The 461,373-nt window shown below is 64.6% G+C and carries 397 protein-coding genes, 9 tRNA genes, 1 other RNA gene and 2 pseudogenes (2 of these 409 cut by a window edge); 135 read left to right on the top strand and 274 right to left on the bottom strand.

The features are described from left to right. A protein-coding gene (gene glgX, locus JOE66_RS09940) for a glycogen debranching protein GlgX (RefSeq protein ID WP_205109028.1) crosses the window boundary here: on the top strand, nucleotides 1-529 show its final stretch. It extends 1,523 nt beyond the left edge of the window; only the last 529 of its 2,052 coding nucleotides appear in the window; its start codon lies off the left edge, out of view; the stop codon is at nucleotides 527-529. Nucleotides 530-614: 85 nt separating this feature from the next. Here glgX and cls read toward each other — a convergent pair whose 3' ends face one another. Then, on the bottom strand, nucleotides 615-2,087 hold the full coding sequence (gene cls / locus JOE66_RS09935; protein ID WP_205109025.1) for a cardiolipin synthase: 1,473 nt from the start codon (nucleotides 2,085-2,087) through the stop codon (nucleotides 615-617). A gap of 113 nt (nucleotides 2,088-2,200) precedes the next feature. On the opposite strand from cls, the gene JOE66_RS09930 reads away from it, so the two are divergent. Both JOE66_RS09930 and JOE66_RS09925 read left to right on the top strand, forming a co-directional pair. Further along, a complete protein-coding gene (locus JOE66_RS09930; protein ID WP_205109023.1) occupies nucleotides 2,201-3,493 on the top strand; it encodes a dienelactone hydrolase family protein in 1,293 nt (430 codons plus the stop codon). 101 nt (nucleotides 3,494-3,594) lie between these two features. Continuing rightward, nucleotides 3,595-5,223, top strand: coding sequence for an MFS transporter (locus JOE66_RS09925; RefSeq protein WP_205109021.1), 1,629 nt, complete (start codon nucleotides 3,595-3,597; stop codon nucleotides 5,221-5,223). Here JOE66_RS09925 and JOE66_RS09920 read toward each other — a convergent pair. Next, on the bottom strand, nucleotides 5,195-5,587 hold the full coding sequence (locus JOE66_RS09920) for a hypothetical protein (protein ID WP_205109018.1): 393 nt from the start codon (nucleotides 5,585-5,587) through the stop codon (nucleotides 5,195-5,197). The genes JOE66_RS09925 and JOE66_RS09920 overlap by 29 nt on opposite strands. A gap of 237 nt (nucleotides 5,588-5,824) precedes the next feature. Between JOE66_RS09920 and JOE66_RS09915 the strand changes: the two genes are divergently transcribed. From JOE66_RS09915 to JOE66_RS09885, 7 genes are all read left to right on the top strand, one after another. Further along, entirely contained in the window at nucleotides 5,825-6,262 is a 438-nt protein-coding gene (locus JOE66_RS09915; RefSeq protein WP_205109016.1) for a pyridoxamine 5'-phosphate oxidase family protein, read from the top strand. A 137-nt stretch (nucleotides 6,263-6,399) separates the two neighbouring features. Further along, nucleotides 6,400-7,989: a cytochrome ubiquinol oxidase subunit I gene (locus JOE66_RS09910; RefSeq protein WP_205109014.1), complete on the top strand. Its 1,590-nt coding sequence runs from the start codon at nucleotides 6,400-6,402 to the stop codon at nucleotides 7,987-7,989. A gap of 18 nt (nucleotides 7,990-8,007) precedes the next feature. After that, nucleotides 8,008-9,036 (top strand): cytochrome d ubiquinol oxidase subunit II, encoded by a 1,029-nt coding sequence (gene cydB, locus JOE66_RS09905; RefSeq protein ID WP_205109013.1) that lies wholly within the window; start codon nucleotides 8,008-8,010, stop codon nucleotides 9,034-9,036. Beyond that, nucleotides 9,033-12,491: a thiol reductant ABC exporter subunit CydC gene (cydC, locus tag JOE66_RS09900; protein ID WP_205109010.1), complete on the top strand. Its 3,459-nt coding sequence runs from the start codon at nucleotides 9,033-9,035 to the stop codon at nucleotides 12,489-12,491. The genes cydB and cydC overlap by 4 nt, the downstream gene beginning before the upstream one ends. A 70-nt stretch (nucleotides 12,492-12,561) precedes the next feature. After that, complete coding sequence (locus JOE66_RS09895; protein ID WP_205109008.1) at nucleotides 12,562-14,226, top strand: sensor histidine kinase; 1,665 nt, start codon at nucleotides 12,562-12,564, stop codon at nucleotides 14,224-14,226. Further along, the gene (locus tag JOE66_RS09890) at nucleotides 14,223-14,864 is read left to right on the top strand and encodes a response regulator (protein ID WP_205109006.1); all 642 of its coding nucleotides are present in this window, start codon (nucleotides 14,223-14,225) and stop codon (nucleotides 14,862-14,864) included. The genes JOE66_RS09895 and JOE66_RS09890 overlap by 4 nt, the downstream gene beginning before the upstream one ends. 114 nt (nucleotides 14,865-14,978) lie before the next feature. Then, nucleotides 14,979-15,836, top strand: a complete 858-nt coding sequence (locus tag JOE66_RS09885) for a universal stress protein (RefSeq protein WP_205109004.1) — start codon at nucleotides 14,979-14,981, stop codon at nucleotides 15,834-15,836. Here the strand turns inward: JOE66_RS09885 and JOE66_RS09880 are convergent. From JOE66_RS09880 to JOE66_RS09860, 5 genes are all read right to left on the bottom strand, one after another. After that, a complete protein-coding gene (locus JOE66_RS09880) occupies nucleotides 15,819-16,688 on the bottom strand; it encodes a universal stress protein (protein WP_205109002.1) in 870 nt (289 codons plus the stop codon). The two genes, JOE66_RS09885 and JOE66_RS09880, sit on opposite strands and share 18 nt — an antisense overlap. A 69-nt stretch (nucleotides 16,689-16,757) precedes the next feature. Further along, nucleotides 16,758-17,306: a universal stress protein gene (locus JOE66_RS09875; RefSeq protein ID WP_205108999.1), complete on the bottom strand. Its 549-nt coding sequence runs from the start codon at nucleotides 17,304-17,306 to the stop codon at nucleotides 16,758-16,760. An 86-nt stretch (nucleotides 17,307-17,392) separates the two neighbouring features. Then, a complete protein-coding gene (locus tag JOE66_RS09870) occupies nucleotides 17,393-19,297 on the bottom strand; it encodes a heavy metal translocating P-type ATPase (RefSeq protein WP_205108997.1) in 1,905 nt (634 codons plus the stop codon). A gap of 18 nt (nucleotides 19,298-19,315) precedes the next feature. After that, nucleotides 19,316-19,720: a pyridoxamine 5'-phosphate oxidase family protein gene (locus JOE66_RS09865; RefSeq protein ID WP_205108995.1), complete on the bottom strand. Its 405-nt coding sequence runs from the start codon at nucleotides 19,718-19,720 to the stop codon at nucleotides 19,316-19,318. Nucleotides 19,721-19,892: 172 nt separating this feature from the next. Continuing rightward, complete coding sequence (locus JOE66_RS09860) at nucleotides 19,893-21,776, bottom strand: alpha-amylase family glycosyl hydrolase (RefSeq protein ID WP_205108993.1); 1,884 nt, start codon at nucleotides 21,774-21,776, stop codon at nucleotides 19,893-19,895. 250 nt (nucleotides 21,777-22,026) lie between these two features. On the opposite strand from JOE66_RS09860, the gene JOE66_RS09855 reads away from it, so the two are divergent. Continuing rightward, nucleotides 22,027-22,368 (top strand): hypothetical protein, encoded by a 342-nt coding sequence (locus tag JOE66_RS09855; protein WP_205108991.1) that lies wholly within the window; start codon nucleotides 22,027-22,029, stop codon nucleotides 22,366-22,368. A 92-nt stretch (nucleotides 22,369-22,460) separates the two neighbouring features. On the opposite strand, the gene JOE66_RS09850 is transcribed toward JOE66_RS09855, so the two are convergent. After that, on the bottom strand, nucleotides 22,461-22,772 hold the full coding sequence (locus JOE66_RS09850; RefSeq protein WP_205108989.1) for a DUF7882 family protein: 312 nt from the start codon (nucleotides 22,770-22,772) through the stop codon (nucleotides 22,461-22,463). A gap of 135 nt (nucleotides 22,773-22,907) precedes the next feature. Further along, the gene (locus tag JOE66_RS09845; protein WP_205108987.1) at nucleotides 22,908-23,942 is read right to left on the bottom strand and encodes a LacI family DNA-binding transcriptional regulator; all 1,035 of its coding nucleotides are present in this window, start codon (nucleotides 23,940-23,942) and stop codon (nucleotides 22,908-22,910) included. A gap of 180 nt (nucleotides 23,943-24,122) precedes the next feature. On the opposite strand from JOE66_RS09845, the gene JOE66_RS09840 reads away from it, so the two are divergent. From JOE66_RS09840 to JOE66_RS09805, 8 genes are all read left to right on the top strand, one after another. Next, nucleotides 24,123-25,385, top strand: a complete 1,263-nt coding sequence (locus JOE66_RS09840) for a sugar ABC transporter substrate-binding protein (RefSeq protein ID WP_307827146.1) — start codon at nucleotides 24,123-24,125, stop codon at nucleotides 25,383-25,385. Between the two features lie 49 nt (nucleotides 25,386-25,434). Then, a complete protein-coding gene (locus tag JOE66_RS09835) occupies nucleotides 25,435-26,430 on the top strand; it encodes a carbohydrate ABC transporter permease (protein ID WP_239518272.1) in 996 nt (331 codons plus the stop codon). Continuing rightward, on the top strand, nucleotides 26,427-27,311 hold the full coding sequence (locus tag JOE66_RS09830; protein WP_205108984.1) for a carbohydrate ABC transporter permease: 885 nt from the start codon (nucleotides 26,427-26,429) through the stop codon (nucleotides 27,309-27,311). Before JOE66_RS09835 ends, JOE66_RS09830 begins: the two co-directional genes overlap by 4 nt. 2 nt (nucleotides 27,312-27,313) lie before the next feature. Continuing rightward, nucleotides 27,314-27,538 (top strand): hypothetical protein, encoded by a 225-nt coding sequence (locus tag JOE66_RS09825; RefSeq protein ID WP_205108982.1) that lies wholly within the window; start codon nucleotides 27,314-27,316, stop codon nucleotides 27,536-27,538. Beyond that, entirely contained in the window at nucleotides 27,528-29,507 is a 1,980-nt protein-coding gene (locus JOE66_RS09820) for a glycoside hydrolase family 127 protein (RefSeq protein ID WP_205108980.1), read from the top strand. The genes JOE66_RS09825 and JOE66_RS09820 overlap by 11 nt, the downstream gene beginning before the upstream one ends. 107 nt (nucleotides 29,508-29,614) lie before the next feature. Further along, on the top strand, nucleotides 29,615-30,004 hold the full coding sequence (locus tag JOE66_RS09815; protein ID WP_205108978.1) for a VOC family protein: 390 nt from the start codon (nucleotides 29,615-29,617) through the stop codon (nucleotides 30,002-30,004). A 27-nt stretch (nucleotides 30,005-30,031) separates the two neighbouring features. Continuing rightward, nucleotides 30,032-30,673 (top strand): dihydrofolate reductase family protein, encoded by a 642-nt coding sequence (locus JOE66_RS09810; protein WP_307827145.1) that lies wholly within the window; start codon nucleotides 30,032-30,034, stop codon nucleotides 30,671-30,673. Nucleotides 30,674-30,683: 10 nt separating this feature from the next. After that, entirely contained in the window at nucleotides 30,684-31,034 is a 351-nt protein-coding gene (locus JOE66_RS09805; protein ID WP_205108976.1) for a toxin-antitoxin system YwqK family antitoxin, read from the top strand. A 546-nt stretch (nucleotides 31,035-31,580) separates the two neighbouring features. Here the strand turns inward: JOE66_RS09805 and JOE66_RS09800 are convergent. The 4 genes from JOE66_RS09800 to JOE66_RS17820 form a co-directional block, all read right to left on the bottom strand. Beyond that, nucleotides 31,581-32,261 carry a cation efflux transmembrane domain-containing protein gene (locus JOE66_RS09800; protein WP_205108974.1) on the bottom strand — a complete coding sequence of 227 codons (681 nt, stop codon included), beginning with the start codon at nucleotides 32,259-32,261 and terminating at the stop codon, nucleotides 31,581-31,583. Further along, a complete protein-coding gene (gene cmtR, locus JOE66_RS09795; protein WP_205108972.1) occupies nucleotides 32,258-32,611 on the bottom strand; it encodes a Cd(II)/Pb(II)-sensing metalloregulatory transcriptional regulator CmtR in 354 nt (117 codons plus the stop codon). Before cmtR ends, JOE66_RS09800 begins: the two co-directional genes overlap by 4 nt. A gap of 140 nt (nucleotides 32,612-32,751) precedes the next feature. Beyond that, nucleotides 32,752-33,471, bottom strand: coding sequence for a hypothetical protein (locus JOE66_RS09790; protein WP_205108970.1), 720 nt, complete (start codon nucleotides 33,469-33,471; stop codon nucleotides 32,752-32,754). Nucleotides 33,472-33,552: 81 nt separating this feature from the next. Beyond that, nucleotides 33,553-33,918 carry an RNA polymerase sigma factor gene (locus JOE66_RS17820; protein WP_372435512.1) on the bottom strand — a complete coding sequence of 122 codons (366 nt, stop codon included), beginning with the start codon at nucleotides 33,916-33,918 and terminating at the stop codon, nucleotides 33,553-33,555. Nucleotides 33,919-34,175: 257 nt separating this feature from the next. Here JOE66_RS17820 and JOE66_RS09780 point away from each other — a divergent pair, with 257 nt between their 5' ends. Then, entirely contained in the window at nucleotides 34,176-34,595 is a 420-nt protein-coding gene (locus JOE66_RS09780) for a cupin domain-containing protein (RefSeq protein ID WP_239518271.1), read from the top strand. A 97-nt stretch (nucleotides 34,596-34,692) separates the two neighbouring features. Here the strand turns inward: JOE66_RS09780 and JOE66_RS09775 are convergent, their stop codons facing one another. The 6 genes from JOE66_RS09775 to JOE66_RS09750 all read right to left on the bottom strand — a co-directional run bounded on the left by JOE66_RS09775 (nucleotide 34,693) and on the right by JOE66_RS09750 (nucleotide 40,826). Continuing rightward, nucleotides 34,693-35,364: a hypothetical protein gene (locus JOE66_RS09775; RefSeq protein WP_205108966.1), complete on the bottom strand. Its 672-nt coding sequence runs from the start codon at nucleotides 35,362-35,364 to the stop codon at nucleotides 34,693-34,695. Between the two features lie 39 nt (nucleotides 35,365-35,403). Next, nucleotides 35,404-36,969, bottom strand: a complete 1,566-nt coding sequence (locus JOE66_RS09770) for a site-specific integrase (protein WP_239518270.1) — start codon at nucleotides 36,967-36,969, stop codon at nucleotides 35,404-35,406. Continuing rightward, on the bottom strand, nucleotides 36,962-37,300 hold the full coding sequence (locus JOE66_RS09765) for a helix-turn-helix domain-containing protein (protein ID WP_205108964.1): 339 nt from the start codon (nucleotides 37,298-37,300) through the stop codon (nucleotides 36,962-36,964). Before JOE66_RS09765 ends, JOE66_RS09770 begins: the two co-directional genes overlap by 8 nt. Beyond that, the gene (locus JOE66_RS17260) at nucleotides 37,297-38,403 is read right to left on the bottom strand and encodes a tyrosine-type recombinase/integrase (RefSeq protein WP_205108962.1); all 1,107 of its coding nucleotides are present in this window, start codon (nucleotides 38,401-38,403) and stop codon (nucleotides 37,297-37,299) included. The genes JOE66_RS09765 and JOE66_RS17260 overlap by 4 nt, the downstream gene beginning before the upstream one ends. A gap of 470 nt (nucleotides 38,404-38,873) precedes the next feature. Beyond that, nucleotides 38,874-39,902, bottom strand: coding sequence for an SLAC1 family transporter (locus JOE66_RS09755; protein ID WP_205108960.1), 1,029 nt, complete (start codon nucleotides 39,900-39,902; stop codon nucleotides 38,874-38,876). A 27-nt stretch (nucleotides 39,903-39,929) separates the two neighbouring features. Further along, nucleotides 39,930-40,826, bottom strand: coding sequence for a DMT family transporter (locus JOE66_RS09750; protein WP_205108958.1), 897 nt, complete (start codon nucleotides 40,824-40,826; stop codon nucleotides 39,930-39,932). A 71-nt stretch (nucleotides 40,827-40,897) separates the two neighbouring features. Between JOE66_RS09750 and JOE66_RS09745 the strand changes: the two genes are divergently transcribed. Then, nucleotides 40,898-41,830: a LysR family transcriptional regulator gene (locus JOE66_RS09745; protein WP_205108956.1), complete on the top strand. Its 933-nt coding sequence runs from the start codon at nucleotides 40,898-40,900 to the stop codon at nucleotides 41,828-41,830. A gap of 24 nt (nucleotides 41,831-41,854) precedes the next feature. On the opposite strand, the gene JOE66_RS09740 is transcribed toward JOE66_RS09745, so the two are convergent. From JOE66_RS09740 to JOE66_RS09725, 4 genes and pseudogenes are all read right to left on the bottom strand, one after another. Next, nucleotides 41,855-42,355 (bottom strand): hypothetical protein, encoded by a 501-nt coding sequence (locus tag JOE66_RS09740; protein WP_205108954.1) that lies wholly within the window; start codon nucleotides 42,353-42,355, stop codon nucleotides 41,855-41,857. A 17-nt stretch (nucleotides 42,356-42,372) separates the two neighbouring features. After that, a pseudogene (locus JOE66_RS09735) lies at nucleotides 42,373-43,170 on the bottom strand (Rossmann-fold NAD(P)-binding domain-containing protein); the annotation flags it as partial. A 269-nt stretch (nucleotides 43,171-43,439) separates the two neighbouring features. After that, nucleotides 43,440-44,318, bottom strand: a complete 879-nt coding sequence (locus JOE66_RS09730; RefSeq protein ID WP_205108951.1) for an Fpg/Nei family DNA glycosylase — start codon at nucleotides 44,316-44,318, stop codon at nucleotides 43,440-43,442. Nucleotides 44,319-44,367: 49 nt separating this feature from the next. Beyond that, nucleotides 44,368-45,039: a helix-turn-helix transcriptional regulator gene (locus JOE66_RS09725; protein WP_205108950.1), complete on the bottom strand. Its 672-nt coding sequence runs from the start codon at nucleotides 45,037-45,039 to the stop codon at nucleotides 44,368-44,370. Nucleotides 45,040-45,185: 146 nt separating this feature from the next. On the opposite strand from JOE66_RS09725, the gene JOE66_RS09720 reads away from it, so the two are divergent. Together JOE66_RS09720 and JOE66_RS09715 are read left to right on the top strand one after the other, a co-directional pair. Then, entirely contained in the window at nucleotides 45,186-45,464 is a 279-nt protein-coding gene (locus tag JOE66_RS09720; protein WP_205108948.1) for a GlsB/YeaQ/YmgE family stress response membrane protein, read from the top strand. A 97-nt stretch (nucleotides 45,465-45,561) separates the two neighbouring features. Beyond that, nucleotides 45,562-46,149 carry an HdeD family acid-resistance protein gene (locus JOE66_RS09715; protein ID WP_205108946.1) on the top strand — a complete coding sequence of 196 codons (588 nt, stop codon included), beginning with the start codon at nucleotides 45,562-45,564 and terminating at the stop codon, nucleotides 46,147-46,149. 87 nt (nucleotides 46,150-46,236) lie between these two features. Here the strand turns inward: JOE66_RS09715 and JOE66_RS09710 are convergent, their stop codons facing one another. Continuing rightward, nucleotides 46,237-46,692 (bottom strand): NUDIX hydrolase, encoded by a 456-nt coding sequence (locus JOE66_RS09710; protein WP_205108944.1) that lies wholly within the window; start codon nucleotides 46,690-46,692, stop codon nucleotides 46,237-46,239. Nucleotides 46,693-46,767: 75 nt separating this feature from the next. Beyond that, nucleotides 46,768-47,538: an SDR family oxidoreductase gene (locus JOE66_RS09705; RefSeq protein ID WP_205108942.1), complete on the bottom strand. Its 771-nt coding sequence runs from the start codon at nucleotides 47,536-47,538 to the stop codon at nucleotides 46,768-46,770. Nucleotides 47,539-47,658: 120 nt separating this feature from the next. Between JOE66_RS09705 and JOE66_RS09700 the strand changes: the two genes are divergently transcribed. The 4 genes from JOE66_RS09700 to JOE66_RS09685 all read left to right on the top strand — a co-directional run bounded on the left by JOE66_RS09700 (nucleotide 47,659) and on the right by JOE66_RS09685 (nucleotide 50,324). Beyond that, complete coding sequence (locus tag JOE66_RS09700) at nucleotides 47,659-48,165, top strand: NfeD family protein (protein ID WP_205108940.1); 507 nt, start codon at nucleotides 47,659-47,661, stop codon at nucleotides 48,163-48,165. Then, on the top strand, nucleotides 48,162-49,076 hold the full coding sequence (locus JOE66_RS09695) for an SPFH domain-containing protein (RefSeq protein ID WP_205108938.1): 915 nt from the start codon (nucleotides 48,162-48,164) through the stop codon (nucleotides 49,074-49,076). Before JOE66_RS09700 ends, JOE66_RS09695 begins: the two co-directional genes overlap by 4 nt. Beyond that, on the top strand, nucleotides 49,048-49,836 hold the full coding sequence (locus JOE66_RS09690; protein WP_205108935.1) for a glycerophosphodiester phosphodiesterase family protein: 789 nt from the start codon (nucleotides 49,048-49,050) through the stop codon (nucleotides 49,834-49,836). The genes JOE66_RS09695 and JOE66_RS09690 overlap by 29 nt, the downstream gene beginning before the upstream one ends. A gap of 122 nt (nucleotides 49,837-49,958) precedes the next feature. Further along, nucleotides 49,959-50,324 (top strand): RNA polymerase-binding protein RbpA, encoded by a 366-nt coding sequence (locus tag JOE66_RS09685; RefSeq protein WP_205108933.1) that lies wholly within the window; start codon nucleotides 49,959-49,961, stop codon nucleotides 50,322-50,324. A gap of 71 nt (nucleotides 50,325-50,395) precedes the next feature. Here JOE66_RS09685 and lnt read toward each other — a convergent pair whose 3' ends face one another. The 10 genes from lnt to JOE66_RS09635 all read right to left on the bottom strand — a co-directional run bounded on the left by lnt (nucleotide 50,396) and on the right by JOE66_RS09635 (nucleotide 60,975). Continuing rightward, nucleotides 50,396-52,027: an apolipoprotein N-acyltransferase gene (gene lnt / locus JOE66_RS09680; RefSeq protein ID WP_205108926.1), complete on the bottom strand. Its 1,632-nt coding sequence runs from the start codon at nucleotides 52,025-52,027 to the stop codon at nucleotides 50,396-50,398. 9 nt (nucleotides 52,028-52,036) lie between these two features. Next, nucleotides 52,037-54,511, bottom strand: coding sequence for a DEAD/DEAH box helicase (locus JOE66_RS09675; RefSeq protein ID WP_205108924.1), 2,475 nt, complete (start codon nucleotides 54,509-54,511; stop codon nucleotides 52,037-52,039). Next, a complete protein-coding gene (gene tatC / locus JOE66_RS09670) occupies nucleotides 54,511-55,323 on the bottom strand; it encodes a twin-arginine translocase subunit TatC (RefSeq protein ID WP_307827144.1) in 813 nt (270 codons plus the stop codon). Before tatC ends, JOE66_RS09675 begins: the two co-directional genes overlap by 1 nt. A gap of 20 nt (nucleotides 55,324-55,343) precedes the next feature. Then, complete coding sequence (gene tatA / locus JOE66_RS09665; protein WP_205108922.1) at nucleotides 55,344-55,616, bottom strand: Sec-independent protein translocase subunit TatA; 273 nt, start codon at nucleotides 55,614-55,616, stop codon at nucleotides 55,344-55,346. Then, entirely contained in the window at nucleotides 55,606-55,953 is a 348-nt protein-coding gene (locus JOE66_RS09660) for a hypothetical protein (protein WP_205108919.1), read from the bottom strand. Before JOE66_RS09660 ends, tatA begins: the two co-directional genes overlap by 11 nt. 34 nt (nucleotides 55,954-55,987) lie before the next feature. Further along, nucleotides 55,988-56,989: a helix-turn-helix transcriptional regulator gene (locus JOE66_RS09655; RefSeq protein WP_307827142.1), complete on the bottom strand. Its 1,002-nt coding sequence runs from the start codon at nucleotides 56,987-56,989 to the stop codon at nucleotides 55,988-55,990. Beyond that, nucleotides 56,970-58,013 (bottom strand): helix-turn-helix transcriptional regulator, encoded by a 1,044-nt coding sequence (locus tag JOE66_RS09650; protein WP_307827141.1) that lies wholly within the window; start codon nucleotides 58,011-58,013, stop codon nucleotides 56,970-56,972. Before JOE66_RS09650 ends, JOE66_RS09655 begins: the two co-directional genes overlap by 20 nt. Nucleotides 58,014-58,116: 103 nt before the next feature. Continuing rightward, a complete protein-coding gene (locus JOE66_RS17650) occupies nucleotides 58,117-59,112 on the bottom strand; it encodes an FKBP-type peptidyl-prolyl cis-trans isomerase (RefSeq protein ID WP_205108917.1) in 996 nt (331 codons plus the stop codon). Between the two features lie 73 nt (nucleotides 59,113-59,185). Beyond that, entirely contained in the window at nucleotides 59,186-60,220 is a 1,035-nt protein-coding gene (locus JOE66_RS09640; RefSeq protein WP_205108915.1) for a tRNA (adenine-N1)-methyltransferase, read from the bottom strand. After that, complete coding sequence (locus tag JOE66_RS09635; protein ID WP_205108913.1) at nucleotides 60,217-60,975, bottom strand: HAD family hydrolase; 759 nt, start codon at nucleotides 60,973-60,975, stop codon at nucleotides 60,217-60,219. The genes JOE66_RS09640 and JOE66_RS09635 overlap by 4 nt, the downstream gene beginning before the upstream one ends. A 117-nt stretch (nucleotides 60,976-61,092) precedes the next feature. On the opposite strand from JOE66_RS09635, the gene JOE66_RS09630 reads away from it, so the two are divergent. After that, the gene (locus JOE66_RS09630) at nucleotides 61,093-62,061 is read left to right on the top strand and encodes a PAC2 family protein (RefSeq protein WP_307827139.1); all 969 of its coding nucleotides are present in this window, start codon (nucleotides 61,093-61,095) and stop codon (nucleotides 62,059-62,061) included. Nucleotides 62,062-62,149: 88 nt separating this feature from the next. Here JOE66_RS09630 and mshC read toward each other — a convergent pair whose 3' ends face one another. The 3 genes from mshC to JOE66_RS09615 all read right to left on the bottom strand — a co-directional run bounded on the left by mshC (nucleotide 62,150) and on the right by JOE66_RS09615 (nucleotide 65,762). Then, nucleotides 62,150-63,421 carry a cysteine--1-D-myo-inosityl 2-amino-2-deoxy-alpha-D-glucopyranoside ligase gene (gene mshC, locus JOE66_RS09625; RefSeq protein WP_205108911.1) on the bottom strand — a complete coding sequence of 424 codons (1,272 nt, stop codon included), beginning with the start codon at nucleotides 63,419-63,421 and terminating at the stop codon, nucleotides 62,150-62,152. 30 nt (nucleotides 63,422-63,451) lie between these two features. After that, a complete protein-coding gene (locus JOE66_RS09620; RefSeq protein ID WP_205108909.1) occupies nucleotides 63,452-64,306 on the bottom strand; it encodes an undecaprenyl-diphosphate phosphatase in 855 nt (284 codons plus the stop codon). Nucleotides 64,307-64,451: 145 nt separating this feature from the next. Beyond that, the gene (locus tag JOE66_RS09615) at nucleotides 64,452-65,762 is read right to left on the bottom strand and encodes a M20/M25/M40 family metallo-hydrolase (protein ID WP_205108907.1); all 1,311 of its coding nucleotides are present in this window, start codon (nucleotides 65,760-65,762) and stop codon (nucleotides 64,452-64,454) included. A 110-nt stretch (nucleotides 65,763-65,872) separates the two neighbouring features. On the opposite strand from JOE66_RS09615, the gene JOE66_RS09610 reads away from it, so the two are divergent. From JOE66_RS09610 to JOE66_RS09600, 3 genes are all read left to right on the top strand, one after another. Beyond that, a tRNA-Leu gene (locus tag JOE66_RS09610) sits at nucleotides 65,873-65,957 on the top strand. Nucleotides 65,958-66,227: 270 nt separating this feature from the next. Beyond that, nucleotides 66,228-66,431, top strand: a complete 204-nt coding sequence (locus JOE66_RS09605; RefSeq protein WP_104243768.1) for a cold-shock protein — start codon at nucleotides 66,228-66,230, stop codon at nucleotides 66,429-66,431. A gap of 383 nt (nucleotides 66,432-66,814) precedes the next feature. Beyond that, nucleotides 66,815-67,273, top strand: a complete 459-nt coding sequence (locus JOE66_RS09600) for a nitroreductase family deazaflavin-dependent oxidoreductase (protein ID WP_205108905.1) — start codon at nucleotides 66,815-66,817, stop codon at nucleotides 67,271-67,273. An 18-nt stretch (nucleotides 67,274-67,291) separates the two neighbouring features. Here the strand turns inward: JOE66_RS09600 and JOE66_RS09595 are convergent, their stop codons facing one another. Further along, nucleotides 67,292-68,269 (bottom strand): aldo/keto reductase, encoded by a 978-nt coding sequence (locus tag JOE66_RS09595; RefSeq protein ID WP_205108903.1) that lies wholly within the window; start codon nucleotides 68,267-68,269, stop codon nucleotides 67,292-67,294. Nucleotides 68,270-68,346: 77 nt separating this feature from the next. Next, a complete protein-coding gene (locus tag JOE66_RS09590) occupies nucleotides 68,347-70,170 on the bottom strand; it encodes a DEAD/DEAH box helicase (RefSeq protein WP_205108901.1) in 1,824 nt (607 codons plus the stop codon). 96 nt (nucleotides 70,171-70,266) lie between these two features. On the opposite strand from JOE66_RS09590, the gene JOE66_RS09585 reads away from it, so the two are divergent. Together JOE66_RS09585 and JOE66_RS09580 are read left to right on the top strand one after the other, a co-directional pair. After that, nucleotides 70,267-71,841: an AlkA N-terminal domain-containing protein gene (locus JOE66_RS09585; protein WP_307827138.1), complete on the top strand. Its 1,575-nt coding sequence runs from the start codon at nucleotides 70,267-70,269 to the stop codon at nucleotides 71,839-71,841. Between the two features lie 186 nt (nucleotides 71,842-72,027). Then, on the top strand, nucleotides 72,028-72,858 hold the full coding sequence (locus JOE66_RS09580) for an SGNH/GDSL hydrolase family protein (RefSeq protein ID WP_205108899.1): 831 nt from the start codon (nucleotides 72,028-72,030) through the stop codon (nucleotides 72,856-72,858). 170 nt (nucleotides 72,859-73,028) lie between these two features. On the opposite strand, the gene JOE66_RS09575 is transcribed toward JOE66_RS09580, so the two are convergent. Continuing rightward, nucleotides 73,029-73,826, bottom strand: coding sequence for a TrmH family RNA methyltransferase (locus tag JOE66_RS09575; RefSeq protein WP_205108897.1), 798 nt, complete (start codon nucleotides 73,824-73,826; stop codon nucleotides 73,029-73,031). A 90-nt stretch (nucleotides 73,827-73,916) separates the two neighbouring features. On the opposite strand from JOE66_RS09575, the gene JOE66_RS09570 reads away from it, so the two are divergent. Together JOE66_RS09570 and JOE66_RS09565 are read left to right on the top strand one after the other, a co-directional pair. Further along, nucleotides 73,917-74,831, top strand: a complete 915-nt coding sequence (locus JOE66_RS09570) for a Sir2 family NAD-dependent protein deacetylase (protein ID WP_205108895.1) — start codon at nucleotides 73,917-73,919, stop codon at nucleotides 74,829-74,831. A gap of 152 nt (nucleotides 74,832-74,983) precedes the next feature. Continuing rightward, nucleotides 74,984-75,607: a histidine phosphatase family protein gene (locus tag JOE66_RS09565; RefSeq protein ID WP_205108892.1), complete on the top strand. Its 624-nt coding sequence runs from the start codon at nucleotides 74,984-74,986 to the stop codon at nucleotides 75,605-75,607. Here JOE66_RS09565 and JOE66_RS09560 read toward each other — a convergent pair. Beyond that, complete coding sequence (locus JOE66_RS09560) at nucleotides 75,534-76,643, bottom strand: glycosyltransferase family 4 protein (protein ID WP_205108890.1); 1,110 nt, start codon at nucleotides 76,641-76,643, stop codon at nucleotides 75,534-75,536. The two genes, JOE66_RS09565 and JOE66_RS09560, sit on opposite strands and share 74 nt — an antisense overlap. Further along, complete coding sequence (locus tag JOE66_RS09555) at nucleotides 76,640-77,527, bottom strand: alpha/beta fold hydrolase (RefSeq protein ID WP_205108888.1); 888 nt, start codon at nucleotides 77,525-77,527, stop codon at nucleotides 76,640-76,642. Before JOE66_RS09555 ends, JOE66_RS09560 begins: the two co-directional genes overlap by 4 nt. A 182-nt stretch (nucleotides 77,528-77,709) precedes the next feature. On the opposite strand from JOE66_RS09555, the gene treS reads away from it, so the two are divergent. Together treS and JOE66_RS09545 are read left to right on the top strand one after the other, a co-directional pair. Continuing rightward, nucleotides 77,710-79,431, top strand: coding sequence for a maltose alpha-D-glucosyltransferase (treS, locus tag JOE66_RS09550; protein WP_205108887.1), 1,722 nt, complete (start codon nucleotides 77,710-77,712; stop codon nucleotides 79,429-79,431). 102 nt (nucleotides 79,432-79,533) lie between these two features. Then, on the top strand, nucleotides 79,534-80,406 hold the full coding sequence (locus JOE66_RS09545; RefSeq protein ID WP_307827137.1) for an exonuclease domain-containing protein: 873 nt from the start codon (nucleotides 79,534-79,536) through the stop codon (nucleotides 80,404-80,406). 402 nt (nucleotides 80,407-80,808) lie between these two features. On the opposite strand, the gene JOE66_RS09540 is transcribed toward JOE66_RS09545, so the two are convergent. The 3 genes from JOE66_RS09540 to glgA form a co-directional block, all read right to left on the bottom strand. After that, nucleotides 80,809-81,060, bottom strand: coding sequence for a type B 50S ribosomal protein L31 (locus JOE66_RS09540; protein WP_188679140.1), 252 nt, complete (start codon nucleotides 81,058-81,060; stop codon nucleotides 80,809-80,811). A 97-nt stretch (nucleotides 81,061-81,157) separates the two neighbouring features. Continuing rightward, nucleotides 81,158-81,943, bottom strand: a complete 786-nt coding sequence (locus tag JOE66_RS09535; protein WP_205108884.1) for an ABC transporter ATP-binding protein — start codon at nucleotides 81,941-81,943, stop codon at nucleotides 81,158-81,160. 36 nt (nucleotides 81,944-81,979) lie between these two features. Continuing rightward, on the bottom strand, nucleotides 81,980-83,161 hold the full coding sequence (gene glgA / locus JOE66_RS09530) for a glycogen synthase (RefSeq protein ID WP_205111823.1): 1,182 nt from the start codon (nucleotides 83,159-83,161) through the stop codon (nucleotides 81,980-81,982). 87 nt (nucleotides 83,162-83,248) lie between these two features. Between glgA and JOE66_RS09525 the strand changes: the two genes are divergently transcribed. After that, complete coding sequence (locus JOE66_RS09525; RefSeq protein ID WP_205108872.1) at nucleotides 83,249-84,493, top strand: glucose-1-phosphate adenylyltransferase; 1,245 nt, start codon at nucleotides 83,249-83,251, stop codon at nucleotides 84,491-84,493. Then, nucleotides 84,490-85,212, top strand: coding sequence for a phosphoserine phosphatase SerB (gene serB, locus JOE66_RS09520; protein ID WP_205108870.1), 723 nt, complete (start codon nucleotides 84,490-84,492; stop codon nucleotides 85,210-85,212). The genes JOE66_RS09525 and serB overlap by 4 nt, the downstream gene beginning before the upstream one ends. A gap of 95 nt (nucleotides 85,213-85,307) precedes the next feature. On the opposite strand, the gene fabG is transcribed toward serB, so the two are convergent. After that, nucleotides 85,308-86,030 carry a 3-oxoacyl-ACP reductase FabG gene (fabG, locus tag JOE66_RS09515; RefSeq protein ID WP_205108868.1) on the bottom strand — a complete coding sequence of 241 codons (723 nt, stop codon included), beginning with the start codon at nucleotides 86,028-86,030 and terminating at the stop codon, nucleotides 85,308-85,310. A gap of 113 nt (nucleotides 86,031-86,143) precedes the next feature. Between fabG and JOE66_RS09510 the strand changes: the two genes are divergently transcribed. Genes JOE66_RS09510 through JOE66_RS09500 form a run of 3 tightly spaced genes read left to right on the top strand, consistent with a single transcriptional unit; the run spans nucleotide 86,144 to nucleotide 87,860 of the window. Next, the gene (locus JOE66_RS09510; protein ID WP_205108866.1) at nucleotides 86,144-86,458 is read left to right on the top strand and encodes a DUF3099 domain-containing protein; all 315 of its coding nucleotides are present in this window, start codon (nucleotides 86,144-86,146) and stop codon (nucleotides 86,456-86,458) included. Nucleotides 86,459-86,463: 5 nt separating this feature from the next. Further along, entirely contained in the window at nucleotides 86,464-86,685 is a 222-nt protein-coding gene (locus JOE66_RS09505; RefSeq protein WP_372435486.1) for a hypothetical protein, read from the top strand. Beyond that, the gene (locus JOE66_RS09500; RefSeq protein ID WP_205108864.1) at nucleotides 86,682-87,860 is read left to right on the top strand and encodes an SURF1 family cytochrome oxidase biogenesis protein; all 1,179 of its coding nucleotides are present in this window, start codon (nucleotides 86,682-86,684) and stop codon (nucleotides 87,858-87,860) included. The genes JOE66_RS09505 and JOE66_RS09500 overlap by 4 nt, the downstream gene beginning before the upstream one ends. Nucleotides 87,861-87,898: 38 nt before the next feature. On the opposite strand, the gene JOE66_RS09495 is transcribed toward JOE66_RS09500, so the two are convergent. From JOE66_RS09495 to sufB, 7 genes are all read right to left on the bottom strand, one after another. Then, nucleotides 87,899-89,497 carry an ABC-F family ATP-binding cassette domain-containing protein gene (locus JOE66_RS09495; RefSeq protein ID WP_205108862.1) on the bottom strand — a complete coding sequence of 533 codons (1,599 nt, stop codon included), beginning with the start codon at nucleotides 89,495-89,497 and terminating at the stop codon, nucleotides 87,899-87,901. A 151-nt stretch (nucleotides 89,498-89,648) separates the two neighbouring features. After that, nucleotides 89,649-90,353 carry an organomercurial lyase gene (merB, locus tag JOE66_RS09490; RefSeq protein ID WP_205108860.1) on the bottom strand — a complete coding sequence of 235 codons (705 nt, stop codon included), beginning with the start codon at nucleotides 90,351-90,353 and terminating at the stop codon, nucleotides 89,649-89,651. Between the two features lie 166 nt (nucleotides 90,354-90,519). Then, nucleotides 90,520-90,849, bottom strand: coding sequence for a metal-sulfur cluster assembly factor (locus JOE66_RS09485; protein WP_205108858.1), 330 nt, complete (start codon nucleotides 90,847-90,849; stop codon nucleotides 90,520-90,522). Nucleotides 90,850-90,875: 26 nt separating this feature from the next. Then, complete coding sequence (gene sufC / locus JOE66_RS09480) at nucleotides 90,876-91,694, bottom strand: Fe-S cluster assembly ATPase SufC (RefSeq protein WP_205108856.1); 819 nt, start codon at nucleotides 91,692-91,694, stop codon at nucleotides 90,876-90,878. Nucleotides 91,695-91,696: 2 nt separating this feature from the next. Next, nucleotides 91,697-92,044: a non-heme iron oxygenase ferredoxin subunit gene (locus tag JOE66_RS09475; protein ID WP_205108854.1), complete on the bottom strand. Its 348-nt coding sequence runs from the start codon at nucleotides 92,042-92,044 to the stop codon at nucleotides 91,697-91,699. After that, nucleotides 92,044-93,330 (bottom strand): Fe-S cluster assembly protein SufD, encoded by a 1,287-nt coding sequence (gene sufD / locus JOE66_RS09470; RefSeq protein ID WP_205108852.1) that lies wholly within the window; start codon nucleotides 93,328-93,330, stop codon nucleotides 92,044-92,046. The genes JOE66_RS09475 and sufD overlap by 1 nt, the downstream gene beginning before the upstream one ends. Continuing rightward, the gene (gene sufB / locus JOE66_RS09465; RefSeq protein WP_205108850.1) at nucleotides 93,330-94,748 is read right to left on the bottom strand and encodes a Fe-S cluster assembly protein SufB; all 1,419 of its coding nucleotides are present in this window, start codon (nucleotides 94,746-94,748) and stop codon (nucleotides 93,330-93,332) included. Before sufB ends, sufD begins: the two co-directional genes overlap by 1 nt. A gap of 348 nt (nucleotides 94,749-95,096) precedes the next feature. On the opposite strand from sufB, the gene JOE66_RS09460 reads away from it, so the two are divergent. Next, complete coding sequence (locus tag JOE66_RS09460) at nucleotides 95,097-96,077, top strand: COX15/CtaA family protein (protein WP_307827136.1); 981 nt, start codon at nucleotides 95,097-95,099, stop codon at nucleotides 96,075-96,077. 80 nt (nucleotides 96,078-96,157) lie between these two features. On the opposite strand, the gene JOE66_RS09455 is transcribed toward JOE66_RS09460, so the two are convergent. Continuing rightward, complete coding sequence (locus JOE66_RS09455) at nucleotides 96,158-96,862, bottom strand: DUF559 domain-containing protein (RefSeq protein WP_205108848.1); 705 nt, start codon at nucleotides 96,860-96,862, stop codon at nucleotides 96,158-96,160. Nucleotides 96,863-97,001: 139 nt separating this feature from the next. Then, nucleotides 97,002-97,922, bottom strand: a complete 921-nt coding sequence (locus JOE66_RS09450; RefSeq protein WP_205108846.1) for a heme o synthase — start codon at nucleotides 97,920-97,922, stop codon at nucleotides 97,002-97,004. A gap of 190 nt (nucleotides 97,923-98,112) precedes the next feature. Between JOE66_RS09450 and tkt the strand changes: the two genes are divergently transcribed. The 6 genes from tkt to pgl all read left to right on the top strand — a co-directional run bounded on the left by tkt (nucleotide 98,113) and on the right by pgl (nucleotide 106,391). After that, a complete protein-coding gene (gene tkt, locus JOE66_RS09445) occupies nucleotides 98,113-100,212 on the top strand; it encodes a transketolase (protein WP_205108844.1) in 2,100 nt (699 codons plus the stop codon). A gap of 56 nt (nucleotides 100,213-100,268) precedes the next feature. Beyond that, nucleotides 100,269-101,405, top strand: coding sequence for a transaldolase (gene tal, locus JOE66_RS09440; protein WP_205108842.1), 1,137 nt, complete (start codon nucleotides 100,269-100,271; stop codon nucleotides 101,403-101,405). Beyond that, the gene (locus JOE66_RS09435; protein WP_205108840.1) at nucleotides 101,402-103,012 is read left to right on the top strand and encodes a glucose-6-phosphate isomerase; all 1,611 of its coding nucleotides are present in this window, start codon (nucleotides 101,402-101,404) and stop codon (nucleotides 103,010-103,012) included. The genes tal and JOE66_RS09435 overlap by 4 nt, the downstream gene beginning before the upstream one ends. 74 nt (nucleotides 103,013-103,086) lie before the next feature. Then, entirely contained in the window at nucleotides 103,087-104,628 is a 1,542-nt protein-coding gene (zwf, locus tag JOE66_RS09430) for a glucose-6-phosphate dehydrogenase (RefSeq protein ID WP_205108838.1), read from the top strand. Continuing rightward, nucleotides 104,625-105,599 (top strand): glucose-6-phosphate dehydrogenase assembly protein OpcA, encoded by a 975-nt coding sequence (locus tag JOE66_RS09425; protein WP_205108836.1) that lies wholly within the window; start codon nucleotides 104,625-104,627, stop codon nucleotides 105,597-105,599. Before zwf ends, JOE66_RS09425 begins: the two co-directional genes overlap by 4 nt. Before the next feature lie 21 nt (nucleotides 105,600-105,620). Continuing rightward, complete coding sequence (gene pgl / locus JOE66_RS09420) at nucleotides 105,621-106,391, top strand: 6-phosphogluconolactonase (RefSeq protein WP_205108834.1); 771 nt, start codon at nucleotides 105,621-105,623, stop codon at nucleotides 106,389-106,391. A 97-nt stretch (nucleotides 106,392-106,488) separates the two neighbouring features. Here pgl and JOE66_RS09415 read toward each other — a convergent pair whose 3' ends face one another. The 11 genes from JOE66_RS09415 to uvrB all read right to left on the bottom strand — a co-directional run bounded on the left by JOE66_RS09415 (nucleotide 106,489) and on the right by uvrB (nucleotide 120,256). After that, the gene (locus tag JOE66_RS09415; protein WP_205108832.1) at nucleotides 106,489-106,857 is read right to left on the bottom strand and encodes an RNA polymerase-binding protein RbpA; all 369 of its coding nucleotides are present in this window, start codon (nucleotides 106,855-106,857) and stop codon (nucleotides 106,489-106,491) included. A gap of 9 nt (nucleotides 106,858-106,866) precedes the next feature. Then, nucleotides 106,867-107,118: a preprotein translocase subunit SecG gene (gene secG, locus JOE66_RS09410; RefSeq protein WP_205108830.1), complete on the bottom strand. Its 252-nt coding sequence runs from the start codon at nucleotides 107,116-107,118 to the stop codon at nucleotides 106,867-106,869. A gap of 98 nt (nucleotides 107,119-107,216) precedes the next feature. After that, the gene (tpiA, locus tag JOE66_RS09405) at nucleotides 107,217-108,020 is read right to left on the bottom strand and encodes a triose-phosphate isomerase (RefSeq protein ID WP_205108828.1); all 804 of its coding nucleotides are present in this window, start codon (nucleotides 108,018-108,020) and stop codon (nucleotides 107,217-107,219) included. Further along, nucleotides 108,014-109,231 (bottom strand): phosphoglycerate kinase, encoded by a 1,218-nt coding sequence (locus JOE66_RS09400; RefSeq protein ID WP_205108826.1) that lies wholly within the window; start codon nucleotides 109,229-109,231, stop codon nucleotides 108,014-108,016. Before JOE66_RS09400 ends, tpiA begins: the two co-directional genes overlap by 7 nt. Before the next feature lie 62 nt (nucleotides 109,232-109,293). Further along, nucleotides 109,294-110,301 (bottom strand): type I glyceraldehyde-3-phosphate dehydrogenase, encoded by a 1,008-nt coding sequence (gap, locus tag JOE66_RS09395; protein ID WP_205108824.1) that lies wholly within the window; start codon nucleotides 110,299-110,301, stop codon nucleotides 109,294-109,296. 166 nt (nucleotides 110,302-110,467) lie between these two features. After that, nucleotides 110,468-111,091 (bottom strand): superoxide dismutase, encoded by a 624-nt coding sequence (locus JOE66_RS09390; protein WP_205108822.1) that lies wholly within the window; start codon nucleotides 111,089-111,091, stop codon nucleotides 110,468-110,470. 141 nt (nucleotides 111,092-111,232) lie between these two features. After that, nucleotides 111,233-112,210, bottom strand: coding sequence for a DNA-binding protein WhiA (gene whiA, locus JOE66_RS09385; RefSeq protein ID WP_205108820.1), 978 nt, complete (start codon nucleotides 112,208-112,210; stop codon nucleotides 111,233-111,235). Between the two features lie 78 nt (nucleotides 112,211-112,288). Beyond that, on the bottom strand, nucleotides 112,289-113,167 hold the full coding sequence (rapZ, locus tag JOE66_RS09380) for an RNase adapter RapZ (protein WP_205108817.1): 879 nt from the start codon (nucleotides 113,165-113,167) through the stop codon (nucleotides 112,289-112,291). A gap of 103 nt (nucleotides 113,168-113,270) precedes the next feature. After that, entirely contained in the window at nucleotides 113,271-115,124 is a 1,854-nt protein-coding gene (gene uvrC / locus JOE66_RS09375; RefSeq protein WP_205108815.1) for an excinuclease ABC subunit UvrC, read from the bottom strand. Next, nucleotides 115,121-118,012 (bottom strand): excinuclease ABC subunit UvrA, encoded by a 2,892-nt coding sequence (gene uvrA / locus JOE66_RS09370; RefSeq protein WP_205108813.1) that lies wholly within the window; start codon nucleotides 118,010-118,012, stop codon nucleotides 115,121-115,123. The genes uvrC and uvrA overlap by 4 nt, the downstream gene beginning before the upstream one ends. Before the next feature lie 180 nt (nucleotides 118,013-118,192). Beyond that, the gene (gene uvrB, locus JOE66_RS09365) at nucleotides 118,193-120,256 is read right to left on the bottom strand and encodes an excinuclease ABC subunit UvrB (RefSeq protein WP_205108811.1); all 2,064 of its coding nucleotides are present in this window, start codon (nucleotides 120,254-120,256) and stop codon (nucleotides 118,193-118,195) included. Between the two features lie 123 nt (nucleotides 120,257-120,379). Between uvrB and JOE66_RS09360 the strand changes: the two genes are divergently transcribed. After that, complete coding sequence (locus JOE66_RS09360) at nucleotides 120,380-121,405, top strand: ATP-dependent 6-phosphofructokinase (protein ID WP_205108808.1); 1,026 nt, start codon at nucleotides 120,380-120,382, stop codon at nucleotides 121,403-121,405. A 128-nt stretch (nucleotides 121,406-121,533) separates the two neighbouring features. Here JOE66_RS09360 and coaE read toward each other — a convergent pair whose 3' ends face one another. The 5 genes from coaE to JOE66_RS09335 form a co-directional block, all read right to left on the bottom strand. Next, complete coding sequence (coaE, locus tag JOE66_RS09355) at nucleotides 121,534-122,154, bottom strand: dephospho-CoA kinase (RefSeq protein WP_205108806.1); 621 nt, start codon at nucleotides 122,152-122,154, stop codon at nucleotides 121,534-121,536. Between the two features lie 156 nt (nucleotides 122,155-122,310). Then, nucleotides 122,311-123,765, bottom strand: coding sequence for a 30S ribosomal protein S1 (gene rpsA / locus JOE66_RS09350; protein ID WP_205108804.1), 1,455 nt, complete (start codon nucleotides 123,763-123,765; stop codon nucleotides 122,311-122,313). 151 nt (nucleotides 123,766-123,916) lie between these two features. Beyond that, nucleotides 123,917-125,650: a DUF885 domain-containing protein gene (locus JOE66_RS09345; RefSeq protein WP_205108802.1), complete on the bottom strand. Its 1,734-nt coding sequence runs from the start codon at nucleotides 125,648-125,650 to the stop codon at nucleotides 123,917-123,919. 38 nt (nucleotides 125,651-125,688) lie between these two features. After that, nucleotides 125,689-126,588 carry a Fic family protein gene (locus tag JOE66_RS09340; RefSeq protein ID WP_205108800.1) on the bottom strand — a complete coding sequence of 300 codons (900 nt, stop codon included), beginning with the start codon at nucleotides 126,586-126,588 and terminating at the stop codon, nucleotides 125,689-125,691. Between the two features lie 3 nt (nucleotides 126,589-126,591). Further along, a complete protein-coding gene (locus JOE66_RS09335; RefSeq protein ID WP_205108798.1) occupies nucleotides 126,592-127,326 on the bottom strand; it encodes a helix-turn-helix domain-containing protein in 735 nt (244 codons plus the stop codon). A gap of 203 nt (nucleotides 127,327-127,529) precedes the next feature. On the opposite strand from JOE66_RS09335, the gene arsD reads away from it, so the two are divergent. Both arsD and arsA read left to right on the top strand, forming a co-directional pair. Further along, nucleotides 127,530-127,925: an arsenite efflux transporter metallochaperone ArsD gene (gene arsD, locus JOE66_RS09330; RefSeq protein WP_205108796.1), complete on the top strand. Its 396-nt coding sequence runs from the start codon at nucleotides 127,530-127,532 to the stop codon at nucleotides 127,923-127,925. A gap of 8 nt (nucleotides 127,926-127,933) precedes the next feature. Next, nucleotides 127,934-129,688, top strand: coding sequence for an arsenical pump-driving ATPase (gene arsA / locus JOE66_RS09325; RefSeq protein WP_205108794.1), 1,755 nt, complete (start codon nucleotides 127,934-127,936; stop codon nucleotides 129,686-129,688). 1 nt (nucleotide 129,689) lies between these two features. Here arsA and JOE66_RS09320 read toward each other — a convergent pair whose 3' ends face one another. Beyond that, the gene (locus JOE66_RS09320) at nucleotides 129,690-130,208 is read right to left on the bottom strand and encodes a GNAT family N-acetyltransferase (protein WP_205108791.1); all 519 of its coding nucleotides are present in this window, start codon (nucleotides 130,206-130,208) and stop codon (nucleotides 129,690-129,692) included. Then, nucleotides 130,205-130,552 (bottom strand): ArsR/SmtB family transcription factor, encoded by a 348-nt coding sequence (locus tag JOE66_RS09315; protein ID WP_205108789.1) that lies wholly within the window; start codon nucleotides 130,550-130,552, stop codon nucleotides 130,205-130,207. The genes JOE66_RS09320 and JOE66_RS09315 overlap by 4 nt, the downstream gene beginning before the upstream one ends. 95 nt (nucleotides 130,553-130,647) lie before the next feature. Between JOE66_RS09315 and JOE66_RS09310 the strand changes: the two are divergent. Both JOE66_RS09310 and JOE66_RS09305 read left to right on the top strand, forming a co-directional pair. Next, nucleotides 130,648-131,961: pseudogene (locus tag JOE66_RS09310) on the top strand (NAD(P)-binding domain-containing protein). A gap of 5 nt (nucleotides 131,962-131,966) precedes the next feature. Further along, nucleotides 131,967-132,719 (top strand): MIP/aquaporin family protein, encoded by a 753-nt coding sequence (locus JOE66_RS09305; protein WP_205108787.1) that lies wholly within the window; start codon nucleotides 131,967-131,969, stop codon nucleotides 132,717-132,719. Nucleotides 132,720-132,812: 93 nt separating this feature from the next. Here JOE66_RS09305 and JOE66_RS09300 read toward each other — a convergent pair whose 3' ends face one another. The 18 genes from JOE66_RS09300 to JOE66_RS09215 all read right to left on the bottom strand — a co-directional run bounded on the left by JOE66_RS09300 (nucleotide 132,813) and on the right by JOE66_RS09215 (nucleotide 153,184). After that, the gene (locus JOE66_RS09300) at nucleotides 132,813-133,487 is read right to left on the bottom strand and encodes an arsenate reductase ArsC (RefSeq protein ID WP_205108785.1); all 675 of its coding nucleotides are present in this window, start codon (nucleotides 133,485-133,487) and stop codon (nucleotides 132,813-132,815) included. A gap of 5 nt (nucleotides 133,488-133,492) precedes the next feature. Beyond that, on the bottom strand, nucleotides 133,493-133,903 hold the full coding sequence (locus JOE66_RS09295) for an arsenate reductase ArsC (protein WP_205108783.1): 411 nt from the start codon (nucleotides 133,901-133,903) through the stop codon (nucleotides 133,493-133,495). A 72-nt stretch (nucleotides 133,904-133,975) separates the two neighbouring features. Then, nucleotides 133,976-134,890: a metalloregulator ArsR/SmtB family transcription factor gene (locus JOE66_RS09290; protein WP_205108781.1), complete on the bottom strand. Its 915-nt coding sequence runs from the start codon at nucleotides 134,888-134,890 to the stop codon at nucleotides 133,976-133,978. Between the two features lie 35 nt (nucleotides 134,891-134,925). After that, a complete protein-coding gene (locus tag JOE66_RS09285; RefSeq protein WP_307827291.1) occupies nucleotides 134,926-135,675 on the bottom strand; it encodes a phosphate ABC transporter ATP-binding protein in 750 nt (249 codons plus the stop codon). 535 nt (nucleotides 135,676-136,210) lie between these two features. Then, nucleotides 136,211-137,212 (bottom strand): sortase, encoded by a 1,002-nt coding sequence (locus tag JOE66_RS09280; RefSeq protein WP_239518266.1) that lies wholly within the window; start codon nucleotides 137,210-137,212, stop codon nucleotides 136,211-136,213. Next, a complete protein-coding gene (locus JOE66_RS09275; RefSeq protein WP_205108779.1) occupies nucleotides 137,209-137,928 on the bottom strand; it encodes a hypothetical protein in 720 nt (239 codons plus the stop codon). The genes JOE66_RS09280 and JOE66_RS09275 overlap by 4 nt, the downstream gene beginning before the upstream one ends. 55 nt (nucleotides 137,929-137,983) lie before the next feature. Further along, entirely contained in the window at nucleotides 137,984-139,126 is a 1,143-nt protein-coding gene (locus JOE66_RS09270) for a WxL protein peptidoglycan domain-containing protein (RefSeq protein ID WP_205108777.1), read from the bottom strand. 147 nt (nucleotides 139,127-139,273) lie between these two features. Then, the gene (locus JOE66_RS09265; protein WP_205108775.1) at nucleotides 139,274-140,359 is read right to left on the bottom strand and encodes a hypothetical protein; all 1,086 of its coding nucleotides are present in this window, start codon (nucleotides 140,357-140,359) and stop codon (nucleotides 139,274-139,276) included. Nucleotides 140,360-140,396: 37 nt separating this feature from the next. Then, nucleotides 140,397-141,512 carry a hypothetical protein gene (locus tag JOE66_RS09260; RefSeq protein WP_205108773.1) on the bottom strand — a complete coding sequence of 372 codons (1,116 nt, stop codon included), beginning with the start codon at nucleotides 141,510-141,512 and terminating at the stop codon, nucleotides 140,397-140,399. A 114-nt stretch (nucleotides 141,513-141,626) separates the two neighbouring features. Then, a complete protein-coding gene (locus JOE66_RS09255) occupies nucleotides 141,627-144,248 on the bottom strand; it encodes a hypothetical protein (RefSeq protein WP_205108771.1) in 2,622 nt (873 codons plus the stop codon). Nucleotides 144,249-144,453: 205 nt separating this feature from the next. Then, nucleotides 144,454-145,977 (bottom strand): phosphate ABC transporter substrate-binding protein PstS, encoded by a 1,524-nt coding sequence (gene pstS, locus JOE66_RS09250; RefSeq protein ID WP_307827134.1) that lies wholly within the window; start codon nucleotides 145,975-145,977, stop codon nucleotides 144,454-144,456. Further along, nucleotides 145,974-147,359 carry a phosphate ABC transporter permease PstA gene (gene pstA / locus JOE66_RS09245; protein ID WP_205108769.1) on the bottom strand — a complete coding sequence of 462 codons (1,386 nt, stop codon included), beginning with the start codon at nucleotides 147,357-147,359 and terminating at the stop codon, nucleotides 145,974-145,976. The genes pstS and pstA overlap by 4 nt, the downstream gene beginning before the upstream one ends. 8 nt (nucleotides 147,360-147,367) lie before the next feature. Beyond that, on the bottom strand, nucleotides 147,368-148,534 hold the full coding sequence (gene pstC / locus JOE66_RS09240) for a phosphate ABC transporter permease subunit PstC (RefSeq protein ID WP_307827132.1): 1,167 nt from the start codon (nucleotides 148,532-148,534) through the stop codon (nucleotides 147,368-147,370). 216 nt (nucleotides 148,535-148,750) lie between these two features. Next, entirely contained in the window at nucleotides 148,751-150,802 is a 2,052-nt protein-coding gene (locus JOE66_RS09235; protein ID WP_205108767.1) for a protein kinase domain-containing protein, read from the bottom strand. Between the two features lie 3 nt (nucleotides 150,803-150,805). After that, nucleotides 150,806-151,690: a lytic transglycosylase domain-containing protein gene (locus tag JOE66_RS09230; RefSeq protein ID WP_205108765.1), complete on the bottom strand. Its 885-nt coding sequence runs from the start codon at nucleotides 151,688-151,690 to the stop codon at nucleotides 150,806-150,808. A 13-nt stretch (nucleotides 151,691-151,703) separates the two neighbouring features. After that, on the bottom strand, nucleotides 151,704-152,285 hold the full coding sequence (locus JOE66_RS09225) for a hypothetical protein (RefSeq protein WP_205108763.1): 582 nt from the start codon (nucleotides 152,283-152,285) through the stop codon (nucleotides 151,704-151,706). A gap of 213 nt (nucleotides 152,286-152,498) precedes the next feature. Continuing rightward, complete coding sequence (locus JOE66_RS09220; protein ID WP_205108761.1) at nucleotides 152,499-152,903, bottom strand: type II toxin-antitoxin system RelE family toxin; 405 nt, start codon at nucleotides 152,901-152,903, stop codon at nucleotides 152,499-152,501. After that, entirely contained in the window at nucleotides 152,900-153,184 is a 285-nt protein-coding gene (locus JOE66_RS09215) for a type II toxin-antitoxin system Phd/YefM family antitoxin (protein WP_205108759.1), read from the bottom strand. Before JOE66_RS09215 ends, JOE66_RS09220 begins: the two co-directional genes overlap by 4 nt. Nucleotides 153,185-153,388: 204 nt before the next feature. On the opposite strand from JOE66_RS09215, the gene imuA' reads away from it, so the two are divergent. The 3 genes from imuA' to JOE66_RS09200 all read left to right on the top strand — a co-directional run bounded on the left by imuA' (nucleotide 153,389) and on the right by JOE66_RS09200 (nucleotide 159,359). Continuing rightward, nucleotides 153,389-154,120, top strand: a complete 732-nt coding sequence (imuA', locus tag JOE66_RS09210; protein ID WP_307827131.1) for a DnaE2-dependent mutagenesis accessory factor ImuA' — start codon at nucleotides 153,389-153,391, stop codon at nucleotides 154,118-154,120. Between the two features lies 1 nt (nucleotide 154,121). Then, complete coding sequence (locus tag JOE66_RS09205; protein WP_205108757.1) at nucleotides 154,122-155,714, top strand: DNA polymerase Y family protein; 1,593 nt, start codon at nucleotides 154,122-154,124, stop codon at nucleotides 155,712-155,714. A gap of 135 nt (nucleotides 155,715-155,849) precedes the next feature. Beyond that, on the top strand, nucleotides 155,850-159,359 hold the full coding sequence (locus JOE66_RS09200; protein ID WP_205108755.1) for an error-prone DNA polymerase: 3,510 nt from the start codon (nucleotides 155,850-155,852) through the stop codon (nucleotides 159,357-159,359). Between the two features lie 218 nt (nucleotides 159,360-159,577). On the opposite strand, the gene polA is transcribed toward JOE66_RS09200, so the two are convergent. From polA to JOE66_RS09185, 3 genes are all read right to left on the bottom strand, one after another. Further along, nucleotides 159,578-162,250, bottom strand: coding sequence for a DNA polymerase I (gene polA, locus JOE66_RS09195; protein ID WP_205108753.1), 2,673 nt, complete (start codon nucleotides 162,248-162,250; stop codon nucleotides 159,578-159,580). Between the two features lie 85 nt (nucleotides 162,251-162,335). Continuing rightward, complete coding sequence (locus JOE66_RS09190; RefSeq protein ID WP_205111808.1) at nucleotides 162,336-162,725, bottom strand: PaaI family thioesterase; 390 nt, start codon at nucleotides 162,723-162,725, stop codon at nucleotides 162,336-162,338. Between the two features lie 95 nt (nucleotides 162,726-162,820). Then, on the bottom strand, nucleotides 162,821-163,426 hold the full coding sequence (locus tag JOE66_RS09185) for an ANTAR domain-containing response regulator (RefSeq protein WP_205108751.1): 606 nt from the start codon (nucleotides 163,424-163,426) through the stop codon (nucleotides 162,821-162,823). A 38-nt stretch (nucleotides 163,427-163,464) separates the two neighbouring features. On the opposite strand from JOE66_RS09185, the gene JOE66_RS09180 reads away from it, so the two are divergent. Further along, nucleotides 163,465-163,545: transfer RNA gene (locus JOE66_RS09180), tRNA-Leu, on the top strand. Nucleotides 163,546-163,598: 53 nt separating this feature from the next. Here the strand turns inward: JOE66_RS09180 and pyk are convergent. From pyk to JOE66_RS08970, 42 genes are all read right to left on the bottom strand, one after another. Further along, nucleotides 163,599-165,068 (bottom strand): pyruvate kinase, encoded by a 1,470-nt coding sequence (gene pyk, locus JOE66_RS09175; protein ID WP_205108749.1) that lies wholly within the window; start codon nucleotides 165,066-165,068, stop codon nucleotides 163,599-163,601. A 37-nt stretch (nucleotides 165,069-165,105) separates the two neighbouring features. After that, complete coding sequence (locus JOE66_RS09170; protein WP_205108747.1) at nucleotides 165,106-166,563, bottom strand: glutamate synthase subunit beta; 1,458 nt, start codon at nucleotides 166,561-166,563, stop codon at nucleotides 165,106-165,108. Further along, nucleotides 166,556-171,133 carry a glutamate synthase large subunit gene (gene gltB / locus JOE66_RS09165; protein WP_205108745.1) on the bottom strand — a complete coding sequence of 1,526 codons (4,578 nt, stop codon included), beginning with the start codon at nucleotides 171,131-171,133 and terminating at the stop codon, nucleotides 166,556-166,558. Before gltB ends, JOE66_RS09170 begins: the two co-directional genes overlap by 8 nt. Before the next feature lie 110 nt (nucleotides 171,134-171,243). Further along, the gene (gene lgt, locus JOE66_RS09160; protein ID WP_372435485.1) at nucleotides 171,244-172,323 is read right to left on the bottom strand and encodes a prolipoprotein diacylglyceryl transferase; all 1,080 of its coding nucleotides are present in this window, start codon (nucleotides 172,321-172,323) and stop codon (nucleotides 171,244-171,246) included. A gap of 172 nt (nucleotides 172,324-172,495) precedes the next feature. Further along, nucleotides 172,496-173,299, bottom strand: a complete 804-nt coding sequence (trpA, locus tag JOE66_RS09155) for a tryptophan synthase subunit alpha (RefSeq protein WP_205108743.1) — start codon at nucleotides 173,297-173,299, stop codon at nucleotides 172,496-172,498. After that, nucleotides 173,296-174,624 carry a tryptophan synthase subunit beta gene (gene trpB, locus JOE66_RS09150; protein ID WP_205108741.1) on the bottom strand — a complete coding sequence of 443 codons (1,329 nt, stop codon included), beginning with the start codon at nucleotides 174,622-174,624 and terminating at the stop codon, nucleotides 173,296-173,298. The genes trpA and trpB overlap by 4 nt, the downstream gene beginning before the upstream one ends. Further along, on the bottom strand, nucleotides 174,621-175,394 hold the full coding sequence (trpC, locus tag JOE66_RS09145; protein WP_205108739.1) for an indole-3-glycerol phosphate synthase TrpC: 774 nt from the start codon (nucleotides 175,392-175,394) through the stop codon (nucleotides 174,621-174,623). The genes trpB and trpC overlap by 4 nt, the downstream gene beginning before the upstream one ends. Before the next feature lie 5 nt (nucleotides 175,395-175,399). Beyond that, the gene (locus JOE66_RS09140) at nucleotides 175,400-175,630 is read right to left on the bottom strand and encodes a DUF6704 family protein (protein ID WP_205108737.1); all 231 of its coding nucleotides are present in this window, start codon (nucleotides 175,628-175,630) and stop codon (nucleotides 175,400-175,402) included. Between the two features lie 85 nt (nucleotides 175,631-175,715). After that, nucleotides 175,716-176,492, bottom strand: a complete 777-nt coding sequence (locus JOE66_RS09135) for a Trp biosynthesis-associated membrane protein (protein ID WP_205108735.1) — start codon at nucleotides 176,490-176,492, stop codon at nucleotides 175,716-175,718. After that, nucleotides 176,489-178,057, bottom strand: coding sequence for an anthranilate synthase component I (locus JOE66_RS09130; RefSeq protein WP_205108733.1), 1,569 nt, complete (start codon nucleotides 178,055-178,057; stop codon nucleotides 176,489-176,491). Before JOE66_RS09130 ends, JOE66_RS09135 begins: the two co-directional genes overlap by 4 nt. Continuing rightward, entirely contained in the window at nucleotides 178,057-178,431 is a 375-nt protein-coding gene (hisI, locus tag JOE66_RS09125; protein WP_205108731.1) for a phosphoribosyl-AMP cyclohydrolase, read from the bottom strand. Before hisI ends, JOE66_RS09130 begins: the two co-directional genes overlap by 1 nt. Beyond that, nucleotides 178,428-179,189, bottom strand: a complete 762-nt coding sequence (hisF, locus tag JOE66_RS09120; protein ID WP_205108729.1) for an imidazole glycerol phosphate synthase subunit HisF — start codon at nucleotides 179,187-179,189, stop codon at nucleotides 178,428-178,430. The genes hisI and hisF overlap by 4 nt, the downstream gene beginning before the upstream one ends. Nucleotides 179,190-179,198: 9 nt before the next feature. Next, nucleotides 179,199-180,038, bottom strand: a complete 840-nt coding sequence (hisG, locus tag JOE66_RS09115; RefSeq protein ID WP_205108727.1) for an ATP phosphoribosyltransferase — start codon at nucleotides 180,036-180,038, stop codon at nucleotides 179,199-179,201. Between the two features lie 85 nt (nucleotides 180,039-180,123). After that, nucleotides 180,124-180,387 carry a phosphoribosyl-ATP diphosphatase gene (locus JOE66_RS09110; RefSeq protein WP_205108726.1) on the bottom strand — a complete coding sequence of 88 codons (264 nt, stop codon included), beginning with the start codon at nucleotides 180,385-180,387 and terminating at the stop codon, nucleotides 180,124-180,126. Nucleotides 180,388-180,423: 36 nt separating this feature from the next. Then, nucleotides 180,424-181,107, bottom strand: coding sequence for a ribulose-phosphate 3-epimerase (rpe, locus tag JOE66_RS09105; protein ID WP_205108725.1), 684 nt, complete (start codon nucleotides 181,105-181,107; stop codon nucleotides 180,424-180,426). Between the two features lie 96 nt (nucleotides 181,108-181,203). Continuing rightward, nucleotides 181,204-182,766 carry an RsmB/NOP family class I SAM-dependent RNA methyltransferase gene (locus JOE66_RS09100; protein ID WP_205108724.1) on the bottom strand — a complete coding sequence of 521 codons (1,563 nt, stop codon included), beginning with the start codon at nucleotides 182,764-182,766 and terminating at the stop codon, nucleotides 181,204-181,206. Nucleotides 182,767-182,776: 10 nt separating this feature from the next. Then, nucleotides 182,777-183,748 (bottom strand): methionyl-tRNA formyltransferase, encoded by a 972-nt coding sequence (gene fmt, locus JOE66_RS09095; protein WP_205108723.1) that lies wholly within the window; start codon nucleotides 183,746-183,748, stop codon nucleotides 182,777-182,779. Continuing rightward, the gene (locus JOE66_RS09090; RefSeq protein WP_307827129.1) at nucleotides 183,745-185,826 is read right to left on the bottom strand and encodes a primosomal protein N' family DNA-binding protein; all 2,082 of its coding nucleotides are present in this window, start codon (nucleotides 185,824-185,826) and stop codon (nucleotides 183,745-183,747) included. The genes fmt and JOE66_RS09090 overlap by 4 nt, the downstream gene beginning before the upstream one ends. Further along, a complete protein-coding gene (gene metK / locus JOE66_RS09085) occupies nucleotides 185,823-187,016 on the bottom strand; it encodes a methionine adenosyltransferase (RefSeq protein ID WP_205108722.1) in 1,194 nt (397 codons plus the stop codon). Before metK ends, JOE66_RS09090 begins: the two co-directional genes overlap by 4 nt. Beyond that, on the bottom strand, nucleotides 187,013-188,302 hold the full coding sequence (locus tag JOE66_RS09080) for a bifunctional phosphopantothenoylcysteine decarboxylase/phosphopantothenate synthase (RefSeq protein ID WP_205108721.1): 1,290 nt from the start codon (nucleotides 188,300-188,302) through the stop codon (nucleotides 187,013-187,015). The genes metK and JOE66_RS09080 overlap by 4 nt, the downstream gene beginning before the upstream one ends. Nucleotides 188,303-188,454: 152 nt before the next feature. After that, nucleotides 188,455-188,721 carry a DNA-directed RNA polymerase subunit omega gene (rpoZ, locus tag JOE66_RS09075; RefSeq protein ID WP_205108719.1) on the bottom strand — a complete coding sequence of 89 codons (267 nt, stop codon included), beginning with the start codon at nucleotides 188,719-188,721 and terminating at the stop codon, nucleotides 188,455-188,457. 86 nt (nucleotides 188,722-188,807) lie between these two features. After that, the gene (gene gmk / locus JOE66_RS09070; RefSeq protein ID WP_307827128.1) at nucleotides 188,808-189,767 is read right to left on the bottom strand and encodes a guanylate kinase; all 960 of its coding nucleotides are present in this window, start codon (nucleotides 189,765-189,767) and stop codon (nucleotides 188,808-188,810) included. Beyond that, complete coding sequence (gene pyrF, locus JOE66_RS09065) at nucleotides 189,764-190,699, bottom strand: orotidine-5'-phosphate decarboxylase (protein WP_205111801.1); 936 nt, start codon at nucleotides 190,697-190,699, stop codon at nucleotides 189,764-189,766. The genes gmk and pyrF overlap by 4 nt, the downstream gene beginning before the upstream one ends. 8 nt (nucleotides 190,700-190,707) lie before the next feature. After that, complete coding sequence (gene carB / locus JOE66_RS09060) at nucleotides 190,708-194,052, bottom strand: carbamoyl-phosphate synthase large subunit (RefSeq protein WP_205108716.1); 3,345 nt, start codon at nucleotides 194,050-194,052, stop codon at nucleotides 190,708-190,710. Next, complete coding sequence (carA, locus tag JOE66_RS09055; protein WP_205108714.1) at nucleotides 194,052-195,212, bottom strand: glutamine-hydrolyzing carbamoyl-phosphate synthase small subunit; 1,161 nt, start codon at nucleotides 195,210-195,212, stop codon at nucleotides 194,052-194,054. Before carA ends, carB begins: the two co-directional genes overlap by 1 nt. Further along, nucleotides 195,209-196,000: a PH-like domain-containing protein gene (locus tag JOE66_RS09050; RefSeq protein WP_205108712.1), complete on the bottom strand. Its 792-nt coding sequence runs from the start codon at nucleotides 195,998-196,000 to the stop codon at nucleotides 195,209-195,211. The genes carA and JOE66_RS09050 overlap by 4 nt, the downstream gene beginning before the upstream one ends. After that, nucleotides 195,993-197,372 (bottom strand): dihydroorotase, encoded by a 1,380-nt coding sequence (locus JOE66_RS09045; protein WP_205108710.1) that lies wholly within the window; start codon nucleotides 197,370-197,372, stop codon nucleotides 195,993-195,995. Before JOE66_RS09045 ends, JOE66_RS09050 begins: the two co-directional genes overlap by 8 nt. Beyond that, nucleotides 197,369-198,325 carry an aspartate carbamoyltransferase catalytic subunit gene (locus JOE66_RS09040; RefSeq protein ID WP_205108708.1) on the bottom strand — a complete coding sequence of 319 codons (957 nt, stop codon included), beginning with the start codon at nucleotides 198,323-198,325 and terminating at the stop codon, nucleotides 197,369-197,371. Before JOE66_RS09040 ends, JOE66_RS09045 begins: the two co-directional genes overlap by 4 nt. Then, nucleotides 198,322-198,861 carry a bifunctional pyr operon transcriptional regulator/uracil phosphoribosyltransferase PyrR gene (gene pyrR / locus JOE66_RS09035; protein WP_205108706.1) on the bottom strand — a complete coding sequence of 180 codons (540 nt, stop codon included), beginning with the start codon at nucleotides 198,859-198,861 and terminating at the stop codon, nucleotides 198,322-198,324. Before pyrR ends, JOE66_RS09040 begins: the two co-directional genes overlap by 4 nt. 101 nt (nucleotides 198,862-198,962) lie before the next feature. Next, a complete protein-coding gene (gene nusB, locus JOE66_RS09030) occupies nucleotides 198,963-199,385 on the bottom strand; it encodes a transcription antitermination factor NusB (protein ID WP_205108704.1) in 423 nt (140 codons plus the stop codon). 9 nt (nucleotides 199,386-199,394) lie between these two features. Then, nucleotides 199,395-199,964 (bottom strand): elongation factor P, encoded by a 570-nt coding sequence (efp, locus tag JOE66_RS09025; RefSeq protein WP_205108702.1) that lies wholly within the window; start codon nucleotides 199,962-199,964, stop codon nucleotides 199,395-199,397. A gap of 148 nt (nucleotides 199,965-200,112) precedes the next feature. After that, a complete protein-coding gene (aroB, locus tag JOE66_RS09020) occupies nucleotides 200,113-201,195 on the bottom strand; it encodes a 3-dehydroquinate synthase (RefSeq protein ID WP_205108700.1) in 1,083 nt (360 codons plus the stop codon). Further along, nucleotides 201,192-201,776 (bottom strand): shikimate kinase, encoded by a 585-nt coding sequence (locus JOE66_RS09015; RefSeq protein ID WP_205108698.1) that lies wholly within the window; start codon nucleotides 201,774-201,776, stop codon nucleotides 201,192-201,194. The genes aroB and JOE66_RS09015 overlap by 4 nt, the downstream gene beginning before the upstream one ends. After that, complete coding sequence (aroC, locus tag JOE66_RS09010) at nucleotides 201,773-202,996, bottom strand: chorismate synthase (RefSeq protein WP_205108696.1); 1,224 nt, start codon at nucleotides 202,994-202,996, stop codon at nucleotides 201,773-201,775. Before aroC ends, JOE66_RS09015 begins: the two co-directional genes overlap by 4 nt. A gap of 63 nt (nucleotides 202,997-203,059) precedes the next feature. Further along, nucleotides 203,060-203,911, bottom strand: coding sequence for a shikimate dehydrogenase (locus JOE66_RS09005; RefSeq protein ID WP_205108694.1), 852 nt, complete (start codon nucleotides 203,909-203,911; stop codon nucleotides 203,060-203,062). Beyond that, on the bottom strand, nucleotides 203,908-205,296 hold the full coding sequence (gene mltG, locus JOE66_RS17645) for an endolytic transglycosylase MltG (protein ID WP_307827126.1): 1,389 nt from the start codon (nucleotides 205,294-205,296) through the stop codon (nucleotides 203,908-203,910). Before mltG ends, JOE66_RS09005 begins: the two co-directional genes overlap by 4 nt. Continuing rightward, the gene (gene ruvX, locus JOE66_RS08995; RefSeq protein ID WP_205108693.1) at nucleotides 205,289-205,783 is read right to left on the bottom strand and encodes a Holliday junction resolvase RuvX; all 495 of its coding nucleotides are present in this window, start codon (nucleotides 205,781-205,783) and stop codon (nucleotides 205,289-205,291) included. The genes mltG and ruvX overlap by 8 nt, the downstream gene beginning before the upstream one ends. 26 nt (nucleotides 205,784-205,809) lie before the next feature. Next, nucleotides 205,810-208,494 carry an alanine--tRNA ligase gene (gene alaS / locus JOE66_RS08990; protein ID WP_205108691.1) on the bottom strand — a complete coding sequence of 895 codons (2,685 nt, stop codon included), beginning with the start codon at nucleotides 208,492-208,494 and terminating at the stop codon, nucleotides 205,810-205,812. Continuing rightward, nucleotides 208,494-208,715, bottom strand: a complete 222-nt coding sequence (locus JOE66_RS08985; RefSeq protein WP_205108689.1) for a hypothetical protein — start codon at nucleotides 208,713-208,715, stop codon at nucleotides 208,494-208,496. The genes alaS and JOE66_RS08985 overlap by 1 nt, the downstream gene beginning before the upstream one ends. Before the next feature lie 116 nt (nucleotides 208,716-208,831). Continuing rightward, nucleotides 208,832-209,287, bottom strand: coding sequence for a DUF948 domain-containing protein (locus tag JOE66_RS08980; protein WP_205108687.1), 456 nt, complete (start codon nucleotides 209,285-209,287; stop codon nucleotides 208,832-208,834). A gap of 136 nt (nucleotides 209,288-209,423) precedes the next feature. Next, complete coding sequence (rpsD, locus tag JOE66_RS08975; protein ID WP_205108685.1) at nucleotides 209,424-210,059, bottom strand: 30S ribosomal protein S4; 636 nt, start codon at nucleotides 210,057-210,059, stop codon at nucleotides 209,424-209,426. Between the two features lie 224 nt (nucleotides 210,060-210,283). After that, entirely contained in the window at nucleotides 210,284-211,708 is a 1,425-nt protein-coding gene (locus JOE66_RS08970; protein ID WP_205108683.1) for a replication-associated recombination protein A, read from the bottom strand. A 154-nt stretch (nucleotides 211,709-211,862) separates the two neighbouring features. Here JOE66_RS08970 and JOE66_RS08965 point away from each other — a divergent pair, with 154 nt between their 5' ends. The 3 genes from JOE66_RS08965 (at nucleotide 211,863) to JOE66_RS08955 (ending at nucleotide 214,614) form a co-directional block, all read left to right on the top strand. Then, nucleotides 211,863-212,660, top strand: a complete 798-nt coding sequence (locus tag JOE66_RS08965; RefSeq protein WP_205108680.1) for a peptidylprolyl isomerase — start codon at nucleotides 211,863-211,865, stop codon at nucleotides 212,658-212,660. A 10-nt stretch (nucleotides 212,661-212,670) separates the two neighbouring features. After that, nucleotides 212,671-213,900 carry a DUF349 domain-containing protein gene (locus tag JOE66_RS08960; protein WP_205108679.1) on the top strand — a complete coding sequence of 410 codons (1,230 nt, stop codon included), beginning with the start codon at nucleotides 212,671-212,673 and terminating at the stop codon, nucleotides 213,898-213,900. 135 nt (nucleotides 213,901-214,035) lie between these two features. Next, nucleotides 214,036-214,614 carry a type IV toxin-antitoxin system AbiEi family antitoxin gene (locus JOE66_RS08955; RefSeq protein ID WP_205108677.1) on the top strand — a complete coding sequence of 193 codons (579 nt, stop codon included), beginning with the start codon at nucleotides 214,036-214,038 and terminating at the stop codon, nucleotides 214,612-214,614. Here the strand turns inward: JOE66_RS08955 and JOE66_RS08950 are convergent. The 12 genes from JOE66_RS08950 to thrS all read right to left on the bottom strand — a co-directional run bounded on the left by JOE66_RS08950 (nucleotide 214,611) and on the right by thrS (nucleotide 228,114). Beyond that, nucleotides 214,611-216,860 (bottom strand): RelA/SpoT family protein, encoded by a 2,250-nt coding sequence (locus JOE66_RS08950; RefSeq protein WP_205108675.1) that lies wholly within the window; start codon nucleotides 216,858-216,860, stop codon nucleotides 214,611-214,613. The two genes, JOE66_RS08955 and JOE66_RS08950, sit on opposite strands and share 4 nt — an antisense overlap. Nucleotides 216,861-216,903: 43 nt before the next feature. Further along, complete coding sequence (secF, locus tag JOE66_RS08945; protein WP_205108673.1) at nucleotides 216,904-217,917, bottom strand: protein translocase subunit SecF; 1,014 nt, start codon at nucleotides 217,915-217,917, stop codon at nucleotides 216,904-216,906. Then, entirely contained in the window at nucleotides 217,917-219,785 is a 1,869-nt protein-coding gene (gene secD, locus JOE66_RS08940; RefSeq protein ID WP_205108671.1) for a protein translocase subunit SecD, read from the bottom strand. The genes secF and secD overlap by 1 nt, the downstream gene beginning before the upstream one ends. A 126-nt stretch (nucleotides 219,786-219,911) precedes the next feature. Beyond that, a complete protein-coding gene (yajC, locus tag JOE66_RS08935; protein ID WP_205108668.1) occupies nucleotides 219,912-220,367 on the bottom strand; it encodes a preprotein translocase subunit YajC in 456 nt (151 codons plus the stop codon). A gap of 79 nt (nucleotides 220,368-220,446) precedes the next feature. After that, nucleotides 220,447-221,538: a Holliday junction branch migration DNA helicase RuvB gene (ruvB, locus tag JOE66_RS08930; RefSeq protein ID WP_205108666.1), complete on the bottom strand. Its 1,092-nt coding sequence runs from the start codon at nucleotides 221,536-221,538 to the stop codon at nucleotides 220,447-220,449. Then, nucleotides 221,535-222,161, bottom strand: coding sequence for a Holliday junction branch migration protein RuvA (gene ruvA, locus JOE66_RS08925; RefSeq protein WP_205108664.1), 627 nt, complete (start codon nucleotides 222,159-222,161; stop codon nucleotides 221,535-221,537). The genes ruvB and ruvA overlap by 4 nt, the downstream gene beginning before the upstream one ends. Nucleotides 222,162-222,288: 127 nt before the next feature. Next, on the bottom strand, nucleotides 222,289-222,918 hold the full coding sequence (ruvC, locus tag JOE66_RS08920; protein ID WP_205108662.1) for a crossover junction endodeoxyribonuclease RuvC: 630 nt from the start codon (nucleotides 222,916-222,918) through the stop codon (nucleotides 222,289-222,291). 168 nt (nucleotides 222,919-223,086) lie between these two features. Continuing rightward, the gene (locus JOE66_RS08915) at nucleotides 223,087-223,845 is read right to left on the bottom strand and encodes a YebC/PmpR family DNA-binding transcriptional regulator (RefSeq protein ID WP_205108660.1); all 759 of its coding nucleotides are present in this window, start codon (nucleotides 223,843-223,845) and stop codon (nucleotides 223,087-223,089) included. 115 nt (nucleotides 223,846-223,960) lie between these two features. Beyond that, nucleotides 223,961-224,602, bottom strand: a complete 642-nt coding sequence (pdxT, locus tag JOE66_RS08910) for a pyridoxal 5'-phosphate synthase glutaminase subunit PdxT (RefSeq protein WP_307827125.1) — start codon at nucleotides 224,600-224,602, stop codon at nucleotides 223,961-223,963. After that, nucleotides 224,592-225,494, bottom strand: a complete 903-nt coding sequence (gene pdxS, locus JOE66_RS08905) for a pyridoxal 5'-phosphate synthase lyase subunit PdxS (protein WP_205108657.1) — start codon at nucleotides 225,492-225,494, stop codon at nucleotides 224,592-224,594. The genes pdxT and pdxS overlap by 11 nt, the downstream gene beginning before the upstream one ends. 104 nt (nucleotides 225,495-225,598) lie before the next feature. Next, a complete protein-coding gene (locus JOE66_RS08900) occupies nucleotides 225,599-226,189 on the bottom strand; it encodes an HIT family protein (RefSeq protein ID WP_205108655.1) in 591 nt (196 codons plus the stop codon). Between the two features lie 2 nt (nucleotides 226,190-226,191). Beyond that, nucleotides 226,192-228,114, bottom strand: a complete 1,923-nt coding sequence (thrS, locus tag JOE66_RS08895) for a threonine--tRNA ligase (protein WP_239518647.1) — start codon at nucleotides 228,112-228,114, stop codon at nucleotides 226,192-226,194. 150 nt (nucleotides 228,115-228,264) lie between these two features. Between thrS and folP the strand changes: the two genes are divergently transcribed. Together folP and JOE66_RS08885 are read left to right on the top strand one after the other, a co-directional pair. Next, nucleotides 228,265-229,158, top strand: a complete 894-nt coding sequence (gene folP, locus JOE66_RS08890) for a dihydropteroate synthase (protein WP_205108653.1) — start codon at nucleotides 228,265-228,267, stop codon at nucleotides 229,156-229,158. A 42-nt stretch (nucleotides 229,159-229,200) separates the two neighbouring features. Further along, nucleotides 229,201-229,935 (top strand): pyrimidine reductase family protein, encoded by a 735-nt coding sequence (locus JOE66_RS08885; protein WP_205108651.1) that lies wholly within the window; start codon nucleotides 229,201-229,203, stop codon nucleotides 229,933-229,935. Between the two features lie 113 nt (nucleotides 229,936-230,048). Here JOE66_RS08885 and JOE66_RS08880 read toward each other — a convergent pair whose 3' ends face one another. From JOE66_RS08880 to JOE66_RS08850, 7 genes are all read right to left on the bottom strand, one after another. After that, on the bottom strand, nucleotides 230,049-231,563 hold the full coding sequence (locus JOE66_RS08880) for an aldehyde dehydrogenase family protein (RefSeq protein ID WP_205108649.1): 1,515 nt from the start codon (nucleotides 231,561-231,563) through the stop codon (nucleotides 230,049-230,051). A 66-nt stretch (nucleotides 231,564-231,629) separates the two neighbouring features. Next, nucleotides 231,630-233,195 (bottom strand): GMC family oxidoreductase, encoded by a 1,566-nt coding sequence (locus JOE66_RS17640; protein ID WP_205108647.1) that lies wholly within the window; start codon nucleotides 233,193-233,195, stop codon nucleotides 231,630-231,632. A gap of 10 nt (nucleotides 233,196-233,205) precedes the next feature. Beyond that, nucleotides 233,206-233,814 (bottom strand): thiamine pyrophosphate-dependent enzyme, encoded by a 609-nt coding sequence (locus JOE66_RS08870; RefSeq protein ID WP_205108645.1) that lies wholly within the window; start codon nucleotides 233,812-233,814, stop codon nucleotides 233,206-233,208. Then, entirely contained in the window at nucleotides 233,811-234,311 is a 501-nt protein-coding gene (locus JOE66_RS08865; RefSeq protein WP_205108643.1) for a thiamine pyrophosphate-binding protein, read from the bottom strand. The genes JOE66_RS08870 and JOE66_RS08865 overlap by 4 nt, the downstream gene beginning before the upstream one ends. Continuing rightward, entirely contained in the window at nucleotides 234,308-235,753 is a 1,446-nt protein-coding gene (locus JOE66_RS08860) for an NtaA/DmoA family FMN-dependent monooxygenase (protein WP_205108641.1), read from the bottom strand. Before JOE66_RS08860 ends, JOE66_RS08865 begins: the two co-directional genes overlap by 4 nt. Beyond that, entirely contained in the window at nucleotides 235,750-236,826 is a 1,077-nt protein-coding gene (gene add, locus JOE66_RS08855) for an adenosine deaminase (RefSeq protein ID WP_205108639.1), read from the bottom strand. The genes JOE66_RS08860 and add overlap by 4 nt, the downstream gene beginning before the upstream one ends. 132 nt (nucleotides 236,827-236,958) lie before the next feature. Continuing rightward, the gene (locus JOE66_RS08850; RefSeq protein WP_205108637.1) at nucleotides 236,959-237,237 is read right to left on the bottom strand and encodes a putative quinol monooxygenase; all 279 of its coding nucleotides are present in this window, start codon (nucleotides 237,235-237,237) and stop codon (nucleotides 236,959-236,961) included. Between the two features lie 94 nt (nucleotides 237,238-237,331). Here JOE66_RS08850 and JOE66_RS08845 point away from each other — a divergent pair, with 94 nt between their 5' ends. After that, complete coding sequence (locus tag JOE66_RS08845; RefSeq protein ID WP_205108635.1) at nucleotides 237,332-238,294, top strand: DUF817 domain-containing protein; 963 nt, start codon at nucleotides 237,332-237,334, stop codon at nucleotides 238,292-238,294. Here the strand turns inward: JOE66_RS08845 and JOE66_RS08840 are convergent. The 4 genes from JOE66_RS08840 to JOE66_RS08825 are packed head-to-tail and all read right to left on the bottom strand — an operon-like array spanning nucleotide 238,263 to nucleotide 241,201. Further along, the gene (locus JOE66_RS08840; RefSeq protein WP_205108633.1) at nucleotides 238,263-239,288 is read right to left on the bottom strand and encodes an agmatine deiminase family protein; all 1,026 of its coding nucleotides are present in this window, start codon (nucleotides 239,286-239,288) and stop codon (nucleotides 238,263-238,265) included. The two genes, JOE66_RS08845 and JOE66_RS08840, sit on opposite strands and share 32 nt — an antisense overlap. Next, nucleotides 239,285-240,286 (bottom strand): nitrilase-related carbon-nitrogen hydrolase, encoded by a 1,002-nt coding sequence (locus tag JOE66_RS08835; RefSeq protein WP_205108631.1) that lies wholly within the window; start codon nucleotides 240,284-240,286, stop codon nucleotides 239,285-239,287. The genes JOE66_RS08840 and JOE66_RS08835 overlap by 4 nt, the downstream gene beginning before the upstream one ends. Before the next feature lie 40 nt (nucleotides 240,287-240,326). Next, on the bottom strand, nucleotides 240,327-240,518 hold the full coding sequence (locus tag JOE66_RS08830) for a hypothetical protein (protein ID WP_205108629.1): 192 nt from the start codon (nucleotides 240,516-240,518) through the stop codon (nucleotides 240,327-240,329). Between the two features lie 41 nt (nucleotides 240,519-240,559). Then, a complete protein-coding gene (locus tag JOE66_RS08825; protein WP_205108627.1) occupies nucleotides 240,560-241,201 on the bottom strand; it encodes a Pr6Pr family membrane protein in 642 nt (213 codons plus the stop codon). A gap of 345 nt (nucleotides 241,202-241,546) precedes the next feature. On the opposite strand from JOE66_RS08825, the gene JOE66_RS08820 reads away from it, so the two are divergent. Further along, on the top strand, nucleotides 241,547-242,125 hold the full coding sequence (locus tag JOE66_RS08820; protein ID WP_205108625.1) for a hypothetical protein: 579 nt from the start codon (nucleotides 241,547-241,549) through the stop codon (nucleotides 242,123-242,125). A 194-nt stretch (nucleotides 242,126-242,319) separates the two neighbouring features. Here JOE66_RS08820 and JOE66_RS08815 read toward each other — a convergent pair whose 3' ends face one another. Further along, nucleotides 242,320-242,754 (bottom strand): hypothetical protein, encoded by a 435-nt coding sequence (locus tag JOE66_RS08815; RefSeq protein WP_205108623.1) that lies wholly within the window; start codon nucleotides 242,752-242,754, stop codon nucleotides 242,320-242,322. A 58-nt stretch (nucleotides 242,755-242,812) separates the two neighbouring features. On the opposite strand from JOE66_RS08815, the gene JOE66_RS17475 reads away from it, so the two are divergent. Next, nucleotides 242,813-243,919 carry an HNH endonuclease signature motif containing protein gene (locus JOE66_RS17475; RefSeq protein ID WP_205108621.1) on the top strand — a complete coding sequence of 369 codons (1,107 nt, stop codon included), beginning with the start codon at nucleotides 242,813-242,815 and terminating at the stop codon, nucleotides 243,917-243,919. An 82-nt stretch (nucleotides 243,920-244,001) separates the two neighbouring features. After that, a complete protein-coding gene (locus JOE66_RS08805; RefSeq protein ID WP_205108618.1) occupies nucleotides 244,002-247,067 on the top strand; it encodes a Tn3 family transposase in 3,066 nt (1,021 codons plus the stop codon). 176 nt (nucleotides 247,068-247,243) lie between these two features. On the opposite strand, the gene JOE66_RS08800 is transcribed toward JOE66_RS08805, so the two are convergent. Beyond that, nucleotides 247,244-247,744: a hypothetical protein gene (locus JOE66_RS08800; RefSeq protein WP_205108616.1), complete on the bottom strand. Its 501-nt coding sequence runs from the start codon at nucleotides 247,742-247,744 to the stop codon at nucleotides 247,244-247,246. A 126-nt stretch (nucleotides 247,745-247,870) separates the two neighbouring features. Beyond that, complete coding sequence (locus JOE66_RS08795) at nucleotides 247,871-249,064, bottom strand: chymotrypsin family serine protease (RefSeq protein WP_205108614.1); 1,194 nt, start codon at nucleotides 249,062-249,064, stop codon at nucleotides 247,871-247,873. A gap of 664 nt (nucleotides 249,065-249,728) precedes the next feature. On the opposite strand from JOE66_RS08795, the gene JOE66_RS08790 reads away from it, so the two are divergent. Then, nucleotides 249,729-250,298, top strand: coding sequence for a recombinase family protein (locus JOE66_RS08790; protein ID WP_205108611.1), 570 nt, complete (start codon nucleotides 249,729-249,731; stop codon nucleotides 250,296-250,298). 248 nt (nucleotides 250,299-250,546) lie between these two features. Here the strand turns inward: JOE66_RS08790 and JOE66_RS08785 are convergent, their stop codons facing one another. The 5 genes from JOE66_RS08785 to JOE66_RS08765 all read right to left on the bottom strand — a co-directional run bounded on the left by JOE66_RS08785 (nucleotide 250,547) and on the right by JOE66_RS08765 (nucleotide 252,809). Next, nucleotides 250,547-251,482: a cation diffusion facilitator family transporter gene (locus JOE66_RS08785; RefSeq protein WP_372435511.1), complete on the bottom strand. Its 936-nt coding sequence runs from the start codon at nucleotides 251,480-251,482 to the stop codon at nucleotides 250,547-250,549. 347 nt (nucleotides 251,483-251,829) lie between these two features. Continuing rightward, nucleotides 251,830-252,225: an ArsR/SmtB family transcription factor gene (locus JOE66_RS08780; RefSeq protein WP_205108609.1), complete on the bottom strand. Its 396-nt coding sequence runs from the start codon at nucleotides 252,223-252,225 to the stop codon at nucleotides 251,830-251,832. A 266-nt stretch (nucleotides 252,226-252,491) separates the two neighbouring features. Next, nucleotides 252,492-252,566, bottom strand: a tRNA-Val gene (locus JOE66_RS08775). 63 nt (nucleotides 252,567-252,629) lie between these two features. Beyond that, nucleotides 252,630-252,703: transfer RNA gene (locus JOE66_RS08770), tRNA-Cys, on the bottom strand. A gap of 34 nt (nucleotides 252,704-252,737) precedes the next feature. Continuing rightward, nucleotides 252,738-252,809 (bottom strand) — tRNA-Gly (locus JOE66_RS08765). Between the two features lie 250 nt (nucleotides 252,810-253,059). Between JOE66_RS08765 and JOE66_RS08760 the strand changes: the two genes are divergently transcribed. The 4 genes from JOE66_RS08760 to JOE66_RS08745 all read left to right on the top strand — a co-directional run bounded on the left by JOE66_RS08760 (nucleotide 253,060) and on the right by JOE66_RS08745 (nucleotide 258,478). Continuing rightward, nucleotides 253,060-253,132, top strand: a tRNA-Val gene (locus tag JOE66_RS08760). A 93-nt stretch (nucleotides 253,133-253,225) separates the two neighbouring features. Beyond that, on the top strand, nucleotides 253,226-253,774 hold the full coding sequence (locus tag JOE66_RS08755) for a YdcF family protein (RefSeq protein WP_205108607.1): 549 nt from the start codon (nucleotides 253,226-253,228) through the stop codon (nucleotides 253,772-253,774). A gap of 39 nt (nucleotides 253,775-253,813) precedes the next feature. Next, nucleotides 253,814-256,537 (top strand): MGH1-like glycoside hydrolase domain-containing protein, encoded by a 2,724-nt coding sequence (locus tag JOE66_RS08750; protein WP_205108605.1) that lies wholly within the window; start codon nucleotides 253,814-253,816, stop codon nucleotides 256,535-256,537. Nucleotides 256,538-256,684: 147 nt separating this feature from the next. Further along, nucleotides 256,685-258,478 (top strand): long-chain-fatty-acid--CoA ligase, encoded by a 1,794-nt coding sequence (locus tag JOE66_RS08745; RefSeq protein ID WP_205108603.1) that lies wholly within the window; start codon nucleotides 256,685-256,687, stop codon nucleotides 258,476-258,478. Nucleotides 258,479-258,591: 113 nt separating this feature from the next. On the opposite strand, the gene JOE66_RS08740 is transcribed toward JOE66_RS08745, so the two are convergent. After that, nucleotides 258,592-259,914, bottom strand: a complete 1,323-nt coding sequence (locus JOE66_RS08740) for an ammonium transporter (RefSeq protein ID WP_205108601.1) — start codon at nucleotides 259,912-259,914, stop codon at nucleotides 258,592-258,594. A 292-nt stretch (nucleotides 259,915-260,206) separates the two neighbouring features. Next, nucleotides 260,207-261,238 (bottom strand): cell division protein ZapE, encoded by a 1,032-nt coding sequence (gene zapE, locus JOE66_RS08735; protein ID WP_205108599.1) that lies wholly within the window; start codon nucleotides 261,236-261,238, stop codon nucleotides 260,207-260,209. 61 nt (nucleotides 261,239-261,299) lie between these two features. Here zapE and JOE66_RS08730 point away from each other — a divergent pair, with 61 nt between their 5' ends. Both JOE66_RS08730 and JOE66_RS08725 read left to right on the top strand, forming a co-directional pair. After that, nucleotides 261,300-262,205, top strand: a complete 906-nt coding sequence (locus tag JOE66_RS08730) for a sulfurtransferase (protein WP_205108597.1) — start codon at nucleotides 261,300-261,302, stop codon at nucleotides 262,203-262,205. 68 nt (nucleotides 262,206-262,273) lie between these two features. Then, complete coding sequence (locus tag JOE66_RS08725) at nucleotides 262,274-262,723, top strand: SufE family protein (protein ID WP_205108595.1); 450 nt, start codon at nucleotides 262,274-262,276, stop codon at nucleotides 262,721-262,723. On the opposite strand, the gene JOE66_RS08720 is transcribed toward JOE66_RS08725, so the two are convergent. Next, the gene (locus JOE66_RS08720) at nucleotides 262,715-263,953 is read right to left on the bottom strand and encodes an alpha/beta hydrolase family protein (protein WP_205108593.1); all 1,239 of its coding nucleotides are present in this window, start codon (nucleotides 263,951-263,953) and stop codon (nucleotides 262,715-262,717) included. The genes JOE66_RS08725 and JOE66_RS08720 overlap by 9 nt on opposite strands. Nucleotides 263,954-264,081: 128 nt before the next feature. On the opposite strand from JOE66_RS08720, the gene JOE66_RS08715 reads away from it, so the two are divergent. From JOE66_RS08715 to JOE66_RS08700, 4 genes are all read left to right on the top strand, one after another. Continuing rightward, nucleotides 264,082-264,678 (top strand): DUF3000 domain-containing protein, encoded by a 597-nt coding sequence (locus JOE66_RS08715; protein ID WP_205108591.1) that lies wholly within the window; start codon nucleotides 264,082-264,084, stop codon nucleotides 264,676-264,678. Between the two features lie 4 nt (nucleotides 264,679-264,682). Next, nucleotides 264,683-265,963: an HRDC domain-containing protein gene (locus JOE66_RS08710; protein ID WP_205108589.1), complete on the top strand. Its 1,281-nt coding sequence runs from the start codon at nucleotides 264,683-264,685 to the stop codon at nucleotides 265,961-265,963. A 127-nt stretch (nucleotides 265,964-266,090) separates the two neighbouring features. Further along, nucleotides 266,091-267,302: a thiolase family protein gene (locus JOE66_RS08705; protein WP_205108587.1), complete on the top strand. Its 1,212-nt coding sequence runs from the start codon at nucleotides 266,091-266,093 to the stop codon at nucleotides 267,300-267,302. 21 nt (nucleotides 267,303-267,323) lie between these two features. Further along, nucleotides 267,324-269,459, top strand: a complete 2,136-nt coding sequence (locus JOE66_RS08700) for a 3-hydroxyacyl-CoA dehydrogenase NAD-binding domain-containing protein (protein ID WP_205108585.1) — start codon at nucleotides 267,324-267,326, stop codon at nucleotides 269,457-269,459. A 176-nt stretch (nucleotides 269,460-269,635) separates the two neighbouring features. On the opposite strand, the gene dxs is transcribed toward JOE66_RS08700, so the two are convergent. From dxs to dut, 6 genes are all read right to left on the bottom strand, one after another. Beyond that, on the bottom strand, nucleotides 269,636-271,576 hold the full coding sequence (dxs, locus tag JOE66_RS08695; RefSeq protein ID WP_205108583.1) for a 1-deoxy-D-xylulose-5-phosphate synthase: 1,941 nt from the start codon (nucleotides 271,574-271,576) through the stop codon (nucleotides 269,636-269,638). Between the two features lie 257 nt (nucleotides 271,577-271,833). Continuing rightward, the gene (acnA, locus tag JOE66_RS08690; protein ID WP_205108581.1) at nucleotides 271,834-274,659 is read right to left on the bottom strand and encodes an aconitate hydratase AcnA; all 2,826 of its coding nucleotides are present in this window, start codon (nucleotides 274,657-274,659) and stop codon (nucleotides 271,834-271,836) included. 178 nt (nucleotides 274,660-274,837) lie between these two features. Further along, the gene (locus tag JOE66_RS08685) at nucleotides 274,838-277,234 is read right to left on the bottom strand and encodes an HAD-IC family P-type ATPase (protein WP_205108579.1); all 2,397 of its coding nucleotides are present in this window, start codon (nucleotides 277,232-277,234) and stop codon (nucleotides 274,838-274,840) included. Nucleotides 277,235-277,283: 49 nt separating this feature from the next. After that, nucleotides 277,284-277,904: a DUF3159 domain-containing protein gene (locus JOE66_RS08680; protein ID WP_307827124.1), complete on the bottom strand. Its 621-nt coding sequence runs from the start codon at nucleotides 277,902-277,904 to the stop codon at nucleotides 277,284-277,286. A gap of 194 nt (nucleotides 277,905-278,098) precedes the next feature. Further along, complete coding sequence (locus tag JOE66_RS08675; protein WP_307827285.1) at nucleotides 278,099-278,695, bottom strand: DUF3710 domain-containing protein; 597 nt, start codon at nucleotides 278,693-278,695, stop codon at nucleotides 278,099-278,101. 100 nt (nucleotides 278,696-278,795) lie between these two features. After that, nucleotides 278,796-279,233 carry a dUTP diphosphatase gene (dut, locus tag JOE66_RS08670; RefSeq protein WP_205108573.1) on the bottom strand — a complete coding sequence of 146 codons (438 nt, stop codon included), beginning with the start codon at nucleotides 279,231-279,233 and terminating at the stop codon, nucleotides 278,796-278,798. Between the two features lie 51 nt (nucleotides 279,234-279,284). Between dut and JOE66_RS08665 the strand changes: the two genes are divergently transcribed. Next, a complete protein-coding gene (locus tag JOE66_RS08665; RefSeq protein ID WP_205108571.1) occupies nucleotides 279,285-279,740 on the top strand; it encodes a DUF3093 domain-containing protein in 456 nt (151 codons plus the stop codon). 10 nt (nucleotides 279,741-279,750) lie between these two features. Here JOE66_RS08665 and JOE66_RS08660 read toward each other — a convergent pair whose 3' ends face one another. After that, nucleotides 279,751-280,044, bottom strand: a complete 294-nt coding sequence (locus tag JOE66_RS08660) for a DUF4193 domain-containing protein (RefSeq protein WP_205108569.1) — start codon at nucleotides 280,042-280,044, stop codon at nucleotides 279,751-279,753. 202 nt (nucleotides 280,045-280,246) lie between these two features. Here JOE66_RS08660 and sepH point away from each other — a divergent pair, with 202 nt between their 5' ends. After that, nucleotides 280,247-281,536: a septation protein SepH gene (gene sepH, locus JOE66_RS08655; RefSeq protein WP_205108567.1), complete on the top strand. Its 1,290-nt coding sequence runs from the start codon at nucleotides 280,247-280,249 to the stop codon at nucleotides 281,534-281,536. Nucleotides 281,537-281,626: 90 nt separating this feature from the next. Next, complete coding sequence (locus JOE66_RS08650) at nucleotides 281,627-282,655, top strand: hypothetical protein (protein WP_205108565.1); 1,029 nt, start codon at nucleotides 281,627-281,629, stop codon at nucleotides 282,653-282,655. Nucleotides 282,656-282,763: 108 nt separating this feature from the next. Here the strand turns inward: JOE66_RS08650 and JOE66_RS08645 are convergent, their stop codons facing one another. Continuing rightward, a complete protein-coding gene (locus JOE66_RS08645) occupies nucleotides 282,764-283,909 on the bottom strand; it encodes an alkaline phosphatase family protein (protein WP_205108563.1) in 1,146 nt (381 codons plus the stop codon). A gap of 65 nt (nucleotides 283,910-283,974) precedes the next feature. Between JOE66_RS08645 and JOE66_RS08640 the strand changes: the two genes are divergently transcribed. Then, a complete protein-coding gene (locus JOE66_RS08640; protein ID WP_205108561.1) occupies nucleotides 283,975-286,488 on the top strand; it encodes a DNA gyrase/topoisomerase IV subunit A in 2,514 nt (837 codons plus the stop codon). Between the two features lie 146 nt (nucleotides 286,489-286,634). Here JOE66_RS08640 and JOE66_RS08635 read toward each other — a convergent pair whose 3' ends face one another. Further along, nucleotides 286,635-286,871: a DUF7455 domain-containing protein gene (locus tag JOE66_RS08635; protein ID WP_205108558.1), complete on the bottom strand. Its 237-nt coding sequence runs from the start codon at nucleotides 286,869-286,871 to the stop codon at nucleotides 286,635-286,637. A 232-nt stretch (nucleotides 286,872-287,103) separates the two neighbouring features. Here JOE66_RS08635 and JOE66_RS08630 point away from each other — a divergent pair, with 232 nt between their 5' ends. Further along, the gene (locus tag JOE66_RS08630; protein WP_205108556.1) at nucleotides 287,104-289,185 is read left to right on the top strand and encodes a DNA gyrase/topoisomerase IV subunit B; all 2,082 of its coding nucleotides are present in this window, start codon (nucleotides 287,104-287,106) and stop codon (nucleotides 289,183-289,185) included. Between the two features lie 219 nt (nucleotides 289,186-289,404). Here the strand turns inward: JOE66_RS08630 and JOE66_RS08625 are convergent, their stop codons facing one another. The 5 genes from JOE66_RS08625 to JOE66_RS08605 form a co-directional block, all read right to left on the bottom strand. Next, the gene (locus tag JOE66_RS08625) at nucleotides 289,405-290,217 is read right to left on the bottom strand and encodes a glutamine amidotransferase (RefSeq protein ID WP_307827123.1); all 813 of its coding nucleotides are present in this window, start codon (nucleotides 290,215-290,217) and stop codon (nucleotides 289,405-289,407) included. After that, on the bottom strand, nucleotides 290,214-291,497 hold the full coding sequence (locus JOE66_RS08620; protein ID WP_205108554.1) for a MurT ligase domain-containing protein: 1,284 nt from the start codon (nucleotides 291,495-291,497) through the stop codon (nucleotides 290,214-290,216). The genes JOE66_RS08625 and JOE66_RS08620 overlap by 4 nt, the downstream gene beginning before the upstream one ends. Nucleotides 291,498-291,500: 3 nt before the next feature. Further along, nucleotides 291,501-292,847, bottom strand: a complete 1,347-nt coding sequence (locus tag JOE66_RS08615) for an RNA polymerase sigma factor (protein WP_205108552.1) — start codon at nucleotides 292,845-292,847, stop codon at nucleotides 291,501-291,503. A 213-nt stretch (nucleotides 292,848-293,060) separates the two neighbouring features. Beyond that, on the bottom strand, nucleotides 293,061-294,374 hold the full coding sequence (locus JOE66_RS08610; RefSeq protein ID WP_205108550.1) for an MFS transporter: 1,314 nt from the start codon (nucleotides 294,372-294,374) through the stop codon (nucleotides 293,061-293,063). Nucleotides 294,375-294,482: 108 nt separating this feature from the next. Next, entirely contained in the window at nucleotides 294,483-295,433 is a 951-nt protein-coding gene (locus JOE66_RS08605; RefSeq protein WP_205108548.1) for a proteasome assembly chaperone family protein, read from the bottom strand. 77 nt (nucleotides 295,434-295,510) lie between these two features. Between JOE66_RS08605 and JOE66_RS08600 the strand changes: the two genes are divergently transcribed. The 3 genes from JOE66_RS08600 to sucB all read left to right on the top strand — a co-directional run bounded on the left by JOE66_RS08600 (nucleotide 295,511) and on the right by sucB (nucleotide 299,967). Continuing rightward, nucleotides 295,511-297,022, top strand: a complete 1,512-nt coding sequence (locus JOE66_RS08600) for a leucyl aminopeptidase (RefSeq protein ID WP_205108546.1) — start codon at nucleotides 295,511-295,513, stop codon at nucleotides 297,020-297,022. A 95-nt stretch (nucleotides 297,023-297,117) separates the two neighbouring features. Beyond that, nucleotides 297,118-298,491, top strand: a complete 1,374-nt coding sequence (gene lpdA, locus JOE66_RS08595; protein WP_205108544.1) for a dihydrolipoyl dehydrogenase — start codon at nucleotides 297,118-297,120, stop codon at nucleotides 298,489-298,491. 51 nt (nucleotides 298,492-298,542) lie between these two features. Next, nucleotides 298,543-299,967 (top strand): 2-oxoglutarate dehydrogenase, E2 component, dihydrolipoamide succinyltransferase, encoded by a 1,425-nt coding sequence (sucB, locus tag JOE66_RS08590; RefSeq protein WP_205108542.1) that lies wholly within the window; start codon nucleotides 298,543-298,545, stop codon nucleotides 299,965-299,967. Nucleotides 299,968-299,975: 8 nt separating this feature from the next. Here sucB and JOE66_RS08585 read toward each other — a convergent pair whose 3' ends face one another. Next, nucleotides 299,976-300,923: a hypothetical protein gene (locus JOE66_RS08585; RefSeq protein WP_205108540.1), complete on the bottom strand. Its 948-nt coding sequence runs from the start codon at nucleotides 300,921-300,923 to the stop codon at nucleotides 299,976-299,978. 786 nt (nucleotides 300,924-301,709) lie between these two features. Here JOE66_RS08585 and JOE66_RS08580 point away from each other — a divergent pair. Further along, on the top strand, nucleotides 301,710-302,423 hold the full coding sequence (locus JOE66_RS08580) for a DUF4191 domain-containing protein (protein ID WP_205108538.1): 714 nt from the start codon (nucleotides 301,710-301,712) through the stop codon (nucleotides 302,421-302,423). 17 nt (nucleotides 302,424-302,440) lie between these two features. Here JOE66_RS08580 and JOE66_RS08575 read toward each other — a convergent pair whose 3' ends face one another. Further along, nucleotides 302,441-302,866, bottom strand: coding sequence for an RDD family protein (locus JOE66_RS08575; protein ID WP_205108536.1), 426 nt, complete (start codon nucleotides 302,864-302,866; stop codon nucleotides 302,441-302,443). Nucleotides 302,867-303,020: 154 nt separating this feature from the next. Here JOE66_RS08575 and JOE66_RS08570 point away from each other — a divergent pair, with 154 nt between their 5' ends. After that, nucleotides 303,021-305,198 (top strand): glutamine synthetase III family protein, encoded by a 2,178-nt coding sequence (locus JOE66_RS08570; RefSeq protein ID WP_205108534.1) that lies wholly within the window; start codon nucleotides 303,021-303,023, stop codon nucleotides 305,196-305,198. 210 nt (nucleotides 305,199-305,408) lie between these two features. Then, nucleotides 305,409-306,833, top strand: coding sequence for a type I glutamate--ammonia ligase (glnA, locus tag JOE66_RS08565; RefSeq protein WP_205108532.1), 1,425 nt, complete (start codon nucleotides 305,409-305,411; stop codon nucleotides 306,831-306,833). Nucleotides 306,834-306,994: 161 nt separating this feature from the next. On the opposite strand, the gene JOE66_RS08560 is transcribed toward glnA, so the two are convergent. The 3 genes from JOE66_RS08560 to JOE66_RS08550 all read right to left on the bottom strand — a co-directional run bounded on the left by JOE66_RS08560 (nucleotide 306,995) and on the right by JOE66_RS08550 (nucleotide 312,471). Further along, a complete protein-coding gene (locus JOE66_RS08560; protein WP_205108530.1) occupies nucleotides 306,995-307,975 on the bottom strand; it encodes an endonuclease domain-containing protein in 981 nt (326 codons plus the stop codon). Nucleotides 307,976-308,117: 142 nt separating this feature from the next. Beyond that, nucleotides 308,118-311,114 carry a bifunctional [glutamine synthetase] adenylyltransferase/[glutamine synthetase]-adenylyl-L-tyrosine phosphorylase gene (locus tag JOE66_RS08555; RefSeq protein ID WP_205108528.1) on the bottom strand — a complete coding sequence of 999 codons (2,997 nt, stop codon included), beginning with the start codon at nucleotides 311,112-311,114 and terminating at the stop codon, nucleotides 308,118-308,120. Between the two features lie 19 nt (nucleotides 311,115-311,133). Further along, nucleotides 311,134-312,471 (bottom strand): glutamine synthetase family protein, encoded by a 1,338-nt coding sequence (locus JOE66_RS08550; RefSeq protein ID WP_205108526.1) that lies wholly within the window; start codon nucleotides 312,469-312,471, stop codon nucleotides 311,134-311,136. Between the two features lie 55 nt (nucleotides 312,472-312,526). Here JOE66_RS08550 and JOE66_RS08545 point away from each other — a divergent pair, with 55 nt between their 5' ends. The 3 genes from JOE66_RS08545 (at nucleotide 312,527) to JOE66_RS08535 (ending at nucleotide 316,058) form a co-directional block, all read left to right on the top strand. Then, nucleotides 312,527-314,275 (top strand): NAD+ synthase, encoded by a 1,749-nt coding sequence (locus JOE66_RS08545; RefSeq protein ID WP_205108524.1) that lies wholly within the window; start codon nucleotides 312,527-312,529, stop codon nucleotides 314,273-314,275. A 126-nt stretch (nucleotides 314,276-314,401) separates the two neighbouring features. Beyond that, nucleotides 314,402-315,220 (top strand): 3-methyl-2-oxobutanoate hydroxymethyltransferase, encoded by an 819-nt coding sequence (gene panB / locus JOE66_RS08540; RefSeq protein ID WP_205108522.1) that lies wholly within the window; start codon nucleotides 314,402-314,404, stop codon nucleotides 315,218-315,220. Between the two features lie 4 nt (nucleotides 315,221-315,224). Then, on the top strand, nucleotides 315,225-316,058 hold the full coding sequence (locus JOE66_RS08535) for an SDR family NAD(P)-dependent oxidoreductase (protein WP_307827122.1): 834 nt from the start codon (nucleotides 315,225-315,227) through the stop codon (nucleotides 316,056-316,058). Between the two features lie 23 nt (nucleotides 316,059-316,081). Here JOE66_RS08535 and JOE66_RS08530 read toward each other — a convergent pair whose 3' ends face one another. Continuing rightward, nucleotides 316,082-316,267: an SPOR domain-containing protein gene (locus JOE66_RS08530; protein WP_205108520.1), complete on the bottom strand. Its 186-nt coding sequence runs from the start codon at nucleotides 316,265-316,267 to the stop codon at nucleotides 316,082-316,084. Between the two features lie 71 nt (nucleotides 316,268-316,338). On the opposite strand from JOE66_RS08530, the gene map reads away from it, so the two are divergent. Next, entirely contained in the window at nucleotides 316,339-317,202 is an 864-nt protein-coding gene (map, locus tag JOE66_RS08525; protein WP_205108518.1) for a type I methionyl aminopeptidase, read from the top strand. A 172-nt stretch (nucleotides 317,203-317,374) separates the two neighbouring features. Then, nucleotides 317,375-318,172 carry a polyphosphate--glucose phosphotransferase gene (ppgK, locus tag JOE66_RS08520; protein ID WP_205108516.1) on the top strand — a complete coding sequence of 266 codons (798 nt, stop codon included), beginning with the start codon at nucleotides 317,375-317,377 and terminating at the stop codon, nucleotides 318,170-318,172. Between the two features lie 129 nt (nucleotides 318,173-318,301). On the opposite strand, the gene rnpB is transcribed toward ppgK, so the two are convergent. Then, nucleotides 318,302-318,711, bottom strand: an RNA gene (rnpB, locus tag JOE66_RS08515) — RNase P RNA component class A. Nucleotides 318,712-319,049: 338 nt separating this feature from the next. Here rnpB and kdpF point away from each other — a divergent pair. From kdpF to JOE66_RS08485, 6 genes are all read left to right on the top strand, one after another. After that, entirely contained in the window at nucleotides 319,050-319,139 is a 90-nt protein-coding gene (gene kdpF / locus JOE66_RS17635) for a K(+)-transporting ATPase subunit F (RefSeq protein ID WP_205108514.1), read from the top strand. Beyond that, nucleotides 319,139-320,815, top strand: a complete 1,677-nt coding sequence (gene kdpA, locus JOE66_RS08505) for a potassium-transporting ATPase subunit KdpA (RefSeq protein ID WP_205108512.1) — start codon at nucleotides 319,139-319,141, stop codon at nucleotides 320,813-320,815. Before kdpF ends, kdpA begins: the two co-directional genes overlap by 1 nt. Nucleotides 320,816-320,817: 2 nt before the next feature. Further along, nucleotides 320,818-322,977, top strand: coding sequence for a potassium-transporting ATPase subunit KdpB (gene kdpB / locus JOE66_RS08500; protein ID WP_205108509.1), 2,160 nt, complete (start codon nucleotides 320,818-320,820; stop codon nucleotides 322,975-322,977). Nucleotides 322,978-323,032: 55 nt separating this feature from the next. Next, nucleotides 323,033-323,638 (top strand): potassium-transporting ATPase subunit KdpC, encoded by a 606-nt coding sequence (gene kdpC / locus JOE66_RS08495; protein WP_205108507.1) that lies wholly within the window; start codon nucleotides 323,033-323,035, stop codon nucleotides 323,636-323,638. A gap of 77 nt (nucleotides 323,639-323,715) precedes the next feature. Then, nucleotides 323,716-326,274: a DUF4118 domain-containing protein gene (locus JOE66_RS08490; protein WP_205108505.1), complete on the top strand. Its 2,559-nt coding sequence runs from the start codon at nucleotides 323,716-323,718 to the stop codon at nucleotides 326,272-326,274. After that, nucleotides 326,271-327,038 carry a response regulator gene (locus tag JOE66_RS08485; protein ID WP_205108503.1) on the top strand — a complete coding sequence of 256 codons (768 nt, stop codon included), beginning with the start codon at nucleotides 326,271-326,273 and terminating at the stop codon, nucleotides 327,036-327,038. Before JOE66_RS08490 ends, JOE66_RS08485 begins: the two co-directional genes overlap by 4 nt. 13 nt (nucleotides 327,039-327,051) lie before the next feature. Here the strand turns inward: JOE66_RS08485 and JOE66_RS08480 are convergent, their stop codons facing one another. The 7 genes from JOE66_RS08480 to JOE66_RS08450 form a co-directional block, all read right to left on the bottom strand. Further along, a complete protein-coding gene (locus tag JOE66_RS08480) occupies nucleotides 327,052-327,786 on the bottom strand; it encodes a zinc ribbon domain-containing protein (RefSeq protein ID WP_205108501.1) in 735 nt (244 codons plus the stop codon). A 118-nt stretch (nucleotides 327,787-327,904) separates the two neighbouring features. After that, entirely contained in the window at nucleotides 327,905-328,723 is an 819-nt protein-coding gene (locus tag JOE66_RS08475) for a Nif3-like dinuclear metal center hexameric protein (RefSeq protein ID WP_205108499.1), read from the bottom strand. Nucleotides 328,724-328,749: 26 nt separating this feature from the next. Then, nucleotides 328,750-329,874, bottom strand: a complete 1,125-nt coding sequence (locus JOE66_RS08470; RefSeq protein ID WP_239518262.1) for a class I SAM-dependent methyltransferase — start codon at nucleotides 329,872-329,874, stop codon at nucleotides 328,750-328,752. A gap of 27 nt (nucleotides 329,875-329,901) precedes the next feature. Then, complete coding sequence (locus tag JOE66_RS08465; protein WP_205108495.1) at nucleotides 329,902-330,669, bottom strand: hypothetical protein; 768 nt, start codon at nucleotides 330,667-330,669, stop codon at nucleotides 329,902-329,904. Beyond that, entirely contained in the window at nucleotides 330,669-331,310 is a 642-nt protein-coding gene (locus tag JOE66_RS08460) for a SatD family protein (RefSeq protein ID WP_205108493.1), read from the bottom strand. The genes JOE66_RS08465 and JOE66_RS08460 overlap by 1 nt, the downstream gene beginning before the upstream one ends. Nucleotides 331,311-331,367: 57 nt before the next feature. Further along, nucleotides 331,368-331,440, bottom strand: a tRNA-Val gene (locus tag JOE66_RS08455). A 30-nt stretch (nucleotides 331,441-331,470) separates the two neighbouring features. Next, nucleotides 331,471-331,944 carry a peroxiredoxin gene (locus JOE66_RS08450; RefSeq protein WP_205108490.1) on the bottom strand — a complete coding sequence of 158 codons (474 nt, stop codon included), beginning with the start codon at nucleotides 331,942-331,944 and terminating at the stop codon, nucleotides 331,471-331,473. Nucleotides 331,945-332,141: 197 nt separating this feature from the next. On the opposite strand from JOE66_RS08450, the gene aceE reads away from it, so the two are divergent. The 6 genes from aceE to JOE66_RS08420 all read left to right on the top strand — a co-directional run bounded on the left by aceE (nucleotide 332,142) and on the right by JOE66_RS08420 (nucleotide 339,948). Then, on the top strand, nucleotides 332,142-334,874 hold the full coding sequence (gene aceE / locus JOE66_RS08445; RefSeq protein ID WP_205111789.1) for a pyruvate dehydrogenase (acetyl-transferring), homodimeric type: 2,733 nt from the start codon (nucleotides 332,142-332,144) through the stop codon (nucleotides 334,872-334,874). 20 nt (nucleotides 334,875-334,894) lie between these two features. After that, complete coding sequence (locus JOE66_RS08440; protein ID WP_205108488.1) at nucleotides 334,895-336,100, top strand: PucR family transcriptional regulator; 1,206 nt, start codon at nucleotides 334,895-334,897, stop codon at nucleotides 336,098-336,100. 87 nt (nucleotides 336,101-336,187) lie between these two features. Beyond that, complete coding sequence (locus JOE66_RS08435) at nucleotides 336,188-337,111, top strand: ACP S-malonyltransferase (RefSeq protein WP_205108486.1); 924 nt, start codon at nucleotides 336,188-336,190, stop codon at nucleotides 337,109-337,111. A gap of 78 nt (nucleotides 337,112-337,189) precedes the next feature. Continuing rightward, complete coding sequence (locus JOE66_RS08430; protein WP_205108484.1) at nucleotides 337,190-338,194, top strand: beta-ketoacyl-ACP synthase III; 1,005 nt, start codon at nucleotides 337,190-337,192, stop codon at nucleotides 338,192-338,194. 111 nt (nucleotides 338,195-338,305) lie between these two features. After that, entirely contained in the window at nucleotides 338,306-338,554 is a 249-nt protein-coding gene (locus tag JOE66_RS08425; protein ID WP_205108482.1) for an acyl carrier protein, read from the top strand. A gap of 158 nt (nucleotides 338,555-338,712) precedes the next feature. Continuing rightward, nucleotides 338,713-339,948, top strand: coding sequence for a beta-ketoacyl-[acyl-carrier-protein] synthase family protein (locus JOE66_RS08420; RefSeq protein WP_205108480.1), 1,236 nt, complete (start codon nucleotides 338,713-338,715; stop codon nucleotides 339,946-339,948). 140 nt (nucleotides 339,949-340,088) lie between these two features. Here JOE66_RS08420 and JOE66_RS08415 read toward each other — a convergent pair whose 3' ends face one another. Further along, the gene (locus tag JOE66_RS08415; RefSeq protein ID WP_205108478.1) at nucleotides 340,089-340,592 is read right to left on the bottom strand and encodes a DUF3145 domain-containing protein; all 504 of its coding nucleotides are present in this window, start codon (nucleotides 340,590-340,592) and stop codon (nucleotides 340,089-340,091) included. Between the two features lie 202 nt (nucleotides 340,593-340,794). On the opposite strand from JOE66_RS08415, the gene JOE66_RS08410 reads away from it, so the two are divergent. Continuing rightward, on the top strand, nucleotides 340,795-341,448 hold the full coding sequence (locus JOE66_RS08410; RefSeq protein ID WP_205108476.1) for a PadR family transcriptional regulator: 654 nt from the start codon (nucleotides 340,795-340,797) through the stop codon (nucleotides 341,446-341,448). Here the strand turns inward: JOE66_RS08410 and JOE66_RS08405 are convergent. From JOE66_RS08405 to JOE66_RS08395, 3 genes are all read right to left on the bottom strand, one after another. Further along, complete coding sequence (locus JOE66_RS08405; RefSeq protein ID WP_205108474.1) at nucleotides 341,415-342,320, bottom strand: alpha/beta fold hydrolase; 906 nt, start codon at nucleotides 342,318-342,320, stop codon at nucleotides 341,415-341,417. The two genes, JOE66_RS08410 and JOE66_RS08405, sit on opposite strands and share 34 nt — an antisense overlap. 398 nt (nucleotides 342,321-342,718) lie before the next feature. Continuing rightward, nucleotides 342,719-342,792 (bottom strand) — tRNA-Ile (locus tag JOE66_RS08400). Nucleotides 342,793-342,909: 117 nt separating this feature from the next. Then, complete coding sequence (locus tag JOE66_RS08395; RefSeq protein WP_205108472.1) at nucleotides 342,910-344,208, bottom strand: glycosyltransferase; 1,299 nt, start codon at nucleotides 344,206-344,208, stop codon at nucleotides 342,910-342,912. A gap of 275 nt (nucleotides 344,209-344,483) precedes the next feature. Here JOE66_RS08395 and def point away from each other — a divergent pair, with 275 nt between their 5' ends. Beyond that, complete coding sequence (gene def / locus JOE66_RS08390) at nucleotides 344,484-345,056, top strand: peptide deformylase (RefSeq protein WP_205108470.1); 573 nt, start codon at nucleotides 344,484-344,486, stop codon at nucleotides 345,054-345,056. Between the two features lie 55 nt (nucleotides 345,057-345,111). Here the strand turns inward: def and JOE66_RS08385 are convergent, their stop codons facing one another. The 10 genes from JOE66_RS08385 to JOE66_RS08340 form a co-directional block, all read right to left on the bottom strand. After that, nucleotides 345,112-345,417, bottom strand: coding sequence for an AzlD domain-containing protein (locus JOE66_RS08385; RefSeq protein ID WP_205108468.1), 306 nt, complete (start codon nucleotides 345,415-345,417; stop codon nucleotides 345,112-345,114). Then, nucleotides 345,414-346,145, bottom strand: coding sequence for an AzlC family ABC transporter permease (locus JOE66_RS08380; protein ID WP_307827120.1), 732 nt, complete (start codon nucleotides 346,143-346,145; stop codon nucleotides 345,414-345,416). Before JOE66_RS08380 ends, JOE66_RS08385 begins: the two co-directional genes overlap by 4 nt. Nucleotides 346,146-346,286: 141 nt before the next feature. Next, a tRNA-Asn gene (locus JOE66_RS08375) sits at nucleotides 346,287-346,359 on the bottom strand. 148 nt (nucleotides 346,360-346,507) lie between these two features. Then, a complete protein-coding gene (locus JOE66_RS08370) occupies nucleotides 346,508-347,542 on the bottom strand; it encodes a D-isomer specific 2-hydroxyacid dehydrogenase family protein (RefSeq protein ID WP_307827119.1) in 1,035 nt (344 codons plus the stop codon). Then, nucleotides 347,539-348,351 carry an ATP-binding cassette domain-containing protein gene (locus tag JOE66_RS08365; protein WP_205108464.1) on the bottom strand — a complete coding sequence of 271 codons (813 nt, stop codon included), beginning with the start codon at nucleotides 348,349-348,351 and terminating at the stop codon, nucleotides 347,539-347,541. Before JOE66_RS08365 ends, JOE66_RS08370 begins: the two co-directional genes overlap by 4 nt. 58 nt (nucleotides 348,352-348,409) lie before the next feature. Next, a complete protein-coding gene (gene dnaG, locus JOE66_RS08360) occupies nucleotides 348,410-350,293 on the bottom strand; it encodes a DNA primase (protein ID WP_205108462.1) in 1,884 nt (627 codons plus the stop codon). Further along, complete coding sequence (locus JOE66_RS08355) at nucleotides 350,293-351,642, bottom strand: deoxyguanosinetriphosphate triphosphohydrolase (RefSeq protein ID WP_372435484.1); 1,350 nt, start codon at nucleotides 351,640-351,642, stop codon at nucleotides 350,293-350,295. The genes dnaG and JOE66_RS08355 overlap by 1 nt, the downstream gene beginning before the upstream one ends. Further along, on the bottom strand, nucleotides 351,632-352,822 hold the full coding sequence (gene dusB, locus JOE66_RS08350; RefSeq protein ID WP_205108460.1) for a tRNA dihydrouridine synthase DusB: 1,191 nt from the start codon (nucleotides 352,820-352,822) through the stop codon (nucleotides 351,632-351,634). Before dusB ends, JOE66_RS08355 begins: the two co-directional genes overlap by 11 nt. A 65-nt stretch (nucleotides 352,823-352,887) precedes the next feature. Then, the gene (locus tag JOE66_RS08345; RefSeq protein ID WP_205108458.1) at nucleotides 352,888-353,106 is read right to left on the bottom strand and encodes a hypothetical protein; all 219 of its coding nucleotides are present in this window, start codon (nucleotides 353,104-353,106) and stop codon (nucleotides 352,888-352,890) included. Then, nucleotides 353,103-353,825: a DsbA family oxidoreductase gene (locus tag JOE66_RS08340; protein ID WP_205111783.1), complete on the bottom strand. Its 723-nt coding sequence runs from the start codon at nucleotides 353,823-353,825 to the stop codon at nucleotides 353,103-353,105. Before JOE66_RS08340 ends, JOE66_RS08345 begins: the two co-directional genes overlap by 4 nt. Before the next feature lie 58 nt (nucleotides 353,826-353,883). On the opposite strand from JOE66_RS08340, the gene JOE66_RS08335 reads away from it, so the two are divergent. After that, complete coding sequence (locus tag JOE66_RS08335; protein WP_205108456.1) at nucleotides 353,884-354,369, top strand: aminoacyl-tRNA deacylase; 486 nt, start codon at nucleotides 353,884-353,886, stop codon at nucleotides 354,367-354,369. Nucleotides 354,370-354,444: 75 nt separating this feature from the next. Here the strand turns inward: JOE66_RS08335 and JOE66_RS08330 are convergent, their stop codons facing one another. From JOE66_RS08330 to JOE66_RS08310, 5 genes are all read right to left on the bottom strand, one after another. Then, nucleotides 354,445-355,248 (bottom strand): isoprenyl transferase, encoded by an 804-nt coding sequence (locus tag JOE66_RS08330; RefSeq protein ID WP_205108454.1) that lies wholly within the window; start codon nucleotides 355,246-355,248, stop codon nucleotides 354,445-354,447. Nucleotides 355,249-355,254: 6 nt separating this feature from the next. After that, entirely contained in the window at nucleotides 355,255-356,067 is an 813-nt protein-coding gene (recO, locus tag JOE66_RS08325; protein WP_205108452.1) for a DNA repair protein RecO, read from the bottom strand. Nucleotides 356,068-356,169: 102 nt separating this feature from the next. Next, nucleotides 356,170-357,936, bottom strand: coding sequence for a 2-isopropylmalate synthase (leuA, locus tag JOE66_RS08320; protein ID WP_205108450.1), 1,767 nt, complete (start codon nucleotides 357,934-357,936; stop codon nucleotides 356,170-356,172). A gap of 128 nt (nucleotides 357,937-358,064) precedes the next feature. Beyond that, complete coding sequence (locus JOE66_RS08315) at nucleotides 358,065-360,638, bottom strand: bifunctional lysylphosphatidylglycerol flippase/synthetase MprF (protein WP_205108448.1); 2,574 nt, start codon at nucleotides 360,636-360,638, stop codon at nucleotides 358,065-358,067. A 2-nt stretch (nucleotides 360,639-360,640) separates the two neighbouring features. Beyond that, on the bottom strand, nucleotides 360,641-361,918 hold the full coding sequence (locus tag JOE66_RS08310) for an alpha/beta hydrolase (RefSeq protein WP_205108446.1): 1,278 nt from the start codon (nucleotides 361,916-361,918) through the stop codon (nucleotides 360,641-360,643). A gap of 162 nt (nucleotides 361,919-362,080) precedes the next feature. Here JOE66_RS08310 and JOE66_RS08305 point away from each other — a divergent pair, with 162 nt between their 5' ends. The 3 genes from JOE66_RS08305 (at nucleotide 362,081) to JOE66_RS08295 (ending at nucleotide 364,112) form a co-directional block, all read left to right on the top strand. Next, nucleotides 362,081-362,608, top strand: coding sequence for a TlpA family protein disulfide reductase (locus JOE66_RS08305; protein ID WP_205108444.1), 528 nt, complete (start codon nucleotides 362,081-362,083; stop codon nucleotides 362,606-362,608). Beyond that, nucleotides 362,605-363,147, top strand: a complete 543-nt coding sequence (locus tag JOE66_RS08300; RefSeq protein WP_205108442.1) for a DUF4395 domain-containing protein — start codon at nucleotides 362,605-362,607, stop codon at nucleotides 363,145-363,147. Before JOE66_RS08305 ends, JOE66_RS08300 begins: the two co-directional genes overlap by 4 nt. A 65-nt stretch (nucleotides 363,148-363,212) precedes the next feature. Further along, nucleotides 363,213-364,112 (top strand): TIGR01777 family oxidoreductase, encoded by a 900-nt coding sequence (locus tag JOE66_RS08295; RefSeq protein WP_205108440.1) that lies wholly within the window; start codon nucleotides 363,213-363,215, stop codon nucleotides 364,110-364,112. Here JOE66_RS08295 and JOE66_RS08290 read toward each other — a convergent pair. Then, nucleotides 364,109-364,522 carry a tetratricopeptide repeat protein gene (locus JOE66_RS08290; RefSeq protein WP_205111781.1) on the bottom strand — a complete coding sequence of 138 codons (414 nt, stop codon included), beginning with the start codon at nucleotides 364,520-364,522 and terminating at the stop codon, nucleotides 364,109-364,111. The two genes, JOE66_RS08295 and JOE66_RS08290, sit on opposite strands and share 4 nt — an antisense overlap. A 92-nt stretch (nucleotides 364,523-364,614) precedes the next feature. Next, the gene (gene dapB / locus JOE66_RS08285; protein WP_205108438.1) at nucleotides 364,615-365,439 is read right to left on the bottom strand and encodes a 4-hydroxy-tetrahydrodipicolinate reductase; all 825 of its coding nucleotides are present in this window, start codon (nucleotides 365,437-365,439) and stop codon (nucleotides 364,615-364,617) included. A 127-nt stretch (nucleotides 365,440-365,566) separates the two neighbouring features. On the opposite strand from dapB, the gene JOE66_RS08280 reads away from it, so the two are divergent. After that, nucleotides 365,567-366,109 carry a GNAT family N-acetyltransferase gene (locus JOE66_RS08280; RefSeq protein WP_205108436.1) on the top strand — a complete coding sequence of 181 codons (543 nt, stop codon included), beginning with the start codon at nucleotides 365,567-365,569 and terminating at the stop codon, nucleotides 366,107-366,109. 60 nt (nucleotides 366,110-366,169) lie between these two features. Here the strand turns inward: JOE66_RS08280 and JOE66_RS08275 are convergent, their stop codons facing one another. The 6 genes from JOE66_RS08275 to rpsO all read right to left on the bottom strand — a co-directional run bounded on the left by JOE66_RS08275 (nucleotide 366,170) and on the right by rpsO (nucleotide 372,979). Next, the gene (locus tag JOE66_RS08275) at nucleotides 366,170-366,778 is read right to left on the bottom strand and encodes a histidine phosphatase family protein (RefSeq protein ID WP_205108434.1); all 609 of its coding nucleotides are present in this window, start codon (nucleotides 366,776-366,778) and stop codon (nucleotides 366,170-366,172) included. Further along, on the bottom strand, nucleotides 366,775-368,205 hold the full coding sequence (locus JOE66_RS08270; RefSeq protein WP_205108432.1) for a M16 family metallopeptidase: 1,431 nt from the start codon (nucleotides 368,203-368,205) through the stop codon (nucleotides 366,775-366,777). Before JOE66_RS08270 ends, JOE66_RS08275 begins: the two co-directional genes overlap by 4 nt. A 72-nt stretch (nucleotides 368,206-368,277) precedes the next feature. Continuing rightward, the gene (locus JOE66_RS08265; RefSeq protein ID WP_205108430.1) at nucleotides 368,278-369,270 is read right to left on the bottom strand and encodes an NADP-dependent oxidoreductase; all 993 of its coding nucleotides are present in this window, start codon (nucleotides 369,268-369,270) and stop codon (nucleotides 368,278-368,280) included. Nucleotides 369,271-369,369: 99 nt separating this feature from the next. Then, nucleotides 369,370-371,658, bottom strand: coding sequence for a polyribonucleotide nucleotidyltransferase (locus JOE66_RS08260; protein ID WP_205108428.1), 2,289 nt, complete (start codon nucleotides 371,656-371,658; stop codon nucleotides 369,370-369,372). 313 nt (nucleotides 371,659-371,971) lie between these two features. After that, complete coding sequence (locus JOE66_RS08255; protein WP_205108426.1) at nucleotides 371,972-372,586, bottom strand: hypothetical protein; 615 nt, start codon at nucleotides 372,584-372,586, stop codon at nucleotides 371,972-371,974. A 123-nt stretch (nucleotides 372,587-372,709) separates the two neighbouring features. Further along, on the bottom strand, nucleotides 372,710-372,979 hold the full coding sequence (gene rpsO, locus JOE66_RS08250) for a 30S ribosomal protein S15 (RefSeq protein WP_205108423.1): 270 nt from the start codon (nucleotides 372,977-372,979) through the stop codon (nucleotides 372,710-372,712). 116 nt (nucleotides 372,980-373,095) lie between these two features. On the opposite strand from rpsO, the gene JOE66_RS08245 reads away from it, so the two are divergent. Together JOE66_RS08245 and JOE66_RS08240 are read left to right on the top strand one after the other, a co-directional pair. After that, the gene (locus JOE66_RS08245; protein ID WP_205108421.1) at nucleotides 373,096-373,494 is read left to right on the top strand and encodes a hypothetical protein; all 399 of its coding nucleotides are present in this window, start codon (nucleotides 373,096-373,098) and stop codon (nucleotides 373,492-373,494) included. 78 nt (nucleotides 373,495-373,572) lie between these two features. Further along, nucleotides 373,573-373,812, top strand: coding sequence for a hypothetical protein (locus tag JOE66_RS08240; protein ID WP_205108418.1), 240 nt, complete (start codon nucleotides 373,573-373,575; stop codon nucleotides 373,810-373,812). A 29-nt stretch (nucleotides 373,813-373,841) separates the two neighbouring features. On the opposite strand, the gene JOE66_RS08235 is transcribed toward JOE66_RS08240, so the two are convergent. After that, a complete protein-coding gene (locus JOE66_RS08235) occupies nucleotides 373,842-374,342 on the bottom strand; it encodes a PaaI family thioesterase (protein ID WP_239518259.1) in 501 nt (166 codons plus the stop codon). Between the two features lie 227 nt (nucleotides 374,343-374,569). Between JOE66_RS08235 and JOE66_RS08230 the strand changes: the two genes are divergently transcribed. Continuing rightward, the gene (locus tag JOE66_RS08230) at nucleotides 374,570-375,910 is read left to right on the top strand and encodes an MFS transporter (RefSeq protein ID WP_372435510.1); all 1,341 of its coding nucleotides are present in this window, start codon (nucleotides 374,570-374,572) and stop codon (nucleotides 375,908-375,910) included. Between the two features lie 96 nt (nucleotides 375,911-376,006). On the opposite strand, the gene JOE66_RS08225 is transcribed toward JOE66_RS08230, so the two are convergent. From JOE66_RS08225 to JOE66_RS08215, 3 genes are all read right to left on the bottom strand, one after another. Then, nucleotides 376,007-376,378 (bottom strand): FKBP-type peptidyl-prolyl cis-trans isomerase, encoded by a 372-nt coding sequence (locus JOE66_RS08225; protein WP_205108413.1) that lies wholly within the window; start codon nucleotides 376,376-376,378, stop codon nucleotides 376,007-376,009. A 32-nt stretch (nucleotides 376,379-376,410) separates the two neighbouring features. Beyond that, nucleotides 376,411-378,735: a UvrD-helicase domain-containing protein gene (locus JOE66_RS08220; RefSeq protein WP_307827118.1), complete on the bottom strand. Its 2,325-nt coding sequence runs from the start codon at nucleotides 378,733-378,735 to the stop codon at nucleotides 376,411-376,413. A gap of 125 nt (nucleotides 378,736-378,860) precedes the next feature. Next, a complete protein-coding gene (locus JOE66_RS08215; protein ID WP_239518257.1) occupies nucleotides 378,861-380,234 on the bottom strand; it encodes an FAD-binding oxidoreductase in 1,374 nt (457 codons plus the stop codon). A gap of 82 nt (nucleotides 380,235-380,316) precedes the next feature. Here JOE66_RS08215 and JOE66_RS08210 point away from each other — a divergent pair, with 82 nt between their 5' ends. After that, nucleotides 380,317-381,354 carry a YihY/virulence factor BrkB family protein gene (locus JOE66_RS08210; RefSeq protein ID WP_205108411.1) on the top strand — a complete coding sequence of 346 codons (1,038 nt, stop codon included), beginning with the start codon at nucleotides 380,317-380,319 and terminating at the stop codon, nucleotides 381,352-381,354. Here JOE66_RS08210 and JOE66_RS08205 read toward each other — a convergent pair. The 5 genes from JOE66_RS08205 to JOE66_RS08185 all read right to left on the bottom strand — a co-directional run bounded on the left by JOE66_RS08205 (nucleotide 381,302) and on the right by JOE66_RS08185 (nucleotide 387,900). Next, complete coding sequence (locus tag JOE66_RS08205) at nucleotides 381,302-382,888, bottom strand: aspartate ammonia-lyase (protein WP_205111773.1); 1,587 nt, start codon at nucleotides 382,886-382,888, stop codon at nucleotides 381,302-381,304. The two genes, JOE66_RS08210 and JOE66_RS08205, sit on opposite strands and share 53 nt — an antisense overlap. A 120-nt stretch (nucleotides 382,889-383,008) precedes the next feature. Further along, nucleotides 383,009-384,409, bottom strand: coding sequence for an aldehyde dehydrogenase family protein (locus tag JOE66_RS08200; protein ID WP_205108409.1), 1,401 nt, complete (start codon nucleotides 384,407-384,409; stop codon nucleotides 383,009-383,011). 40 nt (nucleotides 384,410-384,449) lie between these two features. After that, a complete protein-coding gene (locus JOE66_RS08195) occupies nucleotides 384,450-385,931 on the bottom strand; it encodes a carboxylesterase family protein (protein ID WP_205108407.1) in 1,482 nt (493 codons plus the stop codon). Beyond that, a complete protein-coding gene (locus JOE66_RS08190; protein ID WP_205108405.1) occupies nucleotides 385,928-386,821 on the bottom strand; it encodes an SDR family oxidoreductase in 894 nt (297 codons plus the stop codon). Before JOE66_RS08190 ends, JOE66_RS08195 begins: the two co-directional genes overlap by 4 nt. Next, nucleotides 386,818-387,900 carry a Gfo/Idh/MocA family protein gene (locus tag JOE66_RS08185; RefSeq protein WP_205108403.1) on the bottom strand — a complete coding sequence of 361 codons (1,083 nt, stop codon included), beginning with the start codon at nucleotides 387,898-387,900 and terminating at the stop codon, nucleotides 386,818-386,820. The genes JOE66_RS08190 and JOE66_RS08185 overlap by 4 nt, the downstream gene beginning before the upstream one ends. 75 nt (nucleotides 387,901-387,975) lie before the next feature. Between JOE66_RS08185 and JOE66_RS08180 the strand changes: the two genes are divergently transcribed. The 4 genes from JOE66_RS08180 (at nucleotide 387,976) to JOE66_RS08165 (ending at nucleotide 394,222) form a co-directional block, all read left to right on the top strand. After that, entirely contained in the window at nucleotides 387,976-389,520 is a 1,545-nt protein-coding gene (locus JOE66_RS08180; RefSeq protein WP_307827117.1) for an MFS transporter, read from the top strand. 21 nt (nucleotides 389,521-389,541) lie between these two features. Next, entirely contained in the window at nucleotides 389,542-391,236 is a 1,695-nt protein-coding gene (locus JOE66_RS08175; RefSeq protein WP_205108401.1) for a cation:proton antiporter, read from the top strand. A 67-nt stretch (nucleotides 391,237-391,303) separates the two neighbouring features. Further along, nucleotides 391,304-392,146 carry an alpha/beta hydrolase gene (locus tag JOE66_RS08170; RefSeq protein WP_205108399.1) on the top strand — a complete coding sequence of 281 codons (843 nt, stop codon included), beginning with the start codon at nucleotides 391,304-391,306 and terminating at the stop codon, nucleotides 392,144-392,146. Nucleotides 392,147-392,410: 264 nt separating this feature from the next. Continuing rightward, on the top strand, nucleotides 392,411-394,222 hold the full coding sequence (locus JOE66_RS08165; RefSeq protein WP_239518623.1) for an APC family permease: 1,812 nt from the start codon (nucleotides 392,411-392,413) through the stop codon (nucleotides 394,220-394,222). Here the strand turns inward: JOE66_RS08165 and JOE66_RS08160 are convergent. Both JOE66_RS08160 and JOE66_RS08155 read right to left on the bottom strand, forming a co-directional pair. Beyond that, nucleotides 394,128-395,219, bottom strand: coding sequence for a potassium channel family protein (locus JOE66_RS08160; RefSeq protein ID WP_307827116.1), 1,092 nt, complete (start codon nucleotides 395,217-395,219; stop codon nucleotides 394,128-394,130). The genes JOE66_RS08165 and JOE66_RS08160 overlap by 95 nt on opposite strands. Before the next feature lie 121 nt (nucleotides 395,220-395,340). Continuing rightward, nucleotides 395,341-396,897, bottom strand: coding sequence for a CYTH and CHAD domain-containing protein (locus tag JOE66_RS08155; protein WP_205108395.1), 1,557 nt, complete (start codon nucleotides 396,895-396,897; stop codon nucleotides 395,341-395,343). 104 nt (nucleotides 396,898-397,001) lie between these two features. On the opposite strand from JOE66_RS08155, the gene JOE66_RS08150 reads away from it, so the two are divergent. Together JOE66_RS08150 and JOE66_RS08145 are read left to right on the top strand one after the other, a co-directional pair. Continuing rightward, on the top strand, nucleotides 397,002-399,122 hold the full coding sequence (locus JOE66_RS08150; RefSeq protein ID WP_205108393.1) for a S9 family peptidase: 2,121 nt from the start codon (nucleotides 397,002-397,004) through the stop codon (nucleotides 399,120-399,122). Nucleotides 399,123-399,159: 37 nt separating this feature from the next. After that, nucleotides 399,160-400,674 (top strand): maltokinase N-terminal cap-like domain-containing protein, encoded by a 1,515-nt coding sequence (locus tag JOE66_RS08145; protein WP_205108391.1) that lies wholly within the window; start codon nucleotides 399,160-399,162, stop codon nucleotides 400,672-400,674. A 13-nt stretch (nucleotides 400,675-400,687) separates the two neighbouring features. Here JOE66_RS08145 and JOE66_RS08140 read toward each other — a convergent pair whose 3' ends face one another. Further along, the gene (locus JOE66_RS08140) at nucleotides 400,688-401,701 is read right to left on the bottom strand and encodes a magnesium and cobalt transport protein CorA (RefSeq protein ID WP_205111767.1); all 1,014 of its coding nucleotides are present in this window, start codon (nucleotides 401,699-401,701) and stop codon (nucleotides 400,688-400,690) included. A 429-nt stretch (nucleotides 401,702-402,130) separates the two neighbouring features. On the opposite strand from JOE66_RS08140, the gene JOE66_RS08135 reads away from it, so the two are divergent. Next, entirely contained in the window at nucleotides 402,131-403,069 is a 939-nt protein-coding gene (locus JOE66_RS08135; RefSeq protein WP_205108389.1) for a phosphodiesterase, read from the top strand. A 51-nt stretch (nucleotides 403,070-403,120) separates the two neighbouring features. Here the strand turns inward: JOE66_RS08135 and JOE66_RS08130 are convergent, their stop codons facing one another. The 3 genes from JOE66_RS08130 to JOE66_RS08120 form a co-directional block, all read right to left on the bottom strand. Continuing rightward, a complete protein-coding gene (locus JOE66_RS08130) occupies nucleotides 403,121-404,737 on the bottom strand; it encodes a stealth family protein (RefSeq protein ID WP_205111765.1) in 1,617 nt (538 codons plus the stop codon). A 117-nt stretch (nucleotides 404,738-404,854) separates the two neighbouring features. After that, nucleotides 404,855-406,972 (bottom strand): DEAD/DEAH box helicase, encoded by a 2,118-nt coding sequence (locus tag JOE66_RS08125; protein WP_205108387.1) that lies wholly within the window; start codon nucleotides 406,970-406,972, stop codon nucleotides 404,855-404,857. A 227-nt stretch (nucleotides 406,973-407,199) separates the two neighbouring features. Continuing rightward, complete coding sequence (locus tag JOE66_RS08120) at nucleotides 407,200-407,550, bottom strand: DUF6804 family protein (RefSeq protein ID WP_205108385.1); 351 nt, start codon at nucleotides 407,548-407,550, stop codon at nucleotides 407,200-407,202. Nucleotides 407,551-407,571: 21 nt separating this feature from the next. Between JOE66_RS08120 and JOE66_RS08115 the strand changes: the two genes are divergently transcribed. Continuing rightward, nucleotides 407,572-408,495 (top strand): pseudouridine-5'-phosphate glycosidase, encoded by a 924-nt coding sequence (locus JOE66_RS08115; RefSeq protein ID WP_205108383.1) that lies wholly within the window; start codon nucleotides 407,572-407,574, stop codon nucleotides 408,493-408,495. Next, entirely contained in the window at nucleotides 408,492-409,505 is a 1,014-nt protein-coding gene (locus JOE66_RS08110) for a carbohydrate kinase family protein (RefSeq protein WP_205108381.1), read from the top strand. The genes JOE66_RS08115 and JOE66_RS08110 overlap by 4 nt, the downstream gene beginning before the upstream one ends. A 99-nt stretch (nucleotides 409,506-409,604) precedes the next feature. Here the strand turns inward: JOE66_RS08110 and JOE66_RS08105 are convergent, their stop codons facing one another. From JOE66_RS08105 to truB, 7 genes are all read right to left on the bottom strand, one after another. Further along, the gene (locus JOE66_RS08105; RefSeq protein WP_205108379.1) at nucleotides 409,605-410,189 is read right to left on the bottom strand and encodes a GDSL-type esterase/lipase family protein; all 585 of its coding nucleotides are present in this window, start codon (nucleotides 410,187-410,189) and stop codon (nucleotides 409,605-409,607) included. Between the two features lie 171 nt (nucleotides 410,190-410,360). Continuing rightward, nucleotides 410,361-411,920, bottom strand: a complete 1,560-nt coding sequence (locus JOE66_RS08100) for an SDR family oxidoreductase (RefSeq protein ID WP_307827115.1) — start codon at nucleotides 411,918-411,920, stop codon at nucleotides 410,361-410,363. Nucleotides 411,921-412,069: 149 nt separating this feature from the next. Next, entirely contained in the window at nucleotides 412,070-413,353 is a 1,284-nt protein-coding gene (locus JOE66_RS08095) for an MFS transporter (RefSeq protein WP_205108377.1), read from the bottom strand. Continuing rightward, nucleotides 413,350-414,279, bottom strand: coding sequence for a bifunctional riboflavin kinase/FAD synthetase (locus tag JOE66_RS08090; RefSeq protein ID WP_205108375.1), 930 nt, complete (start codon nucleotides 414,277-414,279; stop codon nucleotides 413,350-413,352). The genes JOE66_RS08095 and JOE66_RS08090 overlap by 4 nt, the downstream gene beginning before the upstream one ends. Continuing rightward, nucleotides 414,279-414,749, bottom strand: coding sequence for a hypothetical protein (locus JOE66_RS08085; RefSeq protein WP_239518256.1), 471 nt, complete (start codon nucleotides 414,747-414,749; stop codon nucleotides 414,279-414,281). Before JOE66_RS08085 ends, JOE66_RS08090 begins: the two co-directional genes overlap by 1 nt. Before the next feature lie 13 nt (nucleotides 414,750-414,762). Next, nucleotides 414,763-415,131, bottom strand: coding sequence for a hypothetical protein (locus JOE66_RS08080; RefSeq protein ID WP_205108373.1), 369 nt, complete (start codon nucleotides 415,129-415,131; stop codon nucleotides 414,763-414,765). Then, the gene (gene truB / locus JOE66_RS08075; protein ID WP_205108371.1) at nucleotides 415,128-416,165 is read right to left on the bottom strand and encodes a tRNA pseudouridine(55) synthase TruB; all 1,038 of its coding nucleotides are present in this window, start codon (nucleotides 416,163-416,165) and stop codon (nucleotides 415,128-415,130) included. Before truB ends, JOE66_RS08080 begins: the two co-directional genes overlap by 4 nt. A 167-nt stretch (nucleotides 416,166-416,332) precedes the next feature. Between truB and JOE66_RS08070 the strand changes: the two genes are divergently transcribed. Beyond that, on the top strand, nucleotides 416,333-418,111 hold the full coding sequence (locus tag JOE66_RS08070) for an HNH endonuclease signature motif containing protein (protein WP_205108369.1): 1,779 nt from the start codon (nucleotides 416,333-416,335) through the stop codon (nucleotides 418,109-418,111). 142 nt (nucleotides 418,112-418,253) lie between these two features. On the opposite strand, the gene JOE66_RS08065 is transcribed toward JOE66_RS08070, so the two are convergent. Continuing rightward, nucleotides 418,254-418,871, bottom strand: a complete 618-nt coding sequence (locus JOE66_RS08065; RefSeq protein WP_205108367.1) for a nucleoside/nucleotide kinase family protein — start codon at nucleotides 418,869-418,871, stop codon at nucleotides 418,254-418,256. A gap of 150 nt (nucleotides 418,872-419,021) precedes the next feature. On the opposite strand from JOE66_RS08065, the gene JOE66_RS08060 reads away from it, so the two are divergent. Then, nucleotides 419,022-419,927: an iron-sulfur binding domain-containing protein gene (locus JOE66_RS08060; protein ID WP_205108365.1), complete on the top strand. Its 906-nt coding sequence runs from the start codon at nucleotides 419,022-419,024 to the stop codon at nucleotides 419,925-419,927. 23 nt (nucleotides 419,928-419,950) lie between these two features. Then, nucleotides 419,951-420,985 carry a ketopantoate reductase family protein gene (locus JOE66_RS08055; RefSeq protein ID WP_205108362.1) on the top strand — a complete coding sequence of 345 codons (1,035 nt, stop codon included), beginning with the start codon at nucleotides 419,951-419,953 and terminating at the stop codon, nucleotides 420,983-420,985. A gap of 24 nt (nucleotides 420,986-421,009) precedes the next feature. Here JOE66_RS08055 and rbfA read toward each other — a convergent pair whose 3' ends face one another. The 18 genes from rbfA to JOE66_RS07965 all read right to left on the bottom strand — a co-directional run bounded on the left by rbfA (nucleotide 421,010) and on the right by JOE66_RS07965 (nucleotide 444,275). Further along, nucleotides 421,010-421,462, bottom strand: a complete 453-nt coding sequence (gene rbfA / locus JOE66_RS08050) for a 30S ribosome-binding factor RbfA (RefSeq protein WP_205108360.1) — start codon at nucleotides 421,460-421,462, stop codon at nucleotides 421,010-421,012. A gap of 240 nt (nucleotides 421,463-421,702) precedes the next feature. Continuing rightward, complete coding sequence (gene infB / locus JOE66_RS08045; RefSeq protein ID WP_205108358.1) at nucleotides 421,703-424,708, bottom strand: translation initiation factor IF-2; 3,006 nt, start codon at nucleotides 424,706-424,708, stop codon at nucleotides 421,703-421,705. An 89-nt stretch (nucleotides 424,709-424,797) separates the two neighbouring features. Then, nucleotides 424,798-425,100, bottom strand: coding sequence for a YlxR family protein (locus tag JOE66_RS08040; RefSeq protein ID WP_205111759.1), 303 nt, complete (start codon nucleotides 425,098-425,100; stop codon nucleotides 424,798-424,800). Between the two features lie 247 nt (nucleotides 425,101-425,347). Beyond that, nucleotides 425,348-426,412: a transcription termination factor NusA gene (gene nusA, locus JOE66_RS08035; RefSeq protein WP_205108356.1), complete on the bottom strand. Its 1,065-nt coding sequence runs from the start codon at nucleotides 426,410-426,412 to the stop codon at nucleotides 425,348-425,350. Between the two features lie 121 nt (nucleotides 426,413-426,533). Next, a complete protein-coding gene (locus tag JOE66_RS08030; protein WP_205108354.1) occupies nucleotides 426,534-427,508 on the bottom strand; it encodes an NAD-dependent epimerase/dehydratase family protein in 975 nt (324 codons plus the stop codon). Further along, the gene (locus JOE66_RS08025; RefSeq protein ID WP_307827114.1) at nucleotides 427,505-430,282 is read right to left on the bottom strand and encodes an alpha/beta fold hydrolase; all 2,778 of its coding nucleotides are present in this window, start codon (nucleotides 430,280-430,282) and stop codon (nucleotides 427,505-427,507) included. Before JOE66_RS08025 ends, JOE66_RS08030 begins: the two co-directional genes overlap by 4 nt. After that, entirely contained in the window at nucleotides 430,282-431,307 is a 1,026-nt protein-coding gene (locus tag JOE66_RS08020) for a 3-oxoacyl-ACP synthase III (RefSeq protein ID WP_205108352.1), read from the bottom strand. The genes JOE66_RS08025 and JOE66_RS08020 overlap by 1 nt, the downstream gene beginning before the upstream one ends. Nucleotides 431,308-431,443: 136 nt before the next feature. Next, entirely contained in the window at nucleotides 431,444-433,204 is a 1,761-nt protein-coding gene (locus tag JOE66_RS08015; protein ID WP_205108350.1) for a proline--tRNA ligase, read from the bottom strand. Between the two features lie 49 nt (nucleotides 433,205-433,253). After that, entirely contained in the window at nucleotides 433,254-434,696 is a 1,443-nt protein-coding gene (locus tag JOE66_RS08010) for a trypsin-like peptidase domain-containing protein (RefSeq protein ID WP_205108348.1), read from the bottom strand. A gap of 80 nt (nucleotides 434,697-434,776) precedes the next feature. Next, nucleotides 434,777-436,153: an MFS transporter gene (locus JOE66_RS08005; RefSeq protein ID WP_205108346.1), complete on the bottom strand. Its 1,377-nt coding sequence runs from the start codon at nucleotides 436,151-436,153 to the stop codon at nucleotides 434,777-434,779. Between the two features lie 52 nt (nucleotides 436,154-436,205). Next, on the bottom strand, nucleotides 436,206-436,655 hold the full coding sequence (locus JOE66_RS08000; protein ID WP_205108344.1) for a MarR family winged helix-turn-helix transcriptional regulator: 450 nt from the start codon (nucleotides 436,653-436,655) through the stop codon (nucleotides 436,206-436,208). Between the two features lie 41 nt (nucleotides 436,656-436,696). Next, nucleotides 436,697-437,848 carry a flavodoxin-dependent (E)-4-hydroxy-3-methylbut-2-enyl-diphosphate synthase gene (gene ispG, locus JOE66_RS07995; RefSeq protein WP_205108342.1) on the bottom strand — a complete coding sequence of 384 codons (1,152 nt, stop codon included), beginning with the start codon at nucleotides 437,846-437,848 and terminating at the stop codon, nucleotides 436,697-436,699. A gap of 71 nt (nucleotides 437,849-437,919) precedes the next feature. Further along, the gene (locus tag JOE66_RS07990) at nucleotides 437,920-438,318 is read right to left on the bottom strand and encodes an SHOCT domain-containing protein (RefSeq protein ID WP_307827113.1); all 399 of its coding nucleotides are present in this window, start codon (nucleotides 438,316-438,318) and stop codon (nucleotides 437,920-437,922) included. A 178-nt stretch (nucleotides 438,319-438,496) separates the two neighbouring features. Continuing rightward, nucleotides 438,497-439,159 carry a response regulator transcription factor gene (locus JOE66_RS07985; protein ID WP_205111754.1) on the bottom strand — a complete coding sequence of 221 codons (663 nt, stop codon included), beginning with the start codon at nucleotides 439,157-439,159 and terminating at the stop codon, nucleotides 438,497-438,499. A gap of 11 nt (nucleotides 439,160-439,170) precedes the next feature. Then, entirely contained in the window at nucleotides 439,171-440,451 is a 1,281-nt protein-coding gene (locus JOE66_RS07980; RefSeq protein ID WP_205108338.1) for a sensor histidine kinase, read from the bottom strand. 107 nt (nucleotides 440,452-440,558) lie between these two features. Continuing rightward, on the bottom strand, nucleotides 440,559-441,893 hold the full coding sequence (locus JOE66_RS07975; RefSeq protein ID WP_205108336.1) for a M50 family metallopeptidase: 1,335 nt from the start codon (nucleotides 441,891-441,893) through the stop codon (nucleotides 440,559-440,561). A gap of 261 nt (nucleotides 441,894-442,154) precedes the next feature. Beyond that, nucleotides 442,155-443,252: a 1-deoxy-D-xylulose-5-phosphate reductoisomerase gene (locus tag JOE66_RS07970; RefSeq protein WP_205108334.1), complete on the bottom strand. Its 1,098-nt coding sequence runs from the start codon at nucleotides 443,250-443,252 to the stop codon at nucleotides 442,155-442,157. Between the two features lie 12 nt (nucleotides 443,253-443,264). Then, nucleotides 443,265-444,275 carry an FKBP-type peptidyl-prolyl cis-trans isomerase gene (locus JOE66_RS07965; RefSeq protein ID WP_205108332.1) on the bottom strand — a complete coding sequence of 337 codons (1,011 nt, stop codon included), beginning with the start codon at nucleotides 444,273-444,275 and terminating at the stop codon, nucleotides 443,265-443,267. Between the two features lie 210 nt (nucleotides 444,276-444,485). Here JOE66_RS07965 and JOE66_RS07960 point away from each other — a divergent pair, with 210 nt between their 5' ends. Next, on the top strand, nucleotides 444,486-448,553 hold the full coding sequence (locus JOE66_RS07960) for a Pls/PosA family non-ribosomal peptide synthetase (protein WP_205111752.1): 4,068 nt from the start codon (nucleotides 444,486-444,488) through the stop codon (nucleotides 448,551-448,553). Further along, the gene (locus JOE66_RS07955) at nucleotides 448,553-449,914 is read left to right on the top strand and encodes a M1 family metallopeptidase (RefSeq protein ID WP_205108330.1); all 1,362 of its coding nucleotides are present in this window, start codon (nucleotides 448,553-448,555) and stop codon (nucleotides 449,912-449,914) included. The genes JOE66_RS07960 and JOE66_RS07955 overlap by 1 nt, the downstream gene beginning before the upstream one ends. Here JOE66_RS07955 and JOE66_RS07950 read toward each other — a convergent pair. Next, nucleotides 449,911-451,323 carry an MFS transporter gene (locus JOE66_RS07950; RefSeq protein WP_307827112.1) on the bottom strand — a complete coding sequence of 471 codons (1,413 nt, stop codon included), beginning with the start codon at nucleotides 451,321-451,323 and terminating at the stop codon, nucleotides 449,911-449,913. The two genes, JOE66_RS07955 and JOE66_RS07950, sit on opposite strands and share 4 nt — an antisense overlap. Before the next feature lie 7 nt (nucleotides 451,324-451,330). Continuing rightward, entirely contained in the window at nucleotides 451,331-451,792 is a 462-nt protein-coding gene (locus tag JOE66_RS07945; RefSeq protein ID WP_205108328.1) for an OsmC family protein, read from the bottom strand. 34 nt (nucleotides 451,793-451,826) lie between these two features. On the opposite strand from JOE66_RS07945, the gene gabT reads away from it, so the two are divergent. Both gabT and JOE66_RS07935 read left to right on the top strand, forming a co-directional pair. Beyond that, a complete protein-coding gene (gabT, locus tag JOE66_RS07940) occupies nucleotides 451,827-453,185 on the top strand; it encodes a 4-aminobutyrate--2-oxoglutarate transaminase (protein WP_205108326.1) in 1,359 nt (452 codons plus the stop codon). 109 nt (nucleotides 453,186-453,294) lie between these two features. Further along, nucleotides 453,295-454,290 (top strand): asparaginase, encoded by a 996-nt coding sequence (locus tag JOE66_RS07935; protein ID WP_205108324.1) that lies wholly within the window; start codon nucleotides 453,295-453,297, stop codon nucleotides 454,288-454,290. A 101-nt stretch (nucleotides 454,291-454,391) separates the two neighbouring features. Here the strand turns inward: JOE66_RS07935 and JOE66_RS07930 are convergent, their stop codons facing one another. From JOE66_RS07930 to JOE66_RS07910, 5 genes are all read right to left on the bottom strand, one after another. Continuing rightward, a complete protein-coding gene (locus JOE66_RS07930; protein ID WP_205111748.1) occupies nucleotides 454,392-455,225 on the bottom strand; it encodes an ABC transporter permease in 834 nt (277 codons plus the stop codon). Nucleotides 455,226-455,278: 53 nt separating this feature from the next. Next, nucleotides 455,279-456,193: an ABC transporter permease gene (locus JOE66_RS07925; RefSeq protein ID WP_205108322.1), complete on the bottom strand. Its 915-nt coding sequence runs from the start codon at nucleotides 456,191-456,193 to the stop codon at nucleotides 455,279-455,281. A gap of 1 nt (nucleotide 456,194) precedes the next feature. Next, nucleotides 456,195-457,400 carry an ABC transporter ATP-binding protein gene (locus JOE66_RS07920; protein ID WP_205108320.1) on the bottom strand — a complete coding sequence of 402 codons (1,206 nt, stop codon included), beginning with the start codon at nucleotides 457,398-457,400 and terminating at the stop codon, nucleotides 456,195-456,197. Next, nucleotides 457,400-458,632 (bottom strand): ABC transporter substrate-binding protein, encoded by a 1,233-nt coding sequence (locus JOE66_RS07915; protein ID WP_205108318.1) that lies wholly within the window; start codon nucleotides 458,630-458,632, stop codon nucleotides 457,400-457,402. Before JOE66_RS07915 ends, JOE66_RS07920 begins: the two co-directional genes overlap by 1 nt. A gap of 178 nt (nucleotides 458,633-458,810) precedes the next feature. Then, nucleotides 458,811-459,593 carry a PP2C family protein-serine/threonine phosphatase gene (locus JOE66_RS07910; protein ID WP_372435483.1) on the bottom strand — a complete coding sequence of 261 codons (783 nt, stop codon included), beginning with the start codon at nucleotides 459,591-459,593 and terminating at the stop codon, nucleotides 458,811-458,813. A gap of 165 nt (nucleotides 459,594-459,758) precedes the next feature. On the opposite strand from JOE66_RS07910, the gene JOE66_RS07905 reads away from it, so the two are divergent. Together JOE66_RS07905 and JOE66_RS07900 are read left to right on the top strand one after the other, a co-directional pair. Next, complete coding sequence (locus tag JOE66_RS07905) at nucleotides 459,759-460,226, top strand: Lrp/AsnC family transcriptional regulator (RefSeq protein WP_205108314.1); 468 nt, start codon at nucleotides 459,759-459,761, stop codon at nucleotides 460,224-460,226. Between the two features lie 3 nt (nucleotides 460,227-460,229). Beyond that, nucleotides 460,230-461,373, top strand: partial view of an aspartate aminotransferase family protein gene (locus tag JOE66_RS07900; RefSeq protein WP_205108312.1) — the 5' portion only. The gene runs 263 nt beyond the window's last position; only the first 1,144 of its 1,407 coding nucleotides appear in the window; it begins with the start codon at nucleotides 460,230-460,232; the stop codon falls past the right edge of the window.

Here is a 461,373-nt window from a genome sequence, read left to right as displayed (position 1 = left end):
CCTTCTTGCGACGCTCCTGCTCTCAGCCGGAGTGCCGATGATTCTCGGCGGAGACGAGATCGCCCGTACCCAGGGCGGGAATAACAACGCATACTGTCAGGACGACGAGATCTCGTGGTTCGACTGGAAGAACGCCGACCACGAACTGTTCGAGTTCACCAGGGTGTTGATCGCGTTGCGGGCTGAGAACCCGGCGCTCCGGCCGGCCTGGTTCCGGCAGGCTCCCGACGTGGGTGGCCCCGACACCGTTGCCGTCGATCGTTCAGACGCTGAAGGCTTCACCGACGCCGACTGGCAGAATCCGGATGCCCGTTCGATCAGTTTCGTTCTGGCTCACCCTGGCAGCGATGCTTTCGCCCTGTTACTCAACTCCGCAGAGAATGGCGTCGAATTCACTGTTCCAGCTGCACCGAACTCGGAGTGGGAGCTCTCCCTCTCGAGCGACCCCGAGCAGTCTGTCGAGGGCGACGTGACGACTCTCATCGTTCGCGGATGCTCGTTCACCCTTCTTCGGAGCCGCGCTGGTTGAGTACCGGCGTATGCGCGTTTCGAAGCCCCGACGCGTGGGGGTTTCGATACGCCCAGCTACGCCGGGCTACTCAACCGGCGTTGCGTCACTGCAGCGACGAGGTCAATCGTGCGAGGTTGTCGAGAATCGTGGAGCGGAGGGGCTGCTTCATCCATTCCTCGAGAGTGAGCTCGCGGCTGAGCTCCCGGTAGCCGTCTTCGACCGCGCGCATCTCCTGAACGAATGTCGCACCGCGTACCATCAGTGAGATCTCGAAGTCCAGGCTGAACGACCTGATGTCCATGTTGCTCGAACCGATGACCGCGATGTCGTCGTCGATCGTGAAGTGCTTCGCATGCAGGATGTACGGCGCCTGGTAGAGCCAGATCGTGACTCCTGCACGCAGCAGTGCCTCGTAATAGGAGCGCTGCGCGTGGTAGACCCCGGCCTGGTCGCCGATCTCCGAGACGAACAACTGGACCTCGATGCCGCGCTGGCACGCTGTGGTGATTGCATACAGCATCGAGTCGTCGGGCACGAAGTAGGGGCTCGTGATGATGACCTTCTGCTGCGCGTAGTACATCAGCGCGAGGAACAGGCGCAGGTTGTTCTCGCCGTCGAAACCGGGCCCGCTCGGCACCAGTTGGCAGTCGAGCGCTGAGGGAGAGGTGTCGATGATCTCGTCGGCGATCTGCACCGTCTCGCGATCGAGCAGCTCGTTCGTCTCGCTGTACCAGTCGGTGATGAAGATGGCGTTGATGCCGCTCACGATCGGGCCGTGAACGCAGGTCATCAGATCCTGCCACTTCAGGCCGCGCCGAATGTTGCTCTTCTTGTTGTAACTTCGGTCGATCAGGTTCTGCGAGCCCATGAAGCCCAGTGTGCCGTCGATGACGAGCAGTTTGCGATGGTTACGCAGATCGGGCCGCTGCCATTTGCCCTTCAGCGGCTGCACGGGGAGCATGAAGTGCCAGAGAACGCCGATCTCGGTGAGCTTCCTGAAGGTCTCCCGATGGGTGGAGGTCCGAATCGAAGCGACATGGTCCAGAAGGACCCGCACCGTCACCCCGCGTTTCACAGCAGCCTCAAGAGCTGCGAAGAAATCGGCCGTCACTGGGTCGAGTGCAATGATGTAGAACTCGCAGTGCACAAATGTCTTCGCTTGGTTCACTGCATCCGTCATCGCTCTGATCGACCCGGCGTAGTCGCCGATCAGCGTGGCGGTGTTGCCGCCGACCAAAGGCATCGCACCAAGCTCGCGATTCAGGTGCACAACAGACCGCAGCCACTGGGGCCAGGGCTTGTCGTCGCTGACCAGCTCGATTCCCTTGGTGGTCTCGATGATGAAACTATTGATCGCGGCCTGTTTCTCGCGCCTCTTCTTCGGCAGTTTGTAGCTGCCGATGAGCAGAAAGAAGGCAACTCCGAGATAGGGGATGAGAAAGATGGCGAGCAACCAGGCCATCGCCGCCGAAGGCCGACGGTTGCGCGGCACGATGATGATGGCGGCGAACCGAACGGCAAGATCGAGAAGAAGCGACAGCACCAGCACAAGAATGGTTATCTGTTCCCCGGTCACTCCTTCATTATGTCGGTGAGCAGGCCGCGTGGGGGAGGGGCGTTTCGCTACGATTTCGCTGTGGATGGTCGCCGACAGTTGATCGGCGCGGCCTCGCAGGCCACAGTTGAGTCATGTCGTCAAACCAGACCAGTGAGATCGACGCGTTCCTCCGGGGGCTCGATCACCCTTTCAAAGCCCAGGTCGCCCAGCTCCGACTCGCAGTGTTGCAGTCGGACGAAGCGATCACCGAGCACCTGAAGTGGAATGCCCCCAGCTTCATCTTCGCCGGCGAAGACCGAGTCACGTTCAACCTCCGCACGCGAGATCGTGTGCAGATCATCCTGCACCGCGGCTCGAAGGTGAAAGCGGACGACGGCTTCTCCTTCGACGACGAGAGCGGCCTGGTCAGCTGGGTGACCGGCGACCGGGGCACGGTGAGCTTTCACGACCAGGCCGAGGTGGATGATCGGCTCGAGTCGTTCGTGCGGCTGGTCACTCGCTGGGTCAGGGCCGACTCTGGCGAAGCCGTGGCGGCACCGTCGGTGAAGATCACCGGCCCGAAGGCGGTGCGCGTGACAGCAGAGGACGAGCCTCCGCGCAGCCGCGACGTGATCAAGACGGAGCCCGGTTCCTCGATGCCGGTCAGTTATGATCAACCGCTCTCCGACGCATTGGCGGCGATGCTGGATTCGGTCGAAGAATCCTTTGCGATCACCACGGCAGAGCTCCGGTATCGAGCCGACGGCATCGAGTTCGGTGGCTTCGTTGCAAAGCCTGCCGACGCGGAGGGGTTGCTTCCCGGTGTCCTGATCATCTCCGACTGGACCGGCCTCAACGATCACGTCAGAGTGCGCGCACAGATGCTCGCACGATTGGGCTACGTGGCACTCGCAGGTGACGTCTACGGTGGTGGCGCCCACCTCAGTTCGCAGAAGGCACCCGTCGAAGCAGCGAAGTACTACGACGACCCCGAACTCTTTCGTGCCCGCATGAAGGTGAACCTCAAGCGACTCTGGGCGGAGCCGGGCGTCGACACCTCTCGGGTGGCCGTCATGGGCTACTGCTTCGGCGGCTCGGGCGCACTGGAGCTGGCGCGCTCCGGCAGTGCTGTTTCGGGGGTGGTCTCGTTCCATGGTCGACTCGACACTCGCCATCCTGCTGATGAAGATGACATTCGCACTCGCCTGCTCGTGCTGACCGGCGGGAACGACCCCGTGGTGCCCGATGACTCCGTCGTGCGGTTCGAGAACGAACTGCGATCGGCCAAGGCTCCGGATTGGCAGCTCGTCACGTACAGCGGGGCGATGCACGCCTTCACCTTGCCCGATGCGAATTCACCGGAGTTCGGGGCGCAGTTCGATGCCCTCGCGGACTACCGATCGTGGATCGCCATGCAGGTCTTCTTCGACGAGATCTTCGCGTGACCTGATCCGCCTGCCGCGCAAGCGCTATCTTTGCATCAGTATCGCCACGGAGGGCGATCTCCAGGCAGTGATGCCGGCGCGTGCGATCGCAGGGGTGCAGCATGAAGAAGTGGAACATCGTCGTCATCCTCGGGCTTGCCCAGTTCGTGATGGTGCTCGACAGCACCGTGATGAACGTCTCGATCTCGAAGGTCGTGACCGACTTAGACACCTCGGTCGCCGCGATGCAGAGCGCCATCACCTTCTATACCCTCACGATGGCCGCAGTGATGCTGCTCGGCGCGAAGCTCGGAGACATCTGGGGGCGCCGCAGGGCGTTCGTCGTGGGGTGCATCGTCTACGGCTGCGGATCGCTGCTCACCGGGCTCGCCCCGAACATCGTGGTGCTCTTTCTCGGCTGGTCGGTGGTCGAGGGTCTCGGTGCAGTGCTGGTGATCCCCGCCATCGCGGCCCTCATCGCCGACAACTACCATGATCGCGAGCGTGTTACTGCGTTCGCGATCATCGGCGCGGTCTCCGGGGGCGCCGTAGCCGCTGGGCCCCTGATCGGCGGCTTCGTGACCACCTACTTCAGTTGGCGCTACGTCTTCTTCGGCGAAGTGATCATCATGATCGTGGTGCTTCTGCTCTCCAGGCTGGTCACCGACAACAGTGCTCCCCAGAAGATCCGGGTCGATGTGCTCAGTGTTCTCCTCTCTGCCGCTGGGCTCGTCGCCATCGTCTTCGGCCTGCTCCAGAGCAAGGTCTGGGGATGGGTGCTGCCGCTGCATCCGCCGCAGGTCAATGGAGTACCCATCGAACCGCTCGGCCTGTCACTTGTGCCCTATTTCATCGTGGCCGGCGGAGTGCTGCTGTGGGCGTTCTTTGTGCGGCAACGACATCTGATCGCCGCCGCGCGACCGCCTCTGCTGCAGGTGTCGATGTTCCGAATCGCCCAGCTCCGGGCAGGTCTCTCTGTGCTCGCCGCCCAGTATGCGATCACTGCAGCGATCTTCTTCATGATCCCGGTGTACCTGCAGATGACACTCGGCCTGGATGCCCTCTCCACTGGGCTCAAGATCTTTCCGCTGTCTGTGTCGCTCATTCTGTTCTCGATCGTGGGCACACGTCTGTCTGCGGTGTGGTCTCCGCGGAGGATCGTGCGGCTCGGCCAGTTCATCCTCGTCGGCAGCGCCATCCTGCTCCTGGGTGCCGTTTCGTTGGAGCTGAAGAGCTGGCTGTTCGGCGCCGGGATGTTCTTCGCCGGTTCGGCTCTCGGCCTCCTTGCCTCCCAGCTGGGAAACGTGAACATGTCGAGCGTGACAGAAGACAAGACGAGTGAAGTCGGCGGACTGCAGGGCGTGTTCCAGAACCTCGGTTCGTCTCTCGGGACTGCGCTGATCGGGTCGGTACTGATTGCCTCCCTGGCCTCCGGCTTTCTGGGCGGCGTTCAATCGAGCGACCTGCCCACGTCGGTGAAGACACAGGTGAACACGCTGAGCCAATCGGGTGTGGAGATCATCCCTGTCTCGCAGGTCGCCGGTATCGCCGAGAAGGCAGGGCTCTCGAGCAGCGAGGGTGACCAACTCGCCACGATCTACGCGGACTCGCAGGTTGCTGCCCTTCGCGCATCGCTTGTCGCCGTAATCGTGCTGGCGATCGTGTCGCTGCTGTTCTCGAAGAACATTCCGACGCAGATCGTTGCGGGCAAACCGAAGGCGGCTAGTAGACGAAAAGCTGGCCGAGAATGACGATAACGATGACGAAGAGAGCCACGATTCCGCCGACAATCGTGGGTCCGCGACTGCTCAGTTTGGTGATACCGAACCCCACGAGGAACGGCAGTGACACGATGAGCAGGGACATGAGCCACCAGAACGTGATGTAACCTCCCCTGCTGGCGTCTTCCAGTCTGCCTCCGAAGAGCTTCTGCGACGCAGGGTTTGTGGCGAAGGCAATGGTGGCAGACAGAGGGAAGGCGATCAGCGCGAGAGTGATGAGGGCGGCGAATGCCCCCCACCGGCCGCGGTTCTTCTCGGCGACAGCGGGATGCCTCGATTCGGGGGAACGCTGGGCTGTACTGGAGGATCGCTGCGAAGGGCGGCTTTTCGGCATCTGTGGCTGGGCCTCCCGGTGAGCGGGGCCTGGGTACCCGCGAGAACGTTGACGAGCACACTCTAGCGGGTGCCAGCGCCACCAGTGGGCGCGGGCGCGTGGGCATGGAGGTCCAAGCCAGAGCTGCTGTGCGGCAGTTCGGCCATACGACACTATGACAGCTCGGCAGTACGGGAGTGTCGGCGTTAGGGACCTTTGACCCTAGGGTGCGCTGCCCGCGACGACCACGATGGTGACATGTCGTCCTTCACTGATGAACCGATCACTGTACTGAGCGCCGAGGAGTGCTGGGCGGTGCTGCGCAGAACTACGGTCGGCCGACTTGCCGTGAGCGTTGTAGGGCAGCCCGATGTCTTTCCGATCAATTTTTTTGTCGATGATCACTCGATCCTCATGCGTACGGGCCAGGGAAGCAAGCTCCTCGAGGCCACCATCAACCCACTCGTCGCCTTCGAGGCTGACAGCGTCGATCGTAGTCACGGATGGAGCGTAGTCGTGAAAGGTACCGCGCGCGTTCTCGACACCGAGAGCGAAGAACTCGCTGCCGCCCGGTTGCCACTGGAATCATGGCTGCCGACGTCGAAACAGGTCTATCTCCGAATCGAACCGGCGGAGATCGCCGGTCGCCGTTTTGCGTTCGGGGGAGAAGCTCCCGTCGGTTTCTCCGAGCTGTGATTCCGAAGGGCCGGGTTCACAGGACTTAGGTCCTGATCCCCAGCCTTTTGTCAGGGAAAGCTGATTCCAGAAGAAGTACACCACTTTCCCAGCCGGTCACACAGGCCGGCATTCCCTGACAGAAAGAGTCGCTCCCGATGGATGCTCTCGATATTGCCCGCTGGCAATTCGGAATAACGACCGTCTACCATTTTCTGCTCGTCCCTCTCACGCTCGGCCTCGGCCCGGCCGTTGCGATCATGCAGACCATGTGGGTACGCACCGGCAATGAGCGCTACCTTCGCATGACCAAGTTCTGGGGCAAGCTCTTTCTCATCAACTTCATTCTGGGTGTCGCCACCGGCCTGGTTCAGGAATTCCAGTTCGGTATGGCGTGGAGCCAGTACTCCCGATTTGTGGGAGATGTCTTCGGTGCTCCCCTCGCCATGGAGGGGCTCCTCGCCTTCTTCTTCGAGTCGACCTTCCTCGGACTCTGGATCTTCGGCTGGAATCGCCTGCCGAAACGGGTTCACCTTGCCACGCTCTGGATCGCAATTGCAGGTTCATGGATCTCGGCGTTCTTCATCATCGTCGCGAACTCGTGGATGCAGCACCCCGTGGGCGTCGAGCTCGTCGACGGTCGCCCCGTGATGAACGACATCTTCGCCGTCCTGACGAACAATACGGCCATCCTCGCCTACACTCACACGATCTTCGGCTCGCTCGGTGTCGGCGGCGGGTTCCTCATCGGAATCGCGTGGTACCACCTCTGGCAGCGCCGCAAAGACGGGATCGACACGGTCGACGCTCAGAAACGCGTCGTCGTCGGCGAAGCGCGAGCGATCCCGGGTCGCGACAAGACCGACCATTCCGTTTGGATCCGCTCGCTCCGCATCGGTGCAGTCGTTGCGATCATCGGATTCGCCGGGGTGGCCTTCACCGGCGACCTCCAAGGCAAGCTGATGTTCCAGCAGCAGCCGATGAAGATGGCCGCAGCCGAGGCTGCCTGTGAGACCGGAACGAGCTTCTCGGTTCTTGCCATCGGCGATGTGGGTGCCACCCACAATTGCGACGACGTCATCCCCGTCATCCAGATTCCCGGCCTGCTCTCGTTCCTTGCGACAGGAAACTTCACCACCGACGTGAAAGGTGTGAAGGACCTGCTTCCCGAGTACCAGGCCAAGTTCGGCACGACCATCCCCGACACGGCCGCATACGGCGCCCAGGCGGGCCAGGCCATCCAGTACGTTCCTGTCATGCAGGTCACCTACTGGGGGTTCCGCCTGATGATCGGCTTCGGTGCTCTCGCTGCGCTGGCTGCAGTAGTCGCGCTGTGGTTGACGCGGCGAGGGACTGTGCCCGCATCACGGGGCCTCATGCGACTGGCCGTCTTCGGAATTCTCGCTCCGTTCGGGGCGAACGCGGCAGGGTGGGTGTTCACCGAGATGGGTCGGCAGCCCTTTGTCGTGGCCCCGAACCCCACAGGGGTCGACGGTGTGTTCATGTTCACCCAGGCGGCGGTCTCACCCGGGGTGTCGCTCGGCGAACTGCTCTTCTCGATCATCACCCTCACGCTGGTGTACGGCGCTCTGCTCGTGGTCGAGGTTCGGCTGCTCGTCAAGTACGCCAGGGCGGGAGTCGCCGGTGTGATGCCGGAGCTCGCGCACACCCACGATGAAGACACTGACGGAACCTCCGGCACTCCCGGCAGCGGCTCGCGTGGCGACGTGCTCGCCTTCGCTTACTAGAACGGAAAACGAATCATTATGGACGGATTGACCATCTTCTGGTTCATCGCCATCTCTGCGCTCTGGATCGGCTACCTTCTGCTCGAAGGATTCGACCTCGGTGTGGGAATGCACATGCTGCTCACGGGTCGCTCCGACACGGAGCGTCGCGTCATGCTCAACTCGATCGGCCCGGTGTGGGACGGAAACGAGGTGTGGCTGATCACCGCGGGTGCTGCCACGTTCGCCGCCTTCCCCTTCTGGTACGCATCGCTTTTCTCGGCGCTGTATCTACCGCTGACGCTCGTGCTCGTCGGCCTGATCTTCCGTGCAGTTGCGATTGAATATCGCGGCAAGGGAGCGACCGTTCGCTGGACCCATGCGTGGGATCTCGCGATCAGCATCGGTTCGTTCATCGTCGCCTTCGGTGTAGGGGCCGCTCTTGCCCTGACAACCACAGGGCTGCCCCTCGACGCCAATGGCAACAGGGTCGGCGGGGCCTTCGTCTGGCTCAACGGGTATGCGGTGATCGGCGGGCTTGCCGTCGTCGGGTTCTGCCTCGTGCATGGAGCTGTCTTCCTCGCTCTGAAGACCGATGGTTCGGTGCGGGAGAAGGCGAACTCGTTCGTTGTGAAGTGGGCCCCGCTCGCTCTCCTTCCCATCGTCGCGTGGGTGCTGATCGTGCAGTTCAGCAACGGCAAGCTCTTCACGCTCGTCCTGATCGCGGGCGCTGTGGTCGCCGTGGTCTGGGCCTGGCTGAGCGCCAGGGCCGGCCGCGAAGGCCGCGCCTTCCTCGGGCTGTCGCTGTTCCTCGTGCTCGGCGCGGCATCGATCTTCGCGTCGGTGTTCCCCGTGGTGCTGCCGTCGACCATCGATTCGGCGTACAACCTGACGATCAGCAATGCTTCAAGTGGTTCGTACACCCTCGGGGTGATGACCGTCGTCACCGCGTTAGGCCTCCCGCTGGTGCTGGTCTACCAGGGCTGGACCTACTGGGTTTTCCGCAAGCGCATCAGCGCAACGCAGATTCCCGTCGTGCACTCGGTTGTCGCCGCTGTCGCCAAATGACGCGCACCACCGAACGCAGGAGCGGCCCGCGGCTGGAACGGGCCGACCTTCGCACGGTGTATCTTCTCGGGGCAGTCAGCGCAGTCAAAGGGCTGTCGCTGATTGTCATCGCCGAGGCGATTGCCGAGGGAATCCCGGCCCTCACTGCCGGGGGCGAGACTCTTCGTGACGCTGTGCTGTGGGGGCTGGGCGGGGCGCTGCTGCGGGCAGGGTCGAGCTGGGCATCCACTGTCATCAGCTCACGCGCTGCGGTCGGGGTGAAGGAAGACCTGCGCCAGAGGCTCGCGGTCACCGCCCTCGACGACTCATCAGGAGTGAGCGGATCGACGGCGGTGCTGGCGACCAGGGGACTGGACCAGCTCGACGAGTACTACCGCTCGGTTCTGCCTGCACTGACGAACGTCGCTGTCATTCCGCTGCTGCTCGGCGCCCGGATCCTGTTCGCCGACTGGCTCAGCGCCCTGATCATCGTCCTGACGATTCCCCTGGTACCCGTCTTCATGGCGTTGATCGGCATGCACACCCGCGACAAGGTCGAGGAGGCATCGACTGCGCTCGGTCGACTCAGCGACAATCTGGTCGAGCTCGCCAGGGGCCTGCCGGTGCTCATCGGGCTCGGCAGGGTCGAGGAGCAGACCAAAACGCTGCGTACGATCTCCGACGACTACCGTGCCACCACCATGCAGACACTCCGAACGGCTTTCATGTCGTCGCTGGCTCTGGAACTGATTTCGACGATCTCTGTGGCACTCGTCGCCGTGACCATCGGAATTCGCCTGATCGGCGGCAGTCTCACGCTGGAGATCGGCCTGCTGGTGCTGATTCTCGCTCCCGAGTGCTTTGCCCCGTTCCGTGAGGTCGGCGCCGCCTTCCACGCGGCACAGGATGGCCGTGCCGCTCTGGCTCGGGCGCGCGAGTTCGTCGCGAGGCCGGTGCCTGCGAGCATCCTCGCGACGGGCGCGGAGGTCACGGGCGCGGAGGTGAGGGGCGCCGTGGTGAGGGGCGCCGTGGTGAGGGTCGACCACGTCACACTTCACTTCGCGGGACGATCTGAACCGACCCTGAACGACTTCTCTGCAGCCTTCGCCCACAATCGCACCACTCTGGTCGCGGGTCAGACGGGCAGTGGCAAGTCCTCTGTGCTGGCACTACTCGGTGGCCAGTTGGCCAGCAATGCAGACGGCTATGAGCTCGCCGGATCGGTGAGCGGTGTCGACGTTCGCCGAATTGCGTGGGTCTCACAGCATCCCCAGACCGTCTCTGACTCGGTTCGGGAGGAACTCGCTCTCTACGGGGGGAACACTTCGCCGCATCTGGCAGTGCGCGTCGACGCTGTTCTCGCGGAACTGGGACTGGCGGGGCTGGCCGATGCCGACCCAGCCAGGCTGAGCCCGGGGGAGCTCCGCCGGCTCGCCCTGGGTCGAGCAGTGCTGCGGGTCGACGATGGGGCGACGCTGATGCTCCTCGACGAGCCGACGGCCCACCTCGATGCCGAGAGCGCACTGATCGTCGAACGGATGATCGAACGACTGACCGGCACCGTGACGATTGTCATCGCGACGCACGAACAAGGGCTTGCCGCACTGGCATCCTCGGTCATCACGCTGGGAGAAACGACGCGGCTCCGGGAAGTGGAACAGGCAACCGGGCCCGTCGAGCGCTCACAGTCGGGCGAGATCGAGCCCGTACCCGAGCGTGAATCGGCCGTACTCGCGAAGACCCGGACGTGGGGCACAGTACGTTCCCTCTGGGAGTTCCTCAGCCCGTCGCGTGGCAGCTTTATCTTTGCTGTGCTGCTCGGGACCCTGTCGGCCCTGTTCGCGGTGTCGCTGACGGCCGTCTCAGGGTGGCTCATCGTGCGGGCGAGCCAGGAACCGGCGATCATGTACCTTCTTGTGGCCATCATCGGGGTGCGCTTCTTCGGTATCGGTCGTTCGAGCCTCCGGTACGCTGAGCGCCTCTGTGCGCACAACTCGATCTTCCAGGCGGCAACCGAACTGCGCATCCGCCTCTGGCAGGCTCTCGGTCGAAATGGCATCACCTCGCGGGGCCTCTTTCGCGGATCGACTGCCGTCGACTACCTGGTCGGGGCGACGGACGACGTGCGCGATCTGAGCTACCGGGCCGTGATGCCTCCGCTGGTTGCCGCGTGTGTCGGCTTGGCTTCCCTCATTGCCGCAGCGCTTCTCTACGCCCCCGCTCTCTGGGTGCTCCTCGTTCTCTTCGCTGTGTGCCTGGTTCTCGTTCCGGCCGTGACGATGCTGGTCGACAAGTCGTTCAGCCAGCAGCAGCACATCCTGCAGTCTGCCCTGCTCACCAGGTTCGTCGCGATGCTCGGCGCGAGCAGGGACCTTCGCACGAACGCGATCGACGGGCAGGTGAGAACGTCTATCGCGAGAGTCGACGCTGAACTCGGCGTTGCCGCTCGGCGCGGTGCCTGGGCACTGGGCCTGGGGCACGCGCTCACGGTGCTCGGCTGTTGCCTTGCGGCGATGGGGATGCTCGTGGTCTGTGCACCGTTCGTTGTGTCGGGCGGTCTTCCGCTGGAGCTCGCCGCGGTCTTCGTTCTGCTTCCACTCGCCCTCATCGAGAGCATGGCTGCGGTGGTCGACGCTGTGCAACTGTGGCCCTCTCTCGCTGCAGCGCTCGCCAAAGTCGCCGACTTCGTGGGTGATGACATCCCCGAGGCGATGGACGGAAGAACCGTCGACCTCGAGGCAATCGGCCACGAGACGATCTCCTCGCCCGTTCACTCCCTGGAATTCTCAGGAGTGACGGCGGGATGGCCTGGCAGCGCTGCGCCGACTTTCTCCGATGTCAGTTTTCGCGCGGTGGCGGGGGAATGGGTCATGGTCGAGGGGCCATCGGGCTCGGGAAAATCCACCCTCCTTGCCGTTGCCCTGGGGTTTCTCCAACCGAGAGACGGTCGCGTTCTCCTGGACGGACGTGCGTCATCGAACTACAGTGGCAGCGAACTCCGACGCCACGTCACATGGTGCCCCCAGGAGGGCCACCTCTTCGACTCGACGCTTCGCGGAAACCTGCTGATCTCCCGCGCCAGGGGCGATGCCCCGTCTGAGCCCGAGATGATCGAGGCGCTCGAGCGCGTAGGGCTCGGTTCTTTCGTCGGATCGCTCCAGAATGGCCTCGACACCCGGGTGGGGTCGGAGGGCGAGCAACTCTCTGGTGGCCAGCGCCAGCGAGTCGCCGTCGCTCGTGCTTTTCTGGCAGGAGGCGACATCGTTCTGCTCGACGAACCGACCGCTCACCTGGATGCGGATGCAGCGGAGTCGCTCGTGACCGACCTGCGCATCGCCCTCAGCGACAAGATCGTGATTCTGGTCACCCACCACTGCATCGAAGCGCAAGCCGGAGACGTGCGAGTGCGCCTGGCTGCGTCCACCGCAACCGCTGGACGAGCTGCCCGAATGTTCGAGGAGCCCGTGGCGGTTTAGAGTGGGGAAGTACTCCGCGGCGTGATACGGCACCAGCAGGGATCACGCCGCGGCGAAAAAGGGGTGACGGTTGCACCAGGAAGACCAGTCGGCCGACCGCGGGCCCTCCGCGACAGACAAACTCCGCGCGCTGGCCGAGGCGACCCAGTCCGTTGTCGAAGAACTCGACCTCCCCGTGGTGTTGCAACGGATCGTCGATGCCGCAGTGAACCTGGTGGGCGCCCAGTACGGAGCGGTGGGAGTGATCGCCCCGCACGGCGGACTCGAGCAGTTCATCCATGTCGGCATGTCGCCCAGCGCCGTGCAGGTCATCGGGCACCTGCCTGAAGGGCACGGTCTGCTCGGAGCCCTGATCGACGACCCCCGGCCCATCCGGTTGTCCCAGCTCTCGGACGACCCCAGGTCAGCGGGATTCCCGGCTCATCACCCCGAGATGCACAGCTTTCTCGGGGTACCGATCCGGGTGCGTGAGGCGGTGTACGGCAACCTGTACCTCACCAACCAGAAATCAGGCGAATTCACCGCGGACGATGAGGAACTCGTGCTGACGCTCGCGGCGACGGCCGGCTTTGCCATCGAGAACGCGAGACTCTTCTCTGAAACCCGGCGTCGACAGGCCTGGGCAGCGGCCTCCGCGGAGATCACCGCAGTCCTCCTGTCGGCGGATCACGCGGTGGCGATCTCCGCTCTTCTGGGCCGGGTGCAGCACCTGGCTTCAGCGGCATTGGCCTGCCTTATCACAGAGCACTCAGACCCGTCGCAACTCATCGTCGCAGACGCAACGGGCGAGTTCGCCGAGTCTCTCCTCCACGCGACCTTCCCCGTCGAGGACTCGCTGTCGGCTGCCGTTCTGCACGGCAGGATTCCCATGGCAACAGAGCGCAAGGTGTCGACTGCGGCAGCGTGGTCGCCCGTCGTGCACCTGCTGGGCCCCGTGATGGCCGTTCCGCTGATCGCCGGTGGGCGCAGCCTGGGCGTGATCCTCGTCGCACGTTCGATCGGTGACCCGTCGTTCACGCCGGCTGACCTGGAGATGGCCGCCGACTTTGCCGGCCAGGCCAGCGTCACCCTCGAACTCTCGGCAGCACGAGCGGACCAGCAGCGAATGATGGTGCTCGAAGACCGCGGTCGGATCGCTCGTGACCTGCATGACCACGTCATCCAGCAGTTGTTTGCGACCGGGCTCGAATTGCAGAATGTCGCAGGAAGTCTTCCGCCCGGCCGCGCGAGTGAGCGTGTCAACTCGGTGATCTCGAGCCTGGATGCGGCGATATCGCAGATCCGCACCGTGATCTTCGCCCTCGCGCCGCCCCGCTCAGACCTCCAGCTCACCGTGCGCCATCAGATCATCGACCTCGCCACCGAGTTCGCGCCCGGGCTCATGCGTCCTCCGAGTGTGAGCTTTGCGGGCCCCGTCGACCTCGTGGCGGTCGGCGGTCTCGCCGATGACGTTCTTGCGGTCATCCGGGAATCGCTGGCGAATGTCGCCAAGCACTCCCAGGCAGAACAGGCCTCCGTGGCGGTGAGCGTCTGGCAGGGTTCGCTCGTTGTGGAGGTCGTCGACGATGGCGTGGGGTTCAGCGATTCGGGACGGCGCAGCGGCATTGCCAACCTCGAACAGCGTGCAACGCTTCGAGGCGGTACATTCTCAGTGAGCTCGGGTACAGACGGTACACGCATGCTCTGGTCGGTTCCGTTCACCGATGAGCCGAACGAAGAGGAAGTGCCAACGTGATCCGTGTCTTCTTGCTCGATGACCACGAACTGGTCAGGCGAGGCATTGCCGAGTTGCTGCAAGCCGAAGCCGACATCGAAGTGATCGGCGAGGCCGGTACGGCCGCGCAGGCACGCACGCGCATTGCCGCGACGCAGCCCGACGTCGCCATTCTCGACGTGCATCTGCCCGACGGCAACGGTATCGACGTGTGCAGGGATGTCCGTTCCCATCACCCTGACGTCAAGTGCATCATCCTCACCGCCTACGACGACGGTGACGCGCTCTTCGCGGCGGTGATGGCAGGCGCCTCCGGATACGTGCTCAAAGACATCCGTGGAGCGGGACTCATCGATTCGATCAGGAAGGTCGCGGCTGGCCGCACGCTGCTGGAACCCGCTCTCACTCGGCGCGTCACCCGTGAGATGCGCCCGGAGACGTCCTCAGACCCGCGCGTGAGCTCGCTGAGTCTTCGGGAGAGCCAGATCCTCGCCCTGATTGCCGACGGATTGACGAACCGACAGATCGGCATCGAGTTGTCGCTGGCCGAGAAGACGGTCAAGAATTACGTGTCGAGCCTCCTCAGCAAACTCGGACTTCAACGGCGAACCCAGGCCGCCATCTTCCACCTCGAGTCGAATCCACCGACCCAGAGCTGAGATTCGGCCAGACCGGGACTTTGGACCCTGTAGGGCGGCAGCCGTAGACGGCAGGGTGGGAGAGCACCCCAACGTGATGTCGCGGTGCTCGACAGAACTCGAAGGGCTGCGTCGATGCCTGAACAGACCGTGGTTGGCTGGGACTCCTCGCTGCCTGCGGGAGAGGCCGCCGAATGGGCGTTGTCCAGGGCATCCGGTCGCGGGGGAGAGCTGTTGCTCGTCAGAGTCATCGACGACTCGACCGTCACGGACGACTACTTCGTCTCTGACCAGTTCATCCACCAGGCAACGATCGAGCTCGAGGGCGAGGTGCTGAAGTTGCGTGCCCAGAACCCGGGATTGAGTATCGACTGTCGTGTCGTTCGAGGCGACCCGGTGACGGAACTGGGGAGATTCTCCGCGCCTTCCACCCTCGTGGTGGTCGGCACTCATCAGCGCACGGTCAATCGTTTTCGCTACGCGTGGTCGCTCGGAGCGCGGCTGGCCGGTTCGGCAGAGGGGCCAGTGGCTGTCATTCCCAGCGGGGCGACGAACGAATCCTCGGGTGTCGTGGTGGGCATCGACGGCAACAGGGCAGGCGACGTCGCCGCACGTTTCGCTGCAGCAGAGGCCGAGACCCGCGGCGAAGTCCTGCACGTCGTCCACGCGTGGTCTGAACCGTCGCTCTGGAACGATTCGCTGGCTCCGACCGACGAATTCCTGGCCTCACTCTCAGCCGAACACCAGAGCATTCTCGACCAGGCCGTGGCCCAGGTCGCCCGCGATCACCCGCGCCTTGCGGTTCGGGCGCACCTGGTACACGAACCGGCACAGTGGGCGCTGGCTTCACTCAGTCGGTCAGCGTCGTTGCTCGTGGTCGGTCACGTTCGTCGTCGGGGCTGGAGCGCGATTCTGCTGGGCTCGGTGTCGCACGCCCTGATACTGAACATCCAGACTCCCACCGTCGTGCTGGTCTCAGAGCTCGCGGGTTGAGGGCCCGTACACAACGGTCGGAACAGAGAGGTGCACGACCACAGCGTGACTCACTGAACCCATCCGAAACGAGTGTGGATGCCCTGGCCGGTGGTTTCCGACAACAAGGAGCGCCGCGGTGGCCGCCCTTGCAAGAATCGACGTCGCCGCGGCCCCCTGAACCAGCAGAGTCGACGTGATGAGGCCCGGTAGATGGGCCCTGACCTCTGCCTCCACCGTGTCGAGGAGCGCCTGGTGTTCCGAGGCCACAGAGCCGAGTGATGATTCCGTCGGGGGGAGCGCATCCTGCCAGAGGGGCAGCAACTGCCAGGCGTGCAGGATGGTCAGGTCCTGCCCCGTTCTGGTGGCCTCGCGACCGGCGAAGAATGCGGCTTCCCTCGAGGTGCTGGTGCCATCGACAGCGACAACGACTCCGTGACGCTCGACCCCGGGACTCGCCTGTTCCGGGATGACGGCGATCGGACCCCGTGCCTCTGCGGCGAGCCGGGCGCCGAGTGACCAGCCGAAAGTGAAGAAGGGCTTGTCTCGCCGGTGGGTGCCGACAACGACCAGATGGTCGGGTGCGGTGAATGGCAGAAGGGCCCGCAAGGGATCCCCGCGCAGCAGTTCTGATTCGATGTGCACCTGCGGATGCGTGGCCCGGGTCATCGAGACGGCGGCGCTCAGGCGAGCTTCGAACGCCGTGGCATCCGATTCCGTGGGCAGATAGTCGACAGAGGCCCGTGTGTCATCCACGACACCGACAACACGGACACTGCCGGACCGCCCGCTCTCGCGGGCAGCGGCCCAGTCCAGGGCGAGCCGCGCCGGCTCGCTGCCGTCCCATCCCACGATCGTTTCGTGCTGGGTCATGTCGTCTCCGGTCCCAGCGTGCCACGGCTCGGTGGTGGCGCAGCTTGGTGGTGACAGAGATCAAGCGAGTCAGAGGTCATGGTGTGGCAGATGGCGTTTATCGCGGGGCGGTACCACCAGGACGGGGCAGGGGGCGTGATGAACGCAGTGGCTGCTCACCGAGCCGAGCATGAATCCCGTGATCTTGCCTCGGCCACGTGAGCCGACGACAAGCATGAGGGCGTCGGCAGAGACGGATTCGAGAAGTTCACCCGGTTGCGCGAGTGCCGACCGGTACTGTACGACGAGCCCCGGATGATCGGCCACTCGTGGTGCCAATTCCGCTGTGAGGCGTGCTCGCACGATACCGGTCACCTCGGTGAACGAGAGGATCGTTCCGTCGGCATTGCGGAAGACGGCCAGCTTGTCGTCGATCGTCCAGCAGCGCACGATCACGACCGGCGCGGCAAGGCGATCTGCGAGCTCGAGTGCGACGGCAAGGGCGGCGTCGGATTCGGCCGAGCCGTCGTGGCCGACGACCATCGTTCCTTCGGGGACAGGCTCCAGATCGCGGAGGTTGACGGCTGCGGCAGACGACGTCATCCCGGCGTCGGTGAGGGGAATCGTTGAGTGGTCCATGGCAATCAGCCTTGCACTGTGGTGCCCGTGCGGGAAGGGCCGAAAGTCCTCTGACGGTGGCGACCGAACGCCGTCGAAGGTGGGGTCTACTCCGTTGTCGCGGCGACCCCTACGGCCGGCACGTGTGACGGTTGTCGAGTGACGGACTGCTCCTTCGGCCTGATCGCCCGCAGCGCGTTCAGAATCGTCGCGAGATCGACCACCTCCTGAATGCCGGCTCCGACCGTTGCGGGTATGAATCCGAACGAGGCGATGATCATGAGAACAACGCTCAGGCTGATTCCGAGCCAGATGCTCTGCAGCGCGATGCGAACCGTGTCGCGCCCGATCTGCACCGCGCGCACCACCACCGCGATGTCATCGACCAGGATGACCGCATCAGCTGACTCGCTCGCCGCTGTGGCACCGCGCGCACCCATCGCGATACCGATATCGGCCGAGGCGAGAACGGGGGAGTCGTTGACCCCGTCCCCAACCATGAGCACGGGCCTCTGGGGAAGCGCCTTCACCGCCCTGACCTTGTCGGCGGGAAGGCAGTTGGCCAGCACCTGCGTGATTCCGACTTCGCCCGCGACGTAGTCGGCTGTGGCCTGTGCATCGCCGGTGAGCATCACGACGTCCGTGACTCCCAGTTGCCTGAGCCGATTGATGGTGTCGCGCGCCGACTCCCTGACCGGGTCGGTGGCGATGATGCTGCCAGCGAAGCTCCCGTCGATCGCTAGGTAGATTGCGAGCTCGCCGCCGACGATGGTCGCCTGCTTCACCCCGGGGGACGCCGCTTCGATGAAGGCGAGGGTGCCGACGTCGACAGTGTTGGTGCCGACGACCGCACTCACTCCCTGGGCCGCCGATTCTGTCGAGCTGGTGACGTCTCGAAGTATCAGGCCTCGTTCTTTCGCTGCATCGACGATCGATGAGGCGAGCACATGCGACGAGAACTGTTCAGCCGAAGCGGCGAGCGTCAGGGCCTCGGCTTCGGTGAACGGAGTTCTCACGTCGATTCGGGCGATGGCAGGCTTGCCGTGCGTCAGTGTGCCTGTCTTGTCGAAGACCACCGTTCTGGTTCGGGCGAGTCGCTCGAGTACACCCCCACCTTTGACGATGATTCCGTTTCGAGCAGCGCGGCTCATTCCCCCCATGAACGCGACGGGAGCTGCGAGTACGAGCGGGCACGGCGTCGCCAGGACGAGTACCTCGGCGAACCGCACGGGGTCACCAGACACGACCCAGGCCGTGATCCCGATGATGAGGGACACGACGGTGAAAGGAATGGCGTACCGGTCGGCCAGCCGAACCACGGGAGCGCGATTGACCGAGGCTTCCTTGACGAGGGCGATGATGCTCTGGAACTGGCTGTCAGCAGCGAGAGACGTCGCCGCGATCGTTGCTGCCGAATTGCCGTTGACCGAACCACTGAGCACGGGGTCGCCGGTGATGCGCGTCACGGGCAGGCTCTCGCCCGTGAGTGACGACTCGTCGAATGCGCCACTGGCCGAAACCAGTTCGCCGTCAACGGGCACCACCTCACCGGAGCGCACCAGGATCAGATCGCCGATCGCGACAGCCGACGCGGCAATGTCGTCGATGCGGTCAGAGCCGGGGGTCTGGCGGTGGGCGATCTGCGGTTCGCGGCTGAGGAGAGCCGAGAGTTCACGCTGCGCACGCCCCTGGGCGAAGTCCTCGAGCGCCTTGCCGCCCGCCACCATGAGCACGATGATCAGGCTCGCGATGTACTCACCGACGGCGACGGTGGCCACGATCGCGATGACAGCCAGAACATCGATGCCGAAGATCCCCATGCGCAGCTGCTGCACCATCTGCCACGCCTCCACCGCAGCGACCAGGAGGGCGAACACGCTGAACAGCCACGGCACGGCCTGGCCGAAGCCGATCATCCAGAACAGCAGGCCGGCGATGCCCACCACGATCGTCGCCGAGACGACCGGATAGCGGAGTACGAGCGGTCGTTGACGGGGTGTGATGGTCGACATCGGGTTACCTACGGGCTTTCAGTGACCGGCAAAGGTCCGCCCGGTGACCTCAGTGGGAGTGATGACGACGAACGCGTCCGTAGAGCGGGGCATCCACGACCACAGCGGGCTTTCGCGGGCCGCTCGGATGCTCTCTTCATCGGTCAGGTGTCGTGCCGTACCTTTAACCACGACGCTCCAGGCCGCCTCTGCGTCGTAGTGATCTGTTTCGAGAGCGACACTCTCGTTCAGCATCAGTTTCGTGAGCTTCGTACCGGGGGCCGTGCGAATCAGGATCTGGTCGGCCGATGCGAGGTAGTTGATGGGAAAGATGTCGGGGTTGCCGTTGTCGCTGACAGCGAGTCGGCCCACACCGCGGCTGCGCAACCGACCCCAGGCGTCGAGGGGGTCGAGAATCGAACTGGTACCGACGGTGTCGAACACGGTGTACTCGCTTTCGTCAGGGTTCGAGAGTGGGCTGCATCTCGGTCATCTCGGTCACCGGGGGCGACCGATGTGTGCTGCCGTCTGACGCCGAGCCTACGCGCCCCATCGAGCCGGAGCAGGGTCGTTGGTCCCGCGTCTGCGGTGGTTTCGTTCGCAGCTTCGACGAATCTCAGCCTGCCAGCCAGACGAACCCGTGTGCCGGCAGGGTCAGAGCGTTCGCCGTGTCGACCGTACTGCCCGAAACCAGATCGATGAGCGTGGATTCGAAACCGGAGAGTGTGAGCTCGTCGATCGACTGGGGTGTGTCGGAGAAGTTCGCGAACACCGTGACCGGGTGAGTGCCACCACCGGCGATGCCGAATCGTTGGAACCCGAGAATGTGGCTGTTCTTCGTGTCGAAGATGGCGAGGCGGCCGCCTGCGAACGCCGCGGTCGCCGTGCGGACGGCGATAAGGTGTCGAAACGCGGAATAGAGGGCACCAGCAGACGTCGATTCATCACCTCGCTCGGCATAGAGTGGGGAGGGGTAGGGGGGTCTGCCGACCCAGCGGCTGTCACCCGAATGCTCCGGCACATCGAGGTAGTCGTAGTAGTTCAGTTGCCCGACTTCGTCGCCGAGGTAGACAAGCGGGATTCCGCCGGTGCTGAGCACGATCGAATGGGCCAGCACGATGCGACCGATTGCGCCGTCGTCATTCTGCTCAAGTCCTGCCAGGGACGCTGTTGTGCCCGAGATGCGGCAGTCGCCCGTCTTCGGGTTGTCCTGAAAGGGCACGCCACGGGCGAAGCTGCCCTCGAAGCGATTCACGTAGAACGAATTCAGAAATCGTCGGTGTTCTGCCGGATCGATGCCGAGTTCGCGGGCGTCTTCGTCGGCGAACGTCCACCCGATGTCGTCGTGGCTGCGAACGTAGTTCACCCATGCGGTCTGGTCGTCGATTGTGTGGCGGCGCTCGAGCGCCTGCGACAACAGCGCTACGTCGCGGGTCGCGAGCGTACTCCAGATCAGCGCCATCTGCAGAGGGTTGTAACTGAGCTGGCACTCCTCGGGGCTGATGTACTTGCTCACCTCGTCGGGGTGCACGATCGCCTCGGATTTGAACAACAGGCTCGGTGCGGCGATACGGCACACCGCGTTGAACGCCTGCAGGAGCAGGTGCGCCTCGGGGAGGTTCTCGCAGACCGTGCCGAGCTGCTTCCAGATGAACGCCACCGCGTCCATGCGCAGGATCTCGACGCCCTGGTTGGCGAGAAACAGCATTTCGCCGGCCATTGCTCTGAACACAGCCGGGTTCGCGTAGTTGAGGTCCCACTGGAACGAATAGAAGGTTGCCCACACCCAGCGCCCGTCATCGAGCTGAATGAACGACCCCGGGTGATCGTCGGGAAAGATCTCCCTCGTAGTCTCTTCGAACCGGTCAGGCATCGTGCGGTCGGGGTAGATGTGGTAGTACTTCTCGAACTCCGGGTCACCGGCGCGTGCCTTCTCAGCCCACTCGTGTTCATTGGAGGTGTGGTTGAAGATGAAGTCGACCACGAGCGAGATGTCCCGGCCCCGCAGCTCTGCAGCCACGGCCCGGAGGCCCGCCATCGTGCCGAGGTTCGGATTGACCTGGCGGTAGCTCGAGACGGCGTACCCTCCGTCGGAATTGCCCTCCGGCGCCAGGAACAGGGGCATGAGGTGCAGGTACGAGAGTCCCAGCTCTTCGAAGTAGTCGAGTCTGCGTTCGAGGCCGGCGAGGTCGGTGGCGTAGAGGTCGACGTAACACACACCGCCGAGCATCCGGTTCGACAGGAACCAGCCGGGGTCGGCCTCACGACTGGCATCGTGTGCCTTGAGATCGGGGTCTCGACGCCGCCACGACTCGGCGGAGTCGTCGAGAAGGCGTTGGAATTCGGCGTCCGCTTCGTCACCGTGGCCGTAGAGCGTGCCGAACAGGCGTTCGAGTCGCGGAAGATGCTCGCCCAGGCGGCGTTGGTAGTCGGCCTCGTCGCGTGAGGGCTGGCGAGCACCCTCGTCGTTCTCCGCGTGCAGGGTGAGATGGTCGGTCATGCTGGTCCTTCCGGCCGACTGAGACTGGTGGATGCACGTTCCGCCCGCTCTCTCGACGGTGAGGGTGCTTCTCGACCCTAGCGCCTCGACCGAAGTCTCGTCAGTAGGTTGAGGGTGGCTTCGACGAACGGTTCGGCTAACGCCGATGGGTTCGGTTGATCTCTGGCAGGGTTATACGCCTGGCACGACACTTTAGCCAACTGTGTCGGCGCAAATTGGGGAAACTGCGGCGATCTGCTTCACTGTGGGAATGAGAGAACTGCATTACGGTACCGGCGTCATCACCGTGAGTTTTGACGTCTGCTCTGCGGTCTTCGACTACACCGTCGCGCTGGCCAACGCCGGCAAGTCCGACCGCGTCACGGTGCCCGTGATGGCGGGCGGAGCACGCGGCTTCTCCAACCTGCTTCTCGGCCCGGCCACCCAGCTGTATTGCACAGCGACGGTTGAAGACGACTTCACCGATGAGGTTGATCTCGACGATGTGAAGCTTGTCGAACTCCTGCGTCAGAAGACCAGGCTCCTCGCGGGTAGTGAAACACTTGCCGCTTCGAGCGGGCTGATCGAACACGACAGTGGTGGCCTCGAGTAGCCCGTAGCGCTGGTTCATGCGGGCGAGCATCCGGAGCATCCTGTTGAGCCGGGGAGAATTGTTTGTGCCGCCCCGCAGTGTGCACTCCGAAATTACTGGATCGTGACGGCCTTCTCTGGAATCAGTTCCAGGCCACCTGCACTGTTGGCCCGGACCATCAGGCGTTCGATCCACTCGCGGTTGAGGGGGATCCGCTTCGAGCCGTAGTAGTTGAATTCGAAGTACATCTGCGGGTGCACCCAGACCGTGTTGTGGCCGCTGCCGAAGTCGGCGGACTTCTCCCAGCTGAACGAGAAGCTCTCGCCGCGCCGGAGTTTGGCCAAAATGACGGCCTGCAGATGCGCGAGGTCGCGATCATCGATGGAGATCGATTTTGCGGCCGGCCCATAGATGAGAGTTCCCATAGTCTGCTCCACGCTGATCTCTGCCGACCCTGTGCGCGTCGGATTCGGCAGTGTGGGATTCGGTGATGTTGCGGCTCAGCTTACGGGACCCTCGACAGTGCCGCCGAACGACAAACCACGGCCGGCACCTTTCGGCTACACGACGGGACCCCAGCTGCCCGTCGACTCTCGCGGCACAACGCGCACCGAGCCATAACGCACGCCTTGCGCGCTGGTCCCTCCGATTGCGCGCACGAGCTCGCGGGCAGCTGAACGACCAAGTTCTTGAAGATTCATTTCGATGCTGGTCAGCGGCGGGCGAGCCTCTTCGGCCAGCACATCCCAGTTGTCGAACCCCATGACAGCCACGTCGTGAGGAACGGACAGGTTGCTTTCACGAAGTTGGTCAAGAGCCCCTCGGGCAAGTTGGTCGCTACCGCACAACAGTGCATCGAATTGCTCGCCTGACTCCACGAGCGACTCTGTACACCGGCGACCCCATCGCTCTCCCCACGGACCGAAGAGGGATTGCCCCCCCACGAGCGCCAGACCCTCTTCGTCGAGGCGTTCGGCCGCGCCTCTCACCCGATCCCGGGCCGCCGCGTACGACGGGTCGCCGTTGATGAACGCAATCTTGCGCCTGCCTCGAGAAAGGAGATGCTCCACGGCCTGGCGCCCCGCGTCGCGGTTATCGGGAGTGAACGACAGATCGGCCTGGTCTTCTGACGGTGCATAGACATAGACCACGGGAATCGAGAGTCCGGCGGTGATCGATGGCCGCGGGTTGGTCGTTCGACCCACCACCAGAAGGCCGTCAATGCGCTTGGCAAGAAGCATGTTCAGCTGGTGATTCTCGCGGATGGAGTCGCTGCGCGCATCGGCGAGCAACACTGAGGTCGAGCCCGCACCGAAAGCGTCCTCTGCACCAAGCAGTACAGGGAGCACAAATCGATTGTCGAGATCTTGCGTGAGCATGCCGATGGTGCCAGTCGTGGCAGAGTTGAGTGCTCTGGCGAAGGGGTTCGGGGTGAACGATAGCGTGACGGCTGCGTCGAGCACCTTCTGGCGGGTTTCCGCTCGCACTTGGCTGACCCCGTTGATAGCTTTCGACGCCGTCGCGAGCGAGACCCCCGCGAGTTCGGCGACATCCGTCAGCGTCGTAGCGCCCTTGCCGCGCTTTCGCCCGTCCATCGCCACACTCATTTCACAATCGACGAAACCCTACGTAGATTGTTGCACGTAACGGCGAGCGAAATTGCACTTGACGAACTGCAATATGGGCCTTATGGTGATGACCGAAAGTACTTTCGGTATTTTCGGTAATCGCCTAAACACCCCTGCACGGCCACGTCACATTCAGAGAGGAATATCGTGATCAATTCAACCAAGAGAGGGCGCTTCGTTGGAGCCGCCGTTCTGACCGTCGCCGCAGTCGCGGGCCTGGCGGCTTGCTCTTCGGGCGGCACAGCCACAGACACCTCGGCGGCGGCCGCCGGCGGCACCTATACGTTCTGGGATCCCTACCCCCAGTTCGACGAAACAGCCGCCTGGTCGAAGCTCGTCGCCAAATGTGGCACTGACAACGGAGTCACGATCCAGCGCACTGGGTACGACACCTCAGATCTCACCAGCAAGGCCCTGCTAGCTGGCCAGCAGGGCAACTCGCCTGACGTGCTTCTGATCGACAACCCTGTCGTGTCGACGCTTGCCGATGCTGGCGTTCTGACCACTACGAAGGATCTCGGTCTTGACACGAGCAACTTCCAGGCGAACATCCTCGCAGCCGGGCAGCTCAACGGCGACACCTATGGTGTGCCGATCGGCGCCAACACGCTCGCGCTGTACTACAACAAAGACGTTCTTTCTGCCGCCGGCGTCGATATCTCGACGGTGAAAGACTGGGATTCGCTGAACGCGGCTCTCGCCAAGGTCAAGGCCGCTGGTAAGCAGGGCATCACGTTCTCTGGTATCGGTACTGAAGAGGGCAGCTTCCAGTTCCTTCCGTGGTTCTGGGGTGCCGGCGCGAAACTGACCGATATCGGCTCCTCGCAAGCCATTGACGCTGCGACCCTCTGGACGAACTGGGTGCAGCAGGGTTACGCCCCGAACTCCGTGATCAACAACACCCAGACCACAAGCTGGCAGGAGTTTCTCACCGGCGACTTCGCCTTCAGCGAGAATGGTACCTGGCAGCTTGCCGGTGCTGACAAGTCGGGTCTGAAATACGGCGTCATCCCGATCCCAGCCAAGACCGGCGGGTCGGCACCTGCGCCGACCGGCGGCGAATTCGTGACCGCACCTGTGCAGAAAGACACGTCTCGCTACGCCACGACCGAGAAGATCATCTCGTGCTTGACCAGCAACGAGAACCTGCTCAACACCGACACGACACTGTCATACGTTGCTCCGATCGAGGGCGTGCAGAACCAGCAAGTCGCAGCTAACGCTGAGCTCACGCCATGGGTCGCTGCAGTGGCAGCCGCGAAAGGCCGGACGAGCGACAACCTGGGCACAAAGTACCCGATCATCTCCGAGCAGATGTGGGGCGGTTTCCAGAACGCACTGTCAAGCAGCAAGTCGCCGTCTGACGCCATGACGGCCGCCCAGACCGCGGCCGCTACTGCAACCAAGTAACTCGGCTCATTCCACACTGCACGCAGACGACCCACGCTAGGAAATCTTCATGACCATCGCACATAAGCCCGGCGCTTCGTCTGCGCATCCGGCCGGCGAGGCGACACCTGATGTCGCCTCGCCGGGCTTCCCGGTCGACGAGCACACACCTCGTCGCCCCAGAATGCGTTCCACCCAGTGGGTCGCCTGGGCGTTTCTGACGCCCGTCGTGATTTATCTGGCCCTCTTCTATGCCGTGCCTCTGTACAAGAACATCGATCTGAGTATCCGTGACTACACGGTGCGCTCGTTCGTGCAGGGAAATGCGCCGTTCATCGGGCTCGACAACTTCATCAAGGTCTTCACTGACCCGACCTTCTGGCCCGCAATCGTCCACACCGGTTTCTTCGTTCTGGTGTCGATCCTGTTCCAATTCACCATCGGCATGGCGCTGGCAATCTTCTTCTATAACAAGTTCCGGCTGTCGGGCGTGCTTCGTGCGCTCTTCCTTGTGCCGTGGTTACTACCCCTGATCGTGTCGGCGTCGACATGGTCCTGGATGCTCAACAGCGACTCCGGCATCGTGAACTCCGTGCTCGAATCGTTCGGGATCGGCAGCATCAACTGGTTGACCTCGCCTCAATGGGCGCTGATCTCTGTGACGATCGCCAACATCTGGATCGGCATACCGTTCAACCTCGTCATTCTCTACTCCGGGCTGCAGAACATCTCGGCCGATCTCTATGAGGCGGCCTCGCTCGACGGTGCCAACGCCTGGCAGAAGTTCTGGAAGATCACCTTACCGCTGCTGCGCCCGGTCTCTGCGATCACGATTCTGTTGGGCTTGGTGTACACACTGAAGGTCTTCGACATCATCTGGATTATGACGAAGGGTGGGCCTGCGAACTCGTCGACCACACTCTCGACCTGGTCGTATCAACTCGGCTTCGGCTCGACGCTGCCTAAATTCGGCCCAGCGGCCGCCGTCGGCAACATTCTGATCATCGTCGCCCTCGTTTTCGGGCTTCTCTATATCTTCATGCAACGAAGGGAGGCCCGACGATGACGACCTTCCTGCCACCGTCGCGTGCAGCACACGAGAATACACAGGCCGCACGACCTTCGAAAAGTCGACGACGCAAGACCTGGTACATCACGATCATCGGCGTTGTACTGACGGCGATCATGCTGTTCCCCATCTACTGGATGATCAACGTCTCACTCACTCAGACCAGTGACATGCGTAAGAGCCCGCCGAACTGGTTTCCGGTCAACCCGACCTTCTCCGGCTACCAAGCAGTGCTCTCCCAGCAGCTTCCCTATCTCGGCACGAGCCTTCTCATCGGGATCGGGACGGTCATCGTGACGCTTGTTCTGGCTGGGCCTGCTGGATACGCGCTAGCCAAGCTCCAGCCACGCGGTGGCTCCGCGCTCGGCTTCGTATTTCTGATCTCGCAGATGATCCCGGGCATCATCATGGCCATGGGGTTCTATGCGATCTACCTGAATCTGGGCATACTGAACTCGATTCCCGGGCTGATCATCGCCGACTCAACGATCGCTGTGCCGTTCGGTGTTCTACTGTTCACCGCATTCATGTCGGCGATCCCCGATGAGCTCCTGTCTGCTGCGAAGATCGACGGTGCTGGCTCTTGGCGCACATTCATCTCGATCGTGCTGCCGATCAGCAGGAACTCGATCGTCACGGTATCGCTCTTCGCTTTTCTGTGGGCCTGGTCGGACTTCATCTTCGCTTCGACGCTCGATGGCGGGGGCAAGATCCAGCCCATCACGCTCGGAATCTACAAGTACATCGGCAACAACAACCAGGAGTGGAACTCCATCATGGCGACGGCAGTGGTCGCCTCGATTCCCGCGGCAGTGCTCCTCGTTGTGGCCCAACGGTATGTCGCGGCCGGCGTGACCGCCGGAGCGGTGAAGGACTAGAAATGACTCTTTTTCGCTCATCCGACGGTGTTCTCGAGGTGTGCCACAGGAACTGTGCCGACTACCGCGATCGTGGGTTGCTTTTCGGAGCCGATCAGGGAGTCGAGTTTCTGCAGATGATCCAAGACGTGGGTATGGCGATGGTCGTGCCGGTCGTGGTGGCCGCGCCCATCTCGCACATTCCTATCTACTTCCGAGAAGAAGCCCGGGTGTCTCATGTCTCATAACCAGGCACTCTCCACCGAGGAGGAGATCGCGAGCGCATCTCCTAGCGTGACTCGTGGTGGCCCAGTCAGCCCGACTCGATCGCGCCTGCGCCCGCTCGGCCCCGATGAGATAGCGATCGACGGCGGGTTCTGGGGCGAACGACAGAGCCTGAACGCCGAGGTGATTCTGCAACACTGCGAGACGTGGATGGGACGCATCGGCTGGATCGCGAATTTTGATCGCGTGACAGACGGCACTATCGGCGGTAGGCACTCTGGCATCGAATTCGTCGACTCCGAGATATACAAGCTGCTCGAGGCGATGGCCTGGGAACTGGCACGGCAACCCGACACCACACTGGAGGCTCGCTATCGAGCGCTCGTGGCACGCGTCGCCGCTGCACAAGATGACGACGGCTACCTGCACACGAGCTTCGGTCACGCCGGGCAGCCTGCTCGATACTCGAACATCGAGTGGGGCCACGAACTGTACTGCTTCGGCCACCTGATCCAAGCGGCTGTGGCCCGCATTCGCGGCGGGTTCCCTGACGATCAGATTGTGCAGGTTGCGCGCCGCGTGGCCGACCACGTCTACTCCGAGTTCGGGCCCGACGGTCGAGTTGCGGTCTGCGGGCATCCGGAGATCGAGGTCGCGCTTGCCGAACTGGCGAGGGCGACTGGTGATGGGCGCTACCTTGAGATGGCACGCTTATTCGTTGAGCGTCGTGGTCACGGAATGCTCGCCACCACCATTCTCTTCGGGCACGAGTATTTTCAAGACGACGTTCCGGTCCGCGACGCTACAGTGCTGCGGGGTCACGCCGTTCGGGCTTTGTATCTCGCGAGCGGCGCTCTTGACGTGGCCACCGAGACCGATGACCGGCAACTCGTGAATGCTGTCAAGCTGCAGTGGCAGAACGCGGTCTCCAGACGCACCTACATCACCGGCGGAATGGGTTCGCACCATCAAGATGAGGCGTTCGGAGATGATTACGAGCTTCCCGCCGATCGCGCCTACTCTGAGACGTGCGCCGGAATCGCGTCGGTCATGCTCAGCTGGCGACTGCTCCTCGAAACCGGCGAGAGCGCGTACGCCGATCTGATCGAGCGCACCCTGCTCAACAATATTCTGGCCTCACCCCGCGCAGATGGCCGTGCGTTCTACTACACGAACACCCTCCAACAACGCACTGAGGGCACGGAGCCGTCAGAAGACGAGCTGAGCGAACGTGCCGAGGCGAGTCTGCGGGCGCCGTGGTTCGAGGTGTCGTGCTGCCCGACGAATGTCGCCCGCACGCTCGCCAGCGTCGGGTTGTACTTCGCGACGGCCGACGAACAGGGAGTGCAGCTGCATCAGTATGGCGACTACAGGGTCGACACTATGCTGCCGGATGGTCGTTCTGTGCGACTGCGCGTGCGTTCGGGGTACCCGTTCGAGGGTGACGTACAGGTGACGATCCTCGAGGCTGTCGAGGCGACGATAAGACTCAGGATTCCAGCCTGGGCGCGGAGCGAATGCACGGTGACCGTGGGCGGCGTGACCAGCGCCGCCGAGGGCACGGAGATCGCGATCTCGCGGTTGTTCGAGGTCGGCGAGACGCTTGAACTCCATCTTCCGATGAGGCCGAGATTCGTGCATCCGCACCCTCGCATCGATGCTGCTCGCGGTTGCGTCGCAGTCGAGCGCGGGCCGATGGTTCTGGTGCTCGAATCGACTGATCTCCCAGCTGGTTCCAGCACGGAGTTGGCCGAGATCCGTCTCGACAGGGAGCTGCGAATTTCTCCGACCGGAGCATTCGTGTCGCTCGACCTCCGAACCGAGATCGAGCGGAATTGGCCCTATTTCGCCACCGTGACGGCGCCTGCCTCACTGCGTGTCACGCGAGTCGAAACTGAGCTCGTGCCCTATTTCTCGTGGGCGAACCGGGGGCCTTCGACAATGCGGGTGTGGATACCTTCGGCCACAGGATCGGCGGCGTTGATTCCGTGACGCAGACCTGATGACCTGACATAGTTGAGCGTGAACATCGCTGCGGCGTCTCGCCGGGCGCCGCGTGCCGATGGTGATCGATATGAAGAGCGTCGAGGAGTGCATCCATGCCCACCATCTCAGTGACCAGTGTGATGGTCGACGATCAGGCGAAAGCTCTCGCCTTCTACGCCGAGAAGCTCGGCTTCGCGCTGAAGACCGACGTCTCGCTGGGTGAGTACCGCTGGCTGACGGTTGTCGGCGTGGGCGAGCCCGACGGCGTCGAACTGCTGCTGGAACCGGATGCTCATCCGGCCGCGAAGGTCTTCAAACAGGCTCTCGTGGCAGACGGGATCCCGTACACGTCTTTCACGGTCGACGATGTGCGCGCTGAATACGCGGATCTTCTCGAGCGGGGGGTCACGTTCACCATGGCTCCGACCGCTATGGGCCCTGTTGTCGCCGCAGTGCTCGACGACACCTGTGGCAACCTCATCCAGCTCACAAGCCCGGCCTGATCGGCTCAACGCTTCGAAAGGAACTCCGTGACAGTTCGCATGGATCTCAATATCTCCCTCGACGGCGTCGTTGCACCGAGCAACCAATCGTCCGAGAACCCCATGGGAGAGGACTGGGGCAAGATCGTCAATGCCTACAGCGCCACGCGAACGTTCCGCGAGCGTGTGCTGCACGACACGACGGGGGAGGGGACGAGCGGCGTCGACGACCGCTACGCCGCCGCTTACTTCGAAGCCGTCGGCGCGGAGATCATGGGTGCCGGGATGTTCGGGTTCCACTCCTTTCCTGACGACCCCGATTGGCAGGGTTGGTGGGGTGGCGAACCGCCGTTCCGCGTGCCGGTGATCGTGCTGACGCACCGGGAGCACCCGCCCATCGACTTTGCGAACGGAACGCGCTTCGAATTCCTCGCCGCTCCGCCTGAAGATGCACTTTCCCTCGCCCGCGAATACGCCGGTGACGGAGACATCCGGGTCGGCGGGGGAGCGGAGGTCGCCCGCGCCTTTCTGGCCGCGGGTCTCGTGGATCGCCTGCATGTCGCGATCACCCCGGTAATACTGGGTCGGGGCACACGGCTGTGGGATGATCTGCGGGAGTTCGAGCGCGACTACGCCGTCTCCTCTGAGGTCGCCGAGAGCGGAGTCATCCACGTCACCTTCACCCGGTGAAGACCACTCGATGACTGACGACAGGGCACTCAACCGCGTGGATGGCGAAGGTCGCAAGACCGGGGTCTGGTCGGAGCGCGATTCGCACGGTGGAGTGACCTCCGGTGAGTATGTCGACGGCGAACGTCAGGGCACGTGGAGGCACCACTTCGTCGACGGGTCTCTGCGATCCGAAGGGGAGTACGCCCACGGAATGCTTCACGGTGCATGGACCTGGTACCGCGCGACCGGCGGTCTCCTCCAGCGCGGCGGTTTCCTCGAAAACGATAAGCATGGGCTTTGGGAACGCTGGAAGGCCGATGGCACCCCGCTCGACACGTCCGAGTGGGTGCACGATAAGAAGGTTCGCTCCAACATATAGGTGAGGTGCCGGCGCGACACGCGCAGATCTGGACAATGTGGTGAGGCGAGGCTTCAACCCAGGGTGAAAGCGATGCACTCAGACTCGATACTGAGCCCGATCGTCCAATTTGGCAGCCCCCGTGGATAGGCCTGCCGCGTAGAGAGGACAGCACGATGAATGGTGATTCGGCGGCGCCAGGCACGAGAGGTGTCGCGGTGGAGTTACTGGCCAGCGTTGATCTGGGCCCCGAGCTCGAGGGTATGGATGGGCGCCAGCTTCGGATGCGAATGGTGACAATCGAGCCGGGTGGAAGCTTCGGCCCGATTCACGACCACAAAGGGAGACCGGGGACCGTTTACGTGCTGCAGAGAATCATCACTGATCATCGAGACGGAATCGCCACGGAATACGGGCCGGGCCTAGGTTGGCCTGAAGACAGGAACACCGTTCATTGGCTCGAGAATCGGGGGTCGCTTCGCGCCGTTGAGATCTCGATAGACATCGTCAGTCGTGACTGAGCCGAAAGATCAGTGGGTGCGAATCGCGAGTGACGTCCGACGGAGGTTAGTCGCAGTGGCGATGGTCGTCCTCATCGTGTTCATCGTCATCCAGGAGCATGCCGACTGACGTTGCGCAGGGGTCGCCTTTCCAGGCTTCGATGCCTTCGCGGATGGCGAAAAAGACGATGACGAGGGCGGCGATGGGGTCGGCCCACCACCAACCGAGGAGTGTGTTCAGTAGCAGGCCGATGAGAACAGCGGCTGAGAGGTAGGTACAGATCAGTGTTTGTCTTGAGTCGGCGATCGCGGTCGCTGATCCGAGTTCTTTGCCGGTTCGGCGTTCGGTGAGGGAGAGGAAGGGCATGATGATGACACTGAGGGCTGTCAGAACGATTCCGACAGTGCTGTGCTGGACGTCGACCGCCTTGGTGAGGGTGAGGGCTGAGTTGACGCTGACGTAGGCGGCGAGGGCGAAGAACGCGACGGCGATGACGCGGAGTGTGCCCTTTTCCCACCTCTCGGGGTCTCTCCGGGTGAATTGCCACGCGACCGCGGCGGCAGAGAGGACTTCGATGCTGGAGTCGAGGCCGAAGCCAATGAGCGCTCCGGATGACGCGGCGGTGCCGGCGGTGATCGCGACGATTGCTTCGATCACGTTGTAGCCAATGGTGATGGCGACGATGAGCCGGATGCGGCTGTGGAGGAGGGCTTTCCTCGCAGGATCCAGAGCCTCGGTGGTGGTCATTCGCTGGCCTCGCAGCATCCGGGGACCGAGCAGGTCGGGTTGTTGCAGGGCGCGTCGGTATCGACGGCGAGTACGACTCCGACGAGATCGTTCAGTGCTTGTGCGAGATGCGCGTCGGCGATCTCGTACCGATTTTGGCGGCCTTCGGGTTCGGCGATGACGATGCCGCAGTCGCGGAGGCAGGTGAGATGGTTTGAGACGTTCTGACGGGTGAGTTCGAGCTTTTCGGCGATCCCAGCGGGATAGGCGGGCCCATCGAGGAGCGTGAGGATGATTCGGGAACGGGTCGGGTCGGCCATGGCGCGGCCGATCCGCGTCATGACATCGAGTCGGGTGTCCGGGGTAAGCATGTCCCATTAATACAGTGTTTGCTGTATTAATCAAAAGGTGAGCATCGTGAAAGAAACTGGCGCATTCGCATTCGCATTCGCATTCGCGTTCCGAGAGCCGTGATGGTGTTTGGTGGGGAAGCTGGTTATCCGTTTGTTTCCTAATCGCAGGCGAACGTTCCCGGATTGAATCCGGCGGCTACGACGTGGATCGATGCGACGGAGTTGGTGTTGGGGTCGATCCAGAACTGGAGTACGTTTCCGGATTGGTCCGTTGCCGACAGGATGATATTTCCACGGTAGTTCTCCACGGTGACGACGTCGGGGTAGGCCGCTTTCACATCAGCTGGACTCGAGCCTGACCCTATTCCGCGGTCGGTGCGCAGAGAATTCGTGCTGCCTTGCACAGAGAGCCCGTCAACGATCAGGAGCGATACCGGGCCTGCGTCGCTACCTTGAGGGCCTTCCCATCGAATTGACTGCAACGGCGAAGTGGTGCCGAAGTCACGCCACAGACAGAAGCTGCCTGGGTCGGTTGGTGTAAGGCTAGGCACGGTCGCGACGAGTTCGTCGGGGGACATTCCGAGTTGCGCGGGCCCGACGTGGTCGAAGCCGATGGCCCACGTCGTCGGGTCCGACGGGTCATCGACTGGATGCATTGTCGGTTTCGCCGGTGAAGTTGCGGTGGGCGTCGTGGTCGGAGTGATGAGCGGCGACGGTGTGGAGGTGGTGACAGGGATTTCGGGTGCGGTGAAGGGGCTCGGGATGATTCCGGTGGCGAGGGCGGCGCCTGCTGAACCGACGACAAGCAGGCCGACGATCGCGACGGTGATTCCAGCGATGCGGGTGTGGGTTCGCCCGGCTGGGGTTGGTTGGTTCATGGTTTCGTCGGCTCGCCTCAGTACGTTGGTTTCATTGTGGTGAGTATGCGGGTGAGTTCGTCGCCGGTGGGGGATCAGCCCTCATTGTCGGTCACCGCCTTCCGGAATCGTGCGCGGGCGCGGGAGACTCGTTTTTTCACAGCGTATGGTCGGCCTTCGATGAGGCACAGTTCGCAGATGCGTTTGTCGATGGGGTCGAGTTGTTCGATTTCGTCGAGAACGAAGCGGAGTTCTTCGCGGGCTTCTTCGTTCGCGTCGGGGTCTGTTGCGAGGTCGTGGGGGGAGTTCGTCGGTGCGGTGTTTGTCGTGTCTTCGCCGAAGGTTCAGACCGTGGTTACGGCAGGTCACGAGAAGCCAGGGGAGGAGCGAGGTGTTGGGAAGGATGATCGTGCTGCTCTTCAGCCAGACTGTGAAGAAGGTGTCTTGGACGAGTTCTTCGACGTCCATCCTGGTGTCGGCGATCGCCCGGGCGTAACGGGTGACGGTTGGTGCGTACTTGTCGAACACCATCGACAACGCAACGGAATCACCGATCGCCAGCCGCGCCAGCAGCTCGCTATCGGTGTCGTCGTAACGACTCATCTGCATCCCCCTCACTCACTATAGGAGTGTCGGCAGAAAGCAGAAGGTGACGGCGGGAAACGCGATAGATCTGGACATTGTGACCGGGCGAGGCTTCGACCTAGGGTGAAATCAATGCACTCATGGTGAAAACGGAGTTTGATCATCCACCATGGCAGGCCCGGTGGATAGGCCTGCCGCGTAGAGAGGACAGCACGATGAATGGTGAATCGGCGGCGCCAGGCACGAGAGGTGTCGCGGTGGAGTTACTGGCCAGCGTTGATCTGGGCCCCGAGCTCGAGGGTATGGATGGGCTCCAGCTTCGGATGCGAATGGTGACAATCGAGCCGGGTGGAAGCTTCGGCCCGATTCACGACCACAAAGGGAGACCGGGGACCGTTTACGTGCTGCAGGGGACGATCACTGATCATCGAGACGGAATCGCCACGGAATACGGGCCGGGCCTAGGTTGGCCTGAAGACAGGAACACCGTTCACTGGCTCGAGAATCGGGGGTCGCTTCTGGCTGTTGAGATCTCGGTCGATATCGTCAGTATCGAATGAGCCACCAGATCAGTAACCGGCGCAATCACAACGTTTTCGCGAGCGAGCTCAGGCATTCCCAGAACATTGATGGGGAAGCTCGTTATCCATAAGTTTGCTAATGTCGTCGATTTACCAAGCTGGGCCGGTCTAACTGGGGTCGGTAAATTACGAGATGGTGTTGAAGTTTCCGCAGGGTCGCGAGCGTCGTTTGATCGTCAAGGCCGGTTGTGGTCGGCCATTCGATCCCAGAGCCGACGACGTTGCTTGCGAACACGATCTCCGTTGCGAGAAGCGCTCGGGTCCAGTCGACGTGGCGCATTGGCTTGCCGCTCTCGATGTCATCTGAGATTTTGTAGCCCGTGTCGAAGAGGTCGGCGACGGAGCTAAATCCCATCGCGATTGCTAGTTCCTCGGTGCACCTAGCGGGTCCGCCCCATTCGATGAGGCCGGAGCGGAGAACTTGGCGCTCTGTAGGGGTGAGCCGGTATTCAGCTAGCTCTTCGGGATCGATTTGCCTTGAGTTGTGGTCATTCTCGTGGGTGTCGTGCCAGGTTTGGGAAGACCGAACAGCGCGCTGAACGCCGTAGTCGCTGTCGTTTCTAAGTGCTTCTAATACTTCGACTGGTATCGTCCTGTTCCGCGCCACGCTGAGCCGGCATTCGGGGAACCGGTCGACAATCGCCAGCCAGGTGCCGGTCGAGGCAGGCTGGTTCTGAAGTTTCCGATATCGTTCGATGCTGTCGGGTTCGTCGAACCACTCTTTGTACTGGTCGGCAGATTCGATCATGACCCTAATCTGACCACACCGCGACGAAACGGCGCAGCACTAGTCAAGGTTCCGCTGGTTCTCTCGCTTAAGGGTGATGTAGTCGCTCATTGGGGTGGCGGCTCGGGCGGCGTGGAGGGCGATGATGCGGGGGCTGTAGCCGAGGAGGTCGGCGAGGGATCGCGGGTCGAGTTGGTGGGTGAGGTCGCGGAGGGTGGTGTTCCTTACGCGTTGGGTGTCGATGCCGAGAGTGTGGAACCGTTGGGCGAGGGTGACGGGGTGAATGGGTTGTCCGGCGCGGTAGCCGGGGAAGAGCAAGTTGGTGCCGGTGTTCGTGGTCTGCTGGTTGCCGCGGGCGGAGATGTGGTTCCAGATCGAGCCGGCGATGAGGGTTGGTACGTCAGATTCGGTTTCGCCGAGGGTGACGCGCATCCCGTCGGGTCGCGTGTTGATCGCGGCGGAGGTGAGTTGGCTGATTTTGTTGAGTGGTTGCGCCCAGAGCAGGAAGATCAGTGCGGCAACGCGGGTGGAGAGGGCGACTTGCTGGAAGGTGAGGCAGTTGGCGACGAGTTCAACGCGTTGATCCTGGGTGATTAGAGGGGTCGTGATCGCTTTTCGGTAGCTGGTCGTGACACGGCGGCGCCGTGATTGGCTGCGACTGAGCCAGTGCAGGAAGTTCCTGATGTGTTTTTTGGTGCTGGGACCGTCGGCGAGGTATTCGTCGACGTGTTGTTGTCGGAGCTGATCGGCGGTGATGTTGTGGGTGTCGTTCAGCCAGGTGAGGAATTTGCCGGCTTCGGTGATCTCTTGCCGCGCGGTGAGGCAGGCGGTGATCATGTTCCGGCCGGGCTTGGGGGAGCGGAGACGTTTGAGGTGGTGCCAGCGAGCGAATTGTTCGATGGGCTGCTGGACCGTGGGTCGGTCGGCGAGTTGGGTGAGGCGTTCGCCGAGCCAGCGTTCGAAGTTCGCGAGACTCTTGTCGGGCTGCAGCGGGAGCATGTGGTGGTGGGTGAGGATGTCGCGGAGGTGCTCGACGGCGGCGGAGTGCGGGAGTGCGTCGAAGCTGGCGTGTTCGAGTGTGAGTTCTCTGCTGCCGAGCATGGTGAGAATCTGGTTGGCGGCGTTGCCGCGCATCCAGGTGTGGATGCTTTCGGGGCGGGCACTGGTGGCGAGGATTTCGATGAGGCGCCGCAGTCGTAGGTCGGGCGGGTCGTTGGGTTTCAGGAGGACGGTGAGGTCGTGGCGGAGGACGCAGCGGATGCAGTTGCCGGCCCCGTAGCGTTCGGCTTCGGCGCCGCATTCCTTACAGGTCATGTTCGTGCTGATCCCGGCGCAGTCGCGGCAGAGCGGATGCCCGTCGGGGTCACGGCCGGGGAGGAGCCGGTCTTCGCCGCAGTTGCTGCAGGCGCCGCGGGTTCGAACGCCGAGGGTGAAGCAGGGCCCGCAGATCGCGCCGTCGGGCCAGCGCACCCGGATCTTCGCGACCATGGTGCCGCACCGGTCGCAGCGCAGCTGCCCGGCAGTTCGGGGCCGACCGCGACGGGCAGGCGCGCTCATTATTTCAAGCGTCGTCGGGGGAGTGGGCCCGACCCGGATGGGCCTTCCGGCGGGTTTGTGTTCAGTCATTCTCTGGGACGATTCGTGCGCGGACGGGTCGGTAGTCGCGAATGTTAAGCACGTCGTCTTTGCTGCCGGCGGCCTTGCGCCGGGTGGTGCGGGCGTCGGCTGCAGTGTAGGTGACGAGTTCACCGACGCCGACGCCGAAGATGTCGGCGAGAGCGACGAGGACTTGGAATGCGATGCGTTCCGGGTTCTGGTCGATGATCCGCCAGACCTGCACCGTGGAGAGCGTGATGCCTCGTTCCCGGAGGGGTTCGATGAGGTCTTTGCTGCTGCGGTAGTGGTTCCGGGCCATCAGTTCGCGGACGTGCCAGTGGTAAGTGATGTCGCGTTTCATGGGCGTCGTCCATTCAGTAGGTGTTGCGCAGCCTCGAGGGTCGCGTCGTGGGCGTTCTTCAACGCAAGACGTTGATAATCCGGGGCGGGGAGGGTGTAGATCGTTGTCGTCGAGGCATGTTCATGGCCGAACTGGAGCTGCACGAACGAGACATCGAAGCCCAGCCCAGTGATCAGGTGCGTGCCGTAAGTGCGTCGGAACGAGTGAATGTCCAGCCCGGGCGGGAAGCCGAGCTCATCGATCAGGGCGTGCAAGCGTTTCAGTAACTGTGGTTCATCGACGACTTTTCCGCCCGTGGTCGGGAACACGTCGGTGACCGGCGTGCCGTACAAGGGGAGTCCGTGCCCGATCCAGATTCGGAGCGCTTCGGCTGGCCAGTCCCAGACGGTCAGAACCGAGCGGGTCTTCTTCGCCGAGCCGCGGTGAGGTTTGCCCCACCGGATGCGGAGAACACCGTAGTCGCCGAAGTACGGTGCGCTGTAGTTGCGGGAAAAATCAACGACCTGAATGTGCCGGGCTTCATCGACGCGGAGCCCCCAACCATAGAGGCACTTGAACGCGGCTGCGTCGCGCATCGCTGCCAGAGCGCCGCGGCGGCCGGCGTTGACGATCCGTTCGGCCTCGAGGTCGGCGAGATCGAAGAACTGCTGCAACTCGGTCTGCGAGAAGGCACGCTTGGCTGACTTCGCCTCGGTCGGTTGGGAATGAGTGATCCGATTCCACTCAGTAATGACCTGCGAGAAAACCCCGCCGAACAGCCGGGCGCACTCAGTGTTCCAGTCGTATGCGGCATCGGAGGCGAACTCGCAGAACATGCTGATCGCGCCCTGGTACGAGCGAATCGTGGCGTAGGCGAGGTTCCGCACCCCACGAGCGTGTGAGAAATAGTCATCAGCGTCGCTGATAGTCCATTCCCACGGGTAGTGTCCAGAGAACTCGACCAGGTCCAGAACGCGAGCACGCTTGCCGCTCACGGTGTTAGGGCTGAATTGGGCAGCTTGCTGAGCGCGGGCCCAGCCGTCGAGAAGCTCGCCGAGGAACACGTCAGGATCAGCCGCCTGGTCACCCAGCGGTAGAAACGATAACCGGCCGGACTCAGTCACGGCCATCCACAATCGGCTTCATAACATGAAACAGGATTGCATAAATTGAAATCACCGTCAAGAGAAACGCTGATCAGAGATCAGATAAGCACTCGATGTGATGCGATCAACTACACGTGCAACCTAGTGACGGCGCACGGAGAAGAAACATTAGATGTCCTGATCAATGGCTGATTAACGGCAGACAGCGTGCCTTATCCAAAAGTTCGCTAATTACATATCCTGCAATCGAACAGCTTATTACTTGACATAATGTGCATTATCAGCGCTATCCGTTGAAGCCATAGCCAGAGCTGTCACCGACGATGATGACGCGTGCACTTCGAAGATTCCTCTTCATGGCTTTCCGTTCTGAGTGAGGGAGTCGTGTTGTATCAGAACTCAATGCTGAGCTCCTTGATAGCGCTGCTGCCGTCGGTGAGCGTGAACGTGTATTGCGGAACGGCCTGGCCGCCCGGGAAGACTGACTATTAGCCGACCTTCATTGGGTCAGTGGTGATCGAGTCGACGAGGAGTGCTGTGGTGTCTGGTCTCGTGGCAGTCAGGATGGGGTTGCCGCTGTCGCGGCGGCGAAGAAGTTCCAGGGATTTGATGGCGATGGCGACGACGAGGGCCGTGATTCCAGTAACGACGGCAACCACTATAATCTGCCAGCCTGCCGGGCGAAGGATGTTCAGCCAGATGATGGCGTATCCCCCGACGGCGGCGAAGGGGAATGTGAAGGACCAGAACCCGAGAGTGAACGACAGTCTTCGGTAGCGCGGGATCAGGGCCAGTTGCACGAGGATCATGAGTGCCGTTGTCGCGGCCAGCGCATAGTCGACCGGTCCGGGTGTCGGCGCAATGAGGAACCAGGCTGTTCCTGCTACGGCGGGAGGGGCGACGAAGATGACCAGCGTTGGGGCCAGGGGTGCTGGGATCGCGGGTCGGAACATCAGTCGTGCGGTGATGAGCGTGAACATGACGATCCAGAAGAACAGGCCGACCGCGAATGCGCCGATCGCGATACTGGTGAAACCGACTTCTGCCGCCGCGGTTGCGCCGATGAAGCCGCCGGCAACGGTGGGGAGGAAGTAGCCGCCGTGGAGAGACTCGAGTTCTAGTCCTCCCCCAAGCCAGGTGCTGATGAGCCATCCGGCGAATGCCGCCGTCGCGGCCATGAAGAAGACGACCAAGATCTGCCCGATGAGCGGAGAGAAGTGGTACAGATCGGCAGCAAGCAGCATGCCGACAATTGGCGCGAGGGCCGCTATGGGGCCCTGAAGAGGGTGTCGGAGTTGACTCGCGAGGGTGCCGGCTGTTCGGCCACCACGAAGGGTGTGGGCAACTAGAAGCCAAACCCAGGAGAGTGCTGCGATCATCCAGAAGGCATTCCCGATGCCGGCCGGGAGTTCGAGCGCCGCCGAGGTCGCCGTCCAAACGTCAGCAAGGCCGACCAATCCGAAGGCTATGGCGAGGGTGTTCAGAGGAATGCGCGCCGCGGGCGTTCCGTCAGACATGGGGAATCCGATCTTCGTGGTTCATGGTTAGAGGGCTGGCTCGCGTATTGGCAGGAATTTTCCGAGAAGCCGGTCACCCTGGCTGATACCAATGACGCCGATGATGATGATGGCGCCGCCGATGAGCTCGCTCGGAAGCGGGATTTCGCCGAGCCAGACGAATGAGATCAGAACCGCAACGGCCGGAACGAGGTAGAGCAGACTCGTGGAAGTGACGACGGGGAGCCGGGCCACTGCGTAGCCCCAGAGCACGAACCCGGCGGCGGAGGGCAACACCCCGAGATACACGGCAGCGGCCCAGGCTGAAGGGCTGGCCGCTGTGATCTGTTGCCAGCCAGCAGAAAGGAAGGGCAGAGTGAGGATGGTCCCAGCGATCATGCCGTAGGTTGCCACTTCCAACGCAGTGTATGTGCGGAGCAACAAGCGCGACAGCGGGTGATAGGCACCCTGGGCGACCATGGCGGCCACGACGATCCAGACAGCAGCGCTGACGCTGAGGCCCGCCCGCGCGATGCACACCAGAAGGACTCCCCCGATGGCGACGATGCTTCCGGCAACGCGGATCGCGCTGAGCTTCTCCTTGAACGCGAAGGCCGCGATTGCGACTGAAACAAGCGGCGCTGCCGCGACGATGATGCTCGCGGTACCTGCGGGCACATAGAGTTCGCCGGTGTTCAGAAGCAGCTGGTAGGCCGTCATCCCGAAGAACGCGCACCCAGCGATCAGAAGGAGGTCCCGCGCTGCGGGTACGCGAACTGTGATGAATGGCGCGACCGCGAGGAGTGCAACAGCTGCGACCGCGAGGCGGACGATCGACAGACCAACCGGTCCGAGTTCGGGCGCCGCGACCTGAATGGCAGGGAAGGCGCTGGCCCAGAGGACCACAACGCCCAACCCGGCTCCCAACACTCGTACTGAATTCATAGTCGAAGCTTGCGCCCTCGATCCCTCTATGTCTATTTACTTTTTCTTCGCAAAATAGTAAACCTAGGTTTGTGTTAGACATTCGCAAGCTCAACATGCTCGCCGAACTCGACCGGTTGGGCACGATCGCGGCCGTCGCTCGCGAACTGAACCTGACTCCCCCCGGCATTTCGATGCAGCTGGCCGCGCTGGAGCGGGAGCTGGGGGTGAAGCTCATGGAGAAACAAGGGCGTCGGGTTGTGGTGACTCCGGCAGGGCACCTTCTTGCCAAGCACGGCAGCAGCATCGTGGATGCGTTGTCTGTCGCCGAGATGGAGGCGGCTGCGCTTCGCGACGGCGCGGCGGGAACGTACCGGGTCGGTGCATTCCCAACCGCTGCCCGCACGATCATCCCGACTGCTTGGAAGGCACTCAACCAAGCAGGTGACCGCAGTGTCGAGCTTCGGTTGATCGAAATGGAACCATCTGCTTCCATTCCCGCCCTGACAGCGGGCGAGGTCGAGCTCGCTATCGCTCACTCGTACTCGAACATGCCGCCTGTTTCCGGCCCAGGACTGACGATTCAGAGCATCGGCACGGAGACGGTGCGCCTGGCAATCAGCGTGAGCGAATGGCCAGGGCCCACTGATCGGCCTGTTGATCTGGGCGCATTCTCTGGGCACGACTGGATTGTTCCGTCACGAGAATGGACCTGCCATGACATGGTCCGCCGCGCCACTGACCTCGCTGGTTTCGAGATACGGGCTGTTGCTGAAGCAACCGATTTTCAGGTTCAGCTCGCGTTGGTCCAGGCAGGAATGGGGGTAGCGCTCATTCCTGAGCTCGGGGCACGCTTTGTGCCAGAGGGCGTCATCATGATCGACTTGGAAGTGCCCGTCTACCGAAAGCTCTTGTTGGTGACTCGGCGAAGTTCGGCGTCCGATGCTGGTCTGGTTCACATTCAGGAACTGATAGCGGATGCCGCGAAGTCCCAGTTGCCAGCGACCGGAACAGGCCGCCGGTAACGAATGCCGGCGGCCATCTTCGCGCTAGACGACTGCTGTCGAAACGTCGCCGGCGAATATGCCAGATGGGTCGATGCGCCTGCGGGTCATCTCGACGCGGGCTGCTGTGGCCGGCCCGAAGGATTTCTCAGGAGCGCCGAATCGTTCAACAAAGCTCGGTATGGTGAATTCGTTCGTCCACGGTCGCAGGGCGAGCCGGAGCGCGTCGAGCTGCTCTCTGACTACTGCTTCGGGGTTGCCGCCCAGCAGAATGCCTACGCCGAAACAACCGAACTGTGCGTCGAGATGGTCAACGGCTCCACCCGCGGGCCCTGGTTCTGCAAAAGCACCGCCGAGCTGACGCAATTCGATGATCGTGAGGTTGGCTCCTTCTGGCTGGCCCGCGATGGAGAGAAACGCGTTCCGTCCGTCTTCGCCAAGTGCGTTCAAGGGGACATGGTCGCCGAAGAGTGGACTCGCGGTGGGCGGGTCCATGTGCGTGGAGAGGACATCGACGGCGGTGCCTTCGTGCCAGGTGTCGAGCAACGGATACGGATCCGGAATCAGATGGCGGGCACGGTTCCGCCGTCGACGACGATATCGTCGCCAACAATGGAGGCGGCGGCGTCGGATACGAGCCTTCCGATGATTTGAGCGATCTCTTCCGGTGGAGCGAACCGTGGAGTGTGCTCGCGCACCAGCCAGTCCTGGAAGGTCGTCGCAGGGCGGCCGAGTACCCGGGCAACACCGGTGCTGAGATACGCGTCGTCGCCGCGGCGAATGCCTCCAAGCATCGCCATTCGCCAGGTGATGTATCCTTCTGGTGTGCCGTCTGAGCGGAGGCGCTCGGCATGTTGCTCCGGTGCATCGCTGACATATTCGTAACGCTCTCCGGCTGAGTCGCTGAGCATCTGTACGGCCTCCACGAAGGTGGGAGCGGCCAGCCCAGAGATGTCGACAACCTCGCGTCCCCACCCGGCATGCGTCAGAACGAAGGCAGCGACCTCTGCGAGATCTTCGATGTCCACGAAAGGTTCCGCCCCTGCCCCGACAGGTGCATGAACGTAGCCGTCGATCGGTGCGAACATGGCTTCGGTGAAGTTCTGCGCGAAATGTGACGGTCGGAGAATCGTCCACGGAACAAGACCGGCCCGAAGCGCTTGCTCAGCACGCGCAACCGCGCCGTCTGTGAGGAATTCCACGCCGCGTGCCGACAGAAGCACCGCCTTCTCGACTGACTCTTCTTCAGCTATCGCGAGAAGCTCTGACAAGCTCGAAGACCAATCCGTTGCAGAACCAGGACCAACAATGAAGACGCCGTCGACGCCGTGCAAAGCAGCGCGATAGGTCGTGCTGTCGCGCCAGTCGAACCTGACGTCACCGCCCGTGCGTGAGAAGGTTCCCGCCCGTTCGGCTCAGGCCACGCAACGACTACCTCTCCGCGCTTTCACGTCCTCTGATGTTGTAGTCTGCTCCCGAGATTGGATGATGTCTACTTACTTTTTTTGTGCATTTAAGTCAACCTAATTGATGGTTAGGAATATGCTCGAGAAAAAGCAACGGGAGGGCTGCTGCCCGAGAGCAGGCCGTTCCTGTCTCCGCTTGTGGTCCATAAGGGGACGAGCCTCTACTACTTGAGCAGGCGCGACAGCACGCGGTCGGCGAGCAGCCTGCCGCCGGTCTGGCAGCTCGGGCAGTACTCGAGCGTCGAGTCGGCGAAGATCACCTGGCGTACCGTGTCGCCGCAGACCGGGCAGGTCTGGCCTGCGCGCCCGTGAACCTGCAGCCCTGACTTCTTCTCCCGTTTCAGCTCAGAGGCCGCGAGGCCGTCCGCCCGCTCGATCGCCGTGCGTAGCGTCGACTGCATTGCTGAATAAAGTTCGGTGACGTCGTCAGCCGCCATGTTCGCGGGCTTGAATGGCGACATTCGCGCCGAATGCAGTATCTCGTCAGAGTAGGCATTCCCGATGCCGGCGATGATCGACTGATTACGAAGCACCCCTTTGATCTGCGACCGACCCTGAGCACTCAGTATCTGCGCGAACGCCTCTTCGGTGAATCCTGCGTCGAGCGGGTCAGGCCCCAGTCGATGGATGCCCGGCACCTCGCTCGCGTCTCGCACGACGTAGATCGCGAGGCTCTTCTTCGTGCCGGCCTCGGTGATGTCGAGGCCTGAGCCGTCGCTGAGCACCAGGCGGGCAGCCAGGGCAGTCTTGCCTGGTCGGCCCCTGAGAATCGGTTCGGTGTCGCGCCACCTGATCCAGCCTGCGCGTGCGAGATGCATCACGAGATGCAGGCTGCCCTGCTCCCCCAGCGGCGACACCTGAAAATCGAGGAACTTTCCGTGCCGCGAGACACGGATTACCCTGCCTCCAGCCAGCGCTGAAACAGGCGGGTCGAACGTCTTGAGTGCGGCGAACGAAACGATGTCGACCCTGTCGACGACACGACCGATCAACCTCGAACCGAGGTCGGAAACGAGGGCCGTGACTTCAGGCAATTCGGGCACTCCCCTATTGTGCCCCTGGAGGTACCGTCTTGTCCCGTGGTTGCGACGGTCAGGGGCCGCCCAGCCAGTGGTCGATGCGGTGATGATCCGGCGTGAACCCGTTGGCTACGCCCCACAACACGGCCTGCGTTCGACTCCCGGCACCGATCTTGCGGTAGATGCTCCGGATGTACGACTTCACTGTGTTCGGGCTGAGATACGTCAACGTGGCCACCTCTGCATTGTTCTTCCCCTGGGTGATGAGGGCGAGAATCTCTGATTCGCGGTCAGTGAATCCTTCCCGCCGGCCGGGCCAGTCGAGACCGGGCGAACTCGCCGAACGCCCAGTGACCGGGCTCACCACGGTCGAACCGGAATGGACTGCTTCGAGTGCCGCCACAAGCTCGCGCGCCGGCAGTGCCTTGGAGAGATACCCGTGTACCCCCTGCTTCTGGGCGCTCTCGACGAGTTCGGGGTGGAAGTTCCAGGTGTAGACAACGACTTTCCGCGCCTTCACGTTCTTGACGAGTTCGCCGATTTCGTGATGATCCGACTCCGGCTGGGCGAACGAGTCGTACAACACGATGTCCACGCTGTCAGACAAGGGAGCGTTGGCATCGATCTCAGCTACGACTATGCGATCGCGGTAGTGATCGAACATGTGAGCCAATCCGGTGAGCACGATGTCGTAGTCGTCGACCAGAGCAACTGTGAGGGGGCCTGCCGCTGTCGTAACTGCCATGATGCCGAAATTACACCATCGGCGGGTGAGAAATTCCACCCCTAGGGGTGGTTCGCCCCTCCCCCGCCACCTGATGTTCTAGGTATGCCGCACAAATCGATGCGGCATCACCGCACACTTCCGTGCACCATCAAAGGACACTCCTCATGATCGGTCTCATCATCAGCCTCATCGTCATCGGTCTCATCGCCGGCGTCATCGCGCGGCTCGTCATCCCTGGGCGACAGAACATCTCGATTCCGATGACCATCCTCCTCGGCATCCTCGGATCGTTCGTGGGCGGGTTCCTCGGCTTTCTGATCTTCCAGCACGACCCGATGGATGGCTTCTTCCAGCCTGCCGGGATCATCGGATCGATCATCGGCGCCATCATCGTGCTCTTCATCTGGACTCGTTTCGCCGGACGCAGTGCCGTGCGCCGCTGAATTACCGGGGCGTAATGTCCTGCAGCCAAGGCACGGGGTCCGCTAGATTGTGAGCACATTATCGCTCGTGAGCATTCGCTCGTCTTAAGGGGACCCCGTGTCAACGCCATCAGGTAGCACCACCACCTATTCCTTCCACACCGAAGACCTCACCGCCCAGGCCGTGACGTTCTACAAGATCGCGCTCTGGATCGGCGCCGTGCTCTCGGTCGTCATCGGCATCGTCGTCCTGATCTGGCCGCAGTCCACCCTCGAGGTCGTGGCGTTCTTCTTCGGGCTCTACTTCTTCATCGTGGGCCTGGTTCGGGTGGTCGTCGGTATCGTGAACAAAGACCTCTCTACGGGCATCCGGGTGCTCAGCATCATTCTCGGCGTTTTCCTGCTGGTCGCCGGCGTCTTCGCGCTGAAGAACCCGCTCGCCTCGCTCGTCGTACTCGCGCTGCTGATCGGCATCTCGTGGATCACCGAGGGCATCATCGCCCTGACCCAGGTCTCGAATGACCGATCGAAGGCGTTCGGCATCGTGCTGGGCATCCTGTCGATCGTTGCCGGCATTATCTTCATCTTCGTGCCGATCTGGTCGCTCGCGGTGCTCACGGTCTTCGCCGCGTGGACCCTCATCGTTCTCGGTGTCTTCCAGGCAATCTCGGCGATCACGCTGGGCAAGGCTGCAAAGGGAATCTAAGCGCCGGCGTTCTCAGCACAGAGCGCCGTCAGGTGCGCGCAAACGGCCCTGAAAACTCTTCTTCAGGGCCGTTTGCGCGCACCCAGCTCAGCGACTGCCGAGTTGGTCATGGATGATCGCCACGAGGTTGTCGGGTTCGAACAGGTCGCCCGACTCCTCGATCTCCCCCACGGCCCACCACCTGCTCGCTTCCATGTCGACGTTCTCCTCCGGCGTCCAGTTCGCATTGGACACGGTGAATCGTGTTGTGCGAAGCGTGAACCACTCCTCGTAGTTGGTCTTGAAGACGGCGGGCGCACGCTCGTCGCTGAATTCGCGAGCGAGGATGGGTGTGCCCAGTTCGTGTTCGGCCACCTGGAGGCCCGTCTCCTCGAAGAGCTCCCGAACGGCAGCTTCGAGGTGCGACTCCCCCGGTTCCACGTGCCCGCCCGGTGTCACCCAGCGGGTGGGGTTGGTCGAGACGGGAGCCCTCGTCAGAAACAACAGCACTCGGTCATCCTGGTCGAAGAGCAGCACTCGGGATTTGGTGAAGTCATAGGTCATAGAACTGCCTCCTGCCAGGTCATCGAGCGGCGTGGACCGGGGACCCGGGAGCCGAGTGACCACTCCCCACCAATGTCAGACCTTCTCGGGGGCGAAGCCGCTCACGTCACCGACGTAGCGTGTGTGGTCGGCCGGGATCGGCTCGACGGCTGCCGCAGCGACCTCGGCAGCGAATTCGGCGACGTTGTAGAGCCTGCCCGCCGACTCCTTGCGGGCGCTGATCGCACCGGGGTTCGCCCGCTCGAGCAGCGTTGCCGTGATAGTTCCTTCGATCATGTCGCCCGAAACAGTGACGAAGGAGATGCCGGCCTCGTCGAGCTGCGGGATCATAGCCCGGAGGGCGTCTTCGCCTGCTCGTTTGCTGAGTGCGACCGGCTCGTACTCGGGCATGGTCGCGGTCGTGCGGATGAAGTGCGCCTGGTGGCTCGTGACGAACACGACGCGCGAACCCGGCTGCATCAGCGGCAGGGCCGCCGTCAGTAGGTCGACCTGGGCGTCGCGGTTGAGGGTGAGGGCGTAGTCGGCGGCCATACCGCTCTCCATGCCTCCGGAGGCATTCAGTACGAGAATGTCGAGCCCGCCGAACTCCTCGCGCACCGTCTCGAACATCTTCGCGACCGAACCGGCATCGGTCAGGTCGGCGCCGACCGTGATCGCCGTTGCGCCGCCTGCCGCGAGCTTGTCGGCGAGTTTCACCGCCCGGGCCTCCTTGTTGCGGAAGTTGATGACCACGCTTGCGCCCGCCTCAGCGAAGTAGGCGACCGTGTCGGCGCCGACACCTCGCGACGAGCCGGTGACCAGAACACGTTTTCCGATGAGCGAGCCGGGGGCGAGGGGGTTTGACACGGGTGTTCTCCTTCTGGGTCTGTACGGCAAAGAGACTACCAAGGCATCGGCTGTGACTTTCGTCGCGCTCCGGATACTCCTGATAGTTTCGTAAGAGGAACACCGCTGAAGGAGTGCCTCATGACTGAATTCCTTGCGTCGTATGCGTGGCTCATCTGGCTCGCGCTCATTCTGGTCTTTCTCGTCATAGAGACACTGAGCCTCGACCTCATCTTTCTCATGCTGGCGATCGGCAGTCTCGGTGGGGTGGTCGCACACTTCGCCGGCCTGCCGTTCCTCCTTCAGATACCGATCGTCGGCGCGATCGCGCTGCTGTTGATCTTCACTCTTCGCCCGCCCCTCTTGAAACGTCTCCGGCGTGGCAGCGACCCGGCCAAGAGCAACGTCGAGGCGCTGCTCGGGCTGGAGGGTCGCGTCGTCTCGCCTGTCACCACCACCACCGGAAGCGTCAAGCTGAGCAACGGTGAGACGTGGACAGCCCGGGTGTTCCCCAGCGCACTCGAACAGAAGTTGCTTCCGGGCGAACCCGTCTTCGTGAAAGCGATCGAAGGGGCGACGGCGCTGGTCGAACCAGAACCGGCCCCACCCGCCACAGGCTCTCTCCCGTCAGAAAGGCACACATCATGACCGACACCTCCATAGGCCAGATCGTCGCCCTGGCCATCGTGCTGGTGATCGTGATCTTCGTGATCGTGATCCTGGCCAAGGCGATCCGCATCATTCCCCAGGCGAGTGCCGGCGTCGTCGAGCGGCTCGGCAAGTACCACAAGACCCTGATGCCCGGGCTGAACCTGCTCGTACCGTTCATCGACCGGTTGCGCCCGCTGATCGACCTGCGCGAACAGGTCGTCTCGTTCCCGCCGCAACCCGTGATCACCGAAGACAACCTCGTCGTCTCGATCGACACGGTCGTATTCTTTCAGGTGACGGATGCCCGGGCGGCCACCTACGAGATCGCGAACTACCTCGGGGCCGTCGAACAGCTCGCCACCACTACACTTCGAAACGTCGTCGGTGGGCTCAATCTCGAACAGGCTCTCACCAGCCGTGACGAGATCAACAGCAAGTTGCGCATCGTGCTCGACGAAGCCACGGGCAAATGGGGAATCCGGGTCGGCCGCGTCGAGCTCAAGGCGATCGACCCGCCCGCATCGATCCAGGATTCGATGGAGAAGCAGATGCGCGCTGAGCGTGAGCGCCGCGCCGTCATCCTCACTGCAGAGGGCACGAAGCAGTCGGCCATTCTGCAGGCCGAGGGCCACCGCCAGTCGGCCATCCTCTCTGCGGAGGGTGACGCCAAGGCCCAGGTCCTGCGCGCGCAGGGCGAAGCTGAGGCGATCACCACCGTCTTCGAGGCCATCCACCGCGGCGACCCCGATCCGAAGCTCCTCGCCTACCAATACCTGCAGACGCTCCCGAAGATCGCTGAGGGCAGTGCGAACAAGCTCTGGGTCATTCCGAGCGAGTTGACAGCGGCGCTCAAGGGAATCGGAACGGCATTCGGCGACCGTGGTACCACGAAGAAGCCGACGGAGTAGGCAGCAGGGGGCGTACTTCGCTCCCCCACTCCCCCGTATTCTGGCCCACCGCGGCCTCGCTCTCGACCAGCCCGAGAACACCCTTTCGGCGTTTCGCGCGGCGGTGGATGCTGGTGCCGACTATGTCGAACTCGACGTGCATGCTTCCCGCGACGGCGAGGCGATCGTTGCGCACGATCCGACCCTGACGCGCCTGCTCGGCCGGGACGACCACATCGCAGGACTGAGCGCAGCGTACCTCCGGTCTCTCGACCTCGGTGACGGTGCCGGGTTCCAGACTCTCGGCGACGTACTCGAGGCCCTCCCTCTCACGCGATTCAACATCGACATCAAGGCGCTGGCAGCAGTCGGGCCCACCGTCCGTGCGGTGAAGGCGACGGGTGCAGTCGACAGAGTTCTGATCACCTCATTCTCTGAGAAACGGCGGCGCGCAGCCGTGCGGCGACTCCCTGGGGTGGCGACGTCGGCGTCGGCTCGCGGCTTTGTACTCGCGCTGCTTGCAAGCAAGGCCGGTCTCACGAGTATGGTGCGGCACGTTCTGCGCGCCGTCGACGCCGTGCAGGTGCCAGAACGAGCCCTCGGGCTGCGGGTGACGACGCCGAAGGTGCTGGCGAGCATCCATGCCGCAGGTGTCGAGATGCACGTATGGACGGTCAACGACCCGAGTGTCATGCGTGAGCTCTTGCAGCTCGGTGTTGACGGACTCGTCACCGACCGGGCCGACCTCGGGCTCGGTGTCGCTGCAGGTCTGGCGCAATAAGTCAACCCTCTGGCGCGGGTACCCCCCATTCTGGGAGTGTTCTGACAATAGTTAGTTTTGCGAATGAATCTTTCAGCTGAGGGGTTTATACAGGGGTAAGCGAAGCGGGAGGAGACCACACAATGGCAGATCGCAGCTTGCGCGGAATGAGACTCGGGGGCCAAAGCCTCCAGAGTGAAGAGGGAGTCGTTTTCTCTCCGCGCCAGACACACACATATCTTTGCAGCACGTGCGGCAAAGACACGGAGATGGTGTTCTCGGCTGACGCCGAAGCGCCTGAGACCTGGGAATGCAAATTCTGCAGCAACGAGGCCATCCTGATGGTCGGTTCTGAGCCGGTCGTTCTCGACCGTGCCGAGGCCAAAGTTCCTCGTTCCCACTGGGACATGTTGCTCGAGCGTCGCACTCGCGACGAACTCGAAGAGCTCTTGCAAGAGCGCCTCGACTACCTTCGGGCACGTCGTGGCCAACAGAAGATCGGTGCCTGAGCCCAGCTCAGCCACTCACAACGACTCACGCGCCCTGCGCGGTTCTCCGAACCGGCTGGGCGCGTCTGTCGTTAACGCTTCGTGTATCGGCGGTTACGGGCGGCGGCGACCACAGCCAGGGCAAGGCCTGCCAGACCGAGACCGGCGACGAGCAGTTCGACGCCCTTGCCGAACAGGCTTGCCGGCGTCAGGGTGTTCGACAGCGGCACATTCTCGATCATGGCTCCGGGCGTGTAGGGCGCCAGGGCCGCAATCGTCGAACCATCGGGTGCGATGATCGCGCTGTGACCGACGGTGGAGATGTTCACCACGCTGCGGCCCGTCTCGATCGCACGGAGGCGCGCGATGGCGAGTTGCTGAAGGTTCTCGTCAGTCTGGCCGAAGTCCGCATTGTTCGTCTGGGCCAGGATCACCTGCGCGCCATCGTCGACCATCGCGCGCACAGCCGAGTCGTCGGTGATGTCGAAACAGATCGAGATGCCGGCGATGACGCCGCCCACGTTCATGACGGTATCGGTCGTGCCCACCTGGTAGTCCCGCGTCACCATATCCACGAGGTCGGGCGCCAGGGCATGGAAGAGGGGCCTAGCCGGCATGTACTCGGCGAACGGAACAGGGTGACGCTTGTCGTAGAAATCGGCGACCCCTCCGTTCTCCCAGAGCAGCGAGGTGTTGTAGTACTTGCCCTCCCGCTCGGCAATCGTGCCCACGACGAGCGGGGCGTTCACGAAATTGCTGATGAAGTCCAGGTCCTGGGCGGCCACGGGCGAGGCTTCCGGGTCGACGTCAGACGCATTCTCCGGCCAGACCACCATGTCGACAGGGTTCTCGCGCAACTGTCTCTCGAGCGTCAGGGTCTCGGTGATGTGGGCGTTGAGGTTGTCACCAGCCTGCACCCGGTCGAGCAGACCGGATTTCGTGTTTCCCTGGACGGCCGCAATGCGGGTCGTGCCCTGGGTCGGTGCGGGCCAGGCCGGAATGACCAGCAGCGCAGCACCGGCCGCAACGGCGACCGTGATTCGCGCAAGCGGCCGTGCTCCGGTTTCCCGGCCGAGCTGGATGACGAACGCCACGAACCACACCAGGAGGAAACTGAGGCCAGAGACCCCGACGTAGGCGACGAGGTGTGCGAAAGGCCCGGTCGACTGTGAGAAGGCGACTCTCCCCCAGCTGAAGCCACCCTCGGGGGCGACGGCGGTGATGGCCTCCCGGGCCGTCCAGAGGCCGGAGATGACGAGGGGAACAATGCCGAGCCGGCCGAGCCGTGTCGGCCACACTAATCCGGCGTACCGGTAGACCAGCGCGATGAGAACGGCACCGAATGCGAAGAAGATCGACTCGAGAATCGCCAGTGCCAACCAGGGCACCGGCCCGAGGTACAGAGTGAGCCAGGAGATGTGGGCACACCAGAAGGTCAGACCGCCGATCAGCCCCACCAGAAGGGCGCCGTTCCAGCGGCGGCCGACCAGGCTGACCAGGATCAGGCCGGCGCCCAGCAGGGTGAGGGGCCACACATCTGCGCTCGGAAAGCCGGTCATCAGCGCGATTCCGCCAGCGACCGCAGTCAGGCACGCCAGCCAGAGGGGCAACACCGGCCTGGCGATGCTCTCGGTTCTGTCGAGCCCGACCGACGTGCGGCCGCGGAACGACGCAGAGGCACGGATGCCCGGCTGAACCGTGCGGTCACGGGGTGGTGCGGTCATCCATTCGCCTTACGCTACCGATGAGTACGCGACGATGCCGCGCTTCACCAGATCGAGTGCCAGCCTCGCCGTGGTCGCGACCTTGGCGTCTGAAAGATTCTGCAGCTGATCGAGCAGATCGATGGTCTGCTTTGTCCATCGTACAAAGTCTCCTGCGGCCAGGTCGGCATCGAAGAGCACGGTGTCGAGGCTGGCACCCTTGGCCCACTCGTGCATGGGCTTGGCCAGGCCCACAGAGATCGGTGACGTGCCCGGCAGTCGGTGGTGGGCTTCGAGTTCCTGGAGATCGGCCCACAGCTCCTGCGTCTTCTCGAGCGCACCCCGGAATGGCCCGCGCGGCAGAAACCGCTCCGGCATGTCGCTTTCGTCGCGACGCGGTTCGTAGATCAGCGAGCACGCCAGCGCGGCAAGCCCCGCCGGGTCGAGGTTCGCCCACACACCCCGGCGGATGCACTCGGCCACCAGCAGGTCACGTTCGCCATAGATCCGCTTGAGCGTCTTTCCGGTCGGCGTGAGGGTGAGTTCGCGCTGCGGGTCCGCCTGCACATACTCCAGCTGCAGCAGCACCTCGCAGATGCGGTCGAAGACCTTGGCGATGGCCCCGGTTCGATTGTTGATCTGGGCGACGAGCTGGTCTGTTTCGCGCTTCAGGCGATACCAGCGTTCAGCCCAGCGGGCGTGACCCTCCCTGTCGGGGCAGTGCGAAACAGGGTGTGACTTCATTCGCCGGCGAAGCTCGGTGATCTTCTTCTGGCGGCTGTCGCGTTCGGCCCTCGACTGCGTGTCGGCCCTGCCCGCGCCCGAGCGTTCGACGTCGCTGAGCTCCCGCCGGAGTGCGGCGTACCCGGCGAAGTCGCCCAGGTGGCAGGTCATCGACTTCTCATAGCCGGCGAGAGACTCTTCGTGTTGCCTGACCTTGTGTGCCAGATCGACCACCGCTCGGTCGGCCTGGAACTGCGCGAACGACAGTTCGAGCGAATCCCGCGTACGGGCCCGGCCGAACTGGTCGATGAGGTTGACGGCCATGTTGTACGTGGGCCGAAAGCTCGAGTTGAGCGGGTAGGTGCGCCGCGAAGCGAGGGACGCGACGGCCTGGGGGTCGACGCCATCACGCCACTGGATGACCGAATGGCCTTCGACGTCGATGCCTCTTCGCCCTGCCCGCCCGGTGAGCTGGGTGTACTCCCCCGGGGTGATGGGCACCCGGGCCTCACCGTTGTACTTCTCGAGGCTTTCGAGCACCACCGTGCGCGCCGGCATGTTGATGCCGAGCGCCAGCGTCTCTGTGGCGAAGACCACCCGCACGAGCTTCTTCTGGAAGAGTTCTTCGACGACCTCTTTGAAGGCGGGCAGCAGGCCGGCATGATGCGCGGCCACGCCACGTTCGAGGCCCTCGAGCCATTCCCAGTAGCCGAGCACGGCCAGGTCTTCATCGAGGAGTGTGCGGCACCGTTCGTCGACGATGTGGCGGATATCTTCGCGTTCGTCGTTGGTCGTGAGCCTGACACCCGCGCGGAGAACCTGCTTCACGGCCTGGTCGCACCCGACGCGGCTGAAGATGAAGAAGATGGCCGGCAGGAGGTTGTGTTCGTCGAGCAGGTCGGTGAGCTCGGCGCGATCCATGCGGGGTGCCTGGGTGTGCTGCGGGCGATGCGAGGAGTTGCCGCTGCGACCCCGACGGTCGTTCCTGTTGCGGGACTGCGGTGCGCCTGTCGACCGTGCGATTCGCATCAGCTCGGGGTTGACCCTGCTCGAGGTGGCTTCGCCTGTGCCGTCGAACAGGTCGAGCAGCTTGTGGCGCACGAGCATGTGCTGGTCCAGCGGTACCGGGCGCTCCTCAGACACGATCACCTCGGTATCACCGCGCACGGCCTGCAGCCAGTCGCCGAACTCCTCGGCATTCGACACGGTCGCACTCAGCGAGACGAGACGCACAGAGGCAGGGAGGTGGATGATCACCTCTTCCCAGACGGCGCCCCGAAACCGGTCGGCGAGGTAGTGCACCTCGTCCATCACGACGAAGGCGAGGTTCGTGAGCAGATCCGACTCGGCGTAGAGCATGTTGCGAAGGACCTCGGTGGTCATGACCACGATGCGCGCCTGCGGATTGATGTTCGTGTCGCCGGTCAGGAGGCCGACTTCGTCTGGCCCGTACTCGGTGACGAATTCCTGGAACTTCTGGTTGCTGAGCGCCTTGATCGGAGCCGTGTAGAACACCTTCGCCGATCGCTGTTTCATCGCCATGAAGACAGCGAATTCGGCGACGATTGTCTTACCGGCGCCGGTCGGTGCAGCGACGAGCACGCTGTTCCCGGCTTCGAGCAACCGGCACGACTCGATCTGGAAGGGGTCGAGGTCGAAGCCCAGGCCCTGCCGGAAATCATCGACGAGGGGGCCAGCGACCTTTGCCTTGCTGAGAGCGTACCGCTCGGCTGGCGAGAGGGTCTGCGGCCCGGAAGCACCGGTGACCGGCGCTCCCGGCACTACGGCACGACCAGTTCGGAGTCGAACTTCTGCTGGCGTTTCGCCACCCTGCGGTCATGGATCCAGGCGATCAGGGCTGCGCTGTAGAACAGGAAGATCATCGGCAGGGCGAGCAGGAACATCGAGAACACGTCGGCGGAGGGCGTGGCGATCGCACAGAAGAGAATTATCACCAGGATGGCGATGCGCCACGACTTCAGGATGGCTTTCGAACTCAGGATGCCGGCGAAGTTCAGCAACACCAGCAGCACGGGCAGCACGAACGCGACACCGATGGCGACCACGAGTTTCAGAACAAAGGAGTAGTAGTCCCCGGCACTGATGAGGCTTGTCGTGCCCTGCGGTGCAAAGCCGGTCAGGAGGGAGACCATGTGGGGCAGTACGTACCAGCCGGCCGCGCACCCCGCGAGGAAGAGCGGTACGGACGTGAGCACGAACCCCACCGCGTACTGCTTCTCTTTGCGGGTGAGCCCGGGTACCAGGAACGCCCAGAGCTGGTAGAGCCAGATCGGTGACGACACGACGATGCCCACGGTGATGGCGATCTGCAGCCGGAGGTCGAATGCCTGCGAGACATCGGTGAAGTTGAGCGAAGCCGCCCGGCCCTGGGAGTCGGTGATGGCACTGACGGGCGTGCTCAGGGCGACCAGGATCTGGTCGGAGATCAGCCAGCCGAGGACACCACCGACCGCGATGGCCAGCAGCGCCCGGAACATGCGCTTGCGGAACTCGACGAGGTGGGCGCCGAGCGACATTCTGCCGTCGCGGTCTTTCGGGGCCTTCTTCTGTCGAGTCTTGGGCTCGATTGCCACGTCTCTGGGAAAGGTGTCTTCTAGGAGTTGGGCTTTGCGTCTGTCGAGACCGGCGCTGCCGTCACGTTGACGGGGGTTGCAACCGGCGCCGGGTCGGCGATGGTCGACGCAGCCGTTGCCGGGTCGGCGGCAGCGGCAGGATCGTCGCTTTTCATCGTCTTGACTTCACTCTTGAAGATTCGCATGGATTGGCCGACGCTGCGTGCCAGGCCCGGAAGCTTCGGCGCACCGAAGAGAAGGAGCACGATTGCGAGAATGACGATCAGGTGCCATCCCTGGAGATTAGCGAGCATGGGGCCACGTCCTGTTCCTGTAATCGGTTCGTATGAGGAGTTTACCCCTCTCGAGGGCTTTCAGCCTCCGAAGTTGCTTCTTGTCGTCCCTGAGCTGGTTGTGAGTGTCACGCTGCCGCGAGACGACGGGGTATCCCACCAGAATAGCGTTCTGGCTCGGGGGCGCCGAAAGCTGTTCGACGTTATCTTGCACGCGGGCGATCTGTTCGCCGAGTTTCTCGAGTTCGCCCAGGGTGATCATCGCCTTGCGGAAGAGCCGGAAGGCGAAGAAGGTGAGCATGCCGAGGAGTCCAAGCACAAGGAGCACCCAGATGATCACCCACATGAACCACGGCATGACTTCAGTTTAGAGGTACAGCCCGCGTGCCTTCTCAGGCGATGAGATCGTCGCCGTACGCGTGCAGCGCCTCCTGTGCCCAGTCGTGAACCGCTTGTCTCGCTTCCGGGGGATCCACGATCCTCACGACGCCAGGCAAGCTGGTCACCAGCCGTTTGAGCCCGTGGACGTGTGCGACCCGCACCATGGCCCTGACCAGGGCACCCTGTTCGATCTGGGGTTCGCCGTCGGCGAGGTACTCACCGAGCAGACTGACCGCAGCAGGGTGGATCTCGACAGTCACACCGAGGGTCTCCCCCGAGCCGTCGAAAAGCGTGTCGGGCAGGGCCAGGTCGCCCGGGCGATAGGTGTTCGGGATCTCGGTCTGGGTGAGGCCGAGCATCCGGTCGAGGCGGAAGGTACGCACACCCTGCCTCGTGTGGCACCAGCCCCGCAGGTACCAGTCCTCATTGTTCGAGTCGATGCGCAGTGGGTCAACGAGGCGGCGTTCGTGTTCGCCGCGCGAGTTCACGTAGTCGAACTCGATCTGGCGACTGGCCGAGACGGCCGACTGGATGACGCCCAGGGTCTCATTGGCCTCCGACCGGGCGACCGCCACCTGGCTCGGCGTCTCGGAAGCGCCGCGGGAGAGTTTCGCCATCAGCGATGAATGAACGGTGCTGTCAAGCGTCTCCGGGAGCGCCTGCAGATATTGCAGTCCTGCGATGAGGGCGGCAGCCTCCCGCGCGGAGAACCGCGGCGAATCGTCGAGGGCAACCCGGTGGGTGATGCGGATCTCGTCGTGAAGCTCGAAGTCGTCCCAGGCGATGTCGAACAGGTCTCCGTGTTGGTACTGACTGGTCTCGCCCGGCACTCCAGAAACGGCGATCAGGCGAACGGATTCCCGTACCTGGGCCTCGGTGACCTGGAAGTGCGACGCGACGTCGGTGACGGAGACATGCTCATGATCGAGCAGGAATGGCACGAGAGCAAGCAGGAAGGCGAGCTTGTCCTGGGCGTGCACGAACGACGTCGGGTCAGACGGTTTCTTCTGCACGATGGCCACCTCCTTCTCGTTTGTCACTCGTGTGGGTTGCGACGGTGAGCTGCAGCCGCTTTCGCACGGCCAGCTGGAGCTCGGGTGGTGACACGACGAAGACCTCGGGGCCGAATCCGGCGAGTTCGTCGGCGAGCAGGTGCGGGTCTGTGAAGTGCAGGCTCAGCTCCGTCGGTGATACCCGGATGCTCCCCCGCCGCTTCATCAGACGAGTCTCTGCATCGGAGTCGGCCCGGGCCCGCACGACTGCCACGTTGGCCTCCCAGATCGCGTCGAGTTGCTCGAGGGCCGACTCGGCTGCGTGCGTCTCGTCGCTGTGGAACGGAATTCGCGTGCGCGTGACCGGCCCGACAATGCGCGAGAGCAGGAAGGTCCGCGGTTCGACGACGTCCTGGTCGATTCCCTGCACATGCCACCGGCCCTGGTGCTGAACGAGTGCCAGGGGTGCGACAGTTCGTTCGCGGGGTGCGAGGTCGCCGGGTTTGAGGTACGCGAAGCGCACCAGCACACGCCGGCCGAGGGCATCCGTCAGCGGATCGAATGCGGCTTCACGGGTTCTGATCCGAGGCGCGTAGCCGAGAACAGGCTCGATGGAGTCCACACCGAGCGAGCGCAGTTTGAGCAGGGCGTGCCGGGATTCGCGCGAGAGCGACCCCTCACGCCAGGCCAGTGCGGCCAGATTGAGCAGCGTGATCTCCTCTGGGGAGAACACGATGTCGGCCGGCAGGTCGTAGTCGCCCTTGGGAATCCGGTACCGCAGGTTGTGATTGCTGCCGGGCTCGTCCAGCGGTTCGATCGTCTCCAACGGCACGCCGAGTTCCCGGATGTCGTCCTTGTCGCGTTCGAACTGCCGCTCGAGGCTGGAGTTGTCGCCCGCGAAGGCGTACTTCTGCCGGTACCCCTGCACGCTCGACAGGATCTCGTTCTTGGTCAGCCCGGCTTCGGACGCCAGCAACGCGAGAACGAGGCTGAAGAGCCGTTCTTCGACGGGCACGGGCGACGCCCCTGCGTTTTCTGTGACCACACCTTGATTTTAGAGGGGGGAATCCGCGGGGCCAGCCGATTGCGCCCTGAGCGCAGCCGCGTGGCGCGCGCGCAGGCTGCGCTTGGCTGTAACCCCCTGAGGGCTACTTTGTGGCGGGGACGGCCAGAATGCCCAACACGTCGACCACATAGACGAGGGTGGAGTCAGCCGGGATCTTTCCGTCTGTCGAGCCCGTGGCACCGTATCCTGCGCTGGGAGGTACGAGGGTGATGTACTGGGAACCGACGGTCTGGCCGATCAGTGAGGGCACGACGGTCGTGGCGAGATCGGCGGTGGCAGAAGCCTTGACGGCCGTCGGGGCACCATCTCGCCAGGTCGACGTCGCAACGGACTTCGTGTCGGCCCAGATCACTGCCGTGTACTGCACGATGACCTGGTCTCCGTCTGCAACTGCGGGGCCGTCACCCTTCTTGAGCACTGCCGTCTTCAATTCGGTCGGCTTCGGGCCAGAGGGAATCGTGATCCCGGGGCGACCGTCGGGGCCGAGAGCGACGCTCGGGAAGCCGGCCTGGGCCGGCTGCACGGCGCCATTGGCGCGGCCCGGGAAGGCATTGGTGATGTCGACGACCATCACGAGTGAGTCTGTCGGCCCGACCGAGGCCTGGGCGTTGCCCTCGGCCCCGAATCCGTCTGCCGGCGGCATGGTGATCGCAACACGGGAGCCGACCGTGGCGCAGGCTAGGCCCTTCTGGATACCGGCCAGTCCGCTGGAAGCGATCGGGAACGAGGAGAAGGTCGAACCATCGTATTTCGTCGTGGAGATGGTGGCGCCGGTGGTGCCGTTGAGCAGCGTGTAGTCGCCCGAGATGACGCCGTCGCTCTGGAGCACTGCCCCGGTTCCCTGGATGAGGATCGTTCGCTGGGTGTCGGCACCGGCCTCGAGAGGCGTGCCGAAGGTGACCGACGGTGCCTTGTCGAACTCGCCCGTGGCCGCGACGAGATTCGATGCAGAGCCTGCGCTGGCCAGTGGGCTGCACGAAGCAGCGGAACTGCCGGACGAGCTGCAACCGGCAACGGCGACGAGCAGGCCTGCGGCCACGATGATCGCGACGGACTTACGCACGGATTCTCTTTTCACTTCGAAGACTGTGTGCTGTGGCGAACTTCAGCGGCCTCAGTCTAAATGATCGCCTGAAGCCGAACCTGCAGCTTCAGCCCTCAGGTGTCGCTGCATCGGCGTCGGGAGCTGTTTCGGCGTCAGAGACTGTCGCTTCTCGCTCTCGTCCGGCGGCACCGCTCGCGCTCGCCTGGCGTACCCGTTTGCGCAAGGACTTGGGGCTGATGCCGCGTTCGCCGAGAGCCCCCGGTGTCCACGCTTCGACATCGTCGTCGGAGAAGTCGGACTTCGAGGCACGGCGCTTGAGTTCGGGAAGCACGGAGCCGGGGGCAAGACGCCGGGCCGTCACCAGGAACCCGGTGTGGCCGATCATCCGATGGTCGGGCCTGACAGAGAGGCCCTCGACGTGCCAGGTGCGCACCATGGTCTCGCTGGGATCGGGGTTCGTGAAGAGGCCAGTGCTGCGAATGGTCTCGGTGACGCGCGAAAGCTGGGTGACGGTCGCGACGTAGCAGAGCACCACTCCCCCCGGCTTCAGGGCAGCGGCAACGGCTTCGATGCACTCCCAGGGAGCGAGCATGTCGAGAATGACGCGGTCGACGGTGTGGTCGTCGTGGATCTCGGGCAACGCCTCGGTGAGGTCGCCGACAGTGATGCTCCAGTTGGCGGGGTCTGAGCCCGTGAACCCCGCGACATTCTCGCGCGCAATCGTGGCGAATTCCTCGCGGCGTTCGAACGATGACAGGCGACCACTCGGGCCGAGGGCGCGGAGCAGCCACAGCGACAGTGCACCGGAACCGACCCCAGCTTCGACCACGGTCGCACCGGGGAAGACATCGGCCTGGGCGAGGATCTGGGCGGCGTCCTTCGGATAGATGATGGCCGCCCCGCGGGGCATTGCCATCACGAAGTCGGTGAGCAGCGGTCGGAGGGCCAGGTGCTCGACTCCGACGGAATTCTCGACGACAGAACCGTCTGGCAGGCCGATGAGGGCATCGTGGTCGATGAATCCGCGGTGGGTGTGGAACACTCCCCCTGGTTCGAGGGTGATGCTGTTCAGGCGCCCCTTCGGGCCGGTGATCTGCACGCGGTCGCCGGCGCGGAACTCGCCGCTGAACTGTGCGGTCATGAGGTGAACCGTGGGGTCATGGGGGGTCTCTCTGTCTGGCTGGGGGTGCTGTGGGACTGGCTGTGTCGTCGTTCCGACGCTCGGGCACCGGTCTCGCGGTGCAGGGCGAAGACCTCGGCGATGTCGCCGGGCCTGCGGCCGAGCAGCGTGGGCCACAACACATGGGCAGGGCTGTCGTCGAGCGGTAGGTAGTGGGGAACGCCGATCGTCACGACACTTGCCGCAGCGGCCGAGGCGACGCCGGTCGTGGAGTCTTCGATGGCGACACAGTCCCCGGCTGCAACGCCGAGTGCTTCTGCGGCCGCCAGGTAGGCCTCGGGATGCGGTTTGGCATTCGTGACGCTGTCGCCCGAGATCACCACATCGAAGGCATCGAACGGGATGAACGCCCGCACGTGTTCGGCCATGCGGCCGATCGACATCGTCACCAGGGCGGTGCGGATGCCCTGCTCCCGCAGCGCCTTCAGAAGCTCCATCGCACCGGGGCGCCAGGGCACGCTGGCGCTGATCTGCTCCATGACACGCTCACTCAGCAGGGAAACGATCGCATCTTCTGACATGCTCACGCCGTGCGCCTGCATCGCCTGCGCCGTGCGCCACAGCCCGGAGCCGACCAGGTCCATCGCCTCTTCGTGCGACCAGCTACCGCCGTGCGCTTCGATGAGGGCGGTCTGCGCGCTCATCCAATAGGGTTCTGTGTCGACGATGGTGCCATCCATGTCCCAGAGAACGGCGGCGGGAAACTGTGCAGTCACGGGATGCCAGCCTACCGTGCCCGGCGTTCTGGCCCTGAAGGGTGGTTCGCGGCCTATCCTTGATGCAACCCTCGCCCACACCTGAGGCGCGGCAACGATGTAGAGGTTTCCCACACGGTGGCACAAAGCAAAGAATTCCTGACCGGGCGGCTGATGGTCGTCGCGTTCGAAGGCTGGAACGATGCAGGTGAGGCGGCAACCGGTGCTGTTCAGATGCTGAAGGACCAGCTCGATCTCGAGTCCCTGGCCGAGATCGACTCCGAAGAATACTTCGACTACCAGTTCAACAGGCCGACGACGACGTTCGACGATGACGGGCAGCGAGTCTTGGTCTGGCCCTCCGCGTCGATCTTCGGCCCCGGTGCCACCAGTGAGGGCGATGCGGAATCCGTTGCCGACACGGAATCGGCTAGCGATGGCGACACCGGCGCAGAGAGCGACACAGAAACCGAGGCCGGTGCCGACAACGTCTATTGCCTGATCGGCACCGAACCCTCGCGCAACTGGAAGCAGTTCACCGCGCTGGTGCTCGACGTCGCTGTCGCCGCAGACGTCACCGGAATCGTCTTCCTCGGGGCGATGCTGGCCGACGTTCCCCACACCCGACCCATCAGCGTCTATTCGACCTCAGAGAACGCGGCCGTCAGGACCGAACTCGATCTGGAGCGAAGTGCGTACGAGGGACCTGTCGGTATCCTCAGCGTCATCGCCGACGCGGCAGAGAAGCTCGGTATTCCGAGTGTGAGCATGTGGGCGTCTGTGCCGCACTACGTGCATAATGCGCCCTCACCCAAAGCGACGCTCGCCCTCATCGAGAAACTCGAAGAGCTGATCGACGTGAAGATCACGCGTGGTGACCTCGTCGATGAGGCAGTCGCCTGGCAGACCGGAATCGACGCTCTGGCCGGTGAAGACGAGGAGATGGCGACGTACATCCAGCAGCTCGAACAGGCTCGGGACACCGTCGACTCGCCGGAGGCGAGTGGTGAGGCCATCGCGCAGGAGTTCGAACGGTACCTCCGCAAGCGCGGTGGCGACGGGCCGACGGCCGGCGGGCCCGGTGAGCCCTGGCGCTCACGCGACTGACGACATCGCCGGTTGAGTACGTGAGCCGGGCGAGGCTGCTGGTTGAGTAGGCCCGGAGGGCCGTATCGAAACCCGTTGGAGCTTGGTTTCAGTGCACGCGGATGCCCAGCAGGGCATCCACCGCGTCGAAGACGAGCGCCGGGGCTTCGTCGACCGATCCGAAGTACTCGTCAAGCAACTTGAGCGCGCCCGGAGTGCCGAGGTCGTCGCTGAGCGCTGAGCGCAGGGCAGCAAGCAGGGCCTCTGCTGCCTCGTATGCCGGCAGGCTCGGTTCGACCGCCATAGTGGGCACCGAATATGCCGCGAGTCGAGCTGACGCTTCCTCGGGGTCGGTGTCGGTGTACTCCCAGTCGCTTCGATAGTGGTGCGCCAGCAGTGCCAGGCGGATAACCCTGGTGTCGACCCCTGACTCTCGCAGCTTCGACACGAGCACGAGGTTGCCGAGCGACTTGCTCATCTTCTCGCCCTGGTAGGCGACCATTCCGCTGTGGGCATGGATGCTCGCGAACGGCTGCCCGGTCAACGCCGTCGCATGCGCGGCACTGTATTCGTGGTGCGGAAAGATCAGGTCGCTGCCACCGCCCTGCACAGCGAAATCGGTGCCGAGGTGCTTCACCGCGATGACCGAACACTCGATGTGCCAGCCGGGTCGACCGTCGCCGATCGACTCGGGAGCCGACCACTGCGGTTCACCTGCTCGTGCAACGCGCCATACGAGCGGGTCGAGAACGTGTCGCTTGCCTGGCCGGTCAGGGTCTCCCCCGCGCTGGGCGAAGAGGTCGAGCATGGTCTCGTGGTCGTAGCGGCTCTCCAGCCCCAGGAACCAGCTCGTCGCGTGCGCCGTCTGCTCCGAGTCGAAGTACAGGTCACGCGCACCCTGGTTGAGGGCATCCGGGGTCTCGACCAGGTAGGCGAAGCCGAGATCGAGCAGCTCTGCCGCCGCTGCAGAGATGTCGTCGATGACGTCGGTCACTGCGACGTAGTTCTGCGGAGGAATGACGCGGAGGGCGGTCATATCGCTGCGAAAGAGGTCGGTCTGCGACTCGGCGAGCTCTCGCCAGTCGACTCCGGTCGCGGTCGCGCGCTCAAGCAGTGGGTCATCGATGTCGGTGACGTTCTGCGCGTAGTTCACGGTGTACCCGGCGTCGAGCCAGAGCCGGTTGAGCGTGTCGAACGCGAGGTAGGTCGAGGCGTGGCCGAGGTGGGTGGCGTCGTACGGGGTGATGCCGCAGACATAGAGCCCGGCCACTCCGTCGGTCGCGCGCGCCTCCTCGAGCGTGCCGCTCGCCTGGTTGAAGATTCGGGGTACGGGGCCTGTGCCCCGAAGCGTTGGGACGTCGGGGCGGGGCCAGGAATGCACCTGTCCAGCCTAGCTGCGCAGTGGAGCCGCCTACGCCGCGATGGTGTTCGTAGCGAGCAGCACGATCAGCACGGTGCCGAGCGCGAGACGGTAGATCACGAACGGGAGAAAGCTGCGGCGCGAGATGTAGTTCATGAAGAACGCGATGACGACGAGGCCGACGACGAATGAGACGATGGTCGCAACACCGGTTTCGACGCCGCCGAAGATCTCGGGCGTGCATCCGGTGGCCGCTGCCACACACGGGTCCTTGACCGACTTGTAGAGCTGGAAGAACCCGCTGCCGAACACCGCAGGCATGGCAAGCAAAAACGAATACCGCGCGGCAGCCTTGCGTTCGTAGCCCATGAACAGGCCAGCCGTGATCGTGCCACCGGAGCGCGAGACACCGGGGATCAGTGCGAGGGCCTGGGCGAACCCATAGATGACGCCGTGCGGGTATGTCAGGTCTTTGAGCCGGCGCTTATTTGCGCCCACCGCGTCGGCCACGCCGAGGAGGATGCCGAAGAAGATGAGCGTGAAGGCCACGATCCAGAGCGATCGGAGCACGGTTTCGATCTGATCCTGGAAGAGCACCCCGAGAATGACGATCGGAAGGCTGCCGATGATGATCAGCCAGCCCATCCGTGCATCGGGGTCATTGCGCGGCATGCGGCCGACGAGGGCCTGGAACCACTTCGAGACGATACGCACCACATCGCGCCAGAAGAACACGAGCACCGCGGCCTCGGTGCCGAGCTGGATGATCGCGGTGAACGCCGCGCCCGGGTCGCCGCCCACGCCGATCAGTTCGCCCACGATCTTGATGTGGGCGCTCGAGGAGATCGGCAGGAACTCTGTCAGCCCCTGGACGAGGCCCAGGATGATCGCTTGAAGCAGTTGCATGGTTTCACTTTCGGTCGTGGCACCCCCACGGGCACGGCTGCGACGGCTGTGGTGGCCTCCATGGGCACCGATTCACACAGGTGTTCGGGCATCCTGCGAGCGGTGAATACCACTGCGTTTTCGCCTCCGTCACTGGCGCTGTGGCTCAGTACCGCAGCAACAGATCCGTCAGAACATCTGAGCCAAAGACTAGTGCGTCAAGCGGCACTCGCTCGTCAACGCCATGGAAGAGTGCCGGAAAGTCGAGGTCGGCCGGCAGCTGCAACGGCGCGAAACCGAAGCCCCTGATGCCGAGCAGGCTGAGGGCCTTGTTGTCGGTTCCGGCCGATAACAAGTACGGCAGAACCTCGGCGCCTGGGTCGAATCGCTGCAGGCTCGAGACCATCTCGTCGACGAGCGGGCCCGTGAAATCGGTTTCGAGCCCGACATCCTGGTGAACGATCTCGATATCGACGTGCTCGCCGGCGAGCTCGCGGATTCGGGCCATGACTTCGACCTCGTCCCCCGGCAGCACACGGACATCGATGAGTGCCTCCGCCCGGTCGGGGATCACGTTGGCCTTGTACCCACCGTTCAGAAGAGTCGGGTTCGTCGTCGCCCGCAGGGTGGCCGAGATGAATCGAGAGGCGGTGCCGGTCGCGATCGCAAGCTCTTCGGCAGAGACCTGCTGCGGGTCCTTGCCGAGAATACGGGCGACGTTGTCGAGCAGCTGGCGTGTGGTCTTCGTGAGGCGCACGGGCCATTCCTGGCTGCCGATGCGCGCGACGGCCCCAGCGAGCCGGGTGATCGCGTTCTCCGAGTTGATCTGCGAGCCGTGCCCAGCTCGGCCTTTCGCGACGAGCCTGATCCAGATGAGGGCCTTCTCGCCCGTCTGTACCAGGTAGGCGCGCTGGCCGTCGAGGTCGATCGAGTACCCGCCCACTTCGCTGATGGCTTCTGTCGCGCCATCGAAGAGCTCCGGATGCTCGCGCACGAGGTAGTGCGAGCCATACACTCCCCCGGCCTCCTCGTCAGCGAAGAACGCCACCACGAGATCGCGGCCGGGTTGCCTGCCGGTTCCGACGATCTCGCCGAGGGCAGTGAGGATCATCGCATCCATGTTCTTCATGTCGACCGCGCCGCGACCCCAGATCATTCCATCGCGAATCTCGCCGCCGAACGGGTCGACGCTCCAGTCTTCAGCGATGGCGGGGACCACGTCGAGATGGCCGTGGACGACGAGGGCCGGAGCATCCGGATTCGCACCCTCGATGCGGGTGACGACACTGGTGCGACCGGGAGCCGCGTCGAAGAGCTGCGGTCTGAGCCCGAGAGCGGCGAGTTCGGCTTCGACGTAGTGGGCGGCCTCCGTCTCGCCGTTCGACTTGCCGTCACCGTAGTTGCTCGTGTCGAAGCGGATCAGATCGCGGGTGAGGTGGGCCGTTCGGTCGATGCGGGTTTCACTCGAAGACGTCATGACTTCACGCTACCGGCAGCGGTCGAGTCTGCTCGCGTTTTCTGACGCGTGCGTTCGTGCTATCGTCTTACCTTGTCGCTGCGAGTGTTGCAGCGGTGAATGACACACCTGTCCGGGTGGCGGAAATGGTAGACGCGCTAGCTTGAGGTGCTAGTGCCTGTTATGGGCGTAGGGGTTCAAGTCCCCTTTCGGACACACACAGTACTGATGGTCTTTTTCGCGACACGCGCGAAAAAGACGCGAGACAGTGCGGAACAGAACGGGATTGTGGCGTAATGCTGCAGTCCCGTTCTGTTTTTCCGTCAGGCTGGGGTAGGGTTAAACCTGAAGTTGCTGTGCCTCGCAGTTCTGAATGCTCGCGGCCAAGCCCCGTTGCCCATTGCGCTTGAAAGATGGATGACAGGCACCGCGCTATCAGGATCCGGCAGTCGGGTCCGAATAGAACGCTCCTGGAGGAGTTTTAACATGGCAATTGGTACCGTCAAATGGTTTAACGCTGAAAAAGGCTTCGGCTTCATCGCCCCCGAAGATGGCAGCCCCGACGTTTTCGCTCACTACTCGGCAATCGCTTCGAACGGCTACAAGTCGCTCGACGAGAACCAGCGTGTTGAGTTCGACGTGACCCAGGGCCCGAAGGGCCCGCAGGCTGAGAACATCCGCAGCCTGTAATATTGGCTTGTTGAATCGCGAAGCGATTCAACTCGCTCGAATTTAGAAGCGTCACGCGCTTCTAAATTTCGGAAGGTCTAGAAGTACTGAGAACGCCCCGGCACCTGTGTCGGGGCGTTCTTCGGTTAACTTCGGGTGCTGCTGTGGGGCGCGGCAGAGTTGGCCGTGAGGCCGGTGGGCGAAGTTGGGGGGCCGGTGGGGCGAGGTTGACCCCGGGTATGGGCGAAATGAGGCAGATCGCGCAACGTGATGCCGGTAGACCCAACGTGAGACAGGTCTGCCCGACTCACGTCGGCGCGGGCGCCTCAACTCGCGGTGCGCATCGGTACGCGGCGGCAGAGTAGGGCGCGGGGGCCGGGCGGGATCGCGATTACGCTGGAGGAATGACAGACGTGAGCGAGAAGCCGGGATCGAGCCCGGAGAACCCCATCGACAACAGTGAGCCGTGGGTGAAGGCCCAGATCGACGAGTACCTGGCAACCGACGGCGAGAAGCCGGCCTTCGCGCACGGTTCCCCGTTGCTGCTGCTAACGACCAAGGGGCGCAAGAGCGGTGAGTGGCGCCGCACCTGCCTCATCTTCGGTGAAGACGAGGGCAGACAGATCATCGTGGCGTCGATGGGTGGCGCGCCGAAGCACCCGGTCTGGTATCTCAACCTCGAGGCCAACCCGGAGGTGCGCCTGCAGGTCAAGGGCGAGTCGTTCGCCGGTGTCGCGCGCACGGCCACGGCCGAAGAGAAGCCCGCGCTCTGGAAGAAGATGGTCGAGATCTACCCCGACTACGCCGACTACCAGGAGAAGACCGACCGCGAGATCCCGATCGTGGTCATCGACCGCGCCTGAGCCTCGCAAGCGAGGACGTCAGAAGCCCGTGGGGGTGTGCGGGGCGTAGGGCACCGCCAGTGTCTCGAGTTCCGCAGCCGTGAGCGTCAGGTCCACCGACGCGATGGCATCGGCCAGGTGATGCGGCTTCGTGGCTCCGACGATGGGTGAGGTGACAGCGGGCTGCTGACGCACCCAGGCGAGGGCGACCTGTGCGCGTGAGACCCCACGATTCGCCGCAACCTGGCCGACAGCATCCGAGATCTGCCGGTCGTTGTCTTCGGTGCCCTCGTAGACCCGCGCGCTCACGTTGTCGGTGTCGTCGCGGAAGGTCGATTCGCCCCACGGGCGGGTCAGCCTGCCGCGCGCCAGGGGGCTCCACGGCAGCACGCCGACACCCTGGTCGAGGCAGAACGGATGCATCTCGCGCTCTTCCTCGCGCTGGATGAGGTTGTAGTGGTCCTGCATCGAGACGAAGCGCGTCCAGCCGCCGAGGTCGGCCGTGTACTGGGCTTTGGCGAACTGCCAGGCGAACATGGATGATGCACCGATGTAGCGCGCCTTACCGGCCTTCACCACGTCGTGCAGCGCCTCCATCGTCTCTTCGATGGGCACAGACGGGTCCCAGCGGTGGATCTGGTAGAGGTCGACGTAGTCCGTTCCGAGCCGGCGCAGGCTCGCGTCGATCTGGTGCATGATGTGCACGCGGGACAACCCGCGACCGTTGGGCCCCGGGCGCATCGGGCCGTGGACCTTCGTCGCGATGACGACGTCTTCGCGCGTGGCGAAGTCGGCGAGCGCCCGGCCGACGATCTCCTCGCTGGTGCCGTCGGAGTAGACGTTGGCGGTGTCGAAGGTGGTGATACCCGCTTCGAGGGCCTGCTTGATGAAGGGGCGGCTGGTCTCTTCGTCAAGAGTCCACTCGTGGTTGCCGCGCTGCGCCTCGCCGTAACTCATGCAGCCGAGCGTGATCGCCGACACCTCGACGCCGCTGTTACCCAGTCTGAGATATTTCATGCTCGATGCCCTTCGAAAGTAGTTGCGTAAGAAAGATGAAAAGTTCAGCAGAGCAAGGCCTCAGGCGCTGTTCCGGGTCAGTGGTTGCTCCCCATCCATTTTCTGACTAGAGCTATTCGGGACTGTAACTGGGTGACACTTGCCTGCGCCACAGCGGGCCCACCGCAGACTCTCCGGAGCTCAGCGTGAATCAGCCCATGCGGCTCCCCCGAGGTCTTCGACCAGATGCCGACGACACTGTTCAGCAGCGACCGCTGTTCCTTCAGCGTGCGATACAGGGGCGCAGCCGGAGCAGCATCAGGATTCTCCACGACGGGGGCGACGTACCCGGGCTCGGTCTTTCGCCGAGCCTGCCGGTGCTGTCGGTGTTGCAGGAGTTCCCGCACCTGGTCGGGCTCCAGAAGCCCCGGGATTCCGATGAAATCGAGTTCTTCGTCGCTGCCGACGATCGCCTCTGCGCCGAATTCGGTGTTCTCGTACATCACCCGGTCAAACGTCGCGTGCGAGGAGATCGCCTCGAAGCTGAACTCCTGCTGGAGAGCTTCAGACGCCTTCTCCTGCCGGTTGGCGGCATCCATCATGTCTTCTTCGACCCGGAAGAGGTCGATCGCCGGGTCGCCGGTCTCTCGCCGGTCGAGGGCGTGATCGCGCTCCAGCTCCATCGCACCGGCCAAGGCCATCAGCGACGGCACGTTCGGCAGGAAGATCGACGCCAGCTCACCCCGGCGACGCGCACGCACGAATCGCCCGATGGCCTGGGCGAAGTACAGCGGTGTTGCAGCCGAGGTGGCGTACACGCCTACGGCGAGACGAGGAATGTCGACGCCCTCCGACACCATGCGCACCGCGACCATCCAGCGCCTGCTCGAGTTCGAGAACTCGTCGATGCGATCGCTGGCCTCCTTCTCGTCCGAGAGCACGATCGTCACGGGCTGGCCAGACAGGCCCTCGAGCAACTCGGCGTAGGCCCGGGCGGCATAGTGGTCTGTCGCGATGACGAGGCCACCAGCATCCGGAATCGACTGACGCACCTCGGTGAGTCGGCGGTCGGCCGCCCTCAGCACTGAGGGGATCCAGTCGCCCTTCGGGTCGAGCGCCGTGCGCCACGCCTGGGAGGTGATGTCTTTCGTGTTGCCCTCGCCGAGCCGGGCCTCCATCTCCTCGCCCACGCTCGAGCGCCAGCGCATGTGGCCGGCGTAGACCATGAAGAGCACCGGTCGAACGACGCCGTCGAGCAGTGCCCGCCCGTAGCCGTAGTTGTAGTCGGTCTGCGACACCCGGATGCCGTGCTCGTCTGGCAGGTAGCTCACGAACGGGATCGGCGCCGTGTCGGAGCGGAAGGGGGTGCCGGTGAGTGACAAGCGGCGGGTTGCGGGCTCAAACGCCTCTCGGATGGCATCGCCCCAGCTGAGGGCGTCACCGCCGTGGTGCACCTCGTCGAGAATGACGAGGGTTCTGCCTGAGAGCGTCAGGTCGCGGTGCAGCTCGGCGCGCACGGCCACCTGTGCGTAGGTCACAGCGACCCCGTGGTAATGCCTGCCGTGCCGGCCGTGGGCGTTCTTGAACGTCGGGTCGAGTCGGATGCCCACCCGGTCGGCCGCGTCGGCCCACTGTTTCTTCAGGTGCTCGGTCGGGGCGACCACGGTCACGCGATCGATGGTCTTGCGCGCCAGGAGTTCGGCCGCGAGGCGCAGGGCGAAGGTCGTCTTGCCGGCGCCGGGTGTCGCCGCCGCGAGAAAGTCACGCGGTTCATGAAGGAAGTAGGCGTCGAGTGCTTCGGTCTGCCAGGCCCGGAGTTTGGAGACCGTTCCCCAGGCGGCGCGCTCGGGGAACGACGGCGAGAGGTGCTGGGCCGCGCTGGTTCCGACAGGGTGTCCGGAGGAGAGAGGCAGAGTAGTCACTGGCCAGAACCTTACTCGCTCGACGACAGACACGCCCAGCCCAGCGATGTCCGATTTCCGCTGGCGTGCGCACTGAGCGTCGCGCAGAATGGTGGGGTGAGCACAGCAGCGGCGGCCCTCTTCGACCAGCGATACCGGGCCATGAAGGCGAAAGACAGCCGGTTCGACGGGCAGTTCATCACTGGCGTGCACACCACCGGAATCTACTGCCGCCCGAGCTGCCCCGCCCGCACACCGCACCCGCAGAACGTGTCGTTCTTCGTGACGGCGGCCGCAGCCCACCAAGCGGGGCTGCGGGCTTGCAAACGCTGCCTTCCCGATGCCGTTCCCGGGTCACCCGAGTGGAACCTGCGCGATGACCTCGCAGGTCGGGTCATGCGGCTGATCGAGGATGGCGTCGTCGACCGTGAGGGTGTCGACGGGCTTGCCAGGCGTGTCGGCTACACGCCGCGGCACCTGACGCGCGTTCTGACCGCCGAGCTCGGTGCCGGCCCGCAGGCGCTGGCCAGAGCCCACCGGGCGCAGAGTGCGCGGGTGCTGCTGCAGAGCACCGCTCTGCCACTCTCCCAGGTGGTCTTCGCTAGCGGCTTCTCGAGCGTGCGCGCCTTCAACGAGACCATTCTGGCGGTGTACGAGACCTCTCCCAGCCGGTTGCGCGAACAGGCCAGCCTATTGCGCGAGCAGGGCCGACGCGGCCGAAGCCACTCCGTCGGCGCCGAAGCCGAGACTCCCGTCGGCCCCGCCGTCGCCTCTGCCCCCGCTCCCAGCATCGACACTGCCGCTCCCATCTCGGCACACGGCACGTCGGGCCGCGTGAGGCTGACCCTTCCCGCGCGGCCCCCGTTCGACGGGAACGGTGTGATCGACTTCCTTGCCACCCGAGCCGTCTCCGGAGTCGAAGACGTCAGTGGCGGTATCTACCGGCGCAGTCTTCTCCTCCCCCACGGCCAGGCCGTCATCGCGGTGACCGTCTCCGACACCGGCGTCATCTGCACCGCCCAGCTCGAGAACCTCGCCGACGTGTCGACCCTAGCGTCCCGGGTGCGGAGGCTCTTCGACCTCGACGCCGACTCCCAGTCGATCGACGAGGCGCTGGCTCAGGTGCCAGAGCTTCGGGCCTCGGTGAAAGCGTTGCCGGGCATCCGGATGCCCGGCAGCACAGACCCGCACGAAGTCGTCTTTCGCGCCCTCGTCGGCCAGCAGATCTCTGTCAAGGGAGCACGAACTGTGCTGGGGCGGCTCGCCGCTGAACTGGGAGACGCCCTGACGGTCGGTAGTGACGCGGCGATCACCCGGCTGTTCCCCACGGCGGCCAGGATCGCCGAGCACGGCCGGGACGTGTTGCGTGGGCCTGCGCGACGCATCGACACGATCATCCGCACCGCTGAAGCGCTCGCGAACGGCGAGATCTCGCTCGACGTGGGTACGTCGCACGCGCAGCTCATGACGGAATTGACGTCGGTGCCGGGGATCGGCGAGTGGACGGCGGGGTATGTCGCCATGCGCGTGCTGGGAGCGCCCGACGTGCTGCTCGACGGCGATCTGGCGCTGCGGGCGGGTGCCGTGAAGCTCGGGCTGCCGCAGGAGCGGCCTGGGCTGCGGGCCTGGGCGCAACAGGTCTCACCGTGGCGGAGCTACCTGGGCATGCACCTCTGGCGTGCCGCGGGGTGATGATCGCTGGGCCCTGGCGTCGTGCTGGCATGGCGACGTCCTTCGGGCGGAGCTGAGCGAAGTCGCGCACGTATTGGGCGCAGCTTCGCTGAGCTCCGACGAAAGTCCGGTTTGCCCGTGCCGGCCGGATGCCCGTGGCAGGGTCGTAGGCTGGGCGCGAACCGATTTGCACCAGAGGAGTTGACCATGACCGAACCTCACCCGTGGCGTCGCTACGTCGCCCTCGGAGACTCATTCACCGAGGGTATCGGCGACCCCGAACCGAAGAGCCTCGGTGGGCATCGGGGCTGGGCCGATCGGGTCGCCGAAGTGCTGAACGACCAGGCGAACGGCGAGCTCTCGTATGGCAACCTTGCGATTCGCGGGCGACTCATCCGCCAGATCCTCGACGAACAGGTCGAGCCGGCTCTCGAGCTCAAGCCCGACCTCATAACCATCTCGGCCGGCGGCAACGACATCATCCGCCCCGGCACCGATCCCGACGTGGTGGCGGCCCAGCTCGACGCCGGGATCGCCGACCTCAAACAGAGCGGCGCGACGATCGTCGTCTTCACCGGCATGGACGTGGGCTTCCAGTCGGTCTTCCGAGGAATCCGCGGCAAGGTCGCGATCTACAACGAGAACATCCGCTCCATCGCGGCGCGGTACGACCTGCTCGTGGCCGACATGTGGGGCCTCGCGTCGGTGCAGGATTCGACGATGTGGGCGCCCGACCGGCTCCACCCCAACTCTTTCGGCCACCACGAGATCGCGCGCATGGTGCTCGCGACGCTCAATGTGCCCAACGACCTCAAGCCGCACTCCCCCGAGCCGCTGCCGACGGCCAGCTGGCGACAGGCCAGGGCCGGCGATCTGGTGTGGGCGCGTGAATTCTTCATGCCCTGGGTGCTGCGCCGGGTGCGCCACCAGTCGTCGGGCGATGGCCTCGCTCCCAAGCGCCCGGATGCCGTGCCGGTGCTCTATGAGCTACCGATTCCGCTCGCCGGGGCCGCCGCTGCGGGGGCAGGGGCCGAGTAGACCCGTTCGCTGCAAACGCCGGTTGTGGCAGACTCGACGAACCCCCGAGCCGACGAATCGCAGGCGCGACGAGTCGCAGACCCGACGAACCGCTGCCGCGACTGACTTCGGCCTCGACCAACCGCTGCAGCCACGAACCGCGACCTCGATGGTCCTGGCCTCGGCGAGCCTCAGACGCGCAGGGCCCAGAGCGCTACGGCGCTCGCCGAGGCCACATTGAGCGAGTCGACGCCGTGCAGCATCGGGATCGTCACGACAGTGTCTGCAACACTCAGCGCCGCGCGGCTGAGCCCGTCACCCTCGGTGCCGAACACGATCGCCACGCGCTCGGGCGGCTCCAAGGCGAACGCGTCGAGCGTCACAGCGTCGTCGCTCAGAGCCAGCGCGGCGATCGTGAACCCGGCATCGTGAAGCATCGGCGCGGCGAGGTCCCACTCCGGCAGCCGGGTCCACGGCACCTGCAACACCGTCCCCATCGAGACACGAACACTCCTGCGGTAGAGCGGGTCGGCGCATCGCGGCGTGATGAGCACCGCGTCGGCCCCGAGCCCGGCCACCGAGCGGAAGATCGCCCCGACGTTGGTGTGGTCGACGATGTCTTCGAGAATCACGACCCGCCGGGCATCCTGCAGCAAAGACGCCACGCTGGGCAAGACGGGCCGGTGCATCGAGGCGAGGGCACCCCTGTGCAGGTTGAAACCGGTGAGGGTTTCGAGCAGGGCCGACTCCCCCACGAAGATCGGTACGTCGTCGGCGAGCAGCGGGCGGATGCTGTCGACCCACTTCGCCTCGCACAACACCGATCTCGGCACATGGCCGGCCGCGAGTGCCCGTTCGATCACCTTTGCCGACTCGGCGATGTAGAGCCCGCCTTCCGGTTCGCTGATGCGCCGCAGGGCGACATCGGTGAGTCCGGAGTAGTCCGAGAGGGCGGGGTCGCTGAGGTTGTCGATCTGAATCACGGGCACAGAACATCACTCTGCCAGTCGCGCGAAACATTTACGAAAACTGGGCTGTCTAGACTCAAGACAGAGTTCGAAGCCTAGGGAGGTGCGTTCATGGCACTCGTGGAGTCAGAACGCGGCCCCTCGGCGGTGATCGAGGCCACCCCTGGTGCCGGCGACACGGCCTTGTCGAACGACCACGGCGTTGCGACAGACGGTGGGCAGCTGGATGATGTTGCCGCCCTTCTACGCGGCAGGCGCGTGGTCGTGCTCACCGGGGCCGGGGTGAGCACCGATTCGGGCATTCCCGACTATCGCGGCCAGGGCGCCCCGAAGCGCAATCCCATGACCTTCGACCAGTTCCTCTCGAACGGTGACTATCGCAAACGGTACTGGGCGGGCAGCCACCTCGGTTGGAAGCTGTTCGACGCCGCCCGGCCGAACGCCGGCCACGCCATCCTCGCCGACCTGGAGAATGCGGGCATCGTCTCGGGGGTGATCACCCAGAATGTTGACGGGCTGCACGTGAGGGCCGGGTCGAACCGGGTCGTGGACCTCCACGGTTCGATGGACAGGGTACGGTGTCTTCGGTGCGGGCAGATGTATGCCAGGGCGAGCGTCGCGGAACAGATCGATTCGGCGAACCCGTGGATCACCGAGCCCGACGCGGTCACGGTGAACCCCGATGGAGACGCCGATGTGCACAACTGGGCCGAGTTCATCGTGCCGGAGTGTACTGTGTGCCGGGGCACGCTCAAGCCCGACGTGGTGTTCTTCGGCGAGTTCATTCCGAAGGAGCGCTTCGGCGAAGCGAGTGACCTGCTGCGATCATCCGAAGCCCTGGTCATTGCCGGGTCGTCTCTGGTCGTGAATTCGGGGATTCGTCTGCTCGAGCAGGCCCGGCGCAAGAAGCTGCCGGTGGTCATCATCAATCGTGGGGTGACGAAGGGTGACTCGCGCGCCACGATCAAACTCGATGCGGGGACGACCGAGACTCTCACGGCGCTGGCTGAACGACTGTTCGCGTAGCTCGCGAAGGGGTGGCGCCTGGCTACACCGACCACGACTTTCTGCTCGCCTGCGGCTCCGAAGTGTTCCGGTTGGGACGCCCGCGACTTATGCTGGTGTTGTCTGTTGCCGAAAAGCTCGGAGGTTCACCGCTTGCTCACCCGAAACGCTTCATGACTCATCTGGCACTCGTGCGTCACGGGCAGACGGACTGGAATCTCGCCAAGCGGATCCAGGGCAGCACCGACATTCCCTTGAACGCCACGGGCCGGGCAGAAGCAGCGAAGACGGCTCTCGTGCTCGGCCGCGATTCGTGGGATGCGATCCTCACAAGCCCCCTCGGCCGGGCAGTCGAGACAGCGCAGATCATCGCGGACTCACTGCAGCTCGGGGCGCCGCAGATCGTTCCCGGACTGGTCGAACGCCACTATGGCGAGGCAGAGGGGCTGGATTCCGCCGAGTTGCACGAGCGGTTTCCGGGCCTGACCTTTGTGCCGGGCCGGGAAACGCACGCCGAGGTTCGTACACGTGTGCACGCTGCATTGATCGAGATCGCCGAAGCCCGGCCAGGGCAGTCGGTGATTGTCGTGTGCCACGGCGGCGTCATCAGTGCGCTCGTTCGATTCGCGACGGGCGGCGGTCGCCCGCGACCCGATGAACGGATCCCCAACGGATCGATCCACTACTTCAGCTACCTGGGAGGCGTGCTGCGCCTCGATGAGTTCAACGGCGACCCGGTGAATGAGCTAGCTCTCGAAGCAGAACAAGCAGCGCCTCAGCTGACGAACCCCAGCTGAACTTCGTCGCCTGGCTCTCGGAGGCCTCGGAACGCGAATTCCATTCGGCGGGGTCCTCCAGCCGGACCACGGCCCGGGCGAAGGCGATCGCATCGCGTGGTGCGAAGTAGAGGCTCGCTTCGCCCCCGATCTCTCGAAAGACCGGAATGTCGCTGACGACGACGGGTGTACCCCGGCTCATCGACTCCACGAGGGGAATCCCGAAGCCTTCTTCGAGCGACGCACTCACCAGGGCGGTCGCGCGGTCGATCTCGGCGGCGTACTCGCTGTCGCTGGCACCGTTGTGAAAGACGAGGTTGGCTGACGGGGCAAGCGCGAGGAGCCGCTGGCGATCGGCGTCACGCACCGAGCTCATCAGGTGCAGCTCGTAGTCGGGGAGCAACGTCATGCCCTTGACGAGCGTCTCGACGTTCTTGTATGGCATGAACGAGCCCATGTAGACAAGCGATTTCGTTCGCGGCTGGGTGGCGTCGCCGGTTGAGCCCGTCGAAACCTCCACGCCATCGTCGGTCTCCTCGAGTGCGTCGGCAGCATTCCTGACCACCACGATCGGCTTCGCCGTGAGTCGATGTTCCTCCACCAGGTGTTTCGTCGTCTCCGACACCGTCACCACGGCATCGGCCCGGTTGAGGAGCCAGCGCTGAGGCCACCACGAGAGGTGGTACAGGCGCCAGAGCGCCCGCAGCGGCCATCCGAACTCCCGGGGTGGCGTGGGATTCGAATAGTAGATCAGGTCGTGCACGGTGAGCGCCAGCGGGTAGGTGCGACCGAAGGTGCCCATCGTCTGCATCGGGGTGAAGACCACGTCGGGGTGCAGCTTGTTCACCTGCAGGGCGACCAGTGGCTCGCGGGGGCTCGTCGGCGAGCTGATCTTCTCCCACGGGAGGTCAGGAAGCATCCCGAGTTGGCGTTCGTCGCTGATGAGCATCGTGACCGGGTGCAGCTCGGCCAGGGCCGTCACGAGACCCGCCGTATACCGGCTGATGCCGTCGTGCCGACCGATGCGGGTGTACCGGCAGTCGAAGACGATCTTCACGATGCCTTCAAGAACGACTCGATCGCCTCTGCGGCCTCCGCCGGCATCTCGTAGTGCACAAGGTGACCGACACCGGGGAGCACGACGAGCCGGGCATCCGGAATCAGCTCGACGAGGCGGTGCTGCGCGGCAACAGGCGTGATATCGTCGTCGGCCGCAGCGATGAGCAGAGTCGGCGGGGTGATCTGGGCCGCGAAACCGGAGACGTCGTTGCTGACCGACGCCTCGAAAGCCTGCAGGACGACATCGCGATTCGAGAAGGCCCCGAAGAACTGGTCGTGCTGGCTGTGAATCCACTGGCGAAGGGTGGGGTTGCGGGTCTTGGCCATCGTGACGCTCATGATGCGCGTCACGGCCCCGAGCCGCAGCCACCGGAAGCCGGGTCTCTCGGGCAACCAGGCGCCGACCTGGTAGTAGAAGACGGCAAGCCGGGTCAGGATGCCACGGGGCCCTGAGAGGGCGGGCGCGGCGATCGGGTTCACCAGTACGACGGCGTCAGCGGCCAATCCGTCTGCGAGTGCTGCGGCGACGATGATCGAGCCGAAGGAGTGGCCGAGGATCACGATGCGCCCACTGAGGCCGAGGGCCGGAACGAGCTCGCGCAGCCATGCAGAATAGCCGTGGATATCGTGTTCGCGCCCCAGGGGGGTGGAGATTCCGAAACCCGGGAGATCGGCCAGCACGACGCGGTGGCCGGGCAGCTGCGCAGCGATCGGCTCGAGTCCGTGGTGGTCGCCGCGGAAGCCATGCACCATGACGATGGTCGTCTCGGCGGATTCTGGCCCGTAGATCCAAAGCTCTGTCGTGCCACCGGCGACTTCGATCGAGCGGCGTGCGAGGGCAAGAGAGGCGAGTTGGCTGGCGTAGGGCGAGGGCGGAATCATCGTGGGCCAGTTTATCCGCTGTCTCGGTTGCTCAGGCTGTGGCTCGCATGTCTGTGCACAGGGTGGCGCGCAGGTGGAGATTGCACAAGGGCCGCCACTCCGACTTCGGCCACGCGTTGAGCCGGGGTATCGTGAATCATGGGCACTGTTGGCCCCCCGACTGTTATCAGGGAAGGTCTGCTGTGAGCTTTACCGCACCCATTCAACTGCCCGGCCTGACGCTCGACCCGCAGTGGTTCAGGCGCTCAGTGTTCTACGAAGTCATGGTGCGGTCGTTCGTCGACAGCAACGGAGACGGGGCCGGCGACCTCGCGGGCCTGGTCTCGAAGCTCGACTACCTGCAGTGGCTCGGCATCGACGGCCTGTGGCTTCCCCCATTCTTCGACTCGCCGCTGCGAGACGGTGGGTACGACATCTCGGACTACCGCAAGATCCTGCCGGAGTTCGGGTCGATCGACGAGTTCCGTGACCTGGTCACCAAGGCGCACGAACGAAACATGCGAATCGTGATCGACCTTCCCCTGAACCACACCTCTGACGCCCACGACTGGTTCCAGCAGTCGCGCTCCGACCCGGAGGGTCCGTACGGCGACTTCTACGTGTGGAGCGACACCGACAAGAAGTACGAAGACATCCGCATCATCTTCGTCGACACCGAGGAGTCGAACTGGACGTTCGACCCTGTGCGGCGACAGTTCTTCTGGCACCGGTTCTTCTCCCACCAGCCCGACCTCAACTTCGAGAACCCAGCGGTTCATGAGGCGATGTTCGACACCGTTCGGTTCTGGCTTGACCTGGGTGTCGACGGGTTCCGGCTCGACGCGATCCCCTACCTCTACGAGTCGGAGGAGGGAAACGGCGAAGGTGAGCCGAAGACGCACGAGTTCGTCGCAAAGCTCCGCAAGATGGTCGATCGCGAATACCCCGGACGGATCATGATCGCTGAGGCCAACCAGTGGCCCCGTGAGGTCGCTGCATTCTTCGGCACAGAAGAAGATCCGGAATGCCACATGGCCTTCGATTTCCCGGTCATGCCAAGGATTTTCTACTCTCTGCGCTCGCAGACCGCTGGCGAGCTCATCCGCGTGCTCTCCGAGGTGCCCGAGATCCCTGATGGGGCCGGCTGGGGCGTGTTCCTCAGGAACCACGATGAGCTCACGCTCGAGATGGTGTCGGAGGAGTATCGGCAGGCGATGTACGGCTGGTACGCCTACGACCCACGCATGCGGGCCAACATCGGCATCAGACGCAGACTCGCACCGCTGCTCGACAATTCGCGAGCCGAGCTGGAGTTGGCGCACGCTCTGTTGTTCTCGCTCGCCGGCAGCCCGTTCCTGTACTACGGCGACGAGATCGGTATGGGGGACAACATCTGGCTGCCCGACCGTGATTCTTCGCGCACGCCCATGCAGTGGACCCCTGACCGCAACGCAGGGTTCTCCACAGCAGACCCGGGCAAGCTGTTCCTGCCGGTGGTGCAGTCGCTGGTGTACAACTACTCCTTGGTCAACGTCGAGTCCCAGCTTGCCCAGTCGAGGTCCATGCTGCACTGGGTCAGAAACGTCATCCACGTGCGCAAGGCACATCCAGCGTTCGGCCTCGGAGACCTGAAGATCGCTCCGACGAACCACGAGTCGGTCATGGCTTTCGTTCGCTCGTACGCCGGTGCGAACACCCAGTGGGGTGACGCACCCGAGCGCATTCTCTGTGTCTTCAGTTTTGCCCACAATCCGGTTTCTGTGACTATCGACCTTGCCGATTTTGCCGGCCGCGGGCTCTCCGACCTCTTCGGTGGAGGGGAGTTCCCCACCATCAGTGCAGAGGGTACGGTGACGCTCACACTGGCCACGCAGAGCTTCTACTGGCTTCACATCGGGCAACCGGCGACGGAACAGGTGTTCTAGGAGATCCGTTTCGAATTCATCCGGGGGCACGGGACCAGCGAATCCGTGGCGCGCGGGAAGGCATGACGACCGACCGTCGGTGGGTCGTCGTAGAGTCAGATCGTGCCCACATCAACGCAGCCCCTCGCCGTGACCCTCTTCGACCTGGAGCCTGCAGAGATCCTGCCCCACGGCAGGCACGTGCTCGTCGATCGGCCCGAGGCGCCGTCGGTTCCCCTCGTTTCGTCGCCAGGGGCCGCGTCAACTGACAGTTGCACACCTGCCAGTGTGAGCACCATCCTTCGTCCGGGGCCGGCGTGGTCGCACCGCCTTGCGGTCTTCGACCTCGAGACCACCGGAATCGACGTCGAAACCAGTCGCATCGTCACGGCCAACGTCAGCATCATCGATCACGACGGCGTGTGTCTCTCGCGCCTCGACTGGATGGCCGACCCGGGCATCCCGATACCCGCACAGGCCTCGGCCGTACACGGGGTGAGCACCGAGCGCGCGGTGGCAGAGGGTCGCCCCGCAGCCGAGGTCATCACCGAAGTCGTTGCCGCCCTCGCCGACGCTGTCAACGAGGGCCTGTCGATCGTCATCTACAACGCCCCCTACGACCTGACCCTCCTCGATCGCGAGGCAAAACGCTACGGAATCAGGCCCTTGGGCGAGCCGTCCGCGGTTGTCGATCCCCTCGTGATCGACAAGGCGCTCGACCGCTACCGAAAAGGCAAGCGCACTCTCGAAGCAGCTGCTCTCTTCTACGGAGTCGAGCTGCTCGATGCACACGACGCCGGTGCCGACGCGATCGCGGCGGGGCGTGTGGCACAGGCCCTGGCCCTTCGCTACGGGGTAGAGCTCGACGTGTCCCAGGCCGAACTGCATCGCTCGCAGGCCCAGTGGTTCAGCGAACAGGCGACCAGCTTCCAGGACTACATGCGCCGCACCAAAGATCCGACGTTCACCGCCCGCACCGCGTGGCCGCTCGGCTGATTGCAGCGCTCCCCCATGCCGCGAGTCGCATCCCTGAGAACCAGCTGCGGCAGATTCTGCCGGGCGGGATTGGTCGTTGCAGTGGTCACGCTCTGTGCAGGATGCGGTCTCGTTCCCGATGAGACTCCGACGCCCACCGCATCCACAGCACCATCCCCTGCCACAACGACTTCGACCCCCGACAGTCCGGTCACAAGCGAGTCTCCTTTGCCGACGTCGTCTCCCCTGCCGTCACCAGCTGCGCCATCGCCGAACCTCCCGGCCCCGACGACCAAGGCCACCGACGCCCCAGCGAATTGACGTGTGAAACTGGGCAGTCGCGACACCACGGACTTTTGCGGATGGCACGCACAGAAGGCGACCGGCCGAAGCCGATCGCCTTCTGTGAAGAGAATTTCTGGGTTACTTGCCGAAGCCCTTGTAGCGGCTGTTGAACTTCTCAACGCGACCGGCCGAGTCGAGGATGCGCTGCTTGCCCGTGTAGAACGGGTGCGATTCGCTCGAGATCTCGACGTCGATCACCGGGTAGGTGTTGCCGTCTTCCCATTCGATCGTCTTCTGGCTCGTCACCGTTGAACGAGTGAGGAACGTTGCTCCCGAAGCCAGGTCGCGAAAGACGACGGGCAGGTAGTCGGGGTGGGTGTCGGTCTTCATAGTGATTCCTTGGATACTGCGTGGGGTGAGGGGTGAATTGAACGAAAAGTCATGGCTCGAGGGCCAGCTGTAAAGCTTATCAGATGTGGCGCCGCACTCAACCCGCAGCGCGGGCTGAATAACGCCCGTCTGATTCGGTGAGAACGATGGGGAGTCCGAAGGTCGCTTCGAGGTTCTCTGCCGTGAGAGCTTCGGCGAGAGTGCCGGCGGCGACGATCGATGCCTTGGAGATCAAAAGCACGTGGGTGAACCCGCGGGGAATCTCCTCGACGTGGTGCGTGACCATCACGATGGCGGGGGCTGAGGGGGCGCTGGCATAACCGCCGAGCAATTGCAGGAGCTCTTCGCGTGCCCCGAGGTCGAGGCTCGCGGCGGGCTCATCCAGCAGCAGCAGTTCGGGGTCGGTCATGACCGAGCGGGCGATCTGTACACGCTTCTGCTCGCCATCACTGAGTGAACCGAAGCGACGCTCTTCGAGGTGGTCGAGTCGCCATTCCGCGAGCACACGCTGTGCGCGGCGGAGGTCGATCTCGTCATACTGCTCGTTCCAGCGCCCGGTGACTGAGTACGCGGCGGTCAGAACGACGTTCAGCACGGTCTCGTCGGCGGGGAATCGCTTAGCCATTGCAGACGACGCAAAACCGACCCGCGGGCGCAACTCGAAGACGTCGACCCTGCCCATGCGCGAATCCAGGATCTGAGCAGTGCCGGAACTGGGGTGAACCATCGCAGAGGCCAGTTGCAGCAGTGTGGTCTTACCCGCGCCGTTCGGCCCGAGAATCACCCACCGTTGGTCTGCTTCGACCCTCCAGTTGATGTCGTCGAGGATGCGATTGCCATTGCGGACGACCGACACGTCTGTGAGGTCAAGAACTGTGGGCATAGCGACAAGCCTATCTGGCACAGCTGCGGCAACAGCTCACAACAGGCTGCGGTAGATGCGTTCGGTCTCTTCCGCGATCTGTTTCCAGCTGAAGATGCTCTCAGCGCGAAGTCGGCCAGCGGCACCCATCATCCGTGCAGAATCGGGGTCAACCAGAACCTCACGGAGGGTGCCCGCGAGGTCGCGCACGAAACGCTCCGGGTCGACCGGGGTGCCTGTGCCGTCGCTCAGCTGCTCGATGGGCACGAGTCGTCCTGTGACGCCATCGTCGACGACCTCAGGAATGCCGCCCGTCGCTGTTCCGACGACAGGTAGCGCGCACGCCATGGCCTCCAGGTTGACGATTCCGAGCGGTTCGTACACCGACGGGCACACGAAGACCGTCGCGCTCGAGAGCACAGCTGAGAGGTCGTGTTGGCTCAGCAGTTCGGGAATCCAGACCACGCCAGAGCGCTCCTCCTGAAGTGCCCGCACGCCTGCAGTGACCTCGGCCATGATCTCCGGAGTATCAGGCGCACCCGCGCAGAGGATCAGCTGCACGTCCGCCGGCAATTGCTGGGCCGCGCGAAGAAGATACGGCAGGCCCTTCTGGCGCGTGATGCGGCCGACGAAGACCACGGATGGCCGTGAGACGTCGATTCCCCAGCGCTGAAGCACCTCGGGGTCGTGCACTGGCTTCCACTTCTCGAGGTCGATGCCATTGTAGACGACGCTCACCCGGTCTTCGGGGATCCCCGGGTACGAGCGGAGGATGTCGTTCCGCATGCCTCCACTCACGGCGATCACAGAATCGGCACTCTCGAATGCGTTCTTCTCGATCCAGCTCGACACGCGGTAGCCGCCGCCGAGCTGTTCGGCCTTCCAGGGTCGGAGTGGCTCGAGTGAGTGAGCAGTGACGACGTGCGGGATGCCGTGCAGCATCGACCCCAGCTGGCCGGCTGCGTTGGCGTACCACGTGTGGGAGTGCACGACATCCGCACCTGCCAAGTCGTTGGCGATCTGCAGGTCGACGCCCAGGGTGGAGAGCGTGGGGTTCGCACCGACTAGTTCCGTCGGTGTCTGGTAGGAGAACACCCCGCCTTCACTGCGCGGGGCGCCGAAGGCGCGCACGATCACGTCGATGTTCACACGGAGGGCTTTGACCAGTTCGGCGACGTGCACCCCCGCCCCGCCATAGACCTCTGGTGGATATTCTCTGGAAATCACATCGACGCGCACAGCCATGAACCTAGTACGGAACATCACAGGAGTACAGGTCCGTGTTCATGCTCTTCTGCCGTGTCGCGGGTGTCCTATTGTTGAGCTATGGCTGCATCAAAGAAGATTTTCGGCATCGTTCTCGCTGGTGGCGAAGGTAAGAGGCTCATGCCCCTGACCGCAGACCGAGCGAAGCCCGGTGTCCCGTTCGGTGGCGGTTACCGCCTGATCGACTTCGCACTGTCGAACCTCATCAATTCGGGGCTGACGAAGATCGTTGTGCTGACCCAGTACAAATCGCACAGTCTCGACCGCCACATTTCGCAGACGTGGCGGCTCTCCGGCCTCCTCGACTCCTACGTTGCCTCTGTACCTGCCCAGCAGCGCCTCGGCAAGCGCTGGTTCAGTGGCTCGGCCGACGCCATTCTGCAGAGCCTCAACCTGATTCGCGACGAGATGCCCGACATCGTGGTCGTCGTCGGTGCTGACCACGTCTATCGCATGGACTTCGCGCAGATGATCCGGGCGCACGTCGCGTCGGGTGCCAGCGCCTCCGTCGCCGCGATCCGCCAGCCGATGGAGCTCTCCGACCAGTTCGGCATCATCCAGACTGACCCCGAAAAGCCCGGTTTCATCTCCGAATTCCTCGAGAAGCCGAAGGTCGCCGTCGGCATCGCCGACTCCCCCGGAGAGGTGCTGGCCTCGATGGGTAACTACGTGTTCAACACCGACGCTCTCATTGAGGCTGTCATCAGAGACGGCGAGAAGCCCAACTCGAATCACGACATGGGCGGGGACATCATCCCGGACTTCGTTTCGAGGGGTGAGGCCGTTGTCTACGACCTCTCTGACAACGAGGTTCCCGGTGCCACAGACCGTGACCGCTACTACTGGCGCGACGTGGGCACGATCGAGTCGTTCTACGACGCCCACCAGGACCTCATCTCGGCGCTGCCGGTCTTCAATCTTTACAACAGCGAGTGGCCGATCTACACGCAGCAGCTCAACTCGCCGCCTGCGAAATTCGTTCGCGACGCGAAGGGCAACAGCGGCACGACGATCGAGTCGATCGTCTCGCTCGGCTGCCTCATCTCGGGCGCCCGCATCGAGCGCAGTGTTCTCGGCCCCTGGGTCACCATCGAGTCGAGCGCCCTCGTTCAAGACGCGGTGCTGTTCGACCGCGTGCACATCGAGCCTGACGCGGTCGTGCGCCGCGCTATTCTGGACAAGAACGTGGTTGTCGCTGCCGGGGCCATGATCGGAATCGACCACGCTCGCGACCGCGAACGTGGCTTCACCGTGACAGAAACCGGCATCACCGTGGTCGGCAAGGGAGTTCGCGTAGAACCATGAGTGAGAACCTGCTGATTCCGGATGCTCGCACCCCCCTTCAGCAGGCGCCCTCACTCCCCGGCTCCGCGCCCGCAGGCGCAAGCCCGCGGTTCCTCGTGGTGCTCGATGTCGACTCCACGCTGATCGAGAATGAGGTCATCGAGCTTCTGGCAGCCTGCGCAGGCAGGCTCAGCGAAGTTGCCGAGGTGACCGAGCGTGCGATGGCCGGCGAGCTCGACTTCGAAGCGAGCCTGCGTGCACGCGTGGCGACACTGGCCGGACTGTCGACCTCGTGTTTTGCCGAGGTGGCGGCAGAAATCCGCGTCACCGACGGCGTTGCTGAGCTCATCGCGGCCCTGCACGCGGCCGGCGGGCTGGTCGGCGTCGTCTCCGGCGGATTCCACGAACTCGTCGACGGTGTCGCCGAATCTCTCGGTCTCGATTTCTGGAGCGCCAACCGGCTCGAGGTGGTCGACGGCGCTCTTACCGGGCAGGTGGTCGGCCCGGTGATCGATGCACAGGCCAAGGCCGATTCGCTCGAAACGTGGGCCCGGGCCTCCGGAATCCCGCTCAGTCAGACCGTGGCCGTCGGAGATGGCGCAAACGATCTGCTGATGATGGAGGTTGCGGGGCTGAGCGTGGCGTTCTGCGCCCGGCCAGTTGTGCGGGCATCGGCGAACCTCGCCATCGACACCCGCGATCTCTCGCAGCTCCTCCCCCTGCTGGGTCTCCGCGGCTGACCCCATGCTGGTTGAGTAGCGAAGCGTATCGAAACCCTCTCGAGAATGGTTTCGATACTCGTCGCCCTGCGACGCTACTCAACCGGCGGCTGTCGTCAGTGACCCATACCGAGGCCGCCGTCGACGGGGATGACCGCACCCGAGATGTACGCAGCGTCGTCTGAGGCGAGCCACGTCACCACCCGCGCGACTTCTGTCGGCGTAGCGAAGCGGCCCGCGGGGATGCTCTTCTTGTATTCGGTCTGCAGGGCATCCGAGAGCTCTGCCGTCATCTCGGTCTCGATGAACCCGGGCGCGACCACATTCGCGGTGATGCCACGGGCCCCGAGTTCGCGCGTCACCGAGCGAGCGAGGCCGACAAGGCCGGCCTTCGACGACGAGTAGTTGACCTGGCCAGCAGATCCATAGAGGCCGACCACGCTCGAGATCAGGATGATGCGGCCGAAGCGTGCCTTGAGCATGCCCTTCGACGACCTCTTCACGACGCGGAACGCCCCCGTCAGGTTGGCGTCGATGACAGCGGTGAAATCGGTCTCGCTCATGCGCATGAGCAGCGTGTCCCTGGTGATGCCAGCGTTCGCGACGACGACCTCGACCGGGCCGAGGGCTGCTTCGACCTCGGTGAATGCAGCGTCGATCGAGGCCGAGTCGGTCACGTCGGCACGTACCGTGAGAGTCCCGGCAGGCCCTTCACCTGAGCGCGCGGTCACAGCGACCCGGTGGCCCTGGGCGACGAATTCCGAGGCGATCGCGTAGCCGATTCCGCGGTTGCCCCCCGTGATGAGAACGGTGCGGGGAGTGAAAGTCGTGGTGCTCATGCGTTCTCTTCTCTTCGCTGTCAACCCAGTCGTTTTCCTGAGTCGCAACCCAGCATACGAGACTCCTACAGAGCGTAGAATCGGATGATCCTCCTCTCGAAGTGGCAGCCACAATGAAGCATGAGCAGCAGCAGTCGATCACGTCACTCCCCCAGTCACCGGCAGAGGAGCGGCATGGCCGCATGATCCGGTACTCGGTTGCCATGGGCATCCGGTTGCTGTGCCTTGCAGGCCTGCTCTTTGTTCAGGGCTGGTGGTTGCTGGTGCTCGGTGTGGCGGCCGTGGTTCTGCCGTGGTTCGCTGTCGTCATCGCCAACACGGGCTCGAACACGCCCGGCACGATGCAGCCTCCTGGCGGCACCGTGGTTCCGTATGGCCAGCCTCCCCTGCAGCGCGGCGGCCGGGAAACCGGTGGTCGGCCCGAGTGATGTCGATGCTCGGCCTGGGAGCGCCGCCCGGTTTACGCGAGTGCTCGCGAGCGGGCTGCCGGTCTGAGGCGACGTACTCGATCGGGTGGCGCAACCCCCGCATCCACTCCGAAGACCGCGTGAAGGTCTGGGTGGCCTGCGGCGAGCATGTCGGGTACCTGAGCGAGTTTCTCCGTGCACGTGACTTTCCCGTCACCGTCACAGATCTTCAGGCAGCCCAGTCATGATCGAGGAGCGGGCGACGATCGCTGAACGCCGGGCTGAAGTCGAACCGCGACGAGGTGTAGAGCTCGCACAACCTGTCGCGCGCCCACGTGGCCCGGTCGCCGTCTACGACACGGTCACCGAAGGGATGGGCGGGTGGCAGTTTCTGCGAACAGGTCGGTGGTTCGGGTTCATCGCCGCGACGATTCTGTTTGCGATCCTCTGCGTTTTTCTCGCGAACTGGCAATGGGAGCGTGGACAACAGGCTTCCGCAGACAACGACATCGTCGCCGCCAATTTCGCTGCAGACCCCGTACCGATCGAGACGGCGTTGCCGACCCTCGCTTCGTACGACGCCAGCCAGAACTGGCAGCGAGTCTCTGTCTCGGGCATCTATCGTGCAGACGACGAACTCGTCGTGCGCAACCGATCGAACGAAGGCGCCAACGGTTTCGAAGTGATCACTCCCCTCGAGCTCAGCGACGGCTCGGTGTTGATGGTCGACCGCGGCTGGGTAGCCCCCTCGCCTGACGACTCCCTGGCTCCCGGCACGATACCGAACCCGGCGTCGGGTTCGGTGAATCTCGTGGTGCAGCTGAGGCCGAGCGAGGCGCCCCTGGGGAGCGTTACCCCGACAGGAAACCAGATCGGGTCGATCACGTTGCCTCGCGTTCAGCAGGCCATCGGCGGGAACGTCTATGTCGGGGCGTACGGAGTGCTCGACAGCCCATCGGCTGCAGTGGATGCAGGGCTGGCGTCGACACAGACGACCATGCCCACCGAAGACGTCGGCTTGCACTATTCGTATATGGTGCAGTGGTTGTCCTTCGCACTGCTCGGGTTCGGGGTTCTCGGCTTCGCGATTCGCAAGGAGTACCGCCGGCTCAACTCCGACGATCCTGACGAGCGGGCGCGGGCCACCGAGCGGGTGCGCAAGCGTGCACGCAAGGCATTCACCGACGAGGAACTCGAAGACGAGGCGATCGATGGTTACCTCCCTCTCACTCGGTGGGGCATCGCAGGCAGCAGCGCTGCGGCAACATCGGCGTCGCGTGGTGCCCTTACGGGCGAGCGGGCTGGCCTCGACGCCGAGGGTGCGACGGGAGCCCTGGCACCGGCATCCTCCGCTGCGCCGGAGATCTACGTGATCGAAGCGAAGCCCGCTGAGGGCGACGATGAGTCGGACATCAGAGACTGAACCACCGACGAAATCAGCCAGATGGGCAGTGCCCGGCCCTAGGCGAGCTCGATGAGGTCCTGGTATTCCTTGTTCCAGTGGTCCTCGACGCCGTCAGGAAGGATGAGCACACGCTCGGGGTTCAGCGCCATGACAGCGCCCTCGTCGTGGCTGACCAGAACCACTGCTCCGGCATAGTTTGCCAGGGCATCCAGAATCTCTTCACGGGAGGCCGGGTCGAGGTTGTTTGTGGGCTCGTCGAGCAGAAGCACGTTGGCACCCGAGACGACGATCATTGCCAGGGCAAGGCGCGTCTTCTCGCCTCCGGATAGCACGCCGGCCAGTTTGTGCGAGTCGTCGCCGGTGAAGAGGAAGGAGCCGAGCACACGCCGGGCCTCCGTCTCGGTGAGGTTCGGGGACGACGAGACCATGTTCTGCAACACCGAGCGCTTGACGTCGATGGTCTCGTGTTCCTGCGCGTAGTAACCGATGCGCAGGCCGAACCCGGGCTCGACCTGGCCGGTGTCTGGCTTGTCGATTCCGGCGAGAATGCGGAGCAGCGTGGTCTTGCCGGCACCGTTGAAGCCGAGGATGACCACCTTCGAGCCGCGGTCGATCGCGAGGTCGACGGCGGTGAAGATCTCGAGCGATCCGTAGCTCTTCGACAGGTCGCTCGCCATGAGCGGAGTGCGGCCACAGGCAACCGGGTCGGGGAACCGCAGCTTGGCGACGCGGTCGACCACGCGGGTCTCGTCGAGGCCCGAGAGCATCTTCTCGGCGCGACGAACCATCTGGTGGGCGGCGGCGGCCTTCGAGGCCTTGGCTCCGAACCTGGCGGCCTGCATCTGCAGGACGCCAGCCTTCTTCTCGACGTTGACACGCTCCTTCTTGCGGCGCTCTTCGTCACTCGCACGTTGGCGGAGGTAGTTCTTCCAGCCCATGTTGTAGATGTCGATGACCGTGCGGTTCGCGTCGAGGTAGAAGACCCTGTTGACGGTTTCTTCGACGAGCGCCACGTCGTGGCTGATCACGATCAGGCCGCCCTGGAAGTTCTTGAGGAACTCGCGGAGCCACACAACGGAGTCGGCGTCGAGGTGGTTTGTCGGCTCGTCGAGCAGCATCGTGTCTGCACCCGAGAACAGGATTCGGGCAAGCTCGATGCGGCGACGTTGTCCGCCCGAGAGCGTCGACAGCGGCTGGTCGAGGATGTGGTCGGGCAGGCTCAGGTTCGACGCGATCGAGGCCGCTTCAGCCTCGGCTGAATACCCGCCGAGGGCGTTGAATCGATCATCCAGATTGCCGTAACGCTTCATGGCCTTGTCGACGACCTTGGGATCTGATGACGACATGTCGAGCTGGGCCTGCTGCATCTGTAGGACGATCTGGCCGAGGTCGCGGGCATCGAGAATGCGGGTGCGCGCCAGGTCTTCGGGGTTGCCCGAGCGCGGGTCTTGCGGCAGGTAGCCGATCTGGCCGGACATGTCGATACGGCCGCCATCGGGCTTCAACTCACCGGCCAGGGTTTTCGTGAGTGTGGTCTTGCCGGCGCCGTTCCGGCCCACCAGCCCGATCTTGTCACCGGCAGAGACGCGAAAGTTCACGTCAGACATCAGAACGCGGGCGCCAACTCGGAGCTCAAGATCATGCACACTGAGCACAGGAGTAGTCCAATTCTTTTGTCGCGTTGCCGCAACGGGGGTGGGGGGATGTCACCCTAGTATAAATCGGGAGTCGGACTTGTTATTCCTGCTCGGGGCGGATGCGTCTTGTACCGTTGCCCGGAGCGTTGACTGAGGCGGTGCCTCAGGCTCAGATCGAGTAGTCGAATCCTTCCTTCTCTGGCAGGGGTTCAGTACCCCAGAAGGCCCCGTGAAGCCCGACGGACTGAAAATATGCCTTCGCTTCGGACGGTTCACGTCGGGCATACGGACTGCCGAGCCGGCCTTCGTACCAGTGTTCCGCCAGGCGCCAGAGAGTCGCGAGGTCGAAGACAGACCCGCGTTCGTTGCCCGTCGCCAGCAGCCACCGGTCGATGCATTCCTCACCGCAGAAGATTCGTTGGTTGGCGCAGGTGTGCACGACATCGTCCCAGATACGAGCCGTCGGCACGAGGAAGTGCGCGAGCTGCTCGCCCGCGGGTGGAGCCACGGTGCCGACGATCCAGGCATGGGCAGCTCCGCAACCGGGGCATGTCGTAGCGACGAGAACCGAAGGCTCATCGAGTATGAGGTGTGGAATGGCGAAGGAATCCCAGGCGCATCCGCCCCACCAGAGAGTCTCTCTTCCCATCACCGAGAACCCGAGGTTCACCGAGCAGAAGGGATGCGCCAGAACGACCTCTCCCCGATCGTCAACGGCAATGTGGCGTTGTTCCTGAAGCTCGTTCATCGCACTGTCGATCGCGGCGGGTGGAACCACCAGTTGCGCGGACATCTGCTGGCGAGAGGGGCAGACCCCCGTCGACGCGAAGCCGTGATAGATCATCAGACGTGTGAGTTCGGCGATGTCTGTCAAGTGATTCCTCACGTCAAGTTCTCCGTTGGATGAACGAATTTACGTCCACGCACCAGAATCACATATTAGTGAGCTATTTTCAATAGCTACAGCCTCGCTGCGAGCTGCGGCAACAAACCCCCTATTTCACCATTGCCGGGATTCTGCGGCCGCGAGGCCATTGAATTCAGATGGAGAAGCCGAGGGCCCGCATCATGTCGCGGCCGTCGTCGGTGATCTTGTCGGGGCCCCACGGCGGCATCCAGACCCAGTTGATGCGAAAGGCCTCCACGACGCCGTCAAGCGCCTCGGCGGTCTGCTCTTCGAGAACGTCGGTCAACGGGCATCCGGCGCTCGTGAGGGTCATGCTGATGACGAGCGCGTCGTTCTCGTCATCCCAGCCGAGGTCGTAGATGAGCCCGAGGTCGACGACATTGATGCCGAGCTCCGGGTCCATGACGTCTTTGAGTGCCTCTTCGACCTGGTCGAATTTGGCAGGCTCGAGTGTGGTGACCATAGAAAAAGTCTACGCTCTCTGAACTGTTAGAGGGCCGGTGCCGAGATGGAGGCGGCGTCAGCGGCCGCCGCGTCGGCCGCGATGGCCTCGGCATTTGCGGCGACGTAGACGTCGTAACCCTCGTTCTCGAGCTGCACGGCGAGCTCGGGGCCGCCCGACTCGACAACACGACCGGCCACGAAGACGTGCACGAAATCGGGGGTGATGTACTTGAGGATGCGGTTGTAGTGCGTGATGAGAAGCACCCCGAGGTCGGTGTTCTCCTTGGCGCGGTTCACACCCTCAGAAACGATCTTGAGCGCGTCGACGTCGAGGCCGGAGTCGGTCTCGTCGAGAACGGCGAACTTCGGCTTCAGCAGTTCGAGCTGCAGGATCTCGTTGCGCTTCTTCTCGCCACCAGAGAAACCCTCGTTGACGTTGCGCTCGGCGAATGTCTTGTCCATGCGCAGGGCTTCCATCGAGTTGCGAACGTCTTTGACCCAGGTGCGGATGGGCGGCGCAGTGCCGTCGATCGCCGTCTTGGCGGTGCGCAGGAAGTTCGTGACGGTGACGCCGGGGATCTCAACCGGGTACTGCATCGCGAGAAAGAGGCCGGCGCGGGCGCGGGCATCGACGGTGAGTTCGGTCATCTCCTCGCCATCGAGCGTGATCGAACCACTCGTGATCCGGTATTTAGGATGACCGGCGATCGCATACGCGAGCGTCGACTTGCCCGAGCCGTTCGGCCCCATGATCGCGTGCGTCTCGCCCTGGTTGATGGTGAGGTTGACGCCGCGCAGGATCTCTTTCGAGCCCTGCTCGGTCTCGACACTCACGTGCAGGTCGCGGATTTCAAGTACAGACATGTCTAGGCGTTTTCTTTTGTCGTTGTCGGGTCGATGACCGACGTGGGGTCGATGTAGATGTCTCCGTCGATGATGCTGAGCTCATAGACGGGAACTGGCTCGTAGGCCGGCAAGGTGAGCGGGCGACCGGTCTTCAGGGAGAACTTCGAGCCGTGGGCCCAGCATTCGAGCGTATCGTCTTCGACGAAGCCCTCCGCCAGCGAGATGTCGCCGTGGGTGCAGGTGTCGCCGATGGCGAAGCACTCCCCCGCCGAATCCTTCACCAGGGCGATGGCGACGCCGTCGATCTCGACGCGCAGCGCTTCGTTCGCATTGAGTTCTTCGAGCGAACAGATCTTCACTGCGGCCATCAGAGAGCACCATCGTTTTCGTTCAAAGTGACGGGTGCCGAGCCGGCGACCCCGGTGAGTTCGGCCTCGACGGCCTGCGTGAGCTGCTCCTCGAGCGCCGGTGAACCGATCTGCTGGATGATCTCGGCGAGGAAGCCACGAACGACGAGTCGTCTCGCCTCTTCTTCGGTGATTCCCCGTGACTGCAAGTAGAACAGTTGCTCGTCGTCGAAGCGGCCAGTCGAACTGGCGTGACCGGCGCCGAGGATGTTGCCGGTCTCGATCTCGAGGTTCGGGATCGAGTCGGCGCGTGTGCCTTCGCTGAGCACGAGGTTGCGGTTCTCCTCGTAGCTGTCGGTGCCGTTCGCGCTCTGGCGGATCAGCACGTCGCCAACCCAGACCGAGTGCGCGCCCTCGCCCTGTAGTGCGCCTTTGTATTTGACGCGGCTCCGCGAGTTCTCGGCCTCGTGGTCGATGTAGACGCGCTGCTCGAGGTGCTGGCCGGCGTCGGCGAAGTAGAGGCCGTAGGCCTCTGTTGCGCTGCCCTGGCCAGAGAGATGGATGCTCGGATTCACCCTCACGATCGACCCCCCGAGCGAGACCACGACGTGGCGGAGGCTGGCATCGCGGCCGACCTGCGCGAAGTGGCTGGCGAGGTGGGCTGCGGAGTCGTTCCAGCGCTGCACGCTCACCACGGTGAGGTGAGCACCCTCGCCGACCACGATCTCGACGTTCTCTGCCAGGCGGGCGTCGCCGGAGTTCTCGAGGATGACGTGACCGCGGCTGTTCGGGGCCGCGGTGATGACGGTGTGAGCGGCGCGGGGCGTCGCTCCGAGTGAATCCCTGGTGACGACGAGCTCGGCGCCAGGCTCTTCGCCGGTCACATCGATCGCGAGGGCCTGGTCGAAGGCAGACCACGCATTCGCGCTGGCCTTGTCTTCGGGGAGCCCTGCGCTGCCGATGCGGCGGTCGGTGCGGTCGACCCACGAGACTGTGAAGCCGTCGACGTCAATCGTCTCCGAGGTGCCGACGGTCGAGCCGTCGAGAGCGCCGGAGATCAAGTCGGAAACCACCCTGATCGGCGTGAGCTTCCAGTCGACCTCGTGGCCGGTGGGGTCGTCGAAGTCGGTGACCTTCGCCGAGGCGTAGCGCTCGGAGCGGGTCTGAACGGGTCGTTCCTGCCAGGCGCCGTCGGTGTGCGACCTCGACCCGATCGGCTCACCGCGGTGGCCACCGGGAGTACGGACCACCTCGTTCACGGCAACGCTTTCGGGCGCAGTTGTATCAGCTGGTGCTGCGGTGGTCATTAACCTACTGACCCTTCCATGCCCATTTCGATGAGCTTGTTGAGTTCGAGAGCATATTCCATCGGCAGTTCACGGGCGATGGGTTCGATGAAGCCGCGAACGATCATCGCCATGGCCTCATCTTCGGGCAGACCCCGGCTCATGAGGTAGAAGAGCTGCTCTTCGCTGACCCGGGAAACTGTTGCTTCGTGGCCGAGTTGTACATCATCCACCCGGATGTCGATCGCGGGGTACGTGTCAGAGCGTGACTGAGTGTCGACAAGCAGAGCGTCGCACCGTACGGTGTTGGCCGAGTGGTGCGCGTTCTCGGCGACCCTGACCTCGCCGCGGTAGCCCGCCCGACCACCGCCGCGGGCGATCGACTTCGAGACGATCGACGACTGGGTGTACGGCGCCATGTGGATCATCTTCGCGCCGGCGTCCTGGTGCTGCCCGGGGCCCGCGAAGGCAACGGAGAGCGTCTCGCCCTTGGCGTGCTCGCCGACCAGGTAGATCGACGGGTACTTCATGGTGACCTTCGAGCCGATGTTGCCGTCGATCCACTCCATGGTGGCGCCCTCGTGCGCGATCGCGCGCTTGGTGACCAGGTTGTAGACGTTGTTCGACCAGTTCTGGATCGTCGTGTAGCGAACGCGGGCGTTCTTCTTCACGATGATCTCGACCACGGCCGAGTGCAGAGAGTCGCTCTTGTAGATGGGAGCCGTGCAGCCCTCGATGTAGTGAACATACGAGCCCTCGTCGGCGATGATCAGCGTGCGCTCGAACTGGCCCATGTTCTCGGTGTTGATTCGGAAGTAGGCCTGCAGCGGAATCTCGACGTGCACATTCTTCGGCACATAGACGAACGAACCACCCGACCAGACGGCGGTGTTGAGCGCCGCGAATTTGTTGTCACCGCTCGGGATGACCGTTCCGAAGTACTCGTCGAAGAATTCCGGATGCTCGCGCAGGGCGGTATCGGTATCCATGAAGATGACCCCCTGTGCTTCGAGGTCTTCGCGGATGGTGTGGTACACCACTTCGGATTCGTACTGGGCGGCCACGCCGGAGACGAGGCGCTGGCGCTCCGCCTCGGGGATGCCGAGCTTCTCGTACGTGTTCTTGATGTCGTCGGGCAGGTCTTCCCAGGTCTGGGCCTGCTTCTCCGTTGAACGCACGAAGTACTTGATGTTGTCGAAGTCGATGCCGGAAAGGTCTGCTCCCCACGTCGGCATCGGTTTGCGTTCGAAGATCGAGAGCGCCTTGAGGCGGGTCTTGAGCATCCATTCCGGTTCGCTCTTCAGCGTCGAGATGCCCGTGACGACCTCAGGAGAGATACCGCGCTTTGCGATCGCTCCGGCGGCGTCAGAGTCGGACCACCCGAACTCGTACACCCCCAGGTTCTGAAGTTCTGGCCGGTCGATGAGTACGTCTGTCATGACTTTCTCCCTTCCTTACTGCACTTACAACGTGTCACGATCCTTCACCATTCCGCGAGGAATTCCCGGGAGACCTGAACGGCCTTGAAGCTGATTACACGAAGCGTAGAACTCGCAGGCTCTGTACCTAGAATGAATCCGAGTAGTCGCAGCATCGTTGCCGCCTCGTGTGATTGGCCTCAAGCGTCAGCTGGTGCGGATTCTTGACTCTTCAAGTGTATCTGCCTGTGAGGTTGCAGTGACGAGTCGGGCGGGGCATTCGCAGCTATTCACAGACCAGTCGATGTGCCGGGCGCGATAGTGAGGCGCTCGAACGCACCGCCCAGAAGCTAAGGAACTATCTCTCCCGTGAAACGCCTCTACCAGTGGCTTCCCACCTCCGTCGACCGGCGCGTGCGGATGCTCGCCTGGGCTTCGCTGGCCGTGCAGATCATCCTTGTCGGCACAGGAGGGGCCGTTCGGCTCACCGGTTCGGGCCTCGGCTGCCCCACGTGGCCGCAGTGCACCGATGGGTCGTTCGTGTCGACGCCGGAGATGGGCGTGCACGGCATCATCGAGTTCACGAACCGGCTCTTGACCTTCGTGATCGTTGTGATATCGATACTGGTGTTCGTCGCCGTACTGAGAATCCGGCACTCTCGTCGCGACCTGTTCGTGCTCACGCTGCTGCAGGGCCTGTCGATCCCGCTCCAGGCAGTGGTCGGAGGGATCACCGTGCTCACGGGGCTCAACCCCTACATTGTGGGCATCCATTTCGTGATTTCGATCGGGCTCGTCGTCGTGACGACGATGCTCGTGTACAGGGTGTACTACGGCCCGAGAAGCGCTGCTGCGATCGCGAAGGCCGATGCGGGCGCCCTCGACGCCCGCTCCAGTGCGTTGGTCGGGTCGCTGGCTCCGACAGGCGCGGGGTCCCCGCTCGTTCTCGTCGTTCCAGCGTGGTATCTCCTCGTGTCGAAGGTCACGGCAGTGTTCGTGGGGATCACGGTGGTGGTGGGCATCCTGACCACAGGATCGGGGCCGCATGCCGGAGACGCAGCGACACCGCGCAACGGGCTGAACACCGACGTGATGGAGCACATCCACAGCTATCCGGCGTACGTCACCTTCGCCCTGACCCTCATCCTGGTCATCGCAGGCCTCGTGTTGCGGCTCCCCCGCCGCTGGCCGCTGACCCTGCTGCTCATCGAGGTGGCTCAGATCGCTGTTGGCCTGACACAGTCCCGTCTCGGTCTTCCTCCCGCGCTCGTCGTGACCCACATGATCCTCGCTGCGACCCTCGTCGCCGCCCTGACCGCCACCCTCCTCTCTCAGCGCCGCCGCGTGTGACCCCATCGACTTGCCCCGTCCTGTCGGCGCCCACCTTCATCACCGACAGAACGCGACAAGTCGATACGGAATGAGGGACCTCAGGGTGCCCAGCCGCAGCTGCGCAGGGCGATTTCGACGCGGGCAGCTGTGAGGGCGGCCGTGACAAAGAGTGCGCGCTTGCGGATGCGCAGGTGCACGTACCCGGCGAGGTGGAAACGTTCGTGGCGAACCATGTCGCGATCGTATTGCCAGTCGTCGGTGCGATGTTGGTCGCCGTCGTTCTCGACGATGAGGCGCCACTGTGGGTAGACCAGGTCGGCTCGACCGATGACGTCACCCCGAGCATCCGGAACTTCGGGATTCACCATCGGTGGCGGCAGGCCCGCATCGTGGATCAGCATGCGCAGCAGTGTCTCAGGCCGTGATTCTGCTCCGGTGCACAGATGCGACAGCGCTTCGGATGCCCGTCTCTTGCCACGCCCATGAAAACCGTCGACGCGTGAAGCCAGTTCCTCGAGTGTGACGAACGGCCGTCGATCACCCGGCTTCGGATATACCGGGCGATGGGCGAGGAAGTCGCCGACCGCAATGAGGTCGTTCAGACGCAGTTCGGTCGCCAGTGACAGCCAGGTCGAAGCGGCGTCAGCGACGACCAGGCATCCTAGCCAAGTTGCCCGAACGCGACGGTCGCTGACCTGACGGCCGCACGCTCCAAAAGCGCGCGTGGCATTGAGCGGCGCCGGCGCGGCGACGACGACGGCACCCGAAGCCGCGCCAGGCGGGAGTGGACGCAATGAGTTCATGCGCCAATTCTGCGTGGTTCTGCACCAGCCCCGCGCGACTTATCCACACCCCACCCGGATCCCCGGTCATCCATTTGCCCGAATCTGTCGATCGGGCCTGCGGTCACCGACAGTTTCGGGAAAGTCGATGGGGGGTGGGTTAGAAGGGGAGGAGGGGGTCTACGGCTACGGCCAGGAAGAGGATGGTGAGGTAGGTGATGGAGGCGTGGAAGACACGCATCGGCTGCACGGTCCGGTGGCGGATCGCGGCACCATAGAGGCGGTGGGTCTCGTAGATGAACCAGCCGCCCGAAGCGACGGCGGCCACCGAATAGACGATGCCCATCGATGCAACCGGGATCAGCAGCAGCGAGCACGCGACGGTCGCCCACGCGTAGAGGATGGTCTGCAGCCCGACGACGGCGCGGCCACGCGTGACCCCGAGCATCGGCACGCCCACGGCCTTGTAGTCCTCGCTGTAGCGCATCGAGAGGGGCCAGTAGTGGGGAGGCGTCCACAGGAAGATGACGCCGAAGAGAATCCAGGCCGGCCAGTCGAGCGAGTTAGTCACAGCGGCCCAGCCGATGAGCACGGGCATGCAGCCTGCGGTGCCGCCCCAGATGATGTTCTGCGAGGTGTTGCGCTTCAGGATGATCGTGTAGACCACCGCGTAGAGCACGATCGCTATCACCGAGAGCAGCGCCGCAAGCCAATTGACGAGAAGACCGAACCAGAGCGTCGAACCGACGGCGAGAACCCACGCGAAGACGAGCGCCTCGCGGTCGGACAGCTCCCCCGTCACCAACGGCCGACCCTTGGTGCGCTCCATTACGCGGTCGATGTCACGGTCGACGTAGCAGTTGAAGGCTCCGGCACTGCCCGCAGACAGGGCCCCGCCGATCAGGGTGGCGACAACGAGCCACAGATTCGGGATGCCTCCCGCGGCCAGGATCATCACGGGCGCCGTGGTCACGAGCAGCAGCTCCATGACTCGAGGTTTCGTCAACGCGACGTAGGCTCTGGCCTTCTGGCCTGCGCTGATTCGCGGATGCGAGATCCGTCCCTCTACAGCTACGTCCATAACTCCTCTAACTGCGTCTGACATACGAAGTCCACTCTACTTTACGGCGTGTAGAAGTCGGCTATCGGCGGGTTCGGGCACTCCGCCGATCTCTATACTTGTATGCGAGGTGGGAATCACCTGCGGCCCAATGTTGCCCGGGAGTCTTTTCCCCCACCGCACAGGCAACTTAAGAAGGGCTATATACCTCGTGGCGACACTTCAATGGGATTCTCTTGACGACAAAGCTGTAAGCACAGCGAAGGTACTCGCTGCAGATGCAGTCGAAAAAGTCGGCAACGGTCATCCTGGTACCGCTATCAGCCTCGCACCGCTGGCTTACCTTCTCTTTCAGAAGGAGATGCGCCGCGACCCGAGTGACAACGAATGGATCGGCCGTGACCGTTTCATTCTCTCTGTCGGCCACAGCTCGCTGACCCTCTACATCCAGCTCTACCTCGGTGGCTACGGCCTCGAGCTCGACGACCTGAAGAAGCTGCGCACCTGGGGTTCGCTCACACCGGGTCACCCCGAGTACGGCCACACCGACGGCGTCGAGATCACCACGGGCCCGCTCGGCCAGGGTCTCGCCTCTGCTGTGGGCTTCGCGTACGCCTCGCGTTTCGAGCGTGGCCTGTTCGATCCGGATGCTGCTGCCGGCGCCAGCCCGTTCGACCACTTCATCTACACCATCGCCGGCGACGGTGACATGGAAGAGGGCATCACCAACGAGGCATCGTCTCTCGCCGGTCACCAGCAGCTCGGCAACCTGATTGCCTTCTACGACAGCAACCAGATCTCGATCGAGGACGACACCAACATCGCCTTCACCGAAGACGTGAAGGCCCGCTACGAAGCGCTGCACTGGCACGTTCAGGTCGTCGACTGGAAGAAGACGGGGCTGTACGTCGAAGACGTCGCGGCACTGCACGACGCGATCGAGGCCGCGAAGGCCGAGACGAGCAAGCCCAGCCTGATCATCCTGAAGACCATCATCGGCTGGCCGAGCCCGAAGAAGCAGAATACGGGCAAGATTCACGGTTCGGCACTCGGTGCCGATGAGCTGAAGGGCCTGAAAGAGGTTCTGGGTTTCGACCCCGAAGAAACCTTCGCAGTCTCTGACGAGGTCATCGAGCACACCCGCGAGGCTCTGACGCGCGGCAAAGACGCTCACGACGAATGGCGTGTGGGCTTCGATGCCTGGGCGTCGGCGAACCCTGAGAAGAAGACACTGCTCGACCGAGTTCTGCTCGGCGACCTGCCCGAGGGATTCGACGAGGTCCTGCCGGTCTTCGAAGCCGGCAAAGAGGTCTCGACCCGTGCTGCTTCCGGCAAGGTCATCAACGCTATCGCCGGCGTCATGCCGGAGTTCTGGGGCGGCTCTGCCGACCTGGCTGAGTCGAACAACACGACGATCGACGGTGGCGGGTCGTTCGTACCTGCCGAGCACTCGACACACGAGTGGACGGGCAACCCCTACGGCCGAGTGCTGCACTTCGGAATCCGTGAGCACGCGATGGGTGCGATCCTGAACGGAATCGTGCTGCACGGCAACACGCGGCCCTTCGGTGGCACGTTCCTGATCTTCTCCGACTACATGCGCCCGGCCGTTCGACTGGCTGCGCTGATGAAGTCGCCGTCGATCTTCGTGTGGACCCATGACTCCGTCGCCCTCGGCGAAGACGGGCCGACTCACCAGCCGATCGAGCAGCTCTCGACACTTCGTGCGATTCCGGGTCTCGATGTTGTGCGCCCCGGCGACCCCAATGAGGTCTCCTGGGCGTGGAAGACGATCCTCTCGCGTCGCAATGGGCCGGCTGGCATCGCGCTGACCCGCCAGAACATCCCCACCTTCGAGCGTGGTGAGGGCGACGCCAGTGGCGAGGTCTTCGCGTCGGCGAAGAACGTGGCGAAGGGTGCCTACGTGCTCGCCGAGGCTCCGAATGGCACGCCTGATGTCATCTTCATCGCCACGGGCTCCGAGGTGCAGATCGCTGTCGAAGCCCGGGAACTACTGAAGGCCGACGGAATCAACGCCCGTGTCGTCTCTGCCCCGTGCCTGGAGTGGTTCGAAGAGCAGACCGCCGAGTATCGCGAATCGGTTCTCCCCACTGCTGTCAAGGCCCGTGTCTCCATCGAGGCGGGGCTGTCGCTGACCTGGCGCGGATACGTCGGCGACCACGGCAAGAGCGTGTCGATCGAGCACTTCGGTGCCTCTGCCGACTACAAGACGCTGTTCCGTGAGTTCGGCATGACGACCGGTGCTGCGATCGAAGCCGCCAAGACCTCGATCGCCTCGCTTCAGGCCTAGTTCCGGTCATCCGGGCACCCTTTCACTGATTTCTCGTTCATTCAAGGAGACAAGACATGACTGACACACAGACTGCTTCACCCACCGCCCAGCTCTCCGCCGTCGGCGTGAGCATCTGGCTCGACGACCTCTCGCGTGAGCGACTGCGCACCGACAACCTGCAGAAGCTCATCGCAGAGAAGAACGTCGTCGGAGTGACGACGAACCCGTCGATCTTCGCCTCCGCTCTCGCCAAGGGTGAGGCTTACGACGAGCAGGTCCGCGAACTCGCGGCCAAGGGCTTCAGCGTCACCGACGCGGTGTTCGAGATCACCACGGCAGATGTTGCACAAGGTTGCGACATCTTCCGCCCGATCTACGACGCGACGGCTGGTTTCGACGGCCGCGTCTCCATCGAGGTGGAGCCAGGCTTTGCGAACGACGCTGCCGCCACCATCAAGCAGGCGAAAGAGCTGTTCGACAAGGTCGACAAAGAGAACGTGCTCATCAAGATTCCCGCTACCATCGAGGGCCTCGAGGCCATCACTGCGACCATCGCGGCGGGCATCAGCGTGAACGTCACGCTGATCTTCAGCCTCGAGCGTTACCGTGACGTCATCAATGCGTATCTCTCCGGCCTCGAGAAGGCCCAGGCCGCCGGCCTGGATCTCTCGAAGATCCACTCTGTGGCGTCGTTCTTCGTCTCGCGCGTCGACCTCGAGATCGACAAGCGACTCGTTGCCATCGGGACAGACGAGGCCCTCGCCCTCAAGAGCAAGGCCGGCGTCGCAAACGCCCAGCTCGCCTACGAGGTGTATGAGCAGGCCTTCACCACGGAGCGTGCGAAGCTGCTCCTCGCTGCCGGTGCCAACAAGCAGCGCCCGCTGTGGGCGTCGACGGGTGTGAAGGATCCTGCTGTTCTCGACACCACCTACGTCGTCGAACTCGCCGCGCCCGAGGTTGTGAACACCATGCCAGAGAAGACGCTCGACGCGACCTTCGACCACGGCATCATCGCCGGCGATACCATTTCAGGCAGCTACGCGGCCGCGAACAAGGTGCTCGACGCTGTTGCAGCCCAGGGCATCTCGTACGCAGAGGTCACTGAGTTGCTGGAGAAAGAGGGCGTCGAGAAGTTCATCGTGTCGTGGAACGAACTTCTCGAGACCGTTCAGACGGCTCTGGATGCGGCCACCTCCGAGACCTCGAAGTGAGCGTTCGGATCCACGTCAGCGGCTTGGTGAAACAGGCCGTCGAGACCCAGGTGCCGATTCTCGTGGCCGACCTCGTCGCCTCGAGCATCACGAGCCAGGATCCCGCCCTCTGGGGTGCTGAGGCCGAGGCCGAGTCAGCCAAGCGGCTCGGCTGGACGGAAGCGGTTTCGATCTCACGACCGCTCGTGGCCGAAATCGTACAGCTTCGTAGCGACCTTCAGGCTCAGGGGGTCGACCACATCGTACTCGCGGGGATGGGTGGATCATCCCTCGCGCCTGAGGTCATCACCCGCACCGCCGGAGTCGAGCTCACTGTGCTCGACTCCACCGCCCCCGGACAGGTCGCCTCAGCGCTTGCCGACAGGCTCGCGACGAGTGCCCTCGTGGTCTCGTCGAAGTCCGGCTCGACTGTCGAGACCGACAGCCAGCGTCGCACGTATGAGAAGGCCTTTCGTGAGATCGGGATCGATCCCAGGGACCGCATCATCATCGTCACCGACCCGGGCTCTCCGCTCGAGGCCTCGGCGAAGGAGGCCGGCTACCGGTTCTTCACGGCAGACCCGAACGTGGGTGGCCGGTATTCTGCGCTGACCGCGTTCGGTCTGGTTCCCTCTGGCCTGGCTGGTGCGGACATCGGAGAACTGCTCGACGAGGCCGAAGCGATCGAGTTGTACCTCGCCAACGATGACTCCGACAACCCGGGGCTCATTCTCGGTGCGGCGATCGCCGGCACGGTTCCGCTGAAGAACAAGCTCGGTATCGTCGCCGACGGAACGCACATCGTCGGCTTCGCCGACTGGGCCGAACAGCTCGTCGCCGAATCGACCGGCAAGATCGGTCGTGGTCTGCTGCCCGTCGTTCTCGACACCCACTCCCCCGAACTGGGAGAGAAGTTGGCTGACTTGCAGGTTGTACGACTGGTGAAGGATGCCGACCAGTTCCACATCCTGCCGCAGAACCGTCACGAGGGCGAGATCCTCATGAGCGGTTCACTCGGCGGCATGATCCTCACCTGGGAGTACGCAGTGGCTGTTGCTGGGCGCCTGCTCGGCATCAACCCGTTCGACCAGCCCGATGTCGAATCGGCGAAGATCGCAACGAGGGGGCTCCTCGACGCCCAGCCCGAACCGGAGGCACCAGCGTTCACAGCCGGCGGCATCGAGGTGCTCGGCACGGCATCAGTGGTCTCTGGAGTCGAGACCGTCGCCGCAGCCATCGACAGACTGCTGGCCGAAACGCCGGAAGACGGCTACGTCGGCATTCAGGCGTACGTCGACCGTCTAGCGCTGCCGGAACTCGCGGAGCTGCGTGACGCGATCGCTTCGAAGATCGACCGCCCGGTCACCTTCGGTTGGGGGCCGCGGTTTCTTCACTCGACAGGCCAGTTCCACAAGGGCGGCCCGGCAATCGGTGTGTTCCTCCAGATCACGGAGAACGCCGGTGTCGACCTCGAGGTGCCGAATCGCCCGTTCACCTTCGGCCAGCTCATCCAGGCGCAGGCCGCCGGAGACGCGAGCGTGCTCGAAGCCCACGGTCAGCCTGTGCTCCGGCTCAACCTGACCAACCCGTCAGCGAACGTTTCGACCCTGTTCGAGGCCGTTCAGTAGTCTCTCAACACCTGTGCGCGAGGCACCCCGTTGAGTCTCGCGCACACCAGCATCAGCACTACGCAAGGAGCACGATGTCACCGGTAGAAATCACTCCGGAGTACAACCCTCTCAGGCTTCCCACAGACAGGCGCCTCAACCGGATCGCCGGCCCCAGTGGCCTGATCATCTTCGGTGTGACCGGCGACCTGTCACGCAAGAAGCTCATGCCTGCGGTCTACGACCTGGCAAGCAGAGGGCTTCTGCCGCCGGGCTTCTCTCTCGTCGGTTTCGCGCGGCGTGACTGGGAGGACCAGGACTTCGAGCGAGTCGTGCACGACGCGGTCAAGGAGTATGCACGTACTCCCTTCGACGAAGACGTGTGGCGCCAGCTCTCCGAAGGAATCCGCTTCGTCTCGGGAGAATTCGATGACGACGCTGCGTTCCTGCACCTCAAGGAGACGATCGCCGAGCTCGATGAATCACGGGGAACAAAGGGCAACCACGCGTTCTACCTGTCGATTCCGCCGAAGGCGTTCCCCCTGGTCACCGAGCAGCTGCGACGGTCAGGCCTTGCACACCCCAAGCCGGGCGAGTGGAGGCGGGTGGTCATCGAGAAGCCCTTCGGGAGCGACCTGAAGACCGCTCGCGAGCTCAACGACGTGGTCGAGTCGGTCTTTGCCCCCGATGATGTCTTCCGCATTGACCACTACCTCGGCAAGGAGACCGTTCAGAACATCCTCGCCCTGCGTTTCGCGAACCAGCTCTATGAACCGATCTGGAACGCGAACTACGTCGACCACGTGCAGATCACCATGGCCGAAGACATCGGCGTGGGTGGCCGCGCCGGCTACTATGACGGCATCGGCGCAGCCCGCGACGTCATCCAGAACCACTTGCTTCAGCTCATGGCGCTCACGGCGATGGAGGAGCCCATCTCGTTCGACGCTGCAGACCTTCGCGCCGAGAAGGAGAAGGTGCTCGCGGCAGTGAAACTGCCCAAGGACCTCAGCCATTCGACCGCCAGGGGCCAGTACGCCAGTGGCTGGCAGGGCGGGGAGTACGTGCCGGGCTTCCTCGAGGAAGACGGGATGAACCCCGAATCGACAACAGAGACCTACGCCGCGGTCCGCCTCGACATCGCCACTCGCCGCTGGAACGGTGTTCCTTTCTATCTCCGGGCGGGCAAGCGCCTGGGTCGCCGCGTCACCGAGATCGCCGTGGTGTTCAAACGAGCACCGCAGCATCTCTTCGCAGAGAGCCAGACGTCGGAGCTCGGTCAGAACGCCCTCGTCATCCGCGTTCAGCCCGACGAGGGTGTGACGATCCGGTTCGGGTCGAAGGTGCCCGGTGCCGGCGTGCAGGTTCGCGACGTGACCATGGACTTCGGCTACGGCCACGCCTTCACCGAGGCCAGCCCCGAAGCGTACGAGCGACTCATTCTCGACGTTCTCCTCGGCGACCCACCCCTGTTTCCGCGCCACCAGGAAGTCGAACTGTCGTGGAAGATTCTCGATCCGATCGAGGAATACTGGGCGACGCAGGGGCAACCCGACCAATACCGCCCAGGCACCTGGGGGCCTGAATCGGCCGATGAACTCTTGTCCCGCGACGGAAGAACCTGGAGACGCCCATGATCGTCGATTTTCCTGACACCAATATCGCCAAGATATCGAAAGCACTGGTCAAGATCCGTGAAGAGGGTGGCGCTGTCGCTCTCGGGCGTGTTCTGACGCTGATCATCCGCACGAGCCTCGGCCACGAGGAAGACGCCATCGAGGCGGCGAATGAGGCCTCGCGCGAGCATCCGATGCGGGTGATCGTGGTGTCGACCGACAGCGAAACCGACGGTGCCCGCTCCGGACGCGGAGCTCGGCTCGACGCCCAGATCCGCGTCGGCGGCGACGCCGGAGCAAGTGAGGTTGTTCTGCTCAAGGCCTACGGCGCGGCCGCATCTGATGAAGAGGGGCTCGTCACCGGGCTGCTGCTCTCCGATGCACCTGTTGTGGTCTGGTGGCCCGGCGACTCGCCCGACACGGTTTCGACCTCGAGTCTCGGCCGGATTGCACAACGACGAATCACGGATGCCTCCAACCATTCGAATCCCGTAGAGTCACTGATTCGGCTCTCGGAGTCGTACTCCCCCGGTGATACGGACTTCGCCTGGACGAGACTCACCCTGTGGCGGGCACAACTCGCTGCTGTTCTCGACCAGCCGCCGTACGAGCCGGTTCTCTCAGTTGAGGTCCAGGGTGCTTCCGACTCGCCGTCGACGTTGCTTCTGGCAGCATGGCTCGGTCACCAACTCCAGGTGCCGGTCAGCTATGGCCTCACGGCGCGGGCGAACGGTTCAAGTGGAATTCACAGTGTCAAACTCGTCCGGGCCTCCGGAACGATCGACCTCACCCGCGAGGTGCCGAACGTGGCGACGCTGATTCAGCCGGACCAGCCAACGCACACGCTCGCGTTGCCGAGGCGGAATCTCCGCGACTGCCTCGCAGAGGAGCTGCGGAGGCTCGACCCTGACGACCTGTATGGTGAAGTGATCTCGGTGGGGCTTAGTGAGCTCTTCGAATCGTCAGAAGTAGGCTTTCAGAGCCGTCCATAGTAGCAACGAAGGCTGAAGTACATGACAACTGATCGTCGCGTTCTCGTTCACTCGGATAAGGACTCGTTGGCGGGGGCCGTTGCCGCCCGGTTCATCACCAAGATCATCGACATTCTCGATGAGAACGACGTGGCTCATGTCGTTCTGAGTGGTGGGAGTGTGAACACGGCGGTGCTTGCAGCCATTCGCGACTCCCCGGCCCAGAACAATGTCGACTGGTCTCGGATCCACTTCTGGTGGGGTGACGAGCGCTTCGTTGAGGCAGACAGCCCCGACCGCAACGATCTGCAGGCTCGGGACGCGCTTCTCGACCACATTCCTGTGGACAAAGAAAAGATCCATGCGTTCGCCTCGACAGACGAGATAGCCGACATCGACGAGGCCGCTGCGGCATATGCCGCAGCGCTCGTCGATGCGGCATATGAGGGTTCGCTGTACCCGCGTTTCGACATCATGTTTCTCGGAGTCGGCCCCGACGGCCACATTGCCTCGCTCTTCCCGGGGCTCTCGGGTATCGCGGAGCGCACGGCGACGGTGGTCGCGGTGCGCAACTCGCCCAAGCCCCCGCCACTTCGGCTGAGTCTGACGCTGCCGGTCATCCAGTCAGCCGATCGCATCTGGCTGGTTCTCGCAGGGGCGGACAAGGCCTCAGCGCTCGGTCTCGCCCTGGCTGGAGCCAGCGAAGAGGAAGTCCCGGTCGCCGGGGCCGAGGGGCGGAAGCGCACCGTCTTCTTTGTCGATCGCGAAGCTGCTGCCGAAGTACCTGCCAGTCTGATTGCACCGTCGTACTGAGCGCGCAGAGACTCCAGGATCGAAGAAAGCCCCCCACCGGCAGCAAGACGAGCTGCGGGTGGAGGGCTTTCCCTCTGAGTGGAGTGAGAGTCGTGCTCTACGCAGTCGGCGTCATGGTGCCTCGGCGTGCGCGCAGCTGGGCGAGTGCGTCTTCGAGGAGCTGGGCTGCCTCTTCTTCGGTTCGGCGTTCTTTAACGTAGGCGAGGTGTGTCTTGTACGGCTCGAGCTTGGCCACCGAAGGCGGGTTCAGCTGGTCGCGGCCCGCCGGAAGACCAGACTGAGGGGAGTCGATGGTCTCGGGAATCTCATCGAGCGGGAGGTTCGCGGCAAAATACCGCACGGTCTCGTTGCCGAGCGCGTCCCAGTAGCAGACCTTGATACGGTCAGCGTGAAACCCTCTGTCTTGTTCGCCCATGGGCCCAGCGCCAACGCGCGAACCCCGAATAGCGCTGCCGCCAGAAGCCATGGTTTTCCCCTAATTTCCTGAATCGAACTTGGTGATGAGCCCGAGGATCACAATCGAGGAGACCCACACGACCCCGAGAATGACGGTGATACGGTTCAGGTTGCGTTCCGCAACCCCTGACGCACCGAGGTTTGACGTGACGCCGCCACCGAACATGTCGCTCAAGCCCCCACCACGACCGCGGTGAAGAAGGATGAGCAGTGTCAGCAGCAGACTGGTGATACCGGTCACAACCTGCAAGACGACTTGGAGGATTTGCACGAAAAACCTTTCACAGACAACGGGATGACTATTCAGCACCCCACCCGGGCCACAACTGCGCCCAGACCAAGAGTCAGTATAGCTTGATGATTGAAGTACTACACGCCTACGTGCTTCTTGTAACGCACAATGGCGCTGAATTCGTCGAGATCGAGGCTTGCCCCGCCGACCAGGGCACCGTCGACATTCGGCTCACGCATGAAGCTCGCGATGTTCGCTGCCTTCACCGAACCGCCGTAGAGGATGCGCGTAGCAGCGGCAGCGTCGGCACCGAGCGTCGTGTTGAGCTCGGCTCTCAGGGCGGCGCAGACAGCTTCTGCCTGCTCAGGTGTGGCTGCCTTTCCTGAACCGATGGCCCAGACCGGCTCGTAGGCCACGACAATGTTCGCTGTGGCCGGGACGCCGGCGAGAGCGGCCTTGAGCTGGGCGACCGGCACCGCGCTGGGCCCGAATTTCTCCAGGTCTTCTGCGGTCTCTCCGACGCAGAGCACCGGTACCAGCCCGTGCTTCAGCGCGGCGGAGACCTTCGTCGCAACAACCTCGTCGGTCTCGTTGTGGAGCGTGCGTCGCTCGGAGTGGCCGATGATGACGTAGGCGCAGTCGAGCTTGGCGAGGAATGCACCAGAGATCTCGCCGGTGTAGGCGCCGGAGTCGTGCGCCGAAACGTCTTGCGCGCCGTAGGCGAGTTCGAGTTTGTCTGCCGAGACGAGCGTCTGCACCGAGCGCAGGTCGGTGAACGGGGGAAATATCGCCACCTCCACGTCGGAGTACGAGTGGCTGGCGTCTTTCAGGCTCCACGCGAGCTTCTGCACGAAGGCGATGGCCTGCAGGTGGTCGAGGTTGAGCTTCCAGTTGCCGGCAATGAGCGGCAGCCGGCCAACTGGTGATTGTGTGTTTACCATCCGAGGACCTCCAGGCCGGGCAGGCGTTTGCCTTCGAGGAATTCGAGGCTCGCGCCGCCACCAGTTGAAATGTGACCGAATTGGTCGTCTGTGAATCCAAGTGCGCGAACGGCAGCGGCTGAATCGCCACCTCCGACGACGCCGAGGCCGTCGACGCGCGTGAGTGCGGCGGCGACTGCACGGGTTCCTTCGGCGAACGGCGCGAGTTCGAACACACCCATCGGGCCGTTCCAGAAGACGGTGTGCGAGGCCTCGATGACCGCAGCGAAGGCGGCAGAAGTGTCGGGCCCGATGTCGAGCCCGAGCCCGCTCGCTCCGAACGGAGTCTCTTCGATCGTCTCAGCAGAGGTCACCGTGTGTTCTGCGTCTGCACCGAACTTCGACGCGACCACGACATCGGTGGGAAGGACGATCGTGACGCCGAGCTCCTTCGCCTTGGCGAGGTAACCCTTCACGGTCTCGATCTGGTCTTTCTCGAGCAGGCTGGCGCCCACCTGGAAGCCCTGTGCCGCAAGGAAGGTGAAGAGCATTCCGCCACCGATGAGCAGCGTGTCGACCTTGGGCAGGAGGTGGCCGATGACTCCGAGTTTGTCGGAGACCTTCGAACCTCCGAGCACCACGGCATAGGGGCGCGTAGGCGTCTCGGTCAGCTGGTCGAGAACGTGGAGTTCGCTCTCGATGAGCAGGCCCGCGGCGCTCGGCAGCAGTTCGGCGAGTTCGAAGACGCTCGCCTGCTTGCGATGTACGACGCCGAATCCATCGGAGACGAAGGCGTCGGCTGACACGGCTGAGATGAGTTGTTCGGCGAAGGTGCGCCGGGCATCCGCGTCTTTGCTCGTCTCACCAGCATTGAATCGCAGGTTTTCGAGCAGGGCGAATCCGCCGTCTGAGAGATCGGATGCTGCGGCAGCAGCAGACTCGCCCACGGTGTCGGTCGCGAAAGCCACCGGGGCACCGAGAAGCTCGGACAATCGTTCTGCCACAGGGGCAAGGCTGTACTTCGCTTCAGGCTTGCCCTCAGGGCGCCCGAGGTGGCTCACAATGACCACCCGGGCACCCTGGGCTGCAAGAGCCTGGAGCGTGGGAAGTGACGCGCGTACTCGCCCGTCGTCGGTGATGATGCCGTCTTTCAATGGCACGTTCAGATCGCATCGGATGATGACCGTCTTACCGGCGAGCGACCCGAGGGAATCGAGGGTGCGTATCGTCACTTCTTACTTTCTCTGAGTATCCGAGTACATCCGTCTTGCCGGGCAGGGCCCGGCAACACTTTTTACAGCTTTGCGGCAACGAACTCGGTGATGTCGACGAGGCGGTTGGAGTAGCCCCACTCGTTGTCGTACCACGACGCGACCTTGACCTGGTTGCCGATGACCTTGGTCAGGCCGGCGTCGAAAATCGAGGAGTGCGGGTCGCCGACGATGTCGCTGGAGACGATCTCGTCTTCGGTGTACTTGAGGATGCCCTTGAGGGGGCCCTCAGCGGCGGCCTTGTAAGCGGCGTTGACCTGCTCGACGGTGACGACCGAGCTCGTCTCGATGGTGAGGTCGGTGATCGAGCCGGTGGGCACGGGAACGCGAAGGGCGTAGCCGTCGAGCTTGCCGACGAGTTCGGGGATGACGAGGCCGAGTGCCTTGGCGGCACCGGTCGACGTCGGGATGATGTTCGCAGCGGCGGCACGGGCACGGCGGAGATCGCTGTGCGGCCCGTCCTGCAGGTTCTGGTCGGCCGTGTAGGCGTGAACCGTCGTCATGAGCCCGCGCTCGATGCCGAAGTTGTCCATGAAGACCTTGGCCAGTGGCGCGAGGCAGTTCGTGGTGCACGAGGCGTTCGAGATGATGTCGTGGATGGCAGAGTCGTAGGTGCCTTCGTTGACACCGAGTACGAGGGTCGCCACGTCGTCGCCGGTGGCGGGAGCCGAGACGATGACCTTCTTGGCGCCGCCCTCGATGTGCTTGCGGGCATCCGACGACTTGGTGAAGCGGCCGGTCGACTCGATGACGATGTCGACACCGAGCTCGCCCCAGGGGAGGTTTGCGGGGTCGCGCTCGGCGAGCACCAGGATCGGCTTGCCGTTGACGACGATGTTGTCACCGTCGAGTTCGACGGTTGCGTTCAGACGGCCACCGATGGTGTCGTACTTCAGCAGATGGGCGAGAGCCTTGTTGTCGGTGAGGTCGTTGACAGCAACGATCTCGATGTCGCTGCCCTTGGCGAGGGCTGCTCTGAAGTAGTTGCGGCCGATGCGGCCGAAGCCGTTGATACCGATCTTGACAGACACGTGTTGCTCCTGTGATTGGGGCCCCGCGGGGCAGGTTGTTCATTACCGTGAGTCAGAGTGCTTGGTGCTTGGTGCAGATAGTGCTGCTGATGCAGAGCGGCAAGCACCCGGGCACCGCCCGCGGCGTGAACCGGTGCGGCGCCCGTGAATGCTTGACGTGGATTCGCTATGACAGTATCAGCAGACCGTCAGTCTTAGAGCTCGCAGCGGCGTACCGCGATGCGACGTTCTCCCAGTTGACGATGTTCCAGAACGCCTTGACGTAGTCGGGGCGCACGTTCTTGTAGTCGAGGTAGTACGCGTGCTCCCAGACGTCGAGCATGAGCAGCGGAACGAGGCCGAACGGCACGTTGCCCTGCTGGTCGAAGAGCTGGAAGATGCTGAGTTTCTTGCCGATGACGTCGTAGGCGAGAACGGACCAGCCGGAACCCTGGACGCCGAGCGCGACGGCGGTGAAGTGGGCCTTGAACTTGTCGAACGAGCCGAAGAACTCGTCGATGCCGGCGGCCAGCTCGCCGGTCGGCTCGCCACCCTCGGGAGACAGGTTCGTCCAGAAGATCGAGTGGTTGACGTGGCCACCGAGGTTGAAGGCGAGGTCCTTCTCGAGCTTGTTGACGACCGCGAGGTTCTCGGAGTCGCGAGCGTCGGCAAGCTGGGCAAGCGCGGCGTTCGCGCCCGCGACGTAGGTCGCGTGGTGCTTGTCGTGGTGCAGCGTCATGATCGTCGCACTGATGTGCGGCTCAAGTGCTGCGTAGTCGTAGGGAAGATCTGGAAGGGTGTATTCAGCCATTGTGTCTCCTTGTACTTGTTGTGTGAGGTGCCGCCTCAGGCTTCTGGATCGAAACCGAGGGCTCATTCCCCCACCTGACCATTCTATTGAAGTCAACCGCACGTCATCTGAATGATTCCCCCTGTGAGGGACCAGCTGGTATCAGTCGTCCAGATCGGGCGGAAGGTTCGCGTCAGTGCCGGGGATTCCGAGGTCTGTCGCCTTCTTGTCTGCCATCGCGAGTAGGCGACGGATACGCCCGGCGATCGCATCCTTGGTCATCGGTGGTTCGGCATGGGAACCGAGTTCGTCGAGGCTGGCATCACGAAAGTTCAACCGGAGTTCACCTGCATAACGCAAGTGCTCCGGAACCTCGTCGCCGATGATCTCGAGCGCGCGTTCCACCCGCGAGCACGCGGCCACGGCGGCCTGCGCTGAGCGGCGGAGGTTCGCATCGTCGAAGTTCACCAGCCGGTTGGCCGTGGCGCGGACCTCGCGGCGCTGGCGCATCTCCTCCCAGCGCGCGACAGATTCCTTCGCGCCCATCAACCCGAGCATCGAGGCGATCGCCTCGCCGTCACGGATGACCACCCGGTGTACCCCGCGCACTTCCCGTGCTTTCGCCGCAACGTGCAGGCGAGCTGCAGCGCCGACGAGAGCCATTGCCGACTCGTTGCCGGGGCAGATCACCTCGAGTGCGGCAGAGCGTCCGGGATCCGTCAGCGAACCCTGGGCGAGGAACGCTCCACGCCAGACCGCGGCGAGCTCTTCAACCGACCCGGTTGTGAGGCGGTTGGGGAGGCCCCTGATCGGGCGCCGCCGGGCATCCAGCAGGCCTGTCTGGCGGGCCAGAGTCTCGCCGCCGTCGAGAACCCGCACCAGGTAGTAGCTGCTTCGCCTGGCGCCCGAAGCCGCAATGAGCGACACGTCGCCCCGGACTCCGTACAGTTCGGCGAGGTCCTTGCGCACGCGTTTGACGAGTTCGGTCGTTTCGAGTTCAGCCTCGATGGCGATTCGACCCGAGATCAGGTGCAGACCCCCGGCGAACCTCAGTATCGTCGCCAGTTCGGCGGCCCGGGCTGCTGTCTTGCTGACAACGACTCCGGTCAGTTCGGTCTTGACATCGGCGGTGAGAGCCAATCTCTTCCATCTCCTTAGTGCGGTCATCCTGCGTACCGGTCGCGAAACAGTGCGACCCTGGTGTGCGACGGATGCCGGTTATTCGCGCCCGAGGTCGCGGTGCTTGATACTCACGGCGACGCCGGGATTGGTGCTGATCAGTTCGGCGAGCTTGCGGGCAACGGCCACCGAACGGTGTTTGCCGCCCGTGCAGCCTATGGCAATCGTGGCGTGCCGTTTGTTCTCGCGTTGGTACCCAGCCAGAACGGGAGCAAGCGCCTTCGCGTAGTTGTCGATGAACTCCTCTGCACCCTCCTGGGCGAGCACGTAGTCTGCAACCTCGACGTCGAGGCCGGTCTTGTCGCGCAGTTCGGGAATCCAGAAGGGGTTGGGGATGAAGCGGCAGTCGGCCATTGCGTCGGCATCGGAGGGGGCGCCGTACTTGAACCCGAAACTCATCACTGTGACCTGCACGCCAGCCGTGTCGACCGCGGCGAAGCGCTCGGCCACCACGGTTGCCAGCTGGTGGATATTGAGGTCTGAGGTGTCGATGATGATGTCACTGGACTCGCGGATGGCGGTCATGCGTGCCCGCTCCGCACCGATGCCGTCGAGCAGGGTGCCGTTGCCCTGGAGAGGGTGCGGGCGACGCACCTGTTCGAAGCGCCGCACCAGCGCGGCATCTGTCGCCTCGAGGAAGACCACTCGAAGCTGGATGCCGCTGCGGAGAGCCTGGATGATGTCCTGCAGGTCAGAGAAGAAGTCACGTCCACGCACATCGACCACGGCGGCGAGGCGGGGCAGTGCCTGGCCGGCGTGCTCTGCCAGGTCGACCAGCGGCCGGAGCATCTGGGGAGGCAGGTTGTCGACGACGTACCAGCCGAGATCTTCGAGCGCATTCGCGACCGTCGAACGGCCAGCACCCGACATTCCAGTCACGATGAGCACTTCCTGCTGCTGGGCAGTGTCGAGTGTCATCGCTGTTGTGTGCCTTCGCTTCGTCGGAGCCTGGTGCGTCTTCTTAGACTATCGGGCCGGGCGACGGCCTTCGGGCGCAGGCCAGCATGCCGGGGAGCCATGACTACGACCGCAACTGATGGTGGATCGTCGTAGCCAGCACCTCGCCGATGCCCTTCACCTCTGCGATCTGCTCGGCGCTCGCCTGCTTCAGCTTGGTGACAGAGCCGAACTCCTTGAGCAGTGTCTTCACGCGGGCCGGGCCGAGGCCCGGGATCTCGGAGAGCACCGAGGTGATGTCGCGTTTGCGCCTGGCCCGCTGGTGCGTGATGGCAAAGCGGTGGGCTTCGTCGCGGATACGCTGCAGCAGGAACAGGGCCTCACTGCCGCGCGGCAGGATGACCGGGAAGTCGTCGTCGGGCAACCAGATCTCCTCCAGCCGCTTCGCCAGGCCGCACAGGAAGATGCCGGTGACACCGGACTCCTTCAGCGCGCGGGCGGCGGCCTGCACCTGCGGCTGGCCGCCGTCGACGATGAGCAGGTTCGGCGGGTACGAGAACTTCTTCGCAGCAGTGTCGGAGTCGGCTCGTTCTGAACCCTCTTCGAGGTAGGCGAGCCTGCGGGTGATCACCTGGTAGATCGAGTCGGTGTCGTCTGTCGTCTCGGGGATGGTGAACCGCCGGTACTGGTCTTTGCGGGCCAGCCCGTCTTCGAAGACCACCATCGAGGCGACGACGTTGGTGCCGCCCAGGTGCGAGACGTCGAAGCACTCCATGCGCAGGGGCGCGTCGGGCATCCCGAGCCCGTTCTGGATGTCGGTGAGGGCTTCGGTGCGTGCGACGAAGTCGGTGCTGCGTCGCATCTTGTAGAGCATGAGGGCGTTCTTCGCGTTGAGGGTGGCCGTCTGCATGAGGGCGGCCTTCTCGCCTCGCTGGGCCGTCTTCAGCGCGACTTTCGAGGTGCCGCGACGCTGGGAGAGCCACTGCTCGAGCTCTTCGGCGTCGTCGGGGAGGTCGGGCACGATTATCTCGCGCGGCGGGACGAAACCGTCGTACGCGGTCTGCAGGATGGAGTCCACGAGTTCGGCGGTGCTCAGATCGAGCTCCTTGTCGACCATCCAGGCTCTGACTCCGCGAATGCGGCCTCCGCGAACGATGAACTGCTGCACGGCAGCGGCCAGCTCGTCGTGCTCGATACCGAACAGGTCGGTGTCGACGCTGTCGGCCAGGACAACGTTGCTCTTCTCAAGCACCGCGTCGAGCGCCTGCAGCTGGTCGCGGTAACGCGCCGCCTTCTCGTACTCCTGCGCCTCTGAAGCCTCACGCATACGTTTCGTCGCTTCGGTGACGAACCTCTTGTCGTGGCCGTTCATGAAGGCGATGAAGTCGTTGACCAGCTCACGGTGCTCTTCGATGGTGACCTTGCCGGAGCAGGGCCCGCCGCAGCGGCCGATCTGGCCGGGAAAGCAGGGCCGTCCGCTCTGCATGGCCTTCTTGTAGCTCGAGTCGGAGCAGGTGCGAATGGGAAAGGCCTTGATCATCAGGTCGATCGTCTCGTGCACCGCCCAGATCTTGGGGTACGGGCCGAAGTACTTCGCGCCTTTGATCTTCTGGTTGCGCGTCACCATCACCCGCGGTGCCTCGTCGGCCAGGGTGATCGCCATGAACGGGTAGGTCTTGTCGTCACGGAACTTGACGTTGAACGGCGGTTCGAACTCCTTGATCCAGGTGTATTCGAGTTGCAGCGCCTCGATGTCGGTGGCCACAACGGTCCATTCGACACTGGATGCTGTGGTGACCATTCGGCGGGTGCGCTCGTGCAGGCTCCGCAGAGGTGCGAAGTAGTTGCTCAGGCGGGCGCGAAGGTTCTGCGCCTTCCCCACGTAGAGCACCCGGCCTGACTCGTCACGGAAGCGGTAGACACCGGGCTGGGTCGGGATCTCCCCTGCCTTCGGGCGATAGCTGACGGTGTCGCTCATGACGCCTTGCGTCTCGTACCCTCTTCAGCGTCGAGGATCTCCTTGAGGAAGAAGCCGGTGTGGCTCTTCTTGACTTTGGCGAGCTGCTCCGGCGTGCCTGTGGCGAGGATCTTGCCGCCGCCCGAGCCACCCTCCGGCCCCAGGTCGATCAGCCAGTCGGCCGATTTGATCACGTCGAGGTTGTGCTCGATCACGACGACGGTGTTGCCCTTGTCGACCAAGCCGTTCAGAACGAGCAACAGCTTGCGCACGTCTTCGAAGTGAAGGCCTGTGGTGGGTTCGTCGAGTACGTAGACGCTTCGCCCGTTCGACCGCTTCTGGAGCTCTGTGGCGAGCTTGACCCGCTGGGCCTCGCCGCCTGAGAGGGTTGTGGCGCTCTGGCCGAGTCGCACATAGCCCAGACCGACCTCGACCAGGGTGTTCAGGAAGCGGTGGATCGCCTGGATCGGCTCGAAGAACACCGCGGCCTCTGCGATCGGCATGTCGAGCACCTCGGCAATGTTCTTGCCCTTGTAGTGCACCGAGAGGGTGTCGCGGTTGTAGCGTGCTCCCCCGCAGACCTCACAGGCGACGTACACGTCGGGCAGGAAGTTCATCTCGATCTTGATCGTGCCGTCGCCGGAACAGGCCTCGCAGCGGCCGCCCTTGACGTTGAAGCTGAACCGCCCCGGTAGGTAGCCGCGCGCCTTCGCCTCGAGGGTTTCGGAGAAGAGCGTGCGGATCCGGTCAAAGACACCGGTATAGGTGGCTGGGTTCGACCGCGGCGTGCGACCGATCGGGTTCTGGTCGACGTGCACCACCTTGTCGAGGTTCTCGAGGCCGGTCACTCGCTTGTGTCGGCCGGGGATCTTACGCGCACCGTTCAGCTTGTTGGCGAGTACTCGGTAGAGGATGTCGTTGACCAGCGACGATTTGCCGGAACCACTCACCCCGGTGACGGCGATGAAGGTACCGAGCGGGAAATCAACGGTGACGTTCTTGAGGTTGTTGGCTTCTGCGCCGACGACGGTGATCTTTCGTTCAGGGTCGATGGGGCGCCGGGAATCGGGGATCTCGATCGATTTGCGACCGGAGAGATAGTCGCCGGTCAGGCTCTCCCTGTTGGCGAGCAGGCCCTCGTAGGAGCCGGAGTGCACGACCTTGCCGCCGTTGACGCCAGCACCGGGGCCGATGTCGACCACCCAGTCCGCCGTGCGGATGGTGTCTTCGTCGTGTTCGACCACGATGAGAGTGTTACCCAGGTTCTTCAGCTTGATGAGCGTTTCGATCAGCCGGCGGTTGTCACGCTGGTGCAGGCCGATGCTCGGCTCGTCGAGCACGTAGAGCACGCCTGTGAGACCGGAGCCGATCTGCGTGGCGAGCCGGATGCGCTGGGCTTCTCCACCGCTCAGGGAGCCCGCGGCCCGCGCAAGATTGAGGTAGTTGAGCCCGACCTGGATGAGGAAGTCGAGTCGCAGGCGGATCTCACGAAGCACCTGCGCGGCGATGTGTGCCTCACGGTCGGTGAGAGTGAGCTCGGCCATGAAGTCGTGCGCGTCGGTGAGGCTGATGTCGGTGACATCGGCGATGCTGTGGCCGTTGACAAGCACGGCCAGTACCTCGGGCTTGAGACGCTTGCCGTCGCAGACCGGGCACGCCACTTCGCGCAGGTACTCCGACCACCGGGCCCGCTGGTTGTCGGTTTCGGCCTGCAGGTACTGGCGTTCGATGTAGGGAACCACACCTTCGAACCCCGAGGTGTAGCTCATCTCGCGGCCGAAGCGGTTCTTCCACTTCACGCGCACTTCGAAGTTGTCGCCGCGGAGCACAGCCTCCTGCACGGTCTTGCTCAGTTCGTTCCACGGAGTGCCGAGGTCGAACTTGAGGTCGCGCGAGAGCCCGTCGAGCAGCTTCTCGTAGTAGTTGTAGAGACCCTTGCCCTGCGTGGTCCAGGGGATGATCACACCCTCCTTGATACTGAGCTCCGGGTCACCCAGCAGCAGCTCGGCGTCGACCGACATGCGAGTGCCGAGGCCGGAGCATTCGGGGCAGGCGCCGAAGGGCGCGTTGAAGGAGAAGGTGCGGGGTTCGATCTCGGTGAGCTGGAGGGGGTGCTGGTTGGGGCAGCTCAGCTTCTCGCTGAACGTCTGCCAGGCGTCGGGCCCGTCGGCGTCGACGTAGTTCACCTGCACAATGCCATCGGTGAGACGGAGGGCGGTCTCGAGCGAGTCCGTCAGGCGGCTCAGAATGTCGGGGCCGGCCACCAGGCGGTCGATGACCACCGAGATGTCGTGCTTGATCTGCTTTTTGAGCTTTGGTGGATCATTCAGCTGGATGATCTCGCCGTCGACAACCGCACGCGAGTACCCGCCAGCCGCCAGCTCTTTGAAGAGGTCGACGAATTCGCCCTTCTTCTGCGAGATGACCGGGCTGACGACCTGGTAGCGGATTCCCGCCTCCATCTCCATCAGCTGGTCGGCGATCTGCTGCACGGTCTGCGCGGAGATCTTCTCTCCGCAGACAGGGCAGTGCGGAATGCCGATGCGCGCCCAGAGGAGGCGCATGTAGTCGTAGATCTCGGTGATGGTACCGACCGTCGATCGCGGGTTGCGGTTGGTCGACTTCTGGTCGATGCTGACCGCCGGGCTCAGCCCTTCGATGAAATCCACGTCGGGGCGGTCCACCTGCCCGAGGAACTGGCGGGCGTACGCGCTCAGCGATTCGACGTAGCGACGCTGCCCCTCGGCGAAGATCGTGTCGAACGCGAGCGACGACTTTCCTGACCCAGAGAGCCCCGTGAAGACGACGAGTGAATCACGCGGAATGTCGAGGTCGACATTGCGCAGATTGTGCACGCGCGCTCCACGAACACTCAGTTTTCCGACAGAATCCACCTCAGTAATCGACACCCCAGAAGTCTACGTGCAGCCACCGACACCGCTCCCCCAGAGCCTCCGCTGACAGCGTACTGAGATGGCGGGATAGCTCCACGCTGGTTGAGTAGTCGGCGCAGCCGACGTATCGAAACCGTGAATCACGCTCGCGGCTGGGTTTCGATACGGCCTTCGGCCTACTCAACCAGCGGTGAGTTAGATGTGGCCGGCCTTCTCCATCTGGCGGAGTTCGTGCTTCAGATCGCCGAGCTCGTCACGCAGGCGCGCCGCCAGCTCGAACTTGAGCTCGCCAGCTGCCGTCATCATCTGGTCGTTGAGGTCGGCGATGAGGCTCTCGAGCTCGTTCGCCCCCGCCGCCGCAATGCCTTCGCGGCGGAGGTTCGGCGTGGGGCTCTTCTTCTTGCTGTTGCGCCCCGCGAGGAGCGCCGCCGTGTCTGCGCCCTCCCGCGCCAGCATCTCGGTGATGTCGTTGATCTTCTTGCGGAGAGGTTGCGGGTCTACCCCGCGCTCGAGGTTGTACGCCACCTGCTTCTCGCGCCGGCGGTTCGTCTCTTCGATCGCGCGGGTCATCGATGCCGTCATGACGTCGGCATACATGTGCACCTCGCCCGAGACGTTTCGCGCCGCCCGCCCGATGGTCTGGATGAGCGAGGTCGACGACCTCAGGAACCCCTCTTTGTCGGCGTCGAGAATCGCCACCAGCGATACCTCGGGCAGGTCGAGCCCTTCACGCAGCAGGTTGATACCGACCAGCACGTCGTAGACGCCGGCCCGAAGTTCGCTGAGCAGTTCGACACGACGCAGCGTGTCGACGTCGGAGTGCAGGTACCGCACTCGAACCCCGTGTTCCGCCATGAAGTCAGTCAGCTCTTCAGCCATCTTCTTGGTGAGGGTGGTGACGAGGATTCGCTCGTCTTTCGCCACCCGGATGCGGATCTCTTCGAGCAGGTCGTCGATCTGCCCCTTCGACGGTTTGACAATGATCTCGGGGTCGATGAGGCCGGTCGGCCGGATGATCTGCTCGACCACCCCGTCGGCGATCCCCATCTCGTACTTGCCCGGTGTCGCAGAGAGATACACTTTCTGGCCCACGCGGTCGTTGAACTCGTTCCAGCGCAACGGGCGGTTGTCGAGGGCGCTCGGAAGCCGAAAGCCGTGCTCGACGAGCGTTCGCTTGCGCGACGAGTCGCCTTCGTACATGGCCCCGATCTGCGGCACGGTGACGTGCGACTCGTCGATGACGACGAGGAAGTCGTCGGGGAAATAGTCGAGCAGGCAGTGCGGGGCCTCGCCGGGCTGCCTGCCGTCGATGTGCCGCGAATAGTTCTCGATGCCCGAGGTGAAGCCGATCTGCTGCATCATCTCGAGGTCGAAGGTGGTGCGCATACGGAGCCGTTGGGCTTCGAGGAGTTTTCCCTCGCGTTCGAGCTGGGTGAGGCGTTCGGCAAGCTCCTCCTGAATGGTACCGATGGCGCGATGCATGACGTTCGTGTCTGCGACGTAATGGGACCCGGGAAAGACCGAGATCGAATCCATCTTGCGCACGATGTCGCCGGTGAGGGGGTGCAGAGTGTAGAGCGCCTCAATCTCGTCGCCGAACATCTCGATGCGGATGGCCAGTTCTTCGTACATGGGGATGATCTCGATGGTGTCGCCACGTACACGGAAGTTGCCCCGCGAGAAGTCGATGTCGTTGCGCTGGTACTGCATGGAGATGAACTTGCGGATCAACCAGTCCCTGTCAACCTTCATACCGACCTGCAGCGCCATCATGGCCTTCATGTACTGCTCCGGCGTGCCGAGGCCGTAGATGCACGACACGGTCGACACGACCACCACGTCTCGCCTGCTCAGGAGCGAGTTGGTCGTGGAGTGCCGCAATCGCTCTACCTCGGAGTTGATCGAACTGTCTTTCTCGATGAAGGTGTCAGTCTGGGGCACGTAGGCCTCTGGCTGGTAGTAGTCGTAGTACGACACGAAGTACTCGACGGCGTTGTTCGGCATGAGCTCACGGAACTCGGTCGCCAGCTGCGCCGCGAGCGTCTTGTTGTGCGCCAGCACGAGCGTCGGCCGCTGTACGGCCTCGATGAGCCACGCCGTGGTGGCCGACTTGCCAGTACCGGTGGCCCCCAACAGCACCACGTCGGTCTCACCCGCGTTGATGCGGGCCGTCAGTTCGGCGATCGCCGCCGGCTGGTCACCGCTCGGCGTGTAGTCACTGATGACCTCGAAAGGGCGGACAGAGCGAGTGGGTTCCATGCATTAAGTTTACGTAGAGGCACTGACACTGCCTGCCCGGTGCCAGAACACCGCTCCACGCAACGACTCCACCCCTCCAGACGTAAACGTCCGAACGCCCAGAGAGAGATTCAGGAACAGACGATGAGAATTGGAATTCTGACCAGTGGCGGAGACTGCCCCGGCCTGAACGCGGTCATCCGCGGAATCGTGCTCAAGGGCACCGAGATCAACAACCAGGAGTTCGTCGGTTTCAAAGGCGGCTGGCGCGGCGTCGTCAACACCGACCTGATCGAACTCGGCCGGGCGAACGTTCGCGGCATCTCCAAAGAGGGCGGCACGATTCTCGGCACCTCGCGCACCAACCCGTTCGAAGGCGACGGAGGCCCCGACCGCATTCTTGAGAACATGCAGCGCGAAGGCATCGACGCCATCATCGCCATCGGCGGCGAGGGTACCCTGGCTGCCGCCAAGAGGCTGACGGATGCTGGGCTCAAGATCACCGGAGTGCCGAAGACCATCGACAACGACCTCGACGCCACCGACTACACCTTCGGTTTCGACACGGCCGTACAGATCGCCACCGACGCGATGGACAGGCTCCGAACCACCGGCGACGCCCACAGCCGCTGCATGGTGGCCGAGGTCATGGGCCGCCACGTGGGCTGGATCGCCCTGCATTCCGGCATGGCCGCGGGCGCGCACGCGATTCTGATTCCCGAGCAGAAGACCACGATGGAACAGGTCGCCGACTGGGTCGAGAGCGCCAACGCCCGTGGCCGCGCCCCGCTCGTCGTGGTTGCTGAAGGCTTTGTCGCAGGGCATGCGGATGATGCACACTCCGAACGCGGACTCGATGCCTTCGGCCGCCCCCGCCTCGGCGGTATCGGCGAACATCTCGCTCCTCTGATCGAGGAGATGACGGGCATCGAGACCCGGGCAACGACCCTCGGCCACATTCAGCGCGGCGGAGTCCCGAGCGCCTACGACCGCGTTCTGGCAACCCGGCTCGGCATGGCGGCGAGTGACTCGGTGCTCGAGGAGCGCTGGGGCCAGATGGTCGCGCTCCGCGGCACCGACATCGTACACGTCGGCTTCGAGGAGGCCCTCGGCAAGCTCAAGACGGTTCCCCAGTCGAGGTACGACGAGGCCGCTCTACTTTTTGGTTGAACGACGAATGCACCTCGCGCCGCGCTGGGGGCGTGCACGCCGTTCAGGCGCGCTCGCTGCGCTCGCGTACGACGAGGCCGCTCTCCTCTTCGGCTAGCCACGCGCACCCACTCAACCGGTGGTTCGGCTCAGCCGGCGGCGGGCGACTTCGAGAGGGTCACGAGGCGGCTCCACAGGGCATCCGCCTGCCCGAGGGTTTCCGCGAGTGTGCCGTCGGAGTCGATCACGATGTCGGCGAGGGCGAGCCGTTCTGCCTCGGAAGCCTGTGATGCGATGCGTGTGTGAGCCTCTGAGCGGCTCATCCCCCGGTTGGCGATGAGCCGGCCGACGCGCGTCTCGTCGGAGGCGTTCACGACGACGATCAGGTTGAAGCGGTGCGGGAGGTTCGACTCGGCGAGCAGGGGCACGTCATAGACGACGATCGCGTTCGGATCGTGTTGTTCGGCCTCGGCTATGTGCGACCTGGTCAGCTGCTGAACGGCAGGATGCACGATGGCATTCAGTTTCGCGAGCTCGTCGGGGTGGCCGAACACCAGCGCGCCGAGAGCCGGGCGGTCGAGGGTGCCGTCGGGGAGGATCAGCTGGGAACCGAAGGTGTCGCTTATCTGCTGCAGGGCATCCGTACCGGGTTCGACGGCTTCGCGGGCCAGCTGGTCGGCATCGATATGCACGGCGCCGTGTTCGGCGAGGCGGGTTGCAACGGTCGATTTGCCGGACGCGATGCCCCCGGTGAGGCCAATGAGATACATGGTGCGATTTTACCGGTGTCACGCGTGGGGGTTTCGATACGCCGGGCTGCGCTCGGCTACTCAACCGGCAGAAGCAGAGACGGCGAAAGGCCGCCCTCCCGAAGGAGAACGGCCTTTCGTGTGATGCGCGATCCAGGGGATCGCCCATCGGTGCTGCTAGTTGTTCGAGCTGAGCTTCTCGCGGAGTGCTGCGAGGGTCTCGTCGTCGGCGAGGGTACCCGCGCCGGTCGACTCGCTCGAGAACGAGGAGCCGGCGGAAGCGGTTGACGCGCCCTCGGGGATCTCTTCGTTCGAGGTTGCAACCTGCTTCTTGTGGGCTTCCCAGCGAGCCTGGGCTGCAGCGTAGTCCTGCTCCCACTTCTCACGCTGGGTCTCGAAGCCTTCGCGCCACTCGTTGGTCTCCGGGTCGAAGCCTTCGGGGTACTTGTAGTTGCCCTGGTCGTCGTACTCGGTGAGCATTCCGTAGAGTGCCGGGTCGAACTCGGTGCCCTCGGGGTCGACACCCTCGTTGGCCTGCTTGAGGCTCAGCGAGATGCGGCGACGCTCGAGGTCGATGTCGATGACCTTGACGAAGACGTCGTCGCCGACCGAGACAACCTGCTCGGCGAGCTCGACGTGCTTGCCCGACAGCTCCGAGATGTGCACGAGGCCCTCGATGCCCTCTGCAACGCGAACGAACGCGCCGAAGGGAACGAGCTTGGTGACCTTACCCGGTGCAACCTGGCCGATGGCGTGGGTGCGGGCGAAGACCTGCCACGGGTCTTCCTGCGTCGCCTTGAGCGACAGGGAGACACGTTCGCGCTCGAGGTCGACTTCGAGGATCTCGACGGTGACCTCCTGGCCAACCTCGACGACCTCTGAAGCGTGCTCGATGTGCTTCCAGCTGAGTTCGGAGACGTGGACGAGACCGTCGACGCCGCCGAGGTCGACGAACGCACCGAAGTTGACGATCGACGAGACGACACCCTTGCGGACCTGGCCCTTTTGGAGGTTGTTCAGGAACGTGGTGCGGCTCTCGCTCTGCGTCTGCTCGAGCAGAGCGCGGCGTGACAGGACGACGTTGTTGCGGTTCTTGTCGAGCTCGAGGATCTTCGCTTCGATCTCCTGGCCGAGGTACGGCGTGAGGTCACGAACGCGGCGAAGCTCGATGAGCGAGGCCGGCAGGAAGCCACGGAGGCCGATGTCGACGATGAGCCCGCCCTTGACGACCTCGATGACCGAACCGGTGACAACACCGTCGGCATCTTTGATCTTCTCGACGTCGCCCCAGGCACGCTCGTACTGAGCGCGCTTCTTCGACAGGATGAGGCGGCCTTCTTTGTCTTCTTTCTGAAGAACGAGGGCCTCAACCAGGTCGCCGACCTGGACGACGTCAGTGGGATCGACATCGTGCTTGATGGAGAGTTCGCGGGAGGGGATGACACCCTCGGTCTTGTAACCGACATCGAGGAGAACCTCGTCGCGGTCAATCTTTACAACGGTGCCTTCGATGAGGTCTCCGTCGTTGAAGAACTTCAGTGTCTTCTCGACCGCGGCAAGGAAGTCTTCGGCAGACCCGATGTCGTTGACGGCGACCTGCTTGGGTGCCCTGTCGGTCGTTACGATTGTCATGTAGTAGTTGCTCCAGTATGGACATATATCAGGCAACGCAAAGAAAAGCTCTCAAGATCTGTGGGGAGTTCTTCATCGCGTGGCGATGGATGAGTGACGCAAATCGCGCCAATCAATCCTAGCCCCTGCTTTCGGCGTGCGGCAACCTGCCCTATGCCCTCAATGCGGAGGTGAGGGTGTCGAGCCCCACTCCCCCGAGGTTGAGGGCCCTGCGGTGGAACTCACGCATGCTGAACGCCGACCCTTCGCGCCTTTGGAAGTCGTCGCGGGCCTGCTCCCAGATGCGCTGGCCGACCTTGTACGACGGCGCCTGGCCCGGCCAGCCGAGGTACCGGTTCACTTCGAAACGGATGAAACCATCGTTCATGTTCACATTGGCACGAAGAAACTCCAGGGCGTAGTCGGCATCCCAGACTCCCGAGCCGTCCAGCCGTGGCTTGCCGAGGTGCACGCCGATGTCGAGCACGACGCGCGCTGCTCGCAGGCGCTGGCCGTCGAGCATCCCGAGCCTGTCTGCGGGATCGTCGAGGTAGCCGAGCTCCTGCATGAGTCGTTCGGCATACAGCGCCCAGCCCTCAGCGTGGCCGGAGGTGCCCGCGAGCTGCCGGCGCCAGGTGTTGAGCGTCGACCGGTTGTACACGGCCTGCCCGATCTGCAGATGGTGGCCGGGCACGCCCTCGTGGAACACCGTCGTGAGCTCACGCCAGGTGTCGAATTCAGTCACGCCCTCTGGAACCGACCACCACATGCGGCCGGGCCGCGAGAAGTCGTCGGTGGGGCCGGTGTAGTAGATGCCACCCTCGTTCGTGGGTGCGATGAGGCACTCGAGGGCTCGGATCTCCTGGGGAATGTCGAAGTGGGTCACCGAGAGTTCGGCGATCGCGCGGTCGCTGGTGGCCTGCATCCACTCCTGCAGGGCGGCCGAACCGTGGAGCTTGCGGCTCTGGTCGTTCTCGAGGAACGCGATCGCCTCGAGCACCGAAGCACCTGGCAGGATCTCGCGGGCGATCGACTCCTGCTCGGCGACCATGCGAGCGAGCTCGTCGACGCCCCACTCGTAGGTCTCGTCGAGGTCGATGGTTGCACCGAGGAATTTGCGCGACTCGAGTTCGTACAACTCGCGTCCGACTCCATCGCTTTCGGGGGCGACGGGCAGCAACTCGGTGGTGAGGAACTCTGCGAGGCGTTCGTAGCCCTGTGAGGCGAGGTCTGCCCCGAGCGTCAGGTGCTTCGCGATCGAGGGGGGCAGGGCATCCGTACCGCCTACCCGGCCGGCGCCCTCGGGCTCGCCAGACGATGTCGAACCCGCCGAGCGGGCCAGGTTGTGGAAGAAGCCGTCTTCGCCACTGTTCTTCCTGGCCTGGGCGATGACCTCACGCACCTGGCGCTTTGCTGGGGTGACACCCGACCGGATGCCCTGCCGCAGCGTCTCGATGTACCCGTCGATCGCGTCGCCGACCCCGGCGAATCGTGTGGCGACGACCTCCCAGTCTTCGGTGGTGTCGGTGGGCATGAGGTCGTACACGTCGCGGATCTGCTGTGAGGGAGACTCGATGACGTTCAGGTCGCGCAGTTCGAGCTGCGCTGCGGCGCTCTCGACGGTGAGCCGCAGCTCGCTGCTGAGGTCGGTGAGCGTCACGAGATCCACGGCGTCGGCTGGTGTGGCCGCCTCGAGCTCAGCCAGTGTGCTCCGCACCTCTGAGAGATATGCGGCGTGGCCGGCGGGTGAGTAGTCGCCGTAGCGGTCGTTCGCCTCGTCGCGCCCGATGTACGTGCCGAGGGTGGGCTGCAGGGTCACGATGGTATCGACCCAGCGCTCGGCGATGTCGTCGATCGCTGTGGGAACGCGGGCTGGAAGCGGGGCCGGTGAGGTGCTGTCGGTCATGCCTCCCAGCCTATGTCTGCGGGCGTTCCTCTGTGGGCCTATGCCGGCGGTCGGCAGTCGACGATGAACCGCATGAGACTGGTTGCGTTGCCGGTGTCGAACATCTCTCGAAGCTTCTCGTTGAACTCGAGTCGCCGCCGCGCCGAGATGGAGATCGCGTCGAAGCCGTGGCTCAACAGGAGCCCGGTCATCATGATGCGAGCTGTTCGCTTGTTGCCGTCGAAGTAGAACTGTCGCCTGGTCGCCGCGCAGAAGTAGACGATCGCCTGTTCGCGCGGATCGTGCAGTTCATTCAGGAAGGCCAGCAGGCGTGCATTCTCGTCGAGGAGGGTTTGGCCGCGCTTGCCCGGATCGGATGCATGATACTGACCGAGCTCGCCGAGACCGACGAGGCCGCCTCCGCCCACCTCGCCTTCGCCGCGGAAGTGCCCCGATTCGATTGCCTCGTGGACGGCAACGATTCCATGGATGCGGTCGCTGGTCAGCTTGTCGAGCGTGAAATCGCCGCCTTCGACGATGCGATCCATCTCGTTGTAGGCGTCGTTCAACGCAAGAATCTGATCCTGGTCTTCGAGTCTGTGGCCGCTGACAGTGATGCCTTCGAGGAGAGTCTGAACTTCTGGCAGTGTGTACGGGTTGCCCTCGAGTGCCGCTGCATCCCAGATGTATTCGGGCAGCGCCGAACGGAATCGCGCTCGCACACGAGCTACTTTCGACGCCGTGAGCAACGAGAAGTCGACTTGCGTGGCGTCCCATACGATGCCCGTTTCTCGTTGCGCGAGAGTCTGGGATCGAGAAGAGCGTGACAGGCGCGCCGTCGTGGTTTGTCTCTCGTTTGCTTCGCTGAGCTTCCTGGTGAATTCCCGGGATGCGACGGCCCAGTTTTTACTGACGGCCGTGCGCCCATCGACTGCCCGGTTCGTTTCGGTTTTGGGCATCGCTCACCACCCCCTGGCAATCTCTTCTGCAACGAGCGCGGCATCTCTGCCCATGCCGAATGCATCGATGAGAGCCTGGATCGGCGCAACATAAGTGACTGGCCCGTCCATGAGTGGGTCGACGGCCAGATCCGCCGAGTAGGGCACAACGATGACCGTCGCGCTCTCTGGTCGAGAAGTCGTCATGTGACTGAGCGAGCGGATGATCCGATGCACGTCAGCCGTGTAGATCACCCGGCTCGTGGTGCTGAGCCGTTCTCGATCGCCACCGATCCGCTCAAGAGCGCCGCGGCCGGAGAGAATCCACTCGCTGCCTGAATTCGCCCCTGCTGCTGCGAGCTTCAGGTCGTCCGCCTCGCCAGCGAGGTAGATGGCGCCATCTCGATGAAGCAGCCTCGAGCTCTCGCCTGCGACGCGCACGATCGTCACAGGGTCGTCACCGGCGAATCTCTGGAGTCGGGTCATCCACTGATCGATGCCCTTGTCGACGGCTGTGCCGAACCGTGCGTCGAGCAGCACTCTGGCCGCCCTGCCGGCATCGGGATCGGAGAGCGGGCGGAGCGTCACTTCGATGTCGAGGCCCGCGGCGATGGCCAGCTCCCGGAGTGTTCCTACGCCGGGATCTGTGGTTCCGCTGTCGATGCGGAATTGAGTCGAGCGTGACACCCCTGATCTCGCAGCAAGACCTACGGAGGTCAGTCCGGATTGATGGATGATGCCCGCTACAAAATGCTCCATATAAGCGACGATATCAGGTCGTGATTCATAAACAAAGCATCCCGTCCCATTTCACACCATGAGTGAAATCGAACGTTCCTAATGACCCCCAAGGCACTCGTATTGACATCCATCGATATTGGAGCCAAGATTGACATATCGAATTCTGTCGATACAACGAGCCTCGTTACAAGCGCACAACCGCTCACTGAAGGAGAGATCGCATGACTGAAATCCGCATCTATGAATCGGCGCTGTGTTGCGACACCGGCGTCTGCGGGGTCGACGTGGACCAGAGCCTGGTCGACATCACCGCGACGGTGCGCAGCCTGCAGGAGCTGGGCGCCGACATCGAGCGCCACAATCTGGCCAGCGACCCTCTCTCCTTCACCACGGATGAGACGGTCCGCGCATTCATACACGTGGTCGGGTCGAGGGGCCTCACTCTCACCGTCGTCGATGGTGTGACCGTGGCGACGGGCGCATACCCGTCGCGCGAACAACTCATCGCATTCTCCGGGCTCACCAGCCGTGCCGTCCCAGACCCGGCACACACGCAGCTCGGACTCGCAGAGAAGTCGGCCACTGGATGCTGCGGCGGCGCGTCCGGATGCTGCTGAACTGAATCATGAAATTTCTCGAGAACCCTCCGCGTTTTCTGTTCTTCACAGGAAAGGGCGGAGTCGGCAAGACCTCGGTCGCCTGTGCGACGGCCGTGGAACTGGCTGGCCGTGGCCGACGTGTTCTGCTGGTGAGCACTGATCCGGCCTCGAACATCGGGCAGGTCTTCGGTCTCACCATTGGCAACACGGTGACCCCGATAGCCGGCGTCGACGGCCTATGGGCTCTCGAAATCGACCCGGAACATGCCGCTGCTGCCTATCGGGAGCGAATCATCGCACCGGTTCGTGGCCTGCTGCCCGACAGTGAAGGGGCGAACATCGCTGAGGGCCTCTCCGGGTCGTGCACGACCGAGATTGCTTCGTTCGACGAGTTCACCGAGTTGCTCACCGACGAGAGCCTGGTGCTCGAATACGACCACATCGTGTTCGACACGGCCCCCACCGGGCACACGATCCGGTTGCTGCAATTGCCAGGTTCGTGGACCGAGTTCCTTGATGCTGGCAAGGGTGACCCCTCCTGCCTCGGGCCGCTATCCGGGCTGGAGAAACACAAAGCCGTCTATGCAGCAGCCGTTGCCGCGCTCGCCGACCCGCATCGAACACGCCTGATTCTCGTCGCCCGGGCGCAGACCTCGTCTCTGGTCGAGATCGAACGCACTGCAGTCGAACTCGGTCGTGTCGGCATCGCCGGGGGCTATCTGGTGATCAACGGAGTGTTGCCGGACATCGCGGGAACAGAACCGATCGCAACCGCGGTCCGACAGCGCGAGTCAGCTGCGATCGCTGCGATTCCACTCGGGGTCGCGGGACTCCCCCTCGACGTGCTCGACCTCAAGGCCGGGAACATGATGGGTGTGAGCGCCCTCGCGACGCTGTTCGATGTCGATGCGGCCGCGCTCGCAGACCATGGTTCGGTCGAGGTCTCCGACGAGCCGCTCGGTCGATTTGTCGATGAGCTCGAGCAGCCCGGCCACGGACTCGTGCTGTGCATGGGCAAGGGCGGTGTAGGCAAGACGACGGTCGCCGCTGCGATCGCCGTGGCCCTGGCCGAGCGAGGCCACAATGTGCACTTGACGACCACCGACCCCGCCGCGCACCTCGCGGGAACGCTGCACGGCAGCCTCCCCGGACTTCGCGTATCGCGGATAGACCCCGAACAGGCCGTCCGTGAGTACCGCGAACACGTCATGGCGACGAAGGGAAAGAACCTCGATTCCGACGAGCGAGCAGCGCTCGCAGAAGACCTTCTCTCCCCCTGCACCGATGAGATTGCGGTCTTTCGCCAGTTCTCGCAGGCTGTTCACGAGGCACGCCGGGAGTTCGTGGTCGTCGACACCGCGCCGACAGGCCACACCCTGCTGCTTCTGGATGCGACGGGCTCCTATCACCGCGAAATCTCACGTCAGATCGGTGACAGTATGCCGTTCGTCACCCCGTTGATGCACCTGCAGGACCCTGCGCTGACGAAGGTCATCCTGGTCACGCTCGCCGAGACGACACCGGTGCTCGAAGCAGAGGAACTCCAGCACGATCTGCAGAGGGCAGGCATCGAACCGTGGGGCTGGGTCGTCAACAACTCCATCGCCGCTGCTCATCCCGGGACGCCGTTCCTTCAGGCGAGGGCCAGAAGTGAAGTCGAGCAGATTGAGAAGGTTCGTGGTCTGACCGAACGGGTGGCGATCATCCCGTTGCTCGCCGAAGAGCCGATCGGGCTCGACCGGCTGGCTGCGCTGACTGCTGTGGCCCCTCAGCCCGTGTGAACTAGCCAGAAGCGCCACCGTGGGAGCTTCGGCGCTCGATGAGGATGGTGTCGCGCCACGATCCGGCCAGGGGGCCGTAGGCCATGAGGGCGATGTGTTCCCGGCGCCCGACGACCCGGAATCCGTGTTTTTCGTGAAGCCTCAGGCTGGCGGTGTTCTCCGGGAAGATGCTGGACTGAATCGTCCAGATGCCAGCCTGTTCGGCGGCGTTGACGAGAGCTGCCAGGAGAAGGTGGCCGACTCCCCCGCCTCGGGCGGAATTGGCGATGTAGACCGAGTGTTCCACGACTCCGGCGTATACCGGCCGACTCGATACAGGCGACGCTGCAGCCCAGCCGATTACTGTGCCGTCGTCAACGGCGACGAGTCGGAGCTTGGAATGTTTGCCATTATCGAAAGCGTGCCACGTGGGCGGTTCTGGTTCGAAGGTCGCATGGCCGGTGGCAATTCCTTCGGCATAGATCCGTCGGACGTGGGGCCAGTCTGCTTCTTCCAGGCCACGTACCTGGATGGCAGTCATTTCGTCAGTAGCGCCTGGGCGCTCGATTCGAGTGCCTCAGGTACAACCCGGAAGTACGCCCATCTTCCGCGCTGTTCGCGCGTGATGAGACCGGCGTCGACAAGCTTGCTCATGTGGTGCGACACAGTCGGTTGTGACAGCCCGACGGGCGCCGTGAGGTCACAGATGCAGGCCTCCCCGTCGGGCCCTGCGGCAACGAGGGAGAGCAGACGCACGCGTGTCGGATCGCCGAGGGCTTTGAATACGTGGGCGATGCGCTCGGCCTGTGCGACGTCGAGCACGCCACCGGTCACGGTGGCGCAGCAGTTCGCGGTGTCTTCGGTCAGTGGGAGTGCGATGGCCATGTTCTCATGGTAAACCTCGTATTGACATTTGTCGATCTATCGGCGAACCTCTATGTATTGAAGTTAGTCGATATGAGGAGTCTATTGTGACCGAGCTGCTGCCCATCGTCGTCATCGGTGCGGGGCCTCAGGGCCTCGCGGCCGCCGCACACCTGTTGGAACACGGCATTGAACCGTTGGTGTTCGAGGCTGGCGCCGGCCCGGCGGCTGCGGTGTCGGAGTGGGGCCACGTACGCCTGTTCTCCGAGTGGCCCGAACTCGTCGATGCTGCTGCCTCGCGATTGCTCGCTCCAACGGGATGGGTCGCACCCACGAAGGGTTACCCGACCGGTGCGAAGTGGGTTTCTTCGTATCTCGCCCCGCTTGCTTCGGCGCTCGGTGACCGAATCCGCTACGGCACGCGTGTGACGGGCGTTGGCCGACGCGGTCGAGACCGGTTGGTCGACGCGGGTCGTGGCGAGCAACCATTCACGGTGCACGTCGTCGACGCTGAAGGTGTAGAGACGCGGGTGGATGCTCGGGCCGTGATCGACGCTTCGGGTACCTGGGCGCAGCCCAACCCGGCCGGTGCTGACGGGCTCCCAGCGTTGGGTGAGCGGGCGGCCGCGGACTTCGTGTCGTACCGGATTCCGAACTGTGCCGATGCCGAACAGTACGCCGGCAAGCACACAGTCGTCGTCGGGAGCGGGCATTCCGCCGCCACCGCGGTAATCGAACTGTCGCGAGTGGTGAAGCAGCACCCGAACACAAGGGTGACCTGGGCGCTTCGTCGTGGCACGGTCGGCAACACGTTCGGCGGAGGCCTGGCCGATGAGCTGCCTGCTCGCGGTGCACTCGGTACACGCGCCCAACAGCTTGTCGACACCGGTGTCGTAGACCTCGTCACCGGCTTTCGAGTCGAACAGATCCGCACTGATGGCGCCGGTGCTGTGCTCGTCTCTGAGGATGGTCGCGCCCTGCCGGTCGCGGAGAAGGTCGTGGTGTTGACAGGTTTCCGTCCGGACTTGTCGTTCTTGTCGGAGATTCGTTTGGAGCTCGACCCGACCCTGCAGGCTCCGGTGAGGATCGCGGCCGAGGTCGACCCGAACCTGCACAGTTGCGGGTAGGTGCAGGCGACGGGTGCGAGAGACCTGGCACAGCCCGAGAAGGATTTCTATCTTGTCGGGACTAAGTCCTACGGTCGCGCGCCCACGTTCCTAGCGATGACGGGATACGAGCAGGTGCGTAGCGTTGTCGCAGAGCTTGCCGGTGACCACGAAGCCGCAGCCGGTGTTGAGCTGGTGCTGCCGGACACCGGAGTGTGCGGTGGTGCTGGCTTGTTCGATGACCCGACAGGCGCGAAGGGCGGCGCGTGCTGCGCACCCGCTCCCACGTTCATCCAACTCGGCCGCGCGCCGATCAGCGTCTGACGGCGATGGATCTGCCTGTGAGTGTCACTTCCCGGCCCCCGCTGTGGAGACGCCTGTGTGCCGAATTCCTCGGTACCGGCCTGCTTGTCACGGTCGTCGTCGGATCTGGCGTGGCGGCGCAGCGACTCTCACCGACGGATGTCGGGCTGCAGTTGCTGGAGAACAGCATCACGACCGCGCTCGGCCTGACGGTGCTGATCCTTTTGTTCGGCTCGGTGTCGGGAGCGCACTTCAACCCGGTCGTCACCGCCACCGACTGGATGCTCGGCCGACGGGCTCAGACCGGACTCAGCCTGCCCGACGTCGGGGCATATGTCGTGGCGCAATGCCTGGGCGGTGTGGCCGGTGCTTTACTCGCGAATGCGATGTTCGACGTTCCGACGAGCATATCGACCACCGATCGGGCCACTGGCGGGCATCTGCTCAGTGAGGTCGTCGCGACTGCCGGCCTCATCATGCTGATCTTCGCTCTTGCCCGCACGGGGCGTGGTGCTCTCGCCGCACCAGCGGTCGGTGCGTACATCGGTGCGGCCTACTGGTTCACCAGTTCCACCTCGTTCGCGAACCCTGCCGTCACGGTAGCGCGAATGTTTTCTGATACCTTCGCCGGGATCGCACCCGGATCGGTGCCCGGGTACGTGGGTGCGCAGATCATCGGCTCCGCTCTGGCGATCGGTCTGCTGCTGGTGATCTTTCCCGTCGCCACGCGCGTTACCGCGTCTGTTGCCGAATCCGAACTGGACCGGCAGCTGGGCTGATCGATCCCACGCCGATCCGCTCATCCCGGGATCGTGGCCGGAGGTCGGTCACCCGGGCGTGAACTCGGCAGATGAGACGTGGCGGTATTCGTGTCAGACGCTCGTGAGCCAAGAGGGATCGATACCGAGAGTTGCCAGAACTTCGCCAACATTGACGACGATCTGATCCCGGATGATGCGCACCTCTTCGATCGGAAGCTCGGCTGGGTCTGCCAGTTCCCAGTCGCGGTAGCGGGTGCCGGGGTAGACCGGGCAGGCGTCGCCGCACCCCATGGTGATGACAATATCTGCGGCCTGCACGACATCATCGGTGAGCGGTTTGGGAAACTCGGTGCTCAGGTCGAGGCCGAGCTCGGCCATTGCCGCAACCACCGTCGGGTTCAACTGGTGCGCCGGGAGCGAACCGGCCGACCTCACATGCACGCGACCGCCCGAGAGAGCGTGGGTGAGCGCTGCGGCCATCTGTGAGCGACCGGCGTTCTGTTCGCACACGAACAGCACTTCGGGCACCAGGCTCTCGATCGCGCCCTTCGCCTGCGCCAGGGCGGTGAGGCGATCGGTCGCGAAACGAATGGTGTTGCTCGCGAGGTGAGCCCTGACCGTTGAGGTGCGAAGCAATGCCGTGTACGACTCGAGCACGTACCGTTCGACGGTTTCGGGGTTGAAGATGCCGGCGAACTTCTCCGACAGGTCGCTGGCAAGCCGGCGCAGGTATTCTTCGGGGTACGCCAGCCCGGGAAGGGCCTTCTGGGCGTCGAACGTGCCCATAAGAGTCAGACCGTCGCGGGCAGGAGCTCGGCGAGGAGCGCGGTGATGCGGGCCTTGATGTCGTCGCGGATGGGGCGAACGTCGTCGATGCTCTTGCCGCGGGGGTCGACCAGCTCCCAGTCCTCGTAACGTTTGCCGGGGAAGATCGGGCAGACGTCGCCGCAGCCCATTGTGATGACGACGTCGGAATCCTGCACCTGCTCGGTCGTCATCAACTGCGGGACGGCCTCGGAGATGTCGATGCCTTCTTCGGCCATGGCCTGCACGGCGATCGGGTTGATCTGGTCACCGGGCTCCGAGCCGCCAGAGCGCACTTCGACGGCGCCGCCAGACAGGGCACGCATGTAGCCGGCGGCCATCTGGGAGCGGCCTGCGTTGTGGATGCAGACGAAGAGTACGACGGGCTTTTCTGACATAGGGCTTCCTCACGGTCGTTTCTCAAAGCATAGATGGTTATCTATGCGTTTGGCTGCCGGATGATCACCTGTTCATGAATCGTTCACCGCGAGGCTGGCCAGCAGCGCTCGCACGCGCGCCTCGATGTCGCCGCGGATTTCACGCACCGTAGCCAGGGGCTGGCCGTCGGGGTCATCGATGCTCCAGTCGAGGTACGTGCGACCGGGGTAGACCGGGCATGCGTCTCCGCAGCCCATCGTGATGACGAAATCTGCCGCGCGTACTACTTCGTCCGTGAGCGGCTTCGGGAATTCACCCCCGACGGCAACGCCGATCTCGTCGAGCGCAGTGACGATCACCGAACGCATTGCGCTCGCCGGGGCCGATCCCGCGGTGCGCACGTGAACGCGGTCTCCTGCGAGATGCCTCAGGATGCCCGCCGCAAGTTGTGAGCGACCGGCGTTCTGCACGCAGACGAACAGCACCTCCGGAACCCGGCGTGACTCCCCCGGGTCGTATTTCGACGTGGTCTGGGTGGCGAGGGCGGAGAGTCGGTCGACTGTGAATGTCGAGGTGATTGATGCCACGTGGCTGGTGAGCTGCGACGTCGTGGACAGCAAGGTGAAACTCTCGGCGACGTAGCGATTGACCGTCTCGCGCGAGAACGTGCCAGAGAATCGGAGGGCGAGGTCGGCCGAGATCCGTTCGAGCACCTCGGGCTCGATGGCACGATCTGGCTCCCCCGGCAACAAGGCATCGACCCGGTCGCGTTGGTGCTCGGCGAGCGAGTACCAGACGCGACGACCGTCGGGGTGACGCTCGAGCAGATCCTGGTCCATCAGCGCCTTGACGTGGTGACTGACCGTGGGCTGGCGCAACTGGAGCTCGGTGGCCAGCTCGCCGACCCGCCGCCGACCGTCGGGGCTGTTGAGGATGAGCTGCATGATGCGGGCCCGCGTGGGGTTGGCGAGGAGTTTCAGGTCGCTGGGGGCTCGCAGGTCATCCATAGACCACAGTCTATGAGAGTGAGCACGGTGCGCGCTTAGCCGAAGACACCGTTCACGTAGTCGTAGGTGCGTGAGTCGATGGGCTTGGAGAACATCGCCTCGGTGTCGCCGTATTCGACGATGCCGCCGGGCTTGCCCTGCGATGCGAGGAAGAACGCGCACTGGGTGGAGACACGCTGGGCCTGCTGCATGTTGTGCGTGACGATGACGATGGTGACGTCGTTCACGAGCTCGAGCATGGTCTCTTCGATGACGCGAGTCGAGGTCGGGTCGAGGGCGGAACACGGCTCGTCCATGAGGAGAACCCGAGGGGTGACGGCGAGCGAGCGGGCGATGCAGAGGCGTTGCTGCTGGCCACCCGAGAGGCCGCCGCCCGGTGCGCGGAGGCGGTCGCGCACCTCCTTCCAGAGGCCGGCCTTGGTGAGGCAGCTCTCGACGAGGAAGTCGCGTTCGGCGCGGCCGACCTGGGTGCCGGTAAGTCGCAGGCCGGCGATGACGTTGTCGTAGATCGACATCGCCGGGAACGGGTTCGGCTTCTGGAAGACCATGCCGATGCTCTTGCGGGCGTCGACGAGCTTGCGGTCGGCGCTGTAGATGTCTTCGTGGTCGATGAGCACCTCGCCGGCCAGGCTCGCGGAGGGCACGAGCTCGTGCATGCGGTTCAGGATGCGCAGGAAGGTCGACTTGCCGCAGCCCGATGGGCCGATGAGCGAGGTGATCACACCGGCGGGCATCGTCAGCGAGACGCGGTCGAGCACCTGGTGGTCGCCGAACCACGCTGAGATGTTCTTGGCTTCGAGGGCGGCGAGGGGTGGGCGCTCGAGAACGGCTGTGGTGGCCTGGCCCCTGACTGTGCCGGCGGCGTAGCCGGGGGCCGTGCCGGGCAGTGGCGTGAGACCGCCGGATGCCGGGGGCACCCACGCGGCCGGGCTTCCGGCAGGCGGGGTCCAGTCGCGCGCTCCCGGGGTACCGACCCGCACGTAGGGAGCCGCACCCTTGGGCGGTTTGGGCGGCTTCGGCTCTCGGGGGGCCTTCGGCGGTTTGGGCGCCTTGACCGTCGAGGAGAAGACGCGTTTGTCGCGGCGCTTCTGGGCGGGGAGCACTTCCGTCTTGTCAGCGTCGGTAGCCACCGGGGCGGATGCCGGCACGATGGATGCCGTGGAGGGACCTTCAACGGGCAGTTCAACAGGCGGTTCTGCGGGCACTTCGGGGGGCGTGGCGGTGGCGTCAGTCATGGCGAATCATTTCTCTGGCACGAACGGGTTCTTGCGAAGGGGTGGGGTGCAGCATCCATCAGGGTCTGCCAGTGCTGTGACCGGCTCACAGCAGGTTGGGCAACAGCAGGGTCATCTGGTTCGCCACATAGAGCGCGGCGAGCACGGAGAGCGGGAGGAACACGACCCAGGTCTTCTGCGGGCCGATCTTGCGGTACGCCCAGACGGCGGCGATCTCGACCGCCAGCAGGAACTGCAGGGCGAAGACGAGCGCCCACACGGTCGAGGTGTCGGTCGCCATGGCCTGCTGGGTGGCCGGCAGGGCGAGGTAGGTCGTCTGGCGTTTGCCAGCCGGCTGCACTTCGGAGGCGAGTGCGGAATCGACGTAGGCGATCGCGTTCGGAATGTACGCGGGACCTCGGGCGGTGATCATTGTCAGCCGGCTGGTGCCGCCCTGGAAGGTGGGAACCGGGTCGCCGGCATAGCGCACACCGATCACCGAGAAGGTCTGCGTGCCCTGGCCGGTGAGCACGGTGAAGCGGTCGCCTGGGGCGAGCTCCTGGATGCGCGAGAACGGCCCGCCGTACGCAGCAGCGCGGCCCATGACGGTGCTGATTCCGGCCTGGCCGGGCAGAACAGAATCCCGCCGGTGACCCGGGCCGTTCTTCAGAATGTCTGCCGACGTGCCTTCGGAGATGACCTCGTGCACGCCGATCGACGGGATGTCGATGATGCCGAGCGGTGCGCCGTCAGCCACGAGCTTGTCGTCGAAGGTTGCCTCGCTCACGGGTGTGGTGCCTGCGGCGAGCTCGACGCGCAGCTCGTTCGACTGCTGCTGCTGGGCCACCGCGTGCTGCACGTGGCTGAGGATCATGAGGTTCGCCGCGAAGGCGAACAGCATGACGGCGACGAGCAGAAGCACGCCCCGGATGATCGTCTGAGCCGGCCCGAGAGGAATGACGGGCATCGCTGAGGCCGGCGGGCGGCGCGGCGGTCGCGGTGGCCGTGCCGCTTTGGGGACCTTCGGCGGTTTCGGAGGTCTCGGTGGGCGGGGTGGAGTCGGGCCGGCCGGTGTGCCGCCGAGAGGCGCTTCGATGGTGGCGGTCATGCGACGCCCTCCCCGAGGCTCGGCGAACTGGCGACGACTGCGCCTTCGAATTCGGCCTCACGGATGATCCGCACCACCGAATACGTGCCGATGGCGAGAATCAGCAGAACGAGAAGGAACCACGGCAGCACGAACATGAATCCATCGCGGGTGACGGGCGTCAGCTCAGTGCCCTGCACGACAGGCGGCGGAACGAAGGTGACGTGGGTGGTGTGGAACGTCCACTGCCCGAGGCCAGTGAAGGTCGCGTCGACGGTGCGAGACTCGTCGGGTTTCAGGGCGGCGATGGGTACAGCATCCACTCGGCTGATCTCGTTGCCGAACGGGCCGACGATCACGAAATCGGCGGTCGAGTCGATGGTCTCTGTGGAGACGTTGTGCACCGTGATCTGCGCGTGCGATTCGCCGGCGAGTGGATTGATGCTCCAGGCGTAGTCGGAGGTCACGCCGCTGAGAAAGATGAGGCCGCCCAGATCGAATTCACCCGGGGCCGCGACGGGCTTGTTCGTCGAAGGAGTGGTCGGTGTGACGACGGTTGACGAACCGGAACCCGTGTTCGATTTCGACGGTGAGGCTTTGGTGCCCGCGGGGTTTGTGGATGTCACGGCCGAACTCGTGGGTGAACCCGCCACGGTCACGGTGATGCCCACTCCCCCGGAGCTGTCATCGGCCATCGCCGCGCTCGTACCGAATACCGCGGTGGCGACGGTAGCCATCGCAAGGGTCACCGCCACCCGGGCTGCTATCGCTCGCCTTCTCGATTTCACCGTGTTACCGGGAGGAGTCGGGCGCTGGCGCCTCGTTTATGGATGCGGCCCCGGATGTTGCGGCGGTGGATGATGCGCCGGCGGCGACGAGTTCTTCTGTCGCGCGGCGGCGAGCTTCTGCCTCGGTGTAGGCGGCCCAGGCGATGGCGTTCTTCTCGTCGCGCTTGCGGCGAATGCGCAGGACCAGCCAAACGATCAGCACGATGATGAGGATGATCACGAGCCACCACGGCATGGCGATGAGTACGGTGTCGCGGTTCACCGTGGTCAGCGGGCCCGGGTTCAGCGCTTCGGGGTCGATCGTCGGGGCGAGGCTGATGTACGGGTTGAGGTAGCCGAGCTGGGCGACACCGGGGACGGTGACCGAGACGGTTCTTGTGCTGCCGGGGAGCATCTCCTTGAGTTCCGTACGCACCTGGCCCGCCGCAGCAATGCCCAGGTACGTGTTGACTCCGACGACGGTGTTCGCGCCGAGCGCCACGTTTCCGTTGTTCTTCACGGTGTAGGTGACGGTCGCTGAACCATCAAACGGATTGAACTGCTGGTCGTAGGTCGCGGCGATGCTGCTGATGGTGAGGGCTGCCTGGAGGGCGCCCTCGACGCGGGCGTAGAGGCGTGTGGCTACGCGGCGATCAACGAGAACCTGGCCGTCGGGCGTGAGTACAGAGATGACGATTCCTGCTGCGTGGTCGCCGGGCGAGGCGTCGGCCGGCACATCCAGGGTGAAGGGCACGATCTGGGTGGCTCCCGGGTCGAGCGGGATGGAGAGTTGCTTTGCCCCGTTCGCGAACGACACCCAGTTGCCTGCGTCGGTGGGGGTCGCATCGGTGTCGAGCAGGCCATACGAACCGTCGTCGGTGTTGTAGGCGTCAGTCGCGAAGACCTTCATGGTCTGGGGAACGGTACCGGTGTTCTTGACCTGGTAGAAGTCGTCGATGTGCTGGCCAGGCGCGAGTTGATAGCTGAATCGCGACCGATCGTCTGTCGACTTGCCGTCAGAGGGTGCACCGGAGATTCCGGCGGTGTCGTCGGCCCGCGCGCTGCTTGCCGATTGGAACGAGACCATCAGTCCGGCGAGGAAAAGGGCAGCAATGGCGAATGCGAGAAGGCGTTTGAGCAGTGAGGGCAGGGCTGTGATATCGGGCACAGTACATTTATCCAAACTCAGTTGGCGGGAGTCGGTCGGGAAGCTGAACCGGAGGTGAACAAGGGGCGCCGAACGGTTCTGCTGTCACCCCAAAAGGAGGGGCCGCTTGCGCGACCCCTCCCCTGGTTCAGTGCTGTGGAGCGGATGTTACTTCGAAGCCAGCGTGACGGTGAGCTTCGCGGTGTAGGTACCAGCCGGCGTGTTGGCGGGAGCGACAAGCGTCAGTCCAGCGTCGAGGTCGGTTGCGGCGATCGCGGTGCCTGCGGCAGCGCTTGCGAACGGCGCCGGGTTGACGGCGGAGCCGGCGACCTGGGCTGCTGCGAGGGTGACACCGGCAGGAAGCGTGGTGCCGGCTGCGGCCTTGGCCGCGACACCGAGCTGCTTTTTGTCGATCGTCTTGGTGCTGTCAGCCGTGTTGGTGAAGTTCGTGACCGAAGTGGTCAGGTCCCAACCCTTGGCAGTGACGACGCGCGTGTCCTGAACGGTGAACTTACCGAGGTCACCGGTCGAGGTCGAGAGCTGGTTGACCAGGGTCGCTGCACCAAGTGTGGTGGTGGAGCTGGCCGGGGCGACCAGGTTCAGGGTGCCATCCTGTGCGGCAATGGTGGTAGCCGACAAGTTCTGGTCGAAGGTACCGCTGGCGGGCGGCGGCGGGGTGACGACGCCCGTGACGTACGGGGTCCAGAGGCCGGTGCCGGCTTCGATGCTGATGGTCGTGTAGTACACAGCACCCGACGCGATGTTCACGCCGTTGTCCTTGGTGAACGCAACGCCGAGGCTGTAGTTACCACCAGCAGCCTTGACGGACGCCTGGCCGGGAAGGCCGTTGATCATGGCGTCGAGCTCGCCTGCGGGGAGCAGGACGGTCTTGGCGACAGGGTCAGCGAACGCGCTCGGAGCCCACGAGGAGTACGTGTTCGTGTTGCGCTCGGTACCGACAGCGGCGACGAACACCTTGACGCCGGTGGCGTCTGCCGGTCCGGTGAAGTAGTTCGCGAAGTCGTTCGCAGCGCCGACGACCGGTGAACCAGAAACGTCGGTGTTGTAGTTGAGCACGGTGCCTGCGAGCACGGGTTCGCCGGTGCCGGAGTCGACGAGGTAGTACGCACCGGTCGAGCCGACGGGTGCGGGCGGCACGCCGGGTGCTGCCTGGGCAGTCAGCGACGTCGCGCCGATGAGCGCGCCGGCGATGATGCCGACTGATGCCAAACGAATGGCATTCTTCTTGATCATTTCTAGCCTTTCAGAGGTGTGTGGAGAGGAAGGGAAACTAGGAGAGGTTGGCACGCTGGGTGTTGGTGGTCGACGGTGCGAGGAAGCCGAACTTCTTCTTTACGGCACCGGCAGTTGCCGGGCTCGTGCCGAAGTTGGTGAGGCTCTTTGCAGCCGAGGTGTTGACGAGCGAAGCCAGGCCAGCGTCGTACGTGGCGCTGGTCGGGTCGACGCGAGCGAACTCGACGACGATGTAGGTGTCGCGGCCGAACGTGGTGTTGGCGTAGAACGGAGCGTCAGGAACGAGCGCGGTGCCCGAACCGGTGAAGGCGACAACGCCGCCGATGGCGCCGAGCGAAACGCCCGAGCCGGCGATGGTGTTGGTGCCCGTGGCGCCGTTGGACTGCGCGATCCAGCTGGCAGCCGAGAAGGGAACGATCTGGATCGTGTTCGCGGCGGGGGTCAGCTGGGTAGCGTCGTTCTCCTGCAGGGTGGTGGTTGCAGCATCCGGAACACCAGCAGGTGAGTTGCCGACGCCGAGTGCGCCGACCCAGAACTTGCGGGTTCCCGAACCATCCTGGGGAAGACGGGGAACAACGGTGACGCCACCGACGGAGGTGAGCGTGCCGTTGTAGAGCGAGGTCAGGTCAGCAGAGCTCAGGGTGTCGATGCCCGCAGCAGAGGTGACGCCGGCGCCGAACTTGTATGCATACGAAACGGCGTCACGCGAGAACGGGGTGTAGAGAAGCGGGCCGGTCGGGTTGGCCGAGGGGCCGCTTGATGAACGAGCAAGGTCGACCTGGCCCGTGATGGACTTGGTGAGACCGTTCTTGACCCAGTTGGCGCCATCGATGGAGCGGCTCAGAGCCTTGACTCCGTCGCCCGAACCCGAGGGGCGGCCGAAGGTCGGGCCAGCAGGCTTGACCTGGATGGAAGTTGAACCGAAAGCGTCGTACGAACCGATCGAGGAACCCGAAGCGGTGACGCGAACACTCGCGCCACTGATCGAGGTACCGTTGGCCAGAGCGTTGACTGCATCCTGAAGGGTGTCGGAACCGACCAGCACGTAGCTGTTGGAGACAGGCTCCGCGTAAGCGGCGGGAGCGGAGAAAGCGATGCCGGCAACGGCGACGCCCAGAGCTGCTGCAACTGCAACAACCTTATTGATCTTCACTGTGGGGATTCCTTTCGGGAGGGTTTACCGTGCAACGGCAAGCGCAGTCGCATCGACTTGGTGCGAACGGCGTCAATCGTTGCCGTCGTTCACGGGTGCCAAGAATGTGGGGCATCATCGTCTTCTCCTGATGCGGGAGACGAAGGGAACAGCCAACGCGAACCCGAGGCCGGCGATGATGCTCGCTGGCAGGGCTGCGGGGAGTGCTCCCGACGTGGGGTCTGCAGGGGTCGGGTCGCCGAGAAGTGGGGCGGCCGCAGCGCCTGTGGGGGCTGGGTCTGTGGGAGTCGCGACCGGCTGGGCAGCGACGGACGCGACCTGCGACGAGGAGGTGCCGGCCGACGAGCTCTGCAGGGGTTTCGTTGTGGCCTGTGCGGCAGACGAAGCGGATGGGCTGGGAGTCGGCGTCGCCGTGGTGGGAAGTGCCCCACCGATTGTCGTCGCCGCGGCCAGTGCCTGCGTCTCCCACGCATCGGGGATCGGGGCGTAACCATCGGGCAGCTGGCCCAATGCCGTGCCCGGTGCCTGGCCGGCACCCACTGCGTAGCGGATGAACGCGGCATAGTCCTTGCGGATCGAGGTCGGATCGGTGGCTGCAGGATCCTTCATCGCCGGGTTGACTGCTGCGTAGACGGGCATCGTGAGCGGGTATGCAGCCTCGGCGGTTTTGGCAGATACAGAGGTGGGGTCGAAACCCACTACTTGGGGCTGTTTCGTGTCTGGCGTCATCGCGGCAGCGGCGGCGGCCAGCGAATCTGTCGTCGCTGTGACGTACTTGCCGGCAGGGTTTCGTAGAGCCGCGGTGAACAGCTGGTACTTCGAGGCGGAAGCGGTGCTCGTGATACCCATGACTTTCTGATATCCAGGAATGTTTCGCGCAGCTTTGGTGTACTTCACAGGCGGACCAGGGTCAGAGCTCCCGTAGTCCTGCCCATCGCCTCGCAGAACTGCGATTCCACCCGCGTCGAAGCTGTTTGTATACGGGCGCCACGTCACCAGGTTGATTGCAGGGTCGTTTGCTGTGGCCGCTCGCTCAATGGGGCTGGGCTTGGGAAAGCTATCTGTGGGGAGGACGAGCCCCGAGTGCGTCGGATTGATGTCGGGATTGGTGGAAGACCAGGGATTGACTTTCATGCCCCAGGGATCTGGCACGCCGTTCAGGAAGTCAACCGCGTCTTTGTCGCTCATGACGTACTTCCACATCGCCGATGCTGCGTCGGAGTGGCCGAGCGGCTCGAGCATGTCTGCAACTGCAGGATCGGCGATGGCTTGGCAACCCCACTCTGGGCCATTGATCTCAATGAACTCCTTGTCCCAGGTGATGTTTCTGGCATTCGGGCCCGGTTCAGATGGGCTCTTGTAGCCGACCTCGGACTTATCGGCGAAGTTGGGCAGGGATTCCCAGTAGGAGTAACTCAGAAGCTTTGCAACCAGCCGTGGTGTCAGCTTCAGTTCTGTGAATGGCAGATGGTTCTGTGACGTGTACGTTTTCAAATCATCGGCAGAGACAGCCGGGCAGGTCGACTTCACGGTCCTATCTAAAGCGAAGGCGATTGTGGCGCCAGTCAGTGCGACTGGTGCGTACGTCAGTGAGTCTGTTCCGTCGGTTTGGAGCGCGCTCGAGGTCAGCGCGAGTGGCTGAGGGTCTGTGCTGTTGGCAGCCGTTGCCGCGTCGGATTCGGGCTGGCCGATGAGCGCATACGTTGCTCCGCCGGGGGCGGTGCAGAGCTGCGGCTGCCAGGAGCGTACGGCACCTTCGATCAGCTGGCTGCCAGCAAGCTGCCTGATCGCAGCACCGAGGGTGCACCGGAGCCCAACCGGCTGGAAGTCGAGCTTCACAGCCAGTTTGTGTTTCCACACGTTGTAATCGAGACCCGATTGCTTCGTGCCCGAGTACGAGTATCCAGGATCGGTTTCACCCCGAGGGAGGATCACAAGCCAGCACGGGGTTCCAGAGACGACATTGGCAGTCGTCACAGGCGTGCCACAGCCCAAGCCAGCAGCTTGCGTGGCTGTCTGGATCTCGAATTTCACAGATCCGTCGCCGTTGGGGCCTGAGCCTGCCCAGCTGACTTCATTCGTCGTCAGCTTGGTGAAGTACTGGTTGTTTGCAGGGTCAGTGGCGTTGGGCACAAACTTACTGTCTGCGACCAGCGCTACAGTCTTGGTGGCATCGTCGCCCGGATAGGGTTTGAACGGTATCGACGTCAAGCCCGTACTGGTTTCAGTCGCCGGCACCGTATACGACTTGTCTTGATCCGCGACCGGATCACCGGTTCCGATGTTCGAGAATCGGCTTGCGCCAGTGGTGATGAAGCTGCCGTACTGGCACGTTGTCCTGTCGGGCTGCGAGGCGTCGAGAGGGTCGTTTCCCCAACACTGCATGATCTGCAAGTAGTCTCCACCGCCACTCGTGCCACCAGGCGACGTCGAACTGGGTGGGGTCGAGGGTTTTCCGCCCGTCCAGCTCACCTTGATGCCCTGGGCCTGCAAGTCCTTCGTCTGCGAGACGGTCACCTTGAGGTCGGGGAGGGGCGCGTTGGCCTTGTCAGGGTCCTGGTCAGCGACCGACACCGTCACAGCGCTCGAGACAGCCGCCTGCGCCGATGTCGCCGGAATCACGACCCCGCCCAGCGTCACGATCGCCCCGACGGCGAGGCCGCCGATGATGCCCGAGAGCCCCGAGTGAACGAGGGTTCGGCGCCGCGACAGGCGGTGACGGGGTGCTGAAGACAAGGCAAACTCCAAGCTGGAAACCAGCGGTTTCGAAGAGGAACGGCACAAAAGTAGGGGCGGAGAGTGTCGCCCAGATGAACGACGTGATAACGAGTACTGCTTCGGAGATTTCACAATGGGGCGGGCGCTTCGGGGCAGAATGGCGCAGCGGAGACACCCCAGACCGAGCGCGCTTCAGGGGTGTGATCGGGGTGGTGCGGCTGGGCTATTTGCTCCGTTTCAGGCGACGAGAAAGGAACGGCGGCAGAACGATCGCGAGCACCAGCAGAATGCCGGCCACGATCATCACGATCTGTTGGGAGCCGAACGCGCTGTCGTCGAGCACGAGGGGTTTTGACGCAGCAACTGCAGCCCCGACCCCTGAGGAACCGCTGACGATGGCACCGTTGGCGTCGTAGACGGCGGTGTTCGACGCTGCTGCGGCGGCAGCGGAATCCGTGGTCGCCGCACCAGTGGAGCCGTCGGTTGTTGAGGCGCCGGTGCTGGCTGCACCGCCAGCACCGGCCGTTGTTGCGGCCGCACTGGTTGTCGGGTCTGGTGTGACCGTGACGCCAGCAGAGCCGCCCTTGACCTTGGAACAGTCGATTCCGGCAGCCGGGCCTCCCGGAATGCGTTTCACCTGTTCGGAGGCGGCGGAGACGAGGTTTGCGGGCAGCGGCGAATAGCCGAGGGCGGCCGCCTGTTGTTGCCCATTGCAGAGCACATACGTCACGAAGGCCGCGAGAGTCTTTCCCTTGTCTGTGGTGAAGATACCCTTCGCCACCGTCGGGATGATCATGTACGAGTAGCTCGAAAGCGGATACGCCGCCGTGTCGGGGTTGGTGTACACCTCGCTGAGGTCCTGTGTGAGGTCGGCGTTGATCTTCGCCTTGCCGAGCGCGATCGCGACAGCGGAGGCCGTCGGCTCGGCGTAGTTTCCTGCCGTATTCAGCACTTTCGCAACCGGGAACTTTGAGTTGAGCGCATACGAGTACTCGACGTACGTGATCGCGCCTTCGCCGTAGCCCTGGCTCACGTACCCGGCCACACCGAGCGACCCGCTCTGGAACTTCGCAAAGCTCGCGTTGGGGTACTGCGAGGTGAGCCCACAGCTGTCGCCCGGTGCTTCGTTGACGAAGGGGCACCACACATCGGAATGCTGCTTCGCCATCCACAGGGTGAACTGCGCGGTCGACCCCGAGCCGTCGGAGCGCACGACCGGCACGATCGGCTTGTTCGGCATCGCCAGGCTGGGGTTCGTCGCCTGGATGGCGGGGTCGTTCCAATTGGTGATCTTGCCGGTGAACATCTTGGTGATGGTGTCGCCGTCGAGCTGCAGGTCGGTGACGCGCTTGCCACCGATGTTGAGGTTGTACATGAACGACGTGCCACCGGCCACGATGGGCATGTAGGCGTAATCTGTGGCGTTCTCCGGAGCCGAACCGTCGACCGGCGCGGTCTGGAACGGAATCTCACTCACCGCGAAGTCGACAGAGCCGTTGATGAAGTCTGTTCGCCCAGCAGACGAACCCGACGCCGAGTAGTTGACCGTGACGCCGAAGTTCGAGGCGAAGTCCTTGCGCCACTGGTCGAGCGCGTTCGACGACCACGTCGAACCACTGCCCGAGATGGGCACGTAGGTGTCGGCCGAGGCGCTCTGCGTCGTCACACCACCAACAGCGCTGACGAGCAGAACCGCGAAGGCCGAAGCCGCGGTGAAGAAACGAAGGAATCGGATGCGCGGCGTCACTGAGACGTCTCCTCGCTGTTGTTCGTGGTCACGTGGGTCGTGGGTGCTTGTGTGGGAGGTGCGGAGCTCGGGGGCGCAGGGGCTGCGGTCTGTGTGGCCTCGACACTCTGGGCGAGGGCGTACTTCATGACGGTGATGCGCTGCAGGTCATCCGCTGACTGCTGGGCGACCCGGCGGCGCTGGCCGTCGGAGAGCTGCCCTGGGCCCTTGCCACCGATGAGGCGCGCAACGATGAACAGCAGAAGAACGAGCGAGATCAGCACGGCCGCCGTGCCGAACCCTCGCGCGATCATGGTGGGCTGGGGCGACTTGACGAAGTCGAACACCTGCAATGGCAGCGAGATCATCGGGCCCTCGAAGGGGTTGAGGTTCATCACGGCCGTGATGCCCGAGGTGAGCAGCACGGGCGAGGTCTCGCCGATACCGCGTGCAGTGCCCAGGATGACCGCGGTGACGAGGCCCGAACGAGCCGTCGGCAGCACGACCTCCCAGACGGTGCGCCATCGGGTCGAGCCCAGAGCGTATGCGGCCTCGCGCAAGTTGCCTGGCACGAGTCGGAGCACGACATCGGAGGCGCGGATGATGATCGGCAGCATCATCACCGCGATGGCGATTGCCGCAGCGAACCCCGAGCGCTGGTGGGTGAAGAGCTGGATGACGGCGGCGTACACGAAGAGGCCGGCCACGATCGACGGCAGAGCTGTCATCGCGTCGGAGATAGTTCGCACGAATCGCGCGAACTTGCCGCCGATCTCGTTGAGGAACACGGCGGTGGTGATACCGAGCGGAATCGTGATCAGCAGGGCGATGGAGATCTGGATGAGCGTGCCCACGATCGCGTGGGCGATACCTCCCACGTCGAGACCGTCGAGCGGGCCGGCGAACTGCATCGTCTGGGTGAAGAAGTTCAGGTGCGGCAGGGCTTCGAGTCCGCGGCTCACTGTGAAGATGACCACGAAGACGAGGGCGCTGAACAGCACGGTACCGGCGCTGATCAGCAGCACGGTAAGAACACGGTCTTTGACTTCTTCGCGGTCGGAGCGGAGGGAGACCAGCAGGATGTAGAAGCCGATGAAGGAGATGAAGGCCACGACGACCCAGCCGATGGGGCCGGTGAGCGGGGTGAACCAGCCGAACAGCAGTGTCGCCAGGGTGGGGCCGGCGACGAGTGCGCCGATGATGTTGAAACGTTCGTCGAGGGTCGCCTCGCGCAGGCGGCGGCGCGGTGCGGGCTCGGTGGGAGCTCCCTCGTGCACGTGGGGAGGTATGAAGGTCAGGCGGGGCCCTGAATCGAGGTCTTCGTCGTGCTGGGTACCCTCGCCGAAACCGTCGTCGTCGGGGTCGCCCGAAACGGGCTTCTCGAACGTGGTGATGGTGGTCATGTGCGCGCCTAGCTCGTCTCAGCGCCGGAGCGTGAACGGGCCACGATCGACGATGCGGTGAAATTGATGACCAGGGTGATGAGAAAGAGCACCAACCCTGCGGCCATGAGGGCGGAGAGCCCGAACTGGGTCGCTTCGCCGTAGCGCAGCGCGATCAGGGCCGAGACCGAGTTGGTGCCGGTCTTCAGCACTTGCCAGTTGATCGAGAAGATCGGCGAGATGATCAGATACACCGCGATGGTCTCGCCGAGGGCGCGGCCGAGGCCGAGCATGACTCCCCCGATCATCCCGCCGCGCCCGAAGGGGATGACGACCGTGCGGATCATGCCCCAGCGGGTGGAGCCCAGGGCGAAGGCTGCTTCGCGCTCGCCGATGGGTGCCTGCGAGAAGGCCTCGCGCATGACGGAGGTCTGCGTGGGTACGACCATCAGGCCGACGACGATTCCGGCGATGAAGGCCGAGGAGGTGAAAGCGCTCGCCTCGGTGAGGGTCTGGCCGCTGGAGGGGTCGGTCACGGCGAAGACGGGGATCCAGGCGAAGTAGGTCGAGATCCACTTCGATACCGGGATGACCGCCGATTGCAGAAAGAAGAGACCCCAGAGGCCGAAGACCACGCTGGGAACGGCGGCCATGAGGTCGACGAGCGACACGAGAAAGGAGCGCAGCCCGCCGCGCACGACCTCGGAGAGCAGCAGTGCTGTGCCGACGGCCAGCGGCACACCGACGCACATGGCGATGATGGCGATGGTGAAGGTACCGAAGATCACGGCGGCGATGCCGAACTGGTGGGTGTCGGGCGACCACTGTTGTTCGAGCAGAAAGTTGATGCCCTGCACCTGCAGGGCGTCGCTGGCGCGCAGGGTGAGAAAGAGGCCGACGGCGAGCATGATGCCGACCGTGGTTGCGCCGGCGGTGAACGAGACGCCTTTGAAGATCGAGTCCGAGCGTGACGGGCGTGACTTCAGCGACCGCTTGTGAACGCCGATCATGTTGATCGGGTCGGGGTTCACATGGGTGGGTGCGTCGTCTGAGTCAGGGGGAAGCGGTGGCCGCAGCGCTGACGGGTCGGGGCCGACTTCGTCGGCGAACACCCGCTCGACGGGGGTCTTCACGCTGGTCTTGTCGGTGAGCATGCTGTGCACGTCTGTCAACGAGTCGAACTTCTTTTCAGACACTGTGCACCTCCTTGTGGCATGCCTCGGGCAGGCTCCGCACCACAGGCCTGATAATCACCGGGCAAGGTGAACGCCCGGGGCCGGGAGGGTGAAGGAGGTATGGACACGGCATGATCAGAAATCGGCCGGCGCCCCCAGTGCGAGGGTCACGAGTATCGTGCGCACGACGGGTGGATGCCCGGGCCGACGCGATGGCGTGAGAGTGGGCCGGCACGCTCATGCGTGCGGGGTCGCTGACGGTGTCGGCGTGCCCGTGGTGCTCGGTGTCGGGGCAGGTGTGGCAGGGGCCGTCGCGACGACGATGGTGACCGAGCTGCCGAGCCGCAGTGACGACGTCTCGGCCGGTTGCGTTCCGGTCACCGTGCCGGGCGCAGCTGCACCGTTCACCTGCGTCTGCACCACCACGGCGAAACCCGCTGACTGGATGCTCGCGATCGCGTCGCTCTGACCGAGCCCGGTGACGACCGGCACGGCGTTCGAGCCGGAGGCGACCACGACGTCGACCGCGCTGCCCGCATCGACGCTGGTGACCGCAGTGCGTGAAACCGACAGCACGGTGTCACCAGCTCGATTGGAGTCCTGTGACGTGATGCTTCCGAGCGTGAGTCCTGCTGCCGTGAGTGCTGCTCTCGCGTCGGCCAGAGTGAGCGAAACCAGAGTGGGCGCAGCGACCTGTGAGGGAGCAGTGCTCGCGGCCGCGGTGACCACCGGCGTCTGGCTCGGCTCTGCGCTGGCAGTCGCAGACGGCGTTGCCGCGTGACTGACCGGGTTCGCTGAACCCGTCCCTGCTGCTGTCGACGAGCTCGGGTTCGACGTGGTGGCGAGCACCCACGCCACGGCAACGACCGTCAGCGTGAGGATGATGCCGGCCCACACGGCTCCCCCACCACGCTGGCGCCTGCTGCCGAATGTCGCCGGAGTGTCCGACGCTGCACCGAGCTGGCCGGGAGTGACCTGGGCGGGTGTAACGTCTGCGGCGGCGGCGGTGGGCCGGGAGACTCCGGTGAACACCGGGCCGGATGGGGGCTGCTGGCGTGCGGTGGCGGCCGTTCGCCCCTGCCCCGGCGGGCCCGTGGGGCGGCGGGGTGCGAGCGGGGGTGGGGCGATCATCTGTGTCGTGATGCCGGCCTGGGGCAGCATGACCGTTCGTTGCGCGTTGAGCGCGGTGTTTCGCACTTCGAGGAGAAGGACGGCCTCACGCATGGAGGCGGCAGAGCGGTAGCGACTGGCCGGGTCTTTGAGCAGCGCTTTGACGACCAGGCGATCGACGGCACGGGGAATGCCGGAATACAGCACCGACGGGACGGGCGGTGGCGCATTCACGTGGGCCCGCATGACGGCAGAGGTCGAGTCGCGAACGAACGGTGGGCGCCCGGTGAGCGCGAAGTGCAGCACCGCACCAACCTGGTAGATGTCGCCGCGTTCGTCGACGGCTTCGCCGAGGGCCTGCTCGGGCGACATGTAGTTGGCGCTGCCGAGCACTCCAAGTGCGCCGAGCGGCGAGGCGCTCTGCGCGGAGGGCAGTGTGTCGTCGCTGGGCCCCGGCGTCCGCGTGCTCGAGTCGCCGGAGTTTGGCTGGATGCTCCGCAGGATGTCGGCGCCGAGCACCGGGCGCCCGGCTGCGTCGGCGAGGCCGAAATCGACCAACCGCACCGCCTCGGGGGTCAGAACGGTGTGCTGCCCGGGTTCGACCATGATATTGGCCGGCGACACGTCTCGGTGCACGAGCCCGACAGCGTGGGCCGCCTCGAGTGCGCGCAAGAGACCATCGGCAAGGGCCAGGCTGCTCGAGACACTCAGCGCGCCGTTCAGTTCGACGAACTCGGCCAGCGTGATGCCCGGTGCGCGCTCCAGGGCGATCCACGCGAGTGGCTCGCCCTCAGGGTCATGCACGCCGACGCCGAGCACCGCGACGATGTTCGGGTGCCGCAGCTTCTCGGCCGCCAACGCCTCGGTGAAGAAGGCATCACGGGCTTCGGGCGAGCGCGACAGGTGCGGGTGCAGGATCTTCAGCGCGACATGGGTTTCGGGCGCTTCGAGGGGCGTCGAGTCAGAACCTGGCGCCTCTTCCGACCCCGGCGACGAAGTGGGTGCTGCCCCAGGATCGGGTGCATCAGATTCGTCGGGTGCGGCAGGTGCGGCAGGTGCGGCACCGATGTTCGGTACCGTGACGTCGACCGCGTCGAAGACCGAGGCCGAACCACCGCTTCCCAGCAGGTCGCCGAGCCTAAATCGCCCGGAGATGAGCCCTTCCGATGCGTGCTGCACGGGTCACCCCACCTCGGCGGCATACAGATTCGCCGTCGCTGCGACCGAGTCCACGTACGTCTCGACGTGGTTGTAGGCGAAGACGGATGCTCGCCAGCCCGCTGCCGTCGACAGATCCCCGTAGCTGCAGAGGTAGCGCCCGGCGGTCAACGCCGCATCGTCGATCTGCTGGGGGTCGGCCACACCGTCGGCGTTGCCGTCTGCGCCCCACTGGGCCCAGGTCGAGGGGATGAACTGCAGTGGCCCCGCGGCCCTGGCCCACTGGGCTGACGTGCCGCCCGCGTTACCCGTGGTGCCCGTCGGCGCGGCGGCGATCGCGTCATAGCTTGTGCCGTCGAGTGAGGGGCCGAAGATGCCGGGAGTGTCCCAGCCGTCGTCTTGTATGCGCGAACCGGCATGTGTTCCGTGCCCAGACTCGATGTTGCCGAGGGCGGCAAGGGTGCTCCAGCCCAGGTGGCACGCGGGTTGCTCAGTCTGCAGAGCGATGGTCGCGCCGGCATAGCCGAGCACTGCGCGATACGGGATGCCCGTGGCCGATACCGCGCGCTGCGCCCAAGCACGGTCGACCCTGCGTGAATTGCCGGTGTTGCTCGATGTAGTGGTCCCCGTTGCGCCTGCAGTGGTACCCGCGAGTCCGGGGCCGGCCGTCGTGGTTGACGCGTCAGAGGTACCCGATGCCGACGAAGTCGGTGACGTGGGTTCGGGGAGCGTGGGGGGTGACGGGTCGACGGGGGTGACAGCGTCCGGTGCCAGAGCCGCGAGGTCGGTCTGCCCGGGCACCCCGATTGCAGCGTGGGCGGACTGGCCGGGGGCTGTGACGGCACTGTAGGTCAGCCAGCCGCCGAGGGCGAGCAGTGCGGTGACGAGAAGGGTGATGCTGGTTCTCATGGTCAGTGCCCGGTTACCAGGCGGCAGATCGCGATGGTGTCGAAGTGAGGGGCCGGTTGCGCTGGCCGGGCGTGGCCGTACGCCTCGGGTCGTCTGTCACCGTCGCACTGCGCAAGGCGGCGAGCGTGGTCACGGCAGCCTCGAGGCTCGAGGCACTTGCTCCGTACCAGCGGGCGCAGGTCATCACGGCTGACGAGTCGATGCTCGCGAACCACCCGTGGGTGCCTGCCGTCGGGCCATTCACGATGGTGATCTGCATGTCGTCGACCGATTGCTGCAGGTAGAGCACGTGCCCGCGAGCGGCGACGAACGAGGTATAGAGGTACGAGCTGCGCGCGACCTCGCGGTTGTTCGACGCGAGCAGGCGCCAGATGCCCGACTGGCTCGGTGCGGCTGTACTTGGCGTTCGTGTGGCCGGCGGTTCGCTGAGAGTCAGTTGCGCCCTTGTCGGCTCCGCGGTGTTCTGGGCCGCGGTGTTCGTCGCTGTGGTCTTCTCGCCGACCTTCACCTGCTGGCGGAAAGCCGACCACGCGCGGATCATCGGCTCGGAATTCGTGCGGAACGCCGAGAAGACGATGCACGGGCTGGCTGACACGGGATCCTCGGGTTCACTCAGTCTGATGAGCTCAGCGGCCTGATGAGCTCAGTCGGGCTGAGAACGCGATGCGTTCAGCCAGTACCTTGGCGGGTGTGAGTGGCTTTTCACCCTCACCGAAGTGAAGGAGACGTGTACGTCAGGTGTCCAGCTGACTCACTGCCGGTTCATCAGTGCACTCGCAGGCCCACGGCTTCAGACCATCGGGCCTCATCAGCGATAGATGTCGGAACGATGGTCGACGCGAAGAATTCGGACCATGCCGGATTGGTCGTCTCTTGAGGTCCTGGATGATTCTTCCGCCGGTTCACGGTCGACAATCGCGGATCGGATGTCGTTGGGGTGATTGTCGCCGCAGTTGATGTCTCCGTTCTTGATGTCATCACTTGTGATTTCATCGCCTCTGGTGCCATCGCCTCTGATGTCATAGAGAATTCGGTAGCTCCCTCGCCGCGCGCTGAAGATTCCGCTGAGTTCACGCGACAGCGGCTTGCCGACCCTGCGGGGAGACGCGGCCAGGTCGCCATAGATGAATTCGATGATGGCGGGCAGGATGCGTGGAGGAATGGTGTGGAGATCCTGGCGTGCAGTCGACGAGAAGATGACCGGGTGGCTCACCGGTCGCGGCGCCTGGGGACAGTGAACTCTGAACGGATCTGCTCTTCTGTGAATCCCTCGCCAGAGTCGAGATGTGCTTTCGCCTCGTCGATGGATGCGCGGATGCCGGGCTGCGAGAGCCAGAAGAGAGTCTCCTGCAGTGATTCCCACTCGTCGGCGCCGATGAGCACGGCGGCAGGAGAACCATTCTTCGTGATGGTCACCTGCTCATTGATGAGCGAGGCAGCATCGACAAGTTCGTTGAGGCGATTTTTGACGTGCGAAATGGGAAGTATCTGCACGCCCAAAAGCCCGAATTAGGGCTTCTGGAAGGCCTTTTCTGAAGCGTGTTGAGACAGTGTTGTTGCTGGAGTGAATGTTCATGAAAACGACAGTGCGGCATCCATGGTCGAACGATGTACCAGAGCCAACTATCTGTGGATAACTCAGCGAACGACACGCTGGGCGCAATTGACTTATTCGAACATATATTCGAATATTGAAGGGTGCCTGAACCTGCATTGCTCCTCGCCGAAGCCTCCCCCGCGGCGTCAGCGGTGCGCGAACTTCAGGAACGCATCCGGCAGATGCAGAGCACAAAACTCGAGACACGCAGCCTGAACACCTCCCCCGCATTCGCCTCCCTTCTGCCGGGCGGTGCGCTCAAGGCGGGGGCCGCCTACTCGGTCGAGGGGTCGCACGCGTTGGTCATGGCCCTGATGACGGGCCCCTCTGCGGCGGGCGCCTGGTGCGGGGTCATCGGCTTGCCCGACTTCGGTGCCGAAGCGGCGAGCCGGTCGGGTATCGACCTCGAACGGCTGGTTCTGGTGCCGCATCCGGGTGAACAGTGGCTGGCCGTGGCGTCTGCGGTGATCGACGTGGTGACGGTGGTGGTCACCGTGACTCCCCCGCGCCTCAGCGATTCGGTGGTGGCACGGCTGACCGCGCGCATCCGCCAGCGCGAGGCCACCCTCATCGTGCTGGGGGGCTGGCCGCAGAGCGAGGCGACCCTGCGCATCACGGCGAGCCAGTGGGGCGGTATCGGGCAGGGTCACGGGCATCTGGCGAGCCGGCAGGTGACGGTGAGTTCTGCCGGCCGGGCATTCCGGGGGCAGAAGCGCACGGCCAGGCTGTGGCTGCCCGATTCCTCTGAGCAGGTGCGTGTGGCGGAGCAGGGTCGTGTGGCCGAAAGTCGGTTGACTGGCCTGCAACCGACCCTCAGCGAGAGGGCGAGCTGACATGACTGATGTCACACGCACCCTGGTGATCTGGTTTCCCGACTGGCCCGTTCGGGCACACGCGCACGCAGAAGAGATCGAGCCGACGCTGCCCATTGCCCTGGTCGACCACGGCCTGGTTTTTGCGTGCTCCCCGAGCGCGCGGGGTGAAGGGGTCCGGCGTGGCCAGCGCATCCGTGAGGCCCAGGCGCGGTGCCCCGAACTGCTGGTCTTCGACTACGACCCGGCGCTCGACCACCGCAGTTTCGAGCCGATCGTCTCGGCGATCGAAGAGCTGATGCCCGGTGTGCAGCTCATCAGGCCGGGTACCTGTGCCCTGCGTTCCCGCGGCCCCGCCCGCTACTACGGCGGTGAAGAAGAGATGGCGAAGGTGCTGTTCACGGCGCTGGCCGCGCTGGAGATCTCCGGGTCTGCTGACCCCGGGGTTGCCGAAGAGACGACGTCGGCACGCATTGCCATCGCCGACGGCCGGTTCGCTGCCGAACAGGCTGTGCGCATGCGGGGGGTGCAGAGCATCCGTGTCGTTCCCGCCGGCGGCTCACCGGCATTCCTCGCACCCCAGCCCATCGAGGCCATCGGCGACCCGGCGCTGGCCACCCTGCTGCGAAGGCTCGGGCTCACGACCCTCGGCGATTTCGCCGCACTCGACTTTCGTGACGTGCGGGCGCGGTTCGGTGAGACCGGGGTGTACGCGCACACGCTCGCAAGCGGCAGAGATGCCCGGCGGGTCGTTCCGCGCCTGCCGCCGCAGTTGCGTGACATCGAGCTGGCGTTCGAGCCTCCATTCGAGCTTGTCGACCAGGTCACCTTCGCCTTTCGAACGACAGCCGAACGGTTCGTCGAAGAACTCACTCGGGCGCTGTTGGTGTGCACGGGCATCCGGGTCGAAATTCACACCGACAACGGCGGGGTGCACGAGCGTTCGTGGGGGCATCCCCGGTGGTTCAGTGCTTCTGATGTGCTCGACCGCATTCGCTGGCAGGTGCAGGGCAGAACCGGCAACGGCAACGGTGCGCTCGGGTCGCCGATCACGAAGGTGCGGGTGCTGCCAGAGGGGTTCGACTCGATCGGTAACTACGAGACCGGGCTCTGGGGCAGCACGCCAGACGACCGCGTTCACCACGGGCTCTCACGCGTGCAGAGCCTGCTCGGGCACGGCGGGGTGATGACGGCGGCGATCGGTGGCGGGCGCGGCATCAGCGAGCGGCAGATCCTGGTGCCGTGGGGTGACCCCCGGCCGAAGGAGAGAGAGCTCGGGGGTAAGCCGTGGCCTGGCAGCATTCCGCTTCCGGCGCCCTCCACGGTGTTCGAGAGGCCCCGAAGAGTCAGCGTGCAGGCCGAAGACGGCGGCCCGGTCGGCGTGACCGAGCGCGGTGTGCTGACGGGTGTTCCCGCCCGGTTCTCTGAAGAGAGTGCTACCCCTCGACTGCCGCAACTCACCGCCTGGGCCGGCCCCTGGCCAGTGTTCGAACGCTGGTGGGATCAGGAGCAGGCGCGGTCGTTCCACCGTTTCCAGGTGGTTGACGCAGAGGGAACTGCCTGGTTGCTGGCCCTGCACGAGCACGAGTGGTGGGCGGAGGCTCGGTATGACTGAACGTCGCGGAGTATCCAGTCGACAGATTTCTAAGATTAACCTTGAGGTCGAAGGTTACAGCGCCCTCACTGAAACTCAATTCGGAGCCTGGGTTCAGTCTTACCTTCACGTAGACAATGAAGGTTGGGTGCGCTGATGGGCTTCGACAACCCTGCCATCCCGTGGTCAGAGCTCGAGAAGAAGCTCTCTGACACGCGACGGCCCGGCGCGCCCGTCGACCGCGACGGAGGTGACGGGCCGGCCTTCTCGCGCAAACGGCAGCCGTACACTCCCCCACCCGAGCAGCCCCGTGCACCCGAGCCTGCCGACGACGGCCCGATCGTGCCCTACGCCGAGCTGCATGCCCACTCGAACTTCAGCTTTCTCGACGGTGCCTCCTCTCCCGAAGAGCTGCTCGAAGAGGCCGTACGGCTCCGGATGCACGGGCTCGCCCTCACCGACCATGACGGTTTCTACGGGGTCGTACACCTGGCCGAAGCCGCAGAGTCGCATCCCAGCGTGAGCACGATCTTCGGTGCGGAGCTCTCGCTCGGGCTCACCAAGCCCCAGAACGGAATGGCCGACCCCGAGGGCTCCCACCTCGTGATCCTGGCCCGCAGGCAGAAGGGTTACCACCGGCTTGCCGGTGCGATCACCTCTGCCCAGCTCGCCAGCGATGCCGAGAAGGGCAGGCCGCTCTATGATCTCGAGCTGCTCGCCGACCAGGCCCGCGGTGGCAGCGGAGCCGACGGCAGCGAAGCCGTTTCGACACTGACGGGAGAGGCGGGCCATGGTGGCACCGGCAGCGTCGAGTGGATGGTTCTCACCGGCTGCCGCAAGGGTGTCGTTCGCCAGGCGCTCGAAGCCGAGGGTTTGCCCGGGGCTTCGCGCGAGCTCGACCGGCTCGTTGCCCTCTTCGGCCGTGACAACGTGCTGGTCGAACTCTTCGACCACGGCAACCCGCTCGACAGCGACACGAACGACGCGCTGGCTGAGCTGGCGACGAAACACAGGGTGAACACCGTCGCGACCGGCAACGTGCACTATGCAACACCGAAGCAGTTTCCCCTCGCGCAGGCCCTCGCGGCCGTTCGGGCACGGCGCAGTCTCGATGACCTCGAAGGGTGGTTGCCTGCATCCGCCGGCTCTCATCTTCGCTCCGGTGCTGAGATGACGGCCAGGTTCGCGCGGTACCCCGGGGCGGTCGAGCGCACGGTGGAGGTCGCCGACGACCTCTCCTTCCAGCTGCGCACCGCCAAACCACGACTGCCCCGGCAGAAGGTGCCGGAGGGGCACACGCCGATGAGCTGGTTGCGCAAGCTGGTCGCCGACGGCATGGCCACGCACTACCCCCATGCCACGGCCGACAACCGGGCGCGCATTGAGAAGGAGCTCGCGGTCATCGAACAGAAGGACTTCCCCGGGTACTTCCTGATCGTGCACGACATCGTGCACTACGCGCGAAGCCAGGGCATTCTCTGCCAGGGCCGTGGCTCGGCCGCGAATTCCGCCGTCTGTTTCATTCTCGACATCACGGCGGTCGATTCGATCTTCTACAAGCTGCCGTTCGAACGGTTTCTGTCGAGCATGCGTGACGAAGAACCCGACATCGATGTGGATTTCGATTCGGATCGACGGGAGGAGGTCATCCAGTACGTCTATCGCAAGTACGGGCGGCGCAACGCGGCGCAGGTCGCGAACGTCATCACCTACCGGCCGAAGTTCGCGGTGCGCGACATGGCGAAGGCACTCGGGCACAGTCCCGGCCAGCAGGATGCGTGGTCGAAACAGATCGAGCGCTGGGGGTCGACGATCTCGACCGAAGAGCATGACATTCCCGCCGAGGTGATCGGGCTCGCTGAGCAGGTGCTGAAGTTTCCCCGCCATATGGGCATCCATTCGGGAGGAATGGTGCTCACCGACAGGCCGGTCGGCGAGGTCTGTCCCATCGAGAACGGGCGAATGGATGGCCGCACCGTGCTCCAATGGGACAAGGACGATTGCGCGTGGATGGGCCTGGTGAAGTTCGACCTGCTCGGCCTCGGCATGCTCTCGGCGCTGCAACACTCGCTCGACCTCGTTCGTGAGCACCTCGGCGAGGATTGGTCGCTGCAGAGCATCCCCAAAGAAGAACAGGGGGTGTACGACATGCTGTGCCGGGCCGATTCGATCGGCGTCTTCCAGGTCGAGAGTCGCGCGCAGATGGGCACACTCCCCCGCCTGCAGCCGCGGCGGTTCTACGACCTCGTCGTCGAGATCGCGCTGATCCGGCCTGGTCCCATCCAGGGTGGGGCCGTGCATCCGTACATTCGTCGCAAGACCGGGCTCGAACCCGTGACGTACCTGCACCCCCTGCTCGAAGAACCGCTCGAACGAACGCTCGGGGTGCCGCTCTTCCAGGAGCAGCTCATGCAGGTCGCGCAGGCTGTGGGCGGATGCTCGGCTGAAGACGCCGACCTGCTGCGTCGGGCCATGGGTTCCAAACGCGGTGTCGAGAAGATCTCGTCGCTGCGTGAGAAGCTCTTCGCCGGCATGGCATCCAACGGGATCACCCCCGATGTGGCCGAGCAGATCTACCAGAAGATCGAGGCCTTCGCGAACTTCGGGTTCGCCGAGAGCCACTCGAACAGCTTCGCCCTGCTCGTCTATGCGAGCTCCTGGTTCAAGCTGCACTACCCGGCAGCTTTTCTCGCCTCACTGTTGCGCGCCCAGCCGATGGGGTTCTACTCGCCGCAGACCCTGGTGGCGGATGCCCGGCGGCACGGTGTCGTCGTGCACCGCCCCGACATCCAGCGTTCGGGGGTGCAGGCCGGCCTCGAACCCCGCGACGACATCGCCGTCGGAACCGCCGCCGAGCCAACCGGGCGGCACGAGTGCATCCTGCACGACCAGCCGCCGGTCGCCGTGCCGTTCAACCGGGCGATCCTGGCCGACTTCGCCGAGCATCGCCGCGACGGCAATCTCGACGTGCGCCTCGGTCTCGCCGACGTCACCTCGATCGGAGACAAGGTCGCCGAACGCATCGTGGCCGAACGCCACCGGGGCGGCCCATACCGGGACATGGCCGACGTGGCCCGCCGCAACGACCTCAACACCACGCAGATGGAGGCTCTCGCCTCGGCCGGAGCATTCACCAGCCTGAACCTGACGCGTCGCGAAGCGCTCTGGGAGGCCGGCAACGCCGCCCAGGACCGTCCCGAATACCTGCAAGGCACGCACGTCAGCGTGCAACCGCCCCTATTGCCGATGCTGAGCCCAACCGAGCAGGTGATCTACGACCTCTGGAGCACCGGAATCTCGCCAGACGACCACCCTGTCTCGCACTCCCGTGACTGGTTGAACGACCGCGGAGCGCTCTCGATCGCCGCTCTCGAGACCACGGAGAACGGTCGCCGGATCGAGGTGGGCGGAGTCGTCACGCACCGGCAGCGGCCGGCCACGGCGAGCGGAATCACCTTCGTCAACCTCGAAGATGAGACGGGCATCCTGAACGTGATCTGCAGCGTGGGCGTGTGGAGCCGCTATCGCCGGGTCGCCCGCGAGGCCCCGGCCATGGTCGTGCGCGGCATCATCGAGCGCTCCCCCGAGGGCATCCTCAACCTCGTGGCCGACCGCTTCGAGTTGCTGCCGCTCGGCGCCCCCACCCGCTCCCGCGACTTCCGCTGAACAGCCGCACCGCCGCAGGGAGAACGGGCGGAGCTGAGCGAACATGCCGCCGCCAGAGGCACCACGTTGCCTGTGTTCCGCCCGAAGTGCAGCTGCCGCACGCTGGTGCGCGGCACGAAGCCGCCCGGCCGCAGGGAGAACGGGCGGAGCTGAGCGAACATCTTGCCGCCAGAGGCACCACGATGCCTGTGTTCCGCCCGAAGTGACGGCGCCGAACGTCAATGCGCGGCTTCGTTCCAGTTCTGGCCGCGCCCGAGCTGCACATCGAGCGGCACCTTCAGCTCGGCTGCTGTCGACATGCGGGTCGTGACGACGTCGGCCAGGGCATCCCATTCGCCCGGATACACGTCGAAGACCAGCTCGTCGTGCACCTGCAGAAGCATGCGGGACTGCAGTTCGCGTTCAGCGAGGTCGGCTGAGATGTTCACCATGGCGATCTTCAGAATGTCGGCGGCCGTGCCCTGGATGGGTGCGTTCAACGCCTGGCGCTCGGCGTTGTCGCGCAAGACGCGATTGGCGCTGGCCAAATCGGGGAACATGCGGCGTCGACCGAAGATCGTCTCGGTGTAGCCGTCTTCGCGCGCCTGCACGACGACGTTGCGCAGGTAGTCGCGCACGGCGCCGAATCGCTCGAAGTAGTCGCTCATGAGCTGCTTGGCCTCGTCGCGCGGAATGCGCAACTGCTTCGACAACCCGAAGGCCGACAGGCCGTAGGCGAGGCCGTAGGACATGGCCTTCACCTTCGAGCGCATGGCCGGCGTCACATCGGCCGGCTCGACGCCGAAAATGCGTGCGCCGACGAAGCGGTGAAGGTCTTCGCCCGATTGAAAGGCGGCAATGAGCCCCTCGTCTTCGGAGAGGTGCGCCATGATGCGCATTTCGATCTGCGAGTAGTCGGTGGTGAGCAGCGTCTCGTACGATTCACCAACCATGAAGGCCTTGCGGATGCGTCGGCCCTCCTCGGTGCGAACGGGGATGTTCTGCAGGTTCGGGTCTGTGGAGGAGATGCGACCGGTGCTTGAACCGGTCTGCACGTAGGTGGTGTGGATGCGTCGATCAGCGGCGATGGACTTGTCGAGCGTCTCGACGATCTGGTTCAGCTTCGTGGCGTCGCGGTGCGAGAGCAGCAGGTCGAGGAACGGATGCGGCGAACTGGCCTGCAGGTCGGCCAGTGACACCGCGTCGGTGGAGTACCCGGTCTTCGTCGCCCGTGTCTTGGGCATGCCGAGCTGCTCGAACAGCACCTCCTGGATCTGTTTGGGTGACCCGAGGTTGATCTCCTTGTCGATGATCACGAATGCCCGGGCAGCAAGGTCGGATGCCCGTGCCGAGAGTTCACCCGACAGTTCGGCCAGTTGCGCGTGGCTGACCGCGACTCCGTCGAGCTCCATCTGGGCGAGCACGGCGAGAACCGGCATCTCGATGTTGACGAGCACCGATCGCGAGCCCTCTTCGAGCCGGTCGTTCAGCGCCCGCGCAACGCGGCCGACGAACCAGGCCTCGATTGCCGGGCCGACGACGGATTCGTCAGCCGGCACGAGTTGGTTCGGGTCGGGGGTCGGCAGCGTTTCGCCGAGCTCGCGATCCACCAGCTCGGCCAGCGATGGCGCAGTGCCGTCGGACTTCAACAGCCATGCGGCCACGGAGGTGTCGAAGGTGATGCCGGCGACCGTCAACCCAGCCGTGATCATCGCCTTGAGTTGGGTCTTCGCCCCGTGCAGGAGCTTGGGCGATTCGCTCGCGAGCCAGTTCTCGAAGGGCAGGTAGTCACGGCTGTCGGGGATCCACGGCAGAAAAAGAGCCGCTTCAGACGACGCGAGGCCGAAGCCGATGGGATTGCCGTCGAGCAGTTCCACACTGAGGGCGAGCCCGAAGGGTTCAGCCACGATGTGTCGTGCGAGCCAGGCCTCGAGCTCCTCGTCGAGCAACGCAGACGGTACGGGGGCGACGACGGCCGTCTCGTCGACGGTGACGGATGCTGTTGCCCCCGGCTCCGAAACGATGCCGTCGAGCTTGAACACCCGGTCGAGCAGGGTTCGGAATTCGAGCCGGGCAAAGATGTCGCGTACGGCCTGCTCGTTGATCGGTCGCCGGGTGAAATCGGCCGGCCCGACGGGCAGCTCGACGTCGGTGAGCAGCCGGTTGAGGCGCCGGTTGCGCACCGCGTTCTCCTGGAATTCGCGGAGGCTCTCGCCGACCTTGCCCCCGATCTCGTCGGAGCGACGCAGGATCTCGTCGAGACTGCCGAACTGTTTCAGCCACTTGACGGCAGTCTTCTCGCCGACCTTGGGAATGCCCGGCAGGTTGTCGCTCGTCTCGCCAACCAGGGCCGCCACTTCGGGGTACTGGTGCGGTTCGATGCCATAACGCTCGAAGACCTTGTCACGGTCGTAGCGAGTGAGGTCGGTGACACCCTGGCGCGACGGGTAGAGCAGAGTGACGTTGTCGTTCACCAGTTGGATGGTGTCGCGATCGCCGGAGACGACGAGAACGCGGAAGCCCTGCTCGGCACCCTGCACAGAGAGGGTCGCGAGAATATCGTCGGCTTCGAAATCTTCTTTTTCGAGGGTCTCGATATTCATCGCATGAAGAACGTCTTTGAGCAGAGGTACCTGGCCCATGAATTCCGGTGGCGTCTCGCCCCGGGTGCCCTTGTATTCGGGGTATTCGCGCGTGCGGAACGAGAACCTGGAGATGTCGAACGCCACGGCAACGTGGGTCGGCTTCTCGTTCTTCAGGAGGTTGAGGAGCATCGACACAAAGCCATGGATGGCGTTGGTGTGCTGACCGTCTCTGGTCTGGAAGCTGTCGACCGGCAGGGCGTAGAACGCACGAAACGCGAGCGAGTGACCGTCGACGATGAGAAGGGTGGGCTGTTCGGTATCCGGCACAGGGCAAGCCTACACAGGGGGGCCGACGGCGACACCCGATGCCACGGCACAGCTCAGAGCGCCGCGCGTCGCGCCATGCCGGCCTCTACAGATCCTTGATGAAGTTGGTGATGCGTACCGTCGACAGTCGTCGACCGGACGCATCAGAGATCGCGATCTCGTGAACGGTGAGGGTCCGGCCGAGCTTGATGGCCGTGCAGACACCGGTCACCGTGCCACTGGATGCTGACCCCGTGTGGCTGGCGCTGACCTCGATTCCCACAGCGACTCGGCCCGCGCCGGCGAAGATGTTCGCGGCGAACGAGCCGAGACTCTCGGCAAGGACGACGTAGGCTCCGCCATGAACGATCCCGAACGGCTGCGTGTTTCCGTCGACAGGCATCGTCGCCACCGAGCGCTCTGGCGACAGCTCGAAGAACTCGATACCCATCCGCTCAGCGAGGGCACCACTGCCGCGACCGAACAGTGCGTTCATATCGATCGGGCTCAGTGCCGAGGTGGTTCCGTTCGCCGGAGTGGCTCGCTCGGCGGCGGTCGCCTTGTGTGCGCCGGTCAAGTCCGCAGGCTGCTCTACTTCTTGACCGAGAGCTGCTCGATGATCGCCTGGGCGACGTCGTGCATGGTGAGACGGCGATCCATCGAGGCCTTCTGGATCCATCGGAACGCCTCAGGCTCTGTCAGACCCATCTTCTCGTTCAGGAGGCCTTTGGCTCGGTCGACCAGCTTGCGCGTCTCGAACCGCTCGACGAGGTCGGCGACCTCTGCCTCGAGAGTGATGATCTGGGCATAGCGCGAGAGAGCGATCTCGATCGCGGGCAGCAGGTCGTTCGGAGTGAAGGGCTTGACGACGTAAGCGAGGGCACCGGCCTCGGTGGCGCGCTCGACGAGTTCCTTCTGGCTGAAGGCCGTGAGCAGCACGACGGGAGCGATGTGGCCCTTTGAAAGGCGCTCTGCGGCGGAGATGCCGTCGAGCAGGGGCATTTTGACGTCCATGATGACCAGGTCGGGCCGAAGTTCGGTTGCAAGCGCCACCGCCGTCTCGCCATCGCCAGCCTCACCCACCACCTCGAAACCGTTGTCACGGAGGATCTCGACGATGTCGAGGCGGATCAGGGATTCATCTTCAGCGACAACTACACGGCGGGGTGCAGTCGTGGGCGTATCGTGGTCAGTCACAACTCAACCCTACGGTATTCTGAACACTGTTGACGCGAGCCGGTGTGGCGGAATGGTAGACGCGGCGCACTCAAAATGCGTTGTCGCAAGACGTGTCGGTTCGAGTCCGACCACCGGTACAAAAAAGAAAAAGACCCGAGAAGCAGTTTCTCGGGTCTTTTTCTTTGACGTCTTAGTGGTCGAGCTCGTCGGGGTCGGGCTTCTTCGGGTTGTGTCCCTCACCGACGATGTGTACGCGCATGTCGTTGGTGGTACCGGCTTTTCCGGGAGGGGACCCGGAGATCACCACGACCTTGTCGCCGATCTGGGCCATGTTCTCGCCCAGGAGCACGTCATCCACCTGCACCATCAGTTGGTCCGTGTGCTTGACCCGGTCGACCAGGAACGACTCGACTCCCCACGACAGCGCCATGCGGTTGCGGATGCCCGGCTCCGGTGTGAGGCCGACGATGGGGATGCTCGACCGAAGCCGTGTCATCCGTCGAACTGAGTCGCCCGACTCAGTGAACACCACCAGGTACTTGGCTTCGACGAAGTCGGCGACTTCGGCGGCAGCCAACGTGATTGCGCCAGCCTGTGTACGCGGCTTCGTGCCGAGCGCAGGAATGCGCTCCATACCGTGCACCTCGGTCGACTCGACGATGCGCGCCATGGTCTGAACCGTGATGATGGGGTACTCCCCCACGCTGGTCTCGCCGCTCAGCATGACCGCGTCTGCACCATCGAGGACGGCGTTCGCGACGTCGGACGTCTCCGCCCGCGTCGGGATGGGGCTGGAGATCATCGATTCGAGCATCTGCGTGGCGACGATGACCGGCTTGGCCATGCGGCGCGACAGTTCGATGGCCCGTTTCTGCACGATCGGCACGGCCTCGAGAGGCAGCTCGACGCCCAGGTCACCGCGGGCGACCATGATGCTGTCGAAGGCATCGATGATCTCTTCGAGGTTGTCGACGGCCTGCGGCTTCTCGATCTTGGCGATCACCGGGATCTTGCGACCCTCTTCGGCCATGATCTCGTGCACGCGGGTGATATCGCTCGCATCGCGGACGAACGAGAGCGCGATCAGGTCGGCGCCGAGCTTCAGGCCCCAGCGCAGGTCTGCTTCGTCCTTCTTCGACAGCGCCGGCACGTTGACCGCGACACCGGGAAGATTGATGCCCTTGTTGTTCGAGACGTTGCCGGCCACGACAACCTCGGTGGTGACGACGGTGCCGTCAGTCTCCAGCACACGGACCTTGACCTTGCCGTCGTCGATCAGGAGGAAGTCACCGGGAGAGACGTCCTGGGGCAGGCCCTTGAAGGTCGTTCCCGAGAGTTCCCGGGTACCGATGACCTCTTCGGTGGTGATCTTGAAGATGTCGCCCTGTTCGAGGTAGTACGGGCCGCCTTCGAATTTGCCGAGGCGGATCTTCGGGCCCTGCAGGTCGACCATCACGGCGACGGCCCGGCCGGAATCGGCGGCCGCCTTGCGAACGGTGGCGTAGATGGCCTCGTGCACGTCGTAGGTCCCGTGGCTGAGGTTCATGCGGCAGACGTCGACTCCGGCATCGACGATGGCCCGGAGGTTCTCATACGACGATGTCGCCGGGCCGAGCGTTGCGACGATTTTTGCGCGTCTCATATTTGAACGGTGCTCCATGATTCTGCGCAGAGAGCGCATTGGTTGGTCTGTTCTATTAGATCGCGATAGCGCGGTCTGTGGGGGAAACGGGGAATGGCAGTTCGGTGTCTCCTTCGAGATACCGGTCGACCGACGCGGCGGCGGCGCGACCTTCTGCGATCGCCCAGACGATGAGCGACTGGCCCCGCCCGGCGTCGCCTGCGACGAAGATGCCAGGGATGCTCGTCTCGTAGTCCTTGTCGCGCTCGATCGCGCCGCGACCATCGAAGACCGCGCCGACCTGTGAGGAGAGATCTGCGGACTCCGGGCCGGTGAAGCCCAGGGCGAGGAGCACGAGGTCCGCGGGAATCTCCCGCTCGGTGCCGGCCTTCGGCACCCGCCGCCCGTCGAGGTATTCGGTCTCGGCGACACGGATGGCACGAACCTCGCCGGATTCGTTGGAGAGGAACTCCACGGTGGAGGCGAGATAGACACGCTCTCCGCCCTCCTCGTGCGCACTCGAGACCTCGAAGAGGTTCGGGAACGTCGGCCACGGCTGGTTCTCTGTGCGCTCGTGCGGCGGCTGCTGGCCGATGGCCAGGTTCGTCACCGAAAGAGCCTGCTGACGGTGTGCAGTACCGATGCAGTCTGCTCCGGTGTCGCCGCCGCCCAGAACGACGACGTGCTTGCCCTCAGCCGTGATCTGGTCGGTGACAACATCGCCGGCGCCGACCTTGTTGCCCTGCACCAGGTACTCCATGGCGAAGTGAACACCATCGAGGTCGCGCCCGGGAATAGCGAGGTCGCGCGGCACGGTGGCTCCCGTGCAGACGATGACGGCGTCGTAGCGGGACCGCAGGTCTGCCCACGTGATGTCGACACCGATGTTGATTCCGGCGCGGAATCGTGTTCCCTCGGCCATCATCTGTGTCAGGCGCGACTCTAGGTGCTTCTTCTCCATCTTGAAGTCGGGGATGCCGTAGCGGAGCAGGCCGCCGATGCGGTCGTCGCGCTCGTAGACAGCGACGGTGTGGCCGGCCCGGGTCAGCTGCTGGGCTGCGGCCAGTCCTGCGGGGCCCGATCCCACGACGGCAACGGTCTTTCCTGTGAGGCGCTCGGGCGGGTGGGGTGTGACCCAGCCGTTGGCGAACGCCTGGTCGATGATCGACACCTCGACCTGTTTGATCGTGACTGCCGGCTGGTTGATTCCCAGAACGCACGAACTCTCGCAGGGTGCCGGGCACAGTCGCCCGGTGAACTCCGGGAAGTTGTTCGTGGCATGCAGGCGTTCGATCGCCTGGCGCCCTTCGCCGCGCCAGGTGAGGTCGTTCCACTCGGGAATCAGGTTTCCGAGTGGGCAGCCCTGATGACAGAACGGGATGCCGCAGTCCATGCAGCGGCCGGCCTGGCGCCGGGTCTCCGACGGGTTCGCCGGTTCATAGACCTCTTTCCAGTCCATCAGCCGAATGGGAACGGGCCGCCGCTTGGGCAGCTCACGTTCAGTGACTTTCAGGAATCCCTTGGGATCAGCCACCGGTTACCTCCAGGATTCGTTCCCAGACCACATCGCCGTCGGGGTCGAGACCCTCGTCGAGCGCGGTCTGGCGGGTTGCAAGAACGGCTGCGTAGTCGCGGGGCAGAACCTTCACGAATTCGCCCGCCGTACGGTCGAAGTCGGCCAGCAGCGCGGTCGCCACCGTCGATCCGGTTTCAGACTCGTGCTCGGTGAGAAGCGAACGCACCAGGTCTTTGTCGGTCTCGTCGAGAGGAAGGAGCTGAAGCTCCCCCGAGCCAAGCGAGTCGGTGTTCACCAGCCCCGCATCGAGCTTGTGGATGTAGGCCGTTCCACCGGACATCCCGGCGCCGAGGTTACGACCGGTCGCGCCGAGGATCAGTGCGATTCCTCCGGTCATGTATTCGAGCGCATGGTCCCCCACACCTTCGGCGACGGCCGTTGCACCGGAGTTGCGCACGAGAAAACGTTCGCCGACGATGCCCCGGATAAACATGCTTCCGCTGGTCGCGCCATACCCGATCACGTTGCCGGCGATCACGTTCTGCTCGGCCGCGAAGGTCGAGGCCCGGTTCGGGCGCACGACGATGCGGCCGCCTGAGAGCCCCTTGCCCACGTAGTCGTTCGAGTCGCCTTCGAGCCTGAGGGTGATGCCAGAGGGAAGGAAGGCTCCAAGCGACTGCCCGGCAGAGCCCAGCAGTGTGATCTGGATCGTGTCGTCCGGCAGGCCGTTCTCGCCGTGGCGAACGGTGACTTCGTGCCCGAGCATCGTGCCGACGGCACGCTCGGTATTGCGGATCGGCAGGGAGATGACCACCGGTTCACCGAAGGCGAGCGCTTCTTCGGCATCGCTGATCAGCTGAACGTCGAAGTGCTTCTCGAGTTCGTGTTCCTGCTGGCGGCGGTTGACGCGGGGCTCGTCGTCGGAGAAGACCGGGCCGACCAAGATCGGGCTCAGGTCGAGGCCGTCTGCCTTCCAGTGCTCGAGTGCTGCGTTCACGTTGAGGAGCTCGTGGTGACCGATGGCCTCTTCGAGGGTGTGGAAGCCGAGTTCCGCCAGATATTCGCGAACCTCCTGGGCGAGGAATTCGAAGAAGTTCACCACGAATTCCGGCTTGCCGGTGAACCGGGCGCGGAGTTCGGGGTTCTGCGTCGCGACGCCAACAGGGCAGGTGTCGAGGTGACAGACGCGCATCATGACACAACCGGAGACGACGAGCGGCGCGGTGGCGAAGCCGAATTCCTCCGCTCCCAGAAGCGCACCGACGATCACGTCGCGGCCTGTCTTCATCTGGCCGTCGACCTGCACCACGACACGGTCCCGCATTCCGTTGAGCATCAGCGTCTGCTGCGTCTCGGCGAGGCCGAGTTCCCACGGTGTTCCGGCGTGCTTCAGGGAGTTGAGCGGGCTCGCACCTGTTCCGCCGTCGTGGCCGGAGACCAGAACGACGTCAGCAAGTGCCTTCGTCACGCCGGCAGCGACAGCGCCGATGCCATTCTGGCTCACGAGTTTGACGTGCACCCGGGCTTCGGGGTTGGCGCGCTTCAGGTCGAAGATCAGCTGCTTGAGGTCTTCGATCGAGTAGATGTCGTGGTGGGGCGGCGGCGAGATGAGACCGACACCGGCGGTCGCGTGTCGGGTGCGCGCGATCCACGGGTACACCTTGGTCGGCGGCAGCTGGCCGCCCTCGCCGGGCTTTGCGCCCTGCGCCATCTTGATCTGGATGTCGTTGGCATGGGTGAGGTACATGCTCGTGACACCGAATCGGCCTGAGGCGACCTGCTTGATCGCGCTACGGCGCTCGGGGTCGAGCAGGCGCGCGACATCTTCGCCGCCCTCGCCGGTGTTCGATTTGGCGCCGAGCCGGTTCATGGCGATCGCGAGCGTCTCGTGCGCCTCCTGGGAGATGGAGCCGTAGCTCATCGCACCGGTGGAGAACCGCTTCACGATGGATTCGACCGACTCCACTTCATCGAGCGGAACGGGCTTTCGAACATCCGTCTTCAATTTGAAGAGACCGCGAACGGTCATCAACTGCTCGGCCTGGTCGTCGACGAGCTTCGTGTACTCGCGGAAGATGTCGTACCTGCGCGCCCGCGTCGAGTGCTGCAGCCGGAAGACGGTGTCGGGGTTGAAGAGGTGGGGCGGCCCCTCGCGGCGCCACTGGTATTCGCCGCCGACGGCCAGGGGCTCGTGCACGGTGATCGCGCCGTCTTCTGGGTAGGCCGCAGCATGCCGGTTCGCGCTCTCGGCTGCGATGACCTCGATGCCGACGCCGCCGAGCTTCGACGAGGTGCCGGTGAAGTACTTTGCGACGAATTCCTTGTCGAGACCCACGGCTTCGAAGGCCTGGGCGCCGGCGTACGACGAGACGGTAGAGATGCCCATCTTCGACATGATCTTCAGTACGCCCTTGCCGAGCGCCTTGATGACGTTCTTCACGGCTTTCTCGGGCGTGATCCCGGTGATCATTCCGGAGCGGACGAGGTTCTCGCACGTCTCCATCGCGAGGTACGGGTTGACGGCGGATGCTCCGAAGCCGATCAGCAGCGCAACATGGTGCACTTCCCGAACGTCACCGGCCTCGACGATCAGGCCGACCTTCATGCGGGTCTCGGCCCGGATCAGGTGGTGGTGCACTCCTGAAAGCATGAGGAGCGACGGAACAGGTGCGTTCTCCTTGTTTGAGTCGCGGTCGCTCAGCACGATGAACTTCGCACCGTTGGCGATGGCCTCATCGGCCTCGATGCACATTTCGGCGATGCGTTCCTGCATGGCCGAGGGGCCGTTCTCGACGCGGTACAGCCCCCGAAGGGTCGTGGTCGTCGCGCTGCCGGGACTCGGGTCAATGTGCTGGATCTTGGCGAGCTCGTCGTTGTCGATCACCGGGAAGTCGAGCACCACCTGGCCGGTGTGGCCGGGAGTCGCGTCGAGCAGGTTGCGCTCGGGGCCGAGACCGAGGCGCAGCGAGGTGACGACTTCTTCGCGGATGGAGTCCAGCGGCGGGTTGGTGACCTGGGCGAACTGCTGGGTGAAGTAGTCGAACAACAGCCGCGGCCGCTTCGACAGCACGGCGATGGGCGTGTCTGATCCCATGGCACCGAGGGGCTCTGCACCGTTCTTCGCCATCGGCGTGAGCAGGATGCGGATCTCTTCTTCGGTGAAACCGAAAGTGCGTTGGCGACGAGTGACCGAGGCCGGCGTGTGCACGATGTGTTCGCGTTCGGGAAGGTCGCGCAGGTTGATGCGCCCCTCTTCGAGCCACTCGGCCCACGGCTCGCTGGCAGCGAGGGAGTCTTTGATCTCATCGTCTTCGATGAGGCGACCGGCCTCGGTGTCGACGAGGAACATCTTGCCGGGGCGCAGGCGCCCCTTACGAACGACCTTCGACGGGTCGACGTCGAGCACGCCGATCTCGCTCGCGAGCACGACGAGGCCATCGTCGGTGACGAGGTAGCGGCCTGGGCGGAGACCGTTGCGGTCGAGAGTGGCACCGACGAGGTTGCCGTCGGTGAAGACCAGGGCGGCTGGGCCATCCCAGGGCTCCATGAGCATGGAGTGGAACTCGTAGAACGAACGACGGGCCGGGTCGAAGGAGGCGTTGTTCTCCCACGCCTCTGGCACCATCATCATGATCGCGTGCGGCAGCGATCGGCCAGCGAGAGTCAGGAGCTCGACGACCTCGTCGAACGAGGCAGAGTCGCTCGCACCGGGCGTGACGATCGGCCGAAGCGGCGCGATGTCGCCGATCAGTTCACTCTTCAGCTGCGACTGGCGCGCGCGCATCCAGTTGCGGTTGCCCTGCACCGTGTTGATCTCACCGTTGTGGGCCATCATGCGAAGCGGTTGTGCCAGAGGCCACGACGGGAAGGTGTTCGTGGAGTAGCGCGAGTGCACCAGGGCGAGCTTCGATGCGAAGCGCTCGTCAGAGAGGTCGGGGTAGAACGGCTCGAGCTGCAGCGTCGTGACCATGCCCTTGTAGGTGAGCGTGCGGGCAGACAGCGACATGAAGTAGACCTCATGCTCGTGCTCGACACGCTTACGCAGCCGGTAGGTCAGGCGGTCGAGCTGGATGCCCGAGGCCTTCTCGCCGTGAACGTCGTGGTGTTTCGCCTCGACATACAGCTGCCAGATCGCCGGCATCGCCTCGCGCGCGAGACGCCCGAGCTCCTCGGGGCGAACGGGGACCTCGCGCCAGCCGAGAACCGTGAGGCCCTCCTCGTCGGCGATCTCGGCCACGCGGGCGATGACCGTTTCGCGTTCTGCCGTGTCGAGGGGCAGGAAGGCGTTGCCGACGGCGTAGTGACCGACGTCAGGCAGCTCTACACCAGAGACCGCGCGGAGGAAGGCGTCGGGGATCTGGGTGAGGATGCCGGCGCCGTCGCCGGTACCCGCGTCGGAGCCGACGGCTCCTCGGTGCTCGAGGTTCCGCAGGGCATCCAGAGCCGTGTCGATGATGTTGTGGCCCGCGACCCCGCGCAGGGTGGCGACCATGGCCAGCCCACACGCGTCTTTCTCGTTCGCTGGATCGTAGAGTCCTACGGGCGCGGGGTGCGTGGTGAAGCGGGAAGAGGTTCTGCTCTCAACCATAGGAATCCATCCCCCCGGGTACTTACCGGGTTCTTCGTGATTGGGACGCCGGCGGCCCGAGGTGTGACAGGGGTGTGAACGATACGAGAGTATCGGATTCGGGCTTCTGATTAAGCTGTGGGTTTGGTACGCGTCGCGCTTGTGGCGCTGGGTTCGAAGTCATTCTCAGTCGGGGTGCCAGCGTCTGAATCGGCCGAATTCTCGCCTGCCGCTGCTTCGGCGGCACCGTCGCCACGAAGTTCTTCGTCTGTGTATCTCTCACTCGAGTCTACCTCAGCGCCTGCTGGCGACCATGCAATGCCCGAACTGTACGGGGTGCGCTCCAGCCCTGGGTGCCGCTTGGTCTGCACGACGATGATGACGATACCGATGAGGATCGCCAGCCACGCCGCCCAGACGTTGACCCGAACGCCGAAGAAGATCTCGCTCGGGTCGACCCGGATGGTCTCCCAGACCGAGCGACCCACGCCGTACCAGATGAGGTAGATGCCGAAGAGCTTGCCCCACTGGAGGGCCAGCTTCTTGCCGATGAAGAGCAGGAATGCCACACCGATCAGGTTCCAGATGACTTCGTACAGGAAGGTCGGCTGAAAGAGGGTTCCGGGGGCAAGGCCGACCGGGATGGCCGGATTGGGCTGCCCGTTCCACGGGAAGGTGGCGGGAATCTCGAGGCCCCACCAGCCGTCGGTCGGGTTGCCGAAGAGTTCGTGGTTGAAGTAGTTGCCGAAGCGGCCGAAGGCCTGGGCGAGCAGCAGTCCCGGCGCCAGGGCGTCAGCGAACGTCCAGAACCGAATACCGGAGATACGGCAGCCGATCAGCGCACCGACGGCGCCACCGATGAGGCCGCCGAAGATGGCGATGCCGCCGTTCCAGATGGCGAACACCTCCCACGGGTTGGCGCCGTCGTAGAAGTAGTCGCCGGGGTGGGTGAACACGTGGAAGAGTCGCGCGCCGATGATGCCGAGCGGCACGGCCCACAGGATGATGTCAAGCACGATGCCCGGCTCTGCGCCGCGCTTGGTGAGCCTGCGAGAGGTCAGGATGGTCGCCGCGACGATCCCGATGAGAATGCAGATCGCGTAGAACTTGATGTCGATCGTGACAGGCAGGTTGATGCCCAGCGTCTGGAGCCACCCCGTGATGTTCAGGGAATTGATCGTCGGGCTGGGAATGCTTTGCGGCACAAACACCTGGGTGGAAACCTTCCGTAGGGACTCGTTGCCGTCAATGGGCAATCGGCAAGCCCAATCTTATGGTGCGTCGTGTGCACCCGCGTGACACGGGTTCTGAACCTTCGAGCTCTCCCAGAGTGATGGGCGGCGTCAGGCGCGAAGCGTGACGCCGCCCATCCCAGAAGGACTTTCAGCGCGCAGTACCCCGGGCGAGGGAAGCTGCGACTCGGGCCACTCCGGCGACGCCGTCTTCGGAGAGGGCCCGGACGAGGGCCGAGCCCACGATGGCACCGTCGGCATAGGCCAGGATCTCGGCGATCTGGTCGCTCGTTGAAATCCCGATGCCGACGCATGCGCTGGTGGAACCGGCACCGCGCAGGCGGTCCACGAGTGTGCGTGCGGCCGCGTCGACGTCGCCCCTGGCACCGGTGACGCCCATGGTCGAGACCACGTAGACGAAGCCCCGACTGTTGTCGACCGCGAGCTTGAGCCGGTCATCCGTCGATGTCGGCGCAGCCAGGAACACCCGGTCAAGGCCCGTGCGGTCGCTGGTTGCAAGCCACTCGCCGGCTGCGTCAGGAGTGAGGTCGGGCGTGATGAGCCCGGCTCCCCCGGCCGAGACGAGATCGTCGGCGAAGCGGTCTACGCCGTACTGCACGACGGGGTTGTAGTACGTCATGAGCAGAATGGGAGCGTCGACCCGCGAGCGGATGGCTTCGACGGCCGTGAACGCGTCGCGCAGGCGGAAGCCGTTCTCGAGGGCGGTCTGGGTGGCCTTCTGGATGACCGGGCCATCCATCACCGGATCGGTGTACGGCAGCCCGAGCTCGAGCACATCGACGCCGTTCTCTACCAGCGCGACAGCCGCATCGATGCTCGTTTCGAGCGTGGGGAAGCCGACCGGTAGGTACCCGATCAGGGCGCCCGCGCGATCGACGCGCGTGTTCGCGATGGTCGTGGCGACGGGCGAGGCCGTCGTGGTGCTGTCGTTCATCGCTGGGTACCCTCGCCTTTGGCCAGCTCCCTGGCATCGCGATCGAGTTCGGCGACCTCTTCTGCACCACTGTCGAGTTCGCTCGAGAGGTCGGTGAGTTCGAGCTCGCTGGCGACGAGGGCGGCCTCATCGAGCACGCCGAAGTAGCGCCCGGCGGTCTCGACGTCTTTGTCTCCGCGGCCGCTCAGATTGATGAGTATCGTCGCGTCGGGGCCGAGTTCACGGCCGAGCGTCAACGCACCCGCCAGCGCGTGTGCCGATTCGATGGCCGGAATGATTCCCTCTGTCTGGCACAGCAGCCGGAAGGCCGACATGGCTTCAGCATCGGTGACGGGCAGGTAGGTGGCGCGCCCGATCGAGGCGAGCCAGGCGTGCTCGGGCCCGACCCCCGGGTAGTCGAGCCCGGCGGAGATGGAGTGCGAATCGAGGGTCTGGCCGTCGTCGTCTTGCAGCATCAGGCTGCGAGAGCCGTGCAGTACGCCGGGGCGGCCCATGGTGATCGTCGCGGCGTGGCGCAGGGTGTCGACGCCGTCTCCCGCGGCTTCGTAGCCGTAGAGCGCCACGTCGGGGTCGTCGAGGAAAGCGTGGAAGATGCCGATGGCATTCGAACCGCCACCGACACACGCGACGACGGCGTCGGGCAGCGAGCCCGTCAGAGCCAGGACCTGCTCGCGAGCCTCTTCGCCGATGATCTTGTGGAAGTCGCGCACCATGACGGGGAACGGGTGCGGGCCTGCGACCGTGCCGAGCAGATAGTGGGTGTCAGCGACGTTGGCCACCCAGTCGCGGAACGCCTCATTCAGGGCGTCTTTCAGCGTGCGGGTGCCCGTGGTGACCGGAACGACCTCAGCACCGAGCAGGCGCATACGGGCCACATTCAACGCCTGGCGCTCGGTGTCGACCTCGCCCATGTACACCACGCAACTCATACCGAACAGCGCGGCGGCCGTTGCCGTGGCAACACCGTGCTGGCCCGCGCCGGTTTCGGCGATGAGGCGGGTCTTCCCGAGTCGCTTGGCGAGCAACGCCTGGCCGAGCACGTTGTTGATCTTGTGCGAACCCGTGTGGTTCAGGTCTTCACGCTTCAGGATGATGCGGGCTCCGCCCGCATACTCGGCGAAACGCATGGCTTCGGTGATGATCGAGGGCCGGCCGGTGTAGGTGCGGTGGAGTTCGGCCAGTTCGGCGGCGAACGAGGGGTCGTTCTTCGCTTCGTCGTAGGCAGCGCTGATCTCGTCGAGCGCCGCGATGAGCGACTCCGGCATGAACCTGCCTCCGAACTCGCCGAAGAACGGCCCGTTCTCGTCACGCAGGTGGGTGGTCATGAGACTCCTAGGAATTCTTCGAGGGTACGTGCAGGGTCGCCGGTGACCAGGGCTTCGCCGACGAGCACGACGTCGGCCCCGCTCGAGCGGTAGTGGCTGACGTCGGCGGCAGTCTTCACAGCGGATTCTGCAACCCGGATGATGCCGGCCGGGATGCGGTCGGCGAGGCGGCCGAACAGGTCGCTGTCGAGTTCGAACGTCGACAGGTTGCGGGCGTTGACACCGATGAGTGATGCACCGAGGTCAAGGGCGCGTTCGACCTCGTCGGCCGAATGAGTCTCGACCAGCGCCGTCATTCCGAGTTCGTTGATGAACTCATGCAGGTGCAGCAGCGTCGACTGGTCGAGTGCGGCCACGATGAGCAGGACCAGGTCGGCACCGGCCGCACGGGCTTCGAGCACCTGGTAGTCGAGGGTCACGAAGTCCTTGCGGAGGACGGGTACCGAGACGGCCTGCCGAACGAGCTCCAGGTCTTCGAGCGAGCCCTTGAACTTGCGGCCTTCTGTCAGCACACTGATTGCACTCGCGCCGGCGGACTGGTAGGTGGAGGCCAGCGCCGCCGGGTCGGTGATCGCCGCCAGCGCGCCGCGCGACGGACTGGCGCGCTTGACTTCGGCGATGATCTTCACACGTTCGGCCGGAGCCAGGAAGGCCAGGGCATCGAGTGCCGGCTCCTGGGCGAGAGCGGCACGTTCGACCTCGTCGTAGCTGACGAGAAGTCGCCGGGCTTCCGCGTCTTCTGCGGCCCCGGCACTCAGGGAGGAGAGCACTGGAGTTAGTGCCCCCTGGCAGCGGTCTTCGCCCCGTCGACGCCGTAGCCCGCTTTGGCGAGGCCGTAGCCCACCAGAAGGCCGACGACGAGGAGCACGGCAGACGCCCAGACGAGCCAGACGATGGAGAGGAAGAAAGCGAGGGTGCCGATCGCAAACGCGACCAGCATGATCACGACCGCCGTCCACGATGCAATGGAACTGCCGTGGCCGGGCTCAGATGACTCAATGCTCATGGTGCTCCTTGAAGATGTGCGTGGGTCGGCGACCAGTCTATCGGGTGCCGAATTGCCGTGCGGGTCCGATGAGGGGCCCGGAATGTCAGTTGGTGGGGTCGACTCCGCGGCTCAGGCTGTCCCAGCTGTCGACGGCCCGGGTTCGGTCGGACTCGGCTTTCGCGTCGAGGTCGACCGGCTGGCTCGTTTCCACGGGAGCGGCCGTCGAAGGAGCGGAGTCCTGAGCTGTCTCCGGGGTGGTGCGCTCGGTGGAACGACTCCCGTCGACGGGCCCGGCCGGCTCGAGGTTCGCCTCCACCAGCGTGGCTGGGCTGGTAGAGGTTCGCCCTGTCTCGTCGGCGAACTGCACGGGCTGGTACTTGCGCCCCGACACCGGCCACCGGCGGAACGTCACGACGATCAGGATGCCCGTCACAGCCATCAGCGTACCCGCGACGGTCGCCACCCAGGGCCACGGCGTCGATCCCGTTGCCTCGGCGATGGCCAGAATGGAACTGCTCCCCGCTACGCCCGTCGCACTGGTCACAGCAGACTGCCCTGCGGGCACCGGGTCGGCCAGGGCCGCGGCGGAGGAGACCACTATCGACAGGCCGAGCACGAGTTCGAGCAGCCCGAGGATGATCCTGATGACGGGCCCGGCGATGGCGAGTGCCGCGGAGAGCGCGAGACCGGCGAGTGCCAGGGCAGAGAGGGCAGGAGCGGCTGCAGCACCCTGCACGGTGACCGTGAGAGTGTCTCCGGCTCGCCCCTGCGCCGTAAGCGTGAACCACGGTTGCGACCACGCCAGGAACACCAGGGCACTCCACGCGACCACGGCGAGGATGCTCAGGGATTTCACCCGGCGAAGCGGCGCCCCGGTCATCCGACTCTCTTCATCGCATTAGCGATCGCCACGGCGCGAAGGGGCGCCGCGGCCTTGTTCTGGGATTCGAGGAACTCAGAGGCGGGGTCGGAGTCGGCGACGAGCCCGCCACCGGCCTGCACGTGCGCCACCCCGTCGGCGATCACGGCTGTGCGGATCGCGATGGCGAGGTCCGCCCCGCCGGCGAAGTCGAAATACCCGACAACGCCGCCGTAGACCCCGCGCTGTGCCGGTTCGAGATCGTCGATGATCTGCAGTGCCCGCGGTTTCGGGGCACCGGAGAGGGTTCCGGCGGGGAAGGTCGCGCGGAACACGTCGATCGCCGTCACCTCGGGGGCGAGAACCCCCTCGACCGACGAGACGATGTGCATGATGTGGCTGAACCGCTCGATGCGCATGAACTCGGTGACCTCGACCGAGCCCGCTTCGCAGACCTTCAGCAGGTCGTTGCGCGCCAGGTCGACGAGCATCAGGTGTTCGGCCTTCTCCTTCGGGTCGGCCAGCAGCTCGCTCTCGAAAGAGAGGTCTTCGTCGACACCGCGGCCGCGCGGGCGTGAACCGGCGATCGGGTGGGTGAATGCGCGACCGTCTTCGACCTTGACCAGTGCCTCGGGGCTCGAACCGACGATGGCGTACGGCGTGCGCGCAGGAGACTCGAGGTTCAGCAGGTACATGTACGGGCTCGGGTTCAGGGTTCTGAGCACGCGGTACACCTCGATCGGTTCTGCGCTGCAGGCCAGGTCGAAGCGCTGCGAGATGACCACCTGGAAGATGTCGCCCTCGCGGATGTGCTCTTTGGCCACCTCGATCGAGTCGAGGAAATCGGTGCGGGTGGTGCGGGCATCCGGGGTCGCGGCCAGCGAGAAGTCGGCTTCTGCAAGCCAGGCCTCCGCCGGTTTCGCCAGGCGGTACTGCATCGAATCCAGCCGCGCAACGGCGTCGCGCCACAGTTCATCAGGGTCGGCACTCCTGCCGCCCGAATCGCCGGAGCCGCCCGCGATGTCGCCGTCGGCGAGCACCGTGGAGACCAGTGTCACCGTGCCGAGCAGGTGGTCGACAGCGATCAGGTCGGAGACGAACGACAGCGCCTGGCTCGGTACCGCGAAGTCGGCTGGTGGGCGGTTGGGTAGGTGTTCGATCTGGCGCACCGTCTCCCAGCCGATGAACCCCACGAGTCCTCCGGTCAGCGGCGGGTGCCCCTCGATGGCAGGTGTCTTCCACTCTTCGTAGAGCTCGGCCAGAGCCTCGAGCGGCCCGCTCGGCATACCGTGAGGGAACGCCCGGGCCGTGTTGAGCCCGGATCCCATCCACACGGCGCGGTCACCGTCGGCACTCAGCACACCGTAGCTCGACACGCCGATGAACGAGAACCGCGACCAGACGCCGCCCTGCCCCGCAGATTCGAGCAGGAAGGTGCCCGGGCGGTTGTCGCTCAGCTTGCGGTAGATGCCGATCGGTGTCTCTCCATCGGCGAAGAGTGTACGGATGACCGGGATGACCCGGTGGGTGTTCAGGAGTCGGTCGAACTCTTCGCGAGTCGTCGAGCTCGGGGTACTGGGTGCCATCACTGTTCCTGTTGGTCTGTGAGTACTCGGGGAGTGAGAACGTCGCCGTCGAAGCAGGTGCGCGTGCCGGTGTGGCAGGCCACACCGATCTGCTCGACCGTGACCAGGAGCGTATCGCCATCGCAGTCGAGCGCGGCGGCACGAACGAATTGCGCGTGCCCGGAGGTGTCGCCCTTTCGCCAGTACTCCTGCCTCGACCTCGACCAGAATGTCACCCGGCCGCTGGTGTAGGTGCGCCGCAGCGCTTCGGCGTCCATCCAGCCGAGCATGAGCACTTCAGACGTGTCGAACTGCTGGATGATCGCCGGCAGCAGGCCTTGGTCGTTGAACGTGGCCCGGCTGATCACCGAGTCGACGTCGAGCGCGAAGCTCATCGCACCACCACCCCGCTCTCTGCAAGCGCCGCTTTCACATCGGCGATGGTCAATTGTCTGTTGTGGAACACCGATGCCGCCAGCACCGCGTCGGCCCCTGCAGCGATCGCCTTGGGGAAATCGCTCGTGCGGCCCGCTCCTCCGGAGGCGATCACCGGAACCGTGCTCACCTGGCGCATCAGGGCGATGAGTTCGAGGTCGTAGCCGTCTTTGGTGCCGTCGGCGTCGATGGAGTTGACGAGGAGTTCGCCGGCGCCGAGTTCGATGGCACGCGATGCCCAGGCCAGGGCATCCAGATCGGTGTCACGGCGGCCGCCGTGGGTCGTGACGATGAAGCCCGATTCGGTGTTGCCACCACGCTTGACGTCGAGCGAGAGCACCAGGACCTGCGCGCCGAAGCGGTCGGCGATGTCGCCGAGGAGTTCGGGCCGCGCGATCGCGGCGCTGTTCACCCCGACCTTGTCGGCGCCGCTGGCCAGCAGCCGTGCGACGTCTTCGGGGCTTCGGACTCCCCCGCCGACGGTCAGCGGTATGAAGACCTGTTCGGCGGTGCGACGCACGATGTCGTACGTCGTCGCCCGCTCGTCGACGGTTGCCGTGACGTCGAGAAAGGTGATCTCGTCAGCGCCCTGCGCCGCATAGAGGGTGGCGAGCTCCACCGGGTCTCCGGCGTCACGCAGGTTCTCGAAATTGATGCCCTTCACGACGCGGCCGCCGGCGACGTCGAGGCACGGGATGACACGCACTGCGAGAGACACGGCCCGTTCCTACATTCTCACGGCGTGGATGGGGCTGACCAGGATGGCGCGGGCGCCGACCTCCCAGAGTGCGTCCATCACCAGGTTCATGTCGAGGCGGGGAACCATGGCGCGTACGGCGACCCAGTCGGGGTCGGCCAGCGGCGAGATCGTGGGCGACTCGATGCCGGGAGTCAGCGCCGCTGCCGCGTCGAGCAGCGCGCGAGGGACGTCGTAGTCCATCAGCACGTACTGGCGTGCGACCAGCACACCCTGCAGGCGTCTCTGGAGGGTTTCGGCACCGGGCTTCTGCACGCCGGAACTGATGAGCACGGCAGTGGACTCGAGGATGACCGGGCCGAAGATCTCGAGCCCTGCCTTGCGCAGGGTACTGCCGGTCGAGACGACGTCGGCCACAGCATCCGCCACCCCCAGGCGCACAGCAGACTCGACGGCGCCATCGAGCTTCACGAGAGTGGCTGTGACGTTCGACCTGGCGAGGAAGGCAGCGACAAGGCCCGGGTAACTGGTGGCCACGCGGCGGCCCTGGAGCTGGCTCAGCGAATCGAATGTCTTCGGCGGGGCGGCGAAGCGAAAGGTCGACTCGCCGAAGTTCAGTTCGGCGATCTCGGTCGCTGTCGACTCGGAGTCGAGTAGGAGGTCACGGCCGGTGATGCCGATGTCGAGCGCGCCGGAGCCGACGTAGGTCGCGATGTCGCGCGGCCGGAGGTAGAAGAACTCGACGTCGTTCTTGGGGTCCTGGGTGACGAGTTCGCGCGGGTCGCGACGGCCGTGGTAGCCCGCCTCTGCGAGCATCTGGGCGGCGGTCTCTGACAGGGAACCCTTGTTGGGCACCGCGATTTTCAACATTTCGTGTCTTTCACAATTTCGAGTCGTTCAGGTCGTTCGAGTTCAGCGGGTCGTTTCGTGCGGCGGGGACGCACGAAACCATCAGTCACAGGTGCCGGTAGATGTCGGCTGGCGAAAGGCCCTTGGCCAGCATCATGACCTGCAGATGGTAGAGCAACTGCGAGATCTCCTCGGCCGTCTCGGTGTCGCTCTGGTACTCCGCGGCCATCCACACTTCGGCTGCCTCTTCGACGATCTTCTTGCCGATGGCGTGCACGCCAGCGTCGAGTTCGCGCACGGTGCCGGAACCCTCGGGCCGCAGCGCCTGCTTCTCGCTGAGTTCACTGAACAGTTCGTCGAAGGTCTTCACGGTTCAAGGGTACCGGCATGAGCCGGTCGCCAGCGTTCAGTGCGCAGGCTGGGTGGGTGCGTGGGTATGCCGTGAGGCGAGATCCCGGAGCAGGGTGATCTGGGCGGCCGCATTCTCGGCGCCGAAGACACTCGACCCGGCGACAAAGGTGTTCGCGCCTGCCTCTGCCGCGATCTCGATCGTCTTCTCGCTGATGCCCCCGTCGACCTGGAGCCACACGTCGAGGCCGCTCTTCACGACGGCTTCGGATGCCCGGCGGAGCTTCGGCATCGTGTCTTCCATGAACGACTGCCCGCCGAACCCCGGTTCGACGGTCATGACCAGCAGCATGTCGAATTCGGGCAGGAGCTGCAGGTAGGGCTCGATGTCGGTGCCGGGCTTGACCGCCAGGCCGGCGCGCGCGCCGATCTGGCGAAGGCGCCTGGCAGTTGCCACGACATCGGTCGCTGCCTCCGCGTGGAAGGTCACGGAGTAGGCGCCGGTCTCGGCGTAGACGGGAGCCCAGCGGTCGGCATCGGTGATCATCAGGTGCAGGTCGAGCGGCAGGGCGGACACCTTCTGCAGCGACTCGACGACGGGAAGCCCGAGGGTGAGGTTGGGCACAAAATGGTTGTCCATCACGTCGACGTGCACGAGGTCTGCCGTACCGATCCGGGCGAGTTCGGCCTCGAGATTGGCAAAGTCGGCGGCCAGGATGCTGGGATCGATACGCATGGGCATGGCTCCAGCGTAGGCGGGTTTCGATACGACGCGACGCGCCTACTCAACCAGCGCCGGTTGAGTAGCAGCGAAGCTGCGTATCGAAACCCTGCAGCGTCAGAGCTTGCGGAAGACCGCGATGAACATCGCATCGGTACCGTGCCGATGGGGCCACAGCTGGGCCTGCGTCGTATCAGTGCCGAGCTGTAGCGAAGTCGACACGAACGACTGCATCACGGCCTGGGTCTCCAACGGCCGCAGAGTCTCGCTGTGGCGCTTCAGTGCGTCGGTCACCTGACCCCTGGTCTCGGCGACGTGCGGCGAACACGTGACGTAGACCAGAATGCCCCCGGGTTTCAGGGCGAGTACCGCGGCGTCGATCAGCCGCGCCTGTAGCCCGACGAGTTCCGAGACATCGGCGGGTGATTTTCGCCAGCGAGCCTCTGGTCGTCTGCGCAGTGCGCCGAGACCAGTGCAGGGAGCATCGACCAGGATTCTGTCGAATCGCCCAGGGTTCTCCTCGCCCATCAGGGTTCCGTCTTCCTCCCACACCGACGGAGGGTTCGGCAGGGCGGCCAGCGCATTGCGTACGAGATCGGCGCGGGCTGCAACCGGTTCATTCGCGATGACCGTCGCTCCCCCGATTCGCGCCTCGGCCGCGAGCACTGCCGTCTTGCCACCGGGACCGGCGCACAGGTCGAGCCAGACCTCACCAGTTGCTATCGGCGCAGCGTGCACGAGTGCGAGGGCAGCGAGCTGCGAGCCTTCGTCCTGCACGCGTACCGTGCCGGTTCGCACCTGCTCGATGTCGCGCGGGTCGCCGGAGTCGGTGATGAAACCGAAGGGCGAATACAGCGACGCGTGCCCGTCGACGTGGATCTCGCTGCGCTCAGCCAATCCCGGCAGAGCGATGAGCCCGAGTTTCGCCGCCTCATTGTCGGCTTCGAGCAGCGCGACGAGGTCGACCTCCGCCTCGTCGGGAGTGGCTCCGTCGGCCAGGAGTGCACGGCGGAACGCGCGGATGATCCACGATGGGTGCGAATACAGCACCTCGAGCCGGGCATCGGCGTCGCCGGCGGCTTCGAGAACACGCTCCTGCCACTCTTCCGGTGTCGACCGGGTGATCGTGCGCAAGACACCGTTCACGAAGCCAGTGGATGATCGGCTCGCCACATCGCGGGCGAGTTCGACCGCCTCGTTGACCGCGGCGTGGCTGGCCACCCGCAGCGAAAGCAGTTGGTGTGCTGCGAGTTCGAGCACGTCGACCACGACGCCGTCGATCTCGCTGATCGGGCGGTTGGCCGCGAGTTCGATCACGCGGTCGTAGTACCCGCGCAGGCGGAGTGTGCCATAGGTGAGTTCGGTGGCAAGTCCGGCGTCTGCGGTGCTCAGCCTGGCCCGTTCGAGCTTGGCGGGAAGGAGCAGGTTCGCGTAGGCGTCGTCTTCGCGCACGGCGCGGATCACCTCGAATGCGATGCGGCGGGCGGGTTGGACGCCGATGCTGCCCTGGGACCGTTCACTCGGCCCCGGGGCCGAACCGGAGCGACCGCGTGAGCCTGCCGTTCGACCGTGGTCGCGCCCAGCAGGGACCCGCGCCGGGCTTGACCCGTTGCGACCCTGGTTCGCGCCCTGGCGGCCGTGCTTGGGGCGGTCGCCGGCGCCGCCCTGGGATGAACTCACGAAGACCCTCTCATTCTGCTGTCAATTCCTCTTGTTGGGTGGTGCCGCCGCTGTCGAGGCTGCTCGCCTGCCCGTTGTTCTGTGCGCTTGGTACAACGCCTCTCCACCAGTCGATTGCGGGCATTCCCTTCTTGCCGGCCGGGTGCACCCGGAGCAGTCGGAGCGGCACATCGGCGGTGCCGACGACAACCGAGCCCGACGCGAGCCGGATTCGGCCCGGGGGAATCGACGGTACATCGTGAGCGGGTTCCGCCTCCAGAATCTTGAGCCGCTGGCCGTTCACGACGGTGAACGCTCCCGGTTCGGGGGTGACCCCGCGCAGGCGCCGATAGACCTCGGCCAGTGGCCTGCTCCAGTCGAGCCGGGCATCGTCGAGAGAGAGCTTGGGTGCGAGGGTGACCTCGCCCACCTGGGGCCGAGCCGCCGCTGTTCCCCCGGCCAGGGCTGCGACCACCTGCAGCACGAGGCCGGCACCGGTGTGCGCCAGCGAATCCAGAAGGTGGCCAGACGTCTGGTGTGCTCCCACCGTGGTGGTGAGCGTGGCGAACACGTCACCGGCGTCCATCGCAGGAACGAGTTGGAAGACGGAGGCACCGGTCACCTCGTCACCGGCGATCACGGCGCGCTGCACCGGTGCGGCTCCGCGCCAGCGCGGCAGCAGCGAGAAGTGCAGGTTGATCCAGCCGAGACGAGGGGTTCCCAACAGTGGTTCGCGCACGAAACCGCCATAGGCAACGATCACACCGAGGTCTGGGTGAAGCGAAGCAACCTGGTCGGTGACAGCTGCGTCGAGCGTGTTGGCCTTGATCACGGGGAGGTCGAGCGCAGCCGCACGCTCCGCCACGGGAGACGGAGTCAGCACGCGCTTGCGACCGATCGGGGCGTCGAGTCGCGTGATGACCGCAACCACGTCATGGGCGGCCGCGAGGGCCACCAGCGTCGGTTCTGCGACGGCTGGCGTACCGGCGAAGACAATTCTCAATCGAGGATCTCCGTGTCATCGAATCGAACCCTGAGGGTGGGTGGCGTGCGGTAGTTCGCGGGTCTGCCAGCCGGTTTTCGCCGGTTTGCTGCATTCTTGATCACCGCTGCACGCAGAGTGGTGGCGACTGTGGCGCCGACCGAATAGTCGAATCGCACGATGGAACGCACAAAATCGCCTTCGTCGGGCACCGGGCCGAGCACATCTATCTTCGCGCTATCTTCGCCCTGCACCGAATCGTGTAGTTCTTTCACAGCGGATGCAACGGATTCCGGAGTGCCCCGCACGGTTGCCAGACGAATGGCTGGAGGAAAACGAAGCGTGCGTCGGTCGGCGAGTTCTGACGCGGCGAACCTGCCCTGCTGCCACGTCACCAGCGTTCGCGCGAGCTCGCCGCCGACCCCCACGATGATGGCCGGTGCGCGAGGGGCGGCCAGGGCGATGGCGTTCGACCACCACCGCAGGCACTCTTCGGCAACCGTGAGCGACTCGCGGGCGAGCATCCGTTCGCCGTCGAGCAACAAGACGGCGTGGTACCCGCCGGCTGCGACGGGCTCGGCGCCGCGGGTGGCCACGACGAGCGCAGGTGCGGCAGGCACATCGGTGAGCGATCGTGTGCCGTCTGACACGATGACCCGGGTCTTCGGGAAGGCCTTGCCGAGGTCTTCGGCCGTTCGGGAGCTGCCATTGCCCACCAGCCGGAAGCTGGTGCCCTCGCAGTACTGGCATGACCACTGGGCCGCAATGGCGCCACACCAACCGCACGAAGGCCTGGCGTTCCGGCTCGCGGCCTGCAGGGGCCCCTCGCACACCTGGCAGTGCGCAGGCTTGGCGCAACTGCTGCAGGCCAGCACCGGGGCGTACCCCGGCCTCGCCACCTGAACCAGTACTGGCCCGGTCTCGAGTGCTTTTCGCGCGGTGTTCCATGCGGACGTGGGAATGCGGGCGTACTGTGCGAAGCGGTCAGTGGAGGCCTGCGACGATGTCGGTACGACGTGAGGCAGAAACCGCGGGTTCTGCGCAATCTCTTCGACAAAATCGAGTTCGACGAGCCGTTCCACGAAGGTACTCCGCGAGTGCGAGACGAACGCCAGGGCCGCGCCGCTCTGCTGCTGCCTGACCAGGGCGACATCGCGCGAAGCGACGTACGGGCTCAGCGGCTCATTGTGCAGTGGGTCGGCCTCGTCCCAGAGCGCGATCAGCCCGAGTGAGTGGGCCGGGGCATAGATCGCAGAGCGGTTGCCCACGATGATCTTCGGCCGCTCTTCAAGGCAGGAGAGAAAATGCGCGTACCGTTCGGAGTTGGACTGCCGGGCATCCACTCTGGCGATCGATTCGACTGCGAGAAGGCCCACGGAAACCAGGCCCTGAAGTGCGGCTTCGAGCTGATCCTGGTCGCGATAGTCGGGCACGACGAGAATGGATGATCGGCCGAGCCCGAGCGTGAAGACCGCCATCGCCGCCATCGTCGTGGCCCACTGGCCGACCCAGTCGCCCGCGCTCGTCTGAGTGACCGTGGGAACGGCGGCCAGTGCGAATCGTGCCCGTCGTTCGAGTGCTGCTTCGACGGCCCCAGGCCCGTACCCTGTGATCTGCGGCGGTGTGAGTGTCTCGGGCGCGATCGTGTTTTCAGAATCAGTGCTTTCAGAATCCGGCGGGGCGACCACGGCCTGCCGCAGCTGCCACGCCTTTTCGACTCGCACCTGCCGCGGTGGGACGGCGAGGCGCACGACATCACTTGCGTTGCCTGCGGCACGGTCGGCCACCCGACGGGCCAGCGCCCAGACCTCTGTGGTCAGCACCGGCACTGGCGAGATGACTTCGTCGACCTCACTCAACGATCCGGAGTAGCCGGCATCGCTGGTGACCTCGATCACATATCCCCGTGACACTCGCCCTGCTGATCGCAGCGGAACCTTCACGCGAACACCGGGCACGGCCAGGCCCACGAGGTGATCCGGAATCCGGTAGTCGAACAGACGGTCGAGTTGTGGGAGGAGCGATTCGAGCATCACCCGGGCGACCAGTACCGGGGCGATGTCGCCCGGGGACCGGTCGGCACCCCCGGCGCCGGTCACAACCGGGCTGCGCCCTGAAGGGCTTCGACCCGGTCAAGACGCTCCCACGTGAAGTCCGGCAGTTCGCGGCCGAAGTGACCATAGGTGGCCGTCTGGGCGTAGATGGGCCGGAGCAGGTCGAGGTCGGCGATGATCGCGGCCGGGCGCAGATCGAAGACTTCACGGATGGCGTTGATGATGTCGTCGTCGGGGAGATGACCAGTCCCGAACGTCTCCACGTACAGCCCAATGGGAGCCGACTTGCCGATCGCATAGGCGATCTGGACTTCGAGCTTGTCGGCCAGGCCTGCCGCCACCGCGTTCTTCGCGACCCACCGCATGGCATACGCCGCCGAACGGTCGACCTTCGACGGGTCTTTTCCGCTGAAGGCACCGCCGCCATGCCTGCTCGCTCCCCCATAGGTGTCGACGATGATCTTGCGACCCGTCACACCGGCGTCACCCTGGGGCCCGCCGATCTCGAAGCGGCCGGTCGGGTTGATCAGGAGTCGCACCGAGCCAGAATCCAGTGGTGCGTCGGCCAGCACCGGGCCGATGACGAGTTCGGCCACGTCGGCCTGGAGCTGGGCGGTGGAGACGCTCGGCGTGTGCTGGGTCGAGAGGACGACCGTTTCAACTGTGCGGGGCGAAAGCCCCTCGTAGCCGATGGTGACCTGGGTCTTGCCGTCAGGCCGCAGGTAGTCGAGCTGGCCGCTCTTTCGCACTTCGGCGAGTCGCTCTGACAGGCGGTGGGCCAGCCAGATCGGCAGCGGCATGAACTGGGGGGTCTCGGTGGTGGCGAACCCGAACATGATGCCCTGGTCACCCGCACCCTGGCGGTCGAGGGGATCGGAGTCGTGGCCCTGCCTGGTCTCCCACGCATTGTCGACACCCTGCGCTATGTCGGGAGACTGCGCGCCGATCGACACCGAGACCCCGCAACTACTGCCGTCGAACCCGATGTCTGAGGAGGTGTAGCCGATCGAACGCACGCGGTCGCGCACGATAGTCGGAATGTCGACATAGCCCTTCGTGGTGACCTCGCCGGCCACGTGCACCAGACCGGTGGTGACCAGTGTCTCCACGGCGACCCGGCTGGAGGGATCGACTTCGAGTAGAGCATCGAGAATGCTGTCGGAGATCTGGTCGCAGATCTTGTCGGGGTGGCCTTCGGTTACCGATTCTGAGGTGAAGAGGCGAAGGTTCGTCATGGGGCTCCTGGTGGTTCTACGGCGATTTCTGATGGAGTACGTGTGCTCACCGCGGTGAGGATGCTGTGTGCCACGGAGAGCTTTGTGCCCTCGGCCTCGATCACTCTATGCCCGTCACGATCGAGCACCATGATCGTGTTGCCGTCTGTGGCAAAGCCCTCGGTCCACCCCACTGTGTTGAGGACGAGGTAGTCGCACCGCTTGCGGGCGACCTTGGCCCGGCCAAGGCTTAGGAGTTCTTCCTGCGTCCGTGCCGTTTCGGCAGCGAAGCCCACCACCACCTGGTGTTCGGCCTTTGAGGCCGCAAGCTCCGCAAGGATGTCTGGGTTCTTCACGAGCTCGAGTGTGAGCACGTCGCCCGTGACGTCCTTCTTGATCTTGCCCTCTGACACGGTGCGAGGCCGGTAGTCGGCGACGGCCGCTGCCATGATCACCAGGTCGGCCTCTGGAAGAAGGGCGATCATCTCGACGCGAAGCTCCTCTGCCGTCTCGACGGAATGGATCGTCGCACCCCGGGGAGGCTCGATCTCGAGATGAGCTCCGACGAATGTCACCTCTGCTCCCCGCGCCACCGCTGCCTCGGCCAGGGCAACACCCTGCTTGCCGCTGGAGCGGTTGCCGATGAACCGCACAGGATCGAGCGGCTCGCGCGTGCCACCTGCGGAGATCAGGACCCGCAGCCCCTCGAGGTCGCGATCCGGTTCACCCGGTTTCGATCCACTCGGTTGCGGTTGTCCCGGCTGAGGTTCTCCCGGTTCGAGGGAAGCGAGGATGCCGAACGCGGCAGCAACGATGTCGTCGGGTTCTGCCATCCGGCCGACGCCGGAGTCCGTTCCGGTGAGTTGGCCGCTTGTCGGGCCGACGAAGCGGAAGCCGCGCGCCCGAAGCGTTGCCACATTGCTCACGGTGGCGGCGTTCTGCCACATCTCGGTGTGCATCGCCGGCGCCAGGAGGATGGGAGCAGTGGTGGCGAGCACGGTGTTGCCGAGCAGATCATCCGCAATGCCTGCGGCGAGTTTGGCCGCGGTGTTGGCTGTGGTCGGGGCGATGACGATGAGGTCAGCTGCCTGGCCGATCGCCACGTGCCGAACCTCAGACACGCCCTCATACAGGTCGGTATGGACCGTGTTGCGAGAAATCGCCTCGAGGGTGGGCTTACCGACGAAACGAAGGGCATGTTCGGTCGCAATGACCTGCACGGAATGCCCTGCAAGCACGAAGCTCCGGATGACGCCGACCGCCTTGTAGGCAGCAATACCCCCGGTGATTCCGACGACGATGTTCATAGCTCTACCCTGTCAGATCTGCACCTCACGGATGAGCCCTGCAACCGCGCCGAGAGTGAGCCGTCGAGATGGCTGTCAGTCGCACACGCTGAATTCCGTCGTGCGACTCCCGCCGATTGCTGCGCCGGGCAGGGACCGGCGCAGCCGTATATTCAGTCGGCGATGGGCGCGTTGGCCTTCACCGTGAGCTTGTCTTCGTTGATCTCGTGAAGGGCGATCGAGAGCGGCTTGTCGTCGATGCCGGAGTCGACCAGAGGGCCCACGTTGTCGAACAGGCTGCCTTCGTGCAGGTCTGCGTAGTAGTCGTTGATCTGGCGGGCACGCTTGGAAGCGAAGATGACCAGGGCGTACTTCGAGTCGACCTTCGAAAGCAGCTCGTCGATGGGCGGGTCAATGATGCCGAGTGGCTTGGCTGGCATGGAAATGCTCCTTGATGATGAGAAGGCACACCCCCGAATGACGGTGGGTGACGGGCCTTCAGAACGTGCAGAAGGCCACGGAGGGCCTAGGAAATATTCATTAAGTCTACGACCTCGCGCGCCGCATCGTCGACCTTGGTGTTCACGACACGGAAATCGAACTCATCCTGCGCCGCCAGTTCGACTTTCGCGGTGTCGAGGCGCCGCCCCTGTTCTTCGGCCGACTCGGTGCCCCGACCGACCAGGCGGCGCACGAGCTCCTCCCACGTCGGTGGCAGCAGAAAGACGAGCACTGCATCGGGTGCGGTCTTTCGTACCTGGCGCGCGCCCTGGATGTCGATCTCGAGCAGCACACTGCGCCCGCCTTCGAGGGCTTCATTCACGGGCCCGCGTGGCGTACCGTAGCGCGACTGGTTGTGAACGGTCGCCCATTCGAGAAACTCGTCGGCAGCGATCATCCTGTCGAATTCCTCGTCAGAGACGAAGTAGTAACTGACGCCGTGGACTTCTCCTGGCCGAGGCGCGCGCGTCGTCGCAGACACAGACAGCTTGACCTCGGGGTAGTTCTCGCGAATGTAGGTCGACACCGTGCCCTTGCCGACCGCGGTCGGCCCGGCGAGAACGACCAGGCGCGAGCGTTGGTCTGCAGGTGAACTGCGCGGTGCTGAGGGCGGCTGGGTGCGCTTGCCCACGTACTCGACGAGCTTCACACGCTGGTGCTTGCCGAGGCCGCCGAGACGTTTTGAGGGAGAGATCGCGAGGGTGTCGAGAACCTTGTCTGCCCTGACAGGGCCGAGCCCGGGGATGCACCGCAGAAGCTCGCGTACGCGCAGCCCTGCCTCAGCGGAACCCGGTTCGTCGAGCCCCGTCTGCACGACATCCATCGCCGTGCGGGCCCCGGAGACGATAGCGGACTTCACTGCAGCGCGCGCACGACGGGCAGCGACGGCGGCCCTCGAGGCGGCGACCCGGTCGACGTCGGGAGGTGTGGTGTGGCGGGGAGGGGTGCCTGACCCTGGTTCCCGGGAGGAATCCGATGTCGTCACGCGCTGGCCACCAATGCTTCTGCGAGTTCGTCAGACTGCTGCCGGATGCTCTGCTCGAGCTGCTTCGGCCCTGCGGCCAGTACCGACCTCGACACGGCAACAACCGTACCGGGCGTCAGGTGGCCGAAGACCGAGCGCACGCTGCTGAAGAGCGCGCCCTGAAAGCCGAATCCCGGGGCGAGCACAGGGGTGGCCGGTACGAGGGCGAGGCGCGCTGTATCGATGCCATAGTCACTGAGGTTCTTCGTCGCACCCAACACAAGTCCGATGTTACCGAGCGCGGCGGTGTCGGGGGTGGGTTCGGCCGAGGTGTCGGCACTGCCGTGCGCGAGTACCTGGGCACGCGCTGATGCATTGTGCGCAGAGACCTCGTTGGCCACGAGCCCGGCCACCGAACTGTCGCCGTCCGTGCCAGAGGCCCTCGCCGTCTGGAGCTGGAACGACTCGGGGTTCGAGGTCGCACTCAGCACGAAGACACCCTTGCCTGCCGTTTCGGCGAGATCGAAGACCGGTTGGAGGGAGCCGACTCCGGCGTAGGCCGTCATGGTCACGGCGTCGGCCTCGAGCGGCGACCCCGCTTGCAACCATGCCCGACCGTAGGCCTCTGCGCTGGTTCCGATGTCGCCCCGCTTCGCATCGGCGATCACGATCAGACCGGCGGCGCGGGCAGCCGAGAAAACGTCTTCGAGGGCCGAATAACCGGCCGAGCCGAACAGCTCGAAGAAGGCCACCTGCGGCTTGACGATGCCCACAGCCCCTGCCGCAGCATTCACCACCCGGAGGCCGAATTCGCGCACTCCAGCGGCACTCAGCGGCAGGTTCCACTCGCGCAACAGGTAGTCGTGCGGGTCGATGCCCACGCAGAGCTGCCCACGTTCGCGGAAGGCCTCGGCCAGCCGTTCGCCGAAGGGCGTCACCCGGGTGCCAACCATCACCACCCCTACGCCTCGAGTTCTTCGAGCAGCAGCTCTGCCGCGGCCGCCTCTTCAGCTCGCTCGAGTGCCTCAGACCGCTCCCACGCGTACTCCTGCAGGCTGGTCACGGTGAAGCCGTCGCGAATGCCGTCGAACGAGGCGACGGCAGCACCGAGCTGCGCGATCGTCGTGAAGAGCGGCTTGTCCGCTGCCACGGCCGCTGCCCGGATCTCGTACCCGTCAGCACGCGCCGAGCGGCCCGACGGCGTGTTGATCACGATGTCGACCTCGTTGCGGTTGATCAGGTCGACGATGTTCGGTTCGTTCGTGCGCGAGGCGCCCTGGCTGTACTTGCGCACGATGCGAGTGCGGATGCCGTTGCGGTTCAGCACCTCGGCCGTACCGACCGTCGCAAGGATCTCGAAGCCGAGTTGTGACAGCCTGAGCACCGGCAGCACGATGGCGCGTTTGTCGCGGTCAGAGACCGACACGAACACGGCGCCCGACTGCGGAAGCCCTCCGTAGGCGGCCTCCTGGCTCTTCGCAAACGCCCGCGGGAAGTCGCGGTCGATGCCCATGACCTCGCCCGTCGAGCGCATCTCCGGCCCCAGTACCGAGTCGACGACCATTCCCTCCTTGGTGCGGAACCGCTTGAACGGCAGCACGGCCTCCTTCACTGAGACCGGCGCATCGAAGGGAACGATCGAGCCGTCGAGCTTCGGCAGCATACCCTCGGCCACCAGTTCGGCGATGGTGTCGCCGACCATGATTCGTGAGGCGGCCTTGGCCAGCGGTATGCCGAGCGCCTTCGAGACGAACGGCACGGTTCTGGATGCCCGGGGGTTCGCTTCGAGCACGTAGAGGATTCCGGCCCCCACGGCGAACTGTACGTTCAGCAGCCCGCGCACGCCGACGCCCTCGGCGATACCCAGCGTTGCCTTCTTGACCCGGGCGATGACATCCTGCCCGAGCGTCACGGGCGGCAGCGTGCAACTCGAGTCGCCGGAGTGGATTCCGGCCTCCTCGATGTGCTCCATGATGCCGCCGATGTAGAGGTCGACGCCGTCGTAGAGCGCGTCGACGTCGATCTCGATCGCGTCGTCGAGAAAGCGGTCCACGAGCAGCGGATGTGTCGGCCCGACGATCCCCTGGCCGGCGACCCGCTCGAAGTAGTCCTCGAGGGAGGGACTGTCGTAGACGATCTCCATGCCTCGGCCGCCGAGTACGTACGAGGGGCGAACCAGAACGGGGTAGCCGATCTCCTCGGCGACGACGACGGCGGTCTTGTAGTCGGTCGCCGTGCCGTTCTTCGGTGCGAGCAGGCCGGCTGCATCGAGGATGCCCGCAAAGAGCCCGCGCTCTTCGGCGAGGTCGATCGCCTCCGGTGTCGTTCCGAGAATCGGCACGCCTGCGGCCTTCAGCCCTTTCGCGAGCCCGAGCGCGGTCTGGCCACCGAGTTGCACCACGACACCGACGAGGTCGCCGCTCTGGCTCTCGGCGTGGATGACCTCAAGCACGTCTTCGAGCGTCAGGGGCTCGAAGTACAGCCGGTCACTCGTGTCGTAGTCGGTCGAGACCGTCTCGGGGTTGCAGTTGATCATGATGGTCTCGTAGCCGGCATCGCTCAGCGCGAAGGAGGCGTGCACGCAGGAGTAGTCGAACTCGACACCCTGCCCGATGCGGTTCGGGCCGGAGCCCAGAATGACGACCTTGCGGCGGTCGCTCGGCATGACCTCGGTCTCGAGGTCGTAGCTCGAATAGTGGTACGGGGTGAGCGCCGGGAACTCCCCCGCGCAGGTGTCGACGGTCTTGTAGACCGGGCGTACGTCGAGCCCGTACCGGATCTGGCGGATCTCCTCTTCGGTGGTGCCGCGGAGGGCCGCGATCTGAATGTCGGAGAAACCGTGGTCTTTGGCGTGGCGGAGAATGTGCTCATCGGTCAGAGGAGCGGCGGCAACAGCATCCGCCACCTCGTTGATCAGCACGATCTGGTCGATGAACCAGGGGTCGATCTTGGTCGACTCGAAGACCTCGTCGATGGTCGCGCCTGCGCGGAGCGCCTGCTGCACGGTGACGATGCGGCCGTCGGTGGGCACTGCGGCGATCGCCAGAAGTTCGTCCTTGTTGCCGGGCTCGCCGTCCCAGTGGAACGAGGAGCCGCGCTTCTCGAGCGAACGCAGGGCCTTCTGCAGGGCGGTGCTGTAGTTTCGCCCGATCGCCATCGCCTCGCCCACTGACTTCATGGTTGTCGTCAGCGTGGCATCCGCCGCGGGGAACTTCTCGAATGCGAACCGGGGCACCTTCACGACCACGTAGTCGAGCGTCGGCTCGAACGAGGCAGGGGTCACCTTGGTGATGTCGTTCGGGATCTCGTCGAGGCGGTACCCGATGGCGAGCTTCGCGGCGATCTTCGCGATGGGGAACCCGGTGGCCTTCGAGGCGAGGGCGGATGACCGGGAGACTCTCGGGTTCATCTCGATCACGATCACCCGGCCGTTCGCCGGGTCGATCGCGAACTGGATGTTGCACCCGCCGGTGTCGACACCGACCGCGCGGATGATGTCGATGCCGATGTTGCGGAGGTTCTGGTACTCACGGTCGGTCAGCGTGAGCGCGGGCGCCACGGTGATGGAGTCGCCGGTGTGCACACCGACCGGGTCGACGTTCTCGATCGAGCACACGACCACCGTGTTGTCGGCCGTGTCGCGCATGAGCTCGAGCTCATACTCCTTCCAGCCGAGAATGCTCTCTTCGAGCAGTACCTCGGTGGTGGGGCTCTGATGCAGGCCGTCGCCCACGATGCGGCGAAGCTCGGTCTCGGTGTACGCGAACCCGGAGCCGAGGCCGCCCATAGTGAAGGAGGGGCGCACCACGAGCGGGTAGCCGAGGTCTGCGGCGTACTCGACGGCTTCTTCAACGGTGTGGGCGATGAAGGAGCGAGCGACGTCTGCGCCACACTCGAGCACCAGCTCCTTGAAGATCTGGCGGTCTTCACCCTTGTTGATGGCCTCGAAGTTCGCGCCGATCAGCTCGACGTTGTACTTCTCGAGAATGCCGTGGTTGTGCAGGTCGATTGCCGCATTGAGCGCGGTCTGGCCGCCGAGGGTCGGCAGGATCGCGTCGGGCTTCTCCTTGGCGATGATGCTCTCAATGACCCGCCAGGTGATGGGTTCGACGTAGGTGGCGTCGGCGAAATCGGGGTCGGTCATGATCGTGGCCGGGTTCGAGTTCACCAGGATGACGCGAACGCCCTCTTCACGCAGCACGCGGCACGCCTGGGTACCCGAATAGTCGAACTCGCAGGCCTGGCCGATCACGATCGGGCCGGAGCCGATGACCAGGACGCTCTTGATGTCTTCTCTCTTGGGCATTACTTGCTTTCCTGGGAGTTGGCGTGCGGGAGGTTGGAGCTCAGGACCATGTCTCTGAATCGGTCGAAGAGGTACATCGAGTCGTGCGGCCCGGCGGCCGCCTCCGGGTGGTACTGCACAGAGAAGGCGTTGATCTCGAGGCACCGGATGCCCTCGACCACGTCATCGTTCAGGCTCACGTGGCTCACCTCGACGAGGCCGAACCCTTCTGGCGACTCGATGACGCCCTCGCGCGGGGCATCGACAGCGAAGCCGTGGTTCTGGCTGGTGATCTCCACGCGGCCCGTCGTTCGGTCGAGCACGGGCTGGTTGATGCCGCGGTGGCCGAACGGCAGCTTGTAGGTGCCGAAACCGAGCGCGCGGCCGAGCAACTGGTTGCCGAAGCAGATACCGAAGTACGGCAGCCCCGCGTGCAGCACATCGCGGAGCACCTGCACATGCCCCTCAGACGCCTCGGGGTCGCCGGGGCCGTTCGAGTAGAAGAGTGCCGAGGGGTCGAGCGCGAGGATCTCCGCCGAGGTCGAGGACTCCGGCAGCACCTCCACGTCGAAGCCGCGGTCGGCGAGATAGTTGAGAGTCGACTTCTTGACGCCGAGGTCGAGAACCACGACGGATCCGACACGTTCGCCGACGGCAGCGACCGTGTACGGCTCGGGTGTCGAGACGACCTTCGAGAGGTTCTGGCCCGCCATTTCGGCGCCGGCGCGAACCAGCTCGAGCTGGGCATCCGGTGACAGTTCGAAGTCGGGGCCCGAGAAGATGCCCGCGCGCATGGCACCGGATGACCGGATGTGCCGCGTCACGGCCCGGGTGTCGATGCCGCTGATTCCCACCACTTCATCGCGGACGAGGTCGTCGTCGAGGCTGCGGGTCGCACGGAAGTTGGATACGACTCGCGAAGGGTCGCGCACGACGAATCCCGAGACCCAGATGCGGCTGGACTCGAGGTCTTCGTCGTTGGTGCCGGTGTTGCCGATGTGCGGTGCCGTCATCATGACGATCTGGCCGGCGTACGAAGGATCGGTCAGCGTCTCCTGGTACCCGGTCATTCCGGTGGCGAAGACCGCTTCGCCGATGGTGCGGCCGCGGGCGCCATAGGCGCGCCCCACGTACCGATTGCCGTCTTCGAGAACAAAAACTGCGGGCTCTGCGGCGATCACGCGAGAGTCCCTTCCTGCGTCGGGGTTGCGGGGGGTGGGGTGTTGGGCTGTGTTGTTCGGGTGAAGGCTGCGACGATTCCGTCGACCGCCTCGAGAACGCGGGTGCTGTCGGCCTGGTCGAGAATCCGCACGTACGACTCGACGTCGGCGGTGCTGTGGGCGACGATCGTCGCCGTCGAGCTGCGGTGACCCGTCTGGGCCGCGCCTCGATCACCCGCGCGCGGCCGGGGGTGTGCGTGGTCGAACTCCTCGGTGGCAGCGGCGACCGCCGCAGCGGCCTCCGCGGTGTCGTGTGCGGTCGAGATGGCGCGGGCGATGGCGGCGTTGCGTTCGGCGCGGTTCGCCCCGGCGGTTGCGGCGTTCAGCCGAGCCTCGTCGTCGCCGTCGAGAGCCGAGGTCCAGTCGAGCCGGACCAGTCCACCGGATTCGACGACACGATCGATCGTGTAGGTCGATGTTCCGATCGAACGGATGTCGGCCACGGGCACGAAGACGTCGGGTTCCCCGTTGACGGAGAGTGTGACGCCGTGTTGCCACACGATGAACGTTCCTCGCCCGCGAAAGGCGAGGCCCTTGATGGTGAGGCGTTCGAGGGGCTTGTTCGCCGGCGTGGTCGCCACGTAGAGCATCGGCACCTCGAGCAGGAGGTTACCAGCATCCTTCGGCGTTTCGGACTGCGCAGTGAAGGCGGCCTGTCGGCGCTTGCGGGCCCTCCAGCCGAGCGCCATGGCGGCGTAGATGACGATCAGGATCGCCAGGACGATGAGTGCGGGGCCGATTCTATCCATGAGTGCTTCCTGTTTTCCACGCTGCGGCGCTTGCCGCGACCTCAGCGCTGTCGAGCACGGTGCCGCCGAAGACGGTCGGGTAGCCGTGATGGAAGGTGTATTCGACCCGTCCGGAGAGGGTCATGCCGAGAAAGGGCGAGTTGGTGCTCTTGCCGGCGAGCCGGTCGAGACCGAAGACGCTGCTGCTGCTCGGGTCGTGGAGGGTGAAGTTGGCCGAGGAGCCGACTTCGAAGGCGTGCGAGTGGTCGGCAAGCCGACCGATCTCGGCCGGTGTCTGCGACAGCACACGGGCAATGTCGGCCCAGGTGAGGAGGCCGGTTTCGACGAGCGCCGTCTGGGCGACCGAGAGTGCCGACTCGAGGCCGACCATGCCGAACGACGCGGCGTCCCACTCGGATTCCTTCGATTCGGCAGGGTGAGGCGCGTGGTCGGTGGCGATGATGTCGATCGTGCCGTCGGCGAGCCCGGCGCGAAGCGCATGCACGTCGTCGTCGCGTCGCAGAGGTGGGTTCACTTTGTACCGGGCGTCGTACGAACGGATGAGGTCTTCGGTGAGCAGCAGGTGGTGCGGCGTAGCCTCGGCCGTGACGGCGATGCCGCGGGATTTCGCCCAGCGGATCACCTCCACCGAGCCGGCTGTCGAGACATGGCAGACGTGCAGGCGGGCTCCGACGTGCTCGGCCAGTAGCACGTCGCGCGCGATGATCGACTCCTCGGCGACGGCCGGCCAGCCCTTCAGCCCGAGCTCGCTCGAGAGCGCGCCTTCGTTCATCTGGGAGTTCTCGGTGAGCCGTGGGTCTTGCGAGTGCTGGGCGACGACCCCGTCGAAGGTCTTCACGTACTCGAGGGCCCGGCGCATGAGCAGCGAGTCGTGAACGCACTTGCCGTCATCGGAGAAGACCCGCACACGGGCGCGGGAGTGCGCCATGGCGCCGATCTCGCTCAGCCGTTCACCCGCAAGGCCGACCGTGACGGCACCGATCGGGCGCACGGTGGCGAAGCCGGCGTCATCCCCCAGCGCCTGTACCTGCTCGACCACGCCAGCGGTGTCAGACACCGGCAGCGTGTTCGCCATCGCGAAGACGCTGGTGAACCCGCCGGCTGCGGCCGCACGAGTGCCAGTGAGCACCGTTTCGCTCTGTTCGAAACCGGGCTCGCGCAGGTGCGTGTGCAGGTCGACCAGGCCGGGCAGGGCAAGAAGCCCGTCGGCGTCGATCACTGTTGCGCCGTGCGCGTCGAGCGAGCGGCCGACTGCCCTCAGGCGACCGCCCTGCACGAGGAGATCGGCGCGTTCGCCCGTGGGCAGCGTGGCACCGGAGACGAGGTAACTCAGGCTCGCGAGTCTGTCTGTGCTGGAAGGTGAGTCGCTCACGACTGGGCCTCTCGTTCGCCGGAAAGTAGGAGATACAGCACCGCCATACGGATCGAGACACCGTTGGTGACCTGTTCGAGCACGGTCGACTGCGCCGAGTCGGCGGCAGCGGCCGAGATCTCCAGCCCCCGGTTCATCGGGCCGGGGTGCATCACAATCGTATCCGCGCGAAGCCGGCTGAACCGCACATCGTCGAGGCCCCACTCGCGGGAGTACTCACGGGCGTTGGGAAAGTACGCCGCATTCATGCGCTCGCTCTGAATTCGCAGCATCATGACCACGTCGGGCTGGGTTTCCCGCAGTACCCGGTCGAGGTCGTAGCTCACCGTAGCCGGCCAGGTCTCGACACCGAACGGCACCAGGGTGGCCGGGGCCACGAAGGTGACATGTGCGCCGAGGGTCTGCAGCAACCAGAGATTCGAGCGCGCTACCCGCGAGTGCAGAATGTCGCCGACGATCACCACGCTCACGCCGTGCAGGTCCCGGCCGCGGCTGGCCGCCCCGAAGAGCCGCCGACGCATCGTGAAGGCGTCGAGCAGCGCCTGGGTCGGATGCTCGTGGGTGCCGTCGCCCGCATTGATGACGGGCGCGTCGATCCAGTTGCTCTCGGCCAGCACCTGGGGCGCGCCAGAGGAGTGGTGGCGGATGACGACACCGTCTGCGCCCATCGCAGCGAGCGTCTGGGCGGTGTCCTTCAGGCTTTCGCCCTTCGAGACGCTCGAGCCCTTCGCGCTGAAGTTGATCACGTCGGCGCTCAACCTCTTCGCGGCCGCTTCGAATGAGATCCTCGTGCGGGTTGAGTCTTCGAAGAACAGGTTGACGACGGTCTTGCCCCGCAGAGTGGGGAGCTTCTTGACCTCGCGGTTCGAGACGTCAGCCATGTCTTCGGCCACGTCGAGAATCTGGATCGCCTCATCCCTGCTGAGGTTCCTGGTCGACAGGAGATGTTTCATCGGGCCGCCTCGATGCTGACTTCTTCGACCTCGTCGACTTCGCTGAGCCGCACGTTGATGCGCTCGTCTGTGGAGGTCGGCAGGTTCTTGCCGACGAAGTCGGCCCTGATCGGCAGTTCGCGATGGCCGCGGTCGACGAGAACGGCGAGGCGCACGATTCGTGGGCGCCCGATGTCGTTCAGCGCATCGAGTGCGGCCCTGATCGTGCGGCCGGAATAGAGAACATCATCCACGAGCACGACGGTCTTGCCGTCGACTCCCCCGGCAGGGATCTGCGTCGGAGAGGGCGTGCGGGTGACGTTCCGCGAGAGATCGTCGCGGTACATCGTGGCGTCGAGTGCTCCGACCATCGACGCCGGTGCGCCGGGTTCGATGCGCTGGATGATCGCTGCAATGCGCCGCGCAAGAAACACCCCGCGCGTCGGTACTCCGAGAATCACCAGACCGTCTGCACCCCGGTTGGACTCGAGGATCTCGTGGGAGATCCGAGTCAACGCCCGGGTGATATCAGCCTGAGACAACACGACGCGTGCCATTCCCGACTCCCTTCCCCGCCTCACAGGGCGGAAGTTAAAGGTTGTCCAATGCCCCCAACTCTACCCCACCCGACGAGGGTGACCGAGGTGGGAGACACGCTTCAGTGCGCGACGCCCTTGGTCTGGGCGATCTTGGCGAGGATTCCGTTGATGAAGGGAGCGGAGGCATCCGTCGACATCGACTGGGCTGCCTCGACGGCCTCGGCGATGGCCACGTTGTCAGGTACATCGTCGTTGTAGAGGACCTCCCAGATGCCGATTCGGAGAAGTGCCCGGTCGACGTGCGGCATGCGGCCGAGGGTCCAGCCCTTCGCGTACGTCTCGATCAGTTCGTCGATCTCGTAGCCGTGCGAGACGACGCCGTCGACGATCTCCCTGGCGTATTCCCACGACGCCTCACGTGCTGGTTCGGTCAGCGCCCTGGCTGCCTCGGCTGCAAGGGATTCGTTGATCGAGATCTGCCGGACATCCGCCGCGTACAGAACGTCGAGGGCTCGCTTGCGTGCTTTTGTGCGTGCGCTCACGGCTCTGAATCAGCCCTTGTCGCTGACGCGGCCGAGATAGTCGCCCGTGCGGGTGTCGACCTTGACCTTGGTGCCCTGCTCGAGGAACAGGGGAACCTGGATCTCGTGGCCGGTCTCGACCGTCGCCGGCTTGGTGCCGCCGGTCGAGCGGTCACCCTGGAGGCCGGGCTCGGTGTAGGTGATCTCGAGGATGACAGAGGCGGGCAGTTCGACGTACAACGGGGCGTCTTCGTGCAGCGCGATGGTGGCCATCTGGTTCTCGAGCATGAACTTGGCTGCGTCGCCGACGACGGCGTCCGTCACGGTGAGCTGTTCGAAGGTGTCGGTGTCCATGAACACGAAGTCCTGGCCGTCGTTGTAGAGGTACTGGTAGTCGCGGCGGTCGACGTTGGCCGTCTCGATCTTCGCCCCGGCGTTGAAGGTGCGGTCGACGACCTTGCCCGAGACGACGTTCTTGATCTTGGTGCGAACGAATGCCCCGCCCTTGCCCGGTTTGACGTGCTGGAATTCGATGACAGCCCAGAGCTGCCCGTCGATCTTCATCACTACGCCGTTGCTGATGTCACTTGTCGAAGCCAAGGGTGTTCCATTCATTTGAGAAAAAGCGGGGGCCGGTTGCGGCCCGACATACGAGTGTAGTTGAAAGCAGATCGACTTTCCCGAAGGTGCAGCACAAAGGCGAATTTGCTGCACCATCGGGAAAGTCGATGGGCTCGAATGCCAGGTGCTACGAGCCGATCTCCTGGTAGGCCGCGAAGAGCAGCGAGGTCTCGGGGCCGGCGAGCACGGTGGGCTTGCCGATGTCGTCGAGAACGATGAACCTGAGCATGCTCCCCCTGGCCTTCTTGTCGCGTTGCATGGCGGCGAGCAGGGTCTTCCAGCGGCCGACCGGGTACGTTGTCGGCAGGGTCAGGGACTCGAGGATGCTGCGGTGACGGTCGACCGCGGCATCCGAAAGGCTCCCGGTGAGCCTGCCGAGTTCCGCGGCGAAGACCATGCCGACCGACACCGCCGCTCCGTGCCTCCACTGGTAGCGCTCGGTGTGCTCGATGGCGTGGCCCAGGGTGTGCCCGTAGTTCAGGATCTCGCGGAGTCCCGCCTCCTTGAAGTCCTCGCCGACGACCCTGGCCTTGAGGCCGATCGAGAGCTCGACCAGGCGTCGGAACTGTGGGGTGGTGGGATCGGTCGCTGCTTCGACATCGGCCTCGATGATGTCGAGGATCTCCGGTTCCGCGATGAACCCGGCCTTGACAACCTCGGCGAACCCGGCGAGAAGATCGTTGCGCGGCAGACTGACCAACGTGTCGAGGTCAGCGATGACGGTGCTCGGTGCGTAGAAGGCACCCACGAGATTCTTGCCCTCGGCCGTGTTGATCCCCGTCTTCCCGCCGATCGCGGCATCGACCATCCCGAGCAGAGTGGTCGGTGCCTGGATGAGCTGAACACCGCGCAGCCAGGTTGCGGCCACGAACCCGGCGAGGTCGGTCGTCGAGCCGCCACCGAAGGCCACGATCGCGTCTGACCGAGTGAAGTCTGCCTGACCGAGAATCTGCCAGAGGAACGAGGCGACCTCGATCCGTTTGGCTCCCTCACCGTCAGGAACCTCGGCCAGCAGAACCTCGTAGTCGCCCTTCAGCTCGTCGCGCAAGGCCGAGGCCCAGTCCGAAAGTGGCGGCGCGTGCACGAGGAGCACTTTGCGCACTCCGGGTGCAAGCGACGCACCGATCCGGTCGAGCACCCCGCGCCCGACGATGACGTCGTACGCGTTGTCGCCACCGACATGGATGATCGTGGGGCTCTCGGCGGTCATGAAACTCTCCCTTGTGCCTGGCCCGGTTTCGGGCCCGGCCGTTCAGCATCGAACTGCTGTTTTTCGAACTGCTGTTTTTCGAACTGCTGTGCGTCGAACTGCTCGGTGATCCACGTCGCGACATCGTCGGCGATGTCGTCGGCCTTGCGATGCGAGGTGTCGATCGTGAAATCGGCGAGGCTTTCGTAGAGCTCGTGCCGGGCATCCACCAGTCGTTGCCACGATTCGATGTCGGGCACCAGCGGACGCCGGGAATTGCCCAGGCGCTTCTGCACTGCCTCGACCGACGCGGTGAAAAGGACGACGAGGCAGCCGTCGAGGTCGCGCTGGGTGGCCTCATTCAGCACAGCGCCGCCACCGAACGAGACGATGCCGCCGCCGGCAAGCGCGGTGACGACCTCTGCCCGCTCGAGCGCACGGAAGGCGGGCTCCCCGAGGCTCTCGAAGATCGCCGGAATGGGGCCGTTGGCGGCCGCGATCTGCTTGTCAGTGTCGGTGAACGTCATGTCGAGCAGCTTCGCAACTCGGCGGCCGATCCGGGTCTTGCCGGCCGCCGGTGGGCCGATGATGACGATGGTCACGCGAGAGAGTCAGTCGGATCGTCGATGCTCACTGAGCCGGTGCGTAACGCGGCCGGGATCGCAGCCAGGTACGAATCGAGGTTGCGTTTCGTCTCTGTAACCGAGTCCCCGCCGAACTTCTCCTGCACGGCGTTTGCCAGCACGAGGGCGACCATCGCTTCGGCGACCACTCCCGCTGCGGGGACGGCGCACACATCGGAGCGCTGGTGATGCGCAGCCGCTGCATCGCCGGTTGCGACATCGACAGTACGCAGGGCGTGAGGGATCGTCGCGATCGGCTTCATTCCAGCGCGGACGCGCAGCACAGTGCCCGTGCTCATTCCGCCCTCCGTGCCCCCGGCTTTGTCGCTCAGGCGGGAGATCACGTCGTCACCGGCGATGAGTTCGTCGTGTGCCTGCGAACCCCGCCTGGTCGTCGTGAGAAAACCGTCTCCGACTTCGACGCCCTTGATCGCCTGGATGCCCATGAGCGCTGCGGCGAGCTGCGAATCGAGCCGCCTGTCCCAGTGCACGTGCGAACCGAGTCCGGGCGGGAGTCCGTACGCCAGCACCTCGACCACGCCGCCGAGCGTGTCGCCGTCTTTCTGCGCCTCGTCGACTTCGGCGACCATGCGGTTCGACGTCGCTGGGTCGAAGCACCTCAGCGGGTCGGCGTCGAGGCGATCGACATCGCCCGGGGTGGGCAATGCGGAGCCTTCTGGCACGCGCACAGGGCCGATCGACAGGGTGTGGCTCACAAGGGTGATACCGAGTTCAGCGAGAAAATTGCGCACGACAGCGCCGAGGGCGACCCGGGCCGCGGTCTCTCGGGCACTCGCGCGCTCGAGAATGGGTCGGGCCTCGTCGAAGCCGTACTTCTGCATTCCGACGAGGTCGGCGTGTCCGGGCCGGGGGCGCGTGAGCGGGGCTCCCCTGCCAGCGCTCGGCACGTAGTTCTCGATCGGCTCGGAGCTCATGACATCGACCCACTTGGGCCACTCCGTGTTTCCGATTCGAATGGCGATCGGGCTGCCGAGTGTGAAGCCATGTACGACGCCGCCCGAGATCGAAACCTCGTCCTGCTCGAATTTCATGCGCGCGCCCCGACCGTAGCCGAGTTTGCGGCGCGCCAGATCGGTACGAATATTTTCCAGGGAGACCGGGATGCCCGACGGGAGGCCCTCAATGACGGCAATGAGTTCAGGCCCGTGCGATTCTCCGGCAGTGAGCCAACGAAGCATGAGTAAAATCCTCCCACAGTCTGCGGCGTTCGAATGCAGCCACCGGTTCGGCGGTCGTCACAATCAGCTGGAAAGGCCGACGGCACGCTTCATCGCCGTGAAGACCTCATCTTCGCGATCAAGCGGCAGGAGAGGATCGCCGGTGACAAAGATGCGCACCTGGCCGAGCGCCTGGTGCACCAACATGGCGAGGCCAGACACGGTCACTCCCCCGGCGCCCTGCCACGCGATGCCCAGCGCGCTCGGCCACGGGTCGTACGCCACATCGAGCAGCACAGCACCCTGCGGCACCGCGAGAACGTCGTCAGGGGCCAGTTGCAGCGCTCCACCCGGCAGCGTGCTGATGGTGACGTCGGCGACCAGGTCGCTCGTCAGTGCGTCGCCGAGGTGCACGACAGACACGGCGACGCCCGCCCGTGCGGCGACATTCACGATCTCCTCTGTCTTGTGTGGTGACCTGGCCGCGACGGTCACCTGTTCGGCCCCGAGATTCGCAGCCGCGACCATGGCCGAGCGCGCCGTGGCACCGGCACCGAGGATGAGCACATGCGAGGTCTGGCGGATTGCCGCGTCGCCCAGGGCGCCGACGATCCCTGCGACATCGGTGTTGAATCCCTGCACCGTCAGTTTCGAATTCGAATGATCGAGAGTGACGGTGTTTGACGCACCGGTGAGCAGCGACTGCACGTCGACGGAGTCGACGAGGGCCAGGGCTTCCTCTTTGAGTGGCATGGTGAGCGAGAGCCCACGCCACGAGTCGTCAAGCCCGAGTACGAATTCACCGAGCTCTCCCGAGCTCACTTCGGCGCGCGTGTACTCCCAGTCGAGTCCGAGTTCACGGTAGGCCGCCGCATGCAGCAGCGGTGACTTCGAGTGTGCGATCGGCGAGCCGAGAACGGCGAAGCGTGAGGTCATGGGCAGGCGGTGGCGTTGCCGGCTTGATACAGATCCACTGCAGCGTTGTGCTGGCTGAGGTTGTCAGAGAAGCAGGTGAGGCCGGAATCGAGGTTGACCGTCACGAAGTAGAGCCATGTGCCGTCTGCCGGGTGCTGGGCCGCGTCGATCGCGGCATCACCCGGGTTCGAAATGGGTCCGACAGGCAGCCCCGTGAACACGTAGGTGTTGTACTTGTTCGACTCGTCGTTGCGCTCGGCGTCTGTCGTGTCGACGCGTTTCTGGCCCGTGCCATAGGCCACTGTGGCGTCGGACTGCAGAGGCATGCCGTCTGCGATGCGATTGAGGAACACGCGCGAGACCTTGTAGAAGTCGGCCGTGCTGCCGCCTTCCTTCTGGATGATCGACGCGAGGACCAGCGTCTTCTCCCTGTCGGCCGGGGCCACCCCGGCCGCGTCGAGCGACTGGAACGTGCGATCGACCATGGTCTTGATCAGGTCGTGCGCGCTCGTGCCCGGCTCGAAAGAATACGTCGCCGGAAAGAGGTACCCCTCGATGTTGGGCGCCGAGGCATCGATGCCGAACTGCGCGAAGTTGGCCGCTTCGGCCTGCAGGTCCGCCAGCGGCACACCGGTGGCCGTTGCAACCTGGGAGAGCGCTTCAGAGGCGATGGTCCCTTCGGTGATCACGACCTGTGCGGTGACGTGGTTCGCCGGATCCTCGAGAGCCGCGAGGGCTGCCTGCGAACTCATCTCCTTCGAGAGCGTGTACGTGCCCGGTTGAAAGACGACAGGGGGCTGTTTGAGCAGGAAGCTGTAGAACCCCGCCGACGACTTCACGATGCCCGCTGCAGCGAGGTTGTCGCCGATGACCGAACCGTCGTCGCCGCTGGCGATCACGAAGCTGACCTTCTCGCCAGTGCCGTTGCCTGTGTAGTCGTCAACCTCCTTCGCACCGAAGATCTTGTTGATCTGAGGTGCATAGGAGGTGTAGATCGAGGTGCCGACCGCGGCGAGCCCGCCGACGAGCACGACTGCCACGATGAGGGCAATGATGCCGCGCCTCGACTTCTTGCCGTTCGCTCGCTGGCGCCTCGGTCGCCGGGGACCCTTGGGCGGCTTTGACCTGCCTCCGGATGCGGGCTCACCCTGGTCTGCAAGGAACTCGTCGATCGCGGTGCCCGTGGCCCCGGTGTTCGCTGCGCGTGCGGTGTCGGCAGTTCCCGCGGTCCCGGTGGTCCCCGCGGTCCCGGTGGTACCGAGGGAGCCTGAAGCGCCGGGAAGTGGCGCACTCGCCTGGGCGGCCTGTTCGCGCGCCTCGCGCCTGCTACTGGGCTGTGCCGTACTCGGCACCTCACGGAAGAACTCGGCGAAGGGGTGGTTCTCGGGTGGCTGGGGGTCAGTCACTATACGTTCCTTGGTTCGGGTCGACGACTGATCCGGGTGGTCTGCCTGACGCTCGCTCGGTGTCCAAAGCGTGCTGCAAGAGTATAACCGCGGCTACTTGATCGATGACTGGGCGTGAGTTCTTTGTGTTCCGCCCTGTGCGGTGAAGGGCAGATTGGGCAGACACGGTCGTGAGACGTTCGTCGATCATCCGCACACCGATGGCGAGCTGTGCCTCGGTCGCTGCCGCAAGGCATCGTGCCGCGAACTCTTCGGCGTCTGCCGTCGATAGCGTCGACGTGCCAGAGAGCGACAAAGGCAGCCCCACGATGAACTCGAATGCCTCGAGTTCCCGTGCGATAGCGAGAATCCGAAGAACATCGGAGTCGCCGCTTGCGGCTCGCGGCACGGTCTCGACGGGCGTCGCCAGCATGCCGTGGAGGTCAGAGCGCGCCACTCCGACCCGGGCCTTGCCCACGTCGATGCCCAGTCTCACTCCCGCTCGCACGTCGTCGTCCGCAGTTCTCTGGGCGATCAGTTCGCGCGGCCAGCCGCGGTGCCCGCTGCAGCCACAGCCGAACGGATGCCCGCCAGAGCGTCGTCGATAGCTTCAACGTCGGTTCCGCCGCCCTGTGCCAGGTCGTCCTTGCCTCCGCCGCCTCCGCCGAGAATCGACGCCGCGACCCGGGCGAGTGCTCCAGCCTTCAATGAGGCCGTTCGAGCCTGCTCGTTCGTCGCGACGATCACCACCGGCTTGCCGCCGACGTCGGCCGCCAGGGCGACCACGCTCGACGCGCTGCCGAGACGCTCTCGCACGCTGGTGACCAGCGTGCGCAGGTCGTCGCTCGAGCGCAGCTGGCCGAGCGACGCGGTGACGGTCGTCACGGCCCCGACCTGGGTCGCAAGCTCAACGAGTTCCGGTACCCGCGATGAGAGTGCGCTGGCTTCGTAGGCGGCGATCTTCTTCTCGGCCGCCTTGAGGTTCGAGACCAGGTCCGCGATGCGGTTCGTGATCTCATCTTTCGGTGCTTTGAGCGAGGAGGTGAGCTGGGAGACGATGGCGCGCTCGGTCGCGAACTCGCGGAACGCATCTGCGCCCACCAGGGACTCGACGCGGCGGTTGGTCGAGCCGATCGACGATTCGCCGAGGAGGTTGATCAGGCCGATCTCCGAGGTGTGCACCACGTGGGTGCCGCCGCAGAGTTCGCGCGACCAGGGGCCACCGATTTCGACCATACGCACGACGTCGCCGTACTTCTCGCCGAACAGCGCCATTGCGCCGAGCTTCTTCGCATCATCCACAGCCATCTCACGTGTGATCACGTCGAAGTCTGCGCGCACGGCCGTGTTGGAGATCTCTTCGATCTCCGATTTGGTTGCTGCAGAGAGTGGCTGGCTCCAGGTGAAGTCGAGACGCAGGTACCCTGCCTTGTTGTACGAGCCGGACTGGTGTGCTGTCGGGCCGAGGATCTCACGGAGTGCAGCGTGCACGATGTGCGTGCCGGAGTGCGCCTGCGTGGCGCCCTTTCGCCATTCGGTGTCGACCACGCTGCGCGCGGTGTCACCCACGGCGACCTGGCCGCTGCTTACACGCGAGCGATGGCTGATGAGTCCCTTGACGGGCTTCTGCACGTCGAGTACTTCGAGTTCGAAGCCGTCGCCGACGATGGTGCCGGCGTCGGCCTCCTGGCCGCCGGACTCGGCGTACAGGCTGGTCTCCGCGAGGATGACCTCGACGAGTTCACCTGCGACCGCGGTGGTCACCGAGGTGCCGTCGATGATGAGTCCAAGTACACGCGAGTCGGTCTGCAACTCGGTGTAGCCGGTGAAGACGGTCTCGCCTGCCGCACGGAACTCGGCGAAGGCGCTCAGGTCATTCGCGCCGAGCTTCTTCGACTTGGCATCGGCCTTGGCGCGCTGCTTCTGTTCGGTCATCAGGCGTTCGAATGCAGTGCGGTCGACCGTGAGACCGGCCTCTTCGGCGATTTCGACGGTGAGGTCGATCGGGAAGCCGAAGGTGTCGTGAAGCTGGAAAGCCGTGTCACCCGCGAGGGCGGAGGCGCCTTCTGACCTGGTCTTCAGCACAGCGAGGTCGAGGATGGTGGTTCCGCCCGAGAGGGTGCGCAGGAACGCCTCTTCTTCTGCGTAGGCCGTGCGCGAGATGCGCTCGTAGTCGGCTTCGACCTCGGGGTATGCCGCCGACATCGCATCGCGCGAGGCCGGGAAGAGCTCGGGGAAGGTGGTGCGGTCGACGCCGAGAAGCCTCATGCTGCGCACAGTGCGGCGAAGGAGGCGGCGCAACACGTAGCCGCGCCCTTCGTTGGAGGGGGTGACCCCATCTGACATGAGCATGAGGGCGGAGCGCACATGGTCGGCCACGACCCGCATGCGAACGTCGTCGTCGTGCACGTCGCCGTAGCGACGGCCCGACAGTCCTGCGGCCAGGTCGAGAACGGGTCGCACCTGGTCAATCTCGTAGAGGTTCTCGACACCCTGCTTGATGAACGCAACGCGCTCAAGGCCCATGCCGGTGTCGATGTTCTTGCGCGGTAACTCGCCCAGCACATCGAAGTCGTACTTCGACGTCACGTTGCCGATGAGGTACTGCATGAACACGAGGTTCCAGATCTCGATGTACCGGTCTTCGTCTGCCGCGGGGCCGCCGTCTTTGCCGTACGCCGGGCCGCGGTCGTAGAAGATCTCCGAGCAGGGCCCGGCGGGGCCGGGCTGGCCGGTCGACCAGTAGTTCGAATCCTTGCCGAGTCGCTGGATCTTGTAGTCGGGCAGGCCTGCCGTCTTCTTCCAGAACGCGATGGCTTCGTCGTCGTCTTCGTAGACCGTGACCCAGAGGTCCTTCTCGTCGAAACCCAGGCCACCGTCGGCTTCGCTCGTCGTCAGGAGCTCCCAGGCGAATTCGATGGCGGTCTCTTTGAAGTAGTCGCCGAACGAGAAGTTGCCGTTCATCTGGAAGAACGTGCCGTGCCGGGTGGTCTTGCCGACCTCTTCGATGTCGAGGGTGCGGATGCACTTCTGCACACTCGTGGCACGCTTGAAGGGTGCGGGAACCAGCCCTGACATGTACGGGATGAACGGGACCATGCCTGCGACGGTGAAGAGCAGTGTCGGGTCTTCGCTGACCAGTGAGGCAGAAGGAACGACGGTGTGCCCGCGGTCAGCGAAGAACGTCAGCCAACGCTGGCGGATATCAGCGGTTTGCACTACTTGGTTGCTGCCTTCTTCACGGAGTCGCCGGCATCGCCGATGGCGGCGCGCAATTCGGCCTCACGCTCGCGGTAGCCGTCGACCAGGGCGTCGGTGAAGTCCCTGACCTTGGTCTCGAAATCGGCGAAGACCTTCTTGCCCTGGGCGGTCTGGTTGAACTGGTGTGCCGCAAAAACGCCGACAGCGACGCCGGCCGCGAACCACAGTACTTTTTTCACGCGCGAGCTCCTTTTTGGGGGTGTTCTGGAAAAGCCACGATCAGTTTAGTCCGTGGTCGAAAGTCCAACAGGCCGAGTCCAGGGCCAGCGTTCTGGCAGACAGGCTCAGTGCTCGGTCAGTAGTCCGACCGGCCCGCCTTCTTGCTCGCCCGCGGGGACACCGTCTTCGTGGTGCCCGCTGGCTTTGCGCCGGCGTGTTTCTTCGATGGAGTGTCGTCGCCGAACGAGCGAGCCCCTGCGAACGCCGCGCGAACCGCAGCGCTGAATCCAGCCAACTTGATCAGCGGTCCGCCGACGGAGGCCGCGAAGAGGGCGACGAGCGAGTTGACGTTGCCGGTGACCTCGGCCACGTTGGACGTGATCGTGTCGACCCTGGCCAGCTGTTTGTTCGCCTCCTGGATGGTGATCGTCGATTCTTCGAGAATCGGAGCGATGCCCTTGCTGGTGTCACGGATGGCTAACGTCGTCTCGTCGAACACCTTGCCCAGTTTGATCAATGGAAGAGCAATGATTCCGACCAGCACTGCAAACACACCAGCAGCGATGAGGCCTGCAATATCTCCACCCGACATTGGGTCCTACCTCCAGGTTTTCGTCGAACGAGCGTCGAGCCGCGCGTGATGCAACGGTTACACGCAAAAGGGCGGACCACCCGAAGGTGAGCCGCCCTAAGCGTAACTGCAAATTGTGTTGCAGCCGGTGGACTACTTAGCGAGCCGCGTAGTACTCGACGACGAGCTGGACTTCACAGGTCACGGGTACCTCGGCGCGCTTGGGGCGACGCTCGAGCCGTGCCTGCAGCTTGTCGATCTCGACAGACAGGTAGGCCGGAACCTTCGGCAGCACGTCGACGTGACCGCCGGCAGCAGCGACCTGGAACGGAGGAAGAACCTCTGAACGGGCGTGCACGTGGATCATCTGGCCGGGCTTGACGCGGAACGACGGGCGGTCAACGCGAGCGCCGTCGACGAGGATGTGACGGTGGACGATCAGCTGGCGAGCCTGGGCCGTGGTGCGGGCGAAACCGGCACGCAGCACGAGAGCGTCGAGACGCATCTCCAGCAGCTCGACCAGGTTCTCACCGGTCAGGCCACCCTGGCGACGGGCCTCCTGGAAGACGATCTTCAGCTGGGCTTCGCGGATACCGTACTGGGCGCGCAGACGCTGCTTCTCACGCAGACGCACCGCGTAGTCGGAGTCGGTCTTGCGCTTGGTGCGACCGTGCTCACCGGGAGCATAGGGGCGCTTCTCGAGGTACTTCGCTGCCTTCGGGGTCAGCGGAATGCCGAGGGCCCGGGAAAGGCGGGTCTTGCTGCGGGTACGTGACTTGGTAGACACAAACATCCTTCAAAATAGAGACACTGAAATAAGAATTGAGACTCGAGTCGCGCCAGACAGGCGGAACGAGCTTTATACGCGTTCGTCTGCCGGGGGCAGGCGAAGCAATATATTCAGAGGGATGGGTCAGGCGGTTCGGCTACAGAACTCGCTCTTCCTCGTCGGGGTCTCTCGCAGCCGCGCTAAAGACACCCAAAAGTAGGCCTCAAAAAGATTACCACACGCGCGGTTCAGTTGTTGATGATCCGCCGGATCTTCTCGAGCCGTGCCGAGACGTCTCTCTCGTTGCCATGTTCGGTGGGCAGGTAGTAGCCCGTGCCAATCAGTTCATCGGGAAGGTACCTCTGTCCCACGACCCCGATCTCTGCGTCATGGGGGTACAGGTACCCCTTGTCGTGCCCCAGCCGTTTTGCCCCCGGATAGTGCGCATCACGCAGGTGCTTCGGCACCCGGCCGATCCTCCCCGCCCTCACGTCGGCTATCGCCTTGTCGATGGCCAGATAGGAGGCGTTCGACTTCGGCGCCGTGGCCAGGTACACGACGGCCTCTGCCAGCGGGATACGGCCCTCCGGCATTCCGATGAACTGCACAGCGTCGGCTGCGGCGACCGCGATCACGAGGGCCTGCGGGTCCGCCATGCCGATGTCCTCTGAAGCGAGCACGATCATGCGGCGAGAGATGAACCGAGGGTCTTCGCCCGCTTCGATCATGCGCGCGAGGTAGTGGATCGACGCATCGACGTCAGAGCCGCGCACCGACTTGATGAAGGCGCTGATCACGTCGTAGTGCTCGTCGCCGTTGCGGTCGTACCGCAGCAGCGCCCGGTCAACCGCCTGCGCCACGGTGTCGGCGCTGATCTCGGGCACGGCCCCACCCGCATCAGAGACGTCTTCCTCCACACCAGTGTCGCCCTCACCGCCATCAGGGTCGTCTCCACCTCCGCCCGGCAGGTCTGCCGCAGGGGCGGCGGCAGGCCCGGACAATACTGACGCCGCAGCAGCCTCCAACGCAGTGAGGGCGCGTCGCGCATCACCCGAAGCGAGCCGGATGATCGTGGACCTCGCCTCGGCAGACAGTGTCACCCGGCCGGCGAGGCCCCGGGCATCCACCACCGCCCTGTCGACGAGCAGGCCCAGGTCATCGTCGTCGAGTTGTTCGAGAGTGAGAAGGAGCGAACGGGAGAGTAGCGGAGCGATCACGGAGAATGACGGGTTCTCGGTCGTGGCGGCAACCAGGATGACCCAGCCGTTCTCGACCCCGGGAAGCAGGGCGTCCTGCTGGGCTTTCGAGAACCGGTGGATCTCGTCGAGGAAGAGCACTGTTGACAGTCCATAGAGATCGCGGCTTCGAAACGCCTCCTCCATCACCTGGCGCACGTCGCGGACGCCGGCTGTGACGGCCGAGAGTTCGACGAACTTGCGGTTGGAGCTGTGGGCGATAGCTTGGGCCAGCGTGGTCTTGCCCGTGCCGGGTGGCCCCCAGAGGATGATCGAAACCGAGCCCTGCGCGCCACCCTTGTCATTCGCGAGATTCACCAGTGGCGAACCCGGGCGCAGGAGGTGCTTCTGGCCGGCGACCTCGCCGAGGCTGCGGGGCCTCATGCGCACGGCGAGAGGCACTGCTCCAGCGTGCAGCCCGCTTTGCGAATTGACCATTCTCATAGGGTAACCGGAGCCTGTGACAGCGAATTCGCCCGGGTTTTGAGAAACGAGCCGCGCGCATCGTAAAGTTCTGTGGGGTCTTCATGCTTTTCGGCTGAGGAACAGTGCAGGCAACAGCGCCGGTCAGACGGTCGTCAGTGGAGGATTCGTGGCACCCAGCAATTCAGAGCGCGAGTCGCGGGAATCGAAACAGCGGCTGCGCAATTACCAGGCACGCCAGACCGTTCACGCGGGACAGGTGAGTCGGCGCAAGCGCGACAACCTCGTCTCTGTGATCGTGGTGCTGGTGGTGGTGATCGTCGCCATCGTTGTGCAGGTCTTCTACTTCTCTGGCGGCCCTGGCACACCCGTACCGTCTCCCTCGGCATCGGCCGCACCGACGCCGTCACCGACCGCCACGCCCAACGCCGACTCGAACAGCGGTGACGTGCCGCCATCGACGCTCGCCGACGGTCGCAACTGGACCGGCACCCTCACCCTGAACGATGTGGCACTGAATTTCACACTCGACGGAATCGCAGCACCGCAGGCTGCCTCGTCGACGATCTCGCTCATCAAGTCGGGCTTCTACACCAATGTGACCTGCCACCGGTTGACAGTGACGGGTATCTTCGTGCTCCAGTGCGGCGACCCGACAGGCACCGGCAGCGGTGGCCCCGGCTACTACTACGGTCCCGTCGAGAACGCACCGGCAGACAACGTCTACCCCGCGGGCACGATCGCGATGGCCCGCCAGTCAGCACAGGGTTACAGCCAGGGCAGCCAGTTCTTCATCGTCTACCAGGACAGCACGATTCCTGCGGACACGGCCGGTGGCTACACCGTGATCGGCCAGGTCACGAGCGGAATGGACCAGTTGCAGACCTCCATCATCTCTGCCGGCGTGACCCAGGGAACGGAGACGCCCGCCGTACCCACCACGATCACCAGCGTCACCGTGCAGTAGGGTGATTTCTGTGATCAGTAGTGACCAGCACCCATGGGGACGCGTCGATGAAACCGGAACGGTCTACCTTCGTGCGGCCTCTGGCGAGCGCGTCGTCGGCCAATATCCAGACGGAACGCCCGAGGAAGCCCTGGCGTACTTCGAGCGCAAGTTCACCGATCTCGCGGGACAGGTGACGCTTCTCGAGCAGCGGGTGAAACGCGGTGCCTCTGCGGCAGACGTCAGCAAGGCCGTCGCATCGCTCTCGGGTGCCATCGAGACAGCGAACGCCATCGGCGACCTCGAGGCGCTGAAGAAGCGCGTCGATGCTCTTTCTGTTGTCGTCACCTCGCTCACCGAAAAGCAGCAGGGGGAGGCCAAGGCACAGATCGCCGAGGCAGTCGCCGAACGTACGGCCATCGTGGTTGACGTCGAGGCGCTGGCTGCTGCCGACCCGGCCAAGGCGCAGTGGAAGACCGTCACCGCGCAGCTAGACGAGCTCTTCTCCCGTTGGCAGAAGCACCAGCAGGAGGGGCCGAGGCTCCCTCGAACCGAGGCCGGTGAACTCTGGAAGCGATTCCGCGACGCCCGCACGACCATCGAGGGCCACCGCAAGGCGTTCTTCGCCGAACTCGACACCACTCATCGTGATGCCCGCTCCAAGAAACAGCAGCTTGTCGAACGTGCGGAGGCGCTCGCCTCGCAAGGCGCTGAGGGCGTCAACACGTACCGCGACCTGCTGGCCGAATGGAAGAATGCCGGCCGGGCCGGCAAGCGCGTCGATGACACCCTGTGGGAGAAGTTCAAGGCCGCCGGTGATCTCCTCTACGCCGCACGCAGCGAGACCATCGCCAAAGACGACGAAGAGTTCTCTGAGAACCTCACGAAGAAGCTCGCGCTTCTCGCTGACGCTGAGACGTTGCTGACGGAGAAAGACCGCACTGCTGCTCGCACCAAGCTGGCCGACATCCAGCGCCAATGGGATGAGATCGGCAAGGTCCCCCGAGAAAACGTGAAGTCGGTCGACGAACGACTGCGAAAGGTCGAGGCTGCCGTGCGCAAGCTCGACGAAGACTTCTGGCAGAAGAACAATCCCGAGAAGAAGGCCCGCGCCGAGGGTCTTGCTGGCCAGCTGACCGACGCGATCGCGAAGCTCCAGGTCGAGATCGATGCTGCACAGGATGCCGGCGACAAGCGCAAAGTCGCAGAACTCCAGGAAGCTCTGGATGCCCGCAAGATCTGGCTCGACGCCCTGGGATGACACAACCCAACCGCCCGGCCTGACGGCGCAAACCAGCTGGGCTGTCTTCCTCCCCTGCCCCCGGGAGGAGGCGGTGTTTCCACAGTTCGGTCGTCTGTGAAGAGCGGGCAACGGCCCAGGCGGGAACATAAGGGCATGCCCACTTCCCTCCCCCGCATCCTTGCTTCCGCCAGCCGTCTGAACCCCCACGACTTCGATATCGCCGAGCTCCACGCCATGCGGCTCGACGGTGAAACGATCGCGATCGACGACGCTTTCACCAGTGTCGATGAACCGCACACCCTCGCCTTGAGGCTGGGCGTGCTCAGCTCTCTGATGCCGGCGAGGGCGATCGTCGAATGCAACAGTGCGCTGTGGGTCTATGGCGCGCTCCCCCGGCCGCCGGCTGTGCACAGTTTCTGCATTCCCGTCGGAGGAAACTCACGTCCCGTTGCCCAACCGCGCCTCCGGGTGAGGGAGGTGGCGCTCCGTTCCGGCGACGTCGTCGAGGTCGACGGTGTCTCACTGACCTCCCCCGTGCGCACGGCGATCGACCTGGTGCGGCTCAACGCGGTGTTCGGTGCGAGCGAAGCTGAAACGCTGGCGCGCCTTTTTTCCGAGTGCAGCGTGACTGTCGAGAAGTGTGTCGAACGGCTGGACCGATCTCCCGGAATCCCTCACCGCATCCGCGCCCTCGCCCGGCTGAACAGAACTCTCGAGGGGTGGTGCGCCTAGCCGCCGCTGACCCGGTAGACGTCGTAGACGGCGTCGATGCGGCGGACGGCGTTCAACACGCGATCCAGATGCGTGGTGTCGCCCATCTCGAAGACGAAACGACTGATGGCCAGGCGATCCCGTGAGGTGCTGACGGTGGCAGACAGGATGTTCACGTGGTGTTCGGAAAGCACCCGGGTAACGTCGGAGAGCAGTCCAGAGCGGTCGAGCGCTTCGACCTGGATCTGCACGAGGAAGACGCTCTTCGACGAGGGCGCCCATTCGACCTCGATCATTCGCTCAGGCTCCTGCAGCAGCGACTTGACGTTGTGGCAGTCTGACTGGTGAACCGAGACCCCGGCTCCCCGCGTGACGAACCCGACGATCTCATCGCCCGGAACAGGCGTGCAGCATTTTGCGAGCTTCACGAGGATGTCGGGAGCACCCCGCACGAGCACTCCTGATTCGCTGTGGGACGACCGAGGTCGCCTCCCGACCACGACATCGATATCGCTGTCGTCGCTGTCGACCTCCGTCTGCAGCGACTGCAGCACCTTCTCGATCACCGATTGGGTGGAGACGTGCCCCTCACCGATCGCTGCGTAGAGCGCTTCGACGTTGTTGTAGCTGAGCTGCGAGGCGACTTCGGAGAAGGAGTCCTGGCTCATCAGTTTCTGAAGCGGAAGGTTCTGCTTGCGCATCGCGCGGGCGATGGAGTCCCGGCCCTGCTCGATGGCCTCGTCGCGGCGTTCTTTGGTGAACCACTGCCGGATCTTGTTACGGGCTCTCGGGCTCTGTACGAAACTGAGCCAGTCCTGGCTGGGCCCGGAGTCCGGGTTCTTCGAAGTGAAGACTTCGACGACGTCGCCCGTGGTCAGCGTGCTCTCCAGCGGCACGAGTCGCCCGTTGACCTTCGCACCCATCGTGCGGTGCCCGACCTCAGTGTGGACGGCGTACGCGAAGTCGACGGGCGTCGCACCAGCGGGCAGACCGATCACCCGGCCCTTGGGAGTGAAGACGTAGACCTCTTTGGCACCGATTTCGAATCGGAGGGAATCGAGGAACTCGCCGGGGTCGACGGTCTCGGCCTGCCAGTCCGAGATGCGCGCCAGCCAGGCCATGTCGGTGTCACCGCGGTCGTCGGTGGTGGTCTTACCTGAGTTGACGCGTTCCTTGTACTTCCAGTGGGCGGCGACACCGAACTCCGCGCGTTGGTGCATCTCGTTGGTGCGGATCTGAATCTCGACTGCTCGGCCGCCGGGCCCCACGACCGTGGTGTGCAGCGACTGGTAGAGATTGAACTTGGGCGTGGCGATGTAGTCCTTGAACCGGCCGGGCATCGGCGTCCACCGCGCGTGGATCGACCCGAGAACGGCATAACAGTCGCGGACCGAGTTGACGAGCACGCGGATGCCGACGAGATCGTAGATCTCGTCGAATTCTCGACCCCGAACAATCATCTTCTGGTAGATCGAGTAGTACTGCTTGGGCCGGCCTGCGACCTTGCCCCGGATCTTCGACGTCTTCAGGTCGTCGGTGACCATGTCGATGACCTGCTGCACATACTCTTCACGCTGGGGTGTGCGCTGACGAACGAGGTTCTCGATTTCGACGTAGAGCTTGGGCGAGAGAACGGCGAACGAGAGATCTTCGAGCTCCCACTTGATCGCCTGGATCCCCAGTCGGTGGGCCAGTGGCGCGTAGATCTCCAGCGTCTCCTGCGCCTTGCGTGTCGACGATTCCGGAGACACGAAACCCCAGGTGCGCGCGTTGTGTAACCTGTCGGCGAGCTTGATGATCAGCACCCTGATGTCTTTCGACATGGCGACGATCATCTTGCGAACGGTCTCTGCCTGTGCGCTCTCGCCGTACTTCACCTTGTCGAGCTTGGTCACGCCGTCGACGAGCATGGCCACTTCGTCGCCGAATTCGGCGCGCAGTGCGTCAAGCGAATAGTCGGTGTCTTCGACGGTGTCGTGCAGAAGCGCGGCGGCGATCGTCTTGACGCCGATACCGAGTTCCGCAAGGATCTGGGCCACGGCGACCGGGTGCGTGATGTACGGCTCGCCGCTGCGTCGTTTCTGCCCGTCATGGGCACGTTCGGCGACCGTGTAGGCGCGCTCGATGATACTGAGGTCGGCCTTCGGGTGATTCGCGCGAACCGTACGAATCAGAGTGTCGACGGCACCCGCGGGCTGCGCGCGGGAGAACAGCCGTGGTACCAGCCTCCGCAGCGACGCGTTGGTCGGCGCAGTGGTTTCGGTCATCAGGCTGCCTCCGCCACTATTATCCCACCCGCCCGAGGTCGCACTACGCCGAGATGCTTTCGCTTTCGGTCACAGGTTCGCGTTGCGCCCGGACTGCGAGAACCCGTGCGTTCAGCTTCTTGATCTTCGGTTCGCGCTCTCGCAACTGTGCATAGATCGGAGAGGCGATGAAGATCGTCGAATAGGTGCCGACGGCGATTCCGATCAGAAGCGCCAGGGAGATGTCGCGCAGAGTTCCTGCACCGAGCACGAATGCGCCGATGAAGAGAATCGAGGCGACGGGCAACATTGCCACCACAGAGGTGTTGATTGAACGCACCAGCGTCTGGTTGACGGCGAGGTTCACCGTTTCGCCGAAGGTCCTCGTGGGCTTGTCACCCATCTCGCGAGTGTTCTCCCGGATCTTGTCGAACACCACCACGGTGTCGTACAGGGAATAACCGAGAATCGTGAGGAATCCGATCACGGCAGCGGGAGTGATTTCAAAACCGGTGATACCATAGATTCCTGCGGTGATCACGAGGTCATGCACGAGGGCGATCATGGCCGATGCCGCCATCTTCCACGTTCGGAAGTAGATCGCCATGAAGAGCGCCGCAAGGGCGAGGAAGATCACGAGCCCCCGGATGGCCTGGCCGGTGATATCTGCACCCCACGTGGGCCCGATGAAGTTGATCGTCACATCGCTGGGTTGAACGTCGTATGCCTTGGCCAGTGCGTCGCGCACCTGGTTGCTCTCGGCGTCGCTGAGCTGGTCGGTCTGGATGCGCACACCCGTCTGGCCCAGAGTCGTCACGAGGGGCACTACGGCTGGGTCGACCGACTTCACTGCGTCGACGCCGAGCTGCTGATCCTTGTTGGAGACCTCCGAGATGGAGAACTGCGAGCCCCCCCGGAACTCGATTCCGAAGACAAACCCGCCTCGCAGGAATGGACCGACGACCGAGATCAGGATCATCACCGCCGCGATCGTGTACCACAGCTTCCATCGACCGATGATGTTGAAGGAGCGCTTGCCGCTGTAGAGGTCATTGCCGAGGTCGCTGAACTTCGCCATTAGCGCTTCTTTCCCTTGGACTGAGGCTTCTTGCGGACGGGTGGTACCGGCGGCGGCGACGGCGGCGAGGCTGTCGGCGGGGCTTCTGTTTCGGTGACTGCGGTAGCGGGCGTCAGAGGTTCAACAGACACTGGTGCGATTCGAGCTGGCTCGACGACATCGACACTCGGTGCAGCAGTCGTAGTCTGACCGGTGGGTGCATCGAGAACGAGCGTCGTTGTTCCCGCAGCCTTGCGCTCGGCGATGGTCTGGCGGCGGGCTGCCTCGCGGCTTGCCGACTCCTGCTTGCCCTTGGGGATGGCTGCAGACGGTGTCTTGAACTGGGCGCGACCCCGGTAGACGGCTCCCAGCTGTCGTGGATCCAGCCCGCTCGACTTGTGGCCGTCCCTGAAGTACGGGAGCTCAGCCAGCAGAGTCATGATCGGGTGCGTGAACATGATCACGACGACGAGGTCGATGATGGTCGTCATACCCAGAGTCAGGGCGAAGCCCTTCACGCTGCCGACGGCGAGGATGTAGAGCGTTGCCGCCGCGAGGAAGTTGATTGCGTCAGATGCCGTGATGGTGCGGATGGCCCGCTTCCAGCCCGCCTGAACGGAGGACTCGAGGCCGCGGCCGTCTCGCAGCTCGTCTCGTATTCGCTCGAAGTACACGATGAAGGAGTCTGCGGTGATACCGATGGCCACGATGAGGCCAGCGACACCTGCGAGCGAGAGCCGGAACCCGGCCCGCCACGACAGCAGGTCGACCACGAGGAACGTCAGTGTTGCGGCGACAGTAAGGGAGGCCACCGTGACCAGGCCGAGAACCCGGTACTGGGCGATGGAGTAGAGCACGACGAGTACGAGGCCGATGAGGCCGGCAATCAGGCCGCTGAGGAGTTGCTGGGAACCCAGGGTTGCCGAGATGACGTTCTGGCTCTGCACGGTGAAGCTGATCGGCAACGCGCCGAACTTCAGTTGGTCTGCCAGGGTCTTGGCCGACTCAGCCGTGAAGTTGCCTGAGATCTGCGGCTGGCCGTTGGTGATCACTGCGAGGGTTCGGGGTGCAGAGATGACCTTGCCGTCGAGCACGATGGCGAACTGGTTCTGGGCGCCGGTGAGACCGGAGAGCCGAGTGGTGACAGCTGCGAACTGTGCAGTGCCTTCGTCGTTGAAGAAGATGTTGACCACATACTGTCCGGTCGACGAACCTGAACTGGTCTGGGCCATGCCGCTGGTTGCGTTCGTGACGGTCTCGCCTGCCACTTCGACCGGGCCGAGAATGTACTTCGCCCCGTCGTCTCCACAGGTGACGAGGGGTTGGTCGACGGGTGCCTGGCCGGCATTCGTCACTGCGGTCGAACTGCAGTCGATGTTGAGGAATTGGTCTTCAAGAGCCGGCGTGATCCAGGCGAGGTCACTGGCGTTCGTCGGAGACGCGGTCGGCGTGCTGTCGAGCCCCGGTGTCGGCGTCGTCGTCGGCACCGTAGCCGCGCTGCTGACCAGCACGGGCCGGAAGTCGAGCTTGGCCGATGCCTCGATTCTCGCCTTGGTGGCGTCGTCTGGCACACCGGGGATCGAGACGACGATGTTCTGCCCACCCTGGGTGGAGATCTGGGCCTCGGAGACACCGCTCGCGTCGATTCGCTGCCGGATGATCGAGACGGCCTGCGTGATCTGCTGGTCGGTCGGCGCGGCAGCACCGTCGGCGATCTTCGGCGCCAGGATGAGCTCCGTACCACCCTCGAGGTCGAGGCCGAGCTTCGGAAGCCAGGAACCGCCGCCCCAGATCGCTCCGGCAGCATTGACGCCCGTGAGGGCGATGAAGATGACAAGAAGCCAGACCAGCGTGCGTCGGGCTTTCTTGACGGCGGTAGATTTTGCCACCTGCGAACTCAGCTTTCTATACCGGCCCCGACGCGGCAGCGCCTGCGCAGCGAATCACTCTCGCGTGAATGAGAGGATCGGCGGCGCAGGCGGACTGCTGCAGTGGAGTCGAGAGGGGATTTGAGACTACTCGGCCGACTTGGAGTCGGTGCGTGGCTTGCCGTTCTCGTCGACCGGCACACCGTTCAGAACGGTACCAGTCTCAGAGTGGGTGTCGGCCGCGTGAGCATCAGTAGTCGAGTTTACCTCAGTGATACGCTCGCCGTACGCCGGTTCGATGCTCTCGTCGATCTCATCGTCGGATTCTGCATCTGAAGCACCCTCGAGCGGAACAACACGCGTCACCGTCTGGCGGTGGACCTTGAGAACCGTTCCCGGTGTCGTCTCGAGGAGAACCTGGTTGTTCTCGACATCGATGTTCAGGATGGTGCCGTAGACGCCGAAGTTCGTCATGACGTAGGCGCCCTCGACGATCTTCTCGACCAACTCTTCTGTCTCACGCTTGCGCTTGCGGCTGTTGCGCACCATAAAGATGATGAGTACGGCCAGCACGGCCAGCATGATCAGGGTTAACGGGTCCATTACAGGTAAGAGCCTTCCAAAACTTTGGGGGGAGAGTGACGGCCCTAGTGTACTGATCGGGGCTGAACGCCAGCTTGAATTATAGTTCATCTCCGAAGAGCGGCTGACGGGCTGTCTCTCGTGCAGGCCTGACAGCCCTGGAGATCGTCTCGTCGGGTGCGGCGAGCCCGAAGTGCTCCCACCCGGCACGCGTGGCCATTCTGCCGCGCGGCGTGCGCACGATGAGCCCGATACGCACCAGAAACGGCTCGACGACCGATTCGATGGTCTCGGATTCTTCGCCAACGGAGACGGCCAGCGTGTTGAGGCCGACAGGCCCGCCGGCGAATCGGGTGAGCAGAATGTTCATCACCGCGCGGTCTAGCCTGTCCAGCCCCAACTCGTCGACGTCGTAGAGCTCGAGCGCTGAACGGACCACGTCGCGGGTCGCCGCTCCCCCGTGGACCAGCGCGTAGTCGCGCACACGACGCAGCAGGCGGTTCGCTATGCGGGGTGTTCCGCGCGAACGGCCGGCAATCTCGACCAGAGCGGACTCCTCTATCTGCAGTTCGAGCATCACAGCGGCGCGCCGCAGCACGTGCACGAGTTCGGCGGGGTCGTAGAACTCGAGGTGCGCCGTGAAACCGAACCGGTCCCGGAGCGGGTTCGGCAACAAGCCAGAGCGGGTCGTCGCGCCGACCAAGGTGAAGGGTGCCAAGTCGAGGGGAATGGATGTCGCCCCCGCCCCCTTGCCGACCATGATGTCGATCCTGAAATCCTCCATGGCGAGATACAGCAACTCTTCGGCTGAGCGGGCCATTCGGTGGATCTCGTCGACGAAGAGCACTTCACCGGGGACGAGCGAGGAAAGCACTGCTGCGAGGTCTCCGGCATGCTGGATCGCCGGACCGCTCGAGAGTCGAAGCGGGCGCCCGCTCTCATGAGCCACGATCATGGCGAGGGTGGTCTTGCCGAGCCCGGGCGGGCCGGCGAGCAGAATGTGGTCGGGGGTGCGGTTCTGGATGGTCGCAGCATCCAGCAGCAGTTGAAGCTGACCGCGAACCCGTTGTTGGCCGACGAACTCTGCCAGGCTCTTGGGCCGGAGGGCCCCCTCGAATGCGATCTCTGCCTCGGAGCCCATCATGTCGGGCTGCAGGAGTTCATCGGCGGCGTCTCTGTCGAACGGGCTCATCGGGGCCCCGCCGAACTCTGTCGTGGGCCGAGTTCTGTGAGCGAGCGCCGGAGGAGGACCTGCATGCTGTTCTTCTCGTCGTCACTCGAGTCGGCGAGCACGCGGTCGAGTGCTTCAGATGCGTTGCGTTCATTCCAGCCGAGGCCGACGAGGGCGACGAGAACATCGTCATGCACGGTCGACGCCGGCACGAAGGTGGGCCTGCCGGGCTGGCTGAGAGTGAACGCAGCGACCTTGCCGGTGAGCGACACCACGATGAGCTTCGCGGTCTTGGGCCCGATGCCCGTGACTTTGCGGAAGACGCTGTCGTCGTCGGCGCTGACGGCCCGGGCGATCTCGGTCGGAGTCAGGGCGGCGAGCACCCCCATCGCCGATTTAGGGCCAACGCCGGTGACGGCGACGAGGAGCGAGAAGATCTCGAGCGATTCAGAGTCGGCGAACCCGAAGAGCGAGAGTGAATCCTCCCGCACGATGAGGTTGGTGAGCACGCGCGCCTCGTCACCGAGCCTCAACGAGAGTGCGTGGGCGGGCGTGAGCTGCACCGAGAACCCGACGCCGCCCACCTCGATCACGGCACCCGTGCCGAACGTGCTGATGACGGTGCCGCGAAGACTGGAGATCACGAAACCACCCTACGCTGAGCTGCAGACTTTCGAACACCTGTTCGCCCGGCGCGCCGCAGGGTGGATGCCCGGAGAGCTGCAGGCTGGAGGCTCGGAGTGCCGCGAGCCGGGTGCCCGAGTGCTCGGTTCAGCGTCGCAGGCCGCGGCGTTCGGGGCTGGCTGCCTTCGCGGCCTGCTCTGCTGCCAGCCACGCGGCCTGGGCGCTGGTCGGCCGGCTGGTCGGGCGTTCGCGCGATGCCGCGCCGCCGTGAAGGTCGGTCATGGCAGTCGCGGCGAGGGCGCCCAGCGGGGAACGCCACGCGTGGCAGATCGCCAGCGCGAGCGCGTCCGCCGCGTCAGCTGGTTTCGGAATCTCTTCGAGGCGGAGGATCTTGGCGACCATGGTGCCGACCTGTTTCTTGTCGGCCTGACCGTAACCGGTCACCGCTGCCTTGACCTCCGTCGGGGTGTGCATTCCGATGGGCAGCAGTCGTTTGACCGCAGCGAGCATCGCGATGCCACTGACCTGGGCGGTACCCATGACCGTGCTGACATTCGTGTCGGCGAAGACGCGCTCGAGTGCAACGCGCTCGGGGCGGTACTCGTCGAGAAGGCGTTCGATCCCGTCACTGATGGTGAGAAGGCGATTCTCGTGCTTCTCTCCCGCGGGTGTGCGGATGACGGTCACGTGCACGAGCGTGGCGCGGCGGTTCTGCGACACGTCGACGATGCCCACGCCGCAGCGGGTGAGTCCCGGGTCGATCCCTAAAACGCGCACGGCGCAAACCTACCCCGGTCTCGCTCGCCGCACGCGCTGCCGCGCCCGGTGAGTCAGCTGCGCCGTGTTGAGGCCGGCGTACCGATCGCGACGCGGCGCGCGCGACTCACAACGTCGCGGTTTCGCTACCCACGGCTGCGCGCCGTGCCACTCGACCAGACTGCGTCGTCAGTCCTCTTCGAGCTCGGCCTGCACCTCGGGGCTCAGGTCGAAGTTGCTGTAGATGTTCTGCACGTCGTCGTTGTCTTCGAGGGCGTCGATCAGCCTGAACACCTTGCGGGCGGTCTCGGCGTCGATCTCGACCTTGAGACCCGGCACGAATTCAATGTCGGCAGAGTCGTAGTCGATTCCCGCCTCCTGGAGTGCCGTGCGGTTTGCAACGAGGTCAGAAGCTTCCGTGAGGATCTCGAACACGTCGCCGTGGTCGGTCACCTCTTCGGCACCAGAGTCCATGACGGCGATCATCACGTCGTCTTCGGTGAGGTTCGGCGTGTGCTCGACCTTGATGACGCCCTTGCGGTGGAAGTTGTACGCGACACTGCCCGGGTCGCCCATGGTTCCACCATTACGCGACACGATCGCCCGAACATCCGCCGCAGCACGGTTCTTGTTGTCCGTGAGGCACTCGATCAGCATGGCCACCCCGTGGGCTGCGTAGCCCTCGTAGATGATCGTCTGGTACTCAACCGCGTCGGCACCCACGCCGGCGCCACGCTTCACCGCGCGGTCGATCAGGTCCTTCGGAACGGAGGTCTTCTTCGCCTTCTGGATGGCGTCGACGAGCGTCGGGTTGCCCGAGAGGTCTGCGCCGCCCAGCTTCGCGGCGACTTCGATGTTCTTGATGAGCTTGGCGAACGACTTGGCACGGCGGGCGTCAGTGACGGCCTTCTGGTGCTTGGTTGTGGCCCACTTGGAATGTCCGGACATTGGTGATCTCCTTGAAAAATACTCCGCCCAGTCTAGAGCGTGTCGCGTGGAGGGAAACGGGAGGCGTGTGAAACCAGCCGGGCGAAACTGCCTGAGCGGAACTGCTTGGGCGAAACTAGCTGGCTGCGAAGTCGGTTGCGAGCACCCGGTCGTAGAAGCGGCGGTGGAACCGGTGGTCGTCGGTCATCTCGGGGTGGAACGAGGTTCCGAGCAGGTTGCCCTGTTCGACGGCGATCACCCGGCCGTCGGCCAATGCACCGAGAATGGATGCCCGCTCCCCCACGGTCTCGACCACCGGCGCCCTGATGAACACGGCGTGCACGGGTGGCTCGCCGAGCTCTGCGATGTCGATGTCGACCTCGAAGGACTCCTTCTGGCCGCCGAAGGCATTGCGCCGCACCGAGATGTCGAGCCCCCCCAGGCTCTGCTGGCCCGTGATTCCGTCGAGAACGGTGTCGGCGAGCATGATGAGGCCCGCACACGTGCCGTACACCGGGAGCCCCGCAGCAATGGCCGCCTTCAGCGGGTCGGCGAGGCCGAACATCCGGGAGAGCTTGTCGATGACGCTCGACTCGCCACCCGGGATGACCAGGCCGGAGACACGCTCGAGTTCTTCGGGCCGCCTGACGGTGATGACGTCGGCGCCGAACGAACGAAGAACCGCGGCGTGTTCGCGGAAGTCGCCCTGGAGGGCGAGGACTCCGACAGTCGGGCCAGCCGAGGCCGTACTACCAATCGGAGCGGAATTACCAGCCACGTTCGGAGAGGCGGTGGGGAGCGGCAAGGTCGGAGACGTTGATGCCGACCATGGCCTCACCGAGGCCACGTGAGGCTTCGGCGACGACCTGGGGATCGTCATAGAACGTCGTCGCCTTCACGATCGCGGCGGCGCGCTTGACGGGGTCGCCGGACTTGAAGACGCCGGACCCGACGAAGACACCGTCGGCACCGAGCTGCATCATCATGGCAGCGTCGGCAGGGGTCGCGACTCCGCCGGCGGTGAAGAGCACCACGGGGAGTTTGCCGGTCTCGGCGATCTCGGCGACGAGTTCGTAGGGCGCCTGGAGCTCTTTCGCGGCGACGTAGAGTTCGTCGGGTGCGAGTGAACTGAGAGCGCGGATCTCGCCGAGGATCTTGCGGATGTGCTTGGTGGCCTCTGAGACGTCACCGGTGCCGGCCTCGCCCTTCGACCGGATCATGGCAGCACCCTCGTTGATGCGTCGAAGCGCCTCGCCGAGGTTCGTGGCACCACAGACGAAGGGAATGGTGAAGTTCCACTTGTCGATGTGGTTCACGTAGTCGGCCGGGCTCAGCACCTCGGACTCGTCGATGTAGTCCACGTCGAGCGCCTGCAGCACCTGCGCCTCGACGAAGTGACCGATGCGGGCCTTCGCCATCACCGGAATCGAGACGGCGGCGCGGATCCCGTCGATGAGGTCAGGGTCACTCATCCGTGCGACACCGCCCTGCGACCGGATGTCGGCGGGCACACGCTCGAGCGCCATCACGGCCACAGCGCCCGCGTCTTCGGCGATGCGTGCCTGGTCGGCGTTCACGACGTCCATGATCACACCGCCTTTGAGCATTTCTGCAAGGCCGCGCTTGACGCGATTGGAGCCGACGGAGGAGGTGAGAGAGCTGTCAGTCATAATCGTCCATTCTACCGATTGGCCTGCACGAAGACGCGCACACGGGCGCCCTCGCGGGCTACAGCCATACCAGTTGATCGCGATTGGCTGCTTGAAGGTCGGGTTCAGCCCGCTGTGGGCCAGGCAGCGGCAATGGATGCCCGAACCTCCCCCAGGAGCTGCGGCAACGCCTTCGTCTTCGCGATGATCGGGAAGAAGTTCGCGTCATTGGCCCAGCGGGGCACGATGTGCTGGTGCAGGTGATCGGCGATTCCCGCCCCGGCTACCCGGCCCTGGTTCATGCCGATGTTGTACCCATCGTTGCGCGACACGGCAGCCAGGACGCGCATCGCGGTCTGGGTGAGCGAGGCGATCTCCGCCACTTCGGCATCGCTCGCCTGGTCGTACATCGAGACGTGCCGGTACGGGCAGACCAGCAGGTGCCCGCTGTTGTACGGGAACAGGTTCAGCAGAACGTAGGCGTGTTCACCCCGCGCGACGATGAGGGCCTCTTCGTCGCTGAGCGTGGGTGCGATGCAGAACGGGCACTCGTGTTTCTCGGGCTGCGTACCGTTCTGGATGTACACCATGCGGTGAGGCGTCCAGAGCCGTTGGAACTCGTCGGGTACGCCGGCCAGAACGCTGGAATCCGTGATTTCGACCCCAACGAATTCGTCGTCACCAGCGAATTCGCCGTCGCCAAACTGTGCTGTCATGTTCAGATCTGGCCCTGAGTCGTGACCTGGGTCTTGTTGGCGATCGACGCCACGATCTTGTCGACGGCGTCGGCGATGAGCACGTTGTTCTCTTGGGTGCCGTCGCGGAAACGGAAACTGACGGTGCCGCCTGCCCGGTCATCCTCTCCCACGATGAGAAGGAACGGTACCTTCTCCTTCGTGTGGGTGCGGATCTTCTTCTGCATTCGGTCGTCGCTGGCGTCGAGCTCTGCGCGAACGCCTTTCGCCTTCAGCTGGGCGATCACCTCACCGAGATACTCCTCGTACTGCTCGGCGACCGGGATGCCCATCACCTGCACGGGCGAGAGCCACACCGGGAACGCGCCGGCGTAGTGCTCGGTGAGAACGGCGAAGAACCGTTCGATCGAGCCGAACAGTGCGCGGTGGATCATGATCGGACGCTGGCGGGTGCCGTCTGAGGCGGTGTATTCGAGTTCGAAGCGCTCCGGTTGGTTGAAATCGAGCTGGATGGTCGACATCTGCCAGGTTCGGCCGATCGCGTCTCTCGCCTGCACTGAGATCTTCGGGCCGTAGAAGGCTGCTCCCCCGGGGTCGGGCACGAGCTGGAGTCCGGATTCCTCTGCGACTTCGCGCAAGGTCTCCGTCGCCGCGTCCCAGAGCTCGTCGGCTCCGATGAACTTCGGGTTCGTCGCGTCCCTGGTCGAGAGCTCGAGGTAGAAGTCGTCGAGCCCGTAGTCCTTCAGAAGATCGAGCACGAACTTCAGGGTGCTGGTGAGCTCGGGTTTGACCTGCTCCTGTGTGGTGTAGATGTGGGCATCGTCCTGAGTCATGCCCCGCACGCGGGTGAGGCCTTGCAGGGTTCCGCTCTTCTCGTAGCGGTAGACCGAGCCGAACTCGAACATGCGGAGCGGCAGTTCGCGGTAGCTCCGGCCGCGAGCCCGGAAGATCAGGTTGTGGTATGGGCAGTTCATGGGCTTCAGGTAGTAGTCCTGGCCCTGCCGGGTGATGTTGCCCTCCTCGTCGCGCTCCTCGTCGAGGTGCATGGGCGGGAACATTCCGTCGGCGTACCACTGGAGGTGACCACTGGTCATGAACAGGTTGGCCTTGGTGATGTGCGGGGTGTTCACGAAGTCATAGCCGGCAGCGATGTGGCGCTGACGCGAGTAGTTCTCAAGCTCCTGGCGGATGATGCCGCCCTTGGGGTGGAACACGGCAAGCCCGGAACCGATCTCCTCAGGAAAGGAGAAGAGGTCGAGTTCGGCGCCGATGCGGCGGTGGTCGCGCTTGGCGGCCTCCTCCTGCCGGGCCTGGTAGGCGCGGAGCTCGTCTTTGGTGGGCCACGCCGTGCCGTAGATACGCTGCAGTTGGGGGTTCTTCTCGGAGCCGCGCCAGTACGCCGCCGCCAGGCGGGTGAGCGCGAAACCGTTGCCGATCATCCGGGTGTTCGGCAGGTGCGGTCCCCGGCAGAGGTCGCTCCACACGGTCTCGCCCGTCTTCGGGTCGACGTTGTCGTAGATGGTGAGTTCGGTACCCCCGACCTCGACCGATTCGTCTTCGGCGGCAGAGCCGCCTTTGATGCCGATGAGTTCGAGCTTGTACGGTTCGTGCGCCAGTTCGAGACGCGCTTCTTCTTCGGTCACGACCCGGCGCATGAAGCGCTGACCCTGCCGGATGATGCGATCCATCGCCTTTTCGAGCGTCTTCAGATCGTCGGGGGTGAATGCGGTTGTCACATCGAAGTCGTAGTAGAAACCGTCGGTGATGGGCGGGCCAATGCCGAGCTTGGCTTCAGGATTGATCGACTGCACGGCCTGGGCCATCACGTGGGTCGCCGAGTGGCGGAGGATGTTCAGGCCATCTGGTGAGTCGAGGTGGATGGCCTCGACGTAGTCGCCGGCGGCCGCCGTCGCGGCCAGGTCGCGCAGCTCACCGTTGACCTTCATGGCGACGATCGTTCGATCACTGAACAGTTCGAATCCGGTGCTTGCATTGTCGACCTGGATGATGTCACTCACGTGCCGTGTACTCCCTGAGGGTTGTGTTGCCTGACTGTCAACTTTAGCGGTGCGGGTCAGCCGCTAGAGTCGGTCGACATGGGACCTGCTTTCCGCCTGCCGCCGCTGCGCGAGCCTGTGCGTCTGATCGGAGCGCGGACCTTCGACTTCTCCCGCCAGATCGCCGTGATGGCGATCATCAACCGCACGCCTGATTCATTCTTCGACGAGGGCGCGACGTTCGCACTCGATCGCGCCGTTGAGGCCGCCGTGCAGGCGGCCCGCGACGGAGCAGACTGGGTCGACATCGGCGGGGTGCCGTTTGCGCCCGGCCCCGAGCTCTCCGGGCGCGACGAACTCGAGCGGGTCATCCCCGTGATCGAGGGGCTGGTCGCGGAATCCGATGTCGTCGTCTCGGTCGACACCTTTCGCCCCGAAGTGGCCGAAGCGGCGATCGCGGCCGGTGCGGGTGTGATCAACGACACCACGGGCATCCATGACCCCCGGCTGGCCGACGTGGTCGCCGACAGCGACGCGACGCTGGTCATCACCCACAGTCTCGCGGCGCCGCGGCAGGTGTATCCGCGGCCGCAGTATGACGATGTCGCGGGCGAGATCGCGTCGTTCCTGCAGTCGCGTGTCGACTTCGCTGTCTCTCGGGGCATTCCCGAGAACAGGATCATCGTCGACCCGGGGCATGACCTCAACAAGAACACCTTTCAGACTCTCGAGCTGACGCGCAGGCTCTTCGAGATCACGGCCCTGGGTCTGCCGACGCTCGCTGCCGTCTCGAACAAGGACTTCATCGGCGAATCGCTGGGGCGCGAGAAACCGGAGCGCCTCCCGGGCTCCCTCGCCGCGGCCACGGTGAGTGTGATGCTCGGCGCGCGGATCGTGCGCATGCACAACGTTCGCGAATCGGTCGATGCGATGCGTATGGTCGAGGCCATCATGGGCTGGCGGGAACCCGTCTACGCAGTCCACAATCTGTAGTCCAGGAACCGGTGCAAGAAACGGTCAGCAAGGGAGCACACCATGCAGACAGTGAGCGAACTGGATGCCCTGACCGATGCCCAGCTGATCGCACTGTATGCGCCGGCCGACCGTTCAGAGCGACTCGTTCGAGCCAACTTCGTCTCGTCGATCGACGGCTCGGCCACCGTCGAGGGGCTCTCCGGAAGGCTCGGAGGGCCCGCTGACAAACGCGTCTTCGACGTGCTGCGCCAGCTGTGCGACGTGGTGGTGGTCGGTGCAGGCACCCTGCGCGCGGAGGGGTACGGCGCGATGCGGCTCGAACCCGGGGCTGCGCTGTGGCGTGCGCAGAACGGGCTCCCCGAGCATCCGGCCTTCGCGATCGTCAGCCGCGGGTTGGAGCTCGACCTCGAGAGTGATGTCTTCACGAAGGCGCCCCGACGGCCGCTCATACTCACGATCGGCTCAGCCGACGCAGCCCGGCGTGCGGCCCTGGAACACGTCGCCGACGTTGTCGACTGCGGTCAGAATTCTGTGGAACCGAAGCTCCTGGTCGCCGAACTGCTGGGGCGGGGCCTCACGCAGATCCACTGTGAGGGTGGCCCGAGCCTGCTCGGAGACCTGGTCGCCAACGACGAACTCGACGAGTTGTGCCTGACCCTGAGCCCCGTGTTGGAGGGCGGGGAAGGGCCGAGGATCACGCGCATCTCGCGGCCTCCGGTGCCCCGCGCCCTCACCCTCGACCACGTGCTGATCGCCGGCAGCATGATGCTCACGAAATACTCCCGCGCCCGCTGACGCTGATTGAGTAGCGGCGCGGAGCGCTGCGTATCGAAATCCTGGCGCGTTGGGGTTTCGATACGCGGCCGCGCCGCTACTCAACCAGCGATCAGCCGCTACTCGACCAGCGATCAGTAGACCGTGACCACCGTTTTCGACTCGAGGTAGTTCTCGATGCCCTGGGCTCCGTTCTCGTAGCCCCACCCGGACTTCTTGTGCCCGCCCTTGGGTAATTCCGGCGAGAAGTACGAGTGGCAGTTCACCCATACCGTGCCGGCCTTGATGCGCGAAGTGAGGGTGTGTGCGTTCGACAAGCCCTCCGTCCAGACGCTCGCCGCCAGGCCGTACACGCTGTCGTTCGCCCAGGCGACCACCTCATCGACCTCGTCGAACGGGGTGATCGAGACGACGGGCCCGAAGATCTCCTCCTGCATCAGTCGCATCTCCTGCCGCACCCCGGTGAGCACAGTAGGCCGGTAGAACGTGCGCTGCTCGTCGACCTGGAGCCCGCCCGCCGTCACCTCGACTCCGTCGGCAACGCCTTCGCGAACGTACTCAGCCACCCTGTCGGCCTGCACCATGCTGACCATCGGGCCCATATCGGTGGCCGGGTTCATGCCGTGGCCGAGACTCAGGGCATCGGCCTCGCGCGAGACCTCCTCGACGAGACGCTCGTATATGCTCGAATGCGCATACACCCGCGAACTCGCCACACAGACCTGACCGCCATTGTTGAAGATACCGCGGGCTATTCCGGGCACGGCCAGCGCGAAGTCGGCGTCGGGCATCACGATCGCCGGAGACTTGCCGCCGAGTTCGAGCGTGAGTCGCTTCAGGTTTCCCTGCGCCGCGACCAGCAGGGCCTTGCCGACCGCTGTCGACCCGGTGAAGCCGATCTTGTCGACGCCCGGATGCTCGGCAAGCGCCTGCCCGACCTCCCTGCCGTATCCCGTCACCACGTTCACGACGCCCGCGGGGAACCCTGCTTCGAGTGCAAGTTCCCCGAGGCGAAGTGCAGTGAGCGACGTGTTCTCCGACGGTTTGAGTACCACCGTGCATCCGGCAGCCAGAGCGGGAGCGAGCTTCATCGAGGCCATCAGCAGCGGAGAGTTCCAGGGCACAATTGCGGCGACCACGCCGACCGGCTCCTTCACCGTGTAGGCGAAGATCTGCTTACCTTCGGGCTGGTGCGCGATCGAGGTGGGGATGGTGGTGCCCAACAGTTTGTTCGTGTACCCGGCGTAGTACCGGAACTGCGCGATCGTGCCCGGCAGTTCGCCGAAGCGGGCCGTGCGGTAGGCCTTGCCCTGGTCGAGCGTCTCGAGTTCGGAGAGCTCGTCGATGTGCTGCTCGATCAGGTCTGCAAGCCGCCAGAGCAACGCCGAACGCGCGGCTGGGGTCATGCGCGACCAGGCCGGGGACTCAAGGGCCCGGCGGGCAGCAGAGACAGCGTCGTCGACATCGGCCGAGGTTCCCCTCGCGATCTCGGTGAGGATCGTGCCGGTGGCAGGGTCGAGGCTCTCGATGTAGTCGCCCGATGACGGGGCCACCCATTCGCCATCGATGAGCAGCCGATGCGGGCCGCGAGCGAGGAACGCCGACACGGAAGGGCGCCGTGCTGCAAGGTCATAGTCGAGGAGGGTCATACGTGCACTTTCGTCTGGTCTGTGGTGTGGTGTGGTCGGGAGCTCGTCGGATGGGTCTCTGAACGGTCAGAGCGTTTCTGCGATGAGCTCGGAGGCACGTTCGGCCACGGCGATCACGGCGGCCTGCGTGTTCGAGGTGGGAATCGAAGGGAACACCGACGCATCGGCCACCCACAGACCGTCGATGCCGTGAACGGCGAGGGCCGGGCTCACGACCGAGGATCCGCCTGTTCCCATCGCAGCGGTGCCGCAGGCGTGGAAGAACGTCGAACAGCTCGACCTGATGAAGGCGATCTTCTCCTGCTTCGAGAGCCGCTGGTGGGGTGCGACAGGGGAAGACCCGATGGCCCGGTAGGCCGAAGTGGCGGCCAGGTCGGCGATGGTCTCCATCGATTCGATGAGGGCATCGAGGTCGTTCTGTTCCGCAAGGTAGTTCGGCTGGATCTCGAGGGCCGCGCGGGGGTCGGCGGACTTCAACCGGAGATACCCGACGCTGCGTGAATCCATCAGGCCGGGCGAGATCGCGAAGACCGAGCCCGACAGGTCATGCCCCGCACGCACTTCATCGGTGGCGTGCGGCCCCTGCACGACGAAGGCGTGGAGGTCGGGTTTGCCACGCGACTTCGAGCTCTTCCAGTTCAGCATGCTCCCGCCACCGTTGTCGCGGGTCGGCCCGAGAGGTTCGCGGGCACGGAAGTTCATACCCATGAGCAGCGGGTGATCCTGCAGATTCTTGCCGACGCCCCGGAGTGCGGTGTGCACAGTGATGCCGAGCGGCACGAGTTCGTCTGGGTCGCCGATCCCCGACAGCATCAGCAGCCTCGGCGTGTGGATCGCCCCGGCCGTGAGTACGACACCCTGTCGGGCGCGCAGACGAACAGTCTCGGGCGGCAGTGCGTCTCCGCTCCTGCGTTCATAGTCGACACCGACGCACCGCGATCCTTCGAACACCAGGCGCGAAACCGGCGAATCAACGAGCACGTGCAGGTTCGGCCAGCCCGCCGCCGGCTCGAGGTACCCGCGAACCGTGCTCCAGCGGGTGACCTCCCCGGTTTCAGGCTCCACGGTCACGTTCAGGTTTGCCAGTGCCGCACCGTCATTCTCGGCGGCGTTCGCGTCGTCGAGCACGTCGAACCCGAGTTCGGCCGCGCCGTCGAGCATGGCCGCAGCAACCGGGTGGGGGTCGCGCGAGGTCTCGATGCGCATCGGGCCGCCCGCACCCCGATACTCGGTCGAGCCTCCCTGCCAGTCTTCGCTCCGCCGGAAGTACGGCAGCAGTGAATCGTAGTTCCAGCCCGTGGCGCCGGCGGCCTCCCACGCGTCGTAATCCGAGCGGTGTCCGCGATACCAGAGCATGGCGTTGATGCTGCTCGAACCGCCGAGAACTCGACCGCGGGGAATCGGGACCGCTCGCCCCGCCGTGCGCCAGGTCGCTCCGTAGCTCTGGTTCCAGTCATACTCGCCGCCGAGCAGCCCCGCCCACGACCCGGCTGAACGGATGCCCGGCACCCCCTGGTCGCTGGGCCCCGCTTCGAGCAGCACAACGTCGCGCCCCGTGTCTTCCGCCAGGCGCCGCGCCACGACGCACCCGGCAGAGCCGCCGCCCACCACGATGATGTCGGTCTCTGTCACAGCACCATCGCTAATTGTGCTCACTCGGCCCCATGATGACCACGCCCTCCGTCTCCTCGACGTGGCGAACGAAGATGTACTTGTCTTCACGCCCGTCGCTGTGCTTGCGCTTGATGCCCGGCTGCAGGATGCCGTCGACCTTCGCGACCACCACATACGGCACAGTCGCTGCGAGCCCTTCCTCGCAGAGCGCATCGAATTCCTCCAGCGTGGTCGCTGTGAACGCCTTCTCGACTCCGGATGCCCGGGCGATCGCTGCCAGATCGACACGCCCGCTCGCGGTGTGCGTCTTCGGCCCGCCGATCGACTGGTACATCTGGTTGTCCCACACCACAGTGAAGAGGTTCGCGGGTTGCTCGTTGCCGAGCGTTGCGAGTATCCCCAGGTTGAACAACAGCCCGCCGTCGGTGTCGAGGGAGATGATGCGGCGATGGGGCAAGCCCACAGCCAGACCGAAGGCCTCACCGGTCACACAGCCGAGCTGCTGCTGGAAGAGACTGCCCGCACGCATGTGCGGGGCTGCGTTGTACCACTCGTCGACGCTGCCGCCGAGCGAGAGAATGACGAGTTCGTCGCTGAGACGCTCGCCGAGCTTGATCATGCATTCATAGCGTTTCATCGAACGATGCTCCCTCCGAGCGCGATGGCGGAATGGTAATAGGCCGCATACGACCAGCTGAACGCGTCGGTGATCGCGTCTTCGATCGCCGCCTCATCGCGGATGATCTGATAAGGCACTCGCAGGGCATCCAGTATCGGCTCCATCGTGATGCCGTGCGGTATCGCCCACCAGTTGTTCTCCCCGAGCTCACCGCGGTAACTCATCAGCATGACGACCGGGATGCCCGCGCCGAGCCCCATGCGGGCGAGCGGTTCGACGGATGCCCGGAGACCCGAGTTCTCCATGATGAGTACGGCGCGCTTGCCAGACAGGAAGACTCCCCCGCAGATCGCTGCCCCCTCCCCCTCGTTGGTCACCTGGATGGTGCGGAGCTCGGGGTCGGCGTCGAGCGCTGGGTAGAGCTCTTTGAAGAGTGAGTCGGGCAGATAGCAGACGATCGAGACGCCTGCCTTCTTGAGGCCGCGGATCACCGCGTCGACGGCGGTGGCTTTCATTGGTTCTCCCTGCTGTTGCTGTGGTCGCTGCTGGTCATTGTCGTTGTGGTGCGGTCTTCGGGCACGGTTGGTGCCAGAACGTGACGAAAACGTGCGCCCGGGTGGGTATCGGGAAGCCGGGACCGGCCCTCCTCGAACAGCCGCTCTCGCAGGGTCAACCCCTCGGTTCGGGGTGAGACATAGCCCCGCTCGGCGAGGATCGGCAGCACATGAACGATGAACTCGTTGTAGGCCTGCTCGTCGCCGAAGGTCGGTTCGATCATGAACCCGTCGACGTCAGACCCCTCCACGATCGCGATGAGCTGCTCGGCCACCTCGATCGGGTCACCGGTCACCTGGAAACCCCGGTTCGCCTTGAGTCGAAAGCTCTCGAGCACGTCACCGACAGTGGGAACGCGATCCCCCGGTGCCGCAAAACGGTCGACAAGAGTCTGCCCCTGGTCAGAGGTGGCAACGGCAAGGGGCGTGGAGGGGTCGACCCCGCGGTAGTCGACCCCGGTGAACCCGGCGTAGATCACCGCAGCGTCGTCGACCACGTACAGGGCTTCGAGTTCGGCGCGGCGAGCTGCTGCCTCGTGGCTGGTCGAGGCCACGACCACGGTGACTCCCGTGATGATCTTGATGTCGTCACGCCGGCGGCCGTGCGATTCGGCCAGATCGCGGATCTCCGTAACGTGGGCCGCGGCCTTCTCGATGGTCTGGCCCTGGATGAGTACCACTTCGGCATTGCGCGCGGCAAAGGCGCGGCCCCGGGTGGAGGTGCCGGCCTGGAAGAGCACGGGGCTGCGCTGCCGCGACGGCGGCACCGCGAAATACCCCGAGGTGCGGAGGAACTCCCCCGTGTATTCGGTACGGTGCAGTCTGGCCGGGTCGACCAGCACCCCACGCTCTCTGTCCATCACCAGGGCATCGTCGTCCCAGCCGCCCTCCCAAAGAGCGAGGCTGATGTCTACGAACTCGTCCCCGATGTCGTAACGCGAGTCGTGCGTCGTCTGTTCGGTGACACCGAAGAGCGGGTCGACCGTCGACTGCGAACTGCCGGTGACGATGTTCCAGCCGATGCGCCCGTCGGTGTAGTGGTCGAGGCTGGCGTAGCGCCTGGCTGAGGCGTACGGCTTCTCGACGGTCGTCGGCGATGTCACGACGAACCCCAGCGTGGTGGTGACCTGTGCCAGCGCAGCGATGATGAGCATCGGGTCGACGGCCGGGAACTGGATGCCCGAGGCCGCGACCTGGTCAGGTAGTTCGCCGTCGATGGTCGGGTAGCCGTAGGTGTCGGCGAAGAAGAGAAAGTCGAATCCCGCCTCCTCGAGCATCTCCGAGACCATCACCCAGTATCCGACGTCGGTGTACTTGTCGGCCCGACCGTTCGGGTGAGTCCAGGTGGGCATCCCGTTACTCGGGTTCATCATGTCGAAGACGCCGAATGAAAGGGACTTCATTTCGTGGGTTCCTTCGCTGGAGTGTGAAGAGCTGGGTTGTCAAGAGCAGCGTCCAGTGCCCGGATGCCCGCTGCCGCATCCGCGAGAAGACGCGCCTTCTCCTCGGGCGAGCACCAGGCAGCGTCGAACCCAGTCAGTGCGATCTGGCTGGCGTCGCTTGCTGCGAATCCCATGGAGGGCAGGGCAGCCGTGTACTCGAGGCCGATGTCTGTGCGGAAGAAGACAGCGTCGTCGGTCGAGAGCGAGACGGGCAGGCCGGCGCGCACCATGCGGGCGATGCGGTGCTGGTCGTCGAAGGCCCACCCGGAGAGCACCCGGGTCGACAGCGGAGTGCACGCGAACGGCACCCCTGAATCGAGCGCTCGCCGCAGCAGCGCAGGGTCGTCGACGATGCGGTAACCGTGGTCGACGCGATCGCAGCCCAGGGTCTCAATGGCGTCGATGACGTTCTGGGCAGAGGCGGCCATGGTCTCCCCCGCGTGGGCCGTGCGTTTCAGGCCGCGCCGGCCAGCCAGTTCGTACGCCTCACGGAAGCGCAGCGGCTCTTCGAGGCCTTCGGGGGTCAGATCATCCATGCCGATGCCCACGACCTTCTCATGCGGATGGGCGGAGACCAGCTCGACCAGTTCGACGGCGCTCTGGGCCGAATGCGAGCGGTTGATGGCGGGGATGAGGCGAAAGCCGACGCCGAAATCCGTCTCCGCTTGCGCGAGGCCCTGTGAAATCGAGTCGATGAGGGTCTCGTAGGAGATTCCCCGGGAAAGGAAATTGAACGGGTTGACGTAGTACTCGCGGTACCGGAGGTTACCCGCTTCGACGGCGTCGAGCACACCTTCGTACGCGACAGTCGCGAAGTCGTCGGGGCTGACGAGAACCTCGTGGGCGGCATTGAACACGTCGAGAAAGTCGACGAGGTTGTCATAGTCGAGCAGTTCGTCGACGTCAGTGCTCTTGAGCAAGACGTCGTTCTTTGCCGCAAGTTCGACCAGCCGGCCCGGCCGCATCACCGACACGAAGTGGCAGTGCAGCTCGGCCTTCGGCAGCAGCCGCAGGTAGTCGGTGAAGGAGATCATTGTGGTTTGAACCTATTGGTTCACGCCAGCGGACACCAAGCCAGAACGGACCGTTGGGCCAAAAGTTCTCACACTTGTAACAGGCCGGATCTCATTGCTGACCTGAGTGACCTGTGATCGTGTGAAATGCGGCTATTCGTACCAGGTGAGCGTGGGCGGCCCGGCGAGAATGTCGCCGAGGTTCGAGGCCCCGTCACCCGCGCGCCACGCCCGGTAAGCGGAATCGGCTTCGATCGATTTCCATCGCTCGATCACCATGATGTGCGCGGGATCGTTCACATCGGTGACCGTCTCTACGCCGAGACTGCCGGGGAAGGCTCGTGTCTTGGTGAGGATCGCTTCGAGCACGCTTGGCCCCGTTTCGAGGAATTCCGGTTTGAGGTGAAGCTCGAGAAGCGCAACGATGGTCATGTTTCATCTTCGCACGTCGAGTGCCTTCTCTTCGTGAGCCTGCTCGTCGTAGCCCTCTCCAGTGTTCTCCCAGCTGCATCCGTAGGCTCGGGGCATGGCCCCATCTGAGAAGAGCAGAGATTCGGCTGGCGGCGACGATGGTTGCAGGGCCGTGGCCGGTGAGGCCAGCGAAACACCCCGATTCACCAGTGTCGAGCAGTACTTCGACCGCCTCATCCACCGGCTACTCGACTCCACCCCGGCGCAGGGGTGGGGCGGTATCGTCACCGAATTCATGGCGTTCGTCCTCAAGCAGGCCTGGGCCTGCATCTTCGGCGTGCTGCTCCTCCTCGTTATTTTCGGGGCCAGACTCTGGTACCCCGAGGAAGCGGCCCTGGCACGCAACGACTTTCTGACTTTGGCCGCAATCGCCATACAGATCATCATGGTCGCCACGAAACTCGAGACGTTCCGTGAGCTTCGAGTCGTCATCTTGTTCCACATCGTCGGTACCGTTATGGAACTCTTCAAGACCGATGTCGGGTCGTGGTCCTACGACGCCGACGGGGTGCTGCGAATCGGGGCGGTGCCCCTGTTCAGCGGATTCATGTACGCCGCTGTCGGTTCCTACATGGTGCGCGTCTACCGGCTTTTCGACCTGAGGTTCACGCGATACCCGAGGCGCTGGGTGACCGCGCTTCTGGCGGCCCTGATCTACGCGAATTTCTTCACTCACCATTTCATCGTCGATCTGCGCTGGACTCTGGTCGTGGCCGCACTGCTGCTCTTTGGCCCCAGCACGATGTATTACCGAATCTTCCGGCGCACTGTGCGCATGCCTCTGGTCGTCGCCTTCGCCTTGGTAGCTCTATTCATCTGGTTGGCCGAGAATATTGCAACCTACTCACGTGCTTGGCTGTATCCCAGCCAGATCGACGGTTGGCAGGCGGTATCGATCGAGAAGCTCGTTTCGTGGTTTCTGCTGATGATCATCTCGGTCGTGCTGGTGACGTGGGTGTACCCGCCGCGGAGGCCGGGAAACGGCATCAGCCCGTTGCAAGAGGTTCGTGCTGGGTGATGCAGTGGATGCCGCCGCCACGCGCGAACAGCGGCCGGGCATCCACGGTCACCACCGGCCGCCCCGGGTAGGCTGACGCCAGGATGTCCTTGGCCTGCTCGTCGTTGGCGTCGTCATAGGAGCAGGCGATGACGCCGCCATTCACGACGAGGTGATTGATGTAGCTGAAGTCGACAAAACCCTCTGCGTCGCTGAGAGTCGCCGGTGCAGGTACCCCGACGATCTTCCATGGCGTTCCGTCGGCTGTGGTGCTCAGATCGAGGGCACTTTTGATCTCCGTCATCGCTTCGTGATCCGGATGCCCGGCAGCGGCCTGCTCATGCAGCAGGATCACGCCCTCGGCCGGGATCGTGGCGACGATGTCGACGTGCCCCTTTGTGCCGAACCGCTCGGAGTCGCGGGTGAGCCCCCGCGGGAGCCAGACCACGTTGCTGACACCGAGGGTTCGCGAGAGCTCGGCCTCGATCTCGGCGCGTGACCAGCCGGGGTTCCGCAATGGGTCGAGCTGCACCGTGTCGGTGACGAGAACGGTGCCAGCGCCGTCGACGTGGATGCCGCCGCCCTCGTTGACCAGGCTGGAGGGCACGAGTTCTGCGCCTGCGAGCCCGGCGACGAACCGGCCGATGCGGGCGTCGTGCTCCCAGCTCGCCCAGGCCTGTCGACCCCAGCCGTTGAACACCCAGTCGACCGCGCCCAGCCTGCCGTCGTCGCCCAGCACGAAGGTCGGCCCAATGTCTCGCATCCAGGCGTCGTCGAGTTCGGCGGTGACGAGTTCGACTTCGCTTGCGAGGTAGCGGCGCGCGATCTCTTCGTGGCCGGGGCCGACCACCATGGTCACCGGCTCGAAATCGATGATGGTGTTCGCCACGGCTGCCCAGGTCGTGCGGGCCTCATCCGCTTCGGCGGACGTCTCGCCGAGGGTGTAGCCCGAAGAGGGGAACGCCATCCAGGTGCGCTTGTGTGGAGCGGTCTCCGACGGCATGTGCCAGCTCATGCGCTGGTTTCTCCTGTGCTCGCCACATCGCTGATCGCCTCGACCAGACTCCCGTAGGTGTCGGGTCTCCGCGTCTTCAGAAAAGGGAACAGCGTCAGCCAGTCGTCGCGCTGCTGCAGGTCGAGGTCGGCCACGAGCACCGCGGACGCGTCGCGGGGGGCTTGCACGAGCATCCGGCCATAGGGGTCTGAGATGAATGACGAACCGTAGAAGGTGATGAGACCCTCATTGCCCCAGCGGTTCGGCACGACCATGAACAGGCCGTTCGCGATGCCGTTGCCGACGATCACCTGGCGCCAGAGCGGTTGCGTGTCGAAATCGGGGTAACCGGGTTCGCTGCCGATCGCTGTCGGGTAGACGAGCAGGTTCGCGTCGGCGAGCGAGTACGCGCGGGCAACTTCGGGGAACCACTCGTCCCAGCAGGTGGGCATGCCGAGGGCCAAGCCCGGCAGCGCGTCTGGGCGATAGACAGGGTACGGCTCGGCGGACGGCCCGGGGCGGAAGTAGGTGTCTTCGTAGTAGCCCTCGGTCACAGGAATATGCAGTTTGTGGGTGCGCCCGACCAGCTCACCTGCGGGTGAGACGACGATCGCGGTGTTGAGACCGAGCCGTTCTGGATGATCGGACTCGAGACTGCGTACCCCATCGTCGCGCTGGTACAGCGAGGCGTGCACGAACACCCCGTGCTCCCGGGCGAGCTCGGCGGCGAGGGCGAAAGTCGGCCCGGTGAGAAGCTCTTCTGGCGCGATTGACGGCCCCTCCGTGCGCGCACCCTGCGGCACATCGGCCGGATACCTGCTCAGTGTCAACTCGGGCAGAAACACGATCTGGGCGCCAAGCCTGGCTGCGCGACCGACCCCTCCCCGGAGCTCGGCCGTCAGTTCTGTGAGGTCATCGTGCCAGCGATGCTGAACCAGCCCCACGCGGAGAAGAGCAGGCACGCTTTCGGCTACGGGCGACAGTGACGGCAGAGCGCCGAAGGAGGTGATTTCAAGCACAACTCAGTTTCTCATGCTGCGCTATCTGAGTCTGGCCAGATCACGCCGGTCCGACGAGCCCGCGATTGCTGGCAGCGTCCTGTTCGATGGGAGCTCCCCACCGAACATCCTGCGCGTGCTCCGAACAGATGGCGTAGACCATTCGGAGCCCATACAGGTCAATGGTGACCTCGTCGTCGGGCAGGGCCTGGCATCCGTCGACCATGCAGTCGGTGGATCGCTCATCAGCCATGACGAGAGCCTAGGGCTGCACAACGTCGACGCACCAGATGTTCAGCGATCTCGAAGACGCCCGAACCCGGGCGTCGGCAGCCGGCTCGCTGCGGTCAGAGCGAAAGACACCGCCACGATCAGCCCCGCCAGAATCGCTGCATAGACCGCAACCGCCGAATAGCTCCCCGCCCATTGCGGGTCGAGAAAGATGTACGGGTACCAGCCCACAGCCGGCCCCCGCACCAGTGTGTAGATGCCATACAGCAGTGGGAACCCCAGCGAGATCAACGCCGTGCCCCAGTGCAGGCGACGCCGGCCGGGAACGAGGAGAAAATCGACCAGCGCGTACGCCGGCACGACGAAGTGCAGCACCTTCTCCGACGTCGGGATGAGAAATCCGTAGTTAGCCAGCCCCGCGTTCACGATGAGAAAGACGAAGGTGATTCCCGACACGATCAGGTAGGTCGTGACGAGCGCCCGCACCGAGGTGAGCCGTTCATCCTCTGCCCGTTTCGTGATCGCGTGGAACAGCAGGTACAGCAGCAGCGCGACGAACGCCAGATTGCTCTCGACTGTGAAATAGCTGAGCAGATTGGATGCCCGGCAGCTCCCCGTCGTGAAGACGCAATCGGCCCGTGAGACGAGCGCAGACACCGTCGTGACCAGCGCGGCCAGACGGAGCACGATGAAGAGGATTCTCACCGGACCTCTCTCACCGATTCTCTCTCTGGCACTGTTCTCTCGTGCGGATCTCGAGCTTCTCCCGAGCTTCCACTCTTCAGGCTACGTCGACTCTGGGTGACGTCCGCGCTCCTGGCGCAAACTGCTGCCGGGCATCCGCTGTGAGCGTAGTCATCGATGGGGCGGCAGGCTGACGCAACTCTGGCCAACACAACTCTGGTCGGTATAACTCTGGTCGGTACAACTCTGGTCGGTACAACAGTCACGGCATAGAGTGGGACGACCGGTTCTGGAGGTGCACTGACGATGGTTGTCATCAGAGAAGCCTCAGCGAGGAACCGGCTTTCGCGGGGAGTCAGGCGCGCGATGTTTGCCGGATTCTTCGGTCTCGCGCTCGCGGCTTCTCTCGCCGGATGCATGGGTGGCTCCGGGCCCACAGGTTCGCCGATGCCCACCCCGACCGTGACCGGTGGCACGGTGCCGGGCAGCGGAGACCCGGCTCAGTGGGGAACCTACGGATCCCGCGCCGAAGCGTGCCTGGGTGTCGGCGGTGATGTCGTGGCACTGGCGCTCATCCCTAACAACCTCGCCCTCATGAATGACTCGGCCGGCATCGGTGGACTTGACGACGCGATCCAGACCATGGCCGTGGCTGCCCCTCCCCCGATCTCGGGCCACTATCTGCAGATCTCGGCGATGGTGCTGTCATTCGGGCGCGAACTCGACAAGTACAACGCGATCGTGCATCCCGCGCCGACGGCGACACCGAATGCCTCGGCGAAAGTCGCACCCGATCAGCTGCCGGTAGTGGGGGCTTCCGCGGGGCCGAGCCTGCCGAGCCCGTCGGTCTCCGCATCAGATCCGCCACGACCATCCTTCGACACCACCAGTTTCGGAACCCAGCTCGACGGCATCAAGGAGTGGCTGAAAACAGACTGTTCGTAACCGTTACGTAGAGTCCTCTGGCAACGTCCTCTCGAGACAGTGATTCCGACCGAGCGGCAACTGCGTTTCGAAAACTCTTCGACCTCCTCGGGAGAGCGACTCACCGTCTCCTCCTCAACAGGTAGCAGGTTTTGTGAGTTATCCACTGATCAGGGTTTTTGGCCTTTGAATGTCGTTGGTGGGTGGTTGACTGATCACATGACACGAGCATTACTCACCAATGACGAGGTTGATCCCGACCCGACCGATTCGGCATCCCCCCGCACCGATCGCTTCGGCACAGAACCCTTGGTCTCGCCGACCGATGACCCTGCCGCGAGTGGTGCGCCGTCGCCATCATCAAGTCCGTCGGCACCATCGGGGCCGCCATCGGAGTCGTCAGCAGGGTCGCCGTCGGAGTCAACGTCCGGGACGCCAGCCGGGTCGCCGTCGTCAGGGGCACCGTCATCAGGGTCGTCAGCCGGGTCGCCATCGGGGCCACCATCGTCGTCGTCGTCAACGTCGCGTCGGGACCGGTTCGCGGCGGCGGTCGCGGCGGTGCTGGTGTCGCATCGGGCGATCGCGGTCGCGCACGCCGACCACGCCGTGCTCGTCGAGGAAGCTCGGGTTGCGGGGTTCGCACTACACACCCAGGACAGCTTCGCCAGCAGCGGGGGCGGCGGCCCGTAGTGGTCCTCCGACCAGATCGTGCAACGCCAAGTCGTCCTCGAACTCGCCGTCGCCCTCCACCTCACCGAGCCCGACGCCCGCCGACTCATCGTCACCAGCGAAGGCCTCACCGGCCCGTTCACCGCCACCCGTGAGGCTCTTGCTTCGGGCCGGGTGTCGTACCGGCACACCGAAGCCCTCGTCCACCGATCCCACCCCCTGCCCCGCGAAGCACTCGCACGGTACGAGAAGACGGTGTTGTCCTGGGCGCGGAAAGTGACCGCGCAACGCCTCGACACAATCGCCCGCGCGGCAGTGGAAGAAGTACAACCCCGCACCGACACCCAACGCCACACCGACGCTGTCACCAATCGGCGCCTGTATCTGGAGCCCGGGTCCGACGGGATGGCATACCTGACCCTCTACACCGCCGCCGTCGAAGCGACAGCCATCCACAACCGTGCCACCGACATGGCCACCTCCGCCAAACACAACGGCGACCCCCGCACCCACACCCAACTCAAAGTCGACGTCCTCACCGATCTGATGCTCAACGAGAACACCCACACCCCCCGCGTCACCCCCCACATCCGGGCCCGCGTGAACGTCACCGTCCCCGCCCTCACCCTCCTGGGCCGCGACCACCACGGCGACCTTGACGCCGACCAGACCTCCGGGCCGGCGACCCTGGAAGGGTACGGGCCGATCGACCGGCACACCGCCCTGAACATCACCCGCCAGGCACGCTCGTTCACCCGCGTACTGACCGACCCCGCCACCGGTGCCGTGCTCAGCTACGGCAGGCAACGCTACAAGCCCCCCGCCGACCTCGACGAACTCATCCGCCTCACCCACACCGAATGCACGTTCCCGATCCCGTGCAAACCATCCACCACCACAGACCTCGACCACACGGTCGCCTGGGGCGACGGCGGCACCACGTCCTTCGACAACCTCAGCCCGCTGTGCACTTCGCACCACAAAGTCAAACACCACACCGAATGGACCATCCGGCAAACCCCCGGCCCGGACGGGCGACCACCCACGATCACCTGGACCTCACCCGCCGGATACGAATACACCATCGAACCCACACCACTGGCGAAACGGGGGTTGAGCCGCATTGGAACGGTCAGTCGCGTTTAGATGCGGGCCGGGGGTGAGTTGGCGTGATCGGTCGTTCCGATGGGGGTCGTTTTGTGTTCCGGCGGGGGCGTAGGTTCGTGAGATGCCGGTGGAGTTTCTGACTGATGACGAGGTCGCTGCGTATGGGCGGTTTACTGCTGTGCCTTCGCGGGCGGATCTGGAACGCGCGTTCTTCCTGGACGATGAGGACAGGGCTCTAGTCGGTGTCCGGCGCGGTGAGCATTCTCAGCTCGGGTTCGCGTTGCAGTTGGTGACGGTCCGCTGGCTCGGAGTGTTCCTTGAAGACCCGGTAGACGTGCCTCTGGTGGTGGTGGACTTCGTCGCTGAGCAGCTGGGTGTTGACGACTCGTCCCGCGTGAGGGAGTACACAGGTCGGCGTGCCACGGCGTTCGAGCATCAGCTGCTCATCCGTCGCGAGTACGGGTGGGTGGACTTCACGGTTGTGGAAGCGGAATTCGTGAAGTGGGTGTCGGCGCGAGCGTGGACGTCGGGTGACGGGCCGAAAGCGATCTTCGCTGACGCGTTGGATTGGTTGCGGCGTCGGAAGGTCCTTCTTCCCGGGGTCAGTACGTTAGCGCGTTTGATCGCTCGGCTCCGTCAGGAGGCGGCCGAACGGTTATGGGGCGATCTGGAGGCGTTGGTGACCAGCAGCCAACGGCATGTCTTGGAGCAGTTATTAGATGTTCCGCCCGGGTCGCGGGTATCGGACCTCGAGCGGTGGCGGAAAGGTGTGACACCGCGTGCTTCCGGGCCGTCGATCATCAAGGCGTTAGATCAGGTCGCTGAGGTCACCGGGCTAGGGCTGGCGCGGGTAGGCGTGGAGGACATGGTGCCGCAGCAGCGGCTGGACGAGCTGGCGAAGTATGGGATGCGGGCGGATGCGTCGACGCTGCGTCGGCACCCGCCCGGCCGGCGAGTGGCGACTTTGCTGGCCACGGTGCGGCATCTGGAGGGCAAGTCGATCGATGATGCCTTGGAGTTGTTTGACCTGTTGATGGTCACGGAGTTGTTGAGCAAGGCGCGAAGCGCCTCGGACAAGGACAAGGTCCGCACGCACCCGCGGCTGGCGAAGGCATCAGCTCGGCTCGCCGCGGCGGTGGAGGTGCTATTTGACGCTGAGGGGTGGGGTGAGCAGGTCCGGATCGGTCAAATTTGGGAGGCCATTGAAGAAGTCGTCTCCCGCGAGCAAGTCCGTGCCGCGTTGATCGTGGTCACCGAGAACGTTCCTCCCGCTGATACCGACGAAGGTGACGACTGGCGCTCCGAGCTGGTCAAACGTTTCTCTACGGTCTCGGGGTTTCTCAAGGTTCTGACCCAGGTCATCCCATTCGGAGCCAACGCCGAAGGTGCGCCTGTGTTGGCGGCGATGACCGCAGTGGCGGACGTTCTGGCTCACCGCAGTCGGCTGGCCGCTCCTTTGATCGGCGGGCACCTGATCGACGGTCCCGTTGTCACTGGGCCATGGAGGCGACTGGTATTCGGGCATCCCGCCCATCAGGGCGGCGCGGTGAACCGGCACGCCTACGCCCTGTGTGTCTTGGAACGGTTCTGGAGATGCCTCAAACGGCGCGAGATTTTCGCCGAAACGTCCACGAAATGGCGCAACCCGCAAGCTGCGCTCCTGGATGGTGAGCGGTGGCAGGCGATACGGACCGACACGCTCACCGCGCTCGGACTACCCGAATCTCCGGACGCGTTATTGGCTGAGCATGCTCAGGCGCTCGATGCCACCCTGCGGGAGGTCGGCGGAAGGCTCTCCGCTAATCCCAACACGCGCGTCGATGAGGACAGCAGAATCCACCTGACCGGCCTCAAAGGTGTCGAGGAGCCGCCTTCGTTAGTAGACCTACGCTCACGTACCACCGCAATGTTGCCGCGTGTGGAACTTCCCGAGATGATCCTCGAGGTCATGGGGTGGGTACCCGAATTGCCGGCGGCGTTCACGGCTGCATCCGGTGGGCAGGCCCGGATGGGTGATCTGCGCCTGTCGATCGCCGCATGCCTAACGGCGCACTCGTTGAACGTGGGGTATCGGCCGATCGCGAAGAAAGGCGTTCCAGCTCTGGAACGGTCCCGGCTCTCGCACGTCTATCAGAACTACTTCCGCCCGGAGACTCTGTCCGCAGCCAACGTGCCGCTCGTCGACGCGCAGGCCACTCTCCGTTTAGCGCAGGCATGGGGCGGCGGACTGGTCGCGGCCGTGGACGGGATGCGGTTCGTCGTGCCCGTTCCCGCCGCGTTCGCCCGCCCCAATCGGAAGTACTTTGGTTCCAAGAGAGGCATGACCTGGCTGAACGCCATAAACGACCGGGGCATGGGATGCGGTGCCAAGATCGTCTCGGGCACGATACGTGACTCGCTGCACATGGTGGATGTCATCTTCGGTTTCGACGGCGGAGCGCTGCCTGACGTTGTCGTGACTGACACTGGCTCGTACAGCGACCTTGTCTTCGGGCTGCTCGAACTCCTCGGCATCTCCTATCGTCCGGCGCTGGCTGACTTGCCTGACCAAAAGGGCTGGCGGATCAACACCGGGGCTGACTACGGCCCGCTGAATACCTTCGCCCGCGGCAAGGTCGACCTCGGCAAGATCCGCCGAAACTGGGATGACATCGTGCGGGTGGTCTCCTCGATCTACACTGGCTCGGTGCGCGCGTACGACGTTGTCACGATGTTGCAACGCGACGGACATCCCACCGCGCTTGGCGAAGCGATCGCAGCCTACGGGCGAATCTTCAAAACGCTTCACATCCTGACCTACATCGACGTTGACGAGTCCTACCGCCGCGATATCAAAGACATCCGTAACCTCCAAGAGAACCGTCACTCCCTCGCGCGGAAGATCTGCCACGGTAAAAGAGGTGAGCTCTACCACCACTACGAACGCGGGCTGGAGAACCAGCTCGGTGCTCTCGGCCTCGTCCTGAACTGTGCAACCCTGTGGACCACCCGCTACCTCGACGCCGCAGTCACCCAGCTACGAAACCAGGGCTACCCGATCCGGGAAGATGATCTCGCCAGGCTCTCACCGTTCGTGCATTCCCACCTAGGCGTGCTGGGCACCTATACCTTCGCCACTCCAAACCTCGCCCCCGGCAAAATCCGGGACCTGCGCGATCCCGACACAAACGAAGACGACGAGGCATAAGGCCAGGGACCAGACGCCGTGAGAACCCTATACAGGGTCGACCAGCACAGGAACAGCGGTTGGTGCTAAGGATTCAGGCAGCGGGTGATGACCATGTGCGATCTGCTTCTCCTATGACCCGCCCCGACGTTGGGGCCATTAGAGGAGGAGCAGATAACGGTAGCGGCACGGGACATTCAGCTGGTTGCTCTGGAAAAAACGACGCTGGCCGTCGACGTGCTGAGTGTCAGGACACTATCAGTCGAAACCACCGACATCGGAGTGCTGAAAAATGTTGTGGCCCACATCTCTTTTTGGCCGGCGTCGTTAACGCACCCCTTCGCGCCGTGGATGACGCTATTGGCGTCGGGTGTGATCTTGTCGCCACTGATTTGTACCGGCACGTTGATGGCGTTGCAGGGGGTTCCGACGATGGCGTTGATGGAACCGTTTTGATAGCTGAAACTCAGTAAAAGGGGTTCGGTTCCAAGCCACGAGACGGCCGATCCGTTCTGTATGCCGCTGATCGAGGTGAATCGGTCACAGCCGAACGTCTCAATCGAAGCGCACGGCGACGACGAGACCGGTGCGGTGGAAACTGGTGTCTCACCGCCTTTCGCGCATCCCGTCATGATGCTCGCGCCGCCAAACGCGAAAGCAAGACATATTGCAAAAGTTCGGTAGCGATCATTTCGCATCCTGGTTCTCCGTCGGTTCATTCGCGTGGGCGGTTCTTGTTCACGTCACGGTTAGAGAGAGTGCCCCTGCCCACGTGTGGACGCGGCTGTGGGCACTCTCTCAAATCTGTCCGGTTGTTTGCTGAATCAGCCGCCGCTGACGAGGCTGAGGCCCAAGCCTCCGTAGAGGATGGCGGTGTGAATAGACGAGAACAGAACGGTTTTTGAGCAGAGGTTCGTTCCCTGATCGTGGACTGATCCGCAACCGCTCACCGATCCGGATTCAAGTCCTTGGATCATGCCGACTGCGCCAACGCGTTGTGCATCGCCGCCACCGTACGGCATGAACACGGGCCCGCCGCTGTCGCCTTGGATATTGGCAATCGCACCGGCCGTCTGTTGCACTCCACGGATCGTAGAGATGGTGCCGTTGCCCGTGTTGTCGTTGAATGAGACGTTCATTGCGGTCACTTTGATGTTGCAGTGAACGCCTGAATTGCCGCCGCTGGTGCAGATGAGGTCGTTAAGGCCGACGTCGTAGATGTTGTAGACGCTCTTGTTGATGCCGGCGCTGTTGTCCCAGGTGTTGTCGAAGGTTCGCCCCGCGCCGCCTGCGCTCAAAATGCTCACCGCAGCATCGGATGTTGTGGCTATGGTACCGCCGTAGCTCGCCGTCCCGTTGCGAGCCGTGTACGAGGTGGCGTTACAGTGACGTGCCGTCGTGATGTGGTTGACTCCGTTGTAGCTCAGTGCGAAACCGGTAGAGCAAACACCGCCGCCGGCATTGATCATGTAACCACCCGCCCAGAAGGGGTTAGTGTCCGTGCTTCTCGTGACGGTCGGAGTGGTGGTGACTCCACCAACGACTTTCACAGGAACACCGGCAAGTTCGGAAGCAACGCTGACGGTGTTGACCGCGGAACGTTGTTGAGCATCAGCAGACTTCAACGAAGCGGCTGTGTAGGCTCCTTCGACTTGGATCTCCCCTGTGTCTACTTGGACACCGACCACCGAGGCCAAGGTGAAGCCTGCGGCTGCGAGTTGATCGGCGTGCGCTTCGAGCTTTTTGGTGATCGAGTTTATTTCAGGGAGAGAGTGTGGCCGTTCGAGGATCGTAGCCTTGATCCCGCGCCTTGCGGCTTCCGCGATAACCGAAGCCTTGAGCTTCGAGTCACCGTGCCATAGAAGCTGGGTAGAAAGGCCGGGAGCGTCGTTGATTTGATCGATGTACCCGCTATTTGCTGAATCTGGCTGGGCCAGTATCCAGGACTTCAGTTCTCCGAGTTTTCGTTGGTTATCGATGAACGTCTGGCCCACCTCCGACACGAAGGCGCTGCTCACCCCGCTCCCGCTAGGAGAGACAGGATCGGATGAGGCGTATGCTGCGCTCGTTACGCCCGTGACGCTCACGGTCAGAGCTACTGCAGCAAGTAGGAGTGTCCCTGCTCTGGCTTTGGCTGGCAATTTCATAACGGTTCCCCTCGTGGGCGGATGCCCTCAAGGGGACACTAGGCTTCACTCCAGAAATCCACAGTCCTCCTTTGTGCCGTCGTACAAAATGCTGACTGGCGGGTGGCCCTCGAACGAGGGTAGTCTGAGAAATTACACATTCAGCTAGCGGGGCAACGCAGCAGCGAGGTGCCGGCGCAGCGACTATCTCGGTATCCCTTCGGATGTTCACCCGGGCACTGGCGTCGACCAGACCAATATCAGTGTTCCTCTCCCACCCCTATGCGGGTCAGCAACCCGGTTACGGGCGCATTCTGCGGCTGGCAACAAGAGTCAGAAGCGACCTTAATCCTTAGCGCCAACCGCTGTTCCTGACCTGGTCAGACCCCTCAATACTTGCCCGCACGTAACGTTCATCAAACGATCCTCTGCCGAACACCGACACGGCCCCCTCGGAAACGGCCTCACACCAGCCGAATGTGTTCATCTGGGCGTTCATCAAATGCTAGCGTTCACATGAACGGCAAACGACGTTTGATGAACGAAGGTTGAGGCTATGACACTCATCGGCCTCGTCCGAGTCAGCACCGATAAACAGAACACCCGCCGACAGCACGACGCCCTGGACCCGATCTGCTGGAAAGTGTTCGAAGAAAAGATCAGCGGCACCCTCGCCACCGAGAACAGGCCGGTCCTCCTCGAAGCGCTATCCCACGTCCGTCCCGGCGACATGCTCACGATTCAAGAAGTCGACCGTCTCGGCCGCAACCTCCTCGAAGGCCTGATCGTCCTCAACGACCTCTTTCAACGCGGTATCGCCGTCAAAGTCCTCGAGGGCATCGCGGCCGGCGACCACGCCCAACGATCTCTCATCCTCGACATCGCACTCGCTTTATCCGAGGACCGACACCGCGACATCGTCCGCAAGACCAAAAACGGGCTGGAAGCCGCACGTCGCCGCGGTCACGTCGGGGGTCGACGGCCAGTCGTCGATGACGACAAGCGCGCCGCCATCCTCGCCCGCCGCACCCGCGGCGAATCCATCCGCACCATCGCCACCGCCACCGGAGTCTCGATCGGCGTTATCCACAAAACCATTACTCAGTCGACAACCTCGCCAGAGTAAACGCCGTGCCCTCAAAAGCAGTCAGCTCGGGCCCCTGAACTAGCCAACCTCGCCCAAACGCGACTCACCGTTCCAATGCGGCTCAACCCCCGAAACCCATCGTCCAGTTCACCGACAGCACAGACGACCCGAGGGAACCGGCAGACGACCCACCACCATTCTGAGAATCGTGCCGACCAAAAGAATCCCCTGAAGGACGCGTCACATCGGCCGCGCACCAGATCAAGATGACCAGAGGGCCAGAAACGCTAGTCGTGCCGATGCGGCGTGCTGGGAGCCCCCGACACGGTACTCGTGCGGATCACCATGTCGTCGAGGTTCGGCAACGCGTGCCCGAGCGCGTGCTCTGCTTCGTGCACGATCTTCTCCACGCTGGAAAGCGTCGCATCCCTAACCTGGATCGTCGCCGCGCCCTGAAGTCGATGACCAACCCAGCGCAGCTGTAGACGAGGTACCGACAGGATGCCCGGGGTCGCCGTCAGCGCAGCCTCGGCGCGCTCGAGAATGTGTGGGTCAATACCATCCATCAGGCGCGCGCCGATGCTGCGCACAGTGCCCCACAGCAGAACCAGAATCGTGACAGCGATAAACAGCCCGACTATCGGATCGGCAAGCGGAAATCCGAGGAGAACGCCGATCGCCCCGATCACCACCGAGAGGGAGGTGAACCCGTCGATCCGGGCATGCACCCCGTCTGCGACCAGGGCTGCCGAGCCGATCTGCTGTCCGACTCGGATGCGATAGATCGCCACGATCTCGTTCCCAGCGAAGCCGATGATCCCCGCGGCGATCACCCACCCGAGGTTCGTGACCGTCATCGGGTTGAAGAACCGGGTGATCGCCTCCCAGCCGGCGACGATCGCCGACAGTGCGACGACAGCAACGATGAACAGCCCCGCGAGATCCTCGGCACGGCCGAAACCGAAGTTGTAGCGCCTGGTGGCGATACGTCGGGCCAGAACGAACGCAATCCAGAGAGGCACTGCGGTCAGGGCATCCGAGAAGTTGTGAATCGTGTCGGCCAGAAGCGCCACCGACCCGCTGATCAGAAAGACGCCGAACTGCAGCAGGGTAGTCCCCAGCAGAATGAAGAGGCTGATCTTCAGCGCGCGAATACCCGTCGAACTGGCCTCGAGTGCATCGTCGATCGAATCGGCCGCGTCGTGGCTGTGCGGAACGAACAGCCCAAACAAGAAGCCCCGGATGCCCGTGGGGTGACTGTGGCCGTGCTCATGGTCATGCCCGTGCTCAAGTTCATCGTCATGACCTCGCCCGCGCCCGCGTCCTTCCTCATGACCGTGACTGTTGCGACTGTGGCCGTGCTCATGATCGTGCGCGTCTTCGTGATCGTGCGCGTCGCCGTGGTCGTGGTGGTGGTCGTGCGCGCCCTCGCGATCATGGTCGTGTTCGTGTTCGTGTTCGTGCGCAATTTCGTTATTGTGCTCATGTTCGTGAGGTTCGCCACTGCGGCCAGGATGCTCGTGACCCTCCGCGTTCCGATCAGCTGGCGCGGTTTCATGGTCCTGGTGCTTCACTGTTGCGCGCCTGCCGTGGTCGTTTGTTCATGGGCTTGCTGGTGCTGTGGGTGGTGGTGCCGTGGATTGTCTCCAAGGGAATGTTCTGCCTGGAAGATAGCATCCGTGACGAGTTTCGACGCGTGCTCGTTCTCGAGCCGGTAGAACACGCGCTGGCCGTGATGCCGCGTCGAGACAATTCGCGCGAGCCGCAGCTTTGCGAGGTGTTGAGACACGGCGGCCGGGCTCTTATCGACGATCTCAGCGAGCGAGTTGACCGAGAGTTCCCCGTCGCGCAGCGCGAGAATCAGACGTACTCTGGTCGCGTCGGCCAACATGGCGAAGATTTCGACGGCAAGCTCGACGTATTCGCTGTCGGTCTCGCGCCCGCAAGCCCGCGTATCTGCATCCATACGCAGATTATGCCATGTGCTGACAGGCGATCGGTCTACCTCGTGAGGCGTGCGCGCCGAGTTGAGCTTCCTCCACGCGCCGCAAATCGTCGCGGCGGACTCAGGAGGCGTTTGCGAGTCACTAGCGGGTGCGGTGGGCGGTACTGGGATCGAACCAGGACAAGAATCTGGGGGTGAACGCATCGCGTTCACTGATTCTTGTCGGTCGCCGGCTCGATCCTGGCAAAACAGAAGTGGCCCAGAACAGTGTTCTGGGCCAAATCGTGTGGTGGGCGGTACTGGGATCGAACCAGCGACCTCTTCCGTGTCAGGGAAGCGCGCTACCGCTGCGCCAACCGCCCAGATTTCGTGCACATGTGAGGCGCACTTTTCGTGCTACTTCACATGTTGTCTTACTTGTCGAGTGGAGGTGGCGACGGGATTTGAACCCGTGTGGACGGCTTTGCAGGCCGCTGCCTCGCCTCTCGGCCACGCCACCATGGAGGGTTGCCCCAACGGTACTACTACACTCGAGCGGATGACGAGATTCGAACTCGCGACCCCAACCTTGGCAAGGTTGTGCGCTACCACTGCGCCACATCCGCATTCTTGAACTGCATTGCCTGAACTTCACTGCTCTTTTTGCCGCACTACTGCGACTCGGAAGACTCTACCTGAAGCCGAGACACAAAGCCAAACCGTGCCGCCTGCGTGTCGTAACAGTGAGGCTGCACCGTTCTTCGCACGGTCGTGCGCGCGAGTCGATGTGCAATGGATGCCCGGGACCGGCTAGTATCGACGAGCACGAGATTCGCTCTCTGGCGTGGTTGACACAGCCGGATTCATCGAGTTCTCGGGCGATTGGCGCAGTTGGTAGCGCGCTTCGTTCACACCGAAGAGGTCATCGGTTCGAGTCCGGTATCGCCCACTCAGAAGGTTCGTTCCAGAAGTACCACAGGCACAGCACCACGCACAGCGACGTGTCCCCTCACCCCCAGGCATCGCATCCGGAGGAACGAGAATGTCGCGTCGCTCGAAGAGACTGCTGGTGACCGTGGTCGCGGTGGCCACGGTATTGTCGCTTGTTGTGGCTTTCGCCGTCGCGAATCTCGCGTACCCGCAGACCGGTCGGCCGGAACGCACCGATGTCGTCCTGGTGTTGGGCCCCGCGACGAGTGACCGAATAGCCCTTGCCGAGAGCCTTATGAAGAAGGGGCTCAGCTCGAACCTTCTGGTCTCTGTCGGCTCGTCGAAGACCACTGACGATCCAGACAGGATCTGCTCGAAGAAGGTGAGCTACATGGTCTACTGTGCCGTCCCTGATCCATTCACCACGCAGGGCGAGGCGCGGTGGCTGGGCAGAATGGCCCAAGAACACGGTTGGAAGAGCGCGACGGTCATCACCTTCAAGCCGCACATCACTCGCGCACGAATCATCGTGCAGCGCTGCTTCAGCGGTGAGCTCGACATGCTGGCCATCACGACGCCGCTCAGCCTGATCGACTGGATGTACCAGTTCGCGTACCAGAATGCTGCTTACGTGAAAGTGGCACTGACACCCGGCTGTTGATGCAGCGCAAAGTTCGCGCTCAGGCAACAGAATGTAACCATGACTGACTCCGAACGGCTCCGGCTGGCGCAGGCGAACGACGGGTCTGTCGCCTGGCGCGACTGGGGGCCGTATGTCGCCGAGCGCGCCTGGGGTTCGGTTCGCGAGGACTACAGCGCCGACGGTGACGCCTGGGCATCGTTCCCGCACGACCATGCACGAAGCCGCACCTACCGCTGGAACGACGACGGCATGGCGGGCTTCAGCGACGTCGGGCAGAAGTGGTGCCTCGCCCTTGCCCTGCACAACGGTGTCGACCCGATTCTCAAAGAACGCATGTTCGGCCTCACCGGCCCCGAGGGCAATCACGGCGAAGACGTCAAGGAGTACTGGTGGTATCTCGACAGCACGCCGACCCACTCATTCAACACGTGGCGCTATCACTACCCGCAGGCCGAGTTCCCCTATGACGACCTCATCGCTACGAACGCCCGGCGCAGCAAGCTCGAGCCTGAATACGAGCTGGTCGACACGGGGATCTTCGACGACTCCCGGTACTGGGTGGTCACCGTCGACTATGCCAAAGAGGGCCCGCACGACCTCCTGATGCAGATCACGCTCGAGAACGCCGGTTCGGATGCTGCCACCATCGAGGTTCTGCCGACACTCTGGTACCGCAACACCTGGTCCTGGGGGTACGAGGGCCAGGGCGAGAAGCCGCGGCTTCACTCCCCCGAGCGCGCCGGGTCATCGACCATCGTCGGAGAAGCTCCCGATGGGCACCGCCTGGTTCTGATCGGAGAGCCCGGCGGGCATCCACTCTTCTGTGACAACGAGACCAACACAGCACGGCTGTTTGCCTCTGGTGCCCCGGACGACGATGCACGCGAATCGCCGGCATTCCCCAAAGACGGCATCAACGACTTCATCGTTGCGGGAGCTGCGACGGTCAATCCCGCGAATGAGGGGACAAAGGCGGCGCTGCACTATTCGGTGGAGGTTGCACCGGGAGAGTCGCGGGTGATCAGGGTTCGGTTGACGGGCGGGTTCGCGGAGCAGCCCTCGGCCCCTGTGTCGCTCGACACTGGTTCGTTCGACACTGGTTCTTTCGATGAGCTGGTGAGCCTGCGAAAGCAGGAGGCCGACGAGTTCTACGCCGGGGTCACGCCCGCCGACGCCAGCGACGATGAGGCACGGGTGCTGCGCCAGGCCTTTGCGGGGCTGCTCTGGTCGAAGCAGTTCTTCCATTTCAACGTCGACAAGTGGCTCGCGGGAGACCCGGCCTCTCCCCCGCCACCGCCGGAACGCCTGACGATCAGGAACCAGCACTGGCGGCACCTCGACGCCCACGATGTGATCCTGATGCCCGACCCGTGGGAATACCCGTGGTTCGCCGCCTGGGACCTGGCCTTCCACTGCGTGACCCTGGCTCACATCGATCCGGAGTTCGCCAAGGCGCAACTCATTCTCATGCTGCGCGAGTGGTACATGCATCCGAGCGGCCAGCTTCCGGCCTACGAGTGGAACTTCTCCGATGTGAACCCGCCGACCCACGCCTGGGCGGCGCTGCAGGTCTTTCTGCTCGACGGCGGAACCGACTTCAGCTTTCTGGCGCGGGTGTTCCACAAGCTGCTGATGAACTTCACCTGGTGGACGAACAACAAGGATCACGGGGACAACAACCTGTTCGAGGGCGGGTTCATGGGGCTCGACAACATCGCCCCCCTCGACCGCTCGAAACTGCCGCCCGAAGTCGGCATCCTCGAGCAAGCCGATGCGACGGCGTGGATGGCGATGTACGCGCTCGACCTGCTGAACATCGCGGTTCGACTTGCTTCGAACGACCGCTCGTACGAAGACGTGGCCACGAAGTTCTTCGAGCATTTTCTGCAGATCGCCGACTCGGCGAACGACACCGCTCTCTGGGACGACACCGACGCCTACTTCTACGACGTGCTCCATCTCGCAGACGGCCGCGACGTGCCGCTCAAAGTCCGATCCCTGGTCGGACTCGTGCCCGTCGCCGCCTCGCTCGCTTTCGTGGCTCGCGGGCAGCTCGATCTGCCGGAGTTCAAGACACGGGTCGCCTGGTTTCTCACCAATCACCCGCGGCTCGCCAAAGCGGTGCATGGCCGCCACGGGCCGGAGGACGACCGGTACCTGCTGGCCCTTGTCTCGCCGGAGCGATTGCACCGCATCGTGACGAAGGTCTTCAACGAGCAGGGGATGCTGTCACACCACGGTATCCGCGGAATCTCTGCGTATCATCGCGAGCACCCGTTCAGTGTCGAGGTGAATGGGCAGACTGCGAGCGTCGACTACGAACCAGCGGAATCCACCTCCGGGCTCTTCGGAGGCAATTCCAACTGGCGCGGGCCGGTGTGGTTTCCGCTCAACGTGCTGCTCATCGAAGCGCTCCGCAACTACAGTTCGGCTGTCGACGAGCCCGTTGGCGGTGACCCCGGACCCCAAGTCGACCCGCAGGTCGAGTTCCCGCTCGGCTCTGGCGTCTTCATGAGCCTCGATTCCGTCGCCGACGCTCTCTCACACCGGCTCATCTCCGTGTTCCTGCCCGGGCCTGATGGCAGGCGGCCAGCGGATGCTCGGTACGAGCTGCTCTCGACCGACCCCCGGTGGAAGGACAACGTCTTCTTCTACGAGTACTTCGACGGCGATACCGGCCAGGGCCTCGGTGCCTCGCACCAGACGGGGTGGACCGCACTGGTCGCGCATCTCATCCTGACCACCGGGAGCCGTGAGGCACCGCTGACCGGCGAAGTCTGATAATCGCCCAGCCCACACGGGCCTGATGGTTGTCGGAGTCCGACAGTCGGCTACGGGAGGGGTCGCGGCTCCGCGCATACTGTCTGGGAACTGCGCCGCTGTAGACGGTGCTGAGGCGCTACAGAGAGGTTGCAGCCACAGATGAGCATGAGCACAACTGAGTACACGAACGGCGAGAGTTCACGATCCGACGGAACGGCCCCAGCCGGGCCCGATTCAGCCAGAGTTGTTTCAGGTAGTGCTCCATTGCGCGCAAACAACCTCGCAGACCGGCCGTGGCTGGCAAGCTATGCGCCTGGCGTTCCGACCGACATCGAATTGCCCGAGGGGTCACTCAGCGACTTGATTCGCACCTCGGTGAAGACCTATGGGCCACAGATCGCGCTCGAGTTCTTCGGTGCTGAAACCACGTACAACCAGCTCGGCGAACAGATCGATCGTGCCGCAGAGGGCCTTCGCCGGCTGGGCGTGAAACATGGCGATCGGGTCGCCCTGGTGCTGCCGAACTGCCCCCAGCACATTGCCGCCTTCTACGCTGTGCTGCGACTCGGCGCCATCGTCATCGAGCACAACCCGCTCTACACGCCGAAAGAGCTGCGACACCAGTTCGAAGACCACGGCGCACGGGTCGTCATCGCCTGGGACAGGGTGTGCGAAACGATCCAGAAGATGCCCGACGATCTTGCCGTGGAACACCTCATTTCTGTCGACCTGACCGAAGGCATGCCGCTGCACACGCGGATCGCGCTTCGGCTCCCGGTGAGGAAGGCGCGACAGGCGCGCGATGCCCTGCACGGAGTCGCCCGCCACACCACCGCCTGGAAGACGCTGCTCAATCATCGACGGATCAAGGATTCGGTTCCCGGGCCCACGAGAGAAGACCTTGCTCTTCTCCAGTACACCAGTGGCACGACCGGCAGCCCGAAAGGCGCGATGCTGACCCACCTCAACCTGCACGCCAATGCCCTGCAGGGGCGCGCCTGGCTGCCAGAACTCCGCGAAGGGGGCGAAGTCGTCTACGGTGCCCTCCCGATGTTCCACGCCTATGGGCTCACGCTCTGCCTGACGTTTGCCATGAGCGCGGGAGCGCGGCTCGTCTTGTTTCCCCGGTTCGACGTCGACCTGGTTCTTCGCGCCGCGAAGAAGCACCCCCCGACGTTCCTGCCCGCCGTGCCGCCGATCTACCAGAAGCTCGCCCAGACGGCCAGGGACCGAGGCGTCGATCTTCACGGTATCCGGTTTGCGATCTCTGGCGCGATGACCCTGCCGGCTTCGACCGTCACTTTATGGGAAGAGGTCACCGGCGGCATCCTTGTTGAAGGCTACGGCCTCACCGAGACCTCTCCCGTGGCGCTCGGCAATCCCGTCGGGCCGACTCGTAAGGCTGGCACGATCGGTGTGCCGTTCCCCAGCACGGAGATCCGCATCGTCGACCGCGAAGACCCGACGCTCGACCTGCCCCAGGGCGAAGCGGGGGAACTCCTGATCCGGGGTCCGCAGGTCTTCGCCGGATACTGGCAGAAGCCCGACCAGACGCGTGACGTGCTGATCGAGGACGGCTGGTTCCGCACGGGTGACATCGTGACCAGTGACGCCGAAGGGTTCGTCACGGTCGTCGACCGCATCAAAGAGCTCATCATCACTGGCGGATTCAACGTCTCGCCGTCGGAGGTCGAGGAGGCGGTGCGCCTTCACCCGAGTGTGAAGGACGCCGCGGTGGTCGGACTGCCCGGTGCCGGCGGGAGTGAGGACGTCGTCGCTGCGGTCGTGCTGGTGAAGGGTGCGAAGTTCGAAGAGAAGAGCATCCGGGACTTCTGTCGCGACCACCTGACGGCCTACAAGGTGCCCCGGCGAATCGTGGTCATCGACGAGCTTCCCACCTCGCTCATCGGCAAGGTGCTGCGCCGCAGGGTGCGCGAGGATCTGCTCACCGACAGCTGAGCGTTCACACCGTTCACGCAGAAACCGGGTGCCCTCCCTCAAGAAGAGGGAGCGACACCCGGTTTCGTGCTGTGAAGCGGGTCGAGCTGTGAAGCGTTTGGTGCAGGTGGTGGTTACACCGCGTCGAGTGCGTAGCTCTCTTCGCCGTGAACCACTGTGTCGACGCCAGCGATCTCGTCTTCGTTGGTGATGCGGAAACCCATCGTCTTCTGGATGATCGTGCCGATGATCCAGGCGAGAACGAAGGAGTAGATCAGCACCGAGAAGGCGCCGAGCGCCTGAGCACCGAGCTGTGAGAACGGCGTCGCGTCGCCAGCAGCGATCCGGTCGATGAGGCCGATTCCGTTACCGAAGATACCGATGTAGAGGGTACCGATGATTCCACCGACGAGGTGGATGCCCACGACGTCGAGTGAGTCGTCGAAGCCGAGCTTGAACTTCAGCTCGATGGCGACGGCGCAGACGGCACCGGTGATCAGGCCGAGGAGCATGCCCCAGCCGGGCGTCAGGATGTTACACGCCGGGGTGATGGCGACCAGACCGGCGACGGCGCCCGAAGCAGCACCGATCGAGGTGGCCTTGCCGTCCTTGATCTTCTCGACGATCAACCAACCCAGGATGGCAGCGGCAGGAGCGGCGAGCGTGTTGATCCAGGCGGTGGCCGCGATGCCGTCGACAGCTGCTTCAGAACCGGCGTTGAAGCCGAACCAGCCGAACCAGAGCAGCGAAGCACCGAGCAGGGTCAGGGGCACGTTGTGAGGCTTCTGGATCCCCTTCTGGAACCCGATGCGCTTGCCGAGGACCAGGGCCAGGGCGAGGCCCGCAGCACCGGCGTTGATGTGCACCGCGGTACCACCGGCGAAGTCGTTCACGCCGAGGTTGTAGACGATCCAGCCGCCGTCGGAGACGACCCCGTCGGTGAGGGTGAAGTTGAACACCCAGTGAGCGACGGGGAAGTACACGATGGTCACCCAGAAGAAGGCGAAGACCATCCAGGCACCGAACTTGGCGCGGTCTGCGATCGCACCGGAGATCAGGGCCACCGTGATAATGGCGAACGTCGCCTGGAAGCCGGCGAAGGCGAGTCCGAAGAGGCTCGGGCCCGATCCATCGGGTGCCGAGATCAGGTCGCCCAGGAAGAACTGGCCGGTCGGGTTACCCAGAACCCCCTTGATGAGGTCGTTGCTCGTGTCGCCGGCGACCGTTCCGAATGCGAGGCCGTAGCCGTAGATCATCCAGAGCACACCCACGAGGCCCATGGCTCCGAAGCTCATCATCATCATGCTGACGACACTCTTTGCCTTGACCATGCCGCCGTAGAAGAACGCGACACCGGGAGTCATGACCAGGACGAGCGCGGCGGCTACCAGCAGCCACAGTGCATTGATCGTTGTTGCCAGATCTCCTGTAGTTGGATCATCTGCTAGGAAGTGCATAGAAAATTACCTCTCTCGAACCGAGTAAATGCACCGGTGCGCAGGACAATCCGGGTTCATGTCGGGATCTGCTCGCCTCGGCTACACCGTTAGCATCGTGGGTCGAGGTTTCGACAGGTGTCGAACCATGTTTCGAGCGCGTAACGCGATTGCGCCCTATGTAACAACTGTGTTTCGGCGAACCGACAATTCCATTGAAATTTATACCCCTTATTTGGGGCACAAATGAACGGTATTCAGAAGCTTCCAGAGCACGCCGCACCGGGAACGCGCACGGACTCGGTCGACAGGGTCAGTACTGGGTCGAGGCGATGAGGCGAGAGACCGAACGCAGGTACTTCTTTCGGTAGCCGCCGTTCAGCATGTCACCGGCGAACACCTGGTCCAGTGGAACACCAGAGGCGTAGATGGGCAGCTGAGCGTCGTAGACGCGATCGATGAAGGCGACGAGCCGCAGGGCATCCGTCTGGTTGTGCAGTTCGACCACGTCGGTCATCACCAGAGCGTCGACATCGTCGAGGAGCTTGATGTACTTCGAGGGGTGGAGCGAACCGAGGAAGGCCACGATCTGCGAGAAGGAGTCGACGGTGAATCGGGCGCCGTTCGTTTCGAGTGTGCTGATCTGCGTGGCCAGGTCTTCAGCGCTCAACGACTTCGCGTGGCCCTCGATGTCACGGCGGCGGTAGTCGAGGCCGTCGATGCGGATGATGTCGAAGCGGTCGGCCAGCGCCTGGATCTCCCGCAGGAAGTCCTGTGCAGCAAACCGCCCCTCCCCCAGGGCATTCGGGGGCGTATTCGATGTCGCGGCGAGCTTGCTGCCGGTCGCGACGAGATCACCGAGCAGTCGCGTCATCATCATGGTGTCGCCCGGGTCGTCGAGTTCGAACTCGTCGATGGCGATCAGTTTCGCGCTCGTCAGCAGCTTCACGGTCTCGGCGTACCCGAGGGCGCCGACCAGAGCGGTGAACTCAATGAAGGTGCCGAAGTATTTGGGACCGGGAGCCGCGTGCCAGAGGGCGGCGAGCAGGTGAGTCTTTCCGACACCGAACCCGCCGTCGAGGTAGATTCCCGCTTTCGCTGCTGGAGCCTTCTTGCCGCGCCCGAAGAACCCGGTCTGTTTCGCCGGGGCCCAGCTGCCGGCGAACTCTCTCACCGCCTGAAGTGTTGCGGCTTGTGACGGATGATCGGGGTCAGGCCGGTAGGAGTCGAACGATGCCGTGTCAAACTGGCGTGGTGGCACAAGCACCGCAGCCATCTCCGCGCCACTCAGAGTGGGCCGGAGGTCGACGAGGTGCAGAGGAAGAGTTGTGCTGTCAGTTGTCATCACTGGCTATTAAAGCGCACGATCGAAGATCGGCCCTCCCCGGGGCCGCAAGGAGGTAACAATGGCCGTCGAAACAGACACCAGCCCGAAGTTCGCCGAATACGCACACCCAGACCGGCTGGTGAGCACCGAGTGGCTCGAAGCGCATCTCGATGACATCGATGTCGTCGTGGTCGAGTCCGACGAAGACGTTCTGCTCTATGAGACCGGCCACATTCCCGGTTCGGTGAAGATCGACTGGCACACCGATCTCAACGACCCGGTGACACGGGACTACATCTTCGGCGAGGAGTTCGCCACGCTCGCAGGCTCCCGGGGCATCACCCGCAACTCCACCGTCGTCATCTACGGCGACAAGAGCAACTGGTGGGCTGCCTACACCCTCTGGGTCTTCAGCCTCTTCGGCCACGAAGACGTCCGTCTGCTCGATGGTGGCCGTGACAAATGGATTGCCGAAGGGCGTGCCATCACCACGGACGAGCCGGAGGTGACACCGGTCGAATATCCGATCTCCGAGCGCAGCGACGTCGAGATCCGCGCGTTCAAAGACGACATCGTGCCGCACCTGAACGGAGGCGGAAAGCTCGTCGACGTTCGATCGCCAGAGGAATACAGCGGAGAACGCACCACCGCACCGGCCTACCCTGAAGAGGGCGCCCTGCGTGCTGGGCACATTCCGAGTGCCCACAACGTTCCCTGGTCCAAGGCAGCCGCAGAAGACGGCACGTTCAAGCCGCTCGCTGACCTGAACGCGATCTACCGCGACCAACTCGGTCTCACCGACGACGACGCGGTGGTCGCCTACTGCCGCATCGGCGAACGTTCGAGCCACACCTGGTTCGTGCTGACGCACCTGCTCGGGTTCGAGGGCGTGCGCAACTACGACGGCTCATGGACGGAGTGGGGCTCCGCCGTCCGCGTTCCCATTGTTCAGGGGTCGGAGCCGGGCGAACACATCGCTCGCTGAAGAGGAGTGGCATCAGGTTCGATCCTCACGGTCACTCGTGAGGATCGTTCCTGAGACAATGGAGCATCATGTCTGACACCGATCTGCTCCCTGTTCTCGCCGAGATTCGCGACGACTTCCTCGCGCTCACGCAGAAGGAGCGGCTGCAGCTGCTTCTGGAGTTCTCGAACGAGTTACCTGACCTCCCGCAACGGTATGCCGATCATCCGGAGCTGCTGGAGAAGGTCGTCGAGTGCCAGTCGCCGGTCTTCATCTTCGTGGAGGTCGACGAGAAGGCGGTGGTGCACTTCTTCGCGACGGCTCCCGAGGAGTCCCCCACCACCCGCGGATTCGCGTCGATTCTCGCGCAGGGGCTCACCGGCTTGACGACGGAGCAGCTGCTCGCTGTTCCCGATGACTTCCCGCAGATGCTCGGTCTCTCTCAGGCCGTCTCGCCGCTCAGACTTCGAGGAATGAGCGGAATGCTGGGGCGAGCGAAGCGCCAGGTGCGCGAGCTACTGCGCGCTGCATCAGTCTGAGGCGGCCAGTCCTCGTGAGGTGAGCCAGTCGCGGATCGAGTTCGTCCAGCGGACGGGGTCGTAGTTCCACAGGCGCACGTGCTTGGCGATCGAGAACGGAACGAGCGTGACGACGTCTGGCCGGGCCTCGGCCAGGCGCCTCGAGGCCGTCGAGGGCACGAAGCCGTCGTCATCGCTGTGCAGGATGAGGATCGGGAACGTGATCTCGGCCGCACGGGCCACGAAGTCGAGTCTCTTGAAATTGATCGGCTGGGCCTGGCCGGCCACGAACTTGCCCACTCCACTGCCGATGGTCGCCATCACCCCTTTCGAAATCGGCTCCGGCAGGTGGTTCAGGTGTCCCTGGAACACGATCGTGTCGCTCCAGGCGACCACGGGCGAGTCGAGCACGACGGCACGCAGATAGGATGCCCGGACCGACCGTGTCGCCGCCTGAAGTACTGTCGCGCCACCCATTGACCAGCCCATCAGGATGAGCTGCTTGGCACCGTTGTCGATCGCGTACTTCATCGCGGCGTCGACATCGTGCCATTCCGTGTCGCCGAGGGCGTAACGCCCGTCGGGGCTCCGTGGTGCCTCGCCGTCGTTGCGGTACGAGATCTGCAGGGTGCTGTAGCCGAGTTCGTGAAAGAGCGGAAGCGCCCGGATCGTCTCTGCCCGGCGAACGCCCCTGCCGTGCACCTGGATGACCCACCGGTCGCTGGGGTGCCCCTGGTCATCGGTGGCTGGCACGAACCACGCGGGTGCGAGGCCGAGTTCGGTCTCGACCTCGACGTCGACGACGTCGAGACCTGTTTCACGGGGGTCGAGGTAGTACCAGCTGCCGAGGCGGCACCACCGGGCATCCGCGAGGTCACCGTAGTCGACCCGCTCGAGTCTGCGTGTCACCCGGCCGGCCGTCACCGAGACGATGTCGCCGACCCTGGCGTGACCGGTGCCGCCGGCGAACCAGAGACTGTACCTTCCGGCGACCAGGGAGTCTGCTGATACACCGAGGGTGATGGTGCCGTCACCCTCGTCGACCGAGTGGATGCGTAACGACTCATCGGATGAATCCGTTGGGATCACCACCGACCGGGAGAACTTGGCGGTGACGAAGGCGGCCACTGCTGCTGTGGCACTGGCCGCTGCACCCACAGCGATGAGCCCGAGCACCCACGGCGAGACGGTGTCACTCCGGCTGGCCCGATGGGACCCAGCACGTTCGGCGCCAGCTCGATTGCCGCTCATGCCTGAAGGCCTCTCACTGTACGCATCTCCTGTCATTGTGGGGCTCGCCGCCCGTCTGGGCGCCGATGGTGCACGCTCAAGCGGCGAGCCTCGCGTGCGAGTACTTCAAAAAACTCTAGTCTGGCCACGTGCCCGATTCCGACTCCAGCCCCGCTCTGCCTGCGGCATTCGCCGAGGCGCTGGGCTCACTTCGCAGCGCTGCGGCCCGGCCAGAACTCGTGGTCAAGGAGATAGCCTCTCCGGCGAACCTCGCGCCCCACACCATCGCCCTGTCTGCTGACGTGACACCCCTGCGTCACGGCACTGACTCCGACCTCGGCACGGGCCGTTTCATCCTGCTGTACGACCCCGACGAGCCAGTCGCCTGGGGCGGGGCTTTTCGCGTCGTGTGCTTCGTTCAGGCTCCGCTGGAGACCGAGATCGGCCTCGATCCGTTTCTTGCAGACGTAACGTGGTCGTGGCTGATTGATGCGCTCGACGCGCAGGGTGCAGACTATTCACATGCTTCGGGAACTGCAACAAAGATCATCTCCACGGGATTCGGGGAGCTGTCTGCGCAGGGCGACGGCGCCCAGATCGAGCTCCGCGCTTCGTGGACGCCGGGAGATGGCAATGTGAAGGCCCATGTCGAAGCCTGGGGTGACCTCCTGTGCATGCTCGCAGGACTGCCGCCTGTTGCCGAGGGAGTGACGCTGCTCCAGGCCCGGCGCGCAGCGCGTGAGTGATCTCGTGAGTGACTCCGTTTCTGCCTCCCTTGATGCAGGCGCCCCCTCTGCAGGCACCCCCTCTGCCGCCACCCCCTCTGCCGCAGTGACCGAGCCGCGTCACGTGATCGACTCGCACCCCGAGTATCTCGAGGCCGTCGCGCTTATCGCCAGGGGCACAGGCCCGCTTGCAATCGATGCAGAGCGAGCGTCGGGATTTCGCTATTCCCAGCGCGCCTATCTCATCCAGATCTACCGTCGGGGCGCGGGCACCTTCCTGTTCGACCCTCCACCGATCGGCGCATTCACCGAACTCGCCAGCGTCATCTCGAACGAGGAATGGGTGCTGCACGCGGCAAGCCAGGATCTCGCGTGCCTGCGCGAGGTCGGTTTCGACCCCACACTGATCTTCGACACCGAACTCGGCGCGAGACTGCTGGGCCTGCCACGGGTGGGGCTGGGAACGGTCGTCGAAGAGCTGCTGGGCATCCATCTCGCCAAGGAACACTCGGCCGCCGACTGGTCGACCAGGCCGCTGCCGGCGACCTGGCTCGAGTATGCGGCGCTCGACGTCGAACTGCTCATCGACCTCCGCGATGTCATGACCGAGATGCTCGATTCACAGGGCAAGACAGAGATCGCACGCCAGGAGTTCCAGGCGACCCTCGACAAGACCGCCAAGCCGATTGCCGCAGATCCGTGGCGCCGGCTGTCGGGCGTGCATTCCCTGCGCGGGGCGAAGAACCTCACCGCCGCGCGCGAACTGTGGCTGGCCAGGGACCAGCTCGCGCGTGAGACCGACATTGCGCCGGGCAGACTCGTCCCCGATCTCGCGCTCACTGCGGCGGCCCGGGCGTTGCCGGCCTCAAAACGTGAACTTGCCTCCCTCCGCGAGTTCACCGGCAGGGCCAGCCGCTCAGAGCTCGACCGATGGTGGGCTGCCATCGAGATCGGCCGCAATGCGACGACCGCACCCCAGCTGTCACGGACGAGCGACACGCTCCCGCCGCCCCGAAGCTGGTCAGACCGCAATCCCGAGGCGGATGCCCGGCTCAAGCTGGCCCGCATCGCACTGCTCGGCGTGGGCGAGGCCGAGCGCATCCCCCTTGAGAACCTGCTCACCCCCGAGGTCCTTCGTCGACTCGCCTGGACTCCGCCCGCCTCCCTCGACGTCGAAACCATCGCCAGTGCGCTGGAAACTGCTGGTGCGCGGCCGTGGCAGGTTGGGCTTACTGCACAGCCGATCGCCGATGCCTTTGTACAAGCCCTCCAACAGCCAGTCGACGCGGACGAAGACGGATCGTAGGAACAGTCAAACGATTTCGACGCGAATCGGCCGCTGTTTATGGTGAATGACAGCACGGTCGAATGACGGCGCGGGTGAAACCCTGCACTGTGGAGATCAGCACGTAAACCGAGAGGCATGAGGCATAGTGGCCGAAATATCTGAAGTCGTTTTTGTTGATGGAGTTCGCACGCCGTTCGGGCGTGCGGGTGAAAAGGGCATGTTCTGGCAGACCAGGGCCGATGACCTCGTGGTGAAGGCCATGATGGGGCTCCTGGAACGCAACCCCGGGCTGCCACCCGAGCGCATCGACGAGGTCGCCATCGCGGCCACGACCCAGCAGGGTGACCAGGGCCTGACCCTCGGCCGAACGGCTGCCCTCCTCGCCGGGCTGCCGAAGTCCGTTCCCGGGTTCGCCATCGACCGCATGTGCGCCGGCGCCATGACGAGTGTGACCACGACGGGCAGCGGAATCGGCTTCGGCGCCTACGACGTCGTCATCGCCGGCGGTGTCGAGCACATGGGCCGTCACCCCATGGGATTCGGCGCAGACCCCAACCCACGCTTCCTGGCCGAACGGCTGGTGAGCGAAGAGGCACTGAACATGGGCTCGACTGCGGAGCGCATCCACGACCGCTTCCCGCAGCTCACCAAGGAGCGTTCAGACCACTACGCCCTGCGCAGCCAGCAGAAGGTTGCGGCGGCCTACGCGGCCGGCAAGATCCAGCCCGACCTGATCCCGGTTGCCACGCGAAGCGCCACGGGCTGGGGCCTCGCAACCGCCGACGAAGCACCGCGCCCCGAGACCACGATGGAGGGGCTCGCGACTCTGCGCACGCCGTTCCGCCCCCACGGCCGGGTCACCGCCGGAAACTCCTCTGGGCTGAATGACGGCGCAACGGCCTGCATCCTCGCCAGCGGCGACGCCGTCAAAGAGCTCGGCCTCACCGCCAAGATGCGCATGGTCAGCTTCGCGTTCGCCGGCGTCGAACCCGAGATCATGGGCATCGGGCCCGTTCCTTCCACCGAGAAGGCCCTCAAGAAGGCCGGCCTCTCGATCACCGACATCGGGCTGTTCGAACTCAACGAGGCATTCGCTGTGCAGGTGCTGTCGTTCCTCGACCACTTCGGCATCGACGACGACGACGAACGAGTGAATGAATACGGCGGAGCTATTGCCATCGGGCATCCACTCGCCTCTTCTGGCGTTCGCCTGATGAACCAGCTCGCCCGCCAGTTCTCTGAGCACCCCGAGGTGCGTTACGGCCTCACGGCAATGTGCATCGGCCTCGGCCAGGGCGGCACTGTCATTTGGGAGAACCCGAACTACGACCGAAAGGCGAAGAAGGCACGTCGCTAGGGCGACACGGCTGACACGACCATGACTGACTATTCACAGATCGACTTCTCCGAGCTCATCGCCTTCTCTGTCGACGAGGTCGTCACGCACTCGTATGTGCGTGACGTTCCCCTGAAGAGCGGCAAGACCCTCGCACTCATCACGCTCGACAATGATCGTGATCACACCCGTCCGAGCACCCTCGGGCCCGTCACTCTCGTCGAATACGGCGAGGTTCTGGATGCCCTGCGGCAGCGTGCCGCGAAGGGTGAGATCGACGCGGTCGCCGTCACAGGCAAGCCGTTCATCCTGGCCGCCGGTGCCGACCTGAGCAAGGTGGGCGAGGTGTCGTCGCACGCGATGGCGAAGCAGATGGCCCAGCTCGGCCACTACGTTCTCACCAAGCTCGGTGAGACCGGTGTGCCCTCGTTCGCCTTCATCAACGGGCTCGCCCTCGGCGGTGGCGTCGAGATCGGTCTCGCAGCCGACTACCGCACCGTCGACTCGTCGATTCCCGCGCTGGCCCTGCCCGAGGTCTTCCTCGGCATCATCCCCGGTTGGGGCGGCGCATGCCTGCTGCCGAACCTGATCGGCATCGAGAACGCCCTCAAGGTGATCATCGAGAACCCGCTCAAGAACAATCGCACCCTGAAGGGCAAAGACGTTCTCGAACTCGGTATCGCCGATGCCATGTTCTCGTCGGCGAACTTCCTCGAGGAGTCGCTGACCTGGGCCGATGGTGTGCTCGACGGCTCGATCACAGTCAAGCGCCCGAACGCGCCCGGCAAGGTCGAACGCCTGGTCAAGTGGGATGCGGCGGTGGGCATCGCCCGCAAGATGCTCGAGAGCCGCATCGGTACGGTTGCCAAGTCGCCATATGCCGCGCTCGACCTGCTGAAGGCCGCGAAATCAGGCACGAAAGAAGAGGGTTTCGCCCGCGAGGACGACGCGCTTGCCGACCTCGTCGCCGGCGACCAGTTCCGGGCGAGCATCTACGCCTTCAACCTGGTGCAGAAGCGGGCCAAGCGGCCGGCAGGTGCGCCAGACAAGAAGCTCGCGAAGCCCGTCACCAAGGTCGGAGTGATCGGCGCAGGCCTCATGGCCAGCCAGTTTGCTCTGCTCTTCGTCAGGCAGCTCAAGGTGCCGGTGGTCATCACCGACCTCGACCAGGGCCGCGTCGACAAGGGCCTCGACTACATCCGCGGCGAGATCGCCGGTCTGCTCGAGAAGGGCCGGATCTCGTCCGACGAGTCGAACAGGCTGAACGCCCTCATCTCCGGCACCACCGACAAGGCCGACTTCGCCGACGCGGACTGGGTCATCGAGGCGGTGTTCGAAGAGCTCGGTGTGAAGCAGGCGGTCTTCGCCGACGTCGAACAGTACATCTCCGACACGGCCGTTCTCGCGACGAACACCTCGTCACTGTCTGTCGAGCAGATCGGGGCGAACCTCAAGCACCCCGAGCGGGTCGTGGGCTTCCACTTCTTCAACCCGGTGGCCGTCATGCCGCTCGTCGAGGTGGTCAACACGCCCCTCACCGACGATGCGACTCTCAGCACGGCGATGGTCGTTGCAGCGAAGCTCCGCAAGAACGCCGTCATCACTCGCGACACCCCGGGCTTCGTGGTGAACCGCATTCTGGCCAAGCTGCTCGGCGAAGCCATGCACGCCGTCGACACAGGTACCCCGTTCGAGGTCGTCGACACGGCACTCGCGCCGTTCGGCCTCCCGATGACGTCGTTCGAACTGCTCGAACTCGTCGGGCTCAAGGTGGGTGCACACGTGCTCGACACGCACCACGCCGCGTTCCCCGACCGGTTCTTCGAGAGCCAGAACCTGCACAAGCTGGCCGAACACGGCAAGATCTTCGAGCGAGACGCCAAGGGCAAGATCAAGGGCTTCGACAAGACCGCCGTGAAGATCGTCTCGGGCGGCACAACGCCGATGACGGGCGACGAGATCCTGCGCCGGGTCGAAGACGGCCTCGCCGATGAGATCCACCGCATGCTCGAAGACGACGTGGTGCACGCCGCAGAAGACATCGACCTCTGCCTCATCCTGGGTGCAGGATGGCCGTTCCAGATGGGTGGCGCAACGCCCTACCTCGACCGGGTCGGTGCGTCGGAGCGCGTGTTCGGCGACACCTTCCACCACCCCCGCATCGCGGGCGTCAGCTAGGAGAAGGGTTTCGATACACCCCGCCGGAAGCATCCGGTGTGGGCCCAACTTCGTGCTACTCAACCAGCGTCGACCCGCTGGTTGAGTAGGCCGTAGGCCGTATCGAAACCCGACCCTGCTCCCGCTGGTTGAGTAGGCCGTAGGCCGTATTGAAACCCGACCAGAAACGCCGAAGTCTAGTGCGAGTCGAGCTGGCGGGAGTCGGCGTCGTCGGGCAGCGGGCGGGCGATGGGAATCTTGCTGCCGAGCACCTGAGCCACCACGTCGCGAGCGATGTGCTGGGGGGTGAGCCTCGCGTCTTCGAGGATCTGCGCCCTGGTCGCGTGCTCGATGAACTCGTCGGGCAGGCCCAGCTCGGTCACGGCGGTGTCGATGCCGGCCTCCCGCAGGTCTTGCCTGATGCGCGTGCCGATGCCGCCGACGCGAATGCCGTCTTCGATGGTGATCACCAGACGGTGCTCCGCTGCGAGTTCGATGAGGCTCTTCGCAACCGGTACCACCCAGCGGGGGTCGATGACGGTCGCACCGATTCCCTGTGCGGCAAGGCGCTCGGCGACGTCGAGCCCGATCGAGGCGAACGGGCCGACCGTGACGATGAGCACGTCTTTCTGGGTGCCCTCGCGCAGAACGTCGACACCATCATCCATTCGCCTGACCGCGTCGATGTTCGCGCCTACGCTGCCCTTCGGGAACCGGATGACCGTCGGTGCATCATCGACAGCAATTGCTTCGGCCAGCACCTCGCGCAGGCGAACGGCGTCCCGCGGGGCACTCAGGCGGATGTGCGGAACGACCTGCAGAATCGCCAGGTCCCAGATGCCGTGGTGGCTTGGCCCGTCGGGGCCGGTGACGCCGGCGCGGTCGAGAACGAAGGTGACGCCGGCGTGGTGGAGCCCGACGTCCATCAGCACCTGGTCGAAGGCCCGGTTGATGAAGGTGGCGTAGAGGGCGACAACCGGGTGCAGGCCGCCGAAGGCCATTCCTGCTGCGCTCGTCACGGCATGCTGCTCTGCGATGCCGACGTCGAGCACGCGTGACGGGAACCGCTCGGCGAGTGTGTGGAGACCGGTCGGCCGGAGCATCGCGGCGGTGATGCCGACGATCTTCGGGTTCTTCTCTGCCAGAGCAGCGATCTCGTCGGAGAAGACACTCGTCCACGAGGGGCCGCCAGAGGCACTGCCGATCGGCTCGCCGGTCTCGGGGTCGATCTGGCCGACGGCGTGGAACTGGTCTGCTTCGTCGGCCCGGGCCGGCTGGTAGCCGCGGCCCTTCTCGGTGATGGCGTGCACGATGACCGGCTGGCGGTACTCCTTGGCCTGGTGGAGGGCCTGCTCCACCGCCTCGACGTCGTGCCCGTCGATGGGGCCGATGTATTTGATATCGAGGTTCGAGTACAGGGCCTCGTTGTTGGTCAGGCGGCTGAGAAAGCCGTGCATGCCGCCCCGGGCCCCCCGGTAGATGGCACGGCCGAACGCCCCGAAGTGGCCGAAGAGCCGTTCGCTCGAGTGGTGCAGGTCACGGTACCCCGCCGCGGTGCGTACCGAGTTGAGATACCGTGCCATGCCTCCGATGGTCGGCGCGTACGAGCGGCCGTTGTCGTTGACGACGATGACAAGGTTGCGGTCATTGTCGTCGCTGATGTTGTTGAGGGCCTCCCAGGTCATGCCCCCGGTGAGGGCACCGTCGCCCACCACCGCGACAACATGACGGTTGGCCTGGCCCGTCATCGTGAAGGCGCGGGAGATGCCGTCAGCCCACGAAAGTGAGCTCGACGCGTGCGAGCTCTCGACGACATCGTGCGGGCTCTCAGAGCGTTGGGGGTACCCGGCCAGGCCTCCGCGCTCACGCAGGTGACTGAAGTCCTGGCGGCCCGTCAGGAGCTTGTGCACATAGGACTGGTGCCCGGTGTCGAACACGATCGCGTCGTGCGGTGAGTCGAAGACGCGGTGGATGGCGATGGTCAGTTCGACCACTCCGAGGTTCGGCCCGAGATGCCCACCCGTCTTCGAGACTTCGGCGATCAGGAACTGCCGAACCTCGCCGGAGAGCTGGATCAGCTGTTCGGTCGTCAACGCGTCGAGGTCACGCGGGGAGGTGATCTGTTCGAGGAGTGTCACGCGGTGCCCCACCTTTCGAAATCCGGATGATCTGCAGCCGTCACACGAGTCTATTGGTGGTTCGTGTGAACCTTCGAAGCGGCGCATCCAACTTGACAACAACGCACGATGCCCCACCCCCTGTCGCGCCCCGAAGGTGCACGAAAACTGGGAGTGGGGCATCGATGGTTGAGAAGCGGCGCAGTGTGACGCGTATCGAAACCCTGGTGCGTGGGGGTTTCGATACGCTCCGCCACTCAACCGGCGAACAGGTGGTTCTACGCGGCGGTGACCAGCGAACGCAGCACGTACTGCAGAATGCCGCCGTTGCGGTAGTAGTCCGCTTCGCCGGGCGTGTCGATGCGCAGCACGGCGTCGAACTCGACGGTCGCCTTGCCCGACGGCGAGTTCTCGCTCGGAACAGCGGTGACGTGCAGGGTCTTCGGTGTGCGGCCCTCGTTCAGCTCTTCGACGCCCGAGATGCTGATGACCTCTGTGCCGTCGAGCCCGAGCGACGCCCACGATTCACCCGCAGGGAACTGCAGCGGCAGAACGCCCATACCGATGAGGTTCGAGCGATGGATCCGCTCGAAGCTCTCGGTGATGACAGCCTTGACGCCGAGCAGCGAGGTGCCCTTTGCCGCCCAGTCACGAGACGAACCTGAACCGTACTCCTTGCCGCCGAGGATGACCAGCGGGATGCCCGCGGCCTGGTAGTTCTCGCTGGCGTCGTAGATGAACGACTGTGGGGCATCCGGTTGCGTGAAGTCACGCGTGTAACCGCCTTCGACATTGTCGAGGAGCTGGTTGCGCAGTCGGATGTTCGCGAATGTGCCGCGAATCATGATCTCGTGGTTGCCACGCCGCGATCCGTAGGAGTTGTAGTCCTTGCGGTCGACACCATGCGCATCGAGGTACTTGCCGGCGGGGCTGTCGGCCTTGATGTTGCCGGCGGGGCTGATGTGGTCGGTGGTGACCGAATCGCCGAGCTTCGCGAGAACGCGGGCACCGCTGATCGAGGCCACCGGCGTGGTCTCGATGGTCATGCCGTCGAAGTACGGGGGCTTCCGCACATACGTGGATTGGGCATCCCACTCGAAGGTGGGTCCGGTCGGCGTGGGCAGTGAACGCCAGCGCTCGTCACCGTCGAAGACGCTCGAGTACTCGTGCGTGAACATCTCGGTGTTGATCGAGGTGTCGATCGTGCTCTGCACTTCTGCAGCGTCGGGCCAGATGTCGCGGAGGTAGACCTCGGCGCCGTCGTTGCCGGTGCCGAGCGAGTCGGTCTCGAAGTCGAAGTTCATCGAGCCGGCAAGCGCGTAGGCGATCACGAGCGGCGGCGACGCCAGGTAGTTCATCTTCACGTCGGGGCTGATGCGACCCTCGAAGTTGCGGTTGCCCGAGAGCACTGCGGTGACGGCGAGATCGTTCTTGTTGATCGCGTCGGTGACCTCTTCGATGAGAGGGCCGGTGTTGCCGATGCACACGGTGCATCCATAACCCACCGTGTAGAAGCCGAGGGCTTCGAGGTCAGCGGTCAACCCTGCTTTGGCGTAGTAGTCGGTGACGACTTTGGAACCCGGTGCGAGGGTGGTCTTGACCCACGGCTTCGAGGTGAGGCCCTTCTTCACGGCGTTGCGTGCGAGGAGGCCGGCCGCGAGCATCACACTCGGGTTGGAGGTGTTGGTGCAGGAGGTGATCGCGGCGACCGCGACGGCTCCGTGGTCGAGCGTGTAGTTCAGGCCCGCTGGGGTCGTGACCTTCGTGGGCGCCGAGACCGTCGACGGTGCGTGGCTGACGTGCGAGTGCGAGAGCTCGTGGGCCGAGTCCTCGTCTTGCGCGGTGAAGCCGTTCGGGTCGGAGGCCGGGAACGAGCCGTCGAGCGAAGCGTCGACGCGGGAGAGATCCTGTGTGGCGTAGTCGTTCAGGTCCTGCTCGAACTGCGACTTCGCGTGACTGAGCTCGACCCGGTCCTGCGGGCGCTTCGGGCCGGCGATCGACGGCACGACAGTGCCGAGGTCGAGTTCGAGGTACTCGCTGAAGGCCGGCTCGACCGAGGGGTCGTGCCAGAGCGTCTGCAGCTTGGCGTAGGCCTCGACGAGGGCGACCTGTTCCTCGCTGCGGCCAGTGAGGCGCAGGTAGTCCAGGGTGATGTCATCGATCGGGAACATGGCGGCCGTCGAGCCGAACTCGGGGCTCATGTTGCCGATGGTTGCCCGGTTGGCCAGCGGCACAGCGGTGACGCCTTCGCCGTAGAATTCGACGAACTTGCCCACGACGCCGTGCTTGCGCACCATTTGGGTGATGGTCAGAACGACGTCGGTCGCGGTGACGCCTGCGGGAATCGAACCGCTCAGCTTGAAGCCGACGACCTTCGGGATGAGCATGGAGACGGGCTGGCCGAGCATGGCAGCCTCTGCCTCGATGCCACCGACGCCCCAGCCGAGCACGCCCAGGCCGTTGACCATGGTGGTGTGCGAATCGGTGCCGACGCAGGTGTCGGGGTAGGCGCGAAGCACACCACCGACCTCACGCGTGAAGATGACGCGGGCCAGGTACTCGATGTTGACCTGGTGCACGATGCCGGTTCCCGGCGGTACGACCTTGAAGTCGTCGAATGCGGTCTGGCCCCAGCGGAGGAACTGGTAGCGCTCACCGTTGCGCTCGTACTCGATCTCGACGTTGCGCTCGAGGGCGTTCTCGGTACCGAACAGATCGGCGATCACCGAATGGTCGATGACCAGTTCTGCCGGTGCGAGCGGGTTGATCTTGGTGGGGTCGCCGCCGAGTTCTCCCACGGCCTCACGCATCGTTGCGAGGTCGACGATGCACGGAACGCCGGTGAAGTCCTGCATCACGACACGGGCAGGCGTGAACTGGATCTCGGTGTCGGGTTCGGCAGTGGGAACCCAGCCGCCGAGGGCTTTGATGTGCTCGGCCGTGATGTTCGCGCCGTCTTCGGTGCGAAGGAGGTTCTCGAGCAGGACTTTCAGGCTGAACGGGAGCTTCTCGTACCCCGGAACGGTGTCGAGGCGGAAGACCTCATAGGACTTGTCCCCCACCTGCAGGGTGTCTTTCGACCCAAAACTGTTGACTGCACTCACGTTCGTCTCTCCTTTGCTGACTACGTCAATCTTCTGCGCTCGAGATACCCGTGGCTAGGAAGGCTAACCTAACCGGATTCGGCCCCCTCGTGCTTCACAAAGTATCTTGACATCAAGATAACTTTAGCACCACGCGCGCCGGATGATCGTTCACACCAACTCCGAACGCGCGCGTCTCTCACTCCCGGTCGACCACGAGCCCCTGTCGCTTGGCGAAGCGGTAGTAGATCTCTATTCCGCAGGCGCCGGCGATTCCCACTCCCACCACGTAGAAGAGCCACGGAGACAGCGACACCTCCAGCAGGAAGAAGTCCCGGGTGAAGGGCAGCAGGTACGCCAATACGAAGGCGAGCGACACCGAGAGCACCAGCGCAATGCGCTGTCTCGACAGAGGGCGAGCGAGCACCGAGACGATCCACAGCGACACGATGAACAGGGCGATGGTGGCGAGGCTGCGGGCTTCACGCTGCGGCAGCGCCTCCCGAATCGGGGCGAACGCCACGAGGCAGGCGGTTGCCGCGATGATGCCTGTCGGCAGGGAGAACTTCAGTACCCGCGGGAGGATTCCGTGACGATACCGCCGCCGGTTCGGAGCTAGCGCGAGAAAGAACGACGGCACACCGATCGCGAGCACGGAGACCAGCGTCAACTGTCGCGGCAGGAAGGGGAATTCCCAGGCGAAGGCAGCGGTGAACAGGGCCAGCACGATCCCGTAGACCGTCTTCGAAAGGAACAGGTTCGAGACACGCTCGACGTTGGCGATGACCCGCCGGCCGAGCATCAGCACCTCGGGCATCCGGTCGAATCGGCTGTCGAGCAGCACGATACGTGAGACGGCCCTGGTAGCAGGGGTCGCATTGCCCATTGCGATGCCGAGGTCGGCGTTCTTGATGGCCATCGCGTCATTCACGCCGTCACCCGTCATCGCCACCGAACGACCCTGGCCCTGGAGCAGCGCAACCACGGTCTGCTTCTGCGCCGGCGACACGCGCCCGAAGACGTTCGACTCCGCCAGGGCGGCCGTCAATTCGTCGTCGCTGAGGAGCAGGCTCGCGTCGATCGCTGTCTCACCCAGGCCGAGCTTTCGGGCGATGGCACTGACGGTACGCGGGTTGTCTCCCGACAGAACGATGACCCGCACTCCCTCTGCGGCGAAGTAGTCGAGCGTTTCACGCGCGTCAGGCCGTACCGTCTCTTCGAAGATCACAAAGCACGCCGGTGAGCAGGAGGCAACCGCATCGGGGTTGTCGACGAAATGGGTCGGCAGAGAGGCCGTGCGCGCGAGAACGAGGGTTCTGCGCCCGCTCGACGCGAACGTGTTGGCCGCCTTCAGGGCCTCCGGATGCCCGGCCAACAGCTTCTCGGGAGCCCCCAGCAGCCACGTGACACCGTTGTCGGGCAGACCGGGCCCAGACGCCGCCTGCGAGAGCCGCACGGCACTGAAGGCGCGCTGCGAGCTGAACGCCAGCCGCTCCCCTGCGATCGCGTCACCGAGCTCGAAGCGATTCGCCAGTGCGCGCGAGGTCGAGTTGCCGGCCTCGTCGGTTGCCAACGCGGCGAGGGCGACCCGGCAGTCGTCGAGGTCGCCCGTGTCGGCGGGCAGGTTCTCGAGGCCGTGGAATCCGATCGCACCCGTGGTGAGCGTGCCGGTCTTGTCGAGGCACAGCGCATCCACCCTCGCGAGCACCTCGACGGCCGCGAGCTCCTGGACCAGCACCTTCTGCCGGGTGAGCGAGATGGCGGCGACCCCGAAGGCCAGGCTGGTTAGCAGCACGAGCCCTTCGGGAATGATGCCGACGACACCCGCAACAGCGTCGATGAGGGCAAGACGCCAGCTCTGGTCAGCCGGGTTCGCCAGCGCTGCAAAGCCACCGTACGTGGCAATCCGGCCAAAACCGATGATGATGATCATCGGAACGAGGATCCACGACAGGTAAACCAGGATGCGGTTCGTCGCCGCCCGCAGCTCCGAATGCACGAGACTGTGCCTCTTGATCTCCGCTGTCAGCTTGCTCGCGTACGAGTCCGCCCCTACTGCCGTCACGCGGGCCTCTGCGGTGCCCGACGACACCAGTGACCCCGACATCAGCTGGTCGCCCGGTTTCTTCGCGATCGGGTCGGATTCACCCGTCAACAGTGACTCATCGACGAAGAGTGCCGTCGTGACGAGCACTTCGGCGTCTGCCGTGACCTGGTCGCCCGGGCGCACGATGATCAGATCTCCCAGCACAACCTCTTCCGGCCGGATGATCTGCAGTTCTCCATCGCGACGCACAGCCGTCTCGGGGGCCGCCAGCAGAGCAAGCCGGTCCAGTGCCCGTTTGGCCCTCAGCTCCTGCACGATACCGATGAGCGCGTTGAAGACGACCACGCCGTAGAAGAATCCATCGCGCAGGTCGCCGAGCAGAATGACGGCGATGAAACAGACGGTCAGAATCCCGTTGAAGAACGTGAAGACGTTCTCGGCGAAGATGCTCCGAAGTGAACGGGAGGTCGGTGCGTGGGTGACGTTCGCCTGGCCGTCGCGCTCACGCTCGAGGACTTCGGCACTGGTCAATCCTGGATCGAAAGCCACTGTCGGATCCGTTCCGGTGATTCTCGTCGCCTGGGGCGTCGCCCGGCGACTACTGCTTCTTCTGGTGGCCGAATGCGGCCCGGACGAGCAGCCAGGTGACCCAGAGCATTCCTGCGTACAACGGGATGCCGAGCAGGAGCTTCATCGACCCGAGAGCCTCGGCGCTACCGGCCAGATACAACGGCAGTTCGACTCCGAGCCGAATGGCGAAGAGACCGACCCAGCACCAGGTCGCAATCAGCACGACCCTGAATTTGGCGGGGTCGCTCTTCCACCCGGTGGCATCGCCGGTGAGCACTCCCACAATCAGTCCGATGAGCGGCCAGCGCGCGGCAATCGACCCCAGCAGGACGACGAGTGATACGCCGTTGATGACCAGGCCCGGCAGGAAATTGTCTTCCGCGCGCCCCGTGAACAGGGCGAGGGCCGCTGAAACGGCCACCCCGAGCAGACCCACGACAGCAGGCATGACGGCGCTTCGCGTCACAGCACGAGCCAGAATGAACACGAGCGAAACCGCGACGGGCGCGATCACACTCGGAGTCAGGTCTCTCGTGAACGTGTAGATCACCAGAAATGCCAAGCCCGGCAGGATCGACTCGATCAGACCGCGTACTCCGCCCATCGCCCGCAGAAGCGAATTCGCCGTCGGCGTCTCACCGGGAGTCACCTGTCCTATTCCTGAACGGCGTGCTGCGGCAGCAAAGGCGTCGCTGAACGATAACGGCTTGTCGCCGGCCCCTGGCACTTGCCCATCTGCGTCGTGGTCTGAATCTGGGGTCCGTGGCTGGAGCGGGCCCTGCGGCTCGCCGGTGGTTCGTTCACCGTAGCGTGGCGGTTCCTGGTCTGTCATCGGATGTGCCGCTACAGCGTGGTCGAGGCGTTCGGAGTTGCCGATGTCTTGGGGATGGTGAGGGGAATCAGGTCGCGCGGTGGCATCGGCGAGCCGCCCCGAACCACGACGACGCTGCGGAAGAGCTCTTCCACGGCCGCCCGGGAATCGTCGCTCACCATTGCTTCGCCGGCGATCACACCCCGCAGGAACCACCGCGGCCCGTCGACACCGATGAAGCGGGCGAGCCGGGTCACCGTCGTGCCGTCAGGCGCGGTGGCAGGGACCTCGGCGATGAGTTCGGGCCCGAACACGCCTTCCTGCTCGGTGAGGGTGCCTCCCTGGGCGGCGATCTGTTCGCGGATCTGACCCCGGATGTCGTGCCAGAGTCCCGTGGAACGGGGGGCTGCGAAGGCCTGGACCTGCAGGGTGGAGCCAGCGAAGTCGAGCCCTACTGCGACGACGCGATTCGTGCCCTCTTCAACCTCGAGTCGGAGCTGCAGGCCTTCACGCGGAAGGATTTTGACACCTCCGAGGTCGACATACGGCCTCGCCGGGTTCGCTTCGTCGGCGTCGAAGGGGCCTTCGTCGGCGCGGTTCTCCGGAGCCGACTTGGTGTCCTGCGCCACGGGAGACGTTTCTTCGAGGGAGAGCTCCTGAAGGTCACTCCCGTCGAGATCGGTTCCGATCGATTCGTTTTTGTCAGTCACAGCGAGAACGTCCTCAGTATCAGTCATTTTTTCCGGTTGACCCGAAGCCACCGGCTCCTCGGTCACTCGACGGCAACTCATCGACCGGCACGAAGGTGGCCCGACTCACAGGCATCACGATCAGCTGGGCGATTCTGTCGCCGACGGCGATATCGTACGGCACGCTGGTGTCAGTATTCAGAAGAGCGACCCTGATCTCGCCCCGATACCCTGCATCCACTGTTCCCGGGGAGTTGACGATCGTGATGCCGTGCTTGCTCGCCAGCCCGCTGCGCGGGACCACGAACGCGACGAACCCGTCAGGCAGCGCGATCGACACGCCCGTGGCGACGGTGTGTCGTTGCCCTGGAGCCAGTGTGAGGGCCTCGGCTGACCGCAGGTCGGCTCCAGCGTCTCCGGGGTGCGCGTAGCTGGGAATGTGCTCAGCTTTGATGAGTACTTCGATGCTTTCTGTCACGAGTCGAGGGTAGTGCAGATTTCCCAACCGAAACTCTGATCGAATAGAGGTATGTCGACGTATCGAGAAAGACTGAACCCCTCAGCCCGGGTGTACATCTACTTGGTGTTGCTGGTGCCGGCGAGCATCCTCGTGTTCGCACCCATCAACATGCTTGCCGGCATCATCTGCGCGATCGTGCTCTACGGCGGCAGCGTGACGGCGCTGCTCGTGCTCTCGCCCGTCGTCGAAATCGAGAACGGTGTCTTCCGGGCCGGCAAGGCCAGGATTCCGGTCTCACTCCTCGGTGAACCAGAAGCCTTCACAGGCAGCGCCGCGACGCTTGCACGGGGGCAGAAGCTCGACGCACGAGCGTGGCTGTGCATCCGTGGTTGGATCCAGCCTGTCGTCAAGGTGTGGGTGCATGACCCGCAGGACCCTGTGCCCTACTGGCTGGTTTCGACCCGAAACCCGAACGAGCTCGTGGCCGCCCTCGAAAGGGCGAACCACGAGCTCGCTGGTCAGTAGGACTGCTTACTTACATTTCACATTCGATGCAGACCGGGCCCAGCTTCGTCTGGTGGTCGATCTGTGAGCGGTGCTTCACCAGGAAGCAGTTCACGCAGGTGAATTCGTCTGCCTGGGGGGGCAGGACCACGACGTCGAGGTCGAGGTCGGAGAGATCTGCACCCGGGAGTTCGAACCCACCGGGGTTGTCGGCGTCATCGACATCTACAACACCAGACATCTTGTCGGGGACGCGTTCTTTCAGCGCCTCAATGGAATCTGAATCGTCGTCGGTCTTGCGCGGAGCGTCGTAATCGGTTGCCATGCTTATCCACTTCTCATACGCCAGCTGAAACAAAATCGGCGGCGTTAGTTTGCATCATTCCAAGGGGAATAGCAAACCGCGCTTCTGCGGCTCACACTCCTCGCCCGTAGCAACTTACGGCACGCCCTGAACATTCCCGACCGCGGGACGATTGTCATGGCATCCTTGCAGGCAACTCCAGACCAAGACGGGGACTTTCACCATGCAGGATCTAACAGTCATCGGAATCGAAAACGGGGCCCTTCTCGTCACCTCCGAAACCGGTGAGCGGTACCGCGTCGCCATCGACGAGGTGCTCCAGTCGCGCCTGCGACAGAGCACGACCACGCCGACTGCCGGTGTCAAAGTCTCGCCGCGTGAGATCCAGTCCCAGATCCGGGCCGGAATGAGCGCTGAAGACGTCGCCAGGGCCACAGGAGCCACTCTCGAGTACGTCGAGCGCTTCGAAGGACCGGTGCTCGCTGAACGACTCCACATCGTGAGTTCCGCGCTTCGGGTTCCCGTGAAGATCGCTTCGAGTGTCGACCCCCTGCGGAGCGATCCTCTCAGTGACGACCAGGCCTCGACATTCGGTGACGTCATCGAAGAACGCCTCGCGGGGCTCGAAGCCGTCGACCTTCGCTGGGCGAGCTGGAAAGAGGAGGCGGGCTGGATCGTCAAGCTCACCTTCACGGCTTCGACAATCGACCACGACGCCCGGTGGCAGTTCGATGTGAAGCGGCATACCCTGGTGCCCCTGAACTCCGGGGCGGTCACGCTCTCTCAGCAGGGTGAGATCTCCGACGGCCTCATTCCTCGCCTTCGGGTGGTCGACAGGAGCTCCGTCGACAGGAGTGCGGGCGGCAGAGACCGAGCAGACGGAACGAGGCATGAACGAGACGTGAGGCAGAGTGACGGTCTGAGCTTCGACGAGCTCGACTCCGCCCTCGACTCAGATCCCTCCACCACGCGTGAGACCGCGACGATCGGCAACATGCCGGCAACCGGGGCATCCGTGGCCGGGGTGCCTGCGGTTCTGGTCGAACCGACGCCGTTCGCGCGCAGCTCGAGCGAATCGTCTGCGGCGGCCTCGGCGGCCGCGGTGAACCGTGCCGCCGAGCGCCCTGCAGCACACAACGAGACTGCCGATCTCCTCGAAGCCCTCCGGCGGCGCCGGGGGGAGCGCGAATCCGCCTCGTTCCTGGTCGACGCCTCCGACGACTTCGACCTCGTTGACGCTCCAGATGCTCTCGAGGGTGAAACCCGCCCCATGGCCAGGCTTTCGCCGTTCAATGGCTTCTCCGGCAAATCGGCTGCCGCGACTGGTGTGAACCCGGAAACGGGCGAGATCGCCCTCGACGGCCTGGAAGTTCCGACAGACGACGCGCCGACGAACCAGACCCCGCCAACGGCCACTGCCGCCTCGGCCGGGCGAAAGCGCGCAAGTCGCACGGCGATGCCGAGCTGGGACGAGATCGTCTTCGGCGCGCGCTCAGACGACGACCTGGGTTAGCCCTCGCAGGGGTCTCTCCTGCACCGCCAGAGATCTGTCAGTCTCGGCGGCGGCGGCTGGCTCGAGGATCCGAGGTTCTACGACAAATCGTTGTACTTCGATCCGAAGGACGGTGGACTGTTCGGCCTTCTGAACGATCCCGTGCTCTTTCCGAAGTCAACGTACGGATATGCCTGCAGCTCGGCAGACACCCTGCTTGACTGCACTCTCGACCCGAAAGTCAGCCCTGTCAAAGGCAAGATCAACCCGAGTATCTTCGACCTTTCATCGGAGGCCAATCGGGGAACATTGCTGGCCACCACGACCGAATACGGGTTCCCCATCGATTTCAACGGGCTGCCTGCTGTCATTGTCACTGCCGAATACGATCAGGTGAGGGCGGTGGCGATCGAAACGTACCACCCCAGTTCTGGGCGACTCCAGGACATTCAAGGCCCCGTGCGCTGGTACAACAGGACAACGGGTGGCTTCATCGGGACGAGTACCCACTTCTTGTCGACAGGCGATCCATCGAGCATCCTGCAGGCCCCTGGAGCGATGACCGTGACGAGCTTCGCCGCCCCCGGTAAGGTCGTCGGACTCGGCGGTGCCGTCACGTACGGAGTAACCCTCCAGGCGACCAAAGCCGGCGCCGCACTCGTGAGACTCACCGTCGACGGGCTCAGTCACGCATCTGAGGCGTCGGTGCCAACCGGATGGGTGCCGGAGAGTTCTCTCGACTCGCATGTGCTCGAGTATCTCGTTCCCTACATGAACGCGGGCGAAACCCGATCGCTCTCACTGCACTTCACGGTCTCGGGGCTCCTCTCAGGGGTGACCGCTCGAGTAGACAGCCAGACTGCGGTCACCACGTCCTCGGTCATCGCTGTCGTGCCAGCCTCCCCCGTGTGCACGGAGCTCGATGGTCAGACACCTCAGGTGCCCGTCGGTGGTACGTCGACACCGCTCACCGGCGTCATCTGCACGACAGAGGCGGGAACATCTCTCTTGTCGCTGTTCGATCCGGAGAACAAGGGAACGGTGACGCTCACCAGGCAGGCCGATTCGTCCCTGGGCGGCCCACATTCGTCACACAGCAATCCTGTGACGGTGACGATCCATGTAGCGCCTGCGAGCTGACAAGCCGCACCCGAGCCTGAGCCCGAGTTTCAGCGCTGACTCGGCGACCAGACTGCCGGCGCCCTGCGTGGGCGTCGGCATTCTGTTCGCCGAGTCGAGCCCTGAGCACTAACGGTCGAAGGCTCCGAAGCGCAGCAGCGGCACGATCAGCTCGTCGTCACTCCACGAGCCGTGCTGGCCGATCATGGTGCGTTTGGCGACCGGCGTACGGCGCGAGTCGTAGTACGCCACGTTCTTGCGCGCGGCCACCATAATGTCGCCGATTCGCGAGCGGATGCCCGGCAGCACCTCGCCGAACCATCCCTCCTCGATCGCCTCGTCGCGGGTCACGACCCACGCCCTCTCCCCCTCGGCGACCCGCCACGCCTCGAGGAGCGCGTCTCGTTCCGATTCGCCGAGTGAAGGTTCGAGGTGCAGTTGCAGGCATCGAGGGTCTCCCGCGACGTGCCTGACGCCAGCCACCAGCGCAGGGTCGGCATCGATGAGTACGTGGGAGGTGAGCGGAATGTCGAGCATTCCGTGGTCGGCGGTCAACAGCATCCCTTCGCCCTTGCGCAGGTTCTCGGCGAAGTTGTGTGTCTCGGCGTCAACGGTTTCGAGCGCCGCCCGCCACTTGTCTGACTGCCAGCCGAAAGCGTGGGCGGCCATGTCGAGTTCAGGAACATAGAGATAGACCAAACCACGCCCACCACGATCGAGCACAGCCCGCGCTGCGGTGAACCGTTCGGCGATGCTCTTGCCGGCGATGTAGGCGGCCCCGCGCAGCACCGCCTCGGTGAAGCCGCTGTTCTCGTAGCGCGCAGCACCGACGACCGTGCACTCCACACCCGTCGCGGTCGCCTGCTCGAAGACGGTCGGCTGCGACTGCCACTCGGCCGGCCGCATCTGGGCTCCCCAGCCGGTGAGCTGGTTCAGCACGGCGTCTGCGGCCGGCACGAGCGCGGTGTAGCCGACGAGTCCGTGAACACCCGGAGAGACGCCTGTCGTCAGTGATGCCAGCGCCACTGCCGTGGTCGTCGGGAAGCCGCTCACCAGTCGCGCCCTCTTCGTGAGCTTCGCGGCGAGATGGCGTGCATGCCCGGCACTCGCCCGCAGCGACGAAGCGCCGAGACCGTCGACCAGCACGACCACCGCTCGTTCGACCGGCGGGAGCTCCAGGCGATTGGCCGACCCCGACAGCGCGGCAAGGCAACTCGGCAACACGTCTGTGAGGTGAAGGGCAGCCCGATCGAGGGCCGGTAGCATGGGGGGCATTGCGCCCAGTCTGACACAATCGTGCCGGCCGAAGGCGACTCACTCCCCTCGATGAAACTGCAGGAATGACGCCCAGAACCCCCGAACCCGAAGCTCCGATCGTCGAGAATATCGAAGACATCGACGTCTCGAGCGAAATGCAGGGGTCGTTCCTCGAATACGCCTATTCGGTGATCTACTCGCGGGCGCTACCGGATGCCCGGGACGGCATGAAGCCCGTGCAACGCCGCATTCTCTTCCAGATGAGCGAGATGGGGCTCCGCCCCGACCGGGGGCACGTCAAGTCTGCCCGCGTGGTCGGCGAGGTGATGGGAAAGCTGCACCCGCACGGCGACGCATCGATCTACGACGCCATGGTTCGACTGGCGCAGAGCTGGACGTTGCGGCTCCCCCTCATCGATGGCCACGGCAACTTCGGTTCACTCGACGACGGCCCGGCCGCCTCGAGATACACCGAGGCCCGTCTCGCACCGGCAGCGCTGCTCATGACCGACGGGCTCGACGAAGACGTCGTCGACTTCGTGCCCAACTATGACAACCAGCTCACCCAGCCCGACGTACTGCCGGCGGCCTACCCCAACCTGCTGGTGAACGGCGCAAGCGGCATCGCCGTCGGTATGGCCACGAACATGGCCCCGCACAACCTCATCGAAGTGGTCTCGGGTGCCCGCTACCTGATCACGCACCCCGATGCGACAGTCGATGACCTGATGTCGTTCATCCCCGGCCCCGACCTGCCGGGGGGCGGAACGATCGTGGGTCTGGCGGGCATCCGCGATGCCTACACGACCGGGCGAGGGGCGTTCAAGACGCGGGCGAAGGTCAGCGTCGAGACGCTGACTGCCCGCAAGGTGGGTCTCGTCGTGACCGAGCTGCCCTATCTCGTCGGCGCCGAGAAGGTCATCTCGAAGATCAAAGACGGCGTGAACTCGAAGAAGCTGCAGGGCATCTCCGACGTCACCGACCTCACCGACCGCACGAACGGCCTGCGGCTCGTCATCGGCATCAAGACCGGGTTCAGCCCCGAGGCGGTGCTCGAGCAGCTGTACAAGCTCACGCCGCTCGAAGACTCGTTCAACATCAACAACGTCGCGCTGGTCGGCGGCCAGCCCCAGACGCTCGGGCTCAGAGAACTGTTGCAGGTCTACATCGACCACCGCATCGAGGTGACCACCCGGCGCACGCAGTTCCGGCTCGCCAAACGACGCGATCGACTGCACCTCGTGCTGGGTCTGCTCATCGCCATCCTCGACATCGACGAGGTCATCCAGGTGATTCGCAACAGCGACGACACCGAGCAGGCGCGGGTTCGGCTGATCGACGTTTTCGACCTCGATGCGCTGCAGGCCGACTACATCCTCGAGCTGCGCCTTCGGCGCCTGACGAAGTTCTCGCGCATCGAACTCGAGGCCGAACGCGACCAGCTCCGCCGCGAGATCGAGCAGCTCGAAGCGCTCCTCGCCAGCAAGGCGCTCATCCGTCAGACCGTCTCAGAGGAACTCGACGACGTCGCCGACAAGCTCGGCACACCCCGCCGCACGATGCTCACCGAAGCCAGGGCGGCGGCACCCGCTGCGGCTCGAGGCAGCAGTCTGCCCTCGCTCGAACTCGCTGACACGCCGTGCCGTGTGTTCCTCAGCACGACTGGCAGGGCGCTCCGGGTCGACCTGCCGAACGACGGCGAACAGGCTCCGGATGCTGCGGCTCACGCGAGGCGGAGCAAACACGACGCCGTTCGTTCCACCGTGCTCACCACGACCCGCACGGAGATCGGCGCCGTCACGAACCTGGGCCGTGTCATCCGCATGTCGGTCCTTGACCTGCCGTCGGCCCCCTCAGCGTCGATCCAGCTCGCCGCCGGGGTGCGAATCTCCGACTACCTCACCGTTGACGCCAAGCGCGAACGCGTTGTCGCCCTCGTCTCGCTCACCTCCGGCACCCCGATCGCCCTCGGCACGAAACAGGGGGTCGTGAAACGCGTGACGCCCGGCGACTGGCCGAACAAGCCGGACTTCGAACTCATCACGCTGAAGCCCGGCGACGAGGTCGTCGGTGCAGAGCAGGCGCCGGAGTCGTCGAACCTCGTGTTCGTGGCGTCGGATGCCCAGCTGCTGCACTACCCAGCGGCCAGTGTTCGCCCGCAGGGGCGCCTGGCCGGGGGGATGGCCGGCATGAGCCTGTCGGGCGGGGCGACGGTCATCGCGTTCTCAGCAGTCATACCCCGTGCCGGAGCTGAAGACGATTCAGGTGCCGATGCAGACGGCGAGGCAGGGATCGTGGTCGCAACCGTTGCGGGCAGTTCCGGTGTGCTCCCCGGTACTGACACCGGGTCGGCCAAGGTCTCCTCATTCAGCGAGTTCCCGTCGAAGGGCCGCGCCACCGGTGGAGTGCGCGCCCATCGCTTCGTCAAGGGAGAGGATTCACTCCAACTCGCCTGGGTCGGCCCAGCTCCAGCCCTCGCAGTGGCCGCCGACGGAGCGGTACGAGCTCTTCCCGATGCAGGCGCGAAACGCGATGCGTCTGGCACCCCCCTGGCTGCCGCTGTCGGTTCGATCGGCTTCACCGTTTCGCTCAGCTGACCGCTGATTGGGCTGACCGCTGATTGAGCCGACCGCTGGTTGAGTAGGCGAGCGAAGCACGCCGTATCGAAACCGCAGAAGACGAAAGAGCGGCGCCGAGCATCCGGAGATGCGCGGCGCCGCTCTTCAGGCGTGCGTAGTTCTTACTACGAGCGGTGGTCTTCGAGGAGTCGGGCCGACTCGTCGTGCCAGCTCTTGGCGATGGGGAACAGTTTGGCGTGGACCTCGCGACCGTGGTGCGCGCAGAACAGGAGTTCACCGCTGGCCATCTCGACACGGACGTAGGCCTGTGCACCACAGCTGTCGCAGCGGTCTGCACCGGTCAGCTGGCGGCTCACTTCGAGATCGCCCACCACGCTGGTCTCTGTTGCAATTGTTTGCATCTTCTGGCTCCTCACGGGTTCGTACCTCAGACAATCTGTGTAACCAATACAAGCATGAGTATGTTCCCACTAGGTTACATTCGTCTGTGTTTCGCTGTGCGCGTACGGCACACTCGCTTTCGGGTGTCGATACCCCTGATGTCACTGCCCGAAAGTAGGGTTGGTGGTTGGGTGAGAAGCCGTGGACCACACTCGTCGCCCACGTCGGGCACCCATCACGAAGGGCAACTCTGTGGCATCATCTGACTACTCGGCCAGGCACCTGTCGGTTCTCGAGGGTCTCGAAGCTGTTCGCAAGCGCCCGGGTATGTACATCGGTTCGACCGGGCCACGCGGGCTCATGCACTGCCTCTGGGAGATCATCGACAACTCGGTCGACGAGGCACTCGGTGGCCACGGCAACGAGATCTCGATCATCCTGCACCCTGACAACAGCGTCGAGGTGCGTGACAGGGCACGCGGCATTCCGGTCGACATCGAGCCGCGCACGGGTCTCTCAGGCGTCGAGGTCGTCTTCACCAAACTGCACGCCGGCGGCAAGTTCGGTTCGGGGTCGTACGCTGCCTCCGGCGGGTTGCACGGCGTCGGCGCCTCGGTGGTGAACGCGCTGTCGGAGCGGCTCGACGTCGAGGTCGACCGCGACGGCAAGACCTGGGCGATGTCGTTCCACCGCGGTGAGCCGGGCAATTTCGCCGATACCGGTGCACCAACTCCCTCGTCGAAGTTCACGCCGTTCGAGAACAAGAGTGAACTGCGTGTCGTCGGCAAAGTGGCCCGCGGAGTGACAGGTACCCGCATCAGGTACTGGGCCGACCCACAGATCTTCACCGAGTCCACGCAGTTCCAGACCGATGAGCTCGTCGACCGAGCGCGCCAGACCGCGTTCCTCGTGTCGGGGCTCTCGCTCGACATCACCGACAACCGTGGCGCCGAGACCCTCCACGAATCGTTCAGCTACGAGGGGGGTCTAGCCGAATTCGTCGATTTTCTGGCACCGGATGCCCCGCTCACCGACACCTGGCGCCTGACGGGTGATGGCAGCTTCACCGAGACCGTTCCCGTGCTCAGCGAGGCCGGGGCGATGGTGCCCACCGAGCTCACCCGGGACTGCACCGTCGATGTCGCCCTGCGGTGGGGAACGGGGTACGAGACGACGGTCAAGACATTCGTCAATATCATCTCCACGCCGAAGGGTGGTACGCACCTCGCCGGTTTCGAGGCAGGGCTGCTCCGCTTCCTGCGTACCACCGTTGAAGCCAACGCGCGCCGGTTGAAGGTCGGCAACGACAAGCTCGACAAAGAAGACGTTCTCGCAGGTCTCACGGCGGTTTTGACCGTTCGGTTGCCGGAGCCGCAGTTCGAGGGCCAGACGAAGGAGATCCTCGGAACGCCTGCCGTTCGCAACATCGTCACCTCTGTCGTGACGAAGTCGCTCTCGGAGAGGTTCTCGTCACCGAAGCGCGATGACAAGACCCAGACCGCCCTGGTGCTCGACAAGGTCGTCGCCGAGATGAAGTCCCGCATCTCAGCTCGCGCTCACAAAGAGACGCAGCGCCGAAAGAATGCGCTCGAGAGCTCTTCGTTGCCGGCAAAGCTCGTGGACTGTCGCAGCAGCGATGTGGTCTCGAGTGAACTGTTCATCGTCGAGGGTGACTCGGCGCTTGGTACGGCAAAACTGGCCCGAAACAGCGAATTCCAGGCTCTGCTGCCCATTCGCGGCAAGATCCTGAACGTTCAGAAGGCGTCGGTCTCCGACATGCTCTCGAACAGCGAGTGTGCTTCGATCATCCAGGTGCTCGGCGCAGGGTCGGGCCGCTCGTTCGATCTCGATTCTGCCAGGTATGGCAAGATCATCCTGATGAGCGACGCCGACGTCGATGGTGCACACATTCGCACCTTGCTTCTGACCCTGTTCTTCCGCTACATGCGGCCCATGATCGATGCCGGGCGCGTGTTCGCGGCCGTACCTCCCCTTCATCGGGTGGTCGTCATGAACCCGGGCACGAAGCCGAACGAGACGATCTACACCTATTCCGAGACCGAGTTGCAGGGCGTGCTTGCCGGGCTGAAGCGAACGAACAAGCGCTATCAGGATCCGATCCAGCGCTACAAGGGCCTTGGCGAGATGGATGCCGACCAGCTCGCGTTGACCACGATGGACAAGCGACACCGAATGCTCCGCCGCGTGCGTGTCACCGATGCCCAGGCCGCCGAGCGCACCTTCGAGCTCCTGATGGGCGACGATGTCGCACCACGCAAGGAGTTCATCATCGCCGGCAGCTCGGGGCTGTCGCGTGAACGCATCGACACCTAGCGAACCGACGAAGCACAGCTTCGTCGGCGCTGGCTGTCGCTCGATTGCTGTGCAATCGCCATAGCTCCAGCGCGCGCATCGACACCTAGCGAACCGACGAAGCACAGCTTCGTCGGCGCTGGCTGTCGCGCTGGCGATCACGCAATCGTCGGCCCTCGTTCACATCAACGCACTATGCAGCTCGGATGGAACGAGGGCCGACGATTGGTCGATCTGACCCTACTCGCTGAGGGGTGCTGCCGCGATCGTACTGCGAGCTTCGGATGCCCGGCGATCGATCTCGTCGAGCTCGGCCGTCGCCTCTGGCAGTGTCTCTTCGCGTCGCGCGAGCGCAGCCGCGAGAAGCCAGTCGGCCAGAGCCGGATTGTTGGCCAACACTGGGCCATGGAGGTGGGTGCCGATGAGGTTGCCGACCCAGTAGCCTTCGACGCGCTGGTCGGGCGCCACGAGAAGTGTGCCCGCCACGTTGGCGCCTGATGCGGCAACGGCCGCAGCGCCTGCACTCGCGCCAGGCCCGGTTGCCGCGACATTGCCGCGACCGTAGATGACGTGCCCGATGGGTGCGGCCGAGCCGATGTCGATGTATGAACCGCGGTTCTCGAAGCCGACGAGTACACCGAGACGGGACTCGATGACGAAGTCACCCACCACGCGCTCCCCCGCGACCGTCGTCGTCACCGGAAACACTCCGGCACCTTCGAGCTCCCGCCCATCGGCGAGCCGGACCCATTCGCCGAGCAGCTGGAATCCACCACCGACGGCAAGAAAGGGTACGTCGGCTGCAGCCAGCGTATGCAGCGCGGGCGACACATCGTCGATCCACGGCTCGGTCTCGATCAGCGCTGAGACCGGCCCGCTGCCAACGAATACCAGGTCGGTCTCGGGCGAGATGACGTCGCCGTGCTCAATCCGGTCGACCACGACGGTGAGGCCGCGTGATTCGGCGCGGAAGCGCAGAATGTCGACGTTGCCGCTCTCGCCGTTCATGCCCAGTGTGCGCGGAAAGAGGTGGGCAATTCGCAATCCGGTCACGACTTGCCTCCGCCTTCGAGCTCTTTGAAACCGAGGATCTTGCGAATGAGCATCATCTGCTCGTAGTTCAGGATCATCGTCTTTCTACCGGTGCCCGGCCGTGGAAGAGCGAGGAACTGTTTGATCGCCGAACGCACGTCGAGTTCGACGGCTCCGACCGGAATCCCGGCGTAGCCGAACCGCACAGCGAACTGCCACGCTTTCGAGCCGGTGATGACGTCGACGTGGTCGAGCCTGCTGAGGTCGATGTCGTAGATCCACGAGGGATCGGGTGTTCCCTCGTCCACCGCCATGAAGACCTGTTCGGGGGCCGCTTCGAGCGAATCGAGGTTCAGTTGGAGGCTCGCCGGATTCTTCATCATGATGATCTCGATGGCTTCATTGCCCACGTGCAGCAGCTCGCCCCGGCCGTAGACCGTCGTGAGGCCGTTGAGTGCCGCTGTCACGAGTCCCGGGTGGAAGCGATCTCCGAGGATCGCCTTGGCGGTGGCGGCAGCGCCGGCGGCGTCGAGTGCGTAGTGCAGGCCCCTGGCGGGCAGCCTCACTGCCACGTCTCGCCCGTCGATCGCCAGAACGGCCTGGCTCTCACCGAGGTCGGTCACCGTCACCTCGGCTTCACGATCACCGGCCCGCACGCTGTCGTTGCCGAACCGGTCCGCTGAGGCGACTCCGTGAGCGGAAGCAGCGATGAGTTCGGGAGCTGCGCCGAAGAACGTGACCTCACGAGAGCCGCTGAGGCGAGAATCGAGGTCCACGAGGTGATTGTCGTCCCGGTTGAGCACAAGCGCCCGGGTGGCAGTGCCGGCCACTTCTTCGAGCATCCTGACGACTCGTTCGGGCTCGTGGTACCTGTTGAGCTGGTCGATCTGGATGTTCAGCAGCAGCACTGTCGTCGGCTTCAGCATCTTCGCGATCTTGGGTCCGTAACCCTCATCGACCTCGAGAATTGCGATATCAGCATCGAGCACGCCGGTCACCGAAACACTCGAGAGAACAGACGAGGCGATGCCCTGCGGCAGGTTGCCACCAGACGGGTTGGTGAAGACCTTCAGCCCGTGCTCGCGCAGGATCGCCGCCAGCATGTTCGTGGTCGTCGACTTACCGTTCGAACCCGAAACCGCCACAACACCGAGCGGGATGCGCGAGATCGTGTCTTCGAGAAAGCGCGGAGCGATCTTCAGTGCGATCGTGCCTGGGATGGCCGAACCGCCGCCGCGCGCCCGGGCGGCGAGCCGGACCGCCCGGCCGACAAGAACGGCCGTCGTGGTGCGAAGACTCAAGGTTTACTCGAGGTAGTCGCGAAGCGACTGCGAACGCGAGGGGTGGCGGAGCTTGGCCATCGTCTTGGACTCGATCTGGCGGATGCGCTCACGCGTCACGCCGAACGTGTCACCGATCTGGTCGAGAGTCTTCGGCATGCCGTCTCCGAGGCCGAAACGCATGCGGATGACTCCCGCCTCGCGCTCCGAAAGGGAGTCGAGCAACGATTCGAGTTGCTTCTGAAGCATGGTGAAGCCCACGGCGTCTGCCGGGACAACTGCTTCGGTGTCTTCGATGAGGTCACCGAATTCACTGTCGCCGTCTTCGCCGAGTGGGGTGTGCAGAGAGATGGGCTCGCGACCGTACTTCTGGACCTCGACGACCTTCTCGGGGGTCATGTCCAATTCACGTGACAACTCTTCGGGCGTGGGTTCACGACCGAGATCCTGCAGCATCTGGCGTTGCACGCGAGCCAGCTTGTTGATGACCTCGACCATGTGAACCGGGATGCGGATGGTCCGCGCCTGATCTGCCATGGCCCTGGTGATCGCCTGGCGGATCCACCAGGTCGCGTACGTCGAGAACTTGAAGCCCTTGGTGTAGTCGAACTTCTCGACCGCACGAATGAGGCCCAGGTTTCCCTCCTGGATGAGGTCGAGGAACTGCATTCCCCGGCCGGTGTAGCGCTTGGCAAGGCTGACGACGAGGCGGAGGTTCGCGCCGAGCAGGTGGCTCTTGGCCCGCTGCCCGTCTTTGGCGACCCATTGCAGTTCGCGTTTGACCTGGGGGGTGAGGCCCTCGGCGTTCGCCAGCTTGTCTTCGGCGAACAGGCCGGCCTCAATGCGCATGGCGAGCTCGACCTCCTCGGCCGCGTTCAGCAGGGCGACCTTGCCGATCTGCTTCAGGTAGTCCTTGACCGGGTCAGCTGTCGCACCCGTGATCGCGCTCGAGTAGACGGGCACGTCATCGTCATCGTCGACGAGCGAGAGGACGAGCGCGCCAGAGGGAAGGTCTTCGGTCGACGCCGACTTCTTGGTGTCGTCGTCGGTATCTGAATCTTCCGCGGAGTCGCTGTCGGCGTCGGGCACGGCAACAACGACGAGAACGTCTTCGGTGTCGTCTTCGACCACAACAACGTCGTCGAGCTCGACCGCTTCGTCGTCCTCGTCTGCGTCACTGGCACCGGTTGCCTTGCTTGCCGTTGCCTTGCCCCGGGCAGTCGCCTTGACGGCAGGCCCGGTCTTCTTGGCGGCGGCCGCCTTGGCTGCCGTTGTCTTGGCAGCGGGAGCTTTGACTGCCGCAGCGCTCTTGGTTGCAGGCGCCTTGGCAGCGGGCGCCTTTGTGGCGGAGGGAGCTTTCGTGGTGGCCATGAGATCACCTTTCACACCGGGCGAGAAACCGAGGGCGCCTGAGGTGGCGAACCCGAGTCAAGGTCGACCGGAGTTGTTTTTTGACATTACTAAGACCCATGTCAAGTGCTGGGTCTTTGCGTGGCCGTATGAACGGCCACCCCAATACAAGAACGGGTCTCTAGCGTTAATTATTGCACGGATTGAGAAACAATCTGACCTGACCGCGATTTGTCAAGTCTTTCTTTGCGTCCATGCCTCGGTCAGTGCAACCCACAGCGGTGCCACCGATATTCCCTCGTCTTCCTCGAGCTGCCTACGCGCGCGCCTTCGGGCATTCAGCAAGAAGATGACACCTGCCCCGATCACGACGTACTGCACGCAAAAAGCAATCTTGAACGCGTTGAGGTCGTACAGATTCGTGTTCCACCCGAGGTTGTGCTGAAGATCCAGGAGCACACCGATGAGGAACATCATCGTGAAACTGGCCGTGAATCCACCGACGTTCACCACACCGTTCGCCGAACCCAGCGTGTGCGGTGGGTTGAAGGTACGCGCGAAGTCGAACCCGATCAGTGAACCGGGCCCTCCGACTCCCATGGCGATGACGAGCAGGATGACGAGCCAGACCGGTGGAGTGCCGGGCCAGAGCAGCACAGTGCTCCAGGCGATCGCGAGCATGGCAACGATTCCCAGCACGAGATTCGAGCGCCTAGTCGGGAACCGCGCTGTCAGCAGGCCGAGAATCGGACCGGAGATCAGTCCGGTCACGACGATTACCACGAGAAGCCCGGAAGCGAAGCCGGTGTCGTAGCCGAGGGCCGAGACCATGAACGGAAAGCCCCAGAACAAGCTGAAGACGGTTCCTGATGATTGTGTGACGAAGTGGGACCAGAACCCGAGTTGGGTACCGGGCCTTTTCAACGTGGGGCCGAGTCGCCCCAGCACGGTGCGAAAGCTCGGGGCAAGCGGCGCCATCACCGTCTTCGGCCTGTCGCGCAGCACGATGAGGCTGAGAACGAAGGCGAGCACAGCAACCGAGGCCGCAGAGGCGAAGGCGACACTCCAGCCTGCGAGGTGTAGGAGGTAGGCGAAGGGCACGGCAGAGAGAATCTGACCGAGGGCACCGAGATTGCCCATCCACTGGGAGACCTGAGGCACGATTCGGCCCGAGAACCACGAGTTGACGAGCCTGATCACCGAGATGAAGATCGCCGAGTCCCCTGCGCCCACCAGGATCCGGCCGACGATCGCGATGCTGATGTCGGGCGAGAAGGCGAGAATGAGCTGGCCGACGGCCATCACCGCGGTTCCCACGACAACGAGCCAGCGAGGCCCGACTTTGTCGATGAGAATCCCGTTGGGAATCTGCAGTGCGGCGTACACGATCAATTGCACGACAGCGAGACTCGAGAGAATTGCCGCGGACGTCTGAAACCTGTCAGACGCTGCGACGCCGGCCACCCCGAGGGTGCTTCTCTGCAGGACAGCCGCAATATAGGCGATTGCGGCCACGCCGAAGATCACCCACGAGCGTCTGGAGTTCATTGATTCGATGATACCGAATGCACCTCACACCCGAAGCGCCCCGCAGTTGCGACCCGGGACCGCCGATCAGCGGCCGACGATCAGCGGCTGGCGACCGAGGGCCTGCTCCTAGAGGCCGGCGAACCCGGGCGAGGCGTCATCGCCCCGACGCTTGATCGCCAGGAAGTTCTCGAGCTCCGCTGCGATCTCGTCTGCCGAGGGTAGCTCACCGTCCTCGTCGGTCAGCGGCGACCTCAATCCGGCATTCTGCAGCCCGGAATTCTGCATGTAGCTGTCATGCCGTTCCTCGAGCGTGCCGACCAGCTTCTCGAGCTCCGAGTTGGACTCGACCTGCTGGCCGATCTTCGTCAGGAATTCACGACCTTCTTCGCGCAGGCGATCCGTCGGAAAGATGAGCCCTGTGGCCGCACTGATGCTCTCGAGTGACGCGACGGCAGCAGAGGGGTACTCGGTATCGGCCAGGTAGTGCGGAATGAGAAGGACGAATCCGGTCACCGGGTGGCCAAGCTCCGCCAGCCGGTATTCGACCAGGTGAAGGGCGTTCGACGGCACCTGGGTGTGCGGTCGCCAGACCGACATCGCATCAGTGAGCTCGATGCGGTTACCACTCACCGTCACCCCGATGGGGCGTGTGTGCGGAACGGGCATCGGGATGGCGTGGACCCAGGTCGTGGTCTTGACCTGGAAGAGATCGATGAGCTGCAGAATCGCAGCCGTGAACTGCTCCCACTTGAAATCGGGCTCGAACCCGTGCAGAAGGAGGAATGGCTGACCCAGCTCATCGTTCACCAGATACAAGCGGAGCGTCTGTGGCTGGTAGTCGGTCAGGTGATCCTGGTCGAAGTAGATGATGGGTCGGCGCGCTCGGTAGTCGAGCAGGGCATCGGCGTCGAATTCGGCCACCACTCGATTGTTCAGAGTGTCGAGCACATACTCACCGAGTTGTGAGACCGCGCCGCCGGCGTCTGTGAAACCCGTCAGGGCTGCCACCAATGGCAGTCCTTGCGGGATCAGGCCGACCTCGTCTGCCAGTTCGTACAACTCTGCCGGATCCTTCATGTTTCCACTCTAAACCGAGCGCACACGGCGTTGCCCCGGTTGGAGAAGTGCCCTCAGCGAACGCGATACTTGTTGACATGACTCTTCCAGAAATTTCGGTTGCAGAATCTCCCGCCCACGACCTCGACGCCGATGTTCTCGTGCTCGCGGCAGGGCGAACGGATGATCGACTCTTCCTTCTCGGCAGCGAGGAACTCCCTGCTGGTGTCACCGACAGCATCGAATCGATGTTCGACGGGCTCGGCTTCACGGGAAAGAAGGACGAGGTCGTTCGGATGCCCTCGGTGGAGGGCATCCGGGCGAAGGTGATCGTGGTCGTGGGTCTGGGGCAGGCCGGGCCGACAACGGAATCGCTGCGCTACGCGGCGGGCGTTGCAACGAGGCGCATCCGCGGGTTCGCCTCCTTTGTGCTTGCCCTGCCGGTGACGGGTGCCGCCGACGTGCGCGCTGTGCTCGAGGGGGCCGCTCTCGGTGCCTACAGCTACCTCGCATACCGAAAGGCGTCGTTGGATGCCCGGCAACTCGGCGCGAACTTCCTGGTTGTGCCGACAACCCTCGAGGGGACGGAAGCCGCTGCAACCGAAGCCCGCGAGACCGCGAGGGCGGTGTACCTGGTGCGCGACCTCGTGAACGAGGCGCCGCTGGACCTCTACCCTGAGTCGCTGGTCGACCGCGCCAGGAGCGCCGCCGAGGGTCTACCGGTGTCGCTGAAAGTGTGGGAGGTGGCAGAACTCGAAGCGGAAGGGTTCGGCGGCATTCTCGGTGTCGGGCAGGGGTCGACGCGTGGCCCGCGCCTGGTGCGCGTTTCGTACGAACCAACGGTCTCGTCGAGCCACCTCGCCCTGGTCGGCAAGGGAATCACCTTCGATTCCGGCGGACTCTCGCTGAAGCCGCCGGGCTCCATGATCGGCATGAAGAACGACATGACCGGGTCAGCGACGGTTCTCGCCGTCACGCTCGCGGCGGCCGCACTCTCGTTGCCCGTACGAATCACGGCATGGCTGTGCCTCGCCGAGAACATGCCTTCCGGCTCTGCCATCAGGCCAGGGGATGTACTCACGATCCACGGCGGGCGAACGGTCGAAGTCCTGAACACCGACGCGGAGGGCAGACTGGTGCTCGCCGACGGCCTGGTGGCGGCCAGTGAGGAACACCCCGACGCCATCATCGATGTGGCCACATTGACAGGCGCGTCTGTGACGGCGCTAGGAAACCGCTATGTCGGCACTCTCGGTGACGACGATCTCGTGAACACCGTCATCGAATCGGCTAAAGCTGTCGGCGAGACGCTGTGGCCGATGCCCATCCCCTCGGAGTTCAGGCCGATGCTCAACTCGGACATCGCCGATCTCCAGAACATCAAGCCGGGAAACACGGCTGGCGGCATGCTGATCGCCGCCGCGTTCCTTCGTGAGTTCGTTGGCAAGGCAGCCGATGGCGAAGCGCAGATCCCCTGGGCGCACCTCGATATCGCCGGCCCCGCCGTGAACGGCGGTGAGGGTTACGGGTTCACACCGAAGGGCCCGACCGGTGTCACCGTGCGCACCTTGCTCGATGTGGCGGAGAAGCTCGCCCGGGCATCCGAGTAGTAGGCTCGGGGGGGCGAAAAAATAACTCGCCATCGAGAGACCTGCTGTTGTCGGCCGGTCGTTTCGCGGGTACGAAACGCTAAGGGAGTCTTTGAGTGTCTGAGCAGAATTTTGACCTTGTCGTTCTCGGCGGAGGAAGCGGCGGCTACGCAGCCGCCCTCCGCGCCAGCCAGCTGGGTTTCAGCGTGGCATTGGTGGAGAAGGACAAGCTGGGTGGCACGTGCCTGCACAAAGGCTGCATCCCCACCAAAGCGCTCCTGCACTCGGCCGAAGTGGCCGACGTGTCGCGCGAGGCCGGCAAGTACGGGGTCAGGACCACATTCGAGGGCGTCGACCTCGCTGCCGTGACGGCGTACCGCGAGGCGATCGTCGCGAGCAAGTTCAAAGGTCTCGAAGGGTTGATCAACGCCCGCAAGATCACAGTCATCCGTGGCGAAGGCCGCCTCGTGGGCCCGAAGACGGTGCAGGTCGGTGACGACAGTTATGTCGGCAAGAACGTGATCCTCGCAACCGGCTCGTATTCACGCTCGCTTCCGGGGCTTGAGATCGGTGGACGAGTCATCACCTCTGAGCATGCCCTCACGCTCGACTTCATTCCGAAGAAGGTCGCCATCCTCGGCGGTGGCGTCATCGGTGTCGAGTTCGCCAGCGTGTGGAAGTCCTTCGGGTCTGAGGTGTCGATCATCGAAGCTGTGCCGCACCTCGTGCCGAATGAAGAGGAATCGGTCAGCAAGCAGTTCGAACGCGCCTTCCGAAAGCGCGGCATCGAGTTCTCCCTCGGCGTTCGTTCCCAGGGCGTCACGCAGAACGACTCCGGCGTCGTGGTGACGCTCGAGAACGGTAAGACCATCGAGGCAGAACTCCTCCTCGTCGCCGTCGGGCGGGGGCCACAGACGGCCGGTCTCGGCTTCGAAGAAGCGGGAGTCACCATCGACCGCGGTTTCGTGATCACGAATGAACGGCTCGAGACGAGCGTTCCCGGCGTCTACGCGGTCGGAGACATCGTCCCCGGCCTCCAGCTGGCGCACCGTGGCTTCCAGCAGGGAATCTTCGTTGCTGAGGAACTCGCCGGGCTGGCACCGCAGATCGTCGAAGACGTGAACATCCCGAAGGTGACATACTCCGATCCCGAGGTCGCCTCCGTCGGCCTGACGGAAGCCAAGGCAATCGAGAAGTACGGCACCGACAAGGTCTCGTCATACGACTACAACCTCGCCGGCAACGGCAAGAGCCACATCATCGGAACGGCCGGGTCGGTCAAGGTCGTTCGGGTCAACGAAGGGCCCGTCGTCGGCATCCACATGATCGGGGCTCGTGTCGGCGAGCTCATCGGCGAGGCCCAGTTGATCGTCAACTGGGAGGCTTACCCCGAAGACGTGGCATCGCTGATCCACGCCCACCCGACCCAGAACGAAGCAGTCGGCGAAGCGCACTTGGCGCTTGCTGGCAAACCGCTGCACGCACTCTAGACATAAACTACAAACCAACACCTGAACTGTTTCTGAAGAGGAGACACACTGATGAGCGAATCCGTCAACCTTCCTGCACTCGGCGAGAGTGTGACCGAGGGAACGGTGACCCGCTGGCTCAAGAACGTCGGGGACCGCGTCGAAGTCGACGAACCCCTTCTCGAAGTGTCAACGGACAAAGTCGACACCGAGATCCCCTCGCCGATTGCTGGAGTCATCGAGCAGATCCTGGTGCAGGAAGACGAGACGGTCGAGGTGGGTACGCCGCTGGTCACCATCGGTGACGGGTCGGGAGCAGCACCTGCAGAGACTCCGGCGCCCGAGGCAGCTGCTCAGGCCGCTCAGGCCCCTGTCGCCGAAGTACCCTCCGTCGATGCTCCGACCGAAGCTGCGGCTCCTGCGCCAGCAGAGCCTGAGCCTGCTCCCGCAGCCCAGGCGCCTGCTGCGCCCGCCCCAGCTCCTGCAGCTCCGGCTCCCGTTGCCGCTCCGGCACCCGCAGCGCCTGCACCCACTCCGCCCGCTGCTGCACCGGTTGCCGCCGCACCCGTCGCCGAGAGCACCAGTAACTCCGGCTACGTGACGCCGCTCGTACGCAAACTTGCGAACGATCAGAACATCGACCTCGCCAGCGTGACCGGCACAGGAGTCGGCGGACGCATTCGCAAGGAAGACGTGCTTGCTGCCGTCGCGGCTCGTCCGGCGGCGACCGCATCGCCCTCCGCAGCAACCCCTGCTGCGCCGGCGCCTCTGGAAGTCTCGCCGCTTCGCGGCACTACGGTGCCCATGTCGCGGCTGCGCAAGGTGGTCGCAGAACGCGCCGTCATCTCCATGCAGACCAGCGCCCAGCTGACCAGCGTGGTGGAGGTCGACGTGACGAAGGTCGCGGCATTCCGCGACAGCGTCAAGGCGTCGTTCGCCGAGAAGACCGGCACGAAGCTTTCGTTCCTCCCATTCTTCGCCCTGGCTGCCGCAGAGGCCCTGAAGGCCTACCCGATCATCAACGCCACTATCGATGGCGACTCGATCGTGTACCCCGACAAGGAGAACATCAGCATTGCGGTCGACACGGAGAGGGGTCTTCTCACCCCCGTCGTGCGCAACGCCGGCGAACTCGACCTCGCCGGCCTGGCCAAGGAGATCGCCGATCTCGCTGCACGCACGCGTGACAACAAGCTGAAGCCCGACGAGCTCGGTGGCGGTACCTTCACCCTCACGAACACTGGTTCACGTGGCGCCCTCTTCGATACGCCGATCGTGTTCCTGCCGCAGGTCGCCATTCTCGGTACCGGCATCGTCACGAAGAAGCCGGTTGTCGTGACTGTCGACGGCTCCGACGCCATCGCGATCCGCTCGACGGTGTACCTCGCCCTGAGTTACGACCACAGGATCGTCGATGGTGCAGATGCCGCACGCTTCCTGGTCGCTGTGAAGAACCGCCTCGAGGGCGGCGATTTCGCCTCCAAGCTCGGTATCTGAACAGAACGTCACTGAGAAATTCCGGTCCTGCGCCTTCCGTCAACCGGATCTGCCAGAAAGACCTCTCGAAGTCGCCAACCGGCCTCACCCTTCACCAGAAGGAGTGAGGCCGGTTTGCTGTGTGCCGCGGGTGCCGGTCCGGCAGGCTGGGATTCATTCCCGTGCCACGGATCGACACTGACGAGGGCTGCTGCCCCTGTTCGCTGCACGACCTCAACACTCGGTAGCGGTGCCGCACCGGCAACAGGTTCTGGTGTGGATTGATTCCCCACGCGGTGACCCCGTGCGAATTGAAGCTGGTCGCTGGCAAGGAGAGGCGACTGGAACTGGTCCACGTGCGCCAGGCAGGCCGCTGAACCCCCGGAGAGACAGTGATCCCGTTCTTCCAGCAGAGCCAGAGCAGCAGCACGGGGATCGTCACCGGTCGCCGCTCCTGTCGATTGCCTGCTCGCCCGAGCTGACGACTCTGCTTGTGATGACGGGGTCTCCGGCGAAGCCGCCCGAGGTTCCGAAGCGTTGTTCCCCGCGCCTGAAGCGGGTGTGCTGGACACCATCGCTTCGGAAAGCACGGGGCCCGACGCCTGCGGGTGGGAGGGCAAACTCTCGGCCGTGAGGGCACCGACAAGCGCCACCGCGACCACCGTGACGCCGACGATCACCAGCTTCCACCGGGACCTCACAGCCGACGACGCGCGGGTCAGCTGACGCGCCCCCTCTTCCTTCGAGCGGGTCGCAAGCTCGGTGACGCGCGCACGAGGGCGATGGCTCTCCCGGTCTGCTTCAAGGATGCGGTCGACAGCTCTGTCGATGTCGGCAAGTGCACTGGCCGACTGGGCGTGCCAATCGAACTCTCCGGTTGCGTTTGCAACTGTGTCGGCTGGCTCCTCTGGAGCAGAATGAGTCGGCGTCTGCGCCGGAGCAGGCTGCAGGGCTGCGATTGCGCCGGGTTCAGCCACAGAGAAGAGCGCGGCTTCACAATCGGCTGCGAATTTGCGAGCATGCCGAACCCAAACAGGACGGCGGTCTGTGTCGCCGGGAGGCGCCGAACGGCGAATCTCCCGGCCGGAGTGACGGCGGCGTGGCTCTCGGCGGGGCGTGCCACGCAGCCTGCGTTCAGAGCATTCGAGCTTCTCGAAGAGCTCCCGACGACCTTCATCTTCGACATCGGCGAAGGAGAGGACGTGGTGGCAGAGATCGACGAATGCCTGACAGTCGGCAATCGCCGCCGCGCGCGCTCGGCGGGACATCCCTCGATCCGACCTGCGAGACAGTCTCCTCGTACCAGCAGAGGCGATGCCCGGGAAACCAGGGGGGTGACCGAGCGGCGGAAGGATGCGAGCTTCGCCAGCCTCGCTGAGCCAGATGTCGGCGGAACATATCCGGCCGCTGACCTGGGCTGCCGCGTGAACCTCCGCCAGCGACTGAAGCACGGGTATGAGGATGTTTGTCGCTTCTCCCGGCAGCAGGGCACGCGACTCCAAGAACTCCTGCAGCGTCAGCTCGGCTGTGCCAGGTCCACCGAGAGGGAGCTGATTCCGAGTCGGCCGCGAACTGATGGAGCGCGAGACACTGACAACCAGAGGAGCGACGGCACGATTCATGACACAAGAATGAATCGGCACGGAGACTACGGGCATCCATGGCCGGTGAACGGTGAAAAGTTCGCCGACAGCGTCTGTTGTGAAGGACCAGACCGTCGACCGGGATGATCGGGCTCCGCGTAACTCGGTACCATGGGTTACATGGCACGCTCCAAAGAAAAGACCCCGAAAAAGCCGAAAGAAGACGGCCGTCTGAAGCAGATGTGGCAAGTCTTCCAAATGACTCGCCGCTATGACAAGAACATCACCCTGATCCTGGTGCTGAGCATCCTCGTACCCGTTGCGATCGGCCTGGTTCTGGCCCTACTGCTCGGCGACGGCAACGGTTTTGCGATCACCATGTGGGTGGTCGCAGGTGTGCTGGCGGGCATCCTTCTCGCCCTGCTTCTGCTCGGGCGTCGCGCCGAGGCAGCTGCCTACGGCCAGATCGAGGGTCAGCCGGGTGCCGTCGGTGCTGTGCTCCGCAGCTCACTTCGTCGCAGTTGGCGAGGCAGTGAGATGCCGGTCGCCGTCAACGCCAAGACGCAAGACGCGGTCTACCGTGCCGTCGGGCGAGGTGGAGTCGTACTCATCGGCGAGGGTCCGAAGTCACGCACGACCCGCATGCTCGAAGACGAACGTCGTAAGGTTCTTCGTGTGCTGCCCAACGTTCCCGTCACGTTCCTCTCGGTCGGGCCTGATGCAGACTCGATCTCTCTGCAGAACATCCCGCGAAAGCTCGCCAGGATCAAGCCCAACCTCACGAAGCCCGAAGTGCTGGCCGTGAGTAACCGTCTCAGCTCCCTGGCGTCTGGCAATCTGCCCATCCCCAAGGGCGTCGACCCGCTGAAAGCCCGGCCGCAGCGCGGTCGTTGACACAACGAGGCATCTTGTTACTTGCGAACGAGTACCGTTCCAGCAAAGACGTCGTGCAGCCCACGCTGGTCTGAATCCCAGATGAGCGCGGGAATCGTCAGGATCAACAGGCCGGTCCGGATGATCGGTCTCCACCACCCCGCAAAAGTCCCGTCGACCTTCACGACCCGCAGCCCCAGCAGCAGATGCCCGAAGCCGCTTCCGGTGAATGCGATGAGCACAATCTGCTCGACAACGAAGATGATCGTCGCGGCCCAGGCGTCTCCGAAGAAGAACGCCGCGTAGATCACAAAACAGACGGCCCAGTCCAGCAACAGTGCGATGATGCGCCTGCCCGGTCTCGCCACGGATCCGCGACCCTCCTCAGGAAAACCGAGGCGCTCACCCGGCCAGTTACTCGGCGCAGCACCCGAGAATCGCGACGAAGGCTTGACGTTGGACACGCGCTGATTCTAGGCGACGCGACTGGTCACCAACTGACACACAGCCGAAACATCACCGCCACAGACCCTTCGTAATATGTGGGCGATCACAATCCGCATTCGGCCGCAGTCTGCACGCTGGATAAAACAGCATGCTGTGTCAAAGGGGTAATAAATGAGTGGAAATGCAGTTCGCCTCCAGGCGATCAAAGACGTTGAGGCCTATGTGCCCCCAGCGGTCAGCTTCGACATCACCGAGGCGCCTGGCCAGGTCTTCGGGGAGAACGTCTTCAACAAAGTCGTCATGCAGAAGCGACTCCCGAAGTCGGTGTACAAGTCGGTCATCTCGACTATCGAGCACGGCACCACGCTCGACCCGCAGGTGGCTGACGCAGTGGCTTCAGCCATGAAGGACTGGGCACTCGAGAAGGGCGCAACACACTACGCACACGTCTTCTACCCGCTGACGGGTCTCACTGCAGAGAAGCACGACAGCTTTCTTGAACCGGTCGGTGACGGATCAGCCCTCGCTGAATTCGCCGGCAAGACCCTCACCCAGGGCGAACCTGACGCGTCGAGCTTCCCGAACGGTGGGCTCCGCAACACGTTCGAGGCTCGCGGTTACACCGGCTGGGATGTGACCAGCCCGGCGTATGTTCTCGAGAACCCGAACGGCAACACTCTCTGCATCCCCACAGTCTTCGTCTCGATGACCGGTGAGGCCCTCGACCACAAGACGCCTCTCCTGCGTTCACAGCAGGCGATGGGAGAGCACGCCGAGAGAATCCTCAAGCTCTTCGGTCACACCAACCCTGAGCACGTGGTCTCGTTCTGCGGCCCGGAGCAGGAGTACTTCCTCGTCGACCGCCACTTCTTCCTTGCGCGCCCCGACCTTCTGAATGCCGGCCGCACCCTGTTCGGCGCGAAGCCGCCCAAGGGCCAGGAATTCGACGACCACTACTTCGGCGCGATCCCCGAGCGGGTTCTCGGCTTCATGATGGACACCGAGCGTGAGCTCTTCAAGCTGGGCATCCCGGCCAAGACCCGCCACAACGAGGTCGCACCGGGCCAGTTCGAGATCGCACCGATGTTCGAGCGCGCGAACCTTGCTGCCGACCACCAGCAGCTCCTGATGACGACCTTCAAGACCATCGCCAAAAAGCACGGCATGGAGTGCCTCTTCCACGAGAAGCCCTTCCAGGGGGTCAACGGTTCTGGCAAGCACGTCAACTTCTCACTCGGCAACTCCGAAGTCGGCAGCGTCTTCGTGCCCGGCGACACCCCGCACGACAACGCTCAGTTCCTCGTGTTCTGTGCCGCGGTCATCCGTGCTGTGCACCTCTACGCAGGCCTCCTGCGAGCATCCGTCGCCTCGGCCACCAACGACCACCGCCTGGGTGCGAACGAGGCTCCCCCGGCCATCATCTCGATCTTCCTCGGCGACCAGCTCGCAGACGTTTTCGAGCAGATCGCCAACGGTCGCGCTACGTCCTCCAAGGGCAAGGGTCAGATGATCATCGGCGTCGACACGCTGCCGGTCCTGCCGACCGACCCTGGAGACCGCAACCGCACGAGCCCCTTCGCCTTCACCGGCAACAGGTTCGAGTTCCGCGCGCCCGGTTCGATGCAGAGTGTTGCCGGCCCGATGACCACGATCAATACGATCATGGCCGACTCGCTCGACTTCATCGCCACCCAGCTCGAGACTGCAGTCGCCGACGGCACCGACTTCGACGAGGCCGTCCAGACGCTCCTCACGCAGATCATCAACGAGCACGGTGCTGTTGTCTTCAACGGCGACGGCTACGCTGACGCCTGGCCGATCGAAGCCGAGAAGCGTGGGCTTGCAAACCTGAAGACGACTCTGGATGCTCTGCCAGAGCTGATCACGGAGCCGGCTATGGAGCTCTTCGAGAAGTACAAGGTGTTCAACCACCGCGAAATGCACAGCCGCTACGAGATCGGCCTGGAGCAGTATGCGCTCACGATCGGGGTGGAGGCTCGCCTCACGCTCGAAGTCGGTTCGACAGCTGTTCTTCCGGCTGCCGTTCGTCACCAGACGGAGGTTGCCGTCAACCTCGGCGCCCTGAAGGCTGCCGGTGTGGATGCCGATGTCGCACTCCTCGACGAGGTGAGCGGCCCACTTGCCGAGCTGCGCACCGCGTTGTCAACCCTGCGCGACGCACTCGGTGCCGAGGTCGGACACTCGGCTCTGGCCGAGGCTGAGCATGCCCGCGATGCCCTGCTGCCCGCAATGTCAGCGGTTCGCGCGGCCGCCGATGTGCTCGAAGAGATCGTCGCCGACGACCTCTGGCCGCTCCCGACCTACCAGGAGATGCTCTTCATCCTGTAGCCACATGGGCTATCCCCCTCCAACTGAACACAGCAGACGGTGTCAGCCGGCGATCATCCCGAAGAAGAACGGGGAGGTCGTCGGCTACTCGTCGTGGAGCGACGTAACATGCCCGAAACAATCGCGATACCACCGAGTAATGGCTTAGCGATAGCCTCGAGGTAGTTGTGATTGCAACTGATCAAGTACCAGCCATTTGGAGCCTCTCAAATGTTCAGTGATTCTTCAGAGGTGCTCAAGTTCATCAAGGACACCGACGTCAAGTTCCTTGATATTCGGTTCACCGACCTTCCCGGTGTTCAGCAGCACTTCAACATCCCTGCTTCAACCGTCGACGAGGAGTTCTTCTCGGTCGGCCAGATGTTCGACGGTTCGTCGATCCGCGGTTTCGCCTCGATCCACGAGTCAGACATGCAGTTGATCCCCGACGTCTCGACCGCCTACATCGACCCGTTCCGTGTCGAGCGCACGCTCATCCTGATCTTCGACATCTACAACCCGCGAAACGGTGAGATCTACCACCGCGACCCGCGCCAGGTCGCCAAGAAGGCTGAAAAATACCTCGCCTCGACGGGTATCGCCGACACCGCGTTCTTCGCCCCCGAAGCAGAGTTCTACATCTTCGACGACGTTCGCTACGAAGTGAAGCAGAACAAGAGCTTCTACTCGATCGACTCCAGCGAGGGAGCCTGGAACACCGGCCGCGAAGAAGAAGGCGGAAACCTCGCCAACAAGACTCCGTACAAGGGCGGCTACTTTCCGGTCAGCCCCGTCGACCAGCACGCCGATCTTCGCGATGACATCTCGCTGAAGCTCATCGACGCCGGCCTGATCCTCGAGCGCGCGCACCACGAAGTCGGCACGGCCGGCCAGGGCGAGATCAACTACCGCTTCGACACCATGGTGCACGCTGCAGACGACATTCTGAAGTTCAAGTACATCGTGAAGAACACGGCCACCCAGTGGGGCAAGACCGCGACTTTCATGCCGAAGCCGCTCTTCGGCGACAACGGCTCGGGTATGCACACCCACCAGTCGCTCTGGAACGACGGCTCCCCGTTGTTCTACGACGAAGCGGGCTACGGCGGTTTGAGCGACATTGCGCGCTGGTACATCGGTGGGCTGCTCAAGCACGCTCCCGCGGTTCTCGCGTTCACGAACCCCACGGTCAACTCGTACCACCGTCTCGTGCCGGGTTTCGAAGCCCCGGTCAACCTGGTCTACTCGGCCGGTAACCGTTCGGCGTCGGTGCGCATTCCGATCACGGGTACCAACCCGAAGGCCAAGCGCATCGAATTCCGCGCTCCGGATGCCTCCGGCAACCCGTACCTCGCATTCGCAGCCCAGCTCATGGCCGGGCTCGACGGCATCCAGAACCGCATCGAGCCGCACGAGCCGGTCGATAAGGACCTGTACGAGTTGCCGCCCGAAGAGGCGAAGAACATCCCGCAGGTTCCCGCCTCCCTCGAAGCAGCCCTGCAGGCTCTCGAGGAAGACAACGAGTTCCTGACCAAGGGCGGCGTCTTCACTCCCGACCTGATCGAGACCTGGATCTCGTACAAGCGTGAGTTCGAGATCAAGCCGATCGCCCAGCGACCGCACCCGTTCGAGTTCGAGCTGTACTACGGCGTCTGAGTGTATGGTCGCGCCCGCCCCTGTCGGGCGCGACGTATAGAGCTCTGCTGAGGAAACGCAAGAAGGGCCGCACTCCAATATTGGAGTGCGGCCCTTCTTGCGTGAGGCGTGACTTCGGGCGGAGCTGACGAGATGTCCCCGCATATTGCCGGGATGACGCGTCAGCTCCGCCAGAAGTAGTGAGCCTGCTCGTACGCTCGCGCCTGGGACCACTTCTGATTTCGTTCCGCTTCGGTCGCACGCCGCGCAATACCTGCGGTCGAGCGGGGCCAGTTGTGTTTGCCATGGGCAACCAGGCCGACAATCATCGCTTCGACGCGAGGCCAGTCGAACATGGCTTGGGCATACGTCAGGCGCGTGACGAAGTATCCCCGCTCGTGCAGTATCAGGTCGCGGCGTCGGTCTTCGGCAAATGCCTCAGGAGATGAGTGCCACTCCTTGCCGTCGAGTTCGAGCACAAGCCGTTCTCCGACGAGCAGATCGACGTGGCCCACACCCGCGATCTCGGCCTGCTTGCGGTAGGGGATGCGCAGTGCGCGTAGGCGTAGCCGCGCCATGGTCTCGAGCCCGGATTGCGCGCTCGGGTCGGCGAGCCGCACGATGTGCAGATGCCGTTTGTCGATCAACGCCGCGATGCGTTCCAAACTCCGTTTGTCCGCCAGACCGAGATTGATGGCGCTGTCGCACAACGCGACCGCATAGTTGCGCGGCTGGCAGGTGATCGCGTGCATCAGCGCGACGTCGACGGGGTCGGTGTGCCAGTGCCGCGGCGGATGATGTGCCGCGTGTGTTCGATGAAGCTTCACGCCCTGCGCAGCCGGTTCGGTCAGCGCTTCAGCACGGTCGTCGGGCGAGGCGAGGTGGTTTCCGTGTCGATGCACGCGAACGTGGAGGAGATCATCCGGTGGACACCAGACCCCCAGTTGACCCAGGACAGATACGCAGCTCAGACTGCCGCCGACGCGAACGGCCCTGACTGCATTCTGGGGCGCGTCACGCGCGGCTACCCAGCCGCGTCGAATGCGGGTGAGGCCACCCAAGTCGACGGCGCGTTGTGTCTGTTTCGCCGTGAACCCGGATGCCCGGAGCGTGTTGAGGTCAGCGATGCCGCCGAGCGACGCAACTGTATCAGCGATGTTCATGGCCGCAAGTCTGCGACACAGCACGTCAAGCGTTGGTTGCTGCAGCGGGAACTGTGGAGAACCGTCGGAACAGGGCCACTGTGGCAACGTATTGCGGGGATGCGACGTCAGCTCCGACCGTACCGCTCAGCCCCGGTGGAGGCTATAGCTCGCCGTAGAAGTCCCGTTCGAAGACCGCCCTCGCCCGCCGGGTGACCGCAAGGTAGTCCTCTTCGAGGGCTGTGGCCGATCCGGGCGCGTACTCGAGCAGCCGAGCCACCCCGTCGAGCGCACGACGATCCATCGGCAGAACGTCGGCAGTGCGGTTCGTCCAGAGCGTCATCGCCGACCGGGCGCGTGAGGCGAAGATCCAGGCATCGAGGAGCTTCTGGGCGTCAGCAGGGTCGATGTACCCGGCTTCGACTTCGGCCTGCAGGGCATCCAGAGTCGACGTTGTCTGAAATTCCGGATGATCGGTACCATGTTCGAGCTGAAGCAGCTGTACGTACCACTCGACGTCGCTCAGCGACCCGCGACCGAGTTTCAGGTGGCGAGCCGGGTCTGCACCCTGCGGCAGACGTTCCTTCTCAACGCGGGCCTTGATGCGTTTGACCTCGCGTACAGCGGTCTCGGCGATCTGGTGAGGGTAACGGACTTCGTCAGCCAATGCCTCGAAATCGGCGATCAAGCCCGGGTCGCCCGCAACGCCTCGCGCCCTCAGCAACGCCTGCGCCTCCCAGGTGAGCGACCAGCGCGAGTAGTACGCGCGATACGAATCGAGCGAACGCACGACGATGCCGTTCTTGCCCTCGGGGCGCAGGTCGTTGTCGAGTTCGAGGGGCAGCCGGTGGTCTTCGGTGAGCCGAACCAGCTCGTTGACGATGAACCTCGCCACCGACTGGGCGGTCTCACCGTCGACCGTCTTTGCCCGGTAGACGTACATCACGTCGGTGTCGGAGCCGAAGCCGATCTCACGCCCGCCGTACCGGCCCATTCCGATGACAGCGAACTCAATACCGTCGCCCGATGCGGGGGCCGCTGCCTGGCGGATGAGCCCGAGGGTACCCTCGATCAGCACCGTGGTGATGTCGGTCAGGCCGCGCGCCAGCTCCTGGACGGTGAGTAGGCCGAGAATCGCTCCGAAGGCGAGGCGCAGCACCTCCCGACGCCGCGCATGCCGAAGAGCGGCCGCGGCGGCGTCGGGGGTGTCGTGCCTGGCGATGATGGCCGCCGTCTCCCCTGCCAGTACCGCTAACGGGCGAGGGCGGAGTTCGTGGTCGTTCTCGAGCCACGCCGCCGCCTCGGGGATCCGCTCGAGCAGTTCTCCGGCGAAACGGGAGCCAGAGAGTACCTGCGTGAGGCGTGATGCGGCGCCTGAGGAGTCCCTGAGCATCCGGAGGTACCAGTAGGTCTCGCCGAGAGTGTCGCTCAGGCGCCGGAAGGCGAGCAGCCCGTAGTCGGGATCTGCGCCGTTGGCGAACCACTGCAGCATCACCGGGAGAAGGTGTCGCTGGATGGCGGCGCGCCGGGAGACCCCCGCGGTCATCGCCGCGATGTGGGCGAGTGCGCCCCTCGGATCCTGGAAGCCGATGGCGGCAAGTCGAGCGACGGCTTGTTCGCTGGTGAGGCTGAGTTCATCGGGCCCGAGTGCCGCGACGGCGGCGAGGAGAGGCCGGTAGAACAATCGTTCGTGCAGGGTTCGAACGCGCACCTTGATCTCGCCCCACAGGGTGAGCAACGCCGCGGCGCTGGGCGCGAGCTCGGTAGCCCGTGCCAGCACCCGCTGTTCGAACTCGTCGCGGGGCACGAGGTGCGTGCGCCGCAGATCGCGCAGCTGCAGGCGATGCTCCATCAGGCGCAGCACGCGGTAGTCCTGCGAGAACTCCTGCGCCTCGATGCGCCCGATGTACCCCTGGTCTGCGAGTGCCACGAGGGCGGGCAGCGTCGCGCCCTGTCGCACCATCGGGTCGTTCTGGCCGTGAACGAGTTGCAGAAGTTGCACGGTGAACTCGATGTCCCGAAGCCCGCCCGGGCCGAGCTTCAGTTGGTACTCGACCTCGTCGTCGGGGATGTGCTCGGTGACCCGCTGGCGCATGACCTGCACCGAGCCGACAAAACCCTCCCGTGACGCGCTATTCCAGACCTTGGGCCTGACGGCATCGACGTACCTGCCACCGAGCTCGAGGTCGCCGGCCAGGGGCCTGGCTTTCAGCAGAGCCTGGAATTCCCAGCTCTTGGCCCAGCGGTCGTAATACGCGAGGTGCGATTCGAGAGACCGAACGAGAGCCCCGGCCTTGCCCTCCGGCCGCAGGTTGGGGTCGACCTCCCAGAGCGCCGGTTCCAGCCCGGTCTCCATGATGCCGTGCATGGTCATCATGGCGAGGGCCGTTGCGATGTCGATGGCCCTCGAGGTACTGAGCCCCGCCTCCTCGTCGCCCTCGCCCACGAAGATGACGTCGACGTCGCTGACGTAGTTGAGCTCCTGTGCACCGGCCTTGCCCATTCCGATGATGGAGAGCCTGGCCGCCGCGACTTCGTCTTGCGGGAACAGCCAGCGGCTTTCGCCCTTGATGGATGCTCGGGCACGAGCACAGGCGAGTGAGGCGTCAAGCGCGGCCGACGCCAGGTCGGCGAGCGTGTCGGCAATCGCGTCGACTCCCCGCACCGGGTCAACCTGTTCGAGGTCGAACGCCGTCACCTGCGCGAGGATGCGCCGGTAGCGCACGCGCAGCCGGGTGTACGCCGCGTCGCCGGAGACGGTTGCGAAACCGTCGATCGCGCCGACCGAGTCCAGGAGTTCCGTCTCGAGTTCAGATAACCCGGGCAGCACCGCAAGACGATTGGCCAGGCAATCCAGCTCTTCCGGGTGCCGGAGAAAGAAGTCGCCGAACCCGCGCGAGACGCCAATCACCCTCAATAACCGCGTGCGGCTCTGCTCGCTCTCCAGGAGCAGCCTGATCGGCGCCTGGGCCAGCCGCAGAAGCTTCACCAACGACGACAGCGCCTGGTCGGGGTCGGCGGTCAACCGGAGTGATGCCAGCAGTTCTCCGAGCTCCACAGCCCCCAGCTCGGTTGCGACCTCAAGGTCGGCCGGAGCCTGCGAGAGCTGGGAGAAACCGACACGGGCGAGATCGGTGAGTGTGGTCTGGACCCTCGCCATGGTGGGAGACGCGGCGCTCTCAGAGGATTTCGAGGTTGCTCTGCAACTCGAACGGGGTGACCTGGTCGCGGTAGGAAGCCCACTCCTGGCGCTTGTTCAGCAGCACGTAGTTGAACACGTGCTCGCCGAGCGTCTCGGCGACGAGTTCGGAGTTCTCCATCTCGGAGATCGCCTGGTCGAGGCTCGCCGGCAGAGCGCTGTAGCCGAGTGCACGCCGTTCAGCATCACTGAGGGCCCAGACGTTGTCTTCGGCCTCCGGCGGCAGTTCGTAGCCCTCTTCGATGCCCTTGAGCCCCGCGGCCAGTAGCAACGAATAGGCGAGATACGGGTTCGCGGCCGAGTCGATGGCACGGTATTCGATGCGCGAGCTCTGGCCCTTGTTCGGCTTGTACAACGGCACGCGCACAAGAGCCGAGCGGTTGTTGTGGCCCCAGCAGACGAAGCTCGGGGCCTCTCCCCCGCCCCACAGTCGTTTGTACGAGTTGACGAACTGGTTCGTCACGGCTGTGATCTCGGGTGCGTGCTTCAGCAGCCCGGCGATGAACTGGCGCCCGACCTTCGAGAGCTGGTACTCGGCACCGGCCTCGAAGAACGCGTTGGAGTCGCCCTCGAAGAGCGAGAGGTGGGTGTGCATTCCCGAACCGGGGTGGCCGGAGAGCGGCTTGGGCATGAACGTCGCATACACGCCCTGCTCGATCGCCACCTCTTTGATGACGGTGCGGAAGGTCATGATGTTGTCGGCCGTGGTGAGCGCATCGGCGTAGCGTAGGTCGATCTCGTTCTGGCCGGGGCCGGCCTCGTGGTGCGAGAACTCCACCGAGATACCGAGGTCTTCGAGCATCCGCACCGAACGTCGACGGAAGTCGTGTGCCGTGCCGCCGGGCACATTGTCGAAGTACCCGGCCTTGTCCACCGGCTCGGGGCCGTTCGGGCCGACCTCGCTCGACTTGAGCAGGTAGAACTCGATCTCGGGGTGCGTGTAGAACGAGAACCCACGCTCGCCGGCTTTGGCGAGAGTGCGCTTGAGCACGTTGCGAGGGTCTGCCACAGCGGGCTGGCCGTCTGGCGTGGTGATGTCGCAGAACATGCGGGCAGTCGGGTCGACCTCGCCTCGCCAGGGCAGGATCTGGAAGGTCGTGGGGTCGGGATGCGCGAGCACGTCTGCCTCGAACGAGCGGGTGAGGCCCTCGATCGCCGAGCCGTCGAATCCCAGGCCCTCCGCGAACGCGCCCTCCACCTCGGCGGGAGCGATGGCCACCGACTTGAGAGTGCCGATCACATCGGTGAACCAGAGTCGAACGAACTTCACGCCACGTTCTTCAATGGTTCGAAGAACGAAGTCACGCTGCTTATCCATCGACAATTCGATCCTCTTTCCGGCACGTACTTCTGCCGCTATTAGGCTAGTGGCTATGCCGAGACTTCGCTTAGCGTTGGCCCAAACCAACCCCATTGTCGGTGACCTCCGAGGCAATTCCCTCGAGATCGTCGCCGCCGTTCGCCGGGCCAGAGACGCCGGGGCCGACCTGGTCGCCTTCGGGGAGATGGCCCTCTCCGGCTACCCGATCGAGGACCTCGCCTCGCGTCCGTCGTTCCTGGCCGCGTGCCGCACCCGCATCGCCGCACTCGCTGAAGAGCTCGCCGAGGCAGGGCTCGGTGACGTGGTGGTGGTGGTCGGGCATCCCGACGGGCCGTTCGAACCGCGTCGCTTCACAACCAGCAATGCGCCCACAGCGATCGCCCAGAACGTGGCCAGCGTGCTGCAGAACGGGGCCGTGCAGGCCCGTTACGCCAAGCACCACCTGCCGAACTACTCGGTCTTCGACGAGTACCGCATCTTCATTCCGGGCGACGACCTGCTGGTGCTTCGCCTGCGCGGAGTCGACGTTGCCCTCATCATCTGCGAAGACCTGTGGCAAGACGGCGGGCCGGTCAACAGCGTGGCTTCGGCCGATGCCGGCGTGCTGCTGGTGATCAACGCCTCGCCGTACGAGCGTGACAAGAACGAGGTGCGGCTCCCCCTCGTGACCCGGCGCGCGGTCGAGAACGACACCATCGTTGCGTACGTCAACATCGTCGGCGGCCAGGATGATCTGCTCTTCGATGGCGACAGCGTCGTCGTCGACCGCGCGGGCACGATCGTCGCCCGCGCACCGCAGTTCGCGCCCCATCTGCTCGTCGTCGACGTCGAGGCAGAGGCCGCGAGCAACGTGGAGTTGCCCGAGAATGTCGTTCGGGTCGACCTCGAGCTCCCACCGACGGGATCGCTGTCTGATTCGCAGACCCCGATCTCCGGCGACATCGCGGTCGTGCCCGACGAGCTGGAGCAGATCTGGAACGCCCTCGTTCTCGGGCTCGGCGACTACGTGCGCAAGAACGGGTTCCGTTCGGTCATCCTCGGGCTCTCCGGCGGTATCGACTCCTCGGTCTGCGCGATCATGGCGGCCGATGCCATCGGAGCGCACAACGTGTACGGCGTCTCGATGCCGAGCCAGTGGTCCTCCGACCACTCGCGATCCGACGCAGACGACCTGGCCGAACGGATCGGGCTCCACTACGAGACCCAGGCGATTGCCGAGCTCGTCGCCCCCATCGAGACCCAGCTGTCGCTGGACGGCGTGGCGGCAGAGAACCTGCAGGCGCGCATCCGGGGCATCATTCTGATGGGCCTGTCGAACCAGATCGGGCACCTCGTGCTCACCACGGGCAACAAGAGCGAACTCGCTGTGGGCTACTCGACCATCTACGGCGACTCGGTGGGGGGTTTCGCCCCACTGAAGGATGTGCCGAAGATGCTGGTCTGGGAGCTCTCGCGGTGGCGGAATGCATTCGCGGCCCGCCGCGGCGAGACACCACCCATTCCTGAGAACTCGATCAGCAAACCGCCGTCGGCCGAGCTCCGACCCGACCAGACCGACCAGGATTCACTGCCGGAGTACGACGTTCTCGACGCCTTGCTCGAGGACTACATCAACGGCGGTTTCGGCCGTGCAGAGCTGGTCGACCGCGGTTTCGACCCGGAGACCGTCGACCGGATCGTCGGGCTCGTCGACCACTCGGAGTGGAAGAGGCGGCAGAGCGCGATCGGCACGAAGATCTCGCGCACCGCGTTCGGGCGCGACCGCCGCCTTCCCATCACGTATCGCCCGTCTGACGTCTGATCGCTGGTTGAGTAGCGTCGCGAAGCCGTGCGTATCGAAACCCGAGACGCGTGGGGGTTTCGATACGCAGCTGCACTGCTACTCAACCAGCGCTGCTCAGTCAGGACCGCTCGGTAGACTGAAGACATGACGGAGCAGTCCCCTCGCAAGCGCGTTCGCACGCGACACTTTCAAACCGCGAAGGAGAACGGAACACCGATCGTCGGCCTCACCAGCTATGACCAGTTGTCGGCCGCGATCTTCGACGCCGCCGACATCGACTTCCTCCTGGTCGGCGATTCAGCCGGAAACAACGTCTTCGGCTACGAGACCACCCTCCCCGTCACCGTCGACGATCTCATTCCACTAACACGAGCAGTTGCAGGTGCGGTGTCGCGAGCACTCGTGGTTGCAGATATGCCGTTCGGTTCATATGAAGGCGGCCCGGATGACGCGCTGCACACGGCCGTGCGCTTCATGAAGGAATCCCACGCCCACGCGGTCAAGCTCGAGGGCGGAGTTCGGAGTGCCGCGCAGATCCGGCGCATCGTCGATGCGGGTATTCCCGTGATGGGGCACATCGGCTTCACCCCACAGAGTGAACACGGGCTGGGTGGGCACATCATCCAGGGCAGGGGCGAAGGCGCTGAAGCCCTGCTCGCCGACGCTCATGCGGTCGAAGACGCGGGTGCGTTCGCCGTCGTTCTCGAGATGGTGCCGAGCGCGGTCGCCGCCCGCGTCACCGCAGAACTCCGCATTCCGACGATCAGTGTGGGTGCAGGGCCGCATACCGACGGGCAACTGCTGGTGTGGACCGACTTCGCCGGCTTCTCGCAGGGTCGCACCCCGAGGTTCGTCAAGCAGTACGCGAATCTCACCAAGGTGCTGACCGAGGCCGTGACGGCCTACCGGGCAGACGTCGCCTCGGGCGCGTACCCTGCACCCGAACACGAATACGAGGAGTAGACCGGTGGCAACAAAACGTACGGTGGCCCACGCCCGTGTGCTGATCACCGGGGCAGCGAGCGGCATGGGCCTGCTCTATGCGGAGCGAGCCGTGGCCGAAGGCGCGCTCGACGTGATTCTCTGGGACCGCAATGGCGAGAAGCTCGAAACGATCGCTGCGCGGCTCAACGCTGAACCCGGCCGGAGCCGCGTACACAGTTATCAGGTTGACATCGGTGACCCGACGAGCATCGCCGAGAACGCCGAACGGGTGCTTGCCGAAGTCGGCGGACCCGACGTTCTCATCAACAACGCTGGAATCGTTCGCGGCAAGTACTTCTGGGAGCACGACATCGACTCAGACATCATCGAGACGATGCGCATCAACGCACTGGGCCCGATGCTCGTGACGCGGGCGTTCCTGCCCCGGATGATCGCGGGAAACCGGCCCGCACGGATCGTGAACATCGCCTCTGCCGCTGGCATGATCTCGAACCCGCGGATGAGCGTCTACGCCTCCTCGAAGTGGGCAGTGATCGGCTGGAGCGACTCGTTGCGACTCGAACTGGTGCAGCAGGGTCACCGCCACGTCGCCGTGACCACGGTCGCCCCCAGCTACATCTCGACCGGAATGTTCGCCGGCGCGCGCGGCCCGGTGCTCACCCCGATCATGACGCCGGAGTACGTGGTCGACCGTGTCTGGACCTCGATGCTCGCCGGAAAGCCCCTGCTGCTGATGCCGTGGAGTGTGCACATCGCCAAGGTCACGAAGGGATTGCTGCCGACCGCGATCTGGGACCAGATGGCCGACCGCGTCTTCCACCTCTATACGACGATGGAGAAGTTCACGGGCCGGTAGTCGCCACGCTTGCCAGCGGCGCGTTAGTCGTTCGCGGCGTCTTCTTCAGCCCATTTGGCGCTGTTGGCCCGCAGGGTCTCGAGCGCGTGCTCGGCCTCGACCTTGGTCGGGAACGGCCCCACGCGCTCGGGGGCTGGGGAGACGTAACCGAACTCCACCTCACCGGTCGTGATGTTGTACCAGTACTGCTGCGACGGGTCGGCTGACATGTGTTCTCCCAAGGTGCACGACGGCCTGACCGGCATTCGTCGCCGGAGGGGCCTCAACTACGATAGAGCCTATGCCCAAAGACTCCTCCGGCCACCTCACGCCAGGGAGAGTCTCTCCCCTTCGCAGCGTTCCTTCGACGATCGAGCGCCCCGAATACGTCGGCCGACGAGATCCCGATGAAGGCGGCAAGAGCGACGTCTACTCCCCCGAACGCATCGCCGACATCCGCGAATCGTCGCGGATTGCCGCACAGGCACTCGAGTGGGTCGGCCAGCACGTCGCGCCGGGCGTCACGACCGATGAGCTGGATGCCCTGGGCCACGATTTTCTGATCGCGAACGACGCGTACCCCTCCACCCTCGGCTACCGCGGTTACCCGAAATCGCTCTGCACCTCGGTGAACGAGGTCATCTGTCATGGCATCCCCGACTCCACGGTTCTGGACGACGGCGACATCGTCAACATCGACATCACGGCGTACAAGAACGGCGTGCACGGCGATACGAATGCCACCTTCTTCGCCGGTGAGCCGAGCGAGGAGGTGCGACTGCTGGTCGAACGCACCCGTGAGGCGATGAACAGGGGCATCAAGGCCGTCGCCCCCGGTCGCCAGGTCAACGTGATCGGCCGGGCCATCGAGTCGTACGCCAAACGGTTCGGGTACGGCGTGGTTCGCGACTACACCGGCCACGGTGTGGGCGAGCAGTTCCACTCCGGCCTGATCATCCCCCACTACGACACTGATCGTTTCACCGACATCATGGAGGTGGGAATGGTGTTCACCATCGAGCCCATGCTCACCCTCGGTTCGCAGGCGTGGGAGCTCTGGAGCGACGACTGGACGGTCCTGACGCGCGACAAGTCCTTCAGCGCCCAGTTCGAGCACACTCTGGTCGTCACCGAACGGGGTGCCGAAGTCCTGACCCTGCCGTGACACTGACCCTACGGTGACAGCGGCTCGGCACCCGGCGGCGCTACCACAGGCGTAGCCGACGCGCCATGGCTCGGCCGATCATCCGGCCGTGTGTCGCCCCCAGGCGATGCCGACCTGCAGAATAGACTCGCATGCGTCTCGCAGAAGAGACCCGAATGACAAGGGAGCACAGATGACCGACGATTCGGCAGCACACATCGCCATCGGGATCGACATCGGGGGCACCGGTATCAAAGGCGCGATTGTGAACACGTCGACCGGCGAACTCCTGAGTGCCCGCATCAAACTCGACACCCCCGAGGGCGGCAAGCCGAAAGACATCGTCGAGACCGTCGAGAAGATTCTGAAGTCGCTGCCGGATGCTCCCGCCGACGCCCCCATCGGTGTCTGTTTTCCGGCTGTCGTGCAGAACGGCAAGACCATGTCTGCGGCGAACGTGTCGAAGAAGTGGATCGGCCTCGAAGCGGAGAAGCTGTTCGAAACCTCTCTGAAGCGCGACATCACCTTCGTGAACGATGCCGACGCGGCCGGGTACGCCGAAGTGCGTTTCGGCGCAGCGAAGGGCAAGAACGGCCTGATCATCATGACGACCCTCGGAACGGGCATCGGCACGGCCATCATCTACAACGGCGTGCTGATTCCGAATGCGGAGCTCGGCCACATCCAGATCGACGGCGTCGACTACGAGACGAAAGCCTCGTACGCGGCAAAGGAGCGCGACGACCTGAATTGGGTGCAGTGGGCAGCGCGCCTGCAGACCTACTACGCCGAACTCGAGAAGCTGCTCTGGCCCGACCTCTTCATCGTGGGTGGCGGCGTCTCGAAGAGCTACGAGGAGTTCCTGCCGAAGATCTCGATCAACACGGCGATGGTGCCCGCGACGCTCCGCAACAACGCGGGAATCCTCGGCGCAGCGACGCTGGCACTCGAGCCGAAGGTGCTCGCCGGCGCCAACACGATCGCTGGTTGAGTAGTCGCGCAGCGACGTATCGAAACCCCCACGCTATCCGGTTTCGACCCCTATTGAATGTGCCGAGAACATGGGGCTTCGATACGCACAATGCTGCGCATTCCGCTACTCAACCAGCGGGGGGGGGGGCGAATGGGCCGGCTGCTACGCCGGGTTCTGTCTTGGGCCCCTGCGAAACGCACGAACCCATGGACGGCCATCTATCTACGACGTACGTTGCCGCACGCCTCCAGCGGTCTACCCGAAGACACGACGAGCAGCCGTATCGCCTTCTGTCTGACCTTGCTCCGGGCGAGGTTTACCTAGCCAGCCATGTCACCATGGCAGCTGGTGGTCTCTTACACCACCGTTTCACCCTTACCACCAGGCTCCCGAAGGAGCCAGGGGCGGTCTGTTTTCTGTGGCACTGTTCTCTCGGGTTGCCCCGGGTGGGTGTTACCCACCGCCCTGCTCTGCGGAGCCCGGACGTTCCTCGGTGACTGTCACACCTGTCGCAGAACGACGGATGCTCGAGCCAACGCGACCGTCTTGCCGACCCATTCGCGTGCACCAGCCTACCGTGCTGCACTTCGGGCGGAGCTGAGCGCAGGTGGCGCCGCAGAGGTGTGCATAGGCCCGGATCTCCGCCGAAAGTGCTGCGCCGTGTTAGGGATCGTGCGGCTGGTGTTAGGAAGCCGTTAGGAACGGGCATCCGGATGCCCGGCGGGTGTGTGATCGATCAGTGGTCATCACCACGCCTGCCCGGTCACGCAGAAAGCCGCAGACCGTGCAGCCCGCTTGAGCCTTGGGAGCATTCCGTGCTTGATATCGCCTACCTACTCGGCATCGTGGTCTTGTTCGGCCTCGTGGCCCTGATCGCGCGAGGGGTGCAGAAGCTGTGATCGTCTTCGGCATCATCAGCGTTGTTCTCGGCGTCGCGGCGGTTCTCTACTGCGTCTACGCCCTCATCAAACCAGAGAGGTTCTGATGGGTAACGTCTGGCTCACCGTCGCCCAGCTGGGTACTCTCATCATCGCCCTGGGACTGGCCTATCGGCCGCTCGGCGACTACATGGCCCACACCTACAGCTCGGGCAAGGACCTGCGTGTGGAGCGAGGGCTGTACAAGGTCATCGGAGTCGACTCGAGCTCCGACCAGACCTGGCCGAAATACCTCCGGAGCGTTCTGCTCTTCTCGGTGATCGGCGTCGTCTTCCTCTATGCGATCCAGCGGCTGCAGGAGTTCCTGCCCTGGGCGCTCGGTCTGCCGGCCGTCGAAGAGTCGCTCTCGTGGAACACGGCCATCTCCTTCGTCACCAATACGAACTGGCAGTCCTACTCCCCCGAGGCGACCATGGGGTACACCGTGCAGCTCATCGGGCTGACGGTGCAGAACTTCGTCTCGGCGGCGCTCGGCATCGCCGTCGCCATCGCCCTGGTTCGCGGGTTTGCCCGCAAGAACTCGACGACGATCGGCAACTTCTGGGTCGACCTCACCCGGGGCATCCTGCGCATTCTGTTGCCGCTCGCCTTCGTCACCGCAATCGTGCTCATCGTGGGCGGGGTCATTCAGAACGTCAACGGCTTCCAGGATGTGGCCACGATCACGGGCGGTACGCAGACGCTGCCCGGCGGCCCGGTCGCTTCCCAGGAGGCCATCAAGGAGCTCGGTACGAACGGTGGTGGGTTCTTCAACGCCAACTCCTCGCACCCGTTCGAAGACCCGACGGCCTGGACAAGCCTGTTCCAGATCTTCCTGCTGCTGGTCATCCCCTTCTCACTGCCGCGCACCTTCGGCAAGATGGTGGGCGACAACCGCCAGGGGTACGCCATCCTCGGCGCGATGGCGACGATCTGGGTGGCCTCATCAGCCCTCATGGTCTGGGCCGAATCCTCACTTGCCGGCACGGCGACCGCCGCTGCCGGCGGAGCAATGGAAGGCAAGGAGGAGCGTTTCGGAACCGTCTTGTCGTCGCTCTTCGCGACGTCGACCACGCTCACCTCGACGGGCGCTGTCAACAGTATGCACGACAGCTTCACCGGGCTCGGCGGTGGCCTCGCGATCGTCAACATGATGCTGGGTGAAGTGGCACCGGGTGGCACCGGCTCCGGGCTCTACGGCATTCTGGTGATCGCCATCATCGCGGTCTTCGTCGCCGGGCTCATGGTCGGTCGCACGCCGGAGTACCTGGGTAAGAAGATCGGCACCCGGGAGATCAAACTCGCGAGCCTCTACATTCTCGCGACGCCCGCGCTCGTGCTCATCGGCACCAGCCTCAGCTTCGCCATTCCCGCCGTGCGGGACTCGGTGACGGGCACCTCGATGGCGAACACCGGGCTGCACGGCTTCTCCGAAGTGTTGTACGCCTTCACCTCTGCGGCGAACAACAACGGTTCGGCGTTCGCCGGCCTCACCGCGAACACGCCGTGGTTCAACACGGCGCTCGGGGCGGCCATGCTCCTTGGCCGGTACATCCCGATCGTGCTGGTCCTCGCCCTCGCCGGCTCGCTCGCCTCGCAGGGCAAAGTGCCCGCAACGGCTGGAACACTCCCGACCCACCGCCCCCAGTTCGTCGTTCTCACGATCGGCACGCTGCTGCTCGTCTCCGCTCTCACCTACTTCCCCGTTCTAGCGCTAGGTCCCCTAGCGGAAGGGCTGCAATAACCATGTCGACAGACACCGCAGCACGCGCCACGGCTCCCCAGGAGCCATCGACCACCCACGCCACACGATCGGCCCCCTTCGGCCCACGCCAGCTGCTCGACGCACTGCCGGGCGCGTTGAAGAAACTCGACCCGCGGCTCATGTACAAGAACCCGGTCATGTTCATCGTCGAGATCGGTGCGCTCCTCACGACCGTGCTGGCCATCTCGCAGCCGTTCCTCAGCGCAGATTCCTCCGCATCTGCCTCGCCGACATCGCTTCTCTTCGCCTGGTCGATCGCGATCTGGCTCTGGATCACGGTGATCTTCGCAAACCTTGCAGAGTCGGTCGCCGAAGGCCGGGGCAAGGCACAGGCGAGCAGCCTCCGGGCGACTCGCACAAGCACCCTGGCCAACCGCATCGAGTACAATCCGGTGAGCGACCCGAGTGCAGAGAAGGCGCTGGTCACCCAGATCGCCTCCGCTGATCTGACACTCGGTGACACGATCGTGGTCACCGCAGGCGAACTCATCCCCGGCGACGGCGACATCGTCTGGGGCATCGCCTCGGTCGACGAATCGGCCATCACCGGCGAATCCGCTCCAGTGGTTCGCGAATCGGGCGGAGACCGCAGTGCCGTCACAGGTGGTACACGCGTGCTCTCCGACCGCATCGTCGTCACGATCACCAGCAAGCCCGGCCACACCTTCGTCGACAGGATGATCAGGCTGGTCGAGGGCGCATCGAGGCAGAAGACGCCGAATGAGCTGGCCCTCAGCATCCTGCTGTCGAGCCTGACCATCGTGTTTCTTCTGGTCGTTCTCACCATCAACCCGATCGCAGACTACTCGAACGCTGCGCAGTCGCTCATCGTGCTCGTCGCCCTGCTGGTGTGCCTGATCCCCACCACCATCGGGGCCCTGCTCTCTGCCATCGGAATCGCCGGCATGGACAGACTGGTGCAGCACAACGTGCTCGCCATGTCGGGTCGTGCCGTCGAGGCTGCGGGAGACGTGACCACCCTGCTGCTCGACAAGACCGGAACCATCACCTATGGCAACCGGCAGGCCGCCGAATTCCGCCCCGTCACCGGAGTCACGGTGTCGAGGCTGGCCGCGGCCGCAAGTGCCTCCTCGCTCAGCGACCCGACTCCCGAGGGAAAGTCGGTGCTCGATCTCACCCGCGCGCTCGGGCTTCCTGTACCTGAAGCGAGCGACGGCGTTGCGGTTCCGTTCACCGCACAGACCCGGATGAGCGGGGTCGACTACGACAACGGCACCCAGGTGCGCAAGGGTGCCGGCTCCATGGTCGCCGCCTGGGTCGCCGAGGGTGCGCCACAGAACCCGGCGCTGATCGCCGAGCTCGACCAGATCGTCACCGACATCGCCCAGGCCGGCGGCACGCCACTGGTGGTCGCCGAGAAGTCGGCCTCGGGGCAGGCGCAGGTGCTCGGTGTCATCTACCTGAAAGACATCGTGAAGGAGGGCCTGGCTGCCCGTTTCGCCGATCTGCGTCGCATGGGCATCCGCACGGTGATGATCACCGGAGACAACCCGCTCACCGCACGGGCCATCGCCGAGGAGGCGGGCGTCGACGACTTTCTCGCCGAAGCAACGCCCGAAGACAAGATGGAGCTCATCAAGCGCGAGCAGGAGGGTGGAAACCTGGTCGCGATGACCGGCGACGGCACCAACGATGCCCCGGCCCTCGCCCAGGCCGACGTCGGCGTGGCGATGAACACCGGCACCTCGGCGGCGAAGGAGGCCGGCAACATGGTCGACCTCGACTCCGACCCGACCAAGCTGATCGACATCGTGAGCATCGGCAAGCAATTGCTGATCACCCGCGGCTCACTCACCACGTTCTCGATCGCGAACGACGTGGCGAAGTACTTCGCCATCATCCCGGCCATGTTCACGGTCGCGTTCCCGTCGCTCGCGGTGCTGAACGTCATGCAGCTCTCGTCGCCGGCTTCGGCGATCCTCTCGGCGATCATCTTCAACGCCCTGGTGATCGTTGCGCTGATACCGCTTGCGCTGCGCGGAGTGAAGTACCGCGCGGCATCGGCCTCGAGCATCCTGAACCGCAACCTGCTGATCTACGGGCTGGGCGGCATCATCGCGCCCTTCATCGGCATCAAGCTCATCGATCTGCTCATCAGCCTGATTCCGGGGCTCTCCTGATGAACGCCCACGTCGACACATCCACCGCACCACAGTCAGAATCGAGAAGGCTCTCATGAGCAAACGCAACGCAACACTGAGGCAGTACTGGGTCGGCATCAGGCTCTTCCTGATCATGACCGTTGCACTCGGCATCGTCTACCCGCTGGTGGTCACCGGGGTCGGCCAGCTCATCGCCCCGGCGCAGGCCAACGGCTCACTCATCTCGGTGAACGGCAGCGTCGTCGGATCGATCCTCATCGGCCAGAGCTTCACCGATTCCGACGGTGTCGCGTTGCCGCAGTGGTTCCAGTCGCGGCCCTCTGCCGCAGGCGACGGCTACGACGGAAGCGCATCGAGCGGCTCGAACCTCGGGCCCAACAGCGACAAGCTGGTGCAGGCCATTGCAGATCGCAAGGCAGCCATCGCTGCGAGCGACGGCGTCGACCCCGCTTCGATTCCGGCAGACGCCTTGACTGCGTCTGCGTCGGGGCTCGATCCGCACATCAGCCCGGAGTACGCTCGTGAGCAGGTGGCGCGAGTAGCCGCGGCCAGAGATCTTCCCGAAGCTGAGGTGGCGAAACTTGTCGAATCGTTCGTTCAGAGCGCAGATCTGGGCTACATCGGTGAGCCGACCGTCAACGTGCTGCGGCTCAACATCGCCCTGGACGCACTGAAGTAACAGCAGGTCACCCGCACGGCAGCCCTGCAGGCGCGCCGCACTTCACAGAGCCGCACTTCACAGATTGGGCTGGATTCGTGGTCAGAGGCTTGTTGCACGTCTACCTCGGCGCGGCACCCGGGGTCGGCAAGACCTTCACCATGCTCGAAGAAGGGCGTCGCCTGCGAGACCAGGGTCTCGACGTGGTGGTCGGCATCGTCGAGACACACGGTCGGGAAGGCACGGCAAAGCTCGTCGAGGGGCTCGAAGTCTTCCCGCGCAGAAGAGTCGATCACCGCTCCGTCGCCCTCGACGAGTTCGACGCCGAAGGACTCATAACGCGGGCACCACAGTGGGCGCTGGTCGATGAACTCGCCCACACCAACGCGCCCGGCTCACTCAATCCCAAGCGCTGGCTCGACGTCGGGATGCTGCTCGACGCCGGCATCAACGTCATGTCGACCGTGAACATCCAGCACATCGACAGCCTGCACGATGTCGTCGAGACGATCACGGGCATCGCGCAGAAGGAGACCATCCCCGACTCGATCCTCCGGGCTGCGGACCAGATCGAGCTCGTCGACCTCGCACCAGAGGCGCTGCGCGCCCGGCTCTCCGGCGGGTTCGTCTACCCGGCCGGCACGATCGACGCCGCCCTGTCGAACTACTTCCGGCTCGGCAACCTCACTGCTCTCCGTGAACTCGCGCTGCTCTGGCTGGCAGACGAGGTGGATGTTGCACTCAAGGCCTATCGCAGCGAACACGGCATCGGGCAGAAGTGGGAGGCCCGCGAACGGGTCGTCGTCGCGCTGCCCGGCGGGCCGGAGGGCGAGACGCTCGTTCGTCGCGGTGCCCGCATCGCCGCCCGCTCGAGCGGAGGCGAGTTGCTCGCGGTGCATGTGAGCGGCGCAGACGGCCTCGCCGCAGCCGACCCCGGTTCCCTGGCCGCCCAGCGCACCCTGGTGGAACAACTCGGCGGCGAGTACCACCACGTGGTCGGCGACGACACCCCGACGGCCCTGGTCGACTTCGCGAGGGGCGCCAACGCCACCCAGCTCGTCATCGGGGTGAGCCGCCGGTCGAGACTCACGGCACTGCTCACTGGTGCGGGAATCGGGGCCACGGTCATCCGGGAATCGGGTGACATCGACGTGCACATCGTGACGCACGCTGCAGCAGGAAGCCTCGCGTTGCCGAGGCTGGGCGGGGCACTGACCATCAGGCGACAGCTCATGGGCGGCGCACTTGCGCTGCTTGGGCTGCCGCTGCTCACTCTCGGCCTGTCGGCCATCCGCAGCGACGAGACCATCACCAGCGACGTGCTGCTCTACCAGTTGCTCATTGTGATCGTCGCCCTCGTCGGCGGTCTGAGACCCGCCGTTCCCACGGCCGTGCTCGCTGGCCTCCTGCTGGACTTCTTCTTCGTGGCACCGCTGTACACCGTGACCATCAACGACCCGCGGCATCTTCTCGCCCTGGTGATCTTTCTCGTGGTCGCCGTGCTCGTCAGTGTGGTCGTGGACTCCTCGGCGCGGCGCTCCCGGGCGGCCAGGCGCAGCGCCTCCGAGGCAGAGACGCTCGCGACGGTCGCGGGCAGCGTGCTCCGGGGCCAGGATGCCCTGCAGGCGCTCATCGACCGCCTGCGTGAGGTCTTCTCCCTCGATTCGGTGCTGCTCGAATCCGACGGCGAGGTGCTCTACGAAGCGGCGAGCTCCGGCGTGCCGGTGCAACCCCAGAGAAAGCAAACGCAGAGAAAAGCTGTCGCAGAGCCCCTCACGACCACGACCGTGTTCGATCTCTCCGAGTCGGCGCGGCTCGTTCTCACCGGCCGTGTGCTGCAGGCCTCCGACCGCCGCATTCTGGCCGCCTTCCTCTCGCAGATCGAATCCGCGCTTGTTCAGCGCCGGCTGACTGCCGAGGCAGAGAACATCAAACCCCTCGAGCAGGCCGATCGTATGCGCACGGCTCTGCTCGCCGCGGTGGGTCACGACCTGCGCACACCCCTGTCGTCGGCGACTGCTGCCGTCTCGAGCCTACGCAGCCAGGAGGTGCAGTGGAGCGACGCAGACCGTGACGACCTGTTGCGAACTGCTGAAGAGTCGTTGCTCACCCTGGCCGACCTGGTGAGCAACCTGCTCGACGTCAGTCGGCTGCAGGCCGGTGTGCTGGCCGTCGCCAATTCTGAAGTGGGTCTCGACGAGATAGTGCCACTGGCCCTCGATGAACTCCACGTGGTCGCCGGAGCAGTCGTCGTGAACGTCTCCCCCCACCTGCCGCCGGTGATCTGCGACCCGGCGCTGCTGCAGCGGGTTCTGGTGAATCTGTTGTCGAATGCGTTGCGCTATGCTCCGTCTGGCCAGGCTCCCATCCTCTCGGGCAGCGCCTTCGCCGACACGGTCGAGCTCCGGGTGATCGACCAGGGCCCGGGGATCCCCGACGATCGGCTTACGGATGCCTTCCAGCCCTTCCAGAGGCTGGGTGACACCGACAACACCACCGGCGTGGGCCTGGGGCTCGCTCTTTCCCGCGGTTTTGTCGAGGCGATGGGCGGCACGCTCGAAGCCGAGGTCACTCCGGGCGGTGGGCTCACCATGGTCGTCTCACTCCGCCCCGGGCGGCACGCTCCCGTGCACACCCTGGAGGTGGCAGCGTCATGAGGGTGTTGATCGTCGACGATGACGCGCAGATCCTTCGCGCCCTGCGCATCAACCTGTCGGCACGCGGGTACGACGTCGACCTCGCCTCGACAGGTGAAGCCGCGCTGAAGAGGGCTGCCGAGCATCCACCCGAACTTGTCGTACTCGACCTGGGCCTGCCGGGGCTCAGCGGAATCGAGGTGATCGAGGGCATTCGCGGCTGGAGTGCCGTTCCGATTCTCGTGGTGAGTGGCCGAAGCGATTCTGCCGACAAGGTCGACGCGCTCGACGCCGGAGCCGACGACTACGTGACAAAACCCTTTGCCGTCGATGAACTGCTGGCCCGCATCCGCGCCCTCACCCGGCGCACTGTCGCGGGAGTCGACGAACCCATCGTGCGCTTCGGCGACATCGTGGTCGACCTGGCCGCCCACGAAGTGAGGCACGAAGTGCGGCACGAGACGGCGGAGGCCCGGGGCAACCCTGCTCAAAGCGACACTGCCCGAGGCGCAGACGCCCCGGCCGCGCCCGACGTTGTGAAACTCACTCCCACCGAATGGCACATTCTCGAGGTGCTGGTTCGTAACCCTCGCCGACTCGTGACCAAGCACCACCTGCTCACCACCGTGTGGGGCGCTGCCTACAGCTCCGAAGACGGGTATCTGCGCCTCTATCTCGCCCAGCTGCGAAAGAAGCTCGAGCCCGACCCGTCGAGGCCCCGGTACTTCATCACCGAGCCGGGCCTCGGGTACCGGTTCAACCCAGACCCGGCACCCCGTGACTGAATCCGGCCGGTTCTTACAGCCCTGATTCCTCGGTGCGCACCAGGATGCAGCTGCTGTCGGGGTCGATGACGACGTCGTCAGGCGCCGCGGCACGGATCTTCGCCAAGTCGGATTCGTGCAACTTGACGTTGCTCCCCATCGAGATACCCCGAGTGAGAAGTGCAGCTCCGATGCCGTATCGCTCTCGCTGGCGGTTGTAGAGGGCCAGCAATTCGTCGCCGACTCCCCCAGCGATCAGGTCGCGGTTCAACTGCACTCCGGCGAGCTCGGACGTGATCGCGGCCAGATCGGCGTCGCGCGACACCGTCAACTCGTCACGCTCGGCCACCAGGACGGCCATCTCCTCGATGATCACGGCGAGGCGGCTGTTGATCTCATCCATGCGCTCCATCACCGCGAGTTCGATGTCTTCGAGATCGGACTGGCGTTTCACCAAAGAGGCGATCTCGTGTTCGAGACCCTGGATGTCCTTGGTCGACGAACTCGTCTCGAGTCGTGAGCGATCCCGGGCCAGGCGGGCCGCAACGACCTCGACGTCGGATTCCACCCGGGAGATCTCCAGTTGGGCGTCTTCAAGCTCGCCGTTCGTGCCGGCAAGGCGGTGTGACACGGCGCCGATCTGGGCGGCGAGTTCATCGAGCCGCTTCTGCTGAGGGAGCGTTTTCGCCCGGTGAGCCAGTTGAGCGATCCGGGTGTCAGCAGCCTGGAGGTCGAGCAGCGTGCGTTGCTCGGAGACGGGAGCTTTCATGGGTTCAATCCTTCAGTGAGCGGTGGTGAGGTGCAAGGTTTGGCCGTCGGTTCGTGTGACCAGTGTCTGTGATGGCGCCGATGAGGCGACCCTGAGGTTCAGGAAGAGGGAATCCCGGTCACTGGGTGACGACGAAGTCCCAGGGGTCGGTTCGAACATCGCTCACCGTCACGACGACCCCCGGCAGGGCCGCCCGGAGCTGCTCAGCCGCGACTTCGAGCCACAGCCACTCGCTGGCCCAGTGTGAGACGTCGATGAGCGCAGGGCCGCCACCCACAGCGGCCTGCTCGCGAGCCTCTGAAACGGGGTGGTGGCGGAGGTCGGAGGTGATGTAGACGTCGGCCGCCTGCACCTCGGGAGTGGACAGCAGCGAGTCGCCTGCGCCACCGCAGAGCGCCACCCTCGAGACCACGGTGTCGTAGGCACCAGCGACGCGCACGCCGGTTGCGGTTGCGGGCAGGATCTCGGCGAGTTCCAAAGCGAGTCGCCCGAGGGTGACCGGCTGGGCGAGAGTACCGGCGCGACCGAGCCCCGTGCCAGGCACCGTTCCGGCAACGAGGGGAACAGCATCCATCAGCCCCAGGCGATCGGCGATCACCGCTGACACCCCGTTCTCGACGATGTCTGCGTTCGTGTGGGCTGCCACCAGTGCACAGTTGCCCCGAACGAGACGGGCGAGCATGGCACCCTTGTACGTTGTCTCGGCGATGGTTGTCACCCCGTGGAAGAGCAGCGGGTGGTGAACCAGCAACAGCCCGGCACCGGAAGCCACGGCCTCGTCGACAGTCTCGGCTACGGCGTCGACGGCGAGATGGATGCTCGTGACCTCCTCCTCTGGCGAACCGGAGACGAGCCCCGGCGAGTCCCACGGCTCGGCGTGCTCGATGGGCCAGAGACCCTCAATGACAGCGTTGACGTCGCGAACGGAATACAGCACAGCCCCCAGCCTAGAGTGTGGGCCGCTCACCGCTTGGTCGAAACCGTCACCGTGAACTTCGCATTCTGCCCCAGCACGGTTGTCGGCCCCACGAGGCGTCGCAGATCTGACTGGTAGGCGAGATGCGAATTGAAGACGGTGAACAGCTGGCCACCCGGCACGAGAACCCGGCCTGCATCGCGAAAGAGCGACAGGGCGACGCCGGTGTGAACTGTGCTCCCGACGTGGAACGGCGGGTTGCACAGCACGGCATCGGTGCTCGCATCGGGCTGGGATGCGAGCCCGTCGTCGCGCACGACCGTGACGCGATCGGCGAGGCCGTTGGCTGCCATCGTGGCTCTCGCCGACTCTACGGCGGCCTGCGACTGGTCGGTCGCCAGTACCTGCAGGTCGGGCCGCTGTTTCGCGATGGCGGCGGCGAGGATGCCCGTTCCGCACCCCAGATCGATGACGGAGTGTGCTGAAGGCGAGACCTGCCCGAGAAAATCGAGCAGGAAACGCGTGCCGATGTCAAGGGAGGTGCCGGCGAAGGCACCCGGGTACGCGGCCACGGTCAACCCGAGTTCGGCATGGAATTCGCGCTTCGGGTAGGGCCGATCATCCGGTGTCGCCTGGGGATTCGACGCAACAAGCACCCGAGACTTCTGGCGCGCTCTCGTGGCAGAGACCGTGTCGAACGAGGCGCCGAGCACCTCGTTCATCGCCAGGGTGATGTGTTTGATGCGGCCCCCGGCGTAGACGGTCACCGTGGGGTCGGCGAACCGTGCGATGAGGTCCGCCACCTCGTCGAGCTCTGCGAGGCTTCGGGGCAGCTGCAGGAGCACGACCTTGGCTCCGGCCAGGAGCTCTGCACCGAGTGGCAGGCTGCGATAGCTGGCTTCGAGACCGGCGGCCCTGGCGTTGTTCGCGAGTGCCTGCTCGCCGGTCAGCCAGTCCTGTTGGGTGCGGATGCCTGTGGCATTGTGTCGCGAGGCCACCCCCAGCGTCAGCGCTCCATACCGGTCGCCGATCACGACCGTCTCGCTGCCGCTCACCTCGCTGAGCGCTTCATCGGCCTCATCGACGATCAGCCGGTCGCTCGCGTCGACGGCGAACAGGTTCGCAGCTTCGGCGTCGGGCCAACGCTTCAGGTGTTCGAATGAAAACGTCATAAGCTCCTTGCTCATATCCAGCGATTATCAGCCGTGGGCTGATATCCAGAGCAGCCCGCCGATGGCGACCGCGATCGACCAGCTGACGAGGCTGCCCACAAGAAAATACTCGGCTTTCGATCCCGAGGGGCCGTCTTTGGAGATCTCAGGGAAACGCACGATTCCCTTCGCCGCGATCAGTGCGGCGACGATGGGATACATTCCGGCGAGGGCCAGCGTGACGATGAGCAGGCGTTCCAATGGGCCGATCAGCCGGCCGCCGCGGAGGTCTGCTGCGGAGAGGTCGATATCGTCGGGCCCACCGGACGAGGACGCCTTGTTTGCCCTTCCGCTGGCGGCCACTGGTGGGGTTCGGTGCAGGCTCGCCCGCACAACGACGTTGCTGCTCTCGGTGAGAAAGACGGCCGCCGAAAAGCCGAGCACGATGGTGGTCAACGAGGCCTGGTGAAGTGCATCGACGGGAGCGTCCGCGTGCCACTGAACCAGGAAGCCTGACGCGGACTGGCCTGTGGTGTCGATGGCCAGCAGGAGCAGGAGCGCGGCCCCCAACCCTGCCACCGGCCAGAGTCCAGACGGCGGCTTCACGTGCTCCAGTGTCGTTGTGGTCAGAAGCCACGCGCTCGCGATCACGAGCGGAGCCAGAAGTGACCACCACGGCGTGCCGAGCCCCGTCGCAGCGAGCAGGGCGATGACGAGCCACGCGAGCGGAATCGCGACACGAGCGGCCTCGAAGCGGCGACCAGAACGAGCCAGGTCGGCCGTTCCGACCAGAAGCAGCAGCACTGCGGCGAGCATCAGGCGGCTCCCGCAGCGAACAGCTCCAGCGATGAAACCAGCGCCGAGCCCCCCGAACGCCGAAGAGACTGCGAGACAGCGGACTGCGAGATCTGCTCCGACGCCGCGAGTTCGGCTTGCGACAACCCTCGGAATGTTCCGAGCGTGATGCGCCGCGCGCGGTCGCTCATCGCCCCGACCACCTGGTCGCGGACGAGCAGCTGCGCGTTGACCACCGCTTCAGGGTATCGCTGGTCATCGCTCCGGTACCAGCTGCGCAGGCTCGGAGTACGGGCATCCTCGCGCACATGAGCCTCATTGATCGCTTCGCGCGCCAGCCACCAGCCGGGCCCGTCCTGCAGCGGCCCCGTCGCCCCCGTGCCGACTGACCACAGTTCGCCGCTCCCCATGCCGAACCGGCAGTCGATTCCTGCTGGCAGGGCAAGGCGGGCGAGAAGAGTCGCCTCGAGTGCTGCTGACACAGATTCGTACACGGCCTGGAACTCATCGCCGACCGTGGCCTCGAGCGGCTGCACAGGGATCACGAGAGAGTTGACGAGGGCGAACGCGGTCTCGATCTGAACCTGCGCCGATCTGCGCTCAGTAATCTGCCGTGACTTGACGAGGTCGATCACGACGGCGACCGGCAGATCAGAAGACATACCCATAAGCATAGTCCTTATATTTTCAAAATATAAGCCCTTCACTGCTGGATGGAGTGGGCCCTACCGGGATCGAACCGATGACATCCACGGTGTAAACGTGGCGCTCTACCAGCTGAGCTAAAGGCCCTGGTGATGCAAATCTACTGCACCCGAAACCCTACACGCCTGCGGGCTCGAGTTCTTCAAGTGCCGCGCGGTAGGCCTCGATCGAGCGGGCTTCGCCTGGGGCCGTGATGAAGCTCGCGCGGATGATTCCCTTGGTGTCGATGACGAACGTGGCGCGGTTGGAGAAGCCCTTCTCCTCGAGGAACACGCCGTACTCCTTGGCGACATCGCCGTGCGGCCAGAAGTCGGCAAGCAGGGTGAAGTCGAACCCCTTCTGGTCACTCCAGGCACGGAGAGTCGACTTCGAGTCGACCGAGATGCCGATGAGCTCGACGCTGTTGTCGCGGAACATCGCAATGTTGTCTTCAAGGGCGCAGAGCTCCCCGGTGCACACGCCGGAGAATGCCAGTGGGTAGAAGACCAGCACGACCGGTTTGACGCCCCGGAACTGGCTCAGCCTGACCTTCTCGCCGTATTGGTTCGACAGCTCGAAGTCGGGAGCCCACGTGTCGTTCTCGAGTGCCATTGAGGCGATCCTTCCGGTGACAGGTACCTTGCCCGCCAGACCCAAACATCCAGTGTATTCCTCCAATGGCTTGGAGATACCGCCGACGTGCAAAGTCGCCCAGCGGATTGGTTAGGCTTGTCGGTGGTGTCGACTTCCGTGAACCGGTGGCTGCCCCAGTTGAATGATCTCTACAACCCAAAAGAGAGAGGTTGACGTTGACAGTCAACGACCAAGACCCCTATTCGGTGTCGAACATCGATTCTGATCCTGACGAAACAGCCGAATGGTCTGAGTCGCTCGATGCCCTGGTTGCCGAGCGCGGCCACGGGCGTGCCAGGGAAATCGTGCTCAGCCTGCTCAAGCGCAGCAAGGAACTCCATCTGGGCGTACCGATGGTTCCCACCACCGACTACATCAATACGATCGCGTCAGAGAACGAGCCCGAATTCCCGGGCGACGAAGACATCGAGCGCCGATACCGCGCCTGGATCCGCTGGAACGCCGCGATGCTGGTGCACCGCGCACAGCGCCCCGGTATCGCCGTCGGCGGGCACATCTCGACCTACGCCTCGAGCGCCAGCCTCTACGAAGTCGGTTTCAACCACTTCTTCCGCGGTCACGACCACCCGGGTGGCGGCGACCAGGTCTTCGTGCAGGGCCACGCCTCCCCCGGCACCTACGCCCGCGCCTTCCTCGAAGGCCGTCTCAGCGAGCACCAGCTCGACGGTTTCCGCCAGGAGAAGTCACACGCCGGCGGCGGCCTGAGCTCCTACCCCCACCCCAGGCTCATGCCGGAGTTCTGGCAGTTCCCGACCGTGTCGATGGGCATCGGCCCGATCAACGCCATCTACCAGGCACAGTCGAACAAGTACCTCACCAACCGCGGCATCAAAGATGCCAGTGACCAGCAGGTCTGGGCGTTCCTCGGTGACGGTGAGATGGATGAGGTCGAGAGCCGTGGCCAGCTCCAGGTGGCAGCGAACGAGGGCCTCGACAATCTGAACTTCGTCATCAACTGCAACCTGCAGCGCCTCGACGGCCCGGTTCGCGGCAACGGCAAGATCATCCAGGAGCTCGAGAGCTTCTTCCGCGGTGCGGGCTGGAACGTCATCAAGGTGATCTGGGGCCGCGAATGGGATTCGCTGCTGCAGAACGACTCCGACGGCGCTCTTCTCAATCTGATGAACCAGACTCCGGATGGCGACTTCCAGACGTACAAGACCGAAGACGGCAAGTACGTTCGCGACAACTTCTTCGGTCGCGACCCCCGCGCCCTGAAGCTCGTCGAAGAGTACAGCGACGACCAGATCTGGGGCCTCAAGCGAGGCGGGCACGATTACCGCAAGGTCTACGCCGCCTTCAAGGCCGCCAGTGAGCACAAGGGGCAGCCCACGGTCATCCTCGCCCACACCATCAAGGGCTACGGCCTCGGAAAGGGCTTCGCTGGCCGCAACGCGACGCACCAGATGAAGAAGATGTCGCTGCCCGACCTCAAGGCGTTCCGTGACGAGATGCGCATCCCGATCACCGATGCCCAGCTCGAGGCGAACGACCACTGGTCTCCCCCGTACTACAACCCGGGCCCCGACGATGAGGCGATCCAGTACCTGCACGAACGCCGCCGCGCGCTGGGTGGTTACGTACCGGAGCGCCGCACGAAGCACACGGCGATCACACTCCCCGACGACTCGGCCTACGCCATCATGAAGAAGGGCTCCGGCACGCAGCAGATCGCCTCGACGATGGCCTTCGTGCGCCTGCTCAAGGAGATGACGCGGTCGAAGGACTTCGGCAATCGCGTCGTTCCAGTCATCCCCGACGAGGCACGGACCTTCGGAATGGACGCGTTCTTCCCGAGCGCGAAGATCTACAACCCGAACGGCCAGCACTACACCAGCGTCGACCGTGACCTGCTGCTGGCCTACAAGGAGAGCCCACAGGGGCAGATCATCCATGTCGGCATCAACGAGGCCGGTGCCGTCGCTGCCTTCACCGCTGCCGGAACCTCGTACGCCACTCAGGGTGAGCCCCTCATCCCGGTGTATGTGTTCTACTCGATGTTCGGGTTCCAGCGCACCGGTGACGCGCTCTGGGCCGCGGGCGACCAGATGACCCGCGGGTTCATCATGGGCGCGACGGCCGGCCGCACGACGCTCACAGGCGAAGGCCTCCAGCATGCGGACGGCCACTCCCACCTTCTCGCAGCAAGCAACCCCGCTGTGATCTCGTACGATCCGGCCTACGGCTATGAGATCGGCCACATCGTGCGCTCGGGGCTCGAGCGCATGTACGGCGGCACGCACACCGACCCGAACGTCATGTACTACATCACGCTCTACAACGAGCCGATGGTCATGCCGGCCGAGCCGGAGAACGTCGACGTCGAAGGCATCGTCAAGGGCATCCACCACCTCAAATCGGGCTGGGTCGACAACGGGCCGAAGGCGAACATCCTGGCCTCCGGCGTCGGTGTGCCGTGGGCCCTCGAAGCGCAGGAACTGCTGGCGAACGACTGGGGTGTCTCGGCAGACGTCTGGTCGGTCACCAGCTGGACCGAGCTCCGACGCGACGGCCTGCGGGCAGAGGAGCACAACTTCCTCTACCCCAACGACGAGCGGCACGTGCCGTACCTCACGAACAAGCTCTCGGGTGCTCATGGTCCCTTTGTCGCTGTGAGTGACTACATGCACGCCGTCACTGACCAGATCAGGCAGTTCGTACCCGGTGACTACGCAACACTGGGGGCCGACGACTTCGGGTTCTCTGACACCCGCCCCGCGGCACGCCGGTTCTTCAAGATCGACGGCCCGAGTGTGGTCGTGCGTGTTCTGGAACAGCTCGCCGCCCGCGGTGAGGTCGACCGGAACGCACCCCAGTGGGCCATCGACAAGTACCGGCTGCACGACGTGTCTGCCGGTACCTCGGGCTCCGCCGGCGGAGAGAGCTGACGCACACCAGCGCCCACCCCATGGCCAGAACCAAAGAACAGACCCTCGCATGGTTGCGAACGGTGTCGGGAGAACTCTCGACAGCGACGATCAAGCGACTCGACGAGACGCTTCCCTGGTACGGCGACATGCCGCCAGGGAGGCGCTCGGCCGTGGGTCTGGTGGCTCAGGCCGGCATCAAATCGTTCATCACCTGGTACGACGACCCGACCACGACCACCTGGATCGCGTCTGACGTCTTCGGTTCGGCGCCGCGCGAGCTGCTTCGTTCGGTCAGCCTGCAACAGACACTGCAGCTCATTCGGGTCGTCGTGGAGGTCGTCGAGCAGCGCATCTCCAACGGGGACCAGTCGCTTCGCGAGGCAATCCTGCTCTATTCGCGTGAGATCGCGTTCGCGTCGGCAGACGTTTACGCACGCGCGGCAGAAGCCAGGGGCCTGTGGGATGCCCGGCTCGAGGCACTCGTCGTCGATTCCATTCTCAGCAGGGAGGGTGACGACGAGCTGCCGAGCCGCATCGCAGCCCTTGGCTGGCACGGCCACGGCGCCGTCAGCGTTCTGGTCGGCACCACCCCCCGCATGCTCGACGTCGACCAGCTCCGGCGCACAGCCAGGCATCTGGCCGCCGACGTGCTGATCGGGGTGCAGGGCGGCCGACTCGTACTCGTCATCGGTCGCTCCCAGCCCGCGATCGGCTCGGCCGACGAACCGGCCGCAGGCGCCGTTGCCGAGCCTGTGCTGTCGTTCATGCAGATCGCCAACGCCCTTGAACCGGGTTTCGGGCCCGGGCACCTGGTGCTGGGTCATGAGGTCCCGAGCCTGGTGGATGCCTCACGCAGCGCCAAGGCGGCGCTTGCCGGTTTCGCCGTTGCCCGGTCGTGGCGCAACGCTCCGCGGCCCGTGCTTGCCGACGACCTCCTCCCGGAACGCGCCCTTGCCGGCGACCCGCTCGCCCGCTCCACCCTCGTGAACCGGGTGTACCGGCCGTTGCAGGACCAGTCGCCCGAACTCATGGCAACCCTCTGGTGCTACCTCGACAATGGTCGTTCGCTGGAAGGAACGGCCCGCGAACTGTTCGTTCACCCCAACACCGTGCGGTACCGCCTGAAACGGGTGTCACAGGTCATCGGCTGGGATGCCACGGGTGCGCGTGAGGCACTGATCCTGCAGTCGGCGCTCATCCTGGGCTCGATGAACGAACCAGACCCCCTGGCGCGCAAACGATGAAGGGCTGAACGACACCCACAACGATTCACGCGAACCTTCGTCGACTATTGACACCGCCCCCGTCTCTACTCTTGAAAGACTGAAAACATGATCGTCATCGTCTGCCCTGGCCAGGGCTCCCAGACCCCTGGCTTCCTCGAGCCCTGGGTTGCTGAGACCGCATTCAGGGAGCACCTCGAAGCTCTGGGCGACACCGCTGGGCTCGACCTGCTCGCCCACGGCACCACGAGCGATGCCGACACCATCCGCGACACGAAAATCGCCCAGCCGCTCATTGTGGCCGCCGGGCTTCTCACGCTCACAGCACTTCTCGCCGACGGCCGCCGCTCGCGGGTCGGCGGCGTCGCCGGCCACTCTGTGGGCGAGATCACCGCCGCCGCAGCATCCGGAATCCTGGGCGAACCCGACGCGATGACGTTCGTCCGCGAACGAGGGCTGGCGATGGCCGACGCCGCGGCACTTGCTCCGAGTGGAATGAGCGCGGTCGTCGGTGGCGACGAAACAGAACTCCTGGCCACACTGTCAAGGCTGGGGCTCGAACCCGCCAACTTCAACGGCGGCGGGCAGATCGTGGTGGCCGGCGAGCTCGGTGCGCTCGAGAAGCTGAAGGATCTGGCACCCCGCGGCGCGCGCGTCATTCCCCTCCAGGTCGCCGGCGCCTTCCACACGCAGTACATGACTCCCGCGGTGGAGCACCTCCGCGAAGTGGCTAGCAGGCTCACTCCCGCAGACCCCACCATTCCCATCTGGACGAACCGTGACGGCGGCACTGTCGACTCCGGCCCGGAATTCGTCGACCTGCTGGTCGGCCAGGTCTCCTCTCCTGTTCGCTGGGATCGCTGCATGCAGTCGTTCCACGATGCTGGCGTGACCGGTATCATCGAAGTCTCTCCAGCGGGCGCCCTGACGGGCCTGGCCAAACGCGGGCTCAAGGGTGTTCCGGCGGTAGCCGTCAAGACTCCGGATGACCTGCCGGCGGCCATCGAACTCCTCACGGGTTCGCCCGTCTGATCCTGGCTCCGGGCACGGCCCGATCCACGCCCATCCACTCAACGCCCCACACAGCCACACCAACCGGCCAAGGATACGATGTCACGCCCCACTCTCCAGCAGTCGCACGGCCCCGAATTCACCCGCATCTACGCGATGGGTGCGGCACGAGGAGACCTCGTGGTGCCCAACGAGGACCTCATCGGCCCGATCGACTCCTCTGACGAATGGATCAGAAAGCGCACGGGCATCATCGAGCGCCGCCGGGCCAGTGCCGAGGTCACGGCTGTCGACCTGGCCACGGCCGCTGCCCGGGAGGCGATCGAGAAGGCAGGAATACGGCCCGACCAGATCGGTGCTGTCATCGTCTCGACGATCAGCAATCCTGTCGTGACCCCGTCGATCTCCACGCTCGTCGCAGAACGGGTCGGTGCAACTCCCGCTGCCGCCTACGACATCGAGGCCGCCTGTGCTGGCTACACCTATGGAATTGCGCAAGCCGATTCGCTCATCCGTGCCGGCCTCGCCGAGTACGTGCTCGTCATCGGTGCCGAGAAACTGTCTGACTTCGTCGACCCGGCTGACCGCTCCATCTCATTCCTGCTCGGTGACGGCGCGGGTGCGGCAGTAGTCGGGCCGAGTGATTTCGCCGGTATCTCCAAGACCATCTGGGGCTCCGACGGCTCGAAGTGGGATGCGGTCGGAATGACCGGGAGCTATGTCGGCTTTCGCCGTGGTGACAACGAGTGGCCCACCATGCGCCAGGAGGGCCAGACGGTCTTCCGCTGGGCCGTGTGGGAGATGGCCAAGGTGGCCAAGCGCGCGCTGGACGAAGCCGGAATCACGGCTGACGACCTCACCGCGTTCATTCCCCACCAGGCGAACATGCGTATCATCGACGAGTTCGCCAAAGTGCTGAAGCTCCCCGAATCGGTCCTGATCGGCCGTGACATCGAGACGACAGGCAACACCTCAGCCGCGTCGATACCGCTCGCGACGCACCGGCTCCTGCAGGAGCATCCTGAAGCCTCCGGCGGCCTCGCGTTGCAGATCGGCTTCGGCGCCGGACTCGTATTCGGGTCTCAAGTCGTGGTACTTCCTTAACCCGCACCCACCGTCCCTCACGGGCTCTCGTGCCGCGCCGCCGCAACGAACCGCTCCCCCTCTGACCTAAACTGAATGTCGCCTCAAATGACACCCAAGGAGAAAAATACAATGGCATTGTCCACCGAAGAAGTTCTTGCCGGCCTCGCCGAGCTCATCAACGACGAAACTGGTATCGCAGCCGACACGGTTGAGCTGGACAAGTCGTTCACCGATGACCTCGACATCGACTCCATCTCGATGATGACCATCGTCGTCAACGCTGAAGAGAAGTTCGACGTCAAGATCCCCGACGAAGAGGTCAAGAACCTCAAGACCGTCGGCGACGCCGTGCACTTCATCACCAACGCACAGGCGTAGGTTTCACACCCCGACACCCTGTCGAAGAGTGCGGATGACCGGGGCTCGGCCTGTGCCTCATGCTCCGGTCTTCCCGCTTCTGTGCCGTTGCCAGTGTCCCGTCGCTTCGGGGCCATCGCAGCGGCAGTACCACCTGATCCACAGAGAAAGCGCCTGCCATGAGCAAAAGAATCGTCGTCACCGGAATCGGTGCAACCACTCCGTTGGGCGGAACAGCTGAAGAGAGCTGGCACGCACTTCTGAACGGCGTTTCGGGCAACCGCACCCTCGAACAGGAATGGGTTGAGAAGTGGCAGGTGCCCATCACGATGGCTGCGCAGGCCGTTGTGCCCTCCGCTGACGTTCTCACCCGCCAGGAGACGAAGAGACTCGACCCCAACAGCCAGTTCGCACTGACGGCGGCCCGCGAAGCCTGGGCCGACGCGGGTGCACCCGAGGTCGACCCCGAACGCATCGGCGTCGACTGGGCGACCGGCATCGGCGGTCTCTGGACGCTCCTCGACGCGTGGGACACCCTGCGTGAGCGTGGGCCGCGCCGTGTTCTGCCGATGACTGTTCCCATGCTGATGCCGAACGGCCCCGCTGCCGCGATCAGCATGGATCTCGGCGCGCGCGCCTTCAGCCGCACCGACGTGTCGGCCTGTGCCTCGAGCACGGAGTCGATTGCCAACGCCTACGACCACCTCCAGGCGGGACTTGCCGACATCATTCTTGCGGGGGGCTCTGAGGCGTGCATCCACCCTCTGCCCATCGCCTCGTTCGCGGCGATGCAGGCGCTGTCGAAGCGCAATGACGACCCGGCGACGGCTTCGCGCCCGTACGACGTCACCCGCGACGGGTTCGTGCTCGGCGAGGGCGCCGCTGCAATCGTGCTCGAGACGTACGAGCACGCGATTGCCCGTGGGGCAAAGATCTACGCGGAACTGCTCGGCGGTTCGGTGACGAGCGACGCGTACCACATCACCGCCCCAGACCCTGAGGGTTCGGCCGCAGCGCGAGCCATGATCGCTGCGATCACGAACGCGGGCTTCGCACTCTCTGACGTTGCGCACATCAACGCGCACGCAACGTCGACACCCGTCGGTGACATCGCAGAGTACAACGCGCTCCGCCGTGTCTTCGGTGAGGCGGTCGAAGGAATTCCGGTTTCGGCGACGAAGGCGTCGACCGGTCATCTTCTCGGCGGTGCCGGCGCCATCGAAGCGCTGTTTGTCATCAAGTCGCTGCAGGAGCGAATCGCTCCCCCGACGATCAACCTCACCGAGCAGGATCCGGAGATCCACCTCGACGTGGTCACCTCGCCACGGCCGCTCGGAGACGGCGAACTGCTGGCCATCAGCAACTCGTTCGGTTTCGGAGGGCACAACGCTGTGGCGGCCTTCAAGACCGTCTAGTCGCACTGTCACCGGTTGAGTAAGCTCGCGCAGCGCACAGCCGCCGGTTGAGTAAGCACGCGCAGCGCGCTGTATCGAAACCCTGATTCGCTCGTTGAGATTTCGATGTGGTCCCTGGCCTACTCAACCGGCGTCGTGGGTTAGCCGACGGAGTGCAGCCAGACGACAGGCGCGAAGTCACTCGCGTAGCGGAACGGCTCGAGTTCGTCGTCCCAGGCTTGGCCGAGTGCCAGTCGAAGCTCCCGATGCAGCTCAAGCGCATTCGTGCCGGCGGATTCCATTGCCGCACGAACACGATCTTCGGGGATGACGGTATTGCCAGCACTGTCCGTCTGAGCGAAGAAGATGCCCAGGTCTGGGGTGTGCATCCATCGACCACCGTCGCGGCCTGCAGCGGGGTCTTCCGTCACTTCATACCGGAGATGCTCCCACCCGCGCAGGGCAGAGGCGATGGCGGCCCCGGTACCTGCAGCGCCCTCCCAGTAGAACTCGGCTCGCTGCGAACCGCGTAGCACCGGTTGTTCGATCCAGCTGAAGTTCACCGCACGACCAATGGCGCGACCTGCGGCCCACTCGACGTGAGGGCAGAGCGCGCGGGGAGCGGAGTGAACATAGATCACTCCGCGTGCGACAGATGCCACCATTTGTATTCTCCATTCGTGAGGTACGTCTTCCCCAACGACCTGTGAATGGCTGCGCACAAACGGCGGCTCAATGTTCAGTTGTGCAAGTACTGCATGGCTCCAGTATGCCGACATGGATCGTGAATCGCAAGGCTGCTGCGGGCTCGTCGCTATACTCGGCAGAGATTTGAATTCCGGATGGCCCGAAAGGGGTGTGGTGCATGTGTCGGTTCGCCAGACCATCCTCGCCGTTCTCACCCTCGGCCCGGCCTACGGGCTCCAGCTTCATGACGAAGTGGAACTGCGAACCTGCCGCGAAGGGACTCTCAACGTCGGTCAGGTGTACTCCACCCTGGGGCGGTTGAAGACAGCCGGGTTGGTCGCGTGCGACACCGTGACGGCCGGTGGCCTCCCCTTGTACGAATTGACGCCAGAGGGCCGACAGGAGGCTCACTCGTGGCTCGGCACCGCCCAGCCGGTATCGGGGTCGGCCTGGGGCGACATGATGGACCACGTTCTGCTCGCGGTCTCGCTACCGGGTCAAGACCCTCTGCCCCTCATCCGAGCCTATGAAGAAGCCTGGCGGGGCATCTCCTCGCAGAAACGAATTCAGGATGTCGGGTCCGCCGCGGTCCCAGGCAGAAGGTTGGCGCGCGCGCAGGCTGAAGCCGAGAGGCTGCTGGCGCACTCTGCCCTGGCCTGGCTGGAACAGATTAGAATCGACCCGTCCGAATTCACTATCGCGATGCAGTCAGAGCGCCCTCGGCGCGGGCGACGCCCCGTGCGGCTACTCCAGCAAACCGAGAAGATCCAGAGCAGAGGTGCCAGCGACCGAGGCGGGGCTCAGCTGGGTACCAGCGCCGTTCGCAGCACCTGAGCGATAGCCTCGGCGCCGTGCTGACTCAGAACGAGTGTGTAGTGGTTCGCCTCGGCCACCTCTACGAACGAAACGGTGGAGGGCAGTTCTGCCTGCCACCCCGCGATTTCCCGCCCGCTGTACACCCCAGGAGTCTCGTTGAGCAAGCCGCGGGAGGCGTAAAGCACCGTCATCGGCACCCGGAGGCCGCACAGCGTGGCCCGGAGCGCGTGGCTGCCGTACAGTTCGCGCGCGTCTGCCTTGACCGCCGCGGGGTTCGCAACGGGCCGGAAGGCTACCTCCCCGTCAGTGGTGACGACCTCAGCCAGGTCGTAGTCAGCGTAGGAACTCAGCGCCTCAGACCAATCACCCGCGAAGGCAGGATGCAGGCGCCAGAATTTGCGGTACATGTCCCTGCTCGAGAAAGTGAACTCAACCCGCCGGGCCGCGGCAACTCCCAGAACTGCTTCGACGAGCTCATCGTCGGCGAGGTCGAGGGGCACGGTGACAGGCAGGCCGCCGTCGGCGAGAATCCCGCGCACGAAGACCTCTGGATGCTCCCTGAGGGCCGCGACGGCGACGAAGGCACCCATGGAGTGCCCGACGATGGTCGCACGCGACACATTCAGAGCAGCACTGATGGCCGCGACATCGTCAAGATGACTGGCCACACCGAACGGGGCCGGCAGCTGGGCACTCAGCCCACGGCCACGGAGGTCTGGCGCGACGATGCGGTATTCGGGTAGCTGTTCCGCAAGGAATTGCCACGCGAGGTGGGAGCCGCTCATGCCGTGCAATGCGACGATCGTCGGAGCGTCGGGGCATTCCGGCCGCCACTCACCGACTCTCATCACGCCGCCGCGCACGGGAACATCGTGGGTGAAGTACGTCATCAATAGTGCCTTTTGCGAGAAACTTGGCGCCGGCGCGCGCGACGGCGCACCATGCAACAAGCAAAACCCAGTATCCCCATACAAGTGGTGGCGAACCACCATCGAAAACCATACTTGTGAAGTTTTATCGAGTCAAGACATACCTGACGTTTCTTCGCGATTGCCCCACTTCTGGGGTGACCTGGAGGCGCTGACGCGCGGGGGTGGGGCGTGAAGGGTGGGGCGTGCGGGGTGGGGCGTGCGGGACTTGAACCCTTGGGCCGCCCAGCAGGCTGGACCAGGCCACCGGCCCTAGCCAGCCATCTCAATGAAGGGTGGGGCGTGCGGGACTTGAACCCCTGGGCCGCCCAGCAGGGTGGACCAGGCCACCGGCCCAAGCCAGCCATCTCAATGAAGGGTGGGGCGTGCGGGACTTGAACCCGCGACCGACGGATTATGAGTCCGCTGCTCTAACCAGCTGAGCTAACGCCCCGTTGGCGGGGTGCAATACATCACACAACCGCCGCGAACCAACGATACAGGTTCGCGCATCTGGCCGGTAACAGACGCGGCCTGCTGCTCACGGACGGCATGAAGCGGAGGGTTCGCGTCAGGAGTGTGCAGCATCCGTGGCGTCGGATTCGAGTGCACCGTTGGGCAGCGCATTCGCAGCCATGATCGCGTCGATCGCGGCCGGGTCGACGTCGGATGCCCCGCGGTACAAGCGCTCGAACGTGACAATGGTGCGCTGCAGGTCATGCGCCTGGATGAAAGCGAGCGAGTTGCGCTTGAACTCGTCGAGCTCTTCTTGCGGCAGGCGGAGGAGGAACTCGATCTTGTCAGCGAGTTGCTGGGCGTTGCCGGGTTCGAAGAGAAAGCCATTTCTGCCGTCTTTGACGAGGTGGGGTAGCGCCATGGCGTCCGCAGCCACGACGGGCAGCCCAGAGGCCATGGCCTCCATCGTGGCGATGCTCTGCAGCTCGGCGATCGACGGCATGCCGAAGATCGTCGCCTTCGTGTAGGCGGCTCGGAGTTCTTCTTCACTCACGTAGCCGGTGAAGTGCACACGGTCGCCGATGCCGAGCGCCTTCGACTGGTGCTCGAGGTTCTTCAGCAGGTCGCCGCCGCCGACGATGTCGAGCTTGACGTCGAGATCGAGCGGCAGAAGAGCAATGGCCTTGATCAGCACATCGATCTGCTTCTCACCGGTGACCCGGCCGACGAAGAGGATGCGGTTGTCGGCGCGGGGCGTGAAGTCGGGCGTGTAGTTCTCGGCGTCGATGCCGCACGAGATCGCGAGCACGCCGCTCAGCCCGGTGTACTTCTCGAGGAAGTCGGCGGCGCTCTGGGTCGGTGTGGTCACGACATCGGCCCTGCCGAAGGTGCGCTTCGCTGCGCGCCACGCCATGCCGACGGCCTTGACCTGCCACGACTTCGGGAGAAGCGTGAACTCGAGCAGGTTCTCTGGCATGAAGTGGTTCGTGCCGATGATGCGCACTCCCCCGCGTTTGCGCGCGGCAATCGAGAGGCCCCTGCCCACGATGATGTGGGACTGGAAATGCACGACGTCGGGGTCGACCTGCTCAAGGATGCGGTCGCTGTTCTTGTTGATGAACCAGGGTTCTGCCCAGCGCAGCCAGTCATGCGGGTACCAGCGGTAGCTGCGCAGGCGGTGCACCGTGATGTCCTGGCCGTCGTACGTCTCTGTCCAGGTGCCGTGTTTGCGTGTCGCGGCGGGGGCGACGACGTGCACTTCGTGGCCGCGTGCGGCGAGGCCGGTTGCGAGCCGCTCGGAGAATCGTGCGCTGCCATTGACGTTCGGCGAGAAGGTGTCTGCACCAATCACGATCTTCAGGGGCTTCACGGAGCCTGCCGGGTCAGCAGATTTGTTACCGGAAGTAGCTGGCAAGTGAAAGTCTCTCTGTGGCGTGGAGGGTCTGGTCCCGCAGTGTGGTGTATCGACACGTCGTTACCGAATCGTTGCAGTCAACGCTACCCTAGTGTGCATCTGGCCGCCGTGGACGTGGCCGGCCGAACACCAGTATCGCTAGAAAGCCCGCCAAAACAAAGCCGACAGGCCACAGTCACCGAGCCTGGCCCCCTCTCGGGTGCCCGGGCGGCCCGACCGGCCCCGCCTGTGCTGAAGACTGCAAGGCCTGTGTTCGCCGCCGATAAGCTTTCTGAATGACTGTTCTTCCAATCCGGATCTCGGGCGACCCTGTCCTGCACTCCCCGGCGGTCGCCGTCACCGAATTCGACGATGAGCTGCGCACGCTCGTGTCCGACATGATCGACACGATGCACGCCGCACCGGGTGTCGGCCTTGCCGCGCCCCAGGTCGGCGTCTCACTGCGACTCTTCGTGTACGAGTACACCGACAGCGACGGCCTCGTGCACAGCGGCACGGCGATCAATCCCGTTCTGCTGGTGAGCCCGCCCCCCGTCGCCGACACAGACGACGACGCCGACGAAGAGGGCTGCCTGTCGTTCCCCGGCGAGCGGTTTCCGCTGCTTCGTTCTTCCGACGCGCTCCTGACCGCGGTCGACATCGATGGCAAACCCTTCGAGGTTCGAGCGAGCGGCTGGCTTGCACGCATCTTCCAGCACGAATACGACCATCTCGACGGGTACCTCTACGTCGACCGCCTCGAGTATCCGTACTCCAAGGCCGCGACGAAGATCGCCCGCAAGCGCAGTTGGTCGGGCCCCGGGTCGAGTTGGATGCCCGGGGTCGACACCTTCGAAGGCGGGGCCTGAGCACCACCACTGTCCGCGCGGGCCAGGCGACCGCCGACCGGTTGCGGGCTGCGAGCTATGAGAGGGCGCGCACGCCTGCGGCCACCACGGCAGCGCTCAACACGACGACGATGAACGGGACCTTCAGCGCGTAGAGGCTGGCTGCCACGAGCACGGCGGGTACCCGGGCATCCAGAATCACCTGCTGGCCATGCGCCAGCGTCTGCACAGAGATGAGTGCGGCGAGCAGGGCGACCGTCAGCAGGTTCGCCACCCGTGCCGGTGTCGGCCGTGAGACCAGCGCCGGGGGGATGAGATAGCCCACAAGCTTGAGGGCGAAGCAGGCTATGGCGGCGAGGATCACCACCTGCCACATCGTCATGAGGGCATTCCCTCGATCGGGGCGATCTCGGCCGTCTGCGGGCCCTGCCTGGGGCCAAGCCAGTTGGTCAGACCGAAGAGCACGGCGACCAGGGCTGCGACGATCACGGGCAGTCCCGGCGCGAGAACGGGCGTCAGGAGGGTCGCAGCGACTGCGGCGCCCACCGCGACGGCCTGGGCCTGCCGCGCCTTCAGCCGGGGCCACAGAAGCCCGAGGAAGGCTGCTGCCGCGGCCGCATCGAGCCCGTAGGCGCTCACGTCGCCGATCAGGTTGCCAATGAGGGCGCCGAGCAGGGTGGTGATGTTCCAGCCGACGAAGACAACGAGACCGGTGACCCAGAACCCGGCGCGCTGGGCCACCAGGGTGGGCTGGGCGACCGCCACAGCGACGGACTCGTCAATGGTGAGGTGAGCGGCGAGAGTTCGCCTGAACCAGCCGGAGCCGACCACGGGGGACATGCGGAGCGCATAGATCACGTTCCGGGAGCCGAGCAGAGCTGCTCCCGCGATGGCCGAGGGGGCCGCGGCGAGGCCGCCGGAGGCCAGCACGCCGATCAGGGCGAACTGCGAGCCCCCCGTGAACATGACAAGGCTCAGAAAGCAGGTCTGCCAGACGTCGAGCCCGGCAGCCGTCGAGAGCGCTCCGAACGAGATGCCATACGCCGCCGTTGCCACGCCGACGGCCAGTCCCGCGCGCGCAGCCGAACGGGAATCAGGGCTCGAGTACACCGCTCTATTCTGCCGCCTCGATCGTGCCGGGCTGTGCCTGCAGAGCTTCAGACCGGGTTGTGAGATCTTGCCGCGATCCCGACGACCGTGCATTCAGAAAACAAAAAAGGCCGCCGGGGTGGAGCCCTGACGACCTTTTCGCTCCCCGACTTGGACTCGAACCAAGAACCTGCCGGTTAACAGCCGGCTGCTCTGCCAATTGAGCTATCGAGGAATGCTGAAACAGCTTGGTTACATTATCACGAAACACCTGTGCGCTAAATCGAGAAGCACTCATACGCGGTTCCGGCACGGTCCCAGGCCACCGAGTCGACCGTTCGAGCACCGACCGGGCCGACGCTTTCGTGAGCCGTGTCGACCGCCTAATACCCGGCCTGCGGGTCGACGACACCCGCAAAACTGCCGTCGCCGAGAAACGCGACCACGTTCCGTCGAAGACGTTCCGCGAGCAGGGGCGCCGTCATCTCGGGCGTGTCGGCTGAGTGCGGGGTGATGATGACGTTCGGTGCGCTCCAGAGTGGATGCCCGTCAGGCAGTGGCTCCGGATCGGTGACGTCGACCCCGGCCCCGGCTATGGCACCGGAATGGAGGGCGTCGACCAGGGCGCCGGTGTCGACCAGGCCGCCGCGGGCGATGTTCACGAGGATGGCCGAAGACTTCATCACGGCGAACTGTGCCTGCCCGATGAGGTGCTTCGTGTCGTCGGTCATCGCGGCGGCGAGCACAACGACGTCGGCGGTCGCCAAGGCAATGTCGAGATCATCCGTCGACACCGTTCGGTCTGCTCCCGGCAGAGGTTCAGCGCTGCGGCGGACGACCGTGGTCTTCACACCGAAGGGGGCCAGCAGGCGAAGCAGTTCGACCGCGATACCACCGGCACCGACAATGACCACGGAGAGGCCGTAGAGGGACTCCCCTGTCGACTCGTGTGACCAGGTCGTTGCCGCCAGACGCTCCGGCAGCCGCCGGAGCAGGGCAAGGGTGAGCATGAGCGCATGCTCGGCGACGGGTTGGGCGTAGGCCCCCTTCGCGCTCGTCCAGAGCAGCTGGGGCCGGTCACAGCGCTTGAGGAGCCCGGAGAAGGCGTCGACCCCGGCCCACGGCAGCTGCACCCACTGGATCGCGGGATGGGTCGTGAGGATCTGCTCCAGTCGTTCGGGCTCGCTCGAGGTGAGCCAGACGATTGCCCTCGTTTCGGCGTCGAGGTCAGTGATCTGGCCGCCGCCGGCCAGCACGGCGTCCACGAAGAGTGCTCCCGGCTTCGGCAGGATGGCGATGTTCCCCGAGGTAGGTCGGCGATCGCTCGCGAGCGGCGCGGACTCGACCGCTGTCACTGCGCGGTGCTGGCCGGCTCGAGGGCCAGCGGTCTCCGGCTGGTCGTAGCGGGAGGTGCTCACTGGGCCCGCCCTCCTGCCGCACGGGCGAGACCGGCGACGTAGGGATGCCGTGGGTCGGCGAGCACGTCGTCGATGGTGCCGACCCCCACGACCACGCCCTCATGCAGAACGATGATGCGGTCGACGGAACGTCGCAGAACTTCGAGGTCATGGCTCACGATGAGTGCGGTTGCGCCGCGTTCGCGTTGGAGGGTCGAAATGACGTCCACGACGGCTCCACGAACCGACGGGTCCACCCCCGCCGTGGGTTCATCGGCGATCAGGAAGACCGGGTCGAGGATCAGCGACCGAGCGATCGAGACACGCTGTCGCTGGCCACTGGAGAGCTCGTGCGGGAGTTTCAGTGCCGTGCCGACGGGCAGGAGAAGAGCATCCAGAAGCGTTGCCACACGGAGACTGGCACTCTTCTCGTTGAAATGCTTGTCGCGAGCGAATAAGGGCTCTGCAACCGATTCGGCAACAGTCATGTTCGAGACCAGGCTGAGGGACGAGTCCTGCGGAAGATAGCCCACGCCGTACGTCAGGCGATTGAACCTGCGCCCGCGCACGCCCTTGCGGAGGTCGAAGCCGAGCACATCCAGTGTCCCCCCGACGACCCGCGCGAGCGAATCCCGGGAACCGCCGCTGCCCTGGCCTGCCGCGACCCGGGCAAGCGTCGATTTGCCCGAGCCGCTCGACCCGATGAGCCCGACGATCTCGCCCGGTTCCAGTCGCATGCTCACACCGCGAACGGCAGTGTACGACGGACTGACACTGTGAGCGGGGTATTCGATGGTCACGTCTGAAGCCGCCATCACTGGCTCACTCATGCACTGGCTCTCTCATGCGCTGGCTCACTCATGAAACGAGCCTAATGCTCCCCCTCGGTCACTCCGCGTGAATGGCGCGGCGATCGGCTTCGAGTTGCATCAACTCCCGTTGGAGAGAGCGGTACTGCTCTGGAGCAGCAGCTGCGTCGGTGCGCTGCAGCTGCCCGAGCACCTCTTCTTTTCTGCGTACGAGGTGACGTTCGACGAGCGAAGAGGTGACGCGCCTCAGATAGACATCGAGTTCGCGCTCCGGCCGTTCGGGAATCGGGGCAACCGCGAGCTGTTCCACCAAGGTCGCGAACTGCGGGGGCACGCGCCCGACGATCGTCGCCACCCAATCCGGCCGCTCGTAGTCGTCGATCGAGGCGGCGATCGCATCGCGCACCGCGGCGAGCGGTTCGCTGTTGAAGCCGACGAGGGATGCCCGTGCGAGCAGTTCCCGGCCTACAGACTTCGGATACTGGAGCATGGCCATGAGGGCATCGCGTTCGAGCCTCACCTGGGTGGTACCAGGCAATTGGGTCAGCGAAAACGAGGAAACAGGCGATGCTGTCGTTTCTGGCACTCCCGCTGACCCGCGGGCGGCGTTCTCAGAGCGGGTACTGGCAGCCGACTCGGGCGAAGTTCGCCTGCTCGCCTCGACCGCCCGCGAGACCTCGGTGACGTCGATTCCGAGGAGTCTCGCCAGTTCCCGGGTGTAGCCGGGGCGGAGTGCAGGGTCACGGATGTCGGCGACCACCGGCGCAGCATCGCGCAGCGCGCCAGCCCGGCCCTCGACGGTATTGAGATCGTAGTTCGAGAGCTTCTGCCGGATGACGAATTCGAACATCGGTTTCTTCGACGAGATCAGGCGCCTTACTGCATCGTCGCCCTTGTTCAGCCTGAGGTCGCAGGGGTCGAGCCCATCGGGGGCGACGGCGACGTAGGTCTGGGCCGCGAAGCGCTGTTCTTCGCTGAAGGCACGGAGGGCGGCCTTCTGGCCCGCCGCGTCGGGGTCGAAGGTGAAGACCACCTCACCCAGACCGGCCGTGTCGTCGCCGAGAATACGACGGATCATCTTGATGTGGTCGACCCCGAATGCCGTTCCACAGGTGGCGACCGCCGTCGTCACACCGGCGAGGTGGCACGCCATGACGTCGGTGTAACCCTCCACGACGACGACCTGGCGGCCCCGGGCGATGTCGCGTTTGGCGAGGTCGAGACCGTAGAGCACCTGCGACTTGTGGTAGACGGGCGTCTCGGGCGTGTTCAGGTACTTCGGCCCCTTGTCATCGTCGAAGAGCCGTCGGGCGCCGAACCCCACGGTCTGGCCGGTCTGGTCGCGAATCGGCCAGACCAGGCGGCCCCGGAAGCGGTCATAGGTACCACGCTCCCCCGTGCTCGTGAGCCCCGCTGCACTGAGCTCGTCGTTCGTGAACCCCCGGGTTCGAAGGTGCTTGCCGAGGTTGTCCCAGCCCTGGGGGGCATAGCCGACGCCGAAGCGCTCGGCTGCTGAAGCATCGAATCCACGCTCGCCGAGAAAGCGACGACCTTCATCGGCGCCGTCGGTCATGAGCTGCTCGATGAACCACTCCCTGGCGGCTTCATTCGCCGCCAGCAGCCGTGCCCTGTTGCTGTGGTCGCTGGCCTGGCCACCGTCTTCGTAGTGAAGTTCGAAGCCGATACCGGAGGCGAGCCGTTCGACCGCTTCACTGAAGGTGACATGGTCCATCTTCTGGAGGAAGGTGAACACGTCACCTCCCTCACCGCAGCCGAAGCAGTGGTAGTAGCCCACCTGGGGTCGCACATGAAAGCTCGGCGACCGCTCGTCGTGAAACGGGCAGAGCCCCTTCATCGAGCCGACACCGGCACTCTTCAAAGTGACGAACTCGCCGACGACATCGGCGATGTTGATGCGCGACCGCACCTCGTCGATGTCGGCACGCCTGATGAGCCCGGCCATCAGTGCGCGGGCGCTTCAGCGGGGCGCTGGGTCGACAACGCTGGTGAGAGGTCGAAGGGTGCTGCCGGCGCGAGAAGCCGCCGGTGCCAGGCCAGCGCGGACTGGTCGGTGAGGCTTGCCACCTGGTCGACGATCACGCGCTTTCTGGCGGCGTCTGACTGTGCATCAGACCAGTCACCGACGAACGCAGGCTCGAGGTTCCGGTCGCCACTTGCGAGCAGGAGTTCGGCAAGCTCGACCAACAGTGCGCGCTGGGTGCGGTAGATCGGCTTGCGTTTCGAACTCGACATGACGAACGCGGCGACGATTCCTTTCAGAACGGCGATCTCGACCTCGACACTGCGCGGCACGATCACGTTCGCGCCGAACCGGATCAGCTGGGACCCGGGGTACGCCTCGCGAGTGGCCTGGGTTGCTGCACCCGCAAACCTCCCGATGAGCTGGCTGGTCAGATTCTTGAGCTTCGCCTGGGCTATCCGGCCGCCGTTCCACTCGTCGACCCAGACATCGAGGGAGTCGAGTCGGTCGAATGCGGCGATCAGTTCGTCATGGCTAAACGAGCCGCCGACCCACGAATGCATGCTGGTCACGAGCTCATCGTGGTTGACCCGGGACCCCAGGGCCGACACATCGATGTAGCCGTTCAGCACGGCGTCTTCGAAGTCATGGACCGAATAGGCGATGTCGTCGGAGAGATCCATCACCTGCGCCTCGATGCAGAGCACCCGCGGCGGCGCCTCTTCGCGCAACCACGCGAAGACCGCGCTGTCGTCGGCGTAGACGCCGAACTTCTGCCGCCCACTCGCGTCGCTGACCGCAGTGTCGCTCGCCCAGGGATACTTGCAGCTGGCGTCGAGGGATGCCCGGGTGAGGTTCAGCCCGAAACTCTCGCCGTTCGGCCCGACGACCTTGGGCTCGAGACGGGTGAGAATGCGCAGGCTCTGAGCGTTGCCTTCGAAACCGCCGATGTCGGCAGCCCATTCGGACAGCGCCCGTTCGCCGTTGTGGCCGAACGGCGGATGCCCGAGGTCGTGCGCGAGGCACGCCGTGTCGACAACATCGGGGTCGAGGCCGAGGCTCGAGGCGAGCTCACGCCCGACCTGGGCGACCTCGAGCGAGTGGGTGAGGCGGTTGCGAGCGAAGTCGAGGTCGGCTGTAGGGCTCAGGACCTGGGTCTTGGCGGCAAGCCGTCGCAAGGCGCCGGAGTGCAGGAGCCTGGCCCTGTCCCTGGCGAAATCGCTGCGCCTGCTGTAGTGCTCCTCGGGCAGAGGTCGCTCGGTGTCGTGAAGGGAATACCCGCCACTCGCGCCGTCGACCACCGCGGCGGCCCGCACGGTGTCAGCCACCACTGTGCTCCAGCTCGGCACCGGCAAGCTCGGCGAGCCCCGGTGTATCGAGCGAGCGCGACTCGAGCCACTTGTTCGGCAGGGCGGGCCGCTTGGGGCGCCCGGCGCGACCGCGAGGCCCTTCGGCGTCGACGCCGGGATAGGGAAGGCTGCCGTCGAGAGTGGCAAGCAGGTCATCCATCTCGGCCAGGCTCGTGACCATGGCCAAAGCGGTACGCAGTTCATGGCCAACGGGATAACCCTTGAAATACCAGGCGACGTGTTTGCGAATGTCGCGGCAGGCCCGCTCCTCGCCGTCGTAGAACTCTGTCAGAAGTTCGGCGTGGCGGCGCAGAGCCCGCGCAACATCGCCGAGGGGCGGCTGCACCCGGGAAGCCAGTGACTCGGCTTCGGTGATCTCGCCGGCTCGAGCCCGGAAGGCCGCGGTGAGGTCAGCGAACAGCCAGGGCCTGCCGAGGCACCCCCTGCCGACGACCACACCGTCGCACCCTGTCTCGTCGACCATGCGCAGCGCATCGTCGGCCGACCAGATGTCACCGTTGCCGAGCACAGGGATGCTCGTGATCGTCTCTTTGAGCGCGCTGATGGCCGACCAGTCCGCGTGCCCCGAATAGAAGTCCGCAGCAGTTCGCGCATGCAGGGCAATCGAAGCGACACCGGCACCCTCAGCGGCGCGGGCCGCTTCGAGGTACGTCAGGTGGTCGTCATCGATGCCCTTGCGCATCTTGACCGTGACCGGGATGTCGCCGGCAGCTGTGACGGCTGCTTCGACGATCCCGCGGAAGAGGTCGCTCTTCCAGGGCAGCGCCGCGCCTCCGCCCCGGCGCGTGACCTTGGGTACGGGGCACCCGAAGTTCATGTCAATGTGGTCTGCGCGGTTCTCTGCCACCAGCATGGTGACCGCCTCGCCCATTGTCTTGGGGTCGACGCCGTACAGCTGGATCGACCTGATGGTCTCTGACGGGTGGTGGGTGATGAGCCGCATGGACTCTGGCGTGCGTTCGACCAGGGCGCGGCTCGTGATCATCTCACTCACGAAGAGCCCGGTGCCGTATTCGCGGCAGAGCCGCCGGTACGCCGTGTTCGTCACTCCGGCCATCGGGGCGAGCACGATGGGCACGTCGAGTTCGATCGGGCCGATTGTGAGCCCCGGGGTGCGGGTGACGGTGGGAAGGGAAGACATTGCTTCAATTCTCCCAGAGTTTCGGGACGGCCATGCCGTTTCGCCTGGCCCTGTGCACAGACGCGTTACGGGGTGCGGTCGGTGGAGGAGTTCTTGTCGGTGATCTCGGGCACCTCGCACACGCCGTCGACCCCGCAGACGGCGGAGCTGGCGGTGTCGCGCAGCAGCTGGACCAGTGTGGAGGCGGTGCCGATCCTGCGAATCGTGCCGCGGGCGGTCCCGCCGGGCAGAGCCGCGCTCGAAAGCTCGATTGGAGCGCCTGTGGGGGCATGTTCTTCCGTCACTGTGACACCTCGGTGTCGGCGACTCCGGCAGGTGCGCTGACCAGGCTCGCCTCGCCGCGTTCTTCAGCCAGCTGCGCGAAGACCTGGGCGAATGCCGACTCCTCCTGGGCGCCCGAGACACCGTATTTGGAGTCGAAGACGAAGAATGGCACGCCCTGGATGCCGAACTCCACGGCCTGGGCCTGATCGGCCCTCACATCGGCCAGGAACTCGTTGCTCTGCAGCGAACGAAGAACGTCGGCGCGGTCGAGCCCGATCTCGGCAGCAAGGTCGGCCAGGTCTTCATCGCGCCCCACGTGACGGCCCTCTTCGAAGTAGGCCTTCAGCAGGCGCTCCTTCACTTCGAGCTGCACGCCGTGCGCCTTGGCATAGTGGATCAGCTGGTGGGCCTTCACGGTATTGGTGTGCTGCAGGGCGTCGTAGTCGTAACGCAGCCCGACACTCTCGGCGATACCGGTGACGCGCTCGAGCATGCCCTCGACCTGGGCTGGGGCGAGACCCTTGTGCCCGGCAAGAAAGTCGACTTCACTGCCCTCGAAGTCAACCGGTGTGTCTGGCGAGAGTTCGAAGCTGTGGTACTCGATCTCAACCGGAAGAGCTGCGCCCTCAGCCACAGACGCCGCGTATTGGGCGATCCCGCCCTCGAGCTGCCGCTTACCGATGTAGCACCAGGGGCAGGCGATATCCGACCAGACGTCGACTTTGATGGCTTCACTCATGTAGTGGGCAACGACAGTGCCGAGCGAGGTATTCCCGGGCATCGGCTTAGATGGATGCATGCCGCAGAGCGCTACAGAACGAGTCGATCACGATGCACGTGCGCGCGGTCTCACCATCGAGATCGTCGAACGCCCCCCGGCGAACAGCCTCGAGGAGGCCGCTGCACTGCTGGGCCTTCTGCCCTCTGACGTGGTCAAGTCGCTGGTCGTCAAACGCCACGATGGCGACTATCTTTTCGCGCTGGTGCCGGGCGATCGCCAGATCAGCTGGTCGAAGCTCCGGGCCCTGCTGGGTGTCAACAAGCTCTCACTGCCGTCACCCGAGCGGGCCCTCGAGGCCACGGGCTATGAGCGCGGAACCATCACCCCGCTCGGCAGCACCACCCTGCTGCCCGTCATCGCAGACGAACGGATGCTCGGCAAACGCATCGCGCTCGGCGCCGGAGCGCCCGGGCACAGCCTGCTCGTCGACGCCGACGCACTGCTCGCGTCGTTCGATGCCACCATCGCCGACATCACCGACCCCCTCCAGCCTCGCGACTGACCTGATCGACTCTCCTGCTTCTGTCGGTGCCTGCTACGTCGACCGACGGAACGGGGAAAGTCAATTGGCGGCGGATCAGGGTTTCGGGGCGTCCACCGCGCCACCGAAACGGCGGGAGCGGCCAGCGTAGTGGTCGATGGCCTCCCACAGGTCGGTGCGGGAGAAGTCCGGCCACAGGCGGTCGAGAAACACCATCTCGGCGTAGGCCGACTGCCAGAGCATGAAGTTGCTCGTTCGTTGCTCCCCCGAGCTGCGCACGAACAGGTCCACATCGGGGAGGTCGGGAACGTAGAGGTGGCGCTGGATCACCTTCTCCGAGATGCCACCTGGCTTCAGCCGCCCGGCGGCGACCTCTGCGGCGATGGACTGCACAGCATCCGTCAGCTCGTTCCTGCCGCCGTAGTTGACGCACATGGTGAGCGTGAGAGTGGAATTCGCTTCTGTGAGGCGTTCGGCGAACTGCAATTCGTTGATGACGGATGCCCAGAGCCTCGGCCTGCGCCCCGCCCACCGCACGCGCACGCCCCATTCGTTGAGCTGGTCGCGGCGCCGATGCAGCACTTCGCGGTTGAAGCCCATCAGGAAGCGCACCTCGTCGGGAGACCGCTTCCAGTTCTCGGTGGAGAAGGCGTACACGCTGAGGTGCTTCACGCCGATCTGGATGGCGCCGGCCACAACGTCAAGCAGCGAGGCTTCGCCGGCCTTGTGACCCTCGACCCTCGTGAGCCCGCGCGCATTGGCCCACCGACCGTTGCCGTCCATCACGATAGCGATGTGTGCTGGCACCTGCGACCGCGGAATGTCTGGCGGGTAGATTCCGGTGTAGTCGAGGGGGCGGAACTCGGCCGCGAGGGGGGAGGTCTTCTGCACACGGCTCATGAGGCTTCAGGCTTTCGTTCTGGGATCACTGGTCAGCGGTGCCGGCGTGCTCAGCCGAGCGAGTTGCGCCTCTCGCAGGGTATGGATGGTCGAATTCGAGCGGTCCACATGCTGGAGCGATTTCAGCCCCCGTTCAAGGTGCCACTGGGTGTAGGCGGCGACGATACCACTCGCCTGCGAGCGAACCCGTTCCGCAGTGGAGTCTGCCGTCACCCAGTCGCCGGAGAGCAGCGCACTCAGCAGCCCGAGTGTCGCCTGGTCGAGTCTCGGCGTGCCCGGCGGGGCGAGTTCGTCGCTCACCACTCCACCGAGCTGAACGACGAAGGCCGAATGCGGGCCCGGCGCACCAGACACGGCGCAATCGGAGAAGCTCGGTGCCCATCCCGCCATCGACAGCGCTCTCAGCAGGTACGAGTCGAGTGTCAGGCTCGAACCGTGTTCGCCGCGGGACAGCGAACGGAGGGCGCCCACCAGAAGAAGATACTGCTGTTGGGTCGCGTCGGCCTCTGTCAGCTTGTCGGCGGTCTCGACCATCGCGCTTGCCGCGGTGTAACTGGCGTAGTCGGCCGAGATCTCAGCACCGTAGGAGGCGATGGTCTCCGCCTGGGTGATGGTATCGAGCGTTCGACCCTCGAAGAACTGCACATCGGCCACCATGAAGGGCTCGAGGCGTGCACCGAACTTGGACGCGGTTCGGCGCACACCCTTGGCGACGGCACGGATCTTGCCATTCTGCCGCGAGAGCATGGTGACGATGCGGTCGGCTTCGCCCAGCTTGTGGGTACGAAGCACGACCACGTCGTCTCGGTAGAGGGGCACAGTCAATTATCGGTCATGGCTCGATGCTGTAGCGGAAGCACGGCCGAACGTGGGGGTTTCGATACGTACCTTCAGTGCTACTCAACCAGCTGGGAGCAAGACTCACACGGAGGCGAGCTGGCGGTCGCGACCGGTCACGCGGATGGCGCGGTTCACCGCCGACACGACCGCTTTGAGCGACGCTGTCGAGATGTCTGCGTCGATTCCGACTCCCCAGTAGGTGACGCCCTCGACCTGGCACTCGACGTAGGCCGCAGCCAAGGCGTCTCCCCCGGCACTCAGCGCATGTTCGACGTAGTCGAAGACACGCACTTCGACACCCTCGGTGCCGAGAACATCGAGGAAAGCTGCAATCGGGCCGTTGCCGGACCCGACGATCTGCCGAGTCTCCTCGCCGACCCGCAGGTCGACGGTGAGGGATGTCGTGCCGTTCAGATCGCTCGAGGTGCTGGTGCGCGTCAGCTCGAACCTGCCCCACTTGTCTTCGGCGCGCGAAATGGGAGCGGGAAGGTACTCGTCCTGGAAGATCGACCAGATCTCATCGCTGGTGACCTCGCCGCCCTCGGCATCGGTCTTGGCCTGCACGACACCGCTGAACTCGATCTGCAGGCGGCGGGGCAGGTCGAGCGCGTGGTCGTTCTTGAGTAGGTAGGCGACCCCGCCCTTGCCGGACTGCGAGTTGACCCGGATGACGGCTTCGTAGCTGCGACCGAGGTCTTTGGGGTCGATGGGCAGGTACGGCACGGCCCAGAGCAGCGAATCGACGTGTACGCCCTGGGCGGCCGCGTCGGCCTCCATGGCTTCGAAGCCCTTCTTGATCGCATCTTGGTGCGAGCCGCTGAAGGCGGTGTACACCAGGTCGCCGGCCCAGGGGCTGCGCTCGTGCACCTTGAGCTGGTTGCAGTACTCGGCGGTGCGGCGCACACCGTCGAGGTCGCTGAAGTCGATCTGCGGGTCGATGCCCTGGGTGAACAGGTTGATGCCCAGCGCGACCAAGTCGACGTTGCCGGTGCGCTCACCGTTGCCGAAGAGGCAGCCCTCGATGCGGTCGGCGCCGGCCATGTAGCCGAGTTCGGCTGCCGCGACTGCCGTACCGCGATCGTTGTGCGGGTGCAGCGAGATGATCACGTTCTCGCGATGGTTCAGATTGCGGGACATCCACTCGATCGAATCGGCGTAGACGTTCGGCGTCGCCATCTCGACGGTCGACGGCAGGTTGACGATCACCTTGCGTTCGGCGGTCGGCTCGAGCACCTCCAGCACCTGGTTCGTGATGTCGAGAGCGAAGTCGAGTTCGGTACCCGTGTAGCTCTCTGGCGAGTACTCGTAGTAGACCGTCGTCGCGGGAATCGTCTTCTCGTACTGGCGGCACAGCCTCGCGCCCTCGAGTGCCAGGTCGATGATGCCCTGCTTGTCGCTTCTGAACACGACGTCACGCTGCAGGATGCTCGTGGAGTTGTAGAGGTGCACGATCGCCTGTTTCGCACCGACGATCGACTCGTACGTGCGCGCGATCAGGTGCTCCCTGGCCTGCGTCAGAACCTGGATGGTGACATCGGCCGGAATGGCGTCTTCGTCGATGAGGCTTCGAACGAAATCGAAGTCGGTCTGGCTCGCACTCGGGAAGCCGACCTCGATCTCCTTGTACCCCATGCGCACCAGCAGGTCGAACATGATGCGCTTGCGCTCGGGGTTCATCGGGTCGATGAGCGACTGGTTGCCGTCGCGGAGGTCGACCGCGCACCAGCGCGGGGCCTGGGTGATGACGGTGGACGGCCAGGTGCGGTCAGGCAGATCGACGGCGAACGTCTCGGTGTACGGGCGATACTTGTGGATCGGCATTGCCGATGCGGTCTGGTGGTTCTTCACGGGTTCTTCTCCTGCGGTTCAGCGTATGGGGGTGGGCCAACGACAAACTCCGCGACGAGGGAGCCCTGTTAGCGCTCGTCGCGGCAGCTAAGAAGGAGCAGACCGAAAGACACCCTTTCAGGGTAGCACTATGCCGAGCGACTCAGGAAGCCGAGGGCATGCCGTGCTGAGAAAGTGGGCACGTAGGCGCGAGTCAAAGCAACGCCGACTGCCGGTAACGACAGCGGGTCGGCGTACGCCAGGTACAGCGGCACATTGCGGGGCCGGAACTTCTGCTTGAAGACGAGCAGTGAGCGAAATCCGTATATCGGTTCGAGTGCCCGCCCCAACACTCCCAGCACCGCTGCGCGAGCACCCTCCTGCCCGGCACCGGCCGATTCGGTGTGCGCAAGCGGGGCCGCAGACAGGCTCACGAACTCGAGCCCAGCATCGCGGGCAGCCAGCACCGTCTCGGCAATCGTGAACTCCATGATGCCGTTCATGGCTCCCTGGCGGCGGCGCATGAAATCCAGCGTCCAGCCGATGACCTGACTGTCGCGGTACGTGGGGAGCCAGCTCGTCACAGCGAGGATGGTTCCTGAGTCGTCGAAGGCAAGCGTGAGCGTCACCTCGGGGTCGGTCAGCTCATCGACCCCTCCGAGAGTGAATCCCATCTCGGGCAGATCCTTCTCGGCGATCCAGCCCTCCGAGATGTCCCTGATCTGGGCGATCTGCGGCAGCGTCAGGTTGTGGTACGCGGTCAACTCCGCTCGCACCCCGGTCTTCACCGCCTTGTTGATCGACGTGCGGATGTCCTGCATCCTCCTGCCCTGCAGGGAGAAGGCCCGCGGGTCGATGGTCGCCTCTTCGGCAATCTGAAGCAGTGACCACTGCAATTCGTCGAAAACGGGTTGCATAGCTCCCGAGACGACGTAGAACACGGGCGTCCAGCCATGATTGGTGCAGAAGACGGTGAAGTGGCGAATGGCGTCGGCCCGATCATCCGGTTCGCCCAGGGGTTCACCGAGGGCGATCGCCACCCCGTTCACAACACGGTAGGCGACAGCAGAAGTACGGCCATCAGAGAACCAGTAGTGGTTTCCGGGCCAGGTCGCCATCCATGACAACGACCCGCGGCCACCTCGGTACAGGAGCGACCGGATGATCGCAGTGGCGTTTGCGGCAGAACCCAGTCGAACGTGCGAGATCGACAGAATGGCACCGACAATCACGCTGAACCAGAAAGCCGGGCCTACCCAGCCGTACACGAATCGGGCCGCATCACCCACGGGAAAGACGTCGACCCGTTCGAGCGAGAGGAAGCCGACTGGCATGAAGCGCTCCGGCAGGTCGGTCAGGAGGTCGGAGAGTGAGACGACCGGATCGAATTGGGCACGGAACATCAGGGCGAGGGCGAGGTAGACGAGTGCGATGACGATGAAGGCGACGCCGACACCCAGGAAGAACCGGGGAGTTGCGCCTTCGGAGAATTCGGTCGGGAAGATGCGCAGGTTGACGATCAGCAGGGCGGCGATGACCAACGGGAGGGCGATCGAGATGATCACCGAGATGCTGTACTGGTCGAACTGCCCGTTGGAGAGGTCGAAGAAGGTGTTGGCTCCCAGTGCGGGCAGAACGCCGTAGTAAGCGATGCCCAGCACCGAGAGGAACACGTTCACGCTCACAGCCAGCCACAGGGCGACCCGGCGGCCGCGGAGGATGCCGATTGCCGCGATGACCAGCACGACGAGCGGGAGCACCGTGACGAGCACCGGCCCCGGGCCGTCGAGCCTGGCCAGCGAGAACGAGTCAGCGCAGGCGTCGCTGTAGCCGACTGCAGCGCAGTCGGCCGCCCCAGCGACCGATCCGAGGGTGTCCCGAAAGAGCAGCCCCAGTGGCTGCAACGGGCCGAAACCGCTCGGTGTGATGATGGTGATGAGGGGCCCGACAGCCGTGATGGCCACCAGGGCAGCGAGCAGTGATCGTCGTTCCCGGTGCGAACTGCGCGTCAGGTTCAGTCGTGTCGCCGGCGTTCGGTTCACGCGCCGGGTCCAGAGTGAGCCGATGATGAGGCCGGCAACCGCGGCAATCACCCGGTAGAGGTCTCTCGGCTCGCCGGAGTAGAGAACGAACATGAGGAGTCCGGCGAAACCCAGCAGCCGGATGCGGCGCCGCAGAAGCGGGCCGGTGAAGGCGCTGGCGGCCATGATCGTACCGACGATCGGGATCACGGGGTCGATCGTTGCCTGCGAACGTACCTGCTCGGCGGCGATCAGGCCGAGCCAGAGACCGATTCCCTCAACGAGCACCCCCAGGATTCCACCGAGAATAGCGACACTCAGGTAGACGACAATCGTGCGCCAGGTGCCCATCAGGCGTTCGGCCGCACCGAGCACCACCAGGATCAGCGGCAGCAGTACGACGATGTGCAGGGCTCTGGCACCGATGAGTACCGAGGTCACTGGCGCGAACCAGTGATGCTGCGTGACCACCGAGTCGAAGCTCTGCGAAAGCACCCCGTCGAGAATCCGGTAGAGCGACGCATGGAAGACCAGCTGCAGCACGCTCACCACCGTCGCGACACCGGCGATCGTCCAGGTGAACGGAATGGACGACGCCCAGCGGCCGAGCCACGACTCGAAGCGCCGAAGTCGTCGGCGCGCGCGTTCGGAAGGCGCCCCAGACGGCGCCACAGTGGGGCGAGGAGCCAGAGATGTCGTCATGATCAGAGCCCCCAGTGAGCGGAGAGTTCGGCGAACCCACGACCGAAAGCATACGTCGCCGTGGTGTAGTCGTGGGCACTGTCCGGAGCCACGAAGTAGGAGACAGTCATGCCGGCAGCCCGGGCAGCGTCAGACATCACCACTGCGTCTGGCTGATAGATCGTGTCGTTCTGGCCCGCCGAGAAGACGGCGAAAGTCGAATAGGGCGCACGAGCCTTCAGGATGGACTCCGGCAACGCGGCGAGATAGGCCGCCCGACTGCCTGCGAACCCGGAGTCGATGGTCTCCTGTTCCTCGCCGTTCGCCGGCACCAGCTCACCCGACACGTCGAGAATGGCCCCGAAGAGCTCCGGATGCCCTGCCCCGAGCTGGATCGAGCAGGTACCGCCCTGTGAGAACCCGGCGATACCCCACTCCGGCCCGGGTGCAGCGACCGGCAGCGAGGACCTGATCCAGTTCACGACGTCGACGGTGAGATACGTCGCCGAGTTACCCAGGGCACCGTCGACGCACATCGGATTGTTCTGCGCATCACCGAGCTGGTCGGGTGAGACCACGATCGGCGCGAGACCCGAATGGGCCTGGGCGAAGGTGTCGAGCGATTCGATGAGGTGCCCGGAGACCAGCGGGTCGGAGGGCGATCCCGGTTGGCCCGAAAGGGTGATCACGACAGGGAGTACTGGTGGCGAAGCAGTGAGCGCAGCAGGCGGCAGGTAGACGAGCGCTTTTCTCGCCACGAATCCCGAGACCGTCGCGGGAATGCTCACCGACGCGACCATGCCCGTCGCAGGCATGTCCGCTGGTGCCGACCAGCTCGCCGACAGGGGTGAGGGGTAGTCGTGTGCCGCCGCAAGGGCGGGCACCGAGACAGAGTCATACGGGCTGACGCCGAGCAGCGAGTTGACGGTCGGGTACGTTCCGAAATCGATGTTGATTCCGACTGCGCCCGTCATCAGGAACACGACACTGGCACAGAGGCCGAGTGCCTTGTGGTACCACCGCGATCGCCAGAACGAACACAGCGCCACAGCGACACCGGCGAACGTGGCGGCAATCCAGAGCCGCGTCGCGAACGAGAAGTCGACACCGACGAGGTTCAGCACGTCGTCCGTGAGCCAGGTCGCGGCCGCGCCGACCAGGGCACCTACGCCAGCCGCCACGGCCAGCGCGGTCGAATGCGACCGCCGCCGCCATCGCAGCCCCGGCCTGACGAGAACCAGAAAGAGGAGGAGCGCCACGGAGGCAGAGCACAGAGCGATGACGAGCGGACCCTCGATCATGCTCATGGTTCCCCATGAGCCCATGTTCACCCTCACTCGCTGCCCCAGCACTGCAGCACCCAGTGTGCTCCGCCTCGCTGAACGTTTACTCAGCGCCACCTGTTCGTAATCTCAGGTCACAATCGGGCCGGGTTGTGCCCCCGCGCGTACCGTGGTCACATCATGACTCTGACCACTGTGCTCATCGTTCTCGCCCTCGTCGGTGCGACGACGGTGGTCGGATTGCTGTGGCGTCGAAGCCAGGGCACGGCTGTGCGAACAGTGGATGCCCGGCAGGGCCCAGGCGGACGCAGCACGTCACCATCGGTCCCCTCGATCGACCTGGGGAACGACACGGTGTCGGGCGGCACCGCAGGGCTCGCCGAATCGGACTTCGGAACCGATATCACCTTCGGGGAACACGCGACGCTCCTGCAGTTCTCGACTGAATTCTGCTCCACGTGCCCGGCTACGCGCAGGCGACTGGGTCTGCTGGCAGAGCAGTACGACGACGTGCATCACGTCGATGTCGACCTCACTCACCGTGGTGACCTGGCCAACAGGTTCCGCATCCTCCAGACGCCGACCACGTTCATTCTCGACCGACACGGTCGCATCACGGCCCGGATCGGGGGCGCTCCCCGCCCGGGTGCCGTCGAGGCAGAGCTCGCCGCACTCCACTCAACTCGATCAGTCAGGAGCGACCATTGAGCGCCGCCAGCACCTCCGCGAAGTCTGCAACCACGTCGTCCCGCCCGGCAGAGAGACGCGGCATCGACCCGCGCGGACCTCGGTTCAGCGCTGGCATCACCGCAGTGCTGCTGATCGCTGTACTCCTGCTCGGACTCGGCTCGACCGCCACTCCAGCCGAATCGATCGGCGGTCGAACTGCAGAACCCGCCTTCATCCTGCTCGCGGTCATCAGTGCGCTGTTCGCCTGGGGTGCGTTCGCCGGTGTCAGACGTCACCCGTACGGCCTGCTCTTCCGTGCCCTCATCCGGCCGCGCCTTCCCGCGCCCACTGAATTGGAAGACCCAAAACCCCCGACCTTTGCCCAGGGTGTCGGCTTTGCCATCACCCTGGCCGGCCTTGTTCTCGCCCTCGCCGGTGTTCCGTACGCCGTGGTGATTGCAGCAGCTGCAGCCTTCGTGGCCGCATTCCTCAACTCGGTCTTCGGATACTGCCTCGGTTGCCAGCTGTACCTGCTGCTCATCCGGGTCACGAAGGCACAGCCGGCGCTCGGGGCCTGACACCTCCTTCAGCCTTCACTGGCGAGTAGTCTGGAGAAACCGATCCAGGAGGCCAAGGCCACGTTATGACCGATACGCACACTGTTCTGATCGCCGGTGGGTCAGGCTTCATCGGCACCGAAGTCGCCAGGCAGCTCCGCTCATCGGGTCACGTCGTCGTGAACCTGGTGCGACACCCCACACACCACCCCGACGAACGCATGTGGGACCCGGATGCCGGATGGCTGAACCCCGAGACGATCGAGCGCGCCGATGCCGTGATCAACCTGTCTGGGGCGTCGATCTCGCGGCTGCCGTGGACGCTGGCCTACAAACGTGTGATTCTCGAATCGCGAGTCAATGCCACCACCACCCTCGCTTCAGCGATCAACAAGGCGAAGAACCCTCCCGCCGTCTTTCTCAGCGGCTCAGCGGTGGGTTACTACGGGAACCGTCCCGGCGAACTGCTCACCGAGGCATCACCGATCGGTGAGGGCTTCCTTCCGAGAGTCGTCGACGCCTGGGAGACCGCATCGCGCCTCGCTGAGCCTGCAACGAAGGTCACGAATTTCAGGACCGGTGTGGTGATCGGAAAGGGTGGCCTCGTCGCGACCCTCCGACGAATCGCGCTTCTCGGCGGTGCGGGACCCCTCGGCTCCGGTGAACAGCACTGGCCGTGGATCAGCCTGCACGACGAGGCGGCCGCGATCGTGCACCTGCTCGATTCGGAGCTGAGCGGGCCAGTCAATCTCGCCGCACCCACCCCGGCCACAGCATCCGAGGTCATGCGGGCGATTGCCGAGCTCGTGCACCGGCCCTACTGGCTGCCCGCGCCTTCCTGGGCCATCAAGGCTGCACTGGCGGACGCCGGGCGCGAACTCATCCTCTCCGACCAGAACGAGTCGTCACAGCTGATCGCAGCCGACGGGTTCACCTTCAGAGACACCTCACTCGACGACACACTGTCTGCCGCCCTCGCGACCTAGGCCTTCTCGTAGAGAGCGATCGCCTGTCGTAGGGCCTTCCGTGCCCGCTTGCGATCGCCGCTGGCGTCATAGGCGAGACCCAGGCGAAACCACGCCTGCCAGCTCTCGGGAGCCGCCTCGACTTCGTCGCGGTAGGTTTCGAAGTCCGCGTCTGCGGCGGCGCGGAACGGGCGGCCACTGGGATGCTTGGGCAGATCATCCACGGGCAACAGGTCGTCGTCTCGAAGCAGACCCACCAGCTTCTGGGTGCGGAATCCGAAGAGGAGCTCACGGTACAGCGCCCAGGCACCGACGATCGGGAACACGATCAAGGCGACGCCGATTGCAACTCCGGCCGGAGCACCGGTACCGATGAACAGCAGGGCATGCTGGAACACCAGCACGAGGTAGACCACCAGCAAGGCGGACATGACGAACGCGGCGATCTTGCCCTTCGAAACTCCTCTGCGTTTCACAGGGCCATTCGCCTTGGCGGCGGTCGACTCATTCACAGGGTCGACCATCAGGCGATCGTCGCCCGGGCGGCCTGGCCGGAGACACTCTCGGGCTCCGGCGCCCAGCCGCTGTCGGCGGCCGAACGTGGGGCCGCGAGAAGAGCAGACAGATTCAGCAGTTTGTCGAGGCCGACGATCACTCCGCGCGCACTGACGGCCGCCCGCAGGCCGAGGAGGATTCCCGTTTCATAGGCACTCGGGGAGATGGTCTCGTGGCTGATGGTGAGCACCTCCCCCGTTCCGCCGAGGATCACATCCTGCTTGGCGACGACTCCGCGAAGCCGCAGACTGTGAACGGGAATGCTGGCGACCTGCTGGCCCCTGGCCCGCTGGTCGGTGTGCGGCGCAGAGACGGGCCCGACACCGGCGCGGGCCTCGCCGATCAGTTCGGCCGTTCTCACGGCAGTGCCGGAAGGCGAGTCGACCTTGGTGGAGCCGTGAGCCTCGATGATCTCGATCGAATCGTAGAACTGCGCAGCCATGGCAGAGAAGGCCGTTGCCAGAACCGAGCCGAGCGAGAAGTTCGGCACAATCACGACGCCCGTGTCAGGGAGGGCTGCAAGAGTGTGTTCGAGGGCGAGAATACGGTCACCCGACCATCCGCTCGTACCCACCAGCACATTGAGCCCGTGGGCGACAGCGAAGTCGACGACTCCCTGGCTCACCCCGGGAACGGTCACGTCGAGAACGAGGTCTGCACCGAGCATCCGATCGAAGGAGTCCTTCGAGCCGAGGGAGGCGAACACCTCGAACTCGGTGCTGCCTTCGATCAGTCGTGTTGCCAGCTGGCCCATCTTGCCCGTCGCGCCGACAACGGCAACCTTCGTACTCATGCTGCCAATCTACCAAGCGCTGCTGATGACTCCGTGCGAGGGGCCGCCCTTTTCACGCGCGGCTCACGAGACACACCGTCTCGACACTCCAGTGCCACTCGACCAGCGCTCGCCTAGGCTGGATGGTATGCACCTGCGTGAGGCCGCCGTGACAGAGCCGGATTCCATCCGACTACTGGGTGACTACTTCGGCAGCCGGGAACTCGAATTCACCGAGGTCGGAGGCGTGTACACCACCCGGTTCCCTGAGGCCGAGACCTTCACGCCCCCCGCCGGGGTGTTCCTGCTCGTGATTGACGACGACAACGCCGCAGTGGGGTGCGGGGGCATCAGGCTGCTCCCCCAGGCAGCCGCGGATAACGCTCCGGGCACCGCTGGCGAGCGTGCCAGGCAGCTCGAAGCGGGCACAGTCACCGAGGCGACTCCCGTGCGCTTCGAGGTGAAGCACGTCTGGCTCAGTGAAGCCGCCCGCGGCAAGGGCTGGGCGATCGCACTGATGAATGAGTTGGAGCGGCGAGCTCACGAGTTCGGTGCGACGCAGCTCGTTCTCGACACGAATGCGCGCCTCACTGCCGCCGCCCGGCTCTATACCCGACTCGGCTACGAGCAGACGGAACCCTACAACGACAATGCGAACGCGACGAATTGGTACGCAAAACAGCTTTCGTAGTACAGCTGTCGCTCGACCCCGCTCCGCTTCTGCAGGGCGACAACGCGGTAGGCCCGCGCGTCAGTAGGGCTGCGGATCGGCGAGCCCCGTGCGCAATTCGACCGGCAGGTGGCCCAGATCGTTGTGCGTCACCAGTTCAGGCATGCGGCCGCTGCGATACCGGATGATCGTGAGACCGCAATTCGCCTGGTTGACCCCGACCCAGCGCCACCCCGGCGCGCTGAGAGCCTCGCGTACGAACCAGCCGATGACAAAGTTGTGCGTGATCAGCAGGTCATGGCGGGTCTCACGCGACGGAGTGAGGAATTCGGCGATCGCATCGGACATCTGGGCCCGCCCTGCATCGACCTCTTCCTCGCTCACGGCGTTGAAGAACGGTTCGAAGGCGTGAGGCATTTCAGGCGAGTACTCGGTTGGAACGCAGTCGAACAGCAACGGCGACGGTTTGGGGTCGAGTGCCGGCAACTGCTTGCCCATGATCGCGGCAGTCTCAGCGGCGCGCTGCAGGGGCGAATGCCAGACGTTGTCGAACGGAACCCCGCCGAGGCGATCGGCGATCAACCGTGCCTGGCGTTCACCGCGCGGCGACAGAGGGCCGTCGGCGACACCGTACTCGGCATCGACCTGCTCGCCGTGGCGCACGAGGTAGAGCACGTGCCCGACCGTCATGATCCCACCAGAACCGGGCCGGCGGCCGTCGCCTCGGTTGAGCCTGAAGCACTGCCGAGAACCGAGTCGAACGCTGAAGCCTCGACCGCTCCGACAGCCGCGACCGAGAGCGGGCGCGAGAGTATCTCCTGCGCCAGCGCCTGCACGTCAGCGGCCGTCACTTCGGCAAGCCGGCCGAGTGCTACGTCGAGGTCGGCGAATTCACCGGTGGTGATCTCCGATCGCCCGAGCCTCGACATGCGCGTGTCGGAGTCCTCGAGCGAGAGTGCCGCCGACCCGGAGAGCTGGCCGTTGGCGCGGCGGAGTTCGTCGGCCGTGACACCGCTCTCGGCGAGACGGGTGAACTCGGCCACGAGCAACTCACTCACGACGCCGACGTTCTTCGGCGAGCATCCGGCGTAAAGACCGAAGACACCGGCGTCTGAGTAACCTGAGGCGAACGAGTACACAGAGTACGCAAGCCCGCGTTTCTCCCGCACCTCCTGGAAGAGCCGCGACGACATGCCGCCGCCCAGCACCGAATTGAGAACACTCAGGGTCGAACGGCGGTCATCGGTCGCGACCAGCCCGGGGTACCCGAGCATGACGACGGCCTGTTCGTTGGGCCGTGTCGTCAGTGACAGGGCCGAGCCGCGTGTGACGCTCGCGGCAAGCGGGGCACGGCGTTCGACCGGGCGTGCCGCTGCAGAGAGGTCCCAGCCCGCCGCACTCACCGAAGCCGTCACCAGCGCGACGAGTTCGTCGTGGTCGACGGCGCCGGCGACCGTGACGACGAGGTCGTTCGGGCGGTAGTTCGCCAGGTAGTGCTGCCAGACGGCACTGCGAGTCACGCCACGAATCGTGTCGTTGTCGCCACCGATGGGACGACCGAGTGGATGATCGCCCAGCACCGCTTCGAACAACCGCTCACCCACAACGTCGTTCGGGTCGTCGTCGGCCATCGCCAGCTCTTCGAGAATCACGCCGCGTTCGTTCTCGAACTCTGCCTCATCGAGCACAGACGAGGTGAACATGTCGGCGAGCACTGAGACGGCCATCGGCAGGTCTTTGTCCTGCACCTTGGCGTAGTAGCAGGTGTACTCCTTGCCGGTGAGGGCATTGTGTTCCCCGCCCACCTCGTCGAACGAGACGGCGATCTCGAGAGCCGAGCGTGTGGGGGTGCCCTTGAACAGCAGGTGTTCGAGAAAATGCGTGGATCCGAAGCGAGACGGGAGAGCAGCCATGTCGCCGAGCGCAGGTTCCGCACCGAGCTCGTCGCGTGAACCCACCGCCACCCAGAAACCGACGGTGGCGCTTCGTGCACCGGGAACACGCTCACTCAGTACGCGTATTCCGCTGGGGAGAACCGATCGCCTGACAAGCGCATCTCCCGATGCGGTGAGAGACAGCTCGGGCAGGTCAAGAGGGAGAGCAACAGCACCGTTCATCGTGCCTAACCTTAGCCGATCGCGGGCACGTCGGCTCTGCCGGTTCGTGCCCGCGAGCGTCAGATCGACACGTCAGGGCCGGGCGTCGGCTATGTCTCTGGCCTTTGTGACGCCGTAGCTGTGGGCTGGCTTCATTCCGAGCACGATCTTGCCCCGGGCGTGGCGCTTCTCCAGATCGTCGAAGGCCTGGCGCACGAACCCCAGGGGGTAATAGCCCGAGATGAGTACCGAGATCTTGTGATCGGCGGCGAGGTGGGCGAGCTCGGTGAGAACCGTCGTGTTGTGCTTTGCACCCTCACTGTCGGGCACGATCGCCGCGAGCTCTATTCTCTTGCGGTCGTCACTCGACTTGAAACGCGAGGGCACGACACCGAGTTCGTCCGCGATTGCCTTGCCGTCTTGCCCGAAGTTGTCGAGGTAGGCGGCAACACCGTCGGGAGCGAGCTCGCGAATGCGGTCAACGAGGCCCTCGCCGTAGACGACCGGCTTGATTCCGAGCTGCCTGAGATAGTCGAAATTTCGCTCGCCGCACGTGCCGATCACGTTGGCACCCTTGAGCTTCGCGAGCTGGATCTCGATGCTGCCGACGCCGCCGGCCGCTGCCGACACCACAATGGTCTCCCCTGCCTTCAGATGCACGGATTCGACGAGGTCGTGGGCCGCGAGGCCGGCAAGAAAGAGAGAACCTGCCACCTCCCAGGAGAGGTCCTTCGGCTTCGGCACGAGATTCTCTGCCGGAACGACGATGTGGTACGCCTGCGCCGAGAGTCTCGAGTGCCCGAGCACCTCGGAGTGACGCTTGAACTGCGTGACACCCTCGCCGACCTCGAGCACGATCCCGGCGAAGTCGCTGCCCTGGGCCTGGGGCTTCGACACGGCGATCTCGTTCGCGAAGAGACCCTGCCTGATGTACGCCTCGATGTGGTTGATTCCCGAGGCCAGAACCTCGACGAGTACTTCCCCAGGTGCCGGGTGCGGCATCGGGATCTCGACAAGATCGAGAACGTCAACTCCCCCGAACTCGCTGAACTGCACGGACTCCGTTGTCTTTGCTGCCTGGCTCATGCTGTGCCTTTCGTCTGGTTCAGCTTAACGAACGGATGCCCGTACCCACCACCCTCGACGAGAGTGTAGGCACGGGCATCCGTCACCGGTATTCGGTGGCTATACTTCGGCGCCTTCTGCGGGTGCCTCGGGGCCCGCGCTGTGCGCTGCGGAACCTTCGGTGTCTGCAGGGACTGCCTCGTCGATCACCGGAGCGAGCGAGAGCTTTCCGCGGTCGTCGATCTTGGTGATCTCGACCTGGATCTTCTGGCCGACGCCGAGCACGTCTTCGACGTTCTCGACACGCTTGCCACCGGCGAGCTTTCGAACCTCGCTGATGTGAAGCAGGCCGTCTTTACCGGGCATGAGCGACACGAACGCACCGAAGGTCGCGATCTTGACGACCGTTCCCAGGAACCGCTCGCCGACCTCGGGGTTCAGCGGGTTCGCAATGGCGTTGACCGCCATGCGAGCAGCCTCGGCCGAGGGGCCGTCGACAGCGCCGATATATACGGTGCCATCGTCTTCGATCGAGATGTCGGCTCCGGTGTCGTCCTGGATCTGGTTGATCGTCTTGCCCTTCGGGCCGATCAGCTCGCCGATCTTGTCGACCGGGATCTGCACCGAGATCACGCGGGGGGCGGTCGGTGCCATCTCGTCAGGCGTGGAGATCGCAGCGTTCAGCACCTCGAGGATCGCAGTGCGTGCAGCCTTGGCCTGGCCGAGTGCGCCATCGAGCACCGACGTCGGAATGCCGTCGAGCTTGGTGTCGAGCTGGATGGCCGTGATGAACTCACTCGTTCCGGCGACCTTGAAGTCCATGTCGCCGAGAGCATCTTCTGCACCGAGGATGTCGGTGAGGGCAGCGTAGCGGGTCTCACCGTCGACCTCGTCGGAGACGAGGCCCATGGCGATGCCGGCAACCGGGGCGCGCAGCGGCACACCAGCGTTGAGCAGCGACAGAGTCGACGCGCAGACCGAACCCATCGACGTCGAACCGTTCGATCCCAGAGCTTCTGAGACCTGGCGGATGGCGTAGGGGAATTCTTCACGGCTGGGCAGGACCGGCACGAGGGCACGCTCGGCGAGGAAGCCGTGGCCGATCTCGCGACGCTTCGGGGTACCGACCCGGCCGGTCTCACCGGTCGAGTAGGGCGGGAAGTTGTAGTGGTGCATGTAACGCTTCTTGGTGACGGGGCTCAGCGAGTCGATCTGCTGCTCCATCTTCAGCATGTTCAGCGTGGTGACGCCCAGGATCTGGGTCTCGCCGCGCTGGAAGATCGCCGAACCGTGCACGCGGGGAATGACCTCGACCTCGGCATCCAGCGGGCGGATGTCGGAGAGTCCACGGCCGTCGATGCGGATTCCGTCACGGAGGATACGGCCGCGAACGACCACCTTGGTGACCGACTTGTACGCCGCCGAGAACTCGGTGAGCACAGTCGCGGGGATGGCGCCAGCTTCGACCTTCTCGGTGATGGCGACCTTGACACGCTCCTTGAGGGCATCATCGGCATCCTGGCGCTCGATCTTGTCGGCGATCTGGTAGATACGCACGAGCTCGTCGTAGGCGAGACCGGCGACGTTGCCGTAGGACTCCTTCGAGTACGGCAGGAAGACCGGGTAGTGTGCGATCTCCTTCGCGGACTGTTGGGCGAGAACGACCTGCGCGCCGACGAGCTGCTTGATGAAGGGCTTCGAGGCCTGGAGACCCTGGCTGACAACAGCCTCGTCGGGCTTGGTGGCGCCGGCCTGGATCAGGTTCCAGCTGTGCTCGGTGGCCTCAGCCTCGACCATCATGATGGCGACGTCGTCATTGCCGTTCTTGTCGGTGACGACACGACCGGCAACCACGATGTCGAACACGGCGTCTGCGAGCTGCGCGGCGGTCGGGAATGCGACCCACTGGCTACCGATCAGCGCGAGGCGAACCGCACCGATCGGGCCGGAGAACGGAACACCCGAGATCTGGCTCGACGCCGAGGCGGCGTTGATGGCCAGAGCGTCGTAGAACTCGCCGGGAGCGATGCTCAGCACGGTGATGACGACCTGGACCTCGTTGCGGAGTCCGGTGACGAACGACGGGCGCAGCGGCCGGTCGATCAGGCGGCAGACGAGGATGGCCTCGGTCGAGGGGCGGCCTTCACGACGGAAGAACGAGCCGGGGATCTTGCCTGCTGCATACGAGCGCTCTTCGACGTCGATGGTGAGCGGGAAGAAGTCGAAGTTGTCTTTCGGGTGCTTCGAGACGCTCGTGGCGCTCAACAGCATGGTTTCTTCATCGAGGTAGGCGGCGACGGCACCCTGTGCCTGCTGCGCCAGACGACCCGTTTCGAAACGGATCGTACGAGTGCCGAACGAACCGTTGTCGAGAACGGCTTCGGCGAATTTGATTTCTGGACCCTCCATATGGGGGTTTTCTCCTTTGATTTTCTTCCCGCACCATTCAGGCGCGGAGAACGTCGCCCTCCCGTGTGGAAGGCGATCCTCCTGGTCGGAGCAGGGCCATCGTGATGTGGCGCTGGCCGCGTTGTAGCGCTGCCTGGGAGCGAATTTTTCTCTGGCCAACAGTAGAAATACACCGACGCCCGCGCTCATGCCGCTTCGGGATACCACCACCGGTGACCAGCTTCGTACCAGCCTGCTCCGTTTGTAACAATCTGATGCTACCAGTGCCCCTCTCGCACACCTAGTAGCGCCACACTTTCTGAGGTAATGTCGTCTATTCCTCGGGGCGCAGCAGCGACTCTGGCAACTCCACCGTCAGGGTGTAGGGCCGCTTGATCTGATGGATGCGGGCGTCGACCGTCACGTACTCATGTCGTTCGGCCGGCGTGATCAGCCGTGCGTCGAGGTGCGTGTCGATCTGCTGCGGGAGAAAGCCTGCCCGATAGACGCGGGTGCCGATCGTGAGGTCCACTGCAACGCGGTAGTCCCTTCGCAGCCACCGCGTCGCACGTGGTACGAGAACGGCGATCTGGGAACCACCGCCGCGTGCGTAGGCGGCGTCGATACTGGCCTGGTAGCGGGCCGAGTCGACGACGGGAAATGTCTCGCGGGGCGACGAATCAGCGACGGGCAGCAGCACGGTGCGCTCTGTCAGCGTCAATGATCCCTCGGCATCACGTCGCAAGCGGGGAATCGCGAAGGGAGCGAGCAAAACGAGAGCGGCCGCCACAGCGATCACCAGCAAGGAGATGACCATGACCTGGCTCAGCACGGGCACAGCGAGTCTCTGGAAGATGCCAGCAACGATCGAGAGGCCGAGAACCACCGCGACCAGAAACGGGTCCCATCGCCAGAGTGGCAGGGAGGCGCGCGGAGTGCTCTTCGTCATCCACTCCAGTGTCGCAGATCTCCCCGGGCTGCAGCCATCGCCCAGGCACATGAAAATGGGTCGCTTCCCCGCAGGGAAGCGACCCATCGATCCAAGCTCAAGCCTGAACGGTTCTGCGTCGTGTTAGCGGCGCAGCCCCAGACGCGCGATCAGCGCGCGGTAACGCTCGATGTCGACGCTCTGGAGGTAACCGAGCAGACGACGACGCTGGCCAACCAGCAGAAGCAGGCCACGACGTGAGTGGTGGTCGTGCTTGTGAAACTTCAGGTGCTCGGTGAGGTCGAGGATGCGTGTGGTGAGCATCGCAACCTGAACCTCGGGAGACCCGGTGTCACCTGGGTGGGTGGCGTATTCGTCAATGATGGCTTTCTTGGCATCTGGCGTTAATGGCATAGATGACCCCGTTTCTCTTGTTGCGCGGCGCCATCAGCCCAGTGCTGTGGCTCTCTTTATCCGCGGCCGTTCGACGGCAACCTTGCGAGTTTAGCAGAGTTCGTGGCTCAATCGAGGTGTTCGGAGACTATGAGCCCGACGAGCTGGCACTGGACGAACCGCTGGTACCCGCGCTCACACCGCCGGATGATGCGGCAGAGGAGGTGCTCGACGACGAGCCCACCGATGAACTCGACGACGTGTTAGACACACTGACGCTACTGCTGCTGCCGGAACTCGCTGTTGAAGAGACGGATTCGCCCGCCCACAGCACAATACTCGTCGCACCCGCTGCGATCAGGCTCGTCACACCGACAGCCACCGTTACGAGGCCTGCCCGACGCCTGCCTTGCCTTCTGGAATCCATGATCCTGCTCTCCTTCGTCGGAGAACAGCCTGCCCTTCCAGGCTGCATGAATTCGTTGCCCTTGCTATGTGCCTGCTATGACTTTCTCGACCGTAGTTTCCTGCTCTGAGCGCGGCGCTGCCCTGCGATGCCCGTGACGCGGAAAGTCCCCTCGAAATTCGGAGGCGACACACTAAACTCAGGGCCCATGAGCAATTACGAATTCGGCGGCCGGGCAGACATCGAGAAGGCCCTCGACATGCTGGTCAATCTCGACCAGGCGCAGACGAACGCCATCATCGTTCTCGAGATCGACGAGGAGATCGAGCGTCTCCAGGCCGAACTCGAGAAGTACGATGTCGATCCCAGCCACGTTCCGACCGCGGATTTCATCGAGATCATCAGCGGGTACGTGGAGCGCGCCGACGACTGGAACAACGCCAAGTAGCGGCACCGACTCGCGAGCCGTGCCGGCACTCAGCGGGCGAAGACCAGGAGCGTCGACGTCGCCGTTGCGAGCAGGGTGCCCCGGGCATCCGTCAGCTTCGCTTCGGCGAACGCAGCCCTGCCGCCCATCTTGACGACCGTCGCCTCAGCACGGACCGGCCCCGTCTCGGTGGTCATCGGCCGCAGGTACGAGACCTTCAGCTCCAGCGTGGTGTAGGCCTGCGTCTCGGTCAACAACGAATGCACCGCACAGCCGCACGCCGAATCGAGTAGTGCCGCGGCATACCCACCGTGCACCGAACCGATGGGGTTGTACACGCGGCTGGTGGGATGCCCGGAGAAGACGGCGCGACCCTCGTCGATGCTCTCGAGAGCGAATTCCATGGTCTCGCCGATGGGGGGCTGAACGCCGGAGGCGATCAGGGCCTGCATCTGCTGCATGCCGGTGAGTGCTGGGTGCCGCGACACCTGGCCGTCGATCACGGGCCCACTTTCGTCGATGGCCGGGGATTCAGTCGGCGATCCAGTCATAAATGCTCCTCGGGGAATGTGGATGGTCGGTGGGAGGTTATCGCCATCGACCCGTGTTCACGGCATCTCTTATCCACTCTGTACAACTCGCGATCGGACATCTCTCCAATGCTCTTGGTGACAAGCGCCAATACTCCTGCGATTCGGGTGACGCCGTGAGCGACAATCGCGATCTGGATGATCCCCTCCAACGCGACGATGCCCTCCGGAGCGACGAACCGAGTGGGGTGGACTCCGTACACAGCGCAGAGCCACTGACGCGCAGAAGCCGATTCGTCGATCTGACGCCTTTGCGCCGGAGCCCTGCCTTCGCGCGCCTCTGGGTGGGGGGCGCGATCTCAGGCATCGGTGGCCAGATGACGATCGTCGCCGTGGGACTGCACATCTACAGCATCACGCAGTCCACCTTCGCCGTCTCGCTGGTCGGCGTGTTCGCACTCGTGCCGATGATCGTCTTCGGGCTCTACGGTGGTGTTCTCGCCGACACCTTCGACCGGCGCCGGGTGGCTCTCATCTCGGCCATCGTTGCCTGGTTGTCGACAGTGAGCCTTGCCACGCTCGCCTGGCTGCAGGTCGACACGGTCTGGCCGTTCTATCTTCTCGCCACCATCATCTCGGTGGCTGCTACCGTCATCAGCGCCACCCGCGCCTCGATCGTTCCGCGCCTGCTGCCCAAGGAACTGCTGCCGGCAGCTTCTGCCCTCAACGGGATCAGCATCGGCACAATGGTGACCGTCGGCCCGGCTCTTGCCGGAATCCTGGTGGCCACCGCCGGCATCCAGTGGACGTACACCGTCGATGTAGTTCTCTTCGTTGCCGCTTTCGTGGGCATCTTCTCTCTGCCGAGAATCGTGCCGGAGGGCAGTACCGGCCGCGCGGGATTCTCCGCCGTGGCGGATGGGCTCCACTTCTTGAAGAGCGCCCCGAACGTGCGTATGTCGTTCATCGTCGACATCGTCGCGATGACCTTCGGCCAGCCACGGGTGCTGTTCCCGGCGGTCGGTGCCGTGCTCATCGGCGGCGGCGCCATCACGGTCGGAATCCTGACGGCGGCGGGTGCCATTGGGGCGTTGCTGTGCAGCGTGATGTCCGGCCGCCTCGGGCATGTGCGCTGGCAGGGGCGTGCGGTGCAGCGTGCCATTGCGGTCTACGGCGCCTTCATCGCCGCTTTCGGTGTTGTGCTTCTCTTCACGTCATTGGGCGCTCCGAAACCCGGCATGCACTCCATCACCGAGTCCATCACTGATGCGAATGTGGGAGCACTCGTGCTCGCCGCGGTCTTTCTTGCGGGGGCGGGAGCCGCCGACAACGTGAGTGCTATCTTCCGGACCACGATTCTCCAGTCGGCCGTGCCCGACAGCATGCGCGGCAGGATCCAGGGTGTCTTCACCGTCGTGGTGACCGGGGGCCCACGGATCGGCGACGCCTACATCGGGGTCCTCGCAGCTGTGGCGGCGGTGTGGTTCCCGCCCCTGCTGGGCGGAATCGTGATCATGGTGCTGGTGACCGTGCTCGTGAGGGCAAGTGCCGGCTTCCGGGGCTACGACGCACAGAACCCGCTGCCCTGAGCCAGATGGCTCGGACAACGGGTTCTGGGTTTCGATACGCGGGCTTCGCCTGCTACTCAACCAGCGGCGCGGGCGCTACTCAACCAGCGGCGCTGGTCAGCTGACGCCGAGGAGGTCGATCACGAAGATGAGGGTGCGACCGGAGAGCTGGTGCCCGCTGCCGGCAGCACCGTACGCCAGCTGCGGCGGCACGGTCAGCTTGCGACGGCCGCCGACCTTCATGCCGGGAATGCCCTGCTGCCACCCGGCAATGAGCTGGCGGAGCGGAAAATTGATCGAGGTGCCACGGCTCCACGACGAGTCGAACTCGTCCCCGGATTCGTAGTCGACACCGAGGTAGTGCACGTCGACGGTCGAACCGGCTGCGGCCTCGGGGCCGTCGCCGACCACGATGTCCACGATTTCGAGGGTTTCGGGGGCAGGGCCCTCGGGGAAGTCGAGTTCAGGCTTGGAATTGAGATCTGTCATGGCTCTATCCAACCGCGTCGGGCACGCGCACGTCAAAACCGGTCGACGAAAGTCAGGCGCTGCGTCGGCCTGGTCATCGACACATAGAGCGCACCTGCTCCGCGTGGCAGGCGGTTCAGAATGGCTTCGCGGTCGCCGATGACGACGGAATCGAACTCGAGCCCCTTGGCCTCCTGAGGCGTCATGACCGTCACCGGCAGCAGAAGTCCGGCAGCGCCTTGGCCGACCTCGCCGGGAAGCGCCTCTGCAAGTGCGGCGTACGCCCCCGCAAGGCCGTCGGGCGTGACGATCACGCCGATCGTGCCACGAGGGTCGATCATCCTGTCGGCGGCGACCGCCTCACCCAGGGCATGGGCGAACGCGGCAGTGGGGTCGGGGCCGAATCGGTCATCGGATGCCCGGATGACGACGATCGGCCATTCACTTTCGCGCACGGAGGTCGACCGGGTCACCGGCAGTCGCTGTTCCTCGGCCATCTGCTGCGCTGCCGCGGCGATCTGGGCGGGGGTTCGGTAGTTCACCGTGAGTTCTTCGAGTCGCCACCCCTCTCCGTGGGCCTGGCGTCCGACCAACGGCGCGACAGCCTCCTGCCAGCTGCGTGCGCCCGCGGCCGCACTGGCCTGGGCGATGTCGCCGACAATGGTGAAAGAGCGCATCGGGCCGCGCCTGCGGAGGAGGCGCCACTGCATGGGTGAGAGTTCCTGCGCCTCGTCGACGACGATGTGCCCATAGGTCCAGGTGCGGTCGCCTGCCGCCCGCTCTGCGGTGGTGCCCCTCGAGGCCTGCTCGGCGAAGTTGTCGGCCAGGTCTTCGGCGCGTACCAGCCCCTCCACATCCATGTTCCGGATGGCGTTCTCGGCGTTCTCGACGTCTCTCTTGCGTTGTTGTTTCGCCTCGCGCTCGATGGCCGCGGAGCGTTCGCTGTGCTCGCCGAGGTGCTCGGCCGCTTCGTCGAGCAGGGGAATGTCGGAGATGGTGAAGGGCGCGTCGCGCTCTCGCCTGAGCAGCGCGCGCTTCTCGGGGCTCCAGTTCGGAGCCAGTTCGGCGAGCCACTGCGGCCTGGCGTAGAGGTCCTGAAGGAGCTTCTGCGGGGAAAGCGGGATCCACGCAGTGTTGAGGGCGACCTTCACGTCGTAGGCCGATCGGAGGTCTTCGCGCAGCATGCCGTAGTCGTCTTCGTCGACGGTGTTGCCGTGCGAACGCAATTGCGCGGCGAGGGCCCGCGTCAGCTCGGCGAGGGCGGTCTTCACGAACGTCACGCGAGCCTCGTTGTAGGGCTTGCGGCTCTCCCTGGCCCGCGTGATGGCGTTCGCGATCACGTGCGGCTCGAGCGTCAGCGGTTCGCCGTTGACATCGAGTTGCACCGGCTCGGCCGGCACCTTCTGACGGGATTTGATGGCACGGTCGATGAGTGCGGCCATCTCGGTGTGACCCTTGACGACGGCAACCTCTGCGATGTCTTCGATGCTGGTCTCGACGCCTGGGTACAGCTGACCGACGCTGGCCAGCACCACGCCGGTTTCACCGAGGCTCGGCAACACCGCCTCGATGTACTGCAGGAACGCCCTCGACGGCCCGACGACGAGCACACCAGACGACTTCAGACGGTCACGGAAGGAGTAGAGCAGGTACGCTGCCCGGTGCAGGGCCACGGCCGTCTTGCCGGTGCCGGGGCCACCCTGCACGACCAGAATGCCGGCCAGATCAGAACGGATGATGCGATCCTGTTCGGCCTGGATCGTGGCGACGATGTCGTGCATGCGCCCGGTGCGCTCTGTCGAGAGCGATGCCATGAGGGCGCCTTCGCCCTGCAGCGCGTTGACCTCCTCTGTGCTGAGGTCTGCGCTGTCGAACACCTCGTCTTCGATCCTGACGATCTTCCTGCCCTTGCTGAGCAGGTGCCTGCGCGCCCGGATTCCCATCGGTGTCGCTGCTGTCGCCTGGTAGAACGGGCCTGCCTGCGGAACGCGCCAGTCGAGCAGGATCGGCCTCAGGTTCTCATCGCGCAGGCCGATGCGCCCGATGTAGCGGAAGACGGAATCCGAGCCGTCGGAGACATCTCGGTCGGTGTCGGTCTCTCCGGGATCTGCGGCGGAGCTCTCGTCCGCCGGTACATCTGATGCCGCAAGTTCGAGCCTGCCGAAGGCCAGGCGCTCGTCGACCTCGTTCAGGGCGACGATGCGGTCTTCGAAGATTCTCGCGAAGGCATCACGTTCGGAGCGACTCTGGTGATTGCCGCCCACGTCTTGGCGGTGCACACGCTCGAGCTGGCGCCGAGCATCCATTCGCAGTTCATCGAGTCGTTCGTACAGGCGGGAAACGTATTCACGTTCCAGGTCGAGCTCAGATGAAACCACGTCAGTACCCCTCAAAAATCCGGCAGACCATTCTATCCCGGCGGATGGGCACGGCCGCCCCGAGATGGGTCAACGGAGTCACCCTGCCAGTCAGCTTGTGGGCTGCGTGCCCCTGATCCGAGGGCTCAGAACACCTTTCCGGGATTCATGATTCCGAGAGGGTCGAAGACGGCCTTGATCTGCCGCTGCAGTTCGTAGCTGTCAGAACCGAGCTCTGCCCCGAGCCAGCGTCTCTTCAGGACCCCGACGCCGTGTTCGCCTGTCAGCGTGCCGCCGAGGTTCAGGGCCGCTTCGAAGAGTTCTCCTGCCGCCAGCCACACCGCGTCCGGCACAACACTGACGCCCGGTTCGAGAACGAAGTTCGGGTGGAGATTGCCGTCTCCGGCGTGGGCAATCGTCGCAATGCGCAATCCGTGGCGCAGACCGATCAGCTCGATCTCAGCGAACATGGCTGCAAGTGCCGAGCGGGGAACACAGACGTCCTCGATGAGCACGGAGCCGCGGGCCTCGAGGGCAGGGTGAAAACTCCGCCTGATGGCGAGGAGTCGTTCACCCTCTGTGGGGTCGGTCGACAGTTCAGACTGACCGCCGAGCAGGCGCGTCAGGGCGACGATGTGGTTGGCTTCGTCTGCTGCGGCCGGGCCGTCGGTCTGGATGAGAAGGTAGGCAGCTCCCCGGCTGCGAAGGTCGGTGCCGTTCAGCGCGTCGACGGCGAGCAGTGATTCGGCATCCATCAGCTCCATGACGGCGGGTTTCAGCCGGGTCGCGGTGATCGCTGCAGAGGCGGCTGCGGCAGCCGTCACTGATTCGAAGAAGGTGCCGATCGTCACGCTCACACCCGCCGGAATCGGCCGGAGTCGCACGGTCGCCTCAACGATGATTCCGAGGGTGCCCTCCGAACCCGTGAGCAGGGCAGTCAGGTCTAGCCCGGTCACACCCTTGACACTGCGATGACCGGTCGAGATCAGACGGCCGTCTGCGAGTACCACCTTCAGCCCGAGTACCGCATCCCGGGTCACACCGTACTTCGCGCAGAGGAGTCCGCCGGCGTTGGTGGCGATGTTCCCTCCTATGGTCGAGATGGCCTTGCTTGCAGGGTCGGGGGAGAAGATGTAGCCGTCGTCCAGCACCTGGTCGCTCAGCTGCTGGTTCAGGACCCCGGGTTCGACGACGGCCAGCTCATCGGCCAACGAGATCTCGAGAATCCTGTTCATGGCGGTGGTGGAGATCACCAGCGCCCCCTCGGTCGCCGTGGCCCCGCCCGCCAGCCCGCTGCCGGCGCCTCTCGGAACGATGGGGATCAGGAACTCCGACGCGAGCCGCAGGGCGACCTGGACGTCGTCGATCGATCGTGCCGTGACGATGGCGACCGGAACGCCCGGAGAGAGATACCCGGAACGGTCTGTGCGTGCATCCGCCAGCTCGTTCGGGGCTGTCGAAACGGCTGTGCCGAGCGCACCCCGAAGCCGAGCGAGAAACTCCATTGTCTGTGGTGCCATGCCACCATGGTAGGGCTGCCGGGCCCGAGCCGAACCGTAGTGGCACACCCGACCACTGGTTCACGCCCCATACAGTTGATGAGTGACCGAAAGTGAACGAGGAGCGACAGCCGAGCACCGGCACCTCGATCGTACGGCCGTTCGCTATGCTCTGCGCCGGGCCTACCACGGCTTCTTCATTCACCGCGGGCTCGACTCCGGCGCCGCCCTCACGTTCTTCTCCACGCTCGCGCTCTTCCCCGCGACGCTTGCTCTCGTTTCGATCGTCGGCCTGCTCGACCCGCAGGGAGACGCCGTGCGGGTCATTCTCACCGTGCTCGACAGCTACATTCCGAAAGGGAGCGTCGAATCGACCAGACTCGCCCTGACGCAGTTCACGCGCATCCCGAACCCCGTTGTGGCGCTGGTGATCGGGCTCTCGCTCACGCTGTGGGCCGGTGCGAGTTATGCGACGGCGTTCGGGCGGGCCGTGAACGCCATCTACGACGTGCACGAGGGTCGCCGGTTCGTCAAGCTCAGGCTGCTGATGCTGGTCGAATCGCTCGCGCTCATCGTGCTCCTGGGTGCGCTCGGCGTGATCGTGGTCGTCACCCCCGACGCGGCACTCACTCTTGTCTCCACGCTGGGATGGCCGCTTGTGGCCGTCGACCTCTGGAGCATCGCGAAATGGCCTCTGCTGGTGTTGCTGGCCGTGTTCACGGTGATGGTTCTCTATTACGACACACCCAATCTGAAACGGCCGCGTGTGCGATGGCTCACTGTCGGTGCAAGCTTCGCAATCGTGGGCCTTGCGGCCATGACCATCGGGTATTCGATCTACATCACCGGATTCTCTGGCTACGACCGCTTCTACGGGCTGCTCGGCGGGGCGATCATCACCCTGATCTGGCTCTTCCTCTCGAACCTCGTTCTGGTGGTCGGCGCCGAAGTCGACGCAGAACTGACGCGCGCCCGGCAATTGCTTCGTGGCATCGAAGCAGAGGAATCCATTCAGCTCCCGCTGCGGGACAACCGGCGAAACCTCATTCTGGCCCGCCGGCTCGACCGAGACCTGAGGGACGGCCGCGCTATTCGCGAGCGGGCAACCCTGCTGCGTCGACACGCACCTGGCGATCGCTGACCGAATCCCCCGCTGAAGCCCCTGCGTTCGTCACTGCCGCCTGAACCGCACCCGTCTGCGCGGCATCACTCAGGGCTTCTGCATCGGCAGAAATGACGGGAATCGCCGAGGTGATCGTCTCGAGACCCGACAGGCGCGCAGGAGAAAGGAGTTTCGTCACGCGTTCCCTGGTCATGAGGTTCGCCTCGACGACCAGGTCGGCAATGTTGCGCCCCGTCAGCAGGGCCGCCTTCGCCAGGGCAGACGACGCCGAGTAGCCGATGTAGGGAGTCAGGGCAGTCACGACCCCCACCGAGGTGGAGACGAGCCGGTCGAGCCGGTCGAGGTTGGCCGAGATGCCGTCGATGCAGTTCACTCGCAGCGTGGTGCAACCGGCGGTCATCCACGAGATGCTCTGCAGGAGCGAGTGGGCGATGACGGGCTCGAAGGCGTTCAGCTGCAGTTGGCCACCTTCAGCGGCCATGGTGACGGTGACGTCGGCCCCGGCGACCGAGAACGCGATCTGGTTGATCACCTCGGGGATGACCGGGTTGACCTTGCCGGGCATGATGCTCGAACCCGCCTGACGTGCGGGCAGGTTGATCTCGCCGAAGCCGGCCTGCGGGCCACTCGAGAGCAGGCGCAGGTCGTTGCAGATCTTGCTGAGCTTGATGGCCGATCGTTTCAGGATGCCCGAGAGCTGCATGAACACGCCTGCGTCGCTGGTGGCCTCGATGAGGTCGGGAGCGGTCACGTGAGCAAATCCGGTGAGTTCGCGCAGATGCCTGCGCACCGCATCGGCGTACCGGGGATCAGCGGTGATGCCGGTTCCGATTGCCGTTGCACCGAGGTTGATCTCCCAGAGCAGCGGTACCGTCTCTGCCAGGCGCTGGTTGTCTTCGGTGAGGGTCGTGGCGAAGCCATGGAACTCCTGCCCGAGAGTCATCGGCACAGCATCCTGCAGCTGGGTCCTGCCGATCTTCAGCACATCATTGAACTCGACGCCCTTGCGCCCGAACGAGTCCCGGAGCAACTCGTGCTCGGCCAGCAGCCGCTGCAACCCGAAACAGAGGGCGAGCTTCACCGCTGTGGGGTACACGTCGTTCGTGCTCTGGCTGCGGTTCACGTCGTCGATCGGGTGGAGGAACTGGTAGTCGCCCTTGCCCTTGCCCATGAGTTCGAGCGCGATGTTCGTGATCACCTCGTTCGCGTTCATGTTCGTCGAGGTCCCTGCACCGCCCTGGATGACGCCCACCACGAACTGGTCGTGGAACTCGCCATCGCGCACGAGCTGGCAAGCCTCGTCGATGACGCGGGCCTTCTCCAGTTCGAGCACGCCGATCTCGGCGTTGGCGCGGGCGGCCGCCTGTTTCACGATGACGAGCGCAGTGATGAGGTCAGGGTAGACGGAGATGGGCCGGCGGCTGATCGGGAAGTTCTCGAGTGCCCTGGCCGTGTGGATGCCCCAGAAGGCGTGTACGGGAATCTCGACCTGGCCCAGCGAATCTGTTTCAGTCCTGGTCGGGCCGCCGCTCTCCGGGCCGAAGCCCGGCACGGAAGGGGAGGTGTTCGATGAAGGCGTCGCTGCATTCACGGTTTCACGGGGTGATGCTGCGGCAGTTGCTGAAAGGTATGTCTCTGGCACCTCGAAGACACTACTCGCCGAGCGTTCGAACTACGTGAGTTTTCTGAGGAAACCACGGATGAACGCATCTTTCTTCTGCGTGAACGGCGGATACACGAGGTTAAACGTGTCCGGCTTCAGTTTCTTGCTCAGGATCGCCTTGCGGTGGCTGAACACTTCGACGCTCCTCTGGCCGTGGTAGGCCCCCATGCCGCTCTCGCCCACTCCCCCGAACGGCAGCCCCGGCACGAGCAGATGCGCCGCCGGCACCCCGAAGGCCACGGCCCCCGAGGAGGTCTGGGTGATGAAGCGCCGCCGGGCCGAAGCCGACTCAGTGAAGACGTACAGCGCGAGCGGCTTCTCGCCGGAGTTGATGAAGGCGATCGCATCGGCGAGGCCGGTGACCTCGACGATCGGCAGGATCGGACCGAAGATCTCCTGCTGCATGACCGGAGCGGCCCGGCTGACGCCCGACAGCACAGTGGGTGCGAGGTAGCGCGTGCGGGCATCCGACTGGCCCCCGGTGACGATGGTCTCCCCCTCGATGAGCTTCGTCAGCCTGCCGAACTGGGCATCGTTGACGACGCGCCCATAGCTCTCACTCTGTTCCGGGTGATCGCCGTAGAACTCGGCGATCACCTCGGCGAGCAACGGCTCGAGCGCACGGGCGACCTGGGGAGTTGCCAGAACATAGTCCGGGGCGACGCAGGTCTGGCCCGCGTTCATGAACTTGCCCCAGGCGATGCGGTGGGCCACGGCCTTCAGATCAACGGTCTCGTCGACGTAGACGGGCGACTTTCCGCCGAGTTCGAGGGTCACGGGCGTGAGGTTCTTGACCGCAGCCTGCATCACGATGCGCCCGACACGAGAGTTGCCGGTGTAGAAGATGTGGTCGAACCGTTCGCCCAGCAGCACCGTGGTCTCGTCGACGCCGCCCTCGACCACGGCGATCGCGCGATTGTCGAGGAATCGGCGGAACAGGGAGGCGAAGGCGGCCGAAGTCGCAGGGGCGAGTTCGCTGGGTTTGGCGACCACCGCGTTCCCGGCGGCGATCGCCCCGATGATCGGCACCAGCAACAGCTGCACCGGGTAGTTCCACGGGGAGATCACCAGAACGACACCGACGGGTTCGAGAACGGTCTTCGCCGTCGAGGGCGCGATGAGCAGCGGCGTGCTCACCCGGGTGGGTTTCAGCCACCGGCGCAACCGCGCAAGCGTGTAGTCGATCTCGGCGATGACAAAGCCGATCTCGGTGAGTTGGGCCTCAGCCGGGTTCTTGCGGAGGTCTGCCAGCAGCGCGGCCTCGATCTCCGGCGTGCCCTCGATAAGCAGGGAGCGGAGGGCCCTGAGCTGGGCGACCCGCCACGCGTACGGTTTTGTCACGCCCCGTTCGAACGTGCTGCGCAGTCGATCGACAACGTCGGGAATCGTCACTCCAGCACCTGTGCTCATTCCCTCATCGTACGGCCGATGAGACCGTGATTCACCCCCGTCAGCGCGGGGAATACCGAGGATCGAAGGTGATCTTCACCCCGATCGGATGCTCGTCGCTGACTTCGGCCCAGGCCCCGGCTTGCCCGTCGAGAACCGGCACTCCCGAACGCGCGAAAGCTGTCCATGCCCGGCGCAGGCGGGAGCCGAGCTCATCGAGGTCTGCCCAGTCGACCCCGCCGAGCATCGGGGAGCCTCGCCAGAACTCCTCATCGGCCCAGAAGAACGGCAGTTCGATGCAGTGGCACGCTCCCCACGCGGTGCTCCGTGGTCGCCAATCGAATCGATACGTGTAGACGCGGGCCCCGCCGCCGGCCAGCAGCCGCGCCAGGGCGAGCGCCGGGGCGCCGAAGACCCGGTTCGTCAGCACACGCGACAGGGGTTCGGTGGCCGGGCGGACCAGCCGCCGCGCTCGAGCTCGCCGGAGTGCGGGAACCACATCGAGAAAGGGGGTGAAGTCGTCCCTGTTGTAGCCGATCAGTACGTCGAGCGATGCTGCCCTGGCCCGCCACCTCGTCTGGCGCCGCTCGGGCAGTGAGATGGGCCACTCGCCGGGCGTCGGCGCGTACGGCATACCCGCCGTCAGCCGGTCTCCGCTGAGCCCCTGCATCGCCGCGACCTGGGCGGCGAGCATCCGTTCGACCGACGCCGTGGCGGGGTCTTCACCGAGCGCGCGCAGAACATTCGACGTCAGTTGCGGGCTCAACTTCTGCCGCTCGCGGTCGAGGCCGAGCGGCGGGCTCTGCAGGATGGCCCGCGAGAAGAGCCCGTCGGCCTCGGGGATCGAGAGCAGGTGGGCGATCGCATCGGCTCCCGCCGACTGCCCGAACACGGTGATGTTGCCGGGGTCGCCCCCGAAACTGGCGATGTTCGCCTTCACCCAGCGAAGGGCCTCGAGTTGGTCGGCCACCCCCAGGTTGGCGGGGGCAACACCGTCGATGGCGAGGTACCCGAAGACGCCGAGTCGATAGTTGATGGCGACCACGATGACGTCACCGTCGCGCACGATTCTCGCCGGGTCGTAGATGTCACCCGAACCCGAACCGTTGACGTAGGCCCCGCCGTGGATCCAGACCATCACCGGTTTCGTCGCCTGTCCCGCCTGCATCGGGATGGCGGACGACCCTGCCGCAGGCGCTGTCGACGGCGCTGATGCAGAGCCCGGAGCTGGCGCCGTGATCGTCACGAAGAAGCAGTCCTCGTCCATGGGAGGCACCGGCTTCGGCACCGCGAGAAGAGCGAGGCCGAAGGGCGGTTGGGGGCACATCGGGCCATCGTGCAGCGCTTCTCTCACGCCCTGCCATGGATGCTCGGCTACCGGCAGCTCGAACCTGCTGGCCTTGGCATACCGCACTCCGCGGAACCGCAGGAGATCACCGTCGACGTACCCGCGAAGCACGCCGTTGGGGGTCGTGACGTCAACGGTCTCGGCGGCCTCTGTGTCGGATCTGAGCGACCTGAGAGGCCCGGGTGGCACGGTCATCGGGCCACCGACCCGGCCAGCACGTCTTCGAGTGTGCGCTGCGGGTGACCCGTGAGCACGACCACGTCATCACTGACTGCGGCCAGTTCGCCGTCCCGGATACCCGTGTAGGTGCTCACCCAGGCGTCGACGATGAAGTCGGGTGCCCCGTAGTGCGCCCTCGACGCGTAGGCCTCATCGACGGTCTCGTTCTCGAACCGCAGGCTCCGGCCGGTCAGAAGAGAGGTGCGACGCGCCACATCGGCGAACGTCAGCGCTTCGCCACCCGTCAGTTCGTAGACGGCGTTGCGGTGTCGTTCGGGGTGAAGCAGCACGGCCACCGCTGAATCGACAACGTCGGCTCGCGCAACGGCCGCAATCAATCCATCGCCGGCCGGCCCCCGGATGACCCCGTCCTCGCCGGCCCAGAGCGGCAAAACGTCAAGGTAGAAGTTGTCGCGCAGAAAGGTGAAGTCGATGCCACTGGCCTGGATCACCCGCTCGGTGGCACCGTGGTCCCGCGCCAGGGTGAAGCCCGCCGCGGGGCCCGCGCCCGTGAACGAGGTGTAGACGATGTGGCTGACACCCGCCTCCAGTGCCGATTGCACGAACTGCACGTGTTCAGCAACGCGGTCAGGCGATTCGGCAGCGGAGACCATGAACAGCACGTCGACTCCTTCGAGCGCCCGGATGCCCGACTCGCGATCGCCGTAGCTCGCCGTCACGACAGACACATCGGCGTTCGAACCCTCGAAGACCGGTGCCCGTGACGCATCGCGGACGATGAGGCGCAGGCTGGGCCCCGCGTCGTTGCCCCGGCGCGCTTCAACCAGCGATCTCGCCACCGCGCCTCCGATGTTGCCCGTCGCTCCTGTGACACCGATGGTCGGCACGGTGTTGGCCTCGCTCACAGTGCCTGGTTCCGATTCTGTCGCCGGGAGCCGGTCGTGGCGTGGATGTTCTCGATGATCTCGGTGATCGCCTGCGAGTCGCGCGGGTCGACCGGCACCGGGGACCCGGTAGTGAGGGCATCGGCGAGCTGGGAGTAGAACCCCGCATAGCTCCCCCGCCGCGTCTCGAAGGGCGCGACAGCACCCTCGATGCCGAGAACACCCCACTGGTCCTCCGGGGCGACCCCGAAGCCATCATCGCTCGGCAGTGCACCGGCGATCAGCGCCGGCTCCTGGCCGTCGAGGCCGTACTTCGTGTACGCACCCTTCGACCCGAGCATCCGGAACCGGGGGCCCTTCTGGGCTGCCAGACCGCTCATCCACAGATGACTTGTCACCCCGGACTCATGCTGGAGCGCCAGGAACACATCGTCTTCGGCCGCGCCGCCCTTGCGCCTCACGGCAAGTTCGGAATACGTCTCAGCGACCGGCCCGAACAGTTGCAGGGCCTGGTCGATGAGGTGGGGGCCGAGGTCGAAGAGGATACCGCCGCCCTCCGCCACGGTTGCCTCGCCCTTCCAGGCGCGGCCGCCCTGTGGCTTCCACCACTCGAAGCGAGACTCGAAGCGATGGATCTCGCCGAGCGAGCCGGCCGTGACGAGATCGGAGACGGTCTGGAAGTCGCCGTCCCACCGACGGTTCTGAAAGACCGTGAGCGCAAGCCCTCGCTCATCGGCCCGGGTGATCAGCTCGAGGCCCTCAGCCGAGGTGGCGGTGAACGGTTTGTCGACCACGATCGCGAGACCGGCGTCGATTGCCGCTGATGCCAGCGTGTAGTGCGCCGAAGGAGGCGAGCTGATCACGACCAGATCGACGTCATCGGCCCGTTCGAAGAACTCGGAGACCGTCGCGATGACGGTCGCCTCCGGATACCGCACACGGGCGTCCGCCTGGCGTTCCGGATCGCCCGTCACGATCGCGTCCAGGGAGAAACGGTCATCCGCGGCAAGGAACGGTGCGTGGAAGACGCGGCCGCCCAGGCCGAACCCGATCAGTGCGGTTCGGATGGGCGCAGTGAGGCGATCAGCTGTACGTGTCATGCTGCAACCCTAGCGAGGCAGAATACTTGCCGCATACTAAGGAATACAGGAGCCCCCGAGCGCGTTGGTGCAACAGTGAAGCCAGACTCCCGACGCCCGACCGCAGCCGCATCCAGCGGCACCGATGACAACGCCGACGACGGCACCAGGGAAGACGCGTCGAGTGTTCTGACCGAACGTGAGAAGAGGCGCCTGACCAAGGCCTCGAGCGAGCGGGCCATCATCGCGACCCTCGCCTTCACCGGTCTCATTGCGGCCTTCATGCAGACCCTGGTCACGCCGATCACTCCGCAGCTGCCGTTGCTGCTGAACACCACGGCCTCGAATGCGACCTGGATCCTGACGGCGACGCTGCTCGCAGCCGCCATCTCCACACCGATCAGCGGACGCCTCGGCGACATGTTCGGCAAACGGCGGATGGTCCTCGTCCTTCTGGTGCTCCTGCTTGCCGGCTCCGTCGTCTCCGCGCTGTCGAACGACGTGATCGTCATGATTCTCGGGCGCGTTCTGCAGGGCACCGGCCTCGGCGTGATCGCCCTGGGTGTCAGCATCCTGCGCGATGTCCTGCACCCGGCACGACTCGGGGCCGCCGTCGCCCTGGTGAGCGCGACCCTGGGCATCGGCGGCGCTGTGGGGCTTCCGGTTTCGGCCCTCATCGCCCAGAATCTCGACTGGCACTTCCTGTTCTGGCTGGCCGGGCTGTTGGCTCTCGCGGCACTCGTGCTGGTCTTCCTCATCGTTCCGGTCAGCACACTCCGCACCGGGGGGTCGTTCGACTTCATCGGCGCGATCGGATTCGCGATCGGTCTGGTGGGCATCCTGCTTGCGGTTTCGAAGGGCAGCGAATGGGGTTGGACCAGCCCCGTCACGCTCGGGATGCTCGGCGGAGGCGTGCTCGTCCTGCTGCTCTGGGGCTGGTTCGAACTCCGCACGACGAACCCTCTCGTCGACCTGAGGATCGCGGCGCGACGGCCTGTACTTCTCACCAACCTGGCCTCGATCACCGTGGGATTCGCCTTCTTCGCGAGCGCGGCAGTGCTTCCCCAACTGCTCGAGGCACCGACGTCGACCGGTGTCGGCCTCGGACAGAGCCTGCTCATCGCCAGCCTGTGCCTCATGCCCAGCGGCCTGGTGATGTTCTTCATGTCACCCGTCGCCGCTCGCCTCAGTGCTGCGCGGGGTCCCCGCACGAGCCTGGTTCTCGGCGGCATCATCATCGCCGTCGGCTATGCGCTTGCCATCGGCCTCATGACCGAGGTGTGGCACGCGGTCTTCGTGGCGACTGCGGTGGGCTTCGGGGTCGGGTTCGCCTACGCCGCGATGCCCACACTGATCATGCACGCTGTACCCGCCACAGAGACAGCCGCAGCGAATGGGCTGAACTCGGTGATGCGCAGTCTCGGCTCGACGGTCGCCGCTGCGGTTCTCGGCCTCATCCTCTCGTCGAATGTCATCATCTCGGCGGGGCGTCCCATTCCCACCCAGGGGGCATTCCAGCTCTGTTTCGCCATCGCCGCTTCGGTGGCCCTGCTCGGAGTCGTCGCGGCGTTCTTCATCCCGCGGAGGGAACCTGCCTATCGCTCAACCAGCATTCCGCAGGCCGTCGGCTCGCGCGCTTGAGCCGATCTAAGGTTGGTGTTCATGAACACCCCTGAACTTCTGCTCATCCTCGCGGGTTCACTTGCTGTGAGCGCATTTGCGCGGTGGCGAGGCTGGCCGGCGCCACTGCTCGTCGTTGCGGTTGCACTCGGTGTGTCGTTCATTCCGGGCATCCCACCGGTGGAGATCGACTCCGAGGTCATTCTCACCGTCGTGCTGCCTCCACTGCTCTACTCGGCAGCTCTCGACGTGTCCTTCCAGAACTTCACCCAGAGCGTTCGTCACATCAGACGGTTGGGTGTCGGCCTCGTCATCGTGACCACCGTGGTTGTGGGGCTCATCGCCTACTGGATCGTCCCCGACTTGACCCTGCCTGGCGCCTTGCTGCTCGGGGCAATCGTCGCCCCGCCCGACGCAGTCTCCGCGGCGGCAATCGGGCGACGCCTCGGGCTCCCGCGCGGAGTCATGACCGTTCTCTCGGGTGAGAGTCTCATCAACGATGCCGCAGCGCTCACACTTTTCCGGGTCTTCATTGCGATCATCGGGGGGTCGGCGCTGAGCTTCGGAGGAGTCATCGGCACCTTCGTGCTCGCGATCGTCGTCGGGGTCGTCGTCGGGCTCACCATCGGGGTCGTGGTGCAGTTCGTGAGAGTCAGACTGAGTGATTCGGTGGTGGCGGCAACGCTCGGTCTTCTTGTTCCCTTCGGTGCGTACGCCGCTGGCGAGGCGCTCCACGGGTCAGGAGTTCTCGCTGTCGTTGCTGCAGGCCTGTACATCGGTTACAACTCGCCGAAGACCGGCTATGAGACGAGACTGCAGGAACGGCCGGTCTGGAGTTCGATCGACCTCCTGCTCGAAGGCTTCGTCTTCGCACTCATCGGCCTCCAGGTATTCACCGTCACACAGAACGTGGCATCGAACACACTGGGCCTTGCGAAGACCATCGGTCTCGCCGCCGCCGTCCTCGCGGTGGTCATCCTCGTCAGGCCGGTGTTCGTCTACACCGCCTATTTCCGCGCGCGATGGCAGGCCCGCGCGCAGAAGAAGATCCCGATACTGCGCCACCTGGCTTCGAAGCACGAGCCGGAACTCTCCTGGCAGGAACTCGCTGTCATCTCGTGGTCGGGAATGCGGGGTGTCGTCACCCTTGCTGCGGCCGCTGCTGTCCCCGTGATGACGGCCGCCGGGCCCGTCGCGCAACGCGACACCATCAACCTCGTGGCCTTCGTCGTGACGATCGGCACCCTGGTCGTGCAGGGGTTGAGCCTGCCGTGGGTCATACGAAGACTATCCGTCGCCGACCTCGGCCAGGCAGAACGCGATGCCGAAGACGAAGTTCGCATCTTCGAACGGAGTGTTCGGGAGACCAAGGACTACATCGACGAGCATCACGATGAGTGGGCCGCCCGCTACGGAACCGCGGAACTCGACCGATCACTGAGTACGCTGGTGAGCCAGTTCGAGCGCCAGGTCGCGGTGTTGCTCGACGAGCACGACCTCGAAGAACAGGACATCGACTCCGCCGGGGTCGACACCTCGACTGTGCGGGCTCCCCGGTTGACCGGACCAGAGCTCACCGAACTGCGCCGTGAGCTTCTCGACCACCGTCGGTCGATCATCATCCGCGAACGCAACAACGGCGAACTCGACGAAGAGGTCATGCGGAGTGTTCTGCGCGGCATCGACTCCGAGCAGTTGGCACTCGACACCTCGGCGATGACGCGCAACCGCCGCTGACGGCTTTTTGCCTGTCCCGCTCCTGACGCTGGCGGCTGTCGGCTGTCGGGGACTATCGTGAACAGTGATGAGTGCAGCGCTCCAGCCAGAACCCCGACCCGGTCTTCGACGGTGGGCGGTCACCCACTTCAGCCCCGTACGCCGGCATTACGCCTCCGATCGGGTGAAGGGCCTGAAGATGCGCGACTCCGCGTTGGGGGCACCGTTCGAGCACGTCTCGCTTCGCTGGTATTCCCCCTCTCTCGCTCCGGGTGCACATGGGCCGATTCCCGTGGTGTTGTACTTCGCCGACAGTTCGGAACTGCGCTGGCACGGCGCACGCACCGGCGCGTGGCTGGCAAGCAGGCTGTGCCGCCGGCTGTCGCTGACGGTTGTGGTGGTCCACACCGGCGAGAGCGCTGGCGATGCGAAGGAGGCGGCATTCCGTGCTCTGGAACAGTGTGCATCGGAAGCCCCGTCTGCCCTGCTTGCCGTCGTCGGCACCGGAGACGGAGCTGCCCTGGCCGCGAGAACCGCCATGCGTGCGCGTGATTCGCTCGAAGGCGGTGCGCCCCAGCTTGCACGCCAGGCGCTGATCTCGCCGGACTTCGCACTGCTGATCGGGCCACCAGCGACAGCGGAGGCCGAGGTGGTCTCGCTGGTCGCTCGCCTCAGTGAGCTCCCGCCTACCCTCCTGCAGCGGGATGCCGTCTCCGGAACGCCGGATCCCCGCGAAGACCTGCCCGAGTTGCTGCGCGAAGCCGCCGTTGCAGTGCGGGTGATCGACTACCGGCCAGAATCCCTGCTCTGGGCCGAGTTCCCTCGTGCTGTCGGGTATTCTGCCGGCGCAGCAGACGACCTGGAGGCGTTCCTCCGGCGCGGCCTCCTCGATAACGGATTCGACATCGTTCCGGCCTGGAACCTGCACTGACCCACCCGAACTCCAGCCTGACCCCGACAGGAATCCAGACCGACTCGCGGGTCGTATGGTAGGTCTGTGCCCACAATCGCGCCAGAGCCCGAGCCCCGGAATGAGTCCATCGGCGAGACCGCTCACCACGTCATCACCGACGGTGATACGCGCCCGAACGGGCGAGTGAAGTACTGGCTGCTGCAAGGTCTCCTCGACCAGTCCGGCCGATACCAGGGTTCGTACGCAGCGAAGGCCGAGAAGACGCACAGCTGGTGGCGAGTCATGTGCCTGACCGGCGTCGACTACTTCTCAACCCTCGGCTACCAGCCGGCGATCGCTGCCCTGGCTGCAGGGCTCCTCTCGCCGTTCGCGACCATTGTGCTCGTGCTGCTCACGCTCTTCGGTGCCCTTCCGGTGTATCGCCGTGTCGCCAAGGAGAGCTTCAAGGGCGAGGGATCCATCGCCATGCTCGAGCGGCTGCTGCCCTGGTGGGGCGGCAAGCTGTTCGTGCTCGTTCTGCTCGGGTTCGCCGCCACCGATTTCATGATCACCATCACCCTGTCAGCGGCAGACGCAACAGCCCACGCCATCGAGAATCCCTTCGCCCCGTCATGGTTCCATGGCAACGAGGTGATCATCACCCTCGTGCTGGTCGCACTCCTCGGAGCCGTCTTCATCCGCGGGTTCAAAGAGGCGATCGGCATCGCAACGGTGCTGGTCGCCGTCTACCTCGTCCTGAACCTGGTGGTGGTCGTCGTCTCGATCGCCCATGTCTTCGAGAACACCGTGGTGATCAGCGACTGGTGGTCGGCCCTCAATGCCCAGCACGGCAACCCCTTGGTCATGGTCGGAATCGCACTGATCGTGTTCCCCAAACTGGCGCTCGGGCTCTCTGGTTTCGAGACCGGCGTGGCCGTCATGCCCCAGATCACGGGTTCTCCGAGCGACACCCCGGAGCATCCGACGGGACGAATCCGCGGAACCTGGCGCCTGCTCACGACCGCAGCACTCATCATGAGTTCATTCCTCATCGCGTCGAGTATCGTCACCACGCTGCTGATACCCCAGTCCGAATTCCAGGCGGGCGGGGCAGCGAACGGCAGGGCACTGGCCTACCTGGCCCATGAGTACCTGGGCGCAGGGTTCGGTACGTTCTACGACATCAGCACCATCGCCATCCTCTGGTTCGCTGGGGCGTCGGCGATGGCCGGGCTCCTGAACCTCGTGCCGAGGTACCTGCCGAGATACGGGATGGCCCCCCAATGGGTTCGGGCTGTCCGTCCACTCGTGCTCGTCTTCACGGCGATCGCCTTCATCATCACCATCGCGTTCAATGCAAGCGTCGATGCTCAAGGTGGCGCCTACGCCACCGGTGTGCTCGTGCTCATCACCTCGGCCTCGGTTGCTGTGACGCTCTCTGCGCGCAGGCAGAAACAGCCCAAGCGTACGATCGGCTTCGGAATCGTCTCTATCGTGTTCCTGTACACGACAGTGGCGAACGTCTTCGAACGCCCGGACGGAGTGAAGATTGCCGCGCTCTTCATCGTCGGGATCCTCGGAATCTCGCTCGTCTCACGCATCCAGCGGTCGTTCCAGCTCCGGGCGACCTCGGTGACCCTCGATGAGTCGGCCCTGGCGTTCGTTCGAGCCGACGCAGATCGAGGGGTCATCAACCTCATCGCCAACGAACCAGACGACGGTAGCGCGCTCGAATACCGCGCCAAGAACAAGGAAGAGCGGCACGACAGCCACATTCCGACCAGCGCGAGGGTGATCTTCGTGGAGGTCTACGCCGCCGACTCCTCAGACTTCGAAGAAGACCTCGTCGTTCGCGGTGTCACCAAACACGGCTACCGCGTACTCGAAGTTCGAAGCGGAAACATCCCGAACACGCTTGCCGTCGTGCTGCTGACCATTCGCGACGAGACGGGCGTCGTGCCCGAGATCTACTTCGAATGGACGGAAGGCAATCCCCTCTCGAACATGCTCAAGTTCCTCATCACGGGCGGCGGCGAGGTTGCCCCGGTGACCCGCGAAGTGCTCCGCGAGGCTGAGAAAGACGTGAAGCTGCGCCCCGCTGTGCACGTGAGTTGAAACGCGCAGCACTCATCGGCCCCTTCTGAAGGTTTGCCCGACGGAGCGTCGCGATCTCTTCGGCGAACGATTCGTGTGATCGGGCCAGCTCCACCCTCAGCTCTTCCAGCTGCGTCGCCAGGGCATCGATGTGATCGACATTCGCGCTCTCGACTCGCGCCTCGCCGCTGCGCACCCGGTCGACGAGCCAACTGGCCAGCGTCGCGGTGATCACACCCAGAAGGGCGATTCCCGCGATCATCAGGCCGACGGCAATCAGGCGCCCCTCACCGGTGATCGGAACATAGTCGCCATATCCGACGGTCGTGATCGTCACGAATGCCCACCACACCGCGTCTCCGAAGTTCGTGATCGACGCACCGGGCGTGTTCTGTTCCGCATCGAGGATGCCCAGCGCAGCTATCAGCACGAGCAGGCTTGCCGAACCGATCACATAGGTCGCCACCCTGCCCCGGAAGGCGGTACCGGCCGTTCTCTGCAGGACCGTCCACAGCATGACCAGCCGGAGCAGCCGCAGCGGGCGGAGCATGGGCAGAGCCACGATCAGGAATTCGAGAATGTGCGTGAAGAACCATCGCAGCCTGCGCGGGGCGAGTACCAGGTTGGCGACGTAGTTGACCACGAAGAACGCCCAGACGGCCCACATGACGATCTCGGCGGCAATGTTCGCCGCACCCTTGAGATTGCCGATGACGTCCCAGGAGTAGGCGATCAGAAAAACGATCGATACCACAGTGAGCGGCCATTCCGCAGCCGCGTTCCACGCGGCCTGCCCCTCATCGCTCCGCGTGAAGCCGAACGAGCGCAACCGCGAGCGAGAGAACGTCTGGGCGGGGCCCTCCGGGCCTTCCCCTCCACTCCTGCCGGGCAGCGCTTCGGTCAGGACATCGGTGATCCTGTCGGTGATGGCGGCAGCGTTCGCTTCGTCGTCCGCCTCCAGGAACGCCGTCTGATCGGCTGGCGGCGAGCCGTTGCCGTGGGCGTCTGGTTCCGGCACACGCGCACCCGAACCGTCGAAACGAGCCTGAGATCTGGAATGCGAGGTGCGATTTTTCATGACTAGCCCCGTCAATGAGGGCCGCTAGCCCACTCGCGGCCGCCTGCAGTGTGCTGTCAGCCTATCGGGATCGCGATGGAAGCCATTTCTTGGCTGCCGTGAACTCGTCGCGGGCACGACTGTACTCTTCGATCGCGTTGTCGGAACGCTGCTGCTCGATGGCGTGGAGCCGCCCATAGCCGAAGGTGTTCTCCCCCTCCGCAAACGCCGATTCTGAGCTGGCGAGCAGGAGCTGCTGCAACAGCATGCTGTCGCGGTATTCACCCAAGGCCGTCTGTACCCCCTCGGCTGCGCGTGCGAGTCTCCCGGCCTTCTCCCCGAAGATCGCGGTTTCTCCCGTGCTGAGCGCCTCGACGGCGAATCGAAGGCGGCGCGCAGCCTTGCGAACCCGGTGAGTCCGTTGGTTCCATTCCGTGGCATTGGCAGCCTGGTTGACGCCGGCCATCCTCCGCTTCACGCGGGAATAGTCGCTTACGATCCCCTCTGCAAGCGCCCGCGCCGCGGCACGCTGCGCGGCCTTGGGCAGAGTCGCACGGGTAGCGAGGTGCTCCAGCGCATCAAGCAACCTGAAGTACCGGTCGCTGGTCATAAGCTCGTGCAGTCGTTCGAGCGCCCTGTGGTACTCGGCCTCCTTCTGCACCACGACGCGGGCAAGCACTGCCTCGTGCATCCGCTTGTTCGACTGGGACCGCACGAGGTTCCTGGCCCGGTCGTGCATGACCTGGGGGTCCCGGGCTGCACCCAGGGCCTGACCGAGGACTTCGAGCTCGGCTTCCAAAGACAGTGATTCCGGCGCCGGGAGAAGGGCACGGTAACTCGCGAACACGCTACGCAGACGCCGCACTGTGGAACGCATCTCATGGATCGCGCCGGCCTCGTCCTGCCTCACCTGTGGGTCCGCGGCAATGAGCCTCTCGGTGAGCGACGTGATCGCGGCACGCAGTACATCACCGGCCGTGCTCCGCGAGGTCAGGACCCAGCGTGGCCCCAGCTCACCGAGCTTCTCCTTTCCGAGCGCGTGGGCGAGTTTGGAGATGCTCGAAGCCGGGCTTGCCCCGGCCACCCGGAGCTGTTTCTCGATCGAATCCAGCAAGGCGTCCCGCTTCTTCGGGGACCCAGGAGCATCGTCTGTGAGCTCGACCTCCCATTCACGCCAGACCCTCAGCTGGCCGGTGGCGACATCTCCCGCAGAAACGAGGTCATCGCAGACTTCGGCGATGGCGACCTCGTCGGCACCGAACAGGCACGTCGTCGTTCGGGTCGTGCTGATCCGGGCGACCGGTGCGACAGGGCGGTTCCGAAGGTGCACCATCACCAGGTCGAGAACCGCGTCGGGAATGGGGCCGTCCTCGCCCAGCGGCCAGTGGAGCTCCAGGCGTCCTTCGTCTCCTGGCAGTTTGATGTGCCAGCCCTCGTCTGCGCCACCGGTGCGGCGCCGCAGCACGATGCGCTGCGAAGCGAGCGCGAGATCCGCGGTGTCGTAGTAGACAGCTTCGAGAGTCGTGGTCGACGGCTGCGACACTCGCACGACCAGGCCCGTGCCTGTGAGATCGGGGACGACGGCCGCAGCATCGACGTCGTACTTCCGCTCGATCTCGATGTGCATCTGAGGGGCCATTTGCTTCTACCTCTACTTCCGTCACTCACGGTAACGCATCCGGCCCGTGCTCAGGCGGCAGAGTGCGACCGACGACCCGTGCCGGCGCGGAGTACGGTTGAAGGATGCCCACCGGTACTCCCCCGATTGCACAGAAGATCGCCCACCAACGAGAGCACCACGGTGATGTGGTGATCGACAACTACGAGTGGCTCCGAGACAAAGAGAACGCCGAGGTCCTCGCCCACCTCCGTGCGGAGAACGACTGGACCGACAGCCAGATGCTTCCCCTTGCCGGTCTCCAGCAGAGCATCTTCGAGGAGATCAAGCGCCGGACCCGTGAAACCGACCTCTCTGTTCCCGTGCGCCAGGGAGCGTGGTGGTACTACACCCGCACGATCGAAGGCAGCCAGTACGGCGTGCACGCGCGGGCCCCCATCGCTTCGCCGGAGGACTGGAATCCACCCGTGCTCGACCCCGGAGTCGCCGTGCCGGGCGAAGTGATCGTTCTCGACGACAACGCCGGGGCCGAAGGCCACGACTTCTATTCGCTCGGAAGTTTCGACGTGAGTGCAGACGGCAGCTACCTCGCGTACGCCATCGACACCGTTGGCGACGAACGATACACCCTTCGCATTCGAAACCTCAGCACCGGCGTCGACCTGCCCGACACGATCGAGGACACCTCGCCCGGTGCCACCTTCGGCGCCGATTCGACCTTCGTGTTCTACCCGACCGTGGACCCCTCCTGGCGCCCTGACACCATCTGGCGCCACGAAGTCGGCACTGCCGCCTCCGACGATGTGGCCGTCTTCACCGAACCCGACGAGCGATTCTGGGTGGGGGTCGGCCTCACGCGAAGTCGTCGCTACCTCGAGATCGCAGCCGCATCAAGCGTGACAAGCGAATCCCGCCTTCTCGACGCATCGACACCTCTCGGCGAGTTCACCGTCGTCTGGCCACGCGCAGAGGGCGTCGAATACTCCCTCGAGCACGCCGTCGTCGGTGGTGAAGACCTGCTCCTCATCACCCACAATGCCACCGGCGACAACTTCGAGCTGGTGGAGGTGGCAGTGGATGATCCCACCCACGAGTCACGTCACCGGATCATCCTCGCCCACGACCCCCTCGTGCGGCTCGAAGGCGTCGATGCCTTCGCGGGCTTTCTCAGCGTCGAGTATCGCCGCGACGCCCTGAGCCGGGTCGCTGTGATGGCGCTCGGCGCCACACCGGGCACCGGGTACGGCGAACTCACCGAACTCCCCTTCACCGAGACCCTGTTCACCGTGGGAACCGGCGGTAACCCCGAATGGTCGCAACCCACCCTGCGAGTCGGCTTCACCTCGTTCGTCACGCCCTCCACGGTGTACGACTACGTCGTCTCGACCGGTGAGCTGCGCCTTCTCAAACAACAGCCCGTTCTCGGTGACTACGACCCCGGCGACTACACCCAACGGCGCGAATGGGCGACGGCCGACGACGGAACCCGCGTGCCGCTCTCGCTGGTCTACCGACGAGACAGGAGCATCGACGACAGAGCGCAGCCGGTCATCCTGTATGGGTACGGCTCGTACGAGGTGAGCATCGACCCCTCGTTCTCTGTCGCGAGGCTCTCGCTGCTCGACCGGGGGGTCGTCTTCGCCATCGCCCACGTTCGCGGCGGCGGCGAACTCGGCCGCTGGTGGTACGAATCGGGCAAGACCCTCACGAAACGCAACACCTTCAGCGACTTCATCGCGTGCGCCCGACACCTCATCGACATCGGTGCGACAACCCCGGACCTGCTCGTGGCGCAGGGGGGCAGCGCTGGCGGACTCCTGATGGGCGCGGTCGCCAACCAGGCACCCGAACTCTTTGCCGGTATTCTCGCCCAGGTGCCGTTCGTCGACCCGCTCACCTCGATTCTCGACCCGTCGCTGCCCCTCACCGTCATCGAATGGGATGAGTGGGGCGATCCCCTCCACGATCCGGGCGTCTACGCGTACATGAAGTCGTATTCGCCGTACGAGAACGTGCGCGATGGGGCACAATACCCGCGCATCCTCGCCATGACAAGCCTCAACGACACCCGAGTGCTCTATGTCGAACCCGCCAAGTGGGTGGCCCGGCTGCGCGAAGCGGGAGCCAATCCCCTGCTGAAGACAGAGATGTCGGCAGGTCACGGCGGTGTCAGCGGCCGGTATGCGCGCTGGAAGGAGACGGCCTGTGAATATGCATGGATGCTCGACGTTTTGGGTCTCGCGTAGGGTGGAAGAGCAACGCAGAGCGTAAGGGGTCGGGCTGATGGCAGAAACGGGCACAACGCAGATCGGCGTCGTCGACGAAGTTGCGCTGGTCGATGCCCTAGCCCTGTGGATGCCGACGCAACGCTGGTTCCAGGGCAAAGGTACCGAGCCGGACCTGCGGCTGGTCGGCAGCTTCGAATTCACCCCGGGTGCCGCTGTGGCTTCAGGTACTCACCTCGTGACGGCCCTCGTGCTCGATGAAGGCGGCCCGCAGGGCAAGCTCTACCAGGTGCCGCTCACCGTCAGGGGCGAACGGATGCCCGGCGAAAGCCAGCCGCCTCTTGCCGTCTTCGACCAGACCTCCCCGCCGGCCTTCGTCTATGACGGTGCCCACGACCTGGACTACGCCACTGCTCTGCTCTCCCTGATCACGACAGACGGCCTCAGCCAAACAGCTGGCGCCAGCGCAACAGACGGTGCCAGTGCACCAGGCGACGCCAGTGCAACGGACGGTGCGAGCGATAGAGCTGCACGGGCAACGGCGAGCGGCCGGAGCCAGACCCCCGGGCATCCACTGCTCGTCGTCTCCTCGAAGGTCTTGAGCGGCGAGCAGTCGAACACCTCGATCATCATGACCGTCACCACGCCAGACGGCGAGCCTGCCCCTGGCGTCATCTGCAAGGTCTTCCGGGTGCTGCACCACGGCAACAACCCCGATGTGGTTCTGCAGTCGGCGCTGGCCAAGGCCGGGTCCGACAAGGTGCCGGCCTCGATCGGCAGCGTCGTGGGCCAGTGGCAGGATTCCCGGATGCCCGACGGGCGAACCTCCGGCCATCTGGCCTTCGCACAGGAGTTCCTGCCCGAGGTTGAAGACGCGTGGCGGGTCGCCCTCGAATCGGCACGGTTGGGCGAATCGTTCACGACAGAAGCACGAGCGCTCGGTTCGGCGACGGCAGAGGTTCACGAGACGCTCGCAGAGGTCATGCCGACGCTCGCACCATCGCCCGAACTCATCGCCGGCGTGCTGGCGAGCATGCGTCGGCGCCACGCCGGGGCCGTGCGGGAGGTGCCGGCCCTGGCCGCCCACAGCGAGGCGATCGACCGCCTCTTCGAAGTCGCTGCAGCCAGCCCGTGGCCCCGGCTGCAGCGCATCCACGGCGACTACCATCTGGGCCAGGTGCTCGCCGTACCCGATGGCGGGTGGGTGCTCGTCGACTTCGAAGGGGAACCGCTCCGCCCGATGGTCGAGCGGAACCAGCCTGACCTGGCCCTTCGCGACATCGCTGGCATGCTGCGATCGTTCGACTACGTCGCAGGGTCATTCGCCCAGTCACACCCCGGCGACGAGAAGCTTCGCGACGATGCCGCACACTGGGCCCACGAGGCCAGGGAAGCGTTTCTCGACGGCTACTCCGAACGCTCGGGCATCGAGTTGCGCGCCAACCGTGCCCTGCTCGATGCGTTCGAGATCGACAAGGCGCTCTACGAAGCGATCTACGAGGTGCGCAACCGGCCGAGCTGGGTGACTATTCCTGTCACCGCAGTAGCGAGACTGGCCAATCGCCGGCGCTGATGCGAGTTCGTCGTCACAGCCAGCCGCGGCGCTTGAACATCACGTAGAGGCCGGTGCTGAGCGCAACCATGAGCCCGATGGCCGCTGGGTAGCCCCAGGCGAAGTGCAGTTCGGGCATGATGTCGAAGTTCATGCCGTAGACACCCGTGACGACCGTCGGGGCGAAGAAGATGGCCGCCCAGGCCGAGATCTTCTTGACCTCGTCGTTCTGGTGGTTGCTGGTCTCTGCGAGCTTCTTCATGTCCTCGTTCTGACGCTGAGCCACGAGCGTCGCGTTCACCGTGAGGATCTCGCGCAGGGTCTGGCGAAAGCCGTCGACCCGGTCGTTGACCACCGTGACGTGGTCGAGAACGTCGCGGAAGGCCCGCTTCAGCTCGATCGTGCCATCCACCTGGTCGAACAACGCACGCAGTGTCTCGAGCATGCCCGTCAGCGGGAGGGTCGCGCGCTGGAAATCGAGCACCTCCTGTGACAACTCGTAGATGCGCCGGGAGACCTGGGGGTCTCCTTCGAAGACCTGCGCTTCGATCTGGTCGATGTCGGTCTCGAGGCCGGCGACGACCGGCGCGTACTGGTCGACCACAGCATCCATGATCGCGTACAGCACGGCCACCGGCCCCAGCGCCAGCAGCTCGGGCTCGCTCTCCATGCGCCTGCGCACCACCGAGAGGTCGGGAGATTCGCTGTGACGAACCGAGATCACGAAGTTCGGTCCGACGAAGAGGTGCAGTTCGCCGAATTCCACCTCTTCGCGCTCGTCGACGTAGAACGCCGCGCGCAGAACCACGAACAGGACTTCACCGTAACGTTCCAGCTTGGGCCGCTGATGCGCACCGACTGCGTCTTCGATGGCGAGCGGGTGGAGGTTGAAGTCGTTCTCCATCTCGAGGAGCTCGGGCGCCGAGGGCCGGTACAGGCCGATCCACGCAAGGCCGTCGGGAATGGCCGCGAGGGCAGCGATCGTCTCGTCGGGTGTCGAGGGAGACAGCACGCGTCTTCCGCCGGCGTAGATGGCGTTGTCGACCATGCTTCTCCGGGCACCGGCGGCAGCAGGAACGGCGGGAGTCTCGACACTCTCCGGGGCCTTCGAACCAGGCCGGATGCCCGATATCCCCTTGATCACGCTCTGGAACTTCGTGGTCTTCACCGGCTGCGCCACCCTTCCCAATCCTCAACCCGCTGTGGGCCAGCTGGCCCACAGCTGAATATGACACCACACTGTGACATATTCACTGGGCGTTTCGGTCTCAGAATGCCATACTCTGTGAGGCACAAAACACTTGGTGAGAAACTGTGGAGCGTTCGCACACTGACCGCGTGGCGTTAACCGCTCGTTCAGGTTTCTCTGCTTGTGTTGTTCCACAGCACGATCTGACGGGTCACGAGCCCGGCAGCGAGGCCAGGATGAAAGCCTGGCCCGAACCGCAGCACGCTAACCCGAAATGGCGAACACCCGATGTCAGTCACTGTGGCCCAGTACCCGAGGCCAGACCACTTCATCCTCCACTTCAGCGATACCCATTTCGTGGGTTCCGATGACCTGCTGTACGACGCGGTCGACAGCGAGGGCCACCTGCTCGAGATCCTCGCCGATCTCACCGCGTCTGGTGCGCGGCCCGAAGCGATCGTCTTCACCGGTGACCTCGCCGACAAGGGCGACCCGAAGGCCTATGAGAAGCTCCGGGCGATTGTCGAGCCGGCTGCCGCCGCAATGGGCGCAGAGGTCATCTGGGTCATGGGCAACCATGACAACCGGGCCGCCTTCCGTGCCGGCCTCCTCGACCAGCTCCCGTCGATGAAGCCCATCGACCGCGTCTACGACGTTAACGGCCTGCGGATCATCACGCTCGACTCCACCGTGCCCGGCTCACACCACGGGGAGATCAGCCACGACCAGCTCGACTGGCTGGCCGAGGAGCTGGCGAGCCCGGCTCCGCACGGCACGATCCTCGCCCTGCATCACCCGCCCGTTCCCAGCGTGCTCGACCTCGCTGTGATGGTCGAACTCCGCGACCAGGCCTCGCTCGCCGAGGTCATCCTGGGCTCCGACGTGCGCTCGATCATCGCCGGGCACCTGCACTACTCGAGTACGGCCATTTTCGCCGGTGTGCCGGTTTCCGTTGCCTCTGCAACGTGCTACACGCAAGACCTGAACGTACCCGTCGGCGGCACCCTCGCTCGTGATGGAGCCCAGGCGTTCAACCTCATCCACGTCTACGAGAACACCGTCTTGCACTCCGTCGTGCCCATCGGCCACTACGCTCGCGTCTCGTACACCAGCGCTGCCGACACGGCGGCGATTCTCGAGAAGGCCGGCGTCGAGATCGCCCCCGCGGTCAACCCGCCGGTTCCCGCCGAAGCCCCGCTGGTCATCCCCGCCCTGGTCGTCGCCTGAGACAGCGCAACCCGTTACTGTGCGAACCACCCGCTTGCATGCGAGCGAGCGCTATCTCTCCCAGGGTGCCTTGAACGGAAAGTAGTGCTCGAGAAACGCCTGCACGGTCTTCAATCGTTCTTCGGCTGAAACCTCGGGGTAGCTGCCGTCGTTCAGGCAGAAGAAGTCGAACGCCCTCTTGCGCAGGATTCCGGGCAACAATCCAAGCCCTGAACGCATCGTGGTGTCGACGTAGCAGACGCTGGCAGACTCCTGCACGACAGCTCTGCCGGTCATCAGCGCGTAGTAGTGGTACAGCGAGTTGGTGACCGAGATATCGGTGCTCGACCGGAACCTGCTCGCTGCGGTGCGGGCGAAGTCCTCGGCGAACTCCATCTCGAGCTCGCTCATGACGCTGCGCCGCAGTGGTGCCGCCGCGTGCTCGAGGTGCCGGGTGATGATTCGGCCGAACGTGTCGAACAGAAGCTGGCGATTGACCCGGGCCGCGTTCTCGAATCCGCTGCGCTCCACGCCGTTCTCGCCGAGACCGATTCTGGTGGTCGCCTCGATGAACTTTGTGACGCCTCCGCTCGAGAAGAACATGTTCGGCTGCACGGGCCTTCCGAAGAACATGTCGTCATTCGAATACAGAAAGTGCTCGCTGATGCCAGGAATATGGTGCAACTGGCTTTCGACAGCTTGCGAATTATGGGTGGGCAGGACGCTCGGGTCGCTGAAGAACTCTTCGCTTCGAACGAAGGTGACCCGTGGATGATCGGCGAGCCATTCGGGCTTCGCAGAGTCGCTCGCGATGAAGATCCGGCGGATCCAGGGCGCGAAGATGTACACCGATCGCAAGGCGTACTTGAGCTCGTCGATCTGGCGATAGCGGGCGTCGGAGTCGTCGCCCTCCCCCAGCACGTACTCGCCCGTCTGTGCCTTGCGGCGTCTCTGGTACTCCACATCATTGCCGTCGACCCAGGAGAACACCATGTCGATGTCGAACACGACATCGTTGGCCTGCACATCGAACATTCCTCGCAGGGAGTTCCACGTCTTGCCGTAGAGCTCCACCGTGGACTCGATCGCCTCCGACCTCTGAAGAACGCGCCGCGTGAGCGAGTTCTCCACCGGGCAGACGATCACGTCTTCTTCGAAACTCCAGAGCTGGAGCTCGATTCCCGTCGACGAACCATAGCTCAGACCTCCGACGGGCTCGACGCGAGGGCGGTAGAGCCTGAAGATCCGCGCCTTGCGGCTCTCCGAGAGCACACCGTCGCAGACGAGCAGCGGAGGCCTCTTCTTGCCTTCGACGGTCTTGGAGTACATCGGCTCGTCTTCGCACGCTGCCGCGAGCACACGCTCGAGCTTCAGGCGCCGTGCCGCGCTGACCACGATGACCGGGCGTTCGTCGTTTCCCCTAATCAGAAAGAACGGTATCGCCGCTTCAACGAGTGCCTGCCTCACGAAGAGCAGGTCTTCGACCATCGCCTCGTGCGGCGTGAGCGTCGTATTGACCAGGGCCAACAGGCCCTTGCGTACCACCACGTCGCTTCGCCCGTGGCTCCTCGGCCACGATCGTGGAGCACCGAGGTGTCCGGACGCCGCGCTGAAGAGCTCCTCGGGAGCTTCGGGCTCGAGTGACGTTTCAAGGGCGACATTGTGAGTCGCAGCACTACCGGTCGATATCAGCGGAACAACTCCTTGGTTCTGATCGTGAAGGTTCTGATCGTGAAAGTTCTCGTCGTGCGCAGGCCTGGGGCCGCACTGACGCGCCGAAACGCGATTTCGGGGTAAGGGTCGAGTCTATGACAGTGCCTGTTCGAGCAAGTGCACCAGGGCATCCAGCTGAACACTGTCAGACGTCGTGATCTCTGCATCGGAGCCGTCAAGGGCCCGGGCCGCGAGACCCTGCTTGCTGTCGATCAGTTCGGCGATCTTCGAGTCGATGGTCTGCGCGGCGATGATCCGCCAGGCCGTGACTGGCTCGGCCTGGCCGATGCGGTGCACCCGGTCGATGGCCTGGGTCTGTTCTGCTGCCGTCCACGAGAGTTCGGCCAGCACCACGTTCGAGGCGGCCTGCAGGTTCAGCCCGACGCCTGCTGCGGTGAGCGAGCAGACCGCGACCGCGACCTCAGGATCGCCGTTGAAGGCATCGATCTGGGTCTGCCGGAAGGTCGCCGACTGGTCTCCCCGAATCGAGATCGTGCGCAGCCCGCGTTTCGCGAACGCCTCTTCGGCCTGGTTCATCACATCGATGTGCTTGGCGAAGAACACGACCTTGCCCACCGACCTGGCCAGTTGTGCCGCGTAGTCCGCGGCGAGACCGGCCTTCGCCTGCCCGATCTTGCGCACCATGGTGAACACGTTCTCACCCGATGACGAGGCCTTCGACTCTTCGAGTTCGGCCTTGGCGACCATGCGCATGAGTTCGTGGTTCGGGCCGTCAGAGGTGTCGTAGCCCGAGCCGAGGGCTCCGGATGCTGCGCGCTTGTACCGCGTGAGCAATCGCTTGCCCAGCTCGGCTTCGGCCTGCCTGATCGAACGCCCGAGGTCATCGTCGAGTTCGACGGGAAGATCCACAACACGCTTGGCCGGAAGATCGGCCGCGACATCCACCTTCTTGCGGCGAACGATGCCCATGTCGATGACGGCATCCCGGGCCTCGGCGAAGAAGCCGAAATCAGCGGGAGTGAGGCCGGTGTCTTCGAGCTTCTCCATGAGCACGGGAGTGGGCTTGTCGCCGTCGATCCAGCCGAGGTACTGCCAGATGGCGCGGAAGTCATCGACGTCGTTGATGAGTGGGGTGCCGGTGAGGGCCATCATCAGCGGGTCTCCCCCGGGGGCGAACTTTCTGATTCGTTCGGCCAGGGCAAGCACGTTCTTCGAGCGCTGCGACTGCAGGTTCTTGATGAAGTGAGCCTCGTCGACGACCATGCCCTTGAAGCCCAGGGTGCCGAGCCAGGCGAGGTGACGGTCGAGCACGTCATAGTTCACGATCACCACGTCGGCGAAGGCATCGAGCGTCGCCCCATCGCCCTGGATGACCGTTGCCCGGCGCTGCGGCGTCCAGATCTCGACCTCGCGGGCCCAGTTCATCTTCACGACGTTCGGAACGACGGCGAGCAGCGGGTACGAATCGGAGACCGAGGCCGCGAGCAACGATTGCGCGGTCTTACCGAGCCCGGGCTCGTCGGCGAGCAGGAAGGACCGGTGACCAGCTGCGACGGAGGCGATGAACCGTGCCTGGTGGTGCATGAGCTCGTGGCCGGGAGGAGAGATCCGGTCGATCACGGGCGCGGGAGGCAGATCCATACTGGCAACGCTGCCGCCAGAACCGTATTCGAAGGCCCGGTAGAGCGGACCGAGCAGCTCCCAGCTCGAGAGCCTGCCGCGAGAGATGGGCCGGTGGGCCGCTGCCGCGCTGAAGTCCGGCGCCAGGAAGGGGTTGGCCATCTGCCGCGCCTTCACCGATTGGGGAACCACCTGGCGCTCAGAGAAGTCAGAAGCGAAGGGAGAGACGGCGACGGGGGCCTGCGGTGCCTCTTCAGGAACCTCGATGCCCGCATCGGTCAGATACTCCCGGCGCAGTCGCTGGGCAACGGGTGACACGGCGGCATCACTCTCGAGCAACGTGATCAGCGAGGTGTCGCGTGCTGCCGTCTGGGCGAGGATGCCGGCGATGCCATCGAGTCTCTTGAGCTGTTCGGTGCGTTCTGGCTCACTGAGCTCAGCATCGGCCTTGATGCGGGCGCGCTCTTCGCGCATGAGCAGCGCGACGACGAGGAATTTGGTGCGATTCGACGGCACGACCTTGCCCCGCTGGGCAGCAGCTTCGACTTCCCGGACCTTCCGCGCGAGAATCGGAATGAGGCCGGTGTTGTCGACCGTGCGGGATGATCGGCGAACGCCTGATCGAGACATGCTCCTCCTGTGGAGTGGTGACGTGACTCACAGGGGATTCGTGGTCGTGCAACGCGACGCGAGCGAATGTCAGCTGTGCAACAACAGCAGTGATTCACCGAGCCACGGACGACGCTAGAGCCGAACTTCCCCGTGCTGCAGCCATATTACCCGATCCCGCCGAGAATTCAGCCCGCGACGCTCAGGGCTGTGCCGGTGGGGCGCGCCTGTGGGTCCGCCCTGCGAGGTTATTTCTTCGTGGAGACCGGGACCTTGATGAACAATCCTGCAGCGACGAAGACGATCGCTGCGGCGAGGTGGAGGGCGTACCAGACGGGCGGGTCGAAGCTCAGCGGCCAGACCGGGTTCCAGACGACGGCGACCGGGACCAGCCCGATGAGCCACCACCACTGGTTCGCCTGCCAGGCGAAGACACACACGATCAGCGCCAGGATGGCGATCGCGAACTGCAGGATGGTGAACCACCCCGTACCTATCACCGCGACGGCTGCAAGCAGGCAGATCGCCGCCAGGAGTCCTGGCGCCAGCGCCGTTCGGGTGAAAGTGGGGTAACGGGACGTCGACTTCTGCTGGCTCATGGTAAGGCCTAGCCTAGAACCATGAACCAGCCCTTCGTCATTTCTGACGCAGTCGCAGACGCCCTGCAGAACGGGCGACCCGTCGTCGCCCTCGAGTCGACCATCATCTCGCACGGCCTGCCCCGACCCCGGAACCTCGCGGCGGCGCAGGAATTCGAAGAGATCCTGCGCTCTGCCGGAGTGACGCCGGCGACGATCGCTGTGCTCGACGGAGTACCCCGAATCGGCCTCGATGCCGACGGGGTACGCCGGATCGCCGACGAAGACATGGTCAAAGCCAGCGTTCGCGATCTGCCGATCCTCGCCGCGAAGAAGATCAGCGGCGCGACCACAGTGGCAGCAACGGCGTACCTCGCCGGCCGTGCTGGCGTGCGGGTGTTTGCCACGGGCGGCCTCGGCGGGGTACACCGCGGCGCGAGCAGCTCGTTCGACGAGTCCGCCGACCTGAGTGCGCTTGCTCTCGCCGGAGTCACCGTGGTGGCGGCAGGGGTCAAATCCGTGCTCGACATCGCCGGAACGCTCGAACGCCTCGAGACGCTCAGCGTTCCCGTTGTCGGGTACCGCACCACCAACTTCCCGAGTTTCTGGCTCACCGAATCGGGCGAACAGATCGATTGGTCGGTCGACTCGCCAGAGGAGGTCGCCGCCGTGATGCGGGCGCAGTACGAGCTCGGCCACGGCCAGGGCATCATCGTTGCGAACCCACTCCCGCCAGAGCTGCAGTGGGAGCCCGCCGAGCACGACGCAGTGCTCCTCGAAGCCCTGGCCGAGGCGGATGCCCGGGGAATCCGTGGCAAGGCCGTGACGCCCTTTCTGCTGTCGTACATCGTCGGCGCCTCAGGAGGCCGGAGCCTCGAAGTCAACCTCGACATCGCCCGCAACAATGTGAGGCTGGCCGGCGAGATCGCGAAAGCCTGGAGCCGCACCACCCAGGGCCAAAGGTGAGCGTTCCCGAACCCGGCGGGGATTTCGCCGACCACCGGGCCGTGCGGATTGTCACCATCGGCGACGTCTTCGACGACATCATCGTCACGCCTGACTCTCAGATCAGGCCCGACACCGACACTCTCGCTCGCATCGAACGACGTCCAGGCGGCTCCGCGGCCAACACCGCGGCATGGCTCGGCACCCTGGGCACGCTGGTCGATTTTGTCGGGCACACCAACATGGTCGACACGGTCAGGCACTCCAATGCGCTGCGTGAATCGGGTGTCACTCCGCACCTGCTGGGCGAGAGCATCCTGCCGACCGGAACGATCGTCGTCATCGTCGGTCGCGATGACAGCCGCACCATGCTGACCGAACGCGGCGCGAACAGCCTCACTTCACCGCACGATGTCAGCGATGCCCTGCTGACCGTCGCATCGCACCTGCACTTCACCGGGTACACGATGTTCAGCGGCCAACCGCAGGAGGGTTTCGGGGCTCTCATCGGCAGGGCCCACGCACACTCGGTGACGGTGTCGATCGACCCCGGTTCAGCGGGCTTCATCGCCGATCACGGTGTGGAAGCCTTCCTGGACTGCGCCCGAGGAGCGGATGTTCTGTTTCCGAACCTCGATGAGGGAATCGCGCTCACCGGCCGCGCTGATCCCGCTGAAATCGTCGATGCGCTGGTGGAACGCTTCCCCGTGGTCGCCCTGACCCTCGGGCGCACGGGAGCACTCGTCGCCACCCGATCAGGGCTCCGGCTGGTGATCGACTGCGTTCCGGCCGAACCGCTCGACACCACCGGCGCCGGTGACGCGTTCAACGCCGGTTTTCTCGCCGGAATGTTCGAGGGCCTTCATTCGGGTGAGAATCCGTTCGATCCCGGAACGGTCGGTGTCGACGTGGCCGGCAGATACGCGGGCCGTCTACAGCGGGCAGGTGAGCTCGGCGGGGCGACGGCATCGCGGGCGATCAGCGCCGTCGGAGCCCGGCCGCCCGGCGTCGTCTCCCACCATCACCGCTGATGAACATCCATGGTCTTCTCGTCGTCTGACCGAGCCAGATTTGTCAGTGCGGGCAGTTCGGGCCAGGCAGCCCTGGCCGGGCAGCTCAGGCCGGGCAACTCAGGCCAGGTTGGCGTTGCGCAGTTCCGGTAGCCGGATGGGCCGGCTCTTGGGGGGCAGGCCGTGCACCCGCTCCAGTGCCGGTTCGAGCTCAGAGAGCCACGCTTCGTAACCGGCTTCGGTGAGGTGCAGGCGGTCGTCGGTGTACTCCGGGTTGAGCTCTCCGTCCTGCAGTGCCAGCGCCGGCCACAGGTCGAGGTAGTGGGTTCGCACGCTCGACGCGAACTGCCAGATGTGGCGGTTGATGTCGCGGATCTCGTCGGCGTACTCGTGCCCACGCGGCATGACCGACTGCAGCAGGATCTCCGCGTCGGGCAACTCGTTCCGCAGGGTCACGAGGATCGTCTCGATGTTCTGCACGATGTGTTCTACCGAGCGATTCTTGGCGAGGTCGTTTGCCCCGACGAGCAGCACCACCGTGCCGGGGTCCAGCGCGACGACATCGTCGAGCCGAGCCTTCACCTCGTCGGTCGTGTCGCCGCCCACACCGAGGTTGTGCGTCTCGTAGCTGCCGAACCACTCCTGCCAGCGGCCGTGCTCTGTGATGCTGTCACCGAGGAATACGAGCGTGGTGTTTTCGAGCAACTTCGCCTCCGAAAGTAAGGGTGTGCCGTGATTCGGGCTACGCGAACCCCCATTCTCCCCCGACTCACGCCAAAGGTCCACCTACCCCGGTGGCTTCCCAGTGACGAAACGCCGGTCGATCGGCAGCCGATCGACCGGCAGAATGGCGGTGAACGGACAAGGAACTGCTGGTCAGACGACCTCTTCTGCCGTAGTTGCCGCCGACTCCGGTGCCTTCCGTGTGGGTTTCGGATGCTCGTTCTGACGAAGCGCCTCGCCCCGTGCAGTCTCGGTGATGCGGTGTGCCATGCCGTTGAAGATGATGCCGTGGAAGGGCAGGATCGAGTACCAGTAGAGGCGCCCGGCAAGGCCCGTCGGAAAGAACACCGCGCGCTGGGTGTACACAGAACCCCCGCCTTCGGCCGGCGTGCTGGTCATCTCCAGCCACGCGCGCCCAGGCACCTTCATCTCAGCCCGCAGGCGCAGGAACCTGCCGCGCTTGATCTCTTCGACCCGCCAGAAGTCGAGCGCGTCACCCGTGTGCAGGTGATCCGGGTTTCGCCGCCCTCTCCGAAGCCCCACGCCACCGACGACGGAGTCCATCCAGCCCCTGATCGTCCAGGCGAGCGGGAAGGAGTACCACCCGTTGTCGCCCCCGATTCCCTCGATGACGCGCCAGAGGTCACCCGGCTTCGCATCGGTTTCGCGAACCTTCAGGTCGGTGTAGACGGTGTGGCCCGTCCACTCCGGGTCGCTCGGCAGCGTGTCACTCGGAGCGCCACGCACATCGGTGTCCTGCCAGCTGGTTTCGACCTGGCCGGTGCGCATCTTCTCCAGCGCCAGGCGCACCGAGCGGCGATACCCGGTGAGTCCGCCCTCGGGGTCGGGAATATACTCGGCGATGTCATGCTCGCTCGCCACGCAGTCGAACTGCAGCGATTCGATGATGGGTACGGCCAGGTTGCGCGGAATCGGTGAGACCAGGTTCACCCACTGTGAGGCCAGCCACGGCGTGAAGACGGGCAACGAGGCGATCGGTCGCTGGTGGAGCCCGGCTTCGACGGCGTAGCCGTTCATCATCTGGCCATAACGAAGCACATCGGGGCCGCCGATGTCGAAGGTGCGATTGAGGCTCTGCCGAACATCCGCCGCCTTCACCAGGTAGTACAGCACGTCACGAACAGCGATGGGCTGAATGAAGTTGCGCACCCACTTGGGCGCAGGCATGTAGGGCAGCACTTCGGTGAGGTGCCTGATCATCTCGAAGCTGGTCGAACCCGAGCCGATGATCACTCCCGCCTGGAAGGCGATCGTCGGGACCCCCGATTGGAGCAACACGCTGCCCACGGCTGCGCGCGAGCGGAGATGCGTCGACAGGCCGACGCCCTCTGGGTGGAGGCCTCCGAGGTAGACGATGCGCTTGACGTGTGCCGCGAGAGCCCGCTGCGCGACGTTCTTGGCACTGGTGAGCTCGGTGCCGTCGAAATGCCCCTTGCCCCCCATGGAATGCACGAGGTAGTAGAGCACATCGATACCGTCGAAGGCGGTATCGAGGGTCGATCCGTCGCTGAGGTCTCCCTGGCGGATGTCGACCTGGTCGGCCCAGGGAACGTCAGCGAGTTTGATGGGGTTTCGTACCAGTACCCTCACCGCGAAGCCCGCGTCGAGGAGGCGCGGAACCAGTCGCCCTCCGATGTAGCCGGTCGCACCGGTCACCAATACGGTTCGTTGAGTCGTTGCTTCGGTCGTCACTGTTACAGGCTACGCCGCTGGGCTGCACAAATTACCGGCAAGGCGCTCTGAAACGGCTGTTTTCAGCACGCGTTGGCTACGCGCTCCTGCATTCTGGAACCATGCCGCGCAGGGTGTAGTTCTGACCTCGTGGGGTTCGCTGGCTGTGATCAGCGAGCCCGCACGCCCTTGTGCCAGTCGTCTTCGAGAAAGTGCGGCTTCGCCACGATCGATCCGACGATGACAACCGCTCCTGCGGTGCAGAGGAGAAAGACCAGTGATCCTGTCCACTGGCCTGAAACCTGGTGCAGCACGCCGACGAGCAAGGGTCCTGAGGCGCCGATCAGGTAGCCGAGACCCTGGGCGAAGCCGCTGAGCGCAACGGCTCCCTCCTGGGTACGCGTGCGGAGGTTGATCAACAGGAGCGAGAGCGGGAACAGCAGCGGGCCGAGGCCGGCGAGGATCATCCACAGCCACGGCGCTACGGTCGGAGCAAGCAAGAGGCCGAGGTAGCCCGTTGCGTAGAACCCGGCCCCCAGCCAAATCAGAAGCCCCACGTTCTTCAGACGCGCCGCCAGGACGGGAATGAGCAGGGACGCCGGGATACCCATGGCCACGTAGAGAGCGAGCAGGACCCCTGCCTGCGCTTCGTCGACCCCGGCGATCGAAAGAAGGATCTGGGGCATCCAGGCAAATGCCGCATAGACGTTCAGCGCGGTCAGTCCGAAGAGGATCCCCAGTGCCCATGCGACACGGGAGTGCCTCACCCTACCGGCCACCCCTGGCGGGGCGACAGCGATGACACCCTCGACTGGCCTGACGTCGGGGTTCTGCCTGACATCGCGGAAGTACATGATGATCCAGGGCACGAGCGCGGCGATCGCGAGCACACCCCACACTCCCACAGCGCTCCGCCACCCCGCCTCCGCACTGAGCTGAACCACGACCAGCGCCGGGATCATGGCCGAGATCGCCAGGGTCGTTGAGTACAGCGCCGTGACGAGACCGAGGCGGTCGAGAAAGTACTTCTTCACCAGTGGCGGCAGCAGCACGTTCGCCACGCCCATGCCCGCGAACACGATCACGCTTCCCACGACCAGCACCGCATACGACGGCGAGAGCATCCGTACCAGGGTTCCGACAATGGTTGCGACAAGCCCGATCACGAGCAGGGACTCGATCCGCAAGTGACGTTGGAAGAGGGGCGTCAGAATTCCGAACAGTGCGAAGCACACGGGGGTCAACGTTCCGAGAACCCCGATTCCCAGACTGCTGAGGGGAATGTCGGCCGAGATGTCGGCATAGATCGGCGAAAGCGCCGCAACCGCCGCCCTGAGGTTCGCTGCAACGAGGATGATGCCGACCAGAGCGAGCGAGCGCCCTGCCCAGAGTGAGAGTCGAGGTGGAGGTGAAGAGGGTTGACGAGGTACGGAATCGGCGCCAGGCCCGGTCACGCTAGTCGACTTCTGACCTGCTCCACGTCGTCGTTCATCTGGTCGATGAGTGGCTCGATCCCGGTGAATTTCACCATTCCCCTGATGCGGTCGGCGAACGAGATCAGTACATCGTGCCCGTAGAGATCGATCGTCTCATCGAGAACGAAGGCCTCGACCTGCTTCGGGGGAACTCCATCGAATGTCGGGTTGCTGCCCACAGAGATAGCTGCGGGATACCTCATGTCGCCATCGGTGAGCCAGCCGGCGTAGACACCGTCTGCCGGAATGAGTCCTTCCGAACGCGGTGAGAGATTCGCCGTCGGAAAACCGAGCTCGCGGCCGCGTTTGGCACCGTGGACGACCTCGCCACCAACGGCCGGGAGATGGCCGAGCAGTTTGGCCGCGTGCGCCACATCGCCCTCTGCCAGGAGTTCGCGGATCCAGGTCGACGACACGCGCCGGTCTGATGTGGGCATCACGTCGGGGATCAGACGGACCTCGAAACCGAATTCGGCGCCCAGGCTCTGAAGCACGGCAACCGTGCCCTCGCTGTGATGGCCGAAGCGGAAGTCCGCACCCACCATCACGATGCGGGCGTGCAGCCCGTGCACGAGAATCTGTTCCACGAACTCGCGGGGACTGAGGTTTGCGGTGACTTCGTCGAACGTGAGCATGAGCGCAGCATCCAGACCCGTCTCTGCCAGCAGTTCGAGCTTCTGTTCGACTCCGACGAGAGCGACAGGCGCTCGCTCTGGTGCCAGAAGCCGCAAGGGGTGCCTGTCGAACGTCACGACGGCCGCGCGGAGGCCCTCCCGGTGGGCGGTGTTCAAGACCTCGCCGATGACTGCCCGGTGACCCTCGTGCACACCGTCGAATTTGCCGACTGTGACTGCCGACGGCCCGAAGTCTGCTGGGATGTCGGAGACCGACCTGAACACGTCCATCAGGAAGCCGCCCCTTCTGCTCGCTCGGCTGGCCTGTTCTTCGACAGCCAGATCATGCCGAGAATAGGCAGTACGAGGGGAATGAAGAGGTAACCGATGCCGTAGAACGACCACACCGATGCATGGGCGAAGAGTTCGGGTTGCACAACGCTCAGGGTGCCGACGACGAGTACACCGAGCATCTCGAAGGAGATCGTCACCCACGCGACGCGGTACCAGAACGCCCCACCGGCTACGAGGGCGATCGTCGCGACAATGTAGACCGCGGCCGAGACGGCGGAGAGTGTGTAGGCCAGCGGCGCATCGTTGTACTGGTGAAGGATCTGCACGAGGGAACGGCCGAATGCGCCGAGCGCGAGGATGGCGTAGACGACCACGAGGACCCGGCCCACTCCTGAGATTCGGGAACGCTTCGACGTGCGGACAACCGGTGTGAGCCCGATGTCGTCGGGGGCAGAAGGTGATGGCATGGCACTGGCAAGTTTAGACGTTCTGAGCGAACCAGATTTCGTTCATGCGAAAGACCATCACAGCGATCGCGAGGCAGGCGACACCCAGAATCACCGTGCTCCATCGTGTGCGGTCGATGAGGGCCCAGAACGCCGCGGCAGCAGGCACGAGCAATGCAGAGATCATATACACGTAGAAGATCAGCAGGTCTCCCGCAGCGTTGTTGCCGAGCGCCGGCGAGACCAGTGCAACCACGAGTTGGATGATCAACAGCAGTTCGACGAGAGCCGTTGCCCCCATGGTGAGGTCGTTGGGCACTCGCCCGGCAAAACCGAGCACCAGGCAGAGCACCCCCGCGAGAACGGCAATCACGATCTGAGCCGTCGAGAACCATTCGATCATGAGGGATCCAGCTCCGTGGTCACTACTGCGGCGGCTTGGACTTTGGCGGCTTGGATAATGGCGACTTTGTCTGCAGGGGCTTCGGGCTTTGCGGCCGCCTCCGCTACAGCGCGGGTGTCGGAAGGAAAGTTCACCAGCACTCGTGCCGTGCCGCCCTTCGACTCGAACAACCCGATGAGCTCCCCGGCCGGGTCGATTGCAGCGACGGTGCAGCCCTTCGGGGCATCGACCGCAATCCTCTTGCCGTTCCGCAGATCGATCGAGTGCTCGGCGTCGAGCATCACGACCGGAAACAGCTCTGCAGCGATGGTCGCGGGTGGCACGAGATCCCGTGCCGGGTCGAGTTCGGGCAGGGTGTGTGCGGCGCTCACCTGGAATGGGCCGATACGTGTTCGCCTCAACGAAGTGAGATGCCCACCGACGCCCAGCGCCTCCCCCACGTCGCGAGCGATGGCGCGGATGAAAGTCCCCGAGCTGCACGTCACTCTCACGGCGACATCGACGAAGGCTGACGGCGGCAACGTCTCGCTCGAGGTTTCCCGGGTGATGCCGAGAATGTCGATGGACGCGATGGTGACCGGCCGGGCATCCAGAACCACTGTCTCGCCCTCGCGAACGCGGGTATAGGCACGTTTGCCATCGACCCTGATCGCGCTGACGGAGCTCGGGACCTGGAGGATGTCGCCGGTCAGAGGCACAAGGGCGCGCTCGACATCGCTGGCCGTGACGTTCTGCACGCTGTCGGGATCGGCCCGCGCGATCGTTTCGCCCTCGGAATCGTCGGTCGTCGTCGCTTCGCCGAGCCGGATGATCGCTTCGTACTCTTTGTCGAGACCGACGATGTACGTGAGCAGCCGTGTCGAGGAATTCAGGCCGAGAACGAGGAGCCCTGTCGCGAGGGGATCGAGCGTTCCTGCATGGCCGACCTTGCGCGTGCCTGCCAGCTTTCGGGTACGGGCCACGACGTCGTGGCTGGTCAGCCCTTGCGGCTTGTCGATGAGCACGATGCCACTGGTGGGGCCGGATGAAGTCACCCACCAACGCTAACAGCGATCGGGATCGTCGGGCACGTGAGCCGTGCGCTTGGCGGAGGTGCTGGTGGCCAGAAGGCTTCTCCTCCACAGTTGACGATTTTTGTGAGTTGTCCACTGATCTGGGATTTTGGGTGTTCGGTGTCGGGGGTGGGTGGTTGACTGCTCTCATGACACGAGCATTACTCACCGATGACGAGGTTGATCCGGGCCTATCTGGTTCGACCTCCACAGACCCCGATCACTTCGGCCTAGAGCCCGCGGGTTCGACGAATGATGACCCTGCCGCAAACGAGGCACCGTCGCGGTCACCACGGTCGTCGTCGTCGTCGCCAGGGTCACAGTCGTCGGGATCGGCCTCGTCAGGATCAGCGTCGTCAGGATCAGCGTCGTCAGGGTCGACGTCATCGGGCCCGTCGTCGGTGTCGCGTCGGGACCGGTTCGCGGCGGCTGTCGCGGCGGTGGTGGTGTCGCATCGGGCGATCGCGGCCGCGCACGCCGAACACGCCCTCCTGGTCGAGGAGGCCCGGGTTGCCGGGTTCGCGTTGCACACCCAGGACAGCTTCGCCAGCAGTAGGGGCGGGGGCCCGCAGTGGTCCTCTGACCAGATCGTCGAGCGTCAAGTCGTCCTCGAACTCGCCGTCGCCCTGCACCTCACCGAGAATGATGCGAGGCGACTGGTCGACACCTGCGAAGGTCTTGCTGGCCCGTTCACGACCACCCGTGAAGCCCTTGCTTTGGGGCGGGTGTCGTACCGGCACACCGAAACGATTGTCACCCGTTCGCACCCGCTGCCCCGGGAAGCGTTAGGGAGGTACGAGAAGGCGGTACTGCCCTGGGCGCGGAAAGTCACCGCGCAACGCCTCGACAAAATAGCCCGCGCAGTCGTAGAGGAAGCACAACCCCGCACCGACACCCAACGCCACACCGACGCCGTCACGGGGAGGCGCGTATACCTGGAACCCGGGGCTGACGGGATGGCGTACCTGACCCTGTACACCGCCGCCGTCGAAGCGGTCGCCATCCACAACCGCGCCACCGACATGGCAAAATCGGCCAAACACAACGGTGACCCCCGCACCCTCACCCAACTCAAAGTCGACGTCCTCACCGACCTCATGCTCAACAGCGACACCCACACCCCAGGCGTCACCCCCCACATCCGGGCCCGGGTCAACGTCACCGTCCCCGCCCTCACACTGTTGGGCCGGAACCACCAGGGCGACCCCGACCCCGACCAGACCTCAGGACCAGCGAACCTCGAAGGGTACGGGCCGATCGACCGGCACACCGCCCTCACCATCACCCGCGACGCCCACTCCTTCACCCGCATCCTGACAGACCCCGCCACCGGTGTCGTCCTCAGCTACGGGCGGCAACGCTACAAACCCCCCACCGACCTCGACGAGTTGATCCGGCTCACCCACACCGAATGCACCTTCCCCACCCCCTGCCAACCCTCCACCACCTCAGACCTTGACCACACCATCCCCTGGGCCGACGGCGGCACCACGTCCTACGACAACATCAGCCCCCTCTGCACCTCACACCACAAAGTCAAACACCACACCCAATGGACCATCGTTCAAACCCCCGGCGCGGACGGGCGCCCACCGACCATCATCTGGACCTCACCCGCCGGATACGAATACACCATCGACCCCACACCCCTCACAAGACCCATTCCGCAGTTCACCGACAACACAGACGACAAGCCCGAAATGAGTGATAGTCAAACTGACGCCAACGCGGCCACTGACGCCAACGCGGCCAGTGACGCCGGCACCGACAATAGGACCAGCGCTGGCGCCAGCACCGAATCTCACCCGGACTTGGACATCGACCTGAGCACGATCATCGATGACAAAATCAGCCGCAACATCGACAACGACAGCAACAGCGACAGCGACAGCGACAGCGACAGCGACAGCGACACCCCACCATTCTGAGACCGATCACGAATGGGAACTCCGATCAGTCCGGCGGAATCCTCGCTAACACCATCGCGAACAGCCACACCAGATGCACCACCCGGACCCGGAGTCACCGCTCAGAACGGCAAATGCCCGCGAGACCAGCCGAATGCTCCAGTCAGCACCGATCGGCGAACTCACGTTTCGGGTGATCCTCCTCGCGGATCGACACAATCGCACCCGCGCTGACACGCGGCTGCACCTCTGCGCGATAGAGTTCGTGCGCTTCGGCGACCACTGGATTCAGGATTGCTGTCGACGATTCGAGGAACGCCACAAAATGGAACACACCTCGAAGTTTCGGGCGTTGAAGGAATGGCCCGCTGATGACCAGCAGTGCATCCTTCGGCGCCGTGACCCAGCGAGTCTCGAACACGGCGTCGCGTTGGGTGTCGAACTGGGCAGTCACAAACCCCGCGCTCCCGCCCAGGCGAAACGGTTCAATCAATACACGCTTCAGAGCCGTGTAGTCATATCGGTCGAAGTAGTAACCCTCTGCTGAGTCAGGCCCACGTTGCAGCCTGGCCTCGCTCGGGAGTTGAAAGTCATCGAGTCGTGCACGAATGACAGTTCGACCGGTGTTCCGCAGTGAAAGGGCAAGGTCGTCAGCGAACCTCTCCGTGCCGACGGCACCGTCGACGGCGACGATGGCCCGCCCACGACCATAGTTGTGCTCGATCTCCGCGGCCAGGGCTTCGAAGAACTGACTGCGCGGTGTCGGAGGGTAAGCGGCCATACGGCCAGCTTACGTTTCAGCAACGGCTGCGGGCCAGCAGCGGTTGGGGGCCAGCAACAACTGCCGGCCACCGGTCGAGCAACTCGTTGGCTCGCGCATCGCACACAGGGGCAATCCGTGCACGTGCGCAACTCGCGTACATTGGACTCGATGAATACCAGCGCCGCCGGCGATACCGCTCCGCAGCTCGCTGCACCACTTATCGACTGGTTTGCGACAAATGCGCGTGACCTGCCGTGGCGGCGCCCGGGGTTCTCGGCCTGGGGCACCCTGGTGAGCGAGTTCATGTTGCAGCAGACGCCTGTTGCACGGGTCGTGCCGCGGCTCGAAGAGTGGCTCGAACGCTGGCCGACACCCGCGGCACTCGCCGAGAGCTCCCCCGGCGACGCCGTTCGGGCCTGGCAGTCACTGGGTTACCCGCGCCGCGCCCTCTGGCTTCACTCCTGCGCCGTCGTCATCACCGAACGACACGGCGGCGAGGTGCCCCGAGCAGTGGATGATCTGCTGGCCCTGCCCGGAGTGGGGGACTACACCGCGCGCGCCGTCGCGGCATTCGCGTTCGGTGATCGTCACCCTGTCGTCGACACCAACATCCGCAGGGTGATCGCTCGCTCAGTAATCGGAGACGCTGAACCGGGCCCGCCGAGCGCCCGCCGCGACCTCGCTGCAATGCTCGACATCCTCCCCCACGATCCAGCAGCAGCACGAGCATTCAACGCTGCCATCATGGAGCTGGGGGCCGTGGTCTGCACGGCTCGAGCGCCACGCTGTGAGGTGTGCCCGATCACGGACAACTGCGCGTGGCGCGGGCTCGGGTACCCGGGATTCGCTGGAAAGCGAAAAGCCACGCAGAAGAAGTACGAGGGCTCAGACCGCCAGGTGCGGGGCCTCGTTCTCGCACAATTGCGCACCTTGCCCGCCGACAACGCAAGCACTCTCTCACGCTCACGCCTCGCGTCCGTCTGGCACGAACCGACACAACTCGATCGAGCCATCGCAGGTCTTGTGGCCGACGGCCTCGCTGTCGAGTCTCTCTCCGGCTTTCGGCTCCCCTGACACCTCCACAGCAAGGACCACATATGCAGATCGGAATCATCGGAGCCGGGGCCATCGGCGGCACCATCGCGTCGCTCCTCTCCCGCGCCGGCCACGACGTCGAGCTGACGGCCCGCGGAGAACATCTCTCGATCATCCGTGAACAGGGTCTCACTCTGACGGGTGCCTGGGGCTCGCACGTTGCCCAGGTAGAGGCAAACCCGACACTCACGCGTCGCCCAGAGCTCGCCTTCATCTGCACGAAGGCTCAGGATGCCCGGGCCGCCATCACCGCGAACGTCGACCAGCTCCGCGGGATACCTGTGGTCGTCGTGCAGAACGGTCTCGAATCGCTGACGACAGCACGCAGCGTGTTTGCCGATGAGGCACCGTCGGGCGACGAAGACCAACTGCCGCAGTGGGTGGGTGCACTCGCACTCTATGCGGCGAGCTATCTCGCCCCGGGACGAATCACGATCACGACGGCTGGCCCCACGTACCTCGGCACGGGTGAAGGCGCTCCGGATGCGGCAGCGATCAGCGCTGCCGCGGTTCTCGACACCGTCATGCCCGCCACCGCCATCTCGAACTTCCGCGGCGCGCAGTGGACCAAGCTGATCGTCAACCAGGTCAACGCGATGCCCGCAATCACGGGGCTGAGCGCGCAGGAGACCCTCGCGCACCCGCTGTTGAACCCCATCATCACGTCGGGAATGCGGGAGGCGGTGAGAATCGGCTTCGCTTTGGGAGTGCACTACGGCACGGTGCAGGGGCTCAACAATCTCCTGCTGCGAATCTTCTCCGAGGCACCCCTGGGACTCGGTAACCAGTTACCGAAATTGTTGGGACGCAGGATGGGCAGCACTCCGAACCCGGGATCGACCTTGCAGAGCATCCGCCGCGGCCAACTGACCGAAATCGACTACCTGAACGGTGCCGTCGTCGCTGAAGCCGAATCGGCAGGCCTCACGGCGCCGGTCAACGCTGCGCTTGTAGCCCTCGTGCACGAAGTCGAACGCACCGGAAACTTCTTCACTGCCAACGCGGTGCAGCGCGCCGTGTTCGGTGACGCTCGCTAGCGCCCCACAGTGACCAACGTGCGACTATTCGTCGTCGAACACATCTTCGTCAGCGATGACCCGCGGCTTGACGTACGGGTCGGCGTCGCCAGCGTACGTGCCCTGTTTGGCCAGGCTCTCCACCTCGGCGTCGCGGTTGCGAGCCTCCGTCAGCAGAGAATCGATCAGCTTGGCATTCTCGGGGATTCCGTCGGCGATGAACTCCAGCGACGGCGTCAAGCGCGAGGTGATGTTCTTTCCCACCTCCGTGCGCAACATGCCCGTCGCTGACTTCAACGCCGCGGCGCTGTCCGCGCGCTCCTCATCGGTGCCGTACACCGTGTAGAAGATCGACGCGTGCTGAAGGTCGCCCGTCACCCGGACATCGGTGATCGTCACGAAACCCATGCGTGGGTCTTTGACGCCCCGCTCGAGCTTCTTGGCCACAATGACCTTGATCCGGTCGGCCAACTTGCGGGCCCGCGCTTCGTCCACCACGACACCACCACCACTTCTCTTCACAACGCAACAACGTTTTCTTGCAACAACAGTCTTCTTGCAACAACAGTCTTCTTGCACCAACGATCCCACGCTCTCGGTTCCTTCACCCAGCGAATCTGGATGAGAAGCCGATGCTTCACGTGAGGGGGCCTTGTCGATTTGCCTGTCAGGCAAATCGGGGTAGGGGCCCTGCTCTTTGCCTGACAGGCAAATCGACAAGGCCCCCGACCCACGAAACTACGACCGCGGCTTCTCTTTCAGTTCGATCGTCTCGATCTCATCACCGATCTGGATATCGTTGAACTTGCCGAGACCGATGCCGGCCTCGAAGTCCGTACGAACCTCGGTGACGTCGTCTTTGAAACGACGCAGAGACTCGATCGCCAGGTTGTCTCCGACCACGACACCATCGCGGATGACCCGCGCCTTGGCGTTTCTCGTGATGGTCCCCGAGCGAACGATGACACCCGCGATGTTCCCGAACTTGGAAGAACGGAAGATCTCGCGAATCTCGGCGACACCCGACTGGATCTCTTCGAACTCCGGCTTGAGCATGCCCTTGAGGGAGTTCTCGATGTCTTCGAGCGCGTTGTAGATGACCGAGTAGAACCGAACATCCACACCCTCGCGCGCTGCACGTTCGCGGGCCTTCGGGTCGGGGCGAACGTTGAACCCGATGATGATCGCGTTGTCGATCGTCGCCAGGTCGACGTCTGATGCGGTGACCGCACCGACACCACGATGGATGATCCGAAGCTGAACCGAATCGTCGACCTCGATCTTGAGCAGCGACTCTTCGAGTGCTTCGACAGCACCCGACACGTCACCCTTGATGATGAGGTTGAGCGACTCGACCTTGCCCTCTTCGAGCGCCTTGGTGAAGTCTTCGAGGCTGATGCGCTTGCGGGCACGGGCCAGCAGGGCATTGCGTTCGACGGCTTCACGCTTCTCAGCGATCTGGCGGGCAGTACGGTCTTCTTCGGTCACCAGGAACGTGTCACCGGCGCGAGGCACCGACGAAAGGCCCTGCACCTGCACGGGTCGGGAAGGCGTTGCCGCCGTGACAGCGACACCGTTCTCGTCGTGCATGGCGCGAACCCGGCCATAGGCGGTTCCGGCGACAATCGCGTCGCCGACGTGGAGCGTACCCGACTGGATGAGCACGGTAGCGACAGCACCGCGGCCCTTGTCGAGCTTCGCCTCGATGGCGACACCCCGGGCATCCTTGTTCGGGTTGGCCCGAAGGTCAAGCCCAGCGTCTGCGGTGAGCAGCACAGCGTCGAGAAGCTTCTCGATGCCGATGCCCTGGCGCGCAGACACGTCGACGAACATGACGTCTCCGCCGTATTCTTCGGCGACGAGGCCGAATTCTGTGAGCTGCTGGCGTACCTTCGCCGGGTTTGCACCGGGAACGTCGATCTTGTTGACGGCGACCACGATCGGCACATTTGCTGCCTGCGCGTGGTTCAGTGCCTCGATCGTCTGTGGCATGATTCCGTCGTCTGCCGCCACCACGAGAACCGCGATGTCGGTGACCTGGGCACCACGGGCGCGCATGGCGGTGAACGCCTCGTGGCCCGGTGTGTCGATGAAGGTGATGGCACGATCGATGCCCTCGTGGGGTGCGATGACCTGGTAGGCACCGATGTGCTGGGTGATGCCACCCGCTTCACCGGCGACGACATTCGCGTTGCGGATGGCGTCGAGGAGGCGGGTCTTACCGTGGTCGACGTGACCCATGACGGTGACCACCGGCGGGCGGATCTCAAGCTCATCATCGGTTTCTTCGGCGAGTTCTTCGTCGATGTCGATGTCGAAGCCGAGCAGCAGCTCGCGGTCTTCGTCTTCGGGTGAGACCATCTGGATCTTGTAACCCAGCTCATCACCGAGCACACCGAAGGTCGCCTCGTCGAGGGACTCGGTCGCCGTCGCCATCTCACCGAGGTGGAAGAGCACGGTGACCAGATTTCCGGGGCTCGCGTCGATCTTGTCGGCGAAGTCGGTGATCGAAGCTCCACGACGCAGTCGCACGACGGTTGTACCGTCACCGCGGGGAACACTCACACCACCAAGGGATGGTGCTTCCCTGAGCTCGAATTCTGCTCTCTTCGTACGCTTCGACTTGCGCGCTTTCGCACGACCGCCACCGCGACCGAAGGCACCCGCGGTACCACCGCCAGGACCACGACCTCGGCCACCAGCACCTGCTGCGGGGCGAGGGGCACCGAAAGTGTTGCCGGGAGCAGCACCGGGGGCGCCGCCGGGACGGAATCCGCCACCAGCACCGGCGGGACGAGCCCCACCAGCACCACCGGGACGGAAGCCACCGGCACCAGTCGGACGTGCACCGAAGCCACCGGGGCGTGCACCCTGGCCTGCTCCACCCGGACGCGGTGCGCCGGGGCGCGGCGCACCCGGGCGCGGTGCGCCGGGGCGAGGAATATTGCTGGCACCGCTACCGGGAGCGGCAGGTGCAGCACCGGGTCGAGCGGCCGATCCACCGGCCTGCATACCCTGCTGGCTGGCGAAGGGGTTGTTGCCGGGGCGAGGTGCGCCCGGACGCTGCATACCCTGGCTCGAGGCGAAGGGGTTGTTGCCGGGGCGAGGCCCGCCGGGGCGAGGGATGGAGCCGGGGCGGGGAGCTGAGCCAGCAGTTCCGTCTGACTCGCTGGCCGATGCATCAGCCGAAGGGGCAGAGCTTGCCGTGGGCGCGGGAGTGCTCGCCGGTGCTGACGATGGTGCTACCTGCGATCCTGATCCTGCCGACTTCGGAGCGTTGGGTGCTGACGAAGCCGAAGAGGCTGAGTCACGCGAAGCGGGCGAGGCTGAGGGAGCCACAGCCGGGGCGGCCGGAGCAGACGCGGAGGGTGCAGCAGCCGGAGAAGCTGCGCCCGGACGCGCGCCGCCCGGCGTCACCGAGGTCGATGAGGTCGCGGGTGCGGCCGGTGACGACGATGCTGGTGCTGTCGGCGCCTTGGGCGCGGCGGGGCCGGGCCTTGTTCCCGGGCGCGCGACCGATGCGGCTGACGCGGGGGCGCCCGCACCACTCGTGCCTGCTCCCGCCGTCGCCTTGGCGGCGGCACTTTCGGCCTGCAGCGCCTCTTTCAGGCGACGTGCAACGGGCGGTTCAATGCTTGATGACGGCCCCTTGACGAATTGGCCCATTTCTTTGAGCTTCGCCAGGGCGACCTTACTGTCGACGCCGAGTTCGCTTGCGATCTCGTGTACGCGTGGTTTTGCCACAATTCTCCTTGTTCGGGCCGGCACCCGAAAAGGGGCAGGCCTTAGCTACGTGCGGGACTCATTTCGAGCCGCTCATTAGTTGCTACTCATTAGATGTTCACAGTGTCTTTACTCACGGTTTCGTTGTTGAGTGATTCGTTGTTGACGGATGTTTGCAGCTTTTCACGCAGCACACCCGTATCCAGTTGTGATTCAGTACGCAGGGCCCGGCCGAAGGCCCGACGCTTGAGTGCGTTCTGAAAACAACGCTCTGTCGCGTGCAGATACGCACCACGGCCCGGCAGAACAGCAGCCTCATCGGCGACAAGCTCTGAATTGTGGGCCACGACCCTCAGAAGAGCCGACTTGCTGGCACGTGTTCGGCAACCGACACACGTTCTTACGGAATTCATTCTAGCACCGCCAATTTTGCTGCCGCCCGAATGACCGGCGATGGATGATCGGCTCGTCATCCCTCGAGGATCGAGTCCGGCTGAATACAACAACGTCAAACCGTGTCGCCAACGCTGAGCGCGTCGTCGGCACGGCGCGAAGCCCGATATTCAGTCGCCCTCGAGGATCGAGTCCGGCTGAATACAGCAACGTCAAACCGTGTCGCCAACGCTGAGCGCGTCGTCGGCACGGCGCGAAGCCCGATATTCAGTCGCCCTCGAGGATCGAGTCCGGCTGAATATCGATCTTCGCGCCTGTTAGTTTCGCTGCGAGGCGGGCGTTCTGGCCCTCCTTGCCGATCGCGAGCGAGAGCTGGTAGTCGGGGACAAGCGCACGCACGGCCTTGAGCGAAGCGTCGATGACGAATGAGCTGGTGACCTTGGCAGGAGACAGCGCGTTCGCCACGAAGGTGGGCAGATCATCCGAATAGTCGACGATGTCGATCTTCTCGTTGCCGAGTTCGCTGGTGACGGCGCGCACACGCTGGCCGAGTTCTCCGATGCACGCACCCTTGGCGTTGATTCCCGGTTCCGTCGCACGCACGGCGATCTTGGTGCGGTGCCCTGCCTCGCGCGCCAGCGAGACGATCTCGACGACACCGCTCGCAATCTCGGGCACCTCGAGAGCGAAGAGCTTTCGAACGAGGGAGGGGTGCGTTCGCGACACGGTGATCTGCGGGCCCTTCAGCCCACGGGTCACGGCCGTCACATACACCCGGATGCGGTTGCCGTGGGTGTATGCCTCGCCGGCCACCTGCTCCTCTGGCGGCATGATGGCCTCGACGGTACCAAGGTCGACATGGATCATGCGGGGGTTCGGCCCCTGCTGGATGACTCCGGCAACGATGTCTCCCTCTCGACCCTTGAACTCGCCGAGCACGGCGTCGTCGGCGATGTCACGCAGTCGCTGGTTGATGACCTGTTTTGCGGCGAAAGCGGCGATGCGGCCGAAGTCGCTCGGGTTGTCTTCGGACTCCCCGATGACCAGGTCTTCGTCGTCGAGTTCTGGCACGAAGATGCTCACATGACCGGACTTGCGGTCGAGGTGAACCCGTGCTTTGGGCGCCTCGGGCGGAGTTGCCGCACTGTGGTTGGTGGAGCTGTGGTTGGTGGAGCTGTGTGAAGGCGATGAACCGGCGGGGACATGGTCTGCCTGGCCGGTGTGCTTCAGGTACGCGGTCAAGATCGCTTGCTCGATGATCTGCACGAGTTCGTCGAACGGGATGTCACGTTCGCGTTCCATGAGCTTGAGCACGCTGAGGTCGATGTCCACGGCCGGCCTCCTTCTTTTTCTGTATTGAGTTCTGCAGTCCAGCTACCAAGAGTAGCCGAATGTCGCTCGCCGCGCTGTCCTCCCCCCGCTGTCCCCACTACTGTCCCCACTACTGTGTCCGCTACGGGCGGGCTCCGTACCACTCGCGGAGCCGGTCGAGGCCTTCGTCGAGGCTCACCGCGGGCTTCCAGCCGAGGGAATTCCGCGTGCGGCGTTGGTCGTACCAATGGGAGGTCGACAACTGCTCGGCGAGAAACCTCGTCATCGGCGGTTCGTCGGTACGGTCCTTGAGCCCCCAGAACCGTTCGATCGCACCACCTGCTGCCCGAGCGAGCGGCGCCGGCACGCTCCACCGAGGCGCGGGCACACCGGCCGCAGCACAGATTCCCGCAAGCAGTTCCCTGACCGTGCGCGGCTCACCATTGGTCACAACGAACGACTGCCCATGCACCTGTACGGCGCGATCGAGGCCCGCGACGATCGCGGTTGCCGCGTTGTCGACATAGCTTGTGTCGATGAGCGCCAGTCCCCCGCTCAGAAGCGGCAGGCGGCCCCGTCTGGAACGCTCGACAATGCGCTCGATCAGCTGCGTGTCGCCAGGCCCCCACACGATGTGTGGCCGCACCGCGACGACGGCGAAACCGGGCCTGTCCGCTGCAAGCGCGAGCAGTTCAGACTCTGCCTTGCTCCGCGCGTAGTCCCCCCGGGCGCGCGGAGGGTCGGCCGGCAGCGCGTCGTCGCCGATCACCGAGACACCGGAGTGGGCAACGGACGGCGAAGAGACCATCACAAATCGTGAAACGCCTGCATGGCGAGCTGCCTTCACGAGCGACCGGGTGCCCTCGACATTTACCGCGTCGAAGTCGCTCACGCGCCCCGACATCGACACCTTGGCAGCGAGATGGATGATCGACTCCATCCCCTCGATGGCCAGCCGAACCTGCTCCTCATCGGTGAGCGAGCCGCGAAGATCTCGCGCTCCACGCACGCCCGACTCACCGCGCTGGAAGGTCGCCACGTCTCGGCCGGACCGGATCAGTTCCGTTGCAACGGCTCGTCCGAGCATCCCGCTCGCGCCGGTGACCAGTACCGTCATGGTGTGCGCCGACGCCCGCCCGCGAGAATGGCGCCGGCCCAGGCAGCGAGAGCGGTTCGGTCGATCTTCGAGTTGTGCCGAACATCTGTCGGCAGGTCGTTCACCACGAGCACGGCAGCCACGCCGCTCTCCCCGATGAGGGTGGTCGACTCCCGAACGGCAGCCCTGACCGCTGCACTGAGCGTCGCAGAAGCCAGCGTCACTCCTGCACGCAGACGCTTCGCTCGGTCGAGTTCGAGCACGACGACGAGCTGCTGAGCACCGCTGGGCCCGACGCCCACTGCTGCGGCCCGCTTGACTCCGGGTATCTTCTCGATGGCCTGCTCGGGGCCGACCGGGGTGATCACACCCGCAGCCGTCGAGATGACGTGCGGCAGGCGCCCTTCGACCCAGAGGCGCCCGTTCGCATCAAAATGGCCGACGTCAGCGGTGCGGTGCCAGCGCGGCCCTGCGAGACCCTGAGCAGCCTGGGCGGCAGGGTCGCGATCGCGCCTCGACTCGCGTTCCGTCATCCACAGCTGGTCGTAGTGGTCTTTCAGGTGCGTCGCCGCCACGACGATCTCGCCGGTCACTCCCGGCGTGTCGACGAGTTCGCCAGTCGCTTCGCCGAGCGCGTCGAGGGCGCTGATCCGAATGCTGACCCCGGCAACGGGCCTGCCAACACACACCCCACCCGCAGCCCCGCCGTCTGGTGCCGACCTCACGATCTCTGCCAGGGTCACATCGGTCATCACCAGCCCTTCGGTCATTCCGTAGGGGGTGTGGATGATCGCCTCAGGAACCAGCTTCTGAACCTGTTCGAGCAGCGGCACGGCAAGGGGTGCGCCGGCCGACAGCACCGTTGACACCGACCCGAGTGCACGCCGTTCAGGCAGAGTGAGCTCCGACGCCGTCGCCACAACATTCACCAGGGCGGCGGGGGAAGCGAACACGACAGTGGCATCGACCGCGATGGCGGCCTGGGCGACTGCCCGTGCCGTCAGCGTGCGGGGCGCCGTGACATCCATGTCCGGCGTGACCGAGACAGCTCCGAGGGCCGGGCCGAGCAGGGCGAAAGGCGCGAACCCAGCGACGAGACCGGTGCCGGCTCCCATACCGAATTGGCGTGACAGTACGGAGATGAGTGCACTCAGCTGGCCGTGCGTGTAGACGACTCCCTTGGCCGGGCCGGTCGAACCCGAGGTGAACAGGATGGCCGCGGTGTCGGCTGCGTCAACAGGCTCTTCGGAACGGGCCAGCGGTCCGGCCCGGTGCGGTGTGGCGTCGCGGCCGATGCGGGCGATGTCGGCCAGGGAGTGCGAGACCCCGAGAGCTGCGGCGAGCGGCCGGCTGAGCTGACCCGTCGAGATCTTCTGCCCGGGCCAGCTGAGGGCGCGGGCGGCGGTCAGTGCCCGCTGGATTCCGATGATGTGGGTGGGGTGGGCCCCCCGCACGGCACGCCCCAGACCAGCCACGCCGAGCCCGGCGTCGGCGACCACGATGATCGCGCCGATGCGGAGGCAGGCGTACACGACAGCGGTGAGGTCGGCGCCCGGCGGAACCAGCAGCGACACCCGGTCGCCCTTCTTCACGCCGATCTGCCGCAGGCCCTCTGAAATCTCTGAAACGCGTCGACCGAGGAGCCCCCAGGTGACCACGCGCTGCCCACGGGAACCTCGGGGAGCCATCTCGACGAGGGCGGTCCCAGCCGCCCGTGTGCTGTCTGCGGCGAACTCGTCGAGCGTCGCCCAGAGCGGACGCCATGGTGTCGCAGCGGGCTCGGCTGCGGGCCCAGCGTTCTGGGTACCGACGTGGGCACGATCATCCGGTGTCGCGCGGTTCTCTGCGAGCCACGTCATCATGATCGGCGCGACAGCCACGTCTTCGCCCACGAGGTGCCCTGCGCGCTCGAACCGGGTCACGTCGGCGTGAGGCAGCCGAGTGATCAGGTCGGCGAGGTAGCGGTCGCCGAAGACCGGGTCTCGGGGGCCCCAGAGCATGAGCGCGGGAACCGTCAGCTTCGCCACGGCGGTCGAGATGCGGGCCAGTTCGGCGAAACTGTCGTGTGCGTCATCCACCGGGATGTCGGCCACGAAGGCACCGATGCCCGCGCGCCTCGCAGCGGTTCGGTAGGGAGCCCTGAAGGCCGCCCGTACGTCGCCAGCCAGGGCCGGATGAGCAATCGCGAGGGTGGTGTCGAGAAAACCGGTGGTTCGAACCGTGCTCGTGACGAGCAGAGACCGCTGGAGTACGAGACGAAGCACGGCCGGCAGCGGCGAATCCTCTGGCTGGTGGATCGCGGTGTTCAGCAGCATCACACTGGCGAGGAGCTCCGGATGATCGACAGCCCAGCCGAGCGAGACGACGCCGCCCCAGTCGTGCCCGAGTGTGACGACGGGAGTCTGGAGTTCGAGCGTCTCGGTCAAGAGGCCGAGGTCGGCGACGCGTGTCTTCAGCGCCCGACTTTGGCCGGAGCGCTCGGAATACCCCATCTCGAGCTGGTCGACGGCGATGACCCGCCAGACCTCGGCATCGCCCTCCGATGCACTGCCGCCAGATCGCGCCCGTTCCGTCGCCTCCTGCAGCACCGTTCGCCAGAGGTACGACCAGGTCGGGTTACCGTGAACGCAGAGAATCGTTCCCGTGGGCGTCAGCCCAGCGGCCTCGAGTTCGGCGCCGTTGTCGAGAATGTGCCAGGTGCGTGTGCCCCCGAGTGAATCGGGCGCAGACACCAGGCGGGACCACTCCTCGGCGAGCCCCGGCAGACCGCGGGGCGGGAGAGATGCCGGAATCACTACCAGACGATCTCGGTCATCGCAGTGTTGATGCCCGACCCGACTCCCATGCAGAGAATTCGCTGGCCCTTGATGAGCTTCTCGACCTCGAGTGCCAGGGTCATCGGCAGTGAAGCCGGGCCGACGTTGCCCAGCAACGGGTACGTGAGCGGGATCTTCCTACGGTCGATCTTCGCGGCTTTCACGATGGAATCGGTGTGCACATCGGAGACCTGGTGGAGGATGTAGCGGTCCATCTTCTGCCAGTCCCACTGGCCCTTGGCTTCCTTCCAGGCTTCGACCACGAGAGCCATGCCCCCGGCAAGCAGCTCCTTGGTGTGCGTGAACATGCCGTCTTTGTCGCCGACGCAGAGCAAGTGGTGCTCAGTACCGGCACGAGAGATGCCCCCGATGATCCGGTGGCCCTCTGGGTGGGCATCGGCCGGGCCGAGAACGGCAGCGGCGGCGCCCGAGCCGAGGGTGAGTGACGCGAACTCGTTCACGAAATCCTTGCGGGAGATGCCGGGCTGCGAGAGACGGTGGATGGTATTGGCCTGGATCTCATTCGAGTCCTCGCCGTCAACGATGACCGCGTACTTGATCTGGCCCGAGTCGATCATCTGGGAAGCAAGCGTCATTCCATTGACGAATCCGAGACAGGCATTGGTGATGTCGAAGTTCATGGCCGACGACGGCAGCCCCAGTGCGTGGTGGATTCCCACCGCGACCGATGGTTCGAGGTGCTTGCGCGTCACCGAGGTGTTGATCAGCAGACCGACGTCTTTCGGGTCGACCTTCGCGGCCTCGAGGGCATCTTGCGCGGCAGATGCAGCGGCCTGGTCGAAGGTCTGGGTCTCATCCCAGTTACGGCGTGACACCACACCGGCCACCCGCTGGAGGAGGCCCGTCGGCAGCCGGAGCCGCGTGAGAGCCTCGGCGAGGCGAACATCGATCTCTTCTGAGGTGACCACGAGGGGTGCAAGCCGCGCTTTGATCGCCAGAAGAGCGGAGTTCTGATGCCGGAACGTGGCATTGCTGTTCGTCAAGGGAGTCCTTTATGAGCATGATGCAGATGAGCGTTGTGCAGATGAGCGCGATGCAGCCGTTCTATGACTGCGCATCGAACAAGTCTAGGTCCGCCCGGATGAGAGTTCGCCCGGGATGATCGACTGCGCGAAACCGCTAGACTGCGCCCACAACGGAGTCGAGCGCGATTTCTGCCCGCTCTCCCGTGGCCCTGTTCCACACTTCGACGGTTCCGTCAGCCACACCGCGACCGACGATGACGATCTTCGGCACACCGATCAGCTCGGCGTCGCCGAATTTCACGCCGGGCGAGACCTTGGGCCGGTCATCGAAGAGAACATCTTTGCATGCCGCCTCGAGTTCCGAGACGATCGCTTCTGCTGCAGCGTAGACGGCTTCATCCCGACCGGTCGCGACGACGTGCACATCGAACGGTGCCACCTCGGGAGGCCAGATCAGGCCCTTCGCATCGTTGTTCAGTTCGGCGATGATGGCCAGGATGCGCGTGACGCCGATGCCGTACGAACCCATGGTAACCGTGACGAGTTTTCCGTTCTCGTCGAGCACCTTGAGCCCCAGGGCCTCCGCGTATTTCCGACCGAGCTGGAACACGTGCCCGATCTCCATGCCTCGTGCTGTCTCGATGGGGCCGGAGCCGTCGGGTGCCGGGTCACCGTCTCGCACGTTTGCCGCTTCGACGACGCCGTCTCCGACGAAGTCGCGCCCGGCGACAAGACCGAGGACGTGCTTCTGGTCTTCGTTTGCTCCCGTTATCCACTGGGTACCGTCGACAACCCTCGGGTCGAGAAGGTACCGGATGCCTGTGGCAGCCCTCTCCCCCAGCACGGCTCCGGCCGTCGCCCACGGGCCGATGTAGCCCTTGACCAGCCCGGGGTGCTTCGCGAAATCTGCCTCGTTTGCGGCTTCGACCTCGGCGGGCTGAAAGGCCACCTCGGCACGTTTCAGGTCGACCTCGCGGTCGCCCGGCATACCGACAACCACGATTTCGCGCGTACCGTCGAGGTTCGTGAGAGCGAGGACGATGTTTTTGAGCGTGTCGCCCGCCGTCCACGCGCGGCCATCGGCGCGGGGCTGCTCAGCGTTGGCCAGGTCGACGAGACTCTGGATAGTCGGGGTGTTCGGCGAGTCGAACACCGTCGGCTCGGGCAACCCCTCGATCGACACTGCCTCGGGCACGAGCGTCGTGAAGGCTTCGACGTTCGCGGCATAGCCACCGGCGGAGCGCACGAAGGTGTCTTCGCCGACCGGGGTGGGGTGCAGGAACTCTTCGCTCTTCGAGCCGCCCATTGCCCCGGCGTCGGCCTTGACGATGACGTATTCGAGCCCGAGACGGGTGAAGATGCGCTCGTACGCGTCGCGCTGCGCCTGGTACGAGGCGTCGAGGCCAGCGTCGGTGTAGTCGAACGAATACGCGTCCTTCATGGTGAACTCGCGGCCACGCAGGAGCCCGGCGCGCGGGCGGGCCTCGTCACGGTACTTGTCCTGGATCTGATAGATCGACAAGGGAAGGTCTTTGTAGCTGTTGTAGAGGTCTTTGACCAGAAGTGTGAAGACCTCTTCGTGCGTGGGCGCCAGCACGTAGCCGGCGCCGCGACGGTCTTCCAGACGGAACATGCCTGGGCCGTACTCGACGTATCGGCCCGTCACCTCATAGGGCTCCTTGGGCAGGAGAGCAGGGAAGTGCACCTCGTGCGCACCCGCGTTGGTCATCTCATCCCGGATGATCGCTTCGATCTTGCTCTTCACCCGCAGCCCGAGTGGCAGCCAGGCGAAGATGCCCGGCGCCTGCCGACGGATGTAACCGGCGCGCACGAGGAGCCGATGACTCGTCACCTCCGCGTCGGAGGGGTCTTCGCGAAGAGTCTTGAGAAAGTAGTTGGTGAGACGTGTTGGCACTGTACGAGTCTATTTGTTCTGCCTGCACCGCTTGTTCTCCTCGTATCGCTCAGTGCACCTCCTGGTCGCTCGGCCCCTGTGCCGGATCCATCGGCACCGGTTGAGTCATCCCGGAAGGCACCGGGCCAGCGAAGGGTGCGGGCAGGGGTGCCTGTTCTGGTGTCGACGCGGGTGCTGATGCTGATGCTGGTGCTGGTGCATTCGGATCGGCTGCAAGGGCCACCGGTGGTGCATCGGCCAGTTTTCGCCGACGAGAGCGGAGCAGCACGACCAGGAGGATCACGACCACGATCACGATGATGAAGAAGAGGGCCGCACCAATGATGACCCAGACCACCCAGCCCGTGGTGTTCTCCTGCGGGAACGAGGCGATCGCCTTCGTCTGGTACTGCTGGGCGATCGCGTTGGCCGGGTCTCGCGTTGTCACCGTGCCGAGATCTGCTGCCGCATCGTGGAAATGACCCGTGAAATACTCGTTCAAGCCCTTCCGGAAGAGCGCGTCGAGATCGCTGAGCTCGTTCGAGACTCCGTTTCGGGCGAGTATCGCCGAGATGGTCTCAGGTGCTGTCGCAAAGTTGAGCTGCTGCGTGTCGCTGGATGGCCCGAAGCTCACCGTTCCGACGACGTCTCCACTCGTGTTCACGACCGGCCCTCCACTCATGCCGGGGCTCATGGCGACGCCGATCTGGGTGAAGGGGCCACCGCTGGTCTGCTGCCTTCCACTCACCTGACCCTGGGCAAAAGTGGGTTCCGGGTTGCCACTGACGAGCCCTGACACGTTGCCGGGATAGCCGATGGCATCGACGGTCTGCCCTGTCGAGGGTGCGTTGGGAGACACGAGGAGAACGGGCAGCGGGCTTCGGGCATCGATCTTGAACAGCGCACTGTCGCCCTGGCCGATCGGCCTGTCGTCAACCAGAACAGCGTCGAAGCTCTGCGAATCGTCGGCCGTGATGGTGATGGCCGGATAGACCTTCATCGCCAGCACCGGCGGTTCGCCGGACTGCGCACCCTCCACCGGCCAGTTCTCCTCGGCGCCGGCGGCGAGGTACGCCTGGGCATCAGCCTCGGTGATGTCGCCGTTGGCCACTTCGTCGCTGAGGAACTGGTCGACCAGGCTGGTCCTGCCCTCCGCGGGGTCGGCGCAATGGCCCGCGGTGACGACATACCCGTCGGAGCTGGCGATGAACCCGCTGCAGCTGAATGACGCATCGACCTCGTTCGACCATGCCGAGCTGCCGTCGGGTCGGGGAAAGTTCACGAACCCCGACCACGTGCCGCTCAAATAGACCGTACCGGCCTCGCCGATTGCGGCCACCTGTTCCTGCGGCAGATCTGCAGCGGTTACCGCAGCATCGGCAGCAACTGTTCCCCCGAATGCCGGCCAGAGCATCGCGGTCGCCACGCAGATCGCCACCGCCCCGACGATGGCGCGGGCCAGGCGCGGGTTGGAGCCACGAACTGAGCCGTTGTGAGAGCGAGTGGTGAGCACAGTAGCCTCCCGTGATAGTGAGTTATCCTTAGTACTAAGAATATCTCACTATACGTGCCCAGAGCACAATTCCGAGTTGATCAGCGCCTGTTTTCGACCTCGTCGATCACGATCTCGTCTTTCAGCTGTTCCCTTTCTACGGCGAAGTCCTCCGGGAGCACGATCGGCATCGTCTCGAGAGCGTCGACACTGCGCCCATCACCGTCGTGGGTGACGACGAACCGCGGCGAGCCGTGTGCCTGAACTGCAACACGGAGATGCTGGTGGGCGATCATCCAGATCAACCCAGTCAGCGCAGCAGCAAAGCCGGCAGCCGCACCGACCCCGATCGCCCAGCGCGGGCCGTAGGCATTGGCTACCCACCCCACAATCGGTGCGCCGATCGGAGTTCCTCCCATGAAGATCGCCATGTAGAGGGCCATCACCCGGCCTCGGAATTCCGGCGCGGTTGTGAGCTGCACGGAACTGTTGGCAGTCGTCATCAGGGTCTGGGCAGAGAACCCGAGCAGAACAAGCGTGAGCGCGAATGTCAGATACGACGGCGCGAGGGCGCCGAGCAGGCAGCTGAAACCGAACAGGCCGGCAGAAGCGAACATCAGTCGAAGCCGAGGCGTTTCTCGCCTGGCTGACAGTAGTGCCCCGGCGACAGAGCCCACCGCGAGTACCGACGACAAGAGACCGAACGCGGTTGAATCGAGCCGGAAGACGGCCGTCGTCATAGTGGAGGTGAAGATCTGGAAATTCAGCCCGAAAGTGCCGATGATCGCGATCACGATGAACACGATCACGATGTCGGGGCGTTTGGAGACGTACCTGAAGCCATCGAGCAGCTGCCCGGGCCCCCCACGCCCCTTCTGGCGCGCCCGGAGGTCCTGCCGGCGCATCCGGGTCAGTGACGCGAGTACCGCCGCAAAGCTCGCCGCATTGATCACAAAAACCCAGCCGGCACCGACCACGGCGATGAGGACGCCCGCGAGTGCCGGGCCGATCATCCGTGCGCCGTTGAAAGACGCCGAATTGAGAGCCACGGCGTTTGAGAGGTTCGCGTCTGAGACCAGGTTGGAGACGAACGACTGGCGGGCCGGTGCATCGAACGCCGAGGCGATGCCGAGCAGCAGGGCGAACAGGTAGACCTGCCACAGCTGGGCCGCGCCGCTCAGCACGATCACCCCGAGCCCCAGTCCGAGCAGGCCCATCGCTGCCTGGGTCACCATGAGCAGCACCCGCCGGTCGACACGGTCGGCCACCATGCCGGTCCACGGAACAAGGAGCAGCTGTGGCCCGAGCTGCAAGGCCATGACCACGCCGACGGCGACAGCGTCATTGTCGGTCAGGATGGTCAGAACGATCCAGTCCTGGGCGATACGCTGCATCCAGGTTCCGATGTTCGAAACCAGGGCCCCGCCGAACCACAGGCGGTAGTTGTAGTCGCTGAAGGAGCGAAACATCGCGCTCATCAGTGGGCTTCTACCACCACAGGGCCGAGAGTGCCCTCAGCTGCGGGTACCGTCAACTGTCGGCCATTCCGCGGAGGATCCCGGATGCCCGCAGGAGCGTCTCGCGCTCCGCATCCGTGAGCTCGTCGAGCCGGCGGTGTAACCACTCGTCGCGACGACGACGAGTCTCGAGCGTGAGCGCAGCGCCAGCCGGCGTGAGCGTGACGACGACCTTGCGCCCGTCTTCGACCGACGGGCTGCGCTTGGCGTACCCTGCGTCGACAACCGCATTGATCGTGCGGTTCATGGAGGGCGGGGTCACGCGTTCGAACCGCGCGAGCTCACCGGGTGTACTCGGGCCGTGGTTGTACAGGTAGGCAAGGACGACCGACTGCGTGTCGCTCAGTTCACTGTCGGCCTTCTCCGCCCTGAGCCGGCGCGAAGTTCGGAGAACAGCTTGCCGGAGCTGGGAAGAGAGATCGGTCTCGGAGTCCGTCCCAGCAGTGTCGACATCGGTGGTCATATCGTTAGCTTAGCTCATTAGCAGAGCTAAGTAACGTGGGATCAGTTCGTGGTGATGACCTGGGGGCTGCCTGTTGCGCTTGCCGGCATCTCTGCGGCGAGGCGATTCGCCTCTTCGATGAGTGTGGCGACGATCTCCGACTCGGGAACGGTCTTGATGACCTCGCCCCGCACAAATATCTGGCCCTTGCCATTGCCCGAAGCAACCCCGAGGTCGGCGTCACGAGCCTCTCCTGGCCCGTTGACGACACAGCCCATGACAGCGACCCTCAGGGGAACGGTCATGCCTTCGAGCCCGGTGGTCACGTCGTTCGCGAGTTTGTACACGTCGACCTGGGCGCGGCCACAACTGGGGCACGACACGATCTCGAGCTTGCGCTCCCGGAGGTTCAGGGATTGCAGGATCTGGAGGCCGACCTTGACCTCCTGCTCGGGCGGGGCGGAGAGCGAGACCCTGATGGTGTCGCCGATCCCCTCGCCCAGGAGTATGCCGAACGCTGTCGCGCTCTTGATCGTGCCCTGGAACTCCGGCCCTGCCTCGGTGACACCGAGGTGCAGGGGCCAGTCACCGCGCTCGGCCAGGAGTCGGTACGCCTTGACCATGATCACCGGGTCGTTGTGTTTCACCGAGATCTTGAAGTCGTGAAAATCGTGTTCCTCGAAGAGGCTGGCCTCCCAGACCGCACTCTCGACAAGTGCCTCGGGAGTCGCCTTGCCGTACTTCTCCATGAGGCTCGGCTCGAGCGAGCCGGCGTTGACGCCGATCCGGATGCTCACACCGGCAGCCTTGGCCGCGGCGGCGATCTTGCCGACCTGGTCGTCGAACTTGCGAATATTGCCCGGATTCACCCGCACGGCCGCGCAGCCGGCGTCGATGGCCGCGTAGACGTAGTTCGGCTGGAAGTGGATGTCGGCGATGACCGGGATCTGGCTCTTCTTCGCGATGATCGGAAGCGCTTCGGCGTCGTCGCGGCTCGGCACAGCCACCCGCACGATGTCGCAGCCCGATGCCGTGAGCGTCGCGATCTGCTGCAACGTGGCGTTGATGTTCGTCGTGGGTGTAGTGCACATCGATTGCACACTGACCTGGGCGTCACCGCCCACGAGCACCTTGCCGACTTTGATCTGACGAGATTTGCGACGGGGGGCGAGGGTCTCGACGACCTTGGGCATCCCTAAGTTGATTGCAGCCACAGCCACGAGCTTACCTCCGCAATCGGTACCCTCACCCTCCGCTCTCACCCTCCACCCTCAGGCGTCAGACCTCAGGCAGCGGGAGGCGTCGGTCCGCTCGGACGGTTGGCCTGCAACACCTCGAGCCGCGCGCGGTATTCGACCTCGTCGATGTCTCCTCTGGCGAACCGGTCGGCCAGGGTCTTCTCGGCGTCGCTGGTCGAGTTCTGGCCACCCCAGCCCTGGGCACCCCACGGGCCGCGCCCACCCCAGCCCGGGCCACCCCACCCGGGATGCCCGCCATTTGCAGCCCAATACTTGCGGCGGCGACGACTCACGAGAGAGACGATGAGAATGACCACGCCGATCCAGAACAGCGGAATCAGCAGGAACAGGAATCCGAAGCCGCCTGGGCCCCCCGGGCCGCCCCAGTGACCCCAGTGGGCGAGCGCCGCCTGGGTGGGAGCTGCAGCGACAGCAGTTGTCAACACGATGGTGTCCTTTCGACAGTCGACCCGATCAGGGCCGTGAAGACCCATCTGGGCCCTGTATCAAGGCTCCCCTCCGGGCATCCTTCGCACATCGGCCGGCGGATGCTCGTGGGGTACTCCCCCGGTTGCATCTGTGCCTCGGCAGGTCACTCCCGTGGCACTCCACACGCGGAACGCTTCAGTTCCAGCCGGCCCGCACGAGCCCGGCTTCGTAGGCGACGACCACGAGCTGGGCGCGGTCTCGCGCGGCCAGTTTGCTCATCGTGCGCGAGACGTGGGTCTTCACCGTGAGCGGGCTCAGAAACAGTCGACCGGCGATCTCGGTGTTGGTGAGCCCCTGCCCGACCAGGGCGAGTACTTCGCGCTCCCTGTCGGTGAGAGCGTCGAGGTGCACCGCCTGGGAAGAGTCCCTCAGCCCTCCAGCCACACGCTCGAGCAGGCGTCGGGTCACACTCGGCGACAGCAGCGCTTCTCCCCCTGCGACAACGCGGACGGCCCTGATCAGTTCGACCGGCTCCGTATCCTTCACCAGAAAGCCGCTGGCACCGGCCCGGATCGCCCGACCGACGTACTCGTCGAGTTCGAAGGTCGTGACGATGACGATGTGCGTCGAACCGAGCGCCGGGTCTGCCGCGATCTGCTCGGTGGCCCAGAGGCCGTCACCGTCGGGCATCCGGATGTCCATCAGCACTACATCGGGGTGAAGGCGTTTCACGAGCTCTACGGCCGCGGTGCCCGTTGCGGCCTCGCCGACGACATCGATGTCGGGTTCGTTCGCCAGAAGTGCGCTGAAACCCGCCCTGATCAGCTGTTGGTCGTCGGCGACCACGACGCGGATCACCGGGCGTTCCATCATTGCCCGCTCCTTCGAGGCAGAGTCGCGACCACCGAGAAACCTCCGCCAGAAGTCGGGCCGGCGTCGAGGTGCCCGCCGAGGAGTTCGGCGCGCTCACGCATGCCGAGCATCCCCCTGCCCGAGGTCTCAGGCGTCCCTGCACGGTGCTGTGTCGAGGTTCCGTTGTCGGTCACAGCCAGCACATAGTCGCTCGGATGCTCGACGAGAAGCACTTCTGCGCTCGTGGCCGCGGAATGCCTCACGACGTTCGTCAGGCTCTCCTGGGCGATGCGGTACAGCGCCAACTGCACGCCGGGTGGCGGTTCCGAGGTGAGGCGGTTGTGCAGTGCCACGGAGAGCTCATCGGTCGAGATGGATTTCACCAGCGACGGCAGCCGGGAGAGGTCGGCCTGGGGAACGAGGGCTGCCTCGCTGGGATTCTCCTCCGCACCCCACCCGACACTGCCCTCCGAGCGGAGGAACCCGAGCACCCCCCGCACCTCGTCGAGGGCGGTCTTGCTCGTCGCCTTGATGTTGCCGAGGGCTTCCCTGGCCTTGTCGGGTTGGGAGTCGATCAGGTGAAGGCCCATTCCCGCCTGCACGTTGATCTGCGAGAGCGAGTGGGCAAGCACGTCGTGGAGTTCGCGGGCGATCCGCACGCGTTCCGCGGCGGCGGCGTCTTCCCTGCGTTTTTTCGAGGCGGCCTGGAACGCGGCCACCCGTTCACCCCGGGTGCGGACGGCCTCGCCGATCAGCATCACCACGATGATTCCCAGAGCGGTGAGGAGCACCCGGCCAGGATGCCAGGGCACGCCCAGCGTCGCCGAACCGACGAGCACGACCACCCAGCCGGCCGCGATCGAGGCGAACGCCCACCGACGTGCACCACGCACTGTCGCGGAGATGACAGCGAACGCCAGGGCGAGGTACGGCGCCCCGGAGCCGGGAGTGAAGAGCAGGTCTGCGGCAGTGGCAGCAGTGGCAATGGCCACGACAGGCCCAGGGAAGCGCCGTGCGCCGATGAGGGCGAGTGGCCCGACCAGAGCAAGCGCAACGATGGGTACAGCGATGTCGATCGGTAGCCTGGCGCGGCCTGTTACGACGAGCGCGGGTATGACCTGCACGAGGAACGAGAGGACGACGGGCAACCAGAGCCTCGCCCAGCGCGGCGGGCCGGACCTGGTGCCAGCTGCTGCGTCACCTGAGGTGCGGCGTTCCCACCTCGCAAGTGCGTCGCCTCGGTTCGCCCAGGGGTCTGGCGTGTCACCGGCGCTGGGGGTGCGGTCAGTGCTGGGCATGCGCAGAATCGTATCGAAGTGTGTGCCGCCGGGCATCCCTCACCCGGCGCGTGCACCGTACTCCCCCGGGAGTACGCGTCACACAGCTCGTTCGCTCTGCCGCTTGGTCAGCCAAAGATGTTCACGGGGTTCACGATGTCGGCGTACATGAGAAGGGCGCTGACGCCGCCGAGGAAGATGACGACCACGAACGTCAGTGGCATCAGCTTTGCGGTGTCGACGGGCCCCGGGTCAGGCCGCTTGAAGAGTTTTGCGAGACGGCGGCGCAGACCCTCCCAGAGGGCACCGGCGATGTGGCCGCCGTCGAGGGGCATCAGCGGCACGAGGTTGATCACGAAGAGCCCGATGTTCACCGAACCGAGCAACCCGATCAGGGTCGCCACCTTGCTGGCCAGCGGAATGTCGATCGTCGCGATCTCACCGGCCACCCTTCCGACACCCACCACGCTGATCGGGCCGTTGATGTCGCGGGTCCCGTTGCCGAAGGCAGCGTTCGCCACTCCGACCAGCCTCTGTGGCAGATTGAAGATCGTGTTCGCGACGCCGGCGACGTTCTGCCCGACGAACGGCAGCACCGAGGTGATCGGCTGCGGCACCAGTTGGCTTGCGTACCCGATGCCGACAAAACCGACCTGTTCGGTGACGGCCTTGCCCGAGGCATCCGTCACTGCCTGCAGCTGGCCGTTGACCAGCTGAGTGGTGGCGCGTTCGGTCAGCAGCGGGGTGACACTGAGCGTCTTCTCTGCCCCATCGCGGTTGACCACCACGGACAGCGTCCTGCCAGAGGAGGCCCGGATGATCGCGGTCGACTGGTCCCAGCTCGAAACGGCCGTGCCGTCGATACTCACGAGCGTGTCGCCCGGGAGAATGCCCGCTGCGGCACCCGGCGACACCGGGTCCCCCGTCTCGCAGGTCTGCCTGGTGCTGCTCGCCGGCAACACACAGGAACTCACCGAACCGACGGTGGTGCTGGGGCCGGCGATACCGAAACCGCAGAGCACGATCGCGAAGAAGACGATTCCGAGCAGAAGGTTCATCGTCGGGCCGCCGAGCATGATGATCACACGCTTGTGCACGGGCAGCCGGTAGAACGCGCGCACATCGTCGTCGCCGACAGAGTCCGCGCTGGCCTTGCGGGCATCCTGCACGAGGGTCCGGAAGAAGCCGGTGCTGGTGCGCCTGATCTTGCCACCCTCCTTCTGCGGAGGGAACATGCCGATCATCGAGATGTAGCCGCCGAGAGGAATGGCCTTCACTCCGTATTCGGTCTCACCGCGTCGGCGCGAGAAGACGGTGGGTCCGAACCCGATCATGTACTGGGTGACTTTGACCCCGAAGAGCTTGGCCGGCACGAGGTGCCCGACTTCGTGCAGGGCGATGGACACCGCGAGACCGAGCGCGATGATGACCACACCGACGATGAACAGGAGCACGTTTTCCACCTGCACACGATACCGCCCGGGCTTCGACCGGCGCTGGGCGCGGGCTGAGCGCCCGCTCTACGTTCGCCCGACCGTCGGTTGAGTAGGCGAGCGCAGCGGGCGCCCTGAACAGGCGCTCGCTCTCAGCGCGGCGCGTCGAGCGCAGCGGGCGCCTGGCGAACGCAGGTTGAGTAGCGGCGCGGCCGCGTATCGAAACCCGGTACGCGAACGGGTTTAGATACGCTCGGCGCCCGGCACCGTGCTACTCAACCAGCGAGGCTCTCAGCCCGCGCCGGCGATGAGGCGGTCGGCCTCGCGGCGCGCCCAGAGTTCAGCATCGGCCAGTGAGTCACGCGTGAGTACACCAGAGGGTCGTTCGTGCAGCTGCACCACCGCGGCGATCGTGTCGACAATGTCGAGGAATCCGATGCGACCGGAGTGGAACGCGGCCACAGCCTGCTCATTCGCAGCGTTGAAGACCGCGGGGTAGGTACCTCCGGCCTGGCCGACCTGCTTCGCCAGCGCGACGGCAGGGAAGGCCTCCGTGTCGAGGGGTTCGAACGTCCAGCTGTGCGACGAGCTCCAGTCCAGCGGCACTCCGACCCCTGCGACCCGGTTCGGCCAGTCGAGGCCGAGCGAGATCGGCAGGCGCATGTCTGGCGGTGACGCCTGGGCGATCGTCGAGCCGTCGATAAACTCCACCATCGAGTGGATGACCGACTGGGGGTGAACCGTGACCTCGATGCGCTCGTACGGTACGTCGAACAGCAGGTGCGCCTCGATGATCTCGAGGCCCTTGTTCACCAGGGTCGAGGAGTTCGTCGTGACGACGAGCCCCATGTCCCAGGTGGGATGCGCCAGGGCCTCGCGGGGAGTCACGTCGTGGAGCGACTCCCGTGACCGGCCGCGGAACGGTCCACCCGAGGCTGTGAGCACAAGACGAGCGACCTCGGCCGCAGTTCCGGAGCGGAGGGCCTGCGCAATCGCGGAGTGTTCGGAATCGACGGGTACGATCTGCCCGGGTTTCGCGATGCTTCGCACCAGTTCGCCGCCGACTATGAGGCTCTCCTTGTTCGCCAACGCGAGGGTCCTGCCCATTTCGAGCGCGGCAAGTGTCGAACCGAGCCCGACGGAGCCTGTGATGCCATTCAGCACCACGTCTGCGTCGACAGAACGAACGAGCTGTTCGGCCTCGACGGCCCCGAGGGCGACGTCGGCGACCCCGAATTCGGCGGCCTGGGCATCGATCGCCACCCGGTTGGTGCCTGCGGCGAGCCCGACGATCTCGAAGCGCTCACTGTTGGCAGCGATCACGTCGAGCGCCTGCACCCCGATCGAACCGGTCGAACCGAGAACGATGACCCTCCGCCGTGCTGACATCTGGGCTCCGGCCTACTGGCCCGGCGTGGTGGCGAGGATGTCGATCACGAACACCAGGGTGTCGGTGCCCGAGATGCCCGCAGCCGCCACGCCCGCCGAACCGTAGCCCTGGTCGGGCGGAATGATGACGATGACCTGGGAGCCGACGGTCTGCCCGACGAGCGCCTGCGTGAAGCCCGGGATGACCTGGTTGGTGACGAAGGTCGCCGGTGACTTGCCCCAGCTCTCGTCGAAGACCTTGCCCGTGCCCCAGATGACGCCCTGGTACTGCACCGTGACGCTGTCGCCCGCGGCGACGACCGCGCCGTCACCCTTCTTCAGGTCGGCGATCTGCACGGTCGTCGGTGGGTCGCTGGCCGGGATCGTGACCGTCGGCTTTCCATCGTCGGCCAGTGCCACAGTGGGGAACCCGGCCGGTGCGGGCTGGTCTGCACCGGTCGCCCGCGTTGGCATGTTCGGGTCGACCGTCGGCGACGGCGTGGCTGATGGTGCAGCAGTGACGTCCTTCACGTCCACCACGAAGACCAGCGAGTCGCCGGCAGCGACGCCGAGGCTCGAGTTGCCCGTCGAGCCGTACGCATCTCCTGGCGGCACAACAGCGACCACTCGCGACCCGACCGTCGAGCAGGAGACGGCCTTGACGAGGCCCGGCAAGAACTGCGACTCGTTCACGATCACGGGCAGGGGCTGGCCGCCGTCTTTGATGGTGGTGAACAGTTCGGCGCCGGAGGTCGCGTTGTAGAGCGTGAAGTCGATCGTCGCCTGCATGTCGGTGCCGGCCTTGGCGCCCGTACCCTCGGTGAGAACGGTGCGCTCCGTGATGTCGCTCGTGAGGGGTGAGGTGAACGTCGTCGTCGGGTGCGTGTCGAAGTCACCGCTGACCTTCACCGAATCCGAGGCGGTGCCCGGAGCGGTGAGCGCACAGGCGACCGGGCTGGCTGACGGGGTGGCGGGGCTGCCACTGCACGCGGCCAGGGTGAGCGCGACCGCAGCGGCCGCAGCTATAACGACGAATTTACGCATACATCCTCAGCTGTTCAAAACCCCCATGATACGCGAGGCAGTCGACAGGGCGCGCGCCGAAAGTCCGTCATGGACTTCCGGGCGGCCTCTAGACTGTGGCCGTTCACCCCCGCGTCACCGTGCACCACTAAAATCCGAACGCCACGCTCACGACTCGGTTCATGCACCTGCAGGCGAGCCGTGGCGAAGACAGAACAGGATGCGAACAGGATGCCCGGCAGCACACCCCCAGACGACCTCGTTGCGACCCTCCCCGGGCTGCTCCTGGCTGGCGGCCGCGCACCGCAGCCACGCACGCTGATGGATGTTCTGCGCTCGACTGCCGCCGAGCATCCACAGGCCTCTGCCCTCGCCGACGCGACGGGAACGCTCAGCTACCGGGAACTCCTCAGGGAGGTCAACGCGGCCGCAGCGCGACTCGCAACGGCGGGGGTGCGCCACGGCGACCGGGTCGGAATCCGCATCCCCTCGGGAACGCGGGTGCTCTACATCTCCATTCTGGCTACCCTGGCCGTCGGCGCCAGCTACGTTCCCGTCGATGCCGACGACCCCGAGGAGCGCGCCGAGCTGGTCTTCGGCGAGGCGAAGGTCGTCGGGGTGATCGGCGCCTCGGGATCGATCGAGCTCGCGAGCGCCGATGCATCGTCACCCCCTCAGACCGAAGCGCCGACCCTCGGCAGCCCGACGGGCACCTTGCCGGTCGTCGGTGGCCCCACGCCAGACGATGACGCCTGGATCATCTTCACCTCGGGTTCCACGGGTACGCCCAAGGGCGTCGCCGTGACCCACCGGTCGGCGGCGGCCTTCGTCGACGCCGAGGCGCGCCTGTTTCTGCAGTCAGACCCCCTCGGGCCGGGTGACCGGGTGCTCGCCGGGTTGTCGGTGGCCTTCGACGCCTCCTGCGAGGAGATGTGGCTGGCGTGGCGCCACGGGGCCTGCCTGGTGCCGGCACCCCGCTCACTCGTGCGCTCAGGCGTCGACCTGGGGCCCTGGCTGATCGCGCACGGCATCACCATCGTCTCGACCGTGCCCACTCTTGCCGCGCTCTGGCCGCTCGAGTCGCTCGAACTGGTCCGCCTGCTCATCTTCGGCGGAGAAGCCTGCCCTCCCGAACTCGTTGCACGGCTGGCCGTCGACGGGCGGGAGGTCTGGAACACCTACGGGCCGACCGAGGCGACCGTTGTGGCGTGTGCTGCGCTGCTCGACGGAACGGGCCCGGTGCGCATCGGACTGCCCCTCGACGGCTGGGACCTCGCGGTGGTCGACGGCTCCGGTACACCCGTCGCCGAGGGCGAGATCGGCGAGCTCGTCATCGGCGGCGTCGGGCTCGCCCGCTACCTCGACGAAGCCAAAGATCGCGAGAAGTATGCGCCGATGCCCACTCTGGGCTGGGATCGCGCGTACCGCAGCGGCGACAACGTGCTCTTCAGCACCGAAGGGCTGCTCTTCCAGGGCCGCGCCGACGACCAGGTCAAACTCGGTGGCCGCCGCATCGAGCTCGGTGAGGTCGAAGCTGCCGTCGCCGCGCTGCCCGGAGTTGCCGGTGCCGCAGCAGTGGTGCAGCGAACACAGGCCGGAAACCAGATCCTCGTCGGGTACATCGCCCTGACCGAAGCCGACTCGGGTTTCAGCACCCAGCACGCCTCCGACCTTCTGCGCGAGACGCTGCCGGCCGCACTCGTGCCATTGCTCGCCGTCGTTGAATCTCTCCCCACCCGTACCTCCGGCAAGGTAGACAAGGCCGCGCTGCCCTGGCCGTTGCCGACACCCTCACTCGCGGTCAGCGACGGCACCCGCCGTGACGGCACCCCCGGCTCTGGCGATTCGGATGCCCGGCCACCGCTCTCTGCCACCGAAGCCTGGCTCGCTGTGCAGTGGACGGCCATTCTCGGCGCACCAGTGACAGGGCCTGACGACGACTTCTTCGCGTTCGGAGGGGGAAGCCTCTCGGCCGCCCAACTGGTGTCGGGCATCCGGATGCGTTTCCCGGAGACAACCGTGGCCGACATCTACGACCACCCGCGAATCGGTGCCCTGGCGACCGAACTCGATGCGCGGGCTCCGGCCACCGCCCGCAAACGACGCACGGTGCGCCCGACCCCGGTCGGCACCCAGGTCGCGCAGACGCTGCTGGGCATCCCGCTCTATGTGCTCGTGGGCCTGCGGTGGCTGGTCTATGTTCTGGCCGCCAACAACGTGCTGGCCCTCTTCGGTGACTTCGCGTGGGCGCCGACCGTGTCGTGGTGGTGGATTCTCGCCGGCTTCGTGCTGCTGATCACCCCCTTCGGCCGCATGGCGATCTCCGTCGTCTTCGCGAGGGCTCTGCTGGCTGGCTTGGAACCCGGGAACTACCCGCGGGGAGGCAGCGTGCACCTGCGTCTCTGGCTGGCAGAGCAGATCGCGAACCTCGTCGGGGCGACGAACCTCGCCGGTGCCCCCTGGATCATCACCTACGCCAGGGCACTCGGCGCGAAGATCGGTCCGGGCGTCGACCTGCACTCCCTCCCGCCGATCACGGGCATGCTGAAGATCGGGGCCCGCGCATCCGTCGAACCCGAGGTCGACCTGGCCGGGTACTGGGTCGACGGCGACATTCTGCGCCTCGGTTCGGTGCACATCGACGCGGACTCGGCCGTCGGTGCACGAAGCACACTGCTGCCGGGAACACACATCGGCCGCCGGGCCGAGATCGCACCGGGCTCCGCCGTTTCGGGGCGGGTGCAGGGCGGGCAGCTCTGGGCCGGCTCCCCCGCCGAACGCGTCGGCAAGGCGAAACCGAACTGGCCGGATTTCCGCCCACCCCGCAACACCCGCTGGCTCGTGCCCTTCGCCCTCGGCTCGATCGTGCTCTCGCTCCTGCCAGCATTCGCTGTGCTTGCCGGCTGCGCCGTCGTGGGCGTGTTCCTCTGCCTGGGGCAGGCGCCACTCACCACCGATACAGGAGTCGCCGTCATCACCACCCCGGCCACGGTCATCCTGCCCACCCTCGGCGACGCCGCTCTGCGCGCGCTGGCGGCGATCCCGCTGGCCACCCTTGCCGCCGGTGTGGTCTATGCGGGCCTCACGGTCGTCTTCGCGCGTCTGCTCGGCCTGGGAATTCGCCCGGGCAGCTATCCGGTGCGCTCCCGGGTCGGCTGGCAGGTCTGGGCCACGGAGCGTCTGCTCGATGCTGCGCGCACCATCCTCTTCCCGTTCTACGCGAGCCTCTTCACGCCGGTCTGGCTTCGGATGCTCGGGGCCAAGGTCGGCAAGAACGTCGAAGCCTCCACCGTGCTGCTCCTGCCGGCGATGACCACGATCGGAGACCACGCCTTCCTCGCCGACGACACCATGGTGGCCTCGTACGAGCTCGGAGGCGGCTGGCTCCGCATCGACGAGGCCCGGGTCGGCAAGCGCGCCTTCCTCGGTAACAGCGGCATGACGGGCCCCGGGCGAACGGTGCCTCGCAACGGCCTCGTCGCCGTGCTCTCTGCGACGCCGCGGAAGGCGAAGAGCGGCTCCTCGTGGCTCGGCAACCCGCCGGTGCGGTTGCGGCGCCAGGTCGCAGAATTCGACGAGACGCGCACCTTCCAGCCCTCTGCCTGGCGCCGGATTGCGCGTGCGCTCTGGGAGATCGGGCGCATCGTGCCGGTGATGATCAGCGTCGCGCTCGGGCTCGGCGTCGTCGTGCTGCTGGAGTACCTTGTCGCGTCGGCTGGAATCGGCTGGGCGATCGTGCTCTCGGGGGCGGTGATGCTGCTCGCCGGAGCGGTGGCCGCACTGGTGACGACGGTCGCCAAGTGGGCGCTGGTGGGCAGAATCGGGCGGGAAGAGCATCCACTCTGGTCGTCGTTCGTCTGGCGCAACGAAGTGTCGGATACCTTTGTAGAGATGGTTGCTGCTCCGTGGTTCGCTGGCTCAGCCACTGGCACGCCCGCACTGGCCGTGTGGCTCCGCTCCCTGGGCACCACGATCGGGCGCGGAGCCTGGGTCGAGACCTACTGGCTGCCAGAGGCTGACCTCGTGAGCCTGGGCGCTGCGTCCACCGTCAACAGGGGCTGCGTGGTGCAGACCCACCTCTTTCACGACCGGGTCATGAGCCTCGACACCGTCGACCTCGAAGACGGTGCCACCCTGGGTCCGCACGGCGTGATCCTGCCGGCCGCCTCCATCGGAGCAGACGCGACCGTCGGGCCGGCCTCCCTCGTCATGCGCGGAGAGCACGTGCCCGCCGGATCGCGGTGGGCCGGGAACCCGATTGCCCCGTGGGCAGACGACTCAGCCGAGGCGCCAGCCTGATGCCGCGTTCGACACGGCCCACATCGACAGCGCTGGCCTCCGAGGGCACACGCTCGCTCGGCGACCCGTACCTGCCCACCAGTGGCAACGGCGGTTACACCGTGCTGCACTACGACCTCGACTGCGACTATCGCGTGAGTTCCAACAGGCTGAGCGCCACGGCCACGATCACCGCTCGTGCAACCCAGAAGCTGAGCAGGTTCAGCCTCGACTTCGCCGGCCTCGTTGCCAACAAGGTGAGCGTCAACGGAACCCGGGCGACCCACGTGATCCAGACGGCCCGAAAACTCGTGATCACCCCAGCTCTCCCTCTCGACAATGGAGCAGAGTTCACCATCGTCGTCAAGTACGCAGGGCTCCCCAAGCCGGTGCGCAGCCAGTGGGGCGAGGTCGGGTGGGAAGAACTCTCCGACGGGGTGATCGTGGCCGGTCAGCCGAGCGGTGCCCCTTCGTGGTTCCCCTGCAACGATCATCCATCGAACAAGGCCACCTACTCGATCGCGTTCTCGGCCGAGACGGCCTACCGCGTGCTCTGCAACGGTGAACTGGTGCTGCGGACGCAGCGGGCCAGTCGCACCCGCTGGGAATTCGAATCGCGGGAACCCGTGGCGACGTACCTGGCGACGGTGCAGATCGGCCTCTACGAGACGATGGGGGTCTCCCAGAGTGGAGTACTGCAGTATGTGCTGCTGCCCGAAGACCTGCGCTCGAACGCCCTCGCCGACTTCGAGGACCAGCCACAGATGATGGCACTCTTCGAGCGCTCATTCGGGCCGTACCCGTTCTCGGACTACACCGTCGTCGTCACCGATGATGAACTCGAGATTCCCCTCGAGGCCCAGGGTCTGGCGATCTTCGGGCGTAACCACATCGACGGCGTCGGAGGCTCTGAACGACTGATCGCACACGAACTCTCGCACCAGTGGTTCGGCAACAGCCTCACCATCTCGCAGTGGCGGGACATCTGGCTGCACGAGGGATTCGCCTGTTACGCCGAGTGGTTGTGGGCGGAGGAGTCGGGCTCGCTGACCGCTGACGGCTCAGCAGCCCAGGCCTGGAGCAAGATCAATCGCCTGCCCAAAGACCTGGTGATCGGTGACCCGGGTTCCGCCCGGATGTTCGACGACAGGGTCTACAAGCGCGGCGCCCTGACACTCCACGCTCTTCGCACCACTCTCGGCGACGATGTCTTCTTCACGATTCTGCGCGAGTGGGCAGCGACGCATCGCCACGGCAACGTCAGCACTCCCGAATTCATCGCGCTGGTCGAGACACACTCCCCTGTGCCCGTGCGCTCCCTGTTCGCGGCCTGGCTCGACCAGTCGAGCCTGCCGAAGCTGCCGAAACGCACGGCGCGTTAGGTTCGCTGGCTGCGTTTCGCGTTCTGGATACCGACCAGCGAGACGATTCCGCCGACCACCAGCAGTGCCGACGTGGCCAGCGCGGCGCGCGAGAAGCCTTCCACCGTGAGGGCATCGCCGATGATGAGTGCCGCAGCAGCGGTCGCGACGAGTCCCGCGACGCGCGAGACCGCGTTGTTGGTGGCTGACGCGATGCCTGCCCGCTCCGGGTCGATCGAGCCCAGCACCGCCGCTGTGAGCGGAGCCACCGTCATCACCAGTCCGAGCGAGAACACGACGGTTCCGGGAAGAACCTGGCTGACGTAGTTTGCCTCAGCCGTGACCTGCGAGAGGAGCAGATACCCCACGGCTCCCACGATCGGGCCTGCTGCCATGAACCAGCGCGAACCGTAACGACCGGCAAGTGTGCCGAACAGCGACGCGAGCGAGATGCTGATCACGGTCGACGGCAGCGAGGCCAGGCCGGCCTGGGTGGCGGAATAGCCGGCAACCTGCTGCAGGAACAGGGTGAGGGCAAACCCGCCGAGCGAGAGCGCGGCGTAGATGAAGGCGGTGGCCACATTGCCCACCCAGAAGTTGCGCACCCGGAACAAGGAGAGGGGAAGCATCGGGTGGCTCGCCACAGCCTCGTTCCAGAGGAAGAGCCCGAAGGAGGCGAGGCCAAGCGCCAGCGCACCCCAGACGATCGGGTTCGACCAGCCCAGCCTGCCGTGTTCGATGAGGGCGAAGACCGGCAACCCGATGCCGAGGATGCCGAGCACCGCCCCGCGATAGTCGATCACCGGCTTCACGGCCCGGGGAGGTTCGAGGTCGAGGCGGCGCAGGGCAAGGAGGGTCACCGCGATCGGAATGACGTTGATCGCGAACACCAGCCTCCACGACACCAGGTCGACCAACACGCCGCCCAGAAGAGGGCCGGCGAGAAACGCTGTGCTCGTCCACGCCGTCCAGCGACCGATCGCCTTCGCCCGTGCCGGCCCATCGAAGTTCGCCACGATGATCGCCAGCGAGCTCGGTACCAGCAACGCCCCCGCGATTCCCTGGATGCCCCGGGAGACGATCAGCATCGCATCCGTCACCGACACCGCGCAGAGCACAGAGGCCGCGCCGAACCCGATGAGCCCCCAGAAGATCACGCGGCGCCGCCCGAAGGCATCGGAGAGCGAACCCGCGAGCAGGATGACGGCAGTCAGCGAGATGAGGTAGGCATCGACGACCCACTGCTGGCCGGCGAGGCCTCCCCCGAGTTCCCGGGAGATCGCGGGAAGCGCCACGTTGATGACGGTGCCGTCGAGGAACACGATGAACGACGACAGAACAGCGACGGTCAGGATCCGCCGCTGGTAGCTCGACATCGGGCTGGACGAAGGCGCTGGGCCTGAGGCAGGCAGGGGATGCGGTGACGTCACAGGTGAATCACTCGGCGCGCGGCTCGTGCAGAACGGGGAAGTTGACCGACTGCGCGATGAAGCAGAGTTGACTCGCCTCCCGGTGCAGTGAATTCGCGAGCTCAGCCTGCCCGGGGTCAGCCAGCGTCACAACAGGGCGAAGCGTTGCAGAGGTGAAGTGGCCACCCTGGCCCACCTGTTCCATCACGCCCTCGGCCGAATCGGTGTAGCCGGTCACCGCGACGCCGTGCTGAACGGCGACGTGGAGGTACGAGAGCATGTGGCACTCGGCGAGCGCGGCCAGCAGCAGTTCCTCGGGGTTCCACCGGTCGCGGTCGCCGTGGAAGGTGCGGTCGGCCGACGTCGGCAGCTCGATCTTGCCGGATGCCCGGACGACACCCTGTCTGCCGTAGTCACGGTACCCGGTGGTACCCGAACCGCGGTTCCCCTGCCATTCGACGTCGACGCGGTAGTGGTGTTCGGTGTTCACGCTTCTCAGACTACGTCGGGGGTAATCTTTATTCATGACCGACATCATTGGCAGTTCAGTGTTCACCGTTTCCCAGGAGCGCAAGATCGTCACGGCGATCCCCGGTCCGAAGTCCGATGCCCTGCACGCTCGACGTCTGGCCGTGGTGCCGACCGGTGTCTCGTCGGTGCTTCCCGTCTACATCGCCAGGGCCAACGGCGCGATCCTCGTCGATGTCGACGGCAACCAGTTCATCGACATGGGAGCCGGCATCGGGGTCACCACTGTGGGCCACACCGAGGCGGCTGTGGTCGAGGCAGCTTCTGCCCAGCTCCACGACGTCACCCACACCCTCTTCACCATCACACCGTACGAAGGGTATGTGCGAGTCGCTGAGCTCCTCGCTGAGCACACCCCCGGCGACTTCGCCAAGAAGACGATGCTCGCCAACTCCGGTGCAGAAGCCGTCGAGAACGCCGTGAAGATCGCCCGCAAGCACACCCGCCGCGTCGGTGTCGCCGTTCTCGAGCACGCCTACCACGGGCGCACCAACCTCACGATGGCCATGAACTTCAAGGCGGCCCCCTACTCGACCGGGTTCGGGCCCTTCGCCGGTGACGTGTACCGCGCTCCGAACTCGTACCCCTACCACGACGGTCTCTCGGGCGCCGAGGCGGCGACCCGCACGATCGACTACCTCGAGAAGACCGTGGGGTCGTATGACCTCGCGTGCCTCGTCGTCGAGCCGATCCAGGGCGAAGGCGGTTTCGTCGTCCCAGCGGAGGGCTTCCTGCCGACCCTGCAGGCCTGGTGCACCGAGAAGGGCATCGTGTTCATCGCCGACGAGATCCAGAGCGGCATGGCCCGAACGGGTGCCTACTTCGCCAGCGAGCACTTCGGCCTCGTGCCCGACATGATCACCTCGGCCAAGGGCATCGCCGGCGGGCTCCCCCTCGCCGCCGTCACGGGTCGCGCCGAGATCATGGATTCCGCCCTGCCCGGTGGCCTCGGCGGCACCTTCGGCGGAAACCCCGTCGCAACGGCCGCGGCCATCGCCGTCTTCGACGAGATCGAACGCCTCGGTCTGCTGGCCGAAGCCACCCGGGTCGAGCAGACGCTCTCTGCAGGCCTGCTCGAACTGCAGAAGAAGTACGACATCATCGGCGAGGTCCGCGGGGTAGGGGCGATGATCGCCATCGAGCTCGTGCAGCCCGGAACAGGCCAGACCACCAAAGAGCCCAACCCGGCAGCGGTCACGGCCCTCGCGGCATACGCAGCCCAGCACGGGGTCATCCTCCTCACAGCAGGCACCTACGGAAACGTTCTGCGGTTCCTGCCGAGCCTGACGATCAGCGACGCCCTGCTCGAAGACGCCCTGGGTGTTCTCGACGACGGCTTCGCGACACTGGCGTGAAGGCGATTCGTGCGGGTTTCGATACGGCGCTTCGCACCTACTCAACCAACGACGTACGCCGGTTGAGTAGGCACGCAGAGCGCGCCGTATCGAAACCTGGGCTCGCGGTATGAGGGGTACGTTCGAAGCCTCCGAAGCTGTCGAGCTCGCGCACCTCACACGCAGCGGCTTCATCGAGTCACGTCACAGTGGTTCTGCCGTGGTCGTGCACCCCGACGGGCTCATCTCCCGCAGCGTCGGCAACCCCGACGCGCCCATCATCCCCCGGTCGTGCCTCAAGCCCTTCCAGGCCCTCGCTGTCGCCGAAGCGCTCGCTGGCGCGGGTGTCGAGCTGACGCCGCTCCAGACCGTGCTGTCGACGGCCAGCCATGCCGGAACCCCCGAACACCTCGTGGTCGTGCAGAGCATCCTCGACCGGGCAGGCTTGACACCGGATGCCCTGCAGTGCCCCCACGACTGGCCCGGTGACTCCGGCTCGCGTGACGCCCTCGTACGCGCGGGCTCCGGCCGGGCATCCCTCTACATGAACTGCTCTGGCAAACACGCAGCCATGCTGTTCGCCTGTGTTGTGAACGGCTGGCCGACAGCAAGCTATCTCGAGCTGGCCCACCCCCTGCAGCAACGAATTCTCAGCATGATCGAGCTCCTCACCGGTGAGAGTGTCTCTGCCACCGCTGTCGACGGCTGCGGAGCGCCGGTGCACGCGATCAGCCTGGTCGGCTTGGCCCGCGGGATCAGCCGCATCACCTCCTCCACCGACGGCGCGGCGCGGTTCCTGACCGATTCGGTCCTCGCCAATGGCTGGGCGATCGATGGCCCGGGCCGCGCCAACACCGTCTGCATCGACGAGCTCGGCGTCTTCTCGAAGCTCGGTGCAGAGGGCGTGATGGTGATGGCAGCTCCCGACGGAACGACGGTCGCCCTCAAGATGCTCGACGGCAGCCTGCGCGCCGCCTCGCTCGTGGGCCTCAGCCTGCTCGTCTCGGCTGGAGCCCTGGCCCAGGCCGATGTCGACCGGGTGCTGCCAACCCTTGACCTGACGATCTACGGCGGCACCGAACCTGTCGGCGCGATTCAGGTGTCTTCGGCCGTCGTAGCTCTCTAGCTACTGGGTTTCGATACGCCGGGCTTCGCCCAGCCACTCAACCAGAGAACTGATCCGTCGGTTGAGGAGCAGCGCAGCTGCGTATCGAAACCAGACTCCGTCTACTGGATCCGCGCGAGCCGCTTGGCACGGGCCGCTCGTGACACCTGGGCGACCACCACGATCACGATGGCCAGCAGGAAGACCGCGGAGGCGATGACGTTCGCCTCCGCCGGAATACCGCGCGCCGCAGCGATGTAGATGAACTTCGGGAACGTGTCGACCGCCCCCGAGTTGAAGTTCGTGATGATGAAGTCGTCGAAGCTCAGCGCGAACGACAGCAGCGCGGCCGCAGCAATGCCCGGCACGAGCAGCGGGAAGGTGATCCGCCAGAATACCGCCGAAGCCGACCCATAGAGGTCGCGCCCCGCTTCTTCGAGCGAGGGGTCAAGAGACGCCACGCGGGCCTTCACTGTCACGACCACAAAACTGATGCAGAACATCGTGTGGGCGATGATGATGGTCCCGAGGCCTTTGTTCACCCCGAGCGACAGGAACTGGGCTGCCAGCCCTGCGCCCAGAACCACTTCGGGCGTCGCCATCGGCAGGAAGAGCAGCAGCGAGATCGCCGAGCGCGCCTTGAACCGGTAGCGAACCAGCGCGATCGCGATTGCCGTGCCGAGAGCCGTCGCCAGCACAGTCGCCACCACACCGACCAGGATGCTGTTGCCGAAGGCCTCGCACACCCCCTGGGCATCGCAGACGTGCAGCCACTTGTCGAAGGTGAAACCCTGCCAGGCGATGTTGAGCTTGCCAGAGTCGTTGAAGGAGAACACGAAGGTGTACGCGATCGGGATCAGCAGGAAGACCAGCGCCAGGATCGTGTAGATCGGCAGCCCGAGACCCTTGAATCTGATCTTCACCCGGCGGCCACCCGCGCGGGGCGGGCCAGCCATCGGAGCTTCGAGGTCGGCGGCGATGGCCCCCGGCCCCGCGGTCGAGAGTGCACTCATATCAGGTCCTCCGTTCCGGCCCGCCGAACATAGATGCCCACGATGATGAGAATCACGGCCATCAGGATGATCGACAGCGCCGCCGCGATCGGATAGTTCTGCAGCACGAGGAAGTTCGCTTCGATCGCATTACCGACCATCGACGTCTGCGAACTTCCGAGAAAGTCCCCGCTGGCGTTGATGTAGTCGCCGGCCGCCGGGATGAAGGTCAGAAGCGTGCCCGAAACGATCCCGGGCATCGAGAGCGGAATCGTCACCTTGCGGAACGTCGTCCATGGTGAGGCGTACAGGTCGCTCCCCGCCTCGATGTATCGAACGTCGAGGCGTTCCAGGGTCGCATACAGCGGCAGGGTCATGAACGGAATGAAGTTGTACGTCAGGCCGAAGATCACCGCGAAGGGCGTGCCAGTGATGTGCCCGTCGGCCGGAAAGATCGAGAGCGCCTTGAGCGCAACCACGATGGGGCCCTCATCGCTCATGATCTGCTTCCACGCGAGTGTACGCAGCAGAAAGCTGATGAAGAACGGTGCGATCACCAAGGTCAGCAGCAGGCTCTGGAAGAGCGGCCAGCGCCTGGCCTTGACTCCGATGAAATACGCCATCGGGTAACTGATGATGAGCGCGAGCACCGTGGCGATCACCGCGTACCCGAAAGCCCGCAGTATCAGCGGCAGGTATTGCCCGACCGCATCGGTGTAGTTCTGCCACTGGAAGCCGGCGCTGTACTGCCCGATGTCACCGTCGATCACCGGCTGCTGAAAAGAGGTGAAGATGAGCGAGATCAGTGGCGTGATGAAGAACAGCATCAGGTACAGGATGCCCGGCAACAGCAGAATCAGGGCGATCCAGCTGCGCTTGCGAACAGCGGGCTCGGCCGCCGCCGTCGAACTCGCGAACGCGGTGAAGGCCATCTCAGGCCTGCTCGAGCTCGGATTCGGCGGCGTCTACGCGGGCACGCGTTGCGATCGTCGCCGTATCCGCCGACTCGTCTGACACCACGGAGTCAGGCGAGGGCGCGTCTTCGAGGCCGAAGCTGTGCTCGATGCTCCAGCTGACCCAGACCTCTGCCCCCACGTGCACAACCGGCCCGAAGACCATGTTCTGGGCGAACACGACGACGTCGCCGACACCGGGTACAGCAACGATGTACTGCGTGCTCACCCCGCTGAACGACACGTCGATCACCCGGCCGGGGCCCACGACATTGCGCGCGGCATCGGCGACCGGCGCCTCGGTGAGAAGCAACACCTTCTCCGGCCGTACCCCGACCGTGATCACTCCGCTGTGTCGCTGGGCACGGGAACGAGGGATGACCAGTGTCGTGCCCGCGATCGACACCGTCAGGGCATCCGGAGTCGTTGAAACGACGGGCCCGGTGAACAGGTTGGACTGCCCGAGGAAGTTTGCGACGAAAGCAGTTCTCGGCAGTTCATAGAGCTCTTCAGGAGCGCCCATCTGCTCGATCGCGCCCTTGTTCATGACCGCGATGGTGTCGGCCATGGTCATGGCCTCCTCCTGGTCGTGGGTGACGTGCAAAAAGGTCAGGCCGACCTCGGTCTGGATGTCTTTCAGTTCGAGCTGCATCTGGCGCCGGAGCTTCAGGTCGAGAGCCCCGAGGGGTTCGTCGAGCAGCAGGAGCGCCGGGCGGTTGACGATGGCGCGTGCCAGTGCGACTCGCTGCTGTTGCCCGCCCGAGAGCTGGCCCGGCCGACGTGAGGCGAGGTGGTCGAGTTCGACGAGCCGCAGAGCCTCGTGCGCCTTGTCGAGAGGTTTGGCGATGCTCCGCCGACGAAGCCCGAAGGCGACGTTTTCGAGCACGGTCATGTGGGGGAAGAGGGCGTAGGACTGGAACACCGTGTTGACCGGCCTCTGGAACGACTTCGTCGCTGTGACGTCCTTGCCTCCGATGAGGATGCGACCTGCCGTCGGCTCCTCCAGGCCTGCGACGAGCCGGAGCGTCGTCGTCTTGCCGCAGCCTGACGGCCCGAGGAGAGCGAAGAACGAACCCGCGGGAATGAACAGGTCGAGCGACTCGATGGCCGTGAAGCCGGGGAAGTGCTTGGTGATTCCGACCAGTTCGAGATCGGCGCCCTTCTCCGCGAATGTCCCGGCGGCCATCAACTGCCCAGCAACACTTTTTGGAACGAGGCGCCGAAGTCGCTCTCCTCCTGCGCGCTGAGGGTACGGAACACGTGGACCTGCTTCAGGTCATCGGCGTCGGGGAAGATCAGCGGGTTCGAAGCCAGGGCGGGGTCGATGGCATCCATCGCCTCTTTGGCACCATTGACCGGCGTGACGTAGTTCACCCAGGCGGCGAGCTCTGCGGCGACGGCAGGCTCGTAGTAGTAGTCCATGATGGCTTCGGCGTTCGCCTTGTGGCGAGACCCCATGGGTACGACGAAGGTGTCGTTCCAGAGTGTGCCGCCGGAGTCAGGAATGGCGAACTCCCACTTGTCGCCAGCCGTGGCATTCAGCGAGGTGATGTCACCCGACCAGCAGATGGCAGCGAAGGTGTCTTCGTTCTGCAGGTCGTTGAGGTACTGGTTGCCCTTGATGTTGCGGATCTGGCCGTCGCTGACCTCCTTGGTGAAGACATCCATCGCCTTGTTGAACTGGTCGGCAGACCAGTCCCCGGTGATGTCGGTTCCCTGGGAGAGCATGATGAGGCCGATGGTGTCGCGCATCTCCGAAAGAACGCCGACGCGGCCCTTGAGCTCGGTGGCCCAGAGGTCGTCGATGCTCTTGATGCCGTTCGGCACCTTCTCCTTGTTCCAACAGATCCCGGCGTAGCCGCCCTGCCAGGGCAGGGACTTCTGCCGACCCTTGTCGAAGTCGGGGTTGGCGAACGAGTCGCTGAGGTTCGAGATGTTCGGGATCTTGGCATGGTCGAGGTCCTGGATGTAGCCGAGGCGAACGAGCCTGGCGACCATCCAGTCGGTGAGACAGACCGTGTCTGTGCCGATGTCCTGGCCGAGGGCGAGCTGGTCCTTCACCTTGGCGTAGTAGGTGTTGTTGTCATCGACGGCGACGTTGTAGGTGACGTTGATGCCGGACTTCTGCTGGAAACCCACCAGCGTGGGGTGATTGCCATCTGCGTCTTCGTCCATGTACGCCGGCCAGTTGTCCCAGATGAGAGTCTTCTCGGTGGCCGAGACATCGGTGGCAGGCGTGAGCGCCGCCTTGGTGGCGGTGGTCGGCGCGCAGGCGGCGAGGCCGAGTGCCCCGGCCCCCAGACCGACGGCCCCGAGAAAGCCGCGGCGGCTCATCGAGAGTCGCTTGGCGTTCTGCATTGCCTGTGATTGCTTGATGGCTTCGATGATCATCGGGTCGCGCGGTGGCGTCAGTGGCATGAGGGGTGCACTCCAAGGTCTCGCGAAAAAGGTGTTTTGATCCTGACACACGGAATCAGGGATTCACAGCAAAAGCCACGAAAAGAACAATCATGAAACACAATCTTTACGAAATCAGCATCGATTCCCGCTGAAGACCGATGATTTCGTCACTGGGCAGTGCATAGGAACCGCCGCGTCACCCTGCTGCGACATCGATGACGAGCACGGTCACGTTGTCTCGGCCACCATTCGTCAGCGCGGCGATGACAAGATCGTTCGCGGCTTCTGCTGCGCTGCCCGCTCGGCCGAGGTAGTGAGCGATGCCGTGGTCGGTGAGCTCCTTCGTCAGGCCATCGCTGCAGACCAGAAGGCGCTGGCCGGGCGTGACTTCGAGCAGCGTGTAGTCGGGCGCAGGCTTCTCGTGGAACCCCACCGCCCGGGTGATGATGTTGCTGTCGGGGTGCGTCTCGGCCTGTTCCGCCGTGATCAACCCGGCGTCGACGAGCTCCTGCACCACGGAATGATCGACCGTCAGCCTGGCGAGTGAGCCCTCCAGGATCTGGTAGACCCGCGAGTCACCGATGTTGAAGACCGCCCAGACCGGCTCATCCTCGACCAGCGTGAGAGCGACGCCGGTCACGGTCGTTCCGGTACCGAGCGCATTCGCGTCACCGACCACATCGATGTCGGTCAATGCCAGCGACAGCGCTTCGTCGATGATGTCGCCCGTCGTGAACGAAAATCCGTGCACAGCTCCGAGACGATTCACCACAGCAGCGCTGGCAACATCGCCCGCTGCATGGCCACCCATGCCGTCTGCCACCGCGAAGATCGGCGGGTTGGCGACCACGCTGTCTTCATTCACAGCACGCTTCTTGCCGACGTCGCTGAGTGCCGCCCACGAGAGGGTGAAGGGTTCTGCCTCAGGCTTGGGCCCGACAACCCGGAGGGTTGCCGTCTGCTCACCGATCTGGGTCACGCGTGTTCTCTTTTCCATACGCTGCCGTTCGGGCTGGGCAACTGCACGTGACAACTTTAGACGAGACCGTGGCGTGCTTGCATTTTCGGCGGATTTCGTAGGTGAATAGGCAAACCAGCTTCGGATTCACTTGCCGGTGCCCCGCGTCACTGACAGAATCGATGCATGAACTCCAGGCCCCGCTCGACCCACCTCGATGACACGTCCAAAGCGATCATCGAACAGCTTCAGGTCGACGGTCGACGCTCCTACGCTGAAATCGGCAAGGCCGTCGGTCTCAGCGAGGCAGCAGTGCGGCAACGGGTACAGAAGCTGACCGAGACCGGCGTGATGCAGATCGTCGCCGTGACCGATCCGCTCCAGCTCGGTTTCTACCGCCAGGCCATGGTCGGCCTGAAGGTCACCGGTGACACGCGGGTGATCGCCGATGCCCTGGCCGCCCTTCCCGCCGTCGACTACGTGGTCCTGACGGCCGGCACCTTCGACATCATGGTCGAGGTCGTCTGCGAGAACGACGACGACCTGATCTCGCTGCTGAATTCCGATATCCGCACGCTCGATGGCGTGCTCTCCACCGAAACATTTGTCTACCTGAAGCTGCACAAGCAGCTCTACAACTGGGGAACGAGATAAATCATGACCATCACCCATCCCACCAGCGGCCTGTCGAGCAAGTTCGACGAAGCCGACCTCCAGCAGAAGGCCAAAGATCACCTCTGGATGCATTTCGCACGCCAGTCGGTGATGGAGGACGGCCACGGCGTTCCGATCATCGTCAAGGGTGACGGTCATCACATCTGGGACAGCACGGGTAAGAAGTACTTCGACGGGCTGAGCGGGCTCTTCGTGGTGAACGCCGGCCACGGTCGCCAGCGGCTCGCCGAGGTCGCCGCCAAGCAGGCCGCAGAGCTGGCGTTCTTCCCCCTGTGGTCGTACGCGCATCCTTCGGCCATCGAACTGGCCGACAGGCTCGCAGACTACGCTCCCGGTGACCTGAACCGGGTCTTCTTCTCCACCGGCGGAGGCGAGGCCGTCGAGACGGCGTTCAAACTGGCGAAGTACTACTGGAAGCTTCAGGGCCGGCCTACCAAGCACAAGGTCATCTCCCGTGCCGTGGCCTATCACGGCACCCCGCAGGGCGCCCTGGCCATCACCGGGATCCCGGCGATGAAGGAGATGTTCGAACCGGTCACCCCGGGCGGATTCCGCGTGCCCAACACCAACTTCTACCGCGCCCCGGAGCACGGTGACCACCTCGAGCAGTTCGGGCTCTGGGCGGCCAACCGCATCGAAGAGATGATCGAGTTCGAAGGGCCCGAAACAGTGGCCGCGGTCTTCCTTGAGCCGGTGCAGAACTCCGGCGGCTGCTTCCCGCCTCCTCCCGGATATTTCCAGAGGGTTCGCGAGATCTGCGACAAGTACGACGTACTTCTGGTCAGCGACGAGGTCATCTGCGCGTTCGGCCGACTCGGCCACATGTTCGCCTGCGACGAGTACAACTACGTGCCCGACATGATCACCTGTGCCAAGGGAATGACCAGCGGCTACTCCCCCATCGGCGCGACGATCGTGAGCGACAAGGTGTACGAGCCGTTCAAGCACGGCAACACCTCGTTCTACCACGGGTATACGTTCGGCGGGCATCCGGTGTCTGCAGCCGTTGCGCTCGAGAACCTCGACATCTTCGAAGAGGAGAAGCTCAACGAGAACGTGCGCGAGAACAGCCCGGCGTTTCGACGCACCCTTGAGAAGCTGCACGACCTGCCGATCGTCGGTGACG

The organism is Subtercola frigoramans (assembly GCF_016907385.1).
In the GTDB taxonomy this organism is placed as follows: Bacteria; Actinomycetota; Actinomycetes; order Actinomycetales; family Microbacteriaceae; genus Subtercola; species Subtercola frigoramans.
Note: the sequence above shows the minus strand (reverse complement) of the source record. Positions and strands in the feature narration are given on the sequence as shown.

What these genes read in the sequence shown, in the direction of transcription:
- JOE66_RS09930 (WP_205109023.1), top strand. Translation starts at nt 2,201, where the DNA reads ATGTCGTCAAACCAGACCAGTGAGATCGACGCGTTCCTCCGGGGGCTC.
- JOE66_RS09925 (WP_205109021.1), top strand. Translation starts at nt 3,595, where the DNA reads ATGAAGAAGTGGAACATCGTCGTCATCCTCGGGCTTGCCCAGTTCGTG.
- JOE66_RS09920 (WP_205109018.1), bottom strand. Translation starts at nt 5,587, where the DNA reads ATGCCGAAAAGCCGCCCTTCGCAGCGATCCTCCAGTACAGCCCAGCGT.
- JOE66_RS09915 (WP_205109016.1), top strand. Translation starts at nt 5,825, where the DNA reads ATGTCGTCCTTCACTGATGAACCGATCACTGTACTGAGCGCCGAGGAG.
- JOE66_RS09910 (WP_205109014.1), top strand. Translation starts at nt 6,400, where the DNA reads ATGGATGCTCTCGATATTGCCCGCTGGCAATTCGGAATAACGACCGTC.
- cydB (WP_205109013.1), top strand. Translation starts at nt 8,008, where the DNA reads ATGGACGGATTGACCATCTTCTGGTTCATCGCCATCTCTGCGCTCTGG.
- cydC (WP_205109010.1), top strand. Translation starts at nt 9,033, where the DNA reads ATGACGCGCACCACCGAACGCAGGAGCGGCCCGCGGCTGGAACGGGCC.
- JOE66_RS09885 (WP_205109004.1), top strand. Translation starts at nt 14,979, where the DNA reads ATGCCTGAACAGACCGTGGTTGGCTGGGACTCCTCGCTGCCTGCGGGA.
- JOE66_RS09880 (WP_205109002.1), bottom strand. Translation starts at nt 16,688, where the DNA reads ATGACCCAGCACGAAACGATCGTGGGATGGGACGGCAGCGAGCCGGCG.
- JOE66_RS09875 (WP_205108999.1), bottom strand. Translation starts at nt 17,306, where the DNA reads ATGGACCACTCAACGATTCCCCTCACCGACGCCGGGATGACGTCGTCT.
- JOE66_RS09870 (WP_205108997.1), bottom strand. Translation starts at nt 19,297, where the DNA reads ATGTCGACCATCACACCCCGTCAACGACCGCTCGTACTCCGCTATCCG.
- JOE66_RS09860 (WP_205108993.1), bottom strand. Translation starts at nt 21,776, where the DNA reads ATGACCGACCATCTCACCCTGCACGCGGAGAACGACGAGGGTGCTCGC.
- JOE66_RS09855 (WP_205108991.1), top strand. Translation starts at nt 22,027, where the DNA reads ATGAGAGAACTGCATTACGGTACCGGCGTCATCACCGTGAGTTTTGAC.
- JOE66_RS09850 (WP_205108989.1), bottom strand. Translation starts at nt 22,772, where the DNA reads ATGGGAACTCTCATCTATGGGCCGGCCGCAAAATCGATCTCCATCGAT.
- JOE66_RS09845 (WP_205108987.1), bottom strand. Translation starts at nt 23,942, where the DNA reads ATGGACGGGCGAAAGCGCGGCAAGGGCGCTACGACGCTGACGGATGTC.
- JOE66_RS09835 (WP_239518272.1), top strand. Translation starts at nt 25,435, where the DNA reads ATGACCATCGCACATAAGCCCGGCGCTTCGTCTGCGCATCCGGCCGGC.
- JOE66_RS09830 (WP_205108984.1), top strand. Translation starts at nt 26,427, where the DNA reads ATGACGACCTTCCTGCCACCGTCGCGTGCAGCACACGAGAATACACAG.
- JOE66_RS09825 (WP_205108982.1), top strand. Translation starts at nt 27,314, where the DNA reads ATGACTCTTTTTCGCTCATCCGACGGTGTTCTCGAGGTGTGCCACAGG.
- JOE66_RS09820 (WP_205108980.1), top strand. Translation starts at nt 27,528, where the DNA reads ATGTCTCATAACCAGGCACTCTCCACCGAGGAGGAGATCGCGAGCGCA.
- JOE66_RS09815 (WP_205108978.1), top strand. Translation starts at nt 29,615, where the DNA reads ATGCCCACCATCTCAGTGACCAGTGTGATGGTCGACGATCAGGCGAAA.
- JOE66_RS09805 (WP_205108976.1), top strand. Translation starts at nt 30,684, where the DNA reads ATGACTGACGACAGGGCACTCAACCGCGTGGATGGCGAAGGTCGCAAG.
- JOE66_RS09800 (WP_205108974.1), bottom strand. Translation starts at nt 32,261, where the DNA reads ATGACCACCACCGAGGCTCTGGATCCTGCGAGGAAAGCCCTCCTCCAC.
- cmtR (WP_205108972.1), bottom strand. Translation starts at nt 32,611, where the DNA reads ATGCTTACCCCGGACACCCGACTCGATGTCATGACGCGGATCGGCCGC.
- JOE66_RS09790 (WP_205108970.1), bottom strand. Translation starts at nt 33,471, where the DNA reads ATGAACCAACCAACCCCAGCCGGGCGAACCCACACCCGCATCGCTGGA.
- JOE66_RS17820 (WP_372435512.1), bottom strand. Translation starts at nt 33,918, where the DNA reads ATGGACGTCGAAGAACTCGTCCAAGACACCTTCTTCACAGTCTGGCTG.
- JOE66_RS09780 (WP_239518271.1), top strand. Translation starts at nt 34,176, where the DNA reads ATGGTGAAAACGGAGTTTGATCATCCACCATGGCAGGCCCGGTGGATA.
- JOE66_RS09775 (WP_205108966.1), bottom strand. Translation starts at nt 35,364, where the DNA reads ATGATCGAATCTGCCGACCAGTACAAAGAGTGGTTCGACGAACCCGAC.
- JOE66_RS09770 (WP_239518270.1), bottom strand. Translation starts at nt 36,969, where the DNA reads ATGACTGAACACAAACCCGCCGGAAGGCCCATCCGGGTCGGGCCCACT.
- JOE66_RS09765 (WP_205108964.1), bottom strand. Translation starts at nt 37,300, where the DNA reads ATGAAACGCGACATCACTTACCACTGGCACGTCCGCGAACTGATGGCC.
- JOE66_RS09755 (WP_205108960.1), bottom strand. Translation starts at nt 39,902, where the DNA reads ATGTCTGACGGAACGCCCGCGGCGCGCATTCCTCTGAACACCCTCGCC.
- JOE66_RS09750 (WP_205108958.1), bottom strand. Translation starts at nt 40,826, where the DNA reads ATGAATTCAGTACGAGTGTTGGGAGCCGGGTTGGGCGTTGTGGTCCTC.
- JOE66_RS09725 (WP_205108950.1), bottom strand. Translation starts at nt 45,039, where the DNA reads ATGGCAGTTACGACAGCGGCAGGCCCCCTCACAGTTGCTCTGGTCGAC.
- JOE66_RS09720 (WP_205108948.1), top strand. Translation starts at nt 45,186, where the DNA reads ATGATCGGTCTCATCATCAGCCTCATCGTCATCGGTCTCATCGCCGGC.
- JOE66_RS09710 (WP_205108944.1), bottom strand. Translation starts at nt 46,692, where the DNA reads ATGACCTATGACTTCACCAAATCCCGAGTGCTGCTCTTCGACCAGGAT.
- JOE66_RS09700 (WP_205108940.1), top strand. Translation starts at nt 47,659, where the DNA reads ATGACTGAATTCCTTGCGTCGTATGCGTGGCTCATCTGGCTCGCGCTC.
- JOE66_RS09695 (WP_205108938.1), top strand. Translation starts at nt 48,162, where the DNA reads ATGACCGACACCTCCATAGGCCAGATCGTCGCCCTGGCCATCGTGCTG.
- JOE66_RS09685 (WP_205108933.1), top strand. Translation starts at nt 49,959, where the DNA reads ATGGCAGATCGCAGCTTGCGCGGAATGAGACTCGGGGGCCAAAGCCTC.
- lnt (WP_205108926.1), bottom strand. Translation starts at nt 52,027, where the DNA reads ATGACCGCACCACCCCGTGACCGCACGGTTCAGCCGGGCATCCGTGCC.
- tatA (WP_205108922.1), bottom strand. Translation starts at nt 55,616, where the DNA reads ATGCTCGCTAATCTCCAGGGATGGCACCTGATCGTCATTCTCGCAATC.
- JOE66_RS09660 (WP_205108919.1), bottom strand. Translation starts at nt 55,953, where the DNA reads ATGCCGTGGTTCATGTGGGTGATCATCTGGGTGCTCCTTGTGCTTGGA.
- JOE66_RS09640 (WP_205108915.1), bottom strand. Translation starts at nt 60,220, where the DNA reads ATGACCGCACAGTTCAGCGGCGAGTTCCGCGCCGGCGACCGCGTGCAG.
- JOE66_RS09620 (WP_205108909.1), bottom strand. Translation starts at nt 64,306, where the DNA reads ATGCAACTGCTTCAAGCGATCATCCTGGGCCTCGTCCAGGGGCTGACA.
- JOE66_RS09615 (WP_205108907.1), bottom strand. Translation starts at nt 65,762, where the DNA reads ATGACGTCTTCGAGTGAAACCCGCATCGACCGAACGGCCCACCTCACC.
- JOE66_RS09605 (WP_104243768.1), top strand. Translation starts at nt 66,228, where the DNA reads ATGGCAATTGGTACCGTCAAATGGTTTAACGCTGAAAAAGGCTTCGGC.
- JOE66_RS09600 (WP_205108905.1), top strand. Translation starts at nt 66,815, where the DNA reads ATGACAGACGTGAGCGAGAAGCCGGGATCGAGCCCGGAGAACCCCATC.
- JOE66_RS09595 (WP_205108903.1), bottom strand. Translation starts at nt 68,269, where the DNA reads ATGAAATATCTCAGACTGGGTAACAGCGGCGTCGAGGTGTCGGCGATC.
- JOE66_RS09580 (WP_205108899.1), top strand. Translation starts at nt 72,028, where the DNA reads ATGACCGAACCTCACCCGTGGCGTCGCTACGTCGCCCTCGGAGACTCA.
- JOE66_RS09570 (WP_205108895.1), top strand. Translation starts at nt 73,917, where the DNA reads ATGGCACTCGTGGAGTCAGAACGCGGCCCCTCGGCGGTGATCGAGGCC.
- JOE66_RS09565 (WP_205108892.1), top strand. Translation starts at nt 74,984, where the DNA reads ATGACTCATCTGGCACTCGTGCGTCACGGGCAGACGGACTGGAATCTC.
- JOE66_RS09555 (WP_205108888.1), bottom strand. Translation starts at nt 77,527, where the DNA reads ATGATTCCGCCCTCGCCCTACGCCAGCCAACTCGCCTCTCTTGCCCTC.
- JOE66_RS09540 (WP_188679140.1), bottom strand. Translation starts at nt 81,060, where the DNA reads ATGAAGACCGACACCCACCCCGACTACCTGCCCGTCGTCTTTCGCGAC.
- JOE66_RS09535 (WP_205108884.1), bottom strand. Translation starts at nt 81,943, where the DNA reads ATGCCCACAGTTCTTGACCTCACAGACGTGTCGGTCGTCCGCAATGGC.
- JOE66_RS09525 (WP_205108872.1), top strand. Translation starts at nt 83,249, where the DNA reads ATGGCTGCATCAAAGAAGATTTTCGGCATCGTTCTCGCTGGTGGCGAA.
- serB (WP_205108870.1), top strand. Translation starts at nt 84,490, where the DNA reads ATGAGTGAGAACCTGCTGATTCCGGATGCTCGCACCCCCCTTCAGCAG.
- fabG (WP_205108868.1), bottom strand. Translation starts at nt 86,030, where the DNA reads ATGAGCACCACGACTTTCACTCCCCGCACCGTTCTCATCACGGGGGGC.
- JOE66_RS09510 (WP_205108866.1), top strand. Translation starts at nt 86,144, where the DNA reads ATGAAGCATGAGCAGCAGCAGTCGATCACGTCACTCCCCCAGTCACCG.
- JOE66_RS09505 (WP_372435486.1), top strand. Translation starts at nt 86,464, where the DNA reads ATGCTCGGCCTGGGAGCGCCGCCCGGTTTACGCGAGTGCTCGCGAGCG.
- JOE66_RS09500 (WP_205108864.1), top strand. Translation starts at nt 86,682, where the DNA reads ATGATCGAGGAGCGGGCGACGATCGCTGAACGCCGGGCTGAAGTCGAA.
- JOE66_RS09485 (WP_205108858.1), bottom strand. Translation starts at nt 90,849, where the DNA reads ATGGTCACCACACTCGAGCCTGCCAAATTCGACCAGGTCGAAGAGGCA.
- sufC (WP_205108856.1), bottom strand. Translation starts at nt 91,694, where the DNA reads ATGTCTGTACTTGAAATCCGCGACCTGCACGTGAGTGTCGAGACCGAG.
- JOE66_RS09475 (WP_205108854.1), bottom strand. Translation starts at nt 92,044, where the DNA reads ATGGCCGCAGTGAAGATCTGTTCGCTCGAAGAACTCAATGCGAACGAA.
- sufD (WP_205108852.1), bottom strand. Translation starts at nt 93,330, where the DNA reads ATGACCACCGCAGCACCAGCTGATACAACTGCGCCCGAAAGCGTTGCC.
- sufB (WP_205108850.1), bottom strand. Translation starts at nt 94,748, where the DNA reads ATGACAGACGTACTCATCGACCGGCCAGAACTTCAGAACCTGGGGGTG.
- JOE66_RS09455 (WP_205108848.1), bottom strand. Translation starts at nt 96,862, where the DNA reads ATGAACTCATTGCGTCCACTCCCGCCTGGCGCGGCTTCGGGTGCCGTC.
- JOE66_RS09450 (WP_205108846.1), bottom strand. Translation starts at nt 97,922, where the DNA reads ATGGACGTAGCTGTAGAGGGACGGATCTCGCATCCGCGAATCAGCGCA.
- tal (WP_205108842.1), top strand. Translation starts at nt 100,269, where the DNA reads ATGACTGACACACAGACTGCTTCACCCACCGCCCAGCTCTCCGCCGTC.
- zwf (WP_205108838.1), top strand. Translation starts at nt 103,087, where the DNA reads ATGTCACCGGTAGAAATCACTCCGGAGTACAACCCTCTCAGGCTTCCC.
- JOE66_RS09425 (WP_205108836.1), top strand. Translation starts at nt 104,625, where the DNA reads ATGATCGTCGATTTTCCTGACACCAATATCGCCAAGATATCGAAAGCA.
- pgl (WP_205108834.1), top strand. Translation starts at nt 105,621, where the DNA reads ATGACAACTGATCGTCGCGTTCTCGTTCACTCGGATAAGGACTCGTTG.
- JOE66_RS09415 (WP_205108832.1), bottom strand. Translation starts at nt 106,857, where the DNA reads ATGGCTTCTGGCGGCAGCGCTATTCGGGGTTCGCGCGTTGGCGCTGGG.
- tpiA (WP_205108828.1), bottom strand. Translation starts at nt 108,020, where the DNA reads ATGGTAAACACACAATCACCAGTTGGCCGGCTGCCGCTCATTGCCGGC.
- JOE66_RS09390 (WP_205108822.1), bottom strand. Translation starts at nt 111,091, where the DNA reads ATGGCTGAATACACCCTTCCAGATCTTCCCTACGACTACGCAGCACTT.
- rapZ (WP_205108817.1), bottom strand. Translation starts at nt 113,167, where the DNA reads ATGACACTCGACACTGCCCAGCAGCAGGAAGTGCTCATCGTGACTGGA.
- uvrC (WP_205108815.1), bottom strand. Translation starts at nt 115,124, where the DNA reads ATGAGCGACACCGTCAGCTATCGCCCGAAGGCAGGGGAGATCCCGACC.
- uvrB (WP_205108811.1), bottom strand. Translation starts at nt 120,256, where the DNA reads ATGGAACCCACTCGCTCTGTCCGCCCTTTCGAGGTCATCAGTGACTAC.
- JOE66_RS09360 (WP_205108808.1), top strand. Translation starts at nt 120,380, where the DNA reads ATGAGAATTGGAATTCTGACCAGTGGCGGAGACTGCCCCGGCCTGAAC.
- coaE (WP_205108806.1), bottom strand. Translation starts at nt 122,154, where the DNA reads ATGTATCTCATTGGCCTCACCGGGGGCATCGCGTCCGGCAAATCGACC.
- rpsA (WP_205108804.1), bottom strand. Translation starts at nt 123,765, where the DNA reads ATGACAATCGTAACGACCGACAGGGCACCCAAGCAGGTCGCCGTCAAC.
- JOE66_RS09345 (WP_205108802.1), bottom strand. Translation starts at nt 125,650, where the DNA reads ATGACCGACAGCACCTCACCGGCCCCGCTTCCAGCCCGCGTTCCCACA.
- JOE66_RS09340 (WP_205108800.1), bottom strand. Translation starts at nt 126,588, where the DNA reads ATGCCCAAAACCGAAACGAACCGGGCAGTCGATGGGCGCACGGCCGTC.
- JOE66_RS09335 (WP_205108798.1), bottom strand. Translation starts at nt 127,326, where the DNA reads ATGGAGCATTTTGTAGCGGGCATCATCCATCAATCCGGACTGACCTCC.
- arsD (WP_205108796.1), top strand. Translation starts at nt 127,530, where the DNA reads ATGACTGAAATCCGCATCTATGAATCGGCGCTGTGTTGCGACACCGGC.
- arsA (WP_205108794.1), top strand. Translation starts at nt 127,934, where the DNA reads ATGAAATTTCTCGAGAACCCTCCGCGTTTTCTGTTCTTCACAGGAAAG.
- JOE66_RS09320 (WP_205108791.1), bottom strand. Translation starts at nt 130,208, where the DNA reads ATGACTGCCATCCAGGTACGTGGCCTGGAAGAAGCAGACTGGCCCCAC.
- JOE66_RS09315 (WP_205108789.1), bottom strand. Translation starts at nt 130,552, where the DNA reads ATGGCCATCGCACTCCCACTGACCGAAGACACCGCGAACTGCTGCGCC.
- JOE66_RS09305 (WP_205108787.1), top strand. Translation starts at nt 131,967, where the DNA reads ATGGATCTGCCTGTGAGTGTCACTTCCCGGCCCCCGCTGTGGAGACGC.
- JOE66_RS09300 (WP_205108785.1), bottom strand. Translation starts at nt 133,487, where the DNA reads ATGGGCACGTTCGACGCCCAGAAGGCCCTTCCCGGGCTGGCGTACCCC.
- JOE66_RS09295 (WP_205108783.1), bottom strand. Translation starts at nt 133,903, where the DNA reads ATGTCAGAAAAGCCCGTCGTACTCTTCGTCTGCATCCACAACGCAGGC.
- JOE66_RS09290 (WP_205108781.1), bottom strand. Translation starts at nt 134,890, where the DNA reads ATGGATGACCTGCGAGCCCCCAGCGACCTGAAACTCCTCGCCAACCCC.
- JOE66_RS09280 (WP_239518266.1), bottom strand. Translation starts at nt 137,212, where the DNA reads ATGACCGCCACCATCGAAGCGCCTCTCGGCGGCACACCGGCCGGCCCG.
- JOE66_RS09275 (WP_205108779.1), bottom strand. Translation starts at nt 137,928, where the DNA reads ATGGCTACCGTCGCCACCGCGGTATTCGGTACGAGCGCGGCGATGGCC.
- JOE66_RS09265 (WP_205108775.1), bottom strand. Translation starts at nt 140,359, where the DNA reads ATGATCAAGAAGAATGCCATTCGTTTGGCATCAGTCGGCATCATCGCC.
- pstA (WP_205108769.1), bottom strand. Translation starts at nt 147,359, where the DNA reads ATGACCACCATCACCACGTTCGAGAAGCCCGTTTCGGGCGACCCCGAC.
- JOE66_RS09230 (WP_205108765.1), bottom strand. Translation starts at nt 151,690, where the DNA reads ATGAGAACCAGCATCACCCTTCTCGTCACCGCACTGCTCGCCCTCGGC.
- JOE66_RS09205 (WP_205108757.1), top strand. Translation starts at nt 154,122, where the DNA reads ATGACTGATGTCACACGCACCCTGGTGATCTGGTTTCCCGACTGGCCC.
- JOE66_RS09200 (WP_205108755.1), top strand. Translation starts at nt 155,850, where the DNA reads ATGGGCTTCGACAACCCTGCCATCCCGTGGTCAGAGCTCGAGAAGAAG.
- JOE66_RS09190 (WP_205111808.1), bottom strand. Translation starts at nt 162,725, where the DNA reads ATGAACGCACTGTTCGGTCGCGGCAGTGGTGCCCTCGCTGAGCGGATG.
- pyk (WP_205108749.1), bottom strand. Translation starts at nt 165,068, where the DNA reads ATGGAGCACCGTTCAAATATGAGACGCGCAAAAATCGTCGCAACGCTC.
- gltB (WP_205108745.1), bottom strand. Translation starts at nt 171,133, where the DNA reads ATGGTTGAGAGCAGAACCTCTTCCCGCTTCACCACGCACCCCGCGCCC.
- trpA (WP_205108743.1), bottom strand. Translation starts at nt 173,299, where the DNA reads ATGAACGACAGCACCACGACGGCCTCGCCCGTCGCCACGACCATCGCG.
- trpB (WP_205108741.1), bottom strand. Translation starts at nt 174,624, where the DNA reads ATGACCACCCACCTGCGTGACGAGAACGGGCCGTTCTTCGGCGAGTTC.
- JOE66_RS09140 (WP_205108737.1), bottom strand. Translation starts at nt 175,630, where the DNA reads ATGAGCATTGAGTCATCTGAGCCCGGCCACGGCAGTTCCATTGCATCG.
- JOE66_RS09135 (WP_205108735.1), bottom strand. Translation starts at nt 176,492, where the DNA reads ATGACCGGGGCGCCGCTTCGCCGGGTGAAATCCCTGAGCATCCTCGCC.
- JOE66_RS09130 (WP_205108733.1), bottom strand. Translation starts at nt 178,057, where the DNA reads ATGGCACCCAGTACCCCGAGCTCGACGACTCGCGAAGAGTTCGACCGA.
- hisI (WP_205108731.1), bottom strand. Translation starts at nt 178,431, where the DNA reads ATGAGCTTCGCGCTCGACGTCGACTCGGTGATCAGCCGGGCCACGTTC.
- hisG (WP_205108727.1), bottom strand. Translation starts at nt 180,038, where the DNA reads ATGTTGAAAATCGCGGTGCCCAACAAGGGTTCCCTGTCAGAGACCGCC.
- rpe (WP_205108725.1), bottom strand. Translation starts at nt 181,107, where the DNA reads ATGCCCATGCGTATCGATCCCAGCATCCTGGCCGCCGACTTTGCCAAT.
- metK (WP_205108722.1), bottom strand. Translation starts at nt 187,016, where the DNA reads ATGACGAACCTTCGCCTCTTCACCTCAGAATCGGTAACCGAAGGCCAC.
- JOE66_RS09080 (WP_205108721.1), bottom strand. Translation starts at nt 188,302, where the DNA reads ATGAACATCGTCGTCGGAATCACCGGGGGTATTGCTGCCTACAAGGCG.
- rpoZ (WP_205108719.1), bottom strand. Translation starts at nt 188,721, where the DNA reads ATGCCAGCCAAGCCACTCGGCATCATTGACCCGCCCATCGACGAGCTG.
- pyrF (WP_205111801.1), bottom strand. Translation starts at nt 190,699, where the DNA reads ATGGTTGGCACCCGGGTGACGCCCTTCGGCGAACGGCTGGCCGAGGCC.
- carB (WP_205108716.1), bottom strand. Translation starts at nt 194,052, where the DNA reads ATGCCCAAGAGAGAAGACATCAAGAGCGTCCTGGTCATCGGCTCCGGC.
- JOE66_RS09050 (WP_205108712.1), bottom strand. Translation starts at nt 196,000, where the DNA reads ATGGATAGAATCGGCCCCGCACTCATCGTCCTGGCGATCCTGATCGTC.
- JOE66_RS09040 (WP_205108708.1), bottom strand. Translation starts at nt 198,325, where the DNA reads ATGAAACATCTCCTGTCGACCAGGAACCTCAGCAGGGATGAGGCGATC.
- pyrR (WP_205108706.1), bottom strand. Translation starts at nt 198,861, where the DNA reads ATGGCACGCGTCGTGTTGTCTCAGGCTGATATCACCCGGGCGTTGACT.
- aroB (WP_205108700.1), bottom strand. Translation starts at nt 201,195, where the DNA reads ATGACCGCCGAGAGCCCCACGATCATCCATGTCGGTGGCGACAACGCG.
- aroC (WP_205108696.1), bottom strand. Translation starts at nt 202,996, where the DNA reads ATGCTTCGTTGGCTCACTGCCGGAGAATCGCACGGGCCTGAACTCATT.
- JOE66_RS09005 (WP_205108694.1), bottom strand. Translation starts at nt 203,911, where the DNA reads ATGACCTCACGCTTCGCCGTTCTCGGCTCGCCGATCGCACACTCGAAG.
- JOE66_RS08980 (WP_205108687.1), bottom strand. Translation starts at nt 209,287, where the DNA reads ATGTCGGGTGGAGATATTGCAGGCCTCATCGCTGCTGGTGTGTTTGCA.
- rpsD (WP_205108685.1), bottom strand. Translation starts at nt 210,059, where the DNA reads ATGTTTGTGTCTACCAAGTCACGTACCCGCAGCAAGACCCGCCTTTCC.
- JOE66_RS08970 (WP_205108683.1), bottom strand. Translation starts at nt 211,708, where the DNA reads ATGGTCAATTCGCAAAGCGGGCTGCACGCTGGAGCAGTGCCTCTCGCC.
- JOE66_RS08955 (WP_205108677.1), top strand. Translation starts at nt 214,036, where the DNA reads ATGCCCACTTCCCTCCCCCGCATCCTTGCTTCCGCCAGCCGTCTGAAC.
- JOE66_RS08950 (WP_205108675.1), bottom strand. Translation starts at nt 216,860, where the DNA reads ATGACCGAAACCACTGCGCCGACCAACGCGTCGCTGCGGAGGCTGGTA.
- secF (WP_205108673.1), bottom strand. Translation starts at nt 217,917, where the DNA reads ATGGCGAAGTTCAGCGACCTCGGCAATGACCTCTACAGCGGCAAGCGC.
- yajC (WP_205108668.1), bottom strand. Translation starts at nt 220,367, where the DNA reads ATGGACCCGTTAACCCTGATCATGCTGGCCGTGCTGGCCGTACTCATC.
- ruvB (WP_205108666.1), bottom strand. Translation starts at nt 221,538, where the DNA reads ATGAGCCCGTTCGACAGAGACGCCGCCGATGAACTCCTGCAGCCCGAC.
- JOE66_RS08915 (WP_205108660.1), bottom strand. Translation starts at nt 223,845, where the DNA reads ATGTCCGGACATTCCAAGTGGGCCACAACCAAGCACCAGAAGGCCGTC.
- pdxS (WP_205108657.1), bottom strand. Translation starts at nt 225,494, where the DNA reads ATGACTGACAGCTCTCTCACCTCCTCCGTCGGCTCCAATCGCGTCAAG.
- JOE66_RS08900 (WP_205108655.1), bottom strand. Translation starts at nt 226,189, where the DNA reads ATGACAGCACAGTTTGGCGACGGCGAATTCGCTGGTGACGACGAATTC.
- thrS (WP_239518647.1), bottom strand. Translation starts at nt 228,114, where the DNA reads ATGAAGGTCAACGGTGAGCTGCGCGACCTGGCCGCGACGGCGGCCGCC.
- folP (WP_205108653.1), top strand. Translation starts at nt 228,265, where the DNA reads ATGGGACCTGCTTTCCGCCTGCCGCCGCTGCGCGAGCCTGTGCGTCTG.
- JOE66_RS08885 (WP_205108651.1), top strand. Translation starts at nt 229,201, where the DNA reads ATGCAGACAGTGAGCGAACTGGATGCCCTGACCGATGCCCAGCTGATC.
- JOE66_RS08880 (WP_205108649.1), bottom strand. Translation starts at nt 231,563, where the DNA reads ATGACCCTCCTCGACTATGACCTTGCAGCACGGCGCCCTTCCGTGTCG.
- JOE66_RS08870 (WP_205108645.1), bottom strand. Translation starts at nt 233,814, where the DNA reads ATGAAACGCTATGAATGCATGATCAAGCTCGGCGAGCGTCTCAGCGAC.
- JOE66_RS08865 (WP_205108643.1), bottom strand. Translation starts at nt 234,311, where the DNA reads ATGAAAGCCACCGCCGTCGACGCGGTGATCCGCGGCCTCAAGAAGGCA.
- JOE66_RS08860 (WP_205108641.1), bottom strand. Translation starts at nt 235,753, where the DNA reads ATGAAGTCCCTTTCATTCGGCGTCTTCGACATGATGAACCCGAGTAAC.
- add (WP_205108639.1), bottom strand. Translation starts at nt 236,826, where the DNA reads ATGATCTCCTTCACCGACTACCTGCGGCTGCTGCCGAAGGCCGAGCTG.
- JOE66_RS08850 (WP_205108637.1), bottom strand. Translation starts at nt 237,237, where the DNA reads ATGACCATCGTTGCGCTTCTCGAGCTTCACCTCAAACCGGAATTCCTC.
- JOE66_RS08845 (WP_205108635.1), top strand. Translation starts at nt 237,332, where the DNA reads ATGGCCCCATCTGAGAAGAGCAGAGATTCGGCTGGCGGCGACGATGGT.
- JOE66_RS08840 (WP_205108633.1), bottom strand. Translation starts at nt 239,288, where the DNA reads ATGAGCTGGCACATGCCGTCGGAGACCGCTCCACACAAGCGCACCTGG.
- JOE66_RS08830 (WP_205108629.1), bottom strand. Translation starts at nt 240,518, where the DNA reads ATGGCTGATGAGCGATCCACCGACTGCATGGTCGACGGATGCCAGGCC.
- JOE66_RS08820 (WP_205108625.1), top strand. Translation starts at nt 241,547, where the DNA reads ATGTTTGCCGGATTCTTCGGTCTCGCGCTCGCGGCTTCTCTCGCCGGA.
- JOE66_RS08805 (WP_205108618.1), top strand. Translation starts at nt 244,002, where the DNA reads ATGCCGGTGGAGTTTCTGACTGATGACGAGGTCGCTGCGTATGGGCGG.
- JOE66_RS08800 (WP_205108616.1), bottom strand. Translation starts at nt 247,744, where the DNA reads ATGCGAAATGATCGCTACCGAACTTTTGCAATATGTCTTGCTTTCGCG.
- JOE66_RS08790 (WP_205108611.1), top strand. Translation starts at nt 249,729, where the DNA reads ATGACACTCATCGGCCTCGTCCGAGTCAGCACCGATAAACAGAACACC.
- JOE66_RS08780 (WP_205108609.1), bottom strand. Translation starts at nt 252,225, where the DNA reads ATGGATGCAGATACGCGGGCTTGCGGGCGCGAGACCGACAGCGAATAC.
- JOE66_RS08755 (WP_205108607.1), top strand. Translation starts at nt 253,226, where the DNA reads ATGTCGCGTCGCTCGAAGAGACTGCTGGTGACCGTGGTCGCGGTGGCC.
- JOE66_RS08750 (WP_205108605.1), top strand. Translation starts at nt 253,814, where the DNA reads ATGACTGACTCCGAACGGCTCCGGCTGGCGCAGGCGAACGACGGGTCT.
- JOE66_RS08745 (WP_205108603.1), top strand. Translation starts at nt 256,685, where the DNA reads ATGAGCACAACTGAGTACACGAACGGCGAGAGTTCACGATCCGACGGA.
- JOE66_RS08740 (WP_205108601.1), bottom strand. Translation starts at nt 259,914, where the DNA reads ATGCACTTCCTAGCAGATGATCCAACTACAGGAGATCTGGCAACAACG.
- zapE (WP_205108599.1), bottom strand. Translation starts at nt 261,238, where the DNA reads ATGACAACTGACAGCACAACTCTTCCTCTGCACCTCGTCGACCTCCGG.
- JOE66_RS08730 (WP_205108597.1), top strand. Translation starts at nt 261,300, where the DNA reads ATGGCCGTCGAAACAGACACCAGCCCGAAGTTCGCCGAATACGCACAC.
- JOE66_RS08725 (WP_205108595.1), top strand. Translation starts at nt 262,274, where the DNA reads ATGTCTGACACCGATCTGCTCCCTGTTCTCGCCGAGATTCGCGACGAC.
- JOE66_RS08720 (WP_205108593.1), bottom strand. Translation starts at nt 263,953, where the DNA reads ATGAGCGGCAATCGAGCTGGCGCCGAACGTGCTGGGTCCCATCGGGCC.
- JOE66_RS08700 (WP_205108585.1), top strand. Translation starts at nt 267,324, where the DNA reads ATGACTGACTATTCACAGATCGACTTCTCCGAGCTCATCGCCTTCTCT.
- JOE66_RS08665 (WP_205108571.1), top strand. Translation starts at nt 279,285, where the DNA reads ATGTCGACGTATCGAGAAAGACTGAACCCCTCAGCCCGGGTGTACATC.
- JOE66_RS08660 (WP_205108569.1), bottom strand. Translation starts at nt 280,044, where the DNA reads ATGGCAACCGATTACGACGCTCCGCGCAAGACCGACGACGATTCAGAT.
- sepH (WP_205108567.1), top strand. Translation starts at nt 280,247, where the DNA reads ATGCAGGATCTAACAGTCATCGGAATCGAAAACGGGGCCCTTCTCGTC.
- JOE66_RS08645 (WP_205108563.1), bottom strand. Translation starts at nt 283,909, where the DNA reads ATGCCCCCCATGCTACCGGCCCTCGATCGGGCTGCCCTTCACCTCACA.
- JOE66_RS08640 (WP_205108561.1), top strand. Translation starts at nt 283,975, where the DNA reads ATGACGCCCAGAACCCCCGAACCCGAAGCTCCGATCGTCGAGAATATC.
- JOE66_RS08635 (WP_205108558.1), bottom strand. Translation starts at nt 286,871, where the DNA reads ATGCAAACAATTGCAACAGAGACCAGCGTGGTGGGCGATCTCGAAGTG.
- JOE66_RS08615 (WP_205108552.1), bottom strand. Translation starts at nt 292,847, where the DNA reads ATGGCCACCACGAAAGCTCCCTCCGCCACAAAGGCGCCCGCTGCCAAG.
- JOE66_RS08610 (WP_205108550.1), bottom strand. Translation starts at nt 294,374, where the DNA reads ATGAACTCCAGACGCTCGTGGGTGATCTTCGGCGTGGCCGCAATCGCC.
- JOE66_RS08605 (WP_205108548.1), bottom strand. Translation starts at nt 295,433, where the DNA reads ATGAAGGATCCGGCAGAGTTGTACGAACTGGCAGACGAGGTCGGCCTG.
- JOE66_RS08600 (WP_205108546.1), top strand. Translation starts at nt 295,511, where the DNA reads ATGACTCTTCCAGAAATTTCGGTTGCAGAATCTCCCGCCCACGACCTC.
- sucB (WP_205108542.1), top strand. Translation starts at nt 298,543, where the DNA reads ATGAGCGAATCCGTCAACCTTCCTGCACTCGGCGAGAGTGTGACCGAG.
- JOE66_RS08580 (WP_205108538.1), top strand. Translation starts at nt 301,710, where the DNA reads ATGGCACGCTCCAAAGAAAAGACCCCGAAAAAGCCGAAAGAAGACGGC.
- JOE66_RS08570 (WP_205108534.1), top strand. Translation starts at nt 303,021, where the DNA reads ATGAGTGGAAATGCAGTTCGCCTCCAGGCGATCAAAGACGTTGAGGCC.
- glnA (WP_205108532.1), top strand. Translation starts at nt 305,409, where the DNA reads ATGTTCAGTGATTCTTCAGAGGTGCTCAAGTTCATCAAGGACACCGAC.
- JOE66_RS08560 (WP_205108530.1), bottom strand. Translation starts at nt 307,975, where the DNA reads ATGAACATCGCTGATACAGTTGCGTCGCTCGGCGGCATCGCTGACCTC.
- JOE66_RS08555 (WP_205108528.1), bottom strand. Translation starts at nt 311,114, where the DNA reads ATGGCGAGGGTCCAGACCACACTCACCGATCTCGCCCGTGTCGGTTTC.
- JOE66_RS08550 (WP_205108526.1), bottom strand. Translation starts at nt 312,471, where the DNA reads ATGGATAAGCAGCGTGACTTCGTTCTTCGAACCATTGAAGAACGTGGC.
- JOE66_RS08545 (WP_205108524.1), top strand. Translation starts at nt 312,527, where the DNA reads ATGCCGAGACTTCGCTTAGCGTTGGCCCAAACCAACCCCATTGTCGGT.
- panB (WP_205108522.1), top strand. Translation starts at nt 314,402, where the DNA reads ATGACGGAGCAGTCCCCTCGCAAGCGCGTTCGCACGCGACACTTTCAA.
- JOE66_RS08530 (WP_205108520.1), bottom strand. Translation starts at nt 316,267, where the DNA reads ATGTCAGCCGACCCGTCGCAGCAGTACTGGTACAACATCACGACCGGT.
- map (WP_205108518.1), top strand. Translation starts at nt 316,339, where the DNA reads ATGCCCAAAGACTCCTCCGGCCACCTCACGCCAGGGAGAGTCTCTCCC.
- ppgK (WP_205108516.1), top strand. Translation starts at nt 317,375, where the DNA reads ATGACCGACGATTCGGCAGCACACATCGCCATCGGGATCGACATCGGG.
- kdpA (WP_205108512.1), top strand. Translation starts at nt 319,139, where the DNA reads ATGGGTAACGTCTGGCTCACCGTCGCCCAGCTGGGTACTCTCATCATC.
- kdpB (WP_205108509.1), top strand. Translation starts at nt 320,818, where the DNA reads ATGTCGACAGACACCGCAGCACGCGCCACGGCTCCCCAGGAGCCATCG.
- kdpC (WP_205108507.1), top strand. Translation starts at nt 323,033, where the DNA reads ATGAGCAAACGCAACGCAACACTGAGGCAGTACTGGGTCGGCATCAGG.
- JOE66_RS08485 (WP_205108503.1), top strand. Translation starts at nt 326,271, where the DNA reads ATGAGGGTGTTGATCGTCGACGATGACGCGCAGATCCTTCGCGCCCTG.
- JOE66_RS08480 (WP_205108501.1), bottom strand. Translation starts at nt 327,786, where the DNA reads ATGAAAGCTCCCGTCTCCGAGCAACGCACGCTGCTCGACCTCCAGGCT.
- JOE66_RS08470 (WP_239518262.1), bottom strand. Translation starts at nt 329,874, where the DNA reads ATGACGTTTTCATTCGAACACCTGAAGCGTTGGCCCGACGCCGAAGCT.
- JOE66_RS08465 (WP_205108495.1), bottom strand. Translation starts at nt 330,669, where the DNA reads ATGCTCGCCGCAGTGCTGCTGCTTCTGGTCGGAACGGCCGACCTGGCT.
- JOE66_RS08460 (WP_205108493.1), bottom strand. Translation starts at nt 331,310, where the DNA reads ATGTCTTCTGATCTGCCGGTCGCCGTCGTGATCGACCTCGTCAAGTCA.
- JOE66_RS08450 (WP_205108490.1), bottom strand. Translation starts at nt 331,944, where the DNA reads ATGGCACTCGAGAACGACACGTGGGCTCCCGACTTCGAGCTGTCGAAC.
- JOE66_RS08440 (WP_205108488.1), top strand. Translation starts at nt 334,895, where the DNA reads ATGGCCAGAACCAAAGAACAGACCCTCGCATGGTTGCGAACGGTGTCG.
- JOE66_RS08435 (WP_205108486.1), top strand. Translation starts at nt 336,188, where the DNA reads ATGATCGTCATCGTCTGCCCTGGCCAGGGCTCCCAGACCCCTGGCTTC.
- JOE66_RS08430 (WP_205108484.1), top strand. Translation starts at nt 337,190, where the DNA reads ATGTCACGCCCCACTCTCCAGCAGTCGCACGGCCCCGAATTCACCCGC.
- JOE66_RS08425 (WP_205108482.1), top strand. Translation starts at nt 338,306, where the DNA reads ATGGCATTGTCCACCGAAGAAGTTCTTGCCGGCCTCGCCGAGCTCATC.
- JOE66_RS08420 (WP_205108480.1), top strand. Translation starts at nt 338,713, where the DNA reads ATGAGCAAAAGAATCGTCGTCACCGGAATCGGTGCAACCACTCCGTTG.
- JOE66_RS08415 (WP_205108478.1), bottom strand. Translation starts at nt 340,592, where the DNA reads ATGGTGGCATCTGTCGCACGCGGAGTGATCTATGTTCACTCCGCTCCC.
- JOE66_RS08405 (WP_205108474.1), bottom strand. Translation starts at nt 342,320, where the DNA reads ATGACGTACTTCACCCACGATGTTCCCGTGCGCGGCGGCGTGATGAGA.
- def (WP_205108470.1), top strand. Translation starts at nt 344,484, where the DNA reads ATGACTGTTCTTCCAATCCGGATCTCGGGCGACCCTGTCCTGCACTCC.
- JOE66_RS08385 (WP_205108468.1), bottom strand. Translation starts at nt 345,417, where the DNA reads ATGACGATGTGGCAGGTGGTGATCCTCGCCGCCATAGCCTGCTTCGCC.
- JOE66_RS08365 (WP_205108464.1), bottom strand. Translation starts at nt 348,351, where the DNA reads ATGAGTGAGCCAGTGATGGCGGCTTCAGACGTGACCATCGAATACCCC.
- dnaG (WP_205108462.1), bottom strand. Translation starts at nt 350,293, where the DNA reads ATGGCCGGGCTCATCAGGCGTGCCGACATCGACGAGGTGCGGTCGCGC.
- dusB (WP_205108460.1), bottom strand. Translation starts at nt 352,822, where the DNA reads ATGTCTTCCCTTCCCACCGTCACCCGCACCCCGGGGCTCACAATCGGC.
- JOE66_RS08340 (WP_205111783.1), bottom strand. Translation starts at nt 353,825, where the DNA reads ATGAGTGAAGCCATCAAAGTCGACGTCTGGTCGGATATCGCCTGCCCC.
- JOE66_RS08335 (WP_205108456.1), top strand. Translation starts at nt 353,884, where the DNA reads ATGCCGCAGAGCGCTACAGAACGAGTCGATCACGATGCACGTGCGCGC.
- JOE66_RS08330 (WP_205108454.1), bottom strand. Translation starts at nt 355,248, where the DNA reads ATGAGCCGTGTGCAGAAGACCTCCCCCCTCGCGGCCGAGTTCCGCCCC.
- JOE66_RS08315 (WP_205108448.1), bottom strand. Translation starts at nt 360,638, where the DNA reads ATGACGACATCTCTGGCTCCTCGCCCCACTGTGGCGCCGTCTGGGGCG.
- JOE66_RS08310 (WP_205108446.1), bottom strand. Translation starts at nt 361,918, where the DNA reads ATGATCGAGGGTCCGCTCGTCATCGCTCTGTGCTCTGCCTCCGTGGCG.
- JOE66_RS08305 (WP_205108444.1), top strand. Translation starts at nt 362,081, where the DNA reads ATGACTCTGACCACTGTGCTCATCGTTCTCGCCCTCGTCGGTGCGACG.
- JOE66_RS08295 (WP_205108440.1), top strand. Translation starts at nt 363,213, where the DNA reads ATGACCGATACGCACACTGTTCTGATCGCCGGTGGGTCAGGCTTCATC.
- JOE66_RS08290 (WP_205111781.1), bottom strand. Translation starts at nt 364,522, where the DNA reads ATGTCCGCCTTGCTGGTGGTCTACCTCGTGCTGGTGTTCCAGCATGCC.
- dapB (WP_205108438.1), bottom strand. Translation starts at nt 365,439, where the DNA reads ATGAGTACGAAGGTTGCCGTTGTCGGCGCGACGGGCAAGATGGGCCAG.
- JOE66_RS08280 (WP_205108436.1), top strand. Translation starts at nt 365,567, where the DNA reads ATGCACCTGCGTGAGGCCGCCGTGACAGAGCCGGATTCCATCCGACTA.
- JOE66_RS08275 (WP_205108434.1), bottom strand. Translation starts at nt 366,778, where the DNA reads ATGACGGTCGGGCACGTGCTCTACCTCGTGCGCCACGGCGAGCAGGTC.
- JOE66_RS08270 (WP_205108432.1), bottom strand. Translation starts at nt 368,205, where the DNA reads ATGAACGGTGCTGTTGCTCTCCCTCTTGACCTGCCCGAGCTGTCTCTC.
- JOE66_RS08265 (WP_205108430.1), bottom strand. Translation starts at nt 369,270, where the DNA reads ATGAGCCAGGCAGCAAAGACAACGGAGTCCGTGCAGTTCAGCGAGTTC.
- JOE66_RS08260 (WP_205108428.1), bottom strand. Translation starts at nt 371,658, where the DNA reads ATGGAGGGTCCAGAAATCAAATTCGCCGAAGCCGTTCTCGACAACGGT.
- JOE66_RS08255 (WP_205108426.1), bottom strand. Translation starts at nt 372,586, where the DNA reads ATGACGAAGAGCACTCCGCGCGCCTCCCTGCCACTCTGGCGATGGGAC.
- rpsO (WP_205108423.1), bottom strand. Translation starts at nt 372,979, where the DNA reads ATGCCATTAACGCCAGATGCCAAGAAAGCCATCATTGACGAATACGCC.
- JOE66_RS08240 (WP_205108418.1), top strand. Translation starts at nt 373,573, where the DNA reads ATGAGCAATTACGAATTCGGCGGCCGGGCAGACATCGAGAAGGCCCTC.
- JOE66_RS08235 (WP_239518259.1), bottom strand. Translation starts at nt 374,342, where the DNA reads ATGACTGGATCGCCGACTGAATCCCCGGCCATCGACGAAAGTGGGCCC.
- JOE66_RS08225 (WP_205108413.1), bottom strand. Translation starts at nt 376,378, where the DNA reads ATGACAGATCTCAATTCCAAGCCTGAACTCGACTTCCCCGAGGGCCCT.
- JOE66_RS08215 (WP_239518257.1), bottom strand. Translation starts at nt 380,234, where the DNA reads ATGGCACCACAGACAATGGAGTTTCTCGCTCGGCTTCGGGGTGCGCTC.
- JOE66_RS08200 (WP_205108409.1), bottom strand. Translation starts at nt 384,409, where the DNA reads ATGAGCACAGGTGCTGGAGTGACGATTCCCGACGTTGTCGATCGACTG.
- JOE66_RS08195 (WP_205108407.1), bottom strand. Translation starts at nt 385,931, where the DNA reads ATGACCGTGCCACCCGGGCCTCTCAGGTCGCTCAGATCCGACACAGAG.
- JOE66_RS08185 (WP_205108403.1), bottom strand. Translation starts at nt 387,900, where the DNA reads ATGACACGTACAGCTGATCGCCTCACTGCGCCCATCCGAACCGCACTG.
- JOE66_RS08175 (WP_205108401.1), top strand. Translation starts at nt 389,542, where the DNA reads ATGAACACCCCTGAACTTCTGCTCATCCTCGCGGGTTCACTTGCTGTG.
- JOE66_RS08170 (WP_205108399.1), top strand. Translation starts at nt 391,304, where the DNA reads ATGAGTGCAGCGCTCCAGCCAGAACCCCGACCCGGTCTTCGACGGTGG.
- JOE66_RS08165 (WP_239518623.1), top strand. Translation starts at nt 392,411, where the DNA reads ATGTGCCTGACCGGCGTCGACTACTTCTCAACCCTCGGCTACCAGCCG.
- JOE66_RS08155 (WP_205108395.1), bottom strand. Translation starts at nt 396,897, where the DNA reads ATGGCCCCTCAGATGCACATCGAGATCGAGCGGAAGTACGACGTCGAT.
- JOE66_RS08150 (WP_205108393.1), top strand. Translation starts at nt 397,002, where the DNA reads ATGCCCACCGGTACTCCCCCGATTGCACAGAAGATCGCCCACCAACGA.
- JOE66_RS08145 (WP_205108391.1), top strand. Translation starts at nt 399,160, where the DNA reads ATGGCAGAAACGGGCACAACGCAGATCGGCGTCGTCGACGAAGTTGCG.
- JOE66_RS08140 (WP_205111767.1), bottom strand. Translation starts at nt 401,701, where the DNA reads ATGGTCGACAACGCCATCTACGCCGGCGGAAGACGCGTGCTGTCTCCC.
- JOE66_RS08135 (WP_205108389.1), top strand. Translation starts at nt 402,131, where the DNA reads ATGTCAGTCACTGTGGCCCAGTACCCGAGGCCAGACCACTTCATCCTC.
- JOE66_RS08125 (WP_205108387.1), bottom strand. Translation starts at nt 406,972, where the DNA reads ATGTCTCGATCAGGCGTTCGCCGATCATCCCGCACGGTCGACAACACC.
- JOE66_RS08120 (WP_205108385.1), bottom strand. Translation starts at nt 407,550, where the DNA reads ATGAGCCAGCAGAAGTCGACGTCCCGTTACCCCACTTTCACCCGAACG.
- JOE66_RS08115 (WP_205108383.1), top strand. Translation starts at nt 407,572, where the DNA reads ATGAACCAGCCCTTCGTCATTTCTGACGCAGTCGCAGACGCCCTGCAG.
- JOE66_RS08090 (WP_205108375.1), bottom strand. Translation starts at nt 414,279, where the DNA reads ATGGACGTGTTCAGGTCGGTCTCCGACATCCCAGCAGACTTCGGGCCG.
- JOE66_RS08085 (WP_239518256.1), bottom strand. Translation starts at nt 414,749, where the DNA reads ATGCCATCACCTTCTGCCCCCGACGACATCGGGCTCACACCGGTTGTC.
- JOE66_RS08080 (WP_205108373.1), bottom strand. Translation starts at nt 415,131, where the DNA reads ATGATCGAATGGTTCTCGACGGCTCAGATCGTGATTGCCGTTCTCGCG.
- JOE66_RS08070 (WP_205108369.1), top strand. Translation starts at nt 416,333, where the DNA reads ATGACACGAGCATTACTCACCGATGACGAGGTTGATCCGGGCCTATCT.
- JOE66_RS08065 (WP_205108367.1), bottom strand. Translation starts at nt 418,871, where the DNA reads ATGGCCGCTTACCCTCCGACACCGCGCAGTCAGTTCTTCGAAGCCCTG.
- JOE66_RS08060 (WP_205108365.1), top strand. Translation starts at nt 419,022, where the DNA reads ATGAATACCAGCGCCGCCGGCGATACCGCTCCGCAGCTCGCTGCACCA.
- JOE66_RS08055 (WP_205108362.1), top strand. Translation starts at nt 419,951, where the DNA reads ATGCAGATCGGAATCATCGGAGCCGGGGCCATCGGCGGCACCATCGCG.
- JOE66_RS08040 (WP_205111759.1), bottom strand. Translation starts at nt 425,100, where the DNA reads ATGAATTCCGTAAGAACGTGTGTCGGTTGCCGAACACGTGCCAGCAAG.
- JOE66_RS08030 (WP_205108354.1), bottom strand. Translation starts at nt 427,508, where the DNA reads ATGACGGTACTGGTCACCGGCGCGAGCGGGATGCTCGGACGAGCCGTT.
- JOE66_RS08005 (WP_205108346.1), bottom strand. Translation starts at nt 436,153, where the DNA reads ATGAGCGCGATGTTTCGCTCCTTCAGCGACTACAACTACCGCCTGTGG.
- JOE66_RS08000 (WP_205108344.1), bottom strand. Translation starts at nt 436,655, where the DNA reads ATGACCACCGATGTCGACACTGCTGGGACGGACTCCGAGACCGATCTC.
- JOE66_RS07980 (WP_205108338.1), bottom strand. Translation starts at nt 440,451, where the DNA reads ATGCCCAGCACTGACCGCACCCCCAGCGCCGGTGACACGCCAGACCCC.
- JOE66_RS07970 (WP_205108334.1), bottom strand. Translation starts at nt 443,252, where the DNA reads ATGTCAGCACGGCGGAGGGTCATCGTTCTCGGTTCGACCGGTTCGATC.
- JOE66_RS07965 (WP_205108332.1), bottom strand. Translation starts at nt 444,275, where the DNA reads ATGCGTAAATTCGTCGTTATAGCTGCGGCCGCTGCGGTCGCGCTCACC.
- JOE66_RS07960 (WP_205111752.1), top strand. Translation starts at nt 444,486, where the DNA reads ATGCCCGGCAGCACACCCCCAGACGACCTCGTTGCGACCCTCCCCGGG.
- JOE66_RS07955 (WP_205108330.1), top strand. Translation starts at nt 448,553, where the DNA reads ATGCCGCGTTCGACACGGCCCACATCGACAGCGCTGGCCTCCGAGGGC.
- gabT (WP_205108326.1), top strand. Translation starts at nt 451,827, where the DNA reads ATGACCGACATCATTGGCAGTTCAGTGTTCACCGTTTCCCAGGAGCGC.
- JOE66_RS07935 (WP_205108324.1), top strand. Translation starts at nt 453,295, where the DNA reads ATGAGGGGTACGTTCGAAGCCTCCGAAGCTGTCGAGCTCGCGCACCTC.
- JOE66_RS07930 (WP_205111748.1), bottom strand. Translation starts at nt 455,225, where the DNA reads ATGGCTGGCCCGCCCCGCGCGGGTGGCCGCCGGGTGAAGATCAGATTC.
- JOE66_RS07925 (WP_205108322.1), bottom strand. Translation starts at nt 456,193, where the DNA reads ATGGCCTTCACCGCGTTCGCGAGTTCGACGGCGGCGGCCGAGCCCGCT.
- JOE66_RS07920 (WP_205108320.1), bottom strand. Translation starts at nt 457,400, where the DNA reads ATGGCCGCCGGGACATTCGCGGAGAAGGGCGCCGATCTCGAACTGGTC.
- JOE66_RS07915 (WP_205108318.1), bottom strand. Translation starts at nt 458,632, where the DNA reads ATGCCACTGACGCCACCGCGCGACCCGATGATCATCGAAGCCATCAAG.
- JOE66_RS07905 (WP_205108314.1), top strand. Translation starts at nt 459,759, where the DNA reads ATGAACTCCAGGCCCCGCTCGACCCACCTCGATGACACGTCCAAAGCG.